417 protein-coding genes, 2 pseudogenes, 1 CRISPR repeat array and 1 riboswitch (1 of these 421 cut by a window edge) are annotated in these 455,500 nt (G+C 72.9%); of the genes and pseudogenes, 216 read left to right on the forward strand and 203 right to left on the reverse strand.

Annotated elements, in window-relative coordinates; genetic code table 11:
* Positions 1-524 precede the first annotated feature (524 nt).
* Positions 525-1,202: a DNA alkylation repair protein gene (locus CLV63_RS02730; protein ID WP_211301122.1), complete on the forward strand. Its 678-nt coding sequence runs from the start codon at positions 525-527 to the stop codon at positions 1,200-1,202.
* Between the two features lie 285 nt (positions 1,203-1,487).
* Here CLV63_RS02730 and CLV63_RS02735 read toward each other — a convergent pair whose 3' ends face one another.
* Positions 1,488-3,275, reverse strand: coding sequence for a CocE/NonD family hydrolase (locus CLV63_RS02735; RefSeq protein ID WP_106581277.1), 1,788 nt, complete (start codon positions 3,273-3,275; stop codon positions 1,488-1,490).
* Between the two features lie 779 nt (positions 3,276-4,054).
* Here CLV63_RS02735 and CLV63_RS02740 point away from each other — a divergent pair.
* Positions 4,055-5,476 (forward strand): endonuclease/exonuclease/phosphatase family protein, encoded by a 1,422-nt coding sequence (locus tag CLV63_RS02740; protein WP_170134131.1) that lies wholly within the window; start codon positions 4,055-4,057, stop codon positions 5,474-5,476.
* Positions 5,477-5,667: 191 nt separating this feature from the next.
* Here the strand turns inward: CLV63_RS02740 and CLV63_RS02745 are convergent, their stop codons facing one another.
* A complete protein-coding gene (locus tag CLV63_RS02745; protein WP_106581279.1) occupies positions 5,668-6,663 on the reverse strand; it encodes a DMT family transporter in 996 nt (331 codons plus the stop codon).
* 50 nt (positions 6,664-6,713) lie between these two features.
* On the opposite strand from CLV63_RS02745, the gene CLV63_RS02750 reads away from it, so the two are divergent.
* A complete protein-coding gene (locus tag CLV63_RS02750) occupies positions 6,714-7,346 on the forward strand; it encodes a TetR/AcrR family transcriptional regulator (protein WP_106581280.1) in 633 nt (210 codons plus the stop codon).
* A 48-nt stretch (positions 7,347-7,394) separates the two neighbouring features.
* Here CLV63_RS02750 and CLV63_RS02755 read toward each other — a convergent pair whose 3' ends face one another.
* Positions 7,395-9,488: a sensor histidine kinase gene (locus CLV63_RS02755; protein WP_106581281.1), complete on the reverse strand. Its 2,094-nt coding sequence runs from the start codon at positions 9,486-9,488 to the stop codon at positions 7,395-7,397.
* Positions 9,469-10,176 (reverse strand): response regulator transcription factor, encoded by a 708-nt coding sequence (locus tag CLV63_RS02760; RefSeq protein WP_106581282.1) that lies wholly within the window; start codon positions 10,174-10,176, stop codon positions 9,469-9,471. Before CLV63_RS02760 ends, CLV63_RS02755 begins: the two co-directional genes overlap by 20 nt.
* Before the next feature lie 262 nt (positions 10,177-10,438).
* On the opposite strand from CLV63_RS02760, the gene CLV63_RS02765 reads away from it, so the two are divergent.
* The 3 genes from CLV63_RS02765 to CLV63_RS02780 all read left to right on the forward strand — a co-directional run bounded on the left by CLV63_RS02765 (position 10,439) and on the right by CLV63_RS02780 (position 15,594).
* Complete coding sequence (locus CLV63_RS02765; protein WP_394339734.1) at positions 10,439-11,167, forward strand: L,D-transpeptidase; 729 nt, start codon at positions 10,439-10,441, stop codon at positions 11,165-11,167.
* Positions 11,168-11,302: 135 nt separating this feature from the next.
* The gene (locus CLV63_RS02770; RefSeq protein ID WP_106581284.1) at positions 11,303-11,623 is read left to right on the forward strand and encodes a hypothetical protein; all 321 of its coding nucleotides are present in this window, start codon (positions 11,303-11,305) and stop codon (positions 11,621-11,623) included.
* Between the two features lie 551 nt (positions 11,624-12,174).
* Positions 12,175-15,594 carry a phosphodiester glycosidase family protein gene (locus CLV63_RS02780; RefSeq protein WP_106581286.1) on the forward strand — a complete coding sequence of 1,140 codons (3,420 nt, stop codon included), beginning with the start codon at positions 12,175-12,177 and terminating at the stop codon, positions 15,592-15,594.
* 54 nt (positions 15,595-15,648) lie between these two features.
* Here CLV63_RS02780 and CLV63_RS02785 read toward each other — a convergent pair whose 3' ends face one another.
* Positions 15,649-16,008 carry a hypothetical protein gene (locus CLV63_RS02785; RefSeq protein WP_106581287.1) on the reverse strand — a complete coding sequence of 120 codons (360 nt, stop codon included), beginning with the start codon at positions 16,006-16,008 and terminating at the stop codon, positions 15,649-15,651.
* 434 nt (positions 16,009-16,442) lie between these two features.
* Here CLV63_RS02785 and CLV63_RS02795 point away from each other — a divergent pair, with 434 nt between their 5' ends.
* Together CLV63_RS02795 and CLV63_RS02800 are read left to right on the forward strand one after the other, a co-directional pair.
* The gene (locus tag CLV63_RS02795; RefSeq protein ID WP_106581288.1) at positions 16,443-17,387 is read left to right on the forward strand and encodes a hypothetical protein; all 945 of its coding nucleotides are present in this window, start codon (positions 16,443-16,445) and stop codon (positions 17,385-17,387) included.
* Positions 17,388-17,654: 267 nt separating this feature from the next.
* The gene (locus CLV63_RS02800; RefSeq protein ID WP_106581666.1) at positions 17,655-18,842 is read left to right on the forward strand and encodes an esterase-like activity of phytase family protein; all 1,188 of its coding nucleotides are present in this window, start codon (positions 17,655-17,657) and stop codon (positions 18,840-18,842) included.
* 125 nt (positions 18,843-18,967) lie between these two features.
* On the opposite strand, the gene CLV63_RS02805 is transcribed toward CLV63_RS02800, so the two are convergent.
* The 6 genes from CLV63_RS02805 to CLV63_RS02830 all read right to left on the reverse strand — a co-directional run bounded on the left by CLV63_RS02805 (position 18,968) and on the right by CLV63_RS02830 (position 25,955).
* On the reverse strand, positions 18,968-19,777 hold the full coding sequence (locus CLV63_RS02805; RefSeq protein WP_106581289.1) for an SAM-dependent methyltransferase: 810 nt from the start codon (positions 19,775-19,777) through the stop codon (positions 18,968-18,970).
* A 253-nt stretch (positions 19,778-20,030) separates the two neighbouring features.
* Positions 20,031-21,194: a zinc-binding dehydrogenase gene (locus CLV63_RS02810; RefSeq protein WP_106581290.1), complete on the reverse strand. Its 1,164-nt coding sequence runs from the start codon at positions 21,192-21,194 to the stop codon at positions 20,031-20,033.
* Entirely contained in the window at positions 21,191-21,697 is a 507-nt protein-coding gene (locus tag CLV63_RS02815) for an acyl-CoA thioesterase (protein ID WP_106581291.1), read from the reverse strand. The genes CLV63_RS02810 and CLV63_RS02815 overlap by 4 nt, the downstream gene beginning before the upstream one ends.
* A 154-nt stretch (positions 21,698-21,851) precedes the next feature.
* Positions 21,852-23,234, reverse strand: a complete 1,383-nt coding sequence (locus CLV63_RS02820; protein WP_106581292.1) for an MFS transporter — start codon at positions 23,232-23,234, stop codon at positions 21,852-21,854.
* Positions 23,235-23,397: 163 nt separating this feature from the next.
* Positions 23,398-25,038 (reverse strand): acyl-CoA synthetase, encoded by a 1,641-nt coding sequence (locus CLV63_RS02825; protein ID WP_106581293.1) that lies wholly within the window; start codon positions 25,036-25,038, stop codon positions 23,398-23,400.
* A gap of 116 nt (positions 25,039-25,154) precedes the next feature.
* Positions 25,155-25,955, reverse strand: coding sequence for an enoyl-CoA hydratase/isomerase family protein (locus CLV63_RS02830; protein ID WP_106581294.1), 801 nt, complete (start codon positions 25,953-25,955; stop codon positions 25,155-25,157).
* Positions 25,956-26,130: 175 nt separating this feature from the next.
* On the opposite strand from CLV63_RS02830, the gene CLV63_RS02835 reads away from it, so the two are divergent.
* Positions 26,131-27,048: a LysR family transcriptional regulator gene (locus tag CLV63_RS02835; protein WP_106581667.1), complete on the forward strand. Its 918-nt coding sequence runs from the start codon at positions 26,131-26,133 to the stop codon at positions 27,046-27,048.
* A gap of 72 nt (positions 27,049-27,120) precedes the next feature.
* Here the strand turns inward: CLV63_RS02835 and CLV63_RS33990 are convergent, their stop codons facing one another.
* Both CLV63_RS33990 and CLV63_RS02840 read right to left on the reverse strand, forming a co-directional pair.
* The gene (locus CLV63_RS33990) at positions 27,121-27,273 is read right to left on the reverse strand and encodes a hypothetical protein (RefSeq protein ID WP_211301123.1); all 153 of its coding nucleotides are present in this window, start codon (positions 27,271-27,273) and stop codon (positions 27,121-27,123) included.
* A gap of 132 nt (positions 27,274-27,405) precedes the next feature.
* A complete protein-coding gene (locus tag CLV63_RS02840; RefSeq protein ID WP_170134132.1) occupies positions 27,406-28,545 on the reverse strand; it encodes a serine hydrolase domain-containing protein in 1,140 nt (379 codons plus the stop codon).
* A 221-nt stretch (positions 28,546-28,766) separates the two neighbouring features.
* On the opposite strand from CLV63_RS02840, the gene CLV63_RS02845 reads away from it, so the two are divergent.
* Positions 28,767-29,474, forward strand: coding sequence for a hypothetical protein (locus CLV63_RS02845; RefSeq protein ID WP_106581296.1), 708 nt, complete (start codon positions 28,767-28,769; stop codon positions 29,472-29,474).
* A 26-nt stretch (positions 29,475-29,500) separates the two neighbouring features.
* Here CLV63_RS02845 and CLV63_RS02850 read toward each other — a convergent pair whose 3' ends face one another.
* Complete coding sequence (locus tag CLV63_RS02850; RefSeq protein ID WP_106581297.1) at positions 29,501-29,911, reverse strand: (R)-mandelonitrile lyase; 411 nt, start codon at positions 29,909-29,911, stop codon at positions 29,501-29,503.
* A gap of 88 nt (positions 29,912-29,999) precedes the next feature.
* Positions 30,000-31,022, reverse strand: coding sequence for a zinc-dependent alcohol dehydrogenase family protein (locus tag CLV63_RS02855; RefSeq protein ID WP_106581298.1), 1,023 nt, complete (start codon positions 31,020-31,022; stop codon positions 30,000-30,002).
* Between the two features lie 510 nt (positions 31,023-31,532).
* Between CLV63_RS02855 and CLV63_RS35345 the strand changes: the two genes are divergently transcribed.
* Complete coding sequence (locus tag CLV63_RS35345) at positions 31,533-31,883, forward strand: MmyB family transcriptional regulator (RefSeq protein ID WP_449288799.1); 351 nt, start codon at positions 31,533-31,535, stop codon at positions 31,881-31,883.
* A gap of 176 nt (positions 31,884-32,059) precedes the next feature.
* On the forward strand, positions 32,060-32,638 hold the full coding sequence (locus CLV63_RS02865; RefSeq protein ID WP_106581299.1) for a DUF3592 domain-containing protein: 579 nt from the start codon (positions 32,060-32,062) through the stop codon (positions 32,636-32,638).
* A 139-nt stretch (positions 32,639-32,777) separates the two neighbouring features.
* Here CLV63_RS02865 and CLV63_RS02870 read toward each other — a convergent pair whose 3' ends face one another.
* Both CLV63_RS02870 and CLV63_RS02875 read right to left on the reverse strand, forming a co-directional pair.
* Entirely contained in the window at positions 32,778-33,446 is a 669-nt protein-coding gene (locus CLV63_RS02870) for a response regulator (protein ID WP_106581300.1), read from the reverse strand.
* On the reverse strand, positions 33,443-34,741 hold the full coding sequence (locus tag CLV63_RS02875) for a sensor histidine kinase (RefSeq protein WP_170134133.1): 1,299 nt from the start codon (positions 34,739-34,741) through the stop codon (positions 33,443-33,445). The genes CLV63_RS02870 and CLV63_RS02875 overlap by 4 nt, the downstream gene beginning before the upstream one ends.
* Positions 34,742-34,922: 181 nt before the next feature.
* Here CLV63_RS02875 and CLV63_RS02880 point away from each other — a divergent pair, with 181 nt between their 5' ends.
* Both CLV63_RS02880 and CLV63_RS02885 read left to right on the forward strand, forming a co-directional pair.
* Entirely contained in the window at positions 34,923-35,885 is a 963-nt protein-coding gene (locus CLV63_RS02880; protein ID WP_106581302.1) for an ABC transporter ATP-binding protein, read from the forward strand.
* The gene (locus CLV63_RS02885) at positions 35,882-36,712 is read left to right on the forward strand and encodes a hypothetical protein (protein ID WP_106581303.1); all 831 of its coding nucleotides are present in this window, start codon (positions 35,882-35,884) and stop codon (positions 36,710-36,712) included. Before CLV63_RS02880 ends, CLV63_RS02885 begins: the two co-directional genes overlap by 4 nt.
* Before the next feature lie 145 nt (positions 36,713-36,857).
* Here CLV63_RS02885 and CLV63_RS02890 read toward each other — a convergent pair whose 3' ends face one another.
* Positions 36,858-39,074 carry an ADP-ribosylglycohydrolase family protein gene (locus CLV63_RS02890; protein WP_106581304.1) on the reverse strand — a complete coding sequence of 739 codons (2,217 nt, stop codon included), beginning with the start codon at positions 39,072-39,074 and terminating at the stop codon, positions 36,858-36,860.
* A 117-nt stretch (positions 39,075-39,191) separates the two neighbouring features.
* Positions 39,192-39,944 (reverse strand): CPBP family intramembrane glutamic endopeptidase, encoded by a 753-nt coding sequence (locus tag CLV63_RS02895; protein ID WP_106581305.1) that lies wholly within the window; start codon positions 39,942-39,944, stop codon positions 39,192-39,194.
* 240 nt (positions 39,945-40,184) lie between these two features.
* On the opposite strand from CLV63_RS02895, the gene CLV63_RS02900 reads away from it, so the two are divergent.
* Positions 40,185-40,910, forward strand: coding sequence for an HAD-IA family hydrolase (locus CLV63_RS02900; RefSeq protein WP_106581306.1), 726 nt, complete (start codon positions 40,185-40,187; stop codon positions 40,908-40,910).
* A 140-nt stretch (positions 40,911-41,050) separates the two neighbouring features.
* On the opposite strand, the gene CLV63_RS33420 is transcribed toward CLV63_RS02900, so the two are convergent.
* The 6 genes from CLV63_RS33420 to CLV63_RS02925 all read right to left on the reverse strand — a co-directional run bounded on the left by CLV63_RS33420 (position 41,051) and on the right by CLV63_RS02925 (position 51,772).
* Entirely contained in the window at positions 41,051-41,197 is a 147-nt protein-coding gene (locus tag CLV63_RS33420; protein ID WP_170134134.1) for a hypothetical protein, read from the reverse strand.
* A 137-nt stretch (positions 41,198-41,334) separates the two neighbouring features.
* Positions 41,335-42,450 (reverse strand): lantibiotic dehydratase C-terminal domain-containing protein, encoded by a 1,116-nt coding sequence (locus CLV63_RS02905; RefSeq protein ID WP_170134135.1) that lies wholly within the window; start codon positions 42,448-42,450, stop codon positions 41,335-41,337.
* Between the two features lie 47 nt (positions 42,451-42,497).
* A complete protein-coding gene (locus CLV63_RS02910) occupies positions 42,498-45,224 on the reverse strand; it encodes a lantibiotic dehydratase (protein WP_106581308.1) in 2,727 nt (908 codons plus the stop codon).
* A gap of 85 nt (positions 45,225-45,309) precedes the next feature.
* Positions 45,310-47,094: a nitroreductase family protein gene (locus CLV63_RS02915; protein WP_146165505.1), complete on the reverse strand. Its 1,785-nt coding sequence runs from the start codon at positions 47,092-47,094 to the stop codon at positions 45,310-45,312.
* Between the two features lie 14 nt (positions 47,095-47,108).
* Positions 47,109-49,307, reverse strand: coding sequence for a TOMM precursor leader peptide-binding protein (locus CLV63_RS02920; RefSeq protein ID WP_106581310.1), 2,199 nt, complete (start codon positions 49,305-49,307; stop codon positions 47,109-47,111).
* The gene (locus CLV63_RS02925; protein WP_106581311.1) at positions 49,304-51,772 is read right to left on the reverse strand and encodes a TOMM precursor leader peptide-binding protein; all 2,469 of its coding nucleotides are present in this window, start codon (positions 51,770-51,772) and stop codon (positions 49,304-49,306) included. The genes CLV63_RS02920 and CLV63_RS02925 overlap by 4 nt, the downstream gene beginning before the upstream one ends.
* A 376-nt stretch (positions 51,773-52,148) precedes the next feature.
* On the opposite strand from CLV63_RS02925, the gene CLV63_RS02930 reads away from it, so the two are divergent.
* Positions 52,149-52,829, forward strand: coding sequence for a class I SAM-dependent methyltransferase (locus CLV63_RS02930; protein ID WP_106581312.1), 681 nt, complete (start codon positions 52,149-52,151; stop codon positions 52,827-52,829).
* 104 nt (positions 52,830-52,933) lie between these two features.
* Here CLV63_RS02930 and CLV63_RS02935 read toward each other — a convergent pair whose 3' ends face one another.
* A complete protein-coding gene (locus CLV63_RS02935) occupies positions 52,934-54,682 on the reverse strand; it encodes a cation:proton antiporter (RefSeq protein WP_106581313.1) in 1,749 nt (582 codons plus the stop codon).
* A gap of 94 nt (positions 54,683-54,776) precedes the next feature.
* Entirely contained in the window at positions 54,777-55,208 is a 432-nt protein-coding gene (locus tag CLV63_RS02940) for a GNAT family N-acetyltransferase (RefSeq protein ID WP_211301124.1), read from the reverse strand.
* A 235-nt stretch (positions 55,209-55,443) separates the two neighbouring features.
* On the opposite strand from CLV63_RS02940, the gene CLV63_RS02945 reads away from it, so the two are divergent.
* Positions 55,444-56,223 carry an enoyl-CoA hydratase/isomerase family protein gene (locus CLV63_RS02945; protein WP_106581314.1) on the forward strand — a complete coding sequence of 260 codons (780 nt, stop codon included), beginning with the start codon at positions 55,444-55,446 and terminating at the stop codon, positions 56,221-56,223.
* Positions 56,224-56,289: 66 nt separating this feature from the next.
* On the opposite strand, the gene CLV63_RS02950 is transcribed toward CLV63_RS02945, so the two are convergent.
* The 3 genes from CLV63_RS02950 to CLV63_RS02960 form a co-directional block, all read right to left on the reverse strand.
* Positions 56,290-56,505 carry a hypothetical protein gene (locus CLV63_RS02950; RefSeq protein WP_394339735.1) on the reverse strand — a complete coding sequence of 72 codons (216 nt, stop codon included), beginning with the start codon at positions 56,503-56,505 and terminating at the stop codon, positions 56,290-56,292.
* Positions 56,506-56,834: 329 nt separating this feature from the next.
* Positions 56,835-57,992 carry an NAD-dependent formate dehydrogenase gene (locus tag CLV63_RS02955; protein ID WP_106581316.1) on the reverse strand — a complete coding sequence of 386 codons (1,158 nt, stop codon included), beginning with the start codon at positions 57,990-57,992 and terminating at the stop codon, positions 56,835-56,837.
* Positions 57,993-58,090: 98 nt separating this feature from the next.
* Positions 58,091-59,038 carry a LysR family transcriptional regulator gene (locus CLV63_RS02960; protein ID WP_106581317.1) on the reverse strand — a complete coding sequence of 316 codons (948 nt, stop codon included), beginning with the start codon at positions 59,036-59,038 and terminating at the stop codon, positions 58,091-58,093.
* Positions 59,039-59,377: 339 nt separating this feature from the next.
* On the opposite strand from CLV63_RS02960, the gene CLV63_RS02965 reads away from it, so the two are divergent.
* The gene (locus tag CLV63_RS02965; protein WP_106581318.1) at positions 59,378-59,755 is read left to right on the forward strand and encodes a hypothetical protein; all 378 of its coding nucleotides are present in this window, start codon (positions 59,378-59,380) and stop codon (positions 59,753-59,755) included.
* Between the two features lie 163 nt (positions 59,756-59,918).
* A complete protein-coding gene (locus tag CLV63_RS02970) occupies positions 59,919-60,410 on the forward strand; it encodes an SRPBCC family protein (protein ID WP_106581319.1) in 492 nt (163 codons plus the stop codon).
* A gap of 33 nt (positions 60,411-60,443) precedes the next feature.
* Here CLV63_RS02970 and CLV63_RS02975 read toward each other — a convergent pair whose 3' ends face one another.
* Together CLV63_RS02975 and CLV63_RS02980 are read right to left on the reverse strand one after the other, a co-directional pair.
* Positions 60,444-61,148 (reverse strand): response regulator, encoded by a 705-nt coding sequence (locus tag CLV63_RS02975; RefSeq protein ID WP_106581320.1) that lies wholly within the window; start codon positions 61,146-61,148, stop codon positions 60,444-60,446.
* The gene (locus CLV63_RS02980; RefSeq protein ID WP_245928537.1) at positions 61,145-62,797 is read right to left on the reverse strand and encodes a sensor histidine kinase; all 1,653 of its coding nucleotides are present in this window, start codon (positions 62,795-62,797) and stop codon (positions 61,145-61,147) included. The genes CLV63_RS02975 and CLV63_RS02980 overlap by 4 nt, the downstream gene beginning before the upstream one ends.
* A gap of 234 nt (positions 62,798-63,031) precedes the next feature.
* Between CLV63_RS02980 and CLV63_RS02985 the strand changes: the two genes are divergently transcribed.
* The 3 genes from CLV63_RS02985 to CLV63_RS02995 are packed head-to-tail and all read left to right on the forward strand — an operon-like array spanning position 63,032 to position 66,097.
* A complete protein-coding gene (locus CLV63_RS02985; RefSeq protein ID WP_106581322.1) occupies positions 63,032-64,024 on the forward strand; it encodes a Bug family tripartite tricarboxylate transporter substrate binding protein in 993 nt (330 codons plus the stop codon).
* Positions 64,021-64,560, forward strand: a complete 540-nt coding sequence (locus tag CLV63_RS02990) for a tripartite tricarboxylate transporter TctB family protein (RefSeq protein WP_106581323.1) — start codon at positions 64,021-64,023, stop codon at positions 64,558-64,560. The genes CLV63_RS02985 and CLV63_RS02990 overlap by 4 nt, the downstream gene beginning before the upstream one ends.
* A 4-nt stretch (positions 64,561-64,564) precedes the next feature.
* On the forward strand, positions 64,565-66,097 hold the full coding sequence (locus tag CLV63_RS02995) for a tripartite tricarboxylate transporter permease (protein WP_106581324.1): 1,533 nt from the start codon (positions 64,565-64,567) through the stop codon (positions 66,095-66,097).
* A 114-nt stretch (positions 66,098-66,211) separates the two neighbouring features.
* Here the strand turns inward: CLV63_RS02995 and CLV63_RS03000 are convergent, their stop codons facing one another.
* From CLV63_RS03000 to CLV63_RS03035, 8 genes are all read right to left on the reverse strand, one after another.
* Positions 66,212-66,847 carry a TenA family protein gene (locus CLV63_RS03000; protein WP_106581325.1) on the reverse strand — a complete coding sequence of 212 codons (636 nt, stop codon included), beginning with the start codon at positions 66,845-66,847 and terminating at the stop codon, positions 66,212-66,214.
* Complete coding sequence (locus CLV63_RS03005) at positions 66,847-67,593, reverse strand: glutamine amidotransferase (RefSeq protein ID WP_106581326.1); 747 nt, start codon at positions 67,591-67,593, stop codon at positions 66,847-66,849. The genes CLV63_RS03000 and CLV63_RS03005 overlap by 1 nt, the downstream gene beginning before the upstream one ends.
* Positions 67,594-67,691: 98 nt before the next feature.
* The gene (locus CLV63_RS03010) at positions 67,692-68,735 is read right to left on the reverse strand and encodes a phosphotriesterase family protein (protein WP_106581327.1); all 1,044 of its coding nucleotides are present in this window, start codon (positions 68,733-68,735) and stop codon (positions 67,692-67,694) included.
* Entirely contained in the window at positions 68,732-69,766 is a 1,035-nt protein-coding gene (locus CLV63_RS03015) for an ABC transporter permease (RefSeq protein WP_106581328.1), read from the reverse strand. The genes CLV63_RS03010 and CLV63_RS03015 overlap by 4 nt, the downstream gene beginning before the upstream one ends.
* On the reverse strand, positions 69,763-70,518 hold the full coding sequence (locus CLV63_RS03020) for an ATP-binding cassette domain-containing protein (RefSeq protein WP_106581329.1): 756 nt from the start codon (positions 70,516-70,518) through the stop codon (positions 69,763-69,765). The genes CLV63_RS03015 and CLV63_RS03020 overlap by 4 nt, the downstream gene beginning before the upstream one ends.
* A 2-nt stretch (positions 70,519-70,520) precedes the next feature.
* Positions 70,521-71,534: a substrate-binding domain-containing protein gene (locus tag CLV63_RS03025; protein WP_106581330.1), complete on the reverse strand. Its 1,014-nt coding sequence runs from the start codon at positions 71,532-71,534 to the stop codon at positions 70,521-70,523.
* Positions 71,531-72,496: a carbohydrate kinase family protein gene (locus CLV63_RS03030; RefSeq protein ID WP_106581331.1), complete on the reverse strand. Its 966-nt coding sequence runs from the start codon at positions 72,494-72,496 to the stop codon at positions 71,531-71,533. Before CLV63_RS03030 ends, CLV63_RS03025 begins: the two co-directional genes overlap by 4 nt.
* Positions 72,493-73,356 carry a BtpA/SgcQ family protein gene (locus CLV63_RS03035; protein WP_106581332.1) on the reverse strand — a complete coding sequence of 288 codons (864 nt, stop codon included), beginning with the start codon at positions 73,354-73,356 and terminating at the stop codon, positions 72,493-72,495. The genes CLV63_RS03030 and CLV63_RS03035 overlap by 4 nt, the downstream gene beginning before the upstream one ends.
* Before the next feature lie 146 nt (positions 73,357-73,502).
* On the opposite strand from CLV63_RS03035, the gene CLV63_RS03040 reads away from it, so the two are divergent.
* A complete protein-coding gene (locus CLV63_RS03040; RefSeq protein WP_211301125.1) occupies positions 73,503-74,489 on the forward strand; it encodes a LacI family DNA-binding transcriptional regulator in 987 nt (328 codons plus the stop codon).
* 102 nt (positions 74,490-74,591) lie between these two features.
* Here the strand turns inward: CLV63_RS03040 and CLV63_RS03045 are convergent, their stop codons facing one another.
* The gene (locus CLV63_RS03045) at positions 74,592-75,410 is read right to left on the reverse strand and encodes an SAM-dependent methyltransferase (protein ID WP_106581334.1); all 819 of its coding nucleotides are present in this window, start codon (positions 75,408-75,410) and stop codon (positions 74,592-74,594) included.
* 247 nt (positions 75,411-75,657) lie between these two features.
* On the opposite strand from CLV63_RS03045, the gene CLV63_RS03050 reads away from it, so the two are divergent.
* Entirely contained in the window at positions 75,658-76,029 is a 372-nt protein-coding gene (locus tag CLV63_RS03050) for a VOC family protein (RefSeq protein ID WP_106581335.1), read from the forward strand.
* Positions 76,030-76,063: 34 nt separating this feature from the next.
* Here CLV63_RS03050 and CLV63_RS03055 read toward each other — a convergent pair whose 3' ends face one another.
* The 6 genes from CLV63_RS03055 to CLV63_RS03080 form a co-directional block, all read right to left on the reverse strand.
* A complete protein-coding gene (locus CLV63_RS03055) occupies positions 76,064-77,494 on the reverse strand; it encodes a haloacid dehalogenase-like hydrolase (protein WP_211301126.1) in 1,431 nt (476 codons plus the stop codon).
* A 411-nt stretch (positions 77,495-77,905) separates the two neighbouring features.
* Positions 77,906-79,204, reverse strand: a complete 1,299-nt coding sequence (locus CLV63_RS03060) for a Dyp-type peroxidase (RefSeq protein WP_106581336.1) — start codon at positions 79,202-79,204, stop codon at positions 77,906-77,908.
* Between the two features lie 124 nt (positions 79,205-79,328).
* The gene (locus CLV63_RS03065; RefSeq protein WP_106581337.1) at positions 79,329-79,736 is read right to left on the reverse strand and encodes a copper chaperone PCu(A)C; all 408 of its coding nucleotides are present in this window, start codon (positions 79,734-79,736) and stop codon (positions 79,329-79,331) included.
* Between the two features lie 266 nt (positions 79,737-80,002).
* Positions 80,003-80,611, reverse strand: coding sequence for an SCO family protein (locus CLV63_RS03070; RefSeq protein WP_245928538.1), 609 nt, complete (start codon positions 80,609-80,611; stop codon positions 80,003-80,005).
* A gap of 197 nt (positions 80,612-80,808) precedes the next feature.
* On the reverse strand, positions 80,809-81,744 hold the full coding sequence (locus CLV63_RS03075) for a sigma-70 family RNA polymerase sigma factor (protein WP_106581338.1): 936 nt from the start codon (positions 81,742-81,744) through the stop codon (positions 80,809-80,811).
* A 243-nt stretch (positions 81,745-81,987) separates the two neighbouring features.
* A complete protein-coding gene (locus CLV63_RS03080) occupies positions 81,988-82,584 on the reverse strand; it encodes a hypothetical protein (RefSeq protein ID WP_106581339.1) in 597 nt (198 codons plus the stop codon).
* A gap of 482 nt (positions 82,585-83,066) precedes the next feature.
* On the opposite strand from CLV63_RS03080, the pseudogene CLV63_RS03085 reads away from it, so the two are divergent.
* Positions 83,067-84,319 (forward strand): annotated as a pseudogene (locus CLV63_RS03085) (PepSY-associated TM helix domain-containing protein).
* 72 nt (positions 84,320-84,391) lie between these two features.
* Here CLV63_RS03085 and CLV63_RS03090 read toward each other — a convergent pair.
* The 3 genes from CLV63_RS03090 to CLV63_RS03100 are packed head-to-tail and all read right to left on the reverse strand — an operon-like array spanning position 84,392 to position 86,501.
* Positions 84,392-84,592 (reverse strand): ferredoxin, encoded by a 201-nt coding sequence (locus CLV63_RS03090; RefSeq protein WP_106581340.1) that lies wholly within the window; start codon positions 84,590-84,592, stop codon positions 84,392-84,394.
* 38 nt (positions 84,593-84,630) lie between these two features.
* On the reverse strand, positions 84,631-85,290 hold the full coding sequence (locus tag CLV63_RS03095) for a TetR/AcrR family transcriptional regulator (protein ID WP_394339736.1): 660 nt from the start codon (positions 85,288-85,290) through the stop codon (positions 84,631-84,633).
* Positions 85,284-86,501, reverse strand: coding sequence for a cytochrome P450 (locus CLV63_RS03100; protein WP_106581342.1), 1,218 nt, complete (start codon positions 86,499-86,501; stop codon positions 85,284-85,286). Before CLV63_RS03100 ends, CLV63_RS03095 begins: the two co-directional genes overlap by 7 nt.
* 132 nt (positions 86,502-86,633) lie before the next feature.
* Between CLV63_RS03100 and CLV63_RS03105 the strand changes: the two genes are divergently transcribed.
* Positions 86,634-88,091 carry an MFS transporter gene (locus CLV63_RS03105; RefSeq protein ID WP_106581343.1) on the forward strand — a complete coding sequence of 486 codons (1,458 nt, stop codon included), beginning with the start codon at positions 86,634-86,636 and terminating at the stop codon, positions 88,089-88,091.
* A 22-nt stretch (positions 88,092-88,113) separates the two neighbouring features.
* Here the strand turns inward: CLV63_RS03105 and aac(3) are convergent, their stop codons facing one another.
* The 7 genes from aac(3) to CLV63_RS03140 form a co-directional block, all read right to left on the reverse strand.
* Entirely contained in the window at positions 88,114-88,962 is an 849-nt protein-coding gene (aac(3), locus tag CLV63_RS03110) for an aminoglycoside 3-N-acetyltransferase (RefSeq protein WP_106581344.1), read from the reverse strand.
* A gap of 137 nt (positions 88,963-89,099) precedes the next feature.
* Positions 89,100-90,053, reverse strand: coding sequence for an SDR family oxidoreductase (locus CLV63_RS03115; protein ID WP_106581345.1), 954 nt, complete (start codon positions 90,051-90,053; stop codon positions 89,100-89,102).
* A 590-nt stretch (positions 90,054-90,643) separates the two neighbouring features.
* Positions 90,644-91,627, reverse strand: coding sequence for a LysR substrate-binding domain-containing protein (locus CLV63_RS03120; protein ID WP_106581346.1), 984 nt, complete (start codon positions 91,625-91,627; stop codon positions 90,644-90,646).
* 15 nt (positions 91,628-91,642) lie between these two features.
* Positions 91,643-92,509, reverse strand: a complete 867-nt coding sequence (locus CLV63_RS03125) for an HpcH/HpaI aldolase/citrate lyase family protein (RefSeq protein WP_106581347.1) — start codon at positions 92,507-92,509, stop codon at positions 91,643-91,645.
* Positions 92,509-93,684 (reverse strand): CaiB/BaiF CoA transferase family protein, encoded by a 1,176-nt coding sequence (locus tag CLV63_RS03130; RefSeq protein ID WP_106581348.1) that lies wholly within the window; start codon positions 93,682-93,684, stop codon positions 92,509-92,511. The genes CLV63_RS03125 and CLV63_RS03130 overlap by 1 nt, the downstream gene beginning before the upstream one ends.
* 56 nt (positions 93,685-93,740) lie before the next feature.
* Complete coding sequence (locus CLV63_RS03135; protein ID WP_106581349.1) at positions 93,741-95,153, reverse strand: GntP family permease; 1,413 nt, start codon at positions 95,151-95,153, stop codon at positions 93,741-93,743.
* 408 nt (positions 95,154-95,561) lie between these two features.
* On the reverse strand, positions 95,562-96,563 hold the full coding sequence (locus tag CLV63_RS03140; RefSeq protein WP_281260685.1) for a LacI family DNA-binding transcriptional regulator: 1,002 nt from the start codon (positions 96,561-96,563) through the stop codon (positions 95,562-95,564).
* Positions 96,564-96,758: 195 nt separating this feature from the next.
* Here CLV63_RS03140 and CLV63_RS03145 point away from each other — a divergent pair, with 195 nt between their 5' ends.
* From CLV63_RS03145 to CLV63_RS03160, 4 genes are all read left to right on the forward strand, one after another.
* Complete coding sequence (locus tag CLV63_RS03145) at positions 96,759-98,039, forward strand: ABC transporter substrate-binding protein (protein WP_106581351.1); 1,281 nt, start codon at positions 96,759-96,761, stop codon at positions 98,037-98,039.
* An 11-nt stretch (positions 98,040-98,050) separates the two neighbouring features.
* On the forward strand, positions 98,051-98,977 hold the full coding sequence (locus CLV63_RS03150) for a carbohydrate ABC transporter permease (RefSeq protein WP_106581671.1): 927 nt from the start codon (positions 98,051-98,053) through the stop codon (positions 98,975-98,977).
* Positions 98,974-99,879, forward strand: a complete 906-nt coding sequence (locus tag CLV63_RS03155; protein WP_106581352.1) for a carbohydrate ABC transporter permease — start codon at positions 98,974-98,976, stop codon at positions 99,877-99,879. Before CLV63_RS03150 ends, CLV63_RS03155 begins: the two co-directional genes overlap by 4 nt.
* 85 nt (positions 99,880-99,964) lie before the next feature.
* Positions 99,965-102,403 (forward strand): beta-xylosidase/alpha-l-arabinosidase, encoded by a 2,439-nt coding sequence (locus CLV63_RS03160; RefSeq protein WP_106581353.1) that lies wholly within the window; start codon positions 99,965-99,967, stop codon positions 102,401-102,403.
* Between the two features lie 89 nt (positions 102,404-102,492).
* Here the strand turns inward: CLV63_RS03160 and CLV63_RS03165 are convergent, their stop codons facing one another.
* From CLV63_RS03165 to CLV63_RS33995, 3 genes are read right to left on the reverse strand one after another with little or no spacing between them, the layout of a single operon-like run.
* Positions 102,493-103,020, reverse strand: a complete 528-nt coding sequence (locus CLV63_RS03165; RefSeq protein WP_106581354.1) for a hypothetical protein — start codon at positions 103,018-103,020, stop codon at positions 102,493-102,495.
* Between the two features lie 19 nt (positions 103,021-103,039).
* Positions 103,040-104,053 (reverse strand): OmpA family protein, encoded by a 1,014-nt coding sequence (locus CLV63_RS34385; protein WP_245928539.1) that lies wholly within the window; start codon positions 104,051-104,053, stop codon positions 103,040-103,042.
* A gap of 46 nt (positions 104,054-104,099) precedes the next feature.
* Positions 104,100-105,665: an OmpA family protein gene (locus tag CLV63_RS33995; protein WP_245928540.1), complete on the reverse strand. Its 1,566-nt coding sequence runs from the start codon at positions 105,663-105,665 to the stop codon at positions 104,100-104,102.
* 229 nt (positions 105,666-105,894) lie between these two features.
* On the opposite strand from CLV63_RS33995, the gene CLV63_RS03180 reads away from it, so the two are divergent.
* Positions 105,895-106,929, forward strand: a complete 1,035-nt coding sequence (locus CLV63_RS03180) for a PucR family transcriptional regulator (RefSeq protein ID WP_106581355.1) — start codon at positions 105,895-105,897, stop codon at positions 106,927-106,929.
* Between the two features lie 30 nt (positions 106,930-106,959).
* Here CLV63_RS03180 and CLV63_RS03185 read toward each other — a convergent pair whose 3' ends face one another.
* On the reverse strand, positions 106,960-108,018 hold the full coding sequence (locus CLV63_RS03185; protein WP_211301128.1) for a LacI family DNA-binding transcriptional regulator: 1,059 nt from the start codon (positions 108,016-108,018) through the stop codon (positions 106,960-106,962).
* 280 nt (positions 108,019-108,298) lie between these two features.
* Here CLV63_RS03185 and CLV63_RS03190 point away from each other — a divergent pair, with 280 nt between their 5' ends.
* The 7 genes from CLV63_RS03190 to CLV63_RS03220 all read left to right on the forward strand — a co-directional run bounded on the left by CLV63_RS03190 (position 108,299) and on the right by CLV63_RS03220 (position 114,919).
* Entirely contained in the window at positions 108,299-109,447 is a 1,149-nt protein-coding gene (locus CLV63_RS03190; protein ID WP_106581357.1) for a Gfo/Idh/MocA family protein, read from the forward strand.
* The gene (locus CLV63_RS03195) at positions 109,444-110,364 is read left to right on the forward strand and encodes a DUF6807 domain-containing protein (protein WP_106581358.1); all 921 of its coding nucleotides are present in this window, start codon (positions 109,444-109,446) and stop codon (positions 110,362-110,364) included. Before CLV63_RS03190 ends, CLV63_RS03195 begins: the two co-directional genes overlap by 4 nt.
* Complete coding sequence (locus CLV63_RS03200) at positions 110,361-111,086, forward strand: cupin domain-containing protein (protein ID WP_245928542.1); 726 nt, start codon at positions 110,361-110,363, stop codon at positions 111,084-111,086. The genes CLV63_RS03195 and CLV63_RS03200 overlap by 4 nt, the downstream gene beginning before the upstream one ends.
* A gap of 88 nt (positions 111,087-111,174) precedes the next feature.
* Positions 111,175-112,509, forward strand: a complete 1,335-nt coding sequence (locus tag CLV63_RS03205; protein WP_106581360.1) for an ABC transporter substrate-binding protein — start codon at positions 111,175-111,177, stop codon at positions 112,507-112,509.
* A complete protein-coding gene (locus tag CLV63_RS03210; protein ID WP_106581361.1) occupies positions 112,506-113,474 on the forward strand; it encodes a carbohydrate ABC transporter permease in 969 nt (322 codons plus the stop codon). The genes CLV63_RS03205 and CLV63_RS03210 overlap by 4 nt, the downstream gene beginning before the upstream one ends.
* Complete coding sequence (locus CLV63_RS03215) at positions 113,471-114,307, forward strand: carbohydrate ABC transporter permease (RefSeq protein WP_211301129.1); 837 nt, start codon at positions 113,471-113,473, stop codon at positions 114,305-114,307. The genes CLV63_RS03210 and CLV63_RS03215 overlap by 4 nt, the downstream gene beginning before the upstream one ends.
* A 6-nt stretch (positions 114,308-114,313) precedes the next feature.
* On the forward strand, positions 114,314-114,919 hold the full coding sequence (locus tag CLV63_RS03220; protein WP_106581363.1) for a hypothetical protein: 606 nt from the start codon (positions 114,314-114,316) through the stop codon (positions 114,917-114,919).
* A 60-nt stretch (positions 114,920-114,979) separates the two neighbouring features.
* Here the strand turns inward: CLV63_RS03220 and CLV63_RS03225 are convergent, their stop codons facing one another.
* Both CLV63_RS03225 and CLV63_RS03230 read right to left on the reverse strand, forming a co-directional pair.
* The gene (locus CLV63_RS03225) at positions 114,980-115,675 is read right to left on the reverse strand and encodes a haloacid dehalogenase type II (RefSeq protein WP_106581364.1); all 696 of its coding nucleotides are present in this window, start codon (positions 115,673-115,675) and stop codon (positions 114,980-114,982) included.
* A gap of 94 nt (positions 115,676-115,769) precedes the next feature.
* Positions 115,770-117,095 carry an MFS transporter gene (locus tag CLV63_RS03230; RefSeq protein ID WP_106581365.1) on the reverse strand — a complete coding sequence of 442 codons (1,326 nt, stop codon included), beginning with the start codon at positions 117,093-117,095 and terminating at the stop codon, positions 115,770-115,772.
* 455 nt (positions 117,096-117,550) lie between these two features.
* On the opposite strand from CLV63_RS03230, the gene CLV63_RS03235 reads away from it, so the two are divergent.
* Together CLV63_RS03235 and CLV63_RS03240 are read left to right on the forward strand one after the other, a co-directional pair.
* Positions 117,551-119,251: a hypothetical protein gene (locus CLV63_RS03235; protein WP_106581366.1), complete on the forward strand. Its 1,701-nt coding sequence runs from the start codon at positions 117,551-117,553 to the stop codon at positions 119,249-119,251.
* A 135-nt stretch (positions 119,252-119,386) separates the two neighbouring features.
* Positions 119,387-120,160 carry a hypothetical protein gene (locus CLV63_RS03240; protein WP_106581367.1) on the forward strand — a complete coding sequence of 258 codons (774 nt, stop codon included), beginning with the start codon at positions 119,387-119,389 and terminating at the stop codon, positions 120,158-120,160.
* Here the strand turns inward: CLV63_RS03240 and CLV63_RS03245 are convergent.
* The gene (locus CLV63_RS03245) at positions 120,149-121,414 is read right to left on the reverse strand and encodes an MFS transporter (RefSeq protein WP_245928543.1); all 1,266 of its coding nucleotides are present in this window, start codon (positions 121,412-121,414) and stop codon (positions 120,149-120,151) included. The genes CLV63_RS03240 and CLV63_RS03245 overlap by 12 nt on opposite strands.
* Positions 121,415-121,486: 72 nt before the next feature.
* Between CLV63_RS03245 and CLV63_RS03250 the strand changes: the two genes are divergently transcribed.
* Positions 121,487-122,419, forward strand: coding sequence for a LysR family transcriptional regulator (locus tag CLV63_RS03250; RefSeq protein WP_106581368.1), 933 nt, complete (start codon positions 121,487-121,489; stop codon positions 122,417-122,419).
* A 236-nt stretch (positions 122,420-122,655) separates the two neighbouring features.
* Entirely contained in the window at positions 122,656-124,119 is a 1,464-nt protein-coding gene (locus tag CLV63_RS03255; protein WP_211301130.1) for an MDR family MFS transporter, read from the forward strand.
* On the opposite strand, the gene CLV63_RS03260 is transcribed toward CLV63_RS03255, so the two are convergent.
* Both CLV63_RS03260 and CLV63_RS34955 read right to left on the reverse strand, forming a co-directional pair.
* Positions 124,116-124,445, reverse strand: coding sequence for a hypothetical protein (locus CLV63_RS03260; RefSeq protein ID WP_106581369.1), 330 nt, complete (start codon positions 124,443-124,445; stop codon positions 124,116-124,118). The two genes, CLV63_RS03255 and CLV63_RS03260, sit on opposite strands and share 4 nt — an antisense overlap.
* On the reverse strand, positions 124,442-127,120 hold the full coding sequence (locus CLV63_RS34955; RefSeq protein WP_106581370.1) for an AAA family ATPase: 2,679 nt from the start codon (positions 127,118-127,120) through the stop codon (positions 124,442-124,444). The genes CLV63_RS03260 and CLV63_RS34955 overlap by 4 nt, the downstream gene beginning before the upstream one ends.
* A gap of 161 nt (positions 127,121-127,281) precedes the next feature.
* Here CLV63_RS34955 and CLV63_RS03270 point away from each other — a divergent pair, with 161 nt between their 5' ends.
* From CLV63_RS03270 to CLV63_RS03285, 4 genes are all read left to right on the forward strand, one after another.
* Positions 127,282-127,776 (forward strand): hypothetical protein, encoded by a 495-nt coding sequence (locus CLV63_RS03270; protein WP_211301131.1) that lies wholly within the window; start codon positions 127,282-127,284, stop codon positions 127,774-127,776.
* 61 nt (positions 127,777-127,837) lie between these two features.
* Entirely contained in the window at positions 127,838-128,692 is an 855-nt protein-coding gene (locus CLV63_RS03275) for an SDR family oxidoreductase (protein ID WP_106581371.1), read from the forward strand.
* Between the two features lie 88 nt (positions 128,693-128,780).
* Complete coding sequence (locus tag CLV63_RS03280) at positions 128,781-130,913, forward strand: GMC oxidoreductase (protein ID WP_245928544.1); 2,133 nt, start codon at positions 128,781-128,783, stop codon at positions 130,911-130,913.
* 59 nt (positions 130,914-130,972) lie between these two features.
* Positions 130,973-131,401 (forward strand): methyltransferase domain-containing protein, encoded by a 429-nt coding sequence (locus tag CLV63_RS03285; protein ID WP_106581373.1) that lies wholly within the window; start codon positions 130,973-130,975, stop codon positions 131,399-131,401.
* A 123-nt stretch (positions 131,402-131,524) separates the two neighbouring features.
* Here CLV63_RS03285 and CLV63_RS03290 read toward each other — a convergent pair whose 3' ends face one another.
* Genes CLV63_RS03290 through CLV63_RS34000 form a run of 3 tightly spaced genes read right to left on the reverse strand, consistent with a single transcriptional unit; the run spans position 131,525 to position 134,141 of the window.
* Entirely contained in the window at positions 131,525-132,649 is a 1,125-nt protein-coding gene (locus CLV63_RS03290) for a beta-ketoacyl synthase N-terminal-like domain-containing protein (RefSeq protein ID WP_106581374.1), read from the reverse strand.
* On the reverse strand, positions 132,646-133,887 hold the full coding sequence (locus CLV63_RS03295) for a beta-ketoacyl-[acyl-carrier-protein] synthase family protein (RefSeq protein WP_211301132.1): 1,242 nt from the start codon (positions 133,885-133,887) through the stop codon (positions 132,646-132,648). Before CLV63_RS03295 ends, CLV63_RS03290 begins: the two co-directional genes overlap by 4 nt.
* Positions 133,884-134,141 (reverse strand): acyl carrier protein, encoded by a 258-nt coding sequence (locus tag CLV63_RS34000; protein WP_211301133.1) that lies wholly within the window; start codon positions 134,139-134,141, stop codon positions 133,884-133,886. The genes CLV63_RS03295 and CLV63_RS34000 overlap by 4 nt, the downstream gene beginning before the upstream one ends.
* 677 nt (positions 134,142-134,818) lie before the next feature.
* Between CLV63_RS34000 and CLV63_RS03300 the strand changes: the two genes are divergently transcribed.
* From CLV63_RS03300 to CLV63_RS03310, 3 genes are all read left to right on the forward strand, one after another.
* Positions 134,819-136,060, forward strand: coding sequence for a lectin (locus tag CLV63_RS03300; RefSeq protein WP_106581376.1), 1,242 nt, complete (start codon positions 134,819-134,821; stop codon positions 136,058-136,060).
* A 20-nt stretch (positions 136,061-136,080) separates the two neighbouring features.
* The gene (locus CLV63_RS03305) at positions 136,081-136,593 is read left to right on the forward strand and encodes a hypothetical protein (protein ID WP_106581377.1); all 513 of its coding nucleotides are present in this window, start codon (positions 136,081-136,083) and stop codon (positions 136,591-136,593) included.
* Between the two features lie 278 nt (positions 136,594-136,871).
* The gene (locus CLV63_RS03310; protein WP_170134136.1) at positions 136,872-137,516 is read left to right on the forward strand and encodes a GOLPH3/VPS74 family protein; all 645 of its coding nucleotides are present in this window, start codon (positions 136,872-136,874) and stop codon (positions 137,514-137,516) included.
* Between the two features lie 86 nt (positions 137,517-137,602).
* Here CLV63_RS03310 and CLV63_RS03315 read toward each other — a convergent pair whose 3' ends face one another.
* The 5 genes from CLV63_RS03315 to CLV63_RS03335 all read right to left on the reverse strand — a co-directional run bounded on the left by CLV63_RS03315 (position 137,603) and on the right by CLV63_RS03335 (position 140,703).
* Positions 137,603-138,415 (reverse strand): class I SAM-dependent methyltransferase, encoded by an 813-nt coding sequence (locus CLV63_RS03315; protein ID WP_106581379.1) that lies wholly within the window; start codon positions 138,413-138,415, stop codon positions 137,603-137,605.
* Positions 138,416-138,569: 154 nt separating this feature from the next.
* On the reverse strand, positions 138,570-138,875 hold the full coding sequence (gene rpsN, locus CLV63_RS03320) for a 30S ribosomal protein S14 (protein WP_106581380.1): 306 nt from the start codon (positions 138,873-138,875) through the stop codon (positions 138,570-138,572).
* Between the two features lie 6 nt (positions 138,876-138,881).
* Positions 138,882-139,118 carry a 50S ribosomal protein L28 gene (gene rpmB, locus CLV63_RS03325; protein WP_106581381.1) on the reverse strand — a complete coding sequence of 79 codons (237 nt, stop codon included), beginning with the start codon at positions 139,116-139,118 and terminating at the stop codon, positions 138,882-138,884.
* An 82-nt stretch (positions 139,119-139,200) separates the two neighbouring features.
* Positions 139,201-139,467 carry a 30S ribosomal protein S18 gene (rpsR, locus tag CLV63_RS03330; RefSeq protein WP_106581382.1) on the reverse strand — a complete coding sequence of 89 codons (267 nt, stop codon included), beginning with the start codon at positions 139,465-139,467 and terminating at the stop codon, positions 139,201-139,203.
* A gap of 57 nt (positions 139,468-139,524) precedes the next feature.
* Entirely contained in the window at positions 139,525-140,703 is a 1,179-nt protein-coding gene (locus CLV63_RS03335; RefSeq protein ID WP_245928545.1) for a CobW family GTP-binding protein, read from the reverse strand.
* Positions 140,704-140,883: 180 nt separating this feature from the next.
* Between CLV63_RS03335 and rpmF the strand changes: the two genes are divergently transcribed.
* Positions 140,884-141,054 carry a 50S ribosomal protein L32 gene (gene rpmF / locus CLV63_RS03340; RefSeq protein WP_106581383.1) on the forward strand — a complete coding sequence of 57 codons (171 nt, stop codon included), beginning with the start codon at positions 140,884-140,886 and terminating at the stop codon, positions 141,052-141,054.
* Between the two features lie 90 nt (positions 141,055-141,144).
* Here rpmF and CLV63_RS03345 read toward each other — a convergent pair whose 3' ends face one another.
* The gene (locus CLV63_RS03345) at positions 141,145-141,753 is read right to left on the reverse strand and encodes a substrate-binding domain-containing protein (RefSeq protein WP_342751354.1); all 609 of its coding nucleotides are present in this window, start codon (positions 141,751-141,753) and stop codon (positions 141,145-141,147) included.
* Between CLV63_RS03345 and CLV63_RS34960 the strand changes: the two genes are divergently transcribed.
* From CLV63_RS34960 to CLV63_RS03375, 7 genes are all read left to right on the forward strand, one after another.
* The gene (locus CLV63_RS34960; protein WP_281260686.1) at positions 141,698-142,165 is read left to right on the forward strand and encodes an IclR family transcriptional regulator domain-containing protein; all 468 of its coding nucleotides are present in this window, start codon (positions 141,698-141,700) and stop codon (positions 142,163-142,165) included. The genes CLV63_RS03345 and CLV63_RS34960 overlap by 56 nt on opposite strands.
* 551 nt (positions 142,166-142,716) lie before the next feature.
* On the forward strand, positions 142,717-142,800 hold the full coding sequence (locus CLV63_RS35215; RefSeq protein WP_394339741.1) for a cittilin family RiPP precursor: 84 nt from the start codon (positions 142,717-142,719) through the stop codon (positions 142,798-142,800).
* 123 nt (positions 142,801-142,923) lie between these two features.
* Positions 142,924-144,282 carry a cytochrome P450 gene (locus CLV63_RS03355; protein ID WP_106581385.1) on the forward strand — a complete coding sequence of 453 codons (1,359 nt, stop codon included), beginning with the start codon at positions 142,924-142,926 and terminating at the stop codon, positions 144,280-144,282.
* A gap of 49 nt (positions 144,283-144,331) precedes the next feature.
* The gene (locus CLV63_RS03360) at positions 144,332-144,985 is read left to right on the forward strand and encodes a sulfotransferase family protein (RefSeq protein WP_106581386.1); all 654 of its coding nucleotides are present in this window, start codon (positions 144,332-144,334) and stop codon (positions 144,983-144,985) included.
* 470 nt (positions 144,986-145,455) lie between these two features.
* The gene (locus CLV63_RS03365; RefSeq protein ID WP_106581387.1) at positions 145,456-146,676 is read left to right on the forward strand and encodes an MFS transporter; all 1,221 of its coding nucleotides are present in this window, start codon (positions 145,456-145,458) and stop codon (positions 146,674-146,676) included.
* Positions 146,663-147,415, forward strand: a complete 753-nt coding sequence (locus CLV63_RS03370; protein ID WP_106581388.1) for a MerR family transcriptional regulator — start codon at positions 146,663-146,665, stop codon at positions 147,413-147,415. The genes CLV63_RS03365 and CLV63_RS03370 overlap by 14 nt, the downstream gene beginning before the upstream one ends.
* Positions 147,416-147,478: 63 nt before the next feature.
* Positions 147,479-149,407, forward strand: coding sequence for a S9 family peptidase (locus CLV63_RS03375; RefSeq protein WP_106581389.1), 1,929 nt, complete (start codon positions 147,479-147,481; stop codon positions 149,405-149,407).
* A 98-nt stretch (positions 149,408-149,505) separates the two neighbouring features.
* Here the strand turns inward: CLV63_RS03375 and CLV63_RS03380 are convergent, their stop codons facing one another.
* From CLV63_RS03380 to CLV63_RS03395, 4 genes and pseudogenes are all read right to left on the reverse strand, one after another.
* The gene (locus tag CLV63_RS03380; protein ID WP_106581390.1) at positions 149,506-151,788 is read right to left on the reverse strand and encodes a S9 family peptidase; all 2,283 of its coding nucleotides are present in this window, start codon (positions 151,786-151,788) and stop codon (positions 149,506-149,508) included.
* A 378-nt stretch (positions 151,789-152,166) separates the two neighbouring features.
* Positions 152,167-152,496: pseudogene (locus tag CLV63_RS03385) on the reverse strand (IS256 family transposase); the annotation flags it as partial.
* A gap of 229 nt (positions 152,497-152,725) precedes the next feature.
* Positions 152,726-153,376, reverse strand: coding sequence for a DoxX family protein (locus CLV63_RS03390; protein WP_211301135.1), 651 nt, complete (start codon positions 153,374-153,376; stop codon positions 152,726-152,728).
* A 53-nt stretch (positions 153,377-153,429) separates the two neighbouring features.
* On the reverse strand, positions 153,430-154,620 hold the full coding sequence (locus CLV63_RS03395; RefSeq protein ID WP_245928546.1) for an NAD(P)/FAD-dependent oxidoreductase: 1,191 nt from the start codon (positions 154,618-154,620) through the stop codon (positions 153,430-153,432).
* Positions 154,621-154,683: 63 nt separating this feature from the next.
* Between CLV63_RS03395 and CLV63_RS34405 the strand changes: the two genes are divergently transcribed.
* The 4 genes from CLV63_RS34405 (at position 154,684) to CLV63_RS34005 (ending at position 157,576) form a co-directional block, all read left to right on the forward strand.
* A complete protein-coding gene (locus CLV63_RS34405) occupies positions 154,684-154,848 on the forward strand; it encodes a hypothetical protein (protein WP_245928547.1) in 165 nt (54 codons plus the stop codon).
* Positions 154,849-154,931: 83 nt separating this feature from the next.
* Complete coding sequence (locus CLV63_RS03400) at positions 154,932-155,582, forward strand: TetR family transcriptional regulator (RefSeq protein ID WP_106581393.1); 651 nt, start codon at positions 154,932-154,934, stop codon at positions 155,580-155,582.
* The gene (locus CLV63_RS03405) at positions 155,579-156,748 is read left to right on the forward strand and encodes an acyltransferase family protein (RefSeq protein ID WP_106581394.1); all 1,170 of its coding nucleotides are present in this window, start codon (positions 155,579-155,581) and stop codon (positions 156,746-156,748) included. Before CLV63_RS03400 ends, CLV63_RS03405 begins: the two co-directional genes overlap by 4 nt.
* 627 nt (positions 156,749-157,375) lie before the next feature.
* Positions 157,376-157,576 (forward strand): hypothetical protein, encoded by a 201-nt coding sequence (locus CLV63_RS34005; protein ID WP_211301136.1) that lies wholly within the window; start codon positions 157,376-157,378, stop codon positions 157,574-157,576.
* 62 nt (positions 157,577-157,638) lie between these two features.
* On the opposite strand, the gene CLV63_RS03415 is transcribed toward CLV63_RS34005, so the two are convergent.
* Positions 157,639-158,733, reverse strand: a complete 1,095-nt coding sequence (locus CLV63_RS03415) for a M48 family metalloprotease (RefSeq protein WP_146165507.1) — start codon at positions 158,731-158,733, stop codon at positions 157,639-157,641.
* Between the two features lie 217 nt (positions 158,734-158,950).
* Here CLV63_RS03415 and CLV63_RS03420 point away from each other — a divergent pair, with 217 nt between their 5' ends.
* The 3 genes from CLV63_RS03420 to CLV63_RS03430 all read left to right on the forward strand — a co-directional run bounded on the left by CLV63_RS03420 (position 158,951) and on the right by CLV63_RS03430 (position 162,107).
* A complete protein-coding gene (locus tag CLV63_RS03420) occupies positions 158,951-160,768 on the forward strand; it encodes a hypothetical protein (protein ID WP_106581396.1) in 1,818 nt (605 codons plus the stop codon).
* Positions 160,769-161,383: 615 nt separating this feature from the next.
* A complete protein-coding gene (locus tag CLV63_RS03425; RefSeq protein WP_211301170.1) occupies positions 161,384-161,599 on the forward strand; it encodes a hypothetical protein in 216 nt (71 codons plus the stop codon).
* Between the two features lie 130 nt (positions 161,600-161,729).
* Complete coding sequence (locus CLV63_RS03430) at positions 161,730-162,107, forward strand: VOC family protein (protein WP_106581397.1); 378 nt, start codon at positions 161,730-161,732, stop codon at positions 162,105-162,107.
* A gap of 205 nt (positions 162,108-162,312) precedes the next feature.
* On the opposite strand, the gene CLV63_RS03435 is transcribed toward CLV63_RS03430, so the two are convergent.
* Positions 162,313-162,714, reverse strand: a complete 402-nt coding sequence (locus CLV63_RS03435; RefSeq protein ID WP_106581398.1) for a hypothetical protein — start codon at positions 162,712-162,714, stop codon at positions 162,313-162,315.
* Between the two features lie 140 nt (positions 162,715-162,854).
* Between CLV63_RS03435 and CLV63_RS03440 the strand changes: the two genes are divergently transcribed.
* The 8 genes from CLV63_RS03440 to CLV63_RS03475 all read left to right on the forward strand — a co-directional run bounded on the left by CLV63_RS03440 (position 162,855) and on the right by CLV63_RS03475 (position 171,201).
* Complete coding sequence (locus CLV63_RS03440) at positions 162,855-163,517, forward strand: hypothetical protein (RefSeq protein ID WP_106581399.1); 663 nt, start codon at positions 162,855-162,857, stop codon at positions 163,515-163,517.
* Positions 163,517-163,858 carry a transcriptional regulator gene (locus CLV63_RS03445; protein ID WP_106581400.1) on the forward strand — a complete coding sequence of 114 codons (342 nt, stop codon included), beginning with the start codon at positions 163,517-163,519 and terminating at the stop codon, positions 163,856-163,858. The genes CLV63_RS03440 and CLV63_RS03445 overlap by 1 nt, the downstream gene beginning before the upstream one ends.
* 19 nt (positions 163,859-163,877) lie before the next feature.
* Positions 163,878-164,318: a TetR-like C-terminal domain-containing protein gene (locus tag CLV63_RS03450; RefSeq protein ID WP_106581401.1), complete on the forward strand. Its 441-nt coding sequence runs from the start codon at positions 163,878-163,880 to the stop codon at positions 164,316-164,318.
* A gap of 371 nt (positions 164,319-164,689) precedes the next feature.
* A complete protein-coding gene (locus CLV63_RS03455; RefSeq protein ID WP_106581402.1) occupies positions 164,690-165,895 on the forward strand; it encodes an NAD(P)/FAD-dependent oxidoreductase in 1,206 nt (401 codons plus the stop codon).
* Between the two features lie 296 nt (positions 165,896-166,191).
* Complete coding sequence (locus CLV63_RS03460; protein ID WP_106581403.1) at positions 166,192-167,091, forward strand: RNA polymerase sigma-70 factor; 900 nt, start codon at positions 166,192-166,194, stop codon at positions 167,089-167,091.
* A gap of 141 nt (positions 167,092-167,232) precedes the next feature.
* Positions 167,233-167,637 carry a VOC family protein gene (locus CLV63_RS03465; protein WP_211301137.1) on the forward strand — a complete coding sequence of 135 codons (405 nt, stop codon included), beginning with the start codon at positions 167,233-167,235 and terminating at the stop codon, positions 167,635-167,637.
* 332 nt (positions 167,638-167,969) lie between these two features.
* Positions 167,970-170,723 (forward strand): penicillin acylase family protein, encoded by a 2,754-nt coding sequence (locus CLV63_RS03470; RefSeq protein ID WP_106581404.1) that lies wholly within the window; start codon positions 167,970-167,972, stop codon positions 170,721-170,723.
* 142 nt (positions 170,724-170,865) lie between these two features.
* Complete coding sequence (locus CLV63_RS03475) at positions 170,866-171,201, forward strand: DUF6221 family protein (RefSeq protein ID WP_106581405.1); 336 nt, start codon at positions 170,866-170,868, stop codon at positions 171,199-171,201.
* A 174-nt stretch (positions 171,202-171,375) separates the two neighbouring features.
* Here CLV63_RS03475 and CLV63_RS03480 read toward each other — a convergent pair whose 3' ends face one another.
* A complete protein-coding gene (locus tag CLV63_RS03480) occupies positions 171,376-172,131 on the reverse strand; it encodes an SDR family NAD(P)-dependent oxidoreductase (RefSeq protein ID WP_106581406.1) in 756 nt (251 codons plus the stop codon).
* 189 nt (positions 172,132-172,320) lie between these two features.
* Complete coding sequence (locus tag CLV63_RS03485) at positions 172,321-173,343, reverse strand: LacI family DNA-binding transcriptional regulator (protein ID WP_106581407.1); 1,023 nt, start codon at positions 173,341-173,343, stop codon at positions 172,321-172,323.
* 228 nt (positions 173,344-173,571) lie between these two features.
* Here CLV63_RS03485 and CLV63_RS03490 point away from each other — a divergent pair, with 228 nt between their 5' ends.
* The 5 genes from CLV63_RS03490 (at position 173,572) to CLV63_RS03510 (ending at position 180,661) form a co-directional block, all read left to right on the forward strand.
* The gene (locus tag CLV63_RS03490; protein WP_245928548.1) at positions 173,572-175,386 is read left to right on the forward strand and encodes a glycoside hydrolase family 2 protein; all 1,815 of its coding nucleotides are present in this window, start codon (positions 173,572-173,574) and stop codon (positions 175,384-175,386) included.
* A 284-nt stretch (positions 175,387-175,670) separates the two neighbouring features.
* Positions 175,671-176,981: an extracellular solute-binding protein gene (locus tag CLV63_RS03495; protein WP_211301138.1), complete on the forward strand. Its 1,311-nt coding sequence runs from the start codon at positions 175,671-175,673 to the stop codon at positions 176,979-176,981.
* On the forward strand, positions 176,978-177,916 hold the full coding sequence (locus CLV63_RS03500; RefSeq protein WP_106581409.1) for a carbohydrate ABC transporter permease: 939 nt from the start codon (positions 176,978-176,980) through the stop codon (positions 177,914-177,916). Before CLV63_RS03495 ends, CLV63_RS03500 begins: the two co-directional genes overlap by 4 nt.
* A complete protein-coding gene (locus CLV63_RS03505; protein WP_106581410.1) occupies positions 177,913-178,818 on the forward strand; it encodes a carbohydrate ABC transporter permease in 906 nt (301 codons plus the stop codon). The genes CLV63_RS03500 and CLV63_RS03505 overlap by 4 nt, the downstream gene beginning before the upstream one ends.
* A 106-nt stretch (positions 178,819-178,924) precedes the next feature.
* Positions 178,925-180,661, forward strand: coding sequence for a class I adenylate-forming enzyme family protein (locus tag CLV63_RS03510; RefSeq protein ID WP_245928549.1), 1,737 nt, complete (start codon positions 178,925-178,927; stop codon positions 180,659-180,661).
* A gap of 43 nt (positions 180,662-180,704) precedes the next feature.
* Here the strand turns inward: CLV63_RS03510 and CLV63_RS03515 are convergent, their stop codons facing one another.
* Positions 180,705-180,920, reverse strand: a complete 216-nt coding sequence (locus tag CLV63_RS03515; protein ID WP_106581411.1) for a hypothetical protein — start codon at positions 180,918-180,920, stop codon at positions 180,705-180,707.
* Positions 180,921-180,930: 10 nt separating this feature from the next.
* Positions 180,931-181,848 (reverse strand): SPFH domain-containing protein, encoded by a 918-nt coding sequence (locus CLV63_RS03520; RefSeq protein WP_106581412.1) that lies wholly within the window; start codon positions 181,846-181,848, stop codon positions 180,931-180,933.
* A 123-nt stretch (positions 181,849-181,971) separates the two neighbouring features.
* Here CLV63_RS03520 and CLV63_RS03525 point away from each other — a divergent pair, with 123 nt between their 5' ends.
* Together CLV63_RS03525 and CLV63_RS03530 are read left to right on the forward strand one after the other, a co-directional pair.
* A complete protein-coding gene (locus CLV63_RS03525) occupies positions 181,972-182,550 on the forward strand; it encodes a PH domain-containing protein (RefSeq protein WP_106581413.1) in 579 nt (192 codons plus the stop codon).
* Complete coding sequence (locus CLV63_RS03530) at positions 182,547-184,190, forward strand: PH domain-containing protein (RefSeq protein WP_106581414.1); 1,644 nt, start codon at positions 182,547-182,549, stop codon at positions 184,188-184,190. The genes CLV63_RS03525 and CLV63_RS03530 overlap by 4 nt, the downstream gene beginning before the upstream one ends.
* A 165-nt stretch (positions 184,191-184,355) precedes the next feature.
* Here the strand turns inward: CLV63_RS03530 and CLV63_RS03535 are convergent, their stop codons facing one another.
* A complete protein-coding gene (locus tag CLV63_RS03535; RefSeq protein ID WP_245928551.1) occupies positions 184,356-184,766 on the reverse strand; it encodes an STAS domain-containing protein in 411 nt (136 codons plus the stop codon).
* Positions 184,767-185,025: 259 nt separating this feature from the next.
* Between CLV63_RS03535 and CLV63_RS03540 the strand changes: the two genes are divergently transcribed.
* Together CLV63_RS03540 and CLV63_RS03545 are read left to right on the forward strand one after the other, a co-directional pair.
* A complete protein-coding gene (locus CLV63_RS03540) occupies positions 185,026-186,633 on the forward strand; it encodes an SLC13 family permease (protein ID WP_106581415.1) in 1,608 nt (535 codons plus the stop codon).
* Between the two features lie 96 nt (positions 186,634-186,729).
* Complete coding sequence (locus CLV63_RS03545) at positions 186,730-187,104, forward strand: hypothetical protein (RefSeq protein ID WP_146165508.1); 375 nt, start codon at positions 186,730-186,732, stop codon at positions 187,102-187,104.
* A gap of 63 nt (positions 187,105-187,167) precedes the next feature.
* Here the strand turns inward: CLV63_RS03545 and CLV63_RS03550 are convergent, their stop codons facing one another.
* From CLV63_RS03550 to CLV63_RS03560, 3 genes are read right to left on the reverse strand one after another with little or no spacing between them, the layout of a single operon-like run.
* A complete protein-coding gene (locus CLV63_RS03550) occupies positions 187,168-188,055 on the reverse strand; it encodes a citryl-CoA lyase (RefSeq protein WP_245928552.1) in 888 nt (295 codons plus the stop codon).
* Positions 188,052-189,287, reverse strand: a complete 1,236-nt coding sequence (locus CLV63_RS03555) for a CaiB/BaiF CoA transferase family protein (protein WP_106581417.1) — start codon at positions 189,285-189,287, stop codon at positions 188,052-188,054. The genes CLV63_RS03550 and CLV63_RS03555 overlap by 4 nt, the downstream gene beginning before the upstream one ends.
* 3 nt (positions 189,288-189,290) lie before the next feature.
* The gene (locus CLV63_RS03560; RefSeq protein WP_245928553.1) at positions 189,291-190,091 is read right to left on the reverse strand and encodes an IclR family transcriptional regulator; all 801 of its coding nucleotides are present in this window, start codon (positions 190,089-190,091) and stop codon (positions 189,291-189,293) included.
* Between the two features lie 225 nt (positions 190,092-190,316).
* Here CLV63_RS03560 and CLV63_RS03565 point away from each other — a divergent pair, with 225 nt between their 5' ends.
* Genes CLV63_RS03565 through CLV63_RS03575 form a run of 3 tightly spaced genes read left to right on the forward strand, consistent with a single transcriptional unit; the run spans position 190,317 to position 193,496 of the window.
* Positions 190,317-191,312, forward strand: coding sequence for a Bug family tripartite tricarboxylate transporter substrate binding protein (locus tag CLV63_RS03565; protein ID WP_106581419.1), 996 nt, complete (start codon positions 190,317-190,319; stop codon positions 191,310-191,312).
* Positions 191,313-191,933, forward strand: coding sequence for a tripartite tricarboxylate transporter TctB family protein (locus CLV63_RS03570; protein ID WP_106581420.1), 621 nt, complete (start codon positions 191,313-191,315; stop codon positions 191,931-191,933).
* A 3-nt stretch (positions 191,934-191,936) separates the two neighbouring features.
* On the forward strand, positions 191,937-193,496 hold the full coding sequence (locus CLV63_RS03575) for a tripartite tricarboxylate transporter permease (RefSeq protein ID WP_106581421.1): 1,560 nt from the start codon (positions 191,937-191,939) through the stop codon (positions 193,494-193,496).
* Positions 193,497-193,568: 72 nt separating this feature from the next.
* Here CLV63_RS03575 and CLV63_RS03580 read toward each other — a convergent pair whose 3' ends face one another.
* Both CLV63_RS03580 and CLV63_RS03585 read right to left on the reverse strand, forming a co-directional pair.
* A complete protein-coding gene (locus CLV63_RS03580) occupies positions 193,569-194,417 on the reverse strand; it encodes a siderophore-interacting protein (protein ID WP_106581422.1) in 849 nt (282 codons plus the stop codon).
* 124 nt (positions 194,418-194,541) lie between these two features.
* Positions 194,542-195,027, reverse strand: coding sequence for a hypothetical protein (locus CLV63_RS03585; protein WP_170134138.1), 486 nt, complete (start codon positions 195,025-195,027; stop codon positions 194,542-194,544).
* Between the two features lie 142 nt (positions 195,028-195,169).
* On the opposite strand from CLV63_RS03585, the gene CLV63_RS03590 reads away from it, so the two are divergent.
* Positions 195,170-195,769 (forward strand): TetR/AcrR family transcriptional regulator, encoded by a 600-nt coding sequence (locus CLV63_RS03590; RefSeq protein WP_170134139.1) that lies wholly within the window; start codon positions 195,170-195,172, stop codon positions 195,767-195,769.
* 128 nt (positions 195,770-195,897) lie between these two features.
* Here CLV63_RS03590 and CLV63_RS03595 read toward each other — a convergent pair whose 3' ends face one another.
* The 3 genes from CLV63_RS03595 to CLV63_RS03605 all read right to left on the reverse strand — a co-directional run bounded on the left by CLV63_RS03595 (position 195,898) and on the right by CLV63_RS03605 (position 199,828).
* On the reverse strand, positions 195,898-197,418 hold the full coding sequence (locus CLV63_RS03595) for a DUF7507 domain-containing protein (RefSeq protein WP_106581425.1): 1,521 nt from the start codon (positions 197,416-197,418) through the stop codon (positions 195,898-195,900).
* Between the two features lie 209 nt (positions 197,419-197,627).
* On the reverse strand, positions 197,628-198,281 hold the full coding sequence (locus tag CLV63_RS03600) for an HAD-IA family hydrolase (RefSeq protein ID WP_211301139.1): 654 nt from the start codon (positions 198,279-198,281) through the stop codon (positions 197,628-197,630).
* 143 nt (positions 198,282-198,424) lie between these two features.
* Positions 198,425-199,828 carry an amidohydrolase family protein gene (locus CLV63_RS03605; protein ID WP_106581427.1) on the reverse strand — a complete coding sequence of 468 codons (1,404 nt, stop codon included), beginning with the start codon at positions 199,826-199,828 and terminating at the stop codon, positions 198,425-198,427.
* A 124-nt stretch (positions 199,829-199,952) separates the two neighbouring features.
* On the opposite strand from CLV63_RS03605, the gene CLV63_RS03610 reads away from it, so the two are divergent.
* From CLV63_RS03610 to fes, 3 genes are all read left to right on the forward strand, one after another.
* A complete protein-coding gene (locus CLV63_RS03610; RefSeq protein ID WP_106581428.1) occupies positions 199,953-200,900 on the forward strand; it encodes a GntR family transcriptional regulator in 948 nt (315 codons plus the stop codon).
* Between the two features lie 110 nt (positions 200,901-201,010).
* A complete protein-coding gene (locus CLV63_RS03615) occupies positions 201,011-201,874 on the forward strand; it encodes an MOSC domain-containing protein (protein WP_245928554.1) in 864 nt (287 codons plus the stop codon).
* A 10-nt stretch (positions 201,875-201,884) separates the two neighbouring features.
* Positions 201,885-203,105, forward strand: a complete 1,221-nt coding sequence (gene fes, locus CLV63_RS03620; RefSeq protein ID WP_106581430.1) for an enterochelin esterase — start codon at positions 201,885-201,887, stop codon at positions 203,103-203,105.
* 32 nt (positions 203,106-203,137) lie between these two features.
* Here fes and CLV63_RS03625 read toward each other — a convergent pair whose 3' ends face one another.
* Positions 203,138-203,974: an alpha/beta fold hydrolase gene (locus CLV63_RS03625; RefSeq protein WP_106581431.1), complete on the reverse strand. Its 837-nt coding sequence runs from the start codon at positions 203,972-203,974 to the stop codon at positions 203,138-203,140.
* Positions 203,975-204,037: 63 nt separating this feature from the next.
* Between CLV63_RS03625 and CLV63_RS03630 the strand changes: the two genes are divergently transcribed.
* Positions 204,038-204,610 (forward strand): CGNR zinc finger domain-containing protein, encoded by a 573-nt coding sequence (locus CLV63_RS03630; RefSeq protein ID WP_106581432.1) that lies wholly within the window; start codon positions 204,038-204,040, stop codon positions 204,608-204,610.
* On the opposite strand, the gene CLV63_RS03635 is transcribed toward CLV63_RS03630, so the two are convergent.
* Positions 204,607-205,509: an SDR family NAD(P)-dependent oxidoreductase gene (locus CLV63_RS03635; protein WP_106581433.1), complete on the reverse strand. Its 903-nt coding sequence runs from the start codon at positions 205,507-205,509 to the stop codon at positions 204,607-204,609. The genes CLV63_RS03630 and CLV63_RS03635 overlap by 4 nt on opposite strands.
* Before the next feature lie 98 nt (positions 205,510-205,607).
* Here CLV63_RS03635 and CLV63_RS03640 point away from each other — a divergent pair, with 98 nt between their 5' ends.
* Entirely contained in the window at positions 205,608-206,105 is a 498-nt protein-coding gene (locus CLV63_RS03640) for a MarR family winged helix-turn-helix transcriptional regulator (RefSeq protein WP_106581434.1), read from the forward strand.
* 73 nt (positions 206,106-206,178) lie between these two features.
* On the opposite strand, the gene CLV63_RS03645 is transcribed toward CLV63_RS03640, so the two are convergent.
* On the reverse strand, positions 206,179-207,873 hold the full coding sequence (locus CLV63_RS03645; RefSeq protein WP_245928555.1) for an MFS transporter: 1,695 nt from the start codon (positions 207,871-207,873) through the stop codon (positions 206,179-206,181).
* Between the two features lie 285 nt (positions 207,874-208,158).
* On the opposite strand from CLV63_RS03645, the gene CLV63_RS03650 reads away from it, so the two are divergent.
* Positions 208,159-208,953, forward strand: coding sequence for a MerR family transcriptional regulator (locus CLV63_RS03650; RefSeq protein WP_211301140.1), 795 nt, complete (start codon positions 208,159-208,161; stop codon positions 208,951-208,953).
* Entirely contained in the window at positions 208,947-209,282 is a 336-nt protein-coding gene (locus CLV63_RS03655) for a YnfA family protein (protein ID WP_106581435.1), read from the forward strand. The genes CLV63_RS03650 and CLV63_RS03655 overlap by 7 nt, the downstream gene beginning before the upstream one ends.
* 18 nt (positions 209,283-209,300) lie before the next feature.
* On the opposite strand, the gene CLV63_RS03660 is transcribed toward CLV63_RS03655, so the two are convergent.
* Positions 209,301-210,059 carry a TetR/AcrR family transcriptional regulator gene (locus CLV63_RS03660; RefSeq protein ID WP_106581436.1) on the reverse strand — a complete coding sequence of 253 codons (759 nt, stop codon included), beginning with the start codon at positions 210,057-210,059 and terminating at the stop codon, positions 209,301-209,303.
* A 45-nt stretch (positions 210,060-210,104) separates the two neighbouring features.
* On the opposite strand from CLV63_RS03660, the gene CLV63_RS03665 reads away from it, so the two are divergent.
* Together CLV63_RS03665 and CLV63_RS03670 are read left to right on the forward strand one after the other, a co-directional pair.
* Positions 210,105-210,905, forward strand: coding sequence for an ABC transporter ATP-binding protein (locus CLV63_RS03665; protein ID WP_245928556.1), 801 nt, complete (start codon positions 210,105-210,107; stop codon positions 210,903-210,905).
* Positions 210,902-211,702: an ABC transporter permease gene (locus CLV63_RS03670; RefSeq protein WP_106581438.1), complete on the forward strand. Its 801-nt coding sequence runs from the start codon at positions 210,902-210,904 to the stop codon at positions 211,700-211,702. Before CLV63_RS03665 ends, CLV63_RS03670 begins: the two co-directional genes overlap by 4 nt.
* A 293-nt stretch (positions 211,703-211,995) precedes the next feature.
* Here the strand turns inward: CLV63_RS03670 and CLV63_RS03675 are convergent, their stop codons facing one another.
* Complete coding sequence (locus CLV63_RS03675) at positions 211,996-212,832, reverse strand: aldo/keto reductase (RefSeq protein ID WP_106581439.1); 837 nt, start codon at positions 212,830-212,832, stop codon at positions 211,996-211,998.
* Between the two features lie 96 nt (positions 212,833-212,928).
* Between CLV63_RS03675 and CLV63_RS03680 the strand changes: the two genes are divergently transcribed.
* Positions 212,929-213,585 carry a response regulator transcription factor gene (locus tag CLV63_RS03680; protein ID WP_106581440.1) on the forward strand — a complete coding sequence of 219 codons (657 nt, stop codon included), beginning with the start codon at positions 212,929-212,931 and terminating at the stop codon, positions 213,583-213,585.
* A 207-nt stretch (positions 213,586-213,792) separates the two neighbouring features.
* Here the strand turns inward: CLV63_RS03680 and CLV63_RS03685 are convergent, their stop codons facing one another.
* Complete coding sequence (locus CLV63_RS03685; protein WP_106581441.1) at positions 213,793-214,452, reverse strand: hypothetical protein; 660 nt, start codon at positions 214,450-214,452, stop codon at positions 213,793-213,795.
* A 115-nt stretch (positions 214,453-214,567) separates the two neighbouring features.
* Between CLV63_RS03685 and CLV63_RS03690 the strand changes: the two genes are divergently transcribed.
* The gene (locus CLV63_RS03690; RefSeq protein WP_106581442.1) at positions 214,568-215,086 is read left to right on the forward strand and encodes a hypothetical protein; all 519 of its coding nucleotides are present in this window, start codon (positions 214,568-214,570) and stop codon (positions 215,084-215,086) included.
* 28 nt (positions 215,087-215,114) lie between these two features.
* On the opposite strand, the gene CLV63_RS03695 is transcribed toward CLV63_RS03690, so the two are convergent.
* A complete protein-coding gene (locus CLV63_RS03695; RefSeq protein ID WP_106581443.1) occupies positions 215,115-215,798 on the reverse strand; it encodes a LysE family translocator in 684 nt (227 codons plus the stop codon).
* Positions 215,799-215,907: 109 nt separating this feature from the next.
* Between CLV63_RS03695 and CLV63_RS03700 the strand changes: the two genes are divergently transcribed.
* Complete coding sequence (locus tag CLV63_RS03700; RefSeq protein ID WP_106581444.1) at positions 215,908-216,369, forward strand: Lrp/AsnC family transcriptional regulator; 462 nt, start codon at positions 215,908-215,910, stop codon at positions 216,367-216,369.
* 673 nt (positions 216,370-217,042) lie between these two features.
* Positions 217,043-218,197 (forward strand): magnesium and cobalt transport protein CorA, encoded by a 1,155-nt coding sequence (locus CLV63_RS03705; protein ID WP_106581445.1) that lies wholly within the window; start codon positions 217,043-217,045, stop codon positions 218,195-218,197.
* Positions 218,198-218,374: 177 nt separating this feature from the next.
* On the opposite strand, the gene CLV63_RS03710 is transcribed toward CLV63_RS03705, so the two are convergent.
* Together CLV63_RS03710 and CLV63_RS03715 are read right to left on the reverse strand one after the other, a co-directional pair.
* On the reverse strand, positions 218,375-218,977 hold the full coding sequence (locus CLV63_RS03710; protein WP_106581446.1) for a response regulator transcription factor: 603 nt from the start codon (positions 218,975-218,977) through the stop codon (positions 218,375-218,377).
* 104 nt (positions 218,978-219,081) lie between these two features.
* Positions 219,082-220,302 carry a sensor histidine kinase gene (locus CLV63_RS03715; RefSeq protein WP_211301141.1) on the reverse strand — a complete coding sequence of 407 codons (1,221 nt, stop codon included), beginning with the start codon at positions 220,300-220,302 and terminating at the stop codon, positions 219,082-219,084.
* 186 nt (positions 220,303-220,488) lie between these two features.
* Between CLV63_RS03715 and CLV63_RS03720 the strand changes: the two genes are divergently transcribed.
* The 4 genes from CLV63_RS03720 to CLV63_RS34410 all read left to right on the forward strand — a co-directional run bounded on the left by CLV63_RS03720 (position 220,489) and on the right by CLV63_RS34410 (position 222,515).
* A complete protein-coding gene (locus tag CLV63_RS03720) occupies positions 220,489-220,980 on the forward strand; it encodes a hypothetical protein (RefSeq protein ID WP_245928557.1) in 492 nt (163 codons plus the stop codon).
* A 94-nt stretch (positions 220,981-221,074) separates the two neighbouring features.
* Positions 221,075-221,665, forward strand: coding sequence for a hypothetical protein (locus tag CLV63_RS03725; RefSeq protein ID WP_106581447.1), 591 nt, complete (start codon positions 221,075-221,077; stop codon positions 221,663-221,665).
* Between the two features lie 119 nt (positions 221,666-221,784).
* Positions 221,785-222,297, forward strand: coding sequence for a hypothetical protein (locus CLV63_RS03730; protein WP_245928558.1), 513 nt, complete (start codon positions 221,785-221,787; stop codon positions 222,295-222,297).
* Positions 222,294-222,515 carry a hypothetical protein gene (locus tag CLV63_RS34410; RefSeq protein ID WP_245928559.1) on the forward strand — a complete coding sequence of 74 codons (222 nt, stop codon included), beginning with the start codon at positions 222,294-222,296 and terminating at the stop codon, positions 222,513-222,515. The genes CLV63_RS03730 and CLV63_RS34410 overlap by 4 nt, the downstream gene beginning before the upstream one ends.
* A 69-nt stretch (positions 222,516-222,584) precedes the next feature.
* On the opposite strand, the gene CLV63_RS03735 is transcribed toward CLV63_RS34410, so the two are convergent.
* From CLV63_RS03735 to CLV63_RS35220, 5 genes are all read right to left on the reverse strand, one after another.
* On the reverse strand, positions 222,585-223,121 hold the full coding sequence (locus tag CLV63_RS03735) for a peptidoglycan-binding domain-containing protein (RefSeq protein WP_106581448.1): 537 nt from the start codon (positions 223,119-223,121) through the stop codon (positions 222,585-222,587).
* Positions 223,122-223,339: 218 nt separating this feature from the next.
* Positions 223,340-223,876, reverse strand: coding sequence for a peptidoglycan-binding domain-containing protein (locus CLV63_RS03740; protein ID WP_106581449.1), 537 nt, complete (start codon positions 223,874-223,876; stop codon positions 223,340-223,342).
* Positions 223,877-224,131: 255 nt separating this feature from the next.
* A complete protein-coding gene (locus CLV63_RS03745) occupies positions 224,132-224,593 on the reverse strand; it encodes a PPOX class F420-dependent oxidoreductase (protein ID WP_106581450.1) in 462 nt (153 codons plus the stop codon).
* Between the two features lie 75 nt (positions 224,594-224,668).
* Positions 224,669-225,217: a hypothetical protein gene (locus CLV63_RS03750; RefSeq protein ID WP_211301142.1), complete on the reverse strand. Its 549-nt coding sequence runs from the start codon at positions 225,215-225,217 to the stop codon at positions 224,669-224,671.
* A gap of 56 nt (positions 225,218-225,273) precedes the next feature.
* Positions 225,274-226,716, reverse strand: coding sequence for an ATP-binding cassette domain-containing protein (locus CLV63_RS35220; RefSeq protein ID WP_106581451.1), 1,443 nt, complete (start codon positions 226,714-226,716; stop codon positions 225,274-225,276).
* Positions 226,717-226,907: 191 nt separating this feature from the next.
* Here CLV63_RS35220 and CLV63_RS03760 point away from each other — a divergent pair, with 191 nt between their 5' ends.
* The 4 genes from CLV63_RS03760 (at position 226,908) to CLV63_RS03775 (ending at position 229,383) form a co-directional block, all read left to right on the forward strand.
* Positions 226,908-227,228: a hypothetical protein gene (locus CLV63_RS03760; RefSeq protein ID WP_106581687.1), complete on the forward strand. Its 321-nt coding sequence runs from the start codon at positions 226,908-226,910 to the stop codon at positions 227,226-227,228.
* 135 nt (positions 227,229-227,363) lie between these two features.
* The gene (locus tag CLV63_RS03765) at positions 227,364-228,050 is read left to right on the forward strand and encodes a TetR/AcrR family transcriptional regulator (protein WP_106581452.1); all 687 of its coding nucleotides are present in this window, start codon (positions 227,364-227,366) and stop codon (positions 228,048-228,050) included.
* A gap of 71 nt (positions 228,051-228,121) precedes the next feature.
* Entirely contained in the window at positions 228,122-228,727 is a 606-nt protein-coding gene (locus CLV63_RS03770) for a GNAT family N-acetyltransferase (RefSeq protein ID WP_106581453.1), read from the forward strand.
* Complete coding sequence (locus CLV63_RS03775) at positions 228,724-229,383, forward strand: alpha-ketoglutarate-dependent dioxygenase AlkB family protein (RefSeq protein ID WP_106581454.1); 660 nt, start codon at positions 228,724-228,726, stop codon at positions 229,381-229,383. The genes CLV63_RS03770 and CLV63_RS03775 overlap by 4 nt, the downstream gene beginning before the upstream one ends.
* Before the next feature lie 18 nt (positions 229,384-229,401).
* On the opposite strand, the gene CLV63_RS03780 is transcribed toward CLV63_RS03775, so the two are convergent.
* A complete protein-coding gene (locus tag CLV63_RS03780) occupies positions 229,402-231,204 on the reverse strand; it encodes a hypothetical protein (protein WP_106581455.1) in 1,803 nt (600 codons plus the stop codon).
* Between the two features lie 102 nt (positions 231,205-231,306).
* Here CLV63_RS03780 and CLV63_RS03785 point away from each other — a divergent pair, with 102 nt between their 5' ends.
* On the forward strand, positions 231,307-231,546 hold the full coding sequence (locus CLV63_RS03785) for an ECF-type sigma factor (RefSeq protein ID WP_106581456.1): 240 nt from the start codon (positions 231,307-231,309) through the stop codon (positions 231,544-231,546).
* Between the two features lie 31 nt (positions 231,547-231,577).
* On the opposite strand, the gene CLV63_RS03790 is transcribed toward CLV63_RS03785, so the two are convergent.
* Positions 231,578-232,696: an EamA family transporter gene (locus tag CLV63_RS03790; protein ID WP_106581457.1), complete on the reverse strand. Its 1,119-nt coding sequence runs from the start codon at positions 232,694-232,696 to the stop codon at positions 231,578-231,580.
* A 123-nt stretch (positions 232,697-232,819) separates the two neighbouring features.
* Between CLV63_RS03790 and CLV63_RS03795 the strand changes: the two genes are divergently transcribed.
* Positions 232,820-233,833: a LysR substrate-binding domain-containing protein gene (locus CLV63_RS03795; protein WP_281260687.1), complete on the forward strand. Its 1,014-nt coding sequence runs from the start codon at positions 232,820-232,822 to the stop codon at positions 233,831-233,833.
* Here the strand turns inward: CLV63_RS03795 and CLV63_RS03800 are convergent.
* Complete coding sequence (locus CLV63_RS03800) at positions 233,766-234,701, reverse strand: LysR family transcriptional regulator (RefSeq protein WP_106581458.1); 936 nt, start codon at positions 234,699-234,701, stop codon at positions 233,766-233,768. The genes CLV63_RS03795 and CLV63_RS03800 overlap by 68 nt on opposite strands.
* A gap of 132 nt (positions 234,702-234,833) precedes the next feature.
* On the opposite strand from CLV63_RS03800, the gene CLV63_RS03805 reads away from it, so the two are divergent.
* Positions 234,834-235,793 (forward strand): magnesium transporter CorA family protein, encoded by a 960-nt coding sequence (locus CLV63_RS03805; RefSeq protein WP_106581459.1) that lies wholly within the window; start codon positions 234,834-234,836, stop codon positions 235,791-235,793.
* A gap of 40 nt (positions 235,794-235,833) precedes the next feature.
* Here CLV63_RS03805 and CLV63_RS03810 read toward each other — a convergent pair whose 3' ends face one another.
* Positions 235,834-236,787: a ketopantoate reductase family protein gene (locus CLV63_RS03810; protein WP_245928560.1), complete on the reverse strand. Its 954-nt coding sequence runs from the start codon at positions 236,785-236,787 to the stop codon at positions 235,834-235,836.
* Between the two features lie 161 nt (positions 236,788-236,948).
* Here CLV63_RS03810 and CLV63_RS03815 point away from each other — a divergent pair, with 161 nt between their 5' ends.
* Both CLV63_RS03815 and CLV63_RS03820 read left to right on the forward strand, forming a co-directional pair.
* Positions 236,949-237,506, forward strand: a complete 558-nt coding sequence (locus CLV63_RS03815) for a GNAT family N-acetyltransferase (RefSeq protein WP_106581461.1) — start codon at positions 236,949-236,951, stop codon at positions 237,504-237,506.
* Positions 237,507-237,639: 133 nt separating this feature from the next.
* Complete coding sequence (locus tag CLV63_RS03820; RefSeq protein WP_106581462.1) at positions 237,640-238,623, forward strand: iron-siderophore ABC transporter substrate-binding protein; 984 nt, start codon at positions 237,640-237,642, stop codon at positions 238,621-238,623.
* Here the strand turns inward: CLV63_RS03820 and CLV63_RS03825 are convergent.
* The gene (locus tag CLV63_RS03825; RefSeq protein WP_106581463.1) at positions 238,554-239,198 is read right to left on the reverse strand and encodes a MerR family transcriptional regulator; all 645 of its coding nucleotides are present in this window, start codon (positions 239,196-239,198) and stop codon (positions 238,554-238,556) included. The two genes, CLV63_RS03820 and CLV63_RS03825, sit on opposite strands and share 70 nt — an antisense overlap.
* A 735-nt stretch (positions 239,199-239,933) precedes the next feature.
* Between CLV63_RS03825 and CLV63_RS03830 the strand changes: the two genes are divergently transcribed.
* The 3 genes from CLV63_RS03830 to CLV63_RS03840 all read left to right on the forward strand — a co-directional run bounded on the left by CLV63_RS03830 (position 239,934) and on the right by CLV63_RS03840 (position 243,877).
* Positions 239,934-240,887, forward strand: coding sequence for an aldo/keto reductase (locus tag CLV63_RS03830; protein WP_106581689.1), 954 nt, complete (start codon positions 239,934-239,936; stop codon positions 240,885-240,887).
* A gap of 417 nt (positions 240,888-241,304) precedes the next feature.
* A complete protein-coding gene (locus CLV63_RS03835; protein ID WP_106581464.1) occupies positions 241,305-241,979 on the forward strand; it encodes a pyridoxamine 5'-phosphate oxidase family protein in 675 nt (224 codons plus the stop codon).
* A 713-nt stretch (positions 241,980-242,692) separates the two neighbouring features.
* The gene (locus CLV63_RS03840) at positions 242,693-243,877 is read left to right on the forward strand and encodes a hypothetical protein (protein ID WP_106581465.1); all 1,185 of its coding nucleotides are present in this window, start codon (positions 242,693-242,695) and stop codon (positions 243,875-243,877) included.
* A 34-nt stretch (positions 243,878-243,911) separates the two neighbouring features.
* Here the strand turns inward: CLV63_RS03840 and CLV63_RS03845 are convergent, their stop codons facing one another.
* Positions 243,912-244,790: a hypothetical protein gene (locus tag CLV63_RS03845; protein ID WP_245928561.1), complete on the reverse strand. Its 879-nt coding sequence runs from the start codon at positions 244,788-244,790 to the stop codon at positions 243,912-243,914.
* 207 nt (positions 244,791-244,997) lie between these two features.
* Here CLV63_RS03845 and CLV63_RS03850 point away from each other — a divergent pair, with 207 nt between their 5' ends.
* The 3 genes from CLV63_RS03850 (at position 244,998) to CLV63_RS03860 (ending at position 248,187) form a co-directional block, all read left to right on the forward strand.
* A complete protein-coding gene (locus CLV63_RS03850) occupies positions 244,998-245,801 on the forward strand; it encodes a helix-turn-helix domain-containing protein (protein WP_106581466.1) in 804 nt (267 codons plus the stop codon).
* Between the two features lie 8 nt (positions 245,802-245,809).
* Entirely contained in the window at positions 245,810-245,983 is a 174-nt protein-coding gene (locus tag CLV63_RS03855; protein WP_106581691.1) for a DUF397 domain-containing protein, read from the forward strand.
* An 86-nt stretch (positions 245,984-246,069) separates the two neighbouring features.
* Positions 246,070-248,187, forward strand: coding sequence for an FUSC family protein (locus CLV63_RS03860; RefSeq protein ID WP_106581467.1), 2,118 nt, complete (start codon positions 246,070-246,072; stop codon positions 248,185-248,187).
* Positions 248,188-248,269: 82 nt separating this feature from the next.
* On the opposite strand, the gene CLV63_RS03865 is transcribed toward CLV63_RS03860, so the two are convergent.
* Both CLV63_RS03865 and CLV63_RS03870 read right to left on the reverse strand, forming a co-directional pair.
* Entirely contained in the window at positions 248,270-249,040 is a 771-nt protein-coding gene (locus CLV63_RS03865) for a hypothetical protein (protein WP_106581468.1), read from the reverse strand.
* A 690-nt stretch (positions 249,041-249,730) separates the two neighbouring features.
* The gene (locus CLV63_RS03870) at positions 249,731-250,387 is read right to left on the reverse strand and encodes a cyclase family protein (protein WP_106581469.1); all 657 of its coding nucleotides are present in this window, start codon (positions 250,385-250,387) and stop codon (positions 249,731-249,733) included.
* Positions 250,388-250,630: 243 nt separating this feature from the next.
* On the opposite strand from CLV63_RS03870, the gene CLV63_RS03875 reads away from it, so the two are divergent.
* The 3 genes from CLV63_RS03875 to CLV63_RS34425 all read left to right on the forward strand — a co-directional run bounded on the left by CLV63_RS03875 (position 250,631) and on the right by CLV63_RS34425 (position 257,278).
* Complete coding sequence (locus tag CLV63_RS03875) at positions 250,631-251,374, forward strand: lysophospholipid acyltransferase family protein (RefSeq protein ID WP_106581470.1); 744 nt, start codon at positions 250,631-250,633, stop codon at positions 251,372-251,374.
* Between the two features lie 582 nt (positions 251,375-251,956).
* Complete coding sequence (locus tag CLV63_RS03880; protein ID WP_106581471.1) at positions 251,957-253,309, forward strand: FAD-dependent oxidoreductase; 1,353 nt, start codon at positions 251,957-251,959, stop codon at positions 253,307-253,309.
* A gap of 819 nt (positions 253,310-254,128) precedes the next feature.
* Positions 254,129-257,278, forward strand: a complete 3,150-nt coding sequence (locus CLV63_RS34425; protein WP_245928562.1) for a penicillin-binding transpeptidase domain-containing protein — start codon at positions 254,129-254,131, stop codon at positions 257,276-257,278.
* A gap of 57 nt (positions 257,279-257,335) precedes the next feature.
* Here CLV63_RS34425 and CLV63_RS03890 read toward each other — a convergent pair whose 3' ends face one another.
* Both CLV63_RS03890 and CLV63_RS03895 read right to left on the reverse strand, forming a co-directional pair.
* Positions 257,336-257,632: a DUF3040 domain-containing protein gene (locus tag CLV63_RS03890; protein WP_106581472.1), complete on the reverse strand. Its 297-nt coding sequence runs from the start codon at positions 257,630-257,632 to the stop codon at positions 257,336-257,338.
* A gap of 146 nt (positions 257,633-257,778) precedes the next feature.
* Positions 257,779-259,440, reverse strand: a complete 1,662-nt coding sequence (locus CLV63_RS03895; protein WP_245928563.1) for a glycoside hydrolase family 10 protein — start codon at positions 259,438-259,440, stop codon at positions 257,779-257,781.
* 237 nt (positions 259,441-259,677) lie between these two features.
* Here CLV63_RS03895 and CLV63_RS03900 point away from each other — a divergent pair, with 237 nt between their 5' ends.
* A complete protein-coding gene (locus CLV63_RS03900) occupies positions 259,678-260,931 on the forward strand; it encodes an isochorismate synthase (protein WP_106581473.1) in 1,254 nt (417 codons plus the stop codon).
* 138 nt (positions 260,932-261,069) lie between these two features.
* Here CLV63_RS03900 and CLV63_RS03905 read toward each other — a convergent pair whose 3' ends face one another.
* Complete coding sequence (locus tag CLV63_RS03905; RefSeq protein ID WP_106581474.1) at positions 261,070-261,861, reverse strand: cupin domain-containing protein; 792 nt, start codon at positions 261,859-261,861, stop codon at positions 261,070-261,072.
* Between the two features lie 355 nt (positions 261,862-262,216).
* Here CLV63_RS03905 and CLV63_RS03910 point away from each other — a divergent pair, with 355 nt between their 5' ends.
* The gene (locus tag CLV63_RS03910) at positions 262,217-262,798 is read left to right on the forward strand and encodes an NADPH-dependent FMN reductase (protein WP_106581475.1); all 582 of its coding nucleotides are present in this window, start codon (positions 262,217-262,219) and stop codon (positions 262,796-262,798) included.
* A gap of 112 nt (positions 262,799-262,910) precedes the next feature.
* Here the strand turns inward: CLV63_RS03910 and menD are convergent, their stop codons facing one another.
* The 3 genes from menD to menB all read right to left on the reverse strand — a co-directional run bounded on the left by menD (position 262,911) and on the right by menB (position 266,728).
* Positions 262,911-264,578, reverse strand: a complete 1,668-nt coding sequence (menD, locus tag CLV63_RS03915; RefSeq protein WP_106581476.1) for a 2-succinyl-5-enolpyruvyl-6-hydroxy-3-cyclohexene-1-carboxylic-acid synthase — start codon at positions 264,576-264,578, stop codon at positions 262,911-262,913.
* Between the two features lie 301 nt (positions 264,579-264,879).
* On the reverse strand, positions 264,880-265,827 hold the full coding sequence (locus CLV63_RS03920) for an o-succinylbenzoate synthase (protein WP_281260688.1): 948 nt from the start codon (positions 265,825-265,827) through the stop codon (positions 264,880-264,882).
* A gap of 61 nt (positions 265,828-265,888) precedes the next feature.
* Positions 265,889-266,728, reverse strand: coding sequence for a 1,4-dihydroxy-2-naphthoyl-CoA synthase (gene menB, locus CLV63_RS03925; RefSeq protein ID WP_106581477.1), 840 nt, complete (start codon positions 266,726-266,728; stop codon positions 265,889-265,891).
* A 130-nt stretch (positions 266,729-266,858) separates the two neighbouring features.
* Here menB and CLV63_RS03930 point away from each other — a divergent pair, with 130 nt between their 5' ends.
* The 4 genes from CLV63_RS03930 to CLV63_RS03945 all read left to right on the forward strand — a co-directional run bounded on the left by CLV63_RS03930 (position 266,859) and on the right by CLV63_RS03945 (position 271,100).
* A complete protein-coding gene (locus CLV63_RS03930; RefSeq protein ID WP_245928564.1) occupies positions 266,859-268,034 on the forward strand; it encodes an AMP-binding protein in 1,176 nt (391 codons plus the stop codon).
* A 589-nt stretch (positions 268,035-268,623) separates the two neighbouring features.
* Positions 268,624-269,943, forward strand: a complete 1,320-nt coding sequence (locus CLV63_RS03935) for an RNA polymerase sigma factor (protein ID WP_106581478.1) — start codon at positions 268,624-268,626, stop codon at positions 269,941-269,943.
* Between the two features lie 231 nt (positions 269,944-270,174).
* The gene (locus tag CLV63_RS03940) at positions 270,175-270,552 is read left to right on the forward strand and encodes a hypothetical protein (RefSeq protein ID WP_106581479.1); all 378 of its coding nucleotides are present in this window, start codon (positions 270,175-270,177) and stop codon (positions 270,550-270,552) included.
* A 110-nt stretch (positions 270,553-270,662) separates the two neighbouring features.
* Positions 270,663-271,100: a hypothetical protein gene (locus CLV63_RS03945; protein ID WP_106581480.1), complete on the forward strand. Its 438-nt coding sequence runs from the start codon at positions 270,663-270,665 to the stop codon at positions 271,098-271,100.
* A gap of 96 nt (positions 271,101-271,196) precedes the next feature.
* Here CLV63_RS03945 and CLV63_RS03950 read toward each other — a convergent pair whose 3' ends face one another.
* Positions 271,197-271,559: a GntR family transcriptional regulator gene (locus CLV63_RS03950; protein ID WP_394339737.1), complete on the reverse strand. Its 363-nt coding sequence runs from the start codon at positions 271,557-271,559 to the stop codon at positions 271,197-271,199.
* A gap of 33 nt (positions 271,560-271,592) precedes the next feature.
* Positions 271,593-271,988: a hypothetical protein gene (locus CLV63_RS03955; RefSeq protein WP_106581481.1), complete on the reverse strand. Its 396-nt coding sequence runs from the start codon at positions 271,986-271,988 to the stop codon at positions 271,593-271,595.
* Between the two features lie 140 nt (positions 271,989-272,128).
* On the opposite strand from CLV63_RS03955, the gene CLV63_RS03960 reads away from it, so the two are divergent.
* Entirely contained in the window at positions 272,129-272,818 is a 690-nt protein-coding gene (locus tag CLV63_RS03960) for a TetR/AcrR family transcriptional regulator C-terminal domain-containing protein (RefSeq protein ID WP_106581482.1), read from the forward strand.
* A gap of 160 nt (positions 272,819-272,978) precedes the next feature.
* Here the strand turns inward: CLV63_RS03960 and CLV63_RS03965 are convergent, their stop codons facing one another.
* Together CLV63_RS03965 and CLV63_RS03970 are read right to left on the reverse strand one after the other, a co-directional pair.
* The gene (locus CLV63_RS03965; RefSeq protein ID WP_106581483.1) at positions 272,979-273,635 is read right to left on the reverse strand and encodes a response regulator; all 657 of its coding nucleotides are present in this window, start codon (positions 273,633-273,635) and stop codon (positions 272,979-272,981) included.
* Positions 273,632-274,957 (reverse strand): sensor histidine kinase, encoded by a 1,326-nt coding sequence (locus tag CLV63_RS03970; RefSeq protein ID WP_245928565.1) that lies wholly within the window; start codon positions 274,955-274,957, stop codon positions 273,632-273,634. Before CLV63_RS03970 ends, CLV63_RS03965 begins: the two co-directional genes overlap by 4 nt.
* A 162-nt stretch (positions 274,958-275,119) precedes the next feature.
* Here CLV63_RS03970 and CLV63_RS03975 point away from each other — a divergent pair, with 162 nt between their 5' ends.
* The 3 genes from CLV63_RS03975 to CLV63_RS03985 all read left to right on the forward strand — a co-directional run bounded on the left by CLV63_RS03975 (position 275,120) and on the right by CLV63_RS03985 (position 276,967).
* Entirely contained in the window at positions 275,120-275,710 is a 591-nt protein-coding gene (locus tag CLV63_RS03975) for a hypothetical protein (RefSeq protein WP_211301143.1), read from the forward strand.
* A 51-nt stretch (positions 275,711-275,761) separates the two neighbouring features.
* Positions 275,762-276,529, forward strand: a complete 768-nt coding sequence (locus CLV63_RS03980) for an endonuclease V (protein ID WP_394339738.1) — start codon at positions 275,762-275,764, stop codon at positions 276,527-276,529.
* A 240-nt stretch (positions 276,530-276,769) separates the two neighbouring features.
* Entirely contained in the window at positions 276,770-276,967 is a 198-nt protein-coding gene (locus tag CLV63_RS03985; RefSeq protein ID WP_106581484.1) for a DUF5999 family protein, read from the forward strand.
* Positions 276,968-277,021: 54 nt separating this feature from the next.
* On the opposite strand, the gene CLV63_RS03990 is transcribed toward CLV63_RS03985, so the two are convergent.
* Together CLV63_RS03990 and CLV63_RS03995 are read right to left on the reverse strand one after the other, a co-directional pair.
* The gene (locus tag CLV63_RS03990) at positions 277,022-277,630 is read right to left on the reverse strand and encodes an alpha/beta hydrolase family protein (RefSeq protein ID WP_106581485.1); all 609 of its coding nucleotides are present in this window, start codon (positions 277,628-277,630) and stop codon (positions 277,022-277,024) included.
* A 132-nt stretch (positions 277,631-277,762) separates the two neighbouring features.
* Positions 277,763-278,971: a tetratricopeptide repeat protein gene (locus tag CLV63_RS03995; RefSeq protein WP_106581486.1), complete on the reverse strand. Its 1,209-nt coding sequence runs from the start codon at positions 278,969-278,971 to the stop codon at positions 277,763-277,765.
* A 165-nt stretch (positions 278,972-279,136) separates the two neighbouring features.
* On the opposite strand from CLV63_RS03995, the gene CLV63_RS04000 reads away from it, so the two are divergent.
* Entirely contained in the window at positions 279,137-280,090 is a 954-nt protein-coding gene (locus CLV63_RS04000) for a DUF1152 domain-containing protein (protein WP_106581487.1), read from the forward strand.
* Between the two features lie 12 nt (positions 280,091-280,102).
* Here CLV63_RS04000 and CLV63_RS04005 read toward each other — a convergent pair whose 3' ends face one another.
* The 3 genes from CLV63_RS04005 to CLV63_RS04015 form a co-directional block, all read right to left on the reverse strand.
* Positions 280,103-280,726, reverse strand: coding sequence for a Uma2 family endonuclease (locus CLV63_RS04005; protein WP_106581699.1), 624 nt, complete (start codon positions 280,724-280,726; stop codon positions 280,103-280,105).
* Between the two features lie 126 nt (positions 280,727-280,852).
* Complete coding sequence (gcvP, locus tag CLV63_RS04010) at positions 280,853-283,750, reverse strand: aminomethyl-transferring glycine dehydrogenase (RefSeq protein ID WP_106581488.1); 2,898 nt, start codon at positions 283,748-283,750, stop codon at positions 280,853-280,855.
* A gap of 112 nt (positions 283,751-283,862) precedes the next feature.
* Positions 283,863-283,954, reverse strand: a riboswitch (glycine riboswitch).
* A gap of 194 nt (positions 283,955-284,148) precedes the next feature.
* Positions 284,149-284,739 (reverse strand): MerR family transcriptional regulator, encoded by a 591-nt coding sequence (locus CLV63_RS04015; protein WP_245928566.1) that lies wholly within the window; start codon positions 284,737-284,739, stop codon positions 284,149-284,151.
* Positions 284,740-285,099: 360 nt separating this feature from the next.
* Between CLV63_RS04015 and CLV63_RS04020 the strand changes: the two genes are divergently transcribed.
* Complete coding sequence (locus tag CLV63_RS04020; protein WP_106581490.1) at positions 285,100-285,921, forward strand: SigB/SigF/SigG family RNA polymerase sigma factor; 822 nt, start codon at positions 285,100-285,102, stop codon at positions 285,919-285,921.
* Positions 285,922-286,067: 146 nt separating this feature from the next.
* Here CLV63_RS04020 and CLV63_RS04025 read toward each other — a convergent pair whose 3' ends face one another.
* The 5 genes from CLV63_RS04025 to CLV63_RS04045 all read right to left on the reverse strand — a co-directional run bounded on the left by CLV63_RS04025 (position 286,068) and on the right by CLV63_RS04045 (position 292,125).
* On the reverse strand, positions 286,068-286,538 hold the full coding sequence (locus tag CLV63_RS04025) for a bifunctional nuclease family protein (RefSeq protein WP_106581491.1): 471 nt from the start codon (positions 286,536-286,538) through the stop codon (positions 286,068-286,070).
* 207 nt (positions 286,539-286,745) lie between these two features.
* The gene (locus tag CLV63_RS04030) at positions 286,746-287,294 is read right to left on the reverse strand and encodes an FHA domain-containing protein (RefSeq protein WP_106581492.1); all 549 of its coding nucleotides are present in this window, start codon (positions 287,292-287,294) and stop codon (positions 286,746-286,748) included.
* Positions 287,295-287,731: 437 nt separating this feature from the next.
* The gene (locus CLV63_RS04035; protein WP_106581493.1) at positions 287,732-290,230 is read right to left on the reverse strand and encodes a mannose-1-phosphate guanyltransferase; all 2,499 of its coding nucleotides are present in this window, start codon (positions 290,228-290,230) and stop codon (positions 287,732-287,734) included.
* Between the two features lie 52 nt (positions 290,231-290,282).
* On the reverse strand, positions 290,283-291,077 hold the full coding sequence (locus tag CLV63_RS04040) for a CDP-alcohol phosphatidyltransferase family protein (protein WP_211301162.1): 795 nt from the start codon (positions 291,075-291,077) through the stop codon (positions 290,283-290,285).
* Positions 291,078-291,417: 340 nt separating this feature from the next.
* Positions 291,418-292,125: a gamma-glutamyl-gamma-aminobutyrate hydrolase family protein gene (locus CLV63_RS04045; RefSeq protein ID WP_106581494.1), complete on the reverse strand. Its 708-nt coding sequence runs from the start codon at positions 292,123-292,125 to the stop codon at positions 291,418-291,420.
* A 262-nt stretch (positions 292,126-292,387) separates the two neighbouring features.
* Between CLV63_RS04045 and CLV63_RS04050 the strand changes: the two genes are divergently transcribed.
* From CLV63_RS04050 to CLV63_RS04065, 4 genes are all read left to right on the forward strand, one after another.
* A complete protein-coding gene (locus tag CLV63_RS04050) occupies positions 292,388-293,746 on the forward strand; it encodes a globin domain-containing protein (protein ID WP_245928567.1) in 1,359 nt (452 codons plus the stop codon).
* Between the two features lie 396 nt (positions 293,747-294,142).
* Entirely contained in the window at positions 294,143-294,586 is a 444-nt protein-coding gene (locus CLV63_RS04055) for a hypothetical protein (RefSeq protein WP_106581495.1), read from the forward strand.
* Between the two features lie 236 nt (positions 294,587-294,822).
* Positions 294,823-297,042, forward strand: coding sequence for a carbon starvation CstA family protein (locus tag CLV63_RS04060; RefSeq protein ID WP_211301144.1), 2,220 nt, complete (start codon positions 294,823-294,825; stop codon positions 297,040-297,042).
* Positions 297,043-297,045: 3 nt separating this feature from the next.
* Complete coding sequence (locus tag CLV63_RS04065; protein ID WP_106581496.1) at positions 297,046-297,258, forward strand: YbdD/YjiX family protein; 213 nt, start codon at positions 297,046-297,048, stop codon at positions 297,256-297,258.
* A gap of 198 nt (positions 297,259-297,456) precedes the next feature.
* Here the strand turns inward: CLV63_RS04065 and CLV63_RS04070 are convergent, their stop codons facing one another.
* From CLV63_RS04070 to CLV63_RS04085, 4 genes are all read right to left on the reverse strand, one after another.
* On the reverse strand, positions 297,457-298,383 hold the full coding sequence (locus CLV63_RS04070) for a nitroreductase/quinone reductase family protein (protein WP_106581497.1): 927 nt from the start codon (positions 298,381-298,383) through the stop codon (positions 297,457-297,459).
* A 470-nt stretch (positions 298,384-298,853) separates the two neighbouring features.
* The gene (locus CLV63_RS04075) at positions 298,854-299,702 is read right to left on the reverse strand and encodes a helix-turn-helix domain-containing protein (protein ID WP_106581498.1); all 849 of its coding nucleotides are present in this window, start codon (positions 299,700-299,702) and stop codon (positions 298,854-298,856) included.
* Positions 299,699-300,226 carry a DUF6879 family protein gene (locus tag CLV63_RS04080; protein WP_106581499.1) on the reverse strand — a complete coding sequence of 176 codons (528 nt, stop codon included), beginning with the start codon at positions 300,224-300,226 and terminating at the stop codon, positions 299,699-299,701. The genes CLV63_RS04075 and CLV63_RS04080 overlap by 4 nt, the downstream gene beginning before the upstream one ends.
* Before the next feature lies 1 nt (position 300,227).
* Positions 300,228-300,428: a hypothetical protein gene (locus tag CLV63_RS04085; RefSeq protein ID WP_106581500.1), complete on the reverse strand. Its 201-nt coding sequence runs from the start codon at positions 300,426-300,428 to the stop codon at positions 300,228-300,230.
* 188 nt (positions 300,429-300,616) lie between these two features.
* Here CLV63_RS04085 and CLV63_RS04090 point away from each other — a divergent pair, with 188 nt between their 5' ends.
* On the forward strand, positions 300,617-301,735 hold the full coding sequence (locus CLV63_RS04090; RefSeq protein WP_106581501.1) for a TOMM precursor leader peptide-binding protein: 1,119 nt from the start codon (positions 300,617-300,619) through the stop codon (positions 301,733-301,735).
* Positions 301,732-302,220, forward strand: coding sequence for an HIT family protein (locus tag CLV63_RS04095; protein ID WP_106581502.1), 489 nt, complete (start codon positions 301,732-301,734; stop codon positions 302,218-302,220). Before CLV63_RS04090 ends, CLV63_RS04095 begins: the two co-directional genes overlap by 4 nt.
* A 337-nt stretch (positions 302,221-302,557) precedes the next feature.
* On the opposite strand, the gene thyX is transcribed toward CLV63_RS04095, so the two are convergent.
* The 3 genes from thyX to CLV63_RS04105 form a co-directional block, all read right to left on the reverse strand.
* Positions 302,558-303,355 carry an FAD-dependent thymidylate synthase gene (gene thyX, locus CLV63_RS04100; RefSeq protein ID WP_106581503.1) on the reverse strand — a complete coding sequence of 266 codons (798 nt, stop codon included), beginning with the start codon at positions 303,353-303,355 and terminating at the stop codon, positions 302,558-302,560.
* A 227-nt stretch (positions 303,356-303,582) separates the two neighbouring features.
* Positions 303,583-303,732 carry a GPGG-motif small membrane protein gene (locus tag CLV63_RS33425; protein WP_170134140.1) on the reverse strand — a complete coding sequence of 50 codons (150 nt, stop codon included), beginning with the start codon at positions 303,730-303,732 and terminating at the stop codon, positions 303,583-303,585.
* Positions 303,733-303,968: 236 nt separating this feature from the next.
* The gene (locus CLV63_RS04105; protein ID WP_106581504.1) at positions 303,969-306,179 is read right to left on the reverse strand and encodes an anthranilate synthase component I; all 2,211 of its coding nucleotides are present in this window, start codon (positions 306,177-306,179) and stop codon (positions 303,969-303,971) included.
* Positions 306,180-306,492: 313 nt separating this feature from the next.
* Here CLV63_RS04105 and CLV63_RS04110 point away from each other — a divergent pair, with 313 nt between their 5' ends.
* Positions 306,493-308,778, forward strand: a complete 2,286-nt coding sequence (locus CLV63_RS04110; protein ID WP_106581505.1) for a HelD family protein — start codon at positions 306,493-306,495, stop codon at positions 308,776-308,778.
* Between the two features lie 76 nt (positions 308,779-308,854).
* Here CLV63_RS04110 and CLV63_RS04115 read toward each other — a convergent pair whose 3' ends face one another.
* The 5 genes from CLV63_RS04115 to CLV63_RS04135 form a co-directional block, all read right to left on the reverse strand.
* Positions 308,855-310,246: a WD40 repeat domain-containing serine/threonine protein kinase gene (locus CLV63_RS04115; RefSeq protein ID WP_106581506.1), complete on the reverse strand. Its 1,392-nt coding sequence runs from the start codon at positions 310,244-310,246 to the stop codon at positions 308,855-308,857.
* 12 nt (positions 310,247-310,258) lie between these two features.
* Complete coding sequence (locus CLV63_RS04120) at positions 310,259-310,771, reverse strand: flavoprotein (protein WP_106581507.1); 513 nt, start codon at positions 310,769-310,771, stop codon at positions 310,259-310,261.
* Between the two features lie 68 nt (positions 310,772-310,839).
* Complete coding sequence (locus tag CLV63_RS04125) at positions 310,840-311,247, reverse strand: MerR family transcriptional regulator (RefSeq protein ID WP_106581508.1); 408 nt, start codon at positions 311,245-311,247, stop codon at positions 310,840-310,842.
* A gap of 67 nt (positions 311,248-311,314) precedes the next feature.
* Positions 311,315-311,929 carry a TetR/AcrR family transcriptional regulator gene (locus CLV63_RS04130; RefSeq protein WP_106581509.1) on the reverse strand — a complete coding sequence of 205 codons (615 nt, stop codon included), beginning with the start codon at positions 311,927-311,929 and terminating at the stop codon, positions 311,315-311,317.
* Positions 311,930-311,959: 30 nt separating this feature from the next.
* Positions 311,960-313,087 carry an acyltransferase gene (locus CLV63_RS04135; RefSeq protein WP_106581510.1) on the reverse strand — a complete coding sequence of 376 codons (1,128 nt, stop codon included), beginning with the start codon at positions 313,085-313,087 and terminating at the stop codon, positions 311,960-311,962.
* 454 nt (positions 313,088-313,541) lie between these two features.
* On the opposite strand from CLV63_RS04135, the gene CLV63_RS04140 reads away from it, so the two are divergent.
* Both CLV63_RS04140 and CLV63_RS04145 read left to right on the forward strand, forming a co-directional pair.
* Positions 313,542-313,988, forward strand: a complete 447-nt coding sequence (locus tag CLV63_RS04140; protein ID WP_106581511.1) for a hypothetical protein — start codon at positions 313,542-313,544, stop codon at positions 313,986-313,988.
* Positions 313,989-314,182: 194 nt separating this feature from the next.
* A complete protein-coding gene (locus CLV63_RS04145) occupies positions 314,183-314,776 on the forward strand; it encodes a GNAT family N-acetyltransferase (RefSeq protein ID WP_106581512.1) in 594 nt (197 codons plus the stop codon).
* On the opposite strand, the gene CLV63_RS04150 is transcribed toward CLV63_RS04145, so the two are convergent.
* From CLV63_RS04150 to CLV63_RS04165, 4 genes are all read right to left on the reverse strand, one after another.
* Complete coding sequence (locus tag CLV63_RS04150) at positions 314,754-316,001, reverse strand: acyl-CoA dehydrogenase family protein (protein WP_106581513.1); 1,248 nt, start codon at positions 315,999-316,001, stop codon at positions 314,754-314,756. The two genes, CLV63_RS04145 and CLV63_RS04150, sit on opposite strands and share 23 nt — an antisense overlap.
* A 115-nt stretch (positions 316,002-316,116) precedes the next feature.
* Entirely contained in the window at positions 316,117-316,524 is a 408-nt protein-coding gene (locus tag CLV63_RS04155) for a VOC family protein (protein WP_106581514.1), read from the reverse strand.
* Between the two features lie 116 nt (positions 316,525-316,640).
* Complete coding sequence (locus tag CLV63_RS04160) at positions 316,641-317,489, reverse strand: AraC family transcriptional regulator (RefSeq protein WP_106581515.1); 849 nt, start codon at positions 317,487-317,489, stop codon at positions 316,641-316,643.
* Positions 317,490-317,543: 54 nt separating this feature from the next.
* A complete protein-coding gene (locus CLV63_RS04165) occupies positions 317,544-318,980 on the reverse strand; it encodes a helix-turn-helix domain-containing protein (protein WP_106581702.1) in 1,437 nt (478 codons plus the stop codon).
* A gap of 307 nt (positions 318,981-319,287) precedes the next feature.
* Between CLV63_RS04165 and aceA the strand changes: the two genes are divergently transcribed.
* The 3 genes from aceA (at position 319,288) to CLV63_RS04180 (ending at position 322,988) form a co-directional block, all read left to right on the forward strand.
* Positions 319,288-320,598 carry an isocitrate lyase gene (gene aceA, locus CLV63_RS04170; RefSeq protein ID WP_106581703.1) on the forward strand — a complete coding sequence of 437 codons (1,311 nt, stop codon included), beginning with the start codon at positions 319,288-319,290 and terminating at the stop codon, positions 320,596-320,598.
* 265 nt (positions 320,599-320,863) lie between these two features.
* Positions 320,864-321,850: a phosphotransferase gene (locus CLV63_RS04175; RefSeq protein WP_106581704.1), complete on the forward strand. Its 987-nt coding sequence runs from the start codon at positions 320,864-320,866 to the stop codon at positions 321,848-321,850.
* A gap of 259 nt (positions 321,851-322,109) precedes the next feature.
* Positions 322,110-322,988 (forward strand): CPBP family intramembrane glutamic endopeptidase, encoded by an 879-nt coding sequence (locus CLV63_RS04180; RefSeq protein WP_106581516.1) that lies wholly within the window; start codon positions 322,110-322,112, stop codon positions 322,986-322,988.
* Positions 322,989-323,012: 24 nt separating this feature from the next.
* Here the strand turns inward: CLV63_RS04180 and CLV63_RS04185 are convergent, their stop codons facing one another.
* Entirely contained in the window at positions 323,013-324,269 is a 1,257-nt protein-coding gene (locus CLV63_RS04185; protein ID WP_106581517.1) for a CynX/NimT family MFS transporter, read from the reverse strand.
* A 208-nt stretch (positions 324,270-324,477) separates the two neighbouring features.
* Between CLV63_RS04185 and CLV63_RS04190 the strand changes: the two genes are divergently transcribed.
* The 6 genes from CLV63_RS04190 to CLV63_RS04215 all read left to right on the forward strand — a co-directional run bounded on the left by CLV63_RS04190 (position 324,478) and on the right by CLV63_RS04215 (position 330,392).
* On the forward strand, positions 324,478-325,155 hold the full coding sequence (locus CLV63_RS04190; RefSeq protein ID WP_106581518.1) for a FadR/GntR family transcriptional regulator: 678 nt from the start codon (positions 324,478-324,480) through the stop codon (positions 325,153-325,155).
* A 127-nt stretch (positions 325,156-325,282) separates the two neighbouring features.
* Positions 325,283-326,083 carry an ABC transporter permease gene (locus tag CLV63_RS04195; protein WP_106581519.1) on the forward strand — a complete coding sequence of 267 codons (801 nt, stop codon included), beginning with the start codon at positions 325,283-325,285 and terminating at the stop codon, positions 326,081-326,083.
* Between the two features lie 94 nt (positions 326,084-326,177).
* A complete protein-coding gene (locus CLV63_RS04200; protein ID WP_106581705.1) occupies positions 326,178-326,936 on the forward strand; it encodes an ABC transporter permease in 759 nt (252 codons plus the stop codon).
* Between the two features lie 5 nt (positions 326,937-326,941).
* Positions 326,942-327,952: an ABC transporter ATP-binding protein gene (locus CLV63_RS04205; RefSeq protein ID WP_106581520.1), complete on the forward strand. Its 1,011-nt coding sequence runs from the start codon at positions 326,942-326,944 to the stop codon at positions 327,950-327,952.
* 49 nt (positions 327,953-328,001) lie between these two features.
* Positions 328,002-328,928, forward strand: coding sequence for a DUF3592 domain-containing protein (locus CLV63_RS04210; protein ID WP_106581521.1), 927 nt, complete (start codon positions 328,002-328,004; stop codon positions 328,926-328,928).
* Positions 328,929-329,225: 297 nt separating this feature from the next.
* Entirely contained in the window at positions 329,226-330,392 is a 1,167-nt protein-coding gene (locus CLV63_RS04215) for a S8 family peptidase (RefSeq protein WP_394339739.1), read from the forward strand.
* A 177-nt stretch (positions 330,393-330,569) separates the two neighbouring features.
* Here CLV63_RS04215 and CLV63_RS04220 read toward each other — a convergent pair whose 3' ends face one another.
* The 3 genes from CLV63_RS04220 to CLV63_RS04230 all read right to left on the reverse strand — a co-directional run bounded on the left by CLV63_RS04220 (position 330,570) and on the right by CLV63_RS04230 (position 333,423).
* The gene (locus tag CLV63_RS04220; RefSeq protein WP_106581523.1) at positions 330,570-331,217 is read right to left on the reverse strand and encodes an RraA family protein; all 648 of its coding nucleotides are present in this window, start codon (positions 331,215-331,217) and stop codon (positions 330,570-330,572) included.
* Positions 331,218-331,484: 267 nt separating this feature from the next.
* Positions 331,485-332,375 carry a dihydropteroate synthase gene (gene folP, locus CLV63_RS04225; protein ID WP_106581524.1) on the reverse strand — a complete coding sequence of 297 codons (891 nt, stop codon included), beginning with the start codon at positions 332,373-332,375 and terminating at the stop codon, positions 331,485-331,487.
* A gap of 58 nt (positions 332,376-332,433) precedes the next feature.
* A complete protein-coding gene (locus CLV63_RS04230; protein ID WP_106581525.1) occupies positions 332,434-333,423 on the reverse strand; it encodes an Lrp/AsnC family transcriptional regulator in 990 nt (329 codons plus the stop codon).
* Positions 333,424-333,927: 504 nt separating this feature from the next.
* Here CLV63_RS04230 and CLV63_RS04235 point away from each other — a divergent pair.
* The 4 genes from CLV63_RS04235 to gdhA all read left to right on the forward strand — a co-directional run bounded on the left by CLV63_RS04235 (position 333,928) and on the right by gdhA (position 338,215).
* Positions 333,928-335,415 carry an LCP family protein gene (locus CLV63_RS04235; protein ID WP_245928569.1) on the forward strand — a complete coding sequence of 496 codons (1,488 nt, stop codon included), beginning with the start codon at positions 333,928-333,930 and terminating at the stop codon, positions 335,413-335,415.
* Positions 335,416-335,564: 149 nt separating this feature from the next.
* Positions 335,565-336,122: a hypothetical protein gene (locus tag CLV63_RS04240; RefSeq protein ID WP_106581526.1), complete on the forward strand. Its 558-nt coding sequence runs from the start codon at positions 335,565-335,567 to the stop codon at positions 336,120-336,122.
* Entirely contained in the window at positions 336,119-336,718 is a 600-nt protein-coding gene (locus CLV63_RS04245) for an OmpA family protein (protein WP_245928570.1), read from the forward strand. The genes CLV63_RS04240 and CLV63_RS04245 overlap by 4 nt, the downstream gene beginning before the upstream one ends.
* A 132-nt stretch (positions 336,719-336,850) precedes the next feature.
* Positions 336,851-338,215 carry an NADP-specific glutamate dehydrogenase gene (gdhA, locus tag CLV63_RS04250; protein ID WP_106581527.1) on the forward strand — a complete coding sequence of 455 codons (1,365 nt, stop codon included), beginning with the start codon at positions 336,851-336,853 and terminating at the stop codon, positions 338,213-338,215.
* Positions 338,216-338,333: 118 nt separating this feature from the next.
* On the opposite strand, the gene CLV63_RS04255 is transcribed toward gdhA, so the two are convergent.
* Positions 338,334-338,942, reverse strand: a complete 609-nt coding sequence (locus tag CLV63_RS04255; protein ID WP_106581528.1) for a flavin reductase family protein — start codon at positions 338,940-338,942, stop codon at positions 338,334-338,336.
* A 244-nt stretch (positions 338,943-339,186) separates the two neighbouring features.
* On the opposite strand from CLV63_RS04255, the gene CLV63_RS04260 reads away from it, so the two are divergent.
* A complete protein-coding gene (locus tag CLV63_RS04260) occupies positions 339,187-339,897 on the forward strand; it encodes a cell wall anchor protein (RefSeq protein ID WP_106581529.1) in 711 nt (236 codons plus the stop codon).
* A 69-nt stretch (positions 339,898-339,966) separates the two neighbouring features.
* On the opposite strand, the gene CLV63_RS04265 is transcribed toward CLV63_RS04260, so the two are convergent.
* Positions 339,967-340,995, reverse strand: coding sequence for a chitinase (locus CLV63_RS04265; RefSeq protein ID WP_106581530.1), 1,029 nt, complete (start codon positions 340,993-340,995; stop codon positions 339,967-339,969).
* 279 nt (positions 340,996-341,274) lie between these two features.
* On the opposite strand from CLV63_RS04265, the gene CLV63_RS04270 reads away from it, so the two are divergent.
* Positions 341,275-342,033, forward strand: coding sequence for a hypothetical protein (locus CLV63_RS04270; RefSeq protein ID WP_106581531.1), 759 nt, complete (start codon positions 341,275-341,277; stop codon positions 342,031-342,033).
* A 37-nt stretch (positions 342,034-342,070) separates the two neighbouring features.
* Here the strand turns inward: CLV63_RS04270 and CLV63_RS04275 are convergent, their stop codons facing one another.
* Positions 342,071-343,264 carry an MFS transporter gene (locus CLV63_RS04275; protein ID WP_170134141.1) on the reverse strand — a complete coding sequence of 398 codons (1,194 nt, stop codon included), beginning with the start codon at positions 343,262-343,264 and terminating at the stop codon, positions 342,071-342,073.
* Positions 343,265-343,915: 651 nt separating this feature from the next.
* Between CLV63_RS04275 and CLV63_RS04285 the strand changes: the two genes are divergently transcribed.
* The 4 genes from CLV63_RS04285 (at position 343,916) to CLV63_RS04300 (ending at position 348,225) form a co-directional block, all read left to right on the forward strand.
* Positions 343,916-345,403, forward strand: coding sequence for a TldD/PmbA family protein (locus CLV63_RS04285; RefSeq protein WP_211301145.1), 1,488 nt, complete (start codon positions 343,916-343,918; stop codon positions 345,401-345,403).
* Positions 345,400-346,869, forward strand: a complete 1,470-nt coding sequence (locus tag CLV63_RS04290) for a metallopeptidase TldD-related protein (protein WP_106581534.1) — start codon at positions 345,400-345,402, stop codon at positions 346,867-346,869. The genes CLV63_RS04285 and CLV63_RS04290 overlap by 4 nt, the downstream gene beginning before the upstream one ends.
* Positions 346,870-347,326: 457 nt before the next feature.
* Positions 347,327-347,551 (forward strand): hypothetical protein, encoded by a 225-nt coding sequence (locus tag CLV63_RS04295; protein WP_106581535.1) that lies wholly within the window; start codon positions 347,327-347,329, stop codon positions 347,549-347,551.
* A 185-nt stretch (positions 347,552-347,736) separates the two neighbouring features.
* Positions 347,737-348,225, forward strand: a complete 489-nt coding sequence (locus CLV63_RS04300) for a GNAT family N-acetyltransferase (protein ID WP_106581536.1) — start codon at positions 347,737-347,739, stop codon at positions 348,223-348,225.
* Positions 348,226-348,320: 95 nt separating this feature from the next.
* Here CLV63_RS04300 and egtD read toward each other — a convergent pair whose 3' ends face one another.
* The 4 genes from egtD to egtA all read right to left on the reverse strand — a co-directional run bounded on the left by egtD (position 348,321) and on the right by egtA (position 352,776).
* Positions 348,321-349,286 (reverse strand): L-histidine N(alpha)-methyltransferase, encoded by a 966-nt coding sequence (gene egtD, locus CLV63_RS04305; RefSeq protein ID WP_106581537.1) that lies wholly within the window; start codon positions 349,284-349,286, stop codon positions 348,321-348,323.
* A 102-nt stretch (positions 349,287-349,388) separates the two neighbouring features.
* Positions 349,389-350,123 carry an ergothioneine biosynthesis protein EgtC gene (egtC, locus tag CLV63_RS04310; RefSeq protein WP_106581538.1) on the reverse strand — a complete coding sequence of 245 codons (735 nt, stop codon included), beginning with the start codon at positions 350,121-350,123 and terminating at the stop codon, positions 349,389-349,391.
* Positions 350,123-351,547 (reverse strand): ergothioneine biosynthesis protein EgtB, encoded by a 1,425-nt coding sequence (gene egtB, locus CLV63_RS04315; RefSeq protein ID WP_106581539.1) that lies wholly within the window; start codon positions 351,545-351,547, stop codon positions 350,123-350,125. Before egtB ends, egtC begins: the two co-directional genes overlap by 1 nt.
* A complete protein-coding gene (gene egtA / locus CLV63_RS04320; RefSeq protein ID WP_394339740.1) occupies positions 351,544-352,776 on the reverse strand; it encodes an ergothioneine biosynthesis glutamate--cysteine ligase EgtA in 1,233 nt (410 codons plus the stop codon). The genes egtB and egtA overlap by 4 nt, the downstream gene beginning before the upstream one ends.
* Positions 352,777-353,106: 330 nt before the next feature.
* Between egtA and CLV63_RS04325 the strand changes: the two genes are divergently transcribed.
* Complete coding sequence (locus tag CLV63_RS04325) at positions 353,107-354,087, forward strand: SDR family NAD(P)-dependent oxidoreductase (RefSeq protein WP_106581541.1); 981 nt, start codon at positions 353,107-353,109, stop codon at positions 354,085-354,087.
* Between the two features lie 218 nt (positions 354,088-354,305).
* Here the strand turns inward: CLV63_RS04325 and CLV63_RS04330 are convergent, their stop codons facing one another.
* The 4 genes from CLV63_RS04330 to moaA all read right to left on the reverse strand — a co-directional run bounded on the left by CLV63_RS04330 (position 354,306) and on the right by moaA (position 358,494).
* Positions 354,306-355,040 (reverse strand): hypothetical protein, encoded by a 735-nt coding sequence (locus CLV63_RS04330; protein WP_106581542.1) that lies wholly within the window; start codon positions 355,038-355,040, stop codon positions 354,306-354,308.
* Positions 355,037-355,858: a hypothetical protein gene (locus CLV63_RS04335; RefSeq protein WP_211301146.1), complete on the reverse strand. Its 822-nt coding sequence runs from the start codon at positions 355,856-355,858 to the stop codon at positions 355,037-355,039. Before CLV63_RS04335 ends, CLV63_RS04330 begins: the two co-directional genes overlap by 4 nt.
* A gap of 222 nt (positions 355,859-356,080) precedes the next feature.
* Positions 356,081-357,268 carry an RtcB family protein gene (locus tag CLV63_RS04340; RefSeq protein ID WP_106581543.1) on the reverse strand — a complete coding sequence of 396 codons (1,188 nt, stop codon included), beginning with the start codon at positions 357,266-357,268 and terminating at the stop codon, positions 356,081-356,083.
* Positions 357,269-357,459: 191 nt separating this feature from the next.
* Positions 357,460-358,494: a GTP 3',8-cyclase MoaA gene (gene moaA, locus CLV63_RS04345; protein ID WP_106581544.1), complete on the reverse strand. Its 1,035-nt coding sequence runs from the start codon at positions 358,492-358,494 to the stop codon at positions 357,460-357,462.
* Positions 358,495-358,755: 261 nt separating this feature from the next.
* Between moaA and CLV63_RS04350 the strand changes: the two genes are divergently transcribed.
* A complete protein-coding gene (locus tag CLV63_RS04350) occupies positions 358,756-359,589 on the forward strand; it encodes an alpha/beta hydrolase (protein WP_106581545.1) in 834 nt (277 codons plus the stop codon).
* 40 nt (positions 359,590-359,629) lie between these two features.
* Here CLV63_RS04350 and CLV63_RS04355 read toward each other — a convergent pair whose 3' ends face one another.
* Together CLV63_RS04355 and yczR are read right to left on the reverse strand one after the other, a co-directional pair.
* Positions 359,630-361,501, reverse strand: a complete 1,872-nt coding sequence (locus CLV63_RS04355; RefSeq protein WP_106581546.1) for an AMP-dependent synthetase/ligase — start codon at positions 361,499-361,501, stop codon at positions 359,630-359,632.
* A gap of 110 nt (positions 361,502-361,611) precedes the next feature.
* Positions 361,612-363,042: a MocR-like transcription factor YczR gene (yczR, locus tag CLV63_RS04360; protein ID WP_106581547.1), complete on the reverse strand. Its 1,431-nt coding sequence runs from the start codon at positions 363,040-363,042 to the stop codon at positions 361,612-361,614.
* A 174-nt stretch (positions 363,043-363,216) separates the two neighbouring features.
* Between yczR and yczE the strand changes: the two genes are divergently transcribed.
* The 3 genes from yczE (at position 363,217) to CLV63_RS04375 (ending at position 366,481) form a co-directional block, all read left to right on the forward strand.
* On the forward strand, positions 363,217-363,885 hold the full coding sequence (gene yczE / locus CLV63_RS04365) for a membrane protein YczE (RefSeq protein WP_106581548.1): 669 nt from the start codon (positions 363,217-363,219) through the stop codon (positions 363,883-363,885).
* 266 nt (positions 363,886-364,151) lie between these two features.
* A complete protein-coding gene (locus tag CLV63_RS04370; protein ID WP_245928587.1) occupies positions 364,152-366,020 on the forward strand; it encodes a glycoside hydrolase family 15 protein in 1,869 nt (622 codons plus the stop codon).
* Positions 366,021-366,271: 251 nt separating this feature from the next.
* Entirely contained in the window at positions 366,272-366,481 is a 210-nt protein-coding gene (locus CLV63_RS04375; protein ID WP_106581549.1) for a hypothetical protein, read from the forward strand.
* Between the two features lie 37 nt (positions 366,482-366,518).
* On the opposite strand, the gene CLV63_RS04380 is transcribed toward CLV63_RS04375, so the two are convergent.
* A complete protein-coding gene (locus tag CLV63_RS04380) occupies positions 366,519-368,576 on the reverse strand; it encodes a protein kinase domain-containing protein (protein ID WP_146165510.1) in 2,058 nt (685 codons plus the stop codon).
* A gap of 283 nt (positions 368,577-368,859) precedes the next feature.
* On the opposite strand from CLV63_RS04380, the gene CLV63_RS04385 reads away from it, so the two are divergent.
* The 3 genes from CLV63_RS04385 to CLV63_RS04400 all read left to right on the forward strand — a co-directional run bounded on the left by CLV63_RS04385 (position 368,860) and on the right by CLV63_RS04400 (position 372,633).
* Entirely contained in the window at positions 368,860-370,668 is a 1,809-nt protein-coding gene (locus CLV63_RS04385) for a protein kinase domain-containing protein (RefSeq protein ID WP_245928571.1), read from the forward strand.
* 308 nt (positions 370,669-370,976) lie between these two features.
* Positions 370,977-371,816 carry a DedA family protein gene (locus CLV63_RS04395; protein ID WP_211301147.1) on the forward strand — a complete coding sequence of 280 codons (840 nt, stop codon included), beginning with the start codon at positions 370,977-370,979 and terminating at the stop codon, positions 371,814-371,816.
* A gap of 142 nt (positions 371,817-371,958) precedes the next feature.
* The gene (locus CLV63_RS04400) at positions 371,959-372,633 is read left to right on the forward strand and encodes a uracil-DNA glycosylase (RefSeq protein WP_106581552.1); all 675 of its coding nucleotides are present in this window, start codon (positions 371,959-371,961) and stop codon (positions 372,631-372,633) included.
* Between the two features lie 3 nt (positions 372,634-372,636).
* Here CLV63_RS04400 and CLV63_RS04405 read toward each other — a convergent pair whose 3' ends face one another.
* The gene (locus CLV63_RS04405) at positions 372,637-373,041 is read right to left on the reverse strand and encodes a VOC family protein (RefSeq protein WP_106581553.1); all 405 of its coding nucleotides are present in this window, start codon (positions 373,039-373,041) and stop codon (positions 372,637-372,639) included.
* A gap of 179 nt (positions 373,042-373,220) precedes the next feature.
* Here CLV63_RS04405 and CLV63_RS04410 point away from each other — a divergent pair, with 179 nt between their 5' ends.
* The 5 genes from CLV63_RS04410 to CLV63_RS04430 all read left to right on the forward strand — a co-directional run bounded on the left by CLV63_RS04410 (position 373,221) and on the right by CLV63_RS04430 (position 381,820).
* On the forward strand, positions 373,221-376,451 hold the full coding sequence (locus CLV63_RS04410) for an NACHT domain-containing protein (protein ID WP_106581554.1): 3,231 nt from the start codon (positions 373,221-373,223) through the stop codon (positions 376,449-376,451).
* 79 nt (positions 376,452-376,530) lie between these two features.
* On the forward strand, positions 376,531-379,938 hold the full coding sequence (locus CLV63_RS04415) for an NACHT domain-containing protein (protein ID WP_106581555.1): 3,408 nt from the start codon (positions 376,531-376,533) through the stop codon (positions 379,936-379,938).
* A gap of 95 nt (positions 379,939-380,033) precedes the next feature.
* Positions 380,034-380,819 carry an SDR family NAD(P)-dependent oxidoreductase gene (locus CLV63_RS04420; RefSeq protein ID WP_106581556.1) on the forward strand — a complete coding sequence of 262 codons (786 nt, stop codon included), beginning with the start codon at positions 380,034-380,036 and terminating at the stop codon, positions 380,817-380,819.
* A 132-nt stretch (positions 380,820-380,951) separates the two neighbouring features.
* On the forward strand, positions 380,952-381,308 hold the full coding sequence (locus CLV63_RS04425) for an ArsR/SmtB family transcription factor (protein ID WP_106581557.1): 357 nt from the start codon (positions 380,952-380,954) through the stop codon (positions 381,306-381,308).
* 104 nt (positions 381,309-381,412) lie between these two features.
* A complete protein-coding gene (locus CLV63_RS04430; RefSeq protein ID WP_106581558.1) occupies positions 381,413-381,820 on the forward strand; it encodes a VOC family protein in 408 nt (135 codons plus the stop codon).
* 246 nt (positions 381,821-382,066) lie between these two features.
* Here the strand turns inward: CLV63_RS04430 and CLV63_RS04435 are convergent, their stop codons facing one another.
* Entirely contained in the window at positions 382,067-382,921 is an 855-nt protein-coding gene (locus tag CLV63_RS04435; protein ID WP_106581559.1) for an ATP-binding cassette domain-containing protein, read from the reverse strand.
* 92 nt (positions 382,922-383,013) lie between these two features.
* Positions 383,014-383,805, reverse strand: a complete 792-nt coding sequence (locus CLV63_RS04440; RefSeq protein WP_106581560.1) for a hypothetical protein — start codon at positions 383,803-383,805, stop codon at positions 383,014-383,016.
* 179 nt (positions 383,806-383,984) lie between these two features.
* Here CLV63_RS04440 and CLV63_RS04445 point away from each other — a divergent pair, with 179 nt between their 5' ends.
* The 7 genes from CLV63_RS04445 to CLV63_RS04475 all read left to right on the forward strand — a co-directional run bounded on the left by CLV63_RS04445 (position 383,985) and on the right by CLV63_RS04475 (position 390,501).
* Positions 383,985-384,551 carry an RNA polymerase sigma factor gene (locus tag CLV63_RS04445; RefSeq protein WP_245928572.1) on the forward strand — a complete coding sequence of 189 codons (567 nt, stop codon included), beginning with the start codon at positions 383,985-383,987 and terminating at the stop codon, positions 384,549-384,551.
* Between the two features lies 1 nt (position 384,552).
* Positions 384,553-385,497 (forward strand): hypothetical protein, encoded by a 945-nt coding sequence (locus tag CLV63_RS04450; protein ID WP_245928573.1) that lies wholly within the window; start codon positions 384,553-384,555, stop codon positions 385,495-385,497.
* Between the two features lie 33 nt (positions 385,498-385,530).
* Positions 385,531-386,388 (forward strand): ATP-binding cassette domain-containing protein, encoded by an 858-nt coding sequence (locus CLV63_RS04455; protein ID WP_106581561.1) that lies wholly within the window; start codon positions 385,531-385,533, stop codon positions 386,386-386,388.
* 675 nt (positions 386,389-387,063) lie between these two features.
* On the forward strand, positions 387,064-387,864 hold the full coding sequence (locus CLV63_RS04460; protein ID WP_106581562.1) for a hypothetical protein: 801 nt from the start codon (positions 387,064-387,066) through the stop codon (positions 387,862-387,864).
* Positions 387,865-387,986: 122 nt separating this feature from the next.
* On the forward strand, positions 387,987-388,790 hold the full coding sequence (locus CLV63_RS04465) for a hypothetical protein (protein ID WP_106581563.1): 804 nt from the start codon (positions 387,987-387,989) through the stop codon (positions 388,788-388,790).
* Positions 388,791-389,507 carry an ABC transporter ATP-binding protein gene (locus tag CLV63_RS04470; RefSeq protein ID WP_106581564.1) on the forward strand — a complete coding sequence of 239 codons (717 nt, stop codon included), beginning with the start codon at positions 388,791-388,793 and terminating at the stop codon, positions 389,505-389,507. It begins immediately after the preceding gene.
* Positions 389,508-389,838: 331 nt separating this feature from the next.
* Complete coding sequence (locus CLV63_RS04475; protein WP_106581565.1) at positions 389,839-390,501, forward strand: SRPBCC domain-containing protein; 663 nt, start codon at positions 389,839-389,841, stop codon at positions 390,499-390,501.
* A gap of 71 nt (positions 390,502-390,572) precedes the next feature.
* Here CLV63_RS04475 and erm read toward each other — a convergent pair whose 3' ends face one another.
* The 3 genes from erm to CLV63_RS04490 all read right to left on the reverse strand — a co-directional run bounded on the left by erm (position 390,573) and on the right by CLV63_RS04490 (position 393,481).
* Positions 390,573-391,385: a 23S ribosomal RNA methyltransferase Erm gene (erm, locus tag CLV63_RS04480; RefSeq protein WP_106581566.1), complete on the reverse strand. Its 813-nt coding sequence runs from the start codon at positions 391,383-391,385 to the stop codon at positions 390,573-390,575.
* Positions 391,386-391,742: 357 nt separating this feature from the next.
* Positions 391,743-392,387 (reverse strand): response regulator, encoded by a 645-nt coding sequence (locus CLV63_RS04485; protein WP_106581567.1) that lies wholly within the window; start codon positions 392,385-392,387, stop codon positions 391,743-391,745.
* Entirely contained in the window at positions 392,384-393,481 is a 1,098-nt protein-coding gene (locus CLV63_RS04490) for a sensor histidine kinase (protein ID WP_211301148.1), read from the reverse strand. The genes CLV63_RS04485 and CLV63_RS04490 overlap by 4 nt, the downstream gene beginning before the upstream one ends.
* A gap of 111 nt (positions 393,482-393,592) precedes the next feature.
* On the opposite strand from CLV63_RS04490, the gene CLV63_RS04495 reads away from it, so the two are divergent.
* Entirely contained in the window at positions 393,593-394,330 is a 738-nt protein-coding gene (locus tag CLV63_RS04495; RefSeq protein WP_106581569.1) for an ABC transporter ATP-binding protein, read from the forward strand.
* Positions 394,327-395,094, forward strand: coding sequence for an ABC transporter permease (locus CLV63_RS04500; protein ID WP_106581570.1), 768 nt, complete (start codon positions 394,327-394,329; stop codon positions 395,092-395,094). Before CLV63_RS04495 ends, CLV63_RS04500 begins: the two co-directional genes overlap by 4 nt.
* 55 nt (positions 395,095-395,149) lie before the next feature.
* Here the strand turns inward: CLV63_RS04500 and CLV63_RS04505 are convergent, their stop codons facing one another.
* The 4 genes from CLV63_RS04505 to CLV63_RS04520 form a co-directional block, all read right to left on the reverse strand.
* Positions 395,150-395,701: a hypothetical protein gene (locus CLV63_RS04505; RefSeq protein ID WP_106581571.1), complete on the reverse strand. Its 552-nt coding sequence runs from the start codon at positions 395,699-395,701 to the stop codon at positions 395,150-395,152.
* A gap of 54 nt (positions 395,702-395,755) precedes the next feature.
* On the reverse strand, positions 395,756-396,358 hold the full coding sequence (locus CLV63_RS34010; protein ID WP_211301149.1) for a hypothetical protein: 603 nt from the start codon (positions 396,356-396,358) through the stop codon (positions 395,756-395,758).
* Between the two features lie 161 nt (positions 396,359-396,519).
* Complete coding sequence (locus CLV63_RS04515) at positions 396,520-397,284, reverse strand: arginase family protein (protein WP_106581572.1); 765 nt, start codon at positions 397,282-397,284, stop codon at positions 396,520-396,522.
* A gap of 68 nt (positions 397,285-397,352) precedes the next feature.
* A complete protein-coding gene (locus tag CLV63_RS04520) occupies positions 397,353-398,501 on the reverse strand; it encodes a GlxA family transcriptional regulator (protein ID WP_106581573.1) in 1,149 nt (382 codons plus the stop codon).
* Between the two features lie 150 nt (positions 398,502-398,651).
* On the opposite strand from CLV63_RS04520, the gene CLV63_RS04525 reads away from it, so the two are divergent.
* The 4 genes from CLV63_RS04525 to CLV63_RS04540 all read left to right on the forward strand — a co-directional run bounded on the left by CLV63_RS04525 (position 398,652) and on the right by CLV63_RS04540 (position 403,207).
* Positions 398,652-399,434: an NAD(P)H-dependent oxidoreductase gene (locus tag CLV63_RS04525; protein WP_106581574.1), complete on the forward strand. Its 783-nt coding sequence runs from the start codon at positions 398,652-398,654 to the stop codon at positions 399,432-399,434.
* Positions 399,435-399,959: 525 nt separating this feature from the next.
* Positions 399,960-401,354: a peroxidase family protein gene (locus CLV63_RS04530; RefSeq protein ID WP_245928574.1), complete on the forward strand. Its 1,395-nt coding sequence runs from the start codon at positions 399,960-399,962 to the stop codon at positions 401,352-401,354.
* A 406-nt stretch (positions 401,355-401,760) separates the two neighbouring features.
* A complete protein-coding gene (locus CLV63_RS04535; RefSeq protein ID WP_245928575.1) occupies positions 401,761-402,633 on the forward strand; it encodes a helix-turn-helix domain-containing protein in 873 nt (290 codons plus the stop codon).
* Between the two features lie 181 nt (positions 402,634-402,814).
* Positions 402,815-403,207 carry a VOC family protein gene (locus CLV63_RS04540; RefSeq protein WP_106581576.1) on the forward strand — a complete coding sequence of 131 codons (393 nt, stop codon included), beginning with the start codon at positions 402,815-402,817 and terminating at the stop codon, positions 403,205-403,207.
* Between the two features lie 254 nt (positions 403,208-403,461).
* Here CLV63_RS04540 and CLV63_RS04545 read toward each other — a convergent pair whose 3' ends face one another.
* The 4 genes from CLV63_RS04545 to CLV63_RS04560 form a co-directional block, all read right to left on the reverse strand.
* Positions 403,462-403,677: a hypothetical protein gene (locus CLV63_RS04545; protein WP_106581577.1), complete on the reverse strand. Its 216-nt coding sequence runs from the start codon at positions 403,675-403,677 to the stop codon at positions 403,462-403,464.
* A 728-nt stretch (positions 403,678-404,405) separates the two neighbouring features.
* Positions 404,406-404,612, reverse strand: coding sequence for a UTRA domain-containing protein (locus CLV63_RS33430; protein ID WP_281260692.1), 207 nt, complete (start codon positions 404,610-404,612; stop codon positions 404,406-404,408).
* 49 nt (positions 404,613-404,661) lie between these two features.
* Positions 404,662-404,844 (reverse strand): DUF397 domain-containing protein, encoded by a 183-nt coding sequence (locus CLV63_RS04555; protein WP_106581579.1) that lies wholly within the window; start codon positions 404,842-404,844, stop codon positions 404,662-404,664.
* A 4-nt stretch (positions 404,845-404,848) separates the two neighbouring features.
* Positions 404,849-405,640 carry a helix-turn-helix domain-containing protein gene (locus tag CLV63_RS04560; RefSeq protein WP_106581580.1) on the reverse strand — a complete coding sequence of 264 codons (792 nt, stop codon included), beginning with the start codon at positions 405,638-405,640 and terminating at the stop codon, positions 404,849-404,851.
* Positions 405,641-406,043: 403 nt separating this feature from the next.
* Between CLV63_RS04560 and CLV63_RS04565 the strand changes: the two genes are divergently transcribed.
* From CLV63_RS04565 to CLV63_RS04580, 4 genes are all read left to right on the forward strand, one after another.
* Positions 406,044-406,334 (forward strand): hypothetical protein, encoded by a 291-nt coding sequence (locus tag CLV63_RS04565; protein ID WP_106581581.1) that lies wholly within the window; start codon positions 406,044-406,046, stop codon positions 406,332-406,334.
* Positions 406,335-406,458: 124 nt separating this feature from the next.
* Entirely contained in the window at positions 406,459-407,343 is an 885-nt protein-coding gene (locus tag CLV63_RS04570; RefSeq protein WP_106581582.1) for an RNA polymerase sigma factor, read from the forward strand.
* Between the two features lie 3 nt (positions 407,344-407,346).
* Positions 407,347-407,801: direct repeats of the CRISPR family, unit length 28 nt; unit sequence GGTTCACCCCCGCGTGTGCGGGGCTTGG.
* A 1,019-nt stretch (positions 407,802-408,820) separates the two neighbouring features.
* Positions 408,821-409,255 (forward strand): helix-turn-helix domain-containing protein, encoded by a 435-nt coding sequence (locus CLV63_RS04575; RefSeq protein ID WP_106581583.1) that lies wholly within the window; start codon positions 408,821-408,823, stop codon positions 409,253-409,255.
* A 39-nt stretch (positions 409,256-409,294) separates the two neighbouring features.
* Positions 409,295-409,708 carry a VOC family protein gene (locus CLV63_RS04580; protein WP_106581584.1) on the forward strand — a complete coding sequence of 138 codons (414 nt, stop codon included), beginning with the start codon at positions 409,295-409,297 and terminating at the stop codon, positions 409,706-409,708.
* A gap of 88 nt (positions 409,709-409,796) precedes the next feature.
* Here CLV63_RS04580 and CLV63_RS04585 read toward each other — a convergent pair whose 3' ends face one another.
* Positions 409,797-410,195 (reverse strand): hypothetical protein, encoded by a 399-nt coding sequence (locus CLV63_RS04585; RefSeq protein WP_106581585.1) that lies wholly within the window; start codon positions 410,193-410,195, stop codon positions 409,797-409,799.
* Positions 410,196-410,301: 106 nt separating this feature from the next.
* Here CLV63_RS04585 and CLV63_RS04590 point away from each other — a divergent pair, with 106 nt between their 5' ends.
* The gene (locus tag CLV63_RS04590; RefSeq protein WP_106581586.1) at positions 410,302-411,486 is read left to right on the forward strand and encodes a hypothetical protein; all 1,185 of its coding nucleotides are present in this window, start codon (positions 410,302-410,304) and stop codon (positions 411,484-411,486) included.
* Between the two features lie 117 nt (positions 411,487-411,603).
* Here CLV63_RS04590 and CLV63_RS04595 read toward each other — a convergent pair whose 3' ends face one another.
* Complete coding sequence (locus CLV63_RS04595) at positions 411,604-412,326, reverse strand: TetR/AcrR family transcriptional regulator (protein WP_106581587.1); 723 nt, start codon at positions 412,324-412,326, stop codon at positions 411,604-411,606.
* A gap of 102 nt (positions 412,327-412,428) precedes the next feature.
* Here CLV63_RS04595 and CLV63_RS04600 point away from each other — a divergent pair, with 102 nt between their 5' ends.
* Complete coding sequence (locus CLV63_RS04600) at positions 412,429-413,169, forward strand: hypothetical protein (protein WP_106581588.1); 741 nt, start codon at positions 412,429-412,431, stop codon at positions 413,167-413,169.
* A gap of 298 nt (positions 413,170-413,467) precedes the next feature.
* Complete coding sequence (locus tag CLV63_RS04605; RefSeq protein ID WP_106581589.1) at positions 413,468-413,773, forward strand: hypothetical protein; 306 nt, start codon at positions 413,468-413,470, stop codon at positions 413,771-413,773.
* A gap of 23 nt (positions 413,774-413,796) precedes the next feature.
* Here CLV63_RS04605 and CLV63_RS04610 read toward each other — a convergent pair whose 3' ends face one another.
* Positions 413,797-414,270: a DoxX family protein gene (locus CLV63_RS04610; protein ID WP_106581590.1), complete on the reverse strand. Its 474-nt coding sequence runs from the start codon at positions 414,268-414,270 to the stop codon at positions 413,797-413,799.
* Between the two features lie 133 nt (positions 414,271-414,403).
* Entirely contained in the window at positions 414,404-414,928 is a 525-nt protein-coding gene (locus CLV63_RS04615; protein ID WP_106581591.1) for a lytic polysaccharide monooxygenase auxiliary activity family 9 protein, read from the reverse strand.
* A 769-nt stretch (positions 414,929-415,697) separates the two neighbouring features.
* Between CLV63_RS04615 and CLV63_RS04620 the strand changes: the two genes are divergently transcribed.
* From CLV63_RS04620 to CLV63_RS04630, 3 genes are all read left to right on the forward strand, one after another.
* A complete protein-coding gene (locus tag CLV63_RS04620; protein ID WP_106581592.1) occupies positions 415,698-418,184 on the forward strand; it encodes an ABC transporter permease in 2,487 nt (828 codons plus the stop codon).
* Between the two features lie 139 nt (positions 418,185-418,323).
* The gene (locus tag CLV63_RS04625; RefSeq protein ID WP_106581593.1) at positions 418,324-418,746 is read left to right on the forward strand and encodes a DoxX family protein; all 423 of its coding nucleotides are present in this window, start codon (positions 418,324-418,326) and stop codon (positions 418,744-418,746) included.
* A gap of 67 nt (positions 418,747-418,813) precedes the next feature.
* Positions 418,814-419,656 carry a maleylpyruvate isomerase family mycothiol-dependent enzyme gene (locus CLV63_RS04630; protein WP_106581594.1) on the forward strand — a complete coding sequence of 281 codons (843 nt, stop codon included), beginning with the start codon at positions 418,814-418,816 and terminating at the stop codon, positions 419,654-419,656.
* 167 nt (positions 419,657-419,823) lie between these two features.
* Here CLV63_RS04630 and CLV63_RS04635 read toward each other — a convergent pair whose 3' ends face one another.
* Positions 419,824-420,606 carry an SIR2 family NAD-dependent protein deacylase gene (locus CLV63_RS04635; RefSeq protein WP_394339742.1) on the reverse strand — a complete coding sequence of 261 codons (783 nt, stop codon included), beginning with the start codon at positions 420,604-420,606 and terminating at the stop codon, positions 419,824-419,826.
* A gap of 236 nt (positions 420,607-420,842) precedes the next feature.
* Between CLV63_RS04635 and CLV63_RS04640 the strand changes: the two genes are divergently transcribed.
* Positions 420,843-421,730: a sulfotransferase gene (locus CLV63_RS04640; protein ID WP_106581596.1), complete on the forward strand. Its 888-nt coding sequence runs from the start codon at positions 420,843-420,845 to the stop codon at positions 421,728-421,730.
* An 84-nt stretch (positions 421,731-421,814) separates the two neighbouring features.
* Here the strand turns inward: CLV63_RS04640 and cynS are convergent, their stop codons facing one another.
* The gene (cynS, locus tag CLV63_RS04645; protein WP_106581597.1) at positions 421,815-422,333 is read right to left on the reverse strand and encodes a cyanase; all 519 of its coding nucleotides are present in this window, start codon (positions 422,331-422,333) and stop codon (positions 421,815-421,817) included.
* A 285-nt stretch (positions 422,334-422,618) separates the two neighbouring features.
* Here cynS and CLV63_RS04650 point away from each other — a divergent pair, with 285 nt between their 5' ends.
* Together CLV63_RS04650 and CLV63_RS04655 are read left to right on the forward strand one after the other, a co-directional pair.
* Positions 422,619-423,437 carry an APH(3'') family aminoglycoside O-phosphotransferase gene (locus CLV63_RS04650; RefSeq protein ID WP_106581598.1) on the forward strand — a complete coding sequence of 273 codons (819 nt, stop codon included), beginning with the start codon at positions 422,619-422,621 and terminating at the stop codon, positions 423,435-423,437.
* 418 nt (positions 423,438-423,855) lie between these two features.
* Positions 423,856-424,161: a DsbA family protein gene (locus tag CLV63_RS04655; protein ID WP_106581599.1), complete on the forward strand. Its 306-nt coding sequence runs from the start codon at positions 423,856-423,858 to the stop codon at positions 424,159-424,161.
* A 117-nt stretch (positions 424,162-424,278) separates the two neighbouring features.
* On the opposite strand, the gene CLV63_RS04660 is transcribed toward CLV63_RS04655, so the two are convergent.
* The 4 genes from CLV63_RS04660 to CLV63_RS04675 are packed head-to-tail and all read right to left on the reverse strand — an operon-like array spanning position 424,279 to position 430,303.
* Positions 424,279-425,118, reverse strand: coding sequence for an alpha/beta hydrolase family protein (locus CLV63_RS04660; protein WP_245928577.1), 840 nt, complete (start codon positions 425,116-425,118; stop codon positions 424,279-424,281).
* The gene (locus CLV63_RS04665; RefSeq protein ID WP_106581600.1) at positions 425,115-427,436 is read right to left on the reverse strand and encodes a bifunctional salicylyl-CoA 5-hydroxylase/oxidoreductase; all 2,322 of its coding nucleotides are present in this window, start codon (positions 427,434-427,436) and stop codon (positions 425,115-425,117) included. The genes CLV63_RS04660 and CLV63_RS04665 overlap by 4 nt, the downstream gene beginning before the upstream one ends.
* A 47-nt stretch (positions 427,437-427,483) precedes the next feature.
* Entirely contained in the window at positions 427,484-429,121 is a 1,638-nt protein-coding gene (locus CLV63_RS04670) for an AMP-binding protein (protein WP_106581601.1), read from the reverse strand.
* 42 nt (positions 429,122-429,163) lie between these two features.
* A complete protein-coding gene (locus CLV63_RS04675; RefSeq protein WP_106581602.1) occupies positions 429,164-430,303 on the reverse strand; it encodes an acyl-CoA dehydrogenase family protein in 1,140 nt (379 codons plus the stop codon).
* A gap of 346 nt (positions 430,304-430,649) precedes the next feature.
* Between CLV63_RS04675 and CLV63_RS04680 the strand changes: the two genes are divergently transcribed.
* From CLV63_RS04680 to CLV63_RS04705, 6 genes are all read left to right on the forward strand, one after another.
* Complete coding sequence (locus CLV63_RS04680; protein ID WP_106581603.1) at positions 430,650-431,201, forward strand: dihydrofolate reductase family protein; 552 nt, start codon at positions 430,650-430,652, stop codon at positions 431,199-431,201.
* 213 nt (positions 431,202-431,414) lie between these two features.
* Positions 431,415-431,729 (forward strand): hypothetical protein, encoded by a 315-nt coding sequence (locus tag CLV63_RS04685; protein ID WP_106581604.1) that lies wholly within the window; start codon positions 431,415-431,417, stop codon positions 431,727-431,729.
* 374 nt (positions 431,730-432,103) lie between these two features.
* Complete coding sequence (locus CLV63_RS04690) at positions 432,104-433,084, forward strand: LLM class flavin-dependent oxidoreductase (RefSeq protein WP_106581605.1); 981 nt, start codon at positions 432,104-432,106, stop codon at positions 433,082-433,084.
* Positions 433,085-433,232: 148 nt separating this feature from the next.
* Positions 433,233-433,691 (forward strand): DIP1984 family protein, encoded by a 459-nt coding sequence (locus CLV63_RS04695; protein ID WP_106581606.1) that lies wholly within the window; start codon positions 433,233-433,235, stop codon positions 433,689-433,691.
* 1,687 nt (positions 433,692-435,378) lie between these two features.
* Complete coding sequence (locus CLV63_RS04700) at positions 435,379-436,119, forward strand: sensor domain-containing protein (RefSeq protein WP_106581607.1); 741 nt, start codon at positions 435,379-435,381, stop codon at positions 436,117-436,119.
* A gap of 112 nt (positions 436,120-436,231) precedes the next feature.
* Positions 436,232-437,092 (forward strand): PaaX family transcriptional regulator, encoded by an 861-nt coding sequence (locus tag CLV63_RS04705; RefSeq protein WP_245928578.1) that lies wholly within the window; start codon positions 436,232-436,234, stop codon positions 437,090-437,092.
* Between the two features lie 148 nt (positions 437,093-437,240).
* On the opposite strand, the gene CLV63_RS04710 is transcribed toward CLV63_RS04705, so the two are convergent.
* The 3 genes from CLV63_RS04710 to CLV63_RS04720 are packed head-to-tail and all read right to left on the reverse strand — an operon-like array spanning position 437,241 to position 439,345.
* Positions 437,241-437,768: a RidA family protein gene (locus tag CLV63_RS04710; protein ID WP_106581609.1), complete on the reverse strand. Its 528-nt coding sequence runs from the start codon at positions 437,766-437,768 to the stop codon at positions 437,241-437,243.
* Complete coding sequence (locus CLV63_RS04715; RefSeq protein ID WP_106581610.1) at positions 437,769-438,596, reverse strand: enoyl-CoA hydratase family protein; 828 nt, start codon at positions 438,594-438,596, stop codon at positions 437,769-437,771.
* Positions 438,593-439,345 carry an SDR family NAD(P)-dependent oxidoreductase gene (locus CLV63_RS04720; RefSeq protein WP_106581611.1) on the reverse strand — a complete coding sequence of 251 codons (753 nt, stop codon included), beginning with the start codon at positions 439,343-439,345 and terminating at the stop codon, positions 438,593-438,595. Before CLV63_RS04720 ends, CLV63_RS04715 begins: the two co-directional genes overlap by 4 nt.
* A 100-nt stretch (positions 439,346-439,445) precedes the next feature.
* Between CLV63_RS04720 and CLV63_RS33435 the strand changes: the two genes are divergently transcribed.
* Both CLV63_RS33435 and CLV63_RS33440 read left to right on the forward strand, forming a co-directional pair.
* The gene (locus CLV63_RS33435; protein WP_170134142.1) at positions 439,446-439,595 is read left to right on the forward strand and encodes a hypothetical protein; all 150 of its coding nucleotides are present in this window, start codon (positions 439,446-439,448) and stop codon (positions 439,593-439,595) included.
* 107 nt (positions 439,596-439,702) lie between these two features.
* Entirely contained in the window at positions 439,703-439,861 is a 159-nt protein-coding gene (locus CLV63_RS33440) for a hypothetical protein (protein WP_170134143.1), read from the forward strand.
* 100 nt (positions 439,862-439,961) lie between these two features.
* Here the strand turns inward: CLV63_RS33440 and CLV63_RS04730 are convergent, their stop codons facing one another.
* The 3 genes from CLV63_RS04730 to CLV63_RS04740 form a co-directional block, all read right to left on the reverse strand.
* Positions 439,962-440,786, reverse strand: a complete 825-nt coding sequence (locus CLV63_RS04730) for an aldo/keto reductase (protein WP_106581613.1) — start codon at positions 440,784-440,786, stop codon at positions 439,962-439,964.
* Between the two features lie 214 nt (positions 440,787-441,000).
* Complete coding sequence (locus CLV63_RS04735; protein ID WP_106581614.1) at positions 441,001-441,783, reverse strand: hypothetical protein; 783 nt, start codon at positions 441,781-441,783, stop codon at positions 441,001-441,003.
* Positions 441,784-442,016: 233 nt separating this feature from the next.
* Positions 442,017-443,048, reverse strand: coding sequence for a LacI family DNA-binding transcriptional regulator (locus tag CLV63_RS04740; protein WP_106581615.1), 1,032 nt, complete (start codon positions 443,046-443,048; stop codon positions 442,017-442,019).
* A gap of 103 nt (positions 443,049-443,151) precedes the next feature.
* Here CLV63_RS04740 and CLV63_RS04745 point away from each other — a divergent pair, with 103 nt between their 5' ends.
* From CLV63_RS04745 to CLV63_RS04785, 9 genes are all read left to right on the forward strand, one after another.
* Positions 443,152-444,423 carry an amino acid ABC transporter substrate-binding protein gene (locus CLV63_RS04745; RefSeq protein WP_106581616.1) on the forward strand — a complete coding sequence of 424 codons (1,272 nt, stop codon included), beginning with the start codon at positions 443,152-443,154 and terminating at the stop codon, positions 444,421-444,423.
* A 5-nt stretch (positions 444,424-444,428) separates the two neighbouring features.
* Positions 444,429-445,316, forward strand: a complete 888-nt coding sequence (locus tag CLV63_RS04750) for a branched-chain amino acid ABC transporter permease (RefSeq protein WP_211301150.1) — start codon at positions 444,429-444,431, stop codon at positions 445,314-445,316.
* Positions 445,300-446,367, forward strand: coding sequence for a branched-chain amino acid ABC transporter permease (locus CLV63_RS04755; RefSeq protein ID WP_211301151.1), 1,068 nt, complete (start codon positions 445,300-445,302; stop codon positions 446,365-446,367). Before CLV63_RS04750 ends, CLV63_RS04755 begins: the two co-directional genes overlap by 17 nt.
* Complete coding sequence (locus tag CLV63_RS04760; protein ID WP_106581618.1) at positions 446,364-447,095, forward strand: ABC transporter ATP-binding protein; 732 nt, start codon at positions 446,364-446,366, stop codon at positions 447,093-447,095. The genes CLV63_RS04755 and CLV63_RS04760 overlap by 4 nt, the downstream gene beginning before the upstream one ends.
* The gene (locus tag CLV63_RS04765) at positions 447,088-447,981 is read left to right on the forward strand and encodes an ABC transporter ATP-binding protein (protein ID WP_106581619.1); all 894 of its coding nucleotides are present in this window, start codon (positions 447,088-447,090) and stop codon (positions 447,979-447,981) included. The genes CLV63_RS04760 and CLV63_RS04765 overlap by 8 nt, the downstream gene beginning before the upstream one ends.
* The gene (locus tag CLV63_RS04770; protein WP_106581620.1) at positions 447,978-449,144 is read left to right on the forward strand and encodes a Gfo/Idh/MocA family protein; all 1,167 of its coding nucleotides are present in this window, start codon (positions 447,978-447,980) and stop codon (positions 449,142-449,144) included. Before CLV63_RS04765 ends, CLV63_RS04770 begins: the two co-directional genes overlap by 4 nt.
* The gene (locus CLV63_RS04775; RefSeq protein WP_106581621.1) at positions 449,141-450,310 is read left to right on the forward strand and encodes a DUF993 family protein; all 1,170 of its coding nucleotides are present in this window, start codon (positions 449,141-449,143) and stop codon (positions 450,308-450,310) included. The genes CLV63_RS04770 and CLV63_RS04775 overlap by 4 nt, the downstream gene beginning before the upstream one ends.
* Positions 450,311-450,400: 90 nt before the next feature.
* Positions 450,401-451,234 (forward strand): sugar phosphate isomerase/epimerase family protein, encoded by an 834-nt coding sequence (locus CLV63_RS04780; protein WP_106581622.1) that lies wholly within the window; start codon positions 450,401-450,403, stop codon positions 451,232-451,234.
* Between the two features lie 412 nt (positions 451,235-451,646).
* Positions 451,647-452,294 (forward strand): GntR family transcriptional regulator, encoded by a 648-nt coding sequence (locus CLV63_RS04785; protein WP_106581623.1) that lies wholly within the window; start codon positions 451,647-451,649, stop codon positions 452,292-452,294.
* A gap of 80 nt (positions 452,295-452,374) precedes the next feature.
* On the opposite strand, the gene CLV63_RS04790 is transcribed toward CLV63_RS04785, so the two are convergent.
* The 3 genes in view from CLV63_RS04790 to CLV63_RS04800 are tightly spaced (at most 57 nt apart) and all read right to left on the reverse strand, a layout consistent with a single transcriptional unit that may run on beyond the window.
* Positions 452,375-454,093: an ABC transporter ATP-binding protein gene (locus tag CLV63_RS04790; RefSeq protein ID WP_106581624.1), complete on the reverse strand. Its 1,719-nt coding sequence runs from the start codon at positions 454,091-454,093 to the stop codon at positions 452,375-452,377.
* A 57-nt stretch (positions 454,094-454,150) separates the two neighbouring features.
* Complete coding sequence (locus CLV63_RS04795; protein WP_106581625.1) at positions 454,151-454,936, reverse strand: carbon-nitrogen hydrolase family protein; 786 nt, start codon at positions 454,934-454,936, stop codon at positions 454,151-454,153.
* Positions 454,937-454,938: 2 nt separating this feature from the next.
* On the reverse strand, positions 454,939-455,500 hold the 3' portion of the coding sequence (locus CLV63_RS04800; RefSeq protein WP_106581626.1) for a creatininase family protein. Its footprint extends 263 nt past the window's final position; only the last 562 of its 825 coding nucleotides appear in the window; its start codon lies beyond the right edge, outside the window; it ends in the stop codon at positions 454,939-454,941.

The raw sequence follows: 455,500 nt of genomic DNA on the forward strand, positions 1-455,500 counted from the left end.
GCATCCGCGCACGCGGCCGCGTGCGCGGCGGCCGAGGCGAGGGTGCGGCGCACCCCGGCCAGTCCCCTGTCGGGGGGTGGCTCGTGGGGTGTTCCGTGTTCGAACATGTTTCCAGTATATGCGGTATTGCCTGCGTCGACCAGGTATGGTTCGGCTGATCTGGTGGTGTTTCGTTGGTCGTTGTGCCATGGGTGGGGGCGATGGATTCGGTCGTGATGCGGTGCTCGGCGAACGTTTCCGTGTTGACGCAGGTCAGGGGTTGGGCGTCGCCGGGCGGTGTGCCCGCAACGGCGCGGCCCGCTCGTCCGACCAAGCGGCCCGCACCAGCGGTGCCCGACCCGGCGGGGTCCCAGCTCTCCGTACTCCCGCAGGGCGACCGGCGGCACGGCCCACCACCCGCCTTAGGTGCTGCCTTTTCCACCAGATCGACAGCGTGCCGCCTCGCGGACAAGGCCGCACAGCAGACCCGGCGAAACCGTAGGCTGAAATCCGCACGTCATGGATGTGAGGGCGAGGTGGGCGAGATGACAGTGAGCGAGGTGACGGTGGGCGAAGTGATGGCCGAGCTGGCCGCGCTGGAGGACCCCAAGGTCCGCGAGGTGAACGAGAAGCACGGTGATGACCACGGTGTGAACCTCGGCAAGTTGCGCGCGCTCGCGAAGCGGCTGAAGACCCAGCAAGAGCTCGCCTACCGACTCTGGGAGACGGGCGACACCGCGGCAAGGCTGCTGGCGATGCTGATCTGCCGCCCGAAGGCGTTCGAGCGAGCGGAGCTGGACGCCATGCTGCGCGAGGCGCGAACCCCCAAGGTGCACGGCTGGCTCGTGAACTACGTGGTGAAGAAGAGCCCGCACGCCGAAGAGCTGCGCCTGGCCTGGACTGCCGATCCGGATCCGGTGGTCGCGAGTGCCGGTTGGGCGCTGACGGCCGAACGCGTGACCAAGCGGCCCGAAAGCCTCGACCTCGTAGGGCTGCTCGACGTCATCGAGGCGGAAATGGCGGGCGCCCCGGAGCGTCTGCAATGGGAGATGAACCACTGCCTGGCTCAGATCGGGATCGAGCACGCCGAGCACCGTGCCCGCGCCACCGGCATCGGTGAGCGCCTGGAGGTACTCAAGGACTACCCGACGTCTCCGGGCTGCACCTCACCGTTCGCGCCCATCTGGATCAACGAGATGGTGCGCCGGAAGCAGGAGGCGTAGAAGGACCGCCGGAACGGCCCGATCGCGGGCGGAGGCAGGGCGACCCTGGCCGGTCACCGTGCCGGTCGTCGGGCTGGATGTCGTGCCGGTCGTCGGGCCGGTCGTCGGGCCGGGGGTCGTGCTCGCTCCCACCGCCCCTTCGGTGCTGAGCCAGCGCGGGATCATTCCCGGCACCGAGACCTCGCGCGGACGTCCGCCCTCGCAGGGGCCCTCGCAAAGGCCCGCACAATGGCCCACACAGAGGACGGTCGCGGAACGCGACCCGTCCCGCTCCCCTTTCGCCCCTCACTCGGAACCGGGTTCCGGACCGAGTACCGGAAGGTCGAGGTGGGGGACCGCGCCGAGGGAGAGGGTGAAGGTCTCGTCCGGCGGGCCGTAGCGCGCGAAGCACGAGGCGTCGTGGCCCGCCAACGCAAGCCGGATCCGGTGCCCGGCGCGGACGAGGGCGGCGACGGGTTGGAGTTCGACGGCCAAGTCGAGGTCCTGGCCGGGGACGACCGGCAGGCTGTCGGCCCGCGCGAAGCTCCGCGGCACTCCCGTCCCCGCCGGCTCGGCCGGGCCGGTCGTCGCGCGGTGCTGGAACCGGAGGCAGCCCTCCGTCAGGTACGCCACCTCGCCGTCCGGTCCGATATCCGCCAAGTAGACGTAGACGGCGCCGTCGCCGCCCGACGTGGCGAGGCGCAGCGTCGCAACGGGAAAGCCGACCACGTGCAGGTCGGCGGGGACCGGCGCCGAGGTGAAGGTCATGAGTGATTCTTCGGCGGCCCTGCGGTCGGGGTACGCGGCGCCGCGGCCGATCTCGCCTGCCAGCCACCGGTTGATCGGTCCCGACGACGCGGTGGGGTCGACGCGGTACGGCACGGTCGCCACCGGACCCGCGCCGTCCACCGGCTCCGCTGCCAGTTCGCCCGCCACGTTCGGGTACCAGCGCCGCGCGGCGAGACCCTTCGGCGGCCACGATGTGACCGTCTGCCGGCGGCCGGTGCCGAGGGTGCTGAAAGTCAGTGTCCCCGTCCCCGCAGGCCGCTCGCCGCGCTGGAGGTAACGCGCGAAGAAGTCGACCAGGCGGCGGTCCTGGCCCTCGGTCCCGAACGCGTCGGCGCCGAGCGAGCCATCGGGATTCAGAGTGTCGGCGTAGGTCCGTCCGCCGTGGCCCCAGGGCCCGATCTCGACCTCCTGGTGGTTGGCGAACGTCGCGAACCGCGCCAGTGCCCCGGCCGCGAAACCGCCGTCGATCCAGCCCGCACGGACCAGCATCGGGACACCCGAGGACTCGATCGCCTCGCGCGCCGCGACCGGTGCGGTGTCCTCCCAGTCGAGCCCCGGCAGTCGGTCGTCGCGGAAGGGCACCTGTTCCATGAGCCCGTCGACGTCGACGTTGGCCTGATGTTCCTTGACGGCCGCTTCGAGCAGGGCCGGCCCCTCGGGCCCGTCCACCGGCTTCACCGGTGGCTGGTGCGGAAGGGACTCGGGCGGCAGGCCCGTGATCTCGGCGAGCCGCTCCCGCGCCCCGGCGACGCCGTCCTTGATCCGGCTCTCGCACATCCAACGGGCGAACCTGCCCGATGTGGCGCTCCCGCCCGGGTAGAAGAGTTGGCGGTAGGCATCGAGCGGACTGAACAACGCGGCCGCGGCGACGACGTGGGGGTTGCCGAGTCCCACCACGAGTTCGGCCGCCTGCCCCTCGTACGAGGTGCCGTAGACGCCGACCCGGCCGGTGGACCAGGGCTGCGCGGCCACCCAGTCGATGACGTCGCCGTAGTCCGCGACCTCGCGCGGTCCGAGCTCGATCGTCCGGGTGCCGAACGACGCCCCGGTACCGCGGGCGTCCACCAGGACCAGCGCGAATCCGGCACTGGTCCAGAGGTCGCCCTCTGCGCTGTTGGAGTCCGCCTCCGGCTCCGGCCCCGATGGGGCTTCGGCGCGGTGGTAGCGAGTGGCCCGGACGACGGTGGCCACCGCACCGTCCGCCGCGAGCCGCTCGACCGGGAGCCACACGTCGACGGCGAGCCGCACGCCGTCACCGACCGGCACGTACAGGGACTGGACGCGACGCGCAGTATCGATGGCCATGCCGCGGATCCTGGCATACGCGGTGATCAGACCCAACCGGTTTTCCGCGCCCGTGGGAAGCACTCGGACTCGGGCGCGGTCTGGGGCTCGGGCCCTGCGCTGTGGGTCCGGGACTGGCGGGGACGCGGCGGCGTGGTGCTTCGCGCCGCCGGGTGCTTCGCACTCCCCTACTGCGCCCGCTTCGCGGATTATCGCGCAGCGGGGGCCCGCGACGGCAGCCGCCGCGCCGCTGTGGGTCGACGCAGGCCATATGGCCTGCGGTTCCGGCCGCGGCTCGCTCAGCGGCCCGGCGCTGCGGCTCCGGGTGTCGATGAGCGGACGGACGGACGGACGGGCGGTCGGGCGGACAGACAGGCAGGCAGACGGGCGGACAGGCAGGCGGTCGCACGGCCAGTCGGGCGGACAGGAAGTTGGTCGGACGGGTGGTCGCACGGCCAGTCGGACGGACGGGCGGATGGGCGGGCGGGCGGATGGGCGGAGGCTCGGGCGGTGTTGGGTGGGTCGACCGGCTGTGCCGATGGCCTCGTGTGCGGGGGCGCCCACTGCGCGGCCCTCGGGAGGGCCGGCTCCTTCACGCTGCGGGGCTGGTTTCGGTGGCGGATTGGGCGCAGAATGGCGCGGCCGACCGGATTCCGCCGGCGGCTTCACGTCCGGCTTCGAGCGCCGCGACGGGTGTAGGGCGAACAGCCCTATCCCCATCCCCCGTCTCCACCCATCGCCGCCTCCGCCGACATCCCCCACTCCCCTGCTCCCCCACCCACCGAGTGAGACGAGGCCGTATGCCCTCCGCACTACGCCTGTTCACAGCCGCAGCGGTGAGTCCGCTGCTCGCCGCCGTATTCGTGCCCTCCGCCGCCGCTGATGAGGCGGTCGTCAAGGTCGCCGAGCTGACCGCGGGTTCCGAGGCCATCGGAGGCCCCGCCGAGACGTCGTGGCGCGCCCGCGCCGATGTCCTGGTGACCGACGGCGCGGGGAACCCGGTGCGCGGCGCCGTCGTGCGGGCCGTTTGGGCGCCCACACCCGGCGCCTCGGACAACGGCGGCGAGCGCCGCGTCTCCTGCGTGACGGGCACTGACGGCACGTGCGAACTGCGGCGCACCATCATCGATGCCGCGAAGGACCACCTGGCGATCACCGGTGTCCGCTATCGCACCGCCCGTTATGACGAGGAGGCGAGTGCGACCTCCGCTGTGGCGGTCCAACCCGCAGAACTCGCCGAACCCGTCCGGGTCATGCAGTGGAACATCTTCCACGGTGGCCGGAACGAGGGGCTCGGCGGGGAGGTCAACCTCGCTCAGCTGCTGGAGTTCGTGCAGACCCGGCGCCCTGACGTCCTGGCGACCGTGGAGACCTACGGCTCCGGTGACCGCATTCTCGACGCGCTCAACGAGGTGGCGCCCGCCGGGGTCGAGTACACCGGTACCAAGATCACCCAGCGCGAGCCGGGCCAGGGCGGCGACAACCTGTGGATCTTCAGCCGCTACGGGATCGAGAAGGTGTACCCGCCCGTCGAGGCGCCCGGCATCGACAGTTTCAACTTCGGCGGACTGCGCCTCACCCTGGACTCCGGGCGCTCGGTCGACGTATTCGACACCTGGCTGAACTGGATTTCCGACCCCGAGTACGTCATGGAGCGCGAGGCGCAGGCCATCGATGAAGGGCGGGAGCGCCCGTACGGCGACGAGTCGCTGGCCTCGTCGGACCTCAGCACCATCCGGTACTACCCGGACGGCAAAGTCACGACGGTCCCCGAACCCGAGAGCCGGATGCAGCAGATGCAGGCGGTACTGGACGACGCCATCCCCGGCTACGTGGGCGAGGCGGGGTCGGACGTCCCCGCGGTGCTCGCCGGGGACCTCAACGCGTCGTCGCACCTGGACTGGACGGCGGAGTTCGCCGACGCGCCCGGCCACCGCGGCATGGTCATCGACTGGCCGGTGACCCGCGCCGTCGAGGACGACGGCTGGACCGACACCTACCGCAGCCTGCACCCCGATGTCGCCGAGCACCCCGGTGCGACGTGGACCCCCATCGAGCGGTTGCGGGTGCCGCGGCGGATCGACTTCACCTTTGTGAAGGGGCGCGGTGTGGATGTGCGCGGCGCCGACATTGTCGACGCCAAGCTCCCGCGGCACGCCGACCAGCACGCGTTCTACTCCGACCACGCGGCCCAGATCACCGACTTGTCCTTCCACCACTGACCCGGCGCTGACGGCCACTGACCGGGAACCACCGGCCCGCACCCACCGGCCCGTACCCACTGACCGGAAACCACTGATCAGGAAACGTTGACCGGCACCGCTCCGGCACCGCTCCGGCACCGCTCCGGTACTTACACGCCACTGGCGTACCGGCGCCGGGCTCCAGCCGGAAAGGAACCCGGCGCCGGTGCTCAGATCCTGCCGACGGGGCGGGCCGATGCGCGCAGGAAGACGACGCCGACGCCGAAGGCGCAGATCGCGAAGCCCAGGACGCCGGTCGCGGGGATCGGGTCGCCGAACATGGCCCATGCCCACACGGCGGTGGCGGGCGGCGTGAGGTAGATCAGGCTGCTGACCTCCATGGCGCCGAGGCGGCGCAGCGCCAGCCAGTAGAGCCCGTAGCCGCCGAGTGTCGACAGGAGGACGAACCAGACGACGGACGTCCAGAACGCCGAATCGGTCAGGTGGGGTCCGTAGAGGTCGCCGGCCGCGTACGCCATGACGCTGAAGGCGACCGCGCTGGTGGCGCATTGGATGCCGAGGCTCTCGACGATCGATGCCCGCATGGGCCGACGCGCTTCGACCAGGGTCGCGCTCACCAAGGCGAGCATTCCGGCGAAGGGCAGTGCGTAGGCCCATGCCGGTGCGTCGCCCGCGGTGAGGTCGCCGCCGACGACGACGGCGACACCCACGAAGCCGAAGGCGAGTCCGGCCCATTGTCTGCCGCTGACACGTTTGCCGAGGATCGGGCCTGCCGCGGACCCGGCGAGGAGGGGCTGGAGCGCGGCGATGATCGCGGCCGTGCCCGTGCCGACGCCGTACTCGATCGCGCCGACGGTGCCGCCGAGGTAGCAGACCTGGCTCAGCAGCCCGAGCAGTACGTGCCGCCGCAGCAGGGCGCCCGAAAGGCGTACCGGGCGCCAGCCGACGAGGTGGACCAGCCCGAGGACCACGGCGAGCAGCGGCACCAGCAGCAGGAAGCGCCACGCCATCAGGCTCAGGGTGCCGGCCGTCTCGGTGCCGAGTCGTCCGCCGATGAAGCCCGAGCTCCACATGAGGACGAATCCCACCGCCAGTGCGCCCGCGCCCACCGTGCCCGTTGCCGGGCGAGATCCCTTTGCCGGACGAGCTTCCGTTGCCGGGGTCGCATCGACCTCCGCCGTGTTCGCGTATGTGCTGCTCGGCATCGGCCCTCCTAGGTATACTCACTGGACTAGTTACTACTATACTCATCGGTATGGCAACTAAGGAACGAGAGTCCTCATCATGGGAAGTTCCGCGGCTGACACCCGGCGCTCGTGCCGCGCTCGACGCCGCCGGGCGGTTGTTCTACGAACGGGGCATCACCGCGGTCGCGGTCGAGTCCGTCGCCGAGGCGGCCGGAGTGACGAAGAAGACGGTCTACGACCGCTTCAAGTCCAAGTCCGCCCTGGTGTGCGCCTATTTGAGCGAACGCGACAGCAGGTACCGCGGCTGGGTGGAGTCTTGGATCGCCGAGCATCCGGAGACACCGCCGGTGCTCGCGGTCTTCGATGCCCTCGACGCGTGGATGACCGCCCGCGGCCCGAAGGGCTGCGCCTTCGTCCACGCCCACGCCCAACTGCTGGACACGCCCGAGCACCCCGCGCACCGGGTCATCAATGGGCAGAAGCAATGGCTCCACGACACGTTCCGGGATCTGGCGCATGACGCCGGTGTGCGCAGCGCCGACGCGCTTGCCGCGGAGCTCCTCTGCCTCCATGAGGGGGCCTGCGTCATGCACTCCACCACCGACATCACCGACGCCGTGACCCGCGCCCGGCGCGCGGCCCACGTCCTCCTCCAGGACGCCCTCGCCACGGGAGGGCGGAGCGCACCCGGCCGGAAGTGACGGTGATCGCCCCACTCCCGCCGCTCCGGCGCGTGCCCGGCGGGTTTCTCAGGCGTCGTCGTGGGCGTCGCCCGGTCTGCCGTCGAGCGGTCCGCCGTCGAGCGGGATGCGGAGGGTGAACGTCGACCCCTCCCCCGGTGTGCTGGCGACCGAGGCGCTTCCGCCGTGCAGTTCCACCAGGTTGCGCACGATCGCGAGGCCCAGCCCGCTGCCCCCGGTCCGGCGGCTGCGCGACCGCTCCTCCCGCCAGAACCGGCTGAAGACGTGCGGCAGGTGCTCCGGCGCGATCCCGGTCCCGGTATCGGCGACCTCGATCACGGCGTCGCCGTCCGCCGCGTAGGCGCGCACCGTGATGGCGCCGGGGGCCGGGGTGTGCCGCAGGGCGTTGCTCAGCAGGTTGCCGACCGCCTGCAACAGGCGGGTGCGGTCCGCGACCACCGCGGTGCCGTCGGACGCCTCGGTGGTGAGCCGCAGACCCGCGTCGCGGGCACGCAGCCGGTAGCTCGCGGCGGCCTGCTCGACGACCTCGGCGATGCCGACGGGCTCCGGGGTGAGCCGGAGTTTCCCGGCGTCCGCGAGTGCGAGGTCCTGGAGGTCGTCGATGATGCGCTGGAGGACCAGGGTCTCCTCGACCAGCATCGCCATGCGCTTCGGGTCCATCGCGGCGACACCGTCCTGCGCCGCCTCAAGCCAGCCGCGGAGGTTGCTCAGCGGTGTGCGCAGCTCGTGCGAGACGTCGCTGACCATGGCCTTGCGCTGCGCCTCCATCCGTTCCAGGTGCGCCGACATCTCGTTGAAAGCGGTGGCGAGCCGGCCGATCTCGCCGGAGTCGCGCACCGCCACCCGCGCCGCGCCCTCGCCCGCGCGCATGCGCTGGACCGCGTCGGTGAGCGCGTGGACGGGGCGGACGAGCCGGGTCGACACCACGACGCTCACGACCACGGTTAGGACGAGCACCGCCAGGACCACTCCGGACACCCGGAGCAGGCCGTCGCGGGACAGACTGAGACCGGTCGCCGACTGGGTGTCGGGGTCGTCGATGAACAGCAGCGCCGCGGGGGCGACGTAGGGGTCGAGCTGTTCCCGGCGACTGGAGTCGACGCACGCCGCCGTCCGGGGGTCGAGCTTCTGTTCCGGTCCCGGGAGGTCGTACGGCGCGGAGGTCGGCTCGGGCGGGGCAGAGTGCTCCGGCGCCTCGGGCGGAGCGGTCTGCTCGGGCGGTTCCGGGGCCGGTGGGGAGGCTTCGGGCTCCGGTTCGGGTCGCGGTGCGGAGGACGGTTCGGGGGCCGGTGGCGGCTCAGCGGGGTCCTGCCCGCTGGAGGGCTGGGGCTGGGGGGCTTGGGCGTTGTCGGGATCCGTGGACGCGGAGGGGGCGCCGGGGTCGGTGTCGGGAGCGGGGACGGGCACCTCCTCTCCCGTTGCGCCGTCGATCTGGAACTCGGCGCCGGGCTCGCCGCGTTTCCGGCAGGCGTCCATGAGGCGGTTCAGCTCGGCGAGCGCCTTCCGTTCGCTCTTGGTGGGCCGGTCCAACGCGTCGAGCCCGCACATGGACGACAGCTCGGGGTCGCCGGCCGAGTCGGGTGCCGCCACGAAGGGGCGCCCGCTGGGCGTCACGGTCACCTCGACGGTCTCGCCGTAGGTCTCGTCCATGCAGGCCACGCCGTCGTCCGCGATCGTGCGGAGTCGGGACCGGTCGGCCTTGCCGAGCTTGAAGGGCCCCACCGCGCGGGCGTCGATGCGGTCGGCGTCCTCGGGGGCGAATGTGACGTCCACGGCGAGCGGGTCGACGACCGAGGTGGTGCTCATGGGCAGCGCCGGGGCGCCGTCGCCGGAGTCGGCGATGGGGCGGCGGTTCTCGGTGGTCAGGACGATCCGCCGGCCGGTGTCGGCGGCGAGGTCGTCCACAGTCCCCTGCACGCCGTCCCATTGGGGGTGCTCCGCGGCGTACCCGACGAGGGTGTCGTGGATGCGGGTGTCGACGGCGAGGGTCTCGCCCTGCTCCACGCTGATCGAGTCGGATGTGCCCTGCACGGCCAGCCACGCGGTCGCGATGATGGAGCAGACGGCCACGAGTACCGAACTCGCCAGCAGGCGGGCGAGCAGGCTGTGGCGGAGCGCGCCCCTACGCCGGAGGCGCGCCATCGGCGTCCCCGCTCAGTTTGTACCCGACCCCGAAGACGGTGATCAGCCGCACGGGAGAACGGGGGTCGGGTTCGAGCTTCTTGCGCAGGTTCTTCACGTGGACGTCGATGGTCCGCTCGGTGATGAAGCGGTCGATGCCGTGGATGCGCTCCAGCAGCTGGGCGCGGCTGAACACGACGCCGGGGCGGCCCACCAGCGCGACGAGCAGCTGGAACTCGGCAGGTGTGCATTCGACGGGGTCGCCGTCGAGGTGCACGGCGTGCCGCGACGGGTCGACGGTGATGGGCCCGGCGCGCAGCGGACGTTCGGGTTCGCGGCCTGCCGCGCGCGTCCGGCGCAGCAGGGTCCGCACGCGCGCCATGAGTTCGCGGGGGCTGTAGGGCTTGGTGATGTAGTCGTCGGCGCCGAGGTCGAGCCCTGTCAGCAGGTCGTCTTCGGTGGAGCGGGCGGTCAGCATGAGCACCGCGACGTCGGACTCCACGCGCAGCGCTCGGCAGGCGTCCAGCCCGCTCATGATCGGCATCATCACGTCGAGGACGACGAGGTCGGGGCTGCTGCGGCGGTGCTCCTCGACCGCCGCGGCGCCGTCGTGCACGACGTGCACCGCGTGCCCTTCGTGTTGGAGGTACCGGCGGATCAGGTCGGCCTGGTTCACGTCGTCTTCGGCGACCAGAACATGGGCGCACATCCGTCGGTTCCCCTCCTTCGCCACGTCCGAACCGGCGGCTCCCGTGCGCCGCCAAGGACCGATCGTATGCGTCGCCGCCCTGGTGCGGGCGCCGCGGGCCGGACCCACACAGGACGCACACGCCGGCCACACAGGTCCTTCACATCCGTCGGCCAGTCTGCGGGGTGTCCGGCCGGGAGCACCGCGCCGGAGGCCCGAAACCGCCGAAGCCGCCGGGCGCAGCCCGCCGCGAAACCGGATGGACCCCATGCACCGACCCCCCTTGACCGCGCGCCTGAGCCATGCGGCGCGCACAACGCTGGCGGCGGCCGCCGTCCTGACCGCTCTGGCCGCCTGCCAGTCCGCCCCGACCGGCGCCGGCACCGGGGACACGGAGACGCCGCAAAGCGTTCCCGCCGCCGAGATCGCGACCGCGACAGGCGACGAGGTCGACGTCTTCGCCGAGAAGGCGGGAGCGAAGGCGGACTCGACGCTCGGCAGCCCCAATGAGCTGGGCGCCGACCGCACGTTCCTGGTCGAACGCAACGACGGCGACTGGCTGAAGGTCCTGCTCCCCGTCCGGCCGAACGGCAGCACCGGATGGGTCAAGGCCGACCAGGTGAAGCTGTCGACCACCACCTTGCGCGTGGAGATCGACCCGGACGCCTTCACCTTCGCCGTGCACGACGGCGCGAAGGAGATCCGCAGCGGCAAGATCGGCACCGGGACGGGCAAGACGCCGACACCACCGGGCCGGTACTTCCTCACCGAACTGCTCGAACCGCCGGACCCCGGCGGCGACTACGGCGCCTACGCCTTCGGGTTGAGCGGCTTCTCCGAAACGCTGGAGACGTTCGCGGGCGGCCCCGGCCAGCTCGCCGTGCACGGCACCAACGACAACGGCGACCTCGGCCGCGAGGTCAGCCACGGGTGCATCCGCGTCTCCGACAAGGACATCACCTGGATGGCCGAGAAGCTGCCGCTCGGCACACCCGTCGAAATCGCCGGGTGACGGCCGCGCCGTGCCGCCTTTGAGCCGCGCACGGCGCACCGGCCGCCGCACCGGTCCGGGGCGCACCGCCCCGAGAATCCCGCGGACGAACAACGCGGACGCACAACGACGACGAACAACGACGAAAGGCCATTCATGCGACTGAAGCCCGTCCTCCTCATCACCGGGGCAGCGGCGGCCGCCCTCCTCGGTGCCGGACCCGTGCTCGCCGATCAAGGCCCCGCGGACCGGCCGGCGCAGGAGGCCCCGCAGCCCAGCCCGAAGGCCCCCGAAACACCGGAGCCCAGCCGGGATCCTGGCGCGCCGCAGCCCAGCCAGGCTCCCCCCGAAGAGCCGGAACCGAGCCAGGCACCCAGCGCGCCGGAGCCCAGCAGAACCCCGCCCGAGAAGCAGGAGCCGACGCCGGAGCCCTCCCCCGCCACCCCGATCGAGGGGGAGCCGAACTACACCGGCTGACCGTCGTGTCCGGCAGCGGGGCCCGCCCTTTGCGGGCGGGCCCCGCTCAGTCATGTCCGCCGTCCGCGCCCTGCCGCCGGTGGCGGCAGGGCGCGTCGGCCGTGAGAGGCGCCGATGGCCCGGCCCGCGCACGAGCTGCGCGCCGCCGTCCGCACCCGGCCCGGCCCTTCCACCGGACGGGCGCGCCGCCACGTTGATTACCTCCGGTTCGCCGGAGTATCGCGGAGAATATGTGCAAGGGGTCTGTCGCCGCGGGGGTTCGGTGTGTTGACTCGACTCCGACGACACACCGCCAGCACTGGCAGCGCCGGCAGCACCGGCAACACCGCCAGAACTGGCAACACCGTCAGCACTGGCATCACTGGCATCACTGGCATCACTGGCAGCACTGCAACTCACCCACGTCCGTCAACACCGGCACGTCCGTCAACTCCGTGTGCTCCCCGCACATCCGCTCGCAGGAGGCCGCACTGTCCCCCCAGTCACGCGCCCGCGCCGTTCCGGCCGGCACGCGATCCCTGCTGTTACTCCTCGTCCCCCTTCTCGTCCTGATGTCACCCGGCCCCGCGGTCGCCGAACCCCGCGCGCCCGGTGTCAACGGCGACCCCGCCGCCGATGTCGCACGGGCGGCGCTGGACGCGTCCTCGCATCCGCCGCTCAGCGCCCCGCTCCCCGACCCCGCCGAGCCCGCAGCGGACGACACCGTCACGGTCTCCGAGCACAGCGAGCCCGTCGCCCCCGGTGTGGAGGTGGAGACGGTGCGCACCGTCGACGCCGCCGGGTGGCAGCGCTCCAACGTCCTCACCGTCGACCTCGCCGAGGGGTCGCGGTTCGGCTATCTGGACGCCGGGCGGGTGACCTCGACCTCGACCATCTCCGCCATGGCGGACGAGGCCGGCGCCGCGGCGGCCGTCAACGGCGACTACTTCGACATCAACAACTCCAACGCCCCGCTCGGCGGCGCCGTTGACGACGGGGCGCTCGTCAAGTCGCCCCGGGCGGACCGCAAGCGCTCGGTCACCTTCGACTCCGAGGGGCTCGGCGGGATCCAGGACCTGCTGTTCACCGGGTCCGCGACCCTGCCGTCGGGGACGGCAGAGCTGGCCCAGCTGAACTCACCGTCCCTCGGCACGGACGAGATCGGCGGCTACACACGCTTGTGGGGCGGGTACGCGCGCTCCCACGCCGTAGGCGGCGCGGCCGACGTCACCGAGGTGATCGTTGTCGACGACGTGGTCGAGTCCGTCTCGGACTCGGCGGGCGAAGGCGAGGTCCCCGCCGGCGCCACCGTCCTCCTCGGCAGGGAGAAGGGCGCGCGGACCCTCGCGGCGCTCGACAAGGGCGACCCGGTGGAGGTGTCCCTTGAAGCGGCGACCGAAAAGGACAACGGGGCGGACGCCAGGGCAGAAGCCGGGGCAGAGACCGGCTCCGACCTCGACACCGCCATCGGCGGGCGCCATCTGCTGGTCTCCGGTGGCGCGGCGCTCGACCCGCCCGACACCTCCCGCGCCGCGCGCTCCGCCATCGGCTTCTCCGCCGACGGGCGCACGGTGAGCATCGTGACCGCCGACGGCACGAACGTCGGCAGCAGGGCCGCGACGCTGCGCGAGATGGGCGACCGGCTCGTCGCCGAAGGCGCCGAGATCGGCATGGAACTCGACGGCGGCGGGTCGTCGACCCTGGTGAGCCGTTCGGCGGGGGACTCGTCGGTCGAGGTGCGCAACACCCCCAACGACGGCCACGAGCGGCAGGTCCCCAACGGGCTCGCGGTCTACAAGCCCGAGTCCAGCGGCGAGATCGACGCCTACCGCGTGGACACCGCCATCGACCCCGCCCAGGCACCCACGACCGCCCCCATTCCGGGCGGCCGCCCCGACCGCGTGTTCAGCGGGCTGACGCGCACGCTCACCGCCGTCGCCCACGACGAGGCGTACGGACCGGTGGCCGACGCGCCCGCCCCGTCGTGGTCGGCGTCGAAGGGCACGGTCGACGACGGGGTGTTCCGCGCGAAGAAACCCGGCACGGCCAAGGTCACGGCGCGCTCGGGCCGCGCCGACGGCTCGGTGGAACTCCAGGTGCTCGGCCCGGCCGCGCGCATCGGGGCCGACGACCCGTCGGTGAACATCCCCGGCGCCGACGGCACCGGGGCGTTCGGCATCGTCGGCTATGACGAGCACGGCAATTCGGCGCCGGTCGAACCGGCCGACGTCGAACTCGACTACGACACCGGCCTGCTCGACATCTCCGTCGGCGAGAACGGGCGGTTCACCGCGAAGCCGCGGGCCGACTCCGGCGGCGCGGTCGTCACGGCCACCGTTGGCGGCTTGACCACGTCCATCGGGGTGACGATCGGCGTCGAACGCCACGAGGTGGCGTCGTTCGACGACGCGGCCGATTGGACGGCCGGGTCGGCGCGCGGCACCGCGGAGGTCGCGCCCGCCGATGGGCGCAACGGCGCCGGCCTGCGGCTGTCCTACGACTTCAGCCAGTCCACGGGCACTCGCACCGCCTACGCGATCCCGCCGGCCCCGCTGGGCGTCGAAGGGCACACGCGCGCGGTCGGGGCGTCCGTCTTCGGGGCGGGCAAGGGCGAGTGGACCGCGTTCACCGTGGTCGACGCCACCGGTAAGGCGCACTCCGTCTACGGCCCCTATGTCACGTGGGAGGGGTGGAAGGAGATCGAGGTGCCCGTTCCCGAGGCGCTGCCGCAGCCGGTGACGGTGAGCCGGTTCTACACGGTCGAGACCTCGGCGGCCCGCTCCTATACGGGCGAGGTGGTCCTGGACGACATGTACGTCAACGCGGCACCGGCGCTCGACGTGCCCCCGGACGACCCGGTCCGCGACGACGTCGTGGTCACCGACGGCGACGTCGCCGACTCGGACTGGCGGTTCGCCGTGATGTCCGACGCGCAGTTCGTCGCCCGCGACCCCGACTCGCCGCTGGTCGAAGGGGCCCGCCGGACGCTGCGCGAGATCAAGGGCCAGCGGCCCGACTTCCTGGTGATCGCGGGGGACCTCGTGGACGAGGCGTCGGACGCGGACTTCGAGCTCGCGAAGAGGATCCTGGACGAGGAGCTCGACGGCGACCTGCCGTACTACTACGTGCCGGGCAACCACGAGGTCATGGGCTCGTCGATCGACAACTTCGTGGCGCACTTCGGGAAGACGCACCGGGCGTTCGACCACAAGGGCACCCGGTTCATCACGCTCGACTCCTCGTCGGGGACCCTGCGGGGCAGCACACCCGGGCAGATCGGCTACCTGGACCGGCAGTTGGCCGCGGCGCGCAAGGACCCCGCCGTGGACTCCGTCGCGCTCATCCAGCACCACCCGCCGCGCGACCCGCTGCCGGCGAAGAACAGCCAGCTCGCCGACCGCAAGGAGGCGGCGCTCATCGAGGAGCTGCTGGGCGACTTCCAGCACGACACCGGCAAGGGCGCCGTGTTCGTCGGCGGGCACGTGGGGGCGTTCAGCGCGGCGGGGGTCGACGGCGTGCCCTACGTCGTCAACGGCAACTCCGCGAAGACCCCCGCGGGCGGCGCCGAGGAGGGCGGTTTCAGCGGGTGGACGCTGTTCGGCGCCGACCGCATCCCGGATGAGGCGCAGGACGACGCCGCGAAGCGTCCCCACCTGGGCGGGCCCGACTGGATCAGCGCCGAGATCCGGCCGCACGTCGACGCGCTGCGGATGTCGGCGCCGGAAACGCTGCGCATCGGCAAGAAGGCCGACGTCGCCGCGCGGCTCGACCAGGGCGACCGTACGGTGCCGGTCGCCTACCCCGTGTCGGCCGACTGGACGGCGAGCGGCAACGTGCACATCGGGCGGGTGGACGGAACCCACCCGCGTGAGGCGATCGCGGTGTTCGATCCGCGGTCGGGGACCCTCAGGGCGCTGCGCACCGGCCGGATCACCCTCGGGGTCGCGGTCAACGGCGAGAGCACGGAGGTCGCGGTTGAACTGACCCGCTGACCCGCTGAGCCGCCGCCCCGTCCCGGGTGCGCGCCGACCGGCGCGCACCCGGGTTCAGTCCTCGTTTCCGTTGCCGTCGAGCCGCAGGTCGGCGATCAGCCGGACCTCCACCGGGTGGTCGGTGCCGAGCGTGGCGGTGGCCCGCACGCTGCGGGTGAGTCCGGCGATCGGCTCGTACTCCGGGTGCCTGGCCGCACCGAGGTGCGCGGCCCAGTCGGCGATCGCCGCCCGTTGCACGACGGCGGGCGCGGAGCTGCTCGTCGTGCCGACCAGGATGCGGTTGGTGGCCACGCACCAGGTCAGTGGCGGCAGTTCGGCCGTGTCGGCGGACTTGAGCAGTTCGCCCAGGGTCTGGTGGGCCTGGATCTGCCAGATCCGCTGGTCGTCGGATGTGACGGTGGCCGTATCGGTCATCGAGTCCCCCTTGAGGGCTGTGGGTCCAGGGGCGGCACCCGCCTCCGGATCAGAACAAGGCGTCACCCACTATGCGCACAGAGTGTGCGCCGGGGTGGTGAAAAGCAGGGATCCGGGCGCGCCAGGGGCACACCCGGCCGAATGCGCATGAGGGTGTGCGTTGCAGGCACGGGGGCGGGGCGGGGGCGGGCCGGGGGTAGGAGGCGGGGCGAGGGTGGACCGGGGCGGGCCCGGGGGCGCGAGGGGCCGGGAACGGGGCGGGCGCGGGAGGCGGAAACCTTCGGCCGACGATGGTCACTTGGCGTGAAATAACGCCAATTGCCTGCGCGTACGTGCGCACCAAACCCATCCGCAACGGGTCTGACAGGTACGTGGTTCTCCCGCGCCCGTGCCCCCGGCGGCGGTCACCAACCCCCTGGCGCCAGGAGGCGACCATGTCACTGCGACTGCTGATCACCGCCGCGATCACCGGCCTGGTCCTCGCACTCCCCGGCGCCGCGACGGCCCAGGAGAGTGGGCCGGGCGGGGTGCCGGCCGCCGGGGACCCGTGCGATCCCGCCGTCGACATGGAGTACGCGGTCGACGCCGATGGGCGCGACCTGGCATGCGGCGCCGACGGCGCGTGGGCGCTCGTCGGCTCCGAGGAGGCGCCCGGCGACACCGGCGCCTCCGAGGAGCCCCCTGCGCCCGAGCCGGAGCCCGCGGAGCCGCCTCCCGACGACGAACCGGGGGCCGACCTCGACGGCACGCCGTGCGAGGAGGGGGCCGACGCTCCCGGGGAGCCCGGCGCGTGGGTCTGCGCCCCGGTCCTCACCGAGGAGTGCGAGACCACCGGGCACGTGTACCGCGCGGTCGGCGACGACGGGGCGCCCGTCCTCCCGGCGGAGCAGGCCGCCTGGGATGAGGCGTGCAACGGCGCGCAGCCCGGGGCGGGCGAATCGGCGGAGCCCCCTGCGTCGGTGCCCGAGGAGGTGCCCGACGACGAGGCTCCGGGCACGGAGTGCGGAGAGTCGACCGAGGGCGACACCTCCGGCGGCGTCGTCTGCGTCTGCCTCGACGGCGACTACGGCTGGTACCACGCGGGTTCGTGGTACTTCTACCAGGACATCTGGTACTGGTCGCACGGCGGCCACTACTGGTACTTCGCCGACGGGTCCTGGCTCAGGGCGGGTGCCGACGCGGTCGCCGGCATCGAGGACGCGGCGTCGGCACCGGCTCCGGCGGCGCCCAAGGCGCGGCCGGTCGCCGACAAGTCCGTCTACCTGCCGTTGACCGGCGCGCCTTTGGCGGGCTTCGTGCTCGCGGCGCTGGCACTTGCGGGCGCGGGCGGCGCGGCCTGGTGGCTCGCGCGCAGGCGCCGCACACGCGCCGGGGAGTGACCCCGCCCGGCGGCGCACCGGGTCGGTTCGGCGGCGCCGGGCCGCTCCGGTCGGCCCGACGCCGCCTCGTCCCGGCGCTCCGGCACAGCTCCCCGGCACGTCCCCGGCACGGCGTTCCGGCGCAGTGGACCGGCGGGGGCGGCGGCCGGTAACGGCCGCGCCGTGCCGGTGCCGATGTCGTGTCCGAAATCCGGCGAAACGCCGTGGCGAACGTGTCGAATGCCGTTTCGCGCCTCGATGGCGGGTCCGCTGTGCAACTATGCCGCCATGATCAACACCACGTTGCGTCACCGTACGATCACATTTGGCGCCGCCGGGCTGCTCGCCTCGGCGCTGCTCGCAGCGGGACCGCTCGCCGCCGCGCCCGCGGCGGCGGACACGACAGAGGCCCGGCTGCTCGGATACCGCGACCTCGACCGCGGCCTCAAGGTCGACAGCACGACGGTCGGCGGGCTCTCCGGCATCGACCGCGACCCGCGCACCGGCGAATACCTGATGATCAGCGACGACCGCTCGACCGTCGGCCCGGCCCGCTACTACACCGCGGACATCGACGTGCGGGCCTCCGGGGTCGAGGACGTCAAGATCACCTCGGCGACCGAGCTGACGAAGCCCGACGGGGGCGCCTACCCGTCCTACAAGCAGTCCATCGACTCGCCGTGCACCGGCCCGCAGCGCGCCTGCGACCGCGACGGCGCCGTCGACCCCGAAGAGCTGCGGGTGGACCCGGTCACCAAGAAGGTCTGGTGGAGCACCGAGGGGACCAACAAGTCCCCGACGGTGCTCAACCCGGCCCTGCGCGCGTCCAGCAAGGGCCGCACGGTCCAGGAGCTGCCGCTGCCCCGCGACTTCCGGTTCGACCGCGCCGAGCGGCGCGGCCCGCGCGGCAACCTCTCCCTGGAGGCGTTCGCGTTCACCGACAAGGGCAAGCGCATCGTCACGGCCCTCGAAGGGCCCATGATCCAGGACGGCCCGGCGCCCACACCGGAGAAGGGCGCGCTGACCAGGATCAGCGAGCACACGCGGTCGGGCGAGATCGCCGCGCAGTACGCCTACCCGCTCGACCCGGTCTTCGCGGCGCCCAAGGACCAGCCCTACATGGACAACGGGGTCCCCGCGATCCTGCCGGTCGACGACAAGGGGCGCTACCTGGTGCTGGAGCGCGCCTACTCCGACGGCAACGGGTACCGGATCCGCATCTACGAGGTCGACACCGCCAAGGCGCAGGACGTCCGCAGGATCGACTCGCTCGCGACCGAGCCGCCGACCCGCCCGCTGCGCAAGGAGCTGGTCGCCGACCTCGGCCAGATGGGGGTAGACCCGGTGTACAACGCCGAGGGCATGACGTGGGGGCCGCGGCTGCCCAACGGCGACCGCACCCTCGTGATGGTCGTGGACGACAACTTCTCCGCCGAGGAGAAGAGCCAGGTCATCGCGCTCACCGTGAGTTCCTGACCGCGGCGCGTGCGGTGGACCGCACGCGCCGCCACCACAACCGCGACCGCGCCCGACCGGGCGCGGTCGCGGCGCTGTTGCAGCGCAGTGGTGGCGCTGTCGCGGTTCGCCGGATCAGGCCCGGGTCAGGGTTTGCGCGCGACGCCGCCGTATTCCCAGACGGTCTTCGCTTGGTTGCGGGGCAGGCGCGCCGGCTCGCCGTTGCGCCAGGTGGAGACCTCGACCAGGCCGGGTTCGACGATCTCCAGGCCGTCGAACATCCGGGCGGCCTCCTCGGGTGTGCGCGCACGCCCCCACTCGGCGCCCGACGCCTTCATCTCGCGGGTGAACCGCGCCCCCTCCTCCGGGATGTGGCTCACCACGTGCGAGGCCGCCATCCATGAGCCGGACGGGAGCGCGCCGAGCAGGGTCCGCACGAGGCCGAACGGGTCGTCCTCGTCGGGGATGCAGTGCAGCAGCGAGATGAGCATCAGGGCGACGGGCCGGTCGAAGTCGATCAGCCGGCGCACCTCGGCGGCGTCGAGGATGTCCGACGGCGTGCGGACGTCGGCCGTGATGACGGCGGTGTCGTCGTTGTCGGCGAGGATGGCCCTGCCGTGGGCGAGGACGATGGGGTCGTTGTCGACGTAGACGACGGCGGCGCCCGGCTGGTGGCGCTGCGCGACCTGGTGGACGTTGTCGACGGTCGGCAGCCCCGAGCCGAGGTCGATGAACTGGCGGACGCCGTGCTCGCGCGCGAGGTATTCGACGCTGCGGCCGAGCCAGGCGCGGTTCTCCTTGCACACCTCGATGGTTTCGGGGGTGTGCTCCATCAACGACGCCAATGCCTGCCGATCGGCCTCGAAATTGTCCTTGCCGCCGAGGGCCGCATCGTAGATGCGGGCGACGGTGGGCACACCCATGTCGAGTTCTGCTGGCGGGAACTGTCCGCTCATGGCACCTCATTCAGCACGGGGAAGCGTCCGGGGGAAGCGTCGTCCGCATCCTATATCCGCCTTATCGGGCCCGGAGTCCGATAACCCTAAATCCCGGCTGCTCAGGACGTATTCGTGAATTCCCGCGATGGATATCGGCGCCCCTGGCGCGAAAAGGGGTCGAATGCCGGGATTGGCGTTTGATCGGCCTTTTTGCCGTTTTCTCGGCGCGGAGTCCCCCACCCGCTGCGCGTCCGCGCTCCTCACATGCTCCTCACATCAGGACGACCTGGCGGACCGCCTCGCCCGACGCGAGGCGGTCGAAGCCCTCGTTCACCTCGTCCAGGCTCAGGCGGCCGGACAGCAGTTCGGTGACGGGCAGCAGCCCGCGTTTGTAGAGGGAGATGTAGGCGGGGATGTCGCGGGCGGGCACACCGGAGCCGAGGTAGCTGCCGCGCAGCGTGCGCTCCTGGGCGGCGAGGGTGACCGCGGGGATCGACAGCAGCCGGTCGGGGTGCGGCAGACCGACCGTGACGGTGGTGCCGCCGGGGCGGGTGGCGAGGTACGCCTGGGCGAGGACGTCGGCGCTGCCGGTGGTGTCGATGACCTTGTCGGCGCCGCCCCCGGTCAGGTCGCGCACCGCCGCGACCGCGTCCGCGCCGCCGGGCAGCCGGTCGGTGGCGCCGAGGCGCCCGGCGAGGTCGCGCTTTGCCGCCACCGGGTCGACCCCGACGAGCCGCTCCGCGCCCGCCACCCGCACGCCGAGGACGGCGGACAGGCCCACGCCCCCGAGCCCGAACACCGCGACCCGCTCCCCCGGGCGCACGTCGGCGGCCCTCAGCGCGGCGCCGACACCGGTGAGGACGGCGCAGCCGAACAGCGCGGCGACCTCGAAGTGCAGGTCGGCGTCGACGCGCACGGCGGAGTCGGCGGAGACCACGATGGACTCGGCGAACGCGGACACGCCGAGGTGGTGCGCCGGGGCCGAGCCGTCCTCGGCGTACCAGCGCCGGCCGCCGCCGACCAGGTCGCCCGCGCCGTTGGCGGCGGCGCCGCGCTCGCACAGCGCAGGGCTGCCGTCCAGGCAGCGGGCGCAGGTCCCGCAGGACGCGACGAAGCAGAGCACGACGTGGTCGCCCACCGCGAACCGCCCCTCGGTGCCCGCGCCGAGCGCCGCCACCTCGCCGGCCGCCTCGTGGCCCAGGACCATCGGCACCGGCCGGGGCCTGTCGCCGTTGACGACCGAGAGGTCGGAGTGGCACAGCCCGGCGGCGCGCACGCGCACGCGCAGCTCCCCCGGCCCGGGCGGGCGGAGTCCGAGTTCGCGGATGCGGATGGGCCGGGTCTCGGCGTATGGGCCGGGGTCGCCGATCCGCTCCAGAACGGCGGCGCGCACGGCCGGTGTGTCGGGGGCCGAGGTGTCGGGTGCCGGTGTCATGGCTTCCTCCGCAGTTCTTCCAGCGCCGCGCGCAGTTTCCCGTCGATGCGGACCGGCCGCCGGGTGCGCCGGTCGCAGAAGACGTGGGCGAACCGGCCCTCGGCGACGAGGGTGCTGCGGTCGCTCCGGTACAGGCCGATCTCGTAGCGGACCGAGGAGTTGCCGAGGTGGCCGACCCGGATCCCGGCGGCGAGGACGTCGGGGAAGGCGAACTCCGCGGTGTAGACGCAGGAGGACTCGACGCACAGGCCGACGACGGGGCCGTCCCGGAAGTCGAGGCCGCCGCGCTCCACGAGCCACGTGTTGATGGCGGTGTCCATGAAGGCGTAGTGGACGGTGTTGTTGACGTGGCCGTAGACGTCGTTGTCGGCCCAGCGCGTGGGGATCTCCGTCCAGTGGGGATAGACCGGATCCGTGGCCGGGGCCGTGGCCGGATCCCGGTCCGAATCCCGGTCGGGGCCTGCGCCGGGGCCGGAACCGGGGTCCGCGTCGGCTGCGGTCATCGTCACCTCTTCGGGGCGTCCTCGTCCGCGGGCGCCGCTGCGCGCCGCCGGTAGGCACCGTACCCCGCCGCCCGAAGGCGGCGGGGTACGGTGCCCTGCCATGCGCGGCCGCGGACGGTCCTGGGCGGCGGGTCAGTGTCGAGTCGGCGGCGGGTCAGCGGACGGTCGTGCGCGTCAGGGGCAGGTCCTTCGTCTCCCGGAACGCCGCGATGATCACGACCGCGCCCACCGCGGCGGCGCCCATGAGGTAGTAGGCGGGGCTGACCGGGCTGCCGGAGGTGGTGACCAGCCAGGTCGCGACGAACGGCGCGGTCCCGCCGAACAGGACGTAGGCGGCGGTGTAGCCGACGGCCGAGCCGCTCGCGCGGAGCTGGGCGGGGAACATCTCCACCATCGCGGGGACGTTGGAGGTGCCGATCACCGCGACGAGCATCGCGAGGACCGACGTGCCGAGCATCGCGCCCGCCAGTCCCGTCCCCATCAGGGCGAAGGCGGGCACGGTGAGCAGCACGAAGCCCAGGCACGCCGTGAGGAGCATCGGGCGGCGGCCGAACCGGTCGCTCGCCATCGCCGCGAACGGGCACAGCAGCGAGTAGGCGAGCATCGACACGACGCTGGTGAGCAGCGCCTCGGTCTTGCTGAAGTGCAGCGACTCCGACATGTAGGAGATCATGTAGCTGCTCATGAAGTAGTAGCCGATGGCGTTGGTGATGCTGTACCCGAAGAGGGTGAGGATCTGCCGCCCCGACAGCCGGAACGCGTCGCGCAGCGGACTGCTGCGGACCTCCTCGGAGCGCTGCATCTCCCGGAACACCGGGGTGTCGTCCAGGCGCGAGCGCAGGTAGAGACCGATGACGCCGAGGGGCCCGGCGATCAGGAACGGCACCCGCCACCCCCAGGAGTACAGCGCCTCCTCGCTCAGCGACCCGGTGAGCACCACGCCGACCAGTGAGCCGGCGACCGCCGCGACGCCGACGGTGAGCGGGACCGCGCTCGCGTAGCGCGCCCGGCGGTCGGCGGGGGCGTACTCCATGATGAAGGAGGAGGCCCCCGTGTACTCGCCGCCGGTGGAGAACCCCTGCACGGTGCGCATCAGCAGCAGCAGGACGGGCGCCGCCAGGCCGATGGTGGCGTACCCGGGCAGCAGCCCGATCGCGAAGGTCGAACCGCTCATGCAGAGGACGCTCAGGGCGAGGGCCCGGTTGCGGCCGATCCGGTCGCCGTAGTGGCCGAAGAACAGCGCTCCGAGCGGGCGCGCGATGAACCCCGCCGCGAAGATCGCCCAGGTCGCCAGCAGTGCGGCGGCGGGGTCGAACTGGGGGAAGAACAGCACGGCGATGGTCGCCGACATGACGGCGTAGGCGCCGGAGTCGAACCATTCCACGAAGTTGCCGATGGCCGTGGCGACGGTGACCTTGCGGCGGACCCGCGCCAGCGCGGCGGGGTCGGTGGCGGGGTCGGTGGCAGGTTCTTTGGCGGGCTCGGCGGCCGGGTTGCCGCCCGGCTCGGCCGGGGGCGGCTGGTCGTCTCTCAGCATGCTGGACTCCTCGGAGGTCGGTGCGCGAACGCGGTGCGGGGCGGGCCCGCGGCCGCCCGAGCCCGAGGGCGGGTGCGGGCGTATCGGTCGTTACGAGTGATTGCGGGTGGTCGCGGGTGGTTGCTCGTGACTGCCGGTGGTCGCGGCGGGTGGCGGAGCCGGGTCAGTCCCCCGGCGCGGCGTCGCGGGCGCGCAGCTGCGCCCGCTGGACCTTGCCGGTGGCGGACCGCGGCAGGCGGTCGACGAAGGCGACCTCCCTCGGGTAGGCGAAGCGGGAGTAGGAGTCCTTGGCGAACCGGGAGATCTCCGCGGCCAGTTCGGCGCCGGCGGTGTACCCCTCCGCCAGTTCGATCCACGCCTTGACCAGGTGTCCGCGCAGCGGGTCGGGCAGGCCCACGACGCCCGCGTCGGCGACGGCGGGGTGCTCGCGCAGGGCCGCCTCCACCTCGTAGGGGCCCACCCGGTAGCCGGACGTCTTGATCACGTCGTCGGTGCGGCCGAGGAACCAGTAGTACCCGTCGGCGTCCATGACGGCCTGGTCCTTGGTGCGGTACCAGGTGCCGCCGAAGCTCTCCTCTGTCGCCTCGGGGCGGTTCCAGTAGCCCAGCGGGAACTGGGGGTTGCTGCGGGCGCGCAGGCACACCTCGCCGGGGGTCCCCTGGTCGACCGGGCGGTCGTGCGCGTCGAGGAGCGCCACGTCCCAGCCGGGCAGCGGGCGTCCCATGGAGCCCGGTTTGACGGGGACGCCGGGGAAGTTGCCGAGCAGCGGGTAGGACTCGGTCGACCCGTAGTAGTCGAGCAGGGTCACGCCGAACTGCTCCCGGAACCAGGAGATCAGGTCACCGGTGAGGGGCTCGTTGGCGGAGCACACCGTGTGCAGGGCCTGGGGGTGGCGCGTCCCCGCGTCGGGGACGTCGGCGCGCAGTTTGCGCAGGAAGGTGGGGTTCACCAGGGCCGTGGTCACCTTGGCGCGGGCCATGGCGGCGAGCAGACCTTCGGGGTCGAACCCGGCGGCCGGGCGGTAGACCAGGTGGGTGGCTCCGGCCCGCAGCGGGCCCATGAGCTTCGCCATCGACCACGCCCAGTCGCCGGCGCCGTAGAACACGTCGCCGGGGCCCAGGCCGTGGCAGTACGTGAACTCGTTGTGGCCGAGGAGGGTGCGGTGCGCGTGCACGATCCCCTTGGCCGGGCCGGTCGTCCCGGAGGTGTAGAAGATGAGCGCCGGGTCGTCCGCCCTGGTGTCGGCGGTGGTGAACTCCGGCGGGTGGGCGCCAACGGCGGGGTCGTCGACGTCGAGGACCGCGATCCCCTCCCCCGCGGTCCCCTCTCCGGCAATAGCCGTGGCGCGCTCCAGCGCCGCCGATTCGGTGACCAGGACGCGGGCGCCGGAGTCGGCGAGCCGATAGGCGATCGGCTCGTCGGCCCACAGCAGCGACATGGTGACCAGGACGGCGCCGGTGCGGAGCACCCCCAGGTAGGTGGCCGGGGTGTCGGGGCGCTGCGGCAGCAGGACGGCCACCCGGTCGCCCTTGCGCACGCCGAGGGCGTGCAGGTGGGCGGCGACCCGGTTGGAGCGGTCCCGGACCTGCGCCCAGGACACCTCCTCGCTGTGCCCGGTGTGGTCCTGGAAGACGAGGGCCGTCCACTCGCCCGGGTGGTGGTCGGCCACGTCGGCGGCCATGTTGTAGTGCTCGGGGACCTCCCACCGGTGCTCCGCGCAGAGCCGCCGGTAGTGGGCGTCGCCCGCTGCCAGCTCGGCCGCGCTCGGCCCTGCCGGTCCGGGGGTGGTGTCCGTCGTGCTCACTGCGTGCTGCTCCTGTGTTGAAGGCGGGTGTTGGAGGAGGGCGCCCGTGGTGGGTCCGGGCGCCCGGAGTCGGATACAGAGTCGGGTTCGAGGCCGCGTGCGGGGCCGGGTGCGGGTCAGCGGCGCTTTTCGAGGAAGCGGCGCATCTCGCGCTGCGGCTCCCCGGTGGCGTAGGCGGCCCGGTGGACCTCCTTCGCCGCGTCGATCGACTCCTCGAGCGCCGCGTCGTCGATGGCGCGCAGCCGGGACTTGGTGAGGGCGACGGCCCCGGGCGGGAGTTCGGCGAGGCGCCCGGCGAGGGCGACCGCCTCTTCGAGGACCGCGTCGGCGGGGACGAGCGCGGTGAGCAGCCCGAGGCGGTGGGCTTCGGCGCCGTCGACCAGTTCACCGGTCAGGGTGAACTCGATCGTCTTCGCCTTGCCGAGGATGTCCCACATCGCCCAGATCCCGGTGATGCTGGGGATCCCCGACCGGACCTCCGGCTGGCCCATGCGCACGCCGTCGTGGCCGATGCGCAGGTCGGCGAGCAGGCTGAACTGGAATCCGGATCCGGCTGCGACGCCGTTGACGGCGGCGACCGTCGGCTTGTCGAGCCCGCGGATGGCGCGGTAGAGGGTGGCGAAGTCGTCGATCCAGCCCTCGGCGGCCGCGTGGTCGTCGGGGTCGAAGGAGGCGGTCTCGGCGAGGTCCTGGCCGGCGCAGAACGCGCGCCCGGCGCCGGTGATGACGACGGCGCGGCAGCGCTCGTCCCGCCCTGCCTCGGCGAACGCCTCGACCAGGCGGGTGCGCATGGCGTGCGTCCAGGCGTTCAGCTTCTCGGGGCGGTTCAGGGTGACGACCGCGACCGTTCCGGGCCCGGCCTCCTCGTAGCGCAGCAGGACCGCGTCCTCGGTCCCGCCGGTTGCCGATGTCGCCATGAACTTCCCTTCACAAATGCACAACCGGTGACGGTGTCGATGCCGGTCGCTTTTCGGTTCGGTGGGCGCCTCACCTCGGTGGCGAGCCGCTGAACGTCATGCAAACAGGTGATCCACACCACCGTCCAACACCGTTAGCGACTCATGGTGATATCGAGTCGATATGATCGCGGCCATGGAACTGCGGCATCTGCGCTATTTCACGGTTCTGGCCGAGGAACTGCATTTCGGTCATGCCGCGGCGCGCCTGCACATGGCGCAGCCCCCGCTGTCCCAGCGGATCCGCGACCTCGAACGCGAGCTCGGGGTCCGGCTGTTCGACCGCACCCGCCACAAGGTCCGGCTGACCGAGGCCGGTGCGCTCCTGCTGGAGCACGCGCGCCCCGTCCTCCAGAGCGCGGAGGCCGCGCACGAGGCGATGCGCCGAATCCGCCCCGGCGAGAGCGGTGTGCTGCGCGCGGGCGTGCCGCCCGACACCGTCCCCGCCACGCTGCGGACCCTGGTCGCGGAGTTCACCCGGGAGGCGCCCGACGCGCTGATCGACCTCCAGGAGATGACCACCGACGAGCAGCTCGCCGCGCTGCGCGAGGGCCTGCTCGACGCGGGCATGGTGCGCCACCCCTGCGACACCGCGGGGCTGGAGTGCGGGCCGATCGCCCGCCGCGCGCTCGGCGTCGTACTGCCCGTTGACCACGAACAGGCCGGGGCCGGGACGGTCGACCTGCGCGACCTCAACGGCCAGCCGCTGGTGATCTTCCCCCGCGCCATGGCGCCGCGGCTCTACGACCACGTCCTGTCGGTGTGCGGGTCCGCCGGGTTCCGCCCCGGTGCCATCCGGCACGCGCGCAACCCCCACTTCAGCAACGGACTGGTGCTGGCCGGGCGCGGCGTCCACCTCAACGAGCGCCCGCACAGCGGGCCGCCCGAAGGGCTGTGCTGGCGCCCGCTGGCCGACACCCCCTTGTCCTGGCAGACGTCGACCGTGTGGGCGCCGCGCCGGCGCCACCCCATGATCGACGTGTTCAGCGAGGCGGCGACCGCCGGACTGGCCGCAGCGGGCCACCTGACCGGCGCGGAGGGTTCACCGCTCTGACGCCTTCTCCGGGCCTCTGTACCTCTCCCGCACCACCGACGCCGACGCGACCTCGGAGAAGGCCCGCACGGTCTACGACCCGGGCTGGGGCGCGGCCACCCAGCGCGCGAAGGCCATGGTGCGGCCGGACGGCTCCCTCGCCGCGGGGTCGACGTTCGTGTCCGTCTTCCCGCGCACCACCAGCGGCGGCGCCGACAACCCCACCGACGTCTGCGCCTCGTTCACCCCCGGCCTGCCGACGTCACGACGGCGGGCGCGCCCGGCACCGGCGGACCGGTGGATCCGCGCGTGCTCTCCGGGCCCGCCTGATCCGGGCGGCCACGCGACCCAGCGGCGTTGCGCGCAGTTCGCACCAGGTCAGCCGCGTGCGGGCCGGCCATGCACCGGGACAGTGTCCGCTGCGGTGAGCACCTCGGACCAGAGGGCGTCGGTCGCAACGGGCGCCGCCCGGGTGACGAGGCGGTTGGTGCCCAAAGCCAGGGCGACCCCGCGGTCGGGGACGAAGCCGACCGCGCAACCGGTGAAGCCGGGGTGGCCCACAACGACCTCCGGCGTCCCGTCGATGACCCGCGCGTAGCGCCGGAAGCCCAGCGCCTGGCCCGCGTCCGGTCCGGGCGCGGTGAACTCCGCGACGATGCGGGGATCCCACAGGTCATCGTGGGCCGAGGCGTCGGCGAGCACCGAGGCCCAGGTCAGCATGTCCCCGACCGTCGAGAACAGGCCGGCGTGCCCGCTGACCCCCGCGAAGGCGTGGAACGCTTTGCCGTCGTTGGCGTCCCCGACGACGAGCGCGTCGCGCCACCCGTCGAAGCCGCCGGTGCCGACCACGACCGGGTAGGGGTCGCCCGTCGCGACCATCCGCCGCTCCGCGGCGTCGCCGAACGCGCTCGCCGCCACCGGCGCGCCGGGAGGCGGCCGGAAGCCGGTGGCGTGCAGGCTGAGAGGGCCCGTGACCAGGCCGGACACGGCGTCGTTCAGGTCGGCCCCTGTCACGGCCTCGATGACCCGTCCCAGGAGCATGAAGCCCAGGTCCGAGTAGTGGCGGCCGGTGTCGGGCGGGTGGCGCAGCGGGAGCGACTCGGCGAGGGCCGCCGCCGCGGCGGGGTCGCCCGGCGCGGCGGCGTACAGCGGCTGCCATTCCCACAATCCGGCCCGGTGCAGCAGCAGGTGGCGCAGCGTGATGCGGTCCTTGCCGCCGCCGGCGAACCCCGGCAGGTAGTGCGCCGCCCGGTCGTCGAGGCCCACCGACCGGTCGGAGACGAGCCGGATCAGGGCGGTCGTCGTGGCGACGGCCTTCGTCACCGACGCGACGTCGAAGCGCGTGTCGGTCGTCGCCGGTTCGGCCGCCACCGCGCCGACGGCGGGCACGCGGTTACCGGCCGCGGCGATCTCGCGTGCGCCGCCCGCCCGCAGTCCGACGACCGCGCCGAGCGGCCCGTGCTCCGCGCCGGCGCCGCACCCGGCCACCAGTCGGTCCGCGGCCGCCGCGGGGGTCACCGTGCGTCCTCGGCGGGCGACGGCACCCGCACCCCTGTGGCACGTGGGGCCGCCTCGGGGGCAGGAGTCATCTCGCCACCTCCATTGCTGCGCGTTCGTTGCGACAAGGGTCCCCGGCGGCCGTTCCCACCGGGCCCCGCGCACGCAAGAATGACATCGGCGGCGCCGGGACCGGGAACCGGCGCACGGCCCCACCACCCCCGGCAGCTGAGGAGGACCGCGTGCCCCCTGTCGGCCTCATCATCGCGCTGATCCTGCTGGTGGTCGCCGCCGCCGTCGTGGCGATCGTGCTGGCCGCCCGCGCCGCGCACGCGCGCCGCGTCGCCGAGTTGCAGGCGTGGGCGCAGCGGAACGGGTTCCGCTACGAGGGGGACCGCCCCGACCTCGTTTCCGAGCACGCGGCGTCGTCCGGCCGCCGGTCCGTGCGCCACGTCCTCTCGGGGAACCGGCACGGCTACTCCACGCTGATCTACGAGCTGAGCGTGCGCACCGGTCATGGCGACTCCGCCCGAACGCGCAACTACCAGGTGGTCGCGCTCGACCTCCCGTCGCCGACCCCCACCCTGTCCCTCAGCCGCGAGGGTTTCGGCTCGCGCGTCCTCGAATTCCTCGGCGTCCACGACCTCCGGGTCGGCGACCCCGTATTCGATGAGACCTACCGGGTCGAGACCTCCGACGCCGGGTTCGCCATGGCGGTGCTCACGCCCGACATGCGCTCCTGGCTCATGACGGCCATGGAGTACCTGGACTCCGGCATCTCCTTCACCGGCCGCCGCCTGGTCAGTTCGCGGCACACGTCCGGTTCCCGCTCCGATCCCGATGCCGGGCTGGTCACCGCCGACTACCTCGCCGGCACCCTGGCGCGCGTCCCCGCCCAGGTGTGGCGGGCCGCGCCGCCGCCGGGGATGTACCCGGGCCCGCAGTGGTGAGTGGCGCCGAGCCCGCGGGAGCGGGATCAGGTGGTGGCCGGGGCGGCGGCGTACTCCTGGTCGGTGACGGGGGTCAGCCAGTGCACGGCGTCGTGGTCGGCGTCGCCCTCGTTGATGGCCAGATGGACCATGAGCCGGTTCGGTGCGGCGCCGTGCCAGTGCTCCTCGTCGGCCTCGAACAGCACGCGGTCACCGGGCCGGATGACCTCGACCGGCCCGCCCCGGCGCTGGCACAGGCCGATCCCTTCGGTGACGAAGACGGTCTGGCCCAGCGGGTGGCGGTGCCAGTGGGTCCGCGCCCCTGGCATGAAATGCACCAGGTTGGCGCTGACCCGGGAGGGGGCGGGCGCCGCGGCGACGGCGTCGATGTAGACGTCACCGGTGAACCAGTCGGCGGGGCCCTTTGTAGTGGCGATCGAGCTTCGCGTGATCTGCATGATCGTTCCCTTCCCCTGAATATCGCGGGGTAGACCGGTGGGGCCCGTGGCGCGTGGGCGGCGCAGTGGCTATTGGGGTGCCGGTCACTCAGACGGTGAGCAGTGTCTTGACGGCGCGGCGCTCGTCCATCGCCTGGTAGGCCTCAGCCGCCTGGTCGAGCGGGAGGGTGCGGTCGAAGACCTTCCCCGGGTCGATTTCGCGCCGCCAGATCAGGTCGATCAACCCGGGCAGGAAGCGGCGCACCGGCGCCGGGCCGCCGTGCAGGTGGACCTGGGAGAAGAACAGCTCCTCGCCGCTGAGCGCGACGTCATGGTTGACGCCCACGAAGCCGACGTGGCCGCCGGGGCGCGCGGAGCCGATGGCCTGGCGCATCGATTCCTGGGTGCCGACCGCCTCGATGACCGAGTGGGCGCCCAGGCCGCCGGTGAGCTCCTTGACCTTGGCGACGCCGTCGTCGCCGCGTTCGGTGACGATGTCGGTGGCGCCGAACTCGCGGGCCAGCCGCTGCCGCGGCTCGTGGCGGCTCATCGCGATGATGCGCTCCGCTCCCAGTTGGCGGGCCGCCAGCACCGCCATGAGGCCCACGGCGCCGTCGCCGACGACGGCGGCGGTCCTGCCCGGGCCGGCATCGGCGGCGACCGCGCCGAACCAGCCGGTGCCCAGCACGTCGGATGCGGCGAGCAGGCTGGGGATCAGGTCGGGGTCGGGCGTGCCGGGGGTGGCGACGAGGGTGCCGTCGGCGTGCGGGATCCTGGCGCGCTCGGACTGGGTGCCGACCTGTGCCATGAACACGCGGTCGACGCAGGACGAGGGGTAGCCGGAGCGGCAGATCTCGCAGGTGCCGTCGGAGGCGACGAATGAGCCCACGACGAACTGGCCGGGTTCGACGCTCGCGACCGCGCTGCCGACCTCATCCACGACGCCGACGTACTCGTGGCCCATCTGCGTCGGTCCGGCGACCGGCTCGACCCCGCGGTAGGGCCACAGGTCGGAGCCGCAGACGCAGGTCGCCGCGAGTCGGATGACCGCGTCCGTGGGCGCGGTGATCGCGGGTTCGGCGACGTCCTCCACCCGGACGTCCCCCGGGGCGTGCAGCACCGCAGCGCGCATGATGATCCTTCTTCCTTGCTTGCGTTCGTACCGGCTCTCGTACCGGCTATCCGGCCGGTTCCCGGCCCGGCTCTCGGACCGGATCTCCGTCCGGCTCCCCGCCGGGCGGCCGCCGCCCCGCCCGCTCCGGTGCGAGGCCGGTCCGCGCCGGCACGCTGCCGCTCCGCTGGGTGCGGGCGCCCGCGGTTCCAGGCTTGCAGGGGCGGCGTCACGGACCAGCAAAGCGCGGCCCGGGGCGATGGAGAAGTTTCCGTAAAAGGGTGTACCGGCAGTACACCGCTCGGGCCGGGCACGCCGCGTACGGTCGAAGGGTGGGCAACCGTGACGAAGTCCGCGAGTTCCTCCGCTCGCGGCGCGCCAAGATCGCCCCGGAGCAGGCCGGGCCGCCGTCCGGGTCCCGGCGCCGGGTCCCGGGGCTGCGCAGGAGCGAGGTCGCGGCGCTGGCCGACGTCAGCGTCGAGTACTACGCCAAGCTCGAACGCGGCAGCCTCGCCGGGGTTTTCCCCCGCCGTGCTCCAGGCGCTCGCCCGCGCGCTGCGGCTCGACGACGCCGAGCGCGCCAATCTGCTGCACCTGGCCCAGGCCGCCGACGGCTCCGACACCCTGGCCCGGCCGCGGCGCCGCTGGGGCGCGCACGACGTCCGCCACCACGGCACCGGCACCAAGCGCTTCCACCACCCGGTCGTGGGCGATCCCACCCTCGCCTACGAGGGCTTGGAGATGGCCGCTGAGCCGGGGCTGACGCTCACCGTCCACGCCGCCGAGCCGGGCTCCGCTTCGGAGGAGGGGCCGCGCCTGCTGGCGTCCTGGGCCGCCACGCAGGAGTCGGACGGCCCGGCGCGGCCGCTCGCGGCGGACTGATACCCCGGGCCCGCCCGTCGCAGGGCGGCCGCTCCCGGCCGCGCGGTCGGCGGCGCCGCTGGTGGCGGGACCGCCGGGGACTCCCGGCCGCCTCGCTGCCGCAAAGGGAACGCGGCGGGCGGTTCCCGCGTCCCATGCACGGCGGTATCCGCGACGACACATGAGGATGGGCGGCCATGAGGTCCAGGCGCACGAGAAGGACGCACATCAGGGGCGGAGGGCGCATCCTCGGTGTGCTGGTCCTCGCGGGGTTCGCGTTCGTGCTGACCCTGATCGGGGGGATCTTCAGCTTCGTGGGGACCCTCGACTACCGCGAGTACACGGGCCGCGCCGACGCGACCGTGGTCGAGCGGCGCGTCGAGTCCGACACGGACACGGGCACGAGCAGGCAGCGGCGCGACGACGACGTCGACATCACGGTCTACGTCGACTACCAGGCGGAGGGCCGCACGTTCGAGCATGTGACGCTCAACGGGCTGAACCCGGACGACCACCAGGAGGGCGACCGGGTCCAGGTGGCGTACCCGCCAGGGGAGCCCGGGGAGATCGTGACCGTCGCGAGCACCGAGGAGGGCGCGTTCCGGATCTTCGGCTACATCGGGGTGCCGCTGCTGGTCCTCGGGCTCGCCCTCGCCGGGGCCGCGGTGTTCGTGCTCGTGCGGCGGCGCCGGTCCGGGCCGGGCGACGCCCCGTACCCGCCGCCCGGCCCGCACTCCCCTCCCTACGGCCCGCCGCCGAACGGCCCGTACCGCTGAGCCGGATCCCCGTCGGCCGGGACCCTTGGGGCGGGGACCCTGTTCATCGTGGGCCTAGTTCAGCATGGGCCTTGGTCAGCAGCGCCCTTGTACAGCAGCGCCCTTGTTCAGCGGGGACCTGGTTCGGCGGGGACCCTGTTCAGCCGGGCCGCCGGTCGGGCGGCGCCGCGATGTCCGACCGGTGCGCGATCAGCCCGGCCTGGGTGCGGTTGGCGCAGTCGAGCTTGGTGAGCATCCGCGAGACGTAGCTCTTCACGGTGGTCTCGGCGAGGAAGAGGCGGGCGGCGATCGCCGCGTTGGACATGCCCTCGCCGAGGCAGCCGAGGATGTCGCGTTCGCGCTCGCTCAACGACGCGATGCGGGCGCGGGCGGCGACGGCGTCGCGGCGGTCGCCCTGGGACGCGCCGAGGAGGCGGCGGGTGGTGTCGGGCGACAGGACGGTGTGGCCGTCGGCGGCGACGCGCACCAGGTTGACGAGGTCCTCGGCGGGGGTCGTCTTGACCAGGAAGCCGATGGCGCCCGCGCGCAGCGCGCGCAGGACGTGGGTGTCGTCGTCGAAGGTGGTCAGCGCCACCACGACGGGCGGCTCGCCCATGGCGGTGATGCGCTCGGTCGCGGCGATGCCGTCGACGCCCGGCATCCGCAGGTCCATGATGACCACGCGGGGGCGCAGGCGCAGGACGGCCTCGACGGCTTCGGCGCCGTCGTTCGCCTCGCCCACGACGTCGATGTCCTCGGCGGCGTCGAGGATGGTGCGCAGGTGGGCGCAGACCATCGGTTCGTCGTCGACGACGAGGACCCGGATCACGAGCGTGCCCCTTCCGTGCCGGTGCCGAGGGGGATTATCGCACCGATCCGGAACCCGCCGTCGCCGGTCGGGGCGGCGTGCAGCGTGCCGCCGAGCAGTTCGACGCGCTGGCGCAGGCCCTCCAGTCCCGTGCCGGAGCCGCCCCCCGCGAGGGCGGGGTCGGGTGCGGTCTCGGATGCGCCGTTCACCACGTCGACCATGACGGCGTCGGCCCGGTAGCGCAGCGCCGCCTCGGTCGGCGCGCCGGGCGCGTGCTTGCGCGCGTTGGTCAGCCCTTCCTGGACGATCCGGAACACCGCGCGGGCGACGTGCGGGGCGACGCCGGAGGGCGCGCCGGCGACCGTGAGCTCCGCCCGCTGGCCCGCCGCCCGCGCTTCGGCGACCAGTGTCGCCGGATCGGGAGCAGGGTCGGGAGCAGGGTCGGGAGCCGGGTCGGGAGCCGGGTCACGGGTGAGACCGGGCCGGCCCGCAGGGGGTTCGGCGGCGTGCTCCGCCGGTGCGGCCGAGCCGGGGTCGTGCAGGACGCCGATGATCCCGCGCAGCTCCTCGATCGCCCTGCTGCCCGCCGAGCGGATCTCGTCGGCGGCCGCCCGCACGTCCGGGTCGGCGGTCGCCGCGCCGAGCGCACCGGCGTGCAGCACCATGAGGCTGACCTGGTGGGACACGACATCGTGCATTTCGGCGGCGAGGTGCCGCCGCTCCTCGGTGCGGGCCTGCTCCGCGAGGAGTTCGCGCTCGCGCTCGGCCTGCCGCTGCCGGTCGTTCCTGGCGCGGACGAGGCGCACCGCCAGGCTCATGGTCGCGCCGCCGAGGACGGGGGCCGCGGCGCTGAGGAGGCCGAACAGCAGCGACGCGCCGGGCGGTGTGGTCGCGGTGCCCGCCACCGCGACGTAGCAGAGGAAGACCGCGCTGCCCGCCGTGTACTGGACAGGGGTGCGCGCCCAGCGGGCCAGGTTGGCGCCCGCCCAGGCCAGGGCGATCGGGCTCCAGATGAGGCCCCCGGCGCGGGCCAGCTCGTGCCACGGCGAGGCGGCGGTGAACAGCAGGACGACCACGGCCACGACCACGGCGGCCGCGGTGAGCGGCAGCCGCGCCCCCACCAGGACCACCAGGGAGGCCGCCGCCATGAGCGCGGCGCCCACGGCGGCCGTCGCCGCGTCCGCGCCGGGGATGATCGCCGCGCAGAACAGCCCGTTGGCGGCGGCGAGCAGCACGAGCGCGCCCGCCGCCACCCGCGCCGCCCGCGGGGTGAACGGGGCGACCTCCCGCAGGCCGGTGGGACCGTTGTCGTCCATGCCCCCAAAGCTAGGGCCTCGGCCGCCGTCTCCGGCGGCATCGACATCAAGTGCCGCGAACCGACAACTTTCGTCGATCGCCGCGACCGCTTCGTGCGCTCGCGGCATCGGCGCCCCCGGCGGTTACCTGGATGCGGCGCCCGGCCGGGGCGCCGCATCCACGAGAGCGACGGGGGCTGACGTGATCGAAGTAGCAGGGCTGACCAAGGACTACGGCGGGACGCGGGCGGTGGACGGGCTGTCGTTCACGGTCCCCGCCGGTGCCGTGACCGGGTTCCTCGGTCCGAATGGCGCGGGCAAATCCAGCACGATGCGGATGATCCTGGGCCTGGACCGCCCCACGCGCGGCACGGCGCGAATCGGCGGGCGCCGCTACCGGGACTTCGCGGCGCCCATGCGGGAGGTGGGCGCGCTCCTCGACACCGAGGCGGTCCCGCCGGGGATGACGGCGCGCGCCCACCTGGAGTGGCTGGCGCTGGCGGGCGGGCTCCCCAAGGGGCGGGTCCGCGCGTCGCTCGACGCGGTCGGGCTGGGCGCCGTGGCGCGCCGCAAGGTCCGGCAGCTCTCCCTGGGGATGCGGCAGCGGCTGGGGATCGCCGCCGCACTGCTGGGCGACCCGGGGACCCTCATCCTGGACGAGCCGGTGAACGGACTGGACCCCGAGGGCGTGCGGTGGATCCGGACCCTCATGCGCGGCCTCGCCGCCGAGGGCCGCACCGTGCTGGTCTCCAGCCATCTGATGAGCGAGATGGCGGAGACGGCCGACCGGGTGGTCGTGATCGGCCGCGGCCGGCTCATCGCCGAGACCGGCATCGACGAGCTGACTCGGCACGGCGCGGGCGGCCGGGTGCGCGTGGCCGGCCCGACCCCCGCACCGCTGGCCGCGGTGCTCGGCGACGCGGGGTTCGCCGTCGAATGGGCGCCCGGCGGCGCGGCGTTGCTGGTCAGCGGGGCCGAACCCGCCGAGGTCGGCGGGCTCGCCGCGCATTACGGCATCACCCTGCACGAACTCGTCCAGGAGCGGCCCAGCCTGGAGGACGTCTTCATGGACCTGACCCGCGACAGCACCGAGCACGCGTTCGCCGCGACCGGCGGCGCACCGTCGGAGCAGCGGCAGAGCACCGCTGGAAGGGGACCGCGATGACCACGGCACCCGCGGCCGACACCGCCGCCCGCACACCGGCCGGACACCCGCCGCCCGGGTTCGGCGCCGCCCTGCGATCGGAGTGGCGCAAGTTCCGCGCCTTGCCGTCGAACCGGGCGATCATCGGGGCCGCGCTCGCACTGACCGTCGGGATCACCGTCGTGATGACCGTGTTCGGCGACACCGCCGCGATGGCGCGGGAGCAGAACGACGGCCGCTACGCCGTGATCTTCTTCGGCGCCACGCTCGGCGTGTGGGCGTTCTCCGCCCTGGCGGCGAACGTGGTGGCGGCCGAGTACCGGCAGGGGACGATCGCCATGACGTTCACCGCCACACCGCGCCGGTGGCGGCCGGTCACCGCGAAGCTGGTCGTCATCGCCGCGGCCGCCTTCGTCGCCGGGCACGTCGTATCGCTGGTGAACTTCGCCATCACCCAGGCGGCGCTCGGCGCGGCGGGCGAGTCCACCGTCAGCCTCTCCGACCCGGGGATGCTGCGCGCCGCGCTGGTGTACATCCCGCTGTCGATGGTGGTGCAGTCGCTGCTGACGGCGTGCGCCGCGGTGGTGCTGCGCACGGCGCCGGGGGCGTTCGCGTTCGTGGTCCTGCTGGGCGCGCTGCCGGTGGTGGGCGCGCAGTTCCTGGGGCGGTGGTGGGGCGAGACGATCCCCCGCCACATGGCAGGCGCCGCCGCGGAGAGCGTCGCGGGGATCGCCGTCCCCGGCACGCCGGGCTACCTGCCGACGATGGCCGCGGGGCTGGTCATCGTCGTGTGGCTGGCGGTGTTCGTCGCCATCGCCCTGACCGTGTCGGCGCGCCGCGACGCGTGACACCGCCGGGCCCTCGGGCGGGGATGGTCCGCCCGAGGGCTGTCGGTGTCGTCGGCGCTGTCGGTGTGGTCGGGGTAGTCGGGGTAGTCGGGGTAGTCGGGGTGATCGACGTGGTCGGGGCTGTCGGCGTGGCCGGCGGGCGGGCTCAGGCGGGGCGTCGGCGGAGCCAGTGCGGGAGGGGTTCGCGGGCGGAGTGCCAGGCGGCGGGGACCGCGGCCGTGCCGAGGCGGGCGGTGATCACGCCGCCCGCGATGGCCGCCGTGGTGTTCATGTCGCCGCGCGCCCGGACGCACGTCCACAGCGCGGCGGCGAAGTCGTCCCGGTGGACGGCCGCAGCCCACAGCGCGAAGGGCACGGTGTCGGGGGCCGTTGCGCGGGCGCCGTGGCCGAGTTCCCTGGCGGCGTGCTCGACGGTGGCGTCGAGCAGCCCCGCCGCGCGGTCCAGCCCGGTGCGCACCGGGCCCGTCCCGCTGTGGGCGCGCGCGGCCTCGATCAGCCCGGCGCCGTCGAGGGCGGGGTCGCCCGCTGCCGCCGCCGCGACCGCGGCCACGGCGGACGCGCCCGCGATGCCGTCCGGGTGGGCGTGGGTGACCTCGGCCGCCAGCGCGGCCTCTGCGGCGGCCCGCGCCGGGTCGTCCGCGTGGTAGGCGCCGATCGGCGCGGAGCGCATGGCGGCGCCGTTGCCGAAGGACCCGGTTCCGCCGGTCTGCCGCGCGGCGGCCTCGCGCCACGGGACCCCCGAGCGGATCCGGCCCAGGACCGCCGACGTGCCGTGGCCGTAGCCCCGGTCGGGGTCCCAGCGCTCGGCCAGCAGGCGCGCGAGGGCGTCCTGGTCGATCCCGCCGTCGAGGGCGGCGACGACCGAGCACGCCGTCTCGGTGCCGCCGGTCCACCGCCACGGCGGCGGCGGGACGGCGCCGTGACCCGGCCGCGACTCCTTGGGGCCGAAGAACAGCATGCCGAACGCGTCGCCGACCGAGAGGCCGTCGAGCGAGGCCAGCGCCCTCTCGCGCGGCCCGCCGGCGACGGCCGACGTGCCGCCCTGCGCGCCGCCCTGGGCACCGTCGTGCGGGCCCTGGGCGAGGAACTCCGCCGTGTTCTCGGCCATGCGGGAGCGTTTACGGCTGTACCCGGACTGGCTGGCGTACGCGGCCTTCGCGGTCCGGCCGGCGTCGTCGGAGCGCGCCCGCCGGGCGAGCTGGTCGAGTTCGGCGATCTGGGCGCTGACCTCGTCGGCCTGCGCGGCGGTCGCCGAGGGGAGGTGGTCGGTCAGCTCCTGCCGCGCCTGGGACAGCCGCTGGGCCGCCTGCTCCCTGTCGCCGTCGCGCAGCGCCTCGCTGGCCTCGCGCTTGGCGGTCTGCGCGCGCTGGAAGGCCTGCTCGGTCCGCACCTCGGGGGCGGGGACCCGGTCGGCGGCGGCGTCGCCGGGGACGACGTTGACGGTGATGGGCAGGGTCGCGGTGTGGGAGTCCAGTGACACGGGGTCGACGTAGGCGCACTCCAGTTCCGCGACGGCGAGGGGACCGAGTTGCGCGGCGCCGGGGACGTCGAACCGGAACAGCAGGCGGCGCTGCTCGCCGGAGTAGAAGTCGCCGAGGTCGACGGAGACGGCGCCCTCCGGCAGCAGTACCGCGGGCATCTCGCCGATGATCCCCACGCCGCCGACCAAGGGGCCGGTGCGCACGGTCAGCGACACCGCCTGGGCGGTCTTGCTGAGCAGGTAGTCGGCTTCGCGGGCGATGAGGTCCCCGGCGGTGTCGGGGTCCTCGGCGAACAGGGCGCTGCCCGCGCCGCCGTCGGCGACGGCACCCAGCAGCGCTTCGTCGTAGCCGAGCCCGTAGCCGAGCGTGGTGGTGGTGACGCCGTGCCCGTAGGCACCGCGGGCGTAGCGGTTGAGCGAGTCGTGGTCGGTGATGCCCTGGTTGGCGTGCCCGTCGGAGATGAGCAGCAGGGTCGCGCCCTGCTGCCCCGCGACGCGGCGGGCCTCCTGGATGCCGCGCATCAGGCCGCTGGACAGGTCGGTCGACCCGCCGGGGCGGAGTGCGGCGATGCGAGCGCGGACCGCGTCCTTGTCGGTGAGGGGCCCGGCCGGGACCTCGACGCGCGCCGAGTTGTCGAAGCTGACCAGGCCGAAGTTGTCGCCGGGCGCGAGCCGGTCGACCAGTGACAGCAGCGCCCGGACGGCCCCCTCCAACCGGGCGCCGCCCATCGACCCGCTGCGGTCGAGGACCACCTGGAGGGTCGCGGGCGGGCGCTGCGCGTCGACCTCCTGCTCCGGCGCCGTGACGTCGAGCAGGACGGTCACGGCGTCGTCGGCCTCCAGCGGGATGACGTCGAAGTCCAACAGGGACGAAAGGTGCATCGAGACTCCTCGGGGGGTCGAGTCCTGCGGACACCTAGGGATGATAGCCATCCGCACCCGCGGCGGCCGGACTTTTCGATCGCGCCCGCACCGCTCCCCCGTGCGCCCTGATGCGGCTTACGCGATCGGCACGCGGGGCCGGGGTCGGACGAGGAACAGCATGCCGACCGCCGTCAGGACGGCGGCCTGCGCGGTGAGCTGGACACCGTAGGCGGCGGGCTCGGTCGGAACGAACCCGTTGGCGAAGTAGAACCCGCTGTGGATGCCGATGGCGGCCCACAGGGTTCCTGTCCGCTCGCGGCTCGCGGCGCAGGCGAAGCCCAGCGCCGCGGCCCCGACCGCGTAGAGGGCGACTTCGGCGGCGCCGTCCGCCTCGCTCTGGGAGAGGACGTGCAGCGAGCCGAAGGCCACCGAGGTGAGCACCATGACGGCCAGGGGCGGCAGCCGGTCCGCGAGGATGTCGTGGAGGTTGCCCCGCCATAGCAGTTCCTCGGGGAACGCCTGCACGACGACGATCATCGCGATCGCCACGGGGAGGTACGCGAGGCCGTCCGGTTCCCACGGCACCCACCGGGCCGCGCCCAGCGCGACCGCGGCGGCGTTGGCGGCGAGGGTCGCGGCGACCGCGGCGGCGACACCGAGCAGCCCGTGGGCGACGGCGGCCCACGTGACCCGCAGCCCGAGACCGGACCAGGGGCGCCGCGCGACGCGGCGCCAGAGGTAGACGAGCAGCAGCACGGCGGCGACGCCGAGCGGCTGCCCGGCCAGGATCATGGCGCCCGTGCAGAGGAAGGTGAGGAGGACGGCCGTCGCCGTCCTGGTGGCCGTGTGGTCCAGCACGACGGCCCAGGCGGGGGGTTGCGAGGTCATTGCCCGATCCTTTCGGCGCGCGCCGCGCGAGTCGTCGCCATAGCGGCGTACGCGGCGTAGCGCTCAGGGGTGGGGGCGCCGTCCTCCGCCGGGCGGATGCGCCGCGGCGGGACCGGGGAGGGCGCGGACACCGCACTTCGGAGCCGCCCCACCCCAAATGTAACCATACTGGTTGGTATACTTGAACTCGCGAGCCCGTGCCGGACCGCACGGCCCTCCCGCAGCGAGCGAAAGGCACCCATGGACGTCACCGGCATCCGGTTGCTGACCTTCGACGTCGTCGGCACCCTGATCGACTTCGAGCGCGGCATCGGCGACGCCGTCCGCACGATCGCCCCCACGGCAATGGCCGACGTCGGCGACGCGGCCCTCCTCGACGCGTTCGGCCGGGCGGAGGGCGTCCAGCAGCGCCGCACCCCGCACCTGCCGTTCACCCAGATGCTGGAGCCCGTCTACCTGCGCATGGCCACGGAACTCGGCCTGCCGTCCGGCAACGGGGAGGCCGCCGCCCTACGCGCGTCGATCCCGCGCTGGCCGGCGTTCCCCGACTCCGCCGAGGCGCTGGCGGCGCTCGGGCGGCGCTTCCGCCTGGTCGCCCTGACCAACGCCGACCGCTGGGCCGCCGCGCACATGGCCGCCACGCTCGGCGGCCCCTCCGACAACCCGTTCGACGACATGGTCACGGCCGAGGACGTCGGGGTCAACAAGCCCGATCCGCAGATGTTCGCGTACTGCCGCGGCCGCCAGAGCGTCCACGGCCACGGCCTGGCCGACACCCTGCACGTGGCGCAGAGCCAGTACCACGACATCGGGGTCGCCGCCCGCCTCGGCTACCGCACCTGCTGGATCGAGCGCCGCAGCGGGCTGGCCGGGACCGGCGCCACCCCCGCACCCGCGGCGGTCCGCTCCCCCGACCTGCACTTCACGACGCTGGGCGGCCTCGCCCGCGCCGTCGCGGGGAACTGAGCGGCGCACTGAACCGACGCCCCGGTGCCGGCGAGCAGAGAGGCGGCCGCCCCGGTATCCCGGGAACGCGGACGGCCCGGAAATGCGGACGGCCCGCCGCCCACGGGAAGGGGGCGGCGGGCCGCAGTTCACAGGCCTGCTCAGAAAGCGCCGGGGTCATCCTGCGGGCAGTTTCCGAGGCAGCTCGGGCCGCTCGCCGTGCAGCTCGCGATCACCTTTTCCGGCTCCTCGATGTCGACGATCTCAAAGGTGCTGGTCGCGAGCATGTCCAGTTCCTGTAGGCGCATTGCGGCCTCCTAGCGGGGGGATGGCTCTGATCGGACCGGGTCACATTAACAAAAAGCACTCGGCCGACGACATAATGTTCCCGTTAAATTTGTCCGCAGTATTACGGCCCCGCGGGGGTTTCCGACAAACGACCGGTTCACGGCGCGGTGACCAGCTCTTCGCGCAGCGCCTTGCCCAGCACATAACTCAGGTACACCTCGCTGTCGACCGACGCCCCCAGCCGGTTCGCCGTCAGGTGCAGGTAGGACCGCAGCAGCGTGGCGAACACACCCTCCGCGTCGGCCGGGCCGAGCGGGCCCACCGCGAAGTCCAGTTCGCCGCGCTCTAGCGCGCCCGTCAACCGGGCGCGCAGCGCCACGCAGTGGTCCAGCCAGGCGCCCACATACCCCGGCAGCCGGTGCGCCCCGCCGTCGCGGACCGCGCCGTGCAGCAGCCGCACCCGGTCGCGCAGCGAGTCCGACATCCGCGCGTAGGCGTCCTCGTAGTCGTTGTGGCGGCCGACGAACCACGAGTCCCAATGGCGCACGTAGTCGTCGAAGAACGCCGCGCACCGGTCCGGCCGGTCGAAGAAGGCCAGCGCCGTTACGGCCATGAGCTGGGTGAGCGCCCCGAGCATGACCGTGCGGACGTGCAGGTTCTGGGTGTCGGCGAGTTCCTGCACCGTGTCGCTGCTGAACACGAAGTGCTCCTCGGCGATGCGCACGCCCTCCGGGCCGCCGTAGCGCCGCGCCTCGGGCACGTACTCCATGAACTCCACGGTGTTGTTCTCGCGGCGCGGCATCCGCTCGGCCGCGCCGTAGCGCGCACGCCACTGCTCCTCGGAGAACTCCAGCAGGAACCGCTCCCGGTAGCGCTCCTCGGCGATGTCGAACCGCTCCTCGTACACGGAGGGCCGCTCGGTGAGGAACGCCGCCACGGCGGTCTCCAGCGCGTCCTGGACCTGCGGCAGCGCCGCGAGGGACGTCGGCCTGACCCGCAGCCGCAGGTGCTTGCCCTCCAGCCAGTGCCGCAGGAAGTACCAGTCGCTGATCAGCCCTCGTTCCCGCAGGTCGCGCACCACCGGGCCGGTGCAGTGTTGCAGGATCGGGGTGCGCTCCCCCGTGTAGTAGATGTGCGCGGCCAGCCAGTCGCCCTCCCGGAGGGTGGCCGTGTCGACCGGGTCGGCGTTGAGCGGCACGATCGCGTCCGCCACCGGGTCCGGGTTCGTTGGGGCGGGCGTCACCGGGTCCTGGTGCGCTGGGTCAGGGGTCACTGCGGGCTCCGGTTTCACTGGGTCCGGATTCACTGCGGGGTCCGGGTTCACTGCGGGCTCCCCTCTGTCGTGCGGGTTCCGTTGATCTCCACGACGGTCTCGCTGACGTGCCGCCCCGCGTGCGAGGTCCACCCCATGTCGCCGGTGTCGGGCAGCATCTCCGTCAGCACCTGGGTGCGCCCCGGTGTGAGCGCGTCGTCGGCCGCCGCGAGGGACAGCGGGTTGTCGAGGTCGATGTAGCGGGGCTTGCGGGCGGCGTGCGTGGCACCGGCGTTCTCCTGGCGGACGAACATCCGCCGCGGCAGCCCCGCGTTGGCCGCCATGCGCCGCCACCGCAGGTGGAAGTCGACGTCATCGGCGGAGTCCGCCCGGTGCGGCAGGCCGTCGGCGCCGGTGCGCCAGCGCGCGCGGTGCAGGACGACGCCCCCGTGCCGGAGCCGGGGGCGGTGCGCCATGTCCCCCGCGGGGCGCTCGCCGCGCACCCCCGACCACAGGTCCGGGGTCCCCATGCAGGTGTCGGAGAACGCGAGCAGCACCCGCTTGACCCGCGACAGCGACTTGGGGATCAGCGCGCCGGAGTACACCGGGACCACGGTCGCGCCGAGCCGCCGCGAGACCAGCCGGAGCCGGCCGCTCGCCTCGTCGTCGACGATCCGCAGGTCGCCGACCGGGATCTGGGCATCCGGTTCGCGGAACCCCACGTCGCCGGGGCAGACCAGTTCGTAGGGTGTCAGCGCCGGGTACAGGCTCAGGTTCGAGGCGTCGTAGCCGTTGGACAGCGACGCGAACACGGTGCCTTCGGGCGCCATGGACGCCAGGTGCGCCGCCATCCCGGCGCGCAGCTCCTCGGCCTCCTCGGGCGCGAAGTCGTGGGCGAACCGGGCGATCTGCCCGCCCCACCCGGTGTGCGCGGTGTTCAGCACGTGCCCGCCGGCCGAGGGCGCGTGCTGGAGGAACAGCGACACCGAGGTCCGCTCAACCAGGTGCGGGGGCAGCAGGGACGCGACGTCCGCCAGTGTGTCGCCGTCGAGGGCGAGCTCCGGCGCTCCGGGCGGCAGCCGGTCGTACGCGGCCTGCACGCGGGCGCTCAGTTCGGCGCGGGCCGCGCGGAGCGCGTCGAACTCCGGCGGGCGGAACCGGTCGCCGCCGCCGGAGTCCTCGGCGAGGGCCGCGGCGCCGCCGCCGGTGGCCAGGAACAGGTGCAGGTAGTCCTCGTTGAACTCGTGCGCGAACCGCACCACGTCGTCGTGGGTGCCGCCGGGTCCGCGCCGGTGCCGCAGGTAGGTGCGGGTGGCCAGGCGTTCGGGCAGCAGGTCGTCGAACAGCGGCATGATGCCCGCGAGCGCGCACAGGTCGGGCATCAGCGCGTCCTCCCACGCGCCGGGAGCGGCGCGGGGCCCACCGGTGTGCGCCACGTCCTCGTAGACCAGGGCGTTCGGCGGGTCGGGGTCAGCGAGCCCGATGTGGCGCGCCGCGTCGTCCACCCCGGAGCGCACCCCGGCCAGGATCGCGCGACGGTCGCCGGTCGCCGCGGCGGGCAGCGCGGCGGCGCGTTCGGCGATCCGGTCGAGGTGCCCCGCGAACTCCGCGGTCCACGGGGCGTCCAGTGCGGCGATCCGGGCGGCGAGGTCGGCGAAGGGGTCGCCGTGGTGCGGGTCGACGCGCAGCACGGGCGCCGTGAGCAGGCCGAGGACCAGGAGCCGCCCCAGGTACTCCTCGACCTGGTCCGCGGGGCGCGCGGCCGGGTCGGCGGCGTGGATCCGGGCGGCGAGGTCCGACAGCGGCAGCGGGCCGTGCGCGACGGCCTCGGCGACCACCTCGTCCAGCAGTGGGGTGCGCGGCAGCGTGAACACGTTCTCGTCCAGGTAGCCGGCTACTGTCTGCCACCTGTTCTCCGGCGGCTGGTAGGTGCGCCGGACGTAGCGGACGCGGCGCTCCTCGGTCCGGCACCCGGCGCTCAGCTCCACCGGCAGGTCGCGGCGCAGCGCCGGCGCCCCTTCGATGGCGGCGGCGAGCGGCGGGAACGCGGCCAGGTTGAACCGCGCCGTGCCGCGCGTGCCGTCCCCGTTGTCGTGGTGGACGGCGCCGGGCGCGCCGCCGTCGGCGGCCGCGTCGAACCGGCCCAGCGCCACCGTGGTGAGGCTGCTGAACGGGCTGGTCTTGTAGGCGGTGCGCAGGATGTAGGCGAGCAGGGAGCGTTCGACCTTGCGCGCCTTCTTCCCGCCGTTGCCTGCGGCGGAGAGGTAGCGGTCGAGCTCCCGCTCCAGCACCGGCGAGCCGACCTGGAGGCCGCGCCGCAGCGTCTCGCCCCCCGCGACCTGCCGCAGCCGTGCGCGGCAGTGCTCCAGTGCCGCGTCGAGCAGCCCGCCGCCCTCGTCCAGCGCGTCCTGGTAGTCGCGCCGCAGCGCGACCCAGCGGGCGACGCCGTCCGGGGTGGACGGCGGCATCGCCGCCCCCGGCAGGCGCCGGTTGTGCACGTCGCGGCGGATCTTCAGCAGTGCCCGCCTGCGGGCGGGGTCGTCGGTGCCGCCGACCGCGTCGGCGAGCGCGTCGCACACCGGTCCGGCCAGCGCGTCCAGGTCGCCCTCCAGGTCCAGGACCCGTCCGGCCCAGTCCGCCAGCAGGGGGCTGCGCAGCGGTGCCACGTCCTCTTCGGCCAACCCGCCGACCCGGACCAGGAAGAACGGTGACAACGTCCACCGCATGCCGTCGGCCGACGCGGTCGGCACCGCTGCCGCCTCGCTCATGGATTCCACACCCACCTCGATCTCCACCTCGTTCCACTCGTCGGGCCCGGCTCGCCGCGCCGCCCGTCTCGGCGCGGTCGGCCTTCCGTTGCCCCGTTTCGGTGCGCGCGGCTCATCGGAGTCCGCTTGCGACGTCGGCGCGGTCGCGGCGCTCGTTGCCGACCATGAGCAGCAGCAGTGGCGACTCGTCGGGCCCCAGGCCGAACCGGTCGGCCAGCCCGAGAGGGTCGAAGGCGAGCGCCGCGCCGCAGCCGAGGCCGAGTGCCGCGGCCGCCAGGTAGCAGTTCTGCGCCGCCATCCCCGCTTCTGCGTTGACCAGCCGGTAGCCGCGCGGGCCGAGCGCCGCCGCTGCGGCGCGGGGCCGCGCCACGACCGCGATCACCGCGGCGGCCCGGTCCAGGTCGTAATTGTCGAGCGTGTAGAGGTCCTGGACGCCGCGCGCGGGCGCTGCGGGGTGCAGCGCGTGGTCGGTGCGGCCGGCGCGGTCGGCACTGCTGGCAAGGTCGGCACGGTCCGCGTAGTCGTAGACGCCGGGCGCGACGTCGGACACGTGCTGGGCGAGGACGGCGAGGCGGACCAGGCCGGGCCCCGCGGCGCCGTCCGGCGCCGCCTCGGCCGCGCCCCTGGCGCGGGCGGCGCAGGCCAGCACGGTGCCCAGCGCCGCGGCGGGGACCGGCGGCGCCGCGGCGAACGTCCCGAACGCGGACCGCCGCGTCCGCAGGAGCCCGGGCAGCGCCGCTCCGAGCCGGTCGCGCTGCACCGGGGGCAGGGCGACGCTGCCGCCGCCGTCCCCCGCGGGCCCGGCGGTGCGCGCCGCCGCCGCGGCGTACGCCTCGGGCCCCGGGGGGACCCGCGCACCCGCGAGGGTCGCCTCGTGGACGCGCTCGACCGTGTCGAACCGGGTCACCGTCCGGGACCGCTCGTGCTCGGCCGCCGCCACGGCGGGCGCGGGGGGCCGCGGGCCCGCCGGACGAGCCGCCCCGTTCGGCGGGCGCCCGCCGAGCGGGGTGCCCGCGGCGTCGCCGGAGCCGAGCGGGAGGACCGCCATGACGGACTCCTCCCGCGTGGCCAGGCCGAGCAGCCGGTTCAGCGCCTCCTCGTCGAACCACAGCGAGGGGGCCGATTCCGCGCCGTGCGCGCGCAGCCACAACCGCCACGTCTCCAGCAGGCAGCCGACGTCCATGGTCACCACGTGGTAGCCGAAGTCGGCGTACTTGTAGGTGTTCTTCCAGAACTTGACGGTGACCAGCAGGAACCCGGCGGCGTCCGCGCCGGCGTCGGCGTCGGGGAGCGCGGCCCGCACCCGGTCGGTGACGTCGCCCGCGAGCAGCCGGTGGAACGCGGCGCGCGGCGCGGAGTAGTGGTAGACACCGGGGAGCATGGGGCCGCCCGGGCCCGGCGTCCAGTACACCTCGCACGGGTAGAGCCCGCCGCCCGATGCCGTGCCGCGCGACCACACCGCGGCGTCGTAGCGCGCCATCCCCTCGGCGGCGGCGTTGGGCGTCACCCGCAGCCGCCGGTCCAGTAGGCCGTGCGAGTGGTACAGCATCGCGGCGAGCCCGTGCGGCGGGAGCGCGGCCCCGGGCGGGGGCGGCGGGCCGAACACGGCCGCGCCGAAGTCGGCCGCCGGTGCGCGGGCGGCCCCGGGCGCGGCGGCATTCGGGTCGGCATCCGGGTCGGCGTGAGGGCCGGTGCGGGATTCAGTGCGGGGGCCGGTGTCCCGGTCGGTGTGGGATTCGGGATGAGGGTCGGCGTGGGGGAACGGGAGCGCGCCGATCCCCGGGTACACCTTGTGCCGCAGGGGCTGGTCCCGCCAGTCGGGCGTGAACCCGGGCGGGCCGAGCGGTTCGCGCGCGCGGTGCTCCAGCGCGCGCAGGTAGTCGTCCACGGTGCTCATCGGCTCGTCGCCCTTCACATGAACGGGTGCGGAACGTGGTGCAGGTCGGACCGGGCGAGGGGGGCGTGGCGCCGCCCGGCGTCGGACAGTGCGGTGCGGGTGCGCGGCATGTCGAGGACCCGCTGCCGGTCCCAGCCGAAGTCGATCGGCACCATCCCCGGGACCAGGACTCTCGCGGTGCGCAGGCCGACGCGGCGCTGCTCGGGGCTCGTCTGGTCGACGGCGACCGTGTCGAACCCGCGGTCTGCGAGGAGATCGCGGCAGAAGCCCAGGTCGTCGGCGAGGTCGAGGCCGCGCGGGCGGTCGCGTTCCCACTGCCCGTACAGCTCCGCCATCGGCACGGCGCGGTGCGCGCCGAGGAGCGGTTCGAGGTGCGGCGCCATCTCCGGCAGGCCGAACAGCGCCGAGTGGTCGCGCATCTCCCGCACCCGGGTGAAGTCGGCCGCCATGGCGCGCAGCTCGGCCAGCCGCTCTGCGGTGCGCCGGGCGAAGCCGGGCAGGTTGGAGGCCACTTCCAACAGTGCGGTGTGCAGCGCCTGCCGGGGGTCGAGGCTCGCCCCGGCGGAGACCAGCGCGGCCCCGAGTCCGTCGCCGCTGCCGTCGCGGCGGACGGCCACCGCTGTCACCACGGGGATGGGCAGGTCGATGCGGGTGTCGAAGAACCGCACGTCGTAGCCGATGAGGCCGAGGCGCGCGATCATGTGCCGGGTCGCCGGGTCGGCGCACCCAGCGGCGTCGATCTCGGGCAGCCGGGCGCGGGCGTGCCAGGCGATCAGGAACGCGTCGCGCTCGACCCGTTCGAGGAGGGCGTGCAGCACGGCCTCGGTCAGGGTCCGGCCGGCGGCGCTGCCGCTCGACGACTCGGCCGCGAAGCGGGGCCAGCCGTCGTTCACGGTGTAGGACACGAACTGCTCGGGGACCAGCACCGGGGAGCGGTCGCGCAGGGAGCGGCCGGTGACCCACGGCATGCGCGCCGCCGGGGAGTAGGCGGCGAAGCCCGCTGCAAGGGCCGGTGCGGCGGCGTCGAGGACGCCGCACACAGCGGGATCGACGGCGGGCGTCCCGCGTGCGGAGAGTTCGGCGTGGGAGGCGACAACACGGTCCGGTGCGTGCCGCAGGCCCGCGCAGCGCTCCAGCCCTTCGCACACGGCCAGCAGGGTGCTGTGCGCGTGGACGGCGGAGTGCCCGCTCCAGTGCACGTCGAGCAGCGCCGGGCCGTCGCGCACGGCGATGCGCCCGGTGACGGGTGCCGTGGTGGTGCTGTCGAGGACGGGGTCGGCGTCGGTGCCGAGGACGCCGCACAGTGGGCCGGTGAGCGCGTCCAGCGGCAACGCCATCTCCGCCACCGGGAGGGCGCGGTACACGTCGGGGTGCGGTTTCGGCGCGGGCCGGGGAACGGACGCGACCCCGTCGGCGGGATCCTGCGGGGCGGCGGCCGAGACGGCGCCGCAGCGGGGGCAGTCGGGGTCGGCCATGAGCGTGTGGGCGCGGACCCGCAGCGTGTCCGTGCGCAGCTCGTGGACGGCGAGTGTCCCGGGACGGAGCGCGCCGCCCCGCGGGTACGCCGCGGCACGCCGCGCCAGGACGGCGGCGAGGTCGGCGAGGGTGTCGAGCGCGAACGGGGTGAGCAGCGGGTCGGCGGCGATCGCGTGCAGGCCGCCGCCTTGCTCCATGGCGGTCCGCTGGTGGTTCGGCCGCAGCTTCTGCCACCGCACGGCGAGGCAGTGGGGGCACGGCGCACCGGAGTCTGCGGGGGACGCAGGGGACGCGGACCCGGAGGATGCGGAGGCGGAGAACTCCGCCTCGGGGCACACGGCGTCGGGGAACACCGCCGCGACGGCGGAGCGCTCGCCGAGGTGCACCGACAGGACCGCGCGGCGCCCGGGCCCCGTCCCGTCGTCCGAGGGCGCCGGGGTCGGGGGCGGAGTCGACGCCGCAGTCGCCGTCAGGGTCGGAGTCGGACACCGCGTCGGGACCGACGCGTCCGGGGCCGCCGCCAACGCGTCCGCTGCACCGAGCACGGCCACCTCCAGCCGGAAACCCGCGAACGCCGGGTCGCGCTCGGCGCGTTCCCGCAGGTGCTCGGCGACGCGCGCGCGGTCGCCCGCGCGGCCCGGCACCGGGCCGCCGCGCGGCGTCCGGCCCGGCGCGCCACCGTCGAGCGGCGCGTCCGCACCGCCGGGTGCGGTCCCCGGTTCGGGGGTGCCCGTCATCGGGTGCGGACCACGCGAACGGTGCGCAGGCCGCAGGCGCCGAGGTCAACGGGGGTGACGTCGGCGGCGAACGCGTCGCCGCCCCGTGCACGCAGGTCGGCGATCAGCGCGGCGTGATCGGTGGCGGGCCGTTCCGGGGCCGGGCCATCGGCGTCGGCGAGCAGGGCCCGCGGGTCGAGGCCGGGCAGCAGCGGGCCGCCGAGGTCGACCCCCTCCGCTGCGTCCGCTGCGTCCTCGTGCGCCGTTGCGGCGGAGACACCGCCGAGCTGGCGGATCCCGAGCAGGTCGCGCAGGGCACCCGTCGCGGCGGCGCGGCGGTCCAGGCCGGCACCGGAGGTCCACAGCGGCGGCCCGTCGCCCGCGAGGTCGACCGCGAGGACCACGTGGGCCGGAGCGCCTCCGGCCAGGTCGAGCAGCAGCGGCGCGCACCCCAGGTTCTCGGCGGTACGCAGCAGGAAGACGGTCTCGTCCGCGGCGCCGAGCGCGGCGGCGGGGATCTCGGCGACCCGCGCGGTGCGGTGCAGCGCCGCGCGGAGCGCCTCGTAGCCGAATGCCGAAAGCAGGCCCTCGGCCGCCGCCTGCGCGGGATCGGGGCCGGAGCCCGCACCGGCGGCGCTCCGCTCGAACAGCGCCGCGTCGTTGCAGTCCGAGAACGGGAGGACGGCGGCGGCGGGCAGCCAGCGGACACCCCCGTCCACCATCGATGTCGACGGCAACCAGTGCTGTTCGGCGGCGTCGGCGGCGTCGACGGGCAGCCCGCTCCACGTCGCGAGCCGGTCGGGGGCGACGCGGACGACGTCGACCGGGGGTGCGGGTGAACGGGCGGCCACGGCGTCGCGGGTGCGCACGACCTCGTCCGCGTAGCAGAGGGCGGCGGCGCCGACGGCGCGGCCGCGGGCGGCCGCAACGGTGGAGACGTCGAACGCCGTGATGACGCGCTGCCGCCCAGTGCGGACGGGCAGCGGCATCCGCACCGCGCCCGCCTTCAGCGGGGACTGCGCCATCGCGGCGTCGGCGTAGCCGGTGAACACCCCGAGGCGCGGGCCGAACAGGGCACCGTGATCCGCCGCCGCGACCTGCGGTTCCGCCGCGGGGTCCGGTGACGCGACCGCGGTGTCCGGCGGCATGAGCGCAGGGTCCTGCGGCGGTTCCGCCGCCGGGCGGGCGCCGTCGGCGACCCGGTCCGCGGCGGCGCCGACCGGCGGGGCGGTGGCAACAGGTGCACCGGTGACCGGCGGCGCCGGGACTCCCCCGGCCGGGGTTCCGCAGCTCGGGCACAGCGGGTGCGGGAGCAGGGGTTCCCGGGTGCTCTCCAGCGTGCCGAGGTCTTGGCACACGACGGCGCCGTCGGTCTCGGCCGCGAGGGCGCCCGTGCGCTCGCGGAAGACGTCGAAGGCCACCATCGTGCCGAGCATGGCGGCGACGTTCGGATCCAGTGGGGCCGCCGCCGCGGGGACGCTCGGGAGGGCCAGTTCGCGCCAGAGCGCCGCCCCTGCCCCGAGATCCGCCCCGGCGCCGATCCGGAGCACTGCGCAGCACCAGCACGGCCGCCGACCAGGACCGGTCATCGGCCCGACGACCGCTTGGCCGCCGATCACCGCCATCGGGATCGCCACCGGGCCGTCGTCGGCGCGGCGACCGGCCAGGTGGCGCCAGAGGGCGGCCGTACGTCCTTCGCCAGGTGAGAGCACGACGAAGTCCCAGTCCGCAGTGGGCGGGGCGGGCGCGCCCTCCGCCTCATGGCCCGTGGGCGGAACAGGCGGCACACCGTCCACCCCGTGGTCCGAGGGCGGGGCGGTCGGCGCGGCGGGCCGGGGCGGGCCGCCGGAGAGGACTCCGGCCAGCGCATCGGGGGCGGTGAGGTCGACCCGGCGGACCTCGGCGGGGCACCCGGCGGAGCGCAGTTCGGCGGCCTCGGCGTCCGCTGCGGCCCACGCGGTGCCGGACGGGCCGGTGTCGGCCACGTGCACGGCCGCGATGCCGTTGCGGAGCAGGCCCAGCGCGACCGCGCGGTCGACCTCGCCGGACCCCGCCACGAGGACCCGCGCGGAACGGAAGCGCGCGAACCGGGCCGCGCCGCCGTCGGCGTAATGCTCGATGTAGCCGATCTGGTCGGCGAAGCGCCGCCTGACGGCGTCGGGCAGCGCGGTGTCGGGTCCGGGACGGGAGTCGCGCACGAAGCCGCGGTCGGCCAGTGACGCGAGGACGCGCATGACGGACGCCCGCTGCGCCTCGGGCAGCTCGGCGCAGAGCTCCCCGACGGTGGCGCTGCCGTCGAGGTACGGGGCGATCGCGCGCACCAGCCCGTACGCCCCGGCGCCCTTGATGAGGAAGCGCCCTTCGGGGTGGTGCAGCAGTGCGCCGTCGCCGTTGTCGGCGAACAGCGCATCGTGCCGCAACCGCGGCCGGAAGCCGGTGAAACCGCTGTCGGACGGGGACTCGGCCCCGCCTGTCTGGCTCCGCATTCGGCAGAGTATAGGGAACTCCGCAACCATCGGATACAGCGCGCCCACGGTACGTGAACGGCCTGCGACCACGGCCGCTCCGCGCGGACCCCGAACGGCGCGCCACGCCGGCGACTCGGCCGGTGGTGCCCTTTCCGGTCCGTTCGGCGACCGGGTCCGCTCGCGGTGCCCGCGTCCCGCGGCGTCCCGCGGCGATCGTGCGGGACCGGACCCTCCCGGTCGCCGGCGGGCTGTCGGCTCCTTGCGGCGCCGGATCCGCGGAGCGGGTTGCGCCCAGGGTGAAAACGGGGTCGGCCGGCGCGGAACCGGGGAGATCCTGGGCACGGCGGTCCCCGGCCGGGGCGGGTCGAGCGGTAATGAGGGGTGGGTCGGGCCCATGGCGACGAATGCGGCGTACGACGCGATCGCCGACTGGTACGAGGAGGAGCTGCTCGCCGGCTTGAAATCCGGTACCCCGGACGGCGACCCCTTGGACCTCCGCGGGCTCCTGCGCACCATGCTCGGCGAGGGAAGCGGCGTGTGCCTGGAGGTCGGCTGCGGCACCGGCTTCCACGCCGCCCAGGTCCGCACGCAGGGCTGGTACCCCCTCGGTGTGGAACTCTCCGGTGAGATGCTGCGGCACGCCCGGGGGCGGCTGACCGCCGCGCAGGCCGACGCGGTGCGGCTGCCGATCCGCACCGGCTCCGTCCCCGCCGTTCTCGCGATGATGGTCCACACCGACATGCCCGACTACCCCGCGGTGGTGGCCGAGGCGGCGCGCGTCCTCCGGCCCGGCGGGGTGCTGGTGCACATCGGCGTGCACCCGTGCTTCTGCGGCGGCTTCGCCGACCGTTCCGACCGCGAGGCGGTGGTCATCCGCCCCGGGTACCTCGACGGCCACTGGACGAAGTCGTCCTGGACCGACAAGGGCGTGCGCGCGAAGATCGGCTCCACGCACCGGCCGCTGCCCGAACTGCTGAACGCCTTCACGGCCGCCGGTCTGGCGCTCGAACGGTTCGGCGAAGGCGACAGCCCCACCCCGGCCGTGCTCGCTGTCAGGGCGCGCAAGCCCGGCTGACCGCCACCCTGACCGCCGCCCCCACCTGAGCTCCGCCCCCGATGGCCGAGGCTCGTCCACGCCGGTGGACCACCGTTTCAGCGGCCAGTCGCTGTCAGTCGCTGTCAGTCGCGGTCGAGGTCGCCGCCGAGCGGTTGCAGGGAGAGTTCCTCACGGTCGAGTGCGTGCTGGACCCGTTCCAGGATGGCGGAGTCGTAGGTGCCGTCCGATCGGGCGGCCCACAGTGTGCCGCGCTGGGCGTCGATGACCCGCAGGCGCAGTGACCGGTACTGCTCGCGCGCGTCGGCCGAGGCGGTCTCCTCCTCGGGAAGGTCGTCCGCCGACTCCGCGGATATCGTGCGGTCGCGGATCGAACTGTCGGCGCGGACCCGCTCCAGGACGCCGTCGTCCACCGGGCGCCCCTCGTCCGCCGCGTTGCGCGTCTCCGATGTCAGCGCGTCCTGCCCGCTGCGCGACATCTCGGTCAGCAGCCGCTCGTAGTCGCGGCGCAGCCGGGCGGCGTCGTCCCCGGGGACCTTTGCCGCGGCGATGACGGTGGGCAGTGTCAGGCCCTGCACCAGCAGGGTCGTCGCGGCGACGACGAACGCGATCAGGATGAGTTGGGGCCGGTAGGGGGTGTCGTCCGGCAGGGTCTGCGCCGCCGCGACGGTGATCGCGCCGCGCATCCCCGCCCACGCCAGCACCGCGCCGCTGCGCCAGCCCAGGCCCTGGGAGACCTGGAACTGCACGTCGGCCGCCGCCCGCGTCAGGCGCTGCTGGACGCGCTGCTTCCGGTGATCGGACAACCGCTCGTCGAAGGCCCCGTTGTCCAGCCCTTCCTGGAGCCGGTGCAGCCGGGGCCGCGCCCCGGCGGCGCGCCGCTCGCCGAGGTGCAGCATCGCGACCAGGGGTGCGGTGAACGCGATACGGACCACGACGACGAGGACCGCGGCCGCCAAGCCGATCAGCAGGCTGTCTCCGAGGCTCAGGTGTTCGGCCTCGACCTGGTCGATGAGCGGTTTGAGCGCTAACCCCATGGTCAGGAAGACCGTGCCCTCCAGCAGGAACGCGAGCGTCCGCCAGTTGGTCGACTCGGCGAGGCGGTCGGCGGCGCCGAGGAACCGCGGCCCGTGGTGCCCGGTCAGCACCCCGGTGACCACCACGGCCAGGACCCCGGATGCGCCCAGCTCCTCGGCGGGCAGGTAGGCCATGAAGGGGACCACCAGCGCGATCGCGGTATTCAGGACGGGGTCGTCGAGCAGGGCCCGCAGGCGCACGTTCACCTGGCCGAGGACCGCGCCGATCACTGACGCCAGGACCACCGAGTACACGAACTCCAGCGTGATGTCCCAGATCGACACGCTCGCGGCCATGGCGGCGATCGCCGCGCGCAGCAGCACCAGCGCCGAGGCGTCGTTGACGAGCCCTTCGCCCTCCAGCAGCGTCAGCAGCCGCGACGGCAGGCCCAGGCGGCGGCCGACCGAGGTCGCCGCGACCGCGTCGGTGGGGCTGATGACCGCGCCCACGGCGAACGCCACCGGCCAGTCCAGCCCTGGCACGAGGGTGTGCAGGAGTAGCCCGCTGATGAGGGTGGTAGCCACGACCAGCAGTACGGCGAGCCCGCTGATCGCCCTGATGTTCCGGCGGAAGTCGTTCGCGGGCATGGTGATCGCCGTGGCGTACAGCAGCGGCGGAAGGATCCCGGCGAGGATCCATTCCGGGTCGACCTGGACGGCGGGCATGCCGGGGACGAAGCCCATCCCTGCGCCCACCACCACCAGGAGCAGTGGCGCGGCCAACCCCAGCCGCTCGGCGAAGGCCGCGACCACCACCAGGCTGACCACGCCCGAAACCAGAATCAGCGTCAGATGCACACACCGATTGTCCGCACGCCCCCGCCCCGACGACCGGACCGCCACGCGCCGGACGGCCGATCGGACAGGGGCGCCAGGGATCAGGGGCCGGGGATCAGGGGCCGGGGATCGGGCGCCCGAAGGCCGACAATCCCTGCTCGTGGTGCTCGATCAGGCCGAGCCTCCGGTAGAACGCGTGGTTCGCCGCCCCGTCCGGTGTGGACGGGTGGTCCGTGCTCAGGATGAAGTACCGGCAGTGGGCGTAGCGGTCCTTGAGCCGGTCGAGCAGGCGGCGGCCGATCCCCTGGCCCTGGGCGTCGGCGGTGACCAGCAGTTCCTGGACGTAGCAGACGAACTCGTCATCGGACACGGTCCGCCCCAGGCCGAGGAGCCGTCCGTTGTCGTCCCTCGCGGTGAGGACGGTGTGCGAGTTGGCCAGGGCGCGGCGGACCCTGGTGGTGTCGCGCGTCCAGACCTCCCAGCCCACCGAGCCGTACAGCGCGGACAGCTCGGCCTCGTCGAATGACGTCTCCTGCGCGATGATCAATTATGCGGCTTCCCGACGTGCTGCCGATGTGACCCGCCGACCTTATACCGGTACCCCGCGTTGGCCAGGCCGCCCGCCGTCGACCCGCGGCGGCGGGTCCGCTCGGCCGTCCCCGCGCCGCGGCCGCCGTCGCCGCCGTGCCCCGGCACGGGCGGGGTGGGGCCGCGGGCGCCTCGGCGGCGAGGCGCCCGGATACCCTGATCCGCGCACGGGTCGGCGACGAAGGGGGAACCTGATGGCGGACGACGGCGGCGCCGGGCGGATCGGTGTGGCGATCGTCGGTCACACGGCCTGGATCACGATCGACAACCCCCGGAAGCGCAACGCGATGGGCGCCGCCATGTGGCGGCGGATCCCCGAGGTGCTGGACGGGATCGACGCGGCAGGCGCCGTCCGCTCCGTGGTGCTCACCGGGGCCGGCACGACCTTCTGCGCCGGGGCCGACATCACCGAACTGGGCGCCATCAGCGGCAACGGATCCGGCGAGGACGCGTCGGTCGCAGCGGAGCACGCGCTGCTGAGCTGCCCGCTGCCGACGATCGCGCTGATCGACGGCCACTGCGTCGGCGGGGGCTGCCAGCTCGCCGCGGCCTGCGACATCCGCATCGCCACGCCCGCGGCCCTGTTCGGCATCACGCCCGCGAAACTCGGCATCGTCTACCCGCAGTCGAGCGTGCGCCGGCTCACCGAGGTCGTCGGCGCCTCGGCGGCGAAGCTCCTGCTGTTCTCCGGGGAGATCGTCGGCGCCGACCGGGCCCGGGAATTGCGCCTGGTGGACGAGGTCGTCCCGAACGCCCGCGACCGCGTCGAATCCCTCACCGCGACGATCGCCGCGCGCTCCCGGCTGACCGTCGAGGCGTCGAAGGAGCTCGTCGACCTGGCGGCGCGGGACGCCCCCCTTGACGAGCGGGCGCGCCACTGGCAGTCCCTGTCGGCCTCCTCCGGCGAGAGCGCCGAGGGCATCGCCGCCTTCGTCGAGCGCAGGACCCCGGTCTTCCCCTACGGCCGCTCCTGATCGGAACGCGCCGGCGCCCCGGCCGGGCTGAGCCGGTCCGGGGCGTCGGCGCGGGATCAGGCGATGTCAGCCGTTGTTGTTCGCAAGGCACTGGCTGAGCAGGTCCAGGTCCAGGTTGATCAGACCGCCCTGTTCGTTGACACAGGCCTGGAAGGCCTCGTCGTCGGTCGCGGAGGCGGAGCCCTGCCCGAGTCCGAACAGGGTGGCGGCGATGGCGGCGGTCGCGGCGATCTTCGCGGCAGTGCGCATGAATTCCTCATCACTTGTCGTCGTGATCAGCACCGATGGCGCTCGGACGCTCTCGGCGGACGTCCGGGGGACGTCGACCCCACTCATAACCCTGTGTAGTTAAAAATAAACAATCGGTAACGCAAACAAGTTCCATGGCCCGTCCGAAGACCGCGGCACCGCAGCGGGGCACGGCGGCCGGATCCGCCGCCACCGCCTCCGAGTCCCCCGAGCGGCCGCCGACCGGACGGGGGCGCCGCGCGTCCCACCGACGGCTCGGCGCGGCACGGTGGTACTACACGGCACGGCATGGCGAAGGCCGCCCGCGGGAGTCGCGGGCGGCCTTCGCGGGCCCGGTGGGGGGCGGCTCCCCCACCCGGCGGCTACTTCGCGCTGTAGGAGTGGGCCCCTGCTCCGGCGAGCTTGCCGCCGTCCACGATCAGGTACTCCTCGCGGATCGGCGTCCCGTCGAAGAACGCCTCCAGGATCTCCCTGGTCCCCGCCGCGTAGCGCGCCTGCGCCGACAGCGTCGTCCCGGACGTGTGCGGGGTCATGCCGTGGTTCGGCATGGTGCGCCACGGGTGGTCGGCCGGTGCCGGCTGCGGGTACCAGACGTCGCCCGCGTACCCCGCCAGATGGCCGCTCTCCAGCGCCCGCACGATCGCGTCGCGGTCCACGATCTTGCCGCGCGCGGTGTTGACGATGTAGGCGCCGCGCTTCATCGACGCGATCAGCCGCTCGTCGAACAGGTTCTCCGTCTCGGGGTGCAGCGGGCAGTTGATGGTCACGACGTCGCACACCCCGACCATCGACGCCACGCTCCCGTGGAAGGTGAGGTTGAGCTCCCGCTCGACCTCGGCGGGCAGCCGGTGCCGGTCGAAGTAGTGCAGCCCGACGTCGAAGGGGTGCATGCGGCGCAGGACGGCGAGCCCGATCCGGCCGGCCGCGACCGTGCCGACCTGCATCCCCTCGACGTCGTAGGCGCGCTGGGAGCAGTCGGCGATGGCCCAGCCGCCCTCGCGCGCCACCTGGTTGGACGGAAGGTAGTTGCGCACCAGCGACAGGATCATCATGACGACGTGCTCGGCGACGCTGATGCTGTTGGAGTAGGTCACCTCGGCGACCGAGACGCCCTTGCCGATGGCGGCCGACAGGTCGGTGTGGTCCGATCCGATCCCGGCGGTGACCACGAGCTTGAGGTTCGCGGCGCGCTCCATGCGCTCCGCTGTGAGGTAGGCGGGCCAGAACGGCTGCGAGATCACGATGTCCGCGTCGGGCAGCTCCCGGTCGAACACGGAGTCGGGGCCCTCCTTGTCGGAGGTCACCACGAGGGTATGGCCGCGCTCCTCCAGGAACCGGCGGAGCCCCAGCTCGCCGGAGACGCTGCCGAGCATCTCGCCGGGGGTGAAGTCGATGCCCTGCGGCGTGGGGGCGGTCTGGCCGCCCGGGTAGCCGCTGATCGTCGGGATGGTGTCGCGGGGGTAGGACGCGGGGTGGCCGCCGATCGGGTCGTCATAGAGCACACACAGGACCTTCGCCATGACAGGACTCCCAGTTCGGGTGGGTGATGTGACTTGAGACTCCTCCGCGGCGGAGCCGGGCGTCAAAGCGAAAGCTCCTATGGCGCGATAGCCGGCACCTATCGGGGCCCGTTCTCGCCGGGGCGCGCCAGGTAGCCGTACAGCAGGCGCTCCAGCTCGCCGCGCACGTCGACCTCTCCGGCCACCGAGAGCAGCGCGCCCGCGAGGATCGGCTCCGGCCTGCGGTCGGAGATCACCAGCCCGATCTGCGGGAACCAGGGCGGGTCCGCCAGGCGCACCACGCGCATCCCCGCGGGCACGCCGAACATGTGCAGCCAGGCGTGGGAGATGACGCTCGACCACTGCCGCGTGGCCACGTGGGCGTAGAGCGCGGACACGGTGTCGGTCTCGATGGCGGGGACCACCGTCGCCCCGGCCGCGCCGAAGAAGCCGTCGAGGATGCGGCGGTTGCGCATGTGCGGGGCGAGGAGGCACAGCGGCACCGCGGCGACCTCGGCCCAGCCCACGGAGGCGCGGTGGGCCAGCGCCCCGTCGTTGGGCGTGAGCAGCAGGTAGCGCTCGTCGTAGAGCGGGGTGGCCCGGACGCCGCTCAGCTCCTCGTCGTCGACGTAGGTCATGGCCGCGTCGAGCTCGAACTCGGCGAGGCGGCGGGAGATCTCGCGTGAGGACAGCGACTCCAGCATCACCCTGGCGTGCGGGTGGCGCTCGCAGAACGGCGCCGTGAGCAGCGAGGCGGCCGTGAGCGCCGTGGGGATGGCGCCGACCCGCAGGACACCGGCCAGGCTGCCGCGCATGGCCGCGAGGTCGGCGCGCAGGGCGTCGGCCTCGGCGAGGATGCGGTGCGCCCACAGCAGGACGCGCTCGCCTTCGGGGGTGAGGCCCTCGAAGCGGCGGCCCCGCCGCACGATGGGCACGCCCAGTTCCCGTTCGAGCTTGCGGATGCCCGCCGACAGGGACGGCTGGGACACGTGGCACGCGTCGGCGGCCCGTGCGAAATGGCGCTCCCTGACGAGCGCTACCAGGTACTCCAACTGGCGCAGCAGCACGGTCCAGGATGGCGCACCACTCCCCCGCCCGTCCAGGCGCCCGGGACGGGACCCGGGGGCGGCTCTCCGGCACGGCGGACCGGGACCACGCCCGCCCACCTGCCGCGCGGCACGCCGTCGCATGGACGCCGCGCGCCCGGGTAGCGCGGGGGAACCGGGCACGCATCGCGTGTGCAGACGCGCCCTTGCCGTCCGCCCCCTCCGTCGCCGCGCCCCTGTCGGCTGCGGAACCGCGACCGGCCGCACGGCGCCCCCTCCGGGCGCCGCGGCGGGCCGCCGACACGCGCCACGACCCTCGTGGCCGCGATCAGCCGGAAAGCACAGTCAGGAAGCACAGAGATGACCGACGAACCGAAGACCAGCGGGACCACCCCAAAGCCCGCCGAGCTGCGCAAACGCGCGGCGGGAGCACGCAAGGACGTGGGACGGGCCGCCGAGGCGGCCACGGAAAAGGCGGACGTGCGGTCCCGCGTCCAGGACCGGGCCACCGCCCTGAAAGGGCAGGCGAAGGAGACGGCCACCCAGGTCAAGGCCCAGACCCAGGACAAGACCGGCCAGGCGCTGCGGGCGGCCGAAGAGCGCATCCCCCAACCGGTCTGGGTGAAGGTCGTCCGGGCGGCGCAGGCCGTCCGCCGCAACCGCGGCCGGATCCTCGCCGGAGCGCTCGGCGGAGCCGCCGCGCTCGCGGTGCTCCGCCGGGTCCGCTCACGCCGCTGACCCTTCGCACCGCGGGGCGGGCCCCGCGCACGGCGCCCGTCGCCGCCCGCCGGGTCCCGGCGGGCCGCACCCGCACCCGCGCCCCGGCCAAGCGCCAGGGCCGGGACCCGGGGGCGCTCCGCGGCCGGAGTAGGGTGTGCCGCAGCCGGCGAATGGAGTGGGAATGCCCGTGCCCGAGACCGTGCCCGACGACGTCACCCGAGCCGTCCTCGACGGCCCGCCCGACAAGGTCTTCGACCTGCTGACCCAGGGGCGCTGGTGGAAGGAGTGGCACGTCAGCAGCACCGGTGTCGGCGGCGTCACCGAGCGCCCCTACCTGCTGGGCGACCTCGTCCAGGAGACCGGCGAGGTCAACGGGCAGCACTTCACCCTCAGCTGGCGGGTGGTGGAGCACGTGCGGCCGTCGCGCGTCGTGCTCCACGAGGAGAACCTCGACGCCTACCTCGTCTACGCCTTCGAGGAGGACGCCGACGGCCGCACCCGCTACTCCCGCGCCTCCCACCTCGACAACGCCGATCGCCTGCGCGGCCTCGGGCACGACCCCGAGGCGCTGCGGCGCGACACCGCCGCGGCCAGCGCCGCGAGCATCACGCGGCTCGAGGACCACATCAACGGGATCCTCGCCGCCGAGCACCGGGACATGCACGCCGGGTGACCCGCCGCCGCGGGCGGGGCCGCCCGCGGCGCGTCAGCCGCCCGCGGCGGCGGGACCGGGTCCGGGGCGGGTCCAGCGGTAGAGGCGCTCCGGGCGGCCGGTGGCGCCGTAGCGGGGGCGCACCTCGGCCTTGCCCCGGTCCACCAGGTACTCCAGGTAGCGGCGGGCGCTCACCCGGGAGAGGCCCACCTCCGCGGCGCACTGCGACGCCGACAGCTCGCCGTCCGCCGCGCGCAGGATCTCCTCGATGACCTGGCAGGTGCGGGCGGTGAGCCCCTTGGGCAGCGCCTCCGTGCCGCGGCCCACCCCGAACACCCGGTCGACGTCGGACTGGCCGAACTGCACGGTGCTCGACAGGCGCCGGTGCGCCTGCCGGTAGAGGGTCAGCCGCTCCCACAGCGCCTCGGGGGTGAACGGCTTGATCAGGTAGTGCACGACACCGCCGCGCATCGCCGCGCGGATCGTCTCGGCGTCGCGCGACGCGGTCACGGCGATCACGTCGACCGCCGCGCCGGGGAGCCCGCGGAAGCGGCGCAGGACCTCCAGGCCGGAGATGTCGGGCAGGTAGATGTCCAGCAGGACCAGGTCAGGGCGCAGCCGCTCGGCGACGCGCAGCGCGCTCTCGCCGTTGTACGCCTGGCCGACCACCGTGTACCCGCCGGCCTGGTCGACCAGGCCCTGGTTCACGCGGGCCACCATGAAGTCGTCGTCGACGACCAGCACCCGGATGTCGTTCATCGGTCGGCCGCCTCCCTGGCCTCGAGGTCCGCGCCGGCTTCGCGCGCGGCGGGGCCGGCCGCGGGCAGCCGCGCGGTGAACAGCGCCCCGCCGCTGCTGCGCACCGCCACCGAGCCGTTCCGGCGGCGGCAGATCAGCCGGACGATGGCGAGGCCGAGCCCGCGCGGGTCGGCGCCCGGCGCCGCCTTCGTGCTGAAGCCCAGTTGGAAGATCGCCCCGGCCAGGTCCTCGCTGACGCCCGGGCCGTCGTCGCCGACGGACAGGACGACGTCGTCGGCGTCGTGCTCCGCGCGCACGGTGACGGTGCCGCCGCCGCCCGGCCGCAGCGCGTCGAAGGCGTTGTCGATCAGGTTGCCCGCGATGGTGACGAGGTCGACGGAGAGTTCCGGGTCGATCTCGCCGATGCGGGTCTCGGGGTGGACGACGAACGCGACCCCCCGTTCCGCCGCCGTCGCGGCCTTCGCGATGAACAGGGCGGCGAGCGCGTGGTCGGCCACCGCCCCGGTGATCTCGCCGCTGAGGCGCTCGCGCGCGACGACGGTCCTGGCGATGTAGGTCGCCGCCTCGTCGAACTCGCGGAGCGCGATCAGCCCGCTGATGGTGTGCATGCGGTTGTCGAACTCGTGGGTCTGGGCGCGGAGCGCGTCTGTGGTGTGCCGGGTGACGTCCAGTTCCCGGCGGAGCTGCACCAGCTCGGTGCGGTCGCGCAGGGTCGCCACCGAGCCGATGCGGGCGCCGCCGGTGGTCATGGGCATCCGGTTGAGGGTCAGGACCCGGTCGGGCAGCAGCACCACCTGCTCCTCGCCCTCCCCGCCGCCGGCGAGGACGTCGTGCAGCGGGGCGTCGAGCCCCAGGTCGGCGAGGCGGCGGCCGAGGCAGTCGGGCGGCAGCCCGAGCAGGGCGACGGCCTGCCGGTTCGCCAGGGTGACCCGGTTGTCGAGGTCCAGTCCGAGGACGCCCTCCTTGACCCCGTGCAGCATGGCCTCGCGCTGCTGCACTGTCGCGGCGATCTGCCGCGGCTCCATGCCCATCGTCTGGCGTTTGACCCGGCGGGCCAGCAGCAGCGAGCCGATCGCGCCCAGCCCGCCCGCGATCCCCAGGTAGCCGAGCAGGTAGGGCGCGACGGCGTCGAGGTTGACCCACCAGTACGGGTAGTCCTCGCGGACGGCGATGATCCCGACCTGCTCCCCCAGGTCGTTGAAGACGGGCACGTGGGCGCTGAGCGCCGGGCGGTACTCGCCCGGCTCCCACGGCTCCGACACCGAGTGCCCGATCCAGGAGCGCCCGGTGAGCGCGGTGCTGGTGCCCATGGGCATCCGCCGCCCGAGGTCGTCGGGGTCGTGCGAGGTCAGGATCAGGCCGCCCTCGTCGGCGACGGAGATCTGGGTCAGTCCGCTGACGTCGCGGGTGTTGGCGGCCGTGCTGCTCAGCGGCGACACCAGGCGGCGATCGAGTGCGTAGCGGACCGCGGGCAGGGCGGCCATGCTCTCGGCGATCGACTGGAGCCGGCGCCCCTCGGCGTCCTCGAACCGGCGCTGCGCCTGCTGGATCGACAGGGCGGCCACGGCGGCGAGGACCACCACCATGATGGCGAGCTGGAACCCGAGGAACTGGGTCGCCAGCGGCCAGTGGTGCCACGGCGGCACCACTGCCCCCGCCCTCCTGCGCCGCCAGGCATATCCCATAGGGCGATCGTCACATGGGCGGCCCCGCGGCGGCAGGCCTGGGAGCGATCGTCAACGCTCTTGTTATGACCACAATGTCCGAAAGGTTCACTGCGTCCGAAAACGTGATGCACAGCACATGAACATCGAGGATGGCGGCACCCCCCGGGACCCTGGTGACGCGGGGCTCCCGGCCCGCCCCACGGACGAAGGACGACCATGCGCACGCCACCCCGTCTGCTCACCGCCTGCGCCGCAGTGCTCGTCGCCACGACCGCCCTCACCGGGTGCGGCCCGCAGGGCGGCCCCTCCGCAGGCGGCGCCCCCGTATCCGGACTGCGCATCATGGTGCCCAACACGCCCGGCGGCGGGTACGACATCACCGCGCGCAGCGCGTCGCGCGCCCTGGAGGACTCGAAGCTCGCCCGCAACGTCGAGGTGTTCAACCTGCCCGGCGCCGGCGGCACCGTGGGCCTCGGGCGCACCGTCAGCGAAAAGGGCAACGGCAAACTGCTCATGAGCATGGGCCTCGGCGTCGTGGGCGCCTCCTTCACCAACAAGTCCAAGGCCACGCTCGACCAGACGACCCCGATCGCGCGGCTGACCGAGGAGCCGGACGTGATCGTCGTCCCCAAGGGCTCCAAGTACGACACCATCGGCGAGCTCGTCAAGGACTGGAAGGCCGACCCCGGCAAGGTGCCGGTGGGCGGCGGCTCGTCGCCCGGCGGGCCCGACCACCTCGCTCCGATGCTGACCGCCGAGGCGGCCGGCATCGAACCCAAGGACGTCAACTACGTCCCCTACGACGGCGGAGGGGAGCTGCTCGCCGCCGTCCTCGGCGAGCAGGTCTCCTTCGGCGTATCGGGCGCGTCGGAGTTCGTCGACCAGATCGAATCCGGTGAGCTGCGCGTCCTCGCCGTCACGAGCGCGGAGCCGGTCAAGGGGCTCGACGCGCCCACCCTCAAGGAGGAGGGGCTCGACGTGGACTTCGTCAACTGGCGCGGCCTCGTCGCACCCCCCGGGCTCGACAAGGCCGAGCAGCAGGAGCTGACCGACCTGGTCCAGGAACTGCACGACAGCAAGGAGTGGAAGGACACGCTGAAGACCAACCGCTGGACCGACGCCTACCTCCCCGGCAAGGAGTTCGGCACCTTCCTCGGCGAGGAGACCGACCGCGTCGACTCCGTCCTGACCGACCTGGGGCTCGCATGAGCGACGCCGGGGCTCCCCCCGCCGCCCCCGCGCCGGGCCGGTCGTCGCACCGGACCCTGCGCGGGCGCGCCGAACTCGGCGTGTGCGCGTTCCTCTACCTGCTCGCCGCTGTCGTCCTCTACGACGCGGCCTCCCTCGGCTCGGACTTCACCCAGCGCGGCCCCGTCGGCCCCGCCGCGGTGCCCACCGCGGTGGGGATCCTGCTGATCGCCGTCGCCACGCTGCTCACGGTCGACGTGCTGCGCGGCGGCCGCGGCGCGCCAGAGGACAGCGAGGACGTCGACCCCGACGCGCCCAGCGACTGGCGCACGCTCGCCCTACTGGCGGGGGCGTTCCTGACCAACGTGGTGCTGCTCGACGTCGCCGGCTGGATCATCTCCGGCGCCCTGCTGTTCTGGGGCGCCGCCTTCGCCCTGGGCAGCAGGCACTGGATCCGCGACCCGCTGATCGCCTTCGCCATGTCCACCGGCAGCTACCTGCTGTTCAGCGCGCTCGGCATCTGGCTGCCGGCCGGACCGTTCGCATCGGGGGTGTGACGCGATGGACGCCCTCGTCGACCTGCTCGGCGGGTTCGCCACCGCGCTGACCCCGGTGAACCTGCTCTACGCGCTGATCGGCGTCGCCCTGGGCACCGCCATCGGCGTCCTGCCCGGCATCGGGCCGGCCATGGCGGTCGCCCTGCTGCTGCCCATCACCTACGGCCTGGACCCGGTCGGCGCGTTCATCATGTTCGCCGGCATCTACTACGGCGGCATGTACGGCGGGTCCACCACATCGATCCTGATCAACACGCCCGGCGAGTCGTCCTCGGTCATGACCGCCGTCGAAGGCAACAAGATGGCCAAGCGGGGCCGGGCCGCCCAGGCGCTGGCGACGGCGGCGATCGGGTCGTTCATCGCGGGCAGCATCGGCACCGCCCTGCTGGTGCTGTTCGCCCCGGTGATGGTCGCGCTCGCGCTGACCTTCGGCGCCGACGACTACTTCGCCGTGATGCTGCTGGCGTTCGTCGCGGCGTGCTCGGTCCTCGGCTCCTCCGCCATCCGGGGGTTCGCGTCGCTGGGGATCGGGCTGTCCATCGGCCTCGTCGGACTGGACCCGACCACCGGGCAGAACCGCCTCAGTTACGGGATCCCGCAGCTCGCCGACGGGATCGACGTCGTCATCGTCGCCGTGGGCGTCTTCGCGGTCGGCGAAGCCCTGTGGGTGGCCTCCCGGCTGCGCCGAACCCCCGCGGCAGTGGTCGGCGTGGGCCGGGTGTGGATGGGGCGCGCGGACTGGCGCCGGTCCTGGAAGCCGTGGCTGCGCGGCAGCTTCCTCGGCTTCCCGTTCGGCGCGCTGCCCGCCGGCGGGTCGGAGCTGCCCACGTTCCTGTCGTACATCCTGGAACGCCGCCTCTCCAAGCACCCCGAGGAGTTCGGCCACGGCGCCATCGAGGGCGTCGCCGGGCCGGAGGCCACGAACAACTCCTCCGCCGCCGGGGTGATGGTGCCGCTGCTGGCGCTGGGGCTGCCCACGACAGCGGTCTCCGCGGTGATGCTCAGCGCGTTCCAGCAGTACGGCCTGCAACCTGGGCCGCTGCTGTTCGAGCGCGAACCCGAGCTGGTGTGGGGGCTGATCGCCAGCCTGTTCATCGGCAACGCGATGCTGCTCGTCCTCAACCTGCCGCTGGCGCCGCTGTGGGCGAAGCTCCTGCACATCCCGCGGCCCTACCTGTACGCCGGGATCCTGTTCTTCGCCAGCGTGGGCATGTACGCGGTGAACGCCTCGGCGCTGGACCTGCTGCTCCTGCTGCTGCTCGGCGCGCTCGGCTTCATGATGCGGCGCTTCGGGCTGCCCGTCATCCCGCTCATCGTCGGGTCGATCCTGGGCCCCATGGCGGAACTGCAACTGCGCCGGGCCCTCCAGCTCAGCGACGGCGCCCTCACCGGCCTGGTGACCTCCCCGCTCAGCATCGGGGTCTATGCGGTCATCGCCCTCATCCTGCTGTGGCCGGCGGGCCGGGCCCTGCTCCGGGCGCGCCGCCCGCGGTCGGGCGGCGGCCCGGAGCGGCGGACGGAGCCCGCCGACTCCTGAGCGCGCCGAACCGACCCGGCCCGCTGACCGCACCGAACCGCACCCGCTCCGCACCGCGCGCCGCTGCCCGCGGCGGCCGCGCGGAGCGGGGCCGCCGCGGGCAGCGGGCCGGGATCAGGCGTAGACCGCGTCGTGGAAGCGGTCCTCCGCGTGCAGCATCGCCGTGAACCAGTGGTGCACGTCGCCGTCGGAGACGTCGCCGCCCAGCGCGTCGACCTCGGCCCGCAGGAACGCGACCTGGTCGGTGAACGGGGGGCGCGCGTGCAGCTCGATCCACTCCTGCACCGCGTCCGGGCGCGCGGCCGGCACGTCGACGGCCCGCGCGCACCACGTGGCGTACAGGTGCTCGGCGGCGAACAGCGAGGTGACGATGGCGGGGTAGCCCTGCTCGGCCGCCCGCAGCGCGGTCTCCGACAGGGGCGCCGCCCGGCGCAGGCAGGCCGCGGCGTCCTCGGCCGGAACGGGCCGGTCCCGGCGCACCTCCGCGAAGTAGTCGCTCTGCTCGGTGACCAGGCCGTGCAGCGAGGCGGCGTGGCCGGTCACGGCGCGCCACCCCGGCGCGTGCCGGACGGCGGCGCCGAGGATCCGCGCCGCCGTGTGCACGAACCCCTCCTCGATCAGCAGGTACCGGGCGAAGGACGGCGGGTCGAGGGTGCCCGCCGTGGCCTCCTCGACCAGCCGGACCCGCGCGGACGCCGTGAGCGCGTCGCCCGCCCCCGCCAGCAGCCGCTCGCTGCGCGAGCCCGCCATCAGTTCGCGACCCAGCGCACGAGGCCGTCGAAGAGGCGGCCGTAGCCCGCCCACTCCTCGCAGAACGCCGGCGGCGCCCAGTGCGGCGAGCAGTCGGAGGTGAACACCGCGGCGCGGCCGCCGCCGTGCCCGCCGACCACGACCAGCGGGTCGCCGTTGACGGTCGCGAGGGTCGCCGCGCCGTCCTTGGCGCGCACCCTGTTGTAGCCGAGCAGGTGCGGCCAGTCCTCCCCCGCGCCGCCGAGCGCGGCGTGCGCGGCGTCGGCCACCGCGGGGACGGCGCCGGCGGGCAGCTCCACCCGGTCGTCGTCGGGCAGCAGCTCCACGGGCAGGACGTCGGCGAGCGGGGTCTGGCGGAACGCCGCCTTCGCCTCGAACCCGGTGAAGGACAGGTAGCCGCCGATCATGATCAGGGCGCCGCCCGCGGCCACCCAGTCGGCGAGCGCCGCCAGCCGGTCGTCGCCGCGCTCGGAGCGGTCGAACACGGCGGGGGCGAGCTGGATGGAGTTGGCCCCGATGTCGGACAGGATGACGACGTCGTAGCCCGACAGCGCCGCGGCGTCGCCGGGGAACGCGGATGGGACGAGGTGCGCCGGCAGGTGCTCGACCGTGTGCCCCGCGGCGGTCAGCGCGTCGCGCAGCGGCCCGACGCCTTCGACGTAGGAGTGCACAGTGAAGGAGTCGACCCCTTTGACGTGGGTCGACGCGGTCATCCAACTCTCGCCGGCGATGAGGACTCTGCTCATGTCGGCTCCTTTCGCAACGGTTGTGGTGCTGGTCCTGCGGGCGCACGGCCGCGGGTGCGCGTGCGGGGGCGGCGGCGCCCTGCACGCGGCGCCCGGGCTCACCCGGTGCCGCCGTCCGCGAGGGTGAAGAGGGTGCCGGGGTTCTCCGCGAGGAGCCGGCGGACCTGGGACTCCGGTACCCCGAGCCCGGTGAGGCGGTCGGCGAACAGGACGGGGACGTAGCCGAACCCGTTGCCGCCGTAGCGGGTGAGCATGCTCTTCAGGAAGACGTCGTGGCTGAGCAGCAGCCGGCCGGCGTGCCCGTCGCGGATCAGCGCGGCGACCGCCGCCGCGGTGTCGCCCGGCGCGGGCGACTGGCCCTCGCCGGGGTAGCGGAAGGGCATCCCGATCATGTCGAACTCCAGCCACACCCCCCGGTCGGCCACCGCACGCTGGTAGTCGGCGTCGGCCCCGGAGGGGTCCATGTGGCACAGGACGACCGCGCCGGGGTCGACCCCCTGCTCGTCGAGGACGATCTCCAGCACCTCGAAGGCGCGCCGCTGCCACCCGGGGAGGTGCACGAACAGCGGCACCCCCACCTCGCGCTGGGCCGCGCACGCCGCGCGCAGCGCGGTGCGCTCGGCGGCGGTGAAGTCGGGCGACACCCCGATCTCGCCGATGACGCCGGGGACGACCGCGCCGGGGTCCGCGGGGCGGAACTCGGCGACGAGCTCGCCGGTGAGCGCGTCGGCCCCCGCCCCGGCCAGGTGCGGCGGGTGGAACCGCTCCAGGTACCACCCGGACCCCATGACCACGTTGAGCCCGGTGCGCTCGGCGATCGCGCGCAGCGCCCGCGGGTCGCGCCCGATGCCGGGCGGGGTGAGGTCGATGACGCTGCGGCCCCCTGCCGCGGCGAAGCCCCGCAGGTCCGCCGCCATGGCGTCGGCGTCGTCCAGGACGCAGTGGTCGCGGCAGGCGTACGGCTGCTCGCGCAGCAGCCAGGCGACCTCGGCCGACACCGGCGCGTCGGCGAGGAACGCCAGGTCCGGCCGGGTGGGCGGCACCACGGCGGCGCGCAGGTCGTTGGCCAGGTGCTCGTGCGGGAGGGTGAGCCCGAGCGCGTCGGCGGGCACGGTCCCGGTGACCGTCCGCACCAGGGTCATGACCCCCTCCGCAGCAGCCGCGCCCCCAGCTCGGCCATGTCGCGGCCGCGCAGGTTGATCCAGATCGCGAGGATGAGGACGCAGCCCGTGACGATCGGGGTGAGGAACGGGCTCATCCCGAGCAGGGTCAGCCCGTTGGCGATGGCACCGGTGATGACGGCGCCGATCAGCGTGCCGACGATGGTGCCGCGGCCGCCGAAGAGGTCCGTCCCGCCCAGGACCACCGCCGCGATGACGACCAGCTCGAAGCCCTGCGCCGAGTTGGCCGACCCGGAACCCAGCCGCGCCGCGATGAGCAGCCCCGCGACCCCCGCGGCGCTGCCGGACAGCACCAGGGCGAGCATCTTCACCCGCCGGGTGTTGACCCCGGCCCGGCGCACCGACTCCTCCTGGGAGCCGATCCCGGTGATGTACTGGCCGAAGCGGGTCGTGTACAGCAGCACCGCCCCGGCGACCGCGACGACGAGCGCGATCCACGCCGACGCCGAGAACCCGAGGAAGCTCGCGTCGCCGATCCGGGCCAGGAACAGCCGGTTGTCGATGGGCACCGAGAACCCCTCGGTGCGCAGCAGCGCGATCCCGCGGATCACCGACATCGTCGCCAGCGTCACGACGAACGGCGGGATGCGGTGGTAGGCGGCGAACCAGCCGTTCACCAGCCCCCAGAACGCGCCGGCCGCGATGCCGATGGGGATGACCAGCGCGGAGTCCAGCCCGGCGGCGAGCAGTTCGGCGCTGGTCGCGGCGACGAACGCCACCGTGGAACCCACGGACAGGTCGATCTGGCCGGAGGTGATGACGAACGTCATCGCGACCCCGACCACGACCGCCGGGGCGATCTGGGTGGCGAGGTTGGACAGGTTGCCGAAGGTGAGGAAGGTCGGCGACGCGATCCCGAACGCCCCGAAGAGCACGACGATGACGCCGATCATGAGCAGGGTGGACTTGTTCGCGCGCTGCCACAGCACAGCGGGCGAGAGTCGCGGCGGCGCGGACCCGGCCGGGGCCGCGGTGTCGGTGCGGGCGGTCATGGCCGCTCCTCCTTCTGCGGGTCGGACCGGGTGATCATCGCGACCAGCTTCTCGATGTCCAGGTCGCCGATCGGCGCGTCGTCGACGCTGCGGCCCTCGTACATGACCGTGATGCGGTCGCAGACCCGGAACAGGTCCTGGAGGCGGTGGGTGATGAGGATGACGCCGACCCCGCGCGACGCGACGTCGCCGATGAGCCGGAGCACGGACTCGACCTCGGCGACCGCGAGCGCCGCCGTGGGCTCGTCGAGGATCAGCAGGTCCGGTTCGAGGGACACGGCGCGGGCGATGGCGACCGTCTGGCGCTGCCCGCCGGACAGCTGGCCGATCTCCTGGCGGGTCGAGCTGACCCGGACGTGCAGGTCGGCGAGGATCCGCGCGGACTCGGCGTGCATGGCGGCCCGGTCGATGAACGGGCCTTTGCGCGGCTCCCGCCCCAGGAACAGGTTCCCGGCGACGTCGATGGTGTCGCAGAGGGCGAGGTCCTGGTAGACGATCCCGATCCCCTCGCGCCGCGCGTCGGCGGGGCTGGACAGGCGGACCGTGCGCCCGTTGACGGCGATGTCGCCGGAGTCGTGCTGGAGCGCACCGGCGAGGATCTTCATCAGGGTGGACTTGCCCGCCCCGTTGTCGCCGACCAGGCCCAGGACCTCGCCCGCCCCGACGGTGAGGTCGACTCCGCTCAGCGACGTGACCGCCCCGAAGGACTTGCGGATCCCGCGCAGCTCGACCAGTGGTGGTTTCTCGGCCATGGTCACTTCTCCAGGTAGTAGAGGTAGTCCTGGACGTTCTCTGGTGTCACGATCTCGGTGGGGACCGGGATCTTCTTGTCGACGTCGGCGCCGCATGCCAGCCGGATCGCCGCGGCCATGGACCGGTGTCCGAACTCGAAGGTGTTCTGCTGGACGACCCCGCTGACCCAGCCCGCGCGCAGCCCGTCGACCGCCGGTTGGGACAGGTCCCAGCCGACCACCCGCACCGTTTCGGTGGCGCCCTGGCCGCGTACCGCGGCGGCGAGGCCGATCAGGGCGGGTTCGCCGGTGGCGTAGACGAAGCGGGCGTCGGGGTTGCCGGTGAGCAGGTTCTCCGCCGCGGTCTGGGCGTCCTCCTGGATGTTGCGGCCGTCCACGACCGTGCCGACCGACATCCCGCCGTCTTCGGCGGCCTCTGCGAAGCCCTTCTGCCGTTCGAGCTGGATGGTGCTGTTGAGCGCGCCGACGACGTCCACGCGGCCCTTGCCGCCGGACTCCTTCGCGAGGAAGTCGCCCATGTCGGCGCCCCCCGCGGCGTTGTCGGTGCCCACCTGGACGGACACGGCGGGGTCGTCGACGGTCGCGTCCACCGCCACGACGGGGACGCCGGCGGCGTCGGCGTCGCGGATCGCGGGCTTGATCCCCTCGGTGTCCACGGCGTCCACGATGATCGCGTCCACGTCCTTGGCGGCGAGGTTCGCGACGGCGTCGGCCTGGGTCACGGAGTCGTCGTCCCCGTTGACGACCTGGAGGCCGACGCCCGCCTCGTCGGCGACGCGCTTGGCTCCGCTGACGATCTGGTTGAAGAACAGCGCCTGGAGGTTGATGGGGACGAGCCCGATCCGCAGCGGCCGACCCTTGTCGTCGCACGCCTTGGGGATGTCGGTCGGCGCGGGCGGGCCCTGCGCCGCCGCCTCGGCCTCCTCGGCCTGCTGCTCGCGGACCGCGGTGTCGCAGCCGGTGGCGGCGACGGCCAGCAGCACTGCCAGTAACGCCGCTCCTGCTCGTGCTCTCATGGTGTGCTCCGTGTCGGCGGGACGCGGTCATCGGGTGCTTCGGGTGCCGGGGCGGGTGCTGCGTCGGGTGCTGCGGCGCCGCCCGCGAGGAGCGCGTCGACCTCGGCGCGCAGCGGTGCGCCCCGGGCGCCGGGGACGGTGCAGCTCAGGGCCGCCGCGACGGCGGCCGTGCGGGCCGCGTCGACCGGGTCGGCGCCCGCGTCGATCGCGGCGAGGTAGCAGCCGGCGAAGCAGTCGCCCGCGCCGGTCGCGTCGCTGGCGTCGACCGGCATCGCGGCGCCCCGCACCGATCCGCCGTCGGGCCGGGCGAGCCGCCAGCCGTCGGCGCCGTCGGTGGCGACCAGCACGGTCGCGTGCCGCCGGGCGAGCACGGCGGGGTCGCCGCCGGGCGCGCCGAACAGAGCGGCGAGTTGGGCGCGCCCCGCCGTCGCGTGGTCGGCGCGGTCGAGGGCGACCCGGGCGGCGGCGGGGTCCTCGCACCCGTCGAGGTCGACGAACACCCCGATGCGGTCGGCACCAGGGGTGGCGTCGAGGATGTCCGCCGCCTCCGGCCAACGGTATCCGTCGAGGTAGAGCCAGCCGCCGCCGGAGTCGGCGAGCCTGCGGACCCCCGCCGCCAGCCGCTCACCGTTGAGCGCGTCGTCCCTGCTGATGACGGCGCGCTCGCCGTCGGGGGTGACGAGGACGATGGCCGTGGGCACGGCGGTGTCGGTGTGGCACCAGCCGACGTCCACGCCCTCGGCGGACAGCGCCGCGAGGAACGCCCGGTCGACGGGCTCCGCCCCGACCGCGCCGCCGAACGCGGCCGTCGCGCCCATGCGGGCGGCGGCGACCGCGGCGTTGGCGCCCATGCCGCCGTGCCACTGGTCGATGGCGCCGGCGTGGACCCGGCCGCCGGCGTCGGGCAGCCGCGGGATCCGGGCCACGACGTCGACGTTGGCGTATCCGCAGAACAGGATCACGGGATGCCGGCCCCGGCGCGCTCGGCGGCGGTGGTGAGGGCGCGGACCCGCTGCGGGTCCACGCGCCCCCACCACCGGCCGTTGTCCTTGAGGGAGGACGCCACGATGACGCCGTCGCAGGCGGGCAGCAGCGTGCCGATGTTGTCCGCGGAGATGCCGGAGCCGATGATGACGGGGAGGCGGGTGTGCGCCTTGATCCCCTCGACCTCGTCGACGGACGCGGCGTCGCCGGTGCGCGACCCGGTCGCGATGAGCACGTCGGCGTCGAAGAACTCGGCGTCCTCGGTCTGCTCGGCCAGGCTCCGGTCGGCGACGATGGCGTGCGAGCCGTGCTTGACGTGCACGTCGGCGAACACGTGGACGCCCTCGGCGCCGATGCGGTGCCGGTAGCGGGTCGCGTGCGCCGCCTGCCCCTCGATGATCCCCTCGTTGGCGACGTAGGCGTTGGCCCACTGGTTGACCCGGACGAACCCGGCCCCCGCGGCCCATGCGGAGGCGATGGAGCACTCGGCGGCGTTGGAGAGCACGCTCACCCCCACCCCTCCGGCGGCGGACTCGCGGACACGCGCGGTGACGACGGCCATCGCCGCCGCGGTCTCGTACCCGTGCTCGCCCGGCTTGAGGAACGGGATGTCCCAGTGGTTCTCCACGATGACGCCGTGGCAACCGTTTGCCAGGTAGGCGGTCGCCTCTTCGGCGGCGAAGCGGGCGATCTCGTTCATCGGCTGCCCCCGGTAGTGCGGGCTGCCCGGCAGCGGCGGCAGGTGCACCGCCCCGATGATCACGCCGGACGCCCCGAAGAGGGCGCGGATCGCATCGGGTTTCGGCGGGAAGACGCCGCCGTCGTCGGGCACACTCATGGAGATTCCCCCGGATGTAATCGATTGCCATAAATTTTCCCCAGAACCTACGGGTCCACGCTCGGTGCCGTCAATGCCTATGCTGGGAACCCGTGAGGGACCCGCCGCCGCGGCATGGAAAGGTGAAGGGCAATCGATTGCACCAAGTGACCATCGCGCTCGTCGCGGAACGGGCCGGCGTGTCCACGGCGACCGTGTCCCGCGCGCTCTCCGGTTCGCGCCCGGTCTCGGCCGAGTCCCGCCGCCGCGTCGACCGCGCCGCCCAGGAGCTCGGCTACTCCGGCAACTCCATCGCCAGCGCCCTGCGGCGCAGCCGCACCGACACGGTGGGCATGGTGGTGCCGAGCATCGCCAACCCGTTCTTCACCTCACTGGTGGAGAGCGTCGAGCACGCGCTGCACCAGGAGGGCATGCAGCTCCTGCTGTGCGACTCCCGCCAGGACCCCGCAATCGAGGGGGCGCACCTGAAGGCGCTCGCGGCGCGCCAGGTCGACGGCATCATCATCAGCCCCTGCCACGGCACCCGCAGCAGGGCCGCCATCGAGGCGACGATGGCGGCGACCCCCCTCGTCCAGCTCGACCGGCACGTGGCGGGGACCGACACCGACTGGGTCGGTGTCGACGACCATCAGGCGATGCGCCTGGTCATGGAGCACCTGGCCGAGCGCGGGGTCCGCTCGGCGGCCTTCATCAGCTCGACCCTCACCAACTCATCGACGGAGCTGCGGCTCTCCGGGTTCCGCACGCAGGCCGACCGGCTCGGCGTGGCGACCCGGGACGCGTGGATCCTGCTGGGCGAGTACTCCATGCAGTGGGGGCGCAGCGCGGCGAACGACCTGCTGGCGTCGGGCCCGCGCCCCGACGCGATCGTCTGCGCCGACGACCTCATCGCCCTCGGCGCGCTGCGCTCCTGCCGCGAGAACGGGGTCCGGGTACCGGACGACATCAAGGTCACCGGGTTCGACGACATCGACTTCTCGTCGCTGTTCGAGCCGGCCCTGACGACGATCGACCAGCCCCGCGAACGCATCGCGGCCGAGGCGGTGCGGCTCCTCGCCAACGCTGCGGAGACGGGCGGCACGGCCGCGCACATCGCGCTGGCCCCGGCGCTGCGGATCCGCGACAGCACCTGACCCGCGCAGGGCGCGCCGGGCCCCGCCGCGCCCTGCGGCGCGCGGCGCGGCCCGGGACCGCTGGCGCCGGTGCCGGTGCCGGTGCCGATGCCGATGCCGATGCTAGAGCTTGCGGGCGAGACCGCCGATCTCCCAGATGGGGTCGTCCGTCGCGGCCTCGGCGTCGGGGGCGGGGTGCCAGGTGCGGATGTCGACGAAGCCGGGCGCCACCGCTTCGAGGTCGGGCCGGTCGATGTAGGCGAGCGCCTCCGCCGGGGTCCGCACGCGGCCCCAGTGCCCGTGGGTGGCCTCCAGCACGATCCGGGTGAGGTCGTCGGCCGCGCGGGGCTCGGTGGAGACGATGTGGGAGTAGGCGATCGCGGAGCCGGAGGGCACCGCGTCGAGGATGCGCCCGATGAGGCCGCCGGGGTCGGGCTCGTCGGGGATGCAGTGGACCAGCGCGATGAGGAGCACGCCGACGGGCCGGGAGAAGTCGAGCATCCGCTGGGTGTCGGGGCCGTTGATGATGGCATCGGGGTCGCTGATGTCGGCCGTCGCCACGGTCGTGCGGTCGTTGTCGGCGAGGAGCGCGCGGCCGTGGGTCAGCACCACCGGGTCGTTGTCGACGTAGACGACGCGCGCCTTGGGGTTGATGCCCTGGGCGACCTGGTGGGTGTTCTGCACCGTGGGCAGCCCCGAGCCGATGTCGAGGAACTGGTCGAGGCCCAATTCGGCCGTCATGTACGCGACCACGCGGGCCAGCCACGCGCGGTTGTAATGGGCGATGGGACGCAATTGCGGGGCGACGTCGAGAAAGGCGCGCCCGGCCCGCTGATCGGCCTCGAAATTGTCCTTGCCGTGCAGCATCCAGTCGTAGATGCGCGCGGTGGTGGGGGTTGTGACGTCGATGCTCGGAAAGCCGGGGTCGGGGGCGGGCGACACCGGAGATGATTCATGCTGGTTTTCGTCGCGATGCACCGTATGACCGCCTTTTCACGGGCCGAGGGAAGCGGAAGTGCAGCGTATAACACGATCACGCACCGAATAATTGGTACCCGTTTTTCCCGGTCCCGCCACGGAGCGCGGCCGTGTACCGCTACCCGTTGCGGGTCCGCTCGCGGAGGACGCCGGCCGGGCCCGGGCCGGGACCGGGGGCACCCGGGGGCGGTCGTGCGGCATATTGGGCGCCATGCCCGTATCGCTGCACCACATCGTCATCGACGCACACGACCTCCCCTCGCTCGCCCGGTTCTGGGCGCAGGCCCTGGGGTGGCGGATCCTCTCCGAACGCGAGCGCGAGGTGGTGATCGGCACCGACGTGAACGCGCCGGTCGGCATCTGCTTCATGCCCGTCTCCGACGCGAAGGCGGGCAAGAACCGCCTCCATTTCGACCTCACCTCGGGTGCGGCCGAGCGGGACGCGGAGATCGAGCGGCTGCTCGCCCTCGGCGCCCGGCGCGTCGACGTCGGGCAGACCGGTGCCGAATCGTGGACCGTGCTCGCCGACCCCGAGGGCAACGAGTTCTGCGTGGTCCGCCCCAAAGGGACGCTCATCGGTTAATGCCGCCGACCGCCCAGTGCGCGCCATCGGCCGCTCAGTGCGCGGTGTCGGCCTGGTCGGGGATGACCGATCCGTCGTCCCTGCGGACCGGGCCCGTCGCCCCGTCGGGCCGGGTGTAGCCGGCGGTGGAGCACGCGTAGCGGTCCGGCTTCGGTGCGAGCGGCTCGATGAACATGGGGTTGACGAGCCATCGGCCGTCGGCGTCGTCGTAGGCGCGGCACATGATCTCGCTCTTGTTCCGGTTCAGCACGAGGCGGGCGTCCGTGGCGTCGCCGACGAAGGTGACGTCGGTGTCGGCGTCCCCGCTGCCCAGCGCGATGCGCCGCGCGGGCTCCTGGCGCTCCCACGCCGCCGCCCCGGTCACACCGAAGACCTCCTCGTTGATCCGACAGCGCTTGCCGTCGATGTAGGGGATGTCGGCGCCTTTGCTGGCGGGGGTCCCGCCGCAGCCCTCGTTGCGGCTGGTGATCCTGCCGCGGTCGAGCACGCTGCGGATGGCGATGGTGTGCTCGCTGTCGATCCCGACACCGGCCGACCAGACCTCGGTGACCGGTTCGGACCCCGCGGAGACGATGTAGACGTCGAAGCCCGCCGAGCGCAGTGTGCGGATCAGGTCGGCCTGCTGCGGGTAGTAGCGGACGTAGCCCGGCAGGGTGCGGGTGCCGACGGTCTGCGTGCTGCCGACCGGCGCGGCGAGGCTCTTCTCCCTGGCCTGGCGCGCGTAGCCGCGCAGCTCGGCCGGTGTCCGTCCGCTGAAGAGCTGCGGGACCCACGCGTACTCCGGCACCGTGCGCCGGTGGTCCCACTCCCCCGTGAACGCCGGTGCGCCGCTCATCGTCGCGGCGTTCTCGCGGATCTCGAAGATCTCGTCGGCGCACGCCGTGTCGGTCGACGTGGGGAGGGTTTCACGCGGCCCCGTCGCCGTCCCGCACGCGCGGGTCAGCGCGCGCTCGGCCGCCGGGGACAGCCATTGGCTGCGGTCGCCCCAGCGCTGCGGCCGCAGGAGCTTGTCGTTGCGCAGCGCCCACGCGAGGGTCGCGTCGGTGACGTCGTTCTTGGTGACGGTGTTGTCCCAGTCGAACACGGCGACCGGCGGCCGATCGCCGGAGCGGCGCTCGCCCGCGCACGTCCCGCGCCGGTCGATCACCCGCTGGAGTTCGGCGCGGTTGTCCCCGTACCAATCGAGCTTCGCCGAGAGGCGCGGACAGTGCCGCCCCGCATCGGAGACCACAGGCGCAGCACCCGCACCCACCGTCCCGGAGGCCGCACCCGCTAGGTCGCGAGCCGCGCCCGCACCCGTGCCGGGAACCGTGAGGACCGTGCCGCGGGCTGTGCCCGCCGTACCGGGGACCGCGAACGTGCCGGGATCCGTGCCCGTGCCAGGGGCCGCGCCCGCCGTGCCGGGGACGGCGAGGGTCGCGGCCGCGACCAGGATCGCGGCGGTGCACCGCAGCCGACCGTGCATCGTGGCCTCCGGCCCTCGCGCAGTAACAGTACGCCCACGGTTCCGGACGCACTGTGACGCAATGTACCCAGAGAGTGCCCAAGGTCGGCGCTACCACGCCGGAGCGATCCCGCATCTCCAATGCCCCTGGGCAAAGGCCGCGGGCCCCCCTGGGGTCGAGGACGCCCTCGCCCCCGGACGCCCTCCTCCTGGGACGCCCTCACCCCCGAGCGCGTGGTCAAAGTACGCACCTCCGCGCGAGCACCACCGGCCCAGGCTGCGTCTACGCGCGAAGCGCATCGAGGATCACGCCGGAGTTTTCCCGCCGAACCTGCATCCCCGAGAGCAGCAGCGCTGTACCCGAGGGCCGGGACCCCGGCCTCGGAGTGGTGCATCGCGCCGGTCGCGTGGCTTCGCGCCGCTCGCTCTGACTCATGGGGCGAAGAGGGCTTGGGCGATGGGGGTGTCGCCGGTGGGGGCGGGTGGGACCGCGAACAGGGCGCTGCCCTCGTGGCGGATGTAGGCGTTGAGGGCGTCGTCGGCGGCGAGGCTCTGCTGCACCGGGACGAACCCGCGCCGCGGGTCGGCCTGCCACGCCATGAACAGCAGCCCGGCGTCGCGGGTCCCGTCGGGGCGCCAGCCCTCGTCGTAGGTGTAGCCGCGGCGGAACATCCGTGCGCCGAGGTTGTTCTCCGGGCTGGACCGCCGGACGTGGGCGTCGGCGGGGATGACCGGCCGTCCGTCCGCGCCGCGCGCAGACGGTGGCGGAACGGGGTCGTCCTCGTTCCGCCGTCCCAGTGGCGCGCCGTTGGAGAGGCGGCGGCCGAGGACGCGCTCCCGGTGGTCCGCGTCCTCGCCGTACCAGTCGTCCAGCAGCATGCGGATCCGCCGGATGACGAGGTAGCTGCCGCCGCGCATCCACCCGTGCGCGGCACTGCCCGCGCGCACGCTGACGGTGGTGTCGAACAGTGCCCGGTCCTGCGGCGGGTTCGCCGTGCCGTCGATCTGCCCCATGAGGTTGCGCGGGGTCGCGGCGGGCTCGGCGGCAGCGGCGGCGGTGCGCTGGAAGCCGCGCAGCGACCAGCGCACGCGGACCAGCCCCGCGACGGCGGACAGCAGGTGCTGCACCGCGGCGCCGAGGACCATCGGATCCTCCGCCCCGACCTGGAGCAGCAGTTCGCCGCCGCACCATTCGGCGCGGAGGTCGTCGGTGCCGAACTCGGGCAGCTCCGCGAGCGCTTCGGGCCGCCGCGCCGCCATGTCCATCGCGCCGAGGAGGCGTCCGCCGAGGCCCACCGTGACCATGAGGGACGCCGGGAGCAGCCCGGCCGCCGCCGCGCCGGACGGCACCGCGGCCGGGCCCTCCTCGTGCAGCCGCCGGGCCTGCGTGGTCCAGGTACGCAGGATCCGCTGCGCCGCGGACCGTGCGGAGCGGGGGTCCGTGCGGTGGTCCGCGGCGATGTCGACCGAGACGACGTGGACGAACGCGGGCGCCGCGCCCGCGATCCCGTGCTGGAGGGTCGGGTGCGCCCGCGACCGCTGCCCCGCCATGGCCAGGCGGCGCGCACGGACCTCGGTGTCCGCGGCCTCCCGATGCGCGGCGAGCGCCCCCGCGCCGCCGCCGGTGGCGACGCCGGCGAATCCCGCGGCGCCCAAGCCCGCGATGAGTCCGCGCCGGGAGACGGGTTGCCGCGGCGTGGCGCCAGTGGGCTCGTGCCTGGGGTCCGTCATGGCCGTCCATGGCAGAGACCGCGCCGCCCAACGGGTGGCAACGGCGTCGTCTCGGTGGGGTCGTGCGTGCGTTGCGTCATGGCCGTCCGTGTCGGGGCGCCCCGGGGGCGCCGGTCGTGGTCCGTCAGTGGTGTCCGGTGTGGTCGCCCCCGGTGTCGTCCGCGCCGCCGCCGGCCGTGCGTTCCAGTACGGGCGCCTCGACCGCGACCTCGGTCCCGCTGTCGAAGGTCAGGGTCACCGTCACCCGGTCGCCGACGGTGAGGGGGTCGGCGATGTCGTTGACCATCAGGTGGAAGCCACCGGACTTGAGTTCGGTGGAGCCGCCGCCGGGGACGGGGATCTCCGGGACGACGCGCATCCGCGCGGCGCCGGAGTCGGTCTTGGGGGTGGAGCAGAGGTCGGTGTCGTCCGACGCCGAGGTCTCGGCGGCGATGAGCGCGTCGTCGCGCTCGTCGCCGTTGTTGATCTTCAGGTAGGCGGTGCTCATGTCGGGGGTGGCCGGTTCGGGGATCCACGCGCCCTCGATGCGCAACCCGCCCGATGCTGCGGCGCCTTTCGGCGGGCCGGTCTCGGGGCGGGCGCGCCCTTGGTCGCCGGGAGGCGCCTGCGCGGCGCAGCCGACCAGGCCGAGGACCGCGAGGGCGACGGCAGCGGCGCACCGGGCCCGACTCGGAACTGCGCGGGATCCGGCGCGAGGCGAGGTTCGGGGCGAGGTACGGGCACCGGAGCGGGAGACAACGCGGGATCCGGTGCTGAATCCGGTGCGGGGCGCAGGCACGGGTGAGGGCTGTGCGGCGGTCACAGGTTCTCCCTGACCAGGTCGGGCAGGACGGCGCTCATCTGCTCGGCCGAGGTGCCCTCGTCGAAGAACCCGATCGCGTCGCCACCGGGAACGAGCACGGCCAGGCGTCCTCCATGGGTGACGAGGTAGTCGCCGCCGGTCCGCTTCGGCGCCTCGACGGGGATGCCGTAGTCTTCGGCCGCCGCGACGACCTCGTCTATGGGGCCGCGCACCCCCTCGAAGTCGGGGTCGAAGTTGTCCAGCCAGGTGCGGAGCTGCTCGTCGGTGTCGCGTTCGGGGTCGGTGCTGACCATGACGACGTCCACCTTCTCGGCGTCGGCGCCGATGCCGTCCAGGGCCAGCCCCACGTCGGCCATTGTGGTGGGGCATACGTCGGGGCAGCTCGTGTAGCCGAAGTACAGCAGTGTGAGGCGGTCTTCGGCGACGTCGCGGAACGCCCACTTTTCGCCGCCGACCGTCGTGAACTCCTGGGCGGGCGCCGCCATGCCCTTGACGTCGAGGAAGTAGTCGGGGCGGTCGGTACCGCCGCCCGCCGGTCCGGCGGCGCATCCCGACGCCAACACCAGCCCTGCCAGCCCGGCCAGTACCGCCGTCGTTGTCCGCACCGCGCCCCTGCGTCGCGGGGGGCGAGGGCTTGGCGTGTGCGCGCGCACGTTGTGGTCTCCTTAGCTGCCGGTGGCGGCCTGCCCGCCGGTTCGGTGCCGGTGCCGTCCGGGCACCGACCCTTGAGAAGTCGGCGCCCGGACGCCGGAAGTTCCCAGGACCCGTGCGTCGGTTGCGTGACGGGCCGCACAGGTCCCGGTCAGGCGGCCCCGCGCCGGTGCCGGTCCGGCCGGGTGCGCCGCGCGCGGTGCTCCGTCCGGAGCCCCGCCGGGGTCGCCGCCCGCTCAGCCACGGGTTCCGGCGAGAGAGGGAGACGGCGCGGCTCCGCACGCTCGCCGGGCTCGGCCGCGGATTCCAACGGAAGGCGGCGCGACTCCGCACGCTCAGCAGACTCCACCGCAGGTTCCGACAGGGCCGGGAGGCGACGCGACTCCGCACGCTCGGGGGGCTCGGCTGCCCGGTCCGACCGGAGACGGCGCGGCTCCGCTCGTTCGGGGGACTCCGCTGCTCGCAGGGCCCGCACCAGGTCGCCGCGGGCCCGCGCCACCCGGGAGCGAACCGTCCCCAGCGGGGCCGCGACCATGGCCGCGACCTCGGCGTAGGAGTAGTCCTCCACCTGGGTCAGTACGAACGCGCGGCGCCGCGGCTCGTCCAGCCGTGCGAGCAGGTCCATGAGCGCCACCTGCTCGTCGATGCGCGCGGCGGCGCCCGGGATTCGGCCTCTCGGCGCGTCCTCCGCCGCGAGGGCTGTTGTCTTGGGGCGTGCCGCGATCGCCCGGTAGCGGTCGACGACGGTGTGGCGGGCGATGGCGAGCAGCCAGGTGCGCGCCGATGACCGCGCGGCGTACCGCGACAGCCCGCGCATGGCCCGGATGTAGGTCTCCTGGGTGAGCTCCTCGACGGACTGCGGGTCGGTCATGCGGCCGATGAACCGGGCGACGTCGCCCCGTGTCGCCGCGATCAGCCGTTCAAGGGCGTCGGCGGCGCCGTCGCGCGCCGCGAGTGCCAGGGACGTCAGTTCCGACTCGTCCGCGGCGCATCCGCGCGGCGGACGGGGCCGCTCCGCTGCGGTGTGCGGGTCGCCGGGAGGGCCTGGCGGGCATGGGTTCGGAGGGGTGCTGCGAGTCGACTCCATGGGTCTCTTCCTCTGCTGGCAGCGCCGCGCCGACTCCAAGGCGGGCAGCGGCGCACCGCACGCGGCGCTCGACGCGGCCGACGTGCTGTCAGTGGGCGGTGCGCGTGGCAGGACCGGCGTCCCGCGCCGCCGGGGCACACCGCCATCAGGACCGGGACGGCCGCCGACCGCGTGAAGGGACGCGCGGGACCGCCGCCCGGCCCGCGCCGGGGTGGCGGGGACGGGCGCGGAGCGCGAAGGCGGTCAGGCGGCGAGGAGCAGAGGGGGTCCGCGCAGTACCACGGTGTGCCGCAGGTACCGGGACGCGCGCCTGCCGCCATTGCGGTCCGGGCGGCGTCGGAGCGGCCGCGGTGAGCGGTGGACCGGGCGACATTGCGGGACCAGCAGGAAGGTGAGCAGCAGCGCGGCGATCAACCGCAGCAACGTGAACAGCGCGGCCTCGCCGCGGCGCAGCCACCATGCGCTGACCAGTGCTGCGAGGACGTGCGCTGCGAACATTCCGGGCCCGGACGCCTGGTCGGCCGCTGCCGCCGCGTCCGGCGCGGCCGTCCCGTGCTGGGCCGGGCCGGTGTGCGTGGACTGGAGGTAGCTGAACAGCAGGTGCAGCGCCAACTGCCCCCACAGCATCCACGCGCTGATGGCGCCGAGCCCTCGTTCGCGGCCCGCGGCGGCCCGTGCGCACGCGAACACGAGGGCGAACCCGATGAGGGGGCCGGCCCAGGGAAGCGCGTGGTCGGACATCGCGGCGTGCCCGCCTGCGGACACGCCGACGCACGCCGTGGCGAACACCCCGGCGCGTACCGTGCGGAACTGCGCGTTCGCGGACACTATGGCGCCCATCGTCGCACCGGCGCCCGGGACGGTGGAACCGGGTCCGCCCGGGCCGCGACCGCAGCGCCGCCCGGGACACCACCGGGCCGCCGGACCGCCAAGGCTGCCGGGGTGCAGAGGCCGCCAAGCCGCCGAGGCTGATGGGGTGCCGGTCTGGCTTGTCCCGGTCAGGATGTGCTTCGGCGGCCGCAGGGCCGCAGCGGGCCGGGACCCCGACGGCCCCTCAGGGCCGCGGCAGAGCGGCACTCCGCGCGGGAACCATTCGGGCGCCGGGGCCGACGACTACCGGTGAACGGACGACCCAGAACGCCCGGCATCGCACCGCGATCGGCCGCGGCACCGTGCGCGAAAGAACGGGGGCCCACGTGGCCATCGACGACGACTCCGGCACCGTCCCCGCGGCGGCATCGCGGCCGCCCGCCGCGGGCCACGCACCATCGGCGTGGACACTGCTGCGCCCGCTGGTGCTGCGGATGCACTTCTACGCCGGTATGCTGGTCGCCCCCTTCATCCTTGTCGCGGCGGTGTCCGGGATGCTGTACGTGTGGACCCCGCAGCTCGAACAGGCGGTCTACGGCGAGCAGCTGCGCGTCCCGGTGGGACAGGACCGGTTGCCGCTGCGCGACCAGGTCGCCGCGGCGCAGGACGCCCACCCGAGGGTGTCCTCAACGCGGTCCGGCCGGGTCCGGGCCCCGGCGACACGACCCGGGTCCTGTTCGACGTCGAAGGGTTGGCGGAGAGCCACCGGCTGGGCGTGTTCGTCGACCCCTACACCGGCGAGGTCCGCGGCGCGCTGGACTCCTACGGCAGCAGCGGGGCCTTGCCGGTGCGCACCTGGATCGACCTGCTGCACCGCAACCTGCATCTAGGCGATACCGGCCGGGTGTACAGCGAGCTCGCGGCGAGCTGGATGTGGCTGGTGGCCGCGGGCGGCGTCGCGCTGTGGGTGTCGCGGCGGCGCCGCTCCCGCCGCGTGCGGGGCGTCCTGCTGCCCGAACCGCGGGCGCGCGGCCTGCGGCGGACGCTGTCGTTCCACGGAGCCGTCGGCTGCTGGCTGTTCGCCGGGCTGCTGTTCCTGTCCGCGACCGGGTTGACCTGGTCGCAGTACGCCGGGGAGAACGTCACCGCGATCCGCGCCGCGCTGGCGTGGGAGACGCCCGAGGTCGCCGCGGAGCCGCCGGCGGGTGCGGCGGGGCCGGTCGGTGTCGACGTGGGGGTCGACCGGGTCCTGGCGGCCGCCCGGCAGGCCGGGGTCGGCGGCGGTGTCGAGGTCGCCTACCCGTCGGGCGACGGCGGGGTCTACACGGTGGCCGAACTCGACAAGCACTGGCCGACCAGCGTCGACACGGTGGCGGTCGCACCCGCGACGGGCGAGGTCGTCGACGAGGTGCGGTTCGCCGACTACCCGCTGATGGCAAAGCTCAGCCGCTGGGGTGTCGACGCGCACATGGGACTGCTGTTCGGCGTCGCCAACCAGGTCGTGCTCACCGCGCTCGCGCTGGGCCTGGTCACCGTCATGGCGCTCGGCTACCGCATGTGGTGGCGGCGCGGGCCCCTCGCCGGGTCGGCCCTGGGCGGGCCGGTGCCGCGCGGAACCTGGCGGGCGCTGCCCTGGCGGCTCAAGGCCGTTGTCGGCGCCGCGGCGGCCGGTGTCGGCGTCCTCTTGCCGGTGCTGGGGGTGTCGCTGCTGGTGTTCCTGGTCATCGACCTCGTGCTCGGCCGGCTGCCGCGCCGCGGGGCCTGATCCGACTACTCGCCGCCGTGTCCCGGCCCCGGGCGGCGCGGGCGCCGTCCGATCCCGGTCGGACCGGCGGGGTCACCCCTCCCCTGCCGCGCCGATCGCGCCGGTCGGGCACATGTCCGCGGCTTCGCGGACGGCGGCGTGCAGGTCCGCCGGCGGCCGTGCGTCGAGCAGGACCACGGTGCCGTCGTCGTCCCGCTGGTCGAACACCTCCGGCGCGGTCATGACGCATGCGCCCGCGCCGCAGCACTTCTGCCCGTCGACCGTGACCTTCATGGGTCCTCCCGTGTCCGCGGTTCCGTCGGCGCGCCCCGTCACGGCCATTGCGTGACGGGGGCCAGCCAGAGCCCGGTGAGCGCGTCGGTCAGGCCGTTGGCCGCCTCCTCCCAGGAGGCGCGCGGCGTGGGGCCGTTCTCGGCGAGGGCGAGTTCGCGCTCGGCCACCATGTGCACCATGAGCTGGCGTGCCATGTCGCCCCGCTCCAGCCGGACGTCCAGCGGCAGTTCGGGCAGGCAGGCGTTGAGACGGTCGGTGGTCCGGAGCAGCGACGGGGAGTCGAGGGACTCCCGCACCATGATCTCCCGGTAGGCGGGGTCGGTCATGACCTGCGCCCCGAACCGGCCGAACCAGGTGGGTGCGCCGAGGTCGGCCAGGTGCCGGGTGGGCGGGCGCACCATGCACGCGACCCAGTCGCGCACCTCGGTGGAGTCGCCGGTCTGGGCCACCATGGCGCCGCGGAGCAGTTCGACCTGCTCGGTGTGCTTGCGCACGATCGCCCGGACGAGGTCGGCCTTTGTGCCGAAGTGGTAGCCGACCGCGGTGTTGTTGCCCTGGCCCGCCGCCTCGCCGATCTGGCGGTTGGACACCGCGGCGACGCCGTGCTCGGCGAAGAGCCGCTCGGCGGCTGCGAGGATCCGTTCGCGCGTGGCCGCGACCCGGTCGGACCGCGCCGTCCTGCTGGTCACGGTCACCACCGTACCGGGACTTCGCGCAGCCCGCCGACCACGAGCCCGTCCAGCGGGCGCAGCTCCGCGGCGGGGACCGCGAGCTCCAGTGACGGGAGCCGGCGCAGCAGCACCTCCAGTGTCACCTGGAGTTCGGTGCGGGCCAGCGCCTGCCCCAGGCAGGAGTGCGCGCCTGTTCCGAAGGCCAGGTGCGGGTTGGGGCTGCGGGCGAGGTCCATCTCGTCGGCGTCGTGGAACGCGGCGGTGTCGCGGTTGGCGGCGGCCATGCTGCACATCACGGTCGTTCCGCGCGGCAGGGCCGCACCGGCGACCTCGACGTCCTCGTTGAGGTAGCGGACCATGCCGAGCCCGGCGTTGGCGTCGGAGCGCAGCGACTCCTCGACGGCGGTGCGGACCAGGGCCGGGTCGGCGAGCAGCCGCTCCCAGCGCCGCCGGTCGGCCAGCAGCATGGCGACCATCTTGCCGATCATGTTCGCGGTGGTCTCGTGCCCGGCGATGAGGAGCCCCAGGCCGGTGGCCGCGAGGACCCGGTCGGACATCCGCTCGCCCTCGGAGTCGGTGGCGGTGATCAGCTCGCTGAGCACGTCGTCGCCTGGCCGCTCCCGCTTGTCGGCGATGTGGCCGGACATGTAGCAGAAGAACTCGGACTCGGCGGTCGCGACCTCCGCGCCGGTGTAGCGGGTGAGGTTGAGGAACATGTCGGACCAGCGGGAGAAGCGGTCCCGGTCGGCGGTCGGTACGCCGAGCATGTCGCAGATGACCCAGACCGGCAGCGGGAAGCCCAGGCCGGCCTTCAGGTCGGCGGGCTGCCCGTTCTCGACCATCGCGTCGACGAGCTGCTCGGCCATCGCCTCGATCTGCGGGCGCAGGGCGGCCATCCGCTTGGCGGTGAACCACCGGTTCACCAGGCGCCGCCACCGCTGGTGGCCCGGCCCGCTCTGGGGCAGGGCGTCGGACATCTCGCTGTTGAACAGGCCGCCGGACTCGGTGTCGCTGATCCTGGCCGCGCCGGGCTCGTTCAGCTGCCGCCCGAACCGGATGTCGGACAGGACCTGTTTGACGTCGTCGTAGCGGGTGATGAGGGAGACCTCGTCGCCGCTGGGCAGCTTCGCCCGTGCGACCGGGCACCCCTGCCGCAGCCCCTCCCACTCGGCCGGGGGCTCCAACGCGCCCGGGGCGGGGATCGGGTAGGGCAGCACCTGCTCGTCGGCCTGAGTCACCGCTGCGACCTCCTGTGTCGTCGACCTCGGGCGTGCCGACCAGTAAAACGCCACTGCTAATCTAAGTCAAGCGACTGACTTAATCAGCGTCCGTGCCTTGACCCCGGCGACCGAAGCGGGAGCGCCCATCCGATGACCCAGACCCTCAGCACACCGCCCGGCGCGGACGCTCCGGCGGCGGTGCGCCCCAACGCCGTCGTCTCGGTGCTGGCCTTCAGCGGGATCGTCGTCTCGCTCATGCAGACCCTCGTCATCCCGCTGGTGCCCACACTGCCCGGCCTCCTCGGCGCCTCCGCGTCCGACACCGCCTGGGCGATCACCGCCACCCTGCTGGCCGCGGCGGTCGCCACCCCGACCGTCGGCCGGCTCGGCGACATGTACGGCAAGCGGCGCATGCTGCTGTTCAGCCTCGTGACGCTGATCGCGGGCTCGGTGCTCTGCGCCCTGTCCACCAGCCTCGTGCCGATGGTCGTCGGCCGGGCCCTGCAAGGGCTCGCCGCCGGGGTCATCCCGCTGGGGATCAGCATCATGCGCGACGAACTGCCCCCGGAGCGGCTCGGCGGGGCGACCGCGCTGATGAGCGCCTCACTCGGCGTCGGAGGGGCGCTCGGCCTGCCCGCCGCCGCGCTCATCGCCGAGAAGGCCGACTGGCACATGCTGTTCTGGGCCTCCGCCGTCCTGGCGACCGCGGCGGCCGTCCTGGTCCGCACCCTCGTCCCGGAGTCGCGGGTCCGCACCGGCGGCCGGTTCGACCTGCCGGGCGCCGTGGGCCTGTCGATCGCGCTGCTGTGCCTGCTGCTCGCGATCTCCAAGGGGTCCGACTGGGGGTGGGGCAGCGGCCTGCCGCTGGGGCTGCTCGCCGCCGCAGCGGCCGTCCTGCTGGTGTGGGGCTGGTGGGAACTGCGCACATCGCAGCCGCTGGTCGACCTGCGCACCTCCGTCCGCCGCCAAGTGCTGCTCACCAACACCGCCTCCATGGTGTTCGGGTTCGCCATGTTCGCGATGTCCCTGGTCATCCCGCAGCTCCTCCAATTGCCGGAGGCGACCGGGTACGGGTTCGGGCAGACGATCCTCGTCGCGGGCCTGGTGATGGCGCCGAACGGGCTGGTGATGATGGCGATGGCGCCGGTCTCCGCGCGGATCTCCCGGACCTTGGGCCCCAAGGTGACCCTGATGGTGGGCGCCCTCGTCGTCGCGGCAGGGTACGGCCTGAGCCTCGTGCTGATGTCCGCCATCTGGCAGCTCATGCTCGCCTCCACGGTCATCGGCGCCGGGATCGGACTCGCCTACGGCGCCATGCCCGCACTCGTCATGGCCGCCGTGCCGACCTCGGAGACCGCCGCGGCCAACAGCCTCAACACTCTCATGCGGTCCATCGGCACCTCCGTCGCCAGCGCGGTCGCGGGAGTGGTCCTCGCGCACATGACCGTCCCGCTGGGTCCCGCCGACGTCCCCGCGCAGGGCGCGTTCAGCGTCGTGCTGGGCATCGGCGCGGTCGCGGCGCTCGCCGCCTTCGCCGTCGCGGCCTTCCTCCCCGGGCGGCGCGCAGCGAGCGGTGCGGGCGGCGCGGGCCGCGCGCAAGGGGGCTGACGGCCCGTCCCGCCCGGCCGGGTCACCGGCCCAGCCGCTCCTCGATCCAGGCGACGCCGAAGTCCACGAGCTCGCCCGCCTCGAACAGGTGGCTCTCCGCTGCGCCGACCATGCCGCTGCGGCCGGCTCCGGCGGCGACCAGGTCCCGCGCGATCGCGTCGAACGGGTCCTGCCCTTCGGGCACCGCCGACGAGTAGTCGAACGCCCCGTTCTCCGAGTCGATGTCGTGGAAGCCCCGCCAGACCCGCTCACCGTCGAGGGTGATCGGCTGCTCGTAGGCGACGAACCGCTTGCCGGGGGCGTCGGCGAGCGCCTCGGCGTGGTGCAGGATCGTGAGGCTCTCCAGCGGCGCGCCGAGGAGGAGGACGCGGCCGCCCATGGCGACCAGCCGGGCCAGCGGGCTGCCGGGGCCGTGCGGGCCGTCCCAGGGGTGGTCCGCCATGAGCGCCGCCGACGCGGCGCCGAGTGCGGCGAAGCTCGCATCGGGGTGGCGGCTGCGTACGGCGCCCGGGTAGCGGCGCAGCGCCTCGGGGAGGCGGCCGTTGGCGTGGTCGGCCTCGCTCCGGACGGGGTCGTACGCGGGGTGCTCCGCGCGCAGGAGCTCCTGCCATGCGGGCGGCCAGTCCGTGAATCCGTAGGGCGGGGCGTCGTTCCAGCCGCAGGTCACCATCAGGCAGCCCCGCTCCCCCACGACGTCGCCGAGCGCGCCGATGACCGTCGGGGGCCCGCCCGCCACGTACCCGATCGCGGACATCTGCGTGTGGAACATGACGATGTCGCCGTCGGCGAGCCCGAGGGCGGTCAGGTCGCGGGCCATCCGGCGGCGGGTGACCGGCCCGCCGGCGCGCTCGAGGAGCTCCGTTTCGTCCATGGGCGCGAACCTAGCCGACGCCGGGGCGCCGTCCCCACCGGTTTTCGGCGCACCGGCGCCCGGTCCCGCGCGGGCGGCCGCGGGGCCGTGCCGCGGCCGGTCGGCACCGGACGAGGACGGGCGGTGCGGGGGCGGTGTCAGCGGAACCGGTCGGCGTTCTCGACCGCCCATTCGTCGTAGGTGCGGAGCGGGCGGCCGATGATCTCCCGCACGGAGGGCCGCTGGTCGAGCGTCCATTGGGTGAGTTCGGCGAGCCGTTCACCGTACTCCGCCAGGGCGTACAGGGTGACGTCGATGGCGCCGTCGGGCCAGCCGCGGCGCCGCCAGTCCGCGCGGCCGTCGGCGGGCGACAGTTCGGCGGTGGCGATGCCGCCGCCGATGGCGTCGGCGATGCTCCGCACGCGCGAGCGCGTGCTGAGCGGCGGGCCGACCGCCTCGATGACGGTGCCGCCGTAGGCGTCCTCGCGCAGTGCCGCCGCCGCGACGGCAGCGAGGTCGTCTTCGTGGATGAACGGGTAGTGGCCGCTGTCGAGGAGCGCCTCCCTGACGACCGGCCCGCTCCGGATGGTGTCGGGCCAGCCCGATCCCGTGGCGGGGTAGCAGCCCTCGAACATCGCGCCCATGACCGCCGAGGGGCGGATGTGGGCCCACTCCATCCCCGAGTGCTCGACGGTCTGCTCCACGGCCAGCCAGAACCAGGTCTCCGGCGGGTTCGCCGCCTCGTATTCGGGTCCGTGCGAGGACAGCACCACGATCCGCCGGACGCCGGCCGCCCGCGCGAGGACCATCGCGGCGCGCGCGGACACGGGGTCGGCACCGGCGAGGAAGACGGAGTCGACTCCGTCGAACACCGCGGCGTGCGCCGGCGGCCGGGTGATGGAGCCGGCGACCAGTTCGACCGCCGCGGGCCAGCCGTGCGTCTGGTCGGGCTCGGCGAGCACGCGGACGCGGTCGCCCGCGGCGAGCAGCTGCCGCGCCAGGCTGCGTCCGACGATGCCGGTGGGGCTGGCGCCTTCGCTCTTGCGCGGGCTGACGGCGGTCAGCAGCCGCAGGCGGGCGCTTTCGGGTGCACGCGGATTCGGGTGGTCCATGGCAAGGCTCTCCCACTGCTCGGCGGAGATCTTGCGCCTTCGCCCGCGGCCTCGCGGCCACCGGAGGCGAAGGGTGCGGATCCGATTCGGCCCAGGATACCGCCGCGGTCGGCCCGGCACCACCGGAACGCGGGAGCCGCGCCGCCCGCCGGAAACCCGGCGGCTAAGGTGTTCTCGCCGCCGGAGGCCGGGGTTCCGCCGCGCGTCCGCGGCGGTGGCGCCGCCCGGTCCGCCGGCGCGGATTCCGGACGCGAACGATGGAGACGGCAATGGACGACCGCGTACTCGTCGCGGCGGTGCTGCTCGTGATGGCGGCCGTCGCCGCAGGATTCGGCGCCTTCTACACGGTCAGGGAGCGGCGGCTCGCCGGCGGCGTGCGGACCGCCGGCCGGATCGTCGACTTCGAGCTCCAGCAGAAGTGGAGCAGGTACCGGGACGCCTATGTGCTGCTCTGCGTCGCGCTCGCCGCGGGAGTGTCCGCCGCCTTTAGCCGGCAGACGGCCGCCCGCCCGCCTGCTCCGCCGGATCCTGGGCGGAGGAGCCCGTACAAGGGGGTGCGCGGCGGCGCGTGCGCCGGCCGGGCCGGGGCTTCAGGCCGGGGCGGCGCCGGGGGCGAGCCGGATGCCGGGCCAGGCGTCCTGCTCGGCGAGCCGCGCCGTCACCTCGACCATGCCGTGCCGGACCGCGGCGACGGCGTCGCGCGGTTCGTAGTACTCCCCTGCGGCGCTGACCGCGATGCAGCGCCCGATGACGGGGTCGGTGATCCGCCGGACGTCGAGCCCGGGCGCGCTGCCCAGCGCGGCGACGCTCGACAGGGGCAGGACCGTGTGCGCCTCGCCGCTCTCGGCGATGCGCATCATCGCGCCGAGGGAGTCCACGTCGGCGATGATGGTGGGCACCGCGCCGGACTCCGCGAAGACCCGGTCGACCAGGGAGCGGAGGTTGCTCCGGGGGCCGGGGAGCACCAGCGGCAGCCCGTGCAGGTCGGCCAGCGGCACCTCGCCCGGCGAGGCGTGCGCGACCGCCGCCTCCCCGGCTCCGGCCGGTTCCGCGCCGGGCGCCGCCCGCCCGACCAGGTAGAGGTCCTCCGCGTACAGCGCCGTCTCGGCCGGCCGGGGCGCGGCGTCATCGCGGTAGAGGACGGCCAGGTCCAGGCGGCCGACCAGTAGCAGTTCCTGGATGTAGCCGCTCATCGACTCGAACAGTTGCAGGTGCACACCCGGGTAGTGCCGCTTGGTCCAGGAGAACAGGGCCGGCGCGAGGTGGACGGCGACCGTTGTCGGCAGGCCGACCGCCACCGGACCCTGGACGCTGTGCCGGTCGGCGCCGATGTCCTCGGCGAGCCGGTCGAACCGGCGGACGAGCTGCTGCGCCTCCCGGTAGAGGGCGCGGCCGGCCGGTGTGGGCACCACTCCCCTGGGGCCGCGCTCCACCAGCCGCGCCCCCAGCTCGTATTCCAGCTGGCTCATCCGCTGGCTGACGGCGGGTTGCGAGACGAACAGCCGCGCGGCCGCGCGGGTGAGGCTGCCGCTCTCGACGACGGCGATGAAGTCGCGCAGATGGGCGATGTCCACCGCCGCCCCCTTTCCTCAGCCCTGGCCCGGGCCGCTCTGCCCGGCGCGCAGCAGGATGCGGCGGGCGCGTTCCACGACGGGACGATCGATCATCTCACCATCGCGGGCCGCGGCACCTTCGTGTTCCAGCGCCAGCACCTCGCGGGCCCATTCCAGCTCGGCCGCTCCGGGCGCGAAAGCCGCGGCCACGGGCTGGACTTGTGCGGGGTGGACGCACAGCTTCCCGCCGAAACCCCATTCCCTGGCGCGGGCGGCGTCGCGCGTGGCGGTGTCGGCGTCGCGCAGGGCCGTGGTGACGCCGTCGACGGGAGGGGGCAGGGCGCACGCCGCGGACCAGCGCACCAGGTCGCCGCGTGCCGTGTCGAGCGCGGCGTCGGCCGTGACGCCCAGGTCGAGGGCGAGGTCGACGGTGCCGAACAGCAGGCGGGCGGACTCGGGGCAGCCCGCGATGTCGCGCAGGTCCACCAGCCCCCGCGCGGATTCGATCAGGGGCAGCACCGGTGCCGCCACCGCCTCGGCGGCGGACCGCACGTCGTGCGCCGACTCGGCCTTGGGCAGGACGACCGCCGCGGGGCGCAGCGCGCGGCAGGCCGCGGCGTCGGCGGCGAACTCCGCGGAGTTGAGGCCGTTGACGCGCACCGCGACCGCGGGGGTGCCGGGGGTCCCGGCATCGGCCGGCCATGCCGTCGCCAGTGCCTCACGCGCGGCGTCCTTGTCCGCCGCGGACACGCTGTCCTCCAGGTCGAGGATGACGGCGTCGGCGCCGCTGCGCAGTGCCTTCGCGAACCGGTCGGGCCGGGCCGCCGGGACGAAAAGCCAGGTGACCGCCGCCGCCAGCGGTCCGCTGCGGGCGCCGGGGACGTCCGGTGCGGCCGCGGCCATCAGACGACCCCCTCGTCCTGGAGCCCGTCGACCTCGGCCGCCGACAGGCCCAGTTCGGTGAGGACGGCGCGGGTGTGCTCGCCGAGCCCCGGAACGGGGTCCATCCGCGGTTCGGCGCCGGGGAGGCCCGGCAGCGCGAGGGAGGGGACCCGCCCGGTCGGGGTGTCGACGTCGTGCCAGCGTCCGCGGGCGGCGAGCTGCGGGTGCCGCCACACCTCGGCGAGGGTGTTGACCCGGGCGTGGGCGACGGGGATCGCGGCGAGCAGGGCGGCGGCGTCCTCGCTGGGCAGTTCGGCGAAGCGCGCGGCGATGACGGCGCCGAGCGCGTCGCGGTTGGCGTTGCGGTCCGCGTTGGTGGCGTAGGCGGGGTCGTCGGCGAGCTCCGGCCGGTCGAGGAAGCGCTCGCAGAACGCGCGCCATTCGCGCTCGTTCTGGATGCTCATCATGACCACCTTGCCGTCGCAGGCGGTGAACGGGCCGTACGGGTAGATCGTCGCGTGCGCGGCCCCGGCGCGCGGGGGCGGCGGCCCGCCGTCGTAGGCGTAGTAGAGGGGGAACCCCATCCACTCGACCGTGGCCTCCAGCATCGACACGTCCACGTGGCCGCCGATGCCGGTCCGCCCCCGCTCCAGCAGGGCGGCGAGGATCGAGCTGTAGGCGTACATGCCGGCGGCGATGTCGGACACCGAGATGCCGACCTTCGCCATGTCCTCCGCGCTGCCGGTGATGGAGAGCAGGCCCGCCTCGCTCTGCACCATCAGGTCGTACGCCTTCATCGACTCGTAGGGGCCCGGCGCCCCGTAGCCGGAGATGTCGCAGACGACGAGGCCGGGGTTCGCGGCCTGGAGCTCCGCGGCCCCGAGCCCCGCCCGGGCGGCGGCCCCGGGCGCCAGGTTCTGGATGAACACGTCGGCGCGGGCGAGCAGCTTCCGCAGCAGGGCGATGCCGCGGGGGTCCTTGATGTCGAGCGACAGCGACTCCTTGCTGCGGTTGACCCACACGAAATGGGAGCTCATCCCGTTCACGCGCGCGTCGTAGCCGCGGGCGAAGTCGCCGACGCCGGGGCGCTCCACCTTGATGACGCGCGCCCCGAGGTCGGCCAGGTGGCGGCTCGCGTAGGGAGCGGCGATGGCCTGCTCCAGGGAGACGACGGTTGTTCCGCGCAGCGGCTGCATGTGCCTTGTTCTCCGTGTTCTCAACGGTGGTGAGCTGTCCTGGGTCCGCCGGCCGGTCACATCACGAGGGTGAGCGCCGCGACCATGACGAGGGAGATCACCGACGCCAGCGCGGTCACGAAGGTCAGCGCCTTGAGCGCGCCCCGGGTGGTGATCCCCAGCAGCGCCTGGAACATCCAGAAGAAGTTGCTGTTCACCTGGAGCGCGAACAGTGCGCCGGAGCCGATGGCGAGGCCGAGGACCGGCGTGGGCACGTCCAGGCCGCCCATGATCGGGGCGAGGATGCCCGCGGCGGCGATGGCGGCGACCGAGATCGACCCGATGGCGAGGTGCAGGACGGCGGCGACCAGCCAGGCCAGCAGGATGGCGATCAGGGTCGGCGTCCCCGACTCGGCCGAGAAGAAGCCGGACAGGACCCCTTCGAGCGCGGTCTCGCCGATGACGGCCCCCAGCGACCCGCCGACGCCCGTGACCAGCAGGATCTGCCCGGTGGTGTTGAGGCCCTCGTTCATGGCCTCGCCGGTCCGCTGCCCGCCGAGTGTGCGCCTGGCCAGCAGGTACGCGCCGAGCAGGCCGACGAACAGCGCGAGGGCGGGGTCGCCGAAGAAGCCGACCACGGGGGACTTCACCCCGGCGGCCTCGGCGATCGCGCCCGAGGCGATCAGCAGCAGCGGGACCAGGATGGGCAGCAGCGAGACGGACAGCGGCGGCGTCCGCGGCGCGACCTGTCCCTCGCCCGCTGCGCGGTCCGCGGCGCCGGCCGGTTCGCCCGCGTCGGGCGCGCCGCCCGCGGCGGCCGCGGATTCGCCGTCCGCCGCGGCGACCGCCACCTCGTCCTTCGCCTCGTTCCAGAAGCCGCGCTTCAGCAGCAGCCCGTAGACCAGCGTCGTGAGCACGGCGGTGGAGAGCCCCACAACGGACCCGTACAGCAGCATCGTCCCCAGCGGGACGCCGAGCAGCCCGGCGATCGACACGGTGCCCAGGCCGGGGACGACGAACACGTAGCCCACGAGGATGCCGGAGCTCAGCGCGCCGCCCATCATCGCGATGCCGTGGCGGCCGATGCGGGGGGCCGCGGCCCGGGCCAGCGGTGCCGCGAGGACGAGCTGCACGTCCACGTAGATGGACGGGAAGATGGTGCTCAGGACCGCGCTGAGCGCGTAGGGGAGCCGTCTCGGGCCGAGGATTCTCAGCAGCAGCTCGACCAGCTTCTGGAGCGCCCCCATGGACATCAGCAGCGACCCCATGAGGACGCCGAAGCCGATGAGCAGGCCGACCTCGGCCATGATGTCGCCGAAGCCCTTCGCGATCGTGCCGATCGTCCCCTCGAAGCCCAGGCCCGCGGTGAGGCCCAGGTAGACCGAGCCGATCACCAGGGCGATCACCGGCTCGAAGCGGGCGGCCAGGATCAGCACGACCACCCCGATGATGGCGATCGCTGTATGCAGCACGACCAAGGTGTCAGTCATCTTGCTCTCTCGTATAAGACCCGTGTCGGGTGGTGATGCCGTGGTCCGGTCGCGGCGGCGGGGGTCCGGTGCCCGATAGCCGGCGCCCGATAGCACGCGGTGGTGCGGGCGCGGCCGTTGCGGCCCCGGCACGTTCCCGGACTCCGGCCCGCTGCGACCGGCCGGGCGGCGGTGGCGGGCGCCCGGGCGACGGCGGTGTGAATGCCGGGACCCTGTGGTCCACGACACAGACCTGACCATGGAACCCAATCGCGGCCGGCTCCGGTAGGGGCCGGTTCCCAATCCCCGCATAAGCGCCGCTTATACCGGGGGGCGGCTGGGTTCCCGCAGGTGGCAACCTTACGGGTCACCCCGCCGGCCCGGACGCCCGGGGTCGTCCGCCGGACACGGCGGCGCGCCGACGGCCCTTCAGGCGGTGCGGGGTGCCGCCGTGCTCTGGCGGACGACGAGGTCGGTGGCGAGGTCCAGCCGGAGGTTGGCGGGCCGCTCCCCCCGGCTGAGGCTCAGCGCGAGGCGCGTCGCCTCCTCGGCCATCTCGGTCAGCGGCTGGCGCACCGTGGTGAGCGGCGGCCCCACCCACCGGGCCACGGGCAGATCGTCGAAGCCGACCACGCTGAGCTCCTCGGGGATGCGGACGCCCAATTCGCGGGCCGCCTCGTAGACGCCCATCGCCTGGAGGTCGCTGCCCGCGAAGACCGCCGTCGGCGGATGGTCCATGCGCAGCAGCTCCCGCCCATTGTCGCGGCCGCCCTCGACGTGGAAGTCGCCCTCTCGGATCAGCTCGGGGACGACGTCGAGACCGGCCGTTTCGAGCGCGGCGCGGTAGCCGTCGATCCGGGCCCGGCTGCACAGGACGTCGCGCGGGCCGCCGATCACGCCGATCCGCTCATGGCCCAGTTCGATGAGGTGCCGAGTGGCGGCAAGGCCGCCGCTCCAGTTGGCGGAGCCGATCGAGGGGATGCCGTCGTCGCCGGGGTCGCCGGTGGGGTCGACGACGACGCACGGGATGCCGCGGGCCGTCAACCGGTCGCGCTGCGCGGGTGCGAGGTCGGAGAACACCAGGATCGCCGCCGCCGACTGGCGGGCCAGCACGGAGTCGACCCAGGCGTCCCGCGGGGTCTGCGCACCGCCCGATTCGGAGAGGACGACGCTCAGGCCCTCGGCCCGTGTCACCCGCTCGACGCCGCGGATGACCTCGATGGCCCAGGCGCTGTCCAGTTCGTGGAAGACCAGGTCGACGGTTGCCGAGCGGCCGCCGCCCGGCCCTCGGCGGCGCCGGTACCCGTGCCGGTGGATGAGCTCCTCGATGCGCGACCGGGTTTCGGGCGCGACGTCGTTCCGGCCGTTCAGGACCTTGGACACCGTCGGCACGGACACACCGGCGGCTTTCGCAATTTTCGAGATCGTCACGGGTTCGATCGGAGCGGCACCGGGCGCTGATGCGGGATCTACAGACACGGCGCCCAATCTACCCGGTCACCCCGGCGTCCATCGTTTTCGTGTGTCCCGGATCTCATTGGTGTATTGACGGCCGTCATCGACGCCACGTAAATTCTGCCGCATAACTTGCGATAATAAAATCGATAGTTTCGATGGGACGTGGCCATGGCTACTCCAAAGAGCGGTGCCGCTGCGGCGCTCGCGCTCGGGCTCCTCGCGGCCACCGCATGCGGTGGCGGGCCCGGCGGCTCGGGCGACGATTCGATGCATGTCTGGATGTACCAGGACAGCCTGGTCGTCGTGCAGGAGGCCGCCGTCGAGCGGTTCAACCAGGACTCCGAGGTCGACGCGGTCATCGACCAGGTCCCCGGAGACAGCTACCAGGACAAGGTGCGCACGGTCATGAAGTCGCGCAACCGGCCCGACGTCTTCTTCAACTGGGGCGGCGGCAGCATCCGCCCCTACGTCGACGCGGACCTGCTGATGCCGCTCGACGACCTCATGGACGGCGACCCGGAGTTCGCCGAATCGTTCATCCCTTCGGTCCTCGACGCGGGCAAGATCGACGGGGTCCAGTACGGCATCCCCCTGCGCGGCACCCAGCCGGTGCTGGTCTTCTACAACAAGGACGTCTTCGCCGACGCCGCCGCCGAACCGCCGGAGACGTGGGAGGACGTCCTCGAACTGGTCGACACGTTCTCCGACGAGGGCATCACCCCCTTCGCCCTCGGCGGCGCCGACACCTGGACCGAGCAGATGTGGCTCCAGTACCTCGTCGACCGCATCGGCGGCCCCGAGGTGTTCCAGCGCATCCAGGAGGGCGACGCCGAAGGGTGGCGCGACCCCGCGGTCCTCAAGGCCGCCGAAACCGTCGAGGACCTGGTCGACCGCGGCGCCTTCGGGAAGAACTTCGCGTCGGTGAGCTTCACCGAGGGCGCGGCCTCGGCGCTGCTGTCCGAGGGCAAGGCCGCGATGCACCTCATGGGCTCCTGGGAGTACTCGACCCACCTCGACCAGGCTCCGGAGTTCGCCAAGGACTCTCTCGGCTATGCCGCCTTCCCCCCGATGCCGGAGGGTGAAGGCGACCCCGCCAACGTCGTCGGCAACCCCACCAACTACTTCTCGGTGACCTCCGACAGCGCCCACACCGACGCGGCCGCCGAGTTCCTCAAGGAGACGTCCACCGACGCCTACGTCAAGGACATGGTCGAGAACGGCGAGGTGCCGACGACCACCGACGCCGAGGACGCCCTCGACGACGCCCCCACCCCCGACTTCGCCGCGTTCCAGTACGAGATGGTGCGCGACGCGCCGAACTTCCAGCTCTCCTGGGACCAGGCGCTCCCCCCGGAGACGGCGACGCCCATGGCCGACGAGATCGGGAAGCTGTTCAACGGCCAGAGCACGCCCGAGCAGTTCGTCGACGCCCTGGCGGAACTGCGGTGAGCAGCGCAGCCCTGCGCACGGGCGGCGCCCCCGCGAGGGGCGCCGCCCGCCGGGCCGGGCCCGGCGTCGGCCGGCCCGGCGCGCTCTGGGTGCTGCCCGGCCTGGTGTTCTTCTGCCTGTTCGCCGTGCTGCCCTTGGGACTCGTGGCCTACCTGTCCTTCACCTCGTGGGACGGCCTCGGAACGCCGCGGTTCGTCGGCGGGCAGAACTGGTCACGGCTCGCCGGGGACGGCCTCATGCACCAGGCGGTCGGGCTCAGCGCCGGCCTCACCGCGGCGAACTGGGCCGTGCAGACGCCGATCAGCCTGCTCCTCGGCGTCTGGGCCGCGGGGAGGCAGCGCAACCGCGCCGTCCTCGCAGCGGTCTTCTTCGTGCCGCTGCTGCTCTCCTCGGCGGCGATCGCGATCATCTGGAAGTCCCTGCTGGACCCGAACTTCGGCCCGCTCGCCCAGATCGGTCCCTGGCTGGGCCTGTCCGATGCCGGCGTCCTCGGCGGCGCCGGGAGCGCCTTCCTCGTCATCGTGCTCGTCACCGCGTGGCAGTTCATCCCGTTCCACATGCTGCTCTACCAGAGCGGTGCGCGCCAGATCCCGGAGTCGCTGTACCAGGCGGCCCGGATCGACGGCGCCGGGACGCTGCGGTCCTTCCGGCACATCACCCTGCCGCAACTGCGCCACACGGTCACGATGTCGTCGGTGCTCATGGTCGTGGGGTCGCTGACCTACTTCGAGACCGTCCTCATCCTCACCGGCGGCGGGCCCGGGACCGCCACCACGATCGTCCCCTACCTGATGTACCGCTCCGGTTTCGTGGGCTGGGAGATGGGCTACTCCGCCGCGATCGCCGCCACGCTCGTCATCGCGGCGACGGCGGTGTCACTGGTCATGGTCCGCCTCACCGGGTTCGGGGCGATGCGCAGCACCCGGGAGGGGATGTGAACGCGCCGCCCGCGGCACGGCTCGCTGCCCCCACCGCACACCCCGGTCCGGGGACCCGCGCTCCTGCGCGCCCCCGCCGCTCCCGCCGCCCCCGGCCCAACCTGCTCGCCGGTGCGGGGGCACTCGGCTGGCTGGTCGTCGTCGGCGTGCCGGTCTACGCGCTCCTCATCGCGACGTTCCAGCGCAGCGAGGACTACACGGCGCGGGGCCCGCTCACGCCGCCGAGCGACCCGACGCTGCGCAACTACGTCGCGGCCGTGGAGAACGGCCTCCTCACCTTCGTGCTGAACACGCTCCTGGTCACAGCAGGGGTGGTGGCCCTGGTCGTGGTTCTGGCGGTGACCACGGGCTACGCCGTGGTGCGGTCGAGGGCACGGTGGGCCTCCGGCACCTTCCTCGTCTTCCTGCTGGGCCTGGCGATCCCCTCGCAGGCGGTGATCGTGCCCGTCTACCTCGTCATCGTCGAACTCGGCCTCTACGACTCGCTGACGGCGATCGTGCTCCCCACGGCGGCGTTCGCGCTGCCCGTATGCGTACTCATCCTCACCGGCACGCTGCGCGACATCTCCACCGACCTCTACGAGGCCATGGCACTCGACGGCGCCGGACCGGTCCGCACCTTCGTCCGGCTCGTCCTGCCGCTCTCCCGGTCGGGCCTCGCCACGGTGGCCGTGTACGCGGCACTCCAGGCGTGGAACGGCTTCCTCTTCCCGCTGATCCTGACCCAGTCGCGCGAGCGGCGGCTGATCACATTGGGGCTCTTCGAGTTCCAGGGGCAGTACCGGGTGGACATCCCCGGCCTCCTGGCGGCCGTGGTGCTCTCGGCGGTGCCGATCCTCGTCGTCTACCTCATCGCCCGGCGCTCCCTGGTCAGCGGCCTCATGGGGGTAGGCGGCAGGTAGCGCGGGCCACACCACCCGGTCCGCTCTTCGGCGGACCGCACGAAGCCCCGCGGGCGCGCGGGCACCCACCGACGAAGGACGGCATATGACGCGTCTGCCCGATCCCGCCACCGACTCCCCCGCATCCCCTCCGGAGCGCTCCCGCGTTCCCGGGGCCGGGGAGCCGTGGCGTGATCCGTCCCTGCCCGCGGCCGAACGGGTGGACCGGCTGCTGCGGCTCATGACCGTGGAGGAGAAGACCGCCCAGCTCTACGGCATCTGGGTGGGTGTGCCGGAGTCCGGCGAGAGGGTCGCGCCGCATCAGCACGACCTCACCGAGGAGCCCATCGACTGGGACCGTGCCATCGCCGCCGGCCTGGGCCAGCTCACCCGCCCCTTCGGAACGGCGCCGGTAGACCCTGCCAGGGGGATGCGCGCGCTGGCGCGGTCCCAGGAGCAGATCGCCGCGGCCGGCCGCTTCGGGATACCGGCGCTGGCCCACGAGGAGTGCCTGGCGGGCTTCACCGCGTGGCAGGCCGCGATCTACCCGGTCCCGCTGGCATGGGGCGCGGCGTTCTCCCCGGGACTCGTCGAGGCCATGGCGGCCCAGATCGGGTGGAGCATGCGCGGGGTCGGCGTCCACCAGGGGCTGGCACCCGTCCTCGACGTCGCGCGCGACCTGCGGTGGGGGCGCACCGAGGAGACCATCGGCGAGGACCCGTACCTGGTCGGCACCATCGGCACCGCCTATGTCCGGGGATTGCAGTCGGCGGGGGTCGTCGCCACCCTCAAGCACTTCGTCGGATACTCGGCCTCGCGCGCGGGACGCAATCTGGCACCGGTCTCCGCGGGCGCCCGAGAGATCGCCGACGTCCTCCTCCCGCCGTTCGAGATGGCGGTGCGCGACGGCGGGGCGCGGTCGGTCATGCCCTCCTACACCGACAATGACGGGGTCCCGGTCGCCGCCGACCTCTCCCTCCTCACCGGGGTGCTGCGCGAGGAGTGGGGCTTCGAGGGCACGGTGGTGTCCGACTACTTCGGGATCTCGTTCCTGGAGACCCTGCACGGGGTCGCGGGGTCACCCGCCCATGCCGCCGCGCTGGCGCTGCGGGCGGGCGTGGACGTCGAACTGCCCACCGTGCGCTGCTTCGGAGAGGGGCTGGTGGCGGCCGTCCGCGCCGGCGAGGTCCCCGCCGACCTGGTCGACCGCGCAGCGCGGCGCGTCCTGCTGCAAAAGTGCGAACTGGGCCTGCTCGACCCCGACTGGACGCCGCTGCCCGACGGTGGGCAGGACGACCCGGACCCCGCCGAGCCCTCGGCCCGGGGCGGGGTCGACCTCGATCCCCCCGAGCAGCGACGGCTGGCCCGCCGCCTCGCCGAGGAGTCCGTGGTGCTGCTCGCCAACGCCGACGGCGTGCTGCCGCTCGCGGCGCCGCGACGCCTCGCCGTGGTGGGCCCGTGCGCCGACACCGCCGACGCCCTGCTCGGCGGCTACTCCTTCCCCAGCCACGTCGGCGTGCACCACCCGGGGATCGGTCTGGGCGTCGAGGCACCCACCCTGCTGGCGGCCCTGCGCGCCCACCTGCCCGGTACACGGGTCGACCACCGGGCCGGCTGCGCGGTCGACGGGACCGGCACCGAGGGGATCGCCGCAGCGGTCGAATCGGCGCGGTCCGCGGAGATCTGCGTCGCCGTGCTCGGCGACCGGGCCGGACTGTTCGGCCGCGGCACCTCCGGCGAGGGCTGCGATGCCGAGGACCTGCGGCTGCCGGGCATGCAGCAGCAGCTCATCGAGGCGCTCGCCGACACCGGGACGCCTGTGGTCCTGGTGCTCCTCACCGGCCGGCCCTACGCGCTGGGCGGGATCGCCGACCGGGTCGCGGCCGTCGTCCAGGCGTACTTTCCGGGCGAAGAGGGCGCGGCGGCGGTGGCGGGGGTCCTCACGGGCCGGGTCGGGCCCAGCGGCCGACTGCCCATCGGCGTGCCGAGGACACCGGGCGGCCAACCCGCGGGCTACCTCGCCCCGCCGCTCGCCCACCGCAGTGAGGTGAGTTCGGTGGACCCCACGCCGCTCTACCCGTTCGGCCACGGGCTGTCCTACACGCGGTTCCGCTGGGAGGACGCCCGGATCGGCGGCCGGGCCGCGGCCCCCGGGGAGTCCGCGGTCGCGGACACCGACGGGTCGGTCACGTACGGCTGCACGGTGCGCAACGTCGGAGCAGCCCCGGGCGCCGACGTCGTCCAGCTCTACCTGAGCGACCCGGTGGCACGGGTGACACGCCCCGTGCGGCGGCTGATCGGCTACGCAAAGGTGCGCCTCGACCCGGGCGCCGCCCGCCGGGTCGAGTTCACCGTGCATTCCGACCTCGCCGCCTACACCGACATCGACGGGCACCGCATCGTCGAACCGGGGGAGCTGGAACTGTGCCTCGCGGCGTCGAGCGCGGAGCCGCGCCATACCGCGCGTGTCCGCCTCGACGGCCCGCTCCGCGTCGTCGACCACACCCGGCACCTGGTGAGCGAGGCCCGGGTCGGACCGGAATGAGGCGGGGCTCGCAGGACACGCCACGCGGGCGCGCCGTAGAGGAGGATGCCGCGGCCGACCACGCGGCCGGCCACGGCGGCGCCGCCCGGTCACCCGATGGGGACGTCCTCGACCGGCCCGAACGCGGGGATGCGGACCGTGACCCGCTCGACGTCCTCGGGCACGAGGAACGACGCCCACAGGACACCGGAGGTGCCGGGGTCCAGGACGTCGGTGGTGGCGAAGCCGTTGGCGTTGGAGCAGAAGCAGTAGAACTGCTCGTCGGTGAGGGTGTGGTAGCGGGTCGTACCGCCGGCGTCCAGGACCGCCCCGCTCTTCGACTTGATCGGCCCGTAGTCGTACACCGAGCTGGAGCTGAGCGCGGACACCGGGTAGAACTCCTCCTTGTCCTCGTTGTGGATCGTGTACATCAGGTTGACCAGGCGCCCGTCCTTGGGCCGCTTGAGGGTGTTGACCTCGACACTGGCCTCGATCTCCCCCCGCTCGGCGTTGTGGCTGAACTCCCCGGTGAAGTCGGCCGACCCGAGGACCGGCGGCTTCTCCGCGGCGGCGGAGGGAGCGGTCCCGGCGGCGAGCAGTACGGCAACGGCGAGCGCTGCGCGGATCATGCGGTTCATGGCGGTACCCGTTCCCTTGCTATTTCGCGAACGCGACGGTGACACGGCGGTTCTTCTCCCGGCCCGCGTCGGTCTCGTTCGAGGCGACCGGGTCGGCCGACCCGTGACCGGTGGCGGTGAACTCGACGCCGTCGCGTTCGACCAGCGCCTTGAGCTTCTTGGTGACCTCAGCCGCGCGCTTCTCCGACAGCGGCTGGTTGATCGCGTCGTCCCCGCTGTTGTCGGTGTAGCCGTCGACGGCGACCTCCGACGCGGCGGACTCGTCGATCTCCGTCGCGACGTTGGCGAGGGCCGCGTCGGCCTTGGTGGTCAGGGTCGACTTGTTCAGGTCGAACAGCACATCGGAGGAGAGCATCACGTTGGTCTTGTCCGGCGAGTCCTCGCGGGTCGAGCCGCCGCCGAGGTCCTCCTCGATCTGGCGGAGGTCGAACACGCGCGGTTCGACGAGGTCGCCCTTTGGATCCTCGGGCGCCTTGCGCTGCCCGCCGAGGGGGACGTCGGGGATCACCGGGCTGGTGGGGAGGGCGACGCTGAGCGCGGTGACGTCCTTGGGCGGCGCGGGGAACGCCGCCCAGCCCGACAGCGAGTCGTCCGGGGCGATGTGGTCGCCCGGCCAGATCGAGCAGAAGCAGTTGTCGTCCTTATAGGTCCGAGGGGCGTAGTGCTTCATCCCGTCAAGGTCGAGGAGTACTGCGCCGCTGGGCGAGGTGAGCTCGGCGCCCGAGTCCTGGAGGGAGAGTTCGGAGTAGATCTGGACCGGTTCGTCGTCGGTGTTGGTGATCCGGAAGCCCAGGACGACCATGTCGCCGGGGATGCGGTGCAGCCGGGTGATCTCGGTGCGGGCGCCGCCCGTCAGTCCGGTGTCGTCCGTGGCGGCGAGCGGCCGGGACCCGCCCGCACCGCCTCCCTTGCCGGTTTCGGGGTCCTTGCCGGTTCCGTCGCCGGTTCCGCCGCCGGTTCCGCCCGGCGAGCACGCGGTGAGCAGGACGGCCAGCGCGGAGGCGGCGGCGATCCACGTGCGCGGGTGGTTCATTCGGTCAGCCCTTTCGGTGTGGGGGATGGGGCCGAAACGGTGCGCGCTAATCCTCGATGCGGGCGTTCTTGAAGGTCAGGTCCTTGCCGAGGGCGATGTCGAGGACGCCGACGTCCTCGGGTACCGGCAGCAGCACGTACAGCGTCCCGGTCTCGCCCTTCGCGACGAACATGCCGCCGGCCGAGGTGATGGTGCAGGCGCAGTAGGTGGAGAAGGCGCCCTCGGGGACCGCGGCGCCCTGGTCGATGACCATCGACCCGTAGGTGGTGCCGGTCGCGGGGTCGGTGGCGCTGGTGCCCTCCAGGCTGCTCAGCGCGGTCGTGCTCGGCTCGGGCCAGAACGGGTTGAGCCCCTCGGTGCTGTCGTAGCGGCTGGTCATCGCGTAGCTCAGCAGCACGGTGTCGGTCGCGATCCGCTCCAGCCCCAGGCCCTTCAGCTCGGCCTTGTACGCCGGCTCCTCCTCATCCGTCACGGTCTCGGCGAACTCGGTCATGGGGCGGCCCTTGCCGGATGCGGCCGGGGCCGCCGAGCTGTCGGGCCGCGGGCTGCTCGCGGCGCCCTCGGCTGCGCGCGGCAGGGTGACGGTGACCCGCCGGTTGCGCTGCGCGCCCTCCTCGGTGGCGTTGTCGGCGACGGGCTCCTTCGAGCCGTGGCCCGATGTCGTGAAGTCCACCTCGGAGTCGATGCGCCGGTCCAGGCCCTTGGCGACGGCGTCCGCGCGGCGCTCGGACAGCGGTTCGTTGACGGCGTCGGTGCCGGAGTCGTCGGTGTGGCCCGCGACGCCCACCGACGCGGCGCCGGAGTCCTCGATGCGCCGCGCGGCGCGGTCCAGGACCTTGTCGGCCTTGGGGGTGAGGGTGTGCTCGTCCAGGTCGAACAGCACGTCGGCCGAGAGGTCGACGTCGGTGTCGTCCTCCTGCTCCCGCACGCTTTCGGCGCCGTCCTTGCTGGTGGCCGCGCCGACCAGGGGCCAGACCTCGGCTTCGGCGCCGGAGCCGCGGGGGGACTCGATGCCGTACTCCGCGAGTTCGGGCGCATCGGTGCCGATGGGCACGTCGGCGAACGGCAGGGAGAACACGGTGCCCACGGTGACCTTCTCGACGTCCTTGGGCGGCGCGGGCAGCACCGCGGCGGCCTTGACGGGCCGCTCCTTGGTGATGCCCCACTTGTGGGTGTCGTCGAACCGCGTGCACAGGCACGCGCGGTCCTCGGTGAAGTAGGGCATGTGCGCCGAGCGGCCCTCGGGCCCGATCCAGTAGAGCCCGCTCATGTCGTCCTGCGGGTAGTCGCCGGTGGCGGGGGTCGGGAAGCTGACGTTGCCGTAGAGGTTGCTGTCCCAGGGCCCGGTGGCGGTCTCGCTGGTGAAGGTGAACTCGGCGACCATGTGCTCGGCGCCGAGCCGGTTCAGAGTGAGCGCGGCCTCGGCCAGTGCCGCGCCGGACTCGGCGATGACATCGCGGGTGACGGGCTTCTCGCCGGTGCCGGGCGAGGGCCGGGCGGTCGCGCCGGGGTCGGCGCCCAAGGCGCCGCCGATGGTGTCGCAGCCGGTGGTGAGGACCAGCAGCAGGGTCGCGGCGCACGCGGTGACGGCAGACGTGCAGCGGTGGTTCACGGCAAGGGTCCTTACTGTGGGGGAACCGAAGGACTTTCGCACTGGCTATGGACTTGTCGCCGCGGCCTCGGCCGCGGCGCGTTCTCATTGGGTTGGACGCCGCCCGGTCCGGAAAAGATCCCGCCGTTTTTGCGCGGCGGCGGGCGGCCGGTGCCCGCCCCCGCGCAGGCCGCCCACCGGCCGCCCGCCCCGCCCCGGGCCCGCACCGGCCGCCGCCTATGCTCCTGCCATGGAGGCACTGGCCGTACGGTTGTCGCAACTCGATTCGGAAGCCGGGGGCGCGATCCGCGTCGTCATGTACTACGACACCCTGATGCGCCGACGGGTGGACCTGTCGGCGCTGGTCCGCGCCTCGGCGGGGCTGGGCGAGTGCGTGGCGGGGATCCGGCTGCACGGAACGGGGCGGGTCATCCGCTGCGGGCCCGACGGCAGGCCGGCCGCCGCGCCGCCGCTGCCCGCGTCCAGTGCCGCGCCGATCGTCCTCGACGCGGAGGAGATCGGCACGGTGTGGCTGGAGCGCCCCGGCCCGGCCAATCCGCTCGACGAAATGGTGCTGGACCGGCTCTCCATCGCCGCCGCGGCGGTCCTCGAACGGTACGGCCCGGCCCGCACGACCATGGCCGACCCCGCACTGATCGAACTGGTCATCAGCGCCGACAGCGACGAGGCCGCCAGGGAGCGGGCGCTGCGGCTGCTGGGGTTCGCCGCCGGCCCGCCGGTCCGCGTCGCCGCCGTACGGTCGCTGCTCCCGCTCGACCGGATCGGCGGCCTGGTCAGCCCGGGCCGCCTGGTGAAGGCCGCCCCGCTGGCCGGGGTGGGCGTCATCCTGGCGACCGCCATCGACCCGGCCCGGTTCCCGGCGGGCGTGCGCGCGGGCGTCGGCGCCGCCGAGAGCCCGTGCCGGTCGTGGCGGGAGGCCCGCACCGCCCTCCGCTTCAGCACCGAGCGCCGCCCGGTCGTCCACCACGACGACCTGGGCGCGCTGGCGCTGCTGGCCGAGATCCCCAGGGACACCGCCCGGGACAACGCCGACGTCGCCGCGATCGCCCGCCTGGCCGACACCCCGGAGGACCTGGAGACGCTGGACGCCTACTGCGCCACCGGGTCCCTGCGCCGGGCCGCCGACCTCCTCCACCTGCACCACAGCAGCGTCGCCCGCCGGCTCGAACACATCGCGAAGACCCTCGGCATCGAGCTCACCGAGCCCGCCGGGCTGGCGCGGGCCGGGCTCGCCCTCACCGCGTGGCGGCTCCTCGACGGGTGAGCGGGGTCCGCGCCGCCCGCCCGCCGCCGGTCACACCCGCAGTCCCGCGCCGTCGGTGGACTCCCGCGCGGCCAGCCGGTGCGGGGCGATGTGCACCTCGAACGGCAGCGGCGCCGCCGCGCCGATGCGGGCCGCCAGGCACTTCACCGCCAGTGCGGCGATCACGCCCTTGTCGGGGACCACGGAGGTGAGGGACGGCGTGCCGTAGAGCCCCTCCTCGGAGCCGTCGATGCTGGCCACGGCGACATCGCCGGGGACGCTGAGGCCCGCTTCGTACAGGGCCCGCTGCGCGCCGGCGGCCAGCAGGTCGCTGAAGCAGAAGACCGCGTCGGGGCGGACCCCGTCGGGCAGTTCGGTGAGGGCCCGCATGGCGAGCAGGCCGTCGCGGCGGGCGAACTCCTGCACCAGGGGCACGAGCCGGGGGTCGAAGGTCAGCCCCGCCTCGTGCAGGGCGCGTTGGAAGCCCTCCAGGCGCTGTCCGCTGGTGGCCGACGACCGCGGTTTCACGCCGATGGCGGCGATGCGGGTGCGGCCCAGGCCGGCCAGGTGCGCGGTCGCCTCGCGCGCGGCGGCGACGTTGTCGATCAGGACGTGGTCGGCGGCGATCCGGTCGCGCTCGTAGCTGCGCTCGCCGAGCAGCACGAGCGGGAACTCGTTGGCGGCCGAGGCGAGCTCGTCGAGCGAGACGCGCAGTGGCGACAGGATGGCGCCGTCGAGCAGTGCCGCGCCGACGCCGGTGGCCAGGCGCAGTTCCTCCGTCGCGTCGCCCAGCGTCTCCTCGATGAGGACGGTGAGACCCAGCGCCGCGGCCTCCGCCCGCACGTGCTGGGCGAGCTCCGCGAAGTAGGGCGTCGCGAGGTCGGGGACCGCGAGGGCGATCAGGCCGCTGCGCCCCGTCCGCAGGCGGCGCGCCGACGGGTTCGGCCGGTAGCCGAGTTCGCGGACTGCGCTCATCACCCGTTCCCGCGTTGCCTCGGACACCCGCGGTGCACCGCGTACAACGTTGGACACGGTCTTGATCGAAACCCCCGATCGAGCCGCCACGTCCTTGAGCGTCACTGCTGCCACCGACCGGCCCCCATTATCCATATCCCCCTCGATTATGCACAGAACGGCGGCGAATGTCTGCGCCGCCGCCGCGTTCCGCCCGTTCCCGGCAGAGGGTTGACCCCGGCGACACCCGGCGGGTACAACGTTGGAACCGTTCGTAATCGGCCGCATCGACATCAGACCGGGCGGCCGCAGCATGCCCGCGTGCCGAGGATGCCCGCCCCACCCGGGAGGGCCTCCCCAGGGTCCCATCCCGAAGCCGCCACCACGGGTTCGCGCCGCCCGCACCGCCCCCCGCCTGCCTCACGAGAGGGCCCGCATGTCTTCGCACCGCTCGAACTCCCCACTGCGCGCGGCCGTGGTCGGCGCGGGCGGGATCGCGCGCGCCGCCCACCTGCCCGCCCTCCGGACACTGGCGGACGAGGGCGAGGTCGACGTCGTCGCCGTGGCGGACGTCGCCGCCGGCGCCGCGCGCGGCCTCGCCGCCGCCGCCGGGATCCCGCACGCGTTCACCGACCTCGACACGATGCTCGCCGAGGCGCGCCCGGACCTGGTCGTGCTCTGCACGCCGCCCGCCGTGCACCGGGAGCAGTCCATCGCCGCGCTCCGGGCCGGCGCCTGGGTGTGGTGCGAGAAGCCGCCGTGCCCGTCCCTCGCCGACTTCGACGCCATCGAGTCCGCGGAGAAGGGCGGCGACACCGACCCCTACGCCGCCATCGTCTTCCAGCACCGCTTCGGCTCCGGCGCCCGCCACGTCCGACGGCTGCTGCACGGCGGCGCGTTCGGCCGTCCGCTGGTGGCCCACTGCCAGACCACCTGGTACAGGGACGCCGCCTACTACGCCGTGCCGTGGCGCGGGCGCTGGGCGACCGAGGGCGGCGGCCCCGCCATGGGGCACGGCATCCACCAGACCGACCTGCTGCTGGACCTGATGGGCCCATGGGCGGAGGTGCGCGGCATGGCGGCCCGGCTCGTGCACGACGTGGAGACCGAGGACGTGTCCACCGCCCAGGTCCGCTTCGCCGGCGGGGCCGTCGGCACCGTCGTCAACAGCGTGCTGAGCCCGGACGAGGTCAGCAGGATCCGGATCGACTGCGAGCGCGCCACGATCGAGCTGACCCACCTGTACGGCCACCGCAACGCCGACTGGCGCATCACGCCGGCGCCCGGCGTCCCCGAGGAGACCGCGGCGGACTGGCGCGGTTTCGGCGCCGACGAGCCCAGTTCGCACCTCGCCCAGCTGCGCGTCCTCGTCGCGGACGTCAAGGCCGGCCGACGCCACGCCACCAGCGGCGCCGGCGGTCGCCGGACGCTGGAGTTCATCACCGCCCTGTACAAGTCGGCGTTCACCGGCGCCCCCGTCAGCGCGGGCGAGATCGGCCCCGGCGACCCCTACTACACCGAGCTGCACGGCGGCGCCCCCGGCTGGGCGCCGGCCGACACCCGCGAGGAAGAGGACCGCGCATGACGCTCGCCCTGACCCACGCCCATGGCGACCGGATCACGGTGGCCCACGAGGCGACCGGAACCGAGCTGTTCGCCTACGTGTACCGCCCCGAAGCCGCGTGGGAGGCGCCCAAGCCCTACCTGCATCCGATCCGGACGCTGTCCGGCGGTCCGGTCACCGGCTACCGCCCCAACGACCACCGGTGGCACAAGGGGCTCCAGCTGACGGCGTCGCACCTGTCGGGGCAGAACCTGTGGGGCGGCAACACCTACGTGCACGGCGAGGGCTACCTCCCGCTGCCGGAGCAGGTCGGCTCGATGGCCCACACGGCCTTCGAGGAGGTCGCCGCGGCGGGCGACCGCGCCGTCATCGCCGAACGCCTGACCTGGCACCCGCACGACGGCGCGCTGTGGGCCGAGGAGGAGCGCCGCATCGAGGTGTGCGACGTCGACCCCGCGTCCGGCAGCTGGTCGTTCACCTGGACCTCGGCGGTGACCAACCGGCGCGCCGAGCCGCTGCGCTTCGGCAGCCCCACCACGCACGGCCGCCCCGCCGCCGGGTACACCGGGCTGTTCTGGCGCGGGCCGCGCGCCTTCCGCGACGGCGCCGTGTTCACCGCCGATGGCGGCGGCGAGCTGATGGGCGCCCAATCCCCGTGGCTGGCCTACGTCGGCGAGCACGACGGGCGCGACGGCCACGCCACCGTCGTCTTCGAGCACGCCCCGGCGAACGACCACGGGGGCGAGAAGGGGACGCACCCGGCGCACTGGTTCGTGCGCAGCGACCCGTTCGCCGCCGTCGCGCCGTCGTGGGCGTTCCACGAGGAGCTCGTCCTCGCCCCCGGCGACACGCTCGCCCGGAGCTACCGGGTCCACGTCGCCGACGGCGCGTGGGACCGCGACCGGGTCGCCGCCCACCTGGCGGGGCGCGCGTGGTGAGCGCGGCCTACGACGGGTTCCCCGCGGCGGTCGGCGTGTCCCGGCTGCGCGTGTACGACTGGCCCACCGTCGAGGGCCACCCCGGCGGCGGGACGCCGCACCTGCACCTCACCTGTAGCGAGGGGTACGTGGTGACGGCCGGCCGGGGGCACGTGCAGACCCTCGCCCCGTCCGGCTACCGGGAGACGCCGCTGGAACCGGGCACCGTGGCCTGGTTCACGCCCGGCACCATCCACCGCCTGGTCGACGACGGCGGCCTGGAGATCACCGTCGTGATGCAGAACAGCGGCCTGCCCGAGGCGGGCGACGCGGTGCTCACCCTGCCGCCGGACCTCCTCACCGACCCCGGCACCTACGCCGACGCGGTCCGCATCCCCGCCGACGTCCCGGAGCCCGAGCAGGTGGATGCCGCGCGCACCAGGCGCGACCTTGCCACCCGCCGCTTCCTGGAGCTGCGCGGCGCCACCGAGGGCGGCGACCCGGGGCCGCTGGCGGCCTTCCAGCGGGCGGCGGCCGCGCTGGTCCGGGCCCGGCTGGACGGGTGGGAGCGGCGCTGGCGCGACGGCGCGCACGCCGCCGCGGCGGCGACCGGGGCCCAGATCGCCGCCCTGCGCGGCGGCGACGTGCGGCACCTGGCCGACGCCCGGGTCGCGGCGACCGGCCCCACCGAACGCGGGCGCTTCGGCATGTGCGGCCGATTGGACGTCTACCCGGGCATCTGAGGGCCCCTCCGCCGCCCGCACCGCGGGCGCCCGGCCGCCCGGTCCGGCGCCCCCCTGCCCCGTCCGCTCCCGTTCCCGGAAGGCCCGCATGCCCCGACCCCGAAACGGCCGCCGCCCGCACCCGACCCGCCGGACCGTCCTGGCCGCTGCCGCCGCCGGGCTCGGCACCGCCCTGGCCGCCCCGCTCTCCGCATGCTCCCCTGGCAACGGCGGCGGACGCGGAGCCGTCCTCACGTTCTCCTGGTGGGGCAACGACGACCGCGCCGCGCGCACCGAGAAGGCCGTGCGGCTCTTCGAGAGGGAGCACCCCGGGGTCACCGTCCGCGTGTCGAACGCGGAGTTCGGCTCCTACCTCCAGAAGCTGACCACGCAGGCCGCCGGCGGCGGCATCCCCGACGTCGCCCAGCTCGACTACCGCCAGATCTCCCAGTACGCGGGCAGCGGCGCGCTCCTGCCGCTGGGCGGGGCCGTGCGCGACAAGACGATCCGCACGGCCGAGATGGACGGCGAGTTCCTGCGGACGGGGACCTTCGACGACGAGCAGTACGCCCTGCCCATGGGGCGCGGCATCACCGGCTACGCCTACGACTCCGCGGTCTACGGGAAGGCCGGGATCCCCACCCCCCGGCCGAGCTGGACCTGGTCGGACTGGGCGGACGCCAACAGGCGCATCGCCGCGCTGGGCCTGAAGTCCCCCGACGGGCGGACCGTCACCGGCAGCAACGACGGCGGCGGCAACGAGGACGTGTTCGAGAACTGGCTGCGCAGCCGCGGCGGCAGCCTCTACGACGGCCAGACCCGGCTCGGGTACACCGAGGACGACCTCACCGAGTTCTGGACGTTCTGCGACCGCCTCCGCAAGGAGGGCGCCATCGCGGCCGCCCGCGACACCACCCAGGCCAACAGCACCGAGACCAGCCCCATGGGCCGCGGGCTGGCGGCCGCCGACTACACCTGGGACGCGCCCTACCCCGGGTACTCCGACCTGCTCGGCGCGTCCACCCGCTTCGGGCCGGTCCCCACGGCCGGCGGCCGGGCCGGCACCTACTTCAAGCCCTCCATGCTCCTGGGCGTCGGGGCCCACACCCGGCACCCCGAGGAGGCGGCGCGGCTGGTCGACTTCCTCCTCAACGACCAGCGGGCGGGCGACATCCTCGGCTTCACCCGGTCCACGCCGGGCAACCGCGCGATCGCCGCCCGCGTCGCCACGACCCTCACCGACGCCGAGCGGGAGATCTACCGGTACGCGGAGGCGATGGAGGAGTACGGCCTGGACGCCCCGCCGGCCGCACCGCCGCGGGGCGACCTCGCCATCCAGACCGCCTTCAAACGCAACTACGAGCGCGTGATGTTCGGCCTGGCCACGCCGCGGCACGCGGCGCGCGAACTCATCGACGCCGCCAACCGGGAGCTGAGGCCATGAGCGCCCTGTCGACCAAGGACCCCGCTGGCGCCGCCCGCCCGGCGGACCGGCGCCCGCCCGCAAGGGCGCGCCGCCGGACGCGCGAGCAGCAGTGGCCGGCCTACGTGTTCCTCACGCCGTGGATGATCGGCGCGGGCGTGCTGACCCTCGGCCCGATGGCCGTGTCCCTGTACCTCTCGTTCACGGACTACAACCTGTTCGACCCGCCGCGATGGATCGGGCTGCGCAACTACACCGAGATGCTCACCGAGGACCCCCGCTACTGGCGGTCGGTCGGCACCACACTGCTGTTCGTCGTGGTGGCGGTCCCGCTGAAGCTGGCCCTCGCGCTCGGCGCGGCGATGCTGCTGAAGAACCTCAGCAGGGGCCGGGCCTTCTACCGGTCGGCGTTCTACGCGCCGTCCCTGCTCGGGGCGAGCATGTCCATCGCCCTGGTGTGGAAGGCGCTGTTCAACGACGGCGGCACGGTCGCCGACGTCCTCGGCGCGGTCGGCATCCCCACCGGCGGCTGGGTCGGCAACCCCGACCTCGCGGTGTACGCCGTCGTCCTGCTGACGGTGTGGCAGTTCGGCGCGCCCATGGTGATCTTCCTGGCCGGTTTGCAGCAGATCCCGCCCGACCTCTACGAGGCGTCGGCCCTCGACGGCGCCGGCCCGTGGCGGCGGTTCCGCTCCATCACCGTGCCGATGCTGTCGCCGGTCGTCTTCTTCAACCTGGTGCTGGAGACCATCCAGTCCTTCCAGGTCTTCACCCCGGCGTTCGCCATCAGCGGGGGCGACGGCGGGCCGGCCGACGGCACCATGTTCTACACGCTGTACCTGTACGAGCGCGGCTTCACCGCCTCCCACATGGGCTACGCGGCGGCCATGGCGTGGCTGCTGCTGCTCGCCATCGGCGTGATCACCGTGATCCTGTTCCGCACGTCCCGGTCCTGGGTCTTCTACGCAGACGAGGGGGGACGATGACCATCGCCGCGAAGCGGTGGCTGCCGCACACGGTCGCGGCCGCCGGCCTGCTCGTCCTGCTGTACCCGCTGGCCTGGCTGGTGGCGACGTCGCTGAAACCGGCCGACGAGGTGGTGACGAGCCTCGACCTGTGGCCCGGCCGCTTCGAGTGGTCGAACTACACGACCGCGCTTGAGGGCGTGTCGGGCGTCTCGGTCACCCGGCTGCTCGGCAACAGCATGCTGATCGCGGTGGGCGCCGTCATCGGCAACGTCGTGTCGTGCTCGCTCGCCGCCTACGCCTTCGCCCGGCTGCGGTTCCGCATGCGCAAGGCGATGTTCGCGTTCATGATCGCGACGCTGATGCTGCCGCACCACGTGGTGCTGATCCCGCAGTACATCGTCTTCAACCAGCTCGGCATGGTCGACACGTACTGGCCGCTGGTGCTGCCCAAGTTCCTGGCCACCGAGGCGTTCTTCGTCTTCCTCGTGGTCCAGTTCATGCGCGGGCTGCCGCGCGAACTGGAGGAGTCCGCCCGGATCGACGGCTGCGGCCCGTTCCGCACCTACTGGGAGATCATCCTGCCGCTGAGCCGGCCGGCGCTGATCACCACGGCGATCTTCACTTTCATCTGGACCTGGAACGACTTCTTCACGCAGATGATCTACCTGTTCGCGCCGGAGAACGCCACGATCACCCTCGCCCTGCGCAGCTTCGTCGACCAGTCCAGCACCTCGGCGTTCGGGCCCATGTTCGCCATGTCGGTGATCTCGGTGCTGCCGATCGTGCTGTTCTTCTTCGTGTTCCAGCGCTACCTGGTCCAGGGCATGGCGACATCCGGACTGAAGGGCTGAGCCGCCATGGCCCGCGCACCCGCGGCGCCCCGCGCCGACCGCAGGGAACCCGGCGAGGTCTTCGGTCCCGGGTTCACCCTCTTCGCCGACATGCTGCTCGTCGGCCTGCTCACCAGCGCGGCCGGCATTCCGCTCGCCACGGTCCCCGCCGCGTTCGCCGCCGCCGCGGCGACCCTCCGCGGCTCCGCTGCCGACGGCGCGCCGGTCGGCATCGGCGCCTACGCCGGGCACCTGCGCGCCCACCTGTCCGCACGCACCCTCGCCGCCGGGCTGGCCGTGCCGCTGCTGGTTGCGGTGGTGCTGGTCGACCTCGCCATCGTGCGCGCCGCGCTGCCGGGGGCCGCATTCGTGGGGCCCGCCCTGGCCCTGCTCACGCTGGGGGCCGCGGTCGCGGGGCTGCGCGCCACCGCGCTCGCGGCCCCGCACCGGCTCTGCGTGCGCGAGGCGGTGGTCCGCTCGGCGGCCGACCCGGGCGGCAGCCTCCTCCTCGCCGCCGCCGTGGTCGTGGCGGCGCTCCTCGCCTGGTCGATGCCGCTGCTGATCCCGCTGCTGCCCGGGCCGCTGGCGCTCGCCGCCACCGCTGTGGACCTCCGCTCCCCCGCGACCCGGTGACCGCCGGGCGGCGGACAGCGGGCGACCGGACGGCGGACGGCAGCGTGGCGGGGGTTCGGCTCACCGGGCGAGCGCGCCGAGCTGGTCGGCCAGGTCGGCGAGGCCCTCGGCGTACAGGTCGAACCGGTCGGCGGGCGCGGGCGGGTCCCCGACGGGGCGGGCGACGTAGGCGGTGCGCAGGCCGAGGCGCTGCGCCGCGCGCAGGTCCCAAGCGTGGGCGGCGACCATCAGCAGCCGCTCCGGCGGCACCCCGGACACGGTGACGGCGAGCGCGTAGACGGCCGGGTCCGGCTTGTAGGCCCGCGCGTCCTCGGCCGACAGCGCCTGGTGCCAGCGCAGGCCCGCGCGGGCGTTGAGGCCCAGCAGCTCCGTCCGGGCGGCGTTGGACAGTCCGATCAGCGGGAAGCGCTCGGCGAGGCGGGCCAGGCCGGGCACGGTGTCGGGCCAGGCCGGGGCGCGCCTGCCCGCCAGTGCCAGCGCGGCGACGGCGGCGGGGTCGCCGGTCCCGGCGGTGTCGGCGACGAGCCGGGCGGCCTCGCGGTCGAGGCCGTCGCTCGCGGTGTAGGGGCGGCCGCCGTCGCGGATGCGCCGCTGCTCGCCGTCGATGTGCCGCTGCCACACCTGCGTCAACTCCTCGACGGCGGGACCGGCGAGCGACGGTGCGAGGTCGCGGATCCCGGCGCGGATGCCCGCAGGCTCGTCAACGAGCGTGCCGAGCACGTCGAACACCAGGGCGTCGGTGGCGAAGTCGGGCATGGGTTGGGACTCCCCCGGTTGCGTAATGACTGAAGATCGGTATTGGGCATTACGTTAGCGAGAGCTTGTAATGGATGCAAGCCGTGTTCTTCGATTATGCGTGGAGGTCGGGCACCGCGATCCGCGCAGGCTCCTCGGGAGCGGAGTCGTCGGGAGCGGAGCCCGCCGGAGCGGGGTCCTCCACCCGCGGGGCGTCGAGCGACCGGAACGCCGGGGCGACGAGGGCGGCGATCGCCGTGGCACCGGCGATCACGGCGACCACGGCCCCGGCGGCCGGCAGTCCCGCCGCGGCCGCCACCGCCGCGAGAGGGGCGCTGGACACTGCGGGCGCGGCCAGCATGACGGTGTTCTGCGCGCCGAGCACGCGGCCGCGCATCGCGTCCGGTGTGGCCTCGATGGTCAGCACGCCCAGGACGGCCGAGGCCGGGGCGTAGGTCAGCCCGAGCAGCGCCGCGCCCCCGAGCACCACCCACGGCGACGCCATGCTGCCGACCGCGCCGAACCCGAGCAGCGTCCCCGCCATCCCGATGACGAACCACGTGCGGCGCCGGACCCGGCCGGCCGAGGCCGCGTAGACCGCGGACCCGGCGATGCTGCCCGCGGCGATCGCGCTCAAGGTCAGGCCGGTCAGCTCCGGCAACTCCTCCGCCGTGAAGTAGGCGGGCATCAGGGTGCTCTGGAGGGCGCTGAGCACGGCGACGAGCATCGAGGTGACCAGGGTCGCGCCGAGGACGAGGCGGGTGCGGCCGAGGAACCGCCACCCGGCGGCCAGGTCGGCCAGCGCCAGGCGCACCGCGCCGGTCGGCGCGCCGGCGGGGCCGGGGTCCCGGCGCGGCACGAGTCCGGCCCGCGGGTCGAGCATGAGCGTCGTCAGGGCGGCGAGCAGGCTCGTCGCCGCTGTCACCAGCATCAGCAGCGGGGACAGCCCGAGGAGCCCGACGAGCAGACCGCCCAGGCCGGGTCCTGCCAGCAGCAGCACGCTCCCCACGGTCTCGCGGGTGGCGACCAGCCGGTCCAGCCGCCCCGCCCGGGCGGGGCCCAGGCGCGCCAGTGCGGGCAGCAGCGTCTCCTGGGCGGTCATACCCGGCACCCGGACCACCGCCCCGGCGATGGCCAGCAGCAGGAACCAGGCCAGGTCCAGGCCCCAGAAGGCGTCGACGACCGGCAGTGCGGCCACCGACAGCGCGGCGAGCAGGTCGGAGGCGACCGCCACCGTCCGGCGGTCGACCCGGTCGACGAGCAGCCCGGACACGAGCCCCATCGCCGCCGAGGCCGCCGTCGCCGCGGTCGCGAGCACGCCGGCGGCGAGGACGTCGCCGGTGCGGTCGAGGACGAGCAGCGGCATCACGACGCTCGCGATGCCCTTGCCGAGCAGTGACAGCCCGTATGAGGCGAAGTAGACCGCGGCACTGCGGCGCATTGCTGCGCACCTCCTGTCGGTGGACCCACTGTCCGTGATTGCTCCGTGGTCGGCCGGTCGGCGGCCGGTCGGCGGCCGGTCCCGTCGGCGGGACCGACCGCGCACCACAGGGCTCCGGCGGCGGCGCATCGGGCGATGCCGCCGCGTCCCGCACGTCCGGCGTCCGGTGGCACGGCTCAGGAGACGCCGTGCCCTCGGGGCACACTCAATACCCGCAGGCTGTGATGCCGCCCACACGGCCGCGGCGCCGGTCGGCACGGGGAGGCGGCGGAGCCGCACACCAGGACCGGGACTGAGCCGGGACTCAGGCCCCTGTCGATGCCTACGAATGCGGATTAAAGTCACTCAATACAAAAGCGAAAAACACGATAAGCCACATTTGTGGTTGCGGCCCGTCGACACTTCCCCGCGTCGAAGCGGGCCGACCGCCCTGCTCCGCCCGAAAGGACCGTGAGATGGCAGCCGCCCGCATGGACCCCCGCAGGCCGGCAGCCGTGGGCCCGGCACGCGACCGCGGCGTGAGCATCATCGAGTACGCCGCCGTCATCGTGCTGGCCGGAACGGTCCTGGGCCTGTGCCTGGTCGCGATCCCCGGAACCCTGCGCCCGCCGGTCGCCGACGCGGTGTGCTACCTCATGGGGCTCGGCGACGAGTGCGGCGACGACGGGGGCGGCGCGTCGCCCGACACGCCCGACCCGAGCGGTCCGCCGTCCGTCCCGCCCGAGTGCCGCCCGCCCGGCTCGCCGCGCCCGGAGACCGAGGACGACAAGAAGTACAAACCGAAGCTGTGCGAGAAGTACTACAAGAAGGAATGGTCGAAGGTCACGACCAAGATCCTGTTCATCCGGATGAGCGACGAGTTCGCGTTCATCCGGCAGGAGTACTCCGACGGTTCGGTCCGGCTCACCGGCGTCTCCACCAAGGGCATCGGGGTCGAGCTCGAAGGCGACCTCAACGTCGTCAAGAGCGGCGGGATCTCCCTCGGCGGCAAGATCGGCGGGAAGCTCACCTGGGGCGTCGGCGACACCTTCGTGTTCGACGGGCCCAACGCGAAGGCCGAGGCCGACCGCAGGGAGCAGTACATCAAGACCTACCTGGAGATGAGCCACAGCCCGCCGGTGGGGTGCCCGGGCGGCCCCCAGCCGCCGCCCGGCCTCGGCGGCGGCAGCGGCGGCGCGCCCCCGCGCGACTGCCCCGGGTTCATCGACCCGGGCGACTTCGCCGAGGAGGTCGGCGAGCCGGAGATCACCACGGAGTCCCTCGGCGGCGAGGGATCCCTCGGCCTCAACTTCGGCAAGGGGACGGCCGGCGGCAAGGGCAAGGACGGCAAGGAGGACAAGGACGCGAAGAAGGGCTCGCTCAGCCTCAACCTGCTCGGCGGCGAGGGCAAGCTCAGCGGCGAGACCATCGAGGAGACCGACAAGCGCGATCCGGACAACCCGAAGTACTCCAGGACGTACTCGTTCACGACCGAGGGCGACGGCACGGTCGGATTCCTCAACTTCCGCGGCGCGAAGAACGTCGCCATGAAGGTCACCCGCGACAAGGACGGCAAGCTGCTCGCGGTGACCCTGGCCGAGTCGGCGGCCACCCCCGACGGCGCCGGGTTCAAGGCGGGGTTCGCCGGGGACGTGGGCACCGGCAAGCACGGGATCGAAGGCGGCTACGAGACCACCGAGCGCGACGGCTTCCACGACTCCCGGGTCGCCACCCTCGAGGTCGGCGACGACAACCGCGACCTCATCGAGGGCTGGCTCGAAGGCAAGAAGTCGGGCGAGGGCAACCGGGCCGGCGACATCGGCGCGCCGGTCGAGCTCGACGACAAGAGCAGCGAGTGGGACAAGGTCGCCAAGGAGTTCTACGACCACGGCAGGGTCAGCAAGACGCTCTTCGACACCGAGCAGGAGTCCTCGTCGGCCAGCTTCGGGGTGAACCTGTACGGGGTGGGGCTCGGCTACACCATCGAGTGGGGCAAGGAGGAGCGCGAGGCCATCGACTCCCATTACCTCGGTGCCCCCAACGGCAAGGACCCGCGCGACTGGATCGAATTCCCCGAATGCGAGTACACGAGCGGCGGCGACGGCGACTCCGACGACCCCAAGCCGTCCGACCCGCCGCCGGGCCGCCCCGAGGGGTGCCGCAAGGAGGACGACTGACCTCCGCCGCCCGCGGGGACGGGCCGGGCCCGGCCCGCCGCCGCCCCGGCCGCCCCCGCTCCCATGGGGATCTGCCGGGCCGCGGGGCGCGCAGCGGCCCGGGTCCGCGGCGGGACGGGGCGGTAGTGTCCTGGCATGCGGATCGTGACGCTTGCCGAACGCCCTGACCTCGTCGAACGCCTGGAGGGGCCCGACCAGCCCACGTGGCCGGACTTCGTCGTCAACGCCCCCGTGGGGCGGCGGTGCTGGGGCCGTCTGGCCGAGGACTTCCCCGAGTACCAGATCGTGCTGGTCGAGGGCTCCGGCGCACAGGAGCGGATCGTCGCGGAGGGGTACTCGATCCCGTTGCACCGCGGCATCGCCGCGGGCCCGCTGCCGCCGGAGGGCTGGGACTACGCCCTGTCGCAGGGGTGTGCCGACTTCGACGCGGGCGCCCGGCCCGATACCGCGTCGGCGCTGTCGATCGGCATCGCGGCGGACCGCCTGGGCGCCGGGTTGAGCCCGGTGATGGTGCGCGGCCTGCGCGACGTGGCGGCCGCCAAGGGGTTCCGCGAACTCCTCGTCCCGTTGCGCCCCACCCACAAGGCCCGGTACCCGCTGATCCCCATGGCCGACTACGCCCGCTGGACCCGGCCCGGCGACGACGCTCCGTTCGACCCCTGGCTGCGCGTGCACTGGCGGCTGGGCGGGCGCATCGTCGGCCCGTGCGAGCGCTCCATGGTGGTCACGGGAAGCGTGGCCGACTGGGAGAAGTGGGGCGGCCTCCCGATGCCGGCCACGGGCCGCTATGTGATCGACGGTGCGCTCGCCCCCGTCGAGATCGACCGCGAACGCGACCTCGGCCGCTACGTGGAGCCCAACGTCTGGGTGCGCCACCCCATCGAGGACGCCGCCGCCTCAGCGCCCTGACCCGCGGGGCGCCTCCCCCGCGCGGCCGGGTGCCGGCCCCCGCCGTCGGGGACGCGTGCACAGGACCGCGGCGACGGTGGGCGGGACGCAGGCCGCCAGCGCGCAGCTCATCCAGAACACCGCCGCGGGCAACGGGTGCCAGAGGCTCAGCGCGCCGACGGCGACGGCCGGCAGCCCGGCGCCGAGGTAGAACACGAGGTAGAGCAGCGAGGCGATCGCCCCTTGGGCGTCCGGCGGCGCCTGCGCGCTGACCGCGGCCGTCGCGCCGCCGTAGGCCAGTCCGAGCCCCGTGCCGGTCAGGACGGCGGCGGCGACGGTGAAGGGCACCGAGGTGCCCCCGGTCGACGCCAGGGTGACGAGCCCGGCGAGGACGGCGCCCAGCCCCGCCGCCTGTGCGGCCCGCGGGCCGCACCAGGCCACGAGGGGCTGGGCCAGTCCGGAGCAGACCAGGACCGCGCCGATGACGCCGCCGGACAGCGCCAGGTCCGCGCTGCCGGCGGCGCGGTCGAGCACGGCCCCCATGACGGCGAGGAACAGTCCTGCGGCGGCCCAGGCGAGGAACCCGGCGGCACCCGCTGTGGCGAACAGCATCCGCATGCCCCGGGGCACGTGCGCGCGGGCCGGACCCCGGCGCGCCCCCTGCGGGCGGCCGAGGACCGCCACCCGCTGCCAGGCGATCGCGAGCAGCACCAGGTGCACCAGGTACGGCAGCACCAGCGGCTCGGGCGCGTACTGCGCCAGCAGCCCCGCCCCGATCGGGCCCGCGGCGGCACCGGTGACGAACGCGGTGCTCGCCCGCAACGAGGCCCGGGCCCGGTCGCCCCCTGGGGCGCGCCGCACGATCAGCGCGCTCGCGGCACCGGTGACGGCGCCCAGTGCGAGGCCCTGCGCGGCGCGCCCGGCCAGCAGCCACCCCGGCCCCTGCGCCGCCGCGAAGCACAGTGATCCGAGCGCCGCGATCACGATGCCGGCGCGCAGCAGGGAGCGATGGCCCACCGCGTCGGAGAGGGTGCCGAACAGCAGCAGCACGGGCGCGCTGACCACGGCGAACGTCGCGTAGACGAGGGTCATGCCCAGATCGCCGATCCCGAAGGCCTGCTGGTAGCCGGGATACAGCGGGCTGGGCAGATAGGCCCCGGCGGTGAGCACCACCAGCAGGTAGGACGCCGCCCGCCCGGCGCGCGCGGCAGCGCGGTCGGGGACGGCGGGGCGGCGGGCACGGGAGGGCGCGCTGGGGCGCAGGACAGTAGGCACACCGCCAGGGTCGCCGCCATGAGCCGGAGAGAAAAGCAAACGTTTTCGAGAAGGATCATGCAGAATGATTCAATGATCGATCCACGGCTCCGGATGCTCCAGCTCGTCGCCCGCCACGGAACGGTCACCGCGGCGGCCGAGGCGCTGCACTACACCCCGTCCGCCGTCTCCCACCAGCTCCGTCAGCTCTCCGCCGACCTCGGTGCGGACCTGGTCGTCCAGCAGGGGCGCGGGGTGCGGCTGACCGCCGCGGCGCACACGGTGCTGCGCCACACCGAGATCCTGCACGCGCAGGCCGAGCGGGCGCGGGCCGAACTGGCCACCGCGGACGAGCCCGCCGGCCCGTTCACGCTGTGCGGCTTCTCCACCGCGGCGACCCGCCTGCTGCCCCCCGCTGCGGCGGCCCTGCGCGACCGCTTCCCCCGGGTGGCGGTGCGCGTGATCGAGGCCGAACCCGTGCGCTGCTTCGACCTGCTGGGCGCCGGGGACGCCGACCTCGCCCTCGTCATCCCCACCGCCGACACCCCGTCGGCGGCCGACCGGCGCTTCGACCAGCAGCCCCTCCTCGACGACCCGCTCGACCTGGTCGTCCCCGCCGACCACCCGCTGGCCGCCCGTTCGACGGTGACCCTCGCCGACACGGCCGACGAGCCCTGGATCGTGGGACGGCCGGGCAGCACCTACTACCACCTCGTGCTCACCATGTGCATGGCCGCCGGCTTCATCCCCGACATCGCCCACCACGCCGACGAGTGGGACACCGGCAGCGCCCTGGTCGCCCACGGTTTCGGGATCATCCTGGTGCCGCGCCTGGCCCGGCTGCACGCCGACTGGCCGGTGACCCGGATCCCCCTGCACGGCGAACCGGCCCCCGTCCGCCGCGTCCTCGCCGTCACCCGGTTGGGCGGGCGCGACCACCCCACCGCCGCTGCGGCGCTCGACGCCATCACCGCCACGGTGCAGCGCCTGCTGCCCCGCCGCGACGGCCCACCTCCGGCGGGCTGAGGGCCGTTCCGGGCGGCGCCCCTCGACCGGCGGCGGCCGCCGGTACGCCGCGGACCGGATCCCGTGCGAGGGCGCACCGGCCGCCGCGGGTCCGGTCGGTTATTGCGGAACAAATCCGCATTTGGCGGAGTTGTACAGGCGTCGTCGGAAGACGGTGTGCCCCGCACCCGTTTCCGCCGATCTCATTCCCGCGCCTCCGTCGCGGCCTGCCGTCCACGACCACACTCAGGAGACCTGTGTCCGGGCAAACAGCAAGCGTCGACGGCGGTGGCACGCAGCGGGGCACCGACCGGTTCGTGATCCCTTTGCTGCTGGTCTCGGCGTTCGTCGTCATCCTCAACGAGACGATCATGAGTGTCGCGCTGCCGGTGCTCAACCGCGACCTGCACATCCCCGTCTCGACCGGGCAGTGGCTCACCTCGGCGTTCATGCTGGTTATGGCCGTCGTCATCCCCATCACGGGGTTCCTGCTCCAGCGGTTCACCCTCCGCCAGGTCTTCGTCGCGGCGATGACGCTGTTCTCCGCCGGGACCCTCCTCTGCTTCCTCGCGCCCGGCTTCGCCGTGCTGCTGACGGGCCGGATCGTGCAGGCCGGCGGCACCGCCATCATGATGCCGCTGCTCATGACGACCGTGCTCACGATGGTCCCGGCCGACCGCCGCGGCCGCACGATGGGCAACATCTCCATCGTCATGTCGGTCGCCCCGGCCCTGGGCCCGACGATCTCGGGGTTCATCCTCAACGCGCTCGACTGGCGCTGGATGTTCGGCCTGGTCCTGCCCATCGCACTGCTCGGCCTCACGCTGGGGGTGGCGTTCATCCGCAATGTCACCGAGCCCCGTCCGGCCGCCATCGACCTCCCCTCGGTCGTGGTGTCCGCGTTCGCCTTCGGCGGCCTCGTCTACGGCTTCTCCGCGCTCGGCGGCGAGGGCGCCGGATCGGCGCTGGTGCCCGCGTGGCTCGCCATCAGCGTCGGCGCCGTCGCCCTGGTCGTGTTCGTCGCACGCCAACTGCGGCTCCAGCGCGCCGAGAGCGCACTGCTCGACCTGCGGGTGTTCGGCTCCGCCCAGTTCTCGCTGTCGATCGCGCTGGTCGGGGTCAGCTTCATGGCGCTCTTCGGCGCGATCATCCTGCTGCCGATCTACATCCAGGACGTACTCGGCCTGAACACCTTGGTCACCGGCTTGGCGGTGCTTCCGGGCGGCCTCGTCATGGGGTTGATCGCGCCGCTGGTCGGCCGGCTGTTCGACCGGTACGGGCCGCGGCCGCTGGTCGCCCCGGGTGCCGCCGCGGTCGCACTGGTGCTGTGGGGCATGACGCTGTTCGGCCCTGAGACCCCCATCTACTTCGTCGTCGCCACGCACATGGTGCTCAGCGCCGGTCTCGGCTTCATGTTCACGCCACTTCTGACCGGGGCGCTCGGTTCGCTGCGCCCGGAGCTGTACTCGCACGGCAGCGCCGTCGTCGGCACCGTGCAGCAGATCGCCGGGGCAGCGGGCACGGCGGCGTTCATCGCGATCATGTCGAGTGTCGCGGCCGGGCGCGCCGCCGAAGGCGCGTCGGAGGTCGCCGCCCAGGCCGGCGGGATCCACGTGGCCTTCATCGTCGGCGCGGCGATCGGCACAGTGGCCTTCGCGGCGACCTTCTTCGTCCGCCGCTCCCCCGACCAGAGCGCGGCACCCGGCGTCCCGGCGGCCTAACCCGGCCGGGCGGCCCGCCGGCGCGCCGCGTCGAAGAACGCCGCGAAGCAGGTGCAGGTGTCGATGGCGCCGCCCCACGCGTGGGTGAACCGCGCGTCGGCCAGGGCGGGGAACGCGGCACCGAACTGGGCGGCGAGCCGCTCGAACGTCGCGGCGCGGGTGTCGTGCCCGGCGCGCACCCGGCCGGAGTAGTGGTACACCGCGTCGTAGCCGCCCCACAGGATGCGGTGACACCGGGGTGACGCACGGGCGCGCTCAGCCGTGCCCGTGCGGCGGCCGGGGCCGCGCCGGGCGCGCGCCGCGTCCCGGCGGCGGGGGCGCGTCACCCGAGGTCGGGCAGGTCCTTGAGCTGCTTGCGCGAGGTGACGCCGAGCTTGCGGAAGATGCTGCGCAGGTGGGCGTCGACGGTGCGCGGGCTGAGGAACAGGCGCGCGGCGACCTCCTTCGTCATCGCACCGGCCGCGACCTGGCGCGCGATGTGCATCTCCTGCATGGTCAGCCGGTCGTAGGTGTGCGCGGAGCGGCTGCGCGCCACCTCCCCTGTCGCGCGCAGCTCGTCGGCGGCCCGCTGGGCGAACGCCTCCATGCCGATCCGCGACAGCTGCTCGTGCGCGGTGCGCAGCTGGTCGCGTGCGTCGCGGCGGCGGCCGGCCCGGCGCAGCCACTCCCCGTACCGCAGGTGCGCCCGCGCGAGGTCCGGGGCCAGCGGGGTGTCGGCCAGGCGCTCGACGGACTCCCGGTAGTCGTCCTCCGCGCCGCGGACCAGGGCCCGCGCCCCCGCCGCGATGCCGAGGGCGTAGCCGGTCCCCGAGGGCGCGGTGCGCTCGACCAGGGACTCCAGCGCCGATTCCGCGACGCCGTGCTCGCCGCACCGGACCGCGGCCTCCACCAGTTCGGGCAGTGTGAACCCGGCCTGGAAGAGGGCGCCCCCGTCGACGGTGCGCCGGGCCGCGTCCAGCGCGGCCGGGTACTCGCCGAGGCCGTTGTACAGGACGGCGGCGGGCCCGCTGGTGTCCGCGGCCAGCTGGCCGATGCCCCGGCTCGCCGCCTCGGCGAACAGGTCGAGCGCCTCTTGGCGGCGGCCGCGGACCGCCGCCAGCTGCACCCGCGAGTACAGCTGGGGCACGTCGCCGAGGGCGTCGGCGATGGCCTCCTCCTCGGCGATCGCCGCCATCGCCCGCCCGAAGTCGCCCGTGAGCACCGCGGACACCGCCGCCTGCGACAGGCCGAGCCGGATGGTCAGCGGTGACCCGGTGTCGCGCCCGGCCCGCACCAGCCACTCGACGATCGCCGTGTGCAGGTCGAAGTCCCACAGTTCGCCCGCGACCATCGTGGCGAGCGCGGGAACCCGGGTCCAGCCGGCGTCGTCGCCGGTGAGGACCTGCCGGAGCGCGGGCACACCGTCGCGGTGGCCCGCGGTGCTCAGCAGCACCAGCGCGTCGAGGAGGTCCGGCGGCCGCGCCGCGGGCGGCGCCGCGCGGGCCGCGTCGAGCACCCGTTCCATGACCCCGGCCGCCCTGCCGACGACGAGGCCCATCTCCAGTGCCGCCACGAAGGATTCGCGCGACCGTTCCGGGTCTCCGGCGGCGAGCCGCTGCGCCGCCCGCAGGATGAGGTCGGGTCCGCTGGCGGCGCCGTCGGCGCCGCCGACGAACGCGATCTGCCCGCGCAGCAGGTCGACCGACGCATGCCGGGCGTCATCGAGGGTCTCGGTGTCGATGCTGGCCAGCATGTCCGCCGCGGCGTCGGCCCCGCCCGCAGCCAGCGTGGCGCGCACGGCGGCGAGCGTGCGCTCGGTCTGCCTGCCGGGGGCGAGCGACAGCGCCGCCGCGCGTTCGAGGAAGGCGGCGGCCGCTGCGACGCCCCCGCGCGCCTGCGCGCGCGACGCCGAGGACTCCAGCTCCGTTGCGACCTGTTCGTCCGGCCCGGTGGTGGCCTGGGCGCGGTGCCAGGCCCGCCGGTCGGGCGCGGCGGCAGGGTCGGTGGCGTCGGCCAGCGCCCGGTGCGCCGCGTGGCGCCGTTCCGGCTCGGCCGCGCGGTAGGCGGCCGATCGCGCCAGCGGGTGGCAGAACCGTGCGCGGGTGTCGAACCGCACCAGCCCGGACGCCTCGGCGGCGGCGCTCGCCGCCGGGACGTCGATGTCCAGCCGCCCGGCCGCCGTCCACAGGAGTGTCGGGTCGCCGGTCGGGTCGGCGCTCGCGAGGATCAGCAGCAGCCGCGCGTCCAGGGGCAGCCCGGCCATCCTGGTCTGGAAGCTGCGCTCGACCCGGCCCGCGACCGGCGACGGGGTCGGCAGCGCGAAGCCGCCGGCTTTCGGCAGCTCGATCAGTGCCAGCGGGTTTCCGCGCGCCTCGGCGAGGACACGGTCGCGCACCCGCTCATCGAGCATCGTGGTCTTCTCCTCGGCCAGCAGTGCGCGCGCCTGCGCGTCACCCAGGCCGCCGACCGCCAGCCCGGGCAGCTCGTCCAACCCGCGGACGGGGTCCTGGCCGCGGGCAGCGAAAACCATCGCGATGGGCTCCGCGGCGATGCGCCGCGCCAGGAACGTCAGCGCCCGCGCCGAGGCGTCGTCCATCCAGTGCGCGTCGTCGACGATGCACAGCAGTGGTCGGCGCGCAGCGGCGGCGGCCAGCAGGTCGAGTGCCGCGAGGCCGATGCGGAACGGGTCCGGCGCGCCGTCGGCCAGTCCGAACGCGACCTGGAGGGAGTCGCGGTAGGGGGCCGACAGCGCGTCGAGGTGCGCCAGCACCGGCACGCACAGCTGGTGCAGCGCCGCGAACGGCAGCTCGCCCTCGAACTCCGCGCCCGACGCGCGGATGGTTTGGAACCGGTCCGGCGCCGCGTGTTCGAGGTGGTCCAGCAGTGCGCTCTTGCCGATGCCGGGGTCGCCGCGGAGGACGAGCACGCCGCCGTCGCCCTGTTCCGCGGCGCCGACGAGGGCGCGGAGGCGGTCGAGTTCGGCGCTCCGGCCGACGAGCGAACGGGGGGACTTCGTGCGCATGGGGCCAACCCTATTCGGGACAGCCCGCCCGCGGCGCACCGGCGAGGGGGCGCGCGCGGCGGGCGGCCCGTGCCGCGGCGGGGCGGGATAGGCGACGCGGTCGCCGATATAGGTGATCGCCACCGACGCGAGTCGGGCCGCCGCCGCGCGATCCTCGTGGCATGACGGCACCGGCCGACGGCACGGCGGCGCACGGACTCTCCCCTGACGAAGGACGCGATGATGAGCGACGAAGCCCGGCCCACTGCGGCGCCTGCCGAGGCGCCCGCCCGCTGCTCACCGGCCTCCTGTGGCTGGTGGTGGACCCCACGGCCGGCGGGTTCTCCGCGAGTCTGCTGGGCGCGTTCCTGCTGATCGGCACCGGCCTGGGACTCTCGGCCGTCAACGCCACCGCGATGGCGGTGCGCGACAGCGCCGAAGGGGAAGCGGGCCTGCTCAGCGGGCTGATCAACACCGCGCAGCAACTGGGCGGCGCGGTCGGGCTCGCGGCCCTCGCCGGGGTCGCCATCGGCGCCGCGAGGACGGAGACGGGCGCGGGCATCTCGTTCCCGACCGCGTTCACCGGCGCGGCCGCGCTCATCACCACCGCCATCGCCCTGTCGCTCATCCCCGCTGCCGCGACCCGGTCGGCCCCGGACACCGCCGGCGCGCGCTGACCACCGATACGGACCCCGCCGGGCACCCGGCCCGGCGGCACCACCGAAAGGACACCCGACGATGAACACCCCCACTGTGCTCGTGACCGGCGCGACCGGAACCATCGGATCCGCACTGGTCCCCGCCCTGCAAGCCCGCGGCGCCACCGTCCGCGCCATGACCCGCGACCCCGACCGCCGCATTCCCGGCGTCGAGAACGCCGTCGCCGACCTCCAGGACCCCGCGTCGGTCGCCGCGGCGCTCGACGGCGTCGACGCGGCCTTCCTCAACAGCCCGTCGGCGGCCGACGCAGCGGCGCTGCAAATCCGGTTCGCCGATCTCGCCCGCGCCGCCGGTGTGGGCCGGCTCGTGCTGCTCTCGCAGTACGCGGCGCGCACCGACTCGCCGGTGCGGTTCCTGCGCTGGCACGCCGAGGTCGAAGCGCACGTGCGGCGCACCGGCGTCGACCACACCGTGCTGCGCCCGAACCTCTACATGCAGGCGCTGCTCGCCTTCGCCGGCACCATCGCCCAGGGCTGGTTCGCCGCACCCATCGGCGCCGCCGCGGTCAGCGCCGTCGACACCAGGGACATCGCGGACGCCGCCGCGGCCGTGCTGACCGGCGCGGGGCACACCGGGCGCACCTACACCCTGACGGGGCCCCGCGCCGTGTCCCACGACGAGATCGCCCAGGCGCTGTCCGCCGCCATCGGGCACGGCGTCACGTTCAAGGGCGCGCCCGCCGACCAGTTCGCCGCGGCGCTGACCGGCATGGTCCCGGCGTGGCAGATCGACGGCCTCATCGAGGACTACGCGCACTACGACCGAGGGGAGGCGGCCGAGGTGCACGCGTCGGTCGCCGACCTCACCGGGCGCCCCGCGCGCGACATCGCCGACTTCGCCCGCGACTACGCCGCGGCGTTCCGCCCCGCGTGACGGCCCGGCCCCCGGGGGGCGGGCGCGACGGCCGCCCGGACCCGCCGGCGCCGTGCCGCCGCCCCGAACACGACCCGAAGGAGCGTCCGTGAGTACTCGATTCGACACCGATGCGATCGTCGTCGGCAGCGGGTTCGGCGGTGCGGTGGCGGCGGCCCGCCTCGCGCAGGCGGGATTCTCGGTCACCGTCCTCGAACGCGGCCGCCGCTGGCGCCCCGGCGGGTTCCCCCGCCGCCCTCACATGGAGGACGGCTGGTTGTGGGAGGTCGACCAGGGGCTCTACGACATCCGCTGGCTCGACCGCATGGCCAGCGTCCAAGCGGCGGGCTGGGGCGGCGGGTCGCTCGCCTACGCGAACGTGTTCGCCCGCCCCTTCGAGGGCGCGCTGGACGAGCGCTGGCCGGACCGGCTGCGGCGCGCGGAACTGGACCCGTACTACGCGCTGGCTGCGCACATGATGGAGGTCGCGCCGGTGGGCGACGACCCCCGCACCGGACGCCCCGCGCCGCGCACGGAGCTCGTCGAACGGCTCACCCGCGACATGGACATGCCCGACGCGACGGTGCGGCCCAACCTGGCGGTGACGTTCGGCGACCCGGACACCTGGCGGCCGAACGCCCACGGCGTGCGGCGCCGGGGCTGCGCGTTCGTCGGTGAATGCGTCATCGGCTGCAACCACGGGGCGAAGAACACGCTCGACCACACCTACCTCGCCGTGGCGGAGGCGGCGGGTGCGCGCGCCGTCACCGACGCGGAGGTCCGGCGCATCGAGCCGCGGGACGGCGGCTACGCGGTGACCGCCGCGACCCCCTCCGATCCCGACGCGCCCCTGCGCGAGTGGACCGCTCCCCGGGTGGTGCTGGCCGCCGGGGCGGTGGCCAGCAACGAGCTCCTGCTCCGGTCCAGGGACGTGCACGGGACGCTGCCCGGTCTCTCGCGGCTTCTCGGCCAGGGGTTCTCCGGCAACGGCGACTTCCTCACCCTGGCCGAGCTCCGCGGGGCGCGGCAGGACATGACGACCGGTCCCACCATCACGACCAGCACCGTGCTGGACGTGCCCGAAGGGCGGCGGCCGGTCTGGTACCAGGTGCAGGACGGCGCCTTCCCGCCGCCGCTGCACACCCTTGTCGACACCCTCCTGCCGGTTCCGCGCGTGCGCGGCTGGTGGCGCCGGAAGGTCCGGCGCACGACCCCGCGCAGCGTCTTCACCGTGCTCGCGATGGGGACGGACTCCGGCAACGGGACACTGCGGCTGGACCGCTCGGGGAAGGCAACGTTGTCCTGGCGGAACCGCTGGCAGGCGCACCTGTACCGGTCCCAGCTCCGCGTGGGCCCCCTGATCGCGCGCTTCCTCGACGCCCGCCTGTACAGCCCTTTCACCTGGTCGCTCCTGCGCCGTACCGTCACCGTCCACGCGCTGGGCGGGGTGCGCGCCGGTGCCGACGCCGCCACCGGTGTCGTCGACGAGGTCGGGGAGGTGCACGGCTACCCGGGGCTGTTCGTCATGGACGGCTCGGTGCTGCCCGCCGCGACCGGGGTGAACCCATCCGCCACCATCCTCGCTGTCGCGGAACGCTCGATCGAAACGGTGATCCGCCGCTCGGGGCGGCACGGGTGGCGCGCCCCCGAGTGGGACGCCGTGGTGCCCGGCGACGTCCCCGAGGACGCCGCGTTCGCGTACATGTCCGAGCGGCACGCCGCGACGAAGGGCGACGGCGTCGTGTTCCGGGAGCGGATGGCGACGCGCCGCCGGGACCGTCCCGGGGTGGTCCTGACCCTGGCCGCGGAAATCCGCAGCATGGACCGGTTCCTCGCCGGTGCGGCGCACACGGTGTCGATGCGGGGCGTGATCGACGCCGAGGGCGTCGCGTCGCGGGCCGCCATCGCGGGAACGCTCTCGCTGTTCCCCGGGGGCGGCCCGGAGGCGATGTCCTACGCGCTGCGCTTCACCGGCGACGACGGCCGCGCGTGGCGGCTGACGGGGGTGAAGACCGTGCGCTCCCGCACGCCGATGGCGCTCCTCACCGGGCTGACCACCCTCCGCGGCGAGCTCTCCCCCGACGACGGCGGCGCCGGCACGCGTTTCGTCCTGTCCATCGGAGCGCGCGACCTGGCGCGGCTGGGTACATCCATCAGAGGCACGGGCTTCACCCGCGCCCGCCGCCTCCGCGCGGCCGCACGCTTCACCGCCTTCTTCGCACGCTCCGCGCTACGGCGCTGACCCCCCGCCCGACACGCGGCCCGCGCCGCCGACCACTCCGCGAAACGGATCGGACCGCTATGAACGCTCTCTCCCCGCGACTGGCCGCGATCGTCGACGCCCTCCCGCTGCGCGGCGGGATGCGGGTGCTGGAGATCGGCGGCGGGCCCGGCGCCGCCGCGAGGGCCGTCGCCGGCCGGATCGGCGCCGGCCACATCCTCATGATCGACCGTTCGGCGAAGAGCATCGCCGCGGCCCGGAGCAACGCCGCGGCGGAGATCGGCGCCGGACGCATGAGCGTCCGGCAATCCGCTGCCGAGGACTTCGCGCTCGACCCGGCCGAGGAACCGTTCGACCTGGCCTTCGCCATCCGCGTCGGCTCCCTCGACGGACGCCGCCCCGAGAACAGCACGCGCGCCCTGCACCGCATCGCCGCGGCGCTCACCCCGCGGGGCCGCCTGTTCATCGACGGCGGCACCCCACTCCGCGAACTCCCCCTCCCCCGATAACAGCCCTCGCGGCCGCGTCCCGGTCGGCGGCGGGGGCGATCAGGGGCACCGTGCCGCGGGCCCACGCGCAGCGGCACGATGCGCTGGGGCGAGGGGCCCGTCCGCCCGCGGCGGCGGGGCCGGCTACGCCCGTCCTTGGGGCCTGCGCCGCAGCACCGCGCAGGCCGCGGTGCCACCGGGGTCGACGGCCGTGACCGCGATGGCCACCGGTGCGTCCGGGGGCGCCGGGACCGCCAGTGCGGCGGCGATCTGGAATGCGGCGACCGCCGACCCGGTGTCGCCGTTCCCCGGCGGCCGGACCCGGTCGCACACCTCAGGGGCGAACAGCTCGGCCAGCACCCGCCGCTCCTGCCGTCCCGGCTCCCCGGCGCACTCGGAGCCGCGTGCCGCCCACACCTGCCCGGGGTGCAGGCCGCTGCGGTCGAGCGCCTCCTCGACGCACCCGCGCACGGCTGCGGCGAAATCGTCCGGCGCGCCTGTGCGGTGTGCGACGTGCAGTACGTCGAGCAGCGGCTCCCGGGGTCCTTCGCCGCACGCCGCAGCGTTCTCGAGGAGGAAGACCGCGCCCCCTTCGCCGATGCCGGTGCCGGGCGCGCCCGGCTCGCCCGGCTGCGCCCGGTGCGGGTCCAACCGGGCCCGCGTCGCGCTGTGCGCCTCGAAGGCGCCGACGATCACGCGGTCGGCGCGCCCCGCGACCAGGAGCCTCCGGGCGTGGCCTACCGCGTTCAGCGCGGCGGCGCGGCCGGTGTTGATGGTGGTGTTCGGCCCTGTCAGGCCGTTCCAGATCGCGACCAGACCGGCGGCGCAGTTCGGCACACCGCTCGGAATGACCGCGGGGTCGACGTGGAACGGCTTGGCCGCCGTGAGGGAGGCGCGGGTGAAGTCCCGCATGGCCTGGGGATTGCCCGCGGTGGCCAGGACCACGGCGGTACGGTCGCCGCCCCCGGCGTCGAGGGAGGCGTCGGGGGTGCCGCCGAGGAGCTCCCGAGCCGCGGCGACCGCGAAGCCGCTGACGCGGTCCATGGTGCGCGTCCCCTTCCGGCCCAGGACGGCCCTCGGGTCGAAGGACGGCACCGGGTACACGGCATCGTCCGGGCGCGGCGCGCAGGGCGCGGCCGCCACCGCGGGCGGCCGGGCACCGCCGGCCATGGCGGCGGTGAAGGCGGACCGGCCGATCCCGAAGCACGACACGGCCGACCACGCGCTCACCACGGGCGGGGCGCCGCCTCCGGGGCCGGCGCGGCTCATGCGGCGTCCCGTCCGGACCGGCGGTCGCGCCCGAAGACGACAACGGCGTTGTTGCCCGCGAACGCGAACCCGTTGTTCTGCACCACGCGCGGATCGGCGGCCACGGCGGTGTTGGGCACGCAGTCCACCGCGCATTCCGGGTCGGTGCGCCCGTGGTTGACCGTGGGCGGAATGAAACCGTGGCCGATCGCCAGCACCGACGCGATCCCCGCGAGCGCGCTCGCGGCGCCCATGGTGTGGCCGAGCATGCCCTTGAGGCCGACCGTCGGGGGCGGCGACCCGCCGAAGACCTCCGCGATCGCGCCGCATTCGACCGCGTCGTTGGTGCGGGTCCCGGTGCCGTGGGCGGAGATGAGGTCGACGTCGGCGGGGTCGACCCGCGCGTTGTCCAGTGCCAGCCGCATGCACCTGCGGATACCCGCCTGGTTCGGCGTCAGCTGGTGGTAGGCGTCGCAGTTGGTGGCGTAGCCGAGGACTTCGGCGTGGATCCGGGCTCCCCTGGCACGGGCGGCCTCCCGTTCTTCCAGGAGGAGGACCCCCGCGCCCTCGCCGGTCAGTAGCCCGGCCCGTTCGGCGTCGAAAGGGCGGCAGCGGTCGGGCGCGACCAGCCCGAGGCGGTAGAACCCGGTGAAGTTGCGTCGGCAGAGCGCGTCGGCTCCCCCGCACAGGGCGTACTCCACTTCTCCGGAGCGCAGCGCGTCGAGGCCGTCGCCGATGGCGTGGTTGCCCGCCGAGCAGGCGGTGGCCACGGTCATCGCCTCCACGCGGGTGAGCCCGAGTTCCCTGGCGACCGCCACGGACAGCCCTCCGGCCGGTACCTGGCGGACGAGGCGGCCGTCCATGGCGTCGTGGCCGCCCGCGATCTCCTGCGCCACCAGCAGGTCCAGTTCGTGCGAACCGCCGTCCGTGGTCCCGATGGACACCAGTCCCTGGCGCTGTTGCAGGGCGCGGTCGGACAGGTGCGCGTCGTCGACGGCCATGCGCGCGGCGGTCGCGGCGAAGAGGGCCGCGCGGCCCCACTCGGCGGGGTCGGTTCGGCGCAGCCGGGCAGCGTAGTCGTAGTCGGCCACCTGGTGGCCGTTGGCGTGGGCGAACCCGGAGGTGTCGAACAGCGATACGGGGGCGGCGCCGCAGCGGCCCGCCCGGAGAGCGGACAGGTACTCGGTCACCCCCAGCGCGATGCTGGAGACCACCCCCATGCCGGTGACGACGACGCGGGCGGGTGCCGCCCCGGTCACCGCGCCGACTCGGCCGCGGCGGCGCGCCCGCGCGCCACCGCGCCGCGGACACGCGCCAAATTCACCATTTCGGCCACCTCCGGATTCTCGATGACGATGTCGAGCTCGGCCTCGAGTCCCGCCTGGATCTCGATCCGCATCATCGAATCGGCGCCGTAATCCTCCTCGAACAGCCCGTTCTCCGTGAGTTCGGAATCGTCCAATTCGAGCAGCTCGAGGACGATCCTGCGGATCGGATCCGGATCACCATTCATTGCGAACCCCGCATCACTGTCGCGTCTTTTTGAGACCGGCCGATTATCCGCGAGAAATCCCGCGCCGACCGTTTCAGCCCGGCCGGAGCAATGCTAATCGCTGGTCGAACCCCAGGCAACAGGCCGGCGGAATACCTCACCGGCACCACGGGACAAACAGGAGCAAACCGCCATTTCGCGAGCGGGCGCACCACGCGCTATTGGCGTGTCCCGCTTCACTGATTCCGTTCCCATTTTCAGACCACCGGAACGGCCGCGATCGGACCGTCCGTATCAAAGAACACGTCGAGTCGGATTCGGCAATATTCTGGTCCGACGATCCGCCCGGACGCGTGATTGCAGCTCCGGGACGGCTTCGTCTTCTTCCGTTAAAGCATGAATTAGTGGGACGCGGTGCCGCACCGCCGGCCTTGGCGAGTCACATGGGAAACCGAATTGGGTTTGCGCAGGTCTATTTACTGCATGACCGTATAACGGAGCCGGCCAAGCATGGCTCGAATTACTTCGGCGAACCCCTTCAATACGTTTCGCAGGTGGAGTTAGCATCGAGTGGACGGCCTCGCGGATCTCTGGTTCGGTCGCGTTATACGAGCTGTTTTTCAATTCCTATTGCCAGCGTTCCGGACCAACATTCCGGACGTCTTCGCACGCCACAAAGTCCATGGAGGAGTGTTGCCATGCCACCCGTCGGCGAAATCATCCCGATCGAACTGAAGAAGGTCGAGCATCCGGACGAGGTGACGCCGGAAAGCCTCAAGAAGGACCTGGCCGATATGGGGCTCATCTGCGATGAGACCCAGACCAAGAAGCTGTCCGAAAGGATCGCCGCCGTCCGGAAGGACCTCAAGAGCACTGACCTGCACACCTTCCTGATCGCCAGGCCCACGCCGTCGTTCGCCTGGCTTTCGGACGAGAACGGGACGAGCGTCGAAACGGAGCTCGCGGCGACCACCAGTGCGGGCGCGCAGGGCCTGGTCCCCTACGTCGCCGCGACCGACCCCGCCGTGCAGCGCCTGTACGCACTCCTCGGCAGCGACGACCCGGACACCCGCCGATACGTGGAACACCTGGTCCAGGACGATCCGGTGGCGGGCGAGCTGCACGAAAAGGTCAACGACCCGGACCAGAGCGCCCGCTCATTCGTGGAACGGCTGGCGGCCGCGGACGGCACCCGGCCGCTCACGGCGGCGGTCGCGCAGTTCGACTCCTTCGCGCTGACCCACTTCGCCACCCTGGCCCAGCTCAGCCTGACACCGGCCGCACTGGGGTCGTGGACCGTCGGCACCGAGCAGATCTGCAACTCGGTCAGCGCGATGCTCAAGGTCATCCAGGAAAAGGACTACTACGCGAGTCTCAAGGCGGAGTACGGGCGCAAGCACAAGACGTGGCCCGGCCGCGAGGGCAGCCAGCACAAGGACGAGCCCGACATAAAGACAGGCGACGCGATCCACGACTTCTACAAGCAGGCGCTTTCCGAGACCGCGAAGATGACGTTCAAGGACCTCAACCGGCGCGATGCGGAAGGCTTCATCAGCAAGGCCATCGGACCCCCGGACGACCTTGCCAAGAATGATTACCAAAAGAAGGACAGCATGCTGCTGTTCCTCGCCGAGAACTACAACGACTCCACCAGGGAGGCGGACGGCGTCGGGGTGATCACCCTCGAATGGGAGATCGAGATCAAGGACTACAAGAGGAAGTCGAAGCACGGAGGCGATTCCCACCGGGTGATCCTCGACATCAAGTCGCGCTCCATCTCCTACTCCGGAGCCGCGGGGTTCAGCGACATGTGCGAGGACAACAAGTATCTGACCAAAGAATGCAATTCGATCTGCGCCAAGCTGAAAAAGTGGTACGGCGAAAACCCCGGCAAGGGGACCTGGCCGACCTCGAACAAGACGTGCCCCGAAGCATCCTAGCGGCAGAAAGAGAGTGGACAATGCCTCCGGTTTCCGAGGACATCGAAGTATTCACCACAAAGCCGAGTGCAAGCGAGGCGACGTTCAAGAAAGGCGGACCGATCCAGGCCAAGACCGGCGAGTCGAAGGCGATCATCTTCTACGCGCCGAAGCTGGAGAACATCGGCTACATCGACAACACCGGATCCGATTCCGTCACCAGCTATTCAAAGGCGATCGCCACCGGTTTCGTCTTCAGTATGCAGCAGACCATCAGCACCGAACAAGCAATCGAGTTCAACGCGGAGTTCGTCAAGGGATCCTTCAAACTCACGATGTCACTGACCTTCAGCCAACAGTGGTCGAAGGTGACCACCGAGACCTACACCTTCCAAGTGCCGTCCGGGAAGAAGGCGTTCACCTACCAGGGCTACATCCAGCTTGCGACCCTGGTACACACGCACAGTTCGAACACCTACGCTTTCGAGGCGTACGGGGGGAACCTGTACACACCCGCACTCGTCACCAGGAATTCGCCGATTCTCCCGGCCTAGGAATCATGACCGGGGTCTCCCTGCCGGAGACGGCAGGCCGGGCGCCCCGGACGTCCGCCGGGCACGCGGCCGGCCGCCGCGTCACGACCGGTGGCCGAGCGGATAGCGAAGAGCCGGGCCGTGGGCCGCCGCGCTGAGTGCGGCGGTCCACAGTCCGGCGCGGGCCGGGCGGCGCGCGGGTGCCGCGAGCGGCTTGTTGACCATGCCGTTGCGGCATGGTCTTCAATGGCGTCTCGGCCACACCGGCGCACGGGCGCCGGGGAACCCGAGGAGACGCCATGGACCTGACGTTGCCGCAACGTCTGTACCTGCTCAACTTCGACCTGGCGAAGAACAAGGTCGACTCCAATACCGCGCTGGTCCGCGGGCAACTTATGCGCGCCGCGGCGATCGCCGAGCTGACCATCGCGGGCGTGCTCACCGACCAGGGCGGCAAGGCCGCGCGCGACCCTGGCGCGTCGCCGCCGGGCGATCCGTTCCTGGCCGAGGTGTTCGAGGACGCGTCCCCGGACAAGGCGCGCAGCTGGTTCAAGCTCGTCGACCGCAACTGGCACAAGGCCGAGGCCACGGTGCGCGACCAGCTCGAAGCGGCGGGAGCGGTCGGCGTCGTGCGGCGCCGCGCCCTGGGGATCTTCCCGACCGCCACGCCCAGCCTCCGCGACCCCGGCGAGGTGCGGGGCCTGCGGGAGGCCGTGCGGAGCGCGGCGCTGCTCGGGCGCGACCCGGCGACCCTCCCGATCGACGAGGTGGTCCTGGCCGTGCTCGCCGTCGACGGCGATGTCTGCTGCACGGTCGGCCGCAAGGAGCGCCGCGAGCACAAGCCGCAGCTCACCGTGCTGCGCGAGTACTTCGACACGGTCCTCCCCCGCCAGCGCAAGGCGGCGGGCCTGTCCATGACCGCCCGCCGCACCGCCGCCGCCTGACCGGCATCCTGTCCCGCCGGGGCGCCGCGCTCCCCACGGCGCGGCCGTCGCTTCCGCGCGATCTCCACGCAGGGCCCGGGCCCGGATCAGCCCGCCCGAACGGCCGTACCCGTGCCGATCAGCGTCGTCGCGTCGATCGCCGCGACATCGGCCGACTTCAGGGAGGCGAGGTACGCCGCGCGGATCGCCGCCACCTGGTCGTCCGGCCGTTGGGCGATCCAGCCGCGGAAGCCGGAGCCGAGGACGATCAGCCACGCCAGTTCGTCGGTTACCGGCAGGCTCCGCTCGGCCTCGGCGACGCGGACGTCGCCGAGGCCGAGGGACGCGAGCCAGTCCGCGTAGGTGTCCTGCCGGCTCACCCGGTGCAGCAGGTGGGGTCGGCGATCGGGAACCTCGCCCCCGGTGACCGCGGCGACCGCCTGGGCGAGATGCCGACCGGCGGTCTCCATGCTGCCGCTGCGCCAGATCGTGTAACCGACCCGGCCGCCGGGCCGGGCGCGGGTGATGAGGTGCCGGGCGCCTGCCTCCATGTCGGGGAAGAAGAAGATGCCGAGCGCGCACTGGACAACGTCGTAATCACCGTCCGGCCAGGTCAGTACGTCGGCGGTGTGACTGCGCAGCTGCGGCATCGACCGCGACGCCCGCGCGACGGCGTCGGTCATCGGGCGGGAGACGTCGACCGCGTCGACGACGCCGTCCGGGCCGACGGCACGGGCCGCGGGCAGTGCCGAGGCGCCGGTGCCGCAGCAGGCGTCGAGCACCCGCTCACCCGGCCCCGGTGCGGTCGCCGCGACCGTCGCCGCGCCGATCGGCGCCCAGAGGTACCGCCCCAGGGCGTCGAAGTCGGCGGCCGCGGCATCGAATCCGTACTGTTCGTTCGCACCATCCGCACCGGGCATGGGTGTGGCCTCCTTGGATAGGACTGTTCGGGTCAGGACTATTCGGTTTCTGCCGGAAAGGGCGGGCCGGATCGTCGCGGCGAACGTCACCGGGGAATGCGCGACGCTGATCGCCGTGGTGCCGTCCCGCCGCACGGGCGACCGCGCCGGCACTTCACCAACTCGACTTGGTGATTCCCGGCAGCTCCCCGCGCAGCGCCATTTCGCGGAACCGGATCCGGGAGAGCCCGAACGTGCGCAGGTGCCCGCGGGGGCGGCCGTCGACGGCGTCGCGGTTGCGCACCCGGGTGGGGCTGGCATCGCGCGGCTGACCGTTCAGCTCGGCAACGGCCGACGAGCGCTCGTCGCCGGTGGCCGACGGGCTCTTGATGATGCGCTTCAGCTCGGCGCGCCGGTCGGCGTAGGCCGCGACGGTACGGATGCGCTGCTCATTGCGGGCGATCTTGCTCTTCTTCGCCATAGCCCCTCACACCTTCTCGCCGCGGGCGCGCATGGTCGCGACCACGCGCTCGATGCCCTGGCGGTCGATGGTCCTGATCCCCTTCGCGCTGACGCGCAGCCGGACATGGCGCCGCTCACTGGGCAGCCAGTAGCGCTTGGTCTGGATGTTGGGGTCGAACCGCCGCTTCGTGCGGCGGTGGGAATGGGAGACCGTGGCGCCGAAGGACGGTGCCTTCCCGGTCACCTGGCAGATTCGGGACATCATCGCTCCTGGGTGATTGCGGTTGGTGATCGCAGTTCGGTTCGGACACATCGGGGGCCGGGGACGCCCCCGGCCGTCGGCCTCATCCCTCGCCCTTGGGACGAGAGGGATGGGAGACCGCGTAGGGCAGCAGCGCCATTTCACGGGCGGTCTTGATGGCAGCGGCGAGCCGCCGCTGCTGTCGGCGCGTCACCCGGGTGATTCGCCGACTGCGGATCTTGCCCTTGTCGGAGATGAAGCGCCGCAACAGGGCGACGTCCTTGTAGTCGATGCGGTCCACGCCGTGGAGTGGATTCGCGTATCGGCGGGGAGTGGACGAGCGGGGTGACATGGTCCGTTCTCCTCTCATGGTGTGTCGTCGCGGTCAGGTGTCTGGCGCACCCCGAACGGATGCCGGGAAGCGGCGTCAGGAGACGGCGCCGAGGAACTCGGCGAAGGGGTCGGGGCCGGTGGCGCGCTGCTGCCGGGGTTCCCGCATCTCCTCGTCGGTGAGCAGGCACGAGTCGAGCAGCCCGATGATCCGTTCGGCGTCGATGTCGAACCCGGTGAACGAGAGGCACTGGCACCGGTCCCCTGTGTCGGGGTGCCAGTCGACGCGGGCCGATGCGCGGCGCGCGTCGGAGACCATCTCCCAGGCCGCGTCGGGGAGCGACGCCAGCCACGGCCCGCCCGCGCCGATGGCGAGGGCGCCGCCGCCGGCGTCCCAGACCAGCAGGGTGTCGGGGCGCCCGGCGATCCAGAAGCGGCCGCGGCTGCGCAGGCCCGTCGCGACCGCCTCGTCCAGGATCGCGTGGAGCCGGCCCGGTTCCATGGGACGCCTGCGGCGCCAGGTCAGGGTGCTGACCCGGCCGTCCTGGCGGTGATCCGGGTACTGGGCGCAGGCCGGGTCGAGCCGCACCGCCGCGTTGGCCGGAGAGAAGCGCCCTTCGACCACGAGCGGCAGCCGCGCGTCGCCGAGTGCGATCACCACCGCCGCGGGGTTGAGGTGCTCCAGCAGTGTGCCGGCCTCGCCCGCGTCCGCGGAGCCGTCGCCCGGGCCTGCCAGTGCGAGGACCGTCGGGTACTCGATCTGGCGTGTCAGCGCCTCGGCCGCGGTCCGGTCGTCCTCCGCCGCGACGGCCTTCCCGCGGTCCCGCATGTCGTCGCCCGAGGCGAGGTCGGCGACGAGCAGGTCGGCGTCCACGGCGGTGACGACCGCGGCGAGGGACAGCAGGCCGTGGGCCGGATGGTCGGCGGCCCGGGTGTCGAGGGCCTCGGCGATCGTCGCCGGGTCGACCCCGTCCCATGCCTCGACCACGCAGGTGGCGTACTCGCCCTCGCGGGCGAGGCTCACGAGGGCCGGGATGAGGTCCTCGCGCAGCGTGCACGTGATGCAGGCGTGGACGAGTTCGACCCGCCGCCGGTCCACCACGCCCCAGCGGTCGCGGAGCCGCCGATGGACCTCGCCCTTCGCTATGGCGTGCAGGTCGTGGTGGAGGGCGATCGACTTCGCCGTCGAGTGCAGGAGTTCGTTCACCGCGCGGTCGCGTGCCGCGGAGTGGAGCCCCGCGACCACCACCACGCGCATGGGCATGGTCTGCGCCATGACAGGAGACCTCGATCCTCAGTTTGAAAACGATTTTCATTATCGTACACTGTGCAGGAACGGTGCACGCCGCACCGGGCACGGAGAATTCGAGGACGGGACGCGTCGAACGCGTCGACCCGCACGACACACGGCCGATCCGGGTGGACCCGGCCGCACAGAGAACCAGGAGCCCGCACAGTGGCAGTCCCGAAGCGACGGACATCGCGGTCCAACACGCGCAAACGCCGGTCGGCGTGGCGGGCCGAGCGCCCCGCACTCGTCGAGGTCACCGTCGACGGGCGCACGGCCCGCGTGCCGTACCCGCTGGCACCCGCCTACCGCCGCGGCTTGCTCCCCCTCCCCGACTGACGGATGGCGGCCCCGCTCGCCGCGCCGCTCCAAGGGTCCTGGTCACGGCCCCGCAAGGGCATCCCGCGGGGTGGGGATGGCCCTCGCCGGTCAGCCGACGCGGAGGGTCGACTCGCGCACCGTGAGGTCAAGGGTCATCGTCGCGGGGGCGGCGGCCGCACCGCCGTTGTGGAGACGCCGCGCCAGCAGGTCGAGGAGCCGGCGCGCGGCCGCGCTGGTGTCGAGGCGCAGTGCGGTGATCGACGGGCGCGCCTGCTCGGCGATCGGGCCGTCGCTCACCGTGGCGATCATGAACCCGCCCGGGACGTCGACGCCGAGCCATCGGGCGGCGTCGAGCGCCCCCTCGGCGAACACGCTCGACGAGGTGATCAGGGCGTCCGGGGGGTCCTTGCCCTGGAGCAGCCGGGTCGAGACCTCCGTGGCCGACAGCTGCCCTTCGTTGTTGTCGGCGATCCGGATGGTCGGCGCCATGCCGCGCGCCGTCATGGCGTTTGAGTACAGCCACAGGATCGAACGGCGGTAGGCGTTGTCGGTCTGGCCGACCAGCACCGCGATCCGGCGCGCACGCTCGACTCGTGGGGTGCCGCGACGGTCCCGCGGTCCGCACCCGCACGGCTGGAGACGGAAAGGTGCGCGGGACGGTGTGACCTTCTTGGACTTCACCAGCGGTTGCAGGTCGCTGACGTTGGTGATCAGCACGTCGACGTTGCAGCCGAGGAAGGCCGTGGTGGCGGCGGTGCTGCCGTCGGCGAAGTGGACCGGGGTGATATCGGCGTCGGAGACCTCCTTGAGGCGGGCCAGCGCGAAGTGCTCGTTGCTCGCGACGCCGGTGGTGGCGGCCTTGAGTCCGCCGCCGTCGTCCTTTGATCAGTTCCGGGCCGAACTGGACGACATCCGCCGGCAGGGGTGGGCCTACTCCGTCGACGAGCGCGTCGTCGGGGCCGCATCCGTCGCCGCGTCCGTCGCCGCTCCCGTCGCCGGCCCGGGCGGATCCTGTGACACCGCTGTCCAGGTCGCCGGGCCCTCGACCGCTCCGGCCTTCGAGGACCGCGAGGCCCTCAGCGTCGAAGTCCGGCAGGCGGCAATGGCCCTCTCCGCCCGCCTCGGCTAGTGCTCCGGGTCAGGACCCCCGACCGGACCCGGTACTCTCCGACGCCGTTCGCAGCCGGCGATGCCGCATTTCGATCTTGCACCCCGAATTAGGCCGCATGGCCGAATGCGGCCACATTCGCATTCTCTCGTTCCGACGGTGCCCATAATCCTTGTGTCGCGGGTCAGAACCCGGCCCGGCCTACGTCGCCGAATCGGGGAATTGCGGCTCGTTCGCATTTCCCGGCGCCGCCGAGCCGGGGTTTCCGCGTGTCCGGGTGTGTTCCAGGTGCGCCTGCCGGTCGGGCATCGTCGTCCCAGCTCAGAACGTCCACACACCCGCATCCGCCACCGTCCGCCGGCCCCGGAACCGAGGCGGCCGCGGCGCGGGCGGCGCCGACGAGACGGGCCCACGTGCCGCACCCGCGAGTCGGCGCAAAGTATCGAGTTCCTTTCTGCGACGGACAGCTCAGAATCACCTTCGAGATAGCGACCGGCGCCGATTCCCTGACATAGATTGCCGGATGTGTCCGGACCGGAACTGCCCGTGAGGAATTACCGAAGGGACCGACCGTGAAGAGAGCCGTCTACCGCGTCGCCGCCGCTCTGGGAATCGTCGACCGCAAGGTCCTCACCCGCCCCTACATCTACTACTAACAGCCCGGCGAGGCTCCACTCGGGCTCCGGCCCGGTCCCCGCGGCCCTTCTTCTCGGGCCGCGGGGACGACCACCGCACAGGCCCCGAGCAGACCGAGAAGACCGAGTAGACACGGTGCACCGATGGCGGCCCACCCACCCTCCGGCCTTTCCTCTCCCCCTCCGGCACCCGAGCCCAGCCCTCCGGGCCCGCACCATGCGCGCGGCACCGCCAACGCCGCGGACTTCGGTGTCGACCCCCTCGGCTTCCTCACCCGCTGCGCGCGCGAGTACGGCGACGTGGTGGCGCTCACCCCCGCCAACGTCCTGATCGTCCACCCCGACGACATCGGCCGGGCGCTGGTCCACCGGCGCGGCGACGTCGTGAAGATCAGCGCAGAGCAGCGCCCTCGCGGCCCGACCGGGTTCCCCTTGGCGATGATGAACAGCGAAGGGGCGAGCTGGGAGCGTAAGCGGTCGCGGCTGCGCCCGGCCTTCCGCAGCGATCGCCTCGAGGGCCTGGACACGATCGCCCGTGAGGCCGTCGCCCGCACAGTCGACCGGTGGAGCGACGGTGCGACCATCGACGTGCACGCCGAGATGTCGCGGCTGGCCATGCACATCGGAGCGGTGCACCTGGCCGGCCGGCCGCTGGGCGCCGAGGCCGACGCGCTGGCCGACGCCGTCGCCGCGATCATGCGGCTGACCGGCTCCCCCATCCGCCTGCCCGGGTGGCTCCCCAGCCCCACCGGCATCCGGCTGCGCCGCGCCCTGCGCGCCCTCGACACGGCGTTGGCGGCGCTCATCGAGGGCCACCCCGCCGACGACACCGTCACCGCGCTCGGCCGGCTGGTCGCCGAACGCGCCGACACCCCCTTCGCCGAGATCCGCGACGAGCTCGCCACCCTGCTCATGTCGGGCTATGAGACCACTGCCGACGCGCTGACCTGGCTCGTCCACGGCCTCGGCGGCAGGCCCGAGGCCGACGCCCTGCTGGCGGCGGACGCGCGGGACCACGGCGCCGCCGCCAGCGGGGCCGGCGGGACCGGCGGAGCCAACGGGCCCGGCGGCTACGCAGCGGCGGCGGCCAAGGAGGCGCTGCGGCTGTACCCGCCGGCGTGGGTGATCAGCCGGGTCGCGGTCCGCCCCATCGAGCTGGGCGGGTACCGGCTGGCGGCGGGCACCACGATCGGCATCAGCCAGTGGGTCACCCACCGCGACGAGCGGTGGTTCGACGCCCCCGCGGAGTTCCGCCCCGAGCGCTGGCTGCGCCAGGGCGCCCCCGGCCACCGGTACGCCTACCTGCCGTTCGGAGCCGGCCCGCGCGGGTGCCTGGGCGCCTCGATGGCGGTGCGCGAGATCGAAGCGGTCGCCCGCGCCCTGCGCTCCAGGGTGCGCCTGGAGCCGGTCGCCCCGGGGCAGGTCAGGCCGCGTCCGGCCCTGGCGCTCCAGCCGTGCGGGGTCCGCGCGACCGTGCGCAGGGAACGGGCCGCGCCGCGGTAGCTGCCCGCCCGCCGGAAACGCTCCCCGCCGCTGCGAAGAGAGGATGTCGATGGTCACGGTGATCGGCGCGGGTTTCGGACGAACCGGAACTACGTCGCTGCGGCGCGCGCTCGAACGGCTCGGCCTCGGGCCGGTCTACGACATGAAGGAGCTCTACGACCATCCCGACCACCTGGACGCCTGGCAGGCCGCCCGCACCGGCCGCGCCCCGGCCGGCGCCGCGCTCACGGGCTACGGTGCGGCACTGGGCTGGCCGGCGTGCGCCTTCCTCGGCACACTGGTGGCCGGGTTCCCGGCGGCCAAGGTCATCCTGACCACCCGCGACCCCGCGACCTGGTACGACAGTGCGCTGCACACCCTGTACCGCAGCCGGTTCGACGACACCGGCGAACGGCGGCGCCTCACCGGCGGCACCGGCCGGGTGGCGGCCTTCGCCGAGCAGCTCATCTGGCAGGACACGTTCAGCGGCCGCTTCGATGACCGTGCGCACGCGCTGTCCGTGCTCGCGGACCACGAGCGCCGCGTCCGGACCCTGGTGCCCGCCGAGCGCCTGCTGGAGTTCCGGGCGGACCACGGGTGGGGCCCGCTGTGCGATTTCCTCGGTGTCCCCGAACCGCCCGAGCCCTACCCGCGCGACAACACCGGGAGCGACTTCCACGAGCGGGTCGGACAACGGCTGGCCCGCGAGTCCGGCCACCCCTGAAGCACGCGCCCGGGAGCCCACTGCGCTGATCGTCTCCGCGATCAGCGCAGTGGGCCGGATCGCCGTGCAGTTCGCCGCGTGCTCTGGGGACCGGGTGGTCGCCGTCGCCCGGGCCTAGGCCCGGCTCGGGGAGCGCTTTCCCTGCGGGGCACTCGTCGCCGATCCCGCCACGGCGGGCCGGTCGATCACCAGCGCCTTCCTCTCGGACGAACCTGGCCTCGACGTCGAGACGGCCTACCTGGCCGCCGAGCGGGGCCTGGACCTCGGCGCGGTCGAGGTGCGGAGCTGGCGGACTGGATCGCGGCGGGAGCTCCGCGTACCGCGGGGCGCGTCGCCTTCCGCGTCGGGCACGAGGAGTGCGGTTGAGGGCCGGCCCTGCGCGGGCGGGGCCCCGGGGAGGGGAGTGCCGGGTCACAAGCCGTTCTCCGCGTGCTTGACCCCGACGTGACGTCAGGGTCTTCGCTGACCACATGCCACTCGTCGCACTCGCCTACTACGCCTCTCACCTGCTGAGCCTGCTCGGCAACGGCATCGCCGCGGTGGCGCTGCCGCTGATCGTCCTACAGACCACGGGCAGCCCGCTGGGCATGTCCGCCCTGGCGACCGCGGCCGCGGTCCCCTCCGTCGTGGTCGGCCTCCTCAGCGGGGTGATCATCGACCGGATCAACAGGCTTACGGCATCGGTGGTCTCGGATGTCATCTCCGCCGTGGCGATCGCGTCGCTACCGCTCGTGGACATGCTGTGGGGTCTCGACCTCGTGTGGTTCATCCTGTTGGGCATCCTGGGCGCGTTCGGGGACGTGCCCGGCATGACGGCCCGTGAGGTCCTCGCTCCAATGGTGGCCCGGCACGTCGGTCTCGATCTGCGGCGCGTGGTGGGCGTGCGCCAGACCTTGACCTCCGTCGCCTTGGTGGTCGGACCCGCTGCCGCCGGTGTGCTGCTGGCCGCCGTCGACGCCATGGCCGTGCTGTGGATCACGGCGGCGACATCCGCGCTCGCAGCGGTGCTGACCCGGATGCTGCCGCGCCGCCTCGGGGCGGTCGACTCTTCCCGCGTCGCGCGCCGGCCCCTGATGCGGGAGCTCGTGGATGGCCTGCTGGTCTTGGGAAGGAGCCGATTCCTGCTGGGCACGACCTTCTTGGTCCTCGGTCTGGCCGTCGCGCTCGGCGGATTGCAGGGGCTGGTGATGCCGGTGTACTTCGACCTCATCTCCCGCCCCGAACTGCTGGGCCTGGTCCTCACCGTCTTGGCAGCCGGAATGCTGGTCGGAGCGACGATCTACAGCGCCATCGGAGCCCGGTTGTCGTCGCGGACATGGCTGTCGGCGGGGTTCATCGTCACCTCCGTGGGATTCGCCTTGATGGCCTCCCTCCTCTCCCCGGCGGTAGTGTTCGTCGGGGCGGCAGCCCTGGGACTCGGCAATTCCGTGGTCGGAGCGGTCACCGGTGTCCTACAGGTCCAGCACATCCCCGGCGGTCTCCTCGGACGGGTGCTCAGCGTGAAGACGGCCCTGCTGACGGTTGCCGCGCCGGCGGGGATCGGGCTGGCAGGTGTGCTCGCAGAGCTCGGCTCGCCACTGCTGGCCGCGGCCGGCGTCACTGGGGTGTGGATCCTGGTGCTACTGGCCGTGATCGGTTCGCGTGCACTGCGCGACCTGGACCTGAAGGACATGCCCGATGCTCAGCAGTGAACTCGCCGACCTGGCCGGCGTCACCGTGCGCACGCTGCGCCACTACCACCAGATCGGACTGCTGCCCGAGCCGCCGCGCACATCAGGGGACTACCGGCAGTACGACGTCGGCCACCTCGTGCGCGTCCTGCGGATCACGCGACTGACGGCGCTGGGTGTCCCACTGTCCGCCCTCCCCGAGGTGCTGGACGATCCCACGGCAGCCGCGGAGCTGCTCGACCAGCTCGATCGCCAGGCCGCCGCCGAGATCGAACGGCTCACCGCCCGCCGCGCCGGCATCGACGTACTGCGCAGCACCGGGACACCGCCCGACCTGCCGCCGGAGCTCTCCGCCTGGCAGGCGGCGCCCGGTCCGGGCGTGCCCGAGGCCATGGTCAGGTACGAGCGCGAGCAGCTCATCCTGATCGCTCATCTGCTCGGGGAGAAAGGCGCGGCACGTCTGGCCGCCCTGCTCGATGTCCCGGAGGACGCCAGGGCGGCCTCCGCCACGCTGACCGCGCGCTTCTACGTCCTTGATGCCGATACCCCGGACCACGAGGTCGAGGCATTGATCGATGAATGGGTCGAGCAGATCCGACCGCTCGTGGCGACCACGGAGGGCATGTCGTCCCTCGACCCCCTCGCCCCCGCGCTGCTGGACCAGCTGGGCGCCCGCGGCCTCCGCCCGGTGCAGCACCGCGTCGTGCGCGCCCTCCAGCAGCGCCTCGCACGGGAGCGGCCCGACTCACCCGGCGCTTGAGCCCGACGCGACGTCAGGGGGTCGACTGGTTGCATCCGCACCCACCGACCGGAAGGATCCGTTATGACCGCCGTTCCCGCCCTGATCCGCGTCGAGGATCTCTACGCCCCGCCCACCCGCAGCCGCGCCGTGCTCTCCCCGGACGGGACGAGGATCGCCTACCTCGCCCCCTGGCACGGCCGGCTCAACGTGTTCCTCCGTGACGTCGACTCGGACTGGTCCGCACCCGACCTTGAGGACGGCTCGGGAACCCTCGCCGCCCGACGGATCACCGCCGAGGTCCGGCGGAACATCGATCGGTTCTTCTGGAGCGTCGACGGTCGCCACCTCCTGTTCCAGCAGGACATCGACGGTGATGAGAACTGGCATCTCCTTCGCGTCGACCCGGCGCGGCCCGAGCGGCCCGCGGTCGACCTGACCCCGTATGAGGGCGTGCGCCTCCTGGGCGCGCAGCTGGCGCCGGACCGGCCCGGGACGGCGTTCGTGCAGCTCAACAAGCGCCGTGCCGACCTGATCGACTTCTTCGAGCTCGACCTCATGAGCGGGGATCTCACGCCTGTCGCCGAGAACTCCGGCGACGTGATCTCCTGGTTGCGCGTCCCGGGGCGGGTGCTGGCCTTCACGATCGAGGAAGGCGGCGAGCACGTGCTGTCCGAGCGGACCGGCGGCGAGACGCGAACGATCGCCCGCTTCCCCCAGTCCGACATCCTCCTCGGCGTCGTCCCCGCGGTCCCCACCGCGGACGGCATGGGGCTGTGGATCGGGTCCGCGCGCGGCTCGGACCTCACCCGGGTGGCGCGCCTCGACGTGGAGACCGGGGAGGAGACGGAGGTCGACAGCCATCCGGTGTTCGATCTGGACACTCCGCGGCCAGAGGCGGACCCGCGATTCGCCTCGTCGCTCATCCTGCATCCGGCAACCGGCGACCTGCTCGGCGTTCGGTACCTCGGCGACCGTCAGGACATCCACGCACTCGAGCCGCACTTCGCCGAGATCCTGCCCCTCCTGGCCGAGCTCTCGGACGGCGACCTCTCCCACGTCTCCACCGATACGACGGGACAGCGCTGGGTCGTGGAGTTCACGCACGACCGTGACCCGGGCGTCACCTGGTTCTACGACCACGCCTCCGGAAAGGCGCGTCGCCTGTTCCGCCCATTCCCGCATCTCGACCCCGAGCAACTGGCCCCGGTCACCCCCGTGACTCTCACCGCCCGTGACGGTCTGCCCCTTCCCGGCCACCTCACCCTCCCGGTCAGCCTCGAGCCGCGGAATCTGCCGACGGTGCTGCTCGTCCACGGCGGCCCCTGGTACCGCGACAGCTGGGGCTATGACCCGGAGGTGCAGCTGCTCGCCAACCGGGGGTACGCGGTCCTCCAGGTCGACTTCCGCGGCTCCACCGGCTACGGGAAGGCCCACGTCGAGGCGGGGATCGGCGAGTTCGCCGGGCGCATGCACGACGATCTGATCGACGCCCTCGACTGGGCGATCGACCGAGGCCTGACCGACCCGGACCGGGTCGCGATCTACGGCAGCTCCTACGGCGGCTATGCCGCGCTCGTCGGGGCCGCGTTCACCCCGGACCGGTTCGCCGCGGCGATCAGCTACACGGGCATGTCCGACCTCGTCGACCTCGTCGAAGGGGTGGTCCCCTTCGCCCGCCGCGCCGTCGAGAACAGCTACCTGCGCCACATCGGCGACCCCGAGATCCCCGAGCAGAGGGCGGACATGCTCGCCCGCTCCCCGATCAGCCGGGTCGAGGACATCACCGCCCCGGTGCTGCTGATCCACGGCGCCAACGACGTCCGCGTGCACCGGCGCAACTCCGATCGCGTCGCCGAGGCCCTGCGCGACCGCGGCCGCGAGGTCGAGTACCTGCTCAACGAGGCCGAAGGGCATTGGTTCAGCAACCCCGAGAGCAACATCGAGCTGTACAGGAGGCTCGAGGGCTTCCTGGCGAAGCACCTGGGAGGGCGCTCCTCGGAGGCGTCGTGACATGACGCCGCCGGACCCTGACCGCGGGCGCGCCGAGCGCCCGCGGTCAGGCGCCGACCCGGGCGGGCTCGTCGAGAGCGGCGTCCGCTGCTCAGGGCTTAGCCGGATGGTTGGACGGCCCAGTCGGGCATCGGGGGGAACGGTGCGAGCCGGTAGGTCGGGGGTTCGGTGCCGTGCAGGTGCCGCACGAGGTAGTCCCAGGTGCGCCGCGTGACGTAGTGGTACCTGCCCTGGAAGGTGTGCTCGACGCCCGGGACGACGAGCATGTCGACGTCGGCATCAGCCTCGATGAGCGCGTCGACCAGGCGCATGCTCTGGTGGGGCAGCACGTTGTCGTCGAGCTCGCCGTCGATCAGCAGGAGCCTGCCGCGCAGGTTGCCGGCGTGCGGCGTGTTGAGCAGCGCTCGACGGCCCTCCTCGGCGATCTCTCCGTGGTTGTGCTCGACCCAGAACGGCAGGTAGATCGAGAAATCGTGGGGGCCGGCCTGCGCGACCCCCACCGAGTAGAACTCGGGGCGAGTCAGCAGGGCCCGGGCCGTGAAGAACCCGCCACCGGAGTGGCCGGTGATCCCCACCCGGTCGGTGTCGAGCCACGGGTGGCGGCGTCCGAGCTCGCGGATGGCGGCGACGTGGTCGTCCAGCGCTGCGGCCATGCCCAGATCGCCGTAGGAATGGTCGAGGAACGCCTTGCTGCGCACCGGGGTGCCCCGGCCGTCGAGCGCGACGACCGCGAACCCGAGCGCGGCCAGCGCCTCGGGCTCCCCGGTGAACAGGTCGCCGAACCCCGGTGAGGCCCGGTGGATGTTGGGCCCGGGGTAGCTGTGGTCGACAACGGGGTAGCGCCGCGCCGGGTCGAAACCGTGCGGGCGCCACAGCAGCCCGTAGACCGGAGTGCGCCCGTCGGCCGCCGTCGTCCGGAACCGCTCGGGCGGGCTCCAGCCGACCGCCTCCAGCGCGGTCGCGTCCGGGGCCTCGAGTTCGACCAGCACCTGGCCGTCGTCGCCGAGCACCCTCGTACGGGGCGGGCGGTCGACGGTCGAAGCGCGGTCGACGATGTAGTCGCCGCGGGGTGGGCCGACCGCGTCGTGGTCGAGGTCGTCGTCGGTGATCCGCACGAACCCCCCGCCGTCGAGGTCCACCCGGCAGATCTGACGGACGTAGGGGTCCTCGTTCAGCCCGTTGGCCAGGAACCACACCTGGCCGCGCTCCTCGTCGACCCGCAGGACCCGGCGGACCAGCCACTGCCCCCCGGTGACCCGTCCGAGCAGCTCGCCGTCGGAGGAGTAGCGGTACAGGTGACCCCAGCCGTCGCGCTGGGACCACCACAGGATCTCCCCCGAGTCCAGGATGCGTACCACGGGCGGGGCGTGCAGGTACGGCGAGGGATCCGCCCGAGTCCGGCCGGTCTCGGTGACCAGCGTCGTCATCGCGCCGGTGCCCGGGTCGAGGCGGCGCAGCTCGAGGGTGCGCCCGTCCCGGGACTGGTGCAGGACGTGGACGGCGTCCTCCTTCTCCCCCGACCACCACCGCCGGTCCAGAGCGTAGGGGGAGGTCAATACCTCCGGCTCGCCGGACGCGGCCACGTTCTGCCCGGTACGGATGTCGAGGACGTGCCACGTCATCGTCGCCTGGGCTTCGTCGCCGGGCATCGGGTAGCGGATACGGTGTGCCACCGGCCGCCCGCCGCCGGACGGGGCGGCCTCCACCAGGACCTGCTCGGGCAGCTCGCGCTGGTCGATCCGGTGGGTGACCAGCCGGGTGGAGTCCGGCGACCAGGCCGCCACCAGCACAGAGTCCAGTCCCAGCAGGGGCAGCTTGACCTTCGTGGCCGCTTCGAGGAGCCCGCCGTAGTCCCGGTGCGGCTCGGCGTCGTCGGTGAGCGCGAACTCCTGCTGCCCGTCCCGGCTGCGCACCCACACGTTGCCGTCCCGCCGGAACGCCACCCACGCCCGGTCCGGCGAGACGACCTCCCCCGGCCCCACCGGGGGTCCGTCCTCTACCTGCGTGCAGGTCCCGGTACGATCCGACCACTCCCACCGCGCGTCGAAAGCCGAGAAGCGGATCACTTCGGGATCCCGGTCGGGGACCTCGAACTCCACGGAGGTGAGCGGCAGGTCGTCGGCCTCCACCGCGCACCCGGACGACTGCGACAGCGCTGCGGCGAGCCGCTCGTGGTCGAACGCGTCGCTCCTGGTGCCCGCCGCCGGGTCGACCAGGACGTACCGCGTCCCGGACCGGTACCGGAACAGAGCACCGTCGTCGGACCACTGCGGTACCACCGCGGCCCGCGGGACCAGTCGGGCCCGGTACGGCGCGAGCATCTGTTCCGCGCGCGCGTAGTCGGTGTCGGTGAGGTGGATGCGCCCGGCCGGGTCGATCATGACGGAGCCTTTCTCCTGATGGGACTAGACCGACCACCTCACACCATGACGCCGCGTCGGGCTCCACCCGAAAATGGGCCAAATCATCAGGCTTGCTACGTGCAGCGGTCGAACGCTGGACCCCGCCGCCGGGTGTCTCGGTCGACGGACCCGGCCGCGGGGTGGCGCTCGCCAACGGCGACCAGGGACTGGAGCAGCTTTCAGTCTGTGTCGTCGGGGACGAGGCCGCGATCGGTCCGACCGCGGCCACGAGGTCCTTACCTCTCGGTCGCCTTGCGTAGGGCGTCGAGTCAGGTCATCCCGGTCTCGGCCTCCCGACGTTCCGCAGAAGTCGGGGATTCTGGAGGGAGGAATTGTCAAGACCTAAGGATCGGTGACTCACGCGGCCTGTTCGCGGTCTCCTGTTCCGTGGTCGGTCTGGTCGTCGGGTCGCTCGACGAGTTGCCCCTCCTCGAAGGTCGCCCCGGCGCGCACGAGCGCGACCAAGTGGAGTGCGTTCACGGCGCGCCACCGGGTTTGGGCGGACTCGATCAGCTTGAACGCCATCGCCACGCCGGCGGCCCGGGAGCCGGGTCACTTGGTCACGCGCCGGCGCAGCCGAACCGTGGCGAAGGTCGACTCGATCGGGTTGGTCGTGCGCAGGTGGACCCAGTGCTCGGCGGGGTAGTCGTAGAACTCCAGCAGCACGTCGAGATCGTCGGTGATCTGATGTTGCTTCAGTTCGGTGGACAGGTGTCCGCTTTCGGATACTTTGACACTGAACAAGGAGATTGAAGTGCCCAAGACCCGCCCCGCGTACCCGCCGAAGTACCGCGACCAGATCATCGCCCTGGCCCGCTCCGACGGCGCCCGCCGCCGCACCGCGCGATCGGAGCCCGGCACGCCCGATGCGCCCGACCGCGGGATTGTCCGCGTCCGGAGCCCCTCCTACGGCCGCTTACGGATCGATCCAGCCGAGCTCGACGGCCCGCCCATACGTCGCCGGTTCGACCACAGGCAGGGTAAGGATGGACAACGCATACGCGAGGATCAGCAGCCCGATCGATACCGCCCAGGCACGGCGACGGGTCAGGACCGGGCGAGGACGGGAGCCCTGCGAACCCGCACCGGTGCCGGCGGTGCCGGAAGGCCGGTGCCGGCTGAGCTGTGTCGCCGGGAGCCGCCGATGGGACGGCCGCAGAACCCAGGAGGCGATGGCGCACGCGCCGAACATCAGCGGCACCCCCCAAAGGTCGGGGCTGCCGCCGACGACCAGGTGCGACACCACGGCACCCGACCACAGGAAGAAGGAGCCCACGTAGGCCCACTCCTTGACCAGCGCGAACCCCGGCACGATGACCGCGGCGGCCGCGGCGGCCTGCCACACCCCGAGGATGTAGGCGACGTAGGGTGGGTATCCCAGATGGCGCAACTGGGCGGCGATCCAGTCGATCGGCACCAGGTTCCAGACCGCTCCCGACGCCAGTTCGACGACGATGACGAGCGTGGTGGCCCAGTAGAGGACGGCGCGGAGCCGGTTCCGGTCCCAGCCGTCTCGCGCGGCCGCGTCGGACTCCTGGCCGCTCGCACCGTGGGCTGTGGTCGTCATGGGCTGAACTCCAATGGCTCCAGGATGTGCAGGCGCGGCTCTCTTGCCGGTGGTCATGAGGACGCCCCGGCCAGTGTGTCGGGGACCGGCCGTTCGGGGCGTGTTCCGCCCTTGGGCCATGGCACGGAGCCCGGCCTGCGTGCCTCGGTTCGGATCTTGAACAGCCCGAGCTTGCAGGTCAGCTCCTTATAGGCCGCGACGATCGGGCCGCTGAGATGGATGTTCAGGGCGGTGTCGTCCTTGCGGGCGAACTGTCGCACGCCGCTGCGCCGACCGAGGCTGACGCAGGAGCCGGTGAAGGCGAAGTCGAGCACTGTCGGCCCGGTTCCCGCGATGCTGCTCAGCACGGTGTCGGCGGCCTGCGCTCCCAATGGTGCTGCGGCCTGGCAGCTCATCCGCAATGGCCGTCCGGACGGCGCGGCCGCGTCCCCGGTCGCGACGATGCGATCGTCGTCGACGCTGGTCAGTGTTTCGTCGGTGAGCAGCCGGCCGATCCCGTCGGTGCGCAGCCCGCTCGCGGCGGCCAGGTCCGGCACACCGAACCCGGCGGCCCAGATGGTCAACGCGCTCGGGCGCGCGGCACCTTCAGAGAGGACGACCGCGTCCGGCCGGACCGCGGCCACCCCGGTCTTCTCGAGTACGGCGACACCGTGGCGGGACAGCCATCGCGAGACCGATCGGCGGGCCGACGCGCTGAGCGACGGCGCCAGGATCCCGCCGCAGACCAGTGTGACCCTGCGCCCTTGCTCAGCGAGCTCGGCGGCCGCCTCGATGCCGGTGAGTCCCCCGCCGACCACCGTGATCGGGGCATCGGGCGGCAGTTCCCCCAGGGTGGCGCGGAGCCGCTGCGCGGGCTCCCACTCCGCCATCGAGACCGCGTTCTCGGCCGCGCCGGGCACCGACGCAGGTACCGCCGCGGTGCTGCCCACGGCGTAGACGGCGTAGTCGTAGTCGAGGTCGCGGCCCGAGGCGAGCCGGACCGTGCGGGCGGTGGTGTCGATGCGTACGGCCGTGTCGACGACGAGATCGATGCCGTCTCCCAGCAGCGAGCGGTAGTCGGCGGTGGCCGCACCGGTGCCGGCCACGAACTGGTGGAGTCGGATGCGGTCGATGAAAGTCGGGCGGGGATTGACCAGGGTGATGGTGACGTCGTCGCGCTTGCGCAGCCGGTTGGCCGCGAGCGTGCCCGCGTAACCGCCACCAACGACGACGACCTTGCGGGCGGGCTGTACAGGCGTTGCCAATGATGCCGCCTTCCCTTGTGATGAACGGCGTCTCACTGGTCCGACGGCACAGCACCTCCGAATGTGACTTCCACCGGCCGCCGCTGCGGTTCTGCGGCAGAGGCGTGGGTCCTCGGCCGGAACGCAGCCGACGACGCGGTCAGTCCACACGGCAGCACGAGCCGCTACAACAGCAAGGTCCGCCACCCCGGCCGCCCAACCGTGGCGCTGATCCAGTCCACCGCCTGACCGCCGCCACCGCCTCCGGGGTGCGGCAGTCGGGTGCGAGAGGGCGGAGCGTAGTGTCCGGCCGCTTGTGCTACTTTCAGGCCATGCGATCAGAAAACAGTCCATCCGGTCGTAAACGAGCGTCCTTCATCGAAGAGGCCCGCCGCGCGCAGATCATCGAGAGCGCCATCGACACCTTCGCGGAGCTCGGCTATGCCAACACCTCCCTGGCGCGCGTCGCCGAGCGCGCCGGCATCAGTAAGAGCGTGATCTCGTACCACTTCGCCGGCAAGACCGAGTTGACCGAGCAGATCGTCGAGCAGGTCTACAGCGACATCGCCCAGTTCGTCCTGCCGCGGACGGAGAAGGAGGCCACGTCGACCCGCGCGCTTCGGGCGAACATCCGCGCGGTCGCCGAGTACATGCGAGGCCATCGCACCCAATTGCTCGCTCTCGGAGAGATCTTCAACAACTCCCGCACCGCCGAGGGCAAGCGGCGTTTCGGCGTCGCCTACAGCGAGCCGGTCTACGAAGCGCGGGAGGCGTTGTTCCGCAGCGGCCAGCAGGCCGGCGAGTTCCGCCGCGAGTTCGACCCCCGCGTCATGAGCGTCGCCGTGCAGTCCGCGATCGACGGCATGTTCGCCTACTGGGTCACCTACCCGGACCACGACTTGGAAGCGCACGCCGACGACCTGGCCGACCTGTTCGAACACGCCACCCGTACCGGGCACCCGCGCGGAGAGGCGGACCGATGACGCGGGTCCCCGACCGGCCGGCAGCGCCGCCCGCCACACGTACACGGCTTCTCTACGTCGACAACCTGCGCACCGCCCTGACGGTGCTCGTGGTGCTCCACCACGCCGCCATCACCTACAGCAACATCCCGCACTGGTACTACCCGGAGCCGCCGACCGACTCCTCAGGCACGCTCCTGGACATCCTGCTCGTACTCAACCAGGCGTTCTTCATGGGCGCCTTCTTCCTGATCGCCGGGCTCTTCGTGCCGGGCTCCCACGACCGCAAGGGCACCGCGCGCTTCCTCGGCGAACGGCTGCTGCGCCTGGGGGCCCCGCTGCTGGTGTGGCTGCTGGCGCTCCGTCCCCTGGTGACCCTCGGCCGCTATGCCGACGCGAGGGAGGCCGCCGCCCAGCAGGGTGCCGAACTGCCCTACTGGCAGTACTACCTGACCTCGTTCACACCGGGGCCGATGTGGTTCGTCGAGGTGCTGCTCGTGTTCAGCGCGCTCTACGTCCTGTGGCGGCACCTGACCGCCAAGGGCCGACGCGCATCCGGACCGGCCCCGGTCACGGGCCGGGCACCCGGCGCCGCCGCGATCGTCGCCTTCGTCGTCGGGCTGGCCCTCGTGAGCTACCTGTGGCGCATCGTGCTGCCGATGGGCGACCCCCTTCCGGTCCTCGGCCTGCCCACACCCGCCTACCTGCCGCAGTACGCCGCGCTGTTCACCATCGGGCTGGTCGCGACCCGGCGCGGCTGGCTGGAGGGCCTCTCCAGAACGGTCGGCCGGATCGGGTTCGCCGCTGCGGCCGCCGCCGCGGTCGCGATCGTCCTCCTCCTCGTCGGCTCCTCCGAGGAGGCGGCGTTCCTGGGCCACGGCACCTGGCAGTCCCTGGTGATGACGACCTGCGAGTCGGCGCTCGCCGTCGGCATGGTCCTGGGCCTTCTGGTGCTGTTCCGGGAGCGCCTCGACCGCCAGGGGCGCCGCCGCCGGTTCCTGTCGGCGCACGCCTACACCGTCTACCTGATCCACCCGGTCGTGCTGGTCGCGCTGGGCTACGCGCTCAGCGGCGTGGACGCGCCCGCTGTGGCGAAATTCGTACTCCTGGCCGTCCTCGCGGTGCCGCTCTGCTGGTCGGCGGCGTTGCCGGTACGCGCCCTACCCGGCGCACGGAAGGTGCTCTAGGTGGAGGCCCTGCTCTCGGCCGGCCGACCGACCGCCGGTGTCAGCCGGGCACCTCCGCGATGGAGGCGGTGAGCCGGGCGAGGCCGCCGACGACGTCGCCCGTCGCTCCTGAACCGTCGCCGCCCCGCTCCGCCACAGGGTAGGGCGAGGGCGCGCACGGCGGACCGGGGCGCCAGGACGCCGGGGGCACCGGACCGCCGCGCGGATGGCTCGGGCCGTCCGGACCCGGACCGAAACCCCCTCCGCCGCGACAGGCCAGCGGCGATCCGGGCCCTTCAGACTGGGCCCATCCCCTCCGCCAGGCGTCCTGCGTGCTTCGTGGCGGCGCCAGCGGGGCAGTGGCCGGGCACACCATCCAGCGAGTCCCGATCGCCGTCGTGTCGGGATTGGAATCGAGCACGCTCCGAGGCGCCCTGGGGTCGCCCTGGGGTTGTCGCCGAGCTCCAGCGCGCAGGCTGCGGCTTGACCATGCAGCTCGCCGTCACTGATCCAGTAGCGCCCGGGGCGGCTCCGCATCGGTCGGACCGCGTCCGTACGCCTCGTAGGCGGCCTCCATCGCCCGGGATGCTGAACGGGCGTCCCCGTTGACGGCGTGACCGCGCGGTCCGCACGGTCATCAACCTCCCGATGATGTTCAGCCAGGCGTGCTTCTCCCACACCCGCTCCCACAGGTACGCCGTCGCCGACCGGCCGTCCGCGCCGGGCGGGTTCCCGGCACCGCTGTCGAAGCCCATGTCGAACGGTAGGAAGTGGGCCTTCTCCCCCTCCAGCCTCGTGGTCATCGCTGCGAGACCGTTCGAGACGGCGAAGTGGACCAGCGCCCGGTGACCGAACGACAGCAGCGGCAGCGGAGCGCCGCGGGCGGGCCGGACCCTCCGGCCCGCCCGGCGTCAGTCCGGAGGGCGCGTCGCCATGTCCCGTGAGAGTCCTTCGAGTCGCGCCACGCGGGCGGTGGTTCGGGGATGCGTCCGGTAGGTCCAGTCGAAGAGCCGCTGCAACGGCCCGTCGGCGGTGCCGGGCCGCTGAAACGGAAGGATCGCCAGCGGCGATCCGTTCGACAGCTCGCGCAGGTCCTCTTCGGGCACCGCCAGCATCCCGCCCTCGATTTCGGCCAGGGCCGCGGCCAGCCCTGCCGGCGCCCCGGTCAGCTCGGCGGCGCCCCGGTCCGCGGCCAGTTCGCGGCGCCGGTTGAGCCGGTACAGCATGGCAAAGCCGGGCAGGCAGGCGACGCCCGCGGGTATGGCCACACCTAGGAACGCCACGCACGCCAGTGTGATCAGCAGCGCCCGCACGACTCCCAGCAGCACCAGGAGCGGAGCCGCGAGCGGCAGCGGTATGCGACGCATGGGCGGGGCCAGGCCCGGTCCGTCCGCGGAAGTGCGCTGGAACGCCGGCTTCCAGGCCCGCCCGCATTTGCGCGCCGCCGCGCACAGCACAGGGTCGATCCGCTCGACAGCGCCTACGAAGGCGGCGGGCAACCGCACCGGCCATCCGACCACCGCATCGGCGAAGGCCATCACCTGCGCGTCTCGATGAGCAAGGTGCGCGAACTCGTGGGCGAGAACGGACTCCAGCCGCGAATTGTCCAGCAGCTCCAGCAGACCGCGGCTCACACACAGGGTCGGGCGCTCGCCGGGAGCCGTGAACACCAAGGAGTTGGGCGCCTGCGTCTCCATGATCCGCAGGATCGGCTTGTCCTGCCCCGACAGTGCGCTCAACCGGTCCACCACGGCGTGCAGGCGCGGCTCCTCGGCCTCGCCGGCGTCGCTGAGATCGGCCCGCACCGGATGGTCGCTGCCCATCCAGCCGAGAACCTCCGCCAACGCGAGCATCAGCACCACCGGGACCAGCCCGACCCACCAGGGCGCACCCAGATACCACGCCAGGATGCACGCGGCGGCCGCGTACCCGGCCGCCGTCGCCGCGATCAGCAGCCACGCTCCCAGGACCGGCCAAGCCGCCTTCAACTTCCGGGATGAGCTCACGAAGCGAGCCTAGGGCTCGGGCCGGAAACGTTCACCGGAGCGAACCCGGCAGGCGCGGTATTATTATACCGATCCATCGGTGTGTGCAGGTCGATCGCCCGAGGGCCGGGCCCGTTCCGCCGTGCACCTTCGGCGCCCGAATGCCATGGGAGCCTTGACATTCCGGAGATCTGGACGCGACCGTGTGGCGGTCCGATCGGAGTGGGTGGGTGCTGCGGTGCGGGAATCCGATCGATGGCTCGACCTGGGCCCGGAGCAGCGGCGGGCGCTGCCGAGAGCTCTGGCTTACGGGTCCGGCCTGTTCCTGGCGAGCCTGGTGCCGCTGGGAGCGTTCGCGTGGGCGCTGCGATCCGTCGAGGCCAACGGATTCTCGGCGATACCCGCCGTGGGCATGGTCGTGGCCGCGGCCGGTTGCGTCGCGGGACTGGGCGTTACGGCCCTGATCCTCTTCTGGACCCCCCGGTTCCTGGCCCGGCAAGGGGTGGAATTCGGCGACGACGGGCTGCGGCTGGTCCAGGAGCCCCGCTGGTGGTTCCGAGGACGTGCGATGCACGTGCGTTGGGAGGACGTGGACTCGTTCACCCCCAGCGGAGCTGCCGGCCCCCGGCGATGGACGTGGCGGGTACTCGGCCTGCGCGGTGTCGCTCCCCACGCGCGGCCCCCGCACTGGACGGCCCTCGTCCTCGCCGGGGGCGAGCCGCCGCGCGGGGTGGCCCGGTCCGCGACGATCCGGCTGTTCCTCCAGCTCCGCGAGGACAGCGCGGCAGAGTTCACCCGGCTGCTGGAGTCGCACCGGTCGCAGGCCGAGCCCGCGCCGCGGGCCGAACCCGGCCGCGCAACGGCCGCACGGGGGTGGCTGGCACTGCGGCGGTCCCACCGCGTGGCGTGGCTGCTCCTGTGCCTGACCGCGCTCCTGCTCCCCGCAGTGCCCCTCGGCCCGCTGGTGCTCCAGGACGGACTCGCCCGACTGGATCCCGGCGATCCGGCCGTGGCGCTGTTCGCCGTGATGAGCGCGGTCGGCCTGTCGGCCGCGCTGGTCGCGGCCCCCTGGCAGTGGGCGGAGCAGGGAATGGTCGTCACCGACCGGGGCCTGGGGTTCGAGCGGCGGCCCCTGTGGTGGGTGCCGGAGCGGCGCGGGTTCGTCCGCTGGGAAGACGTCCTCGGTACCGCCGTGCGCGAGGTGGTCCGGACCTCCCCCGGCGAACAGCACCAGGCGGTCGTCGAGGTCTACCTCGACCGCCTGGACGCGTCGGAACGCTTCCCTGGCTGGGTGCGGCGGGTGCGTGCGGGCGAGGCGCTGTGGGGGGAGGCGACCGATTGCGCCCGGCTTGTCGTCCCCCTCGGCGATCCGCAGGAGCGGAGCAGGGTGTCGCTGCTGCTCGCCCAGGCCTCGCCCCCGTCCCTCGCGGGGCCGTCGGCCCTCGGCGCCGGGCCCCGCAGCACGTACTGGATTCCGGTCCGCCGCTGGGTCCTCCCCGCGCTCATGGTGCCGGTGCTGCCGATCTGCGCGGTGAGCGGCGTTGCGCTCGCCGCGGCGACGGCCGGCTCCGCCCCCGCCCCGGGCATCTGGGCGGGGGTGCTGGGCTTCGCGGCGGTCGGGCTCGCGGCGGCGGCCCGGCTGCTGCCGCCCTTGTGCGCGCGCCAGGGGATCGTGGTCGACGACGACGGCCTGCGCCTGGTGCGGGAGCCCCTGCTGTGGTCCCGTGAACTCACGGCGCGGGTGCGTTGGGAGCATGTGCGCGCGATCCGCCCGGGGACCGCGCTGACGCTGAGTCGTCTCGGAGACTGGAACGGCGGTTTCACCTTCCCGGTCACCGACGTGGTGGTGGAGCGGCGCCACGCGCCCGCGCGCACCCCTTGGTGGGCGCGGACAGGAGGCGCGGACCCCGACGTGGTCCGGCTCCGGCTCTGTCCTGGCGCCGAGCAGCACCCCCTGCTGTCCCGGGCCGTCCAAGGCCGCGTCGGCCGCGGCTCCGGTGAGCCGTACGAGGGTGGGGACCGCGGCGGCGCCCTGGGCGGGCCACGGCGGCACTGACCGGGAGGTGGGGAGTCCTGCGCCACACCACCAGGAGCCTTTCCAAGATCGGCGGCACCGTGCACGCCGCGTCGACTCCCACGATCCTCGAAAAGAAGAACTCGCCGAGAGAACCTCAATGGACACTTTGCTCGAAACCACAGAATTCAGAACAGTGAGTTCGCGATAAAATCGCCAATTACCGCAATGCGTCTCTTGTTCGTCATCGGCGGTGAGACCGACCGATGGACCCCTCGGGCAGGCGGCCGAGACGTCGGCCCGGACCGTTCATGGACCCCGCAATTGCGCGGGTGCCACTCGTTATCAATAGGTGGGGCGAAAAAACCCTGGTGATCGCGAGTTGTGGCGTCTGGCAAGTTAGGCACGTAACCGAAGGAGTGCTGCTGGCTCAGCCTCGGCCCTGGCACGTTCGGGCTCGGCGGTGCGCAGAGGGGGGAGGGCACGTGCTGCGAGCCCCGCCTGTGCGGTACTCACACGGCAAGGTGATCGCGCGACTGCTGGAGGAGAGCACGAGGCAGTTCGCGACCGTGTATTTTGACCGTTGTTCTGGGCCGCACCACGAAGTACCCGGCGGGGCGCGGGATCCTCCTGGCGTTACCCGAAGAGCTACCGGCCGTGAGGAGCTCAGCCGAGCGGGACGATCTGTTGTTGATGATGGCGGAACTCGTACCGGTGGGGACCAAGACCTTCACCGACCCCCGGCTCTGCGCGGCCATCGTCGACCGGCTCACCTCCAACGGCGCCACCATCCAGACCGGCACCGACTCCTACCGCCTCGCCCACACCAAAGCCCAGGCCGAACGCGCCGACGCCGGCGGCGTGGGTGCCTGAAGGACTGGTTGAAAAGGGACTCACAGACGATCGGGCTCGCAGAGGATGCCCGGGCCTGAAGAGTGACAGCATCCTCAGGGCTGCCGAAAAATGGATCGTCAGGGCAGGCTAAGCCTCCTACCGTTCCGCCATGCAGATCATTGTGACGCTGGACTGTGTCGACACCGAAGCGCAAGCCGACTTCTGGCTTGCCGCGCTCGCTCCGCTGGACTACCAGCGCGGCTTCCACGGACCTCCCTACCTGAGCCTGGTCGGGCCCACTCCTGCACCGACCCTCCTCCTGCACCACGTCCCAGAACCAAAACAGGGCAAGAACCGCATGCACCTTGATCTCGACTTTGGCACCGCGGACCTGATGCCCGAGGTCAATCGCCTCGAACAGCTGGGCGCTACGAGACTCTCTGAAGAACTCAGCGAACACGGCTTTCGCTGGATCGTCGTTGCCGACCCGGAGGGCAACGAGTTCTGCGTATTCGATCCCCCGAACAGCACCGACACTGCACAGTAGTTACGGCCAGGCCGAGGCCCCACCTCTGGCCTGGCCCGCCGAACTGCGAGCGGACGGCGAAGGGATGGACGGGCCAACGGGTCGATGTCACCGCGGACAGCACCGCCAAGACGATCACCTGGGAGCGGCTTGCGACCATCCCGCTCGGCGGCCAGTAAGCGAGCGGGCCGGACCACCTTGGGTTGTCCGGCCCGCTTCGTGTGGGTCACTGAAGCGGCAGATTGCCCTCCCGGATCATCCGGCGCAGGCTCGTCCGGGACGCCGCGAAATCGTCCTCCAGTGTCGCAACCTGACGCTGGAGCGCGGCAGGCTCCGCTCGTGCGTCGTCCCGCTCACCGGTCAGTCGCTGCGCGGCCTCGGTCAGCTCGTCAACCCGCACCACCAGGTCCGAGTTGCCGAGCCGGTCGAGTTGATGGCCGAGGCGACGCTGCAATGCCGCCTTGAGCTGGTCGCGATCCTGACGCAGTGCGCGGACCTCAGCCCGCGCCAGTTCAAGGTCGGTCTTCAGGCTGGTGGCGCTCGCGGAGAGACCGGCCGCCCGATCGCGCGCGGGCTTCAGGACCTGCTGCGTGCGAGCCTTGCGCTGCGACGCGCGGCCGGGTCGCACCGCGCGCGGCGATCGCTCTCCAGGCGATGCGGGCGCCCGTCAGCCGCGCCACCGCCAAAAGGTCTGTGTTGCAAACCCGAGCCTTGGAACGTACTCTGGCCGCAGCATAAGGTTTGCACCGCAGACTTAAGGAGCGTGCAATGCATGTATCGCCGACCGCCGACCAGATCCGGCGCATGTCCGCCGTCGCGGCCAACTACAACGGGCTCCAAGGGCTGACCATGGTCCCGGTGAGCCTCTGGATGTTCGCCTACGGGGCCGCCGTCCTCTTCTCCCCCGCTGCAATGCTCTGGGTGGCGGCGGCTTTGGTGGTCGTGATCGGCGCCTCGGTACTGATCGCGAGGGCCTACCGCCACCGGTTCGGCCGGGTGCGCCAGGGCGGCTTCGCCGTCCACGCCGCAACCGTCATCACGGCGCTGGTCGCGTTCATCCTCGCCGCACTCGTGCTCAACCTCATCGGATGGAAGGCGGGCGGCGGGCAGGGGAACCCGATATGGCCCTTCGGAATCCAGTTCGCGCTCGTCATCGCGATCGCGTTCTTCCTGCCGCCGGTGCTTCGCGGCCGCACCCTCGACATGTCAATCAGCCGACACTGGCAGGTGATGTGCGCACTGCTGGTCCTCGTCTCGCTGGTGCCGCTGGGACTGCTCACCGGCGGGATGGTCCACCCCCTGAACGTCACTTACGAGATCGGCATGGCCTCGAACTTCTGGACCATGGGCGTCTGCTTCCTCATCGGCGGGCTCTGCGACCACCGCCTCCTGATGAACAGCCTCGGCGCCGCGCCGACCGGGGAACGGTAATGGCGACACCGTCCGAGGAACTGGCCGAGATGGACCGCGTCATCCACGAACCGGCGCGGCTCGCCCTGACCACCGCACTGCTGTCCTGCGACGGCGCCGACTTCCTATTCCTGCAGAAGCTCATCGGACTGACCAAGGGCAACCTCTCCAGCCACCTGAACAAGCTACAGACCGCCGGGATCGTTGCCATCACCAAGTCCGGTGCCGGCCGCACCGCGCGGACCTGGGTCGCCCTGACCGACGAGGGGCGCGCGGCGACCGCCCGCCACTGGAAGCGCCTGGACCAGCTCAAACATCTCGCGGAGAACGGACTGCCCGACCAGGCCCCATACGAGGAGTGAGGGGTGCCACCGGGGCCCGATGCCAGGCTCGGACCATGACGCTGCTGCTGACCCGCTCCCAGATCGTCACCCTCCTCGACACGGACGCGTCGACTACCGCGACACCGGCGACGTCCGCGCCGACCTGCGCGAGCAGTTCGTCCGCTCCAGTGCCGCACTGCTGAGCCCCGAGATCTGGCCCGTCTACCGCGCCGTGATCATTGCGGCTCAGGACGACGACGCGCTGCGCGAGCGGCTCAATCAGCAGTTCCTCGCCGTGATTGAGAAGCGCACCCTGGACCGCCTCACCAGCGCCCAGCGTGCCGGCGAACTCATCGCGGACACCGATCTCACCTACTCCGCCGAGATACTGTGCGGAGCTCTCTACTACCGGGGGCTGCTATCCACCCGCCCCATCGACGAAGCGGCGATCGACGGCCTGCTCGACATGTTCATGGCCGCCTACTCCGCATCCCCGTGACTCCTCGCGATCTGGGGTCGATCCCGGTCTGGTCTTGAACGCCGTCGTGCTCTGGACGCCCCTTTACATCATCGACGCCGCGGTCGCCCTGATCAGAGCCGAGACCCACGAGATCCGGGACGAGGACACCGCCCGCCTGTCCCCCCTCAAGCACCGCAACCGCGACGTACTCCGCTCGGCCGGCCATCGGTACTCACCAGCTTCGCGACGGCGGCACCGGTCAGGCAGACGAGAGCGCCGGTGGCGTCGCGGCGGTCGGGCGGGAAGCGGTCCAGACGGCCACGCCTGCGAAGCGATCTGGATCACATGCTGTCACAGGGATCGATCACGCGGTGTCTTGTGCCCGAACCGCTCGAAACGAGGGAGACATCATGGCCGAGAACACCAATCTGCTTGTGATCGGCGGCGGATACGCCGGCGTCATGGCGGCCAATCGACTGACGCAGCGCGACGACGTGACCGTGACCCTGATCAACCCGCGTGCGACCTTTGTCCATCGCGTCCGCCTGCACCAACTGGTGGGCGGATCCGACGGCGCGGTCGTGGACTACCGGGAGGTCCTGGCCGAGGGCGTCCGGCTGGTGGTCGACACCGTGGCGCGAATCGACGCGGCCGACCGCAGCGTTGCGCTGGCGTCGGGCGGCACGGTGGGTTACGACTACCTGGTCTACGCGGTGGGCAGCGGCAGCGCCGACCCGCGTGTGCCCGGAGCGGGCGAGTTCGCTTACCCGATCGCCACCCTGGAGGATGCGGAGCGGCTGCCGCCGGTCCTCGACTCCGCGCCCATGACGGCCGCGGTGACGGTGGTCGGAGCCGGGCCCACCGGCATCGAGACCGCCGCCGAACTGGCCGAGCAGGGCCGTACCGTCACCCTGGTCTGCGGCGGCGTGCTCGGCCCGTACCTCCACACCCGGGGCCGGCGTTCGGTGGCCGGGCGGCTTGCGGCACTCGGAGTGACCGTGCTCGACGGCTCCGACGCCAAGGTGGCGGCGGTGACCCGCGATGCCGTGCGGCTCGCCGACGGCCGCGAGTTGCCGAGCCAGGTGACCATCTGGACCGCCGGCTTCGCAGTGCCGGACCTGGCCGCGCGCAGCGGGCTGAGCACCGACGCCCTGGGCCGGCTGCTCACTGACGAGACGCTGACGAGCGTGGACGACGACCGCATCATCGCGGCCGGGGACTCGGCGGCGCCGTCGGGCCTGGCGCTGCGGATGAGCTGCCAGGCCGCGATTCCTCTGGGCGCGCGCGCCGCCGACACGGTGCTCAGCCTGATCGCGGGCGAGCAGCCCGAGACCCTCAACCAGTCGTTCGGAGCGCAGTGCATCAGCCTGGGCCGACGCACCGGCATCTTCCAGTTCGGCAACCGGTCCGATGTCGCGGTGTGGTTCCACATCGACGGCCGCCTCGGCGCGAAGATGAAGGAGGTCGTGTGCAACGGCATCGTGAAACACCTGGCCGATGAGACGCACAAGCCCGGCGGATACAGCCTGCACCGCGTGAAAGGAGGCACCGGGCGCCAGGAGGCGCTGGAGGCCAAGCGCGGGAGGGCCCCGGCCACTGCGCAACGGGCCGCCTAGCCGGGTGCTCGTGGTCGATCCGGTCCGCTCCGACCGCAACGGATCCGGAGTGCATACCGTGCGGCGACGCCCACACCGCGGGCGCCGCTGCACGCATGCGCTCTTCAGAGGCTCTTTCCGCCCAGATCATGAACAACTTGGCGTTCCAGAGCCGTTTGCCGGGTGGGGTCCCACTTACGACCGCACCGAACAGGTGGGCCGGACCGAACAGCCGCCAACGATAGGGACCTTTTCGTGGATGCGCACTTGAAGGCATTCGGCAACCAGGTCCGGCAGCGAACGAGAAAGTTTGAGATATGAGCGACCACGCCGCCGACCCGGCGACCGAGGCCTTCGTCGCCCACCGCAACCTCCTCTTCACCGTCGCCTACGAGATGCTCGGATCGGCGTCCGACGCCGAGGACGTCCTCCAGGAGACCTGGCTCCGGTGGTTCAAGGTCGAACTGGAGCAGGTGCTCGACCAGCGCGCCTACCTGGTCCGGATCACGACCCGGCAGGCACTCAACCGGCTGCGCACCCTAAAGCGCCGCAAGGAGGCCTACGTCGGCTCCTGGCTGCCCGAGCCGCTGCTCACCGCACCTGCCGTGTCCGACGACGTGGAGCTCGCCGAGAGCGTGTCGATGGCGATGATGCTCGTCCTGGAGACGCTGTCGCCGACCGAGCGCGCCGTCTTCGTCCTGCGCGAGGTCTTCGATATCGGCTACGACGAGATCGCCGCCGCCGTCGACAAGAGCCCTGCCGCCGTCCGCCAGATCGCGCACCGCGCCCGTCGGCACGTCGAAGCCCGCCGTCCTCGCCAGGCGGTCTCCCCGAGCCAGACCCGGATGGCCCTGGAGTCGTTCCAGCGCGCATTCGAAACCGGTGATCTTCAGGGCCTACTCGACGTCCTCGCCCCTGAGGTCGTCTACATGGGCGACGGCGGCGGCGTCAAGCACGCTGCGGTGCGGCCGGTCATCGGTGCCGACAAGGTGGCCCACCTCTTCGCCGGCATGACCGGTAGGGCCGGAAACGCGGTCGTAACCCTCGGCCCCACCGTCGTCAACGGCAGCCCGGCACTCCTCGTACACCTGGACGGCGAGATCGACGGCGTCATCGCGATCCATGCTGAGGACGCCCGCATCACCGGCCTCTACTACGTCCGCAACCCGGAGAAACTGTCCCGTGTCGAATCCGAGACCCCGCTCACCCTGCGATGAAGACCGGCGGTGGAATCGCCACTTGGAGTCAGGTGCGGCGCTGAACCCCGTACGGTCCACCTCGCGTGTCACGCTCCTCCCCTTGTCCGTGGCCGAGTAGGCGCCGAACAGAAGTCCCCGTCCGAACTATCCGGGAGAGTCATGACAAATAGGTTCACCGAGTTGGCAGTTGACTGTCACGATCCGGAGAGGCTCGCGGCCTTCTGGTGCGAGGTGCTGGGCTTCAAGGTGATCGACCGGAGCGAGGGCAAGGTCGAGATCGGCTCCTGGGTGCCGACCGTCGAGGATGTTCGGGCCCTTCAGATGCCGCCCACCCTGCTGTTCATCCAGGTGCCCGAGGACAAGACGGTGAAGAACCGCCTTCACCTCGACGTCAGCCCGATCGGCGGCAGCACCGAGGCCGAGGTGACCAGACTGCTCGGCCTCGGCGCCACCAAGACGGATGTGGGCCAGGGCTCAGACCGAAACTGGGTCAAGGTGACTCCACCGCGGCGTTCGGGAGCGGACGGGCGGCGAACACGACGAGATCGCGAGGGCATGTACTGACAGGTGTCTGCCTCGGGCAGGCGCTTGCCGCGATGCACGGAAAGCGTAGAAATCACCCGAAACCCGGACTTCTCATCCGATGGTTCCCTCCGCCGGCGTCGCGCCCGCGATCCGGGGTCTGAGATGACCGCCGGTCCGGCGGACGGCGGATCCGGGCCGCGGTTCCATGCCATATCGCCCGCGCCTGGAGTGCGGCACCAGGCGGCGGGACCGCTCCCCCACTCGTCTGCATCAGTCAGCATCTGGCTGAGCATCCACCGGTACCAACGCGTACGAACGCGCACAGCGGCCCGGGAGCAGACCGTGGGACCGTCGCGGACTAGGCTCCGCTCATGGCCGCCTCCCCCGTCCGGTGGAAGCGGTGGGGACTCCGGGTCCTCGCCGCGCTCGCCGTCGTGCTCCTCATCGCCGCAGCCCTCGCCACCTTCACCGTCCGCCAATCATTCCCGCAGGTCAATGGGGAGATCAAGCTCCCGGGACTGGACAACGAGGCCACCGTCTACCGCGACGCCAACGGCATCCCCCAGATCTACGCCGACACCCCCGGCGACCTCTTCCAGGCCCAGGGATACGTCCACGCCCAGGACCGGTTCTGGCAGATGGACGTCAACCGGCACACCACAGCGGGGCGGCTCGCGGAGATGTTCGGGCCGGGGCAGGTCGACACCGACGCGTGGCTGCGCACGATGGGCTGGCGGCGGGTCGCCGAGCAGGAGTACGACCTGCTCGCCGCGGACACCCAGGCGAACCTGGACTCCTACGCCGACGGGGTGAACGCCTACCTCAAGGGGAAGGAGGGCGGCGAGGTGAGCCTGGAGTACGCGGTGCTCGGGTTGACGGGGTCGGGGCCCGGGCCCATCGAGGAGTGGACGGCGGTCGACAGCCTCGCCTGGCTGAAGGCCATGGCCTGGGACCTGCGCGGGAACATGTCCGACGAGATCGACCGCGCCGGCCTGCTGTCGCGCGGCCTGAGCCGGGAGCAGGTCGAGGAGCTGTACCCGGACTACCCGGAGGACGAGCACGCGCCGATCGTCCCCGGGGGCTCGGTCGAGGACGGGGAGTTCGTCCCCGGCAGCGCCGCCGACGGTGCCGCCGACGCCCCCGCACCGGACGCGGGCGGTGCGGCCACGGACAGCGGCACGGGCGGCGGCACGAAGGGCCCCGGCGACCAGGGCGGCACCGCCGATAAGTCCGACGAGGACGGCGAGCCAGACAAGGACGACAAGGCCGACAGGGGCGAACAGGCCGACAAGCACGACAAGGGCGACGACGCCCGTGCTCCCCTGCCGCCCCGCGCCGCCGGGGCCGCCGTTGGCGCGGTCGGCGAGGGCCTCGCCGACCTGCCCGCCTCCTTGGGCGAGGCATCACCCGACCTGGGGTCCAACTCCTGGGTGGTCTCCGGCGAGCACACCGAGAGCGGCGGCCCACTGCTCGCCAACGACCCGCACCTGGGCCCCGCGATTCCATCGGTCTGGTACCAGACCGGGCTGCACTGCACGACGGTGGACGAGTCCTGCCCCTACGACGTCAGCGGGTACACCTTCCCCGGCCTGCCCGGCGTGGTGATCGGCCGCAACGCCGACGTCGCGTGGGGGTTCACCAACCTCGGCCCCGATGTCACCGACCTCTACCTGGAGCGCATCGAGGGCGACTCCGCCGTGGTCGACGGCGAGAAGGAGCCGCTGGAGACGCGCACCGAGACCATCGAGGTCGCGGGCGAGGACCCGGTGGAGATCACGGTGCGCAGCACCCGGCACGGCCCCCTGATGTCCGACGCCGCGCTCGGCGGCGACCTGCGCAGGTTCGGCGCCAAGGCCAACGTCGACGGAAAGGGTGCGCAGGTAGACACCGCACGGGACGCGCACTACGGCGTCTCGCTCGCGTGGACGGCGTTGGAGCCCGGCCGCACCGCCGACGCCGTCTTCCGGCTGAACCGCGCCACCGGCTACGCGGACTTCCGCGCGGCCGCCCGCACCTTCGAGGTCCCCGCGCAGAACCTGGTCTACGCCGACACCGACGGGTCCATCGCCTACCAGGCGCCGGGCCGGATCCCCGTCCGCGCCAAGGGCGACGGGCGCTGGCCGGCGCCCGGCTGGGACTCCGACTACGACTGGGACGGCTTCATCCCCTTCAAGGAGCTGCCCGCGGTGCGCGACCCGGAGCGGGGCTACATCGTCACCGCCAACCAGGCCGCCGTCGGCGCCGACTACCCCCACATGCTCACCTCCGACTGGGACTACGGCTACCGCTCCCAGCGCATCGACGACCTCCTCGCGGACGCCATCGCCGACGGCCCCGTGACGGTGGCCGACATGGGCCGCATCCAGATGGACAACGCCAACGCGGGCGCCCGCGCGCTGGTGCCGCACCTGCTCGACACGCCCGTCGGCGACCGTCTGGGCGGCCGGGTCGCCGAGGCGCGGGACCTCCTCGCCGACTGGGACTTTCGGCAGGACGCCGGGTCGGCCCCCGCCGCGTTCTACAACGCGACGTGGCGGCACCTGCTGCCGCTGCTCTTCGACGAACTGGGCGAGAACACGAGCATGGACGGGTCGTCGCGGGGCTTCCTCGTGGTCGCGGGGCTGCTGGAGGACCCCGACTCGCCCTGGTGGGACGGTGCCGAGGCGAGCGGGCCCGACCACGTCCTCGCGCTGGCGATGGAGCGCGCCGCGGAGGAGCTGGCCGAGGAGCACGGCGGCGACCCCGCCGACTGGCGCTGGGGCGAGTTGCACACGTTCACCCCCACGCACCAGACGCTGGGCACGTCGGGGATCGGGCCGGTGGAATGGCTGTTCAACGGCGACACCGTCCCCTCGGCCGGCGGTTCCAGCACCGTCAACGCCACGGGCTGGAAGGTCGACAAGGGCTACGAGGTGGACTGGGTGCCGTCGATGCGGATGGTGCTGGACCTGGGCGAGCCGGCGGACTCGCGCTGGGTCGACCTCACCGGCGCCTCAGGGCACGCGTTCCACCCGGCCTACGGCGACCAGACCGAGCTGTGGCAGCGCGGCGCAACCCTGCCCATGCCCTTCGGCAGGGCGTCGGTGCGCGCCGCCGCCGAGGACGAGCTGACCCTGCACCCCTGATCAGCGCCCCTGCCGACACGCGGGGCCGGACGCAGTGGGAGACTCCTGCGTGGCCGCGCACCAGCACGCGTTCGGGGCCATGCGGAACGCCGCGCCGCCTCCGCACGTCGGTAGAAGCGACACCGTGAAGGGAGCGGCTCGCGTGACCATTGTCGAGTTCCTCAATGCGCGCCTGGTCGAGGACGAGCAGAGCGCGCAGTGGGCGTTGTCGGCGACGGCGACGCCGGCCCGGTTGGCCAGCGAGATCCTGGCCAAGCGCCGGGTCATCGAGGGCTACAACGCGGCGTACCGCGAATGCACCCGTGCGCTGGAGGAGGCGGCGCGCGTGGCGGGCCGCCGCAGGGGCGCCGAGCACGCCGCGCAGCCGCCCGTGACCGACGGCCCGCTCTCGGCGCTGTGGGCGTGGCGCGAGGCCCTCAAGCACATCGCGGCGGTGTACAGGGACCACCCCGACTACGACAGCGCCTGGCGCGCCTGACCGGCCGCCGGGGTACCGGCCCGGACTCCGGCCGAGAGGACGTGCCACGGCGGTCGCGGGCCCCGCTGCGCGATCACCGCGAAGCGGCGCAATGGGTGCGTGCGCAGCGGCCTCGCAGCCCCGCCCTGTCCCTTATGGGCCACAGTGAGCCGCTCCCGGCCCCGCCGCGCGGGGTCACGACGAGGACTTCGCGATGCTCCAGCCGCCGTCGACCGGGATGCTCGCCCCCGTGACATAGGAGGCCCCCTCCGAGGCGAGGAACGCGATCACCTCGGCGACCTCCTCCGGCCGGCCGAATCGCGCCGCTGCCGTCTGCGCGGCGCTCAGCTCCCGGTCGCGCTCGCTCACCTCGGCCCATGCCGCGGTCTCGATGGGGCCGGGCAGGACGCAGTTGACGCGGATCCGCGGCCCGTACTCCACGGCGAGCTGGCGGGTGAGCGCGGTCAGCCCGCCCTTGGTGGCGGCGTAGGCGGGGCGGCCGGGCAGCCCGAAGTTCGCGTGCACCGAGGACGTGAAGACGATGCTGCCCCGCTGCCCTTGGAGGTCGGCCAGGCACGCCTTGACGCCGAGGAAGGCCCCGGTGAGGTTGACGCCGAGCTGCCGGTTCCAGGAGTCCAGGCTCATCTGCCCCGCCGGGGCGATGTCGACCGTGTAGGCGTTGCCGACCAGCACGGCGATCGGCCCGAACTCGTCGTTGGCGCGCGCGGCGGCCCGCTCCCAGGTCGCCTCCTGGGCGACGTCGCCGCGCACGGCCAGCGCGCGGCCGCCGTGTGCGCGGATGTCCTCGGCGACGGCATCGAGCCCCTGCGCGACGTCGATCAGCACCACCGGGGTGCCGTCGGCGGCGAGCCTGCGGGCGGTCGCCGCGCCGATCCCCGCAGCGGCACCCGTGACGATCGCGGCCCCTGCGGCCCGGCCCTCGTCGTCCATCGGCCCTCCCTGCTCCTCGTTCGGCGGCGCGACACAGTTGGCGTGGCGGCCCCCGGAGTGCCCGCCGGGCCACCCCGGCCCGGCGGCGCCGACGGCCGTTGCGGCGGCAGCATACCCGCGCCCCTGCGGCCGCCCCGCAGCCGGTGCGGGGCACCGCCGCCGCACGCGGCGGACGCCGGGCGGCCCGAATCAGCCGCCCGTGCTCTCGCGGGCGACCAGGGTGTGGCCCACCAGGACCTCGCGCGGTTCGGCCGGCGGGACCTCGCCGCTCTCGATGCGTTCGAGCAGCAGGGCGACGGCCCGCCCCGCGAGCGCGTCCTTGTCGGGGGCGATGGTGCTCAGCGTGGGGATGCTGTAGTGGCCGGCGTCGACGTCGTCGAAGCCGAGCACCGCGATGTCGCCGGGCGCCCGCAGGCCGGCCTCGTGGACGGCGCGCAGCGCGCCGAGCGCCAGGTGGTCGTTGAAGCAGAGCAGGCCGTCGGGCGGTTCGGCGCGGCCGTCGAGCAGCTCGCGGGTGAGGGCCAGGCCGTCGCTGCCGTAGAACGCGCGCGCCGGGCGGATCAGCTCGTGCCGCACCGGGAGCCCGGCGGCCTCGATCTCCGCGCAGTAGCCGCGTGTCCGCAGGTGGGATGTTCCGAGGGGTTCGTCGGTGTTGCCGCCGATCGCGGCGATGCGGCGGCAGCCGAGGTCGAGCAGGTGGCGGGTCGCCTCGCGGGCCGCGGCGATGTTGTCGATGGCGACGTGGTCGTGCAGGCCGGGGACGGTGCGCTCGCCGAGCAGCACGACGGGTTGCCGGGCGGAGTGCCTGCGCAGGTCGTCGGGGGTGGTCGCCAGCGGGCTGAAGATGAGGCCGTCGGCGAAGTCGGCGTCGAATCCGGCGAGGGCGGCGAGCTCGCGCTCGCGCCGCGCCTCGGTCTGGTGGATGAGCACGGTGTGTCCGCGGTCCTCGGCCTTCTTGATGATGAGCTGGGCGATGAGCGCGAAGTACTCCTGGTCGAGCTCCGGGACGGCCAGCGCGATGATGCCGGAGCGGCCGCGCCGCAGGTGGCGGCCCGCGAGGTTGACGCGGTAGCCGAGTTCGCCGATGGCGGCCTCGACCGCCGCCCTGGTGTGCGCCGTGACGTGCGGATAGTCGTTGAGGACGTTGGAGACGGTCTTCTCCGATACCCCTGCCAGCCGTGCGACGTCCTTGATCCGCGGCCTACTCGCCAAACTGCGCCTCCTCAGCCAGCGTCAGTCTAGGTCGTGTTCCGGCAGCCCTTCCCCATCGCGCCCCGGGCCCGGGAGCGTGGGTGCGCGCGGTCGGCCGGGCCGCGCCGGTGTCCCCGAAACCGTCTTTACATCGATGTAAATCCGTGTTGCGATAAGGACGGCGCGGCTCCGGTGCACCGGGGCCGCGCGACTGCCGTCATCCCTTCCCACGCACGCAGGAGTCGCCCTGTGCCATCGCCGATCGACGCGCCCCGCGCCGAGTATCCGCGCCCGCAGTTCGCCCGCCCCGACTGGCTCTGCCTGAACGGCCGCTGGGACTTCGAGATCGACCGGGCCGACAGCGGGCTTGAGCGCGGCCTGCTCGACACGCCGCTCTCCGGCGAGATCACCGTCCCCTTCTGTCCCGAGTCCGAGCTCTCCGGCATCGGCGACGTCGACTTCATGGAGACCGTCTGGTACCGCCGCGAGGTGGAGATCCCGGCCGCGTGGTCGGACCGCCGGGTGCTGCTGCACTTCCAAGCGGTCGACTACGACGCCACCGTGTGGGTCAACGGCGTCGAGGTCGCCCGCCACCGCGGCGGCTTCACCCCGTTCAGCGCCGACCTCGGCGGCGCCGCGGCGGCCGGCGAACGCGCCGTGATCACGGTCCGCGCGCGCGACCCCAAGCGCGGCCCCCAGGCGCGCGGCAAGCAGGCCACCTTCTACGCCAACACGAGCTGCTTCTACACGCGCACGACCGGGATCTGGCAGAGCGTGTGGCTCGAACCGGTCGCGGACGTGCACCTGCGGCGCCCGCGCATCACCCCCGACCTCGCGGCGGGGGCGTTCGAGCTGACCCTGCCGCTGTCGGCGGGCGCGCCCGGGCACCGGGTGCGCGCGGTGCTGTCGGACGGCGAGGGCGCGGTGGCGAGCGCGGAGGCCCCGGCAGACCGCGACCTGGCGCCGCGCGTGACCCTGCCTATTCCCGCCGAGCGCGTGCGCGCGTGGTCGCCCGACGACCCGCACCTCTACGGGCTGCGGCTGGAGCTGCTGGGCCCCGACGGCGCCGTTGTCGACGCCGCCGACTCCTACGCCGGGCTGCGCTCGGTGACCATCGAGGGCAACGCGGTCCTGATCAACGGAGAGCGCATCTTCCAGCGCCTCGTCCTCGACCAGGGCTTCTACCCGGACGGGATCATGACGGCCCCCAGCGAGGAGGCGCTGGTCGCCGACATCACCCTGGCGCAGCGGGCCGGGTTCAACGGCGCGCGGCTGCACCAGAAGGTGTTCGAGGAGCGCTACCTCTACCACGCCGACCGGCTCGGCTACCTGGTGTGGGGCGAGTTCGCGGACTGGGGGTGCCAGGTGGGCGGGCGCTCCAACGCCGACAACCAGCAGCCCGACCCGTCCTACATCGGGCAGTGGCTGGAGGCGGTGGAGCGCGACTACTCGCACCCCTCGATCGTGGGCTGGTGCCCGCTGAACGAGACCTACCAGGACCTGCACGACCGCACCACGGTGCTCGACGACGTCACCCGCGCCATGTTCCTGGCGACCAAGGCGTTCGACACCACCCGGCCGGTGATCGACGCGTCGGGCTACTCGCACCGGGTCGCCGAGACCGACGTGTACGACTCGCACAACTACGAGCAGGACCCGGCGGCCTTCGCCGCCGCCATGGCGGGGCTCGCCGATGGGACGCCCTACACGAACACGAGTGAGCAGGGCCGCCCGTGGTCGGTGGCGTATCGGGGCCAGCCCTACTTCTGTAGCGAGTTCGGCGGCATCTGGTGGAAGCCCGGCGCGGCCGACCCGGAGTCCTGGGGCTACGGCGAGCGGCCGGCGTCCGAGGAGGAGTTCTACAAGCGCTTCGAGGGGCTGGTCACGGCACTGCTGGAGAACCCGGACATGTTCGGCTACTGCTACACGCAGCTGACCGACGTGTTCCAGGAGACGAACGGCATCTACTGGTTCGACCGGACGGACAAGGTCGACGTCGACCGGATCGCCGCGATCCAGCGGCGCACGGCGGCGTTCGAGCGCGTCGGAAAGCGGCACGGCTGATCACAGACAGCAACTTCGGTCACCCATGACAGCGATCTGATCAACTTCGTTCAGCAAAGTCTTTACAAGTGATCTACATCGATGTAAAAAATGGGGAGTCGGAGTAACGGGGGTCACATCTTCCGCGCTCACGCGCTGGAACCGTCCGATGTGGCCCCCACTGTCATTTCGCGCCGCCCCACCTCCTCTGGGACCCGACAGCGGCGCAGAAAGGCCGCCGCATGAGCCGCTCCACCCGCCATTCCGGTCCCTTGCCGCCGTCGGATCGCGCCCCGGTCCCCCGGATGAGCCGGCGCGCGGCCCTGCGCACCGGCCTGTTCGGCGCCGGGGCGCTCGCCGCCGGAGGACTGCTCAGCGGCTGCGGCCCGGCCGACGCGGCCGAGGTCCCGCTCCAGTTCTGGAGCCCCCTCACCGGCGGGGACGGCGCCCTCATGCATCGCATGATCGCCGACGTGCACAAGGCGGCGCCCGAGTTGGCGGTGGACTCCACCGCGCTGGCGTGGGGGCGGCCGTACTACACCAAGCTCGCCATGTCTTCGGTCGGCGGGCGCTCCCCCGACGTCGCCGTCATGCACCTCTCCCGGCTCGGCGGCTATGCGCCCGCCGGCCTGCTGCACCCCTTCGACCTCGACCTGCTCGCCGAGTACGGCGCGGGCGAGGACGACTTCATCCCCCGCCTCTGGAAGAGCGCGCAGCACGAGGGCACGCAGTTCGCGATCCCCTTCGACACCCACCCCTTCGTGATGTTCTACAACATCCCACTCGCCGAGGAGGCGGGCCTGCTCGACGGCGACGGCCGCCTCAAGCCGCTGGACTCGGCCGAGGCGTTCGTCGCGGCGTCGCACCGGATGTCCGAGGTCACCGGCGACACGGGCACCGCCTACGGCCACGTCAACGACCCCGCCCAGGCGTGGCGGTTCTTCGGCGGGCTGTACGGCCAGACCGGCCGCCGGCTCGACCTCTCCGGCGACCGGCACGACCTCGACCACGACGCCGCGCTGCGGGTGTTCGAGTTCGTCGCCGAGGTGTTCGACGGCGAGCACTCCCCTGGCACCCTCAACTACGCGGCGGCCCTCGGCACGTTCACCGACGGGCGCGCCGGGTTCTTCATCAGCGGGGAATGGGAGCTGCCCGGCCTGGTCGAGGCGCTCGGCGAGGACCTGGGCGCGCTGGCCATGCCCACGTTCTTCGACGAGCCGGCCTCCTACGCCGACTCGCACTCGTTCGTGCTGCCCGCCCGCGACACGACGGACCCGGAGCGCTTCCGCGCGGCCCACCAGTTCGCGGCCCTGATCCTGAAGAACAGCCTGACCTGGGCCGAGGCCGGGCATATCCCGGCCTACCAGCCGGTCGTTGAGTCCGCGGCGTACGCGGACATGCAGCCGCAGGCCGGATACCGCTCCGCCGGGGAGAAGCCGGTGCTGGACCCCCGGGCCTGGTTCACCGGGGCGGGCTCGCAGTTCCACGACCAGATGTCGGTGACGATGACCGTCAACCTCATCGGCGACGGCCCCGAGGCCGCCGTCGAGTCGATGGACAGCAGGCTCACCGGTCTCCTCGCCAAGGAGAACCCGATCAAGGGGGGAGCACGATGACGGCCACCGCACCGCCGCGCGACCGCGCACCGGCGGGCCCGCCGCCCGCCGCGCGCTCGGCCCCGCCGCTCTGGCGTCGGGTTTCCGACTCCGGCTGGGCCTTCCTGCTGCCGTTCCTCGCCGTCTTCGCGGCGTTCATGGGCTGGCCGGTGGTGTACGGCTTCTGGCTGAGCCTGACCGACTCCACGCTCGTCCGCACCGGCGGCGACTTCGTCGGCCTGGCGAACTACGCCGAGGCGCTCGGCGACCCGTTGATGTGGCAGACGCTGGGCAACACAGCCTTCTTCACGCTGGCGTCGACGGTGCCACTGGTGGTCCTGGCGCTGGTGATGGCGGTGCTGGTGCACAGCGGTCTGCCCGGGCAGTGGCTGTGGCGGCTGTCGTTCTTCGTGCCCTACCTGCTGCCCGTGGCGACCGTCGGCCTGGTCGGGCAGTTCATGTTCAACCAGGAAATCGGGGTGCTCAACCAGGCGACAGGCGCCGACGTGGGGTGGCTGTCGGAGGACTCCGTGGCGCTGTGGAGCATCGTCATCGCCACGGTGTGGTGGACGGTCGGCTTCAACTTCCTGCTCTACCTCGCGGCGCTCCAGTCGATCCCGGACCACCTCTACGAGGCGGCGTCGATCGACGGGGCCGGAGCGTGGGCCCGGCTGTGGAGCATCACCCTGCCGCAGCTCAGCCGGATCACCGGCGTGGTGCTGGTCCTGCAACTCCTCAGCTCGCTGAAGGTGTTCGACCAGATCTACCTGCTGATGGGCAACAACCCCACCGATGCCACGCGGTCGATCCTGATCTACGTCTACGACACCGGGTTCACCGGCTACCGGCTGGGCTACGGCTCGGCGCTCTCCTACATCTTCCTCGCGATCGTCGTCGCGGTCGCACTGGTGCAGACCTGGGTCGGCAGCCGACGCAACAAGGGGGCCGCGGCATGAGCATCCTGACGCCCGCAGCGGGCGAGCGAAACTCCCGGCGCGAGGCGAACCGGCGCCAGCGCTCCCTGATCCTGGGGCGGAGCCGGCTGGCGCGCGGCGGGGCCATGACCGTCCTGGTCGTCATGGCGCTGGGGTGGCTGTTCCCGCTCATCTGGGCGACGAACTCGTCCTTCCGCACCGAGGCCGACACCGTCGCGCTGCCGTTGCAGTGGATACCCGAGAACGGGTTCACCCTGGAGCAGTACATCGGCCTGTTCGAGGTCGGCAAGGTGCAGCTCTGGATGACCAACAGCCTGATCATCGCCGTGGCGGTCACCGCGATCACGGTCGCGGTGTCGGCGCTGGCGGCGTACGCGTTCTCCCGGATGGTGTTCCGGGGGCGCAAGGCGCTGTTCGCGCTGACCATCGCGGCGATCATGGTGCCGCCCCAGTTGCTGATCATCCCGCTGTTCGACCAGATGGTCGCGCTGAACCTGGTGGACACCTACGCGGCGATCATCCTGCCGCAGGTGGTGGCGCCGATCATGGTGTTCATCCTGAAGAAGTTCTTCGATGGGATCCCGCGCGAACTGGAGGAGGCGGCGCGGATGGACGGCGCCGGGCCGTGGCGGGTGTTCTTCTCGGTGGTGCTCCCGCTGTCGCGGCCCATCCTGGCCGCGGTGTCGATCTTCGTGTTCATCAACGCCTGGAACAACTTCCTGTGGCCGTTCATCGTCACCACGGACCCCTCGCTGATGACGCTGCCGGTCGGCATCCCCAACGTGCTCGACGCCTACGGCACGGTCTACGCCCGCAACATGGCGTCGTCGATGGTCGCGGCCGCGCCGATGATCGTGGTGTTCTTGCTGTTCCAGCGGCGGATCGTGCGCAGCGTGGCGACCACGGGCCTCGGCGGGCAGTGAGCGCGGGCGCGCCCCGGGGCTCCCGGGGCGCGCCGGCGCCGGGCCTGGCGCGGGTCCGGGTGCTGACCTAGGATCGGCGGCACCGCGGTAAGCCCCACGTCCCGGGATGTGCGCCATAACCGAACCGGAAGCCCCCCAGCCGCTGCGGTCCATGGCGGCGGCCACCGCGCAGCTGCTCGCCGCCGACGGCCGGTTCGCCATGCGCACCGTCGACGTCGGCGGCGTGCGCACCCGCACCTGGGTCGAGGGCCCGCCCACGCTGCGCGCCATCGCCGAGGCGAGTGCCGGGCGGGGCGACTCCCCCGCGCTGGTGTACCACGACGAACGCATCTCGCACGCCGGGTTCCACCGGGCGGTGGCGGCGCTGGCCCGGCGCCTGGTCGGCGACTTCGGGGTGGCGCCGGGCGACCGGGTGGCGCTGGCCATGCGCAACTACCCCGAGTGGGTCATCGGGTTCTTCGCGGCCACCGCCGTCGGCGCCGTCGCGGTCCCGCTGAACTCCTGGTGGACGGCGCGCGAGCTGGAGTTCGGCCTGCGCGACAGCGAGGCGTGCGTCGTGCTGGCCGACGGCGAGCGCCTGACCCGCCTCGCCGATGTGCTGCCCGGCCTGGCGGTCCCGGTCATCGCGACCCGCACGGGCACGGCCGCGCTGCCCGAGGGCGTGTGGGCGTGGACCTTCCCCGAACCGGGCTCCGACCCCGGCCCGCTGCCCGCCGCCGCGCCCGAGCCCGACGACCCCGCCGCGATCTTCTACACCGCGGGCACCACCGGGCTGCCCAAGGGGGCGGTCGCGTCGCACCGCAACATGCTCTCCAACATCACCTCGGCGGCCTACGCCCAGATGCGCGCGTTCGTCCGGCTCGGCCTGGACCCCGCCGACGTCGCGGCGTTCATCGACGCGCTCCCGCCGCCGGCCGTGCTGACCGTCCTCCCGCTGTTCCACGCCACGGGCGCCCAGACCGTCATGCTGCCGACACTGGACGCCGGGGGCACGCTGGTGCTGATGCGCAGGTGGGATCCTACGCAGGCGCTCGGGCTGATCGAACGCGAGCGGATCCACCGCGTCACCGGGGTCCCCGCGATGTTCGCCGATCTGCTGGCCGCGCCGGGCTTCGCCGACCACGACCTGTCGAGCCTGCTGAGTGTGAGCAGCGGGGGCGCCCCTGCTGCCCCGGCGCTGGTGTCGCGGGTGCGCGGCACCCTGCACGACCTCACCGTGGCGCAGGGCTACGGGCTCACCGAGTGCTCGGCCATCGCGACCGTCAACGCCGGTGCCGACCTCGCGCACCGGCCCGGCAGCGTGGGCGCCCCGGTCGCCGTGGTCGACGTCAAGGTCGTCGACCCCCTGGGGGCCGAGCTGCCCGCCGGGGAGGTCGGCGAGGTGTGGATCCGCGGCCCGGGCGTGGTGCACGGCTACTGGCGGCGGCCCGAGGAGACCGCGGCGGCGTTCACCGACGGCTGGCTGCATACGGGCGACCTGGGGCGGCTGGACGATGAAGGGTTCCTGTCGATCGTCGACCGAGCCAAGGACATGATCATCCGCGGCGGCGAGAACGTGTACTGCGTCGAGGTGGAGGCCGCCGTGCACGAGCATCCCGCCGTGGTGGAGGTCGCCGTGCTCGGGGTGCCGCACGAGGTCCTGGGCGAGGAGGTCGGCGCGGTCGTGCGCATCGCGCCCGGCGGGCGGCTCGACGGCGCCGGGCTGCGCGCGTTCCTCGAACCGCGGATCGCGGCGTTCAAGATCCCCGCCCATGTGCGCATTGGCACCGCGGAGCTGCCGCGCAATCCCGCGGGCAAGCTCCTCAAGAAGCGGCTGCGGGAGCAGCACGGCTGGGGTGCCTGAGCGGCCCCCCGGCCCCGGCGCGGCGTCGCGGGGGGAACGGGGGTCACTCCTCGTCGGCGGGCTCGGCGTCCTTTCTCGGGCGGCCGCGCTTGGGCTGCGCGCGGGTGGCCGAGGGCAGCCGCCCGTTGTCCGACAGCGCCCTGCGGAGCAGGAACTCGATCTGCGCGTTGGTGCTGCGCAGGTCGTCGCCGGCCCACCGCGCCAGCGCGTCGTGCACGGCAGGGTCCAGCCGGAGCAGGACCTTCTTCCGCTCAGTCACCCGACCACCATCACTGGTACAGGGTGCCGGTGTTGACGACGGGCTGGGTGGCGTGGTCGGCGCATAGGACGACCATCAGGTTGCTGACCATCGCCGCCTTCCGCTCCTCGTCCAGTTCGACGACCTCCTGCTCGGACAGTCGCTGGAGGGCGAGATCGACCATACCGACCGCGCCCTCGACGATGCGAGCGCGGGCCGCGACGACCGCCCCGGCCTGCTGGCGGCGCAGCATCGCCTGGGCGATCTCCGACGCGTAGGCGAGGTGGGTGAAGCGCGACTCGATGATCTTCACCCCCGCCGATTCGACTCGGGCCGCGATCTCCGCCGAGAGCCGCTCGGTGATCTCGTCGGCGTTCTCGCGCAGTGACAGGTGCCCGTCGGTGTGGGCGTCGTAGGGGTAGTTGGTGGCGATGTGGCGCACGGCGGTCTCGGTCTGGATCGAGACGAACTTGACGAAGTTGTCGACCTCGAACAGCGCCCGCGCGGTGTCGCTCACCTGCCACACCACCACTGAGGCGATCTCGATGGGGTTGCCGTCGATGTCGTTGACCTTCATGACCGAGGTCTCGTGGTTGCGGATGCGCGTGGAGATGCGGTGCCGGGTGGTCAGCGGGTTGACCCAGCGCAGGCCGTCGGTGCGCACGGTGCCGGTGTAGCGGCCGAGGAGCTGGATGACCCGGGCCTCGTTGGGGGCGATGACGGTGAGCCCGGCGGCGATGGCGAGCGCGACCAGCAGGACCACGATGCCGCCGATCCACATCAGCGGCTGTGCGGGCATGCCGGCCACGAACATGGCGACGGCGGCGGCGATCAGCAGCAGGCACAGCACGGCGACCGGCAGGCCGGGCACCCCGGCTGCCGGGTGCTCGCGCACCTGCGGCTTCGGCATTTCGACTCCTGCTGCGGGCGGTGGGGTGGTTGCGGTCATCGAGGGTCCTCTCCTCCGAAAGTGTGATGACGAAAGTCTAGCATTGTGATATCACTTTTTATAGCCGGGTCCGCAGCCGCCACCCGGAGCGGCAGCGGACCGGCTCACGAGAAGGGATACCTGATGCCCGCCCCGACTACCGACCGATCGCCCCGCACGGAGACGACCGCCGTGCCCGAGAGCCCGGCCGCGGCCGCGGCACCCGCCGAACCGGGCCGCCTCCGGCTGCGCCCGCCCCGCGAGCGCGTCGACCGCCGCGCCGTCGCCTGGTGGACCGCGCAGTCGGTCCTCACCGTCGTCCCGCTGCTCGCCGTCCTCGCCGCCTGCGCCGCGTTCATCGAGCCGGCGCGGTTCTGGCTGCTGCTCGCCGCCGCGGCGGTCGGCGTCCTCGGACTCGCCTACGTCCTGGTCATGCCCAGGTGGCGCTACCGGGTGCACCGCTGGGAGGTCACCGACGACGCCGTGTACACCGCGTCGGGCTGGCTGTGGCAGGAGTGGCGGGTCGCCCCCATGTCGCGGATCCAGACCGTCGACTCCGGCCGCGGCCCGGTGCAGCGCATGTTCGGCCTGACCAGCGTCACCGTGACGACCGCGTCCGCCGCCGGTCCCATCAGCATCGACGGGCTCGCCCACTGGGACGCGACCGAGGTCGTGGACCGGCTCACCGAGATCACCCAGCAGACCCAGGGAGACGCCACATGACCCCGCAGACCCGGCCCGAGCAGCGGCCAGAAGAGCGGTCCCAACAGCTGTCCCAACAGCGGCCCGAACAGCAGCCCGCAGCCGAGGAGAACGTCGCGGCGCCGTGGCTGCGCCCGCACCCACTGACCGTCGTGTCCACGGCGCTGTCCATGGCCGTGCTGCTGGGCGGCGCGATGCTCATCGCGGGCGCCGCCGTGATGTTCAACGGCTCGTTCGCGATCGGCATCCCGCTCGCGCTGAGCGGGTTCGCCGCGGCCGCCGCCATCACCGCCATCGAGTGGCATTTGGTCCGGCACACCCGCTACCGGGTCACCGAGGAGCGGGTGGAGTCGCGGACCCGGCTGCTCGCCGAGAAGCACCGCACCATCGCACGGGACCGCGTTCGCAGCGTCGACGTCAGCGCCGACATCTGGGCGCGCCTCGTCGGGCTGCGGAAGGTCACCATCGGCACCGGCCAGAACGCCGCCACCGCGCAGGGCGACGAGCTGAAGCTGGAGCTGGTCACCGCGGCAGAGGCCGACCGGCTGCGCCGCGAGCTACTCCGGCGCTCCCCCGCTCCCGCCGCCTCCGTGGCGGAGGCCGCGCAGGAGGTCGCGGCGGCCCAGGCCGACCTGAGCGAGGCGATCTCCCGGATGCGGCTCGGCTGGTTCGGGGTCGCCCCGCTCAGCATCGCCACCCCTGCGCTGGGCGTCGGCGCCATCGGCGGCCTGTACAAGCTCGTCGACTGGTTCAGCAACGAGTACGCGGCGCGGACCGCCGTCGACGTCTACCAGTTGCTCATGGCATCGGCGCTGGTGCTGATCCCGGTCGCCGCCGTCGCCGTGCTGGTGGCCGGCGCGGTCGCCGCGACAGCCCTGGAGGTCGAGGCGTGGTGGAACTACCGGCTCGACCGCGAGGCCGACGGGACGCTGCGCATCAGGCGCGGCCTGCTCAACACCAAGTCCGTGTCGTTGCAACCGAGCCGGCTGCGCGGCGTCGAGCTCCAGCAGCGCCTGCTCCTGCGGCGGCTCGGATTCGCCAGGGTCAAGGCGGTCGCGACCGGGCTGGGCACCAAGGAACAGAACGAGACCGCCGCGAAGAGCGACCTCGGACCGGACATGCCCGTCGCGGAGGCGCAGCGCATCGCGGCGAACGTCCTGCGCGAGGACGACTCCCCGGTGCGATCGCCCCTGCTGCGCCGGCACCCCCGCGCGGCGCTGCGCCGCCGGCTGACCCGCGCGGTCGCGGCGTGCGCCGCCGCGTGCGCTGTGGGCGGCGCCGCCGTGGCGGGTGCGGGGATGCTCGGCTGGGACTGGGTTCCGGCGTGGGTGTGGGCGGCTCCGCTGGCGCTGCTGCCGTTCGCGCTGCTCTACGCGGTCGACCTGTACCGCGGGTTGGGCTCGGCGCCGCAGGGGCGCTACCTGCTGCTGCGCCGGGGCAGCCTGGCCAGGCGCACGGTGGCGCTGCGCACCGACGGCATCATCGGCTGGTCCGTCAAGCGCTCGCCGTTCCAGCGCAGGGCCGGGCTGGCGACCATCGGCGCGACGACGGCCGCCGGCGCCGGGGTCTACCGGGCGCCCGACCTCGACCTGTCCGACGGGCTCGGGATGGCGGACGAGAGCGTCCCCGGCCTGCTCGCCCCGTTCCTGCGGCGCGCGTGACGGCAGCGGTGGGCGGTCCGCACGAGCGCGCGGGCGTCCCGGACGCCACCCCCGCGCGGGGCGGATCGCGCGGTGCCACCGGTCCCGGTGGTGCCGACCGGGCCGCCTCCGCGTGGGCGGCCGGGTGCCCGGCCGCCCACGCGGAGGCGGCCCTGGTCAGCGCGGTCAGTGCGGCCCGCCCGGTTCGCCGCCGGGCGGCTTCGCCGTGACGTGCGCCGCCGCCATCTCCACGATCGGGTAGATGTCGAAGATCCGCTCGATGTGCAGGGCGTCGAGCAGCCGCGACGCCTGCGCGGAGGGTTCGGCCAGCACGAGGTGCCGCCCGGCCCGCAGGAACGCGCGGTTCGCGGCGACCAGCGCCCGCAGGCCGCTGGCGTCGATGAAGCCGACCTGGGAGAGGTCGGCGATGACACAGGGGTCCCCCGGGTACGCCAGCAGCGCCACGAGGTCGTCGTGCAGCGCTCCGGCGGTGGCCATGTCGATCTCCCCGTGCACCGGGAAGAGGACGACCTCGTGGCACCGGAACCGGTCGCGGCCGCCGACCTCGGCCGCGCTGCGCGGACCGCTCTCGCTCAAGGGCGAATCCCCACTGAACACCATGGACGCATTCGCCTCCCACTTGATCACCGAACGTCGGGCGGCCGATGGTAACCGTACGGGGCCGCGCGTGTCCGGCGAATGGGTGAATTCATAGATTTGGCCGTGCGGCCGCGATCGCCCGGAAACGTCCCATTCTCCCATGCGCAACTCTGGACCCAGGGGCACCGCGCCATTCAAGATGTTCGCAGGGAGACCGACGCCTTACCCGCAGACGCTGCACCCGCAAAGGACGCCAATGGCAACTGAACCGCCGAACACTCCACAGCAGACCGATGTGGAGGCCGCACTGCTCGGCCACGCCACCTATCGAAGTCTCGGGGAGCAGCGCCTGTCTCCGGCCGAGGAGCGCTTCGAGAAGGCGCGCAACACCCTCGGGTTCGTACTCACGCCCCTCGTCATCATCGGGGTCTGGCTGCTGCCGCTCGACCTGCCCGGAAACCAGCACGCCCTCGCCGCCATCCTCCTCGGCGTGGTCGTCATGTGGGTGACCGAACCGGTGCCGATCCCCGTCGGCGGGCTGATCGGGATCACCTGCGTGGTGGTGGCCGGGGTGATGGGCCCCGACGAGGTCCTCGCGCCATTCGGCAACTCCACCGTGTTCACCTTCATCGGGGCGTTCATCCTCGCCCAGGCCATGCTGCGGCACGGCCTGACCCGGCGCTTCGCGATGCGCATCCTCTCGCTGCCCGGTGTCGGCCGCAGCAGTATCTCCGTCATCGTCGCCTTCGGCGTCATCACCAGCCTGCTCTCGGCGTTCATCTCCAACACCGCGACGGTGGCCATGCTGCTGCCCACGGCGCTGGGCATTCTCACCGTCATCGCCAAGCTGCTGCAACGGCGCGGGCTGGTCGAGGCCGACTTCGACCCCACCCGGCTGCGGGTCGGCACCGCGCTGATGCTGATGCTGGCCTACGGCGCCAGTGTGGGCGGGCTGCTCACGCCCGTCGGCTCGCCGCCCAACCTCATCGGCCGCGGGCTGATCGAGGAGGCCACCGGGGAGCGGATCTCGTTCGCCCAGTGGATGGCGATGGCGGCCCCGATCTGCCTGTCGATGTTCGCGGTCCTCGCCGTGGTGATCCTGCTGCTCAACCGGCCGGAGATCCGCAAGCTCGAAGGCGTCGAGGAGTACGTCCGCACCGAGCGGGCGAAGATGGGCCCGATGTCCCGGGCGGAGGTGAACACCCTCATCGCGTTCAGCGTGACCGTCTCCCTGTGGATCCTGCCCGGCATCGTCGCCGTCGTCGCCGGCACCGAGTCCGCCGTCTACGAGACGGTGAGCGCGCGGCTGGACGAAGGGGTCGTGGCGGTGGCCGGAGCGTCGCTGCTGTTCCTGCTGCCCGTGCGGTGGAAGAAGCGGGAGTTCACGCTCACCTGGACCGAGGCGGCCCGCATCGACTGGGGCACGATCCTGCTGTTCGGCACCGGCATCATCTTCGGCTCACTGCTCACCGAGACCGGGCTCGCCGAGACCATCGGCACCGGGTCGGCGTCGATGCTCGGGCTGGGCGGGACCGTCGCGATCACCGCGTTCGCGGTGGTCCTCGCGATCGTCATCTCCGAGGCCATGAGCAACACCACCGCCGCGTCGGTGGTGGTGCCGATCATCATCCCGATCGCCGTCGCGGCCGACATCAACCCGCTCATCCCGGCGCTCGCGGCGACCTTCGCGGCCTCGTTCGGGTTCATGCTGCCGGTGTCGACACCGCAGAACGCGGTGGTGTACGGCTCCGGCGTGGTGCCCATCACGAGCATGATCCGCACCGGGTTCTCCTTCGACATCATCGGCGGGATCCTGATTCTGCTCCTGCTCCCGGTGATGGTGGCGGTGGTCGGAATCGGCTGAGGTCCGGCGGGGCGGGCCGCGACCGCGGTACCCGCCCCGCCGCGGCGTCGCCCGACCGCGTGTGCGCGGCGCCGCCCGGTGGCTAGGCTGCCCATTGTGGATCTGCCCCGAGAAGACGCCCTTCTGATGGCGCTGAAGCACGCCGGCGCGACCGGGCGCGGCACCCGCCCGTTCCGGCGCGACCTGCTGCGGATGATCGCGCTGGCCGGGATCATCGAGCTGGCCGAGTCCGCCCCCGAGGCCATCGAGTCCTACACGGTGACCACCTCCGACGGCCGCCGGTTCCAGCTGGGCCCCGACGAGGTCGAGCCGTTCCTGCTGGGCGTGAACGTGGCGCATCATGCGGCGACCGGCGAGCAGCTGAACATCGCGGGCGTGCTGGACGAGCTCGCCGAGCAGGACCAGACCGACCGCACCCGCGCGTCGTTGAAGCGCCTGGGCGAGCTCCAGCGCCGCCCCGGCAAGCGCTGACCGCGCCGCCGCCGCCCGGCGCGCCGCGGCCGGGGCCTTTCCCACGATCCCCCGCGGCGCCCGTCAGCGGTCGCCGGTGCCGCCCTGGTGCCGCCGGGTGGGCGGGCCCGTGTAGCCGGGGAGCACGCTGCGGGGCAGCGGGCCCTTGATGCGGGCGCCCTCGCCGGTCTGCTCCCAGGCGTGGGCGAGGATCCCCACGGAGCGCGACAGCACGAACAGCCCGCGGCCGAGTTCGGGGGCGAATCCCAGCTCGGCGTAGACGACGGCGGTGGCGCCGTCGATGTTCATGGGGACCGGGCGGGCCCTGCCCCGGGCGAGGGCCCGTTCGAGCGCCTCGGCCGCTGCGAGCGCCGCGCCGCCGACCAGCCCGTCCGCCGCCGCGTCGGCGATCCGGCGCAGCAGCGGGTCGCGGCGGGGGTCGTTCGGGTGGAACCGGTGCCCGAAGCCGGGGACGTGCCGCCGCTCGGCGCGGTGCTCGGCGACCACCGCCTCGGCGGCCTCGTCGGGGTCGGCCCCCGCGGCGGTCCGCCCGGCGATGTCGGCGAGCACGCCCATGCACTGCTGGCCCGCTCCGCCGTGCACGTCGCCGAGCAGGTTGACGCCGGTGGCGACCGCGTTGTTGAGGCCCACCCCGCAGGTGGCGGCCATGCGCGCCGCGGCGATGGAGGGCGCCTGCGGCCCGTGGTCGACCGACGCGACCAGCGCGGCCTCCAGCAGGGCGGCGCGCGCGGGGTCGGGTAGTTCGCCGCGCAGCAGCAGCCACACGGTCTCGGCGAAGGTCGCGCCCGCGATGAGGTCCTGGACGGGGTAGCCGCGGAGTTCGATCTCGCCGGGCGCGATGCGGCTGATGCCGGTGCTCCACCAGCCGGCCACGTCGGCGACCGGCATGGTCGGCTCCGCGCCGGTCCGCTCTGCCGTGCGGTCGGGCTGCTGCTGTGCTCCGGTGCTCACGTCACTCCCTCGCGGGCCAGGCGGTCGATGTCGTCGTCGGTGTAGCCGAGCTCGCGCAGCAGCGGTCCGGTGTGCTCGCCGAGCAGCGGGGGGCGCGCCGATGGGCGGGCGGGGCCGCCGTCGACCCGGACGCCGCTGCCGAGCACCCGCATCGATTCGCCGGGGGCGCCGGGGAAGTCGACCTCGTGGACGAACTCGCGTTCGGCGAGGTGGTCCAGGCGCAGCGCCTCGGCCACTCCGAGGACCCGAGCCGCGGGCACCCCCGCGTCGGAGAGCAGCTCCTCCCACTCCAGCGCGGGGCGCGCCGCGAGGGCGTCCTCGATCTCGGCGCGCAGCGCATCGCGGTTGGCCTTGCGGTCCTCGCGCCCGGCGAAGCGGGGGTCGGCCGGCAGGTCGGGGCGGCCGATGAGCGCGCACAGGGCGGTGAACTGCTGCTGCTTGTTGGCGGCGATGTTGAGGTCGCCGGACGCGGTGGCGAAGGTGCCCGAGGGTGCGGCGGTGGCGTTCTCGTTGCCCATGGGGGTGGGTTCCAGCCCCGCCAGGAGGTGGTTGGACGCCGCCCAGCCGAGGGCGGTGAGCGCGGTCTCCAGCATGGACACGTCCAGGAACGCGCCCTGCCCGGTGGACTGGCGGCGCACCAGCGCGGCGCACACGCCGAACGCGGCGGCGAACCCGCCGAGGGTGTCGGCGACGGGGTACCCGGCGCGCAGCGGGGTTGCGCCCGCGGTGCCGGTCGTGCTCATCATGCCGGACAGGCCCTGGATGATCTGGTCGTAGGCGGGGCGGTCGCGCAGCGGTCCGGTCTGGCCGAAACCGGAGACGGCGCAGTACACGAGCCCGGGGTTGGCGGCCCGCAGCGCGTCCCAGCCGAAGCCGAGCCGCTCCAGCACGCCCGGCCGGAAGTTCTCCAGCAGGACGTCGGCGCCGCGCACCATGCGGGTGAATACCTCGCGCCCGCCCTCGCTCTTGAGGTCGAGGGTGATGGAGCGCTTGCCGCCGTTCTGCGCGAGGAAGGACGCGCCGAGGAGGTCGGCGTTGAGGCCGGGGTCGCCGCCGAGGCGGCGGGCGAGGTCGCCGCTGCCGGGAACCTCGACCTTGACGACGTCGGCGCCCATCAGCGCGAGCTGGTACCCGGCGAAGGGTCCGGCGAGCACGTTGGTGAGGTCCAGGACGCGGATGCCGTCGAGCAGCGGGGGGCCGCCCGGGGTTGCTCCGCGGTCTTCGGGTGGCACGGCTCAGTCCTCCGTTTCCTGCGGTGCGGCGTCCTGCGGTGCGGCCCCGCCGGGGGGCGGGAACAGGCCGATGTCCGACATGCGGGCGCCGGCCGCGGCGACGGCGCTGACGAAGCCGGGGATGCACTCGGCGGTGAAGCGCACGGTCGGCCCGCCGAGTGCGATGGCGGCGGTGACGCGGCCCTCGCTGTCGCGCACCGGCGCGGCGATGCCGGACACGCCGAGTTCCCGCTCGCCGTGGCTGATGGCGTAGCCGTCGCGGGCGGCGGCGGCGACCTGATCGGCGAGCGCCTCCGGGGTGGTGTCGGCTGGGGCGAGCGCGGCGACGCGGGCGAGCAGCGCCGGGTCGCCGTCCTGGAGCAGGATCTTGCTGGCGGCACCGGCCCACAGCGGGACGGGTTGGCCGACCGGGACGTGGTGCCGCAGGTTCTGCGGCCCCTCCTCCTTGGCGACGCACACCCGCGCGGTGGCGCTGCGGACGTAGAGGTTGGCGGTCTCGGCGGTCTCTGCGACGAGGCCGCGCATGACGTCGCGCGCCGCGGCGGGCAGCTCCCAGGCGGCGCGGCCCAGCGACGCCCAGCGCAGCAGGCCGGGGCCGGCGCACACATGGCCGTCGGGGTGGTTCCACAGCAGTCCGCGCAGTTCGAGGGTCGCGACCAGGCGCAGGACGGTGGTCTTGGCCAGTCCGGTCGCGTCGGTGAGCTCGCGGACGGTGAAGACGCGGTCGGGGCCGTCGAACAGCGCCAGGAGGTCCAGCGCGCGGGTCACACTGCGGACCCCTGTGTCGCCACTGTCGTCGCTCACCACAGCTCCCCCTTCATTGGTCCACTGTGCAGACTATTCGTACCACTCTATGGATAGAACATCTACAGCAACGCCCCTGATGGGCGCCGTGTGATCGACCTTGACAGAATCTGTTGTGACCCGCAGCATAGGCGAGGTCGAAAATACGGACCTCGCAGTCCATCAGGCGGACCGCACCTTCGTCCCGGACACCGATCACCCATCCGCCGCACGGAAGGACCAGCGATGGCGCAACGACAATTCGCCAGGGCCGCCCGCATCATCGGGGCCGCGGGCGCGGCCGTCGTCATCGGCGCGGCCGTCGTCAATGCCGCGACCTCCGACGTCTCCGGCGACGAGGCCCGCAACAACCTCACCCTCATCGTCCCCGCCGCGCCCGGCGGCGGCTGGGACTCCGTTGCGCGCGAAGGGCAGAACGCGCTGCGCGAGGGCGACGTCGTCGGCAACACCCAGGTGGTCAACGTGCCCGGGGCCGGCGGCACGATCGGCCTGGCGCAGACCATCCGGCGCGCCGACGACCCCGCGACCCTCATGGTCATGGGCACCGTCATGGTCGGCGGCATCCAGGTCAACGACTCCACCAACACCTTGGAGGACGTCACGCCGATCGCCCGCCTCGCCGACGACTACGAGGTCATCGTGGTCCCCAAGGACTCCCCCTACAAGGACATGGGCGACCTCGTGGCCGCCTGGGAGAAGGACCCCGGGTCGATCTCCATCGGCGGCGGCTCGCTCGGCGGCACCGAGCAGCTCCTCGCCGGGATGATCGCCAAGGACCAGGGCATCGACCCCGCCAAGGTCAACTACATCCCGTTCCCCGGCGGCGGCGAGGCCCTCACCGCGCTGCTCTCCGGCAGCGTCGACGTCGGCATGTCCACCTACAACGAGTTCGCCGACCAGATCGAGTCCGGCAACCTGCGCGCACTCGGGGTGTCCGCGGAGAAGCCCATCGACGGCATCGACGCGCCGACGCTCGCCGAGCAGGACATCGACGCGGTGCTGACCAACTGGCGCGGCGTCATGGCACCACCAGGCATCAGCCGGCGCGAGCGCGCCGAGCTCACCGCGATCGTCGAGGAGATGGTCCGGACACCGGAATGGGAGGACACTTTGAAGCGCAACCGGTGGGACGACACCTACCAGTCCGGTGCGGAGTACGAGGCGTTCGTCGACGACGAGATCACCCGGCTCAACGGCCTCATCGACGACCTGGGGCTGTAGATGGACGCCACCGCACCCGCCACTCCCCCGTCCCCTGACACGCGCCCCCGGCCCGGCGGCTCCTGGCTGACCGGGCGCAGCGAACTCGCCGTCGCGGCGTTGCTGCTCGCCATGGCCGCGTTCCTCGCCTGGCAGACCGCCACCATGCACGTGCCGCCGGAGACCGAGTTCCCCGGCCCGCGCTTCTTCCCCGTCCTGGTGACCATCCTCATGACCGCAGCGGGGATCGCGCTGGCGGTGCTGGTCGCGGTCAAGCCGCCCGTTCCGGCGGCCGACGACTCCGCGCCGCACGAGGCCGAGGCCGAACCGGAGACGAACCTGGGCCACATGGTGCAGGACCAGGCGACCGGCACGCACCCGCAGCATGCGGCCGAGACCATCGACTGGCGCACCGTCGGCATCGTCGTCGGCGCCCTGGTGGTGTTCATCGTGCTGCTCGAACCGGTCGGCTGGCTGCTGTCCGGAGCGGTGCTGTTCTTCGGCGTCTCCTACGCGCTGGGCGGGCGCCGCATCGCCCTCGACATCGGCATCGCGCTGGTGTTCTCCTCTGTCGTCCAACTGCTCTTCGTCGGGGCGCTGGGCCTGAACCTGCCCGCGGGCATCCTCGGAGGGATCCTGTAAGCCATGGAAGCTCTCGACTCCCTGCTGGTCGGGTTCTCGCACGCGCTGACCCCGACCAACCTCCTGTGGGCCCTCATCGGCGTGGTGCTGGGCACCGCTGTGGGCGTGCTCCCCGGCCTCGGCTCGGCCATGGCCGTGGCGCTGCTGCTGCCCGTCACCTTCCAGCTCGACCCCACCGGCGCGTTCATCATGTTCGCCGGCGTGTATTACGGCGGCCTGTTCGGCGACTCCACGACGTCCATCCTGATCAACACGCCCGGCAACTCCTCGGCGATCGCCACGGCGATCGAGGGGTACAAGATGTCGCTGCGCGGCCGCGCCCCGCAGGCGCTGGCGACGTCGGCGATCGGCGCGTTCCTCGGCGCCATCATCTCCACCGCGCTGATCGCGTTCTTCACGCCGACCATCATCGAGGTCGCGTTGCAGTTCGGCCCGGCCGAGTACTTCGCGCTGGCCATGTTCGCGTTCCTCGCGACCTCGGCGGTGGTGTCGACCTCGCTGATCCGCGGGCTGGTCTCGCTCGCCATCGGGCTGACCATCGCCATGGTCGGCATCGACCAGCAGAGCGGGGCCGAGCGGTTCACGCTGGGGATCCCCGAGCTGTTCGAGGGGATCAGCGTCGTCACCGTCACGGTCGGGCTGCTGGCGTTCGGCGAGGTCCTGCACGTCGCCGCCCGCATCCACCGCGACCCGGCCCGCAAGGACACCGTGCGCGGCACCGGGCGCCCGTGGCTGAGCCGCGCCGATGTGCGCCGCACGTTCCCCGCGTGGCTGCGCGGCGCCGGGTTCGGCATCCCGTTCGGGGTCATCCCGGTGGGCGGGTCGGAGATCCCCACCTTCCTGGCCTACGGCAACGAGAAGCGCATGGCGAAGCGCCGCGCGGCCCGCAAGGGCACGCCCGACGAGTTCGGCAGCGGCGCGATCGAGGGGGTCGCGGCGCCCGAGGCCGCCGCGAGCGCGACGGCGGGCACCGCCATGGGCGCCCTGCTGGGCCTGGGGCTGCCGACCTCGGCGACCGCCGCCATCATGCTCGCCGCGTTCCAGCAGTACGGGATGCAGCCCGGCCCGCTGCTGTTCGAGCGCAACGGCGAGCTGGTGTGGGCGCTGCTGGCGAGCCTGTTCATCGGCAGCGTCATGCTGCTGATCCTGAACCTGCCGTTCGCGCCGCTGTGGGCCAAGCTGCTGCTGATCCCCAAGAACTACCTGTACGCCGGCATCACGGTCTTCGCGGCCCTGGGCGTCTACGCGGCGAGCTCCTCGGTGGCCGACCTGGTCCTGCTGCTCCTGCTGGGGCTGCTCGGCCTGATGATGCGCCGCTACGAGATCCCGCTGGCGCCCGTGCTGATCGCGGTGATCCTCGGCCCGCTCGCCGAGACCAATCTGCGCCGCGCCCTCACGGAGAACCAGGGCGACCCGTCGGTGCTCGTCGCCAGCGGCATCTCGATCGGCCTGTACGTCGTGATCGTGCTTGCCGTGGGATTCATGGCGGTGAGCAGGATCCGGGAGCGGCGCATGGAGCGGCGCGCCGCCGAGGCGCCCGCCGACGCGGAACCGCGGGGCTGACCGCACCGAGGCGCGCACGCGGCGGGCGGTGCCGGGGGTCCTCCCCGGCACCGCCCGCCGCCGTGTCGGGGGCTACCCCTCCGCCATCATCTCCGCGTTCTCGGCCACCTCGTCGGGGGTGGGGTCGGCGTCCTGCGGCAGGTCGCAGCGCCAGTACCCGGTGAACGCGATCGCGCGCTTCGGCACCGACCGCTCGTTCACCAGGTGCCGGCGCACCGCGCGGACGCCCGACGCCTCGCCGGCGACCCACGCGTACACCGCGCCGTCGGGGAAGTCCATGGCGCGCACCGCGTCGAGCAGCAGCCCGGACCGGCCGGGCGGGATGTTGCCGCGGTGCACCCAGCGCACGTCGGCCGCCGCCTCGCTGCTCAGGTCCTGCTCCTCGTCGGGGCCGCTCACCTCGGCGACCACCCGGACCGGCAGGCCGGCCGGCAGCGCCTCCAGGATCGCGCCGATGGCGGGCAGCGCCGTCTCGTCGCCCACGATGAGCCGCCAGTCGTGCGGGCCGGGCGTGCGGATGTGGGAGACGGTGGGCCCGAGCATGCCGATGACGTCACCGGGCTCGGCGCGCAGCGCCCACGCCGACGCGGGCCCGCCGTCGCCGTGCAGCACGAAGTCGATGTCCACCTCGTTGTCGGCCGGGCGGTGGCGGCGGATGGAGTAGGCCCGCATCCACGGCCGCTCCGCCTCGGGCACCGCGAGGTAGGCCTGGTACCAGCGCATCGTGTCGCCGTCGGCGCCGACCTGCGGGACCACCGGGACGTCCATGCCCGGCTTGCCGAAGAACAGCTTGACCTGCTGGTCGGGTGCGACGCTGGTGAACCCCGCGAGGTCGCCGCCGAAGCTGATCCGCATCATGTGGGGGGTGACGGCGCGCACCGACGTCACGTGGATCAGCGCGTAGCGCAACGGATCGGGCATGGAGGGCACGCTTCCTACCGGGACGGGACCGCGGGGCCCGGTCGACGCACCCGGCAGCGCGGCACTTAACCAGGACAGCCTAACCTAAGTACCCGAGGTGCCCGCCAGGGGGCATCCCGGAAGGTCACCGGGGCGGCGCGGCGAAGAAGGCCCGGACGGACGCGGGGATCCAGATCAGGGCGATCATGGCCACCATGACGACATCGCCCGCGATGACGGCCGGGTAGTACTCGGGGCCCGCTGCCGCGGAAACGAAGCCGTGCAGGATCGCCACGGCGAGAGCGAGGGTCAAGACCACGCGGGCCCATCGGCGGCCCCTGAGGGTCTTCACGACCAGCCACCAGAGGACGGCGGCGAACGGTACGTGCACGCCATAGGTCATCGCCAGTGCCAGCGTGTACGCGAACCGCAGTTCCCCGTCGTCAAGTGACGGATTCTCGCGGGCGATCGCGTCGATGTAGGGGTCCGGGTCGAGGGTCATCACGACCGGCAGGGCGAGCAGGATCACGATGAGCAGGGCCAGGCACACCCGGGTCCAGCGCAGCGGTGCCGGCACCGGGCGGCTCCGCGACCCGTCGGGGCGGGCCGTGCCGTTCGTGGTCGGTGTCATGGCGGTCCTTTTCTGTCGGAGCGATCCGCACCGCGTTCGGCGCATGCCGCAGAGCGGAGGGCCGGTCGCGGTTCGCCGCCTCCGAGCGGCGGCTTTTTTAACACACCTGTGTATTTTAACACAGTCGTGTAGGATACGGGACATGCCGAAGATCGTTGACCACGACGCACGTCGCAGGGAACTGGGCGAGGCCTTCTGGCGGGTCGTCCTCAGCGACGGCGTGGAGGCGGCGTCGGTGCGCACCGTGGCCGCCGAGGCGGGATACTCCGCCGCCTCACTGCGGTACTACTTCCCCACCCAGGACGAGTTGCTCGACTACACCTGGCAGATGGTCCTCGACCGGGCCCTCGCCCGCGTCGGGGCGCTCGCACTGCCCGCCGTCCCCGTCGAGGCCGCTCTGCTCGTGTCCGAGCAGTCGGTGCCGATGGACGCCGAGCGGGCGGCGGAAGCCCAACTGTGGTTCAGCGTCGCAGCGGTGGCCCGGACCAACGAGCGGCTCCGCGCGCGCCTCGAAGAGGTCCACGCCACGCTGCGGGACGGCTGCATCCGGATCGTGGCCGGGCTCCAGCAGGTCGGCGCCTGCCACCCGGATCGCGATCCCACCGCCGAGGGCATCCGCCTGCACGCGCTGATCGACGGGCTCGCGTTCCACGGCGCCACGCTGCCCGGCGTCTACACCCCCGCGCAGATGCGGGCGATGCTGCGCAGCCAACTCGACGACCTCCGCTCCGCACCCGTTTGACCGCCCCTGCGGAGTCCGTCCCCGCCGAGCCCATCGGGCCGGTCCGACCCGCGTACACGCCGCCGCCCGCCTGAACGTCCGGCACCCGGCACCACCGTGCTCGGCAGCGGCACCGGGCGAGGGCGCTGCTACCCCACGGGGCCCGGACCGTCCGGGCCCCGGTGCCCAGGCGCCCGGCGCCGCGAGGCGGCGAGCCGGTGCAGCAGCGGCCCCGCGGCGACGAGCACGGCGCCGACCAGGGTGATCCCCGCAAGGGAGCCGCCGGTCACCGGCAGGACGGGGCCGTTGCCCGAGGACCCCCCGTTCGGTCCGTCCCCGCCGTCAGGCGGCCCGATCGTAGGGCCGTCGCTCGGGTCGGGAGAGCCGCCGTCCGTCGGCGAAGGACTGGGGCTCGGGGACGGGCTGCTGGTCGGGGTCGGGTCGGTGGTCGGGGACGGGCTGGGGCTCGGGTCCGGGTCGCCGGTCGGCGACGGGCTCGGCGAGGGGCTCGGCCCTCCGTCGATGTCGGTGGACTGGCAGGAGACGTTGTTGTCGGTCACGTTCTCCCTGCTGCCCGTGTAGACCGTCGCGCAGTTCTCGATCGTGGTGCCCGGCGCGACATCGGAGTTGACCGACATCGTGACCGTGAACGTGTCCGACTCGCCCGGTTCGAGGGTGCCCAGGGCGCAGGTGATCGTCAATCCGCTGGGCGGGCACTCGGCGGGAAGGTCCTCGATGGTCGTGAGCTGCCCGTTGGTCGGATCCTCGACGGTGACCTCGACGGCCTCGGACGGCCCGTTGTTGGTGACGGTCATCGTGTAGGTGATCGTGCCGTCCGGATTAGCGGTGGCGGGGCCGGTCTTGGTGATCTCGATGTCGGTCAGCGTCTGGGTCTCGCTGATCAGCTGCGTCCCGTCGACCGTCGCACCGGAGGACGAGGTCGACACCTCGGCGCTGTTGGTCATGTCGGTGCCGTCCGCCACGTCGGGATCGACGGTCACCGGGATCGTGTACTGCACCGATTCACCGGCGGGCACCGTGGTTCCGGGCCCGCCGCAGGTGACCGTCTGCCCGGCGGCCGAGCAGTCCCCCGAAAGGGCTCCGACGCTCATCTCCGCGCTCACGGTGTCGGTGACGGTCACGTCCTCGGCGTCCTCGTCGCCGGTGTTCGTCACCGTCACCGTGTAGACGGACTCCGCTCCGATGACCATCGGGTCGGGCGAGACGGACTTGGTGACATGCAGGTCGGCGCTGCGCTGCCCTGCGTCCGGTGTCGCCTTCGCCGACGCTGCGGCGCGTGTCGGGGTGGGCTCGGGCGCCGAGGGGGACGGCGACGCGGCGGGAGCCGGGTCGTCCGCGCCCGCGGTGTCGGCCGTGCCCGGCGGCTCCTGCGTGCCGGGCGGCCCGCTGCCCTCGGGTCCAGCGGGCTCCTCGGCGGGCGCCTCGGCGGGCGCCCCCTTGCCGGATCCTTCGCCGGGCCCTTCTCCGGGCCCCTCGCCGGATCCCTCGGCGGGCGATTCCGAGGCGGCAGGGGCGCGCGACACGTCGGCCGGGGCGCCGTCCGGGGCGTCGGCCGCGGCGAGTCCCGCCATCCCCGTGGCGGCCGCGAACACGAGCGCGGTCGCCGCCCTGCCGAGCGCCGCCGTGCCGAACGTCAGTCGCCCACTCATTCCGCCCCCGCCGGCTCGCCGTGAAGTAGCCACCGTGGTCGATGCTCTCCGTCGCCCCGGCCGACCGCCGCGCGCCTTCGCCGGTGCTGGCGAGAACGTGGCGAAGACTTGGGCCGCACGTAACCCCGTGCCGCGGGAACCCGTGCCCGGATCCCGTCCGCGCGGAGCGACGCCGGGCGGCGGGCGGCGGCGCCCCGCCGCCCGTTCCGCTAGCCTCCGTCGCCGTGCAGGGTGCGGACGTCCATGGTGCCGTCGTCCGCCGCGGACACAGCGACCTGGGACAGGTCGGCGACGATCGCGTCGGCATGCAGCGCGAGGGCATCGGTGCTGGTCGTCAGCGCGACGACGGCGCACCCGGCGGATCGGGCGGACTCGATCCCGGCCGGGGCGTCCTCGAAGACCACGCACTCCGCGGGCGGCACACCCAGCAGCCGGGCTCCCGCGACGAATGGTTCAGGGTCGGGTTTGCCGCGCGTGATGTCGTCGGCGGAGACGATCCGCGGCGCGTCGATCCCCGCGGCGCCCAACCGTGCGACGGCCAGCGCACGGGTCGCGGAGGTGACGACGGCCCACCGGTCGGCGGGCAGGGACGCCAGCAGGTCCAGGCTGCCCGGCAGGGCGGTGATCCCGTCGGTCTCGGCGACCTCCAGCTCGTTGATACGCGCCGTTGCCTCCGGGACCCGGTCGGGCGGCAGCACGCGCGCGACGATCTCCTCTGCCGGAAGTCCGTGCGCGTACACGTCGAGCAGCTGATCGGGGGTGACGCCGTACTCCCCGCCCCAGCGCAGCCAGCACTCGACCGCGACCTGCGTCGAGTCGATCAACGTGCCGTCCATGTCGAAGAGCAGTCCCTGGGCCTTCATCGGCATCGTCCTCACTCCCGGCGTACACCACTGTCCACCCCGCCCGCTGCCCGCAAGCGGGGTGCGTCGCACACCGCAGCGGGAGAGCCGCCCGCGCGGGACGCGCAGCGACCGTCCCCGCGCGGGCCCCTCCCCCGCCGGTGTCAGCGGACGGCGGCGGCCGTGCTCGCCGCCGACAGGACTCCGTGCAGCTCGGCGTCGCCGATGAAGCGGCCGTCGAACACGACGGCGTGGATCCGCCGGGTGTTGCGGATGTCGCTGAGCGGGTCCGCGTCGAGGACGACGAGGTCGGCGGCCCGGCCGGGCAGCACGGCGCCGAAGCGGTCGTCGCGTCCGAGGAAGCGGGCGGGTTCGATGGTGGCGGCCTGGAGGGCGCGCAGCGGGCTCAGCCCGGCGCCGGCGAGCAGTTCGAGTTCGTCGTGGAGGCTGAACCCCGGGGCGAGGCCGGGGGTGACGGAGTCGGTCCCCGCGAGCAGCCGGACGCCCGCCTCGTCCATGGCCGCGACAGCGGCCCGGCGGCGGTCGAACAGCACCCTGCGCCGGGCGGCCTCCTCGGCGCTGCGGCCGCCGCCCTCGAAGACCTTGTCCCGGACGTAGGCCCACATCGCGGGGGTTTCGGGCTCCAGGTAGGCCAGGCGGGGATCGTCCAAGCGGATGCGGTCGGGGAGGTCGATCGCGCTGTGCATCACGAGCGTGGGGCAGTAGGCGGCGTCGGCGGCGACGAGCCGCCCGAAGAGGGCGGCGGCGGCTTCCGGGCTGTAGCTGCCCACCGCCTCCCATTCCACCGCGGTGACCTGCTTGAACCAGTCGGCGTAGGGCGGGTCGGAGGTGAGCCGCAGCCGTGCCATCGCCGCTTCGAGCCGCTCGGAGTCGGCGGAGGTGGCCGGCCACAGTCCGTGCACGTGCTCGAACGAGCGCTGCCCCGCGTCGATCTGCTCGGCCAGCGGCACGTTGTCCGAGCGGTGTCCGACAACGGTGATCCCGCGCCGGTGCGCCTCGTCGAGCACCGCGAAGTAGGGCTCGCGTTCGAGGCGCGAGTAGACCTTGACGAAGTCCGCGCCGGTCTCGACGGCCTCGTGCACGGCGCGCCTCCCCTGCGCGGCGGTGACGGCCGTGATGACGGGGCTGTCGACGGGGAGGTCGGTCCACAGCGCCGGGGCGCCGTCCACAAGAGGGCTCGCGATGACCGACCGGGGGCCGAGCAGGCTGCCGTCGGCCACGCGGCGGCGCCAGTCGTGCAGGAACGGTTTGCCCCACATCTCCCTGACAGTCGTCACCCCGTTGGCGATGTAGAGCGCGGGGAAGTGCTGCCCGCCGGGACCGTCGCCGTCGCTGTGCACGTGCATGTCGGTCAGGCCGGGGAGCGTGTGCGTTCCGGTCAGGTCGGTCACCGCTGCCGTGTGGGGGATGGGCACCTGCGCCGAGGGGCCCACTTCGGTGATGACCCCGTCGGCGACGAGGATGGTCTGGTCGGGCTGCGGTGGACCCCCGAGGGTGTCGACCACTGTTGTATGCGTGTACGCCTGGACGCGGTTGTCTCTGGTCATGCGTACACCGTAAGACGACGGATCGGGGATCCGCGCAGGCGCCGAGTGCACTTCATTCACACGACACCAAATCGAGTGCACTACGCCGTGGATAACCGGCCTCCGCACTAGTACGGTTGCGGTCATGAACGCAGCAGCGCCCGACGACCGGCCGTCCGTCCGGATCGCTGCCGCGGTCCGCGAGCGGATCGCGAACGGCGACCTCCGCCCCGGGGAGCGCGCCCCCTCCACCCGGCAGATCGTGCGCGAGTGGGGTGTCGCCATGGCCACCGCGTCCCGCGCCATCGCCATCCTGCGCGATGAAGGGCTCGTCGTCACCCGGCCGGGCTCGGGCACCGTTGTGCGCGGGCGGGCCGGGCCCGCGGCGGGCGGCCGCCGGGGAGCGCTGCGCGGGCTGACGCGGGCCCGCGTCGTCGCCGCGGGGATCGGCATCGCCGACCGCGAAGGCATGGAGGCGGTGTCGATGCGGCGGCTCTCCGGCACGCTCCAGGTGGCGCCGATGTCGCTGTACCACCACGTCGCGGGCCGCGACGAGCTGGAGTTCCTCATGGTGCGCGCCGTCTTCCAGGCGAATCCCCTGCCGGCCCGGCCGCCCAGCGGGTGGCGGGCGCGGATCGAGGCGGTGTACCGGCTCCAATGGCGCCTCTATCGGGCCCACCCGTGGCTCGCCGAACTCCTTTCGGTGAACAGGCCGCCGCTGGCCCCCGAGGCCATGGAGCACAGCGAATGGACCCTGGCCGCGCTGCATGAGATCCCGCTCGGCGCGGAGGAGCGCATGCGGGCGGCGCTCGCCCTGCCGAGCCTGGTCCGCGGTCTCGCCCTCGGCGCGCTCGGCGAGATCCGGGCCGAGCGCGAGACCCGCATGCGCACCGGCCAGTGGTGGCGCACCGTCGACGCGGAGGCCGAGGCGATCGTGCGGAGCGGCCGGTACCCGCGGCTGACCGAGGTGGACGCGTCCGCCGCCGACCGCCTCTTCGGTGTCGACGGAGTGGACGACCTCCTCGACCACGCACTCGCGCACTACCTGGACGGGCTCGCCGCGCGCGTCGCTGACGGTCGGCGATCCGGATAGCGGCGCCGGGGGCGTGCGCGGACCGGCGCGTATCCGGTCGTCCCCGCCCCGGGCGGCGCCGCTAAGCTCGACTCGGACGCGGACCAGCGAGGAAGCCGGTAAGGAAGCCGGTGAGGAAGGCGGGGCGGGTGGCGGCGGTCGTCGAACTCTCCTACTACCCCGTCAAGGGCTGCGCCGGGAGCCGTGCGAGTGAGGCCGTGTTGACCCCCGCGGGCCTGCTCCACGACCGGAGCTTCATGGTCACCGACGAAGCGGGGGTGTTCCGCTCCCAGCGGCGCGATCCGCGGCTCGCCGTGGTCCGCCCGGAGATCGGCGCGAGCGGCGACCGGCTCCGGCTGCACGCGCCCGGGAGCGAGTCCGTGGAGGTCGCGGTGGACCGCACCGGCCGGCGCCGCGACGTCGACCTGTTCGGCGCCCCGTACAAGGGCATCGACCAGGGCGACGACGCCGCCCTGTGGTTGTCGGACGTCCTCGGTGCGCCGAGCCGGCTGGTGCGGGTGCCGCCCGAGCACGACAGGGTGACCGACGGTTCGACGCCCGGCACCTCCGGCTACGCCGACAGCTGCGCGGTCCACATCCTCTCCCTGTCCACCCTCGACCGGCTCAACGAGCGGATCGCGGCGGCGGGCGGCGCACCGCTGGCCGCCGACCGGTTCCGCCCCAACATCGTGATCGGCGGATGGGCGGAACCCCACGTCGAGGACCGGGTGCGGCACCTGCGCATCGGCGGCGGCGAGCTGGGCTACGCGAAGCCGGCCATCCGCTGTGCGGTCACGATGGTCGACCAGGAGACCGGGGCGAAAGCGGGGCCCGAACCGCTCCGCACCCTCGCGGGGTACCGGCGGGCGGCCGGCGGAGGTGTCGCCTTCGGTGCCAAGTTCGCCGTCCTGCGTGCGGGCACGCTGTCCGTCGGCGACGAGGTGGACGTCGTCCGGCACCGGACGGCACCCGGTTCGAGCGTTGCGTCAGCCTGACCCCGGCTCCATGCCGTCAACGGATCCGCCGGCCGTGGTCGTCGCCGAGTCCCCGGGCGTCGCCGGGCTCGCCGCGCACCCGGCCGCGCTCCCCCGCTTCTGGGCCGGCGTCGCCGAACGCGGCACTCCGCTGCTGGAGCCCGCGGGGCCCGGCCGGCACACGGCGACCTTCCTCTGGCGCGGCGACGCCGCCACGACGAACGTCCTGCTGCTCGCCAACCGCCTCGCCGACCGCGACGACCTCGCGCCCTCCCTCATGCGGCACGTGCCCGGCACCGACGTCTGGCACCTGACCTACCTGCTGCCCGACGACTACCGGGGCAGCTACCAGATCGCCGTCGACGAGGCCGCGCACACCGAACCGCCGGACAACGCCTACTGGCAGCGGCTCATGGCCGCCGCGCGGACCGACCCGTTCAACCCCCGCACCCTGCCCACAGGCCGCAGCGGGCGGGCGAGCTCGATCATGGAGCTGCCGGACGCGCCCGTGCAGCCGTGGAACGCGCCGTCCGGCGCCCCCGAAGGAGAGGTCGTCGAGCACAGGTTCACCAGCGAGATCCTCGGGAACGAGCGCTCGCTGTGGGTCTACCGCCCCCGGCCCGGCGGGGCGATCGCCGCCACCGCCGGCACCGACGGCACCGACGACGGAACCGGCGGCCTCCCCCTGCTGGTGCTCCTCGACGGCAACCTCTGGTTCCCGCTGCTAGACTTCCGGCACACCACCGACAATCTGATCGCCGCGGGCCGGATCCCGCCCATGCTCGTGGTCGGCGTCGACGCGATCGACGTCCCCACGCGCCGCCGCGAACTGGGCGGCGACCCCCGTTTCCGCGGCTTCCTGCGCACCGAACTCATGCCGTGGGCACGGCGCCGCCTCGGCGCGACGCGGGACCCCGCACAGACCGTCGTCGCGGGCCAGAGCTTCGGCGCGCTCGCCGGGTTGGACGCCCCCGACCTGTTCGGCGGCGTGCTGTGCCAGTCGCCGTCGCTGTGGCGTGCGCCGGAGACCGTCGACGCCTACGCCGCCGCCGACACCCGCCTGCGCCTGCACCTGTCGGTGGGCCGCTACGAGGGCGCCATGGTCGCCGACACCCGCGCGCTGACCGGGGTCCTGCGTGATCGCGGCATCGAGGTCACCCACACCGAGTACACCGGCGGCCACGACTTCGTCTGCTGGCGCGGCTGTATGGCCGAGGGCCTCGCCGCACTCGCGTCCCGGCCGACCCGGTGACCCCGCCGTCCGGGTCAGCCGGATCACCCGGGTCAGCCGAAGAAGCGCAGGAGTGCGTCCGCGGTCCCGTCCGGGTCGTCCTCGGCGATGAAGTGCCCCGCTGCGGCGATCGTCTCCCGGCGCGCACAGGGGATCGCCGCTGCGAGGCGGTCGGCCGCGGCGAGGTCGAGCCAGCCGTCCTCGGCACCCCAGAGGACCAGGACGAGGGCGGTGACCCGGCCCAGGCGCGCCACGACGTCGCGGGTGTCCTCGAAGCCGACGGCGGCCACCTGGTCGACCCACCGCTGCTGCCCGTCGGCGCCCGCCCACGGGGCGAGGTAGGCGGCGGCGGTGGCGTCGTCCATCGGCCGGTGGGTGGCGGTGCGCAGGCGCGGGGCGATGATGTCGGCGAAGACGTGGTGGGGCATGGTGCGGTACGCGTCCTCGTTGCGCTGCATGTGCTCGGTGAACGGCGTGTTCCACGGGCCGAGGACGGCGGCGTCGAGCAGGGCGATGCGGCGGGCGGGCACCCGGTGGACGAGGTGGGCGCGCAGCACGATCCCGCCCCCGATGTCGTGCCCGACCAGGTCGGGCGCTTCGAGCCCCCAGTGCTCGGTGAGTTCCGCGAGCGTGCGGGCCTGCCGGTCGATCGAGGGGGTCGCGTCGGGGGCGATGCGGGAGTCGCCGAACCCGAGCAGGTCCCAGACGTGCACCGTGTGCGTGCGCGCCAGTTGCGGGACGACATCGCGCCAGAGGTAGGACCAGGCGGGCGTGCCGTGCACCAGCACCACCGGCGGGCCCGCTCCGAAGACGCCGGTGGCGGCCACTCCGCCGGACACGCGGACGCGCTGGGTGAGCCGCCATGGGGCCGGCGCCGTCTCGATACTCATCCCTGCACCCCTCACTAAGACCTATAATTGATTTTCTCCAGTTACCCTACCAGGAGGCAATGCATGAAGATACCTTTGAACGATTACTCGATGGGGGCGGCGGTGGCGACCGACCTGGTCAACACCGCACCCATCGTGCAGAAAGCGGGCGACACCCTCCCCGATCCGGCCGCCTTGGCGGACTTCCTCGCGGCACACGGGCTCGACCTCGGCCTCGGCGGCGGACCGACAGAGGACGATGTCGAGCGCGTCCACGCCCTGCGCGGCGAGGTGCGCACCCTCGTGGAATCAGCCGGTGAGGCCGACAGCGTCCAGGGCGCGAACGCGCTCGCGGCGCGGGCCGGCGGCAGTCCCGCGCTGGACCGCGACGCCGACGGCCGGTGGCAGTGGTTCGTCGCGCCCGCGCCGCAGGCGTCCATCGCCGACGGGCTGGCGTTCCTCATCGGCACCGGGTTGCTCGGCGTGGTGCGGACCCTGAGCCACGACCGGTTCCGCTCCTGCGCGTCGCCGGTGTGCGAGGGCGTGTTCGTCGACACCAGCCGGGCGGGCCGCCGCCGCTACTGCATGCCGGAGTTGTGCGGCAACCGGGTCAACGTCGCCAGATACCGCGCCCGCCGACGCGAGGACGCCTCCTAGGCGGCCAGTCCGGCGAGCCGCGCATCGGTGCACCACAGTGCGTCCGCAAGGTCGTCCCGGCGCGCCGGTGCCGAAGGGTCGGGCAAGGTGAGCCGGCCCGCGCGCAGTGCGGCGTAGGTCCGCCCGCCCGGCGGCGCCGAGGTGCCGAGCGCCAGGTCCGCCAGGACCCGCGCGGCGGCCGCGCGCGTGTTCAGCGTGCGGTTGAGGCCGCGGAGCGGGGCACCCAGCGGCGTGCCAAGCACCGACCAGGCGATCCGCAGTGGCAGCGCCAGGTCGCGCGCCAGACCGGTGCCGAACACCTGGCCCGGGTCGTACGCGATCGCCGCGACGCGCCGGGACCGCATCGCGGGGTGCGCGGACAACGAGCGCGCGGTGAGGACGTTGCACAGCTTGGCGGCGGTGTACGCGTGCTCGCCCGCCCGGCGCGGTGCGGCGTGGCGGTCCGGGTCGCGATCGGGGTGCGCGAGCAGTTCGGCGTCCGCGTGGCGCGGGGTGGCGAGTCCGGCCCCGGTGGCGGGGTCGTGCGTGCCGCTCGTCGTCAGCACCACCCGGGCCCGCTCCGCCAGGCAGGGCATCAGCAGGCGCAGCACGAGGTAGTGCCCGAGGTGGTTCACCGCGAAGGCCGTCTCGACGCCGTCGGCGGTGCGTCCGCTGTCGTCGGGCCGGATCACCCCGGCGTTCAGCACCAGCGCGTCGATGCGGGCGCCGTCCCCGATCCGCTCGCGGACGGAGTCGGCGAAGGCGCGCACGGAGCCGAGCCGGGTCAGATCCAGGGGGAGGGAACCGGCCGCGGGCACCCGCGCCCCCGTGAGCAGGGCGACACCCGGAGTGCGCCTGAGCCGCTGCGCGGCGATCGCCCCAAAGCCCGAACTGCCGCCGGTCATCACGATCGTGGTCATGACACGCCCCCGCTCCGCGTCGGATCGCCTTTCCGTTAACTATGCACCTCTAGTGACAATCACACAAGATGGCAATCATGGGGGTGTACCATCTCGGAATGACCCCGCCGAAGCACCCGCCACCGCGGCACCTGCGCGAACGCCCCAGCTTCCTGCTCTCCCAACTGGGATTCCACTCCGACCAGCGGTTCGGGGCGCTCCTCGCCCCGCTCGGCGTCACCGCACGCCAGTTCGGGATCCTGCGCCTCCTCGCCCACACTGCGGGGCGCTCGCAGCAGCAACTGGCCGAGGAACTGGGGATCCACCGCAACGTGATGGTCGGCGTCATCGACGACCTGGAGCAGCGCGGGCTGGTGGAGCGCCGCCGCTACCCCACCGACCGCCGCGCGCACGCCATCCACCTGACGGACGCCGCGCGGGACCTGCTGCCGCGCGTCGAGGGCGCCCTGGACGCCTGCGACGACGAACTCCTCGCCGCACTCGACCCGGCGGACCGCACGACACTGCTCACGCTGCTGCAACGCCTGGCCGACGGCGCCGGACTCGTCCCGGGGATCCACCCCGGGTACGACGCGATCGGTTCCGAGGAGCCCTGAGGCGACGCCGAACGCACCGGAGACGGGCGGGGTGCGCCGGGCCCGTTGCCGTTCGGCGCACCCCGCCCGCCGGTCAGCGCTCCGCGGGAACCATCTCCTCGGGCGTGTCCGACGGGCCTGCCGGGTCCGTCTGGCCCTCCAGGTCCTTCGGGTCCGACGAACCTTCCGGGTCCTCTGGGCCTGCCGGGTCCGCAGAGTCCGCCGGTCCTGCCGGGTCCGCCAGGTCGTCACCGGTGTGCATCGTGTCGGTCCTGGCGTCGTGCAGCCCCCACAGGACCAGGGCGGCCACCAGTACGAGGGCGCCGCCGCCGAACGCGTAGCCGATCTGGACACCCGAGGCGAACGCCGACTGGGCGGCCTCCAGCAGGCCCCTGCCCACAGCGTCCGGCAGCCCTTCGGCGACGGCCGTCGCCCCGCCGATGCTCTCGCCGGCCGCCGCCACCGCCTGCTCGGGCGCCTCGTCCGGCGCGTCCCGGTCGAGCCCCATCCGGTAGACCACCGTGGACAGGCTGCCGAGGAACGCGAGGCTGAGCGCGGACCCGAGTCCGCCCCCGACGTCGTTCACCGCCGCCGCAGAGCCCGCCTGGCGCTCGGGGACGGCACCGAACATCAGGTTGGCGCTGAGCGTGAAGAGGGGGCCCATCCCCAGGGCGACCACCGTCGCCGCGGCGATGAGGACGTAGGGTCCGGCGTGCCCCACCAGCAGCGCCATCGCCACCGCGCCGGCGGCCGCGACGAACAGTCCGCCGGCCATCGCATAGGACGGACGCATCCAGCGGTCCAGCACCGGCGGCAGCATCCCGCCGACGACGGAGGCCGCGGCCGGGGCGATCAGCAGCAGCCCGGCGTGCCACGGCGACAGGCCGAGCACCGCCTGGAGGTACTGGGCGAACAGCATGTCGGCCCCGCTGAGGACCAGCATCATCAGCATCACGGTGAGGAGCGAGAACGTGAACGCGGGGACGGCGAACAGCCGCAGGTCCACGAGCGGTTCGGCGATCCGCGACTGGCGCCGCACGAACACCACGACGAGCACCAGTCCGGCCAGCACGGAGCCGGCGTAGGGCCACAGCGAGGCGTCGGACGAACCGGCCTTGTCGGCGATCTCCTGCAAGCCGAACACCACGGCGAGGATCCCCGCCATGGACAGCAGCACGCTGACGAGGTCCACCCGTCCCACGCCTTCGTTCTCGCCCCTGGGCAGCAGGGGCGCGGTCAGCAGGAGCAGCACGGCGGCCGGGATGTTCATCAGGAAAACCGACCCCCACCAGAAGTACTCCAGCAGCACCCCGCCCAGCGGCGGCCCGAGGGCCATGCCCGCGGAGAACGCGCTCATGGTGACGGCGATCGCGACGGAGAACTCCTTGGGGTCGCGGAACATGGTGCGCAGCAGGCCCATGATGGTCGGCCCCAGCGTCGCCGCCGCCAGTCCGAGTACGGTCCGCGCAATGAGCAGCATCTCCGGGCTGGTGGAGTACGCCGCAGTGAGCGAGGCGAGGCCGTACACCGCGCTGCCCGTCACCAGCAGGCGCCGCCGGCCGATGCGATCGCCCAACCGGCCCATCGTCAGCACGACCCCCGCCGCGAGGAACTCCCCCGCGTGCAGGATCCACAGCAGTTGCGTGCTGCCCGGAGCGAGGTCGGCGGCCATGCTCGGCAGTGCCAGGAACAGCACGGACACGTCCGTCGCGGTCATCAGCAGCGGCAGTGTCAGGACTGCGAGGCCCAACCATTCCCGCCACGTCGCGCGCGGGGGTGTCGTCGTCACGTCGATTCCTCTCGGAGGAGATTGGAAAGTGCACGGAGCAGCACCGAAGGCGTTTCATCCGGCGACACGACGACCGTAAAACCTCAAGTTAACTTGAAGACAAGTCCCGCGAACGCGCCCCGCATGTGACGGGCGACACCCGGACACCGGCACCCGAGGTCGCTCACGGCGCCCAGGACCCAGTACGGTCCGACCGATGACTGCGATACCGGTGACCCCCAGGAGAGGAATGGGGATTCCCGGTCAGCGAGCTTGACCTTCGAGCCGACTCGAAGGATTACGGTCATGACCGTGACCACCATGCGTATATCGCAGTTGGCGGAACGCTCCGGCGTCCCCGCCACCACGCTGCGCTACTACGAACAGCGCGGGCTGCTGCCCGCCCACCGCTCCGACGGCGGCTACCGGATCTACGACCGGGACGCGGTCGACCGCCTGGCGTTCATCGCCACCGGCAAGCGCCTCGGCCTCGGCCTCGATGAGATCGCCGAACTGTTGGGGGTGTGGCAGGACGGCGCCTGCGTCCAGGTCAAGGAGTCACTGCGGCCGCGCATCGCCGACCGCCTGGCCGCCGCGCACGATCGCATCGGGGAACTGTCGGCATTCGCGGCGATGCTGCACGGTGCCGTAGAACACCTGGACACGCTGCCCGACCGGCAGGACCGCTGCGACCCGGCGTGCGGCTTCCTCGACTTGGCGAAGAACCCGGTCACCCGTACCGGCCGCGCGATGGTCGAACCGGCCCCTGACGTCCCCGCCGTGGCGTGCTCACTGGACGGGGACGGGATCGAGAAGCGCATCGGCCGGTGGCAGGCCCTGCTGCGCGGCGCCCGACGCGAAGAGGCGCCCGGTGGCCTGCGCGTCGGCCTGCCTGCCGAGCGGGCCGCCGAAGCCGCTGGGCTGGCAGCCGCCGAACAGCGCTGCTGCGCCTTCTTCTCGTTCTCCCTGCGTTTCGACCATGGCACCGTGTACCTCGACGTGCAGGCTCCCGCGGAAGCCCGATCGATGCTCATCGACATCTTCGGGGCACCGGAGATCGCTGACGAGCCAGACGAGCCACAGGAGACCCCGACGTGCTGACCGTGAAATCGATCCTGCTGTTCGTCGTCGCCGCCTTGTTCGAGATCGGCGGTGCGTGGCTGGTGTGGCAGGGCGTCCGCGAGCACCGCGGGCTGCTGTGGGTGGGCGCGGGGGTGATCGCTCTCGGCTTGTACGGCTTCGCCGCCACCTTGCAGCCCGATGCGCACTTCGGGCGGATCCTCGCGGCCTACGGCGGGGTCTTCGTCGCCGGGTCGCTGGCCTGGGGAATGGTCGTGGACGGCTACCGCCCCGACCGGTTCGACGTGATCGGAGCGGCGGTCTGCCTGATCGGCGTCGCCGTGATCATGTACGCGCCGCGCAACACATAGTGCGGCTGGGAACGGACCTCACTCCTTCACCGGGTCGAGCTGTCGTGCGATGCCGTCGAGAAACAATCCGATACCACGCCGGTAGGCGCCCTCGGGATCGTTCGCCTTGCCGGTCTCCGCACCGAGAACGCGCGAGACCCGTGCGGCGGTCGGGAACTTGGCCGCATCACCGATGGCGGCGGTGAGGACCGGTTCGATGTTCGACCACCAGTCGGCATCGTGTTCTTCGCCCGATTGTCGAGAGCCTTGGGCCGCGAGTGCGGCCCGGGCGGTTCCCTGCACGAGGCAGAGCAGGGCGGTGAGCGTGTGCTCCATCTCGATATCGGTGAGCCCGATTCCGTCGAGTGCTCCTAGCTCTGCGTCGTACTTGGCCGATGCACCGGGGCCCGGCACCGGACGTCCCGCGGCGAGGTCGGTGATCCACGGATGCGCTCGGCAGTTCGCCCAATTCGCTTCGGCGATCGCAGTGATGCGCGCACGCCAGTCCGCGCTCCCGGGGATCGTGACCGCCTCGTATGTGGCGCCTGCGACCTGGTCGAGCATGAGTTCCACAAGTTCGGCGCGTCCACCGATGTGAGGGTACAGCGCCATCGCGCTGACGCCTGCTTCCTCTGCCAGGCGGCGGATCGTGACCGCGTCGATGCCCTCTTCGTCGGCCAGTCCGACGGCGAGGCCGGTGATGCTCTGCGTGCTGATTCCGCTGCGCGGGCTGACCGGGGACTCGCGCCAGAGCAGTCCGATCAGCTTGAACTCGTCAACACCTGCGCGCTTGACCATCTCCACCTCTCCATGAAATATACTATGTATATTACATTGTAGAACATGGAGAGGGGAACCGCTATGGATCTACAGGCGAACCCGCGCGGTTCGATCTGCGCAAGGGCGGTGCGCAAGACCTACCCCGGACGAGAAAAGCCGTCGCTGGCGGGGGTCGATCTGCTGGTCGACGCCGGTCGCGTGTGCGCCCTGCTTGGGGCGAACGGGGCGGGCAAGACCACGCTGGTGCGGATACTGACGACGTTGACGGGCCAGGACTCCGGCACCGTGAGCGTCAACGGCTGGGATGTCGTCCGGGACCCAGCGCGTGTGCGGGCGTCCATCGGGGTCGTCGGGCAGTACGCCGCGCTGGACGAGGTGCTCACGGCGAGGGAGAACCTGGAGCTGTTCGCCCGGCTCATCGGGCTCTCGCGCGCTGCCGCCCGATCACGGGCCGCCGAACTCCTGGAGCAGTCGGGCTTGGGCGAGTACGCGGGGCAGAGGGTGTCGGGGTTCTCGGGCGGGATGCGGCGGCGGCTGGACCTGGTGACCTCGATGATCACCCGACCGGCCGTGCTTCTCATCGACGAGCCGACGACCGGCCTCGATCCGGTCGCGCGCCGTACGATCTGGGCCGCGGTGCGTTCCCTGGCCGACCATGGATCGACAGTCCTACTGACCACGCAGTACCTGGAGGAAGCCGACGAGCTGGCCGACGACGTGGTGATCCTGCGGGAAGGCACCGTGGTCGCCACCGGTACACCGTCAGACTTGAAGGCTCTGGTGGGTGAACCGCGGATGGAGCTGCGCGAGCCGACCCTCGAAGACGTCTACCTGCACCTGCACACAGGGAGCACCGCGGCATGACCACCACGGCGATTCAGCACACGGGCAGCGTCCTCCGCGAGGCCGTGATCCTCACCGGTCGGTCGACCCGGCATTGGCGAGCCCGTCCGGTCACCTTCAGCGTCCAACTGTTGTTCCCGGTCCTGATCATGCTGCTCATGGGCGGCCTGCTCGGCGGGGCGATCGCCGGCACCACCGGTGACTACATCGTCTTCGTGGTGCCGGGCGTCCTCGCCTTCACCGTCCTGTCCGGCATCGAGACGACGATCACCGCGGTCACCGGCGACGCCGCCAAGACCGTCACCGACCGGTTTCGCACACTGCCGATCTCCCGCGGGTCGGTGCTACTGGGTCGGGTGTTCGCCGACATGCTCACCGCCGCTGTCGAACTGGCGGTGGTCAGCGCGGCAGGCCTACTGCTCGGCTGGCGCCCCGAAGGAGGCATTGCCGCGATCGCGCTGACCTACGCGCTGCTGCTTTGGCTGAGGTTCGGACTGCTGTGGGCCGGTGTGTGGATCGGGTTGAAGGCGGGCACACCCGAGGCGGCCACGACGACGCAGCTCGCGATCTGGCCGGTGGCGTTCCTCTCCACGGTGTTCGTCGATCCGCGCACGATGCCCTCCTGGCTCGGAGCGGCCGCGGAATGGAACCCCCTCTCGGCGACCGCCTCGGCAGCGCGCGAGCTGCTCTCCGGTGGTGAACTCCCAGGGGTCACCGCCGTCTCCGACCACGCGGTGCTCTTCGCGCTCGGCTGGCCGCTCGCCCTGACCCTGGTGTTCGTGCCGCTTGCCATTCGTGCCTACCGGAGGCTGTCATGACGACCAGGACCTACGATGTGATCCGCGTGATCCACGCACGGGGAAGCACGTCAGAAATACCGCACCACCTCCACGCTCTCCGGTAGCGGGGTCCAGCGCAGCAAAATGATCCGGCACCTCGGCCGCCGCGTGGAACGTGGATCCCGTGGAATAGGAATTCGATCCGACGACGGCACACGTACCCGCCCCTCCCGGAAGGCGACTCCGGCTCGCGGGGCGGCCTTGTCCGCCCAGCGAACCCACGAACGCGCGAAGGGGCGGGGACGCGGGTATCCGCGTCCCCGCCTGGTCCTTCAGCCGGCGGCGCGGGCCATCTCCTCGCCGGTCAGGCGCAGCGCAGCGGCCGCCACGTTCTGCTCCAGGTGCGCCGGGTCTCCGGTGCCGGGGATCGCGAGGACGTTGGGCGAGCGGGCAAGCGACCAGGCGAGCGCCATCTGTTGGAGGCTTACTCCGCGCTCATCGGCCACGGCCGCCGCCCCGGGGCGGTCGCGAACGCCGTCGATCGAGAAGAACGGGACAAAGGCAATGCCATCTCCAGCGCAGATGTCGAGCAGTCCGTCGTCGTCGCGCTTGGCGAGGCTGTACTGGTTCTGGACGCTGACCACGGGCGCGATCTTGCCTGCCTCCGTCAGGTGGTCGGCGTCGACGTTGGAGATGCCGAGGTTGCGGATCAGGCCTTCATCCCGGAGTTCGGAGAGCACCCCGAACCGCTCGGCGATCGACCCCGCGCCCTTCTCCAGTCCTGCCCCGACGCGGAGGTAGACGAGGTCGAGGTGGTCGCGTCCGAGCTGGCGCAGGTTCTCCTCGACCTGCCCCCGCAACTGCCCCGGTTCGGCCTCGGGGAGGAACGCTCCGGACGGGTCGCGCCCGGGCCCGACCTTGGTGGCGATCACCAGGTCGTCGGGGTAGGGCGACAGCGCGTGGTTGATGAGTTCGTTGGCGGAGAGTGTCGGCAGGAAGTAGAAGGCGGCGGTGTCGATGTGGTTCACGCCGAGTTCAACGGCGCGGCGGAGGACGGCGACCGCGCTGGCGCGGTCCTTCACGCGCATCGCGCCGAAGCCGAGTCGGTTCACTGTTAGGTCGCCGAGCTGCCACGTTCCGGCGGCAGCGGCGGGGAGTGCGTTGGTCATGGGGACGATGTTCGTCCCCGACACCCTCCGAGCGCTTCCAGCGGCAGCTTGCTGCCAGTTGTTGCCCACGCAGCGGACGGGGTCAAGACTGGAGGTATGAACAGGACCGGTGAGGTGACCGTTGTCCGCGGCACCGATGAGCTCTTCGCCCGCTCGGCGCACCTCTTCGAGTCGGCGGAGGACATCGCGTGCGCGGCGAACGACCTGCACACGTGGGCGATCACCCGGCCTGCACGCGACGCGGACCACGGACCGCCCCCGCAGGGCACGGGCGGCAAGCGGATCCGGAAGCTGTACCGGCCCGGTGTGCTCCTCGACCCGGCGACGGCCCACCATGTGCGCAACGCTGCCCGGATCGGCGCCGACGTCCGGATCACCCCGGACGAACTCAACGAGACCATCATCCTGGACCGACGGATGGCGATCCTCGCCGGCGACGTCACCGCCGGTGTACGCAGCTACAGCGTCGTCACCCTGCCGGAAGTGCTCCAGGGCATCATGTCGCTGTTCGAGGCGGCCTGGCGCGGAGCCGCCGAACTGGCGGTGTACGACGCGCGGCTCGACGAGATCCGGCAGCTCGCCCCCAGCATCCTCGACCTCCTGAACTCGGGCTGCAAGGACGAGGTGGCGGCGCGGTCGCTGGGGCTCGGGCTGCGCACCTACCGCCGCCGCGTCGCGGAGCTGATGACGGCGCTCGGCGCGTCGTCCCGCTTCCAGGCGGGCGCGCGGGCCCGCGAGCTGGGACTCGTGTAGTTCCGCGGAGCGCCAATGCCGTTGAGGAGCGCGGTACGTTTCATGACCCCCCTCAGTTCCGCGAGCGTCGAAGGCTGCCGCTCCGCGCGAAGCGCGACTTCGCCACCCGTGCTACCCGTTACGTCAACGGAATCGCACGCGGCGCCCATCCCCAAGCGTGCCCCGCCGATGTTCGGACGGCAGGGCGGCAGGGTTCGGTATTCGACGCTAGTCCGCGGGTCCCCGCCTGCGGCCCTCCAGCCACATCGCGATCGCGGCGCCCGCAGCGGTGCCGGCCGCCATCGCGCCGAACAACAGCAGCCACCACACATCGACGATGTACGCGGCAACGGCGATCAGCGCTCCGGTGGCGAACACACCTCCGGCACCGGCGGACTTGCGCGCCGCGGTCGAGCCGCCATCGCGCTCACCCGCCCTCCCTTTCGGCTGCCGCTTCGCCTTCTTCTTCCCCTTCGCCGGTGCGCGCGGGGAGAGCGCCGGAGCCACCCAGAACGAGGCGCTGGAGATCGCGAGCAGGGCGACGCCGCCATCGCGCCATCCGTAGTCGGCCATGGCGACCCCGTAGACCAGTGCCCCGACACCGGCGACGAAGACGACGCCGAACGGGGCGGCCCGCCAGCCGCCCAGCACGTACAGCCCGGCGCACGCGGCGATCAGGAGTCCGAGCCCGATCAGGCCCAGCATCACGCCCAGCGCCACGGGCACCATGTAGTCGGACGGGTAGAGCTCGGCCGCGCCCAGCGCCCCGGCACCGAGGCCGAGCACGGGGCCCGCGATGACGAGCCCCACGCAGATCCGGGTGAAGGTCCTCTCGAACTTCTTGGCATCCGAGGGCCGCTGCCTGCGGTCTGACGTGCCGGTTGCCATGGCGCTCCTCTGACGTGGCCGGGCCCGCGCCCGGTGCTTCGACCAGCGAAGCGCGGAACGCACGATCACCGGCGGAACGAGCAGAATACCGGTGAGCAGGGAGCAAAGGGGAGTCATGGACGACGAGCGGGCACGCAGCGACCACCGGTTCCGCGACAAGGGCTGGCGGCTCTGGGACTTCGCCCAGGAGATCTTCGTGCGCTGCCCGCGTTGCGGGGGCCGGGCGGCGGTGTTCGTCCACCCCGACCACCGCGAGGAGGGCCGGTCCGCTGTTCTGCGGCTGATCGCACCGCACCGGCTGAGTTGCCTCGGCTGCGGGCACACCGCCTCGTGGGCGCCGCGCACGGGCCCCGGCGGGAGCCCCACGTACCTTCCCCGGCTCAGCGGGCCGGACGACCCGTTCTTCGGACTACCGCTGTGGCTCCAGCGGCCATGCTGCGGGGGTCGGATCCTGTGGGCCTACAACACCGCGCACGTCGACGTCCTGGAACAGTACGTCGCCGCACGGCTGCGCGAGCGCCATTCGTGGACGGGATCGGGAAGCCTGCTGGAGCACCTCCCCGCCTGGATGAAGTCCGCCGGGAACCGCGACGATGTCCTCAGGGCCCTCCGCGCGCTGCGCGCGGATGCGTGACCGGGACGGCACCCGGTCGGGCCGGTCATCAGGCGAGCCGCTCGAAGATCAAATAGGCGCCGAGGGCGATCATCGCGGCGCCGGACAGGCGGCTGACGGTGCGGGCGGCGGCGGGCCGGGAGTGCAGGATGGTCCGTGCCACCGTGCCGAGGGCGAGGTAGAACACGGCGCAGGTGAGCGTGAAGACCAGGCCGAGGGCCGCCATCTGGACGGCCATCGGCCAGGGCCGGTCGGGGTCGGCGAACTGCGGGAGCAGGGCGATGAAGATCAGCAGGCCCTTGGGGTTGAGGCCGCTCACGCCGACGCCTTGCAAGAGCGTCGCCCGGCCCGTTGCTACCGGACTCCCGGCTGCGGGCCCGGCATCGGTCCCGGCATTGGTCGCGTCGGCGGTCTCGGCCGTGGCCTGGGCGGACACGGGCGGCGCCGAATGGGCGGGCGGGGCAGCGAGTGTCCGCGCGCCGTGCCACATCAGGTAGCCGCCGCCGAGAACGGACAGCGCGGTGAGCGCATTGGGGTTCTCCGCGACCACGACGCCGACACCGGCCGCGACGACGACGGTCATTCCCGCGTAGCCGAGCACGAGCCCGCCCACAGCGGGGAGCACGGACCGGCCCCGCAGCCCCGCGCCGATGGTGAACGCCCAGTCCGCGCCCGGCACGGCGATGAGGAGGATGGAGACACTCCAGAATGCGGCAATGGCACCGGCGGGCATGGCGTCTCCCTCACTAAGCGCGGCCTTTAGCGGGAAACTACCGGTGATTCACCAGGAAATGGTTCCAACTTATTGTCGGAATCGGCCTTGGAATAGAAGAATATTCCGCATGGACGCCATTGATCGGAATATCCTTGCGGTGCTTCAGGAGGACGGGCGTCTCACCGTCACCGAACTCGCCGCGCGCGTGGGGCTGAGTGTGTCGCCCTGCCACCGCCGGCTCCGCGAACTGGAGCGCACGAAGACGATCCGCGGGTACCGCGCCGTCATCGACCCCGAAGCCGTCGGGCTGACGTTCCAGGCGCTCGTGTTCGTCACCATGCGGCAGGAGGACCGCGAGACCCTGCTCGGATTCGAGGCGGCCGTCGCCGAGATCCCGCAGGTCGTCCAGGCGCAGCGGCTGTTCGGCGACCCCGACTACCTGCTCCGCGTCCTTACCGCGGACCTCGGCGCCTACCAGCGCCTCGAAGACGACCGGCTCGCCGCGCTGCCCGGTATCCAGCGGCTGACGTCCACGCTCGTCATGAAGCAGGTCGTCGATGACCGCCCCTTGCCCGGCGCGTCGCGGTGACCCGCGGTGACCCGCGGTGACCCGCGGTGGCTCGTGGTGACCGCTGTCCCCCGCACGCGCGGGACGTCCAGGCGTCGCGGGTCGTGGCCCCCCGGCCGCAGCGCGATCCCGTCCCCGGCCGACCGCCGCGGCGGACACCGCGAGGAGCGTTCCGGGCCGGTCGGAAAAGGTGGGGAAATGACAAAGGGAGGGGCCTCCCCCAAGATCCCCTCCCCTGTCGGCCGCGGCGGCGCGCTGCCCCCCTCGGGCGTGCGCGGCTCGGCCGCGACTCGGGCGTCCGCACTCCGCCTTTCGGCGGTGCGGCGCCGTCTCGCGCGACGGAAAGCGGGATCTTCCGCGTCCCGAAGGCGTGCATTCAGCATAACTTCCTTGGAAGATGCCTCCAAGTTCAACTAACGCGCCGTATGTCACATCACCCAACGAGGCGGACCACCTGCACAGCGGAAACAGCCGAGAGCACCCTCCGCCCGCACCGCCGCCACTGCCACCGCCGCCCCCGGGACAGCTCCAGGGATGCGCACCGGGGCGGCCCCGCCCCACCCCGCGCCGCCCGAGCACCGCACGCGCCCCTCTGCGGCGCGCCGCGCCGCAGTGGGCGGTGCGGCGCGAAACCCGCGTTAGGCTCTGATCCCGCTGAGTCCGAACCGGACGGGACGAACCGCGGGGGTGTGTGATGGCGCAGAACCGGATGCGGAACTGGCTGCCGGGGATCCGCTCCTCATCGTCACCCCGCGGCGACGACGGCCCCGCACCAGAGCTGTCCATGGACCCGCGCGCCGACAGCGGCGGCGCGGCCCCGCCCGCGGAGGACAGCGTCATCGACGCCGCGATCTACGTCGGCGGGCGGCGGGTCGGCGAACCCGTGAAGCTCTCCGAACTGTACGACCGCGTGTCCGGCGTGCCCGACGCCATGGCATGGATCGGGCTGCTGCGCCCCGCCGAGACGCAGCTCCTGACGGTCGCGCGCGAGTTCGGCCTGCACGAGCTCGCGGTCGAGGACGCCATCGTCGCCCACCAGCGCCCCAAGCTGGAGCGCTACGGCGACACACTGTTCCTCGTCCTGCGCGGCGCCCGCTACGTGGACGACGCCGAGGAGGTGCAGTTCGGCGAGATCCACCTGTTCGTCGGGAAGGACTTCGTCCTCACGGTGCGCCACAGCGAGGCCCCGGACCTCAAGGACGTGCGGCGCCGGCTCGAAAGCGAGCCCGAACTCCTCGCGCTCGGCCCCGAAGCGGTGTGCTACGCGGTCCTGGACGCGGTGGTCGACGGCTACGCGCCCGTCGTGCGCGGCCTCCAGAACGACATCGACGAGATCGAGACGCAGGTCTTCAACGGCGATCCGAAGGTGTCGCGGCGCATCTACGAACTGTCGCGCGAGGTCATCGAGTTCCAGCGGGCCACGCGGCCGCTGCTGTCCATCATCAACGGGCTCATCGCCGGGTTCGACAAGTACGAGATCCACGAGGAGCTGCGCCGCTACCTGCGCGACGTCGCCGACCACGCCACCACCGTCGCTGAACGGGTCGACGGCTTCCGGATGATGCTCCAGGACATCCTCACCGTCAACGCCACATTGGTCAGCCAGGCGCAGAACGAGGACATGCGGCGCCTGGCCGAGGTCAGCTACACCCAGAGCGAGGAGGTTAAGAAAATCTCTTCGTGGGCGGCAATACTTTTCGCGCCAACGGTGGTGGGCGGGATCTACGGCATGAACTTCGACGTGATGCCCGAGACCCACTGGACGTACGGTTTCCCGATGGCCGTCGGCCTGATGTTCCTGGTGAGCGTGGTCCTCTTCGTGATCTTCAAACGCAAGAACTGGCTCTGACACCAGGGGCGGTACCGCACCGCCGACCGCTCCCCCGGCTCGCGCACGGAGAACCACGACTCCGGCGGCTCCGACGTGGCCGATCCCGCCCCCGCTGCGATCGCATCCGATGCGGACACGAGCGGCGCGGCCTTCGCCGACGCCGCAGTCCAGCGCGGCGGGCGTGCTGGACGGTGGTCAGATCCAGCCCTGTTGCCAGGCGTGGTGGGCGGCCGCGTGGCGGGAGGACGCGCCGAGCTTGGACATAGCGGCTGACAGGTAGTTGCGGACCGTTCCGGGGGCCAGGTGGACTTCGACGGCGATCTCGTTGACCGAGGCGCCCGTTCGGGCGGCGCGCAGCACCTCTAGTTCGCGTTCGGTGAGCGGGCAGTCGTCCTCCGCCAGTGCAGACCCCGCGATGTCGGGGTCCACGTAGCGGCGCCCCGCGGCGATGTCGCGGATGATCTCCGCCAGCCGCGCCGCAGGGGTCGTCTTGGGCACGAAGCCGCGCACACCCGCGGACAGGGCGCGGCGCAGCACAGCGGGACGCGCGTGCCGGGTGACCAGGACGACCTCGGTGGGCAGCTCCGCCCGGATCTCCTGGGCGGCGCGCAGGCCGTCGCCCGGCGGCATCTCCAGGTCGAGGACCGCGATATCGGGGCGGTGCTCGCGGGCCAGCCGCACCGCGTCGGTCGACGTCGCGGCCTCGGCGACCACCGTGAGGTCGTCCTCCAGCGCGAGCAGCGCCGCGAGGGCGCTCCTGAGCAGGTCCTCGTCGTCGGCGATCAGCAGTCGGATCATTGAGGCACTCGCTCGGATCATCGCGGAATCCCGCCCAACAGTCGGATCATCGCGGCACCCCGTCCACCGGTCGAATCATCGCGGGTCCCTGCCCATCGGTCGGGTCATCGCGGCTCCTCCCCCGCCGGCAGCGCCGCCGCGACCGTGAACCGGTCGCCGTCGCGGTCCCACGCCAGCTCTCCCCCTGCCGCCCGCAGCCGTTCGGCGAGGGTCGCCAGCCCGCTGCCTGACCCGCCGCCCGACCCGCTGCCCGACGCGGTGAGGGGGTGCCCGTCGGCGCCGTCGTTGCCGACCCGCAGCCTCGCGGTACCGCCCGCTATCCGGTAGTCCACGTCGGCGTTCCGCGCCGCGCTGTGCCGGAGCACGTTCGTGGTGGCCTCCCGCATGACCAGGCCCAGCAGGTGGCGGTCGGTGTCGTCGAGGTCGGCGGTCGCAGCGGGGTCGAGACTCATGCGCGCGTCGATCCCCGCCGCGGCGAGGACCCGGGTCGCGTTCGCGATCTCCTCGTCCAGTGTGGTCCGGCGGTAGCCCTGCACCACGGCGCGGGTGTCGCTGAGGGCGTCGGCCGCCAGTTGCCGCACCTCCGCCATCTCCGCGGCGGCGCGCGCCGGGTCCACCTCGGCCAGCCGGGCCGCCAGCTCGCTCTTCAGCGCGATGACCTGCAAGTGGTGGCCTTGGATGTCGTGCAGGTCGGCGGCGAAGCGCAGGCGCTCGTCCTTGACGGCGAGCTCCGCCGACAGCATCCGCGCCTCGTTCAGCCGCCCGGCCGTGTCCCACGCCCAGAGCGGACCCAGCACCGTCCACCCGGTGAAGGCGACCAGCCCGGCGGGGAACAGCGCGGCGTAGAGCAGGTGACCGTCGGCTGCGGCGTTGCTGACGATGCCGCCGGGCAACGGTGCGAGTGCCGCCGCGGCGGCGACCAGCAGCCACCCGCGCCGCGGCGGCAGGTACGTCGCGGCGATCACCACCATGATCGCGGGCGCCACCGCCCACACCCCGTAGTCGTACCGGGACAGCGGGATCGCGGCCATCACGGCCGCCGCCGCGCCGCCGGCGGCCAGCCAGCCCGCGGGCAGCGGGATCGGGGGCGCGCCGGTTGCCGGGCGTACCGTCAACCGCCTCCCGAGCAGCACCACGCACGACGCGACCTCGACCGCGAGGGCGGCGGCGCCCAAGGCGCGGACCGGCGCGGGCAGGTCCCCGGCCACGATCCAGTCGCCGGTGAACAGGACGAGCATGAACGCGCACGTGCCCGGGACGGCCCACCACGTGAAGCGGCGGAAGCCCGTCAGCTCCGCCCCGTGTCCGTTCGGCCCGGTGCGCACGCGGTCATTGTCGCAGCAGCGGTCGCGGCGGGCGGGCGCTCGGCGGTGCCCGGATGACAGATGTCATGCGGGGTCGTGACAACGGCACGGGTACACGTGCGGCTTCGGTACTACTGGCGGGCCGCCCCCTTCGGCAGGCTGAAGCATGCAAGGGATACCCCACCCCCGTACGAAGGGATCGCCGCCATGGAGGCGCGAAACGAGGACCGGAAGCCCCCTACCGATGCCGCCACCCACAGCCGCGGAGGCGGCGTCCCCAGCGCCCCCAGCGACCCCGGCGCCCGTGCGGGCGGCAGCGGCACGTGGCACTTCATCCGCCACTTCCTGGAGATGCTGGTGGCGATGGTCGTCGGGATGCTGGTGCTCGGCGCGGCGGTCGATGGGGTCCTGACGCTCGCGGGGGTCGAGTTCACCGCCGCGCGGTACCCCGAGCTGTCGTCACTGGCCATGGCCGCCGAGATGTCGGTCGGCATGGCGGTCTGGATGCGCTACCGCGGGCACGGCTGGGCGAGCACCGCGGAGATGTGCGGCGCGATGTTCGCACCCGCTGTCGTGCTGTTCCCGCTGCTCTGGACGGACGTCATCGCCGCCGGGTCGATGACGCTCGTCGAGCACCTCGCGATGCCCCCGCTGATGCTGCTCGTCATGCTCCGCCGCCGCGGCGAGTTCACCCATTGACCCCGCGCGCCCCCGCGCCACCCCCACGCCACTCCTGCTGCGACACACCTACGACACCACCGCCCCGCACGATCCGCGATCAGGGAGGTCCGTCATGACCGACACGACACCAGGGCGCCCGCGCCGCTTCGCGGCGCTGGCCCCGCTGGCCCCGCTCGCCCGGCGCTGGCCGACGGCGCTCGCCGTCGGGGCAACGGCGCTCAACATGCTCGGCGGCGACCCGGGGGACGCCGCCGTCGGCGGGTTCGGGGAGGCGCTGCTCCTCCTGCCGCTGCTGTATCTCATCGTCACGCAGATCGGCCGGCCCGGCGCGACCTGGCCGGTGCTCGGCGCGCTGGTCGCCGGGATGGTCGCCCTCAGGGCGCTGGACGTCGCCGCGCCGAGCACCGTCCTCGTCGCGATCGCGCTGGCCGCCCTGGTCTGGGGCGCCATCAGCGGGACGCCGCACGGGCGGGGGGTCTTCGGCGTGCAGGCGGCGGGGATGCTCGTGTTCGGCGCGCTCGCCCTCACCGGGCTGGCGGTAGATCCCGAGCTTGGCCGGTACCTGGTGGCCGCCGGCTGGTTCGGCCACGGGATCTGGGACTTCGTCCACCTGAAGCGCGGCGCGGTGGTCTCGCGGACCTTCGCCGAGTGGTGCGGTGTCATCGACATCCTCGTCGCCGCCCAACTCCTCCTCCTGCCGTAGCCCGGCGACCTCGCGGCACAGCGGGCGCCGGGCCTCGGCGGCGCCCCGCGACCGGCGCGAGTAGAGTCCGGACCGTCCGAGAACGACGACGCACCGGTTCGGTGCCCCTGGAGCGGCCGATGCCCCACCCGGATCCGCGGCGCGGCGCGCGCCTGGCCGACTACGCGACCGCCGCCGCGTCCTTGGCGCCGCTCAGCGACCGGCGGCTCAGGGCGCTGGTGGACGGGGCCGCCCCGGTGGGCTCCGGGATCGGCGGCTCCACAGCGGAGCTGACGGTCGACGGGGTCAGGGTCTTCGTGAAGAAGGTCCCGCTGACCGACCTGGAGCGGCGCCCCGAGAACGTGCGGTCGACGGCGAACCTGTTCGGCCTGCCGACCTACTACCAGTACGGGGTGGGGTCGGCGGGGTTCGGCGCTTGGCGCGAGCTCGCCGCCCACGCCATGACCACCGCGTGGGTACTCGCCGACGCGTACCCCGGCTTCCCGCTGATGTACCACTGGCGGGTGCTGCCGGACTCCCCCGCCGCCGCCCGCGGCGACTTCGCCGACACGGCGGAGACCGTGTCGTACTCTCGCCGGAGGAGGCGGACTTCGTCGCACTGCACCGCGACTACGACCACTGCCTCACAGTGAGCCAGCTGGTCCGCAGCCTTGCGGGCGGCCGCGCGGGAGCGGAGGGGCGGCGGACGGGGGCCGCGGCGGGGCCGGCCGCGGCGATCGTCGAGCGCCACGCGCCGGTCGCGGCGGTCATCGACCGGTTCCACCGGCGCCTGCTGACCGAGAGCAAGCACGCGTCGTACCCCGCCGCCGAGATCGCGCGGGCGTGCGCGCCGACCATCGCGGCGCGCTGAGGCACGGGCTCGACACCCGCGCGCCGCGGTGCGCCCCGGAGGGATGGGGCGCGCCGCAGCGCAGGGGGGTCAGACGCCGCCGGTGATCAGCGCGCGGTAGGTGATGGGCCCGACCCAGCCGTCGGCGCCGATGCCGTTCTTCTTCTGCCAGTCGATGACGGAGCTCTTGGTCTTGGCGCCGTACTGGCCGTCGATGGTGACGTCGTAATCGCGGGCGTTCAGCGCCCACTGGACGGCGGTCACCTTGTAGCCCTTGGCGCCGGGGCCGACCTCGCCGAAGTCGCTGCGGATCTCGTTCCAGGTCTCGCCGTCGACGTCGCCGGTGGCCTCCAGGCCGTTGGCCTCCTGGTAGGCGGTGACCTCGCCGACGAGTTCGGCGTCGAACTCGGAGTTGATGTTGGTGTGGCCGTAGAGCTGGTACTTCACCATCGCGACCTGCCAGTCGGTCGATCCCTCGGTGAGGACCGGCCACGCCAGCGCCTCGATCTCGACCTTCGTGGAGTTGGGGGTGACGCCGTCGGCGAGGGCGGCCGGGGCCGCGACCAGGCCGGCGGAGGTCGCGAGGGCCGCGGCGGCGATGGCGGTCGTGATGCGGGTGCGGAACATGGTGCCTCCGTGCGGAGTAGAGCCGGTGGGTGTTCGGTACCTACAGGTGATGCGCGAGAGGTGCCGGGGGTTCACGGTTCGGAGCCGGTAGGCCACTCCCGGTCAGTGCCGGGGCGCTGTGAACCATTCCGCACCGTCAGGCGTCGCTCACCCTTCGTTGCCGCTGGGCGCGGCCGTCCCGCCGGTGCCGTGGCGCGCGCGGCACCGGCGGGGGACGCTCAGTTGCCGCCGGTGACCAGCGCGCGGTAGGTGATGGGCCCCACCCGGCCGTCGACGCCGATGCCGTTCTTCTCCTGCCAGTCCCTGACGGCGGCCTCGACCTCGGTGCCGTAGTAGCCGTCGTCGCCCACCTGATAGCCGCGGTTGGTCAGCAGGGTCTGGACGATGGACACCTTGACGCCGCTCTGGCCGGGCCCGACCTCGCCGAAGTCGCGGCGGATCTCGCCCCAGGTCTCGCCGTCGATGGTGCCGTTGGCGACGAGGTCCTTCTCGACCTGATACGCCTTGACGGTGCCGACGTCCTTCTCACTGAACGCGGAGTAGACGTCGACCTTGTTGTAGAGCGACATCTTCGCCACGGCGACCTGCCAGTTGTCGTCGCCCTTTTGCAGCACCGGCCATTTCAGCGCCTCGATCTCGACCTTCGTGGACCGCGGGGTCTCGCCGTCGGCGAGGGCGGCGGGAGCCGCCATCAGACCCGCTGTCGACGCGAGGGCCGCGGCGGCGATCGCGGTGGCGACGCGCTTGCGGAACATGCTTCCTCCGTGAGGGTTTGCACCCGGTCGGTGATTCGTACACACGGAAGATGCGCACGGGACCCGCGGGGTTCACCGGATCGGTACGTTCCGGCCACTCATGGTCAGTTCCGGTCGGCAGGTGAACCATGATCGTCATCGTGCGTCGTCGCCGCGGCACACTGCGCCGCCATGGCTCGGTGCCGGTGCCGCTACACCGCTGTGCCGCCGTGGCGCGATGCTGCTACGCCACCGTGCCGCCACGACGAGCGGGGCTCAGGCCAGCCGCGCGGGGAAGCCCCCGGTCGCCACGGGCCCCCACCGCTGCGGAGTCACCCGCAGGAGCGCCTTGCCCTGGCGGCGCATCGCCTCGCGGTACTCCGCCCAGTCGGGGTGTTCGCCGGAGATGCACCGGAAGTAGTCGACCAGCGGTTCGACGGCCGCCTCGCCCGTGAGGACCTCCGCTGCGCCGTCGACCTGCACCCACGGCCCGTCGAAGTCCTCGGACAGGACGAGGACGCTCACCCGGCCGTCGCGGGCGGCGTTGTGCGCCTTGGCGCGCTCGGGGTAGGTCGAGACGACGATGCGGCCCTGCTCGTCCATTCCGCAGGTCACCGGGGAGCCCTGCGGGGTTCCGTCGGTCCTGCGGGTGATGACGATGGCGCGGTGCCGGGGCCGGACGAACGCCGCGAGGCCCTCACGGTCCACCGTGGTGTTGGTCGCGATCGACGGGCTCATTGTGCTCCTCGTGCTCGGGTGGTCCGCACCGGGTGGCGCGGGGGTCTCGGACGGGGGTCGGCGCGTCCCGCGGCGTCACTGCTCGTCGTCGGGGTCGGGCGCAGCGCGCCGCCACGCCGCCTCGAACACCGCCGCGTCGACGGCCTTGGCGGCGAGGTCGGGATCGTACAGGTCGAAGGGCGGGTTGATCGGCCAGGTGGTCATGTCGCGGCGCACCCCCGGCCCGCCCGCTTCGACGACGACATTGCGGAGCTGGCGCCCGTCGGGTCCGAGCTCGACAAGGAACAGCGTGCCGGTGTCGTCCTCCTCGTCCACGTCGCTGAGGTACACCCTCTCCCGTCCGACGAGCGCGCCGAAGCCGGGGCGGCCGCGCTGGGAGTCGCGCTTGTCCCGCAGGCCGGCGAGCACGGACCCGGCGGGCAGGGCGTCGAGGTCGAACGCCGCCACGTCGTCGTCGCCCTCGAAGCGCGCCACGGTCTCGTTGTCGTCGACCACCTCCACCTCGGAGCAGGACGCGACGATCTCGGCCGCCGAGCGCGCCCGCACCCAGAACCACACGCCGCCCATGCCGTAGTCGTGCACGACCAGGTGCATCGGCCGGTCGGGACCCTCCGCCTCGTTCACGGCAGCGACCCTACTCCGCCTCCGGGCGTGCGCGGCGCAGCACGCCCGGAGGCCGGCTACCGGCGCCCATACCGCCGCGCGGAGAGCGGGACGAACACCGCCAGCAGCAGTGCCGACCACAGCACGGTGGCGGTAATGGGGTACTGCAACGGCAGCGCGTCGCCGACCCCCGCGCCGGGGTTGCCGAACAGGGCGCGGCAGGCCGCGGTGGCGGCGCTCACCGGGTTGTAGTCGGCGATCACCCGCAGGGCCGCGGGCATCCCCTCGGTCGGCACGAAGGTGTTGGCGAGCATGGTCGCGGGGAAGACCAGCGGCGTGAGGCGGAACGCGGCCTGCGGGTCGGTGAAGAGCAACCCGAGCCAGGTCCCGGCCCAGCTCAGCGCGTAGCGCAGCAGTAGAATCAGCCCGAACGCCGCGATCGCGGCGGCCCACCCGTTCTGCGCCCGCCAGCCGATGAGGTATCCGGCTCCCACCATCACCGCGAGGCTGGGCAGGAAGCCGATCAGGTCGGCGACGGTGTGCCCGATCGGCACGGCGAGGCGCGACATCGGCAGCGAACGGAACCGGTCCATGATGCCCTCGGCCTTGTCCTGGCACACGGCGCCGGTGATCGCGGTGACGCTGGTGACCGCCGTCATGACGAACATGCCGGGCATCAGGAACGCGCGGTAGTCGCCCCCGCCGGGGGCCGCGACGTTCAGCGCGCGGCGCTCCTCGTCCACCGCGACGGGCCCCTGGCCGATCCGCGCGAGCATGCTCTGCGCCGGGGCGATGTCCTCCCGGCGGTACACGGACAGGTGCAGGTGGGGGACGCCGATGGCGTCCTTGAGCGCGGCGGGCGTGCCCTCGGCGACCGCGCGTCCCGCGTCGACCACGGCGATGCGGTCGGCGAGGTGGTCGACCTCGTCGAGGTACTGGCTGGTGAGCAGGACGGTGACCCCGTCGGCGGCGAGGGCGCGGATCTCCGTCCAGATCCCGTTGCGGCTGCGCGGGTCCAGGCCGGTGGTGGGCTCGTCCAGGAACAGCACGAGTGGCCGGACGAGCAGGCTGGCCGCGAGGTCGAGGCGGCGCCGCATTCCGCCGGAGTAGCCGCGGACGACCCGGTCGGCGGCGTCGTCCAGGCCGAAGCGCGCCAGGAGCTCATCGGCCCGATCGGCGGCCCTGGTGCGTGGCAAGCGGGCGAGCCGGGCGAACATGCGCAGGTTGTCGCGCCCGGTGAGCTTCTCGTCCACGGCGGCGTACTGGCCGGCCAGCCCGATCAGTTCGCGTACGCGGTGCGGGCGGCGGAGCACGTCGACGCCCGCGACCTCGGCCCGCCCCGCGTCGGGCGCCGTCAGTGTGGCGAGGACCCGTACGGCCGTGGTCTTCCCCGCGCCGTTGGGACCGAGCAGGCCGAGGACGGAGCCGGTGGGGACGGCGAGGTCCAGGCCCGCGAGCGCACGCACATCGCCGTAGCGCTTGGTCAGCCCTTCGGCGCGGACGGCAAGGCCGGGGGGCATGGCGCCTCCTTCGTGAGTACACTGTACGCAATAGGTGGGTACACTGTACGCATGAATCGAGGTGCGGAACAACCCGATTCCGGATCGCGGCAGGCATGGCACCAGGCGGTCGCGCGCGGATCCTGGCGGGCCCGCGCCGTAGGGTGGCCCCTGCCGCCAACGGGCGGTCGACGGACGACAAGGGGGACGGCGTGGACGCCGCGCAGACCTGGCGCCTTCTCCACGGGACCGAACCGGTCGGCGAGATCACCGTCACCGAGCAGGACTGGCCCTGGCTGAGCGGCCCGTTCTCGCCGCGGCCGCGCTTCGCCGACTTCGCACCGCTGTTCGCGCGGGAGCTGGCCCTGGTCGAGGCCATGGCGACCGACGACAGCGCCGCTGCCGCCGAGGCGTGGGAGACGGCCTACGCGCCCATCACGAGCGCGCTGCGCCTGGAAGGGCCCGACGGCGCCGTGGCAGGCTTCCTCCTGCACATCGAGGACGGGTCCGCCTGGTTCCGCTGGCACGACTGACCACCGGGGCCGCCCGTGCCCCGCACCCGTCCGCCCGCACGCCCCGCGCCCCGCGCCCCGCGCCCCGCGCCCCGATACGGTGTACGCACCGCCGACGGACCGAACCGGCCCCCTGCGCCCCCGAGGAGGACGCCCGTGCCCGATGCCGAGTCCCACGACGGACGTCCCGGCCGCACCCCGCTGAGCTTCGCCGCCATCGCCGACGCCGCCATCCGGCTCGCCGATCACGGCGGCATGCACGCGGTGTCCATGCGCAAGGTCGCCGCCGAACTCGGCTCCGGCACGATGTCGCTGTACCGCTACGTGGCCAACAAGGAGCAGCTGTACGCGCTGATGTGCGACACCGTCCTCGCCGCGGAGCCGGCCCCCGCGCGCAGCGGCGACTGGCGCGCCGACCTCCGGGCCCTCGCGGAGAGCGAGCGCGCCGTCTACCGGCGGCACCCGTGGATGCTCGACTCCATCAGCCCGCTGGGTCCGGGCGGCATCGCCCGGGTGGAGAACTCGCTGGCGCTGCTGGCACCCACGGGGCTGGCCATGGACGACATCGTCGGTGTCCTCGGCATGGTCTCCAGCACGGTGCACGCCGCGATCCGCCACGAGATGTCAGTGGCCGACCTGCACCGGAGCACCGGCATGGACGTCCACGAGTGGCACGCGGCGCACTCCGGGGACATCAAGGGGCTCCAAGGCGGCGAGTTCCCCATGGTCGCCCGGATGATCGCCGAGACCGGCAGGGTCGACCACGACGCGGCGTTCCACCGCAGCCTCGCGATCGTCCTCGACGGGGTCGCGGCCCTCATCGCCCGCACCGGGGCCGGGTAGCGGCGCGGGCGCCGAACGCCACGTCGCGAATCCGCTGCGCCGCACGGCCGACCGCGGCATAGCCTGGGCCGATGAGCCCTGCACCGCACCCCGAAGCACCAGGCGGGACGGTCGCCGACGGCATGGGCGCCGACGGCACCGTCCGCGTGCGCCGCGTCCGGCCCGGCGACGGTACCGGCATCGCCCGCGTGCGGCTCGCCGGGTGGCAGCACGCCTACCGGGGCATCGTCCCCGCCGCCTACCTCGACGCCATGCGGCCCGACCCGGAGCACAGGGAACGGCAGGTGCGGGCGCCCGCGCCGGGCAGCGCCGCCTACGTCGCCGAGACCGCCGAGACCGCGGGCGGCGAGCCGACGATCGTGGGCTGGCTCGCCGCCGGCCCGGCCCGCGACGCCGACGCGCCCGAGGGCGCCGCCGAGATCTACGGCTGCTACGTCGACCCCGGGCGCGCGCGGCTGGGCGTCGGGCGGCGGCTCATGGCGGCGGCGCTCGCCGAGACCGGCCCCGGCGTGCCCGTCCTGCTGTGGGTCCTCAAGGACAACCGGGCCGCGCGGCGCTTCTACGAGAACGCGGGGTTCCGCGCCGACGGGGCGGAGCAGGCGCTCGACCGCGGCGACCCCGTGCTCGACGCCGTCCGCGAGGTCCGCTACCTGCTGCCCGCGGGGGCGCGGCAGTGACCGACCCGCTCTTCGGCGCGGCGCCCGTCGAGATCGCGCCCGGCGCCGTCCACGTCCCCGGATGGCTCGACGCCGAGCAGCGGCGCGACCTCGTCGACCGCTGCCGCAGGTGGGCGTCGGGCCCTGCCGGGATGCGCCACCACACCATGCCGCGCGGCGGGACGATGAGCGTGGCCATGGCGTCGCTCGGCTGGTACTGGCGGCCCTACCGGTACTCCAGGACCCTGCCCGGCGGTGGACCGGTGCCGGAATTCCCGCCGATGCTGGGGGCGCTCGCGCTGGCCGGGGTCGAGGCCGCCTACGGGGCGCCACCGGGGCCCGGCGCGGCGCCCTACGACGTGGCCCTGGTGAACTTCTACGACGCCGACGCCCGCATGGGCATGCACCAGGACCGCGACGAGCAGGCCGCCGAGCCGGTCGTCTCGCTCAGCCTGGGCGACGCCTGCGTCTTCCGCTTCGGCAACACCGAGACGCGCGGCCGCCCCTACACCGACGTCGAGCTGCGCAGCGGCGACCTGTTCGTCTTCGGCGGGCCGTCCCGCATGGCCTACCACGGGGTGCCGCGCACCCTGCCCGACAGCGGCGACCCCGCGTCCGGGCTCACCGCCGGGCGCCTCAACATCACCATCCGCGCCTCGGGCATGGCCGCGGACTGACCCCGCGGGTGCGGGGGGTCAGCGGCGCAGCAGGTCGCGGACGTTGACCACCAAGAGGGTGACGACCACCAGCACGATGGGCACCAGCAGGGAGATCCGCCAGTTGGCCATGAACGCCGCGATGATCGCCGCGATCACCCCGACCGCGATGAGCAGCACGGCCAGGCCGGTCAGGAACGGCATCAGCTTGCGGCGCACGAACGCGTCGAAGGCCGCGAACAGCACCACCACGCCGATCATGGCCGGCAGCACCACGTGGCCGCCCAGCAGCAGCATCCCGCCCAGGGAGATGATCAGCAGCGGGGTGCTCAGCGCCACCCACACGTTCACCAGCCGGCCGGTGCGCTGCTTGCCCGAGGCGTAGGGCAGGTGCGGGTTCTTCAGGTGCGAGGTGGGCCCGGCGCGCAGCGGTTCGGCGCCGTCGAGCGCCTGGTGGTGGGCGTCGCGCTCGTCCACCAGGAGGGAGCGTTCGCGGTAGAGCCCGGCGAGTTCCGCTTCGAGCTCGGCGATGGTGGCGTCGTGCTCCTTGGCGCGGGGCAGCGAGTGCGCCTCCCTGCCGAGGACGATGCGGGCGGCGGCGAGGCGGCGGACCCGGTCGCGCAGCCGCACGATCGAGGCGTCGGCCTCGGCGATGCGGCCGTCGAGGTCGTGCAGGTGCGCCCGCAGGGCCGACCGCGCGGCGCTGTCGGACGGCGGGACCTTCTGCAAGCCCACCCACGCCAGCGGGTCGGCCCAGGAGTTGCGGATGGTGCCGTCGCGCTCGTAGCGCGGCCCGCTGGGGGCGCGCTCGCCGTCGAACCAGTCCTTGGTGTCGCGGCCCCACAGCCCCCGGTACCCGCGCACCCACGGGGTGGCGTCGTCGATGACGACCTGGTTCCAGACGCGGTTGCCGCCCGGCCCCACCCGGACGCCGTCGCCGCGCGCGTAGTCGACGAAGGGGATGCCGATGCCGTGGCGCACGATGGCGCTGGTGGCGGGGAAGATCCGCTGGGTGAGGTTGCGCCAGAACCGGACCACGCCGCGCAGGATGGCCGGGTCGACCTGGATCAGGTAGTCGCCGGGCAGCAGCTGGTGGGAGTGCGATCCGGCGCCGACGTAGATCACCGGGTGGTCGCCGTCGCGGTGCAGGTCGGGGTCGTCCCAGCTGCGCCGGAGGTCGTCGCCCCGGTACTCGTGCGAGGAGGCGCCCACCCACTGGGGCCGGTACCCGCCGTCGCCGGACTCGACCAGGTAGACAGTGATCTTCTCCCAGTCGGCCTCGTGGTCGTTCACGCCGCCGTAGATGGAGCGCCAGTCGTTCATCGGGTAGAAGAACCAGTACTGGAGCGCGATGTAGCCGCCCTCGCGGATGACCCGGCCGTAGTAGGTCGCCCCGCCGGAGTCGAGGCGGTCACGGTAGCGGGTGGCCGCGGCGCCCGCGACCCCTCCGGGGACCGCGCCGCGGATCAGCAGGGAGAACTTCATCAGGACGTCGAGGACGCGGCCGAACACGCCCACGGCGGCCAGGCGCCCGCTCTTGGGGATGACGGGCCGTGCGGTGCGGCGGAACCGGCGCGCCTCGGCGCGCATCGACGCCTCCTGCACGAAGCGCAGGTGCTGGAAGCGGTCGGGCCAGGTCTCCTCGGCCTCGGCGAGCCTCTCGGCGGTGAGCTGCCCCGCCGGGACGACCTCGCGTTCGCCTTCGCCGGGCTCCTCGACCCACAGGCTGCACGCGCTCAAATACCCCTCGATGTCCGTGGGGAAGAAGAGCTCGCCTTCGGTGTAGACGAGAATCGGTTCGTATGCCCGGAGCAGTTCCAGATCAGTTTTCGTCGGTCCCATAGTTGCGCACGACATTAACGGATCCGCGGGCTGCACCCGGACCTGGCACCGGTCCGCCTGCGGCCAGTGTCGGCCCCGGCCGCGACGGCGTAGCCTCGAACCATGGAGGACGACCCGATCAGCAGCCTGCTCGCCGCCGCGCGCGAGAACGGACGCGAGCAGCCGCCGCTGGAGGCGCTGGGGGCCGCGGTCCGGCTGCGCGAGGAACTGGAGCGGCTGGAGGCCGTGCACGTGCGGCGCGCCAGGGTCGACGGGTACACGTGGTCGGAGATCGCGACCATCCTCGGTGTCAGCAAGCAGGCGGTGCACAAGAAGTACGGCGGGCGCCGCCGGGACGCCTGAGCGCCCCCTACGCCCCCGGCGTCCTTGCCGCTCAAGCCGGTTCGCGTTCGCGGCCGGGCGGGCGCCCGGGCAGGGGGCGGCGGCGCGGGGCGCGGCCCAGGCGCAGCGCCCGCAGCCCGGCCCGCCCGATGCCGGCGCGGCGCGTCCCCGGGCGGGCCGGAGGCCGCCACTCCAGCCCAGCGGAGCCCAGCAGGGCACCGGCCCGCTCCCCCTCGGAGCCGGGATCCGGGCGGGCGTCGCCGCGCTGCTCGGCGGGGCGCGGCCTGGCCTCGCCGCGCTGTTCAACGGCCCGCGGCCGGGCCTCACCGCGGGCCGACCCGATCCCCGCCACGACCACCAGCGCCATCCCGGCGAGCTGCACCGGCTGCGGCGTCTGGGCGATGATGACCAGGCCCATCACCAGGCTGACGGCGGGCTCCAGGCTCACGAAGGTGCTGTAGGCGCTGCGCCGCATCCGTTGCAGCGCGACCATCTCCAGCAGGAACGGCACCAGCGGGAACAGCAGGGCGATGCCGAGGGTGGCGCCGAGGACGCGCGGGTCGGGGTTGGCGACCACACCGGGCACCCCCAGCGGCGCGGTGACCACGGAGGCGACCGTCAGCGACAGCGCCAGCCCGTGGACCGCGCCGAAGCTGTTGGAGACCCGCTGGGCCAGCACGATGTACAGCGCGACGCACACCGCCCCGGCCACGCCGAAGGCGATCCCGGCGAGGTCGGCGTCGCCGGCCCACGGGCGGGTCATGCAGGCCACCCCCGCGACGGCGGCGAGGATCCAGGCCACCTCCGCGCGGCGGCGCATCGCCACGACGGCCACGGCGAGCGGGCCGAGGAACTCCAGCGAGGTCGCGGTACCCAGGTCGATGCGCGCCGTGGCCTCGGAGTAGAAGGCCATCATCCCCGCGCTCACTGTGCCCAGTATCACCACGGACCACAGGTCTCGGCGCGGCGCGGCGCGCACCCGGCGCCACAACGCGGGCCCGCTCAGGGCGAGCAGGAGGAGCGCGGCCCATGTCAGTCGCAGCCAGGTGACCGCGCCGGTGCCGACGGCGTCGAACTGGAGCACGGCGAGCGCACTGCCTGCGTGCAGCGCGAACATGCCCGCCAGCACGAGCAGTGGCGCGGGTACCCGGATGAGGGCAGCGCGAAACATGGGAAAGCGGAGTCGGATCACCCGACCATTGGATCCACCGGCTTTGTTGCTGTCCACAGACCGATGGTGGACGAACCGTTTCCTTTTGGCGGATGATCCGCTGTTGGCGGATACTCTGGGTGCGTGGATCAGGTACTCGACCTCACCCGGTTGCGGCTGCTGGTGGAGCTGGAGCGCCTCGGCACCATGGCGGCGGTCTCCGAGGTCACCGGCATCGGCACCTCGGCGGTGTCCAAGCACCTCGCCGTCCTGGAGAACGAGGCGGGCGTGCGCCTGCTGGTGCCCGACGGCCGCAGGGTCCGGCTCACGCCCGCGGGGCGGCGCCTCGCCGAACACGCCGTGGGCATCCTCGCCCGGGTCGAGGCGGCGCGGGCCGAGCTCGCCGGCGAGGGCGAGGCGGCCGGCCCCGTGAAGCTGGTGACCTTCATCAGCGTGGCCTCGCCCATCGTGCTGCCGGCGCTGCGCCGCCTGCACGAGGACCACCCGCTGATCGAGGTCCACCTCATCGAGCACGAACCCGACCAGGCGCTCGACCTGCTCCAGTCCGGCGACGCCGACCTCGGCCTCGTCTACGAGTACAGCCTGGTGCCGCGCCGCGTTCCCGACACGCTCACCCTGCACCGCATCGGCGCCGAACCGCTCCTGCTCGCCCAGCCCGCCGCCGAGGCCGTGGGCGGGTCGCGGCCCATGACCCGCGCCAACCTGGCGCGGCTCGCCCAGGCGTCGTGGATCTCCAACTCGCGGGGCAGCGACGAGGACGAGCTGGTGCAGCGCATGTGCGCGACCGTCGGGTTCGCGCCCCGGTTCCGGCACCGCATCGACACCCTGGAGGCCGCCACCGAGGTCATCGCCTCAGGGCTCGGCATCGGCGTGCAGCCCAAGCTCGCCGTCGCGGCGCGCAGGCGCGGCATCGCCCACGCGCCGCTGGGCGACCTGGGCGGGGTCCGGCGCATCTACCTGGCCGGGCGCACCGGCGGGTGGTCGTGGCGGCCCATCCAGCTCGTCGCGCACTACCTGCGGTCGGCGGCCCGCAGCGTCCTCGACGACGTCGACGAGGTGGACCTCGACCTCAGTGCTCGGCCGGGACCATCAGGGGGCCGGCCGAGGGGACGGGGACCTTCGCCGCCGCCTCCCTGATCGCGCCGAGCAGCGGTTCGGGCCCCGCGCCCGCCCTGGTGACCGCCACAATGTGGCGCCGGGGCGCGTTGCGCACCGACCGCACCACCACATGCGGCGCCGACAGCCCGGTCCAGGCCAGCCGCGGCATGAGCGCGACCCCCAGTCCGGCGGTGACCATGGCGAAGACCGCGCTGAACTCGTCGACGGTGTGGGCGACGCGGGGCTGGAAGCCGACCTGGTTGCAGGCCGCCGACACGCAGTCGTGCCAGGCGGTGCCGCGCGCCGACATGATCCACTCGGCGCCCGCGAGGTCCTCGGCGAGGTCGAGTTCGGTGCGTGACGCCATGGGGTGGTCGTAGGGCAGCACCGCGTCGAAGGGTTCGACCATCACCGGGTCGAGCCGGAACTCCTCGGTACCGCTCGGCGGCATGTGCACCGACGACATCGTGACGGCGAGGTCGAGGTCGCCGGTGCGCAGCAGCTCCGAGCTGGCCTCCGGCTCGGCCTGCACCACCTCGAACCGCCAGCCGGGGTGGCTGCGGCGCAGCCCCGCCACCGCCGGGGCGACGAGGTCGGAGATGCCGGTGGCGAAGGAGCCCACGCGGACCGCCCCGATGGTGCCGTCGGCGTAGGCGGCGAGGTCGGCCTGCGCGCGCTCCAGCTCCGCGAAGATGACCGCGGCGTGGTCGAGCAGCACCCGGGCCGCGCCGGTCAGCACGAATCTCCGGCCGTGCCGCTCGACCAGTGCGGCGCCCGCCTCCTTGGACAGGGCCGCCAACTGCTGGGAGATTGCCGATGGGGTGACCTTGAGCGCCTCAGCCGTGGCCGCCACGGTGTGGTGCTGGTCGAGTGCCCGCAACAACTGCAACCGCCGGACGTCGATCATGGAACACAATGTAGTCAGCGGCGGCGCCGGATCCGCCCAGCTCGGGACGCCGATCCGGATCGGTTCGAGTGATCCGGGACACCGCCCGCCGCCACCAGGACACCGGGGCCCGCGTTGCCTAAGCTGGCTGGCATGCTGCACAGCCTGCTCTTCCGAGACGGCAGGCCCGCCGAGGCCGATCTCGCCCCGGCCGACCTGCCGGACCTGCACGGGCCCGCCACCATCGTGTGGGCCGAGTGCGAGCCGGGCGACACCGACGGGATCGCCGAGGCGGCGGCGCTCACCGGGATCCCCCGCGACCGGTTGGACGCCGTCATGGCGCGGCGCCACCGCGGCGGGGTGTGGCACTTCGACGCCGGTTTCGCGCTCCACATGCATGTGGTGCGCCCGCAGGACGCCGACTACACGCGGCTGGTCGTGCTGCTCTCCACCGACGCGGTCGTGACCTGCACCGACGATCCCGACCTCGACTTCGCGCCCGTGCTCTCGGCGGTGGAGAGCAACGACGCGATCGCGCGCCACGGCACCTTCGCGCTGCTGCACCAGCTGCTGGAGTGGCTGGTCAACGGCTACCACCAGACCGCGCTGGACGTGGACGACGGCATCGACGGGGTCGAGGAGATCCTGTTCGACGAGGCCCCGGCCGCGATCGCCCGCGTCCAGCGCGAGAGCCACCGGCTGCGCCGCCGCCTGGTGCTGCTGCGCAGGGCGGTGCTCCCGCTGCGCGAGGCGGTGGACGAGCTGCGCGGAACCGACCCCGCCGCCGGCGACCCATGGGTCGACCGGCACCTCGCCGACATCACCCGCAGGCTCGACCACCTGGTGGGGCTGATCGAGTCGCTGCGGGAGATGCTGGGGTCGATGCTGAGCACCAGCATCAACGTGCAGCAGAACCGCCTGAACATCACGATGAAGAAGCTGACCGGATGGGCGGCGGTGATCGCCATCCCCACGTTCCTGTCGAGCTGGTACGGGATGAACGTCATGCTGCCCGGGCAGCACCAACCGTGGGGTGCCGCCCTCGCCTACGGCCTGGTGGCGGGGTCGGCGGTGGCCGTCTACCTCTCATTCCGGCGGCGGGACTGGCTTTAGGGGCTTTTGGGGCGCCGTTCCTGTCAGGGCGCCGTTTCTGTCAGGGCCGCTGTTGCGCGGATCCGCCGTCGACGCGTTCGAGGTCGGCGACGATGCGCGCGGTGACCGGCACGTCGACGCCCACGCGCCGGGCGGCGCGGAGGAAGGCGCCGCCCAGCGCGTCGACCTCCATGGCGCGCCCGGCCTCCCGGTCGCGCAGCATCGACGGCTTGGTCTGCGGCGGGATGCCGTCGGCCATGGCGGTCACCCGGTCGGAGTCGAGCGTGAGGCCCAGCCGCGCGGCGACCTGGCCGACCTCGGACATGACGCCGAGCAGGTCGGCGCGCCGGTCGGTGCGGACGACGCCGATGGGCGCGCCCGCGTGGGAGCACACCAGCGCGGTCGGCATGAGGAAGTGGACCTTCTGCCAGAGGGTGAGCTGCTCGTCGTCGCGGACCTCGGTCGTGAAGCCGATCCCGCGCAGGTGCGCGGCGAGCTCGTCGACGCGTTCGTCCGGCCCCGCTCCCCCGGCGTCGGCGGCGGCGTTGGCATCGGGGTCGGCGTTGGCGGCGGCGAGTTCGACCGTGGTGAACGGGCTGGTCTGGCTGATGTGGCCGGGCGCGACCCGGGTCGACTCCACCCAGATGGTCGCGGCGAGGACCTGCGCGCCGGGGTAGGCGGAGCGCAGCACGTCCATGTGCTCGAACCCGTTGAGCAGCGGAACCACGAGCGCGCCGCGCACCATCTCGGGCGCGACACGCCGCACGGCGTCCTGGAGGGCGGTGGCCTTGGGCGCGACGATGAGGACATCGGTGGGTCGCGTCAGTTCGGGCTCGGCCGCGACCTCGATGGTGAAGTCGCCGAACGCCGCCGAGTCGACGCGCAGGCCGTCGGCCGCGATGCGCTCGGCGGTCGGCTCGGTGGCGACAACGGTGACGTCGTGGCCGGCGCGGGCGAGGAGGCCGGCGAGCAGGCCGCCCACTCCTCCCGGCCCCAGAACCGTGAAATGTGTCAAAAGTTTCTCATTCGGCATGAGAATCTCTCCTTTTTCCTGGCGCTTCACGCGCGGGCCGCGATTCGGGACCTACTGTCGGAAGTACAGGTCACGTGGGGATTGGTCTGAACCACTCCCGTGGTCCAGGTCACGTCGATCCGGGTGGAACGGGTGAGAAGAACATGGAAAGTTCGTTGGCAGCCAAACCGCACCAGGGACTCTCGGACGTGCTGCGCTTTCGCTACCTCGGCGCTCACGAACTCGATGAGCTGTCCGAACTCTGGCAGGTCGTGCATGAGGAGAACGCGGCCCTGAGCCCGCACCTCGACGATGTGATCACCTCCGTCGGCCGCGACGAGTCCTGGCGCCGCCGCAGGGCCCGCTACACCGACTGGCTGTCCGATCCCGACACCCTAGCCGTGCTGGCCGAGCGGCATGGGCGGCCCATCGGGTACGCGATGGTGACCGTCCGCATCGACCACCAGGGGTCCTGGGACCGCGGCGAGCGGGTCGCCACCGTGCAGACCCTTGCCGTGCGCCCCGAGGAGGAGTACGCCGAGGTCGGCACGGGCCTGCTCGACGAGGTCCGCCGCCAGGTCGGCGCGCTCGGCGTCCGCGACCTTGAGCTGGCGACGGTGGCCGGGCACGGCGATGCCATCCGCTTCTACGAGCAGCAGGGCTTCCGCCCGTTCACGACCACCATGGTGTCGCGTATCGGGGCGGTCGGCCCGCACGACTGAACCGCCCCCACCGCCCGCCCGCGAAGTCGGGGCCCGACCCGCGGGGTCGGGCCCCGGCTTCGTTAGGTTAGGCTCAGCTCATTAGCCTGGCCGTCCGGTCGGGCGGCCGGTCGCACCCCCAGGAGAAACCGCGATGCGCGCAACCCCCCTCGCCTCCTCCGCGGTACTGATCGCCCTCGCCCTCCTCGCCGCCGGGTGCGGCGGCGGCTCCGGCGGCACGGACGACGGAGCGGCCACCCGCACGGCCGAGATCCGCGGCGGCAGCGTGGAGGTCCCCGCCGACCCCAAGCGCATCGCGGTGCTGTGGCGGCCCGGTGTGGCAGCGGTCACCGGGCTCGGCGAGAAGCCCGTCGCCGCCATCGGCGACCCCGGCCGCGACGACCTCAGCCTCACCCCGTACCTGCCGAAGGACTACCCGGTCGAGGACATCAAGCTGGTCACGAACTCCCCGCAGGAGCACGACGTCAACATCGAGGAGCTGGCCGCAGCTGCGCCCGACCTCATCATCGGCGCCGACACCACGGCGGGGACGCAGGCCGAACTGCTCCCGAAGCTGGAGGAGATCGCCCCCACCGCGCTCATCCGCTGGACCGGGCCCACCGAGTGGCGCGACTACATCACCGACGTCGGCGCCGTCCTCGGCGAGGAGAAGGGCGCCGCGAAGATGCTCGCCGACTACGACGACGCGCTCGCCGAAACCAAGGACGCCATCGGCGACCCCGGGGACGTCAGCGTGTCGCTGCTGCGCTTGCAGAGCGAGAACGAGGTCCGCTTCGAGACCCAGGCGTCGTTCCCCGGCGAGATCCTGCGGGAACTGGGCTTCACGCGGCCCAAGAGCCAGCGGGGCGACGACGTGGACCAGCCGTTCGTCCCCGAGAGCTACGAGAACCTCGCCGAAGGCGACGCCGACATGGTGTTCGTCTTCCACAACCAGGAGTACAAGGACGCGCCGACCCAGTTCAGCGACGGCCTGTGGCGCGACCTCGACGCCGTGCGGAACAAGAAGATCTACTCCGTCGACTACGAGTACTGGGGGTCGGCCGGCTACTACGGCGCGGTGCGGGTGCTCGACGACATCAGGGCCGCCGTCGACGGCGAACTTGAGCCGGCGGTCTGACCGTTCGGCGCGCAACTGCCGGTGACCTGGCCGTTCGGGGCGCCGTCAGGGGTCTGACCGTTCAGCGCATTGCCGGTGGTCTGACCGTTCGGCGCAGCGTCAGAGGCATGACCGTTCGGCGCATCGCCGCGGGCCTGGCCGTTCAGCGCGTCGCCGGGAATCTGGCCATTCGGTGCACCGTCGGGTGCCTGCGGGCACTCGGCGATGACGCCGCCGTAGAACTCGATCTTGCCTTCGACGAACGCGATGGTGTCCTGGAGCCGCGCCGCCTGCGCGAGCATCCGCGTGCGATGCACGGTGAGCAGGTCGCGGCGCTCGGCGGCGGTGTGCGGCCCCTCCCTCACCAGCCGGACGAAGGTCAGCATGTCGCGCATCGGCATCCCGGTGCCGCGCAGCTTGAGCACCGTCTCCAGGCGGCTGAGGTCCTCCTCGCCGAAGACCCGGTACCCGGCGGAGGAGCGGCCCACCGGGCTGATGAGTCCGATGCGCTCGTAGTAGCGCAGCGTGTCGGCGGAGAGCCCGGTGCGCTCCGCCGTCTCCCCGATGGTGAGCCCTTGGACGGCACGAGTGGTCATGGTGCGAATCTACTGCGCCTCGTTCGGGCCGTCCCACGACGCTTCGCGTCGCTATGCCCTCTGTCCTCCCGTATCCTCCCGCACCTCTGAAGCACGGACGGCGGAGTTTCGGCCATATCCGGGGCGGACCGTCTGCTGTGCGGCCATGTCCGCGGGCGGCCCACCGTCGCCCGGTTGGGAAAAAGCGGCACCAAAGGCGGGCGGGCGGCCGGAACACCAGTCTCCCTGCGGGTGTCCTGCAATTACCTCGTAGACCTCGCCGAATCGGCCCTCTCACCCGCGGGTGGATTCTCGGCTTTTCCGTCGTCGTTGGGATGGGTCGGGGTCGTGCTGTCATCGGACCGGTGTGCGTCCCGCCACTCGACCACCGGGCCCCGACCCCGCCCTGAGCGGACCCCGACCCACAATGCCGAAACTCCACAACGGGTCGAGGGAACCGCTTCATCAAGATCGGCGAAGAAGGCGTCCCTGAGACCACCGAAAGTCCACTCACCTTTGTGAATAGCCGGAATCCAGTGATCCGTTCTCGATCAGGGCCGCCTGCGCCACGACGGCCGTCCCCACCGCAGGGACCACGGCCGTCGAGCCCGGCGCCGCAGAACCGGGTACGCGGAACCTGCGCCGCGGAACCGGGGGCGTGTGCGCGGAGCGTTTGCCTTGGAGCGCGCTCCAAGGTGCATCCTCGTGGCTGTGCGGCCGGAGGGGCCGCGCAGGAATACGGGGATGGAGACCACAATGCGCACCACCGTTCTGGGCGCCGGCGGCCCGCGCGTCGGCGCCATCGGGCTCGGCTGCATGGGCATGACGCACGGCTACGACCCCGCCGGGCGCGACGACGCCACCTCGGTGTCGGTGATCCACCGGGCGCTGGACCTCGGCGTCACGCTCATCGACACCGCCGACGTGTACGGGCCGTTCACCAATGAGGAGCTGGTCGGCCGCGCGCTGCGCGACCGCCGCGACGACGCGGTGCTCGCGACAAAGGTCGGCCTGGTCACCAGCGACAACAAGGCGGGGCGGAGCATGAACGGGCGCCCCGAGCACGTTCGTGCGGGGATCGACGCCAGCCTGCGCCGCCTCGGCGTCGACCACGTCGACCTCTACCAGCTCCACCGCGTCGACCCCGAGGTGCCGATCGAGGAGACGTGGGGGGCCATGGCCGAGGCGGTCGCGGCGGGCAAGGCGCGCGCCATCGGCCTGTCGGAGGTCGACGTGACGCTGATCAAGCGCGCCGAGGCGGTCCACCCGGTGCTCAGCGTGCAGAGCGAACTCTCGCTGTGGACCAAGGACGCGCTCGCCGAGGTGCTGCCCTACTGCGCGACGAACGGCATCGGGTTCCTCGCCTACTCGCCGCTGGGGCGCGGCTTCCTCACCGGCAGGTTCGCAAGCGCCGAGGAGCTGCCCGAGGGCGACTGGCGGCGGCAGAACCCGCGCTTCCAGGCCGACGCGTTCGCGCAGAACCAGGCGATCGCCGCCCGGGTCGCGCAGGTGGCCGAGCGCCACGGCGTCGCATCGGCGCAGGTGGCGCTGGCATGGGTCCTGGCGCAGGGGTCGAACGTGGTGCCGATCCCCGGCACCAAGACGCCGCGCTACCTGGAGTCCAACGCGGCGGCGGCAGGGATCTCGCTGACCGAGCAGGACCGCGCCGAACTCGACGCGGTGCCGCAGGCTGTCGGCGCCCGGTACTGAGGCCGCCGCTGACCAAGAGCGAGGCTGACTGAGGACGATCACGCCGAACTCGACGCGGTGTCCCAGGCCATCGCGGTCTTGAGGGCCGCCGCTGACCAAGCGCGAGTAGAGAATCTGCTGACCGAGGACGACCGCGCCGCGCTCCACGTGGTACCGCGAGTTGTTGGCGATCGGCGCCGAGAGCCGCCGCTGACCGCATGCGCGAAGGGCCGCCCCGGGGGTATACCCCCGGGGCGGCCCTTTGGCCGTCCTACCTCGCCCTGATATTGTGTCGGCACATAATCAATATTGTACTAGTTCAATATTATTGCCTTCTGGTGATCGTGCGAGAACGGGTTCCTCCATCGAGCTGAGGGGCCCACTTCCGCGCGATTACCGGGACCGCGCACACCGCCACGACATGACGGCGAGGCCCCGATGCACACCAGCTCCAGCGACCAGCGGACCGCCACCTACTCCGCCACCCCGCGCACCAGGCCCACCCGGAAGCCCGACCGCGCCCACTACGACGAGGCGACCGTCCACGCGATCCTGGACGAGGAGTTCGTCTGCCACCTCGGCTTCATCGCCGACGGCGCCCCTGTCGTGCTGCCGACCCTCTACGCCCGCGTCGGACACCGGCTCTACCTGCACGGCTCCACCGGCAGCCGCCCTCAGCGGTCGGCGAGCGACGGGCTCGACGTCTGCGTCACCGTGACCATCACCGACGGACTCGTCCTCGCCCGCTCTGCGATGAACCACTCGGTCAACTACCGCTCCGTCATCGCGCACGGGACCGCCTACCGCGTCACCTCCCCCGACGAACTGAGCACCGCGTACGACGCCGTCATCGAACAGGTCGTCGCGGGCCGCTCCGCCGACTGCCGCATGCCCAACGCGAAGGAGCGCGCCCAGACCGCCATCCTCCGGCTCGACCTGGACGAGGTCTCGGCCAAGGTGCGCGCCGGCGGAGTCGCCGACGACCCGGAGGACATGGAGCTGCCGTACTGGGCCGGCGTGGTCCCCCTCGCACGCACCACCGCTGCGCCCGCGCAGGACCCCGCCCAGGACCCCGCCATCACCCTCCCGCCCTACCTGCGCACCGAGATTTGACCACGCCACACCGTCCCCACCCCAGGACACACGCCCCGGCCGATCCATCCTGAAGACGTCCGAGGCAAGAGCGACCTCACTCCAGCAGACGTATCAAGGCACTATCGCCCTTGTTTCCACGTGGGGTTTCGGCTTTTCCGTTGTCGTTGTGGTGGGTCGGGGCCGTGCTGTCATCCGGCCGGTGCGCGTCGGCCGACGCATATCCCGCCGTTCAGCCACCGGACCCCAGCCCGAGCGGATCCCGACCCAAAGCGCCGAAAGTCCTTCCAACCGACGACACCCGCGGGCGAGAGCGCCCTCAGCTCCAAGAGACCGGAGCCAGGCTGCCGGAAAGCCTGCGCAGCAGCGACGGCCGAAGTACATCGTGGACCATGACCGCCGACCCAGGGCCCAACGGAACCCACCGCTGACACACCCACGCGCGAAAACCGCACCACCACCACCGCATCCCTACCTCAGCACCGCTGCCCGACCAGCCCATGGCAGAGCCCGGGCGCCGAACCCCGGGGCCACCTCGGCCGACGCTGCTGCGCAGGCTCAACGGCAGCCCAGCGCAGGCCCGCTGCGGTAAAGGACGCTCTCGGCCCTCACCCCCGGCGCACACCACGACACCGCGCCCCCACCCCCGGAACAACGCGGTTCAGTGGCCGTGAACGATCCGCACCGGCCCGGCTCCGCCGCTGTTGGGCAGCCGAACCGCTACCCTCGTCCGCGTGGCCGACAGCGACTCCAATACCTGCAATTTCCCCGGGTGCACCCGCCCCGTTCCGCGCGGTTCGGCCCCCGGGCGGCCACCGGAGTACTGCGACCTGCCCGAGCACACCCGCTGGCGCGCCTGGCGCGAACGCCAGCGCCTCCAGCAGCAGACCCAGGAGCAGCAGGACGCCGAGACGCCGTCCACCGGCCCCACCGCGGAGTCCGCCGCCTCCGGGGACGCCGTCCCGGTCACCGCGGCCCGGCTGCGCGCCGATGAGCTACTGACCCGGTTCGCCGTCCAGGCCGAGCAGATGCGCACCACACTGGACGACGCCGTCGGCGCGTTCACCGCCATGAACGACCCCGCCAACGCCGAAGCCCAGGTGGAGGCCGCGCGGGTGAGCGCGGCCCGGCAGGTCGCCGAGGCCGACGCCGCACGCCTGGAGGCGGAGAACCTGCGCCGCGCCGCCGAGGCCGCCCGCAGGCGGGCCGACGACGCGGCGAGTTCCGCCGTCGCCGCAGCGGGATCGGCCGAGCGCATGGCCGACGAAGCGATCTCCCGGCGGGAGGAGGCGTTCACCGCGCGCGACACGGCTCTCGCCGAGGCCCGCGCCGCCGAGGAGGACCGCGACGCCGCCCGCACCCGACTGGACGAGGGGCTCGCCGCCGCCGAGGAGCGGATCGGCGACGCGGAAGAACGGGTCGCCGCCGCCGAACAGCAGGCCGCCGAAACGGTGCGCGAGGTCCGAGAGGAGGCCGCAGCGGCGGCCGAGCAGGCCGCTGACGAAGCCGAAGCGCTGCGCGCGCAGGTCACCGAGCTACGGCAGGAGCTGCGCACAGGGCTGGACAAGGCCGCGCGTGAGCGCGACACCGCCGTCCAGCGGGCCGAACGCGCCGAGTTCACCGCCGAGCAGGCGGCGGCCCGCGCCACCGAGATCACCACCGAGCGCGACCGGATGAGCGCCGAACTCGACCGGGTCCGCGAGGCGGCGGCGACCGAGCAGGACCGCCTGCGCGCGGAGCTGGACGACCTGCGTCGTTCCAGCGCCCTGGCCCTGACCGAGGCGAAGGACGCCGCCGAGCAGCGCATCGCCGCCGTGGACGACGCCCGCGCCCAGGCCATCCACCGTGCCGAGCGCGCCGAGTTGCAACTGGACGCCGCCATGGCAGACCTCAAACGGCTCCGCCCCGAGCAGAGCTGACCCGCGGTCTCCTGCTCGTGATCCAGAGCGGCGGTCAGGCGGGGGTGGTGTCGCGCTCGTTGCGGGCGGAGTCGATACGGATCTTGATCACGTCCCGACAGGCGCCGAAGACGCGGCCCAGGCTCGTTAGTGATTCGCCGGATTCGTGGCGGTCCAGCAGTTCGGCGTCGGAGACGCCCAGGTCGCGGCGGGGGCGCCCGATCGTCGCCTTGGGTCCCGTTGCAGGCTGGGCTGCGCGCTTTTCCGCCTTGCGCCGCCGCTGGCGCAGCAGGAACATCGGGTTCTGGTGCCGGGAACCGGGCCGGTCGGCGCCCCACATCTTCGATGGCGTCTCGTGCTGGTGCCACAGCTCGAAGAAGGCGTAGCGGGCGCGGTTCAGCGCGCTGCCGAACGCGGCCGTCGACATGCCCAGTGCGCGCGCGGCGACGTGGCGGTCTTCGTAGTCGGCCAGGGCGTGCAGCACCTCGCGTTGGGTGGGCAGCAGCGCCCGCCAGATCTGGGCGAGGGCCAAGCGGTCGACGATCATGTCCTCGGGGCTGTACGTCGGAGCGGAGACGCTGTTCCAGTAGCGCACGAATGCGCGGCTGAGCAGCGCCTTGTCCTTTCCGGCCAGCCCGCGGGTCTTGAGGTCATGATGGTGCTGGGTCTTGATCGCCTTCCAGCCGATGGCGATTAGCTCGGTCTCCTCCGGGCGCAGCGGGGCGAGCTGGAGGTGTTCGGCGATGGCACTCCAGGCGGTGAGGGCCCGATGGGTCATCTCCATGCCGTTGACCCAGTTGCACTCACGCGCAGCGAAGACCGAGAGGGCGTTGACCTGCGACGCGGTGTACCCGTGCGCGACCAGAACATCGAATCGCGGACGGGGCAGCACCGGCCCGAACTCGCTGCTGACCCGGACAGAAGCTTCGGACATATTGCCGCTCCTCTGTAGCTTGAAATGGTTTGCAAGTAGCGATGCTCCTAACGGGGCGTCGCTTGCAAGGCGCCTGCATTGAAGCCTCTTATGCGCCTGTTTCAAGCTTTCGAGAAGGCTGTCCACGCGGCAACAGTTACGTCACTTCTGGGTTTTGGTGTAGTGATACCAATCAGTTAAGTAGCTGCCGTGTGTTCTGATGCTTCCATGACGAATGCAAAACTCACGATGTGGCGCGAGTTCGGGAGCGAGGTCCGACGTCTTCGCCTTCAAGCAGGGATGAACCTCGAAAAGCTGGCCCCACACGCCGGTGTCTCTCCGCAAATGCTCGGCGCCATGGAAAGGGGGACACGGCGGACACAAGAGGACGTAGCAAGGAAGCTGGATGTCTTCTTCGCTACCAACGGCGCGCTCATGCGTCGATGGTCACAAGCCTTGCGAGGAGAGAGCGACCCGGAGTGGTACCAACAAGTCACCGAATCCGAGGAAGCCGCGACCGAGATTCACATGTATCACCCGACCCTCATCCCAGGGCTATTGCAGATCGAGGCATACGCGCTGGTGGTCTTTCGCGATTCAGGCCCTTTGGACTCCGCGGAAGAGCATCAGCGCCTCGCTCAGCTGCGAGTGAAGCGACTGGACGCACTCATCCAGGCGAACAACCCCAAGCTTCTAGCGGTGATCCCAGAAGAGGTGCTCCGAGGCCATGTAGGCAAGGAGAGCGTTATGCAGCAGCAACGCGAACGTCTGGTTCGTCTGGCAGGATCCGAACGGCTTAGGTTACTGGTGGTACCTAGGGGAACGCCGTATCTCGGTGGGGCCTCCGGAGCGTTCCGAGTGATCGGGTCACAGGGTGGGCCGCCGATCGTCTATGCGGAGCACATGAGCGGTGGAATGATCATCGACGACCCTCAAGACGTCGCCCGTCATCAGGCCATCTACCGTGAACTCTTGTCATGGGCGCTGCCCCCGATTGCGTCAATCGATCTGATTCGCACGATGGATGAATGAGAGTGGACATGCCTGAGAACTGGCGCACGTCGAGCTACAGCGGTGGCAGAGGCGACTGCGTCGAGGTCGCGGACACTCCGACCTCAGTCAAAATCCGTGACACTCGCAACAGGGACCTCGGGTACCTGACCTTCCCTGCTGAGCAGTGGGCGGCCCTCCTCACCTCGCTCAAGTCGGGCTGAGCGCCGGCAGCCGGGCGGGCGGGCCGGGAACCTCGTTGGCCCGTTCCGCCATGGCGCGTCCACCCGCGTGATGGTCGCCTCCTACCATGGGATGCGTGCGTGACCAGGGGGCGGGTACCAGCGGCGCCACAGGCGACCCCGATTCGGGTCCGATCGAATGGCGGCCGCCCGCACGGGTCCGCCCCGAAGAATCAGGACTCCCCAAGCCGCGCGTCGACTTCAAGGCGCTCTTCGGCCTCGCCTCCGGCCCATGGGCGTGGTCCACCGCCGTCAAAGCCGCCGTGGCCATGGCCACCGCCTTCGCCTTCGCGTCGTGGCTGTTCGGATCGCAGTCCGGCGCGCTCGCCGCGCTCGGCTCCATGACCGTCCTGTACGAGCGCACCACCCCCTACGCCCACCGCGCCGTCGCCCTCGCCGTCGTCGGGCTGGGCTTCATCCTGAGCGTCGCCATCGGCTCCCTCGCCTCGGTGACCCTGTGGTCGGGCGCCATCGCGATCGGACTCGTGGCCGGCGCCGCGACCTGGCTGTGCCAGGCCCTGCGGGTCGACCGCCCCGGCGCCTTGTTCTTCGTGCTGGTCTGCGCGATCTCCACGATCACCCCGGGCACCGTCGCCGACGTCCCCGCGCACGCCGCGGTCGCCGCCGTCGGCGCCGCCGTGGGGTGGCTGGTGTCGATGTCGGGCGCGCTGTTCCAGAGCCGCCGCCCGGAGCACCGGGCGGTCGCCACGGCCTTCCGACAGCTCTCCGAACTCCTCGACGCCATCGGCACGTCGCGCCTGGACCACGTGCAGCACGAGGCGTCCCTCGCCGTCGCCGACGCGTGGCGCCTGGTGCTGCTCGCCCAGACCCGCGGATACCGCGACACGGCCGCCGCCGCCCGACTGCGGGCCCTGCTGCGCTGGGTCTCCGACATCCACCTCGCCGCGACCGACGTGTCCCTCGCACGGACCGAACCGCTGCCCAAGGAGGCCGCCGGCTTCGCCGCGTCGCTGGCCGACGCCGTGTACCGGCCCCAGGCGTGCCCCGACCCCGCGCTCCTCGACCCGCTCATGAAGGGCCTGCGACCGCGCTCACTGGAGTCGCGCCTCTACACCCGCCTCGTGCGGGCGGCGCAGGCCGCGCGCCGCAGCGAGCACGACATGGAGGGGCGCGGCCTCGAACTGTACGACACCCGGTACCCCTCGCTCGGCGACTCGCTGCGCTCCGCGCTGAGCAGCGACTCCCTGATCCTGCCGACCGCGCTGCGCATGGCCATCACCGTGAGCATCGCCGGGCTGATCGGCATCGCGCTGGGCTTCGAGCGCTACTACTGGATCTCGATGACCACGGCCTCGGTGCTGCAAGCCGGGAACGTCGTCCTCACGGTGAACAGGGGGACGCAGCGGGCGCTGGGCACCCTCCTCGGGGTGTTCATCGGGGTGGGCCTGCTGCTGCTCGACCTCTCACTGCCGGTGACGATCGCCCTGGTCGCGGGCTTCCAGGGGCTCACCCAGCTGGTGGTCAGCCGCAACTTCTTCTTCGCGAGCATCCTGCTCACGCCCATGGCGCTGATGCTGGCGCACACCGCGGCGCCCTACCCGGTGGACATGCTCGCGGAGTCGCGGGTCCTGGACACCGTGCTCGGCTCGGTGGTCGGGATGGTCGGCGCCGTGCTGCTGTGGCGCAAGGCGTCGGCGTCGCGGCTGCCGCAGACCATCGAGGACGTCCTGACCGAGGCGCGCAACGCCGTCAGCAAGGCGCTCGACCCCGACGTCCGCATCGACCCGCAGCAGCGCTACCGGCTGCGGCGCGACCTGCGCGCCGCGCTGCTGAGCCTGCGCGGCGTCTACGACAGCGCCATCGGCGACGTCCCGCGCGCCGACACCACCCAGCCGCTGTGGCCCGTCGTGGTCGCCACGCAGCGCATCGGCTACCTGGCGCTGTCGGTGCTCGCGCTGGAGCAGCCGCCCCCGGCGTCGCACATCACTCTGCAACGCCTGGACCTCGCGTTCCGCGAGCTGGCCACGGCGATGTGGGAGCGCCGCGCGCCTCACCTGGGCGCGCTGCCGCGCCTGGTGGACTACCCGCGGCTCAACAGGGAGCTGCGCGCGCTCGCCTCGGCGATCCGGGTCGCCGCGGCGGAGGACGAGCGCGCGGCTCGGCGCGCGCAGGAACGGCTAGAGGACGAGGAGTCGGCGACGTCCGAGGTCTCCGGCGACCGGTGATTCGCCGGATCCGTAACGGCGGCCATCCTCACCGGGGCGCCGCTCAACTGCCATGAGGCTCACGGATGTCGGAAAGCAAGCGCTACTCGGCTTCGCCGGAGAAGCCGTAGTACAGCCCGAGGCCCGGAATGGGCAGTCCCATAGGCAGCCGAGGACCGAAAAGGTCGGGCACGGCGGCGTCCCAGTCCACGGCCTCGTTATCGAGGTGCTGGCCGAGGTCGATCGAGTTCGTCTCGGAACCGTGCTCGTACACGGTCAGAGTGAGGTCGCCGAACCCGTCCTCGGACAGCGCGAGCCACTGACCACAGGCCCAGCGGATCTCCTCGGCGTCGCACGCGACGATGCTCGCGCAGTGCCGCACGGATCCGCTCCATGTCTCGTCTTCCAGCACATAGAAGCTGTACCCGGCCGCCGGGGCGGGCTCGGCGGGCCTGGCGCGTAAACCGAGCAGCACGGCCAACTCGTCCAATCCAGCCTCGACGTGGTCATGAGGGCCGGCCGCGCGTATCCGGTCGTACAGCTCTTTTGTCTCGCTGTGTCGTCGGCTGACGGTGTCCTCGTCCTGCCCGTACTCCGCCAGGACGTCGGGATCCATCTCCAGCATGGCCTCCCAGTAGGAGTTCTGCTGGGCCAGACGCCCGGTTAGCAGCATCAAAGCCGCGATGTCATCGGGATGTGCCTCCACGGCGGCACGCAGCCAGCGCTCCTCGGGCCAAGTCGGGTTGAAGGCATCGGACTCCGACGGGTCCGCTGCCGTCAGGCACAGCAACTGCCCCAGCTTCAGCGCGGCTTGAGCATCGCCCGCAGTCGCCATGCTCCGCAGTTGTGCGACCGTCTCGTCGGTGATCTTCATGGGCAGACGCTACAACCCGCCACTGGCACAAACGAGACCTTCCAGTACTGGCCCCAGCAACGCCAAGAGCGAGGGAACCAACGCGTGATCAAGCTCGTCTTGCCGTGCTGCCAACGGATTCATGAATCCGGCCGATCGGCACCTACGGGAACGCTTCGTCACTACCCGCCGAGCACGCGAACAGCTCCACACCGCACAATTTCGATTACCCGCGTCGGCGGCGGTTGTCCACGCCGAGGCTGCACGCTCCGTCAGTCTCGACTCCGGGAGACCGCCGCCGAGTCCGTTTCATCCCGAGGACATCGAGAAGGAAGTGGCTGCCTTTCCCCACCTGCCGCCCTTGGCGCCCCCTTTCCCGCAGAACAACCGCATGCCGCCCGGCGACAAGACCGCCCCGCAAGCCGGAGCCGCCTGGTAGGGGAGTCGGGGCGCGCGTGCCGTCCTCGGATTCTTCCGCCGTGCGCCTTCTCGAATTTGTACTTCTTCGGGCGATTGGCGTCGTTTGGGTGCGGGTTTCCCATTTTCGAGAAGTGGTCAGAATCGGGGGTGTGTCGCGGTAACGTTCGAGGTCAACAAGAGTGCTCCCCGCACACGCGGGGATGGACCCTGGTAGGCGATCGGCATCCGGTACTTCCGGTCGTGCTCCCCGCGCATGCGGGGGTTGGTCGGGGGCAGCGGTGCGGCGTGCTGCTAGTCCTCGATGATCGCGAAGGCGCGGACGGGGAAGGTGCCCAGGCCGCGGACCTTCACTGGGACGGCGAAGAACCGGAAACCCGAGGTGGGCAGTTCGCCGAGCAGACACAGGTGCTCGACCACGGGGATGCCCGCTGCGAGCAGGACGGTGTGGGCCGGGCGCGCCCCTTCGCCCTCTGGTGCGGTGTTGTCGATGTTCACCGAGTCGATGCCCACCAGGGTCGCCCCGCCGTCGGCGAGCGTCTTCGCGGCGTCCTCCGTGACGTAGGGGTGGCCCTGCGCCGCGTACTCCTCGGTGCGCCAGGTGCGGTCCCACCCGGTGCGCACCAGCACGGCCTTTCCTGCGACGTCCACGCCGTCGAACGCCTCGGGGCCCACGGCCGGACCCGGGGCGTCGACCACGACCCCGTCGAGGTCGGCGACGCGCTCCAGGTCGAGGTCTGCGACGTCGGAGCCGTCGCGGAACCGGTGCGCGGGGGTGTCGAGGTAGGTGCCCGTGTTGGCGACCATGGAGATCCGGCCGATGTGGAACTCGGTGTCGGCCGCGTAGGTCGCGCGGGACTCGTCGAAGGTCAGGTGGTCGCCGATCTGTGGCCCCGGCAGGCCCGGGTAGGTCGTCATCCCGTCGACAATCTGGTGGCTGACGTCGACCATCCGCGTCCGTGTCACTGCGCTGCCCTCATCTCTCACGCCGTATCGCCTGTCGTCAAGTGCCGACCCGCTGGGTGGAGCCGGGCGCGGACCCGCGGGCCCGGCACCTCTCGCCGGACTCTAGCGTGTGAGGCGCACGTCACGGTGGGGATCCAGAGCCGAATCCACTGGTCGGCCCCGCTAGGCTCGACATTCGGCGCCCGGCCGGCGGGCCGCCGCGGACGCGACGAGAGGGTGGCGACGACAGTGACGCTGTACGGGCTCGCCAAGGCGGTCATCGCCCCGGTCACCAGAGCCCTGTGGCCGATCGAGGTGGAGGGCGTCGAACACGTCCCCGCGTCCGGCCCCGTGATCCTCGCGTGCAACCACCTGTCCAACATCGACCCGCTGTTCATCGGCGTGGTCACGCCGCGCGAGGTCGCGTTCATCGCCAAGCGCGAGCTGTTCGCCGAGGGCAACCTCGCCCAGCGGCTCTTCACCCGCGCGCTGCGCGCCATCGGCCAGTTGTCGGTGGACCGCCGCCCCGGGCAGAGCTCCCAGGAGGCGATGGACGACAGCCTCGCGGCGCTGAAGGGCGGGCAGGTGTTCGGGATCTTCCCCGAGGGCACCCGCTCCCCCGACGGCAGGCTGCACCGGGGCCAGACCGGACTCGCCTGGCTGGCGCTGACGGCCGGCGCCCCCGTGGTGCCGATGGCGCTGACCGGTACCAGCCGGATCCTGCCGAGCGGCCGCCGCATCCCGGCGCTGCGCAGGGTCGGCGTCCGGTTCGGTGCGCCGGTGGACCTCTCGCCGTGGCAGGGCGAGGCGGCGAAGGCGCGGTCGCGCCGCGCGGCGACCGACGAGGTGATGGCCGCCATCCAGAAACTGTCGGGCCAGGAGCAGGTGCCCCGGTTCGCGTCGTCGGTCAAGGCCGAGCTGAACGCCGCCGCGGCGGACCGGGCGCGCCCCGGACGCGGCCGCCGGGGCGGGTCGGGTGAGCAACGCCGTTGACTGACATGGCGAGACTGACCTGGCGAGTTCGCACTGGTCCCGGGCCCTGTGCAGCTCAGCACCCTTGAAGGCAGCGGCCCGGGGCTTGGGGTCTGGAGCCTCACCCGCGCCGTGGTGCTTCGTGCCGCCGGGTGCTTCGCAGCCGCGACGGCAGCCCACCCCCTGCCGGCGGGCCATGAAGGACACCAGGGACACCGGGGCACCCGGGGCACCAGGGTCGTGAAACCGCCCGCGCACACGGCGTCGTCGGCCGGGTGAGTAACGCCACAGCCGATTCCGGCCAGGAACACCGCCCGTAGGGCGTTGGCTGTAGGGAGAAGGTCGCACTGCGGCCTCCTGTCCCGATCCGCGGCGCGGGGGCTCCGCCCCTGCCTCCCCCGCCGACGGCCCGCAACGGTGTGTGAGCCGTGTGGTTGTGCACACATCGAGTGGACCGAGTTGAGTATCCACTCCAGGATCGAATAAATTAGGTTAGCCTTCCCTGATTTCGCGTGTCCGTCTGTGGAGCGCGAGAACAGGCCCCTCGACCACGGCGCCCGCCGGCCGCCCGAGATGGAGTTGTCAATGACGCGTCCACTGCGCGTGGGAATCGTCGGATCAGGTCCCGCCGGGATCTACACAGCAGACCTGCTGACCAAAGACGACACCCTTGCTGCCGAGGACACGCAGGTCAGCATCGACATCCTCGACAAGCTGCCCTCGCCCTACGGCCTGGTGCGCTACGGCGTGGCGCCAGACCACCCCCGCATCAAGCAGATCCAAGGCGCCCTGCACAAGGTCCTCGACAAGCCGCAGATCCGCTTCCTCGGCAACGTCGAGTACGGCGTCGACCTGAAGCTCGACGACCTGCGCCGCCATTACGACGCTGTGGTCTTCGCCACCGGCTCCGACCGCGACCGCGCCCTCGACCTGCCCGGCGCCGAACTGCCCGGCTGCCACGGCGCCGCCGACTTCGTGGCCTGGTACGACAGTCACCCCGACGTCACACCCGAATGGCGCGTCAACGGCACCGGCGTCGCCGTCATCGGCGCGGGCAACGTCGCGGTCGACGTCGCCCGCATCCTCGCCAAGGACGCCGGGGACCTCCTCTCCACCGACATCACCGACAACGTGCACCGCGACCTCGCGGCCAAGGACGTCACCGACGTCCACGTTTTCGCCCGGCGCGGCATCGCGCACGCCAAGTTCACCCCCATGGAGCTGCGCGAACTCGACAAGCAGCCCGGTGTCGAGGTCGTCGTCTACCCCGAGGACTTCGACATCGACGACGCCTGCGTGGCCGAGATCGAGTCCAACAACCACGCCAAGACCAACGTCAAGGTGCTCCAGAACTGGGCGATGCGCGACCCCAAGGGGCTGCCGCGCCGCCTGCACCTGCACTTCCTGCACCGCCCGGTCGAGGTACTCGGCGCCGACGGCGTCACCGGGCTGCGCACCGAGCGCATGGAGCTCGACGGCAACGGCGGCGTGCGCGGCACCGGCGAGTTCGTGGACCACGACGTCCAGGCCGTCTACCGCGCCATCGGCTACCTCGGATCGCCGCTCGCCGACCTGCCCTTCGACGCCGAGCGCGGCGTGCTGCCCAACGACGGCGGCCGCGTGCTCGACCTGGATGAGAACGCCATCTCCGGCGTCTACACCACGGGCTGGATCAAGCGCGGCCCGGTCGGCCTGATCGGCCACACCAAGGGCGACGCCCTGGAGACCGTCGGGAACCTGGTGGCCGACCGCCCCGGCCTGGCGCCCGCCGAGGAGCCGGAGCCCGAGGCGTTCCTGCGGCTGCTGGACGAACGCCGCGTCCCCTACACCACGTGGGAGGGCTGGCAGCGCCTCGAAGCCCACGAGGCGACCCTGGGAGAGCCGCACGGGCGCGCGCGGGTGAAGGTCCTCACCCGCACCGAGATGACCCGCGTCGCCCGCGGAGAGGACGCCTGAGGCGGCGGGGGTACCGGCCTGGCCTGTCCCAGTAAGGATGTGCTTCGGCGGTCGCTGCTGCGCAGCCGCCTCGCAGCCCGGCCACTGCCCGCAGTGGCCGATGACGCCCTGTGCCCACCACCCCACAGCGACCGGCCGACCCGCCTCACCAGTCCGCCCGCCGCCGCAAAGTCGCGCTCGCGGCGGAGAGAGGCGTGCTCGCGACGATGAACACTGCGACGCAGCGGGTCAGCCGGGAGATGGGGCCACGGCGAGGCACGCAGCGAGGCCGCGAGACAGAACACCCTGCTCCATGGAGACAGAGCAAAGCCAGAACACCCTGATTCGTGAAGACAGCGCGAGGCCAAAACACCCTGGCCCATGGGGACAGAACGAGGCCAGAACACCCTGATTCGTGGCGACAGGGCTAGGCTGCGAGGCGGCTGCGCAGCAGCGACCGCCGAAGCACGTCCTCTTGGCCGGAATCCGGACCGGTACCCCAACGGCCATTGCGCTCGCCGCGCCTGGCAGCGGGGCGGGGCCGCGGCTGCGGCCCGATCCGGCCACGGCGCCTGAGCAGGCCGGTTCCCCGGCAGTGCGCCCTAAGCCCGCCGACCGGGCGGCGGGCTGCCCGGTGGCGGCACAGTGGCGGCGGGCGATCGGTTAGAGTCGCTGGTGGCCGGGCGCCCGGTACCCGCAGCGTTCCGCGGTCCCCCCGACTGCCTCGACCGTGCGGTATCCCGTACCGCCCCGGCCATTCCGATCCCCCGCCCCCGGATTCGCGCCACGGCGCCCGCGCGGGGGCGGCATCGACACTGGCGAGGGGAAGGACGCTCAGGCGTGGACGACCGCAGTAACCCGGAACGGGACGACCGGCCGAACCGGCCCGACTCCCCTGCCCCCCGGCCCCCGGGCCCGGCTCAGACGGGTTCGTTCGCCTCCTTCGGCGACCCCGACGGCCCCTACGTCTCCGACAGCCCGTACGGGCCCGGCAGCCCGTTCCCGCCGCCGCGCGAGACCGCCGCCGACGACCCGAGCCCCGACGACCTCGACTACCTGGACGACCCGGAGGACTTCGGGCCCTACCGGATCCCCAGCGGGCCGCCGGCCGGCGCGCAGGGCGGACCGCTGTCCGGCGGGCCGAGCTACCGCTCATCCACCCAGCCCTCGACCGACCAGGCCGGGCCGGGCGGCGACGAGCCCGCCGCCCCCTCCCGTCCCGACTCCCCGCCCCACACCGAGGACCGCACCGCGGTGGACGGGCCCGGCGGGGCGTGGAACGACGCACCCGCCGGGGCCTCCCCGGAGGCCACGTCCGCCGCCCATGGCGGCGACCCCTTCGGTGGCGAGCCCTTCGGCGGCACGGGCTACCGGCAGCGCGAGCGGCCCGGTCACGACGACCAGTGGGCGGAGTCCGCACCGCAGGAGCGGCCATGGAGCGCGTCCGGGGACCACGGCGAGAGCCGGGACCTCGGTGCCGACCGCACCGCCGCATGGGACGACTCCCCCGCTCCCGCACGCCCCTGGGACCGGCCCGCCGACGCACAGCGGGCAGAACCGCCGCGCACCGACTCGTGGGACGACTCCGCCCCGCCTGCACGTCCGTGGGAAACGTCCGCCTCCTACAGCGAGGGTCGGGACCTCGGTGCCGACCGCACCGCCGCATGGGACGAGGCCGCCCCGCCCGCACGCCCCTGGGAGACGTCCGCCTCCTACGGCGAGAGCCGGGACCTCGGCGCCGACCGCACCGCCGCATGGGACGACTCCCCCGCTCCCGCACGCCCCTGGGACCGGCCCGCCGACGCACAGCGGGCAGAACCGCCGCGCGCAGACGACCACTGGGCCGCTTCCGCCCGGCCCGGCGACGGCGCACCGCCCACCGACTACCCCGACCACCGCGCCGAGGCGGCTTCCGCCCCGTACGCGTGGGACCGCGGCGAGCAGCGCGACCCGTCCGGTGGCTACGGCGAGCAACGCGACCAGCCCACCGGCTACGGCGAGCAACGTGACCGATCCGCCGGCTACGGCGAGCAGCAGCAGGAGCACGCGTGGGGGCACGCCGCGGACTCCGGCGAGCGGCGCGACCGCACCGGCGGCTACGGCGAGGCGTGGAGCGGCGCCCCGTCCGAGTCCCCCGACTGGGACCGGTCCGACCACTACACCGGGCAGCCGTCGGCCGCTGCGGCGGGACCCGGCGACCCATGGTCCGCCGAGCGCGCGCCCTACGGGGCCGCGCCCGGCGGCGGACACCCGCCGAGACGCACCGAGGCCGCGGCGCACGGCGCCGGAGCACCGCCCACCACCCCGCCCGAGGGCTTCGCGGCCCCCGCGGGACCGCACGAGCCTCGGCGCCGCTCCCGCAAACCGCTGGTCTTCGGCATCATCGGGACCTTCCTCGTGCTCGCCCTCATCGGCGGCGGGATCTCCTGGTACCTGCTCACTATGCCCGTTCCCGAGAAGGCGGCGCAGTCCTACGCCGACGCCTGGGCGTCCGGCGAGTACGCCGCGGTCGCCGACCTCGCCACCGGATCCGGCGTCGAGAAGGCGTACAAGCAGGTCGACGACAACCTCGGCGTGGAGAAGACCACGGTGACCCTCGGCGACACCGCCGAGACCGACAGCGGGGCGAGCACCCCGTACACCGTGAAGCAGAAGCTGAGCAACGCCGGCACCTGGAGCTACAAGGGCGAGCTGCCGCTGAAACGCGTCGAAGGGGGCGAGTGGAAGGTCGACTTCACCCCCGCCGCCATCCACCCCGAGCTCGGCGACGGCAAGACCCTCGACCGCGCCAACAAGTGGGGCAAGCGCGGCGCCATCCTCGCCGCCGACGGCTCCCGCCTCGACACCGACGACGCCACCGGGTCCGTGAAGATGCTGACCGGGCAGATGGGCAAGGCCGGCAAGAAGGACCTGAAGAAGCTCGGACCCGCTTACCGCGAAGGCGACCCCACCGGCAAGACCGGCATCCAGAAGTCCCAGGAAGAGCAGCTGGCCGGGACCGCCACCACCGTCATCCAGGCCGTCGCGGCCGACGGCGGGAAGGGCAAGCCCAGCGAGGTCGGCGCCATCAAGGGCAGCAACGGCAAGGACGTGCAGACCGCCATCGACCCCGCCGTGCAGAAGGCGGCCGCCGGGGCGATCGTGAACGAGTCCAAGCCCACCGCGCTGGTGGCGGTCCGCCCGTCCAGCGGGGAGGTGCTGGCGGCGGCGAACGTCCCCGGCGGGTACAACAGGGCACTGGAGGGGCGCTACCCCGCAGGGTCCACCTTCAAGATCATCTCCTATGAGGCGCTGTTCGCGTCGGGCATGGGCATGGGCGACGCGATGTCCTGCCCCAAGGGCACCAAGGTCGACGGCTGGCCGTTCAAGAACGCGGGCGACGCCGCCTACGGCAAGCAGAGCGTCACCGAGGCGTTCGCGACGTCCTGCAACACCGCCTTGGTGCAGAAGGTCGACGAGCTCCTCGACGCCGACGGGTTCATGAAGGCCGCGACCACGTTCGGGGTCAACTCCGACCTGAAGCCCGGCCTGCCCGTCTTCGACCCGACCCTGCCCAAGCCCGACAGCACCACCCTGCTGGCCGCGACCAGCCTCGGGCAGGGGAAGTTGCAGACCACGCCGCTGCACATGGCCAGCGTCGCCGCCGCCGTCGCCGACGGCACGTGGCGCTCCCCCGTGGTCGTCACCTCGCCGGAGGTGTCCGGCCAGCCCGAGGCCACCAAGGTCAAGGGCGCGGAGAACCTGCGCGGGATGATGCGGTCCGTGGTCACCGACGGCACGGCCAAGGACGTCGGCTTCGGCGCCGGGGTCCACGGCAAGAGCGGCACCGCGGAATACGGCGCCGCCGAGGACGGCAAGGACCCGCCCGCGCACGGGTGGTTCGTCGGCTACCGCGACGACGTCGCGTTCGCCGTGCTCGTGGAGGACGGCGAGAGCGGCTCGAAGGCGGCGGCCCCGCTGGCGAAGAAGTTCCTCGACGGGATGGGCTGAGCGCCGGGCCGGGCGGCCCCGCGGGTCACCCGGCCGGTGCGGATCACCCGGTTCAGGTCACCCGGCCGGTTCGGACTTCGGCGCGACCACACCCGGCGTGTCGGAGGCCGGACCCGGCGCGGACTCGGGTCGCGGCCCCGGTGTGAGCATGAACAGCACCGTGAGCATGGTGATCACCACCGTGGCGATGATCCCGCACACCACCCACGGCTTCCAGCCGAGCCGCAGCACCGACTCCGAATCGGCGGCGTCGGAAGCGAAGGAGGCCAGGCTTTCGGCAAGCTCGGGGTCGTCCTCGATGAGGCGGTGCTCGATCTCGGCCAGGATCCGGCGTTCGTTCTCTCGCAGAGCCATGGGTGCCCCCTCCTCGGCAGAACTGGGGGATCTCGCGTTGGGCACGTGCCTCAGATCTCCCCCATTCCCTCTCCTTCTATCCGCTCGCGGGGGCGAAATTCCGCCGATTCCGAATAATCGCCTCTGTCCGCGAGGATGCTCTTCGGTTACCTCGCCTGAACCCGGGCCGCCGGGCTGGGATCGCTCTCGGTGCGGTAGTTGTCGAGCACGGTCACGTGGTAGTTCGCGTCGCCCTTGGGCGCCGCGCCGTCGGTGTACTCCAGGCCCTTGGCGCCCGGGCCCACGACGTCGATGAGGTTGGCGGGGTCGTTGAGCCCGCACAGGTCCTCCTTCGCGCCGGAGGTGCGGTACACCGCGTAGAAGCGGGCGTCGTCGACGGCGTCCCACGCGAGGCGCACCCCGCCGTCCTTGCGCTCGGCCCGCACCTCGGCGACCGGCGCCGGCGTGCCCTGGGCGTCGTCGGCCTGCGGCGGCAGCGCCGGGCGGGCGTAGTGGTCCTTGGTCACCTTGTCGATGGCGGCCTTCGCCTTGCCGTCGAGGTCCTTCGCCGAGAAGTACACGTCACCGCCGACCTCGGGGTACTTGCTGCTGAAGTCGAGCTGGCGGGAGAGCGACCCGGCGCCCTTCCACCCTTCGTCGCCGGCCTTGTAGGCGGCCTGGCCGATGTACAGGTCGACGTCGGTGCCCTTGACCTCCTCGGCCCACCACGGCACGAGCTTCTCGTAGTCGGCGATCTTGAGGCCCCGGTACCAGTAGAGCTGGGGGTTGACGTAGTCGACCCACCCGTTCTTGATCCAGGCGCGGGTGTCGGCGTGCTGGGCGTCGTAGGACTCCAGGCCGCTGGAGTCGGAGCCGGCGGAATCGGAGCTCTTGTTGCGCCAGATCCCGAACGGGGAGATGCCGAACTGCACCCACGGCTTGGTGTCGTTGATGCGGGTGTGGACGTCGGCGACGAGCTTGTTCACGTTGTCGCGGCGCCAGTCGCCGCGCTTCTTGAAATCGCCCCGGTTCTTCTTCCAGCTCGCGTCGTCGTCGAAGGTCTCACCCTCGGCGGGGTAGGGGTAGAAGTAGTCGTCGAAGTGGACGCCGTCGATGTCGTAGCGGTCGACGACGTCGAGCACCACGCCGCTGACCCACTTGCGGACGTCGGGGTTGCCGGGGTCGAGGTAGCCCTGGTCGGCGTACTTCACCAGCCACTCGGGGTTCTTGCGGGCCGGGTGGTCCTTCACCAGGCCGTCGACATCGGGGTCCTGCCAGCCCACCCGGTAGGGGTTGAACCAGGCGTGCAGCTCGATGCCGCGCTTGTGGGCCTCGGCGACCGCGAACTCCAGCGGGTCGTACCCGGGGTCGCCGCCCTGCTTCCCGGTGAGCGCCCGCGACCACGGCTCCTTGTCGGAGCGGTACAGGGCATCTGCGGTGGGGCGGACGTGGAACATCACGGCGTTCAGGCCGATGTCCTCGGCGCGGTCGAGCTGCGCGCGCAACTCCTTGTGCTGCTGCTTCTTACTCAGCCCCGACTTGGACGGCCAGTCGATGTTGCGGACGGTGGCGATCCACTCGCCGCGCATCTCGCGCTTGTCGGCGGGGTCGGCGGGGCAGTCCTTGGGGATTGGCTGGGTCTGCACCTGGGCGCCCTCGGACCCGCTCTGCCCGGTGTTGGGCGCGGCGTCGGGCGGCAGGCTCGCGCACGAGGCCGCCAACGGCAGTCCGACGGCGGCGACCGCCAGCCGTGTGCGCCACCCGGCGCGGCTCCCCCGCAGCTCACGTTCCGTCGCCAAGCCGATCCCCCCGGACATCTCGAACGCCATTGCCGGACTCGACGATAGACGGCCGCGACCGCCGGATCGGCCGTTTACCCCAACCTCGGCGCGTGCCGCCGCCCACAGACCCCACGGCGGGCTGTCCGGCCGGTTCCCTTGCCTCGGCGAGTACCGCCGCCCACAGCCCTCGCGACCGCCCGGCCGGCCGTCCACTCCACCCTCAACGCGTGCCGCCCTCCTCCTTCCCGCCCGGCTACCGCCCGGAGCGCAATACACTGGGCGGTCGTGAACGCCCCGCCTCAGCTGTTCGTCCGCAGCGTCCCGCTGCCCGATGACCGCGACCTCCTCGCCCACCTGCCCGACGACGCCCCGCTCGCGTGGCTGCACGGCGGGTCCGGGCTGGTCGCCTGGGGCGAGGCCGCCCGGGTGGTGCTCCCGGCCCGCACCGAACCCGGCGACGTCCAGCGGTTCACCGCCGCCGCCCGCTGGTTCGCCGGGCTGGAGCCGCAGGTGGACGACCAGGTTCGGCGTCCCGGGTCGGGGCTGATGGCGTTCGGGTCGTTCGCCTTCGACCCGCGCTCGGACGGTTCGACCCTGGTGGTGCCGCGCGTCGCCGTGGGCCGCGACCGCTCCGGCACCTGGCTGACCACCATCGGCGACCAGCCCGGACGACACCCCGCTGAACTCCTCGCCCCGCACGCGCCACCGCGCCCAGTGGGCCCGCTGCGCTGGACCGACGGCGCGCGCACCGCCGAGGACTGGGGCACGCAGGTCGCCACTGCGGTGCGCCGGATCCGCGGCGGCGCCTACGACAAGGTCGTCCTGGCCCGCGACCGCTACGCCGAGGCCGAATCCCCCATCGACCCGCGCACCCTCCTCGCCCGGCTCGCCGCCGACTACCCCACCTGCTACGCGTTCACTGTCGACGGGCTCACGGGGGCAACCCCCGAGCTGCTGATCCGGCGCGAGGGCGAGGACCTCACGTCACTCGTCCTGGCCGGGACCGCCCCCCGCGGCGGCACCGAGGTGGAAGACCGGCGGCTGGGGCAGGATCTCGCGGAGTCGGCGAAGAACGCCGAGGAGCACCGCTACGCCGTCGACTCGCTGCGCGACCGGCTGGCCCCGCTGTGCACCGCGTTCGACGCCCCGGACCGGCCGGAACTGCTGCGGCTGGCGAACGTCCAGCACCTTGCGTCGCCGGTGCGCGCGACTCTGCGCCCCGGTGCGTCGACCCTCGACGTCGTCGCCGCCATGCACCCCACCGCCGCTGTCGGCGGCACCCCCACGGAAGCCGCCGTCGAGGCGATCCGCGGCCTTGAGGGCATGGACCGCGGCCGCTACGCCGGCCCGGTGGGCTGGATCGACGCCGACGGCAACGGCGAATGGGGCATCGCACTGCGCTGCGCCCAGCTCGACGGCCCCCGCGCCCGCCTCATCGCGGGCTGCGGCATCGTCGCCGGGTCGCGCCCGGAAGAGGAGATCACCGAGGCCGACGCGAAGTTCGAGGTAATGCGCGCCGCCCTCACCGACGGCGAATAGCCGGTCCTGAGGTGATCGTGCGGGAGCGGGGACTCCCCCGGCCCGCGCCACTTTCACCTCTCCCGGAAGTACTGAAAGTCCACCGGCCAACTCGCAGGAAGAGACCCGTTCTCGCAGGATCGGCGAACAGTCCGAGGCTCAGTCGGGGGCGACGTCGGCCATCTCGAAGTCGGCGAAATCGAAGCCCGGGGCGACGAAGCAGCTCACCAGGCTCGCGGCCGACCCGCGCGGCGCGGCCGACTGCCAGGTACCAGCGGGGACGAGGAACTGCGGGCTGTCACCGCCGACGAGGTCAGGCCCAAGGACGACGCTTCGCTCCCGCACGGGGCGCGGCCCCGTGCCACCGGTGGCGAGTTCGAGCGGCCCTCCGCCGGTGAACACCCACATCTCCTCCGAGCGCACCCGGTGCCAGTCCGATGTCTCGCCCGGCCGCAGCAGGAACAGGATGCCGGTGGCACACGGCCGCTCGCCGGTGTACCCCTCGGGCCGCACCCCGACAGGGGACGCCCAGGTCTGGCGGAACCAGCCACCCTCGGGGTGCGGGAGCAGGTCTAGGGCCTCTGCGGTGGCGCAGCGCTCCTCGAACGCCAGGTAGCGGCCAGCGGCGTCGCGGCGGGGGTAGCGCACCGCGGTGACGGCCCGCTCCGGGATCGGGCCGTACACGTGCGGGAACCGCACCCCCTCGGGGACACCGGGCGGCGGGGCGGGCTCCGCCGCCTCCCAGCGCACTTCGGCGTCCAGCAGGTCGGGGTCGAGTACGAGCACGACCTGCGGTTCGGCCTCGGTGTAGAAGGCGTTGGCGACGGCCAGCATGGTGGCCCAGTCGGGGGACGCGTGCGCGAAACCTTCGGTGAGCAGGGACGCCGGGGCGAGCGCACCATCGCGTCCGCGCCACTCGGCGAGCGAGGTCATGTGCAGCAGTTCGGCCATGCGGACCAGTATGGCGGTCCGGTCGGCAAGGGCTCGGCGGCCGGGCCGAGTGGGAACGCCCGCCCGCAGGTCGCAGCCGAGTCAGGCGAGGACACGAGCCTACAAGTCACGACCGGGCCAGGCGCATATCACCGCCGCCTGAGCCTGCTGTGCTCCACACACCGGGACACCGCCCCTGACCCTGCTCCCTGCCGCCGCTGGCCGTATCAGACGACCCGGGCGACAGGGGGTGGGCTGCCGCCGGGTGCTTCGCATCCGCGACGGCAGTCCACCCCCTCGACCACTGCCCCTCAGGACGAGGAGGCCCTTTCGGGCCCGCTCCCGGCGGCGTGGGGGTGCTCGCTATGCTCGTCCGGTGACGACAGGTCGACCCAAGGTCCTCGCGGTGTGCGGAAGCCTCCGCAGCGGTTCCTACAATGCCGCGCTGATCGACGCCGCCGCGCGCGGCGCTCCCGACCTGGACTTCAGCCCGACCGGTTTGGCCGGCCGCCTACCGCTGTTCGACCCCGACATCGAACAGGACGAGGCGGCGATCCCCGCGCCCGCCGCCGAGTTCCGGCGCCACGCCGTCGCGGCCGAGGCGGTCGTGATCTCCGGACCGGAGTACGCCCGCGGTCCGTCGGGCGCCGCAAAGAACGCCCTGGACTGGCTCGTGGGCTGCGGCGGCCTCACAGACCGCCCCACGCTACTCATGAGCGCCTCACCCGGCCCCGCCGGTGGACTGAACGCGCAGCAGCCGATCATGACGACCCTCGCGTTCCTCGGCGCGGTCCTGGTGTCGACGGTGAGCGTCCCGCGTGTCGCGGCCCGCTACGACACAGCCACCGGGCTGTTCGAATCCGATGTCCGGCTCCGGGTCGACGCCGCGGTCGCCGAACTGCGCAGCGCGATCGCCTACGCCCGCGGCCGGCCGCGGACACAGCTCATCGACCGCTGAGGTCCCCGCTGCGGCCCGAGGGCGCCGTCGACCGGTAAGCCGCCCGCCTCTCCAGGTCCCGACTACGTCGTCACCCGGTGACCGCGCGCTCCGCCACGTCCCGACTACGCCATCAACCGGTGATCGCTTGGCACACCACGTCTTGCATGCGGCGGCGCAGGGCGGTGGCGTCGGTGCGGTCGGTGCGGACCTCGATGAGGCGCAGGCCCTCGCCCAGCAGCGCCTTGGGCAGGTCGGTGGCCCACTCCAGGCGGGTGTAGGGCAGGTCGGCCATAGCCGCGACCCGCTCGGCGGTGACGCCGTGCGGGGTGCCGAAGACCCGCTCGAACTCGGGGTGCCCGGCCTGTTCCAGGCCGGAGAAGATCCCGCCGCCGTCGTTGTTGACGACCAGCAGCCCGAGGTCGGGCCGGGGCTCCCCCGGCCCGATGACGAGACCGTTCTGATCGTGCAGCATGGCGAGGTCGCCCAGCAGCGCGAACCCGCCCGCGCCGCCGTCGCGCTGGTGGGCCAGTGCCGCGCCGATCGCGGTCGACACGGTGCCGTCGATGCCGCTCGCCCCGCGGTTGCCGATGATGCGCGCCCCGCAGCGCGGGCTCATGACCGCGTCGAGGTCGCGGATGGGCATGCTGGACCCCGCGAACAGCAGCGACCCGACGGGGAGTTGCGCGGCGAGGTCCCGTGCCAGCCGTGGCTCGCTGAGCGCCTCCTCGGCGTCCAGCAGCGCGTCGACGGCGGTGCGCGCCGCGGCGTCGGCGCGCGCCCAGGAGCGCGACCAGGGGGTGACGGGTTCGGCCCCGTGCGGGGCCGCCACCGCGTGCACGACGTCGGTGGCGGTGCGGACCGGGTCGGCGAAGTGGCGGGGGTCGCCCACCGCGATGTGGCGCCGCGCGCGGCGCAGGTAGCCCAGCAGCTGCCGGGACAGCCCCGGGCGGCCCACGCTGACGAGCAGGTCGGGTTCGTGCTCGGCCGCGAACTCGGGGACGGCGAGCAGCTGCCGGTAGCCCGACACCGCCTCGGCGCGGCGCGCGTTGGACGTGGGCTCCGCCAGCAGCGGCCAGCCCGTCGCGGCCGACAGGGCGAGGTACTCGACGGGGTCGTAGTCGCCGTCGCCGCACACGATGACGCCCCGTTCGACGTCGGGCAGCACGAACGGCGCGGCCTCGGCGCGGCGCGGGGGGACGGTGAACCAGGCCGCGCCGTCGTCGCGTCCGGTGAGGGGTTCGGGCCAGTCGTCGGCGCCGTCGGGGTCGGGCACCAGCGGGTCGCGGAACGCCAGGTTGAGTTGGACGGGGCCGGGGTGGTCGCCGCCGCTGCACGCCCACGCCCGACACGCCAGCGACCGCCAGTAGGCGACCATGCCCGCGACCGGATCGGCGACCCCCACCTCGCTGAACATCCGCACGGCGGAGCCGAACAGCTGGATCTGGTCGACGGTCTGGTTCGCGCCGGTGCCGCGCAGCTCCGGGGGGCGGTCGGCGGTCAGGACCAGCAGCGGGACGCCGCTCTGGTCGGCCTCCATGACGGCGGGGTGCAGGTTGGCGGCCGCGGTGCCCGAGGTGCACACCAGTGCCACGGCGCGGCGCGACCCCCGTGCCAGGCCGAGCGCGAGGAACCCCGCCGACCGTTCGTCGATGCGCACGTGGACCCGGATCGCGGGGTGCTCGACCAGCGCCAGCGCCAGCGGTGTGGAGCGCGAACCCGGCGCGACGACCGCTTCGGCGAGCCCGCAACGAGCCAGTTCGTCGACCAGGACGCGTGCCAACGCGGTTGACGGGTTCATGCACTCAACTTTCGCAACATTTTTCGCAGTCGATCCCGCCGGGCGGCAGCGCGCGGCCGCCCCGCACGCCTCGCGCCTTCGCGAGCTGCCCCGGTCTCATGTGCCGCATCCGGGACCGAGATTACGGCACCTGCCCTGACAACGCCCGGACCACTCCTGTTTCCTCCGCTTTCCCCACCGTGACAGACATGGGATGTATCTCAGTTCCGGGGGCGGCGACCACGCAACCCAGGACGAGCAGGACGGTCGGGCCGTGCTCCGAAAAGCCGTTCCGGACCCGAAAACCCGTCCACAACACTCCCTAACCGTCGAGCGCGCCCCGGGCCGCGGCCAGCCGTGCGCGCCAGCCCTCCGGCGGGATCTCCACCGCCGCCAGCAGCGCCTCGGAGACCTCGGGCCGGCGCACCGGCAGGGCGCCGTTCACGGGCACCAGCGGATCGTCGCAGACATCGGCGCTCAGCAGCGCCATTGTCGCCAAACCGCACGCGTAGGGCAGCTCCGGCAGCGCCGCGGCCAGCGCCACGCCCGCGGCCAGCCCCACCGAGGTCTCCACGGCGCTGGAGACCACGACGGGCAGCCCGCACGCCTCGGCGACGCGCAGGGCGGGACGCACCCCGCCGAGCGGCTGCACCTTGAGGACCACGATGTCGGCCGCGCCCGCCGCGCGCACCTTCAACGGGTCCTCCGCGCGGCGGATCGACTCGTCGGCGGCGACGGGGACGTCCACCCTGCGGCGCACCTCCGCCAGTTCGGCGAGGGTCGCGCAGGGCTGCTCCACGTACTCCAGGGAGTACCGGTCCAGGCGGCGCACCATCCGCACAGCGGTCTCGACGTCCCAGCCGCCGTTGGCGTCGACGCGCACCCGCCCGCCGGGGCCGATCGCCTCGCGGACGGCCGCCACCCGGTCCTCGTCCTCGGCCGGGTCCTGCCCCTTCTCCGCGACCTTGACCTTCGCCGTGCCGCAGCCCCCCGCGGCGACGATGCGCGCCGCCTGCTCGGGGCCGACGGCGGGCACGGTCGTGTTCACCGGGACCGCCGCGCGCACCGGGTCCGGCCAGCCCACGGCCGCGGCCTCGCGGCACGCGGCCCACCACCGGGCGCACTCGCGCGGCCCGTACTCGGCGAACGGGGAGAACTCGCCCCACCCCGCGGGGCCGCGCACCAGCGCGCCCTCGCGGGCGGTCACCCCGCGGAACCGGGTCGTCATCGGCACCGAGAACGCCCGCGCGGCGCTCAGCCCCTCCTCCACGAGCCCCCTCCGGGCAGACCCCCGTACACGGCGCACCAAGCCCTCACGGCGCGACAGGCCCTCACGGGCGCTTGGGGAACCGGTCGAACTCGGGGCGGCGCTTCTCCTTGAACGCGTCCCGGCCCTCCTGGGCCTCCTCGCTCATGTAGTAGAGCATCGTGGCGTCGCCGGCGAACTGCTGCATGCCGGCGGCGCCGTCGCTCACCGCGTTGATCGACCCCTTGAGCATGCGCAGCGCCAGCGGGGACTTCTCCAGCATCTCCCGCGCCCAGATGACGGTCTCCTCCTCCAGGCGCTCCAGCGGGACCACCGTGTTGACCATGCCCATGTCCCGCGCCTCCTCGGCGCTGTACTGGCGGCACAGGTACCAGATCTCGCGGGCCTTCTTCAGGCCCACCGTCTCGGCGAGCAGCCACGAGCCGTAGCCGCCGTCGAACGACCCGACCTTCGGCCCGGTCTGGCCGAACTTCGCGTTGTCGGCGGCGATAGTGAGGTCGCAGCACACCTGGAGGACGTTGCCGCCGCCGATGGACCACCCGGCGACCATGCAGATGACCGGCTTGGGCAGCCGGCGGATCTGCACCTGGAGGTCGAGCACGTTCAACCGGCCGATGCCCTGGCGCGCCACCGAGTCATCGCCCATGTAGCCGTCGTCGCCGCGGATCTTCTGGTCGCCGCCGGAGCAGAACGCCTGGTCGCCGGCTCCCGTGAAGATGATCACGCCGATGCCGGAGTCGTCGCGGGCGACGTTGAACGCGTCCTGGAGCTCGAACAGGGTCTGCGGGCGGAACGCGTTGTGCCGCTCCGGCCGGTTGATCGTGATCTTGGCGATGCCTTCGGCGGTCTCATAGATGATGTCGCCGTACTCGCCGGCCTGCTGCCACTCGATCACGCTGCTCACGCTTTCCTCCAATGGCCCGCCGACGCGGGCCGGACGCTCGTTGCGGGGCCAACCTTAACCGTCCGTACGGGGTGCCGGGCCGCCGCCCGCACCGGACACGCGCACCGCGCCGGTCCTAGAATCGGTCGACGTGTCCACCAGACCGTTGCAGGCGGTGTCGGGCCTCACCGGCCCGCACCTCACCGAACTCCTCGCCCGCGCGCTCGACGGCAGCGGACCGGCGCTGCTGCCCATCGCGGAGCACACCCCGCAACCCCTGGTCCGCGCCCTGATCGACACCCTGCGGCCGAGTTCGCTGCGCACCCCCGACGGGGTCACCCCGCTCCCGCACGCCGAGGGCGTCGCCGACGACACGGCGCTGGTCATCGCCACCTCCGGGTCCACTGGCACCCCCAAGGGCGCCGAACTCGCCGCCGCGGCGCTGCTCGCCTCCTCCCGCGCCTCCACCGCCCGCATCGGGGCCGCCGCCGGGCAGACCTGGTGGTGCGTGCTGCCCACCGCCCACATCTCCGGGCTCCAGGTGATCCTGCGCGCGCTCGCGACAGGCGGCGACGTGGTGTTCGACCCGTTCGACACCCCGCCCGGCGGGTACCCGCACGTGTCCCTGGTGCCCACCCAGCTCCGCCGCCTGCTCGCCGCGGGGGCCGACCTGTCGGCCTACGCCTCCATCCTGCTCGGCGGCGCCCCGGCCGACGACGCGCTGCTGGAACAGGCCCGCGGCGCCGGCGGCCGCGTCGTCACCACCTACGGCATGAGCGAGACCTGCGGCGGCTGCGTCTACGACGGCCGCCCCCTCGACGGCGTCACCGCCGACACCGACCCCGAGGGCCGCATCCTACTCAGCGGCCCGGTCCTGTTCTCCGGCTACCGGCTGCGCCCCGACTTGACCCGGCACCACCTCGTCGCCGACGGCGACGGCCGCACCTGGTTCCGCACCGGCGACCTCGGCGGCTTCGGCACCGACGGCCGGCTGCGGATCCGCGGCCGCCTGGACGACGTCATCAACACCGGCGGGCACAAGGTGGTGCCCGGCGAGGTCGCCTCCGTGCTGGCCGCCCTGGACTCGGTCGCCGAGGCCGTGGTGGTCGGCCGCGCCGACCCCGAGTGGGGGACGCGGGTCACCGCCGTTGTCGTGCCCGCCGACCCCGCCGACCCGCCCACACTCGACCGGATCCGCGCGCACGTCCGCGCCCACCTGCCCGCCCACGCGGCACCGCGCGAACTCGACCTGCGCGCGGCGCTGCCGCTGCTCGACTCCGGCAAACCCGACCTCGCCGCGCTGCGCCGCCCGCCCGACCTCCCCTGATCCGCGGCGGCCCGAGGTCCACCGGGATTGGCGTGCGCCACAGTGGGCAGTGGACCGCAACAGCATCCGATCCGGTGGCCGGATCCTGACATCCGGAACCATTCGCCGATCGCAGGCGTCTACCCCCATGATTGCGTCATTAGCCGGATCACCGCGACGAGGAGGCCAATGGTGCGGACCGACCGCACGACCCGCACGCCGGACCACCGCGGGCAGCGCCGCGCACCGGGCGGGGCCGAGCGCGGTCACGACATCTGTGGACACCGCACCGGTGCGCACGCACCGAAACCGGATCCGCCGTTTCGCACGCACCCGGTCGGCGCTCGGACCGAGTCGCGGCCTGAGGGGCCCACGGGCGGCCCCGCGAGAACCCGTCCCGTCTGCCGTCCGCTCCGGCACGGCGCGGCCTCATACCCGCACCACGCCCTTATCGGCCACGTTTCCGGGCGTGATTCAGGCCACTACATCCGAGATCCAATCGAGATCGGGAACATTTGACTCTCTGACACGTTGGACATAATGGCGCGCCAACCTGGCGGAAACCTCGCCGCCGCGTGCCTGACGTCTTTGGAAGGGAGGGGGTGCCCTCATGTCGCGCACTGCCCTGGCCACTTCTCCCACGGTGGCGGAACCCGCAGAAGGCAAGGCCGCTTCTGCTGCTCTTGATGAGCTGATTACCCGCGGACGTTCGCAGGGACACGTGTCCCTCGCGGAGCTGCGGGCCGCATTCTCCGCGGCTGGGATCAACCCTGCCGACGGCCGCTCGATCCTGCGTGAACTCACCGACTCCGGAGTGCGGCTCGCCAACGGGGGCGACGAAGCCGTGGAGTCCATCGATCCCGATGCGGAGGACGAAGAGCTCGAGGAGGCCCTCGACCCCGCGACCAGCGAGACCGCCCTCCCCACCAGGCGCGGCAAGGCCGCCAAGGCGGCAGGGTCCGACCTCGAAGCTCCAGAGGCCGACCTCGACGACCAGTCGCCGGCCATGGGCGACTCCGTCCACACCTACCTGAAGGCCATCGGACGCCGCCAGCTGCTCACCGCCGAGCAGGAGGTCGACCTCGCCAAGCGCATCGAGGCCGGGCTGTACGCCGAATACCGCCTCGGCCAGCGCGTCGAGGACCCCGGCCCCGGCGAGCCCGACCCCCGAATCCGCGAGGACCTCGAATGGGTGGCCGAGGACGGCCGCCAGGCAAAGGCCCACATGCTGGAGGCCAACCTGCGCCTCGTGGTGTCGGTGGCGAAGAAGTACAGCGACCGCGGAATGTCCCTCCTCGACGTCGTCCAGGAAGGCAACCTCGGCCTCATCCGCGCCGTGGAGAAGTTCGACTACAACAAGGGCTTCAAGTTCTCCACCTACGCCATGTGGTGGATCCGCCAGGCCATACAGCGCGGCTTCGCCGACTCGGCGCGCACCATCCGGCTGCCGGTCCACGTTCTGGAGCTGCTGAGCAAGGTCAGCCGCCTGGAGCGGGAGATGCACCAGACCCTGGGCCGCGAGCCGACCCCTGAGGAACTGGGGCACGAACTCGACAAGACCCCGGCGCAGATCGAGGAACTCCTGCGGATCACCCGCCAGCCCATCAGCCTCGACTCCACCATCGGCGAGGACGGCGAGACCCGCATCGGCGACCTCATCGAGGACGTCGACGCCTCCGAGGCATCCGAGGTGGTCGACCGCCAGCTCATGGCCGACCAGCTCCGCCGGGCGCTGGAGGACCTCGAACCTCGCGAGGCGACCATCATGTCGCTGCGCTTCGGCCTCATGGACGGCCGGCCGCGCACGCTCGACGAGATCGGCAAGCACCTCGGTCTCACCCGCGAGCGCATCCGCCAGCTGGAAAAGCAGTCCCTGTCGAAGTTGCGGCACCCCAGCCGCGCCCAGCAGCTCCTGGACTTCGCCAGCTAGCAGCGGCACCCACGTCAGGCACCAACGGCTCCGGCCCCGCCCCAGCGGCGGGGCCGGAGCCGTTCGACGTCGGGGCCGTCGGGGCCGTCTCAGGCCGGAATCGCTCTATGTTGCGGCCGTTCCACGCCGGAGCCGCCTCGGACCGGAATCCCGCCACGACGGAGCCCGATCCGCGCCGGAATCGTCCGCAGGCAGGAGGCGGGCCGCTCCGCAGCACGGGACAATCGCCCAATGAGCACCGAACCTGTCCACAAGGACGAGGTCGCCGTCGCCCTCCAGACCGGGCGCGAACTCGGTCCCGAGTACGAGGACGCCGTCGCCGCCTCCCTGGCCGAACGCCTTGAGCGCACCATCGACCAGCGGGTCCGCGCCGAGGTCGCCGAGCAGGTGGCCCACGCCGCCGCCCGCCCCGACCCCGCCCAGACCCCCGCCGCGCAGCAGGGCCCCTCGTCCGCTGTGGGCGTCACCGCGTTCTTCTCCCTGCTCTTCGCCGCGCCCATGAGCTTCGCGCTGCTCGAACGCGCCGGGCTGCCCGGCCTCATCGTGCTGTGGACCGGCATCATTCTGCTCAACCTCGTCGTCGCCGTCGCCGGCCGCCGTCGCGGGTAGGGCCAGCACCACTCCGTGCGGCGCCATGGGCCAGGGATCACCCTGAGGTATCCCTGACTTGGCTCTCCAAGGTGACGACTCAGGCGGGGTGCCGCCGCATACTGGACCACATGTCGCAGCCTTCCGCTCCCAAGGAACCCGTTCCCCGGAACGACGTCGCCGCCTCGTTGAAGATCAGCCGCGAACTCGGTCCCGAATACGACGACGCCATCGCCGACTCGCTCGCGGAACGGCTCGACCACGCCATCGACGCGCGCATCCGCGAGCAGCTCGACGCCCGCCAACTGCCGCACGCGCAGGCCCAGCACCACATGTACCCGTCCTACGCGCCGCCTCCGCCGCCCCCCGCCAAAAGCGGCACCAGCGACACCGGTATCCGGCTGGCCATGGGGATCGTGTCGCTGGCGCTGTCCATCCCGCTGCTCGCAATCGGGGTGAACTACGGCGGCGAGGGAATCGGCGCCCTGCTGGCCATGGCCATCGTCTTCACCGGGGTCATCACGCTGTACCTGCTGGTCGTGGGCGGCGGCCGCGGCAACAAGGGCTGACCCGCGCAACCGGGCCGGGTTGCGTCGCCGCGCGCAGCCTGCGACGTCGCGCGAGGCTTAAACGGGCGATCGGACGCGCCGGGCGGGAAGCCGGGGTCAGCTGCGCAGTGTCGACTCGACGATCGCCAGTGCTTCGTCGGCGGACAGGCCCAGGCCCGCGACCGCCTCGGCATAGGCGCGCGCGGCCGCGACGGCGGCGGCCCGCTGGGCGTCGCCGCCCGCGGCCACGAAGGTCCCCGAACGTCCTCGGGTCTCGACCACCCCCGCGTGCTCCAGCTCGCGGTAGGCGCGCGCGGCGGTGTTGACCGCCACCGACAGATCCGCGGCGAGCGCCCGCACCGTCGGCAGCTTCGTCCCGACGGGGAGGTCGCCCCGGGCCGCGGCGCCCGCCACGGCGGCCCGGATCTGCTCGTACGGCGGCACCTTTGAATCGGGGTCGATACCCGGCAGCTCGATCACGGTTCGGGCACCTCCGATCGCCTCGGCATCGGCTCAGATGCCCGCGGGGCTTGTCGGCACGCGCTCGATACCGTGCAGGCGGTGCGCCTCGCGCAGGGTCAGCAGGTGCTCGGCCGCCTGGGTTGCGGCCTTGACCTTCGGCGCGGCGAGCCGCTTGCGCCGGTAGATGCGGTCGTCATACCCGCGCGCCCCGATCAGCGTGCGCTCCTGCGCGTAGGCCGCGCGCATGGCGTCGGTCAGCGCGGTGTCGAGGGCGACGCCCCGCGCGTGCAGGTCCTCGACCTCGGCGCCCTCGGCGTTGGCGGCGCGCAGCGCGGCCTCGGCGCTCTCGACGGTGTCCAGGAGTTCCGGCAGCCGCCCGGCGAGTGTCTCGTCCTCGGCGTGCCGACGGCGCGCGTCTTCACCGGTCTTGCGCCTGCCCAGAACCATGCTCACTCCCGTGTCCGTGCCGGTGCGAGACCGGCGCCCTCAAGTCGGAGACCACCCTATTGCGTGGGGCGGAATCGCGGCGCTCCGCGGTGGCGTGTTCGCAGCCGCCTCCTTTACGCAGTAAGACTAGGGTGAGGCGCGTGAGTCGGAACAACGCGGGACTGAGCACCGAGCGCATCGTGACCGAGGCGCTGCACATCATCGACGGGCTCGGCCTGGGCAAGCTGACCATGCGGCGCCTCGGCGACGCCCTCCAGGTCGAGGCCATGGCCATCTACCACCACTTCCCGCTCGGCAAGGAGCAGCTCTTCGACGCGATCGTCGAGTTCATCACCGACGCCGACCGCATCCGCGCCGAGGCCGCTGCCGCCGACGCCGATGCCGAACCGGACGGCACCGAGCCGGACGAACCCGCGCCCGACAACCGCCCCTGGGACCAGCGGCTGCGCTCCTGGGCGGCCGACTACCGCACCGCATTGCTGCGCCACTCCGGCGCGCTGACGCTGATCATCAACCGCCGCCCCGACACCGAACCCGCGCTGCGCGCGCTGGAACTGCACTGCGCCGCGTTCGAAGAGGCCGGGCTGCGCGGCGCGGCCGTCCTCGACGCCGCCGCCGCGCTCGACTCCTACGTCACGGGCGCGGTCATCCACCAGGTCCGCGCCACCTCGATCGCCACACCGGACGCGCCCCGCCCCGACGGCAGGTTCCCGCACGTCGTGGCGCTGCGCGCGGCGCAATCACCCGACGCGGTGGACCACGACGCGCGGTTCGGCGCCGGGTTGGACGCGCTGCTGGCCGGGGTCACGGCCGCCCCGGGCCACCGCTGAGCACCCCGGCCCACCTTCGAGCGCCTGGTTGGGGGACCGGTCCGGATTCCGGCCGAGAGGATGTGCTTCGGCGGTCGCTGCTGCGCAGCAGCGACCGCCGAAGCACATCGTGATCGGGATAGGCCGGGACGGCACACCGACGGTCGCCGAGCGCACCGGGTCACGGCCCCAGCTCCTGGGCGACGATCGCGGCCTGTACCCGGCTGCGCAGGTCGAGCTTCGCGAGGATCCGGCTCACGTGCGTCTTCGTCGTGGTCTCGGTGATGCCGAGGCGGCGGGCGATCTGCTGATTGGACAGCCCCTCCCCCACGCAGACCAGGACCTGGCGCTCGCGCGGGGTGAGCGCGCCGATCGCGGCCGGGCTCACCTCCGGGGCACGGGACCCGCCGCCGCCCGCCGCGCCGAGCCCCGCGAACTCCTTGATCAGCCGCCGTGTCAGCGCGGGCGCGATCATGCCCTCGCCGCGCGCCACCAGCTTGACCGCGTGGACGAGCTCCGCCGCCTCGATATTCTTCAGCAGGAACCCCGAGGCGCCGGCGCGCAGCGCGCCGAACACGTACTCGTCCAGGTCGAAGGTCGTCAGGATGAGCACGTCGATCCCGACGGCGGTGAGCTCCTTGGTGGCGTCGATGCCGTCCTTGCGCGGCATCCGCACGTCCATGAGGACGACGTCGGGCTCCATGCGGCGGGCCGTCCGCACGGCGTCCTCGCCGTCGCCGACCTCGGCGACCACCCGGATGTCCGGGTCGGCGTCCAGGATCATCACCAGCCCGGAGCGCACCGCCCACTGGTCCTCGGCCACCACTACCCGGATCACGCGTCCAACCCCGTTTCCCTGTCCCGCGCGGCCCCGTGCCGGGCGCCGCCGTCCTCGTCGTCCACCGGCAGCTCGGCGCGCACCCGCCACCCGTCCGGCACGGGCCCCGCGAAGAACCGGCCGCCCAGCAGGGTCACGCGCTCGCGCATGCCCGTCAGGCCCGCGCCGGCGCCGAGGTCGTCGCCGGTGCCACCGGTGCCGCCCGTTCCACCGGACCCCGGCGCCGTCCCATTGTCCGCGGTGATGACGACCCGGCGGCCGCCCGGCTCCTCCCCCGGCGCCGCGTCGTCCCGCCGGTGCTCGACCACGATCGCGACGCGCTTGGGCACCGCGTAGCGCAGCGCGTTGGTCAGCGACTCCTGGACGACGCGGTACGCGGCGGCGTCCAACCGGTCCGGCAGCGGGCCCGATTCGCCCCGGTGCTCGACGGACACCGCGAGGCCGGCCTCCCTCGCCTGGTCGACCAGCCGCCCGGCCTCACTGAGCTGCGGGAGGTTCCGCTCCAGGGCGGAGTCGTCGGGGGCGCGCAGGACGCCGATCATGCGCCGCATCTCCGCCAGGCCCTGCACACTGCTGTCGCGCACCACCTCCAGGACGCGGCGCACCCGCTCCGGGTCGAACTCGCGCATCGACAGCGCGCCGGTGGACTGCACCGCCACGGCGCTGAGGTGGTTGGCGATCACGTCGTGCAGTTCGCGGGCCATCCGGCGCCGCTCCTCGGCGACGGCCGCGGCCTGGTCGAGCTCTGCCATGCGCGCGACCTGGTGCGCGCGCTGCCGCTCCAGTTCGGCCCGGAGATGGTGCTCGCGGATGCTGAGCCCGGTGATCATCGGGGTGACGAACAGCGCGCCGTACACCGCGACGAGTTGGATGAAGGCCAGCGGCCCGCCGCGCATCATCCCCGTGAGCATCAGGTACGCGCCCACGGCCGCGACGGCGACGCCGATGGCGATGAGCACGCCGAGGACCGACCAGGCGAGCCGCCTGCGCCCCCACGCGCCCACCGCGTAGACGATGTCGGTGGCCACCAGGAACATCGCCGCCGACGGGCCCAGCAGCACGACGTCGCCGACCGCGGCCACCGCGCCCACCCCCAGGGAGAGCGACGGCGCGCTGCGGCGGAACAGCAGCGCCACGCACCCCAGCACCAGGGGGAGCAGCAGCAGGCGCGGGTCGACGCCCTCGCGGGGCCAGTACGCGCCCAGGTTCCACAGCACGCAGCCGACCCCGAAGTGGGCAGCGGCCCACACGCCGCTGCCCAGGTAGGACCGGCCGCCCAGGATGGGCTCGTCGCGGATCTCCCGCCATCGAACTCGCCTCACGGGTCCATCACAGCACGTCGCCCGCTCGCGGGCGTACATCGAAGGATGCACGCCGATCTCCGCACCGCCGACGATGCCCGCGCGCACTCCCTTCACCACACTGGTGGCCTCCGGCGCGGGACACGCCCGCCGCCGCATGCACGATCGGGGGCCGGACGACCAATGATGATCACCCTCATCCTCGTCTGCGAGGTGATGTTCTGGGTGCTCGTTGCGGGCGGGCTGGGGGCGCGCTACCTGCTGCGCCGACGCCTGCTCAGCACGGTGCTGCTCCTGTCGGTGCCGGTCCTGGACGTCATCCTGATCACCGCCGTCGCCATCCACCTCGGCAGCGGCGGCACCGCCGAACCCGGGCACGCGCTGGGGGTGCTCTACTTCGGGTTCACCGTCGCCTACGGGCACTCGATGATCCACTGGGCCGACGGGAAGTTCGCGCACCGCTTCGCCGGTGCGCCGAAACCGCCGCCGGCACCCAAGTACGGTGCGGCCCGGCGGCGGCGCGAGGTCGTGGGGTGGGCCCAGGGACTGGCGGCGTGCGCTCTCAGCGGGGCCGCGCTGGGCGTGCTCATCCTGTGGGTCGGCGACGCCGGGCGCACGGAGATGCTCGGCGGGTCGTTCACCCCCCTGGCCATCTTCATGTTCTGGAACACGGTGCTCACGGTCTGGGGGCTCGTCGAGTCGTTCCAGGGCGCAGACGCCGACACGGGTGCCGCAGCGGGCGATGACCGGGCGGCGGCGGGCGCCGACCGGTAGGCTCCGTTGGCGCGGCGGCACAGCCGCGACCGGCAGCCGAGGGGGTGCGCGATGAGCGGAGGGGCCACCGCCGCGCCCGCCCCGCTGCGCGCCGCATGCGACGCCGCGCTCGCCGACCCCCTGCTGTGGCCGCAGGACGCCGGGTCGGCCATGGGCGTGCAGGACCGGCTGCGCCCCGCTGTACGCACCGAACCCCTCGCGGCGGTCCGCACCGTGGCGGGACTCGACGTCGGCTACGCGCCAGGGGACGACCGGCTGGTCGCCGCGGTGGTGGTGCTCGACACCGCGACACTGTCGACCGTGGAGTCGGTGACCGAAACGGGCCGCCCCGAGTTCCCCTACGTCCCCGGGCTGTTCGCGTTCCGCGAGCTGCCGCCCCTGCTGCGGGCGCTGCGCCGGCTCGACAGCGAACCCGACCTCCTGGTCTGCGACGGGTTCGGCCGCGCCCACCCGCGCCGGTTCGGCCTCGCCTGCCACCTGGGCGTGCTGCTGGACCGCCCGGTCCTGGGCGTGGCGAAGTCGCCGTTCGTCGGGAGCCACGGTCCGCTCGACCGGTCACGGGGCGCCTGGAGCCCGTTGCGCGCCGACGACGGCGCGGAGGTGGGGCGGGCGCTGCGCACGCGCGACGGTGTGAAACCGGTCTATGTGTCGGTGGGCCACCGGGTCGACCTCGACACCGGGTGCGACCTCGTCCTGCGCCTCTCTCCGAGGTACCGCCAACCCGAGCCGATCCGCGCCGCCGACCGGTTGTCGCGTTCGTCGCCGATCGGCGACGATCGGAATGGCCCGAAAGGACCACAACGACACCAACCGGCTTAGATCCATCGGACTACGGATCGGTTCCATCCGAGGCCGAACCAGGCCAATTCGCGAATTGCCAGCACCAATGTCCGCCGACCGACGTCATATACACCACAATAGAAAACGGAGTGTGGCGCGCACCACTATCATGGGCGTACCGCATCACATCGGATCGACTCCGCGCGCGGGCCGCGAGCGCCGCACCCAGGGCCCTTCCGATCAGCACTGATCAACCCCGACCGAACCGGAGGCACGGCAATGTGCCAACACGAGTCCCCTTGCCCGCAGTCCACCGCACCCGACCGCGAGGCCGCGCGCGTCGTCGCCGGCCACCCCGAGCAGGGCTGGAGCCTGCTCTGCAACGGCGTCGTCATCTTCGACGACACCGGTGAGCTCCTGCCCAACGGCGGAATCATCGACCCCCACCGTCCTACCGACGTCCGCGCCGCGGCCTGACAGCCCCCGACGTCCAGTAGCGCCGCGCCGCCCTCCCCGGTGCGGCTCGGGCCCTCAGCGGCCCAGCATCGCCGTCAGCCACGCGGCGACCGCCTCGGCGACCCCCCGCGGATCCTTCGCCAGGTCGTGGCGTTCACCCGGACGCACCACCACCGCGATCCCCGCCTCGGGCTCAGGCACCCCGAACGGGTCCCTGTCGCCGTTGACGACCAGCACGGGCACACCGGCGCCGCGCAGCTCGCCGACCCGCGACACCGCGCTCTTACCCTGCCCTTGCAACGGGAACGCCAGCGCCACGACGGCGGCCGCGCCCAGCGCCACCGCGGTCCGGCACGCCACCCGCGCGCCGTTGCTGCGCCCGCCCAGCACCAGCGGCACCGCTGCGAACCGCTCCTCGGCCCGCAGCCGCCGCACAACGGCGCACCACGCCTCGTCCTGCGCCTTCGCGCCCGCGCCCGGCGAACGCCGCCCCGCCACCCGGAACGCCTGGGTCACCCGCGCCACCGCCCCGCCCTGCGCCACTGCGGCGTCGCGCACCGCCAGCAGATCGGGCGCGTCGACCCCGCCGCCCGCTCCGTGCGTGATGACCAGCAGGAAGCGCGGCTCCCCCGCAGGTTCGTCGATGTCGGCGACCGCCGGGCCGCGCGGTGTGTCGATGTCCATTCCACGACCGTAGTGCGCCCGCCGGGACCGATCGCGCAGCGTCCCGGCGGGCAGGCCGTGCCGCGGAGCTTGCGGAGCGGCGCACAGTAGAGCGCGGGCACGGCGGGCAGGGAATGATCCCCGAGAAGCGCCCTACCGCTCCTCGGGCCACCCTTCGGGCAGCACGTGGGCCTGGCCGCCCGATGCCCGGCGCAGCCGCTCGCGGAAGTCGTCGTGCAGCGCCCGGCCCCACACGTACTCGCTCGGAGTCAGGACCGCCTCGGCGAGCACCGTGCGCAGCGCCGACGCACGGGACTCGTTGCCGGCGTGCGGAACGGCGAGCTGGGTGTAGATCCGGTCGAGCGCGGCGAACAGTTCGCCGGTCAGCATGGGGGTGCTCTCCTGGGCGACCGCGGCCTCGATGTAGGGGTCCCACCACGGGGCCGCGCTCTCGCCGCCCTCCTCCGCGTCCTCGGTGTCCTCCGGGGCGAGGAAGCCGCGGCGCACGCGGGCGCGCACCTCCCCCGCGATCCCCGGGTCGGCGTTGCCGAGCCCGTCCTCCCACGCCTTCGCGGCGGACTCCGGGTCGCCGCGCACCGACAGCAGCCGCGCCAGCAGCTCGAACGCCGCCCCCGCGACAGCGGGGTCGACGGGCGGCGCCGCGGACGGCCCTTCGGGCTCCGGCTCGCTCGCAGCCGCCGCCGCGCCGAACTCCGCGATGGCGCGCTCCACGTAGACCGCGCCCAGGACCACCCGCAGAGCGGGATCCTCGGCCGCGCGGAGACCGCGGGCGGCGACCTCCTCGGCGGCGTCGACCTCGCCGCGGGCGAGCAGCCGCTCGGCGCGGTCGCGGGCGGCCTCCGCGACAACGGCGGCCTCGGGGCCGCCCGGCTCGGCCGCGTCGGCGCCCACGACCCGGTCCCAGTGCTCGCGCGCGGCCTCGTCGTCGCCCCGCTCCTCGGCGGCGCGCGCCAGCCCGTAGTGCGCAGCGGGGTGGTAGCGGGGATTGTCGAAGCCGAGGACCTCACGCCACGCCGCTGCCGCCTCGGCGGCCTCGCCCGCGGCCTCGTGGCCGACGGCCAGGTGGTAGGCCGCGCGCGGCGCGAACTCCGCGTGCCCGGTGTCGATGGCCCGGCGGTCGGCTTCCCTGGACGCCTTCACCTCGCCCAGGTCGAACCGGACCACGGCCAGCCCGAGCGCGGCCCGCGCCCGGTGCCGCTGCGACCCGCCCTCGATGACGCGCTCGTAGACCTGGGCGGCCTTCTGGAGATGCCCGTTCTCGGCGAGGTCGCGCCCCTGCTCGCAGAGGTCGGCGAACTCCTGCTCGGCCTCGGGGACGGGGGCACCGGCGGTGGCGGTCATCGGCAACTGCTTTCCGGCGAGGGGGCGGTTCCAGGCCGAGGTTAGCCGCTGCACCCCCGCGCTCGCCGCAGCTACGCGCGCGAACCGATAGACGGCCCACCGAAGACAACCACCTTTACACCGTAGATCACTCTCAACCCACCGCACCGGTTACAGTCGGCCCCCATGCGATCCCTCAACGACAACCCCCTGTTCCACCGGCTCGACGGCGCCCGCTCGGTGCTCGTCGCCGGGGCCGGCGGCGGATTCGACATCTACGCCGGCCTGCCCCTGGCCCTCGCCCTGCGGCGCCCCGGCCGCAGCGTCCACCTCGCCAACCTCAGCTTCGCCCGGCTCGACCCCGGCCTCGACTGGATCGGCCCCGACGTCGCCGCCGTCGGCCCCGACTCCCCCGGCGACGACCGCTACTTCCCCGAGCGCACCCTCGCCCGCTGGCTGGCCGACCAGGGCCTGCCGCCCACCGTCCACGCGCTGCGCCGCGAAGGGGCGCGCCGCGTGGGCGCCGGATACCGCGCCCTGGCCGCGCACCTGGACATCGACGCCGTCGTGCTCGCCGACGGCGGCACCGACATCCTCATGCGGGGCGACGAAGCAGGGCTGGGCACACCCGAGGAGGACATCACCAGCCTGGCGGCGGTGGCGGCGCTCGACGTCCCCGTCAAGACCCTGGCCTGCATCGGATTCGGAGTGGACGCCTACCACGGGGTCTCGCACTCATTGTTCCTGGAGAACGTGGCGGCCCTGGAGCGCGAAGGCGGCCACCTCGGCGTGTTCTCCGTCCCCCGCGACAGTGCCGAGGGGGCGGCCTACCTCGCCGCGGTGGAGCACGCGAGCGGCCACACGCCGCAGCGGCCGAGTATCGTCAACGGGTCGATCGCGGCTGCGGTGCGCGGGGAGTTCGGGGACGTGCGGTTCACCCGGCGCACCGGCAACGGGGAACTTTTCATCAACCCGCTGATGAGCCTGTACTTCGCATTCGACCTCGCCGCGGTGGCGCGGCGCTGCCTGTACCTGGACCTGCTCGCGTCGACCGACACCTTCGCGGAGGTCCAGGCCGTGATCGAGTCGTTCCGCTACGGCCTGGACGGCTACCGCCCCCGGCGGGCCTTCCCCCACTGAGGCGGCGGCATGCTAGGGGTACCGCAGGAAGCCTCCGGTCTCCAGGGTGAAGCCGAACGGCTCCGGCAGCCGGAGGGCGTCGCCGAAGTCGCGGGTGACGCGTTCGCGGTACAGCTCGCCCTCGGGGTTGGAGTACAGGGTGACGCGGCCTTCACCCGGGTCGACCAGCAGGTACGCGGGGATCGCCGACCGTGCGTAGATGGCCGGCTTCTCCTCATGGTCGCGGCGTCGGCTGCCCTTGGACACCACTTCGGCGACCAGCAGCACCTCGTCGGGAGCGATGTAGTGCTGATCCGTGACCAGCACTTCCCGGGGAGCAATAAACAGGTCGGGGATCACGCACCTGTCGATATAGGGAACGCGGATCTCCAAGTAGCCTTCGCTGCGGTGCCCTTTGGGCATCGCATTGCGCAACTGCTCGTCCAGGAGGTAGACGTTCTCCTGATGCAGGCCGATGGGGGTGGGGGACACGGTGATGGTCTCTCCATCCAGGATCTCCGCTCGGGCGCCACGGGGGACCTCCATGGCGTCGAGCACAGCGAAGAGTTCCTGGGAAGCCGACAGCTCCTGCTCCTCCGCCACTGGGACGGGGTCAGGGGCGAGTGCCGTCATCTTCGACTCCTCTGGGTCGGACATATGAACGGTCACACCCTGTCATGAGCCGGAGACAATACCGCGCGGTCCTTCCATTGGACCCCGAAGACGGGTGGTGGCGCCAGTCCCCCGGTCCGCGGGTCCCGGCGCCACCGGCTGTGTTCCCGGCTACTCCTCGAACGCCTCGGGCGGCGGGCAGGAGCAGACCAGATTGCGGTCGCCGAACGCCTGGTCGATGCGGCTCACCGGCACCCAGTACTTCGTCTGGCGCAGCTCGGGCACCGGGTACCCGGCCTCGGAGCGGGTGTAGGCGTGGTCCCACGTGTCGGCGGTGAGGGCCTCGGCGGTGTGCGGGGCGCCCTTCAGCGGGTTGTCGGCGGGGTCGTAGCCGCCGTCGGCGACCCTGTCGATCTCGCCCTTGATGGCGATCATCGCGTCGATGAACCGGTCGAGCTCGGCGAGGTCCTCGCTCTCCGTGGGTTCCACCATCAGGGTGCCCGCCACGGGGAAGGACATGGTCGGCGCGTGGAAGCCGTAGTCGATCAGCCGCTTGGCGACGTCCTCGTTGGTGATGCCGGTCTGCTTGGCGATCTGCCGGATGTCGATGATGCACTCGTGCGCCACCAGGCCGCCGGCCCCGGTGTAGAGCACCGGGTAGTGGCCCGACAGCCGCTTGGCGATGTAGTTGGCGCCGAGGACCGCCATCTCGGTCGCCGAGCGCAGCCCCTCCTCGCCCATCATCCTGATGTAGGCCCAGGAGATGGGCAGGATCCCCGCGGAACCGAACGGGGCGGCCGACACCGGGCCGACCCCGGTGTAGGGGCCCGCCTCGGGCTGGCCGGGGTGGTTGGGCAGGAAGCCGGACAGGTGCTCGCGGACCGCGACCGGGCCGACCCCGGGCCCCCCGCCGCCGTGCGGGATGCAGAACGTCTTGTGCAGGTTGAGGTGGCTGACGTCGGCCCCGAACGCGCCGGGCTTCGCCCAGCCCAGCAGCGCGTTCAGGTTCGCGCCGTCGACGTACACCTGGCCGCCGGACTCGTGCACCAGGCGGCACACCTCGGTGATGGTGTCCTCGTAGACCCCGTGCGTCGACGGGTAGGTGACCATGATCGCGGCGAGGGAGTCGCGGTGCTTCTCGCACTTGGCCGCGAGGTCGGCGAGGTCGACGTTGCCGCCGTCGTCGCACGCCACCACGACGACCCGCATGCCGGCCATGACGGCGCTCGCCGCGTTGGTGCCATGGGCCGACGACGGGATGAGGCAGACGTCGCGCCCGGTCTCTCCGTTGTGGCGGTGGTAGCCGCGGATGGCGAGCAGCCCCGCGAGCTCCCCCTGCGACCCGGCGTTGGGCTGCAAGGACACGGCGTCGTAGCCGGTGACCTCGGCGAGCCACCCTTCGAGGTCGCGGACGATCTGGACGCTGCCCGCCGCCTGGTCCAGCGGCGCCAGCGGGTGCAGCCCGGCGAACTCCGGCCAGGTGATCGCCTCCATCTCGGCGGTGGCGTTGAGCTTCATCGTGCACGACCCCAGCGGGATCATGGTGCGGTCGAGCGCCAGGTCCTTGTCCGCCAGGCGGCGCAGGTACCGCAGCAGCGAGGTCTCGCTGCGGTGCGTGTTGAAGACGGGGTGGTCGAGGTAGTCGATGTCGCGGCGCAGGTCGGCGGGGAGCGCCGAGGTGTCGGCGCCGGAGGCCGCCGCACCGGGGCGCACGCTGCCGCCGAACGCCTCGAGGACCTGGTCGACGTGGGCGTCGGTGGTGGCCTCGTCGCAGGAGATCCCCACGGTGTCGTTGCCGACGCGCAGCAGGTTCACGCCGAGGCGGCGCGCGTTGTCGACCGTCGCGGCGGCAGCGGCGGGGACGCGGACCCGCAGCGTGTCGAAGAACGCGTCGTGCAGGACGGTGAACCCGCGGGCGCGCAGGCCGTCGGCCAGCCGGACGGTGTGGGCGTGGACGCGTTCGGCGATCGCGCGCAGCCCCGCCGGCCCGTGGTAGACCGCGTAGGTGCCGGCCATGACCGCGAGGAGCACCTGCGCGGTGCAGATATTGCTGGTGGCCTTCTCCCTGCGGATGTGCTGCTCGCGGGTCTGGAGCGCGAGCCGGTAGGCGGGGCGCCCCGCGCTGTCCTTGGACACGCCGACCAGGCGGCCGGGGAGCTGGCGCTGGAGGGCCGTGCCCACCGACATGTAGCCGGCGTGCGGCCCGCCGAAGCCCATGGGGACCCCGAACCGCTGGGTGGAGCCCACCGCGATGTCGGCGCCCATGTCGCCGGGGCTGCGCAGCACGGTCAGCGCCAGGATGTCGGCGGCGACCACGGCGATCGCGCCGCGCTCGCGCGCGGCGGCCATGAGCGGCGCGAGGTCGCGCACCGCCCCCCCGGCGGCGGGGTACTGCGCCAGCACGCCGAACGCGTCGCCCTCGGGCAGCCCCTTGGAGAGGTCGGCGACCACGATGTCGATGCCGAGCGGCTCGGCGCGGGTGCGCAGCACGTCGAGCGTCTGCGGGAACACGTCGGCGTCCACGACGAAGGCACTGGAGCGCGCCTTGGACGCGCGGCGGGCCAGCGTCATGGCCTCGGCCGCTGCGGTCGCCTCGTCGAGCAGCGACGCCCCGGCGACCGGCAGACCGGTGAGGTCGGCGACCATGGTCTGGAAGTTGAGGAGCGCTTCGAGCCGCCCTTGGGAGATCTCGGGCTGGTACGGGGTGTAGGCGGTGTACCAGGCGGGGTTCTCCAGGATGTTGCGCAGGATCACCGGCGGGGTCACGGTGTCGTAGTAGCCGAGCCCGATCATGGACGTCAGCACCTGGTTGCGCGATGCGAGGCCGCGCAGCTCCCCGAGGGCCTGCTGCTCGCCGGCCGCCTCGGGCAGGCGCAGCGCGGCCGGGTTGCCGCCGGGGTCGAGGATCCCGGCCGGCAGTGCGGCGCGCATCAGCTCCGCCGCCGAGGAGTACCCCACGGCCTTGAGCATCTCGCCGCGCTCGGCGTCGCCGGGCCCGATGTGGCGGTCGGCGAAGCCGAACGCCTGGCCCGCGTCGGGGGCGGGGTGCTGGACGGTGCGGTCGGACATTGGAGACCTCCTGGTCGCTGTGCCGGTTCTCGCGGCTGCTCCGGTCGGGTCTCCCCCTCTGTCACGCTCGGGCGGGCGCGCCGGCGCGCCCGCCCGCCGCGTTCCAGAGCGGCCTCTCCACACGGTCCTTTTTGCCTGAGAGGTTGGCTGGGGAGTCTTGCCCCGTCGGCGCCCCATGGCAGGGGTCTCTCCCGTGTGGTATCGACGGCCATTTCGTGCTGGTTCGGCGTCTACTCGATTATCGCCGCATCCGCCGTCCGATGGCATCGGCCGCGCGCCACATGGGGTGTGGCGCCCGGCACACAACGGCGGGACGCGGGTCTCCACGGTAGTGGACGGCGGGCTCGGCGCGTCGGCAAGGGTCGCGGTGCCGGGCGAGGGGCCCGGCGGCGGGTCGGTCAGCCGGTGCGGCGCCGCCTGCGCTGGGCCAGTTCGTCCATGGGCTGCTCGGGCTCGCCCGCTGCGCCGAGGTCCTCCGTGGGGACGCCGTGCAGCGAACTCTCGACCTCGCGCCACACCTTGCCGAGCGCGATACCGAACACGCCCTGGCCGCGCTGGATGAGGTCGACGACCTCGTCGGGCGACGTGCACTCGTAGACGCTCACGCCGTCGCTCATCAGGGTGATCTGCGCGAGGTCGGACGTGCCCCTGCGGCGCAGGTGGTGCACCGCGGTGCGGATCTGCTGGAGGGAGATCCCGGTGTCGAGCAGCCGCTTGACGACCTTGAGGATGAGGACGTCGCGCACGCTGTACAGCGGCGGGACGCCGTCGGTGGGCGCGACACTGGGCTCGACCAGCTGGGTCCTCGCCCAGTAGTCGAGTTGGCGGTAGGTAATCCCGGCGGCCGCACACGCTGCGGGCCCCCGGTAGCCGACGTCCATTGGAGGCGCCACCACGTCCTCTTCACACAGCAGGCCCTGCTCATCGGCCCGCTGTAACGCTGCGCGACTATGATCCGCGAACTGCCGCTTACTGCTCGTCACCGCCACGCCGAACCTCCGGCTCCTAAGCCCCCGCGGCGTCGAACAAGGGGAGATGCGAGATAGTGCGCCGCAGGTTCCTTCGACAACGAAGGTAGGCCGGTGCGATGGGCGCGTCAACGACACCCGTCGGCGCGTCGCGGAACCCGTTTCATCGCGGTACCCCCCTTCGGGCCAGCATACGCAACACCACGAGGTGACCAGCGTTCCCATACCGAGGGTAATTGCCGTTTCACCGTGCCGTGAAACGCGACACGCCGCCGTGTCACGCCGAGCGATGTTTGGCCATGTCTCTGCCGGGGACCGCGACAGTGGGGTCCAACAGCGCGGCCCCGACGTCCGAACCCGATACAACGGGAGAAGAGTCACATGTCGGTCATAGACCACAGAACGCCGCGCGCCAGGGTCGATCGCACCCGGGCGGGCGAGCCCCGCGACCGCCACTCCACCGAGGAACTGCTGCACAACTACGCCGCCCTGCCCGAAGGCCACCCGCGGCGGTCCGTGCTGCAAGACAGCATCGTCGCGGAGTTCGCCCCCTGGGTCGCGCGCCAGGCCCGCCGCTACGGCAACCGGGGCGAACCGCTCGACGACCTCCGCCAGGCCGGCATGGTCGGGCTCGTGAAGGCCGTGCAGGGGTTCCGGCCCTCCATGGAGCGCCCGTTCGTCTCCTACGCCACGCCCATGGTCGTCGGCGAGATCAAGCGGCACTTCCGCGACCGCACCTGGGCGGTGCACGTCCCCCGCCGCCTCCAGGAGAAGCGCTCGGAGCTCAACCGGTTCACGGTCGAGTTCACCCAGCGCACCGGCCGTGCCCCCACGACGACCGAGATCGCCGAGTCGCTGCACGTGGACGAGGCCGAAGCCGGCGAGGTGGTGACCGCCGCGGCGGCGTACTCCACGGCGTCGCTGGACATGCCGGTCGGCGACGCCGACGGCGGCGACATCAGCCTCGGCGACACCATGGGCCAGGACGACGCCGAAGTCGAAGGGGTCGTCGACCGCGAGGCGCTGAAGGCGGCCATGCACAGCCTTGAACCGCGCGACCTGCGGATCGTGCTGCTGCGCTTCTTCGGCAACAAGACCCAGTCGGAGATCGCCGAGAGCGTCGGGATCTCGCAGATGCACGTCTCGCGCCTCATCTCCCGGGCGCTGCGGCGGCTGCGCCGCGAAATGGACCCGGAGGCCTGACGCAAAGCGGCGGGCGGGTGTCGGAACGGCCCTTGGGCCGTTCCGACACCCGCCCGCTCCGGATCCGCTCCAGGGCGCCCGGCCCGGCTGCGTCAGATCGACGGCGGAGACGCCCGGATCCGGCTGCCGACCTGCGTCGTCGCTGATCAGGTCGTGCGGCCGAAGTCCTCGGGCGTGATCTCGTCGAGGAACGCCCGGAACTTCTCGACCTCGTCCTCCTGGTCGTCGGGGATGGGCACCCCCGCCTCGGTGATGACGTCCTCGCGGGCGTAGATGGGCGCACCGGTGCGCAGCGCCAGCGCGATGGAATCGGAGGGCCGGGCGCTGACCTCGACCCCGTTGGAGAACACGAGCTCGGCGTAGAAGATGCCTTCGCTCAGCGCGGTGATGTTGACCGTGCTGAGGGTGGCGTCCATGGCGTCGAGGACGTCGCGGAACAGGTCGTGCGTGAGCGGCCGTGCCGGCACGACCCCCTGCTGCGCCAGCGCTATGGCGGTGGCCTCGACCGCGCCGATCCAAATGGGCAGGTAGCGCTCGCCGTCGGTTTCCTTCAACAAGACGATGGGCTGGTTCGAGGGCATCTCGACCCGGACGCCGACAACCTCCATGTGTTTCACTGCGGCTCCGTCCCACGACCGGTCGCGTCATGAGGGGCAATCATCGGCTCCAGTGCCCCGTTTGCTCCGTCATTCACGGTACACCGCCGCCTTCTGGAGGTCTCGTCCAGGAGTCCTCCCGGTGGAAAACGACGGTCCTCGTTACAAGGCTGTCCGAAGCGGCCGAACCGCAAACCTGCCGGGCCGTGAACGGTTGGGCACCGCCGGTCAACGCCGCGGCTTGGTGAGCAGCACCAGGCGGAACTTGCCGATCTGGACTTCGTCGCCGCCGCCGATCTCGGCTTCGTCGATGCGCTCGCGGTTGACGTAGGTGCCGTTCAGGCTGCCGACGTCGCGCACGCCGAAGGACTCGCCGCGCCGGAAGAACTCGACGTGCCGCCGCGACACGGTGACGTCGTCGAGGAAGATGTCGCTGTTGGGGTGGCGGCCGACCGTGGTGACGTCGCTGTCGAGCAGGAAACGGCTGCCGGCGTTGGGACCACGCTTGACGACGAGCAGCGCCGTGCCGGGAGGCAGCGCCTCGACGGCCGAATGGTCGGCGCCCGGCTCCTCGGCCCCATCGTTCTCGGCCTCCAGCGCCTGGATGCCGGAGATGGAAATGGTGGACGTGGTCTCGCCGCCGGACTCGCCACTCCCACGCGGCTGCGGCGGGGCGCCCTGCCCCGCTCCGCGGCTGATCGGGGAACCGCAGTTGGAGCAGAAACGGGCATCATCCGCAACGGCGTGACCGCACTGCGTGCAGTAAACGCTCGACATGGGTCGGCTCGGCCTCCTACCGCGCGGGGGCGGTGCTTGATCGGACTGGTGACTGGTGCGCTGTCTTCAGATGTGGGGCCGCCCGGCGGGCGCCGGACGTGTGGAGGCCCGGTTGGCCCCCGGCACGGGGGCCGCGGTGCCGTCCCGTGCGGACCTCCCCAGACCGAGCCGCTCCCACCTGCGTGGAAACTGCTGATCCGGGTCGGCCTCGACGGGCTGACGTACGGGAACACTCGACTCTAAACCATATACACGACCCTGGAACGCCCCCGTGGCCCCTAGTTCCCCAAGCGCCACGGCCGACTCCGGCCGCCACACGCGCGCGGCGGCGCCCGCGCGGCCGGAACGGATCCCCGCCGCACAGGCGCGGTGACACCGCGTGCACGCCGGCGGAGTCGGCGCCCCGCCGGTCGTCGCCCCGTCGCATCACCCCCGGTTCAGCCTTCAGCGTTCTCCACCACACCGGCCCATTCCTCCAGGAGCCGCTGCGCGGTGTCGGAGTCGGCCGCCTCGGCCCACAGGTGGGTGACGGCCTCGGCGGTGTCGGGCAGGACCAGCGCCCACGCGCCGCTGGGCTCGATGACGCGGACGCCGTCGGTGGTGTCGATCTCGCGGTCGCCCGCCGCCTCGACCACGGACCGCATGACGCTGCCCTTGACGGCCCACGGGGTGGGCACCGAGCGGCGCAGCAGGTGCGCCTCGGGGATGCGCTGGTCGATCTGGCTGAGCGACAGCTTGGTGCGCGCCACCAGCCCGACGAGGCGGACGAACGCCGCGATGCCGTCGCTGGTGCGGGAGAACTCCGGGAGGACGAAGCCGCCCCTGCCGTCGGCGGCGAAGACGATGTCGTCGGCCATGGCGGCCTTGGTCAGCTCGTCGGTCGCCGTGGGGGTCCACTCGACCTGCGCGCCGTGGGCGTTGGCGACCTGCTCGGCGACCCGGGTCGTGGTGACGGGCAGCGCGACCCTGCCGCCCTTGCGTTCGGCCGTGACCAGGTCGAGCACCACCAACAGCGCGCGTTCGTTGTCGACCAGCGCCCCGGTCTCGTCGACCAGCGACAGCCGCTCGGCGACGGGGTCGAAGCGCACCCCGAAGTCGGCCCGGGAGGACGACACCAGCTCGCCCAGGCGCTGGAGGTCGCGCATCTGCTTGGCGAGGGTGTCGGTCGGCGACGCCTCGTCGAGCCGGTTGTTGACGGTGAGGACGTCGGCCTTGACCCGCCCCAGCAGCGTGGGCAGGATCAGCGAGCCGGTGCCGCCGGCGCAGTCGACCACGACCTTCAGCCCGGCCTCCTCCACACCGGTGATGTCGATGTGCCGGATGAGGTCGTGCGCGTAGTTCTCGGTGCCCCGCGAGGGGAAGGACAGCTCGGCGATCTCGCCGGGGAACGCCCGCCGGAACTCGCCGCGCGAGAACACCCGCTCCAGCTTGCGCTGGGCCGCCGGCGAGAGGTCGGCGCCGCGCTCGTCCAGGAAGACGATGTCGATGGACTGCGGGTCGCCCGGGGTGGTGCGCAGCGCGATACCGCCGCCGATGCCGTTCTGCGAGGTGTGGAAGCGCGCGACGGGCAGCGCCACCGCTTCGAGGTCGCGCACGTCGATGGCGCTGGCGGTCAGCGCGGAGATGACCGCCCGTTTGAGGGTGCGCGCGGCTCGCGAGACGTCGCGGGAGGTGGCGACCACCGTGCCCTTCTTCAGGGTGGTGGCGTAGGCGCTGGCGAGGCGCACGACGAGTTCCGGGGTGATCTCGACGTTGATCAGCCCGGAGACGCCGCGGGGCCCGAAGAGGGTGCTCTGCCCACGCGACTCCCAGATGACGTCGGTGTTGACGACCGCGCCCGCCTCGATGGTCTTGAACGGGTAGACCTTGACGTCGCTGGAGAGGTACGCCTCGGACTCGATGACGCATTCCTCGCCGATGACGGCGCCCTCTTCGATGCGGGCGCCCGACATGACGTCGGTGTTCTTGCCGATGACGCAGCCGCGCAGGTTGGCGCTGGCGCCGATGTAGACGTTGTCGTGGACCACCGCGCGGTGCAGGAACGCCTCGGGGCGCACCACCGCGTTGCTGCCGAGGACGGTGAACTCGCGGAGCTCGGCGCCGCCCTCGACCTTGGCGTAGTCGCCGATGTAGAGGGGGCCCTTGAGCTCGGCCTCGGGGTCGACCTCGGCTCCCTCGGCGACCCACACCCCCGGCGACATCTCGAAACCGTCGATCTCGACGTCGACCTTGCCCGACAGGACGTCGGCCTGGGCCCGCAGGTAGCTCTCGTGGGTGCCGACGTCCTCCCAGTAGCCGTCGGCGATGTAGCCGTACAGGGATTCGCCGGCGCGGAGCAGCTCGGGGAACACGTCGCCCGACCAGTCGACGACCTCGCCGGCCGCGACGTGGTCGAGGACCTCGGGCTCCATGATGTAGATGCCGGTGTTGACGGTGTCGGAGAACACCTGGCCCCAGGTGGGCTTCTCCAGGAAGCGCTGCACCCGGCCGTCGTCGTCGACGATGATGATGCCGAACTCCAGCGGGTTGGGCACCCGCTTGAGCCCGATGGTGACCATGGCGCCGTTCTCGCGGTGGAAGCGCACCATGTCGGTGAGGTCGATGTCGGTGAGCGCGTCGCCCGAGATGACGATGAACGGCGCACCGCGCAGGTGCTCCTCGCCGTTCTTGACGCTGCCGGCGGTGCCCAGCGGCACCTCTTCGGCGACGTAGTGCAAGTGCATGCCGAGCTCTTCGCCGTCGCCGAAGTAGTTGCGGATCAGCGTGGCGAGGAACTGCACGGTGACGACGGTCTCGTCGAAGCCGTGCCGCTTCAGCAGCCGCAGGACGTGCTCCATGATGGGGCGGTTCACCACGGGCAGCAGCGGCTTGGGCTGGTTGGCGGTCATGGGGCGCAGGCGGGTCCCCTCTCCCCCCGCCATCACGACCGCCTTCACCGGGCCCACCTCCCGCCGTCGGCTGCGGATCGGCACAACACCAGTGGGGCTCTCATGGCTGAGTCGTCGCTCCCTTCCTGTCGCTGGTCGGGGGTCCGCAATCGGCGGCGTGCCCGGTCGGATCGCGTTCAGCGTGCCCGGCGCCGTTCGACGTGGGACCGGCGGCGGTGCCGTCGGCCGCGCCCCCTGCCGGCGCGGCGGGGTCGGCCGCGGAGCCGTGCGCCGGGTCCGGCGGTGTGCGCCGGGTGTCGAGGTCGTGCGGTTCGGCCTGCCGGGTCTGCGCGATCAGCCGCAGCCCCTGGACCGCGTACAGCAGCCCGGCCCACCAATAGATAGCGGTTCCCCAGATGGCGAACGCCCAACCAACAATCTGCGCGACATCGCCGACGACACCCCAGTGCCCGGCGATGAGCAGCAGCGGGAAGGAGTAGAGCAGGCACAACGTGGCGGCCTTGCCGGCGAAGTTGACCGGTAGCGGCCCGTACCCGTAGTGCCGCAGGATGGGCAGCGCGACGACGACGAGGACATCGCGCAGGACCAGGATGGCCATGAGCCACCACGGGACGACGCCGCGCACCATGAGGCCGAGCAGCGCGGCGAAGATGTAGAGGCGGTCGGCGAGCGGGTCGAGGATCACGCCGAGGCGGCTCGCCTGGTTGAACGCCCGGGCGATCTTGCCGTCGAGCCAGTCGGACACACCGGCGAACGCGAGCAGGCCGAGCGCCCACCAGTCGGCCCAGTCGGCCTGGGGCACCAGCACCAGGTAGAGGAAGACGGGGACACCGATGAGCCGAAGAATGCTCAGCAAGTTCGGGATCGTCCAAATGCGGTCGCCCACGGGGTCCACCGCGTTCTCGGTCGCCAACCCCACCTCCCCAGGTCCCGTTGTCGAGCCTACCCAGTACGGCCGGGCGGAGTCTCCGGGCTCCGCACCGTTTTCCACCCGCCCAATCGGCACATAACCGGCAGAGCATCACGATACGCGAATCCGGGCACGAGACACCGCAGTACACGCGTTTTCGGGCAGGGAGGCGGACGCGGCGGCACGCGGTGCCGACCGTCCCCTCCGGTCACGATACGTGCCCGCCGCGGCGGCGCCGCGAACGCGCGCCGCGCAGGGGCACGGCGGACCGCGCCCCGGCGGCGGGGGTGTCGGCCGCGCTGCTCCCCTGCGGCGGCGCGGGGAATCAGCCGCGCTGCTCCTCGGCGGCCGCGACCAGGGCCGCGAGCAGCCGTCGGTCCTCGCCCTCCTCGGGGTACCACTGCACGCCGATACCGAAGGGGTGGCCGTCGACCTCGATGGCCTCGACGGAGCCGTCCTGCGCCCACGCCACCGGGCTCAACCCCGGGGCGACCTGGTTGAAGCCCTGGTCGTGGGACTCCAGCACCTCGGCGCGGTCGCCCAGCGCCTTGCCGAGCCGGCTGGTGACGCTGACCGAGATGTCGGCACGGGACAGCCGGACGGGGTCGGGAGCGTGGTGGTGGCCGCCGACCACATCGGGCAGGTACTGGATCAGCGACCCGCCGGCCGCGACGTTGATGACGTGCGCGCCGCGCTCGATGCCGAGCACGGGCACCCGGTGCTCGATCGCGGCGCGGACCAGGGCGACCTCGAAGGCGTCGCGCCGGGGGTCGGCGGCGGCGGCCTGCTCGTGCGGCTCCTCGCCGAACCGGTCGGGGCCGACCGGGGCACCCGCGGTGAGGACCACCGCGTCGAGCCGTTCGAGCAGCTCGGCGACGCCGCTCGGGCGCGCGGGCGGCAGTACGACGGGCATGCCGCCCGACCGGTCGATCTCGCGCAGGCAGGGCTTGGCGACCAGGGCCGCCTCGCGGATCCAGTCGCCCCACCGCGCGGGTTCGAGGTAGCTCGTGATCCCGATGAGGGGGCGGGACATCCGTCTCTCCTTAGCACTGCCGGGGCGCCCTCCCCGCGTACGCGGGGAGCATTGTCGATGACTCTGTGCTGCTGTCCGCCGGACATCGCCGCCTGGGTCAGGGGTCCGCTCGGGGCCTGGGTCACGCGTCGTTCCAGTCAGTCGCCCAATGAATACTCGCACAATCACCGAAAGTCACAAAAGTGGCCCATGGGTCAATACCACGGCCAATTATCCGGAATCGGTGGTGGGGCGGGTCTGCGGCTGAAAAACTTCCCACGAGTTGAGGAAGGCGCCCGTCCTGGGGCTCGACCACCGCCCTCGAAGAGCGCGCGACCTCGGCGGCGCCGATGCCGCCGACTTGCCGGAGGGGGCGGAACTGCCCATGCCGTTGAATCCGCGACTGGTCCGAGCGACCTTCGAGTGCGTCGAACGCGACCACGCGGCCTCGTCCGGCTACTTCTACGGCCGGCTGTTCGCCGAGCACCCGCGCCTGCGCGCGCTGTTCCCGCCGGCGATGGACGTCCAGCGCGACCGCCTGTTCGACGCCTTGACCACGATCGTGTGCAGCCTGGACGACCCCGAGTCGCTCGTCCGCTACCTCGGCCGGCTCGGCCGCGACCACCGCAGGTTCGGGGTGGCGCCCGCCCACTACGAGGCGGTCGGCTCGGCGCTGCTGGCGACCGTGGCCAGGGCCGCGGGCGACCAGTGGACCGCGGAGGCCGCCGCCGCGTGGCGCGACGCGTTCGCCCTCGCCTCGCGGATGATGATCGAGGCGGCGGCCGAGCACGCGGCGTGGGCGCCGCCGTGGTGGCAGGCCGAGGTGGTCGCGCTGGAGCGGCCGCGCCACGACCTCGCCCGCATCACCCTGCGCCCCGACCAGCCCTACCCCTACCTGCCCGGCCAGTACCTGATGGTGCAGGTCGCCCGCTGGCCCCGGGTATGGCGCCCCTACTCCATCGCCAACGCGCCCCGCGGCGACAACCTGCTGCGGCTCGTGGTGCGCGCCGTGCCCGGCGGCTGGGTGAGCACCGCCCTGGTCGCCCACACCCGGCCGGGCGACCGCCTGCTGCTGGGCGCGCCCCTGGGCACCACGGTCCTCGACGCCGAATCGGACCGCGACCTCGTGATGGTGGCGGGCGGGTCCGGGATCGCCCCGATCAAGGCCATCGCCGAGCAGGTGGCCGCCCTGCCGCGGCGGCGCCCCATGCTGCTGCTCTACGGCGCCGGCGAGGCCGCGGAGCTGACCGAGTCGGCGGACCTCGCCGCGCTCCAGTCAACCTACCCGTGGCTGCGCGTCGTCGAGGTGCTCGGGCGCGGCGCCGACGAGCGGCGGGCGGCCGAGCCCGCGGGCGATCACGCGTCCGCCGAGGTCGCGAGCGGCACCGCTGTCGGCGTCCTCGGCGACTACGGCCCCCTGCACGGCAGCGACGCCTTCGTCTGCGGACCCGACGCCATGGTCCGCGCCGCCGTCCCGCGGCTGGTCGAGGCCGGGGTCGACCCGGAGCGGATCCGGCACGACCTGCTGCCGCACGACGCCGAAGGCGCCGCCGACGCGGCGCCCGCCAAGCGCCCCGGCGCGCACGCCGACGGCGGCACGGAGTCGCCGGGCGCCCCCGGCCAGGTCCCGCTGCGCGGTTAGCCCATATCACCTGCAACGTTGCGGGGCGCGGTCGCGTGCGGCACGCCGCCTGCTCGACCAGGCGCGATGGATCCGGGCGCGGGACCGTTAGCGGTCACGTCCGTCTGCGGCCACCCCGCGTCGCCGCCGCCGGTACGGCGCAGCCCGTCCCCGTACCGGCCCTCGATCCGCGTCGGCCTGCGGCGGTGTTCTCCCAGGTGACGGCCGTAGAACCGCCGCCTGGGGCCGGGGATGGCGCCCTCGCGCCCGCCCCGCCGACGGAGCGTGCTCGTGCGCTCCGCACCAGGACATGACCTGGTCGTTTGGACGTGTGTCGAAAAGCGTTGAGCGCGGGTCGCGGGTGCCCCACGGTGAAGGCGCGATCCACAACGGGGGATCCGGAACCGAGGAGGGAACATGAAGCGCATCATTACGCGCGCGGCGGCCGTGGCCGCGCTAACGGCGGCGGCCGCCGGGATGCTCGCCGCACCCGCGCACGCGGAGGGGGACGGAAAGGTCGGGACGCTGGGATGGGACTCACAGGGCGACAGTGAGGCCGCCGACAACGACAAGGGCGGCCGCAACGTATGGGCGCTGGTCCGGGACGACTCGCACCCGGACGGCTCGCCCCCCGTTCGAGCGGACTTCTACGCCCGGGGCGAGCAACTGCACCTCCAAGACAACCACGCGGACGGCCACAAGGTGGTGGCGCACCTGACCGTCGCGGGCGAGGGCACGGCCACCTTCGTCGGCGGCGGTTGGCGCAACCTCTCCTTCGCCGAAGGCAAGGCGGTATCGCTGCGCGTGTGCCTCGGCAACACCGGCGTCTGCTCCAACAAATACGGCGGCGGCCGCACCTGAGGCCGGGGGCGCCGGGACGCATCGACCGGCGCCCCGCCCCGGCGGCTGGGGACGACGGTGTCCACCGGCCGCCGCACCGCATCCGATGGTTAGCCCCTATCACCTGCACCGTTAAGACGTGATTAAATCGCGGCTGTGCGTCCATCGACGCCTCTGCCATGGGGTGCCACGATTGCCGCACTGACGTCACACCAGCCACGCCGTGACGCTTCGATCGCATGTGAAAGGGACGACCAGTGTCCGATACCTCCGTCGGGAAGGGCGCACCGCCAGTCCCGAAACCGAAGTGGACCCCCGCCACTATCGCGGTCTGGACGGCCGTGGCGCTCGTCGGCGCGATCGCGTGGGGATTCATCGCGCTGTCGCGCGGCGAAGAGATCTCCGCGGCCTGGCTGATCTTCGCGGCGCTGGCGTCCTACGCCATCGGCTACCGCTTCTACGCCCGGTTCATCCAGTACCGGGTGCTCATGACCGACGACACCCGCGCGACCCCGGCGGAGCGGGTCAACAACGGCGCCGACTTCCACCCGACCGACCGCCGGGTGCTCTACGGCCACCACTTCGCCGCCATCGCCGGCGCCGGGCCCCTGGTCGGCCCCGTGCTCGCCGCGCAGATGGGCTTCCTGCCCGGCACCGTGTGGATCATCCTCGGGGTGATCTTCGCCGGGGCCGTGCAGGACATGGTCGTGCTGTTCTTCTCCATGCGGCGCAACGGCCGCAGCCTCGGCCAGATGGCGCGCGAGGAGATCGGCCCCGTGGGCGGCATCGCCGCACTGGTCGCGGTGCTCTCCATCATGGTCATCCTGCTGGCGGTGCTGGCGATGGTCGTCGTCAACGCGCTGGCCGAGTCGCCCTGGGGCGCGTTCTCCCTGATCATGACCATCCCCATCGCGCTGTTCATGGGGTTCTACCTCCGCTATCTGCGGCCGGGCCGGGTCATGGAGGTCTCCGGCATCGGGGTCGTGCTGCTCCTGCTGTCCATCGTGGGCGGCGGCTGGGTGGCCGAGCACGCGGTGCTGAGCGAGGTCTTCCTGTTCACGCACAACGAGCTCACCTTCGGGCTGATCGTCTACGGCTTCGTCGCCTCGGTGCTGCCGGTGTGGATGCTGCTGGCGCCGCGCGACTACCTGTCGACGTTCATGAAGGTCGGCGTGGTGGCGCTGCTCGCGGTGTCCATCATCGTCGCGATGCCCACCCTGCAACTCCCCCAGTTCACCGACTTCGCGTTCAACGGCCAAGGGCCGGTGTTCGCCGGGTCGCTGTTCCCGTTCGTGTTCATCACGATCGCCTGCGGCGCGCTGTCGGGCTTCCACGCGCTGATCTCCTCGGGCACCACCCCCAAGCTCATCGAGAAGGAGAGCCAGGTCCGGATGATCGGCTACGGCTCGATGCTCACCGAGTCGTTCGTCGCGATCATGGCCCTCGTCGCGGCCTGCATCATCGACCCCGGCGTGTACTTCGCGATGAACATGCCCATCGGCGCGCTGGGCGACTCCGTCGAGAGCGCGGCGCAGGCCGTCAGCCAGCTCGGCTTCGCCGTCGACGCCCAGACCCTGCAATCCACCGCCGACCTCATCGAAGAGGAGAGCATCCTGGGCCGCACGGGCGGGGCGCCGACCTTCGCCCTCGGTGCGGCGCAGATCTTCTCCGCCGTCATCGGCGGCGCGAACTGGATGGGCTTCTGGTACCACTTCGCGGTGATGTTCGAGGCGCTGTTCATCCTCACCACGGTCGACGCCGGCACCCGCGTGGGCCGCTTCATGCTCCAGGACACCATCGGCAACTTCTACAAGCCGATGCGCGACGTGAGCTGGAAGCCGGGCCTGTGGTTCACCAGCGCGCTGATCGTCGCGGGCTGGGGCTACTTCCTGTGGGCCGGCGTGAACGACCCGCTCGGCGGCATCAACCAGCTGTTCCCGCTGTTCGGCATCGCCAACCAGCTGCTGGCCGCCGTCGCCCTGGCGGTGTGCACGACCCTGCTGATCAAGTCGGGGCGCGCCAAGTACGCGTGGGTGACCCTGGTGCCCCTCGCGTGGGACGCCGTCGTCACGCTCACGGCGAGCTACCAGAAGGTGTTCTCGTCCGACCCCGCCATCGGCTTCTTCGCGCAGCGCTCGCAGTACGCCGAGGCGCTCGCCAACGGCGAGACCAGCCTCGGGACGGCCACGACCGCCGACCAGATGCGCACCGTCGTCACCAACACCACGGTGCAGGGCACCCTGTCGATCCTGTTCGCGGTGCTGATCATCATCATCCTGGTCGACGCGATGCGGGTGTGGGTCAAGGCGCTGCGGGCGACCGGCCAGCTGCTGCCGACCTCGGAGGATCCGCACGTGGAGTCCGCGCTGTGGGCCCCGTCGGGGCTCATCCCCACCAAGGACGAGCGCCGCATCGCCAAGGAGCGCGAACTCGCCGGAGCCGGCTCGGGTGAGGGCGGAACCGCGGGGAAGCACTAGGGCATGGCGGCATCGGGGACGCTCTCCTCGGCGGTGCTGCGGGGGCTGCGCGAAGCGTGGCAGGTCGCCCGCGGCATCGCCGGTGAGCGCGCGTACGAGATCTACCTGGACCACCACCGCCGCGAGCACCCCGGGGTCCCGCCGATGCCCGAGCGGGAGTTCTGGCGGCACCACACCGACAAGGGCGACACCGACCCCGGCTCCCGCTGCTGCTGAGCGGCGGGAAGCAGGGGCGCGTCCGCGACGCGAAGGGGGGTGGTTCCCGACCCGGCCGGGTCGGGAACCACCCCCCTTCGTCGGTGCCCGCTCCACTCGGGCGGCGGGACGGGCACCGCCGCGGGGCGGGACGGGCACCGGCGGTGCTCCGTCCCGCCCCTCTTCGCGCGAAGGCCCGGTGCGGCCCTCGGGCCCCGGTCAGGCGGGGGTGTCGGCCCCGGCGGGGTCGGGGGCCGGCGGGGGGAACGGGATCTCCGCGAGGACGGGCAGCAGGGACTCCTCCTCGTAGTCGAGGTGCGCCTCCAGCTCCGCCGTCATCCGCTCCAACTCGGCGCGGAACGGGGCGGGGTCGGCGGTGCTGATGCCGCCCAGCAGGGCGAGCAGTTCCCGCTGGATGCGCTCGACCGTCGTGTGCTCCTCGCGCAGCCGGGCGATGGCGTCGCCCAGGTGCGGGTGGGCCTGCGCCAGCCCGGGGAACATGTGCGCGTCCTCGCCGGTGTGGTGGAACTCCAGCGCCTCGCAGAACGCAAGGCAGTGCTGCCGGAGTTGCAGCCCCAGCCCGGGCGCCGGCGCCTCCCCCGGTCCTTCGTGGTTCGCGCGCTCGCCGAAGTAGGCGTCGGCCTCAGCGCGCACCTGGCCCAGCAGCGAGCGCAGCCAGGTGTGGATCTCCACGAGCTTGGCCGCGAGGGTGGTGACCTCGGCGGGGTCCTCCACCTGTCCGAAGCGCTCCAGCTCCACGACCGGGATCGTCCGCTCGGTCCCGGCCTGGTAGTCGGCATAACCGGGGGCGACCCGCACCACCTGCTCGAACAGCTGGTCGCGCCGTGAGCCCTCGGCGGGGACGGCGATCGCCTCGAACGTCTCGGTGCCGAGCTCCACCCGCACCATGGGGTGCGCGAGCAGGTTGTGGTACCAGGCGGGGTGGTGGTCGGCGCCGCCGGCGGACGCGACGACGAGCAGCCGGTCGCCATCAGTGACGTAGCCGAGCGGGGCGGTGTTCTCCTTGCCGGACTTGGCGCCGGTGGTGGTGAGCAGCAGGAGGTCGGACCCGTCGAAGGGGCCGCCGACCTGCCCGGCGTTGGCGCGGAACTCCTCGATGATCGGCTCGTTGAAGGAGGTGGTCATACGGTGGTGGTCTCCAAAAGGCGTGGGGCGGCCCGCGGACAGCGGTGCCGGTGGACTACGGGGGTGCGCGCAGTGCGCGGCGCCCGCGCGGGGACCCTCGCCTGGAGTCGGACATCGATCGAGCACGCGGAGCCGCGGACACCCGCCGATAAAAGGCGGGGCAGGGGCGGCTCGACGCAGGTGACGCCGTACAGCGGTGCTCACGCACCAAGCAGGACAGGGGACGACGCGCGGACGCGGTTCACGTCAATCGCAGAATGTGCTCATGGCATCGTCCCTCGGTGAAGGTGCCGCCCGATCGCCGACCCGCCTCGAACTCTCCAGTCGGCGCCACACGGCACGCGCCCCATTACAGCCGCCCCACACCCCCCTGTCAACGCAACCGACCACCTACGGACACCCCACCCCGCCCGAGGAATAAACACCCACGCCACAGCGTGAACCGCGCAATAACGGCAGCAGGGTACGCCTCATGTGCTTGGCTCGCCGAAAAGTTCGTGCCGAACGCGCGCCACGATCCGCAGAGCCTCAGGCCCGCGCACGGCTGCCTTGGACAGATCCGTGAAGACCGTCCGATAGGGCGCGATCGCGTCGGAGTCGGTGAGCCGGAGTTCAGCGCCGATGGTCTCCACGTGCACCCTGTCGTCGTCGAAGATCCAGAAGCCGTGCACGGGAAGGGCGGCGAGGCGGGTCCCCCTGGGCACGACACCGATATTGCCTCTGCCGCGACGTATGAGGACGGCCAGATGGTCCAGCTGGCCCGCCATCACCGCACTCGGGCACGGGCGCATCCACAACGCGGGCTCCCATAGGACGAGGTCGAACGAGCGGCCCGGCTCGTCAAGGATCCGCTGACGTTCCATTCGGGCCCGCACACCGCTGCCGAGATCATCGGGAGCGCTGTGCAGAACCGACCCCGGACGCATCACGTGCCATGCGTACTCCGCGGTCTGCAACAGCCCGGGAACGCACATTGACTCGAAGACCCGCAGTGACCGGGTACGGCCTTCAAGCGCGGCGGACGCGGTCTGCCGTGCACGGGTTCCCGCGGCCAGCCGACGCCGCCATGACGCGTAATGGGTCTCCATGGCGCGCCGCTGTGCGATCAGCTCGGCGGTGAGCTGCGGCGACCCGCACGCCCGCGCCCACGAGGTCAAGTCGGCGACAGTGGAACTCTGCCGGCCGAGCTCCAGTTTGGAGACCTTGGAGGGATGCCATCCCAGCTCCTGCGCCAGAGCGCGACCCGACAGCCCTGCCTCGACGCGTACCTCGCGCAGGCGCGCACCCAGCGAGACGCGGGCCGTCTGGTAGTCGGTCATTCCACCATTGTCGCCATGTACTCGATGTAGCCGAGCGCATAGTGCCACGCGGCATCGCGCGCCGCCAATGCGGTGACGACGGTCGCCGGGTCGTCGTCCATCCTGACTCCGAGGGGACGGTCACCGTCGTACTCGAAGCGTGCCACCGTCCGGCTGTCGAATACCCAGAAGTCGTGGTCCGGCAGCTCAGCGACGATCGGATGCGCCCGGGGGAGATAACGGATGTCCTCGCCCGCACCGAGGTTGTAGGGCGTGGCCCATAGTTCCCACCTCAGGTAGTCAGAGGGAGGGTCGTCGATGAGCCGCACCCGCTCCATGCGCTTGCCTGTCGGCAGTTCGGCACGGAGCATGCGGAGCCACGGCTTGAACCATTCAAGATCCGGTTCCTTGCCTGAAAGCCAATCGCGAAACGGTCCGTCCTCCTCCGCTTTCGCGTATGCGGTTCGCGTCTCCAACCGCCAGGCGGTATGCCGATAGGAGCGGAACAGCTCGTTGAAGGCGTCACCGCTGATCAGCTCGGACACACTACTCCTTCGGCGCGAAGCGGGTCAGCAATTCACGGGGAACGACGACGAACGCCTCCCCCGGAAGCACATGGGCCACCTGCCCCAGCGCCCCGGGATCGGTCAAGCGATCACCCTGTACGACGATGTCGCCGCCTTCGGTCTCGTAGAGGGTGGGGCATTCTCCATTGAGGGATGTCGATCCCAGCATCCGTAACTTCATGTCTCACCTCACCGGTCGGGGAATTCAGTCTCCACCGCCCGTGCTTCCGGCGCCAGAGGCATCCCTGCGCTACGCGAGCAATCTCAAGCAATCCTCTTCGCCGGACGACCGCTCGCCTCTACCGTTCGGGGCAGGGTTTCCCGTTCCTCGGTGCACGACTCCGAAAGGCGTTCGTCTTGAAGCGAGCAATGAGTGAGCAGAGCGAACTGCGCCGGGTACTCGCCCCCTACGTTCGAATCGGCGTGCAGCACGAATCCCTCTACCTCGGTTTTGGGTCCATCCAGCGGATCATCGATACCAAGGAGATGTGGGAACCGCTGATCCGACTCGCCGATCACTACTCATCGCCGCGCACGGATTCTGAAGCGGTCTATTTCCTGGAAACGGAATGCGGCCTGGACCACGATGGCGCACACGAAACCGTCGAGGTGCTCCAGAAGGGACGCTTCCTGATCGAGCACGGGGGCTACCAACCAGGGGACCGCTACAGTCGGCCGTCCTTGTTCTACGCGCTCGCCGGCGCCGATCCGTCCGGCGTACAGGAAAGACTCGCCTCCAGTCACGTCATGTTCCTGGGCTGCGGCGGCATCGGAAATCTCCTTTCGGTCACGCTGGCCACCGCCGGGGTCGGCCAGGTGACACTCGTCGACGCAGACCGCGTCGAGACCAGCAACCTGACACGTCAGTACCTGTTCACCGAAGCGGACGTCGGTGCCCTGAAATGCGAAGTCCTCGGCGAAGCGATCCGGTGCCGCAACTCCACAACGACGGTGCGGACGATCGAGCGCGAGATAGCGGCCGATTCGGACCTCGGCTCGCTGCCCCCGGCCGACCTCCTGGTGCTGTCAGCCGACGCTCCGGGCCTCGTCGAACTCGTCAACGGCTACTGCGTCGAGACCGGGCTCACCTGGTTGAACGTCTGCTACGTCAACGACATCGCCGTGTGGGGGCCCCTTGTGGTCCCCGGTATAACCGGGTGCTGGACCTGCCGACCGCTGGTCGCCCGTTGCTTTCCCGACAATGGCGACCTCAACGCGATGGTCACCCGGATCAACCGCCGCTTCCAGGCTCCCTCGTACGGTTCGACGAACATGCTCGCCGCCGGGCTGGCAAGTCTCGACGTACTCAAGCACCTGGGAGGGTTCGGCGTCCCTCAATCACTGAACAGGCGGGTCGGCGTATGGACCCATGAACTCCGTTTGGATCAGCAGGAGGCCGACCCGAACCCCGAATGCTCGACCTGCGGGAATCTCCAGCGGCAACGTCCTCGCGCAGAGAACCGCCGACGTACACAGGAAGACGAGTGAACACGGAACACACCACGAGCGAATGCATCTTCTGCCGGATCATCGCGGGCGACGCCCGGTGTCATCCGATTTGGGAGGACGAGCGCCACCTGGCATTCCTGTCGATCTTCCCCAACACCGAGGGCGTCTCGGTGGTGGTGACCAAAGACCATCAGCCCAGCTATGTCCTTGATATGGAGGCGGACGCGTACGTGGGCCTGCACCTGGCCGCCAGGGAGGCCGCCGGCAAGCTGGACGCGACATTCTCCGACGTGGCCAGGACGGGGATCATGTACGAGGGGTACGGCGTCGACCACGCCCATGCGAAGCTGTTCCCCATGCACGGCACAGCGGGTAACGAGGGCGCGGATTGGTCGGCGGTGCACTCGACCGTCGACACCTACTTCGACCGCTACCGGGGCTATCTTTCGTCCCACGACCATGCCCGGGCCGCCGATGCCGACCTCGCGATCCTGGCCGAGCGCATCAGAACCGCGGATCGGTAAACCCGTTTCCGGAACTGAAGAACTGTTCGTGGGCGAACGCTGATATCCGCCCACGAACAGCCATCGAATACCGGCCCTAGTTGTCACCGTCGCCGTTCATGGGTTCCTCCTCGGCGTTGATCAGACTTCAATTCCGAATGAGAGTCCACCTGATCAATCGAAGAGCGGTCTTTCATTCGCCATGAAAATAACACGCCTTGCCCGATTGATCCGGTCGGATTCCTCGAAATTTCTCACACCGAGGATACATCCTCCGACTCGGGAATCGTTCGGGGGTCGCCGTGCACTCGGACCAAGGAGCCTCCGGGAGCACGATGCGGCGACCTTCGGAGCGGGGTCAGACCTTGCGCCATTGGGGGGTCCAGGCGCCGTCTACGACCTCGTAGTCGCCGAACAGGGCCGGGGCCTCTTTTTGGAGGGCTTCGCCGATCTTGCCGAACAGGAGGCGGATCTCCTCCTCCGCTCCGGGAGCCGTGCGGGCCTCCAGGGTGTGTCGGAGGGTGCGGACGTTGGCGGTCCACACCAGGCCGGTGGCGATGCCCTCGGGGGCGAAGCGGCGCATGAAGGAGGTGCGGTGCTTCTTCTCGGCGAACTTCACGCCCTCTTCGTCGAGCCCGAAGTGCTCGGCCATCCACAGCTGGAACTGCTCCATCTGGTCCAGCATCGCGGTGGCGCGCTTCATCAGCTCGGGGTCGTCCTGCGCCCACTCGGGGAACCAGAACGGGAGGTCGTCAAGGCGGACGAAGCGCAGCGACTCCTGCGAGATCGCGGTGCCGGGGCGGTGCCGGACCAGTTCATGGGTGAGGACACGGCTGACGTTGTGCAGCACGAAGCTGAAGCTGACGTGCTCCAGGACGGAGCCGTGCAGGCTCGCGAGGATGTTGGACAGGTACTGGTCCTGGTCGGTGCGCACCCGGACGACGTTGGGGTTGAGGCCCGGCTCCCACGACCGGTAGCAGAGCCGCCCGGCGAACTCGGCGAGGTTCTGCGGGTCGTTCAGCTCGGTGTCGAGCTCGCCGCTGTCCAAGCGCCGCAGCCAGCTCGTCCCGCCGACATCGGCGAGGTAGGCGGCGATCTCGTCGTAGTCCAACTGCGGACGGGCGATCACGTGCACTTCGGGCTCGACGCTTTTCACCGTGGCTACTCCCCCATTGCCAGGGGCGGCGCGCCGACCCCGGACCGTTCGCTGAATCCGTGCGGGCGGCAGCCGGCGACCAGGTCGCACGCCACCGCCCGAACGAACCTAGCACCGCGTCGGGGAGGCGGGCCCATGGGTCCGTCGGGACACGGCGACGAGCGCCCCAAGTGGCTCGGGACGCTCGCGCTCGGTTGTGCGGTCAGGTGAAACGGGGGGTCGAGGGGCTAACCGAAGATCATGCCGCCGGGCGTGATGATCACGCCGACGACGATGAGCACGATGCCCCACAGCATCTGCTTGCGCAGCAGTGCCATGACACCCGCGACGATAAGAATGATTCCGACTATCAGCAGGATGATTGCTAGTGCGCTCATGTCCTCCGGCTGCCCCGGCGGCCGCATTGAAAACAAAGATCTTCGCCGCCGCGCGAATCTCCCGGTGCCCGTGGTCCGCCGGAGCGGACCGGCCGAGCCGGGCCGGCGGGCCGTGCCGAGGGACCGCGTCGGCGGACCGTGCGCACGGACCATGCCAGCGGTCCGCTCCGGCGGGCAGTACGCACGGACCATGCCAGCGGTCCGCTCCGGCGGGCCGTGCCGACGGGCCGGGCGGGTCAGCGGGCCAGGCGCAGGACCCGTTCGATGATCCGCTCGCCCACGGACGCGGTGAGGATCGACTCCGGGTGGAACTGCACGCCCCACCGCTTGCGCGCCGCGTCCTCGATGGCCATGACGACAGGCTCGCCGCCGGGCCCCGTCCCGTCGACGACGGCCGTGACGTCGAAGCCCTTCACCTGCCCCGGTGTGGTGTAGGTGGAGTGGTAGCGCGCTGCGGTGAACGCCGCATCCGCGCCGCCGCCCTCGCCCAGCCCGCCGAGGAGGGTCCCCCCGGTCACCCGCACCAGGCCCGGTTTGCCGTGGACCGGGTCGGCGAGCGTCCGCAACTCGCCGCCCGCGTGCTCGACCATGGCCTGGAGGCCGAGACACACCCCGAACACCGGGAGCGCGCGCCGGTCGAGCGCGTCGAGCAGCGCGTCCGTGGCGAAGTCGGCGGGCAGCCCGGGGCCGGGTGAGAGGACCACCAGGTCGGGGGCGAGCTCGTCCAGGTAGGCGGGGTCGAAGCCGTGCCGCACGGTGACGACGCGCGCGCCGTGCCTGCGGACGTAGTCGGCGAGCGTGTTGACGAAGGAGTCCTCGTGGTCGACCAGGAGGACGGTCATCCCCTCGCCCGCGGTGGGGTCGGGCTCCAGGGGGCGGGCCGCCGCGGCGGGCTGCGCCGCGCCGTCCTCGGCGAGTGTCTCCAGGAGCGCGCGCGCCTTCAGGAAGGTCTCGCGCTCCTCGGCCTCGGGGTCGGAGTCGTAGAGCAGGGTCGCGCCCACGCGGACGGTCGCCACGGTGTCGCGGATGTGCGCGGTGCGCAGGGTCAGCCCGGTGTTCATCGACCCGTCGAAGGCGAGCACCCCCACGGCGCCCCCGTACCAGCGGCGCGGGGTGGACTCGTGCGACTCGATGAACCGCATGGCCCAGGTCTTGGGCGCCCCCGTGACCGTGACGGCCCACATGTGGGTGAGGAAGGCGTCGAGCGCGTCGAACTCGGGGCGCAGCCGCCCCTCGATGTGGTCGACCGTGTGGATGAGCCGCGAGTACATCTCGATCTGGCGGCGGCCGATGACCTTGACGCTGCCCGGTTCGCACACCCGCGACTTGTCGTTGCGGTCGACGTCGGTGCACATGGTCAGCTCCGACTCCTCCTTCGCCGAGCCGAGCAGCGCGCGGATGTTGTCGGCGTCGCCGATGGCGTCCTCTCCGCGGCGGATGGTGCCGGAGATCGGGCAGGTCTCCACCCGCTGCCCCTGGCCCGGGGTGCCGGTGACCCGGACGAACATCTCCGGCGACGCGCCCACCAGGTACTCGCCCTCGCCGAGGTTGAAGAAGAACTCGTAGGGCGCGGGGTTGCGGTCGCGGAGCCGCTCGTAGAACCGGGCCGGGGACTCGCAGCGGGCGTAGGTGCGGTGCCCGGGCACGACCTCGAACAGGTCGCCGCGCACGAAGCGCTTCTTCGCCTCGGCGACGACCTCGGCGTAGGAGCCGGGCACCGGCTGGTCGGGGAGGTCGGCGCGGCGCATGGGCGGGGTCGGATCGGTGCGCCGCGCCATCCCGTCGGTGCGCGCGGCCGCGCCGTTGCGTCCAGCCGGGACGGTGAACTCGTAGGTGTAGCGGACGCAGGTCTCGCGCTTGCGGTCGCGGACGATGACCTCGTCGGGGAGTTGCAGGACGAGGTCGCGATCGGCGGGGTCGCGGTCGAGCACCGCCTCGACGGGCTCGAACTGGAACGCGAGGTCGTAGCCGAACGCGCCGTAGAGCCCGAGGTGGGAGTCTGCGTCGGGGGCGCGGAACAGGGCGATCACGGAGCGCAGGGCCGAGAAGACGGTCGGCCGGCGGCTGCGCTCCTCCTCGGTGTAGAACTCCCCGGGGGCGGGTTCGGGGACGTGCACCGCGACCGCGCCGGACGGGGCCTCGCCCTGAACGGATCCGTGCTCGGCGAACGCCGCCGCGATCACCGGCAGCAGCACGCCGCCCCGCTCGTTGAGCGCGGTGGCGGTCAGGGTGCGCCCGCGCGCGGCGATCTCCAGGCAGGGGTCGATGTAGCCCATGTGCCAGCGGCTGTAGCGGCCCGGAAACTCCATGCCCGAGGACAGCACGCCGCCCCTGCGGTGCTCGACCGCCTGCACGAGTTCGGTGAGGACGCCGGGGTCGCAGGAGGTCGCGGTTCGGCGGACGTCGACGCCGCCGGTGGTGCGGTAAGAGGTGGAACGCTCGTCCAAGACCGGTCCTTTGTCGCGGGGTGCGAGCGCGCCCGGCCGGCGGCAGGAACAGCAGCGACCGCCGGAACGGGCGGTCGCTGTGGGAAAGACTGAGGTATGCGTACCTTCGAGCGCCGCCTAGGAGCGGCGCCACCACTGATGCCGGGTGATCGGGGTGCGCATGGGAGCGAGTGTAGCGTGCGCGCGGGGTGATCGGGGCGACCCGGGGAACCGGGCGCGGGCCCTTGAACGGGCGCACGGTGTGTGCGACTATTGGAAACCCTTTAATTTCAACAGTCGCACACAAACTTCTCACGGCAAGGATAACATCCTGATGACCCTTCGTCAAGAGCACGGCACGTCCGACCGGGCGGCGGCGCTCGCCGCGGAGCAGGAGCACGTCTCCCGGGTCTACGCCCGGCTCGACACCGCCGCCGAGAACGCCCGCGACGCCCTGCGCGCGGCGCACGCCGCCGGTGAGGCGGGCGGGCTGCGCCAGGCGCGCATCGAACGCGAGGTCCGGGCCGACGAGCAGGGCCGGCTGCTCGCCCGCCTCACCGGCGTCGAACGCGGACTCTGCTTCGGCCGCGTCGACCACCGCGGCACCGGCGGCGCACCGGGCGACGTCCACTACATCGGGCGCATCGGCCTGCGCGACGCCGACTACGAACCCCTCCTGGTCGACTGGCGGGCGCCCGCCGCGCGCCCCTTCTACTCCGCCACCCCCGGCGACCCCTGCGGCCTGGTGCGGCGCCGACACCTGCACACCCGCGACCGCACGGTCGTCGGGCTCGACGACGAGGTGTTCGACCTCGACGCCCTCAGCGACTCCGACCGCCGGACGCTCGTCGGCGAGGCCGCCCTCCTCGCCGAGCTGCGCAAGGGCCGCACCGGCAGGATGAACGACATCGTCGCCACCATCCAGAGCGAGCAGGACCGGGTGATCCGCTCCGGCCTCCCCGGTGTGCTCGTCGTCCAGGGCGGCCCCGGGACCGGCAAGACCGTCGCCGCCCTGCACCGCGCCGCCTACCTGCTCTACGCCCACCGCGCGACCCTCGAACGGCGCGGCGTGCTCATCGTCGGCCCCAGCCCCACCTTCCTCCGCTACATCGGGCAGGTCCTGCCATCGCTGGGCGAGACCGACGTCGTGCTGTCCAGCGTCGGGGAGCTGTACCCCGGGGTCGCCGCCACCGCGCCGGAACCGCCGCACACCGCGGTCCTCAAAGGCGACCTCCGCATGGCGGGGCTGGTCGGTGCCGCGGTCCGCGACCGGCAGCGGGTCCCCGACGGCGACCTCGACGTCGCCGTCGACAACGACCTCACCCTGCGCATCGGGCACGGGCAGGCCCGCGCCCACCGCGACCGCGCACGCGCCCTCGGGCTCCCCCACAACGTCGCCCGCAAGCTCTACGTCACCGAGTCGCTCACGGCGCTCGCCCGCGACCAGGACCGGCGCCTCGGCCGCACCTCCGACCCCGAGGACCTCGCCTATGCCCGGGCTGCCCTCTGGGAGGAGCCGGCGGTGCGCGCGGCACTCGACGCCTACTGGCCGCCGCTCTCCCCGCAGCAGCTCATCGGCGAGCTGCTCGGCGACCCCGCGCTGCTGCGCTCGGCGGCCGACGCGCGGCCCGACCTCGGCGGCGACGAGTGCGCCGCGCTGCTGCGCCCCCAGGGCGCGCCGTGGACCACCGCCGACGTCCCGCTGCTGGACGAGGCGGCGGAGCTCCTGGGCGAGGACGACTCCGCCCAGCGCGCCGCCCGCCGGCGGGCCGGCCGCGAACGCGCCGAGGAGGAGCGCTACGCCCAGGGCGTCCTGGAGTTCACCGGCCTGTACGAGGACGGGATGCTGGACGCCGCCGCGCTGGCCGAGCGCCATCGGGCGGCGGACGGCGCCGCCACGACCGCCGAACGCGCCGGGGCCGACCGCACCTGGGCCTACGGCCACGTCATCATCGACGAGGCGCAGGAGCTGTCCGCCATGGCCTGGCGGATGGTCATGCGGCGGGTGCCCACCCGCTCGATGACGGTCGTCGGCGACGTCGCCCAGACCGGCGACCCCGCTGGCGCGCGCTCGTGGGCGGAGATGCTCGACCCCTACGTCGCCGGCCGCTGGCGCGAGGAGCGTCTGGAGGTCAACTACCGCACCCCCGCCGAGATCATGGCGGTCGCCGCCGACGTGCTGGCCGCCGCCGCACCGGGGCAGCGGCCCCCGGAGTCCGTGCGCGGCGGCGAAACGCCGCCGCGGGCCGTGCGCGTGGCGCCGGGCGGCCTCGCGAGGGCCCTGCCCGCGCTGGTCGAGGCCGAACTCCGCGCCATCGGGGACGGCCGGGTCGCCGTTCTCACCCCCGCCGCCCGGCACGGCGAGGTCGCGGCGATCCTGCCCGCCGCGGCGCCGGCCGAGGACCCCGCGGCGCTCGACTCCCCCGTGGTCGTGCGCACCGTCGCCCAGGCGAAAGGGCTGGAGTTCGACGCCGTCGTCGTCCTCGACCCCGCCGCCGTCCTCGCCCAGTCGGCCAACGGCGGCCGCGACCTCTACGTCGCCGTCACCCGCGCGACCCGGCGCCTCACCGTCGTCCACGACTCCCCGCTGCCGCCCCCACTCGCCCGCCTGACCGGCTAGGCGGCGGCCCGGCCGTGCGGCGCGGCGGCACCCGGAGCGGTGCGCCGCGGTGCCCCACCGGGGGGGTGAGCGGGTGTCAGCCGGGGAGTTCCCAGAGGATGATCCGGCCGTTCCCGGCGCCGGCCGTGAACAGGGTGCCGTCCTTGTTGAAGGCCACGTCGTTGGCGTAGAACGCGTCGCCGTTGTGTTCGAGCCGGGTGAGCTCGGTGCCCTTCGCGAGGTTCCACACCGCGGTGCTGGACTCGCCCATCTCCAGGTGCGAGCTGACCAGCACCGACCCGTCCGGGCTGAATTCGAGCGCCATGACGCTGCCCTTGGGCCCGGTGAGCTCGCCCGCGTTCGCGCCGGTGGCGGTGTCCCACAGCTGGACGGTGGCGTCCGTCCCGCCGGTGGCGATGACCGAACCGTCGTGGTTGAACACCACCTCCTCCACCGTGCGCTGGCCGTGCTCGATCTCCACCGCGTCGTCCTGCGGGTCGTCCGGGTCGTAGACGAGCGCCTTGCCGCCGACCACGGTGGCGAGGCGGTCGCCCTTCGGGCTCCAGTCCACGGCCCGCGCCCCCGTCCCCGAGCCGGGGAAGTCGAGCGTGCCGTCAGGATCGCCGGTCCTGCTCTCCCAGTACCTGATGACGCCGTCGCCGCCGTCCTGCGCCGCGATCATCTCGCGGACGGCCGGCGGCAGCCACGAGCCGCCGGGGGCTGCCGCCGCGCCGCCGATGCCGTGCAGCAGCCGTTCGGGTGTCGGCCGCCGCTCGGGGTCCTTCGCCATGCAGGCCAGCACCGGTGCGCGCAGCCACTCGGGGATGCCCTCGGTGTCGGGCTCCTCCGTGGCGATCCGGGACAGCCGGTGGGCGACGGTGCCGGTGCCGAACGGTTCGCGCCCCGTTGCGGCGTAACACAGCACCGAGCCGAGGGAGAAGACGTCGGAGGCGCCCGTGAGCTCGTGCCCGTACGCCTGCTCCGGCGACATGAAGCCGGGCGTGCCGAGGATTCCGCCCTCCTGGGTGACGACGCTCGCCTCGGCCGAGCGGGCGATCCCGAAGTCGATGACGCGCGGCCCCTCGTCGACGAGCAGGATGTTGCCGGGCTTGAGGTCGCGGTGGACCAGCCCGGCCGCGTGGATGGCGCGCAGCGCCTCGGCCATGCCCAGTGCGAGGACGCGCAGCGCCCCCTCGTCCAGCGGCCCGCTCTTGGCGACGGCCTGGCGCAGGGTGGGGCCCGGCACGTAGGACGTCACCAGCCACGGCTGGACGGCACCCGGGGCGGCCTGGATGACGTCGGCGCTGAACGCCCCGCTGACCCGCTGGGCGATGGCGACCTCGCGCGCGAACCGCCGCCGGTAGTCGGACTCCTCGGCGAACTCCGGCCGGATCACCTTGATCGCGACGAGCCGGCCTAATCGGCCGTGGGAATGGGCGCGGCAGATATTACCGTTGCGCGGATCCGGCGGTGCGCGGGGATCCCGCATGCGGCGGGGCTGTCAGCCGGCGGCGGCGTTCACCGCGGCGACGACCCCGCTCCACTTCGGCGGCAGGGACGGGCCGGGCTCGTGGAGGACGTGCACGCCCATACCGCGGAGCGTGCGCAGGGACGCGGCGAACGCCGGGTGCGCGGCGAGTTCGGGCTTGCAGTGCGGGACGACGACGGTGGGCACGCCGTACCCCGCCATCTCGCACAGGACCCCGATGGCGAAGTTGTCGGCGTGCCCGTGCGCGAACTTGTTCACCGAGTTGAAGGTCAGCGGGCAGCCGAGGACGGCGTCCGGCGGGGGCAGGCTCGTGCCGGTGCCGGGCCTGCGGTACTCCAGGCGGACGGGTGTTCCGGCGATGCGCTCCAGCTCGGCGAAGTCGTAGAACGCGGCGCCGGCGGGGGTGCAGACGACCGTGGTCCGCCATCCGTCGTCGACCAGGGCGCGCAGGAGGCCGGGGACGTCCTCGAAGACGTGCGCGCCGGAGACGACGAGGTACAGCTCGCGGCGGGGTTCGGAGGCCATGGGCGCCGAGTCTAGCCGCGGCGCCGGGCGCCCGTCTCGGCTGCGGGAGCCGGTGAGGGCGGGGCGCGTCAGCCGTTCTCCAGCACCGCCGGGGAGTCGACGCCGGCGTCGAGCGCGAGGACGCCCTTGTAGTAGTCGATCTTGTGGTGGATGGCGTCCTGTCGGGCGCGCAGCTCCGCGATCCGGTCCGCCAGCCGCTCCGCGTGCGCCTGGAGGACCTCCAGCCGCTCGGGGACGGTGTGGTCGCCCGCGCGCACCAGTTCGGCGAAGGCGCGCAACCGGGCTATGGGCATGTCGGTGTCGCGCAGGCAGCGGACCAGGTCGAGGAGTTCGACGTCGGAGGCGCGGTAGCGGCGGTGCCCGCTGGGCGCCCGTTCGACCTGGCTGAGCAGGCCCTCGCGCTCGTAGTAGCGCAGGGTGTCGTGGCTGAACCCGAACCGGTGCACGATCTCCGCGGGGGTGTAGTGGTCGCTCATACCCCCGAGCCTGCCCCCTGGAGTGCACTCCAGGTCAACCCCTGGCGGCGGGGGACCGCGGCGCGGCTCAGGCGCGGCGGCCGGAGATGGCGCCCACGACCGCGCCGGTGAGGTCGGCGACGACGGCGGCCTCGGGGACCTCGGGGTGCTCCAGCCACCACTCCCCCGCCGCCTGGACCATGCCGATGACCGCGTGCGCCACGATCTGGGCGCGCACCGGGTCGGCGACCTCCTCCTCGGCGGTGAGCATCTCGGCGAGCTCCTCGCCGAGGCGGCGCACCATCATGCCGACCTCGCCGCGCGTGCGGGGGTCCTCGGCGGTGGCGCGGTGCATCAGGAAGCGGTAGAGGGTGAGGTTGCGGCGGATCATGCCGAGGTAGGCGGCGACCGTGGCGTAGGCGCGGACGCGGAGGTCGGCGCCGCCGTGGAACTCGGTGCGGACCCGCTCCATGAGCGGGTCGACGTGGCGTGCGGCGAGCGCGCGGTACAGGCCGCTCTTGTCGCCGAAGTGGCGGTACAGGATGGGTTTGCTGATCCCGGCCTCGGCGGCGATCGCCGACATCGACACTTCGGGGCCGTCGCGCTGGATCATGCGGTCGGCGGCGTCGAGGATGGCGCGGCGGCGCTCAGGGTCGCGGCCGCGGGCCGTGCGGGTGCCCGCGGGGGCGGGGTCGGTTGCCACAGCATCCAACGCTAGCGCGCCAGGACCGGCTCAGACGATGGCGCGCAGCACCGGGATCCGGCGCAGGACGACGACGATGGCCGCGCTGACCACCAGCACGACGGCGACGTGGGCCGAGCACATGGCGAGCATGCCCAACGGGGAGTCGGGGATGCCGGTGAGGCCCCGCAGCGTGCTGAGCACGATCACGTGCACGAGGAACACGCCGAAGCTGAGATCGGACACCGCCTTGAGCCGCCGCCGCGCGGGCCCGGTGTCGCGGTCGGGGTCGGTGAAGACCCCCCAGCGGCGGCCCAGCGCCCCCAGGAGCAGGAAGGCCGCCACCGACATGACGAACACCGTGGGCGAGAGGTAGTCGAGGATGTAGTCGGCCTCGCTGCCCCACCCGCCCGTCGCGTCGGCGAGGGCGTGGGCGCCGAACGCGGTGGCAGCGGCCGACCCGGCGACGGCCGCTCCGGCGAACCACATCTGGCGGCGGTCCAGGACGGTGTCGCGCAGCAGGTAGCCGATCAGGTAGTAGCCGATGTAGGGCAGGAAGCGGGTGACGGCGTTGGGCCCGCCGGCGTCGTCGAAGGCGACCACGAACTGGTCGGCGACCCCCAGCGCGGACATCAGCAGCGCGAACCACCACAGCATGCGGGTGGGGGCGTGGCGGGTGATGAGCCGCAGGAAGGGGGTGAGGACGTACAACCCGGCGAGGACGAACAGGAAGTACAGGTGCAGCGCCGGTTCGCCGGAGAGGATGTCGCTGAGGGCGTCGCGCCAGGTGCTGCCGTCGCGGACGTGCTCCCACGAGAGGTAGACGGCGCTCCACGCCGCGAGGGGGATGCCGATGCGGGAGAACCTGCGGGTGTAGAAGCGGCGCAGCCCTTCGTCGCGCGGGCGGAGCAGCAGCGCGCCGCTGATCATGATGAAGACGGGGACGCACCAGCGCACCAGGGAGTCGAGGGCGTTGGCGGTCCACCAGGTGGCGCTGCCCAGATCGGCGTAGGTGGTGACCACGACCGGCGCGAACGCGTGCACGACGAGCACGGCGAGCATCGCGGCGTTGCGGGTGATGTCGAGCCACGCCGAGGCGGCGGGTGTGGCGGTGCGCGGGGCGGCGCCGACGGGCCGACCGCGTTCGCCGACGGCCAGGGCCGGGGAGGTCGCAGCCATGTCCTGGTCCTTACTCGTGATCGACGTCAAAGGCGGATCGAGCGCAGGAGTGCGGTGAGCGGTCGGGCTGGGGGCGGGCGGCTCGGGGCGCGGACTGAGGAATGGATTTCGCCATGATATCGCAAACGTTTCGCAATCGTTACAGCTTTCACACGGCGTCCCCAGGAAACTCGAACGGGACCCCCGGCCGGCCCGGCGCCGAAATTACCCCGCCCAATGGCGGCGCCTTCGCCGCGGCGAGCCGACGCGCGGGATTCGCGGGTGGACCTGCGGCGCAAGCGGGTCCACCCGCCTTTGTAACGTCCACGACCCACCGTGACAAATCCATCACCCAGCGCGCCGCGCACCCGGTCGCCGGGCCCAACGGTCCCGGTGCCGGGCCCATCCGGGTTGGGCCGCCGGGCTCATGCGCGCCGCGGCACCCCGATGCCACGGTGATCCGATGGATTCGACAGTGAACACGAACAAGCGCAGGGCCGCCGCCGGCGCGGTCGCCGGCGCACTCGGCGGCGCCGCCGCCTACTTCACCACCCAGCAACTCCAGACCCTGCTGGCGGCCACGGGCGGCGCCTCGGCGGCCGACCCCGGCACCGGACTCCTCATGACCGCGCTGCGGCTGCTCCTCGCCGCCTCGGCGGCGTTCCTGCTGCTGTGGTGGATGGGGGTGCCCGGCGCCGCGCTGGGCGCCCCGTTCGCGCTGCTGCTCCAGCTCGCCGTCGAGGCCGTGGTGGTCCCCTCGGTGGTGTCCTGGGTCTCAGCGTCCTGGTTCGCCCTGGTGCTCGACTACATACGGCCCGAGGGACCCGTGGTGTTCGTCGTGCTGCTCGCCGCGGTGATGGCGATCGCGGTGCCGGCCGGTGCCATGGCGGTCGACCGCGAGCGCAGCCCCGCGGCGCGCTGACCGCGACGCGACGCGACCGCCCCGGGCGCAACCCCGCTCAGCTCCCGTGGCACCGCGCCGCACCCGCGGTCCGCACCGCTCCCGGCCCGGGCGCGCCGAACCCGCCGCCCGCACGGTTCGGTGCGGCCGCGCCCGCCGCGAACCCCCCGCCCCGCGGCAGGGCGCCCGGCCGGGCGCGGGCTAGGCTTGCGGCCATGCCCAGTGACACCGTCGGCACCGCGGCGCCCGTCGTCCTCGACGCCGCGGGCGTCGATGCCGACCCCGAACTCGCCGCCGGGTTCGCCGAGTCCGCGTGGCGGATCCTGGCCGGCCTGGTCCGGTCGGGTGCCGCCCTCGGCTGGGTCGAGCCGCCCTCGCGTGCCGAGGTGGCCGAACTGCTCGCCGCCGTCGGCGGCGCGGCGCGGGCGGGCGACGGCGCGCTGCGCGCCGCCTACGTCGACCGGCGCCTCGTCGGACTGGGCTACTGGCTCCGCTACGCCCGCCCGACCCACCGGCCCCACGCCGACCTGGAGAAGCTCGCGGTCGACCCCGCCGCCGGCGGCCGCGGCATCGGCCGGGGGCTGACCGCCGCGCTGATCGCCGACGCCCGCGCGGCGGGCGTCGAGGTCCTCACGCTCGACGCCCGCGGCGACAACGCCGGCGCGCTGCACCTCTACCGGTCGCTGGGCTTCACCGAGTACGGCCGCCTCCCCCGGTTCGTCGCCGTGGGCGAGCGCCGCTACGACAAGGTCCTCGTCATGCTGGACCTCCGCGCCGACGGGGCGCCTACCGCACCGGCAGGCCCGTGACCGAGCGGCCGATGATGAGGCGCTGGATCTCGCTGGCCCCCTCGAACACGGTGAAGATGGCGGCGTCGCGGTGCCAGCGCTCCACGGGGTATTCCCTGGTGTAGCCGTTCCCGCCGAGCAGCCTGATGGCCTCCTGGGTGACCCAGGTGGCGGTCTCGCTGGCGTACAGCTTGCTCATCGAGCCCTCGGCGTTGCCGAAGTCCTTGTTGGTGCGGCCCATCCACGCGGCCCGCCAGACGAGCAGGCGGGCGGCGTCGATGCGGGTCGCCATGTCGGCGAGGGTGAACGCCACCGACTGGTTCTCCGCCAGCGGGCGCCCGAACTGCTTGCGCACCCCGGTGTAGTCGCGGGCGTACTCGAACGCGGCCCTGGCGCAGCCCACCGCCATGGCGCCCACGGTGGGGCGCGACGCCTCGAAGGTCTTCATCGCCGCCTGCCCGCCGGAGCTGCGCCCCTCGCGCGCCCTGGCGAGTCGCGCGTCGAGCTTCTCCTTCCCGCCGAGCAGGCAGCGGCCCGGCACCCGCACCTCGTCGAGCACCACCTCGGCGGTGTGCGAGGCCCGGATGCCGTGCTTGGCGAACTTCTGCCCCTGCGCGAGCCCGGCGGTGCGCGGGGGGACCACGAAGCTGGCCTGGCCGCGGGTGCCCAGCTCCGGCTCCACCGAGGCGACCACCACGTGGACGTCGGCGATCCCGCCGTTGGTGGCCCAGGTCTTGGTGCCGCTGAGGACCCACTCGTCGGTCGCCTCGTCGTAGCGCGCGCGGGTGCGGATGGCGCCGACGTCGCTGCCCGCGTCGGGCTCGGAGGAGCAGAACGCGCCGAGGCGGATGTCGTCGGGCGTGCCGAACATCTCCGGGACCCACTCCATGAGCTGGTCCTGGGTGCCGTTCGCGGCGACGGAGACGGCGGCGAGGGTGGTGCCCGTCAGCGCGAGGCCGATGCCGGGGTCGCCCCAGTACAGCTCCTCGTAGACGACGGGGATGCCGATCCCGCTCGGCTCGAACCACTGGTTCGCGAAGAAGTCCAGGGAGTACAGCCCGATCTTGGCGGCCTCCTGGAGGATCGGCCAGGGCGTCTCCTCGCGCTCGTCCCATTCGGCGGCGGCGGGGCGGATGACGTCGCGGGCGAACTCGTGGACCCAGTCGCGGATCTGGCGGGTGTCCTCGGAGGGCTCCATGCTGAACACCGGTTCGGCCGGGGTCTCGGATGCGGCGCTGTCGGTCATCGGCGGGCGTCCTTCGCTGGAGGGCTGCTGATATGTTACCAACGGTAACACTGAGCCGCCGGGACCGCCATCCGCTCCGGCGCCGACGCCCCGCGCCGCCGGTACCCCGCGCCCGCTACGCCCCGGGCGCGTTGTCGCGCCAGTACGTGCCGAAGCCCCACAGGTTGCCCTCGGGGTCGCGCGCCACGTACTCCCGGGACCCGTACTCCTGGTCGGTGGGTGCCACGACGATCTCGGCACCGGCGGCCCGCGTCCGGTCGCAGTGCGCGTCGGGGTCGTCCACGACGACGAACAGCACCTGCGGATGCGGGTCGACGGCCATCGGGCCGCCCTCGCTCCCGTGCGCCGAGGCGACCATGACGGCGCCGTTGCCCAGACTCAGCTCGGCGTGGTCGACCGAGGGCCCCTCCTCCGGGTAGCAGACGTCCAGGCGGAACCCGAACGCCCGCACCAGGAACTCCACGCCGGCCCTGCCGTCGCGGTAGCGCAGCACCGGGAAGATCGTCGGTGTACTCGAACCCATGACCTGCTCCTTCGCCCGTTCGCGTGAATACGGTGCCCACGCTAGGACGGCACCGGTCCGCGGGATTGGACGAATGCGACGTGCAGCGTGTCGCCGCAGGGGGCAGGCCGCCGGGGTCAGCCGACCGCGCCGGCGATGTCGCGGACGCGCTCGGCGCGCAGAACCGTGGGCGTGCACCCGGCGAGCGCGGCGACGTCGCGATTGAGGTGCGCCTGGTCGTAGTAGCCGCACCGCAGCGCGATGTCGGCCAGCGGCGGCGGTTCGGGCGCGTCGATGAGGTCGAGCGCCGCGCGGAAGCGCAGGATGCGCGCCATCGCCTTGGGCGGCAGGCCGGCCAGTTCGTGGAAGCGCGCGGTGAGGTGGCGGCGGCTGTGCCCCGTGGCGGCGCACAGCTGGGCGACGGTCGCCCGGCCCGCCGTGCCGTGCAGGATGTCCCACGCCTCGGCCACCATCGGGTGCGGGGCGCGCGGGTCGCGGCCGGTGCCGAGCCGCGCCAGCAGTGCGGAGTCGAGGATCGCGAAGCGGCGCTCCCACGAGGGGGCCGCGGCGAGGCGCTCGACGAGGCCGCCCGCGCCGGGCCCGAACGCGTCCTCCAGCGCCACCACCTGCCCGGTGAACGCGCGCGTGGGCAGCCCGAAAAGGGCGGGCACGCCCAGCGGGGTGAGGTTGAGCTCCACGCCGCGCTGGGTGCCGGAGTCGGCGGTGAACGCCGCTTCGTCGTGCACCCCCGCGATGAAGGCCGACATCGGGGCGGCGGTGTGGACCGGGTGCGTCCCCCGCTTGACCCAGCCGACCTCGAAGGCCGGTCCGAGGTTGATGATGACGGTCAGGACGCCGCCGGGCGGCTCGCGCCGCCACAGCGGCCGCCCGAGGTCGTAGCGGTACCCCCAGTACCCGCGGACGCAGCGCCGCAGGGCCGGATGCGCCGCGCGCCCGGTGATGCGGGCCGACTCCCCCTCAGCCATACCGCCATTGTCGCGCACCGCACCGCAGGGCGCGAGGGAACACCCGTACGGAAATCACTCCGCGGCGTGCCGTTCCAGGAATGAGTAGACGTCGGTCTCGTCCACACCGGGGAAGGTGCCGGTCGGGAGTGCCGCCAGGACGTGGGAGTGGGCGCGCGCCGACGGCCAGACGTTGCCCTCCCACCGGGCGGCGAGGTCCGCCGGGGGGCGCACGCAGCACTCGCCGTTGGGGCAGTTGGACTTGGTGCGGTGTGTGGTCTCGCGGCCGCGGAACCAGCGCGACTCCTTGTAGGGCACGCCGAGCGTGATGGCGAAGTTGCGCTCGCGGCTGGGGTCGACGTGGGCGACGCACCAGTGGGTGCCGTTGGGCTTGTCGGTGTACTGGTAGTAGATGGAGTAGCGGTCGGGCGAGGCGAAGACCTGGCGGCCCGACCAGTGGCGGCACATGCGCTGCCCCTCGATCGCACCGGAGTCGTCGGTGGGGAACACCAGCCCGTCGTTCTCGTACGCCTTGTAGATGATCCCGGTCTCGTCGTTGCGGATGAAGTGGCAGACCAGGTCGAGGTGGCGGGTCGCGAGGTTCGTGAAGCGGTGCGCCGCCATCTCGTAGGACACCGAGTAGACGTCGCGCAGGTCCTCGACCGAGAGGTCGCGGGCCTTCTTGGCGTCCTGGAGGTAGGGCACCGCCGTCGCGGCGGGGATGAGGACGGCGGCGGCGAAGTAGTTGGCCTCGACCCGCTGGCGGAGGAAGTCGGCGAAGTCGCGCGGCTGGTCGTGGCCGAGCACGAAGTGCCCCAGTGTCTGCAACAGGATGGTGCGGGGGCTGTGCATGCCGAGCGACTCGCGCTTGAGGTAGAGCCTGCGGTTGTGCGTGTCGGTGACGGAGCGGACCGAGCGGGGCAGGTCCTGCACGTAGCGCAGCGTGAAGCCGTGGTGGGTGGCGATCGAGAGGATCTGGCCCTGGGAGATCGCGCCCGTGTTGTAGCCCACGGCGTCGAGGGTCTCCTGGGCGGCCTTCTCGATCCCCTCGAAGAAGTTGCCGCGCTCGCGCATGCGCCGCCGGAGGTCGGCGTTGGCGCGGCGGGCCTGCTCGGGGGTCGCGGTGGGCTTCACGCTGCGCCGCTTCAACTCCTCGTAGAGCCCCACGATGTGTTCGAGGACGTCGTTGGGGACCCGCTTGCCCACGCGCAGGTGCGGCAGGTCGAGGGTCTGGTAGACGGGATCGCGCTGGGCCTCCTCGACGGAGATCTCCAGCTGCGCGCGGCGGCTGGGCGGCTGCCGGGACAGCAGCTCCTGCACCGAGACGCCGAGCGCCTTCGACAGCGCGGTGAGCAGCGAGAGCTTCGGCTCGCGCTTGCCGTTCTCCAGCAGCGAGAGCTGCGACGGCGCCCGGCCGACGCGTTCGCCCAGGTCGGAGAGTGTCATCGAACGCGCGCGGCGTAGGTGTCGGAGCCGCTGGCCGAACGTGACGAGATCCAGATCGCCGGGCAGCTCGGCCGGAAAAGCCGGTATTTCTTCTGCACCAAAGTACGCCATAGCTTGATCCTAGGGAAAGAAGCTCAGAAATTCACTAGGTTCTGCCCCGAAAAACCCTGGATCTTTGCGCAGAATCGTTGTTACCGGCGGGGAACGAAACCCCGGTCCGCTTCCGCACCGGCGGCCGTGCCGCGGCACGGCTCCGGGGCCGCCGCGAAACGGGGCCCCGCGGCAGCGGGCCAGGGCAGGGTCTCCAGCCGGCACACACACCAGGACCGACGCGAGGGCGATCGGACAACCGCGACGCGAAGGCGGGTTGATCATGAGCACCACCAGCCGTATCACGAGCTTGCAGCAGGAAGCCGGCGCCGCACTCCAGCGCGAGTGGGACACCGACCCGCGCTGGGCCGGGATCGAGCGCACCTTCTCCGGCGAGGACGTGATCCGGCTGCGCGGCTCGATCACCGAGGAGCACACCCTCGCCCGCCTGGGCGCCGAGCGGCTGTGGTCGCTGCTGCACAGCGAGGATTACGTCAACACACTGGGCGCCCTCACCGGCAACCAGGCCGTCCAGCAGGTCCGCGCGGGGCTCAAGGCCATCTACCTGTCCGGCTGGCAGGTCGCCGCCGACGCCAACCAGGCCGGCCAGACCTACCCCGACCAGAGCCTCTACCCCGCCAACTCGGTTCCGCAGGTCGTGCGGCGCATCAACAACGCGCTGCTGCGCGCCGACCAGATCACCTGGTCGGAGGGCGACGACAGCGCGCCGCACTGGCTCGCGCCGATCGTCGCCGACGCCGAAGCCGGGTTCGGCGGCGTCCTCAACGCCTACGAGCTGATGAAGAGCATGATCGCCGCGGGCGCAGCGGGGGTCCACTGGGAGGACCAGCTCGCCTCCGAGAAGAAGTGCGGCCACCTCGGCGGGAAGGTCCTCATCCCCACCGGCCAGCACGTCAAGACGTTGAACGCGGCCCGCCTCGCCGCCGATGTGGCCGGCGTCCCCAGCCTGGTCGTGGCGCGCACCGACGCGCAGGCCGCGACGCTCATCACCTCCGACGTCGACGAGCGCGACCGCGCCTTCGTCACCGGGGAGCGCACCGGCGAGGGCTTCTACCGGGTGCGCAACGGCATCGAGGCGTGCGTCTCGCGCGGCCTCGCCTACGCGCCCTACTCGGACCTGCTGTGGATGGAGACCTCGACGCCGGACCTCGAGGTCGCCCGCACCTTCGCCGAGCGGATCAAGGCGGAGCACCCCGACCAGATGCTGGCCTACAACTGCTCGCCGTCGTTCAACTGGAAGCGGCACCTGGACGACGCGACCATCGCCAAGTTCCAGCGCGAACTCGGGCACATGGGCTACACCTTCCAGTTCATCACCCTGGCCGGGTTCCACTCGCTGAACCACTCGATGTTCCACCTCGCCAAGGGCTACGCCGAGAGCGGCATGCGCGCCTACGTGGAGTTGCAGGAGGCGGAGTTCGCCGACGAGGCCGAGGGCTACACCGCGACCCGGCACCAGCGCGAGGTCGGCACGGGCTACTTCGACCAGATCTCGACGGCGATCACGCCCGACGCCTCGACCACGGCGCTGGCCGGCTCCACCGAGGAGGACCAGTTCGCCGCGGCCCACTGACGGCCGCGGCCACCGACCACCCCCCTAGCGCTCCCCTCCGCTTTCCGTGGCTGGGGCGGAGGGGAGCGCACACCGCGCGCACGCCACCCGCGCGCGGCGGTGGCGAGGCAGTGGGGGACCCCCGGCGCGGCGCCGGGGGTCCCCCGTTGCCGTGTCCCGCGGCGGGGAAAGGGGGCATGCGCACGGCCGGCGGCGGCCGGCGATCCCCGACACCGGGCGGAAAACGGGGCGCGTGACGGCGGCGTCGTGCGGCATCCTGTGCGGCATGGGATCCGATGACCGACCCGCACTGCTCGACGGGACCGGCGGCGGCCGCGTCACCTGGGACGCGCTGCCCCCGCGAGTGCGCGCCGCTGTCGAAGAGGGCCTCGGCGCCCCGGTCCTCGAGGCCCGTTCGCAGGCCGGCGGCTTCTCCCCCGGTCTCGCCTCGCGGCTGCTGCTGGCCGACGGCGGCAGGGCCTTCGTCAAGGCCGCCGGGCCGGAGCTCAACCCCGACACCCCCGGCATCCACCGCCGGGAGATCGCCAACGCCGCCGCGATCCCCGCCGCGGCACCGGTGCCGAACCTCCTGTGGTCGCTGGACGAACCCGAGGAGGACGGCGGCTGGGTGGCGCTCGCCTTCGCCGACGTCGACGGGCGCCAGCCGCGGCTCCCCTGGCGCGACGAGGAGCTCGACCGGGTCATCGCCGCGGCCGACGCGCTGCACGACAGCCTGACCCCCGTGCCGCCGGGCACCTTCGACACCGGTCCGTTCCCGGGGTTCGGCTACTGGCGGCGCCTCGCGGCAAAGGGCACCGCGCCCGCCGGGCTCGACCCCTGGTGCCTGCGCAACCTGGACCTGCTCGCGCGCCTCGAGGCCGAGACCCCCGAGGCGGTCGCGGGCGACACGCTACTGCACGGCGACCTGCGCGCCGACAACATCCTGCTCGTCGACGCGCCCGGCACGCCGCACGACGTCGTCTTCGTCGACTGGCCGTGGGCCTGCGTCGGCGCGGCCTGGCTCGACACGCTCATCATGCTGCCCAGCATCGCCATGCAGGGCGGCCCCACCCCCGCCGATGCGGCCGCCCGGATCCCGCGCCTGCGCGCGGCCGACCCCGACGCGGTCACCGCCGTACTGGCCGTCGTGACGGGCTTCCTGCTCGGCCAGTCCCTGCGTCCGCCGCCGCCCGGGCTGCCCACGGTGCGCGGGTTCCAGGCGGCCCAGGGCCGTATCGCCCTCGACTGGCTCCGCACACGCGTACCGGCGTGACGCCGGGCCGCCGGGCCGCCGGGCCGCCGGGTGTAGGAGCGCCCCCAACGACACCAGTGACCCGGACGATAGCGGGTTGGCTACCGTCGCGGCTGCGAAGCACCCGGCGGCAACCCACCCCCTTTCCCCAGGTCGCGTGAACCGCACGCCCCTACTGCGCCCGCTTCGCGGCGTATCGCGCAGCGGGGGCCCGCGACGGCACCGCCTGCCCGGGCGCGCGTGGCCACCGCAATAGGGCACAAGTGGAATGATCAACGCCATGACCGATTCGCGCACCGGCCAGGAGGCCCCGGACCCCGCAGACGACGAGCCGCCCGCGCCGGCGCTCTCGGGCCCCGCAGGCGACGAACCGCCGCGCACGTCGGCGCTCCCGGAGCCCGCGCCGCTCAGTCGGCGGATGCTCGTCGGCGAGGTGCTGGTGGTCCTCGCGCTGTCGCTGGGGGCGTCGGCGATCTCGGCGACGATCTCGTTCATCGGGGCGATCACGGCGCGCGTGTCGCTCTCGCGCCAGACCGCCAGCCTGATCACCTCGCGCGCCGACGGCCGCCCGTGGCTGGACCTCGCCTGGCAGCTCTACTCGCTCGCCTTCGCGCTGGTGCCGGTCGTGCTGGTGGTCTACCTGCTCTACCGGTCGCGGGAGTCGCACCGGACGATGGGATTCGACGCGCGGCGGCCGGCGTTCGACGCCCTTTCGGGCGCCGGGCTCGCCGCTGCGATCGGGGCCGGCGGGCTGCTCGTCTACCTGGTGTCGTACCAGCTCGGGCTGACCGTCCAGGTCAAGCCGAGCGCCCTGCCCGAGAACTGGTGGACGCTGCCGGTGCTCGTCCTCCAGGCGGCGAAGAACGGCGTGCTGGAGGAGGTGATCGTGGTCGGCTACCTGCTGGTGCGGCTGCGCCAGCTCGGCTGGTCGCCCGCCGCCGCGATCGCCCTCAGCTCGGTGCTGCGCGCGTTCTACCACCTCTACCAGGGGGTCGGCATGTTCTTCGGCAACCTGGTCATGGGCGTGGTGTTCGGCTGGTTCTACCACCGCTACGGCCGGGTGATGCCGCTGGTGGTCGCCCACACGGTGATCGACGTCGTGGCGTTCGTCGGCTCGATCTACCTCATCGGCCGGGTCGACTGGCTGCCCGGCGGTTGAACCGCCCGGCCGCCGGGCCCCTGCTCAGGCCGCGACACCGCCGCGGTCGGCCCCGGCGGGCGCTGCGGCGTCCTCCAGGTAGCGGTCGCGGCCGAGGAGCATGCCCGCGGCGAGGTTCAGCGTGGCGATGCCGAGCATCATCGCGATGGGCACCTGCCATCCCCCGGTCAGCTCGTGCAGCAGGCCGAACAGGAACGGGCCGAGCCCCGCCATGAGGTAGCCGATGCTCTGGCTGGAGGCCGACATCGCGGCGGTCCCCGCCGCGGTGCGGGTGCGCACGGCGAAGAAGGTCAGCGCCAGGGGGAACGTGCTCATGCCCAGGCCGATGAGGGTGGCCCAGATCCACACGCCGCCGATCGGCGCGAGCCACAGCCCGGTGAAGCCGGCGACGTAGCAGGCGTAGAACAGGACGATGAAGAGCCGGTGGTCGCGGACGCGCGCCATGAGCGCGGGGAGCGCCAGCGAGGTGGGGATGGACAACGCGGTCAGGTAGGACAGCACGAGCCCCGCGCTGCCCGCGCTCAGCCCGTTGTCGCGCAGCAGTTCGGCGAACCAGCCGAACAGCACGTAGGCGATCGTCGCCTGCGAGCCGAAGAACACCACGCTCTGCCAGCCCATGGCGGTGCGCAGCACCGTGCCGGTGCCGAGTGCCTTGCGGTCGGCCCGCGCCGGGGGTTCGTCGCGCAGGACGAACACCCACGGGAGCACGCCGAGCACGGCCACCAGGGCGTAAGCGCCGATCGCGATGTGCCAGCCGCCCGCGGCCTGCGCCAGGGGCACGGTCCCCGCCGCAGCGCCGGTGGTGCCCAGCGCCAGCCCGGTGGTGTACAGGGTGGTCATTGCGCCCACCCGCTCGGGGAAGTGCTGCTTGATCAGGGTCGGCAGCAGGACGTTGCCGACCGCGCCCCCCGAGAGCGCGACGGCGCTGAACAGCAGGAACAGCCACTGGTCGGTCATGAGCGCCCGTGCGGCCAGGCCGAGCGCGAGCGCGCCGATGGCGCCGACCAGGAGGTGGTGCTCGCCGAACCTGCGGATCATCGCCGGGGTGAGCGCCCCGAACACCGCGAAGCACAGCACGGGCAGGGTGGTGAGGACCCCGGCGACGGCGCTGGACATGCCGAGTCCGGCGGTGACCTCGCCGAGGACCGGCCCGATGCTGGTGATGGCGGTGCGCAGGTTGATGGCCGCGAGACCGACGCCCGCGACCAGCAGCCACGCGACGTTCCGCCGCCGGGGCGGCCCGTGGTGCTGGGAACGGGAGGAACCCGGTGGATTGGGCATCAAGGGGAGGTTCTCACGGACGGTCCGGGACACGGCTGACACACATTCATAGGATGATCGGATGTAGGCTCTAAAGGGTAACGCATCAGCATCCATGGGTCTTCCGGCCCTCGCAACTGGTCTAGGCTCCGCTCTTAACCACTCCGCTCGCACAGCACATCCGGCCGATGCCGCATTCCATCGGCTGCCATCCGCAGGAGGTAAGCGCGTGCCCCTCGCATCAACGCGCCGTACCGGGCTCGTCGACCAGGTCATCAGCCAGCTCCGCGCCCAGATCGACTCGGGAGAGTGGTCCGTCGGCGATCGCATCCCCACGGAGTCCGAGCTGTCCGACCAGCTCGAAGTTGGCCGCAACACCGTACGGGAGGCCGTGCGCGCGCTCGCGCACGCCGGGCTGCTGGAGATCCGCCAGGGCGCCGGCACGTTCGTGCGCGCGTCCAGCGAGCTGGGCGGCGCGCTGCGCCGCCGCCTGGAGCGGTCGCGGCTGCGCGAGAAACTGGAGGTGCGCCGCGCGCTTGAGGTCGAGGCGGCCCGGCTCGCCGCGCTGCACCTCACCGAGGAGGACCGCCTCGCGATCACCGCCGCCATCGCGGCGCGCGACGCGGCGTGGGCCGAGCACGACATGGCGGTGTTCGTCGAGTCCGACTTCGCGTTCCACCGCGCGGTGGTGGCCGCGACCCACAACTCCCTGCTGGTGGAGCTCTACGACGACATCGCCCAGGTGGTCTACGAGAGCATCGCGCACACGGCCTACACGGAGCCGGCCAGCACCGCCACCGTCGACCACAGCGCCCTCGCCGACGCGATCCTCGACGGCGACTCCGCCCGCGCCCTTCGCGAGGCGACCTGCTACCTCGACGAGCTGCTGAGCAAGACCGCCGACTGATCCCGGCGCACCGCAGCCCTTTCCGGCCCGGCGCTCCTGTGCTAACGTTCTCGACTTCGCGGGCGCCCCGGACCTGAGCCCTCTCAGGGCCGTGCCACCTTTTCCTGACGACGAGGAGCACGGCACGGTGCGGGTCCTGTTCGCGGTGTTCAGCTATGAGCTGCGCCGCTTCTCCACTTATCGGGTCGCCACGGCGGCCGGCGTCTTCACCAACAGCGTCTTCGGCGTCATCAACGCCATGGTGCTCCTCGCGGTGTTCGACGCCAAGCCCGAGATCAACGGCTACGTCGCCGAGGACGCCGTCCTCCAGGTCTTCGTCGCCCAGGCGATGATCGGCCCCGTGGCGATCTTCGGCCCGCCGCTCGACCTCGCCGACCGCATCCGCACCGGCGAGATCGCCGTCGACCTGCTCCGCCCGGTCCACCCCCTGCTGTGGTGGCTGGCGCACGACCTCGGCCGCGCGGCGTTCAGCCTCGCCTTCCGCAGCGCGCCGACGTTCACGGTGGGGCTGCTGGTCTTCGCGCTGCCGCCCCCGGCGGCCCCCGAGCAGTGGGCGGGCTTCGCCGCCGCGATCCTGCTGGCCACCCTCGTCGGTTTCGGCCTGCGCTACCTCTACGCCATCTCGGGGTTCTGGCTCATGGACACCCGCGGCGTGCACGCCACCGCCTGGCTGCTCGGCACGTTCGCGTCGGGGATGGTGCTGCCGCTGGTGCTGTTCCCCGACGCCATGGCCCAGGTGCTGCGGCTGCTGCCCTTCGCGGCGCTCGTGCAGGTACCGGCAGAGATCCTGATGGACAAGGCCACCCTGCCCGGCGGGACGATCGCGGGCGGGCTGGCCTACCAGGCGGCGTGGGCGGCGGCGCTGATCGCCATCGGCACGCTGCTGACCGCCCGCGCCACCCGCAAGGTGGTGGTCCAGGGTGGCTGAGCCGAGCACGGCGCGCACGCTCACCACCGAGCCGCGCCGCACCCCGCCCGCGCCCCGCTCCGTGGGCGCCTACCCCCTGCTCGCGTGGACCTGGATGCGGGCCATGGCGCAGTACCCGGTGTCGCTGCTCCTGCTCACCTTCGGCCAGGCCGCCAGTACCGGCCTGGAGCTCACCGCGCTGTTCTTCGTGTTCGGCCACGCCCATCAGCTCGCCGGGTTCGGCATCAACGAGGCGCTGCTCATCTACGGCCTGGCCGGGGTGGCGTTCTGCCTCGCCGACTTCTTCATGGGGTCGGTGGAGCGGCTGGGCGAGCACGTCCGCAAGGGCAGCTTCGACACCATGCTCGTGCGCCCCGTCTCCCCGCTGGTGCAGTTGGCGACCGACGAGTTCTCGCCGCGGCGGCTGGGCAAGGTCGTCCCCGCCGTCGCGGCGCTCTGCTACGCGCTGGCGGTCCTCGACATCGACTGGACCCCGGCGCGGATCCTGATGCTGCCGGTGCTGATCGTGTCCTCGATCGTCATCTGCTGCTGCGTCTGGACGCTGGGCGCCTCCATCCAGTTCTTCATCGCCGACGCCCGCGAGGTCGCGAACTCCGTCACCTACGGCGGCCAGGCCATGACCGAGTACCCGCTCGCGATCTACGGCCGGAGCGTGGTCCGCACGGCGACCTTCGTCGTGCCCCTCGCGTTCGCCAGCTGGCAGCCCGCGCTGTTCCTGCTCGACCGCCCCGACCCCACCGGCCTGCCCGAGTGGCTGCGCTACGCGGCACCGGGGGTCGCACTGCTGATGTCCCTCGCCGCCACGCTCGCCTGGCGCACCGGCCTGCGCCACTACCGTTCCACCGGGAGCTGATCACCATGCCCGACCTGCCCGCCGCGGCGGCACACCCCGCCCCCGCCGACCCCATTGTCGACGTCCGCGGCCTGGGGCGGTCCTTCACCGTGTCCGAAGGGCCGTTCCTCCGGCGCACCCGGCGCACGGTCCACGCGGTCGCCGATGTGGGCTTCACCGTGCCCCGCGGCGCGATCGTGGGCTACCTCGGCCCCAACGGCGCGGGCAAGTCCACCACCATGAAGATGCTGACCGGCATCCTCTCGCCCAGCTCCGGCACGGTGCGGGTGGCAGGGCTGGAGCCGGCCCGCCAGCGCACCCGGCTCGCCGCGCGCATCGGCGTGGTGTTCGGCCAGCGCACCACCCTGTGGTGGGACCTCCCGCTGCGCGACAGTCTCGCGCTCACCCGGCACCTGTACCACGTCCCGGCCACCGACCACGCGCGGCGCCTCGCCGAGCTCACGGAGCTGCTCGAACTCGGCCCGTTCCTGCGCACACCCGTGCGCCAGCTCAGCCTCGGCCAGCGCATGCGCGGCGACCTCACGGCCGCGCTGCTGCACGACCCGGAGCTGCTGGTCCTGGACGAGCCCACGATCGGCCTGGACGTGGTCAGCAAGTCCACGATCCGGGAGTTCCTGCTGAAGCTGAACGCCGAGCGCGGCACCACGATCCTGCTCACGACGCACGACCTCGGCGACGTCGAGCGGCTGTGCCGGCGGGTGATGGTGATCGACCACGGGCGGCTGGCGTTCGACGGCGACATCGCGGCGCTGCGCGACTCCGCACCGGCACCGCGCACCCTGGTGGTCGACCTCGCCGCGCCGACCGCGCCGATCACGGTCGCCGGGGCCCGCTGCGTCGCCGTCGAGGGGCCCCGCCAGTGGCTGGAGCTCGACGCGAACCCGGCGGCGGTCATCGCCGCTGTCGCGGCCGAGCACGAGGTCGCCGACCTCACCCTGCGCGAACCCGACATCGAGGAGGTGGTGGCGGACCTGTACCGGCGGCCGGCCGGCGAGCGCGGCCGCATCACCGCGTGACCGGCGGCCGGAATTGGCGGTGCCCCCGACTCACTGGTAGAGCTGCACCATGGGCACCGCACTCCTCGCCATCTCCGGCATCGTCGTTTCACTCGCCTTCATCGGCGGGCTGTGGTATGTCCTCGGCCGCGGCGACCGCATCCGGCGCGCCCGGCGCGCCGAGCACGGGGTCCGCGCGAACGCCGTGGTCGCGCGCGTCGACCCGATGGCGACGGGTCGGGGCCGAGGGTACGAACAGCCCTTCCACCTGCGGTTCACCGACACCCGTGGGAACGCGCAGACCCAGCGGCTCACGGCCGGGTTCGGCGGGATCGTCCCGGTCGTGGGGTGGCGGGTCGGGGTGGTGTTCGACCCCGACGACCCTGCGAACGTGGCGATCGAGGAGAACCCCTACCTGCACGGCCTGACCGGCGCGCCGGCCGCCGACCGGGGCCGGGCCGCGCGCGTTGCCGTGATCCTGGCGATCGTCGTCGCCCTGCTCTTCGCGGGACTCGGCACCGCCTGCGTCCTCGTCGAAGGGCCGGACCGCAGCAGGTACGTCCTCGCGGCCATCGGCCTGTTCTTCTGCGCCGCGACCGTGCTGCCGCTGAGCCTTGCCGCCTGGATGCTCCGCTCTGTGCTGCGCATGCGCCGACGCGGCGTCACCACCACCGGAACGGTCACCCACAGCTGGACGGAGCGGCGCCGGAGCTCCAACGGCGGCACCTCGAGGGTGCACCTCTACGTCGTCCTGTTCGACCTGCCCGACGGCAGGCAGGTACACCGGCGCGCACCCGAATCCGGCAGTCGGTCCAAGCACACGCCGGGCCGCCGGCTGGAGGTGGCGTTCGACCCGGCCGACCCCACGGTGTTCCAGACGGGGTCGCTGGGGCGAAGGCTGCTCGTACCGATCGTCATCCTGGCGCTCGGCGGGGTGTTCGCGGTGCTCGGAATCGCGTTCACCGCGACCGGTCTGACCGCGCCCGGCGTCTTCTGAGTGCGGGAACACCGCCGGCGACAAACCCTACTGAGCAGTAACCGAGAGTCATCCGGGCGGTGCCGATTTGGCCGAATCCGGTCGCACACCCCCCTTGCCCGACATCAGGACCCAAGGGTTGCAATGCGTGTATGAACCAAACGTTTCTGTGCACGATGATTACCAACTGTCACTGATGTATTCATTTCGGTCATCCATGCCTAAGGTTCTCGACGTGCGGTGCGACAGCGCCGCGGCAGAAGGTGCCCGCCCCCACACCGTTGCGGGCACCGTCCGTCTGCGAGCAGGAGGAACCACGTGGATCGAATTTCAGGAAAGCGCACCGCTCTCGGGGTCGCGACGGCCTCGTTGCTCGTTCTCCCCATGGGCGCTCTCGGCGCCGGCGCGGCCAATGCCGACGAAATCGCCCCGCTGAAGTCGGCCGGTGCGGACGCGGTCGCGGGCGAGTACATCGTGGTCCTGGAGGACGGTGTCTCGACCACCAAGGCGGCACCGGCCGACCTCGGGATCGCGAAGAAGGACGTCAACCACACCTACAACGCCGCCGTGCAGGGCTACGCCGCCGACTTGAGCGAGAAGAAGCTCGACGAGGTGCGCGGCAGCTCCGAGGTCGCGTTCGTCGAAGAGGTCGGCACGGTCGAGGCGAACGAGGTCACCTGGGGCCTCGACCGCATCGACCAGGAGGCCCTCCCCCTCGACGGTGCCTATGAGACCACCGCCAAGGGCAAGGGGACCAACGCCTACATCATCGACACCGGCATCGACGTCGAGCACGAGGACTTCGGCGGCCGCGCCGAGGTCGGGCACGACGCCACCGGCGGCGACGGCGCCGACGGCCAGGGGCACGGCACGCACGTCGCCGGCACCGTGGGCAGCAAGACCTACGGCGTCGCCCCCGAGGCGAACCTGTTCGGCGTGAAGGTCCTCGGCGACGACGGTTCGGGCACGACCGACGACGTCGTCGCGGGCATCGACTGGGTGACCGAGAACGCCGGCGAGAACGCGGTGGCGAACCTGTCGCTGGGCGGCGGGGCCTCGCAGGCCATCGACGACGCGGTCAACTCGCTCGCCGAGTCGGGCACGTTCGTCGCGGTCGCGGCCGGCAACGAGAGTGCCGACGCGGGCAACTCCTCCCCGGCGCGCGCCGAGGGTGTTGCCACCGTCGCGGCCGGCGACGAGACCGACACCTCCGCCGAGTTCACCAACTTCGGCGAGGCCGTCGACATCTACGCGCCCGGTGTGGGCATCGAGTCGACCGTTCCCGGCGGCGGCACGGAGGCGCTCGACGGCACCTCGATGGCGAGCCCGCACGTGGCCGGTGCGGCCGCGCTGTACAAGTCCGCCGAAGGCGACGCCGACCAGGCGACCATCCAGTCCTACCTGGTCGACAACGCGACGTCCGACGCGCTCCAGGGCGTCCCGGACGCCACGGTGAACAAGCTGCTCAACGTGTCCGGTCTGTGAGTTCCCCGCACATTCTCAGGCTGGACACCGCCGGACCGCGCCGCTGAGCGGCGCGCGGACGGCAGCAGGAGAGGGCCCCGGCGCACCAGCGCCGGGGCCCTCGGCCTTCGGTCACCGCGTTCGGCGCGCGGTCGGCCGGCGCACGCGGCACACGTTCGGCCGACTCGTTCGCCGCGGTCAGCCGGCGCGTTCGGCCGACGTCGGGGCCGGCCGCCGGCCGCCGTCCCAGCCGGCGACCCGTGTCGGGTCGAGGTGCAGCAGGTCCAGCGTCGACCCGCCGGAGCACACGGCCGCCAGGATCTCCTCGTCGCGGGAGACGGCGCGGAGGGTCTCGTCCACGATCGCGGCGACCCTCCCGCGCGGCAGGCACACGACGCCGTCGTCGTCGGCGACGATCCAGTCGCCGCGCCGGACGCCGGTGGGCGCAGGCTCGCCCGCCATGAACACCTCCTGACCGACGGCGCCCCCGGCGTCGTGGCCCGCGGTGCGCACCGAGACGCCCGCGGCGACGACCGGCAGCCCGGTGCGCGCGATTGCGGCGACGTCGCGCACGCAGCCGTCGATGACGATCGCCGCGAGCCCGCGCATCGCCGCGGCGACGGCGAGGATCTCGTCGACGTAGCCGTACTCGGGGTCGGCCGCCGCGTCGACCACCAGGGCGGCGCCCTGGGGGGCCTGCGCGACAGCGACGTGGATCGCCAGGTTGTCGCCTGGCGCGCACCGCACCGGCAGGACCGTCGCCGCGAACGGCGCACCCGCGGCGAGGGTGAAGAGGTGGCCGCCCAGGGGGCGGCCCCCGCTCCGGGTGAGGGCCGTCGTGCCCACTGCCGTCAAGGATTCCGCTAGAGCCACGTCAGCCTCCCGATGAACCGCGCTGTGCCGGGTGCGCCCGCTGCGGACGCTGCTCCGCGCCGCTCGTCCGCGCGGCGGCCCGCGGGGGCGGGGCGGGTGGATCCGGAACGGGTCCGCGAAGGCCCGGCCCTCTACATACTCACGGGTAACTTAGAGTCGGCGCAAGACGTTCCGCCCGGAAAAAAGCCAAAAATGCTACCGGCGGTTACAGTGGTGCGCGCGCGGCCGGGCGGGACCCGATCAGGACCCCGCCAGAGCGGCCACGGCGTCCAGCGCGGAGCGGGCCGCGGCGACGTCGTGGACCCGGAACACCCTGGCGCCCTCCCACGCGGAGACCGCGAGCACCGCGAGGGTGCCGGCCAGCCGGTCGGTCACCGCGGCGTCGAGGGTCTCGCCGATGAAGTCCTTGTTCGACACCGCGACGAGGACCGGCCAGCCGGACCCCGCCAGTTCGCCCAGGCGCCGCGTGAGCTCCAGCGAGTGGTAGGTGTTCTTGCCGAAGTCGTGCGTCGGGTCGATCATGACCCGGTCGGGGTCGACCCCGAGCCCGACCGCGCGTTCGGCCAGCCCGGTGACGGTGCCCACGACGTCGGCCATGACGTCCTCGTAGGCCACCCGGTGCGGGTCGGTGCGCGGCGCGAGTCCGCCGCTGTGACTGCACACCAGCGCGAGGCCGTGCTCGGCCGCCACCGCGGCGAGACCGGGGTCGGCGCCGGCCCAGGTGTCGTTGATCATGTCGGCGCCGGCCTCGGCGCACTCGCCGCCCACCCGGGCGCGCCAGGTGTCGACCGAGATGACGACGCCCGGATGGCGCTCCCGCAGCGCCGCGACGAACGGCACCGTGCGGCGGATCTCCTCCGCGGCGGAGACGTGCGCGCCGTAGCCGGCCTTCACCCCGCCCACGTCGATGATGTCGGCGCCGCGCTCCACCGCGGTGTCGACGGCGCGCATGGCCGAGGCGAAGCCGAACGTGGCGCCCTTGTCGTAGAAGGAGTCGGGCGTGCGGTTCACGACCGCCATGACCGCGTGGTCGCCGGGGCCGAACACGCGGCCGCCCAGCCGCAGCCGCCCCGACGGGACCCGCGCGGCCGACCCCTCCCCCCGGTCCTGCTCCTGCCCTGCCCGGCTCATCGTGCTCGCTCCCCCTCTGCGGTACCGGCCGTGGGCGCCGCCGGACGCGCCCCCTCCCCTAGCCGGGCACGCCGTGCCGTGCGACCGGCAGCACCGGGCCGCGTTCGGGAGCACCCGGGATGGGCGCGGGCGCCCCGGCCGCGACCTGCTCGACCGCCGCGGGCACGCCGACGCGGTGCTGCTCCTTGACCACCGCCAAATGCTCCCAGGTCTCGACCTCGCTCACCTCAGGGTGCGAACGGATCGTCTCCAGCGCCTCCACCAGGGTAGGGCGGTCGGCGGCGCTGGCGTTGCCGACCAGGTCGAACCGGCCGAACCCGGTCGCGGCGAAGGACACCCCCGGCATCGCGCCGAGCGCGGTACCGATCGCGGCGGCGTCGCCCCGGCAGCACAGGCCGAAGCCCAGCTCCTCGTTGGCCCCGACGGCGGACGGCTCGATCAGGGCGGTCACGTGGACCACCCCGGCGTCGATGAGCCGCACCACCCGCGACCGCGCGGCGGCCTGGGACAGCCCGACGTGGCGGGCGAGCGCCGCGTAGGACGCCCTGCCGTCGCGCTGGAGGTGCCTGATGAGCCGCCAGTCGAGCGGGTCGATCGGGATCTCGCGGAGCCTGCGCACGCTGGCGTAGGCGTCCCTGACGATCGCGTCGGCCCGGAAGGTCTCGGCCGCCATGACACCCGGCAGCCCGCGCAGTTCGGCGAGCTCGGCGGCGAGCGCGGCGTCGTCGCGGACCCTGACGTGCGCGACAGCGGAGTAGCGTCCCGCTGTCTGCGCGGCGAAGACCACGGAATCGCGTTCCGCGAGCTCCTTCATGAGCGGGGTCACCGGTCCGATGACCCTGAACGAGACGTGCCCGAACACCTCCATTCCCAGAACACCTGCGTGCAGGACCCCGACGATCCGGATGGCGCCGGCACCGACGAGCTGCCGTACACGGGCTCGTACCGCGGTGCGCGACAGACCTACGCCATCGGCAAGGGCCTGATATGTCGCTCTTCCGTCCCCCTGCAGCGCTCCTACGAGCGCGGCATCGACCGCATCAAGCACGACGAATGCCTTTCATCATTTCAATGACGGCGTCCTTCTCCCCCCGGACACCGCCCCCTCTTGCGGCCAGATCATTGCAGTTGTAGCGCGACTTAACTACCGATCGCCAAAGAAACAAGGACGACTTTGGTCGAATACGCTTCTGGAGCCGGACATCGTCACACGGGGCTTGACATAACAGACACGTGACGGACGGGAACCGGTTCGCTCACCGCGGTGCCAACAACCCTCGCAAACCACGACACTTGAGACGGATCGACAACTCACGACACAGGTGAACCTTTAGGGCGGCTAAGGGATCATACGGAGTCAGGACCCGTCTTCCCCCTCATCAAGGGGCAAGTCCGGGCAACGATCACGTCATATCAGGTTGATCCCTCCGCTGTGCGGTAGTGAACGGGGACCGGCGCTTGGCGCGCGCGGCCGCGCCGAGCGGTCCCGTCGCGCTCAGAGGGGTCAAGGGCGCCGGGGCGCCTCCACTACATGGGGACGGAAAGGAAGCAGATGGCCGAGCAGGAGGACGAGGGGCGCAACTCCTCGGCGGCGAAGCGCCCCATGGGCACCATGCGGGCGCTGCTGTGGACCACGGGCTCGGTGTTCATCCCGGGGATCGCCCACCTGCGCACCGGGCGCAAGGCCGCGGGGGCGGTCATCCTCGGCGCGTACCTGCTGCTCGTCGCGGCCGCCGTGGTCGCGGCCGTGCTGGTCAGCGGCGACCTCGCCAGCGGGGCCCGGCTCGGCCTCCAGAGCCGGTGGCTCCTGACCGCGGCCGGGGTCGCGTTCGTCGTCGCCGTGCTGTGGATGACCGTGATCGTCCACTCGTGGTCCATCACCCGCCCGCCGGGCCGGCGCTGGGGGGTGCGCGTCCTCAGCTCCTCGCTGGTCCTCGTGCTGTGCCTCGCCATCGCCGCCCCCGCCGGCGCGGTCATGTACGCCTCCTACACCTTCTACGACGCCATGACCACCGTCTTCGGCAACGAGCCCGGCGACGTCCCGCACAACGCCGCCGACCCGTGGAACGGCCAGGACCGGGTCAACGTCCTGCTGCTCGGCGGCGACTCCGGCGACAACCGGTACGGCACGCGCACCGACTCCATGATGGTGGCCAGCATCGACGTCAAGTACGGCGACGTCGTGCTCATCGGCCTGCCCCGCAACCTGGAGAGCGTCCAGTTCCCCAAGGGCTCCGCCCTCGCCGAGCGCTACCCGCCGCCCGCCGGGTTCACCGACCTGCTGAACGAGGTGTACCAGGCCGTCGCCGACGACCCCAAGAAGCTGGCCATCGACCCCGACGCCTCCGACCCCGCCGCCGACACCCTGAAGCAGGTCATCAGCGACTCCATCGGCCAGGAGATCGACTACTACACCCTCGTCGACATGTACGGCTTCGCCAAGATGATCGACGCCGTCGGCGGCATCGACGTCCACGTCGACGAGCCCATCCCCTACGGCCTCGAAGGCAAGGTCATCGAATCCGGCGACCAGCACCTCACCGGCGACGAAGCCATGTGGTACGGCCGCAGCCGCACCAACAGCGACGACTACTCGCGCATGGGCCGCCAGGGCTGCCTGATCAAGTACGTCGCCGAGCAGGCCGACCCCGCGACCCTCCTCACCAGCTTCCAGGACCTCGCCGGGGCGACCAAGCGCACCTTCCGCACCGACATCCCCCAGTCGAAGGTGCCGCACTTCGTCGACCTCGCCCAGCAGGTCTCCGAAGGCAACATGAAGACCTTCCAGCTGTCGCCGCCCCAGGTCAACACCGCGAACCCCGACTGGAAGAAGATCCGCACCCTGGTCGACGACGCGGTCCAGGAGCAGGAGGACGCCCAGGGCTCCGACGCCGGCCCCGACGACCAGGAGCCCAGCCCGTCCGCGTCCCCGAAGGACGAGACCGCCGAGCCGGGCGGCGGCGAGCCCTCCGCGTCGCCCACCACCCCCGGCCGCCAGGTCGGCGACGAGGCCACCTCCCTCGAAAAGCTCTGCCCCTGACCAGCCCCTGACCTGCCCTGCGGCGAAACCCCGGCCGGCCCGGCGTTCCCGGCCCGCGCGGAAATCCGCGCGGGCCGGGAACCGCCGCGGTCCCCGGCCGCGTCCGATCCCCAGTGAGTTCCCCCACCACCACTGAGGAGACGACCACAGTGCACACCTCACACCGGCCGCGCCCCGCGGGCAGGCGCCGCCCCATCGCGTCCTTCGCCGCGGCCGCGGCGCTCGGCCTGGCCCTCACCGGCTGCTCGGGCGGCATGCTGGGCGGCGGATCCGAACCCGAAGCCGATCCCGGAACCGCGGTCAAGGCCGACGAGGTCGTCGGCAAGGGCACCTGGCCCTACTGGTCCGACACCGGCAAGGTCACCTGGGAGATCAACGAGATGCGCCGGCGCGGCAAGCTCCTCCAGGTCACCATGCAGGTCACGCCGGGCACCCCCAAGTCCGACGCCGTCGACAGCCCCTCGCTGTACGACCTGTTCGGCACCTTCGACATCTACCTGGTCGACACCAAGAACATGCGGCGGCACACCATCGTCACGGACGAGAGCGGCGTCGAGCTCGCCCCCAACCGCGTCGACACCGGCGCCCCCTACGACAAGCCCACGACGCTCACCTACACCTTCGCCGCTCCGGAGAAGAACGTGCGGGCAATGGACGTCTACATCGCGGACTTCCCGCCGATCCTCGACGTCCCGGTGACCTCGTGAACGCCCCCCGGAGCGCGTGGCCGACGCGCATCGCCGCGTTCGGGGCGGCGGCCGCGCTGCTCCTCGCCGCGGCGCCGGCCGCCGCGGAACCCGACCAGGAGGGCGACCCCGACAAGGTCGGCCCCGGGCAGATCAGCGGGAGCGTGCACGGCTTCTCCCCACCCTCCACGATCCACGGGATCGAACCGGCCGAGTTCATCGAGGAGCTCACGGAGGAGGACGTCCGGGGCGACACCACCACCGTGACGATCTCGGCCGACGTCCTGTTCGAATTCGACAAGGCCACCCTCGGCAAAGGCGCCGAGAAGACCCTCGCCGGCATCGCCGACCGGCTGGAAGGCACCTCCGGCACCGTCGAGGTCGTCGGGCACTCGGACGGCATCGGCGAGGAGTCCTACAACCAGTCGCTCTCCGAGAAGCGGGCCGGTTCCGTGCAGAAGGCGCTGGAGGACGCGCTGGGCAGCGGCGCGCCCGAGATCACCGCGAGCGGCAAGGGCTCCGGCGACCCGATCGCCGACGAGAAGACCGACAAGGGCGACGACGACCCCGCCGGGCGGGCGAAGAACCGCCGGGTCGAGATCAGTTTCCAGGGCTGAAGCGCGCGCCGCCGCTCCCCCGGTGGTCGGGGCGCGGCGGGCCGGGGATTATCCTCCGTAGCGGACCAGGACGCGCTGCCGCCGGCCGCGCGTCCCGCCGCGCACACGCCCGCACGCCTGAAAGTAGCGCCCATGCCATCACCGCGCCCCACGGAACTCTCGCCTGCCCTGGACGCCGTCTACCGCGACGCACTGCTGCGCAACCCCGGTGAGACCGAGTTCCACCAGGCGGTGCTGGAGGTCCTGGAGACGCTCGGCCCGGTGTTCGCCGAGCGCGCCGAGCTCGCCGACGCGCGGATCCTGGAGCGCGTCCTCGAACCCGAGCGGCAGGTGATGTTCCGGGTCCCGTGGACCGACGACACCGGCGCCGTGCAGGTCAACCGCGGCTTCCGGGTGGAGTTCAACAGCGCGCTCGGCCCGTTCAAGGGCGGCCTGCGCTTCCACCCCTCGGTGAACCTCGGCATCATCAAGTTCCTCGGGTTCGAGCAGGTCTTCAAGAACGCGCTCACCGGGCTCAGCATCGGCGGCGGCAAGGGCGGCAGCGACTTCGACCCCAAGGGCCGCTCCGACGCCGAGGTCATGCGCTTCTGCCAGTCGTTCATGACCGAACTCCACCGGCATCTGGGCGAGCACACCGACGTCCCCGCCGGCGACATCGGCGTGGGCGGGCGCGAGATCGGGTTCCTGTTCGGGCAGTACCGCCGCATCACCAACCGCTGGGAGGCCGGGGTCCTCACCGGCAAGGGGCTGGGGTGGGGCGGCTCGCAGGCGCGCACCGAGGCCACGGGCTACGGCAACGTCCTGTTCACCGCCGAGATGCTGAAGACGCGCGGCGAGGACCTCGACGGCCGCCAGGTCGTGGTGTCGGGGTCGGGCAACGTCGCGATCTACTCGGTCGAGAAGGCGCAGCAGCTCGGCGCGAACGTCGTCGCCGTGTCCGACTCCGCCGGGTACGTGGTCGACGACAAGGGCATCGACCTCGCGCTGCTCCAGCAGGTCAAGGAGGTCGACCGCGGCCGGATCAGCGACTACGCCGACCGGCGCGGCTCCGCGGCGCGCTACATCGAGGGCGGCAGCGTGTGGGACGTGCCCTGCGACGTCGCACTGCCGTCGGCCACCCAGAACGAGCTCGACGGCGACGCCGCCCGCACACTCGTCCGCAACGGCGTGATCGCTGTCTCCGAGGGCGCGAACATGCCCACCACCCACGAGGGCATCGAGGTCCTGCGCGAGGCCGGTGTCGCCTTCGGTCCGGGCAAGGCCGCCAACGCCGGCGGGGTGGCGACCAGCGGACTGGAGATGGCGCAGAACGCCGCACGCGAGTCGTGGACCTTCGCCCGCGCCGAGGACCGGTTGACGGAGATCATGCAGGACATCCACACGGCGTGCTTCGAGACCGCCGAACGCTACGGCGCGCCGGGCGACTACGTGCTCGGCGCCAACATCAGCGGCTTCGAGCGGGTCGCCGACGCGATGCTCGCCCAGGGCGTCATCTAGTCAACGGGGACCTCAGCCGCGTGATCACCGGGGCCGCGCCCAACCGCGGCGCGCGGCTCCCGGTGCACCCGATGGCGGCGCGCCCATTGCCTGACGCGCCCAATGGCCGAGCCGGGGCTCACGGAGGCTCGTGCGGGGTGAAGCCGCCGTAGCGGCTGCGGTGGTACACCAGCGGGCGGGTGGCGGTCGCGACCTCCGCGTGGGCGACCCGGCCCACCACCAGCCAGTGGTCGCCCACGGCGAGGATGTCGTGGCGGCAGCAGAGGACGTGCGCGACCGCGCCGTCGAGCAGCGGCAGCCCGTCGGCACCCCGGTGCCAGCGGGTCGGCGGCGCGAACCGGTCGGTGTTCCTGGCGGCGAACCGCGCGGCGGCCCCGCTCTGGTCATCGGCGAGGACGTTGACGGCGAACGACCGGGCGTCGCGGATGCCCGGCCAGCTCCCCGACGCCGCGTTGATATAGAACGACACCAGCGGCGGGTCCAGGCTGACGCTGGTGAAGCTCGTCGCGGTGATGCCGACCGGGGCGCCGCCGCCGCGGCCCGCTGCGGGGTCGGCGGTGACGACGACCACACCGGCGGCGTGCGCGCCGAGCGCGCGGCGGAACGCGTCGGCGGAGACGTTGTTGCCGCGCGGGAGCGGCCCGTCGGCGGGCGCCGCCGGTCCGGGCGCGGGCGGTGCCGCCGGCCGCGTGTGCTCTCCGGCGTTCTCCGCACGCGGTGCGCGCATCCCTGCATCACCCTTCGCCCTTGCCCCCGGGCCGCCGGTCGGGCCCGCCCCAAGGGTAGAGGCCGCACCCTGTTCCCCGGACTGCCGGGGTGACACGTTCCCGAGCGGCGTCAACACGCTAGGTGCCCGGCCACACAATTCAGCCTTCCGCTCGCCGTCGCCATGTGTGACGATCCGGGTGGCGTGCGGAACCGCAGCGGCGCGGAACCCGCCGCGCGCGCCGAGCTCCACCGAATGGAGGCCCATGTCCGCCGGGCAGTTGTGGATGCTGATCGGCTTGGGCGTGTTCCACGGTGCGAACCCGGGCATGGGGTGGCTCATCGCGGTGTCGCGCGGCCTCCAGGAGGGCGGGCGGCGGGCGGTCGTGGGGGCCCTTCCCGCCATCGCCGCCGGCCACGCGGCGTCCATCGCCGTGGTCGCCGTGGTGATCACCGTCACCGGTTCGGTCGCCCTGTCGACCTGGTTCGCGATCGGCGGCGGCGTCGTGGTCACCGCGGCGGGCCTGGCGCTGCTGCTGAGCCGCAGCCACTTCCACTGGACCGGGGTCCGCATGGGGCTGGGGCACCTGGCGGCCTGGTCGTTCCTCATGTCGTCGGTCCACGGCGCCGGGCTGATGCTGCTCCCCGTCCTGGCGGGGCGGCTCGCCGACGGCCCGGACGTGCCCGCCGGCGCCCACCACGGCGGTGCCGCCGCGCACCCCGCCGCGCCGGCGGCGGAGGCGGCGCCGGCCCATCAGCACACGGGCGCGTTCGACCTGTGGGACGCCACCCTGCTCGGTCTGGGCGCCACCGCCGTGCACACCGCGGCGATGTTCGCCGCGGCCGGGGTGGTGGCGCTCGTCGTCCACGACTTCTTCGGTGTCAACGCCCTGCGGCTGTCGTGGGTGACGATGGACCGGCTGTGGGCGTTCACCCTGGTCGGCGGCGGCGTGTTCGTGCTGTGGGGCACGGTGTGACCGGGTGCCGCGGCGCGGCGCACCCCGGCCGCCAGGGGAAGCGGCCGGGGTGCGCTCGCCGCACGGACCTCAGCCGCCGAAGCCGCCGACGATCGTGCTGAACTCCCACTCCTGCTGGTCGACTCCGCTGCACGAGTCGGTGGGGGCGCCACCGCCGGGGCAGGGGCGGTCGCGGTTGACCGACCAGAACGTGAAGCGGGTCATCTGGTTGGTCTGCGCGAAGTCGCGCATCGCCGTGAAGTCCGCCGGGGTGATGGTCTCGCCCTGGTCGGTCTTGCCGTTCATCGAGCTGATGCCCTGCCTGGTGTAGGCCTCCTCGCTGGAGATCCCGAAGGACGACGCGATGTGGGCGTTCAGGCCCTCTGACGCCTTGCGGGTGTCGGCGGCCATGTCGCCGCCGCCGAAGTTGAAGGGCATGATCGTCCAGTTGTCCACCCCGGCGTCGGTCTCGGCGGCCTTGCTGATGAGCCGCTTGCCGTCGGCGGTCGGCCCGTCGGCCGTGGTGCCGAGGGTCATGAAGACCTTCAGGTCGGGGTTGTTCTGCTTGACGATCTTGACCGCGCTCAGGACCTTGTCCTGAGTGGCGGGGTTCTCGACCTCGGTGGACTCGATGTCGATGTCGATGCCCTTGAGCTCGTAGGCGTCGATCACCTTCTGGTAGGCCCCCGCGAGGGACTCGGCGTCGGCGCACGCCTCGCCCAGCTTGTTGCCGCTCCAGCCGCCGATGGAGGGGATGACGTCGCCACCCGCGGCGCGGATCTCCTCAATGCGCTGGGCGTCGGCTCCGTCGAGCGGGCGGGTGCCGTCCCACGCCGGGGAGCAGCCGCCGTCGGACAGGATGAACGACAGGGTGAACCACTGCACGCCGGTGTCCTGCATGAGCTGCGCGGCGTCGGGCGGGTTCCCCCACCCGTAGTAGAGGTAGGGGGCCATGCCCATGGAGGCGGGGTCGGCGGCGGACTCGTTGGCGACGACGACGTCGGTTGCGGTGTCGACCCGCGCGGTGTCGGCGGGGGCCGGGGTGATCGTGCCCGCGGCCCAGATCGCGGCGGGGGCCACCGCGAGGGCTGCGAGCGCACTGATGATGCGTTTTCTCATAGGTGTCTCCATGTCTCTGGCGGGATGGAGAAGAAAGCGGGCGCCCACCTACTTACCGTCGGCGAAACTGGAAAGGTTGTTTCGCGAAAGCGACTCGACGTTATAGGGGTGTGACGGAGCGGTCAACAGCCCCTCGCGCGCCCCAGTACCGCACCGGCGTCCCGGGAGCCCCTTGGACCTGCGGATCCGGGGGTGTCGGGCGGTGCGGATTCCGGGCGATAAAGTCCGGGTATGCGCGAGCGGGCCGGACGGACGACAGGACGCGCGGCGCCGCCGCGTATGGGTACCGACCGCGGGCGTGTCCGCACCAGGACCACCGTCGTCCTGGTCGTCCTCGCGCTGCTGGCCGGCGGCTGCTACCTGGGCGGCCCCTGGCTCGCGCGCCAGGCCGGGCTCGACTCCACCGCGCTGCCGTGGGGTGCCGAGTGCTCGGTGGCGCCCCGGGACGGCGCCGAGGCGGTCGCGCTGTCGCGCGACGACGCCAAGCGCGCCACGACCGCGGTCGCGCTCGACGCGCGCGGCGCCGACGGCGCGCCCGACACCTCCGAGTTGCCGAAGGCCGCGCTGACACTGCTGGCCGAGGGGCCGCCCGACGCTCCCGGCCCGGTGCTGAGCTGCCGGACCGCCACCGCCGACGGCCTCGACGTGCAGCAGGAGCGGGAGTCAGGGCTCACGCCGCGCGCCGAGAATGTCCGCACCGCCATGGCGGAGGTCTTCGGCCGGCAGAGCCTGGGCGGGTTCGAGCCCGGCGGGGTGGCCGACGGGCACGGCGAGCGCTCCGCCCACTACGAGGGCCGCGCGGTCGACGTGTTCTACCGGCCCGTCAGCGAGGAGAACCGGCGCGACGGCTGGCTGCTGGCGCACTGGCTGGTGGCGCACGCCGACGAACTGGACGTCGAGTACGTCATCTTCGACGACCGCATCTGGGGGGCGCAGTTCTCCCAGGCCGGCTGGCGCGACTACACCTCGGCCGACACCGGGAACGACATCCTCCAGCACCGCGACCACGTCCACGTCGACGTCCTGCGCGGCGGCTGAGCGGCCGGGCGGCCCGGTGCGGGCCGCCCGGCGCGGGTCACACCGTTGCGAGCTCGGGCTCTGCTGTCGCCGCGGCGGGCCGGGCGGCAGCGGTGCGCCGGCGTCCCCGGCACGCGACCGCGAGGACGGCGATCGCGGCGATCGCGAGCAGGCCGCCCGCCGGGCCGAGCGCACCCAGGCCGACCGTGTCGATCACGGCGCCGCCCAGCACACCGCCCAGGCCCATTCCGAGCCAGATCACCGACACGTTGAGGGCGATCACCGAGCTCGCCGCGAGGGGCGCCAGTTCGATCAGCCGCGCCTGCACGGCCGGCAGGATGCCCCAGCCGCCCAGGCCCCACAGCAGGACGGCGGCCATGGTCAGCGGCACCGATCCCGCGGCGAGCGGGAGCAGCAGCAGGCCCAGTGCGAGCGCCGACAGGGCGCCGATCGAGGCGCTGGTGGAGCCGAACCGGTCGGTCGCCCAGCCCGCGACCGCGTTGCCGACCGCCCCGGCCACGCCGTAGGCGATGAGGACGGCGCTGACGGTGCCCGCGGTGAACCCGCCGAAGTCGTCCAGGAGCGGCACCACGAAGGTGTAGGGAGTGAAGTCGCTGAGCGCCGCCAATGCGGAGACCCCGAGGACCAGCACCACCACGGTGTCGCCCAGCACGGTGAAGCTGCGCCGCAGCGCCATGCGCGGCATGCGCGCGGTGCGCGGCAGCGCGGTCAGCGCGACGGCGGCGATGGCCGACAGCACCGTCACCACCAGGTAGGCGCCCTGGTACCCGAGCGGTTCCGCGAGGAGGACGCCCGCGGGGACGCCGAGGACGGTCGCCAGGGTGGACCCGGTGACCACCAGTGCGACGGCGCGGCCCCTGCGGTGGGCCGGCACCAGGTCGGCGGCCATCACCACCGCGATGGGTGTGAACAGGCTCGCCCCGATCGCCGTGACCGCGCGGGCCGCGGCGAGGAGTCCGAACCCCGGGGCGAGGGCGGTGAGCACGTTGCCGACCGTGCACAGCGCGAGGCCGGTCCACAGCAGTTTGCGCCGGTCGAGGTGGCCGAAGACGCCCGACATCAGCGGCGCGCTGAGTGCGTAGGAGAGCGCGTACACGGTGACGAGCTGCCCGGCGGCGGACACCGTCACGCCGGTACTGGAGGCGATATCGGAGAGCATCCCAGCGGCGAGATAGGCACCGGTATTGACGGCGAAATTCCCCAGGGCGAGGGAAAGGATGCGAACGGACACCACGGCTCCAACAACCGTTGAGCGAATACCTTGAATTCGCTGAGTGGGCATGACGAATAGACCCTTTGGCGTCACTGCGCGACGCACCGGGGACGGTGGGTGAAACGGGATCGGGAAGAGCTGGGAAACTGCTGGCGCGATATTTCCGGCGTACGCCCGCCGCCCGCCGCGCCGCGCGCCCGGGACCGCTCCGGTGGCCCCTCGGGGCGGCCTGAAGCATCCCGGCAGACCCTCGCGGGCCTGCGGGTACGTGGTGGTGTGGAGTGGCGTGAGCCGGTTATGCCCGCGGACAGGGGGCGCCGGGTCCCACCCGTGCGACAGGCACGGCGGTGGTACGGCTTCTCGGTCCGCGGTGGAATGTGTGGAGCGGTACTGCGAATAAATAAGAGTTCACGCTGCCCGCCCCTCCGATGGAGAGGCGTGAAAACCTCGTGATGCCCTCCACGCTAACAGTCCGATAAACGTGCGCGGAACACGGGCGACACCCCGTTTCCTGTGGCTCATGCCACAGGTCGCCGGGGCAACTGGAAGGGGGGACTCGGCGACGCCCCCGCGGGGCGCGCGGCGCCCTGCCGCCGCCCCGCGCCGCGCGCCCCGCGTACCGCGAATCGTGCTGGCTCGCACCGGCCCCGCCGCGCTACGTTGCTAGACGTGCCAGCCATTGACCCGGATTTCCTCGCCCTGCCATTGCGCGCGCTCGCCGACGCGGCACTGCACCGCGCCACCGACCTCGGCGTCGAACACGCCGACTTCCGCCTGGAGCGCGTGCGGACCCAGCGCGTCCGCCTCTCCGACGGCGCCGTCGAGGCCGCCACCGACTCCGACACCCTCGGCTTCGCCGTGCGGGTGGTGCACCGGGGCGTGTGGGGGTTCGCCGCCGGTACCGAACTCACCCCCGATGCGGCGGCAGCGGTCGCGGCGCGCGCCGTCGACGTCGCGACGGTCGCCGCGGCCATCACCACCGAACGCATCGAACTGGCGCCCGAGCCCGCGCACCACGACGCCACCTGGGTGTCGTCCTACGAGACCGACCCGTTCTCCGTCCCACTGCACGACAAGACGGCGCTGCTCGGCGACTGGGGCACCCGCCTCCTCGGCGACCCCCGGGTCGACCACGTCGACATCGACCTGTGGCAGGCCAAGGAGCAGAAGTTCTACGCCGACACCGCGGGCACCAGCACCACCCAGCAGCGGGTGCGGCTGACCCCCGAGGTCGAGGCGATCGCCACCCGCGGGGGCCGCTTCGACTCCATGCGCACCATCGCGCCGCCGGCGGGGCGCGGGTGGGAGTACCTGCCCACCGTCGAGGCCGAGCTCGACGCGCTGCCCGAGCTGCTGGCGGAGAAGCTCGCCGCGCCCAGTGTCGACCCCGGCGACTACGACCTCGTGATCGACCCGTCGAACCTGTGGCTGACCATCCACGAGTCCATCGGCCACGCCACCGAACTCGACCGGGCGCTGGGCTACGAGGCCGCCTACGCCGGCACCTCGTTCGCCACCGTCGACCGACTCGGCACGCTCCAGTACGGTTCGCCGATCATGAACGTCACCGGCGACCGCACGGTGGAGCACGGCCTGGCCAGCGTCGGCTACGACGACGAAGGGGTGGCGGCGTCCTCCTTCGACCTGATCAAGGACGGCGTGCTGGTGGGCTACCAGCGCGACCGCCGCATCTCCGCGCTCCAGGGCCATGACCGCTCGAACGGCTGCGCGTTCGCCGACTCCCCCGCGACCATGCCGATCCAGCGCATGGCGAACGTGTCGCTGGCGCCCCAGCCCGACGGCCCCTCGACCGAGGAGCTCATCTCGGGGGTGCGGCGCGGCATCTACATCGTGGGCGACCGGAGCTGGTCGATCGACATGCAGCGCTACAACTTCCAGTTCACCGGGCAGCGGTTCTACCGGATCGAGAACGGGCACATCGCGGGGATGCTGCGCGACGTCGCCTACCAGGCGACGACCACCGATTTCTGGAACTCCATGGCCGCCCTCGGCGGCCCGCAGACCTACGTCCTGGGCGGGTCCTTCATGTGCGGGAAGGGGCAGCCGGGCCAGACCGCTGCCGTCAGCCACGGCTGCCCTAGCGCGCTCTTCGAAGGGGTCCGGGTCCTCAACACGGTGCAGGAGGCGGGAGCATGACGGGTGGCAACCCCGGCCGGAACACGGTCCCGGCCGCAGCGGGGCGCTCGACTCCGCAGGCCGTCGTCGAGCGGGCGCTCGCGCTGTCCCGCGGCGACGGCTGCATGGTGCTGGTGAGCGAGCACAGCACCGCCAATCTGCGCTGGGCCGGGAACTCGCTGACCACCAACGGGGTCGCCGACGGCCGGTCGGTGACCGTCGTCGCGCTCGCGGGCGGCCGTGCCGCCGACGGCGCTGACGGCGTCTCCGTCGGCGTGGTCAGCCGCAGCGGGCTGCGCGACGACGAACTGGAGGACCTGGTGCGCGCCGCCGAGGCGGCGGCCCGCAGCGCGGCCCCGTCGGAGGAGGCGGCCCCGCTGCTCGAACCCGGCGACCCCGCTGCGGCGGGCTCAGCCGCCCCGTGGGACGCGCCCGCCGCCACGACGGCCATCTCGGTGTTCGGGACGTTCGCCCCGGCGCTGGGGCAGATGTTCGAGCGCTACGCGAAGTCCGGGGCGGCCCTGTACGGCTACGCGGAGCACAGTGTCGTCAGCACGTTCTTCGGCAGCTCCACCGGGCTGCGGCTGCGGCACGACCAGCCCACCGGCACCGTCGACCTCAACGCGAAGTCGGCCGCGAACGGCGGCGCAGCGCACTCCACGTGGGTCGGCCAGTCCACCCGCGACTTCACCGATGTCGACGCCGCCGCGCTCGACGCGCGGCTCGCCCGCCGCCTGGAGTGGGGCCGCCGCAGCGTGGAGCTGCCCGCAGGGCGCTACGAGACGCTGCTGCCGCCCTCGGCGGTGGCCGACCTGATGGCCGACCTCTACTGGTCGGCGGGGGCGCGCGACGCGGTCGAGGGCCGCACCGCGTTCGCGGCCGAGGGCGGCACCCGCGTCGGGGAGCGCGTCAGCGCCCTGCCGCTGACCCTGCGCAGCGATCCACGCGAGCCCGGCCTGGAATGCGACCCGTTCGTGCTCGCCGGTGCGCCCGGCCGCCGGGCGTCGGCATTCGACAACGGGTTGGCGCTCCAGCGCACGGAGTGGATCAGCGACGGCGTGCTGGGGGCCCTGCCGCAGAGCCGCCGCTCCGCGCGGCTCACCGGGCTGCCGGTGGCGCCCGACATCGACAACCTCGTGCTGGAGCAGCGGGGCGCGGACGCCACGGTGGCCGACATGATCGCCGGGACGGAGCGCGGGCTGCTGCTCAACTGCCTCTGGTACATGCGCACCGTCGACCCCAAGACGATGCTGCTCACCGGGATCACCCGCGACGGCGTGTACCTGGTCGAGGACGGCGAGGTCACCGCGGCGGTGAACAACTTCCGGTTCAACGAGTCGCCGCTCGGCCTGCTCCAGCGGGCGACCGAAGCGGGCGCGGCGGTGCCGACCCTGGGGCGGGAGTTCGGCGACTACTTCACGCGCACCTCGATGGCGCCGCTGCGCGTCCCCGATTTCAACATGTCGACGGTGAGCAAGGCGTCCTGACCGCGGGGGCGGCGCGGGCCTGCCGCGCGTCGGGCGGCGGCACCCCCGGGGGTGCCGCCGCCCGCTCTCATCGGCTCCGGCGGCCGGCGCCGGTCTTTGCCGTGCCTTTGCCCGGCCGAGGGCCGCGCATGACCTGGGCACCCCCGGCCGACCGCCGCGCTTGCCGGATTCTGCCCGGTTCGGGACCTATGGCCCATGATTGTGCTGGACGCTCCCGAGATTACGTCGTAACAGACTCTTGACGTATAGGGGGGATCGGGAGTGTAGATTGGGCTCCAGCGCTTCGGTCCCCCGTCGAAGCGCGCAACCGGTGTTTCGAGCCCCCGTCGGAACACCGAGTGCGACGTCGGGTGGTTTGCCCCCGTAGCCACCCGACGTCGCTTTTTTCTTTGCCCATGGCTCGGGCTTGACCATTTCTTTGCCGAATCCGGCGGTTGCCGTGGGTAGGGGTACGCACATGGCCGACGACACTCCCCCGAGCGGGGAGCCCCCGCGCTGCTCCCGCAAGGGCTGCACGGCGCCCGCAGAGTGGGTGCTGGTGTGGAACAACCCGAAGGTGCACACGCCCGAGCGGCGCAAGACCTGGGTGGCCTGCGGCGAGCACCGCGAGTTCCTCACCCGGTTCCTCGACGCGCGCGGGTTCATGCGCGAGACGGTCGCGTTTCGCGACTTCGCGGGGTAACCCTCCGCGCTGGTCCGAACGTCTATTGAATTCGCCGTTTCAACGGCTGTTTTTGCTATTGCGCCAACGAACCGTCTGTGGGGGCGGCGCGGGCCGGGGCGGCACCGCGCGCCGCCCGTCCGCCTGCCCGTTCCGGCCGCCGCCCCGGCCGCCCCCACCGTGCGGCCGTGCGCTGCAATGGACGCATGGACGTACGTGAAATGCGCGCCGGGGAGCTCCCGGAGGTCGGCGAGCTGCGGGTGGCGACCTACGTCGGCCAGGGGCATGTGGCGCCCGACTCCGACTACCTCGCCAAGCTGCGCACGCTCGGCGGCGACCCCGGCTCCCTGGTCCTGGTCGCCGAGGACGGCGGCCGGCTCGTGGGGACGATCACCGTGCAGTCCTACCCCCACGGCGGCGAGGTCCTACGCGGCCCCGAGGAGTCCGAGATCCGCGCGCTCGCCGTCGCCCCCGACGCCCAGCGCGGCGGTGTCGGGCGCGGGCTGCTGCGCGCCGGTGTCGCCGCGGCGGCCCTTTCCGGCGCCGGCCGGCTGGTGCTCTGCACGATGCCGAGCATGGTCGGCGCGCAGCGCATGTACGCGATGGCGGGCTTCGGCCGACTCTACGAGCGCGACTGGGAGGTCCGGCCGGGCCTGCGGCTCCTGGTCTACGGCCTGGACCTGCCCGCCGGGTGACGCCGCGCGGCCGTGCGGGCGCGGCGCACCCGCACGGCCGCGCCGGTCGGCGGGGTGGCGGTGTCGGCAGGGGGCCGGTCAGCAGGGCGGCGGTGTCAGCAGGGCTCGGCCAGCAGCAGCGCGAAGTCCGCCGCGCCGTCGCCCCACCAGTGGGTGAGCGCGAATCCGGCGGCGGCCAGTTCGGGGCCGATCCGCTCCCTGCGGAACTTCGCCGAGGTCTCGGTGCGCAGCTCCTCCCCCGCCGCGAATGGGACGGCCATCCCCAGCGCCGCGAGGCCGACCCGCTGGGCGGCGCGGGCGCGCAGCCGCATCTCGATCCACTCGGCATCGGGGTCCCACACTGCGACGTGGTCGAAGGCCGCCGGGACGAAGTCGGCGCCCAGTTCCCGGTTCAGCACCAGCAGGACGTTGCGGTTGAACGCCGCGGTGACTCCCTGGGGGTCGTCATAGGCGGCGACCAGCCGGGCGGGGTCCTTGACCAGGTCCACGCCGAGCAGCAGCGTGTCGCCCGGCCCCATGGCGGCGCGCAGCTCGCCGAGGAACTTCGCCCGCTGCTCCGGGACCAGGTTGCCGATCGTGGAGCCCAGCATCGCCACCAGCCGGCGCCCGCCCGAGGGGAGCAGGTGCAGGTGCCGTTCGAAGTCCGCGGCGACGGGGGCGACCACGATCGCGGGGTGGTCGGCTGCGAGCTCCCGCGCGGCCTGCTCCAGGAAGTCGCCGCTGACGTCCACCGGGACGAACCGGCGCAGCGAGCCCTCGCGCGACAGCGCGTCCAGCAGCAGCCGGGTCTTGCGGCCCGACCCCGCGCCGAGTTCGAGCAGGGTGTCGGCGCGCGCCGCGGCGGCGACCTCGGGGGCGTGCCGTACCAGCAGCGCCGTCTCGGCGCGGGTCGGATAGTAGGCGTCCAGCGCGGTGATCTCCTCGAAGAGGGCGCTGCCCCGCTCGTCGTAGAACCACTTCGGCGGCAGTGCCTTGGGCGCGGAGCGCAGGCCGCCGCGCACGTCCGCGCGCAGGGCCGCGGCGAGGTCGTCGTCGGTGAGGTGTCGTTCGATGGGCTGCATGCTGCCTCTCGTTTCCACGGCTGGGTGCGGGGTCGAACGGGGTCCGGGCGCGCACGGTCTCCGGGCGCGCGGGGGCGCCGCGGAAGTCCCGCGGCGCCCGTCTCAGGCGATCGGCGTGATGGACACCTGGTCGGGCGTCGCGCGGACCAGGGAGCCCTCGGGCACCCACTGCCACCCGTCGCGGTCGTCGCAGGGTTCGGATGCGAGGAGAACGGCGCCGTTGTCGCGGAGTACGGCGAGGCCGTCCCCCGCTGCGGTCGCCGCCAGCGCCGCGCCGTCGGACGCCAGCAGGTTGTAGCGGCCCGGCGACGCCTCCCGCGCCGCGCGCACGACGGATTCCAGGCCCGCGCCGAGGTCGGCGCCCGCGCGCCACTCCCGCACGGCGTGCGCGAAGAGCAGGGCGGAGTCCACCGGTGCGCGCGCGTCCAGGACGCCGGGCGGCGGGGACCCGCCGAACCGTTCGAGGAGCGCGCCGTCATCGGCCGCCGCGCCGTGGTGGCTGAACAGCCTGCCGTCCGCGCGGAACGGCTGGGCGCAGGACTCGTCGGTCGGGTAGCCGACCGTCGCGTCGCGCACGGCGGCGACGACGCAGGTGCCGCGCAGCTCCCCCGCTGTCTCGGCGAAGGAGGCGTCCGCCCAGACGGGCATCGCCCTGCGGTACCGGAGCGGACCGGCCCGCTCCGGCGGGTACCAGCCGACGCCGAAGCCGTCGGCGTTGACCGTCCCGTGCCGCTGCGCGCGCGGCGCGTGGGCCTGGACGACCAGCGAGTGCTCGGGCTCGTACAGCAGCGTGTGAAGGGTGACGGGCGGGCCGGCGTAGGCCAGATGGCGGCACATCAGCGGGCCTCCGCGTCGCGGGCGCAGCGGAACCCGGCGAAGATCTGCCGGCGGACGGGCAGGTCCCAGTTGCGGAAGGTGCCGCGCGCCGCGGTGGCGTGCGTGGCCCAGGATCCGCCGCGCAGGACCTTGTGGCCGGGGCCGAAGAACACCTCGCTGTACTCGCGGTAGGGGAAGGCCGCGAACCCCGGGTAGCCGTGGAAGTCGGTCGAGGTCCACTCCCACACGTCGCCGATGAGCTGGTGGACGCCCAGCGGCGACGCCCCGGCCGGGTGCGCGCCCGCCGCGGCGGGGCCCAGCCGGCGCTGGCCGAGATTGGCGTGGTCCGGCCCGGGCTCGGCGTCGCCCCAGGGGAACCGGCGCGAGCGCCCCGTTGCGGGGTCGTAGCGGGCCGCCTTCTCCCATTCGGCCTCGGTGGGCAGCCGCTTGCCCGCCCACCGCGCGTACGCCTCGGCCTCGTGGCAGCAGACGTGCTGGACGGGCTCGTCCGGCGGCACCGGTTCGACGCGGCCGAACCTGCGACGCTGCCACCCCGCGCCGTCGGCCGTCCAGAACGCGGGCGCGCGCACCCCCGTCCGGTCGAGCCACGCCCGGCCGTCCTCGCTCCACCAGCGGGGGTCGTCGTAGCCGCCAGCCGCCATGAACTCCTGGTACTCGGCGTTGCTGACGGCGCGGACGTCGATGTGGAACGCCGGCAGCGACACGGTGTGCGCGGGCCGCTCGTTGTCGTAGGTCCAGGGGTCGGCGCTCGTCCCCATGGTGAACGGCCCGGCGTCGACCAGGACCTCGCCGCCCGGATGCCGGGCGCCGGGGGGTGCCCCGGCGGCGTCGCCCTCGGGCAGCAGCGGGCCGTCGGCGCGCAGCTGGTGCGTCGCGAGCATCGTCTCGTCGTGCTGGTGCTCGTGCTGGATGACCATGCCGTACACGAAGCCGTCCGCGAGCAGCGCGGGGCCGGGGCCGAACCGGGCGTCGGCGAGCGTGTCGAGGACCCGGGAGCGGACGCGCTCGTTGTAGGCCACCGCTTCCTCGGGGCTGAGCAGCGGCAGTTCGACCCGGGACGCGCGCGGGTTCTCGAACGCGTCGTAGAGGACGTCGATGTCGGGGCGCAGCGCCTGCCCGCCCACTGCGGCGCGCAGCAGCCACTGCTCTTCGTAGTTGCCGATGTGCGCGAGGTCCCACACCAGGGGCGACATCAGCGGCGAGTGCTGGGCGACCAGCGCCGCGTCCGCCAGCGCGTCCACGGTGAGCCCGCGGCTGCGGGTGCGCGCCGAGTCCAGCTCGGCGGCGATCCGCTCGCGCAGCCGGTCGGCGCCGCCGGGGTCCGGGGGGCGCTCGGCGGGGCGGCCGCCATCGGGACGGTGGTCGGCGGGGTCCGCGGGCCGCCCGGCGGGACGGTGGTCGGCGGGGTCGGGGCCGGTGCTCATGCCGCTCCTTTCAGCAGGGCCTCGTCGGCGGGGCACTGCCCGCGTTCCACGAAGCGGTCGCGGTAGGCGTCCACGACGGGGACGAGCGACGCCGACCCCATGCGCGGCAGCGCCTCGGCCGCCGCGGCGAAGCAGACTCGGGCGGCCGCGGCCACGCCCGGGTCTGCCGGCCCGCTGCGGGCCGCCGCCAGCCAGTCGGCGGGCGCGGGCCCCAACGGACCGAACAGCCCGCCGGCCACCCGCTCGGCCACGTCGGCGGCCTCAGGGTCGTCGACCAGGGCGGCAGCGACCGCCACGGGCACCGGCCACCACTCCGCGGGCAGGGCGTCGATCATCCGCAGTTCCAGCCAGCCGCGCGGGCGGACCGGCGGGAACAGTGTGCTCAGGTGGAATTCGAGGTCGTCGGCCGTCGGTTTGCGCGGCGTCCCGACCGCGATCCACTCGGCGAAGCAGTGCCCGGGGTCGATGCCCCAGGACTCGGAAGCGGCCGCACCGGGGGTCGCCATCACCCCGGCGTCGAGCGCGTAGCGGGCCCAGTCGGCGGCGGGATCGGTGCCGCGGACCGGCCGGGTCCTGGACGGGTCGATGGCGGACCACACCGCCCACCGGGTGGACCGCCACCCCGTGGGGCGGCCGCGCCACATCGGCGAGTTGGCGAAGACCGCCACGAACAGCGGGCCGAGGCGGTGCACCGCCCGCCACCGGCGGGCGGCGTCGTCCGGTTCGGCGCCGATGTCGAGGCAGACCTGGAGCGACGCCGTGCTGCACATCATGGTGCGCCCGGCGGTGCCGCGGCGGCCGAAGTAGGCGGCCATGGCGTCGTAGCGCGGTGAGCGGAGCTGGCGCACCGGGGCGCGCTCCGGGTCGAGGCCGCTGCCGTGCAGGCGCACGCCCGCGCCGTCCAGGGCCTTGGCGAGGTGATCGATGTCGGTGCCGAGTGCTTCGGCGGCGGCGGCCGGGCCGCGACAGGGCGGGGAGCTGAGCTCGACCTGCCCACCTGGTTCGAATGTGAGCGAGCTGCCGGCCGGCGGCGGGCCCGCCTCGGCGGCGGCGGTGCTGAGAATGTCGATGGGAACGGGGACGTGCGGGCGGTCGATGTCGGCGGCGAACCACTCGGCTTCGACGCCGACGAGCCCTGGCGGCCCGGTCTTGAAGCAGATGCCCCGGGCGTAGTCGTAGACGTCGGTCTCGGTGAGGTGCTTCATCGGATCCCCCAGCGGGTTCGGCACTGGGACCTCCCATGCCCCCATTCACCCCGATTCGAACACCCCGTTTGGCGGCGCGCCGTGAACGGACAGTGAACGGCGGTATCGGACGCTTTCGGAGCGCATGACCGTTTCCGGCCACTGAGAATTCGCCTCTCACACCCCAGTACCCCATCCGCACCACCGGCATCAGCGCCCCCTCGCGCCCCGCGGCGGCCCGACCGGACGCGATCGGCGGCGCGGGTGCGCTCGCCGACCTCGCCGACCGAGAAGGCCTCTTCCGCGGCTGGTGCGGTCAACGGGGCGCACATCCCGACTTGATCTGGAGTGCGCTCCAGATCCTAGGTTCGCGGCATGACCGACATCCAGCAGACGCCGATCCAGTCAGGGTTCACTGCCGCTTCCACGGCCGCCGGGGTGATGGCCGGTGTCGATCTCGCGGGCAGGACCGCCCTGGTCACCGGCGGTTACTCCGGCCTTGGGTTCGAGACGACCCGCTCACTGGCGCAGGCAGGGGCACGGGTCCTCGTTCCGGCCCGACGTCCACAGGTGGCTCGTGACCGGCTTGCCGACCTCGCCGGGGTCACCGTCATTCCGATGGACCTGGCCGACCTCCCCAGTGTGCACCGAGCCTGCGAGCAGCTACGAGAATCCGAAACGACGCTGGACATCGCGATCGCGGCCGCAGGCGTGATGGCCTCTCCCGAACGTCGCGTCGGGCCCGGTTGGGAAGGCCAGTTCGCGATCAATCACCTCGGCCATTTCGTCCTCATGACCCTGCTCTTCCCGTTGCTGGCGAATGCCGGCGGTGCACGGGTGGTGTCGTACTCCTCGGCCGGGCACCAGCTGTCCGACATCCGCTGGGACGACATGCACTTCGACGACTGCTACGACAAGTGGTCGGCATACGGGCAGTCGAAGACGGCCAACGTACTGTTCGCCGTGCACCTCGATGCCATAGGGCGGGAGGACGGCGTGCGCGCCTTCTCGCTGCACCCCGGGGCGGTCATCACCGAGCTTCAGCGCGATATGACGGCTGCCGAGCAGATCGAGCGCGGCTGGATCGACGAGCAGGGGAACATCGTCGCCCGCGGATTCAAGACGCCGAGCCAAGGGGCGGCGACCGGGCTTTGGGCGGCCACCTCGCCGAGCCTGACCGACCTTGGCGGCCGGTACTGCGAAGACTGCGACATCGCGCCGCTCGCCACCGCCAACGGTTCCATGGAGGACGGCGGCGTTCGTCCCTACGCACTCGACCCCGACAGCGCCGACCGTCTGTGGCGGGCATCGGCCCGACTCACCGGTGTCGGCCTCTCCGGCAAGGCGACGAAGTGACACACGCCAACGCGCGACGCGGCGGCGTGCCGAACCGAGGCGTGCACCCCGCGTGCCGGGACCGGGGGCGGTTCGCCGCCGCCCCGTCCTCCGGGCGGGTTACGCGGGGACCGGTCGCCAAGACAGCGGCCGGTCCGTGCGCCCGCGTCCGCCGTGACGCGGCCGATCTCTTCCGCCGCTCCTGCCGGGGCGGCGGCCGATCCCTCCGCTCTCGGGCGTCAGGACGCGGGCCGGTCGCGGGTTTCGACCGATGTCACGAGTTCCAGCAGGTCACGGTACTCGCGCAGGGTCGTGCGGAGCAGTTCGGTGTCGGCGGGGTGCTCGCCCTCCCACACACCGCGGAGAGCCCGCCGACGCTCGACGAGGCGCGCGGTCAGCGCCTCCAGTTCGCCTGCGATGAGCGCGTCCGCGTCGCGGACCGCGCGCGGCGGGTCGTCGACGAATGCGCTCTGGACATCCCGCCAGCGGGTCTTCGCCGACAGGCCGGTCGAGCCCGCGGACCCGGTGACCGCGCCTGCGGGGGCGGACTCGGCCCTCGGCGCGGGCGGGTCCGCCGCACCCGGTGCGAGCGGGTCCTTCGCGCCCGGTTCCTGGGCGCGTGCCTCATGCGCGGCCGAGAGGGATCCGGGGCGGCCCGCTCCTGCGGTGGCAGCGTCGTCCGAGCGGTGGGAGCGGGAGCCGTGCTCGGCCGCGTCCCGGTCGGCGCCGGTACGCACCCTCCCCGGCTGGGTCACGCGCGTCGATTCGGGATCGGTGTCGGCCCCGGGCTCGCGCCATTCGGCGGGCCGCCCCGACTCGGCCGCCGTCGCCGCGGCCTCCGGCTCGGGGCGGTCGCGGTGCTTGTCGGGGCGGCGGAAGCTCCAGCGGACCTCCCGCCGGGTGGGCGAGTCGCCGGTCCTGGCGGGTTCGGCGGCCTCGGAGCCGCCCGCGCCCGGGGTCTCGTCGCGGTTCACCGTGGTCCGCCTTCCTCTCGGGGGGCGGTGCCGCCCCGGCGCGGGGGCGGCGCCGGGCCGTCGTGCCCACCGGGCCGCGCGGACGGGACTTCCCCGGCGCCCGTCGCCGGGCCGGGTCGGTCGGCCGGGACGCCGTGCCCCGGATCGCCGGTGCCGCGCTCGCCGCCGCGTCCTGGACGGTCGGCCGTGAGGCCGTGGCCCGTGTCGCCGGTGCCGCGCTCGCGGCCGGTGCCGGGGGCGGTTTCGGATGTCGCCGCCGCCGGGCCATGGCCGGAGGCGTCGTGCCCCAGGAGTTCGGAGAAGAGGGTCCGGTAGTAGACCATGGCGTTGCGCAGGTCCTCAGTGCTGCCGCGCCCCGCTGCGTCGTTCACGGCGATGTCGTGCGCGGCGCGGTAGTTGTCGAGGGTGCGGGCGTGGTCCACCGATAGCAGCGCGGCCTGCTCCTCGAACCCTTCCGTCGGGTAACCGCGGTCGGACATGAGCCGGGTGAGCAGGCGGTCCGCGTCGCCCACGGCCTCCGACGGCGCGTCGACGAACCGCTCCTGGATGGCGGTCCACTGGCGCGTGTAGTCGCGCCGGGTCTCCTCGGGGAGATCGCGCAGTTCCAGCTTGCGGTGCAGGTCCTTGCGGTCCGCGAGCTCCTTCTCCGCCGCCTGGCGGTCGCCGCCGTGCGCGCTGACGGCTCGGTCGTATTCGGGCCCGAACTGGGCTTTCAGTCTCTTGCTGCGCTGCTCGGGCTTGCGCATCAGTACGAATCCGGCGATCGCCGCAACGATGACGATGACGACGACCACTCCGATGATCAGGCCGATGTCCATGTCTGGCCTCCCAAGTGCGCGCCGGCCGGACCTTTCGGGGGGCTCCGGCCACGGCGCTTCACGGTGCAGACTGCCCTGGAAAGCCGGGTGGAAACGGGGAACACCGACCGGCGGGCGCATCGACCGCCCCATGAGCGCTACTGGCCGCCGGGCGGGCGGCGGCCGGTGCGCCGCATGGCGGCCCGGCCCGCCGCCCCGCCCGCGCGACCGGGCCGCGGGGGTTCAGCCCTTGACGCACACGACCTGGCGCAGGTGCGCGACGACCTCGACCAGGTCGGTCTGGGCCTCGATCACGCTGTTCAGGTCCTTGTAGGCGCCGGGGATCTCGTCGAGCACCCCGGTGTCCTTGCGGCACTCCACGCCCTCGGTCTGCTCGATGAGGTCGGCCTCGGTGAACGTCTTCTTCGCCTTGTTCCGGCTCATCTTGCGGCCCGCCCCGTGCGACGCGGAGTTGAACGACGCGGTGCTGCCGAGGCCCCGCACGATATAGGTCCCGGTCGCCATGCTGCCGGGGATGATGCCGATGTCGCCGCTGCCGGCGCGGATGGCCCCCTTGCGGGTGACCAGGACGTCGACGTCGTCGTAGCGCTCCTCCGCGACGTAGTTGTGGTGGCAGGAGATCCACTGCTCGAAGCGCACACCGGGGACGGCCTTGCGCATGACATCGCAGGCCAGGCCCATCATCACGTCGCGGTTGCGCCGGGCGTAGTCCTGCGCCCAGAACAGGTCGCGGCGGTAGGCGTGCATCTCGGGGGTGCCGCTGACGAACACGGCGAGGTTGCGGTCGGGCAGGTCCTGGTTGTGGGGCAGCTTCTGGGCCTGCTCGATGTGGTGCTCGGCGAGTTCCTTGCCGATGTTGCGGGACCCCGAATGCAGCACCAGCCACACGCGGTTCTCGCCGTCGAGGCAGACCTCAAGGAAGTGGTTGCCGCCGCCGAGGGTGCCCATCTGGTTCTCGGCCCGCTGGCGCCGGTTGTGCACGGGCCGCGCCAGCCCGCTGAAGCCGTCCCAGAACGCGTCCCACCCTGCGGTCTTCAGGCCGTGCACGTTGCGCGGGTTCACCGGCGTCGTGTGCGCGTGGAACCCCACCGGGACGGCCGCCTCAAGAGCGGAGCGGAGCCGGCCCAGGTCGTCGGGCAGGTCCTCGGCCATGAGGGTGGACTTGACCGCGGTCATGCCGCAGCCGATGTCGACCCCGACCGCCGCGGGCGACACCGCGTCGCGCATGGCGATGACGGACCCGACCGTCGCGCCCTTGCCGTAGTGGACGTCGGGCATCACGGCCAGGCCGTGCACCCACGGCATCATGGTGACGTTGCGGAGCTGGTCCATCGCCGCGGGCTCGACCGACTGGGGGTCGGCCCACATGCGGATCGGGACGCGCACGCCCGGGGCTTCGGTGTACGGCATGGTGGGCCACCTCCCTTTCCAGGGAAAACAGGGGGAAACGCCGGTCGCGGCCCGGCCGGGCCGCACCCACCTATGACGCCAGAGCCCGCGGTGCCGTTGCAATCGGTTTTCCGGACAGCACACCGCGCCACCGGCCCGCCGACCGGGCCCGGCCCGGACCCGTCCGGGGTCCGGGCCGTGCGCGGTGCGGTTCAGCCGCCGATCGCCGACATGGGGCGCGCGGGTTGCAGGAAGCTGGGGTCGTTGATTCCGTGGCCGGGGAGCTTGCTCGCGACCGCGGCGCGCCAGCGGTCGGCCAGCTCGGCGTCGGTGGCGCCGTCGCGCATGGGGCCGCGGAGGTCGGACTCCTCGCGGGCGAACAGGCAGTTGCGGATCTGGCCGTCGGCGGTGAGCCGGACCCGGTCGCAGGCGCCGCAGAACGGGCGGGTGACCGAACCGATGACGCCGACCGTGGCCGGGCCGCCGTCGACGTGGAACAGTTCGGCGGGCGCGCTGCCGCGGGTGTCGGCGTCGGCGGCCTCAAGGGTGAACTCGGCGCCGAGCCGGTCGAGGATCTCGTCGGCGGTGATCATGTTCTCGCGCCGCCAGCCGTGCTGGGCGTCGAGCGGCATCTGCTCGATGAACCGCAGCTCATAGCCGTGGTCGAGGCAGTAGCGGAGCAGGTCGGGCGCTTCGGCGTCGTTGACGCCGCGCATGAGGACGGCGTTGACCTTCACGGGGGTGAGCCCCGCTGCGGCGGCCCCGGCCATGCCGTCGAGGACGTCGGTCAGCCTGCGGCGCCGCGCCATGGCCTCGAAGGTCTCGGGGCGCAGGGTGTCGAGGGAGACGTTGACCCGGTCGAGCCCTGACTCGGCGAGGGCCGGCGCCATGCGGGCGAGCCCGATGCCGTTGGTGGTGACGGCCGTGTGCGGGCGCGGCGCGAGCGCCGTCGCGGCCGCGATGATGCCGGGAAAGCCGCGGCGCAGCAGCGGTTCGCCGCCGGTGAACCGGATCTGCTCGATGCCGAGCCGCGTGACCCCGATGGTGATGAGGCGGTTGATCTCGTCGTCGGTGAGGAGTTCGGGCTTGGGCAGCCAGTCGAGCCCTTCGGCGGGCATGCAGTACGTGCACCGCAGGTTGCAGCGATCGGTGAGCGAGACCCTCAGGTCGGTGGCCGTCCTCCCGTAGGAGTCGGCGAGTCCCGCCGCCCCGCTCGCGGGGTTCGGCGGCGTGAGTTCGGCCGGCACTGGGGCCACCTCCGGTAACGACAGCGGTGGGCGCGAACCGGCGCGGGCGGTCCGGCGGACCGCCCTGGCGTGGTCCCCGCCATGCCCCCAGCCTACGAGACCGGGGCCCGGACGGCTGCGCCGCCACCGGTCGAAAGGCGCGCCGCCGCCCCGAAGCGCCGCGGGGCAGCGCCCGCGGACCCGGCCGCTGCGGCGCGCGGGCCCGCGCCCCCATAGTCTTCCGGTGTCGTGGTTCGCGTCACAGTAGTCGAAGGGGTGCGCATGGTCAGCGAGGTCGCCGTACGCGAGTGGAATCTGCCGGGAGGGCCCGACGGCGCCGAGCGCCTGTCCGCGCGAGCGTGGGCGCCGACCGACGCCGAGCCGCGCTGGCTGGCGGTGCTGGTCCACGGCTACGGCGAGCATATCGGCCGCTACGAGTACGTGGCGCGGTACCTGTGCGCGGCGGGCGCCGCCGTCTACGGGCTGGACCACCGGGGGCACGGGCGCTCCTCCGGGGAGCGGGTGCTCATCGAGGACTTCACCGATGTGGTGGACGACGTGCACCGGGTGCTGCTCCAGGCGCGCAGCGCCTACCGCACCCTGCCGCTGGTGCTCATCGGCCACTCCATGGGCGGGCTCATCGCGGCCCGCTACTCCCAGGTCCACCCCGAGGAACTGGCGGCCGTGGTGCTGTCGGGGCCGGTGCTGGGGCGGTGGACGGCCGCGGCAAAGGCGCTCGCCGCGGCGGAGATCCCCGACGCGCCGATCGAGACCGACACGCTCTCGCGCGATCCCGCCGTCGGCGCCGACTACACCGCCGACGAGCTGATCTGGCACGGCCCGTTCAAGGTGGCCACGCTCAAGGCGCTGCACACCGAGATGGCGCGCGTCACCGCCGACGGCCCGCCCGGCCTGCCGCAGCTGTGGGTGCACGGCGCCGCCGACATGCTGGTGCCGATGTCCGACACGGGGATGGGCATCGCCGCCTTCGCCGGGGACGACTTCACCGCGCGGATCTTCCCCGGTGCCCGGCACGAGGTGTTCAACGAGACCAACCGCGACGAGGTGCTGGACGAGGTCGTGCGCTTCGCGCGGCGGTTCGTGCCGGCCGAGTGAGCCGCGGGCGCGGGCCCGGCACGGCCGGGCCCGCGCGGCGTCACTCGTCATAGAGGGCGTCGATCGCCCCCGCGTACTTGCGCTGGATGACACGGCGCTTCAGTTTGAGGCTGGGGGTGAGCTCCTCGCTCTCGGCGGTCCACTCCACCGGGAGCAGCAGCCACCGCTTGACCTGCTGGATGCGCGACAGCCGGGTGTTGGCCGCCTCGACGGCGCGGCCCACTTCGGCGAGGACGGCGGGGTGCTCGGCGAGCGCCGCCGGGTCGCGGGCGTCGAGCCCCGCGGTGTCGGCCCAGGCGCGGGCGGCCTCGGCGTCCAGGACGAGCAGCGCCACGAGGTAGGGGCGGCGGTCGGCGTAGGCGAGGGCCTGGCCGACGAGGGGGTGCTCCTTGAGCAGGTTCTCCACCTCGGCCGGTGCGATGTTCTCGCCGCCCGCGGTGATGATGAGCTCCTTCTTGCGGTCGACGACGTAGACGAAGCCGTCGTCGTCGACGCTGCCGATGTCGCCGGTGTGCAGCCACCCGTCGGGGTCGATGAGCGCGGCGGTCGCGTCGGGGAGGTTGTGGTACCCGGCGGTGTTGATGGGGCCGCGGATCAGCAGCTCGCCGTCGTCGGCCGCGCGGACCTCGATGCCGTCGACCGGCCGCCCGACGCTGCCGAACGCGTAGGACCCCATGCGGTTGGCGGTGGCGGCGCCGCAGTTCTCGGTCATGCCGTAGACGTCGCGGATGACGCAGCCCAGCCCGGCGAAGAAGTGCAGCACGTCCACCGGCATCGGGGCGGCGGCGCTGATCAGGTGCTCGGCGCGGTCGAGGCCGACCAGGGCGCGGATGGGCGCAAGGACCTGCTCGTCCGCCGCAGCGAAGCGCCGGGCGAGGTCGTCCGGCGGGGTCGCGCCGCGCTGCCCGGCGAGCACATAGGCGCGGGCGGTGTCGGCCGCCGCCTCCACCGCCGCCCGCTGCTCCTCCGACGCCGCGGCGAGCGCGCCGGACAGTCCCGCGCGCAGCTTCTCCCACACGCGCGGGACGCCGAACAGCCCGTGCGGGCGCACCATCCCGAGGTACATGCCGAGCTGGCGGGGGTCGGGGCAGAAGTGGATGTGGCCGGCGACCTTGATCGGCAGGTAGACGCTGAGGACGCGCTCGGCGATGTGGGCCAGCGGCAGGTACGACAGGGAGACGGAGTGGCGCGCCATCGGCGAGGTGCGGTGCGACACCGTGACCTGGTAGAGGACCTGGTGGTGGGTTTCGAACACCCCTTTGGGGGCGCCGGTGGTGCCCGAGGTGTAGAGCAGGGTGGCGTTGTGGTCCGGGGTGAGCGCGGCCATGCGGCGCTCGACGGGGCCGGGGTCGGCGGCGCGGCTGCGCCGCCCGCCGTCGAGGAACTCGTCCCACGACACGAACCGGGGCCCGCTGCCGGTGCCGGGGGCCGGGACGGAGGCGGCGTCGCAGAGGACGACGGTGTGCAGCGCGGGGAGGCGGTCGAGGACGGGTTCCCAGCGGGCGAGTTCGTCGGCGCCGGCGAGGACGGCCACGGTGGCGGCGCAGTCGGCGGCGACGTGGCCGATCTGGTCGGGGGCGAAGGTGCTGTAGACCGACAGCGGCACGGCGCCCGCGTGCACCGCGCCGAGGTCGGCCATCAGGTGCGCGGCGCAGTTGGGCAGCATCAGCGCCACGATGTCGCCCGGTGCGGCGCCGGCGTCGATGAACGCCGCGGCGAGGTCGAGCGCGGTCTGCCGGTAGGCCCCCCAAGTGGTGGTCTGCCATTGGCCGTCGGCGGTGGTGGCGCCGGTCCATTCGGACAGCGCGGGTGCGTCGGGGTCGCGCTGCGCTGTGTCGCGCAGCCAGTCGACCAGGGTCATGCCGTCGATTTCGGCGTCGACTTCCTGCCGGCTCTTCTCTGTAGCGTCCATGGTCCCGTCCCACGTGTCGATGTGTCCCAGATCACCATTGGTGGTCAGATCGGACCACGGCGGGGCGCACCGATCAAGGGCGGCGGGCGAGAATGCGGCGGGTCACCCGGTCAGAGGTAGGGGCCGCGGGGCTGCGCCGCCGGCCGGGCTGCGGTCTCGGCGTGGGCCCGCGCGAGCCGCCGCACGCCGTCGTGCAGCACTTCGGGGGGCTGGGTGTAGGCGAGCCGGACGAAGTGCTCCAGCGTGCCCTCGGTGCCGAAGATCGGCCCGGGGGCGGCGTGGACGCCGTTGCGGTCGGCGGCCTCGGTGAGCGCCGTCGCCGTGGGCGCGGGCAGCCGCGCCCACAGCACGAGGCCCCCGCTGGGGGTGACGAACCGCCACTCGGGCAGCTCCGCGCGCAGCGCAGCGACGAGCGCGTCGCGGTTGCGGCGGACCTGGCGGATGCGCTCGGCCCGGATGCGCAGCACGTCGGCGAGCAGGTGTGTGGCCGTCAGCTGCTCCAGGACGGGGCTGGACAGGTCGAAGCGCTGGCGCAGCGCCATGAGCCGGGCCGCCATGGGCGGGGTGGTGCGGATCCAGCCGATGCGCAGGCCGCCCCAGAACAGCTTCGCCGTGGACCCGATGCTGAACACCCTGCCGTCGCGGTCGTGGACGGCGGTGGGCGCCGGCTGGTCGCCGGGGTCGATGGCGAGTTCGGCGACCGACTCGTCCACGATCAGGGAGCTGCCCGCCCGGCGCGCCTCGGCGACGAGCGCGGCGCGCTCGTCGTCGTCCATGAGCGCGCCGGTGGGGTTGTGGAAGTCGGGGATGACGAACGCGGCCTTGGGCCGCCCCTGCCGGAACGCGTCGGCGACGACGTCCATCTCCCAGCCGTTGGGTCCGACGCCCATCGTGCGCAGCCGGGCGCCCCGCTGGCGTACGGTGTCGAGGGTGTGCGGAAACGTGGGCGACTCCAGCAGGACGCTGTCGCCCGGCTGCACCAGCAGTTCCATGAGCAGGGCCGCGGCGTGCTGGGCGCCGTTGGTGATGAGGATCTGGTCGGGTTCGGTGGGCAGGCCCCGCTCGACGTAGCGGCGGGCCACCGCGTGGCGCAGCTCGGGCAGCCCGAAGGTGGTGTACCCGCGCCCGCCGACGTGCGCGGCGAGCTGCTCCACCGCCATCCGCGCCGCCGCCTGCATGCCCTCGATGGCGGGCGGCGCGGCGATGCCGAGGTCGATGGGCTCGGAGCGCGGGAGGAGCACGGAGTCGTTGTTACCCGCGGTGGAGGGCAGCAGCGTCCAACTGCCGGCGCCCCTGCGGCTGTCGAGGAAGCCGTTCTCGCGCAGCCAGGTGTAGGACGCGGTGACGGTGTTGCGGCTGAGGCCCAGCGAATCGGCGAGGTCGCGCTCCGCGGGCAGCCGGGTGTGGGTGGGGATGCGGCCGTCGAGGATCAGCCCGCTGATGGAGCGCCCGACGGAGAGGTAGTAGGGGCGCGCCCGCCCGTCGCGGCCGATGAGCCGGGCGAGCAGGTGGCCGTTGATCCGGCGGGTACCGGCGGCCATGGGCGCCGCCTCCGATCGAGGGCAGGGTCGGCGCGCCGAATCGGAGCACGCCACTTCTCATAATTGGATCTACCGTACTGGCCGGGAAAAGGCCAATATTGCCTGAGCGGCCCAGTCTGTCACGAGTTCGGCGCCGTCTCCATCGCCCGCGAACCACCCAAGGAGCACGCCCCGTTGTCCGCGCCGTCCGCCCTCGTCCGCCGCGTCTTCCTCACCCCGGCCCTGCCCGGGCCGCGGTGGCGCCGCCTCGTCCAGCTCGCCGTCGGCCTCTACCTGTTCGGGCTCGGCTGCGCCCTCCCGATGGTCTCCGGCCTGGGCGCCAACCCGTGGGACGTGCTGCACCAGGGGCTCGCCCAGCAGACCGGCCTGACGGTCGGGACGTGGACCATCATCATGGGCGGCACGGTGATGCTGCTGTGGATCCCCCTGCGCCAGCGCGCCGGCATCGGCACGTTCAGCAACGTCGTCGTGGTCGGCCTGTCGGTCGACGTGTCCCTGTGGTGGCTCCCCGAGGTCGAGGGGCTGCCGGCCCGCATCGCCGCACTGCTGCTGGGCATCCTGGTCCTCGCCATCGGCACCGGCTGCTACATCGGGGCGCGGCTCGGCCCGGGCCCGCGCGACGGCCTCATGACCGGTCTCGCGGCCAAGGGCTGGTCGGTGCGCGCGGCCCGCACCACCGTCGAGGTGTCGGTGGTGGTCCTCGGCTTCCTCCTCGGCGGGACGGTCGGCGTGGGGACCCTGCTGTTCGCGGTCGCCATCGGCCCGCTCGCCCAGGTGTTCCTGCCGCTCCTCGACGTCCCCGTCCCGGACGCCGGGCCGCCGCCCGCCGGCGGCGCGACCTGAGCGCAATGCCCGAAGCGCCCCGTCCGCCCGCATTGCGGCCCTAACGTGACCTGACGAACGGCCCTTCGGTGGCTCGGGCACCGCGCGGCGCAACTAACGTGGCCGGGACCGGCGATGCCGCCTCCGGCGGGGACCGTCGGGGTATGAGCATCAGAAAGCCACGATGACGCCGCACCGCTGCCCGTCGAGGGGCTCGCGGACGTTCCAGAGTTGGATACGGTTTCAGCGGCAACGTGATCTTGGCGTACGTGAACTCTGTTTTTTCTCTGGGGGTGAGCCGCGTGTCCAAGCGGATTGAGGACTACGCGCTGATCGGCGACATGCAGACCGCCGCTCTCGTTGGACGCGACGGCTCCATCGACTGGCTGTGCCTGCCGCACTTCGACTCTCCGGCGTGCCTGTCGGCGCTGCTCGGCGACGAGCAGAACGGCAACTGGTCGCTGCGCCCCACGCATCCCGAGGCGAAGGTCGTCCGGCGGCGCTACCGGCACGAGACCCTGATCCTCGAAACGGACTGGGAGACCCCCGAGGGCGCCATCCGGGTCATCGACTTCATGCCGCCGCGCGGCAGCGCCCCGCACGTGGTCCGCATCGTCGAGGGGCTGCGCGGCTCCGTCCCCGTCGAGACCGCCGTGCGGCTGCGCTTCGACTACGGCAACGTGGTGCCGTGGATCCACCGCACCGGCAACGAGATCGTCGGCGTCGCCGGCCCCGACTCCGTCTGGCTCAGCTCGCCGGTGGAGTTCGAGGGCCACAACTTCGTGCACGACGCCGAGTTCACGGTCGCCCCCCGGCAGAAGACCCCGTTCGTCATGACGTGGCACCCCTCGCACGTCGAGGAGTCCGCCCACCTCGACGCCGAGAAGGCCCTCAACCAGACCGAGAAGTTCTGGCGGGGCTGGGTCGAGCAGTGCAACTACGAGGGCGACTACCGCGACGCCGTCGTCCGCTCCCTCATCACCCTGAAGGCGCTGACCTACGGTCCCACCGGCGGCATCGTCGCGGCCCCCACCACCTCCCTGCCCGAGGACATCGGCGGGGTCCGCAACTGGGACTACCGGTACTGCTGGCTGCGCGACGCCACCATCACCCTCGAGGCGCTGATCCGCAGCGGCTTCAGCACCGAGGCCTACGCCTGGCGCGAGTGGCTGGTCCGGGCGGTCGCGGGCGAACCGCAGCACATGCAGATCATGTACGGGGTGCGCGGCGAGCGGCGGCTCGCCGAATGGGAGGCCGACTGGCTGCCCGGCTACGAGAACTCCCGCCCGGTGCGCATCGGCAACGCCGCGGTCGGCCAGTACCAGCTGGACGTCTACGGCGAGGTCATGGACGTGCTGCACCTGGCGCTGCGCTCCGGCCTGCACAGCGGCGAGCACGTGTGGGGCTTGCAGCGGTCCCTCGTCAACTACCTGGAATGGTGCTGGGACTCCCCCGACGAAGGGCTGTGGGAGGTGCGCGGGCCCCGCCAGCACTTCGTCCACTCGAAGGTCATGGCGTGGGTCGCGGCCGACCGGGCGGTCCGCATGGTCGAGGAGTTCGGCAAGGAGGGGCCGGTCGAGCGCTGGCGCGCGCTGCGCGACACCATCCACGCCGAGGTGTGCGAGTACGGCTACGACTCCGCGCGCAACACCTTCACCCAGTACTACGGCAGCAAGGAGCTCGACGCCGCCCTGCTGCTGATCCCCGAGGTCGGCTTCCTGCCCTACGACGACCCCCGCGTCATCGGCACCGTCGAGGCCGTCCGCGACGACCTGATGATCGACGGATTCGTCATGCGGTACCGCACCGACCGCGACGACGTCGCCGACAAGCTCCCCGGCCACGAAGGCGCGTTCCTGGCGTGCAGCTTCTGGCTCGCCAACGCGCTGCTGTCCATCGGCCGCGAGAAGGAGGCGCGCGAGCTGTTCGACCGCCTGCTCGCGCTGCGCAACGACGTCGGGCTGCTCGCAGAGGAGTGGGACGCCAAGGAGGGCCGCCAGATCGGCAACTTCCCGCAGGCGTTCAGCCACGTGCCCCTGGTGACCACCGCGCTCAACCTGTCGCGCCACGACGGGCAGCGGCGCGCCGAGTACGCGCCGTACTCCGCGCCGATCGCGGGATCCGGCGAGGAGGCCGCGCCGACCACGCGGCCCTGAGCGGGGCGGGCAGCGGGAGCCGCGCGGGCGGGTACCGGCGGGTGAACGCAGTAGGCGGAGAGGGCGGCGGGCGGTAGGCGCCGCCGACGTCCCTGCCCGGCGCCTGCCGCGCGCCGCATCCGGTCCGGCACCGGCCGACCGCCGGTCGTCCCGTGCCGCGCGGCCCGACAATCCCGGCGGAAAGTGGGTAGTGCCCCCCGCACGACCGTGCGCGGCCGGCGCCCGGTCCCCTCTCCTGCTAGGAGTCGCTCATGGTCGGCAAGGCGGCAATCCCCACCATCATCGTGATCTGGCTGCTGATCGGCGTGTTCGCGGCGATCCAGCGCGGCTACTTCGACAGCGGCGAGCAGAACTGCGCCTCGCTCGGCACCACAGCGGTGACCATCCTCGCCGGTCCGCTGAACTACGTCGGCGTGAACCCCACCCTCGAATGCCCCGAGGTCCCCCAGCCCTCCAAGTAGCGCCCGCCCGCACGCCGCGGTGGCACCCGCGCCCTGGTCACTGGCCGGACTGGTCCGACTTCGCGCCGAGTGTCACCGTGACGTCGGCCTCCGCGCCGTCGGGGCCGCGGTAGGTCAGCTCGACCCGGTCACCGGGCTTCTTCTCGTTGACCAGCAGGATGAGGTGGTCGGAGTTGCGCACCTCCTCGGAGTCGAACTCCACGATGAGGTCGCCCGGGCGCAGCCCCGCTTCGTCGGCGGGCCCTCCGGGGGTGATCGGCGGTGAGTCGCCCGCGTCGCCGCTGTTCTGGCTCTGGATCTTCGCACCGCCGGAGGAGTTGTCGGTCTCCAGGACGACGCCTATGGCCGCCTCGCCGCCACCCGAAGCGCCCGCCGATGGTGACGGCGACGGCGGGGCGGACTCAGGCTCGGACCCGGCCGGGGGCGAGGCCTGCTCCGGGGAGTCGGGCGACTGCGCACTCTCGGGCTCGTTGGCCGGCGCCTGCTGCGTGCCGCCGAGGAGCCAGTACATGCCGCCCGCGCCGCCCGCGAGGCACAGCACGATGAGCAGCGTCATACCGATGAGCGCGGGCGCACGCGACTTCTTCCGCTTCGCCGGCCGTTCTCCTCCCGGCACCGCGCCCATGGGGGCGGTGGGGGCCGCGCCGGCGGGCCCGCCGGGCGCCCCGGCCCCGAGGTGGGGCGCGCCGCCCCCGAACGCCGGTTGAGGGGGCTGCGGCGGCGGCTGCTGCGGGCGTGCCCCGCGCATGCCGCCCACGGGGCGCTGCGGGCCCACGCCGAACGACTGCTGGGGCGCAGTGGGCGGCGGAGCGGCGAACGAGCCGTGGTTCGGGCCGGTGGGCGGCCCCGCGGGCGGTGCGGCGTTGGGGCCGGTGGGCGGCCCGGCGTTGGGGCCGGTGGGCGGCCCGGCGTTCGGGCCGGTGATCCGCGGCCCCTGCGGGGGGCCGCCCTGCGGCGGGGTGGCGGCACTCGGGGGCTGCTCCGCCGGCGGAGGGCCGCTCGGCGGGCCCTGCGGCAGCGCCGACTCGACCGCGCCGCCGGCGTCCTCCGCGGGCGCCTGCTCGGCCGCTGCGGGGCCGGACGGCTCCGGCTCGCCGGGTTCGGCGGCCGGGCCCGACACCATCGCGGCGTCGGCTCCGGCGGCGCCTGCCGCGGCCGCTCCCGCCGCGGCCCCGGCCGCTCCGGGGTTGGACACCGGCGCGCTCCACGGCACCGACGTGCTCACCGAGCGCAGCGTGGTGATCCAGTCGAAGGCCGACGGCCGGTCGGTCGCCTCGGCGGAGAACATCGACGTGATCCGGTCGCGCTGCTGCGGACCCGCGGCCTCCACCGCGGGCAGTGCGGCGAACCGCTCGCGCAGCTGCTCCGGAGCGGGCGGCGGCTCCTCCCCGGCGAGCACGAAGTAGACGATGGCGCCGAACGCGTAGCGGTCGGTGGCGGCCGAGTACTCGCCGTTGAACACCTCGGGTGCCGCGTAGCCGGGGGTGAACCACGGCTTCGCGGTCATGTGCCGGGTGGCGATGCGGCTCAGCCCGAAGTCGACCAGCGTCGCCTGGCCCTCGTCGCTGATCATGATGTTGCCGGGAGAGAGGTCGCCGTGCACCACCGCGCGCTTGGACGGGGTGGCCCGCCCGGAATGCAGCCAGTCGAGGACCTCGGCGATCTGCTCCAGGTGGCGCAGGACCTCGCGCTGCCCCTTGGGTCCGTCGACGGCGTGCTCGGCCCGCCAGTCGCGCAGGTCGATGCCCTCGACGTAGTTCATCACCAGGAACAGCGACCGGTCGGTGTACTCCGCCGACTCGCCGCTGCGGTGCTCGGGCACGCCCTCGAAGTGCTCGCGGACCCCCACGACGCCGAGCCGGTTGATGAACCGCAGCAGTTCGGCCTGGTCGTTCCAGCGCGAGCTGAGATCGCGGAACTGCTCCTCGTTGACCGCGACATCGGAGTTGAGGACCTTCACCACGACCGGCTCGGTCTGCCCGGCGAGGGTCACCTCGGCGAGGTAGAGCGTGGCCTCTCCCCCGCGTCCGACCGACCTGACCAGGCGGTATTTGTCCGGGTGCGAATCGGGGCCGACGAACAGCGCAGAACTCAACGCGAACACTCATTCCGGTCAGGCGGGTGGCGGGGGAAGGTGGGGCGCTGGACAAGGGTAGCGGCACCGACAGCGCACCAGGATCGTCGGTGGCGCACGGGATCCGGGCGGCGTCCGGGCCGTGTCCGGGCCGAGTCCGGTCGGCGCCCGGGCCGAGGAGAGGACGGTCGGCACCCGGTCGGTGTCCGGGTCGAACAGAGGGCGGTCGGCCGCGACGGGATACGCTGCCGCCCGACAACGGATCCGTGCGCGTCCGCGCCGCGAAGGTGATGGAGACGATCAGGTGGAACGGGTGCTCGGTGGGCGGTACCGGCTGGGCGAGCGGCTCGGCGCCGGCGGCATGGGCGAAGTGTGGAGCGGCGTCGACGAACTGCTGGACCGCCCGGTGGCGGTCAAGCTGGTGCGGCCGGAGCTGGTGGGCTCCGACGACGCTCTCGACCGGTTCCACCGCGAGGCCCGGATGACCGCGCGCCTCGCCGGCCACCCCAACATTGTGATCCTGTACGACTTCGGCGAGCACGAGGACTCCGTGTACGCCGTGATGGAACTTGTACGCGGGCGCACCGTCGCGGCGTCCGCGCGCGGCGGCGGGCCCATGCCCATCGCGCAGGCCGCCGACTGGGTCGCCCAGACGTGCGCCGGCCTCGGCGCCGCGCACGCGGCCGGGATCGTGCACCGCGACGTCAAACCGGGCAACCTCATGTCGACCTCGGCCGGGACGGTCAAGATCCTCGACTTCGGGATCGCGGGCTTCCACGAGGCCGCCGTCCAGAGCAGGCGGCTCACGCGCACCGGCGAACTCATGGGCACACCGTTGTACATGTCGCCCGAGCAGATCCAGCGGGCGGCGGTCGGCCCGCCCAGCGACCTGTACTCGCTCGGCGCGATCCTGTACCGGCTGCTCACCGGCGAGCCCCCGTTCCACGCCGAGGACCCGTTCCCGGTGCTGCGCATGCATCTCCAGGACCGGCCCGAGTCGCCGCGCGCGCTGCGCCCCGAAATCCCGGCGGAGCTGGCGGGGCTCATCCTCCAGATGCTGGCGAAGTCGCCGGCCGACCGGCCGGAGGACGCGGAGGAGGTCCGCACGCGGCTCGCCCCGTTCCTGCCGTCCGCCTCCGGCCGGGACCGGCCGGGCGGCGGCGCAACGGCGGAACCGGACGGACCGTCCGACACACCCGACGACGAACCGACCCACGACGCCACCCGCATCGAACCCACCGCAGGGGCCACCCTGCACCAGCCAGGGGACACGGCCCGAAGACCGGCGAGCGGCGCAACAGAGACACCGGACGGACCGGCCCACACACTCGACGACGAACCGACCCACGACGCCACCCGCATCGAACCCACCGCAGGGGGCACCCTGCACCAGCCGCGCGGCTCGGCGCCTCCTCCCCTCACCCCGCGCCGCGCCGTCGAGTTGCGGCTCGACGCGATCGAGGCCGACGCGGAGAACGGCTACCTCGCGACCGCCGCGCAGGCGCTCCAAGACCTCCGCGCGGACCTGGAGGAGATCTACGGCGCCGACCACCCCGAGACGCTGAAGGCCCGTCGCAAGGGCGCCTACCTGGCGGGCAAGGCGGGCTACCCGGCGCACGCCGCCGAGCTGTTCGCCGCGCTCGCCGCCGACAACGAGCGGGTCCACGGCCGGGCGCACCCCGAGACCCTGGCTGCGCTGCACTACCTCGCCGTCAACGCGGGGCGGATCGGCGACCACGCCCGCGCCGCCCGCGTCCACGAGCACCTGCTGCCCGATCTCGCCACCGTCCACGGCGCGGACTCCGAGCGGGTCCTCACCGCCCGGCTGCACCTCGCCCACGAGGTGGGCGAGGCGGGCGAACCCGCGCGGGCGGCACAACTCCTCGAATCGCTGCTGCCCGACCTCGCCCGCGTCCTCGGCGCCGCGCACGCCACGGTGCTGCGCGCCCGGCACTACGCCGCCGCGTACACGGGCCACGGCGGCGACCCCGCGGAGGCGGCGCGCCGCTACCACGAACTGCTCGCCGACACGGTGCGCGTCCACGGCGCCGGCCACCCCGAGACCAGCCGCGCCCGCGACCGCCTGCGCCAGTGGCAGGACCGCGCCCGCTGAGACCCGCGCGGACCCCGGGCCGCGCAGTGCGCCCGGGGCGGACCGCGGCCCCCCAACGCGGCGCACTCACCACGGCCGCCCGCGCCCGAAGCACCGCGGCACCAACGGACTGCGGCCACACAGCGCGGCGCGCTCACGACGACCGCCCCCGCCGGAAGCGCCCCCGGCACCTTCGGACCCCTGGCCGCGACCGAGGGCGGTGCGCTGGGCGGATGACATCTGTCATGGGGATCACGGGCGCGATCGCATCGCGACGGGGTGACCGTTGCGACTACTGTCGGATTCCCCGTCGCGACACGCTGGATTCCATGACGGCCGGACGAACGGATCTCGACATCACCTCCACCTCACCGCGGCGGCCCGCGCCCGACGGCTCCGCTGGCGGGCCCACCGCCGATGGGCCCGCCGCCGACGCCGCCCCCGGTGCGACCACCGCCGCGTCCCCGCCCCAGGGCGACCCCGCTTCGATCGGGCAGCCCGATCGGCCCTACCTGCCCTGGCGTGGCAAGGCGACCCGCACGGACAAGGCGCTTCTCGGCGCCATCCTCGGCGTGCTCGCCCTCATGCTGGTGCTGTGGCCGCTGCGCCCCTATCTGATCGCCTCCCACCCGGTGCTGCTGGCCTTCGTGACCGGGAGCAAGGCCGCGGTCGGCGCGGCCGCTGCGTACGCACGCATCGGCGAGGTCCCGTTGTGGCTCGCGGTGCTCGCGGGGACGGTCGGCATGTCGAAGTTCGACTGGCTGTTCTGGTGGACGGGGCGGCAGTGGGGCCGCGGCATCGTGAACATGTTCGCCCAGGGTGAGCGCGCCAGGAAGCTCGCCGAGAAGACGCGGCACATGAACCCCTGGTTCATCCGGACGGGCGTCGTCCTGGCGGTCCTGCCGGGGGTTCCCAGCGCGCTCGTGTACGCCCTGGCGGGGTGGACGGGGATGCGGCCGGCGACGTTCATCGTCCTGAACGTCCTCGGTTCGCTGCTCATGGCAGGGCTGGTCGCCGGAATCGGGTACGGGCTCGGACAGGCGGCGGTGGACCTCGTCATCGCCATCGACGACAAGGCGATCTGGATCAGCATCGGCATCGTGACGGCGATCTCGGTGGCGTCGAGCTACAAGGCCCAACGCGCCGCAGCGCGCAAGAAGGCGGCCTGAGCGGCGCGCGGAATCACGGCGGCCGAACAACGCGCGGAGTCGCGAGGGCTGAGCGGCGCGCGGAACCGGGCTGGGGCAAGGGTTTCAGTGATCGGCGCATTCCGGTCATCAGCGTCGGCGCCGACCGATAGTGTTCGGTGCCATGTCTGGACGACCCCTCCACGAGATCATGGACGCCGGGTGGGCCAAGGCCCTCGAACCCGTGGCCGACACCATCACCGCGATGGGCGAGTTCCTGCGCAACGAAGTCGCGCAGGGCCGCACCTACCTCCCCGCCGGCGAGAACGTCCTGCGCGCGTTCCAGCAGCCCTTTGACGACGTTCGGCTGCTCCTCGTCGGCCAGGACCCGTACCCCACCCCGGGCAACGCGGTGGGGCTCAGCTTCTCGGTGGCACCCGATGTGCGGCTGCCCGGCAGCCTGCGCAACATCTTCAAGGAGATGGGCGACGACATCGGGGCGCCCATGCCCTCCAACGGCGACCTCACCCCCTGGACCGACCGCGGTGTGCTGCTGCTGAACCGGGCGCTCACGACCATGCCGGGCAAGCCGGGGTCGCACCGCGGCAAGGGCTGGGAGAAGGTCACCGACTGCGCCATCCAGGCGCTGGCCGCCCGCTCCAAGCCCATGGTCGCCATCCTGTGGGGCCGCGACGCCCGCAACCTCCGCCCGCTGATGCCCCAGGTCCCGTGCGTGGAGTCGACCCACCCGAGCCCCATGTCGGCGAACAACGGCTTCTTCGGGTCGCGGCCCTTCAGCAAGGCCAACGCCCTGCTCGAAGAGCAGGGCGCCGAGCCCATCGACTGGCGGCTCCCCTAGCCGTCAGTCCACCTCCCTGTCGCGCGGGGTGGCGGCGAGTTCCGCGTCGCTGCGTTCGATGCAGAACTCGTTGCCCTCCGGGTCGGCGAGCACGACGAACCCCATTCCGTCGTCGGTGCGGAAGTCGGCGTACAGGGTGGCGCCCAGGGCGATCACCCGCTCGACCTCTTCGTCGCGGCTCGCGCTGTTCGGGCCGAGGTCGAAGTGCAGCCGGTTCTTCACCGTCTTCTTCTCGGGCACCTGGAGGAACAGGATGTTCGGCTGACCGTGGGGGGTTTCGACGAGGGCTTCGTTCGCCCCCGGCTGGTCCTCGTTGCTGATCGGCGATCCGACCACAGCGCCCCAGAAGAGGGCGAGGGTGTAGGGATCCTCGCAGTCGACGGTGACAGTGCGGATGGGTGACGGCACAGAACGGGCCTTTCTGTCGCGGGTGCGCGCGGTCGTCCGGCGCACGGGGGCCTTCGAGTCTGTCCACAGAACAGCTCGGCGACAAGGATTATTCGGGACGGCACGTTGAGCCTGTGTTACGTGAGGCGGTTGGATGGGCGTGCGCCCCAATTCCGACCTGTGTGGAAGGAACCCCGCCGATGGCCGGTTCACTGTCCTGTTCGCATGCGCTGCGCCTGCTGGGCCACCGCGACAGCCGGGTGCTGGACGCCGCCGGCGCGTTGACCGGTGCGGGCGCCGAGGCGTCCGGCGTGCCGGGGCTGGGCGCGCTGACCACGCTGCTCATCTCGCACGGTGCCGACGCGGTCCGGCACGTGCGCGAGCGCATGGCGGGGCTGAACCGGCTCGACCGCACGGAGCGCATCGCCGCCGCGCACGCCGTCATCGTGGTGGCGGCCTACTTCGAGGCGCTCGACGCCGTCCTCGCCGAGGACCCGGACGGCCCGCGGCTGCGCGACCTCGACCTCGGCGGCGCCGAGCAGGTCGCCCTCGCGACCTCGGGTCGGCTGCCCGAAGGGTACGGCGGCATCGTCATGACGCTGCTGGAGTCGCCCATCCCGCTGCCGTCGGCGCACCGGCCCTACGAGGACAACATCCTGCGCGTCTCCGCGCTGTACGACGACATGACGAGGAGCCTCGTCGGCTACCTCGGCGGCATCGACCGCGACGGCGGGGCGAGCGCCAAGGCCGTGCGCTCCGTGCTGTTCAAGGGGATGGCGCCGAACGGCACGACGCTGCTCGACACCGCGTTGGAGCGTTACGCCTCGACGTTCCGGGAGTTGGCAGCGGCGGTCCCCGAGTTCGCCGTGTGGGCGGGCCTGCTGGACCACCAGGCCACCCGGCGGGCAGCGGGCGCGGCGGCGGCGGAGATCGGCGCCCGGATCGACGGCATCGGCACGGGGCTGGCGGGGCTCGGCGCGCTGCTGGAGACCATTGCGTCCGACGCCGCACCTGACCAGCGCCGCGCCGATCTGGCGGCCCGCCACCGCGCCGTGCTGGACCACCGGGTGCTGCGCGCCGACGACACGCCGTCCGGCCTGGTCATGCCGCGCCTCGCCGACGCCTACCTCGACCCGCGGGGCCGGATCACCGCGGTCGGGCCCGAGAGCGATCCCGCCTCCGACAGCTGGTGGTCGGCCGTGCCGGTGCGCGACGACCTGCCCAGTGTCATCGCGGGGCTCCTCACCTCCCCCGAGGCCCTCGACGCTCCCATCGTGATCCTCGGCCACCCCGGTGCGGGCAAGTCCAAGCTGACCGAGATCCTCGCCGCCCGGCTGCCCGGCGTCGACTTCCTCACCGTGCGGGTGGAGCTGCGCCGCGTCCCGCCCGACGCACCGGTGCAGGACCAGATCGAGACCGCCGTCCGCGCCGCCATCGGCGAGGACGTCGCCTGGCCGGAGCTGGCGCGCTCCGCCAGGGGCGCCGTGCCGGTGGTCATGCTCGACGGCTTCGACGAGTTGGTCCAGGCCACGGGCGTGAACCGCTCCGACTACCTGGAGCAGGTCCGCGACTTCCAGCGCCGCGAAGCCGAACTCGGCCGCCCCGTCGCCGTCCTCGTCACCAGCCGCACCGTCGTCGCCGACCGCATGCGCTTCCCCAAGGGGACGGTGGCCGTCCGGCTGGAGGCGCTGAATGAGCCCCAGATCGGCCGGATGCTGGAGGTGTGGACCGCGCACAACGCGCGCGGCCTCGCCGCGCGCGGCCTCACACCGCCGCCGCTCGACACCCTCCTCGCGCACCGCGACCTCGCCGAACAGCCCCTCCTGCTGATCATGCTGCTGCTGTTCGACGCCGACACCAACGCGCTCCAGCACCACGAGTCGGAACTGGGCCGCTCCGGGCTGTACGAGCAGCTGCTGACCCGCTTCGCGCGGCGCGAGGTCGAGAAGCACGGCGCCCACCTGGACGAGCGCGACACGGTGCAGGCAGCGGAGGACGAGCTGCGCCGCCTCGAAGTCGTCGCCATGGCGATGTTCGCCCGGCACGCCCAGACCGTCACCCGCGACGACCTCGAACAGGACCTGTCCGCCCTGTTCCCCTCAGGGTTCCCCTCAGGGGGTTCGGCGCCGGGCCCCGAATCCGGCCTGCACGGCACCGTGGGCGACGCGGAACAGCTCCTCGGCCGGTTCTTCTTCATCCACGAGTCGCAGGCCCGCGAGGACGACCACACCCGCAGCGTGTACGAGTTCCTGCACGCCACATTCAGCGAGTACCTGGTGGCGCGGCTGGTGGCGGCGGCGCTGAAGGAGGTGGTCGAGGAGCGGCGGCACGCGGCCGCCCGGCGCCGGTTCAGCCAGCCCCTGGACGACGGGCTGCTGTACGCGGTGCTGTCGTTCGCCGTTCTCGCGGGCCGCGCCCCCGTCGTGGAGTTCCTGGACGACCAGCTCGCCCGGCACCTGGAGGAGCATCCCGGCGACCGGGCGGAGTACCGCGCGATGCTCACCGACCTGCTCGCCGAGGCCGGGTACCCGCAGCCGCACCGCTCCCTCGCCGACTACGAACCGGTGCGGTTGAACTCCAGCTCCCGGGAGGCCCACTACACGGCGAACCTGGTGCAGCTGCTGGTCCTCGTCGCCGAGGAGCCCGTCAGCCTCCAGGAGCTGCTGCCGCGCGCCGCCGACACGACGTGGGAGTGGCGGCGCCTCACCAGCATGTGGCGGGCGCTGTCGGCCGACGAGTGGTACGGGATGGTCGACGGGATCCGCACCCGCCACCTGGACTACGACACCGACGCGGGGTACACGGTCATCCAGCGCGAGGACGGCTCACCCATCAACTACGGCGAGTGCGTCGCGTTCGAGCTGCCGCGCGCGCCGGTCTCCGTCATCGACCCCTACACGGTGTCGATCCCCAACAGCGGCCTGACGTCCAAGCTCATCCGCTCCACTGCCATGCGGGTCCACGGGACGTCGGCCCGGCAGTTCCTCGTCACGGCCCCCTACGTCGTGAACGTGTCGGCCGACCTGTTCACCTGGTACCTCGACAGCACCGACGACGGAGTGTGGTGCGAGCTGCACGACATCCTGCACCTGCGCACCAGCCTCCCCGACCACGACTGGGACGGCCGTGTGCGCAGCTACCTGCGCATCTTCGGCGAGACCCCGCTGCTCGGCCGGTTGGAACTGACGATGCTGCGCCAGGCCGCCGAGGACTTCACCCTGCTCGGCGACGCGCAGCGGCGCATCGAACTCGCCGCGGTCATCGACGGCTACCTGGCGCGGGTGCGGGAGGTGGTGCCGGGCCCACGGCTCGGCGTCGACTTCGTGGAACCGGTCCTCGCGGCGCTGGAACCGCACATCGGGCGCCCCGAACGGCTCGACGCGATCCGCACGATGATCCCCGACGAGGAACCCGCCGATACCGTGCTGTGAGCACCGTGCGGGCATAGCCTGAACATCCGGGCATACGCCCGCAGACCGGACCACCCCCATTCCGGAAAGGCCGCCTCCGATGGCCCGCACCTATACCTACAACGACGCCCTCAAGATCCTCGGCCACGGGCAGAGCCCCCTGGGCGCGCTGTCAGAGAAACTCGTGGCCGCGGGCACCGAGGCTACCGCGGTTCCCGGCCTCTCGACGCTGGTCAACCTGTTCGTCTCCTACGGCAAGGACGCCGCGACGACCGTGCGGGAACGGCTGTCCGGCGTCGACCGGCTGACCCGCAGCGAGCGCATCGCCGCGGCGCACCACATGATCGCGATCGGTGCGTTCTTCGAGGTGGTCGAGGAGACCCTGGTGGAGACGGAGCCCCGCTACCGGCCAGACCCCCGAGATCTCCGCGCAACGGAGCTGGGGCGGCTCCTGGACGTCCCGGACGCCAGCGCCATCGACAACCTCGGCATCATCCGACTCCTCACCACGCGTGTGCCTCTGCCCTCTCCACAGCACTCTTTCGAGGAGAACTGCGCGCGGGTCGGGGGGACGTTCGCACTGGCGTGCGAACACGTCAACATGCTCAGCGGGAAAGCGGCCGGCATCTCCGAAGAGGCGTACACCGACCTCTTCACCGACCACTTCGATGCCCGTTCCACCACCGAACGAGCGGTGCGCCGCTACACCGACCACTACCGGAGCCTGATGGCGGCGGTCCCCGAGTTCGACGCGTGGGCGGGGATGCTCGACCACCAGGCGACCCGGCACACGGTCCGTGCGACCGCAGAGGCGACCTATGCGCGCATCGAGGCTCTGGGCACCGGCATGGCGGCCCTGCAAACGCAGCTCGAAGCGATGTCGACCGGCGCCGCCATGGACGACCGCCGCAGAGAACTCGCGCTGCGCTACCGGGCGGCGCTCACGAAACCGGTGCTGCCCACCACCGAGGCGCCCGAGGGGATCACCCTGCCGACATTGGCGGACGCCTACCTCGACCCGCGCGGAAGGGTGACCGAGGTGGGCGCCGACTCCCGCCCATCGGTGGAGAGCTGGTGGGAGCTCGTCGATGTCCACGATGATCTCCCCGGTGTCCTCGCCGGGCTGCTCACCTCCCCCGACGCGCTCGACCTGCCCTTGGTCGTCCTCGGCCATCCGGGCGCTGGCAAGTCCAAGCTGACCGAGATCCTCGCCGCACGGCTGCCCGGCGCGGAGTTCCTGGCCGTCCGGGTGGAACTGCGGACGGTCGCGCCCGACGCACCCGTGCAGGACCAGATCGAGCAGGCGGTCCGCGAGACCACCGGTGAGCGGGTGCCCTGGCCGGAGCTGGCGCGCTCCGCCAAGGGCGCCCTGCCGGTGGTGATGCTCGACGGCTTCGACGAACTCGTCCAGGCCACGGGCGTGAACCGCTCCGACTACCTGGAGCAGGTCCGCGACTTCCAGCGCCGCGAAGCCGAACTCGGCCGCCCCGTCGCCGTCCTCGTCACCAGCCGCACCGTCGTCGCCGACCGCATGCGCTTCCCCGACGGCACGACCGCGATCCGACTGGAGGCGCTGAACGACGCGCAGATCGGCCGGATGCTGGACATCTGGAACGCGCACAACCGGCACTCCTTGGAACCGCGCGGCCTCGCCCCGCTCCCCCTCGCCACCCTGCTCGCGCATCGCGACCTCGCCGAGCAGCCCCTCCTGCTGATCATGCTGCTGCTGTTCGACGCCGGCGGCAACGCCTTGCAGCGCCACCGCGACGGCCTCGGCCGGGCCGGCCTGTACGAGCAGATCCTCACGTCCTTCGCCGAGCGGGAGGTGCACAAGCAGCACGCGAATCTGAGCGGCCGCCAGTTCGCCGACGCCGTCGACGAGGAGCTGAGCGGCCTGGAGTTCGTCGCCGTGGCGATGTTCGTCCGGCACCGCCAGACCGTCACCGCCGACGAGCTCGGCGCCGACCTCGCCGCCCTCGCCGACGACGGCACACCGGATCCGGGGGCGGCCGACCCGGGGATGCACGGGCGCGTCAGCGCCGCGGACCGGCTCCTCGGCCGGTTCTTCTTCATCCACGAGTCGCGGGCGCGGCAGGAGTCCGCCGCGAGCGTGTACGAGTTCCTGCACGCCACATTCAGCGAGTACCTGGTCGCCCGCCTCATCACGGGGTCGCTGAAGGAACTGGCGGAGGACCACAAGACACGCGCGAGGAGGCGCCGCACGGCCGGCAGGCTGGACGACGGGATGTTCTACGCGGTCACCTCGTTCGCGGCGGTGAGCGGGCGGGCGGCCGTGGTCGAGTTCGCGCGCGACCTGCTCGACGCGCACTTCGCCGACCACCCCGAGGACCGCGACACCTACCTCGCGCTGCTGACCGACCTCCTCCGCGACGCGCCGTACGGCCGCCCCAACCGCTCCTTCGCCGGTTACGAGCCCGTGCGGCTGCCCCTCAGCACACGCGAGGCGATCCACTCGGCGAACCTGCTGGTGCTGATCGTCCAGGTGCATCCCGAGCCGATCGACATCGCGGACCTGCTCGACCCCGCGGCGAACGTGAGTCCCATGCACGAGTGGCGCCGCATGGCGGGGCTGTGGCGCGGAATGGCCGACGAGGAATGGCACGGGCTGATCGACTGCGTCCGGGTGCGGCACCTGGACTTCTGGGCCGGCGAGGGCCGAGGACGGAGCGTGGTGCAGCGGGAGGGCGGCGAGCCGCTGAACCTGGGCGAGTGCATCGGATTCGGGTTCGAGGAGGGCCCGATCTCCGCAGCGGACCCCTATGGCGTGGTGCTGCCGTTGGCAAAGGACGGCCATGTCCTGCTGCGCTCGACCGCGCTGCGGTTCCTCGGTACGGCCGCGAACCAGTACCTGCTGCTGATGCCGTTCATCAGCCATGTGGACCGCAAGGAGTCGCTCGCGACCTACTGGGCCGACGTACGCGCGGACCTGCGGGCCGACAGGCTCGTCCCCAGCGAGGAGCGGTCCGCCTACTCGCACCCCTACGACCTCATGGAGCTGCGCCTCGGGCGCCCCGATGCGCACCCGCGGCTGCGCCTCGCCATCTACAAGCGGCTGCTCACCCACCCGCACGGGCGCTATGTGTGGATCACGCCACTGAGGCTGGTCGTACTGCGTCAGGCCGCCGAAGACCTCGCGCTGCTCCCGCAGGAGGATCCGACCGCGGCAGGACTCCGGGAGATCCTCGCCGACTACCTGAAGCTCGAAGAGGCATTCGACGACCGTACCGACGTCGACTTCGCCCGCCGGACACTCGACCTGCTGGAGCCGCATCTCCCGTACCCGGAAGTCTTCGCGGGGGCCCGCAGGAGGCTGGCCAGATATGCGGACCTGCCCGGGACCGTGAGCCGGCGCCCGGCTGAGCCGGCGGAGGACCTTCCCCGGCTTCCGACGTCGGACCGGGGATCGGACGCACCCGCGCCGCCCCGCAGCGATCCCGGCGACGCCTATGGCCGTCTGCGGGTGCGCCGCCGAGACCAGTCGGAGTAGGGGCGGGACTCCCCGGACGGCTCCGGCGGCTGACGCGTCGTCGCGCGGTCGGCGACGGTGGGCACGCACGCAGTGAACGCGATGGGAGAACGGGCATGGCACGGTCCTACGTGGTCACCGGGGGCGGCCGGGGTGTCGGGCGCGCGGTGGTCGAGCGGCTGCTGGACGACGGGGGGTGCGTCGTCGCGTTCGAGCGCGACCCCGCCGCGCTCGACTGGGCCGGGGACCACCCCGCCGGGGCGCGGTTGCGCGCCGTGGCCGGGGACGCCTCGCGCGAGGCCGACGCCGAGCGGGCCGCCGACGCGGCGCAGGAGGCGGGGCCGCTGGCCGGGTGGGTGAACAACGCGGCGGTGTTCCGCGACGCCGCCGTCCACACCGCCACGGCCCGCGAGGTGCTGGACCTCGTCGCGCTGAACCTCGACCCCGCGATGGTCGGCTGCGCCGTGGCGGTCCGCCGGTTCCTTGCCGCGGGGACGGGCGGCGCGATCGTCAACGTCTCCTCGCACCAGGCCCGCCGGGCGGTCCCCGGCTGCCTGCCCTACGTCACGGCCAAGGCCGCCGTCGAGGGGATGACCCGCGCCATGGCGGTGGACTACGGGCCGCGGGGGATCCGGGTGAACGCGGTGGCGCTGGGGTCGATCGCGACCGAGCGCTACGCCGACTTCCTCGACGGGCAGGGCCCGGACGCCGCAGCCCGAATCGAGCGGGAGATGGCGCGGCTGCATCCGGTCGGCAGGGTGGGGAGCGCCGCGGAGGTGGCGGGGGCGATCGCCCACCTGCTGTCCGCGGACGCGGGGTTCATCAACGGGGCGACGGTGCCGGTCGACGGCGGCCGGTCGGTCCTCGCCCACGACCCCGAGGAGCACGGCCCGCAGGCGTAGGCGCCGCCCGGCCGATGGGCGGGGCGGCGGACGATCTAGGGTCGGGTGGGTGCCCCCGGATTGCCGCAGCCACCGCAACCCGCATTGATTCAGCCTTGACTTATATAAGCTCAAATTGGGATACTTCTGGCCATGCACGCGTTCGATGTGCTCGGTGACCCCGTCCGCCGCCGGATCCTTGATCTGCTCGCCGATGGCGAACTCTCGTCCGGCGAGGTCACGTCCGTCGTGCAGGAGGAGTTCGGCATCTCCCAACCGGGGGTCTCGCAGCATCTGCGGGTCCTGCGCGAGAACGGGTTCACGACCGTGCGCGCCGAGGGCACCCGCCGCCTCTACTCCGTCGACCCCGCACCGTTGCAGGAGATCGACGGCTGGTTGGAGCGCTACCGCCGGTTCTGGAGCCAGCCGCTCGACGCCCTCGCCACCGAACTGGCCCGCGGCAGGCGCGAACGGCGCTCGAAGAGCGAAGAACCCGGCGAAGAACGATGACGGCACCGATGAGTTCCGGCCGCGGCACGGGTCCATAGCGGCAGCGCCGCGCGCCGCGGATGCGCGCGGCATCCCACGCTCAACCGTATGAAAGGGCCGTACCCATGAACTGGACCCTCGAAGTCGTGAGCCTCCCTGTCGCCGATGTCGACCGCGCCAAGGAGTTCTACGCCAAACGGCTGGGCTTCGCCGTCGACCACGACACCGCGCCCGCTCCCGGCGTCCGCGTCGTGCAGCTGACCCCGCCCGGATCGGGCTGCTCCGTCGTCCTCGGTGTCTCGTCCATGGAGCCGGGCAGCCTCAAGGGCCTGCAACTGGTCGTGCCCGACATCCGCAGGGCCCGCGCCGAACTCGCCGAGCGGGGTGTCGACGCGGGCGAGGTGGTGGTGCTGGCCCCCGAGGGGCAGCGCGCGCCCAAGGACGACGAAGACCTGAACAACGTCGGGTTCTGCTTCTTCGACGACCCCGACGGCAACAGCTGGGCCGTTCAGCAGATCAACCGCGGCGGCTGACCGCCCGCCCCGGGGCGCGGCAGGGAGCGTGGGCGCGGAATCGCGCGAGGCCCCACTGCCTTTGACTTGGAGCGTGAGTATTGGCCTTGGCCCGATGCGAGGGTGGGCGCCGAGAGCACCCTCCCTCGCAGCGGACCCGGGCAAGGCTGCCGGGAAGCCTGGGCACCGTCCCTTGGGGGCAAGGACGCCCTCGCCCCCGCACGCTCTCGCACCCATGACGCGCCGAGGGCGGCGGGCCCTCCGTTGTCACCCGGGGTCCGAGCGCAGCAGGGCGATGTAGCCGTCCTCCAGCGTCGGGGCGACGGGGCGTCCGCGCGGCGGCGCTGCCCCGGCGACGACCCGTTGCCCCGCGGGCGAGGCGCGCACCACTGTCGACCGCGCCCCCGCGGGCGCGTCCGCGGGCACCTCGTAGGTGCGGCCGCGCGCCACGGCGGCCAGGTCGCCGACCGCGCCGTGGAACACCAGGCGGCCGCCTGCCAGGACGGCCGCTGTCGAGCAGGCCTGCGCCACGTCGTCCAGGAGGTGGGTGCTCAGCACGACGGTGCGGTCCCTGCCGAGGTCGGCCAGCAGCGACCGGAAGCGCATCCGCTCCTCCGGATCCAGGCCGGCGGTCGGCTCGTCGAGGACGAGCAGCCCGGGATCGCCCAGCAGGCTCTGCGCGATGCCGAGGCGCCGCCGCATCCCCCCGGAGTACGCCGCGATCCGGCGCGCCCCGTCGTCCGTCAGCCCGACGCGGGCGAGCAGCTCCGCGACGTGGGCGCGGCGGAACCGGCGGTCGCCGATCCCCTTGAGGAGCGCCATGTAGTCGAGGAACTCCCGTCCGGTCAGGTCGGGGTAGGGGCTGAGTTCCTGGGGCAGGTAGCCGATGTCCCGCTGGGCCGCGCGGCGGCCGCTGCCGGTGGCGAGGTCGCGGCCGCCGACGGCGACCCGCCCCGCGGTGGGACGCAGCGCCCCGGTGAGGACCCGTAGGAGGGTGGTCTTCCCGGCACCGTTGGCGCCGAGCAGGCCGACCGTGCCGCACCGGACCCGCAGGTCGACACCTGCCAGTGCACGCACACCGCCCCGGAACGCCTTGGTCACCCCACTCATTTCGATGGCCATGCGCCCTGTTTCCGCCGGCTCCTCACTCGGAGCGCCGCCGCCCGCGCAGTCAGCGCCGCCCACACCGCCCGCGCCGCCCGGCCTGCGTTCGGTCATCTGCGCCGCGCCGCGATCAGGCCCGCCAGGGTGAGGAACAGTGCGGTGAACGCCGCCAGGACCGCCAGGTTGGCCAGTGCCGTGCCCGTCCCCGGGGCCGGACTGAGGAGACCCGGCAGGCCCCTGTCCGCCCACACCGACCGCTCGCCGAACCAGGCCGCCGCCGGGTATCCCCCGACAGGGGACAGCAGTGTGCCGGTCGGCGTGGGCATCGGCAGGAGCTGCGGGGAGGCGATGGTGGACCACAGCCAGATCCCGGCGGTGGCGATCCGCGCCAGGGCCATGGGCAGCACCAGGCCGAGCAGGCACGCCAGTGCGGCCAGCGCGGCGGCGCCCGGTACCAGCACGGTGGCGAAGGCCGCCGCGGCGGCGGCCAGCGGGCGCGCACCGCCGTCGGCCACCGCCGCGGGAACCGCGCACACCAGCACCACCAGGAGCGGCACCGCAAGGGCCACCCCCAGGGACGCGGCGAGTACCGCGGGCAGCCGGGTCCAGGCGGGACAGGGGGCGGCGGCGATGAGGTCGCCCATGCCGGGGCCCAAGCCCCGCGCCACCCGGTCGGCCAGCACCACACCGATTCCGAAGGTGCACAGCAGGCCCGTTACCAGGGTGGCCCCGCCGACGTGGCGCACGGGGTCGGCGATCTCCGCGGGCGGGTGCCACGAGGCCGCCAGTGCCAGCAGCGCCAGGGGCACCACCGCGTACCAGAGGGCGCGCTGCCGGATCGCCATGCGCGCCTCGTAGCGCAGGGTGCCGACGACGCCCGGGACCAAGGAAGAGAGCGTCATGCCCGCCGTTCCTCCGTTTCCCCTGAGCCTTCCCCTGAGTCGCCCGGCACCGCCCCAGGATCATAGGTGACGGGAGGGACGGCCGTGCCGGGGACCGCGGCCGGGCGCCGCCGCGCGGAACTACCCTGGACGGCAATGGGGGGGTGAACCCCGCGGCGCGCGGACGCTACGTACCCGGGGTGGAGACCGACACCGACGTGGACACCGATCACGGCCTGCTCGCCGCCGTCGCCGCCGGAGGCGAACCCGCCCTGCGGGTCCTCTACGATCGGCACTCCCCGGCGATGCTGCGCCTACTGCACAGGTTGACCGGCGATTCCGGTGTCGCCGAGGAGATCTTGCAGGAGAGCTGGCTCGCGGTCTGGCGCTCGGCCGCGACCTTTCGCGGCGACTCGTCGGTGCGCGGGTGGCTGCTCGGTGTCGCCCGCCGCCAGGCGCACAACCGGCTGCGGCGGTTCGAGCCGGTGCGGCTGGCCCTGGACGCCGAGGAGGTGCCCGAGCCGGTCGACCCCGGCACGGACGTCGAGGCCGATGTGCTCGCCTCCGCCGGGCAGCGGCAGATCCTGGCGGCGATCACGGCCCTGCCGCGGCGCCACCGGGACGTGGCGGTCCTGGCGCTGGTGGAGGAGTTGCCGTACACCGACATCGCCGAAGCCCTCGGTATCCCCGTGGGCACGGTGAAGAGTCGCATGGCGAAGGCGCGGGGGCGGCTGGGTGCCGCGCTCGCCGAGGGACAGGTGAGCTGACATGCCCCATCTGACCGAGCCCCACCTGACCGAGGACGAGGTCCTCCAGGCCGCACGCGGAGGACGAGGTCCGGGACGGCACGCGGACGGCCTGCCGGGGACGCGCCGCGCCCACCTAAACGGGTGCGCCTCCTGCGCCGACCGCGTTTCGGGCACGCGGAACCTCGCCGACGCGCTGCGGGCGGCAGAGCCGGAGGTGCGGCCGCCGTCCTTCGACGCCCTAATTGCGCCCGCCCTTGCCGCGGAGCGCGCGGCGCCCGCCGCGGAGTCAGCGCCACCGACCCTCACCGCCTCGGGCGCGGCCCGCCTTGCCGCGACCCTGGTGCTGCGCCAGGCGCGGCTGGTGCCGGCCTCCCTGTGGCCGCTGACCGCGGCGGGGATCGCTGTGCTGTTCGTGTTTGCCTGGCAGGCCCCCGATCCGTCCGTCGGCGCGGCCTTCTTCGGCCCCGCGGCGACCCTGCTGACCACGGGCGCCGCGCTCGCCGTCTGCTCCCCCAGGCGGGACCCCCGGTCCGAGATGCTGCACGCCATGCGTGTTCCCCCCGCGGTGGTGTGGCTGGCCCGCCTGGTGCTCGTGCTGGGCGCGGTGCTGGCGGCGCTGGCGGTCGCGTCGGCGGCCTCCGCGGCCGTCCTGGGCGCCCCGCAGGACACCGCGGCGCTGATCGCCTCCTGGCTGGGGCCCGCCGCCCTGGGAGTGGGGATGACCGTGTTCGGCACCGTGTGGCGCTCCCCCGCGGTGGGCGCCGCCTTCGGTGCCGGATCGTGGTTCATGAGCGTGCTCGGCTCCCGCGGCGCGGCGCAGCCGGGATCCCTGCCGTCCGGCACGCGCGATACGATCGGCGCCCTGTGGTCGACCACTCCGCTGAGCCTGGCGGTCTCGGCGGTGCTGCTGGCCGCGGCGGTGTGGCTGGTGTCGCGGCCGGACCGGTCCCTGGGCGAGGGGTAGCGGCCGCATGGCTCCCCGGGAAGGGACGACACCATGCGCGTAGTGGTCGCGGGGCTGGTCCACGCCTACCGGCGCCGCCGGGTCCTCGACGGTGTCGACGCCGAGTTCGGCCCCGGTGTGGTGGGCCTGCTGGGGCCCAACGGCGCGGGGAAGACGACACTGCTGCGGCTGCTGGCGGGCGTCCTCCGGCCGCGCACGGGGCGGGTCGAGGCGGGCGGCCACGACCTGCGCACCGGCGGGGGCCGCCGGGCGCTGCGGCGCGAACTCGGCTACCTGCCGCAGGAGGCCGCGCTCCCGCCGGACATGTCCCCGCGCGGCTTCCTCGACTACGCCGGGCTGCTGAAGGGCATGGCCGATCCGGGCGAGCGCCACGACCAGGCCGCCGGCCTGATCGAGCGCTTGGGGCTGGCCGCCGAGGCCGATCGCCGGCTGGGATCGCTCTCCGCGGGCGCCCGCCGCCGCGTGGGGGTCGCCCAGGCGCTCATGGGCCGGCCGAGGCTGGTCCTGCTCGACGAGCCCACGGCAGACCTCGACCTCGAAGAGCGAATCCGCCTGCGCACGGTGCTCGGCACCCTCGGCGAGGGGCGCACCGTGGTCCTGTGCACGCACCTCCTGGAGGACGTGACCGCGGTCTGCCCCGAAGTGGCCGTCCTGCACATGGGCAGGGTCGCCTTCTCCGGGACCGCCGCCGACCTCACCGGGATCGCCGCCGACCGCGCCTTCGAGACGACGCGGCCGCCCGACGGGGACTCCGGCGCCCCGCCCGCTCCCCTTCGCGGGCGGGTGCTCGCCGACGTCCCGCCTCCCGGCGCGCGCCCCGTTGCGCCGACCCTGGAAGAGGGCTACGCCGCGCTAATGCGCGACCTCCGCGGGGAGTCGGCCGCGGAGTAGCGCCGGGAACGAAGCCGGGTTTCGGCTACTCGGGGTCGGACCGTCCGCGGGGCGGCCTTGTCGCCGGGCCGCGTGCGGGTGACCTGCGGGAACAAGCAGCACCAAAGGTGGGCAGTGGGTCCGGTCGGCGGCAAGGTCCCAGCGCTCCGCGTTCACCCCGGCGACCGGCCTCCGTGAAGTATTTTCCACTCCGGGCGCCGTGAAGTGGAAAATGCTTCACGGAGGCTTCCGAGAAAGCCGAAAGTCCGCCGACCCTGGTGCTGGGTGCCGGCACGGCAGGCCGTGCAGATCACCGCACACCCGGCCCACTCGCCGCCCTTGGTGCTGCTTGTTCCCGCAGGTCACCCGCCAGCGGACCGGCGACAAGGCCGCCCCGCGGACGATCCGCCCCGAGTCGCCGAAACCCGACACCAATGCCGAGCGGGACGTGCGAAGCTCCACCCCGCACGCGGAACACCCGGCCCCGCGCGGCAGCCCAGCCTCCCGCGACCACCGGAAGCCTCCGGCCGGTCCGGCGCGCTCCGACCCTCGTGGCCTCACTGCGTCATGTCCGGCGACCCCACGTCCATTGACGCGGGATCGCGGTCGCGATTGCGACAGCGCCGACAGTGAACCTCCGACCCGGTGTGCGCTACGTACCTTCCTGCCACCGGAACTCGTCGGAAGCGAGCAGCGATGCCCATGCCGGAACCCGCCGGGCCGACAACCCCGTCCGCGCGGGACGACCCGTCCCTCGCCCTCCTGTGCTCCCTGGCGCTGGCCCGGCTGCGCACCGGCCTGCCCGTGTGGACGACCCTCGCCCCGCCCCTGGCGGTGACGGCGCTGCTCGCCGTCGCGGTGTCCGGCGCGGGGCGCGGACACGGGGCCGTGTGGGACCACTGGCTGGGCCTCGCCCTGTACCTCTGGGCGGTGCTGGCACCCATGCTCGCGGGTCTCTACGCGGTCGGGTGCGACCAGGCCGATGAGGGCGCCAAGCGCGTCGTGTCCACCTACGCCTTTCCCCGCCACCGGCTGCTGATCGCCGACGTTCTGGCTCTCACGGCCCTGTGGGCGGCGGGAGCGCTGCTGCTCGCGGCCCTCGTATCCCTCGCCGCCCTGGCCAACGGCACCCCCGCCGACGCGGGGACGGCGGTCGCCGGTGCCTTCGTCCCGGTCCTGGCCGCCCTGCCGACACTGGTGCTGTGCGTGATCGCGGCCGAGGCGTGGGGGGCCGCGGGCGCGACGTGCGTCGGCGTGGCCGGGATGCTCTTCGGCGCGCTCACCGGTGACAAGCCCTACTGGTGGGTGTTCCCGCCGGCGTGGCCGACGCGTGCGGTCATCCCCGTCGCCGAGACCCGTGGGCTCGGCGGCTACTACGCGCCGGGCGACCCGGTGCTCTCGCCCTCCGTCCTGCCCGTGATCGCGGTCGCGGCCCTTGCGCTCAGCGCCGTGCTGCTCGCCGCGGGCTCCCGGTACGTCGACCGGCGGGAGATGTGAGCGGCGGCACCCGGCCACGCGCCCGGCCCGGCACCGCCCGCACCCCGTTCCCAGAACCGTCCGCCCCGCACGACCGCACGACCGCACGACCGCACGACCGCACGACGAAACGAGGATGACCGATGACCGCTACCGGATCCGAGCGCACAGCGCCCACTGCGATCCGCGACGACCCCTCGATCGCGACCGTCGTCGCGGTGGAGGTGGCCAAGCTCCGACGGGGCTTCTGCCTCTGGTTCTCCCTGGTCCTGCCGCTGGCGCTGATCCTGCCCCTGGGGGTGATCGCCGCCGTCTCTCCCGAGGGGCGGGGCGGCGACGTGTGGGGGATCTGGTTCAGCGTCACCCTGATGTTCTGGGGGATCCTGCTGCCGATGGGCGCGGCGCTCTACGCGGCCATGGCGGTGCGCACCGACCTGGGGCCTCAGCGGGTGGTGTACTCCTACGCCTTTCCCCGCCATCGGATGCTGATCGGCAGATTCCTGGCGCTGCTGGTGCTGTGGCTGGGCAGCGCGCTGCTGCTGACCGTGCTGCTGGCGGCGGTCGGCGCCGTGCTCGCCGGTCCGCGGGCGGGCCTGTCGGTCCCGATGGGGGTGCTGGTGCCCTGGGTCGGCGCCGCCGCGACGCTGGCGCTGTGCCTTGTGGTGGCCGAGCGCTGGGGTACCGGGCCCACCGCCGTGATCGGCGTGCTCGGGATGTTGCTGGGCGGGATCGTCGCCGACACCGCCGCGTGGTGGTTCATCCCCATGGTCTGGCCCATGCGCGCCGTGGTGCCGCTCGCCGGGATCGAGGCCAGCGGCGTGCCGCTGGCGCCCGGCGACCCCCTGTTCTCCCTGGCGCCGCTGCCCGCCGTCGCCGCCCTGTCCGTGGCCCTGGCCGCCGTGCTGCTCGCCGCCGGGGCCCGTTACGTCAACCGCAAGGAGCTGTGAATGCCGTCGGCACTGCGCGTCAGCGCCCTCACCAAACACTTCGGATCCGCCGCCGCCCTCCAGGGGGTGGACCTCGACGTCGCCGAGGGCGAGGTCTACGGACTGCTGGGGCCCAACGGGGCGGGTAAAACCACGCTGATGAAGGCGGTGGCCGGACTGCTGCGCCCGGACTCCGGAACGCTGGAGGTGGCGGGCCGCCCCTTCACCCGCGACTCCCTGCGCGGGATCGGCGCGCTCGTCGACGGCCCGGGACTGTGGTCGGGGATGAGCGCCCGGGAGCATGTGCGGGCGCACGCCAGGCTGCGGGGCGTCGACCCCGACGACGCCGTGGCGCGGCTGCTCCCGCTGGTGGGCATGGACCAGGTGGCCGACCGCCGCGTGTCGGCCTATTCGCTGGGCATGCGCTGGCGGCTCGGGATCGCCATCGCGATGATCGGGAACCCGCGGCTGCTGGTGCTCGATGAGCCGACGAACGGCCTGGACCCCATCGGCATGCGGGAGATGCGCGCGTTGATGCGCCGGATCGCCGAGTCGGGTGCCACGGTGTTCGTCTCCAGCCACCAACTCGACCAGATCGCCCGCACCTGCGACCGGGTGGGCGTGCTCGTCCACGGGCACACCCGCTACGAGGGCCCGTTGTCCGGACTGGCCCGCGACGGCGACCTGGAGGAGGGCTTCTTCGCCCTGGTCGAGCGCACCTCCAGCGGCGTGCGCTGACCGGGTCCGCGCGCCCAGCGTCTACGACGCGGTCCGCGACCCGCTGCTCGGCCTGGTGGGCGGGGCCGCCGCCGGGGCCGCCTGCTGCACGGCGGCGTGGTGGATCGGGCGGGCGCCGATCGCCGGGATGCTCGGCGGCGGGGCGGCGCGCCGCGCCCGGCCCCGCGTCCCGCCGTCTCCGCGTCCGGAGGGTGAAAATGGGCTCCGGCGATGACCGGGCGGCCGCTTGTCGGGGGTCGCGGGCACTCTTGAGGCGCCGGGACGGGCCCGTGCGCCGTGCGCGGGCCCGTCCCGGCCGCCCACCGGCGCCCGGCGGAAAGGTTGGGGACAGATGACCGACATCCTCGGCAGGCTCAATGCCGTCAGCAGGGAGATCGGCGACATGCCCGTCTCCGCGGGGGCGGGGCGGTCGATGCTGCTCCGCCGCATTTTCGACGCCCCCGTCGACGAGGTCTGGCGGGCGTGTACCGACCCCGATCGGATCGGGCGCTGGCTCGCGCCGGTGGCCGGCGACCTGCGGCCCGGCGGCACCTTCCAGATCGAGGGCGACGCCGGGGGCGAGATCCTCCGCTGCGAGGAGCCCCGCGTGCTCAAGGTGACGTGGGTGCTGGGCGAGGGCATGCCGAGTGAGGTCGAGGTGCGCCTGTCCGAGGGCGCGGACGGCGCGACGGCCTTCGAGCTGGAGAACGCCTCGCCCGCCGAGACCGTCGACCAGATCGTCCGCAAGTACGGGCCCGTCGGCCCGGTCGGCATCGGCGGCGGCTGGGACCTCACGCTCCTCGCCCTGGACCGGTACCTCCGCGGCGAGGAGTTCGACGCGGCGACGTGGACGGGCGCACCGCAGGTCCGGGAGTTCATCATCGGCAGCATCCGCGCGTGGGCCGCCGTGAGCCAGGACGTGTGGGGCAGCACCGACGAGGAGATCGACGCCGTCGTCGCGTTCACCATCCAGCAGTTCGTCCCCGGTGCAGCCGATGGCGGCGACGGCGGGTGAGCGCGCCCCGGCGACCCGTTCGAGGGGTCGCCGGGACGGACGGGCGCGGCCCGGGAACGGTGCGCGGCCGGTTACCGGCGCCCCCTCGTCCGGTGGGGCGACGGCCGGTTCCCCTGCTCCAGGGCCAGGGCGAACGCGGCCGCCCACTGCTCGGCGGTGAGGCCCTTGGGCAGGCCGCCCGGCGCGACCCCGTACTGCCGCATCCACCGCTGGACCTGGCGCCGCGAGAGCTCGGGCACCGACGCGGCGAAGATCTCGGCCAGGCCGCGCCCCCGGCCGGTGAACACCCGCTGCACGAGGTCCTGGTAGCGGCGCTGGTCCCTGCGGGCGACCAGAGGGCTGCTCCGGCGGGCCACCGTCATGAGTCCGCCGTCGACGTTCGGCCGGGGGCGGAACGCGGCGGCCGGGACCCGCTGGACGAGCCGGAAGTCGAACCACGGCCACCATTGCGCGGTCATCATGGTCGCTCCCCCGACGCCCGCTCTGCGGCGCGCGACCTCCCACTGCACGAGCAGGACGGCGTCGGTCCAGCCCGGGGCGTGCAGGACGCGCCGCAGCATCGCCGTGGTCTGGTGGAACGGCAGGTTGCCGACCAGGACGTGGGGCGTGGCGGGCGTCGCGTAGGCCAGGAAGTCCGCCTGGACGATCGTCGTCGCCGGGCGGGTGCGGCGGGCGAGGCGCGCGGCGCGGCGGCCGTCGATCTCGATGCCGGTCAGGTCCCTGCCCAGGTCTTGCAGCGGCAGGGTGAGCGCACCGTCACCGGTGCCGATCTCGATCACGGGCCCTTCGGTCCGGGCGACGAGGTCCACGAACGCCTGGACGACGCGCTTGTCCGAAAGGAAGTTCTGGCCGAGTTCATGGCGGCCATTGTGTTGTGAGGGCACGACTGGGGCTCCGCGGCTTCAAAGGGAAGCCGGGCAGCGCGAAACTGGCCGCCCGGCGAGGTCGCTTCGGAGCGGCGGATCTGTTCGTTACGAGAAGAAGAAGGCCGCCGCTATACGCGGCGGGGCCTCATCACGGCGATTGAGCCCGCGTTCATCGTGCACCCGTACATGGCCATGGCGCCGAGGCTACGGATCCGGGACTCCGCGCCGCAACGGGTTTTCCCGAGCCGCCCGGCACAGCGTCACCGACCGGACACGGGGCACACCCGCGGCGGCCGGACACGGGGCACACCCGCGGCACGCCCGGGCGGCCGGACCGCCGAACGCGGCCTCCGCGGGGCCCGGCCGTGCCGCGGTCTAGCCCAGCAGGCCCTCGTGGAGGGCGCGCAGGACGGCGTTGGTGCGGTCGCGGGCGCCGAGGCGGAGCAGGATCATCGAGACGTGGTTCTTGACGGTGCCCTCGGCGAGGAACAGGGCCTCGGAGATCTCGCGGTTGCCGTACCCCGCCGCCACCAGCCGCAGCACCTCCAGTTCGCGCTCTGTGAGGCTCTGCACGGGCGGGGCGTCGGGGCCGACCGGCGACGGTCCCGAGCGGATCGCCCGCAGCAGCCGGTCCGTGATCGACGGGGCGATCAGCGTCCCGCCCTCCGCCAGGGTGTGCACCGCGCGCGTCAACTGCTCCAGCGTCACGTCCTTGAGCAGGTAACCGCGCGCTCCGGCGCGCAGCGCGTCGAGCACGAGCGTGTCGTCGTCGAAGGTGGTCAGGACGAGCACCGGGACGTCGATGCCGCGCTCGCGCAACCGGGCCAGCGTCCAGATGCCGTCGAACCGGGGCATGCGCAGGTCGAGCAGGACCACGTCGGGTTCGGTGGCCGCGATGACGTTCAGCGCCGCCCGCCCGTCGTCGGCCTCGCCGACCACCGCCACCTCGGTGATCTCCAGCAGGCTGCGGATTCCGTGCCGCACGAGCGTCTGGTCGTCGACCACCACGACGCGGGTCACGGCGCCGGCACCCGGGCGGTGACCCGGAACCCGTCGGCCCCGTCGAACGCCACCTCGCCGCCGAGCGCCTCGAACCGCTCCCGGAGACCGCGCAGGCCGTTGCCCGGGACGGGGTGGGGCGCGCCGCGCCCGTCGTCGCCGGCGCGCAGGACGGTGCCCGATTCGTCGGACACGACCTCGATCCACAGCTCGCGGGCGCCGGCGTGCCGGATCGTGTTGGTGACGATCTCCTGCACGGCGCGCACGAGCGCGGCGGTCTCCTCCTCACCGACCTGCACGTCGGCGGCGTCGATGGTCACGTCCAGGCCGGGCAGGTCGCGCACGACCTGGCCCAGCGCGTCGGCGAGGTCCGGCGCGCCGCTGCGCAGTTCGCCCACTGTCGACCGCACGTCGGCCAGGAGGTCCCGGGCGACCCGGTTCGCCCGGTCGACGTGCTCGCGGGCCTTCTCCCCCTCGCGGTGCCGGGCCGCCTCCAACTCCAGCGTGAGGACGGTGAGCTGGTGGCCGATCAGATCGTGCAGGTCGCGCGAGATCCGCAGCCGTTCCGAGGTGCGCGCCGACTCCGACAGCAGCACGCTCGCCGCCCGCAGGTCGATGTGCGCCTCGGTCGCCTCCCGGCGCAGCCGCCTCTCGCGCAGGAGGGTGACCGAGCTGAGCAGCGTCGAGAACTGGATCAGCAGGTAGAAGCCCGTGATGATCGCGACCTCGGACGGCGCGCCGTCCGGCCACGCCGAGACCAGGACGACGACCGTGTTCAGGCCGACGACCGCGAACCCCGCCCGCAGCGGCACGACGTAGACGCTCACCGCGGCGACGAGGACGAGCACGACCGGCAGCAGCCCCATGGACTGCGCGGTCAGCACCATGCCCCAGGACGCCGCCACCGCCAGTGCGAACGCCGCGCGCCTGCGCGCGGCCGGCTGGCCGTCGGCAACGGCGAGCAGCAGGGTGGCGATGAACGCCGCGAACAACGCGATCCACCAGCCGCGGTGGATCGCGACGTCGACCGCGCCGACCAGGATCGGCCCGGCCACCGCGAGCGGCACGACGAGCATCGCCAAACCCGACCACACTTCCGGCCCGACTCGACGCATGGCACCAGCCTACGGCGCGCCCACCTCCCGGGTCGGGTGCCGAAAGTCATGGGCGCAATCGCTGACCTTCGGCACACGCCCGCGCCCACCCCGCGCTTCTAGCGTCAGAGCATGAGCACGACAGCACCGGCGATCCACGCCGAGAACCTCCACAAGCGCTACCGACAGACGGTCGCGGTCGACGACGTGAGCCTGCGGGTCGAGGAGGGCGAGGTCCTCGGCATCCTCGGCACGAACGGCGCGGGCAAGACCACCACCGTCGAGATGATCGCGGGACTGCGCAAACCCGACAGCGGGCGCGTCACGGTCCTCGGCCTCGACGCGCGGCGCGACCGCGCCCGGCTCCGCCAAGTCCTCGGCGTCCAGTTGCAGGCGTCCTACCTGCACCACGCCCTGAAGGCCGAAGAGCTCGTCCACATGTACCGGAGCTTCTACCCGGACCCCCGGCCGGCCGCCGAACTCCTCGACCTGGTCGGGCTGGCCGACCAGCGCCGCACCATCTTCGAGAAGCTCTCGGGCGGCCAGCAGCAGCGGCTGTCCATCGCGCTGGCCCTCGCCGGACGGCCCCGTGTGGTGATCCTCGACGAGCTCACGACCGGCCTCGACCCGCGCGCCCGGCGCCAGATGTGGCGGACGGTGGAACAGCTCCGCGACGGCAACGTCACGATCGTGCTGGTGAGCCACGCCATGGAGGAGGTCGAGCGGCTCTGCGACCGCGTGGCGCTCATCGACCGCGGCCGCATCATCGCCCTCGACACGCCCGCCGGCCTGGTCCGGCAGGCGAGGGCCGCGGACCTCGACGACGCGTTCGTCGCCCTCACCGGCAAGGAACTGGAGAACACCGAATGAGCACCGACATCCACGCCCGCCACCCGGGGCCGCGCTCCTGGCTGGCCATGGTCCGGTACGAGGGCACGATGGTCGCCCGCGACACCGCGGGCCTCATCGTCCCCATCGGCCTGCCCCTGCTGATCCTGGTCACGAGCTCGTCGGCGGTCGGCGACGAGGTCATCGCGAACGGGCGCACCGCGCTGGACCTGTACGTCATCCCGCTGGTGCTCACCATGGTCATCGCGTCCATCGGGGTGATCAACATGCCGAGCTTCCTGGCGTACTACCGCCGCGCCGGAATCCTGCGGCGGCTCTCGGTCACCCCGGCGTCGCCCGTCATGGTCCTCGTGGCGCAGGTGGCCGTGAGCGCCATCCAGGCGGCCTTCGGGATCGCCGTGGCGCTCACCGTGGCGTTCACGGTCTTCGACGCCAACCCGCCGGCCGACCTCGGCGCCACCGTCCTGGTCTTCCTCCTCGCCATGGCGGCCATGTACGCCGTCGGGATGATCGTGGCCGCTGTCTCGCCGACGCCCAACTCGGCGGTCGCGATCGGGCTCGTCGCATTCCTCGGCCTCGGCGCGCTCGGCGGGATGTTCGGCGGCCGCGCGGCCCTGCCCGACGCGGTCGCCGCCATCGGCGAACGGCTCCCCTTCGGCGCGGCCGTCGAGGCCCTGGCCATGGCCTGGGCCGGGGGCGCCGTCGACCCCCTCCACCTGCTGAGCCTGGGTGCGACGGTCGTCGTCGGCACCGTCATCGCGGCGGCGTTCTTCCGCTGGGACTGAGGCAAGGGCGCCGGGCGGCCCGGGCGGCGCCCCTGCGGGGCCGATCGGCGCGCCCTCAGGTGTCGGCCGGTTGGGCGGTCCACGCGTCCAGGGTCACCGGCGGGGCGCCGCCGAAGCGCTCGATGGCGCCGGTCACCTGGAAGAGGTCGTGGCCGGCGCCGAGGAGGCGGAAGATCTCCCACAGTTTCGACAGGTGCTCGACCGCGACCGGGTCGCCGTAGATCTCCAGGGCGCCGGTCAGCAGGTGGACGGGCTCGGTTTCGGATCCGGGACCGGGACCGGGACCGGGACCCGGGTCGGTGAGGATTCCCGCCGCGACCCGGGCGACGTCGTCCGCTGCGATGAGCGGGAGCACGGTGTCCCGCGTCCCCAGGGGGAGGGCGAGTTCGCGGCCGCCGCCGACCCGGACCAGCACGGCGAGGTTCTCGAAGAACACGGCCGCGCGCAGGTGCACGGCGCCGATACCGGCCCAGTCGAGGACCTGCTCGGCGAGCCAGTGGCGCCGCATGTGCGGGGTGGGCGCGTCGGGGCCCGCCGCCAGCTGCGACACGGCGACCACGCGCCGCACCCCGCTGTCGCGGGCGGCGCGGTCGTCGTCGCGGCGCACGAAGGCCCGGACGGGGAGGCCGCCGGCGGGATCGCGCGGCCGGGGCGCACGGGCTCAGCTCCAGTGCCTCTCGCCCCAGGTGAGGAAGGCCGACACCAGGTCGGGCGGGTTGACCGCCGCCGTCGCCGCGGCCTCGAAGCCGCGGCGGTCCATGTCGAAGACGACGACGGGTACGGGGCGGCCCAGGGCCGCCGCGAGCCTGCCGCTGGTGTGCAGGTGCCGCGCCAGGTGGAAGACCGCGTCGTCGAAGTGCGCGCCCAGACGCTCGAACACCGCGCCGTCCCCGTCCTCAAGGTGCTCCTCCTCCACGTCCTCGAACCACAGGCCGAGCCCTTTCACCTCCGCCTCGTGCACGGCGGCCCCGTCCGGGTCCCTCGGCGGGTCGTGGGGATCGTGGCCGATCACGCCGCCGCGGTCCGCCAGCGCGAAGTGGGCGTAGTGCCAGCGGGCCGTCTCGGCGTCCACTCCCCCGGGCTCGCGCGACTCCCACCGGACCGTGGTCTCGGTGTTGTAGTCGATCGCGAGGTAGGGGTAGCGGATGTCCTGCTCGGCGTGGTCGATCCGGAACGAGACCGCATAGATCTCGGGCCTGAGCTCTTCGGGGAACGCCTCCACGGCGCGCACCCCCGCCTGCTCCATGTACTGCCGGAACGACACGGCCCCTCCTCGCTGTTCGGCGCGGGGTACCCCGCGCGGCAGCTCATTATCGCGGCCGTCACGGGCGCACCCCGCCCGGCTTTGTCCTGAACCGCCCGGCGGCCGCCCACACCGCCCGGGCCGGGCGGGCACGCGGCGGAGCGGGAGGCGCCGGGCGGCCCCTACGTCAGTGCGGTGAGGCGGCCGAGGACGGCCGCCCTGCGGTCCGCCTCGCTGGCGTCGCGCGCGGGGTACCACGGGCAGGCGACGTCGAGCGCGACGACGCGGCCCGTTGCGAGCACGCGCTGCGCGGCGCCGAGAACGGCGTCCGACGACGGGCCGCCGGGCACGGGGAAGATCATCCCCGACAGCTCCCCGGCGTCGACCACGTCGAGGTCGACGTGCAGGATGAGCGGCCCGTCGGGCAGCACGGCGGGACCGACGTCCTCGACGCCGTAGCGGGCGGGACCGTCGGCGGCGAGGTAGTCGGCCTCGGCGGGGTCGAGGTCGCGGGCGTCGACGAGCACGGCCCGCTGCGCTGGGATCGGGCGCATGCCCAGTGGCTGCGCGGCCCACTCGGGGTGCGCGCCCATGACGAGGCGCAGCGACATCCCGCCGAGATAGCCGGACGTCGAGGACTCCGCGGTGTGCACGTCGCCGTGCGCGTCGAACCAGACGATGGCGGGGTCGAGTCCCGCGCGCTGCGCACCCGCGACGGCCCCGAGCGATACCAGGCAGTCCCCCGACAGCACCGTGGGGACGCCGCCCGCCTCCATGTCGGCGGCCGCCGCAGCGGCCACCGCGTCGTAGAGGGCGGTGAGGCGCTGCCAGAGACCGCCTTCGGGCAGCGGGGGGTCGATCGTCCGCACGGGCCCCTCCGCGGGGTGGGGCACGCACCCGTCGGGGAGGCGGTCGTCCTGGTGATAGGGCACAAATACGGTCGTCACGAACGCAGCATACGGGGCAAAGCGGGCGCCGCGGCAGCCGATTTCCCCACTCCGGGCGCGCCGCCAGGTCAGTCCGATGCGGAAGAGGCGTACGGAGCAGGCGCGACGGGCTGCACGGGCGACGCCGGCCCGGCGGGCGGCCCGGCCGGGCCGCGGAAGGTGGCGCGGTAGGCGCTCGGCGACACGCCGAGCGCGGCGTGCAGGTGCTGACGGAGCGAGACCGCCGTCCCGAATCCGACCTCCGCCGCGACCCGTTCAACGGGCATGTCGGTCTCCTCCAGGAGCAGGCGGGCGCGTTCGACGCGCTCGCGCGTCAGCCACTGCACCGGGGAGACCCCCGACTCCTCGCGGAACCGGCGGGTGAACGTCCGCACGCTCATGGCCTCCTTGGCGGCGAGTTCGCGCAGGGTGAGGGGCCGGCCGAGATGGCGCAGCGCCCACTCGCGCGCGGCGCCCGTCGAGGACATGCGCGGTTCGGGAACGGGGCGGCGGATGAACTGCGCCTGACCGCCCTCGCGGTGCGGCGACACCACCGTGCCGCGGGCGACCTCGTTGGCGACAGCGGCGCCGTGGTCGCAGCGGATCATGTGCAGGCACAGGTCGATCCCCGAGGCGACCCCGGCGGCGGTGAGGACGCCGCCCTCGTCCGTGTAAAGGACATCGGGGTCGAGATCGACGGCCGGGTACAGGGCGCGGAACTGCTCGGCGGAGCGCCAGTGGGTCGTCGCCCGGCGCCCGTCGAGCAGGCCGACCGCGGCGAGCACGAACGAGCCCGTGCAGATGGACGCCACCCGTGTGCCGGGGCGGATCCGCGCGAACGCCTCGGCGAGCGGGGCGCTGGGGCGGCCGTCCACGGTGGGCTCGTAGTCCTCGTCGGAGGCGGGGACGACCACGGTGTCGGCCTCGGCCAGGAGTTCGGGGCCGTGCGCGACGTTGATGGTGATGTCGGCGTCGGTGCGGATCTCACCGGGGGCGAGCGCGCAGGTCAGCACCTCGTACAGCGGGTCGCCGACGGGCGGGTCGGTGGTGGGTGGTGCGGTGGTGCGCGGCGTGCCGGCGGACCGGGTGCCGGTGGGTGGAGCGCCGGTGGGCGGGGATCCGGTGAGCGGGCGCGCCTGGCTGAAGAGCCGGTGGACGATGCCCATCTCGATGGGCAGCAGCCCGTGCCGGACCAGGACCGCCACCCGGTGCCGACCGTCATGCGCGAAAGCAGCCATGCCCACCACCCTATGGCCTGATTCTTTTCCATGTTGTCTTTCCGGCCACTCGTCTGGCGCGACCGCTCCCGGCATGCTCGACGGCAGAGTCACCGAACGGCCGCACGACCGGCACGAACGCACCCCCGGACGAAGGATGAGGAGCCCACCATGAAGGTGCTGTGGATATTCGCCCACCCCGAGCAGCGGTCACTGAGCGGCGCGCTGCGCGACGACGGCATCCGCACCCTGCGCGACAACGGGCACGAGGTCCGGGAGTCCGACCTGTACGCCATGCGGTGGAACCCCGTCGTGGACGGCGGCGACTTCGCGCACGACCCCGCGGAGCGGCTGGTGGTCGGCGACGTGTCCGAACGCGCCTACGCGGCAGGGCGGCTGAGCGGCGACATCCGCGCGGAGCAGGAGAAGATCGCCTGGGCCGACACCCTCGTCCTCCAGTTCCCGCTGTGGTGGTACAGCATGCCGGCCATCCTGAAGGGGTGGTTCGACCGGACCTTCGTGAAGGGCTTCGCGTTCGGGGTCACCGACCCGCACACCGGGCAGACCCTCCGCTACGGCGAAGGCATGCTCGCGGGCAAGCGCGCGATGGTCGTCGTCACCGCCGGTGCCCGCGAGTCGAGCCTCGGGCCGCGCGGTGTCAACGGCGAACTCAACGACCTGCTGTTCCCCCTCCAGCACGGGACGCTCTGGTACGCGGGGATCGCCGTCGTCCCCCCGCTGCTGGTGCACGGCGCCGACCGCGCCACGGCCGACGACTACACGTCCTCGCGTGCGCGCCTGCGCGAACGCCTCACCGCCCTGCCGACCGCCGCGCCCATCCCGTTCCGCACGCAGAACGGCGGCGACTACGACGCGGACCTCGTCCTGCGCCCCCACCTCGCGCCGCACGGCTCCGGCCCGGCCGTGCACAGCGCCGTGCCCGCGCCGGGGTGACGGATAGGGGGTGCGGCGGGACGACGGGGGTGCGGCGGAGCGACGGACGGGGGCGCGGCGAGACGGCCGATTCCCGGGCGCGAATCGCGATGCGGCCAATCATGATCGACAATTCAGATGATCTCCACCATTCCCCCGACGGCCACCCAGCAGCCGTTGTTTCCCACCTCGCGAAATGGACGCGACAAGCATCCATTTCCTCACACACCACGCGCGGCGAGCGCGGAACCCGGCCCTCCCCGATCCCTCCCGCACCCCCGATCACCCCAGCATTATCGCTGGCCAGGGTTGGCCATGTGTATTGCCCGCCGATCGAAGCGGATGGATCGTCCTCTGTACCGAACGTTCCGCGAATTCTTACCCTCAACCGGATCCGCATTCTCGTGCCGCCTTGCACCCGCAATGCCAGGCGGTCCATTGATCATTGCGCGAACCGGGGAATGGATCATGATGGATCGCAAAGGCGCAGATCGCCGCAGAGGGCCCCTCCGCGGCCACGGGTCCGTGCCCCGAGGGCTCGACCACGTGCCCGGGTCGAAACTCGACGAAGGGCGTTTCGGCCGGATGTTCCGGCGGCTTCGGCCGTTCGTCCCGGACAAGGAGCTCATCGAGTCGATCGCCACCGCGATGGCCGACACACCGCCCGCCGAACCCGCCCGCGACAACCCGCGGATCCCGGCCGGCTACACCTACCTCGGCCAGTTCATCGACCACGACATCACGTTCGACCCCACGTCCATCACCGACCGCCGCAACGACCCCGACGCCCTGACCAACTTCCGCACACCGCGGTTCGACCTCGACAACGTCTACGGCAGCGGGCCCGCCGACCAGCCCTACCTGTACAACAGCGCCAACCCCGGCCACCTCCTCGTCGGCAGGCACGACGACGAGTTCGACCTGCCGCGCAACGGGCAAGGGACCGCCATCATCGGCGACCCCCGCAACGACGAGAACATCATCGTCAGCCAGCTCCACCTGACCATGATGTTCTTCCACAACAAGGTCATGGAGCGCCTGGCGGAGCTGCCCGTCACCAAGGCACCCGGCGAGGACGACTTCACTGTCGCCCAGCGCGTGGTGCGCTGGCACTACCAGTGGATGGTCGTCCACGACTTCCTCAAGCTCATCGTCGGCGAAGCCACCCTGGCCGACGTCCTGCCGCGCAGGCCGCTCGTCGCCGGCGGGGAGCCGGTGGAGCGGCCCAACCTGTGCTTCTACAACTGGCGGAACCAGCCGTTCATGCCGGTGGAGTTCGCGGCGGCCGCGTACCGGTTCGGGCACTCGATGATCCGCAGCGGCTACAAGTTCAACACCACGGTGCCGCCGCTGCCCATCTTCACCAGCGAATCGATCAGCGACCCCAACACCGACCCGCTGTCCCACCTCGGCGGCTTCCGGACGCTGCCGCCGCTGTGGCAGATCGAATGGGCCCGGCTCTTCGCGCTGCACGGCAAGAAGGACAACGGGGTGCAGGTCGCCGCGAGCCGGCGGATCGACACCAAGATCGCCCCGCCGCTGCTGGCGCTGCCCCCCGAGGTCGCACCGGACGTCGCGTCCCTCGCCGCCCGCAACCTCACCCGCGGGGCGATGCTGCGGCTGCCGTCGGGCCAGGACGTCTCCCGTGCCATGGGGGTCAGGCCCCTCAGCGCCGCGGAACTCGGCATGCCCGAGCCGGGACCCGCACCGCTCTGGTACTACGTCCTGCGCGAGGCCGAGGTCAGGAACAAGGGCGAGCACCTGGGGCCGGTCGGCGGGCGCATCGTCGCCGAGGTGTTCGTCGGCCTGCTGGCCGCCGACCCCTCCTCCTACCTGCGCAACGATCCGTCGTGGATCCCGTTCCTCCCATCGAGCGTCCCCGGCGACTTCACCATGTCCGACCTCATCACCTTCTCCGGCTTCGGCCTGGACCCCGTCTAGCCGACCGGTGACGGCCCGCCACCGGAGAGAGGGCGGGCCGTCAGTCGCGGGGAGGGAGCACGAACGGCCTGGTGCAGCCGGGCGGCACTGCGGCCCGACGCGACCCGGCATCCCGGTACGCTCCGGCGCATCCCGGCGTCCTAAGGCGGCCCGGCGACCTCCACGAACACGTCCCCGCGCGTGCGGGCAATGCCGTTGATTCAGTGGGCAACGGAGTGCTCGTGAACTCTCGTGCAGACAGAGGTTGCCGTCGCGATTGCGAAGCATCCGCGACGGCAACCCACCCCCTTCACCCAAGGACACCGGGGCCGTCGAAAACACCCTCGCCCCCCGTTGATTCAACGGCATTGCGCGTGCGGGGAGCACCGCTTCGGCGGCACGGTCGCGGCCGCCGTACTGTGGCAGGGTGACCGTGGCCGCCGACCAGATGTCCGCCGCTCTGGCGCCGTACCTGGCGACGATGGACGCGTACGACCTCGGGCCGGGCCCGGTCGGCGTCCATCGCGGGCTGCCCTCGTCCACGGTGTCGATCACCATCCCCGCGGGCGACGCGTTCGAGGTCGAATGGGTCGACCGGTCCGGTTCGCCCACTCGGCTCCACGGTGTCGTGGCCGGGCTCCACCTGGACGCGGCCGAACTGAGGCAAGTGGGATGCACTCGCGGCGTGTACTTGACGCTCAGCCCGTTGGGCGCCAGTGCGCTGCTGGGGCTTCCGGCGTCGGCGCTGGCCGGGCACGCCGTCGACCTCGCCGACGTCGCCCCGGCGCTGGCGGACCTGCCGGAACGCCTGGCGGCCTGCCGCACCTGGCCGCAGCGTCGCGCACTCGTCGAACGCTCCCTGCTCACCGGCCTGTCCCGGCACGGCGAACACGCCGACCACCGCGAACTGCGGGCCGCGCTCGCCGCCCTGTCCGGAACCACCCGGGTGCAGGAGGCGGCCCGGCTGCTCGGATACTCGCGGCGACGCCTGAGCACCGCGGTCCGCAACGAGTTCGGGGTGACACCGAAGGAGTACCAGCGGCTCGTCCGCTTCGAGACGGCCCGGGGCCGGCTCGCGGCCACCGATGCCGGAGGGGGCGGAAGGGTCGGAGAGATCGGAGCGGACGGTCTCGCGGCGGTCGCCGCCGCGTCCGGATTCGCCGACCAGGCGCACTTCACCCGGGAGTGGCGGGCCATGGCCGGGTGCACCCCCACCGAATGGCTGCGCACCGAGGGCCCGGCAGCGCAGGGCCCGTCACCCGACGAGCAGCCGCCAGGCGAGGACCGCGCATCCGGCTGACGTCCGGCCGCCGGGCAAGGATCGCGCTTCCGGCTGGCGACCGACCACCAGGCGAGGACCGTACGTCCTTCTGACGTCCGGCCGCCGGGCGAAGAACGCGCACCCGGTTGACGACCGGTGCAGGCCGGGTGCGTTCCCAAATCTTCAATACCCCGCCGCGGCCCGATCCCATGATGGGTTCATGACTCCGACCCACATGTCCCCTCGCCTCATCGTGTCCGACCCTGACGAGGCGGCGAAGTTCTACCAGGACGCCCTCGGCGCCGAGGAAGAGTTCCGTTCCCCGCCGAAGGACGAGGGCCCGCCCACCATCGTTGCCCACCGCATCGGCGATTCGTCCTTCCGCGTCTCGCCGGCCGTCTCCTCGTGGGGGTGGCTCTCGACAGGGGACCTCGGCGGCTCCGCGGTCCTCCTCGAAATCGAGGTGGCCGACCCGGACGCGGTCGGCGAACGCATGATCGCCCACGGCGCCGAGGTGGTCGTTCCGATCGAGAACCGGCCCTACGGCAAGCGCTCGGGCCGCATCCGCGACCCATTCGGCCACCTGTGGATCATCACCGGCGAACTCCGCTGAACCAGCACACCCGCGCCATGACCGGCGAACCCGGTGACCCAGCCACATCGACGTCCACCAGATCGATGGCCGCAGACGCCTCGATCCTCCACGGACCTCCACGGCAGCAGTAGTACAGGGCGCGGTGTCGGAAGTCGGGGTACAGGCGCGGTGCCGGGTGGCAGCAGTACCGGAGTAGCGCAGGGAGAGCGTGCGCCCCGGATCTCTTCCCGGGCGCACAGCCGTCGCCCCGGCAAGGCCCAAGAGACGCGCCCCTAATCCCCTCGGGGCTCCTGCTCCGGCTCCTTCGGTTCGGGGTCTGCCTTGGCCGTACTGGAGAAAATGATGGGCAGCATGATGCCGCCGATGGCGCTTCCAATGATGATCCCCATGGGGATGTCGTCGATCATCACCCCGATGAACATCCCGGCGACGACTCCTGCGAACAGCGCGACGGGAAAACTCGCGAGCGGGTTCGACTTCTCCGACATTCGGCAGATCCTTTCGTCCGCCACCAGCATGACGCAGCCACGACCCGCAGAGCAGTCGTCATGGTCACCCACACCACATGACAAGTGTCATGTGATGTGGGTGACCAGCCCCTCAACAATCAACCCACCCCGCACCAGCGGGGAGCACCCGCGGGGCGTTTGGACGCCGCCGTGCAGGAGGGGTCCATCCCCGCGCGTGCGGGGAGCACGGGTTCACCAGCAGCAGTACGTTCGCCACCCAGGGTCCATCCCCGCGCGCGCGGGGAGCACCGCCTGGTGCCCGCCTACTTCTCCCCCAGCGCCGGTCCATCCCCGCGCGCGGGGAGCACTCTTGTTGACTTCGAACGCTACCGCGACGCACCCCCGATTCTGACCACTTCTCGAAAAACGGAAACTGGCATCCACACCACACAAATCACCCGAACGAGCACTGAGAACTACGAGACTCATTCATCCGGAAACCGCAGAGTAGAGGACGCCGACGACAGCTCGTGCGGGTTGAAGGGTTCGTCGCCCAATCGGCACGCTGCGCGATCAGCGTGAGGTTTTCATGGACGCGCTGACAGCGTGTGCATGGGCGTCATAGCCTGTCGCCATGGACGACATCGCCCCTACGCACGTCGATGAACGGCGCCCCGACCCCAATTGCGTTCACTGCCACGGCTCCGGGGAACTGCTCGTACCCGAATTCGGAGAGGTAGGCGACTGCACGTGCAAATGGGCCCCGATCACTCCACACGCATCCGATAACTGAGCGTGTACCGATCCGCCGGGATCATGATGTCGGCCGCCTCGACCGCAAGATCGCCAGCGTAGAACGTCTGTTTGATCATCATGAGCGGGACACCGGGCGCCACGTCCAACCGCTGCGCCTCCTCCACCGTGGGCATGCGCCCTTCGACGTCCTCGTGGATGTCCGTTACACGGTGGCCGATGGCACGAAGAAGCCCTCGAACGCATGTCCGAGGGCTACGGTCGCGGGGGTTACAACGCTCCGGATTTGGCCGCGGCGACCACTGCTGCCCACTGGGCCGACGGCACCGTGATGTGGCCGGCCTCGCGGTTCTGGGTGTCGCGCACCGCGATCTCGCTGGGGAACTCAGCGACCTCAACGCAGTTGCCGCCGTCGCTTCCGCTGTAGCTCGACTTGTGCCACTGCGTATTCACGTGATTACCCGTCTATGAGAGCTTTGATCTTCGCTGCTGAGGTTACCGTGTCGTCGGCTGCGCTCTGTGCCCCGCCAAACATGAGTGCAAGCGTCTCTATGTGTGTGCTTTCGGTTGTGGTCTCACCGCCCCATGCGTGCTCGCTGTAGGCGACGGTCGGTTGTTCGCGAAACGTGAGCAGTCGGAACGGCGAGATGCCGGGATGCATGCGCGTGTCGGCAGGCAGTAGCTGAAGCTGGATGCCGCCCTCCGCGAGTGAAAGGAGGTGCGCGAACTGTTCGAGCATGACGTCTGTACCGCCCACTCCGGTTCGCAGCACAACCTCATCCAGCACGAACCACGCCACGGGTCGTTGCTCCTTCGCGAGTACGGAACGACGTGCGGCTCTCGCGGCTACAAGCCTTCGGACTGTGTCGATACTCAGCCACGGGCGTCCCGATCGGATCAGTGCGTACGCGTAGGCGTCCGTCTGAAGCAAACCGGGCAGCAAGAACGGGTGGTACTCGCGAATGCTGGTTGCACTCTGCTCCATGAGGGCGACGTTGCGGAAGAAGTCAGGCGCATCAGGAGTGCTCACCTGCTCCAGGAATACTTGCAGGAGCCGCCCATCCGTTCCCAAAACGGCATCGATCGCTTCCACGACCGCTCTTGAGGGGGCGCGTGTTCCGCGTTGCAGCGCGCTGATCTGAGACCGCGAGTACCCGCAGGCCTTCGCTAGCTCGTGCTGTGTTTTGCCCCCAGCCTGACGTGCACGCCGAAGTTCTTCGCCGAACCTGCTCCATTGTGTTCCTTCCATGACACAAATTGGAGCACAGAATGCGCCCCTTAGCTAGATCATGCGCCGAAACAGAGGAAGTCCTTGGCGTGGCAGATTTGGCGCACGAATGTAGCACTATGGAATACGAACAAGAGGAAACGCGTCCGAACCTCCGACTTCGCCAGCCGCCGTCCACAGCCGCCAACGAGTCGATGACCCTTTACGAACTGCGCCGCCGGTATCCCACATGGCTCATCGGGTGCCTGCGCGGCGGGACGATGCGCGCCGTTCACCGCTACGACACGGCGACAACCGTCACCGCCTCGGGCTCCTACGCCACCACGATCGTAGAAGCACCCGACTCCGAGGCAATGAACGCCCTTCTGTCCTCCCAACAGGCCGTGCGTGGCGGTCGACACTCTGGAGTGGGAATCGGCACCCCATGTCCGCACTGACGTTGGCGCGGCTCTCGCGCGAATGGGGTCATGCCTGGCTGATCACCGGTCCCCATCCGGGGCGGACCTACACCGCGACCCGGCTGCGTCCCCGCGCGGGCGGCCCGAACCACCTCACAGTGCACACATTGCGCGGGCTGCGCACCCGCCTGGAGCAGATCGACACCGACGAGCGCGACCCGGTCCTGCCCCGCCTGCGTCCCGCATTGCCGCGCCGCGACCGCACCCAGCGCTACTTCCGCGTGCCGCCACCTCCAGCCGAGCGCACGACCGGCTGACCCCAGCCGGACACCACCGGCCGCCCCTGACGCGCCCGGCCCCGCCTCCACCCCTCCCACGCGGGGCCGGGCGCCCCACCTCGATCCCCCGAGGACAACACCCATGGCAACACCGCCGACTCCCATGCCTGAAACCGAGCCGCTCACCGGCGCCGAGGACCAGCCCTTGCGGCACGGCTACACCGCCCGCGCCCTCGCCCGCCTCGCCAACTACGCCGCCACCCAGTACCGCTACCCCACCCCGGTGCCCTGGGAAGAGCGCCGCGACCTCGCCTGGTCGGCCATCGCCGAACACCTCTACACCGCCACCGAGCCCCCGGAGTACTGGGATCTGATCCGCGCCGGGTGGAACGCCATCACCGTGCACACCCGCAAGCACCGCTCCACCCACGGCCAGACCGCCCACGGGTCGGCCCCGCAGTTCCACCGGTACTGGATGCTCGCCGCCACCCCCACCGGAAGCCCCGAGGAACGCGTCGTGGAACGCCTCGCCCTGGACCAGATCTGGGCCGCCCTGACCCCCCGCAACCAGGAACTCATCCGCGCCCTGTATGACCACGGGGACTACGCTGCGGCGGCGGAATCCCTGGGCCTGCCGGTGTCCAGCTTCTACTCGCTGATCTCGCGGGCACGGCGCGCCTTCACCGCGCTGTGGCTGGAAGGCGAAACCCCCACGAGAGCGTGGGGCAACGACGTCCGCACCGGGCGCGACCGGCCCAAACACGTCACCACCACCGCCCGCCAACGCACCCGCAAACGCACCCACCGCACCCAGACTTCCGGCGACGGGACACCCGCCACCCCGAGTCCGGGACGGGCGCCCCGCAACCGCCGCGACATCGGCACCACCGACACCGAACTCCTCACCCGCCACACCAACGGCGAGAGCTACCGAGAAATCGCCGCCACCCTGCCCATCGGCCCCACCGCCGTCCGCACCCGCATCCTCAACGCCTTCAAAACCACCACCGAGCCGCCCCAGGCAGCACCCGCCCCCCGCACCGGCTAACCGCCCTCACCCCCGCGTGTGCGGGGCTTGGCCCGGAGCCACCCCATAGGCGCTGGCCAGCTCCGGTTCACCCCCGCGTGTGCGGGGCTTGGCGCAGCAGCGCCACCAGTTCGGCCCGGTCCTTCGGTTCACCCCCGCGTGTGCGGGGCTTGGTGCGCGGCGAGGTAGACCGCCATGGCGCGCGCAGGTTCACCCCCGCGTGTGCGGGGCTTGGCCCCTCTCGTGTTCTGTGGTCCCACAAAGAATCGGTTCACCCCCGCGTGTGCGGGGCTTGGACCTGATCAAGATCCAGCGCCCCAACCTGCGCAGGTTCACCCCCGCGTGTGCGGGGCTTGGGCGAAGCTCTCCCTTGACCCATCGGGGGGAGGCGGTTCACCCCCGCGTGTGCGGGGCTTGGAAGTACAGCCCGCGCAACCCGACGTCGCCGTACGGTTCACCCCCGCGTGTGCGGGGCTTGGAGCTAATGACCTGGCACTTTGCGGCGCGTTATTGAAATGTTATTTCGGTTCATGGCCATCCATCCCGCCTCGCTAACTCAACCGAACGGCATGCTCCATCGTGACCCAACCACGATCGAGCAACGCGAGAAGGAAAGACCTCTCCCTATTCACGGACACGGCCTCCCGAGTGAACCACGCACACTCCCACCACCGGAAGGCGATCTCGGTTCGCTGGGCGGCCTTGTTCGCTGTCGGCGCCCGGTTTCTGGTGGAAAAAGCAGCAGCAAAGGCGGCAAGGAGCGATGCCCCCGGCTGGATCGGCCGGGGCGGGCGGTCGAAGTCGGGGTTCTCCTTGGCCCCTGCGGGGGTTCCGCGGGCCGCCCGCGCGTAGCCGCGTCCCTGGCAGCGAAAAGCACGGCTACCTGCGCAGAGCCGCACCCACGGAGGGTGTTTGGCGGGGTATGTTCCTTTTGGTGGCGGGGTGCCGCGCGCGAGTTGCTGACCTGCCATTTTGTGCGGGGCTCCGCATCGCGGTGGCACAACGCCCCCGGCCCCGTGTGCAGCGGTGGCCTATCCGCGCGTGCCCCGGCCCACCGCTGGCCGTTGCTGCCCCGTCGCGCGGCCCGCCCCTCGCGCACCCCGGCCGATCCAGCCGGGCATCGCCCCCTGCCGCCGTTGCTTCTTCTTATCCCCATCCGCATACCCGACCCGATCCAGCGGGGCCCAGGCCCCCACCGCCGTCGGTGCTGCCTTTAACCGCAGGCCACCCGCGCGCGGCCCGGCGACAAGGCCGCCCAGCAGACGGATCGACCCTAAAAAAACCCGCACGATCCGGCCAGGGCCCCGCCCCCTGCCGCCGTTGCTGCTTCTTAATCCCCACCGCGCATCCCGGCCAGTGGAGCCCAGGCCCCGAGTCCCCCTCGCTCCCGCCCTTGCGCGCCTCCGTCGCGCCCGCGCCTGCCCAGCGCTCCGAGCACGCGCCCCGCTCTCAACTGCAATAACGTCGGATTGTCGGTGGTCGCGTTCATACTCCGTGGGTGGTTTCTGTTCCTCCGGCGCGGCATTTGCTGCGGGCCAAAGACCTTGCCGACGCGCGGTATTCCGAGCCGCTGACTGTGGCCGACATGGCGTGCGCGGCGGGGCTTTCGCGTGCGCATTTCAGCCAGGAGTTCCGGCGGGCGTTCGGGGAGTCCCCGCACGCGTACCTGCTCACGCGTCGGCTGGAGCGGGCCGCGGCGCTGCTGCGCACCACCGATCGGCCCATCGCCGAAATCTGCATGTCCGTAGGTCTCCAGAGCGTCGGCTCGTTCACCACGTCGTTCACGCGAACGTTCGGACGGTCGCCGTCCGCCTACCGCACCGCGTACCCACCCGCGGCGAGCCACGCGCTGATCCCGCCGTGCGTGCTGCGTGCATACACACGTCCGCGACACCGGACTTTTCGAGAAGACACCGCGAATCCGCAGGCGTAGCGTTTTCACGAACGCTCCGACCACGCCGGGAGGCACCGCATGATCACGGTAGGCAGTACGCAGCTCTGGGTCCACGACCAGGACGAGGCGCTCGCGTTCTACACCCAAAAGCTCGGCATGGAGGTGCGCACCGACGTCACCGTCGCCGAGATGGGCGACTTCCGGTGGCTCTCGGTCGGGCCCGTCGGCCAGGCCGACTTCTCCATCGTGCTGATGCTGATCCCCGGCCCGCCCGTGATGGACGCCGCAACCGCCGACCAGGTCCGCGACCTCATGGCGAAGGGCTTCGCCGGAACCCTCTTCCTGAGCACCGACGACTGCAACGCGTCGTACAAGGAACTGTCGGCCCGCGGCGTCGAGTTCGTGGAGCAGCCCAGCGAGCAGCCGTACGGCATCGACTCCTCGTTCCGCGACCCCTCGGGCAACCACATCCGGCTGACCGAGGTCCGGTAGGACGGCGGGCCGCGCATCCCCATCCCGCCGGGCGGCACACCCATCCCTTGCGGCGACGCCGTCCGGCCGGAGGGCGTCCCCGCAAGGGTCATGGGAAGACGGGGACCCCGTCGGGAGTGAGGACGGGAGGGTCGGCGGGCTCGTGGCCCAGCGCGCGCCAGACCGCGTGCGCCGCGGCGAACTTCACGTCACCGGGCCCGGTGTCCACGAGCCGGTCGACGATGCGGGTCACCTCGACCCGCACGGGGTCGGCACCAGCGGAGAGGACTGCGAGCGCGTAGCGGACGCCGTCGCGCGCCTCGGCGATCGCGTCGTTGTCGTACGGTTCGCCGTAGGACGCGCCCGGCCCGTACACGTCCAGCCGCCACGCGAACGCCGCACCCGACACAACGGCCTCGTTCCGCACTGCCGGCTCCGCGCGGACCGTGACGTCGGCGTACCTCGCCCATCGGGACGTTTGGCGGGCGAGCAGGTAGCGGGCTTCCACCCGCGAAGTGTCCAGCGGGCCGGGGAGCGACGTCAACCGCGCATCCCGCCGCGTGCACCCCGCCCGCCCAGGTGGTCTCTTCGCCGCACCGATAGGCTCCGCCGCCATGGCGATGCTCTTCCACGGCACCACAGCGGACCATCTCGGCGCCATCCGGCGCGAGGGCCTGGTGGAACCCGCCGACTCCCCCGGGCGCGGCGTGTTCCTGAGCACCTCGCCGGTCTCCGGCAAGGGCGGCGACCCCGTCGCGTTCTCCTACGGGTGGCCGGAGAAGGAGTTCCGGAATCCGCAGCACCTGCCCGGCCACATCGTCGTCGTGGACCTGCCACCGGGTGAGCTGCACCGGGTGCGGGAGGTGGTGAGCAACACCGGTTTCGACCTCGCCTACAAGGTGCGGCTGCTCCGCAGGCTGCTCGCGGGCACCGCCCGCTCACTGTCGGAGTGGTGCACGCTGTACTGGCTGGCCCGCAGCCTCGCCGACGCCGGTGTGGCGCTGGAGCCGCGCGAGGTCGAAGCAGCCATGGACCTGCACGTCCACCAGCGGGCCGAGTCCCTGCGGCCCGACCTCACCCCCGCGCAGTGGCAGGCGTTCATGGACGCGTTCCGGCTGCTCGTTGAGGTCCGGAACCGCGACCTCTCCCCCGCCGCATTCGAGCGGGAGCGGACGAAGCTGCTGGCGGCGCACGGCATCCGGCTGCCCGACTGGATCGAGACGGACTCCGACTCGCGCACCTGCGCGCACTGCGTCGGTTCGGCCTTCAGCTACGGCCGCAGCCTCGTCTCCCTCGACGGGTACCGCCCGTTCGCGGAGTTCGCGGCGCGTCTCGCGGAGCGCCGCGCGGTGGCGGCCGACGAGTTCGCCGCTCCGCTGCTGCTGCCCGCGTCCGGGCCGTACCGCGACCTGGACGACGACCTCGCCTTCCTGCTGCGGGTCGTGCGCGCCCACACCGACGGGTACGGCGCGGATCTGGTCGAACGCTTCTTCGTGGAGCGCGAGGCCGCTGCCCCGGCGTGGACGTGGGACGACTGGTACGCGGCGTTCCCCGCGCAGGCGCCCGGCCTGCCGCGGGTCTGGACCGCGGAGTACGCGCGCCCCGCCCCCGTCACCATGGACGCGCTGCGCGCACCCGACAGCCAGGTGCACGCCGACAGGATCCCGCCCGAGTTGATCCTCGGCACCATCCAGGTCACGGACGGCCGGCGGATCGTCCCGTCCCTGCGCCCCGACCGCCGCCGGGGGCAGACCCTGCAATCGATGCTGCTGCGCAGGGCCCACACCATGCGGCGGTAGCGCGGCCCTGACCTGCGTCAGCGTCCCGGCCCAGCGTCTACAACCCACCCGGCGTCAGCGGACCGACGCGACGCCAACGGCCCGGCCCAACGCCAGCCGTCAGCCGCGCACCGCGCCTCACCCTCCGCCGGTCTGGCGCGCCACCAACCCCTCCACCAGCATCTCCAATCCCGTGCGCAGGCCGGCGGCCGGATCGTCGTCCTCGACCCCGAACAGGGGAAACGCCTCGCGCAGGTGGGGTAGGCGGTCGGCCGGAACCAGGTCGAGGTACTGCACGATCTGCGCGGCCCGCACCTCGGTCTCTTCGGCGGCCTGCTTCGGCGCCGAGCGGAGGGTCATCTCCCACGCTCCCGCGGTCAGGTGCAGCGCGAACAGGTCGGCGAACACCACGGCCTCGCGGGCGGGTATGCCGCCCGCCTTCAGCAGGCCGAGCACGCCGTCCATGAGTTCCAGCGCCTTGGGGGTCGAGGGGACGACCGTCTCCAGTGCGACGCGGGCGGTGCCCGGCCGGGCGGCCAGCGCCTTGGCGACGTCCACCCCGAGGTCGAGGAGTTGCGACCGCCACCGTTCGGGGTCGGGCTCGGGCACCACGACCGGTGCGAGCGCCGCGTCGTAGAGCAGTTCGTCGAGTTCGGCCTTGCTGCCGATGTACGCGTACAGCGAGGCGGGCCCGGTGCCCAGTTCCTGCGCGACCCGGCGCATCGACACCGACTCCAGGTCTCCGCTGTCGAGCAGGCGCAAGGCGGCCTCCAGGACCGCATCGAGGCTCAGTTGCCGCTTCACCGGCTTGTTCGCGCTGCGCAACCACACGGGGGGCGGCAGCGGTTCGACTCCAGTCATACGAACAGTGTACTTGACGCGAACACTGATCGTTGTTAGAACATTGTTTGCAAGACGAACACCATTCGCGTCGCGAACGGTACAACCGAAGGACTGATCCCCATGAGCTCGACCCCGCGCATCTTCGCCTCCCTCCGCCGGACCCCCATGCTCGTGGTGGGCGCACTCGCCATCGCCTGGGGCGTCACCAGCTCGTTCGGAATCCCCGGACTCTCCACCGGCGCCGGTGTCGTCACCGGCGTCGTCCAGGGCCTGTTGTGGACCCTGATCGCCGCGCTCGTCGCAACACGGCTCCTCCGCACACGCACTCAGTCCGGCCGGGGCCCCGACGCCGCCGCGCTCGTCGCGACACTGGGCGGCGCCATGATCTTCGGCCCGGGCCTCTACACCGCGCTCACCTACCTGACGCCCGAGGCGTACCTCGGCCTGATGCTCTCCGAGGACCCTGGGGCCGCCTACATCTACTTCATGGTCATGAACCCGATGATGGAGTGGCTGATCGTGCCGATAGCGGTGCTGCTGAACTGGAACTGGCCGCGCCGCCGCGCCGCGGCGATCAGCGGAGCCGTCGTCTACTTCGCGGTGCGCACCTGGACCGCGTTCTACTTCGCGCCGGTGGCCATGGGCTGGAGCGCGTCCGCCGGCAGCGCCCCCACGCAGGCCCAGCTCGACCAGGCCCAGCAGTGGCTGACCCTCGACTGGCCGCGGATCGTCCTCGACCTGGTCGTGTGCCTGGCGTTCGCGTCCGTGCTGCTGATGCGGCGCATCGGGCCCGTCCGGCGGGAGAACGCAGCCGCCGCGACCCAGCGGGGCCACCTGGCGGGCTCGGTCACCGCCCGGTAGGCCACCGGGACCCGCGCGCGGGCCCGCCTCCCCCACCGCGGGGCGGCGGGCCCGCGCGCGTCGGCCGTGGGACTCTCCCGGCTCTTACGCCCATTTCCGCCTCAGGGGTATTGCCCGGGCCCGGCGCCCGCCGATATCCTGCAAGGCTGTCCACACCCGTGGACTGCACTCGGGACCGTCTTGAGGCCGGACATTCCGGCGCCGTAGGAAGAAAGGGGCGTGCCGCTATGAGCCGGTGGATCTAGCCGCCCGCCCGGAAAGTCCGGGAGTACGGGCGGCGGGTTCCGGAAGGAACGAGATGTCCCGTACGGACAAGACCAAGCCTCTGTGGGTGCGCTACGCGGAGCATGATCCCCGGCCGGTCCACGATCACCGCTACGGCGCCTGCGACCTGCCGCCGAATCCGACGCGCGAAGACACGGCCACGCGCTGCGCGTGGGATCACCCCGACACCCTGCTGTTCGCCCACACCTGCTGCTCGGGCTGCCACCGGCGCGCCTGCAACCTGGATTGGACACGGATGGTGAAGGCCGCCAACCGCAAGGAGCGCTACGCGGGCCGGCGCGAGGCCCGCCGCTATGCCGCCGGAGAGCTAAGCGACTGACCCCGCTCCGGACACCGACGGCCCTAGCGGTCGGCGACCGCGCCCGCCGTCCTGGCGGCGGGTGCCGCGGCCCTGGGCCGGGACCAGGGCAGCAGCCGGTCGAGCGCGAAACGACCGCCGTTGAAGCCGACCGCCAGGGCGGCGGCGCCGAGAACGAGCACCAGCTCGAAACTCGGCCCGCCGCCCGGGGCGATCAGCGGGTCTCCGGCGTGCACCAGGCCGTAGGCCGCGGCCATCATGGCCGCGAGGCCGACCGCGGCGAGTGGCAGCAGCAGCCCGATCGCCAGGAGGGTCCCGCCGCCCACTTCGATGACGACCCCGAGAAGCGCGGCCATTCGCGGCATCGGCAAGCCGAGACCGGCGAACGACTGGGCCGTACCGTCCAGCCCGCTGAGCTTGTGCCAGCCGTGCGCGACGAAGACGGCGCCAATGGCGATACGGGCGATGAGCGCAGTCGCATCACCTGCGCGGTGCATTGATGTGGTCAGTGCGACCATGAGGATCTCCCTAGAATTCTACTGACACGCGGAATCGACCAGGATGCGGCTGATCAGAGATTGACCACGGGGTGCTGCCCTCACCCGGCGATAACCGGGGGATCGCGCAGCGGTATTCTCCCGGACGGCACCGTTAGGCGGCGCCGACATTCACGTCGATGCACGCGTAGAACGCGTTTCCGGTGTCGGCGATATTCCAGACGGCGAGCAGCTTCTGCTTACCGCTCACGTTGCCGAGGTCCACGTTGTGGGTGACCGAGGAAGGCGGCTGCGCACCGCCGTCGTCGACGACCTTGACGCGGTTGCCCCCGACGAAGTACTCCCATGTGCTGGTGCGGTGCTGGACGGTGAGCGTCCACGTGAAGTTGACCGACCGGCCGACGGGGGTGACCTGCCATCCCTTGGAGTCGTCGTCCAGTTCGGCGAACCTGGCGTTGCCGCCGCTGCAACTCCTGAGGCCCTTGGGTCCCTCGACGCTCTGCGGTTCATACTTGATCTCGCCGCAGGAGACGGTCCCCGCCGCGCACTGGGCCTGCCTGCTCGCAGGCGACGACACGTAGCCGTGCGCCATGGCCGTTCCGGCGGGCAGCAGCGCGAACATGAGCGGGGTGGCGGCCGCGACGGCGGCGACGGAGGTGATCCGCTTCTTCAAACTCATTCCACAGGTCCTCTCGGAAAAGGACCACGGTTTTCCGGAATGCCGGAACCCGTCGTCGGGAACCGTGCCGAAACGGATAACCGCGGCAGGGGCACTGAGGACCGTGCGGAGCCCTTGAAGGTCGGAGAACGGTTTTTCGTACCGTGCAATCGGGAGTAGGGGAATTAATGCCACGGTGCTGGTGTTGCATGCCCTCCGACTGGTCTAGACCGTAATGTGGCCACCACGGGCCGTCAAGAGGCCATCACTCGCCTATCCGGCGGAATCGCGCACAGAATGGCCGAAGGGAGAATTCGCAAACCCTGCGGGCGGTGCGCGGTATCGCCACCGGAGAACGGTGGGACGGATGCGGACCTGCGGCGGCGGCGCGGGCGGCGCCCCGTGGTCTGGTCGCCTTTCCGGCGCCCGCCGACGCCCGCCGCCGCGTGGCCCGCCGGGGTGAGTGTTTGCTGGCCTGCGCGCCACCTTCCGGCCGCTGCCACCCCTGCCGCCCCTGTGGCCCCACTCCCGCCGCCACTCCTGCCGCCGTTGCGCAGACTCCTGACGGCTCCCCGCTACCCCCTTCCCCGCGACCGGCTCATCGGCCGTTCGGCCGACCGCCGCGCGCGCGGAGTCGTCCCGATGGTCCATGTGCTCGTCGGCGCGCCGAACCTAGGCTCGCCGCCATGATTCCGACGCCGACACCGCCCAGCGCCGCCGCGCCCGCCCACCGGGCCGCCCACCACGCCGCGGCCCCGGCCCCCACCCCCACCCCGGCGGGTTGAGCACCATGGTGCGGACCACTCTCGCCGGCCTGCGCGCGCACACGGCGCGGCTCGTGCTGGCCGCGCTGGCGACCGTGATCGGCGTGGCCTTCGTGGCCGGGACCCTCGTCCTCGGCGACACGCTCAAGGCGCACACCGAACGCACCGTCACTGCGAACGCCGCAAAGGTCGACGTCGCCGTCCTCGCAACGAGCGGCCTGCGCAAGCTCCCGGCCACGCTGCCGGCGGAGCTCTCCCGCCTCAACGGGGTCGACCGCGCCCAAGGCGTCCTCCAGGGGACGACGACGCTGCTCGGGCGGGACGGCCGGCCGACCCGCGCCGAGCCGGTCGCCGCCTCGGTGTCCGTCCGCACCGAGATCTCCCGGGGCCGGGCGCCCGCCGCCGACGGGGAGGCCGCGCTCGCCGAGGCGACCGCCCGCGACGCCGGGTTCGCGGTCGGCGACACGGTCACCGTCCTCGACCCGAGGGGCGAACGGCACCGGCTGCGCGTCACGGGGCTCGTGGACACCGCCGGACACGGGGAACTCAACCTGCGCGGCGCCGTGCTCCTCACCCCCGCGGCGACCACCGCCGTCACCGGCGAGACGGAGTTCACCGAGGTCTACGTCGGCTCCGACGCGGTACCGGCGGAGCGCCTGCGCACCCGCGTCGCCGCCGCCGTCGGAACGGGCGGCCAGGACGTCCTGACCGGACGCCAGTGGGCCGACGAGAAGGCCGCCGGGAGCGGCATCGACCCCGGCGTCCTCACCACCGGCCTGCTGCTGTTCGCCGCCGTGGCCCTGCTGGTGGCGGCCTTGGTCATCCACACGACCTTCAGCATCCTGGTCGCCCAGCGCACGCGCGAACTCGCGCTGCTCCGCTGCGTCGGCGCGTCGCGGTGGCAGGTGTTCGGGAGTGTGCTGGGCGAGGCCGCGGCCGTCGGGACGCTGGCCTCGGCGCTCGGCCTTGCCGCGGGGATCGCCGCGGGCTATGGCGCGGTCCCGATCGTCGCCGCGTTCGGCGCCCCGATCAGTGTGGACACGGTCGCGGTGCGCCCGGCGACGCTGATCGCCGCCCCGCTCGCCGGGGTGGTCGCGACCGTCGCCGCGGCCGCGCTGCCGGCCCGCGCCGCCACCCGCATCGCACCCGTCGCCGCGCTGAACACCGTCAGCGGGGAGATCTCCGCACGCGCCGGTGCGGTGCGGGTCATCGGCGGCGTGCTGCTCTGCGCGGCCGGGCTCGCAGTCGCGCTGTACGGGGGCCTGGTGCAGACCGGCCCCCGGACCCCGCTGATCCTGGTGGTCTGCGGGGGGATGGTGGTCTTCCTCGGCGTCGTCGCGCTCGGCCCGCTGCTCATCGGCCCGCTGGCGCGCTTCGTCGGCGCCGTGCCCGCGCTGCTCTTCGGCGCCCCGGGGCGGCTCGCCGTCGCCAACGCCCGGCGCCATCCCAAGCGGGCGGCCGCCACCACGGTCGCCCTGACCGTCGGGGTGACCCTGATGACCGGATTCTCGGTGGTCACCGCGTCCTTCACCGCCTCCGTGGGCACCGGTGTGGAACGGGCCATCCCCGTCGACTACATGATCAGCGCGGCGGGCAGCGCCGAGACCGCCGCCATCCCGCCGTCGGTCGTCGCCGAGTTGCGCGGGCACCCCGACGTCACCGGGGTCGCCGCGCAGCGCGAGACCCTGGTGCGCATCGACGGGAAGCGCGCGTCCATCGGCACCATCAGCCTGGACGGCGCCGTCGGCCGGCCGACGGTCGAGAAGGGAGCACCGATCGAGGCGCTCGGCCCCGACCAGATCGCCATCCGACCGGACCGCGCGCGGCAGTTCGGGGTCGACGTCGGCGACACGCTGACGGCGCGGGTCGGCGGGCGCACGGTCGCCCTGGAGGTCGGGGCGCTCGTCACCGGGGACCCGTTCCCGCCGTTCTACGTCACCGCGGCCGGGTACGACGCCCACTTCGGCGGCCGCGGCTACAGCGCGGTCCTCGTCGACGTCGCACCGGGCCTCGCGCCGGAGCGGGCCCGCGCCGTCGTGGAGGACGCCACCGCGTCGCACCCCACCGCCGACATCCTCGGCGCGCACGACGCGAAGGAGCAGTTGGTCTCGACCCTGTCGGACTTCGTGGCGATCGTCGCGGGACTGCTGGGGTTGGCCGTTGTCGTCTCCCTCATCGGGATCGCCAACACCATGAGCCTGTCGGTGGTCGAGCGCACCCGCGAGTCCGCGATGCTGCGCGCCCTGGGGCTCGGCACCCGGCAACTGCGGGGCATGCTCGTCATCGAGGCGCTGATCCTGGGGGTCATCGGGGCGCTGGTGGGGGTCGTCCTCGGTGTCGGCTTCGGGCTCGGCGCCGCCGCGACCGTCCGGGACGACCTCGTTCTCGCGCTGCCGGTCGGGCAGATCGCCCTCATCGTCGCCGGTTCGGGCCTGGCCGGGATGGCGGCGGCGGTCGCGCCGGCCAGGCGCGCCGCGCGCGCCCCCATCGCGGCGTCGCTGGCGGGCGAATGAGGCGCGGCGCCGCCCGGTCCGGGCTCTCGCCAGGGGCGGCGCCGCGATGTACCGTGGCGCTATCCGGTCCTGGATCTTCCCAGGTCGGCAGCGCCGCACCGGAGATCCGGGCCGCCACTCCGGCGGAAGGGGCTTGACCATGGCCGCGCGCGAACCCGTGAGCGAACCACCGGTCGGCCGCGGACGCGGCGCCTCCATCGGCCTGTGGCTGGTCCAGGTGATCCTGGCGGTGTTCTTCATCGCCGCGGCCGCCGTCCCCAAGCTCATCGGCGAGGAGACCGCCGTGACCATGTTCCGCGACATCGGCATCGGCCAGTGGTTCCGGTACCTGGTCGGCGCGCTCGAATTCGCGGGCGCGGTCGGGCTGCTCGTCCCCCGGCTCGCGGGGCTCGCGGCGCTCGGGCTCGTCGGGCTCATGGTCGGCGCGTTCTTCACCCAGTTGCTCATCCTCGACGGCGGCGCCCTGGCGCTGACCCCGCTGATCCTCGGCCTCGTCGCCGCCGCCATCGCGTGGGGCCGCCGCCACGAGATCGCCGCCCTGGCCGGCGTCCTCCGACGCTGACGCCCCGCGGCGCGCCCGCGCGAAACCGCGTCGACGCCCCCTCCCCCGCCTGGTCTAATACGGCGGCATGGACGCACCGCTGGGACCCGCGATCGACACCCGCCCCCTGTACCCGCGCGAACGCGCGGCTCTGCTCGACCTACTGCGGTCACTCACCCCACCGGAGTGGGCCGCGGCGACCGTGTGCCCCGGCTGGGACGTCCACGACCTCGCCGCCCACATCGCGTGCGACTACCTGCGGCGGCTCTCCGGCAGCCGTGACGGCCACGCCGGTGCGGTGTTCGAGCCCGACGACACGCTGCCCACGTTCCTGGCCCGCACCAACGAGGAGTCCGTCCGGGCGCTGCGCCAGTGCAGTCCCGCGGTGCTGATCGACCTGATCGCGCACTTCGGCCCACAACTCGACGCCCTCTGGTCGGGCCGCGACCCGCACGGCCCCGCCGACCTCGACGTCTCCTGGGCCGGTTCGCCCGAACGGCCCAGCCCCGCCTGGCTCGACATCGCACGCGACTACACCGAGTTCTGGGTGCACCAGCAGCAGATCCGCGACGCGGTGTCCCGGCCGGGCGCCGACGGACCCGAGCTCATGCGCCCCGTGGTCGACACCTTCCTGCGCGCCCTGCCCCACACACTGCGCGGCGAGGAGCGCCCGCCGGGCACGGCGGTCCGCTTCGAGGTCGAGGGCCCCGCCGGGGGCACCTGGGAGGCGGTTCACGGCCCCGGCGGGTGGCGGCTGCGGCCCCCCGCCGGGGCCGCTGACGCCGCCGCGCGGGTGGTACTGGACCAGGACTCCCTCTGGCGGCTGGCGTCGCGCGGGATCACCGTCGAGGAGGCCGGGCGGCGCGCGGCCGTCTCCGGTGACCCCGCGCTGGCCCGCGCCGCCGCCTCCCTGCTCGCGATCGTGTGGTGACCCGCGGACCTGCAATGCCGTTGACGTAGGGGGGCGGTGCGCGCTGCGTCCACATCCCGAACTTCCTGGTCGTCGCCGCCGAGGTCGGGGGCGACGCGCCGGAGGGCCCCGCCGCATAGCAAAGGGGCAGGGCGGCCGCGCGTGGCGGCGCGGCCGCGCCGACCGGGTCAAGGGCGCTGGGTCGCCGCCGCTGCGAGGGCGGGGAGCACCGTGCCGATCCGGTCACGCAGCACCACGTCGGACACCGCGTCGTAGGGCGTCGGCTCTGCGTTGACGATGACCAGGCACGCACCGCTGTCAACAGCGATCTCGACCAGGCCCGCGACCGGGTGCACCGCAAGGGAGGTGCCGACCGCCATGAACACGTCGCACTCCCGCGCCGCCGCGACGGCGGCCTCCAGGACGTCGGCGCGCAGCCGCTGCCCGAAGGAGATCGTGTCGGTCTTCTGGATGCCGCGGCAGCGCACGCAGCGCGGGTCGGATTCATCGTCGAGCCGCTCCAGCACCTCGGCGGTCGGTGTGCGCAGCCCGCAGGCCATGCACACGACCCAGTGGAGGGTGCCGTGCACCTCCAGGACGTGCTCCGGGTCGGTGCCGGCCCGCTGGTGCAGGCCGTCGATGTTCTGGGTGGCGATCGCGCGCAGCCGCCCCGCGGCGTCCAGGTCGGCCAGTGCCCGGTGCGCGGCGTTGGGTTCGGCGGTCCAGGCCGGATGCCGCAGGCGCAGCTGCCACACCCGGCGCCGCACGTCGACGTCCGACATGTAGGTGTCGAGCTCGAACAGCGCGGCCGCAGCGGGGTCCTCCGTCCACACGCCCTGCGGGCCGCGGAAGTCCGGGATCCCGGACTCGGTGGAGATGCCCGCGCCGGTGAGGACGGTGATCGCGTCGGCGCCGGCCAGCAGCGCCTCGGCGTCGGCGAACGGGGGTGTGGCGGGCATCCTCGACCTCATCATCTCCGCGGCTGCGCTGGACGGCCGCACCGGCGGCCCGGCCGCCCATTGTCGCAGTCCCGCACGGCCACCACCCCGCTGGCGCACGACCGCCATCCCGGTGCGGCGGCGCCGGTGTCGCACCGGGGTGGCGCCGCGTCCGCTCCGGCACGCGGCGCGGCCCTGAAACACGCGGCGCCGATCCGCGGCGGGGGTATGCGCAGAGCCAGGTGAAAAGTGCCAAAATCGGCTTACTCATGAAACAGTCGCCGTACATCCTCGTCGTGAACGGGGCCAAGGTCCGCCGCCCCGTTTTCGTGCTCGGAGCACCCCACTCCGGCGTGGGGCTGCTGGCCCACGCGCTGAGCCGGTCGCCCGGGTTCCACCTGACCACCGGGCACGAGGGCGTGCTGCGCGCCGTCTACGCCGTGGCGCGCCGGCCGTCGGTCGCCGAGGGCAAGGCCACGGGCGCCGCCAGCCTGCTCCGCGACGCGTTCGCCGAGGCGTGGCACCTGACCCCGCACACCTGCCCCCGCTGCGGCGCCGGTCCGCGCTCCGCGCGCGAGAGCGCCGGACCCTGCCCGCACGCCGGGGAGGTCGAGCACTACGGCGACGCGAGCCCCGACCTGCTCTACAGCGCCGCAGCACTCGACACCGCCTTCGACAACGCGGCGTTCGTGCAGATCATCCGGGACGGCCGCGACGTCGTCGCCGACATGCTCGACGACGAGCAGACCCTCGCCTGGTTCCGCCCCGGCATGGCCAACCTGGACCAGGAGCTGCCCAACCCGTTCTTCGGGATCGAGGACGAGGACGAGCGGCGCGCGTACCGCACGATGAGCATGGCCGCGAAGTGCGCGCTGCGGTGGCGCAGCGCCGTGCGGCTCTCGGCGCGGCTGCGCGGCACGCTCGGCGCCGATCGGCTCAAGACGCTCCGCTATGAGGACGTGTGCGGCGACGAGGTGCGAGCGGCCGAGGAGCTGCGGGAGTTCACCGGGGCGCGGGTGTCCGCCGTGGAACTGATGCGGACGGAGTCGCCGGGCATCGGCTCCTGGCGGTCGCGGCTCAGCGCCGAGCAGGGCGACGACGTCCTCGCGTCCGCCCGCCCGGAACTGGAGCGGCTGGGCTACCTCCGACCCGCGTGACCGCGCCCGCGGCCCCGGCCGCGCGTGGGGGCGCGGCCGGGGCCGCGGTGGGGGCGCCGACCCGGTGGGGCGGGCCGGCGCTGCTCAGAACTCCCGGTAGGGCAGGAACTTGCCGTTGAGGGTGAGGACGACGCGGTCGCCCTTGGGGTCCTCGACGCGTTGGAAGTCCATCTCGAAGTCGATGGCGCTCATGATCCCGTCGCCGAACTCCTCGCGGATGAGCTCGCTGACCGCACCGCCGTAGACCTGCACGATCTCTTCCAGCCGGTAGACGATGGGCTCGGAGGTGTCGACGGCGTCCGCTCCGCGCTCCGGGGGGAGTTGCAGCGCCTCGACGATCACGTCGTCCAGGTCGAGGAGGCGGCCTGCCGCCTCGGCCTGGGCGCTGTCGACCGGGTGCCGGCCGAGCAGCGCCGCTGTGGTCCAGACCTTGGAGCGCCCCAGTTCGGCGGCGATGGCGGCCCAGGTGATGCCCTTGCGGCGTTTGGCGTCGAGGACCGCTTCGGCGGCGTGGCGCCTGCCGACGGGGTCGATGCGGGTGAACGTCACGTTCGCCTCCGTGGACTCGCGTTCGGCGCCGTCACAGACGACGACGAGTACCATGCATACAGTATTCGCATGCCTCCCCCAATGGGAACCCCGCACCCAATGCCATTGACGCCGCGGATGCGTTTTCACGCCCCTGGCGCCCCGGGGTGAAGGGGGTGTCCGGCACGCCCCTGGCGCGCCCGCTTCGCGAGGTACCGCGCGGCGGCAGCCTCTGACTCCACCTTCGCGCGGAGCGGCGGCCTGCGACGCCGCGGGGGTGAAGGGCGGCCATGGAACCGAGTGCGATCGCCGATGTTCCGGGAGAGTGCCGGGGCGGTCCGGTTGGATAGGCTCTTGGCCATGGTCGATCCGCTGCCCGCTGCCGGTGCGCTTCCGGACGCCGGGCCGCACGGCGGCCGGTGGGAGCCCGTCACCGGCGGCGAATCCGGGGCGCACGTCTTCCGCTCCGCCGACGGCACCCGCTACGCCAAGTGCGTTCCCGCCGCCGACGCGGCCGACCTCGCCGGTGAACGGGACCGGGTGGCCTGGCTCGCCGCGCAGGGCGTGCCGGGTGCGCGCGTCCTCGACTGGCACGCCACCGGAGCCGACGCCTGCCTTGTGACCAGTGCTGTTGTGGGTGTCCCCGCCGATCGGCTGCCCGCCCCGGCGTTGGACACCGCGTGGCCGCGGATCGCGGACGCCGTGCGCCGCCTGCACGACCTGCCCGTCCACGAGTGCCCGTTCTCGTACGGCCTCGCCGACATGGTCGCCACCGCGCGCGACGTCGTCGCGCGCGGAGCGGTCCACCCGGAGTTCCTGCCGGTCGAGCAGCAGCGGACGCCGCCGGAGGAGCTGCTCGCCCGCATCGAGCCGCAGGTGCCGCACCGCCTCGCGCAGGAGACCGCCGAATCCGTCGTCGGCCACGGCGACCTCTGCCTGCCCAACATCATCCTCGACCCGGCGACCCTGGAGGTCGCGGGATTCATCGACCTCGGCCGCCTCGGGCGCGCCGACCCCTACGCCGACCTCGCGCTCCTCTTCGCCACCGCCAGGGAGGCGTGGGCCGACGACCACCGTGCCGCGGCGGCGGAAGGCGCCTTCGCCGACCTGTACGGCATCGACCTCGACCGGGACCGCGAGCGGTTCTACCTCCACCTCGACCCGCTCACCTGGGGGTGAGGGTGCCGCGCGGCGCCGGTGCCGCACCGCGGAGCGCAGGGCGCCGGTGCCGCACCGCGGAGCGCACGGCGCCCCGGCCGTGGTACCGCACCGCCGACCGCACGGCGCCCCGGTGCCGATCGTCCTGCTACCCCGAAGCGGTGCAGCACCGCGACGTGTTCATGTGGAGTTCGGTGTTCTCACGGGCACGTGGTGGGGTCCCTCGGGGCCCACGCCGCGGGAGCAGTCCATGCGCGAGCCCTCGCCGGACAGTCCACGCCCACGCCGGGGACTGCGGCGCCCCACCCGACCGCCCTCGGAGGCGAGAGCCCCCCGCCCGACGACGCCCGGGAGCCAGAGCGCCCCTGGCCCCCCAGGGCAGCTGCGGGGCAGGGCGCTCCCGGCACCCCGCCAACCGAGTGCACCGAATTGAAAAGGAATGCGGCGAACGAAGGAGACCGCGGCGGTGCCCGGATGGCGGGCAGGCGTCAAAGCGCGCCCGCACCTTGGCCAAGCGCTAGAGGCCGGGCTCGGCGCCGGGGAGGTGCGCGCCGTGCTCGACGGCGACGCCTACGGTGCCACCGTCCGTTCCGGCGAGCGGGACGCCGCCGGGCTCGGCGTCACCGGCGTGCCGTCCCTTGTCATCGGCGGAGGGCCGCCGTTGTCCGCCGTCCAGCCCCCGGAGGCGCTGACGCGCCTGCTGAAGCGGGCCGTCCGTGCAGAGGGCGCGGTCGGCGGGGCGTGAACACGTGCGGGCTGCGCGGGCCGCGCGGTCGGGCACGCGGCGCGGTCCCGGACGTGCGCGGCCGGGCCGTCACTCCGGTGCGCCACCGGGCCGTCACTCCCGTGCGCGGCCGGGCCGTCACTCCCGTAAGTCGGCGCCCGTGTCAACGCCTGTATCGGCGCCGATCCAGGCGCGGACGGTGCGCCAGGACGGGTGGGCGGGGTCGATGATGGCGAAGTGGTCCAGGCCGGGGACCTCGGCGAAGTCCACGGGGTCGCCTGCTGCGCGGGCCGCCCGCACGTAGGCCCTGCTCTGCTCGACGGGGACCCGCTGGTCGGCGTCGCCGTGCACGACGAGCTGCGCGACGCCGAATGGGAGCCGGTGCAGCGGGGAGGTGTGCCGGTACAGCTCCGCCGCGGGGTCGGCGCCGAGGAAGTCGGCCACCGCACCCTCCCCCAGCCCCTGCTCCGCGCTCGCGCGCAGGTCGGTGACCGGGGCGAGGAGGACCGCCCCCGCCGCGTCGATCCCGCTGTCGCGCATCGCGAGGAGGGCGAGCTGCGCGCCGACGGAATGCCCGATGAGCACGACGCGCCGCCGCCCGGCGGCGCCGCCGGGGTCTGCGGCACGGTTCCCGGCGGGGCCGTCCGCTGCGTCGCCCGTGGGTCCGGCGACGCTCAGGGCCAGGGCGCGCGCGGCGTCGTCCAGGGTCTGCCGCCAGATGCCGCGCTCGGCGCCGGTGCGCCGGTACTCGATGCCGCACACCGCCCACCCCGCCGCGCCCAGGTCGGCGGCGATGGGGTCCATCAGCCCGGCGCCGTGGATGTCGCGCCACCACCCGCCGTGCACCAGCACCGCCAGCGGCGCGCCGGAGTGGGCGCCCGGCGTGGCGTGCACGACCTGGCTCGGGTGCGCGCCGTAGCGGAGCACGGTGGACCGGTGTCCGCCGCTGTCGTCGCTGTCGTCGTCGTGTGCGGTCACGGCCGCCACCTCCGGTGTGCTGTCCGCCGGTCGTCGCCGCGCACGATGTCGAGCCGGGGGCGCGGATCGTCGGCGCGGCCGGTCTGCGGCCGGCGACTGCCCGCCCGGTACGGGACCGGCCAGGACGCCCCGGGGCCGCTGTAGCCCTGCTCGGCCGCAGCGTGCAGGGTCCACTGCGGATCGTAGAGGTGCGGGCGGCCCAGCGCGCAGAGGTCGGCGCGCCCGGCGAGGATCAGCGAGTTGACGTCGTCGTGCGAGGAGATCGCGCCGACCGCGATGACGGGCACCCCCGCCTCGGCGCGGATCCGGTCGGCGAAGGGGGTCTGGTAGCTGCGCCCGTAGGCGGGGCGCTCGTCCGGGGTGACCTGGCCGGTGGACACGTCGATCGCGTCGGCGCCCGCCGCTGCGAAGGCGCGCGCGATGCGCACCGCGTCCTCGCCCGTGGTGCCGTCCGCGACCCAGTCGGTGGCCGAGATCCGCACGGTCATCGGCCGCTCGGCCGGCCATTCGGCGCGCACCGCGGCGAACACCTCCAGCGGGTAGCGCAGCCGGGCGCCGAGGTCGCCGCCGTAGCGGTCGGTGCGCAGGTTCGTCACCGGGGAGAGGAAGGACGACAGCAGGTATCCGTGCGCGCAGTGGAGTTCCAGCAAGTCGAATCCTGCGTCGCGGGCGCGGCGGGCGGCAGCGGCGAACTCCTCGGTGATGGCCGCGAGTTCGGCGGTGTCCAGGGCGTGCGGGACCTGGTTCACGCCCTCCTTGTAGGGCAGCGCCGACGGCGCGACGACCGGCCAGTTGCCGTCGGCCAGCGGCTCGTCCATGCCCTCCCACATCAGCCTGGTGGACCCCTTGCGTCCGGAGTGGCCGAGCTGGACGCCGATCGCTGCCTCGCCGTGCTCGTGTGCGAAGGCGACGATCCGCTGCCACGCGTCGCGCTGCCCGTCGGTGTACAGCCCTGTGCAGCCGGGGGTGATGCGGCCGGTCGGGCTGACGCACACCATCTCGGTCATGACCAGGGCCGCGCCGCCGAGCGCCTTGGAGCCGAGGTGGACGAGGTGGAAGTCGCCCGGCACGCCGTCCTGGGCGGAGTACATGTCCATGGCCGAGACGACGACCCGGTTGCGCAGCTCCAGGCCGCGCAGCCGGAACGGGTGGAACATGGGCGGCCGGGGCTCCGCGGGGGCGCCGCCGGCGTGCCGGGCGAACCAGGCGTCGGCGCGCTCGACGAACTCGGGGTCGCGCAGCCGCAGGTTGTCGTAGGTGACGCGGCGGCTGCGGGTGAGGATGTTGAACGCGAACTGCTCGGGCGGCTGGGCGCGGTAGCGGCCGATGTCCTCGAACCATTCCAGGCTGGCCTGCGCGGCCCGCTGCGTGCTGGCGACGACGGGGCGGCGCTCCTCCTCATAGGCAGCCAGCGCCGCCGCGACTCCCCCGCCGCTGTCCTCGTGCAGGCAGGCCGCCAGCGCGAGCGCGTCCTCCATGGCCAGCTTGGTGCCCGACCCGATGGAGAAGTGGGCGGTGTGCGCCGCGTCGCCGAGCAGGACGACGTTGCCGCGGCGCCAGGTGCGGTTGCGCACCGTGGTGAACGCGATCCAGCGGGGGTTGTCGGCGATGAGCCGGTGGCCGCCGAGGACGTCGGCGAACAGCTTCTCGCACGCCGCCACGGGGTCGGCGGTGTCGAGCCCGGCGGCGGACCACACCCGTTCGTGCATCTCGGCGATGAAGGTGCTGCGGGTCGCCGAGTACGGGTAGCCGTGGACCTGCATGACCCCGTGCGGGGTGTCGACGATGTGGAACTTGAACGCGTCGAAGACCAGGTCGGTGCCGAACCAGATGTAGGTGCAGTGGCGCCGCTCCAGGTCGGTGCCGAAGTCCGCGGCGTGCGCGGTCCGGGTGGCGCTGTTGACGCCGTCGGCGGCGACGACCAGGTCGTGGTGGGGCGCCAGCGCGTCCGCCGGGGGTGCCTCGGTGCCGAACCGCAGGTCGACGCCGAGGTCGCGGCAGCGGTCGTGCAGGATCCGCAGCAGTGTGCGCCGGTCGACGGCGGAGAACCCGTGCCCGCCGGAGGTGACGACCTGCCCGGCGTAGTGGATGTCGATGTCGTCCCAGCGGGCGAACGCCCGCGACAGCTCCGCGTAGACCTCCGGGTCGGCGTGCTCGATGCCGCCGAGGGTCTCGTCGGAGAGCACCACCCCGAAGCCGAAAGTGTCGCCGACGGCGTTGCGCTCGTAGACCGTGACCTCGTGCCGCGGGTCGAGCTGCTTCATCAGCGCGGCGAAGTACAGCCCGCCGGGGCCGCCGCCGATGCAGGCGATGCGCATGGCCTGCCGCCCTTCTGCCGATAGCGGTGTCGTGCCGTGCCCGCTGCTCACCCGGTCTCGCGCAGTTTGTACCGCTGCAACTTGCCGGTCTCGGTGCGCGGCAGCGCCGCGAGGAACTCCACGGCGCGGGGGGTCTTGTACGGCGCCACCTCCGCCTTCACGAAGTCCTTGAGGTGCTGCGCCGTCGCGTCGCTCTGCTCGGTGCCGTCGGTGAGGACGACGAACGCCTTGACGATCTGGCCGCGGTCCTCGTCGGCGACCCCCACGACGGCGACCTCCTCGACCTCGGGCGCGCGGGCCAGCACCTCCTCGACCTCCATCGCGGCGATGTTGTACCCGGCGGAAATGATCATGTCGTCGGAGCGCGAGCGGTACCAGAGGTAGCCGTCGGCGTCGCGGACGTAGGTGTCGCCGGTGATGTTCCAGCCGTGCCGGACGTAGTCGCGCTGGCGGTCGTCGGCGAGGTAGCGGCAGCCCACCGGCCCGCGCACGGCGAGCAGCCCCGGTTCCCCGTCGGGCATGGGGCTGCCGTCGGCGGCGAGGACGTCGGCGGTGAACCCGGGGACGGCGACCCCGGTGGCGCCGGGTCGGATGGCGTCGTCGGCGGCCGAGACGAAGATGTGCAGCATCTCGGTGGCGCCGATGCCGTCGATGATCCGCACACCGGTCGCGTCGAACCACGCCCGCCACACCCGCGCGGGCAGATGCTCGCCCGCCGACACGCAGCGGCGCGCCCGCGCCAGGTCGTGGGTCCCCGCGTGGGCGAGCATCGCCCGGTAGGCGGTGGGAGCGGTGAACACCACGGTCGCGCCGTCGGCGTCGATGGCGCGCGCCAGCCGCTCCGGCCCGGCCTTCTCCAGCAGCAGGGTCGCCGCCCCGGCCCGCATCGGGAAGATGAGCAGCCCGCCCAGGCCGAAGGTGAACGCGAACGGGGGGCTGCCGGCGAACACGTCGTCCGGCTCGGGGCGCAGCACGTGCGCCGAGAACGTGTCGGCGATGGCGAGGACGTCGCGGTGGAAGTGCATGCAGCCCTTGGGGCGGCCGGTGGTGCCGGAGGTGAAGGCGATCAGGGCGACGTCGTCGGCCGCCGTCGCGACGGCGGCGAACGCCCCCGGGCTCGCGGCGGCGCGGTGGACGAGGTCGCCCGGCTCCCCGCCGCCGTAGCGGGCGATGACGGTGCGGGCGCCGAGGTCGGCCGCTGTCGCGTCGGCGGCGGTCTCCAGGTCGGCCGCCGACCGGACCTCGCATACGGCGTGCGAGACCCGCGCCGCGCGCAGGATGGTGGCCAGCTCGCCGCTGCGCAGCATGGGCAGCACCGTGACGACCACGCCGCCGGCCTTCAGGATCGCCAGCCAGTACACCGCCAGCCACGGGGCGTTGGGGCCGCGCAGCAGCACCCGGTTGCCGGGCCGCACCCCGTACTCCTCGACCAGCACGCGCGCCGCGGCGTCGACGCGGCCGCGCAGCTCGCCGTAGGTCCAGGACTCGTCCTCGCCGCGCACGCACAGGCGGTCGGCGCCGAACCGGGCGATGGTGGCGTCGAGCAGCTCGGCCGCGCAGTTCAACCGGTCGGGGTAAGCGAGTTCGGGCAGGTCGAAGCGGATCTTCGGCCACTGCTCGGCGGGTGGGAGGTGGTCGCGGGCGAAGGTGTCCTCGTGTGCTGACGGTGACAGGGACTGCTGCATCGCGGTGCTCCTCGTCCGGGGCGTTGGTCGGTGGTCGCGCGGTCAGCGGAGCAGCTCTCTCGCGATGATGCCGAGCTGCACTTCGGACGCGCCCTCGTAGATGCGGGTGGCGCGGACGTCGCGGTAGAGGTGTTCGAGCAGGTGGCCGCGTTGCAGTGCCCGCGCGCCGTGGATCTGGACCGCGGAGTCGACGACCGACTGCGCGGTCTCGGTGGCGAAGAGCTTCGCCATGGCGGCCTTGGCGGTGACGGAGCGCGGTTCGGCGCCGTCGTCGTATGCGCTCGCCGCCGACCGGACGAGCAGTCGGGCGGCCTCGATGCGGGTGGCCATGTCGGCGAGGGTGTGGGCGACGGTCTGCTGCTCGGTCAGCGGGCCGCCGAACGCGTGCCGGGTGCGGGCGTGCTCACGGGCCGCGTCGAGTGCCGCCTGCGCCATGCCCACCGCGAACGCCCCGACACTGGGCCGGAACAGGTCGAGTGTGCGCATGGCGACGGCGAAGCCGCGGCCGACGTCGCCGAGCAGGTCGGACGCGTCGACCGGGACGCCGTCGAAGTCCAGGGTGCCCAGCGCGTGCGGCGCCAGCATGTCGAGCGGGGTGCCGGACAGCCCGGGGCGGTCGGCCGGCACCAGGAACGCCGACACGCCGCGCGCGCCCGGTTCGGCACCGGTGCGCGCGAAGACCACGGCGAAGTCGGAGTCGGGGGCGTTGGAGATCCAGGTCTTCTGCCCGTTGAGCCGCCACCCGCCGCCGGGGGCGGGGTCGGCGCTGAGCCGCAGCGCCGCGGCGTCGGACCCCGCATCGGGCTCGCTCAGCGCGAACGCCGCGATGGCGCCGCCCTCGGCGACCGCGGGGACCCAGCGGGCGATCTGCTCCTCGGTGCCGGATTGCAGGATCGGGTAGGTGCCGAGCCCTTGCAGCGCGAGGGCGGTCTCGGCCTCGGTGCTGACGCGGGCGATCTCCTCGCGCAGCAGGCACAGGCTCATCGCCGCGGCCTGCCCGGTGGGGCGCCCTTCGACGGCGCCGGGGAACAAGGGGGCGAGCAGCCCGAGGCCGCCGAGCCGGCGCACGAGCGCGCGGTCGACCCGTCCCGTGGGCGGGGGCGCGGAGCCCAGTTCGCGCTCGGCGGTGGCGCGCACCCACGCCGCGAAGTCACGCTGCCCGGCACTGAGCGAGAAGGCCACCGCCGACCACCCCCTCTCGGATGCCTCCGAATATACAGAGTTGGTGACGACCGTCAAGACTCCGATACTCGCGGCGCGTATCTGCCATGCATCTGCCAGTGGCGCGCATCTGCCATCAGGGCACGGAGCCGTGGGCCCCGGAGCTGTGGACCCCGGAGCCGCCGCGCCGTGGGCCGGAGCCGCCGCGGCCGAAGCGCACAGGGGCGACGGTCACCGGTCCCCGCCTGGGCACCCTCGGCACCCCGGGGCCGATGAGTTTCGCGATCGCGATCAGTCAGCAGGCGCGGAGACACGACAGCAAGTGGAGACACCACAGCAAGAAGACCGGAGCCCGGAGGTATCACCCATGCGCGACCTGGTGATCACGCAGAACGTCACCCTCGATGGAGCCGTGGAGATGCTCGACGACTGGTTCGACCCACTCGCGGAGGACAAGGAGCTGACCGAGGAGATGAACCGGCAGGACGAGCACTGCGATGCCGTGCTCTTCGGCCGACGGACCTTCACCGACATGCGCGGGTTCTGGCCGCAGCAGACCGCCGACACCACCGGTGTCACCGAGTACCTCAACCGGACCCGGAAGTACGTCTTCAGCTCGACGCTCGTCGACCCGGAGTGGCAGCACACGACGATCCTGTCCGGCGACCCGGTCGCAGAGGTACGCCGGCTCAAGGAGCAGCCGGGCAGGACCATCGCGCTGACCGGCAGTATCACGCTGGCGTACCCGCTGATCGAGGCGGGACTGGTCGACGAGTACCGGATGTTCACGTACCCGGTCGTCCAGGGCCGCGGCCGCCGCTTCTATCCCGACGGCTACACCGTTCCACGGCTGCGGCTGCTAAGGGCCGCGTCATTCGCGTCCGGCGTGACGTACACGGCGTACGCCCCCGTGGTCTGAGCCGGCGGGGCCGGCGGCGCGCGGCGGCATCGCGGCGACACCGCGGCCGCGATCCCGGAGCCCGCTCCGCACTGCCGGGCGACCGCACGGCGGGCAGTGCCCGCTCCGCGGCCCGGAGATCCGCGCAACGAACGGCATCCCGTGCGCGATACCGCTCCCGGTTGAGTACCCGTACTCATGCCGTCGGCCGGGGCCGGGCGGTGCAATGGGGGTATGAGCGCGACACATCCCCCTGCGTCCCACCGGATCGACTGGGCCACGCTCCCCGCCATCGGCACCCTGCTCGCCGTGCCGACCTTCGGCACCCTGCTCCTCATGTACGGCGCCGCCCGCGGCCCGTGCGGGGCCGCCGACTGCCCCGACACCCCCGCGCCGCTCCTCGTGGTCCTCATGGTCCTGAACCTGCTGGTGCCGGTCGCGCTGTGGGCCTGGCCCCGGCACCGCGCCTACGACGCCGCGCGCCGCGCGGCCTTCGCCGCGGCGATGCTGCTCGTTGTCGCGAGCGTCTACGGACCGGCCCTGCTCTGACGGGGCTGCCCGTTCGGGCCGGGACGCGCGGGGCTCCCGCATGCTTCGCACCGCACGCACCCCGACCGGGGCGCCTACGACCGGGCGGGGGCGCCCGCGGCTTGAGGGGTCCCGCGGCTTGAGGGGTCCCGCGGCTTGAGGGGTCCCGCGGCTTGAGGGGTCCCGCGGCTTGAGGGGTCCCGCGGCGCGGCCGCACGTCACACCGCCGCCGCCCGGGCCGCTCGCCCCTCGCTGGGGTGCCGAGGGTCCGCGGCGGCCGACCTGCGGGCGCGGGATCCGCGCCGGGGCCGGGGATCTCGCGATCCGACGGCGCGCGGGCACGGCATAGGGTCGGCAGGGCGTCAGCCCGCCTCCCCCGAAAGGACCGTCCGCCCATGCCGCATCCCGAGGTCGCCTTCCAGCTGCCCTGCCGACTCCCCCTGTCAGAACTCGTGTCGCTGGCCCGGCAGGCCGAGCAAGCCGGATTCGACGAGGTGTGGGCGGTCGAGGACTGCTTCTACGCCGGCGGGATCGCCACCACCGCGTCGGTGCTCGCCTCGACCGAGCGCGTGCGGGTCGGGATCGGCATCCTGCCCGCGGTGGCGCGCAACCCGGCGTTCACGGCCATGGAGCTGGCCGCGGTCGCCGAACTGCACCCCGGCCGCCTCGTCGCGGGGATCGGGCACGGTGTGCCCGGCTGGATGCGCCAGGTCGGCGCGGCGCCCGACTCCTTCCTCACCGCGCTGGGCGAGACCCTCGACGCGGTCCGGCGGCTGCTGCATGGCGAGACGGTGACCGTCGAGGGCGCGCACGTCCGCCTCGACGGGGTCCGGCTGGAGTTCCCGCCGCCGGTGGTGCCGCAGATCCTCGCGGGGGTCCGCCGCCCCAAGTCGCTCGCTGTGTCCGGCCGCCACGCCGACGGCACCCTGCTGGCCGAGCCCGCCACCCCCGAGTACATCGCGGCCGCCCGCCGCAGCATCGACGAGGGGCGCGGCGACGTCGGCCGCGCGGGCCACAGGGTCACCGCCTACACCTGGTTCCACGTCGCCGAGGACGCCGCGAAGGCGCGCGACGCCCTCCGCCCGGAGATCGCCAGGATCGTCGCCCAACCCGCCTGGGGGGTGCACCTGACCCCGCTCGACTTCGCGGCGGAGCTCGGCGCCTTGGCGGAGCTACCGGTGGACGAGCGCGCCGCGGCGCTGCGCGACGAGTGGATCGACGCCCTCGCCGTCGTCGGCACCCCCGCCGACTGCGCCCGCCGCCTCGGCGAACTCCACGCGGCAGGGGCCGACGGCATCGTCCTGTGCCCGCCGGTCGAGATCGAGGATCAGCTGCGCCTGGCCGCCGAACACGTCCTGCCGCTGGTCCGCTCCTGAGGAGGAGTACGTCCGTTCGGCCGTTCGGCCGTTCGACGGTCCCCGCAGGCGGACGGCCGGCCCGCGGTCCAGCGGTGAAAACTCGTGGCACGCCCCGATCCGAACGGTCTAGAGTCGGCCGCGTCCCCGGCGACGTGGAGGCACCCCCATGCGGCTGGCCGAAGCGCTCGCGCGCCGGTCCTACCTGACGGCGCGAATGGCCGATCTGCGCAAGCGCGCCGTCGACAACGCGCAGCATCAGGAGGACACCGAACCCGCCGAGGACCCCGCCGAGCTCCGGGCCGAGCACGACACGCTCGCCGCGGAGTTCGCGGACCTGGCGAACCGGATCAACGCCACCAATCTCGCCACCGGGTTCGGCCCCGGGACCACCGTCACCGCCGCCCTCGCAAGGCGCGACTCCCTGCGGCTGCGGCACCGGCTCCTCACCGAGCTGGCCACGGCTGCGGCCGAGCAGCCCAACCTCTACAGCCGCAGCGAGATCCGCCAGCTCCCCTCGGTGGACGTCCGCCAGGTGCGCCGCGACGCCGACTCCCTCGCCATGGAGCTGCGCGAACTGGACTCCCGCCTCCAGGAGCTCAACTGGACCACGGACCTCGTCCCATGACCCCCATACGAGCGAAGGGCTGAGCGGCGGGCTGAACGGAGGGCTGAACGGAAAGCGACGACGCCGAGCAGGTAGGCACGGTTCCCCGAGGGCGAGCACCGAACCCTCCAGCGCCGCCGGGTGAAGCGCGGCGCACGCGACAGGGCCGATGGGCCGGCCCGGTACCGGTACCGGTACCGGTTACATGGCAGCCCATCACCGCGCACATGCGCACCCTGCATTGCGCACACCGCATCACCAGGTGCTGACTCGGGTCCGTGCCGAGGGCGGGAAAGGGGACCCGGCGTCGCTGTGCCGAGCAGAGTGCGCGGTGGGCAACAACAGCACCACAGGCAGCGGAGGGCTGGGCCCGGCGGCATCGAACCCGCTATCTGAGATCGGTCCGTCCGCTGGGCGGCCTTCTCGCCGAGCCGCGTACGGGTGATCTACGGGAAGAGCAGCAACGACGGCGGGCGGAGGGCCAGGCCCGGCGAGATCGAGCCGGGTGCACGGTGGGCGGCAGCAGCAACGGCGGCGGCGAGGGGTCGGGCTCCGGTTGCCTCGGTCGGGGTGCGCGGGGGCCGGGGCAGCGATGGCCGGTGGGTGTCGGGGGGCGCGGTCGGCGGCGGGGCCTCTCGGGGCCACCCGCACGCATGCGCGTCCCTCCGCAGCGAAAAGCACGGCTACCTGCGCAGAGCCCCACCCGCACAGGGCGATTGGCGGTGAATGCCCCTTCTGACAGCGTGGTTCCCGGCGAAGAGGCGCCGATTCGGGCCCCGCACCAAGATCATGTCCATCATGCGAACGAGTGATCGGCCGAGACCGCCGTCACGCGCCCGGATTGCGGTGTGGTGTCCGGTTTTTGCGGGTGGTGTGGGCCTGCGGGTGGCGGGATGCCCACCCAGACGTCATACGGGTGACGTCTGGGTTGACCCTCTCATCGAGTTCTCACGATGCGAGACACCCGGGATGGCGGGGTGCCGGACCCGGGCAGCTGACCTGCGCTTCTGCGCAGGACGATGCGCCCGCCCACCCAACGCCGTCGACCCAACGGCAACGACGGCATGCTCACGCACCCACCGACCCGGGCACCAGAAGGACTGCCGCTACGCGGCACCGCACGGAAACGGCCACGGGCACCCGGAGGCGAGACCGCCCCCGAAGCAAGGCGCCCGCGGGCAAGGGCGTCCGTGACCCCAAGGGAACAGGAGCCAGGCTGCCGGAAAGCCTGCGCAGCAGCGACGGCCGACACACATCCCGCACTGCGACCGCCGGGCCCGGCACCGCACGGAACCCACCGCAACCACACCCGGGCGCCCCACCACACCACCCCGGTCGCGCGCTCAGTACGTGGCGAGCCCTGGCGTCCAACCCCGGCGTCTGCTTCGGCCGTCGCTGCTGCGCAGGCTCCCCGGCAGCCCAGCCCAGGTCCGCTGGGGGCAAGGACGCTCTCGGCACCCACCCCCCGCACACCTCAGCCGATCCAACCGCGCCCCGACCACCCGCCGCAGTCGGCGCTACTTGTGACCACCGACCACCCGCGCGCGGACCAGCGAGAAGGCCGCCCCTCCGACGGACCGACCCCCGCGCGCACCGCCCGATCCGCCAGGGCCGCCAGGGCCGCGCCCAGAAGGTAGGGCTCGCACCACCTGGCAGACGCTCCCCTGGGGGCGTGATCGGCGCAGGCCGGATCTCTAGCGTTATCGGCATGACGAACCTTCTGCACCGCATCGGCACCGACACCCGCTACCTGATCCTCGGCCTCCCCCTGGCGCTGGCGTCCTTCCCCCTCCTCGTCGCCGGGGTCGCGGCCGGTACCGGCCTCATGGTGGTCTTCGTCGGATTCCTCGTCCTCTCCGCGACCCTGGTCATGGCGCGTGGCTTCGCCTCCGTCGAGCGGAGCATGCTGCCCGAGATCACGGGCCGCCCCGTCACCCGACCGCGAAGCGGGCCGGTGCCGGCGGGCGCCGGGTGGGTCCGGACCTTCCTGCACCCCCTGACCCACGGGCAGAACTGGCTGGACCTCATGCACGGCGTCGTGAAGCTCCCGCTCGCCATCGCCGGGTTCGTCGTGGCCGTCACCTGGTGGTCCGGCGCCATAGCCGGGTTGGCCTACCCCGCCTACGGGTGGATCCTGCGCGGCATCGGCGACAACGGGGGCCTCGTCGAGCTGATCGGACTCGGCGAAGGACCGCTGGTCGACATCGGGTTCCACGTGGCGATCGGCGCGCTCTTCGCGGCCACCCTCCCCTTCGTCCTGCGCGCCGCGGCGCTCCTCAACGCCGGGCTGGGCCAGGCCATGCTCGCCGGATCCGAGGACGACGCACCGCACCCCGGCCACCTCGCCTACCCCGGCGGCCACCCCGGGCACCCGACCGACCCCGGATACGGCTACGGCTACCGTCCCGCCCAAACGCCCCCCGCGCAGATGGCGGGCCATGCCTGGTGACCCGGCGTCCACCCCGACCTTCCCCGCCTGCCCCGGAGCCGCCATCGGCGCCGGGGCTCCGCCGGTCCCCGGCGAGCGAGAGGCCGGTACGGCCCCTCGGTATCGTGTTCGTGTGACGACAATCCCGATCCCGGCAGACGCCGCCTCCGGTGGAGAGCGGCAGAACCGGCGGCCCCGCTCCCTGATCGTGTCCTTCTTCGGCTCCTACGGACGCGAGATCGGCGCCTGGGTGTCGGTCGCGGACATCATCGCCCTAATGGCCGAACTGGACGTCGACCCGCCCGCCGTCCGCTCGGCGATCTCCCGCCTGAAACGCCGCGGCCTGCTGACCGCCGAGAAGGCCGACGGGGTCGCCGGGTACCGGTTGTCCGAGCACGGCAGGGCCGTCCTCGCAGACGGCGACCACCGGATCTTCGAGCGGCGCACCGCCGCCCTCGGCGACGGGTGGGTCCTGGTGGTCTTCTCCGTCCCCGAGTCCGAGCGCCACCGCCGCCACCTGCTGCGGTCCCGGCTCGCGTGGCTCGGCTTCGGGACCACGGCGGCCGGCGTGTGGATCGCGCCGGCGCACCTCGCCGACGAGGCCCGCCGCGCGCTGGACGACCTCGACATGACCCGCTACGTCCAGCTGTTCCGCGGCGACCACCTCGGCTTCGACGACCTCCGCGACGCCGTCGCCGGCTGGTGGGACCTCGCGGCGCTCCAGGACATGTACCGCACCTTCCTCGCCGACCACGAACCCGTCCTGACCCGGTGGACCCGGCGGCGCGACACCGACCCCTCGGCGGCGTTCGCCGACCACCTCCGCGCGGTCGACGCATGGCGGCGAATGCCGTTCCTCGACCCCGGGCTGCCGCCGGAGGTGCTCCCCGACCAGTGGGCGGGCAGCAGGGCCGCGACCGTCTTCTTCGACCTACACGCCCGCCTGTGCGATCAGGGCCTCGCGCACGTCCTGGCGGTCACCGGACGCGGTTGAGGCCGCCGCCCGCCCCCGCGCACAGCATGATCCGCCGCGACCCGGCACGGCGGCCGACCTCGCGGCCGAACCGGCGGCCTATCCGCCCCGATCCGGCGGCAGACCCGACGGCCGATCCGCCCCGATCCGGCGGCAGCCCTGGCGGCCGTCACTCCGGCAGGACCGCGACTCCGACCAGTTCGACCAGGGCCTCCTCGTCGAACAGCGCGCTCACGCCCAATAACGCCATGGCCGGGTAGTGCCGACCCATGCAGCCGCGGTAGGCGACGCCGATCTCGCGTAGTGCCGCCCGGTAGGCAGGCACGTCGGTGGTGTAGACCGTGAGCGCAGCGAGGTCGCCCGGAGCGCCCCCGGCCGCCTCCAGCGCGGTGCGCACGTTGGCGACGGCGATCGCGAACTGCTCGGCGACCGTCGCGCCGCCGATGGAGCCGTCGGGCCGCTGCGCGGTCTGGCCGCCCAGCAGGACCGTGCGTCCCGGCGCGCACACCACCGCGTGCGCGAACCCGACCGGCGGGGCGAGCCCCGGCGCGGTGACGATCGTGTGCGGCGTAGCCGTGCGCGGCGTCGCCGCCTGCGGGGTCGTCGCGTCCGGGGTCGTGGCCTGCGGGGTCGTGGCCGTCTGCGAGGCCGTGGTGTGCGGGGTCCCCGATTCGGGGCCCGCGGTCTGCCCGCCCACTCAGCGCCCCTTCCACTGCGGGTCACGCTTGCCGGTGAACGCCGCGTGGAACTCGGCGTAGTCGGCGCTCTTCATCAGCAGCGCCTGGGTCATGGCCTCCAGCTCGATCGCGCCGGACAGGTTCATGTCGAGTTCGCGCGAGAGCAGAGCCTTGGTCTGGGCGTAGCCGAACGACGGCCCCGAAGCGAGCCGGGCGGCGAGTGCCGAGGCCGCGGTGTCGAGTTCGGCGTCCTCGACCAGCTCGCTCACCAGGCCGTAGCGGTCGGCCTCGGCGGCGTCGACCGTGTCGCCGAGCATCAGCAGCTTCGTCGCGTGGCCCAGCCCGACGACCCGCGGCAGCAGGTACGCCGCGCCCATGTCGGCGCCCGACAGGCCGACCTTGGTGAACAGGAACGCGAACCGCGCCGAGCGGGCCAGGATCCGGAAGTCGGCCGCCAGCGCGAGCACCGACCCGGCCCCCGCTGCGATGCCGTGCACGGCGGCGATGATCGGCACCGGGCATTCGCGCATCGCCTTGACCACCTCGCCGGTCATGCGGGTGAACGCGAGCAGGTCGTCGGGCTCCATCGCCAGCGTCGCGCCGATGATCTCGTCCACGTCGCCGCCGGAGCAGAACCCGCGCCCCTGGCCGCGCAGCACCAGCACCCGGGTGTCGCCCCGGTGCGGCAGCTCCGCAAGGAGGTCGCGCAGATCGGCGTATGCGCCGAAGGTGAGCGCGTTGAGCTTGTCGGGGCGGGCGAAGGTGACCGTGGCGACCCCGTCGGCGCGGCGCACGTCGAAGTGCTCCCACGCGTCGGTGAACGGCACGGACCCCCGGAACGGGCTCATTGCTGGATGCCTCCTCCGTCGAGAACCAGGGACTGGCCGTTGACGCACGCCGCTGCGCCGGAGGCCAGGTACGACACTGCCGCGGCGACCTCGTCGGGTGCGACCAGGCGGCCCAGCGGGGCCGCTTCCGCAAGCGCCCGCTCGGCGTCCTCGGGACCGCGCCCCGTGCGCTCGGCGATGCGCCGCACCGACCGCTCGGTCATCGGGGAACGGACGAAGGCCGGGCACACGGCGTTGCTGGTGACCCCGGTCCCCGCGACTTCGGCGGCGACGGTCCGGGCCAGCCCCAGCATGGCGTGCTTGGACGCCGTGTACGCGGCGGTGTAGGGGGTGCCGGCGTGCGCGGCGGTGGAGGCGATGAACACGACCCTGCCGTGGTCGCGCTCGCGCATTGCGGGCAGCACCGCGCGCGTGAGCAGGAACGCCGATGTGGCGTTCACGGCGAAATGGGTGTTCCACGCCTCCAGCGTGGTGCGGTGCAGCGGCGCAGACTCGGCGGTGCCCGCGCTGTTGACCAGGACGGAGATCGGCTCGTGCGCGGCGATTTCGGCGACGGCCGCCGCCACCGCCGCCTCGTCGGTGACGTCGCAGACCCGTCCTTCGACCGGCCGGGCGAGCCGGGCCAGGCGGCTCGGATCGCGGCCGAGCGCGACGACCCGGTGGCCGTCCCTGCTGAGGGCCGCACACACCGCGCCGCCGATACCGCCCGCCCCGCCGGAGACGACGGCGAGCGGAGTGGAGGTCCCCATGCGCGGCACGGTATCACGCTGATATGACCTTCGTCATGAATTCGCTACACGCATCCGTCCGCCCTCGTGCCGCGGCCGAGCCCGCCGATAAGGTCGTCCCGTGATCAGCGTCTCGCCACCGGAGATCGTCCTCGGCCTCCTGCTCGGCCTCCTCGTCCTGCTGCTCGTCGTGCGGTCCCGGCGGCGCAACGGCCCGCCCCCTCCCGGCGGCCCTCAAGGCCCTCGCCCCGGCCCTCCGCATCACGGTTAGCGCCGACACCGCCGCAGCCCGGTCGCCGCGCGGCTCCCCGCCGAGGGTGCTCCGCGGAACGCCGACCCGCTCGCGTCCGCCGGTTAGGGTCGCCTATGATGGGCGGCATGGGAGCACTCGGAGTAGCAGAACTCATCGCACTGGTCGCGTTCATGGCCGTCCCCGTCTCGATCTTCATCGGCGGCGCGGTCTACGTCGCGAAGGTCGCCCGCAAGGGTCCCGAGGCCACGCTCGCCGCGGCGACCGTGCGGCGCGAACTCGCCTGAGCGGCACCGCCGAACGTCACAGGGCCCGCCGACCGTCCTACGGTCGGCGGGCCCTTTCGCGCTCGCGGAGCACCCCTGGTTCAGGGTCCGGTCCACGGTCCTAGTTCACGGCGTCCGGGTGAAGGCCGAACCGCTGGTCGGCGTTGAGCTCCGAGAGCCGCTCGACGTCGGCGGCGTCGAGCTCGAAGTCGAACACCTCGATGTTGGCGCGGATCCGCGACGCGGTGACCGACTTGGGGATGACCACGTTGCCGATGTCGAGGTGCCAGCGCAGGATCACCTGCGCCGGGGTCTTGCCGTAGGACTCAGCGATCGCGCCGATCTCCGGGTCCTTGAGCAGGTTGCCCTGCCCCAGCGGGCTCCACGCCTCGGTGGCGATGCCGTGCTTCTTGTGGAACCTGCGCAGCTCGGCCTGCGTGAGGCGGGGGTGCAGCTCGATCTGGTTGACCGCGGGGATGACGCTGGTCTCCGCGATGAGCCGGGTGAGGTGGTCGACCTGGAAGTTGGAGACGCCGATGGCGCGGATGCGGCCGTCGGCGTACAGCTTCTCCATGGCCTTCCACGTCTCGATGTAGGTGTCGCGCTCCGGCAGCGGCCAGTGGATGAGGAACAGGTCGAGCGTGTCGATGCCGAGGCGCCGCATCGACTCGTCGAACGCGCGCAGGGTGGCGTCGCGGCCCTGGGAGTCGTTCGCGAGCTTCGACGTGATGAACAGGTCCTCGCGGGGCACCTCGGACCGCCGGACGGCCTCGCCCACGCCCGCCTCGTTGCCGTACAACTGCGCGGTGTCGATGTTGCGGTACCCGGCTTCGATGGCGGTCTGCACCGACTCAACGACCTCGTCGTTTCCGACCTGCCAAACACCGAACCCCAACTGCGGCATGCGCACGCGGTTGTTCAGCGTGACATCGGGAACCAAAGGCATGAAAACTCCCTGATCAGTAGGTCGTCGGATCTCGTCTTCACCGGACAACCCTCTCAGGTGGCACCACATTCCGCCCGAACACGCCGTGTGACACTCCGATACCCCGCGCCCTGATGGGCGGGTCCGGGCGGGACCGGGCGGGACCGGGCAGGTCCGGGCGGGACCGGGCGGGACCGGGCAGGTCCGGGCGGGACCGGGCGGGTCCCGCGCTCCGTCAGGCGGGCCTGCCGGTGACCTTGAGGGCGCGGAGGCGGCCGTAGTTGTCGAAGGAGCCGAATCCGACCCGGCCGGAGTCGAACGTCCGGTCCTTCGCGGTCATCAGCGGGCGCTTGGCGCCGTCCACGAACACCGCGATCCGGCCCGAGCGCGGGTCGTGGCGGACGCTCACCGGGTGGTACTCGGCGTCGGTGATCGCGGGCGGCGCGCCCACCTCCCCGTCCCACTGGTCGTCGATCCGCTCCCGGTCGGCGCCGTCGACCTTGAAGATGCCGTTGTGCGGGTAGATCGTGTTGTCCTGCGACAGGTGGGCGTAGTAGAACTCCGTCGGCGAGCGGTAGCCGAACAGCACAACGACGTCGCGGTTGTCGACCTCCACGGGTTCGTCGATGCGCACCTCGGCGTCGATCCGCACCTCGCCGAAACGCGGCCCGGCGGTGAGCACGGCGTACTCGTAGGGCCGGCGCGGCGGCCCCGGGTCGGTGCCCGCCTCGGTGAGGACCACCTCCGAGCCGGGGAAGTCCCACTTCTCTGGGGTCACCGGCGCCCAGTGCTCCGGCCCGGTCGCGCCCTCTACCGTCGCCCTCCCGCCGCGCTCGGACACCTCGGCGTCGGCCATGGGGACAGTCCCGTTCGTCTCGGACCGCGGGGCGGGAGCTCCGGCGGGGCCCGCCCGTTCCGGTGCCGCGCGGGCGTCGGGGGCGGCGGCGAGCGTGAGCCCGAGGAGGGCGGCCGCGGCGGCCGGGGCCAGGATGTGCGGGCGGCGGGGATACGCGGTCATGGCTTCGCGCTTCTTTCGGTAGCGGCGAAAATCCGGAACAGACCTGCCCGGAAGCGCTTACGCAAGCGCTTCCGGGTCAGTAGCGTAACCGCCGCGCACTCCCTGTCAAGCCCCCGCGTGCCGCCGCCCAGGCCCGGCGCACCATGCCGTTGACGCAACGGGTGCGAGGGTGTTTTCGCGTCCCTGATGACCTGGGCACCAGGGACGCGCCGCCGGCCGCCGCGCCGCCCGCCCTACCGGCGCGGGGGTGCGGTGGAGTCCCGGACGACGAGGGTGTGCGACGTGCGGCGTCGCCGCGGTTTCTCGGCCCGCGGCCCGAAGGTCATCTCCAGCGCGAGCGCGCCCATCTCGGCCATGGGCAGCCGGATGGTGGTCAGCGCCGGGGCGAGGTCGGCCGCGACGGTCACGTCGTCGAAGCCCACGAGGGAGACGTCGCCGGGAACCGACACCCCGGCCGACCGCAGCTCCGACAGGGCGCCCATCGCCATGACGTCCGACAGCGCGACGACCCCCGTGACGTCCGGGTACTCCGTGCGCAGGCGGTGCGCCGCCTGCGCACCCCCTTCGCGGGAGAACGCGGATTCGAGCACGACGACGGCGCCGGGGTCGAGGCCGGCCTTCTTGGCGCCGGCGCGCACCCCCGCCAGCCGGTCGGCGACCGTGCACAGCCGCGGGTCCCCGGCGATGACGGCGATGCGGCGGTGCCCCAGTTCGGCCAGGTGGGCCGCCGCGGTCGCGCCGCCCGGCCGGTTCGCCGGCAGCACCGCGTCGACGGGGATGTGGTGCCGGCCCACCAGCGCGGCCCGCCCGCCGGACTCGATGTGGCCGCGCAGCTCGGCGGTCGCGTCGGCCTCCAGTTCGGGCTCGACGTAGCCGGACCCGGCGAGCACGATGGCGCCGACCTGCTGGGCGCGCAGGGTCCGGATGCGCGCGAGCTCGGTGTCGGAGCTGCGCTCGGACTGGTTGATCAGCACCATCATGCCGCGCTCCTCCGCCACCCGGAGCAGCCCGCGGGCGATCTCGGCGAAGTAGGGGTCGGAGACGTCGTGCACGATCAGCCCGACCATGGGCTGCGCCGACCCGGCGAGCGCCCTGGCGTGGGCGTTGGGGATGTAGCCGAGGGAGGCGGCGACCGCGCGCACGTGCGCCGCCACCGAGGTGCTCACCCCGTCGCGCCCCGCCATCGAGCGGGATGCCGTCGCCAATGACACCCCCGCGGCCTCGGCCACGTCGACCAGCCGCAACGAGCGCTCCGAATCGGTCACCGATCGTCCCCCTTGTCCGAAACATTTCCGTCATCTAGGGTAGCGCGAAAGCGCTTACGAAAGCGCTTTCTCCACCATCAAGTGCGTGAACGGAGGAGGGAACATGCGCGACCGCGGTCCGCTCGTCACCTCACTCGCCGCCTTCACCCTCCTGACGACCCTCTCAGCGTGCAGCACTCCCGAAGACCCCACGGCCGGTGCCGAAGGCGGGGCCGCGGGGACCTTCGACGCGGGCGCGGCAGGACTCGAAGGCGAACCGGTGCGCATCGGGATCTCCATGCCCCTGAGCGGCGACTTCTCCGAACCGGGGATCGGCGTCCGACAGGGCTACGAGACCTGGGCGGCGATGGTCAACGAGTCGGGCGGCCTGCTCGACCGCCCCGTCGAGCTCGTCTTCCGGGACGACGCCTCCGACCCCAACAAGGTGGTGTCGGACTACGAGTCCCTCATCACGCAGGCAAAGGTCGATCTGGTCTTCGGCCCATTCTCCACCCGGCTCGTCATCCCCGCGGCCGAGGTCGCCGAGTCCTACGACATGCTCTTCGTCGAACCGGCCGGCGCCTCCGACGAGGTGTTCGAGCAGGGCTTCGAATACCTCTTCTACGCGGCCCCCGCCGTCGCCAGCGACCACTACGACAACCTCGCCGACTACATCGAGAAGCTGCCGGCCGACGAGCGCCCCCGCACCGCCGCGTACGCCAGCCTGGACGACCCCTTCGCCCAGGACACCGCCTACGGCCTGAAGGACCGCATGGAGGCGGCCGGCGTCGAGACCGTGGCCGACGAGGTCTACCCGCCGGGGACCACCGGCTTCACCGCCATCGCCGCGCGCATCGCCGATACCGACGCCGACCTCGTCGTGGGGGGCACCCAGTTCGAGGACTCCGTGGGGCTCGTCCGCGGCTTCCAGGAACTCGGCTACCAGCCGCGCATGGCCGCGTTCTCCACCGGCCCGACCATCCCCGAGTTCGAGGAGGCGGTCGGCGGCGCCACCGAGGGCATCATCTCCCCGGTGGGCTGGTCGCCCAGCGCCGACTACGGCCAGAACGCCGACTTCGTCGCCCGGCACACCGAACTGCACGGCGCCCCGCCCTCCGAGGACGCCGCCAACGGGTTCACCACCGGCGAGGTCGTCGCGGCTGCCGTCGAGGAGGTCGGCTGCGCCGAGCAGGGGCGGAAGTGCCAGAAGGCGCTCGCCGACCACATCCGCGGCGCCGAGACCGAGACCATCGTCGGGCCGCTCCGGTTCGACGAGCAGGGCCGCCCGCAGTCGGCCCACCTCATCCAGCAATGGCAGGCCGACGGTCCCGAGATCGTGCTGCCCGACGACGACGCCCGCACCGGCGACCTCGTCCACCCGAAAGCGGAGTGGTGATCGCCGTGCCCTCACTCTCGCTGCTCGCCCAGGGCCTCGCGCTGGGCGTGCTCACCGGCGGCGTGTACGCGCTGCTCGCCTCCGGGCTGACCCTGTACTTCGGGGTGATGCGCGTCGTCATGGTCGCGCACCCCGCCTTCCTGTTCCTCGCCGCCTACATCACCTACTTCCTGCACGCCGTCACCGGCATGGACCCGCTGCTCACCGCCGTGATCACGGTCCCGCTGTTCTTCCTCCTCGGTGTGGGGATCCAGCGGGTGCTGGTGGCGCGGATCCCGCAGGAGTCGCTGGCGATGATGTCGGTGCTGCTGACGTTCTCCCTCGCGCTGCTCATCGAGGGCGGGCTGGGCTACGTCGCGACCGGGTCCTACCGGTCCATCACCGTCGACTACGCCACGACGTCGCTGCACCTGTTCGGCGTCGCGTTCCCCTACGACCGGCTGATCGGGTTCGGCCTCGCCGCGGCGACGTTCATCGCGATCTTCGCCGTGCTGCGGCTGACCCGGCTGGGCAAGGCGCTGCGCGCCACGATCCAGCACCCCGACGCCGCCCGGCTGGTCGGCATCGACACCGCCAAGGTCACCGGGATCGGCTTCGGGATCGGGCTGGCGACCGCAGCGCTCGGCGGCGCGGTGCTGTCCATCATCGACCCGTTCTTCCCCGCCGCCCACTGGGACTACATCGGCAAGCTGATGGCGATCATCGTGGTCGGCGGGCTCGGCAGCGTCCGGGGCGCGGCGATCGCCGCGCTGATCCTCGGCACCATCGAGGCCGTCGTGCAGGTCTCCGGCGGCGCCACCGAGGCGGGACTGATGTTCTACGCCTTCCTCTTCGCGACGCTGCTGCTGCGGCCGCAGGGATTCTTCGGAGGTCGCCTTGCCGAACGCTTCTAGTGTCCGCTCCCCCGCGCCGACCGCGCTGCCGCACCTCCCCAGGTCGGTCCCGCTGCGGATCGGGCTGGGCCTGCTGCTGGTGCTGCTGCTCGCCTACCCGTGGATCGCGCCGGGTGGCTACCTCCGCTACGCCGGGGTGCTGGTGGTGATGTACGCGGTCCTCTCCACCTCCTGGAGCATGGTCGGCGGCTTCACCGGCTACGTGTCGCTGGGCCACGCCGCGTTCTTCGGGCTCGGCGCCTACGCCACCGGCATCGGCGTGGTGACGCTGGGCCTGCCGCACGCCGCCGCGTTCGTCCTCGGCGTGCTGGTGGTCGCGGTGTTCGCCGCGGTCGCCGGGCTGGCGGCGGTGCGGGCCCGCGGCGCGTCCTTCGTGATCGTCACGATCGCGATGGTGACGATGCTCAGCCTGCTCGCCCAGGACATGACGTGGCTGACCGGCGGCTCCGCCGGGCTCCAGGTCCCCGGGGCCGTCGCGGGGATCAGCCGCACCGGCAACCACGCGCTGTTCTTCTACCTGTTCACCGTGCTGCTCCTGTTCGCGCTGCTCACCTGGTGGTTCATCGACCGGTCGCGCTACGGGGCCGGGTTGAAGGCGATCCGCGAGGACGAGGAGAAGGCGGAGGCGCTGGGCGTGCCCACCACCGCCTACAAGGTCGCGGCCCTCACCGTCTCGGCGGCGTTCACCGGCGCCGCGGGCGGGCTGTACGCGATGTGGTTCGGCAACCTCGACCCGATCTTCGTCTTCTCCCTGGTCCTCGGCTCGTCCATGGTGCTCATGGCGCTGCTGGGCGGCAGCAGGTACCTGCTCGGGCCGACGCTGGGCGCGTTCGTCGTCGCCCCTGCCAACGAGTACTTCCTCACCCAGCACGGCGAGAGCCAGCTCCACATCATCCTGTCCGGTGCGCTGCTGTTCGTCGTCGTGCTGTTCATGCCCGAGGGGGTCATCCCGGCCGTGCAGCGGGCCCTGCGCCGGTTCCGGCCGCAATCCGCCTCGATCCGCGAACAGACCCAGCAGGAACTGCACGAGAGCAGAGGGGCCGCCACGTGAGCACGCTGAGCGCGAAGGGCCTGCGCAAGTCCTTCGGCGGGGTGGTCGCCGTCGACGGCGCAGACCTCGACCTGCACGAGGGCCGCATCAACGGCCTGATCGGGCCGAACGGCTCGGGCAAGACCACCCTGTTCAACATCGTCACCGGCATGATCAAGGCCGACTCCGGCACGGTGCGGCTGGGCGGAACCGAGGTCACCGGCTGGTCGCCGCACCGCATCGCGCACGCCGGCCTGGGCCGCACCTTCCAGCTGTGCCGGGTCTTCCCGCGGCTCACCGTCATGGAGAACATGCTCGTGTCGCTGCGCCGCCCGCGGCTGCGCGACATCCTCGGCGGCCTCACCAGCAAGGCCGACGTCGAGGTGGCGATGGGCTGGCTGGAGCGCGTGGGCCTGGACCACCTCGCGGGCACCGACGCCAGGGACCTGTCCTACGGCCAGCAGAAACTGCTGGAGCTGGCCGCGGTCCTGATGGCCGACCCGCAGCTCATCCTGCTGGACGAACCGGCGGGCGGGGTCAACCCCGCCCTCATCGACCGCATCGGCGACCTGGTGCGCGACCTCAACGCCGAGGGCCGCACCTTCCTCATCGTGGAGCACAACATGGCGATGGTCATGAGCCTGTGCCAGCACATCATCGTCTTCGACCGGGGGCGGCCCATCGCGGCCGGCCCGCCGGCGGAGATCCAGTCCGACCCCCGTGTCCTGGAGGCGTATCTCGGTGTCTGAGCCGCGAACCGGCACCGGCGCCACCTCGGCGCGGGCCGACAACGAACAGGTCCCGGATCCCGTCTTCGAGATCCGCGACATCGAGGCGGGGTACGGGCGGGCGGCGCTCGTCCTGCGCGGGCTGAGCGTGACCGTCACCGCGGGGTCGGTGGTGTGCCTGGTCGGCCCCAACGGCGCCGGGAAGTCCACGGTGCTCAAGGTCGCCAGCGGGCTGCTCGCCCCCCGGTCGGGGAGCGTGCTGCTCAAGGGCGCCGACGTGACGGGGCTCGGCACCCGCGCCCTGCTCGCCAAGGGGATCGCGCACGTCCTCCAGGGGCACAGCGTGTTCCGCGAGATGACGGTGGAGGAGAACGTCCGGCTGGGCGCGTACACGGTCGGCGACGCCGAACTCGTGGAGCAGCGCTGCGCCCGCGTCCGCGAGGTCTTCCCCGTCGTCGGGGAGCGCTGGGACGCCACGGCCGGGCTGCTGTCCGGCGGGCAGCAGAAGCAGGTCGAACTCGCCCGCGCGATGATGCTGGACCCCGCGGTCGTGCTCCTCGACGAACCCTCCATGGGCCTCGACCCCAAGACCACCACGGCCCTGTTCGACCAGATCGCGCGGATGCGCGAACTCGGCACAGCGGTGCTGCTGGTCGAGCAGAACGCGCGCCGCGCACTGGAGATGGCGGACGTGGGCTGCGTCCTCGACCTGGGCCGGGTGCACATCTCCGGCCCGGCCGCCGACCTCCTCGCCGACCCCGCGCTGGGCCGCCTCTACCTCGGGGCCGCGCCCAATGCGTCCGCTGCGTCCGGCGCGCCCGATGCGGCCACCGCGCCCGGCCCGCGGCCCCCCGCCGACGACGAACCGCCGACGAACACCGCACCCGACGACGGAAGCAGGCCATGACCGAGAAGACCGTCACCATCGCCATGAACGGCGTCACCGGCCGGATGGGGCGCAACCAGCACCTGCACCGCTCCATCCTGGCGATCCGCGACAGCGGCGGCATCGTGCTGCCGGGCGGCGACGTCATCATGCCCGATCCCGTGCTGGTGGGCCGCGACGAGCGGCGGCTCAAGGAGGTCGCCGACGCCGCCGGCGGGGCCCGCTGGAGCACCGACCTCGACACGGTGCTCGGCGACCCGGCCGTCGACATCTACTTCGACGCCACCGCGACCGCGGCGCGCGCCGGGTCCGTGCGCCGCGCCATCGCCGCGGGCAAGGCCGTGTACTGCGAGAAACCGCTGGCGACCAGCGCCGACGAGGCGTTCGAGCTGGCGGGGCTCGCCGCGGCGGCCGGGATGAAGAACGGCATCGTCGCCGACAAGCTGTTCCTGCCCGGCATCCGGGCGCTCGAACGGGCCCTGAAGTCCGGGTTCTTCGGCCGGGTGCTGAGCGTGCGCTGCGACTTCGGCTACTGGGTGTTCGAGGGCGGCCTCGAAGAGCCGCAGCGCCCGAGTTGGAACTACCGGGCCGAGGACGGCGGCGGGATGGTCCTCGACATGTTCCCGCACTGGCAGTACCTCTTCGAAGGACTGTTCGGGCAGATCACGGCGGTGCTGTGCCGCGCGGTCACGCACATCGGGGAACGGCGCGACGAGAACGGGGCGGTGTACACGCCGACCGCCGACGACGCCGCCTACGGCCTGCTGGAGATCGACAACGGTGCGCCCGGCGGGATCCTCGCCACCGTCACCTCCTCCTGGGCGACCCGGGTCAACCGCGACGAACTGGTGGAGTTCCACGTCGACGGCACCGACGGCTCGGCGGTCGCCGGCCCGCGCGAATGCCGCCTCCAGCCCCGCTCCGCGACGCCGCGGCCCACCTGGAACCCCGACGTGCCCAACCCGCTGGACTTCCGCGCCGGGTGGCTGCCCGTCCCCCCGCAGGAGGCCGAGGAGAACGCGTTCAAGCGGCAGTGGGCGTCGTTCCTGCGCCACGTGGTCACCGACGCGCCGTTCGCGCAGACCCTCGCCGAGGGCGCGCGCGGCAACCGGCTCGCCGAGCTCGCGTTGGCGTCCTCGGAGCAGCGGCGGTGGATCGACGTCCCCGGGCGGGCGGACCAGTGAGCGGCCTGCGCCTGCCCGGCGACGACGGCACCCTCAGCACCTGGCGGCCCTCCGGCGCCGCCGCCCCCGCACCCGCCGGGGGCGCCCTCCCGCCCGCCGGGGGCGCGGTGCGCCGCCGCACCGCCTACGCCGCGGCGCACGTCGTCGCCGACCCCCTCGCCCCCGATGCGCCCGGCGCCGTCGACTGGGACGCCACCATGGCGTTCCGGCGGCACCTGTGGTCCTGCGGCCTGGGGGTCGCCGACGCCATGGACACCGCGCAGCGGGGCATGGGCCTGGACTGGCCCACCACCAGGGAACTGCTCCGGCGCACCGGGGCCGAGGCCCGCGAGAGCGGCGGCGCGTGGTGCGCCGGCGTGGGCACCGACCAGCTCCCGCCCGGGCCGGCGGAGATCGACGCCGTCGTCGGGGCGTGGCGCGAACAGCTCGCCGAGGTCGCGGCGGTCGGCGCGGTCCCGGTGGTCATGGCCAGCAGGGCGCTCGCCGCCGCGGCGCGCGGACCGCACGACTACCACGACGCGTACGGGCGGCTGCTCACCGACGCCGAGGGGCCGGTGCTGCTGCACTGGCTGGGCGAGGCGTTCGACCCCGCGCTCGCCGGATACTGGGGGCACGCCGACCCGGCCGATGCCGCGCGCGAACTCGCCGAGCTGTGCGCCCGGCACGAGGGCGCGATCGCCGGGGTGAAGGTGTCGATCCTGGACGCCGACGTGGAGGTGGCGTTCCGCAGGGCGCTGCCGCCCGGCGTCGCGTGCTACACCGGCGACGACTTCGCATACCCGGAGCTCATCGCGGGCGACGCGAAGGGGCACAGCGAGGCACTGCTCGGCATCTTCGACCCGATCGCCCCGGTCGCCGGGGCCGCGCTCGCCCGGCTCGACGCAGACGACACCGCCGGGTTCCGGGCGCTGCTCGACCCGACCGTCCCGCTGTCCCGCGAGATCTTCCGGGCGCCCACCCCCCACTACAAGGTCGGCGTGGTGCTGCTCGCGTACCTCAACGGCCACCAGTCGCACTTCACGATGCTGGGCGGACTGGAGTCGGCGCGCAGCATCACGCACCTCGCGCGCGTACTGCGGTTGGCGGACACCGCCGGGGTGCTGGCCGACCCGGACCTCGCCGTCGCCCGCATGCGCCCGCTGCTGGAACGAGCGGGGGTGAGCTGACGTGCACCGCTTCAGCCTGAACCAGATCACCACGAAGAACCGGACCCTGCCGGAGGCGGTCGCCGCTGGACCAGACGGAGGTGAACCGACGTGCACCGCTTCAGCCTGAACCAGATCACCACGAAGAACTGGACCCTGCCGGAGGCGGTCGCCGGGTGCGCCGAGGCCGGTGTCGAATGGATCGGCCTGTGGCGGGACCGGGTCGCCGAGGTCGGCGTCGACACGGCGGCGGCGCTGCTGCGCGACCACGGCGTGCGCGCGTCCTCGCTGTGCCGAGGCGGCTCCTTCACCGGCGCGGGGCCCGACGGCCCGGTCGCCGACCCGATCGGCGACACCGCCGCCGCGATCGACGAGGCGGCGGCGCTCGGGGCGCCGGTGCTGGTCCTGGTGGTCGGCGGCATCGCGGGCGGCGACCTGCCGGGGTCCCGCGCCGCGGTCGCCGGGGCGCTGGAGCAGCTGGCGCCTTATGCCGCCGAGCGGGGGGTGCGGCTGGGGCTCGAACCGCTGCACCCCGTGCAGTGCGCCGAGCGTTCGGTGCTGTGCACACTCGACCAGGCGGTGGACCTGGCGGAGCCGTACCCGGAGGAGGTCGTCGGCGTGATCGTCGACGAGTTCCACGTGTGGTGGGATCCGCGCATCGAGGCCGCGATCGCGCGGGCCGGCCGCCGGATCGCCGGGTTCCACGCCTGCGATCAGCTGGTGCCGCTGCCCGATCCGCTGCTCGGCCGCGGCCTCCCCGGCGAAGGGCCCATCGACCACCGCCGCCTCCTCGGTCTGGCGACCGAGGCCGGGTACACCGGCCCGGTGGAGGTCGAGGTGTTCAACGCCGCCCTGTGGGCCCGCCCCCCGAAGGAGGCCCTGGCATCGGCGATCACCGCCTACCGCACCCACGTCGCCGAACCGGCGGGAACGCCGTTGCCTTGACGGGCAGGAGGAGGTTCCCACGATTCAGCTGACCTGGGCAATGGGGGTGACTGCCCCGTGGCCGCGGCGTCAGTCACCCCCATTGCCGGACGCAAGGCTGGGTGACTGGTGGGGGTGCCGGTCCGGATCCGGCAAAGAGGATGTGCTTCGGCGGTCGCTGCTGCGCAGCAGCGACCGCCGAAGCACATCCTGACCGGGACAGGCCAGACGGCACCCCGACGGCCTCTGAGCTGAGAGGGTGCGGGAGCCATCGCGCCCCTCGCGATCGGCGGCGCCGGGCGCAGGGACGGTGACCGGATGTGGACGCTGCCGCGCGCGCGACCAGGCGGCGGCATCACGTGTCGCATGGGCGCGGCCCCAGGTCGGATATTCTCGGTGTATACGTCACACTGAGTCGCCTCTGGAGCCGTCGATGGCCGTGCAGCAGTCCGCCCAGCCCGCCCGTGTGCGGGCGTACGAATGGGTCCGCAACGGCATCCTCACCGGCCGTCTCGAATCGGGCAGCTTCATCGACGAGGCCACCGTGTGCCAGGCCGTCGGGGTGTCGCGCACCCCCGTCCGCGAGGCGTTCCACCAGTTGTCCGCCGAGAAGTTCATGGTGCACTCCCCGCGCCGCGGCGCGCAGGTGCGCACCGTGACCGCCACCGAGCTGATCGAGGTCTACGACAGCCGCCGGCTCATCGAGGGCCACGCCGGGCGGCTGGTGTGCGAGCGCGAGCTCCCGCTGCCGGACGAGCTGACCGAGCTTTTGGACCGCATGGAGGCCGTCGACGCCGGGACCCTCGAAGGCACCGACCTGAACTACCGTTTCCACCGCGGGATCGTGTCGGCCGCGGGGAACACCGTCCTCACCGAGCTTTACGAGGCGCTCAGCCCGCGGCTGCTGCGCGTCTCGCTGATGGCGATGACCGCGCGGCCCGAGCGGCGCACCCACATCGACTCCGAGCACCGGCTGCTGCTGAAGGCCCTCCGCGAGCGCGACACCGACGGTTTCCTCGGCACCCTCGACGCCCACCTCCGCCCGATCGAGGCGGTGCTCGCCGCCCTCCCGGGAAGGTAGGGCACCGCAATCTCGCGCCGCGCTCCCCGGCGGGCGAGGGCGCGCCCCATACCGCCTTCCCCGGCAGGCAGGGGCCCGTCTCACACCTCGTCTGTGCCCGCTCGGGCGGTGCGGCGGCGGCGCTGCTCGACCGGGTCGGGCACCGGGGCCGCGGCGATGAGGTCGCGGGTGTAGTCCTCCTTAGGCGCGTGCAGCACCTGCTCACGTTTGCCCAGTTCCACGAGTCGGCCGTCGCGCAGCACGGCGATCCGGTCGGCGAGAGTCTCCACCACGGCGAGGTCGTGGCTGATGAACAGGGCGGAGAAGCCCAGCCGCTGCTGGAGGTCGAGGAACAGGTCGAGGACCCTGGCCTGCACCGAGACGTCGAGGGCCGACGTCGGCTCGTCGGCGATGAGCAGTTCCGGTTCCAGGGCGATCGCGCGCGCGATGCCGACCCGCTGGCGCTGCCCGCCCGACAGTTCGTGCGGGTAGCGGTCCCGCCACGACGCCGGGAGCTCCACGCTCTCCAGCAGTTCGCCGACCCGCGTGGTCAGCGGCGCCCCGCTCAGCACACGGTGCAGCCGGAACGGCTCGGCGATGCTGTCGCCGATGCTCGCGCGGGGGTTCAGCGACGACGCGGGGTCCTGGAACACCATCGCCACCGTGCGGCTCAGCCGGAGCCGCTGCGCGCGGTTCAGCCGACCACCGAGTCCGCACACCCCGATGCTGCCCGAGACCGGCCGGAGCAGGCCCACCACCGCCCGGCCGATGGTGGACTTGCCGGAGCCCGACTCCCCCACCAGGCCGAGGATCTCGCCGCGTTCGATGTCGAGGCTCACCCCGTGCACGGCGCGGTACCCACGCCGGCCCAACCGCCCGGGGTACTCCAGCACGACGTCGTCGAGCACCAGGGTCGTGTCGCGGTCGGCGGCCCCGCCGCCGGGGTCGGCGGGGCTGTCGCGGGCCGCGGCCCGCTCCGGTCGGCGCCCCGCTCCGGTGCGGGTGCGCCCCAGGTGCGGGACCGCGTCGAGGAGGCGGCGGGTGTAGTCGTGCCGCGGCGACGCGAACAGGGTGTGGACGTCGGCCTCCTCGACCACCTCCCCTTCGCGCATCACCACCACGCGGTCGGCCAGGTCGGCGACCACCCCCATGTCGTGGGTGATCACCACGATGGCGGAGCCGAGCCGGTGCCGGAGGTCCCGCAGCAGGTCCAGGATCTCGGCCTGGACGGTGACGTCGAGCGCCGTCGTCGGCTCGTCGGCGATGAGCACCTTGGGGTCGCCGGAGATCGCCATCGCGATCATCGCCCGCTGGCGCTGCCCGCCGGAGAGCTGGTGCGGGTAGGAGTCGGCCCGCACCTCCGGTTCGGGCATGTTGACCAGGGTGAGCAGCTCCACGGCCCGCTTCCGCGCCGCGGCCTTGGTGACCCGCTGGTGGCAGCGGATCGCCTCGACGATCTGCTCGCCCACTGTGTACACGGGGTTGAGCGCCGTCATGGGCTCCTGGAAGATCATCGCGACTTCGCGGCCCCGGACCGCGAGCATCTCGGCGACCGTTGCGCGCAGCAGGTCGCGCTCTGCCAACCGGATCCCGCCGCTGCGGCGGGTGTTGGGCGGCAGCAGGCCGAGCACCGCCATGGTGCTCACCGACTTGCCCGACCCGGACTCCCCGACGACCGCGAGGATCTCCCCGGGGCGCACCCCGAAGGAGACCCCCTTGACGGCGGGCACCCATTCCCCGCCCAACCGGAAGTCCACGCTGAGCCCGTCCAGGCCGAGTACCGGCGCGACATCAGGCGCGTCGTCGTGCAGTGCGGTCATGGCTTCCTCACCGGTTCGCGGGGCGGCAGGTCCGGGCTGGGCTGGGCTGGCGGGGTGTTACCGGGGCACGACGTCGAACCGCCGGTTGCGGATCGACGGCAGGGCCGCGCGGACCTCGTCGATCCGGTCCCGGTCGACGTCGGCGAACCCGATGCCGTTGCCGGCACCGAGGTCCAGCAGTTGCAGCCCGAGCGGGTCGAACGCCGCGGAGCGGCCGATGCACGCGGCGCCGGCCTCACCGCTGGCGAGGACGTAGGCGGTGTTCTCGATCGCGCGGGCGCGCAGCAGCGTCAGCCAGTGCTCCTCCTTCACCGGCCCGCGGATCCAGGCGGCGGGCAGCGCGAACGCGTGCGCGTCCAGGTCCACCAGCGCCCGGAAGATCTCGGGGAACCGCAGGTCGTAGCAGGTGACCAGGCCGAACCGGGTGCCGTCGAGGTCGAGGAAGCCGACCCCGCCGCGGCCGGGTTCGACCTTGTCGGACTCCACGTAGCTGAACGCGTCGTAGAGGTGCAGCTTGTCGTAGTGGGCAGCCAGCGACCCGTTGTCGACCGCCACGAGGGTGTTGCGCACGCGGGCGCCGTCCCCCGGGGTGTAGCTGCCCGCGACGATGGCGGTCCCGTGCGCCGCGGACGACGCGGCGAGGTCGGTGACGAACTGGCCGTCGAGGGCCTGGGCGTACCCGGTGAGCGGCGCGTCCTTGTCGGGCAGCCGCACGAGCGCCGCCTCGGGGGCGATGAGCAGCCGCGCCCCTCCCGCTGCGGCCTCGGCGGCGAACCCGTCGATGATCCGCGCGTTGGCGACGGGGTCGTCGAGGACCTCGAACTGGCAGATGGCGACGCGCATGGTCAGACCTCCGTGGTTCCGGCCGCGCTGTCGGCGCGGGTGTTGCGGTCGTACTCGGCGACGTAGTCGGCGCAGAATCCGACGACGCGCTCGATCCAGAGCTTGCCGGTCTCGGCGTCGGCGAGCCGCGGGTCGCCCGACACACCCGTCGGGCTGACCTCGGAGAAGTCCCAGAAGATGGTGCCGCGCACGGCGTGCTCGCCGATCCGGGTCTCGTTGTAGCTGGTGGGCCGCCAGCCGTCGAAGCCGCTCATGCCGCCGCTCTCGACCCGGTCGGACTGCACCAGCTCCGGGAACATCGCCAGCATCGCGGAGTGTTCGGGTTCGGCCCCGTGGCCGTAGGCCGTCGCCGGGTCGTCGTAGAGGTCGCGCATCAGCGCGTAGCCGAGCTGCCACGGGTACAGGTGCCCGATCAGCACGCCGAGGTCGCGGCGGGCGTCGAAGGCCGCGCTGGACACGGGGCCGACGTTGCCGCCGTTGTTGTTGACCAGCACGATGCGCCGGAAGCCGGACTCCACCAGCGCCGCGATCAGCTCGCCGGTGACCAGTTCCAGCGTGCGCGCG

The sequence above is a fragment of the Murinocardiopsis flavida genome (assembly GCF_003014485.1).
GTDB lineage: Bacteria > Actinomycetota > Actinomycetes > Streptosporangiales > Streptosporangiaceae > Murinocardiopsis > Murinocardiopsis flavida.

Coding starts and splice junctions, on each gene's coding strand:
- CLV63_RS02730 (WP_211301122.1), top strand. CDS start 525: ATGACAGTGAGCGAGGTGACGGTGGGCGAAGTGATGGCCGAGCTGGCC.
- CLV63_RS02735 (WP_106581277.1), bottom strand. CDS start 3,275: ATGGCCATCGATACTGCGCGTCGCGTCCAGTCCCTGTACGTGCCGGTC.
- CLV63_RS02740 (WP_170134131.1), top strand. CDS start 4,055: ATGCCCTCCGCACTACGCCTGTTCACAGCCGCAGCGGTGAGTCCGCTG.
- CLV63_RS02745 (WP_106581279.1), bottom strand. CDS start 6,663: ATGCCGAGCAGCACATACGCGAACACGGCGGAGGTCGATGCGACCCCG.
- CLV63_RS02750 (WP_106581280.1), top strand. CDS start 6,714: ATGGCAACTAAGGAACGAGAGTCCTCATCATGGGAAGTTCCGCGGCTG.
- CLV63_RS02755 (WP_106581281.1), bottom strand. CDS start 9,488: ATGGCGCGCCTCCGGCGTAGGGGCGCGCTCCGCCACAGCCTGCTCGCC.
- CLV63_RS02760 (WP_106581282.1), bottom strand. CDS start 10,176: ATGTGCGCCCATGTTCTGGTCGCCGAAGACGACGTGAACCAGGCCGAC.
- CLV63_RS02770 (WP_106581284.1), top strand. CDS start 11,303: ATGCGACTGAAGCCCGTCCTCCTCATCACCGGGGCAGCGGCGGCCGCC.
- CLV63_RS02780 (WP_106581286.1), top strand. CDS start 12,175: ATGTCACCCGGCCCCGCGGTCGCCGAACCCCGCGCGCCCGGTGTCAAC.
- CLV63_RS02785 (WP_106581287.1), bottom strand. CDS start 16,008: ATGACCGATACGGCCACCGTCACATCCGACGACCAGCGGATCTGGCAG.
- CLV63_RS02795 (WP_106581288.1), top strand. CDS start 16,443: ATGTCACTGCGACTGCTGATCACCGCCGCGATCACCGGCCTGGTCCTC.
- CLV63_RS02800 (WP_106581666.1), top strand. CDS start 17,655: ATGATCAACACCACGTTGCGTCACCGTACGATCACATTTGGCGCCGCC.
- CLV63_RS02805 (WP_106581289.1), bottom strand. CDS start 19,777: ATGAGCGGACAGTTCCCGCCAGCAGAACTCGACATGGGTGTGCCCACC.
- CLV63_RS02810 (WP_106581290.1), bottom strand. CDS start 21,194: ATGACACCGGCACCCGACACCTCGGCCCCCGACACACCGGCCGTGCGC.
- CLV63_RS02815 (WP_106581291.1), bottom strand. CDS start 21,697: ATGACCGCAGCCGACGCGGACCCCGGTTCCGGCCCCGGCGCAGGCCCC.
- CLV63_RS02820 (WP_106581292.1), bottom strand. CDS start 23,234: ATGCTGAGAGACGACCAGCCGCCCCCGGCCGAGCCGGGCGGCAACCCG.
- CLV63_RS02830 (WP_106581294.1), bottom strand. CDS start 25,955: ATGGCGACATCGGCAACCGGCGGGACCGAGGACGCGGTCCTGCTGCGC.
- CLV63_RS02835 (WP_106581667.1), top strand. CDS start 26,131: ATGGAACTGCGGCATCTGCGCTATTTCACGGTTCTGGCCGAGGAACTG.
- CLV63_RS02850 (WP_106581297.1), bottom strand. CDS start 29,911: ATGCAGATCACGCGAAGCTCGATCGCCACTACAAAGGGCCCCGCCGAC.
- CLV63_RS02855 (WP_106581298.1), bottom strand. CDS start 31,022: ATGCGCGCTGCGGTGCTGCACGCCCCGGGGGACGTCCGGGTGGAGGAC.
- CLV63_RS02865 (WP_106581299.1), top strand. CDS start 32,060: ATGAGGTCCAGGCGCACGAGAAGGACGCACATCAGGGGCGGAGGGCGC.
- CLV63_RS02875 (WP_170134133.1), bottom strand. CDS start 34,741: ATGGACGACAACGGTCCCACCGGCCTGCGGGAGGTCGCCCCGTTCACC.
- CLV63_RS02885 (WP_106581303.1), top strand. CDS start 35,882: ATGACCACGGCACCCGCGGCCGACACCGCCGCCCGCACACCGGCCGGA.
- CLV63_RS02890 (WP_106581304.1), bottom strand. CDS start 39,074: ATGCACCTTTCGTCCCTGTTGGACTTCGACGTCATCCCGCTGGAGGCC.
- CLV63_RS02895 (WP_106581305.1), bottom strand. CDS start 39,944: ATGACCTCGCAACCCCCCGCCTGGGCCGTCGTGCTGGACCACACGGCC.
- CLV63_RS02900 (WP_106581306.1), top strand. CDS start 40,185: ATGGACGTCACCGGCATCCGGTTGCTGACCTTCGACGTCGTCGGCACC.
- CLV63_RS33420 (WP_170134134.1), bottom strand. CDS start 41,197: ATGCGCCTACAGGAACTGGACATGCTCGCGACCAGCACCTTTGAGATC.
- CLV63_RS02915 (WP_146165505.1), bottom strand. CDS start 47,094: ATGAGCACCGTGGACGACTACCTGCGCGCGCTGGAGCACCGCGCGCGC.
- CLV63_RS02920 (WP_106581310.1), bottom strand. CDS start 49,307: ATGACGGGCACCCCCGAACCGGGGACCGCACCCGGCGGTGCGGACGCG.
- CLV63_RS02925 (WP_106581311.1), bottom strand. CDS start 51,772: ATGCGGAGCCAGACAGGCGGGGCCGAGTCCCCGTCCGACAGCGGTTTC.
- CLV63_RS02930 (WP_106581312.1), top strand. CDS start 52,149: ATGGCGACGAATGCGGCGTACGACGCGATCGCCGACTGGTACGAGGAG.
- CLV63_RS02945 (WP_106581314.1), top strand. CDS start 55,444: ATGGCGGACGACGGCGGCGCCGGGCGGATCGGTGTGGCGATCGTCGGT.
- CLV63_RS02955 (WP_106581316.1), bottom strand. CDS start 57,992: ATGGCGAAGGTCCTGTGTGTGCTCTATGACGACCCGATCGGCGGCCAC.
- CLV63_RS02965 (WP_106581318.1), top strand. CDS start 59,378: ATGACCGACGAACCGAAGACCAGCGGGACCACCCCAAAGCCCGCCGAG.
- CLV63_RS02970 (WP_106581319.1), top strand. CDS start 59,919: ATGCCCGTGCCCGAGACCGTGCCCGACGACGTCACCCGAGCCGTCCTC.
- CLV63_RS02975 (WP_106581320.1), bottom strand. CDS start 61,148: ATGAACGACATCCGGGTGCTGGTCGTCGACGACGACTTCATGGTGGCC.
- CLV63_RS02985 (WP_106581322.1), top strand. CDS start 63,032: ATGCGCACGCCACCCCGTCTGCTCACCGCCTGCGCCGCAGTGCTCGTC.
- CLV63_RS02990 (WP_106581323.1), top strand. CDS start 64,021: ATGAGCGACGCCGGGGCTCCCCCCGCCGCCCCCGCGCCGGGCCGGTCG.
- CLV63_RS02995 (WP_106581324.1), top strand. CDS start 64,565: ATGGACGCCCTCGTCGACCTGCTCGGCGGGTTCGCCACCGCGCTGACC.
- CLV63_RS03000 (WP_106581325.1), bottom strand. CDS start 66,847: ATGGCGGGCTCGCGCAGCGAGCGGCTGCTGGCGGGGGCGGGCGACGCG.
- CLV63_RS03005 (WP_106581326.1), bottom strand. CDS start 67,593: ATGAGCAGAGTCCTCATCGCCGGCGAGAGTTGGATGACCGCGTCGACC.
- CLV63_RS03010 (WP_106581327.1), bottom strand. CDS start 68,735: ATGACCCTGGTGCGGACGGTCACCGGGACCGTGCCCGCCGACGCGCTC.
- CLV63_RS03015 (WP_106581328.1), bottom strand. CDS start 69,766: ATGACCGCCCGCACCGACACCGCGGCCCCGGCCGGGTCCGCGCCGCCG.
- CLV63_RS03020 (WP_106581329.1), bottom strand. CDS start 70,518: ATGGCCGAGAAACCACCACTGGTCGAGCTGCGCGGGATCCGCAAGTCC.
- CLV63_RS03025 (WP_106581330.1), bottom strand. CDS start 71,534: ATGAGAGCACGAGCAGGAGCGGCGTTACTGGCAGTGCTGCTGGCCGTC.
- CLV63_RS03035 (WP_106581332.1), bottom strand. CDS start 73,356: ATGAGTGTGCCCGACGACGGCGGCGTCTTCCCGCCGAAACCCGATGCG.
- CLV63_RS03050 (WP_106581335.1), top strand. CDS start 75,658: ATGCCCGTATCGCTGCACCACATCGTCATCGACGCACACGACCTCCCC.
- CLV63_RS03055 (WP_211301126.1), bottom strand. CDS start 77,494: ATGCACGGTCGGCTGCGGTGCACCGCCGCGATCCTGGTCGCGGCCGCG.
- CLV63_RS03060 (WP_106581336.1), bottom strand. CDS start 79,204: ATGACGGACCCCAGGCACGAGCCCACTGGCGCCACGCCGCGGCAACCC.
- CLV63_RS03075 (WP_106581338.1), bottom strand. CDS start 81,744: ATGGAGTCGACTCGCAGCACCCCTCCGAACCCATGCCCGCCAGGCCCT.
- CLV63_RS03080 (WP_106581339.1), bottom strand. CDS start 82,584: ATGGGCGCCATAGTGTCCGCGAACGCGCAGTTCCGCACGGTACGCGCC.
- CLV63_RS03090 (WP_106581340.1), bottom strand. CDS start 84,592: ATGAAGGTCACGGTCGACGGGCAGAAGTGCTGCGGCGCGGGCGCATGC.
- CLV63_RS03105 (WP_106581343.1), top strand. CDS start 86,634: ATGACCCAGACCCTCAGCACACCGCCCGGCGCGGACGCTCCGGCGGCG.
- CLV63_RS03115 (WP_106581345.1), bottom strand. CDS start 90,053: ATGGACCACCCGAATCCGCGTGCACCCGAAAGCGCCCGCCTGCGGCTG.
- CLV63_RS03125 (WP_106581347.1), bottom strand. CDS start 92,509: ATGGCCGCGGCCGCACCGGACGTCCCCGGCGCCCGCAGCGGACCGCTG.
- CLV63_RS03130 (WP_106581348.1), bottom strand. CDS start 93,684: ATGCAGCCGCTGCGCGGAACAACCGTCGTCTCCCTGGAGCAGGCCATC.
- CLV63_RS03135 (WP_106581349.1), bottom strand. CDS start 95,153: ATGACTGACACCTTGGTCGTGCTGCATACAGCGATCGCCATCATCGGG.
- CLV63_RS03145 (WP_106581351.1), top strand. CDS start 96,759: ATGGCTACTCCAAAGAGCGGTGCCGCTGCGGCGCTCGCGCTCGGGCTC.
- CLV63_RS03160 (WP_106581353.1), top strand. CDS start 99,965: ATGACGCGTCTGCCCGATCCCGCCACCGACTCCCCCGCATCCCCTCCG.
- CLV63_RS03165 (WP_106581354.1), bottom strand. CDS start 103,020: ATGAACCGCATGATCCGCGCAGCGCTCGCCGTTGCCGTACTGCTCGCC.
- CLV63_RS34385 (WP_245928539.1), bottom strand. CDS start 104,053: ATGAACCACCCGCGCACGTGGATCGCCGCCGCCTCCGCGCTGGCCGTC.
- CLV63_RS03180 (WP_106581355.1), top strand. CDS start 105,895: ATGGAGGCACTGGCCGTACGGTTGTCGCAACTCGATTCGGAAGCCGGG.
- CLV63_RS03185 (WP_211301128.1), bottom strand. CDS start 108,018: ATGGATAATGGGGGCCGGTCGGTGGCAGCAGTGACGCTCAAGGACGTG.
- CLV63_RS03190 (WP_106581357.1), top strand. CDS start 108,299: ATGTCTTCGCACCGCTCGAACTCCCCACTGCGCGCGGCCGTGGTCGGC.
- CLV63_RS03195 (WP_106581358.1), top strand. CDS start 109,444: ATGACGCTCGCCCTGACCCACGCCCATGGCGACCGGATCACGGTGGCC.
- CLV63_RS03205 (WP_106581360.1), top strand. CDS start 111,175: ATGCCCCGACCCCGAAACGGCCGCCGCCCGCACCCGACCCGCCGGACC.
- CLV63_RS03210 (WP_106581361.1), top strand. CDS start 112,506: ATGAGCGCCCTGTCGACCAAGGACCCCGCTGGCGCCGCCCGCCCGGCG.
- CLV63_RS03215 (WP_211301129.1), top strand. CDS start 113,471: ATGACCATCGCCGCGAAGCGGTGGCTGCCGCACACGGTCGCGGCCGCC.
- CLV63_RS03220 (WP_106581363.1), top strand. CDS start 114,314: ATGGCCCGCGCACCCGCGGCGCCCCGCGCCGACCGCAGGGAACCCGGC.
- CLV63_RS03225 (WP_106581364.1), bottom strand. CDS start 115,675: ATGCCCGACTTCGCCACCGACGCCCTGGTGTTCGACGTGCTCGGCACG.
- CLV63_RS03230 (WP_106581365.1), bottom strand. CDS start 117,095: ATGCGCCGCAGTGCCGCGGTCTACTTCGCCTCATACGGGCTGTCACTG.
- CLV63_RS03235 (WP_106581366.1), top strand. CDS start 117,551: ATGGCAGCCGCCCGCATGGACCCCCGCAGGCCGGCAGCCGTGGGCCCG.
- CLV63_RS03240 (WP_106581367.1), top strand. CDS start 119,387: ATGCGGATCGTGACGCTTGCCGAACGCCCTGACCTCGTCGAACGCCTG.
- CLV63_RS03250 (WP_106581368.1), top strand. CDS start 121,487: ATGATCGATCCACGGCTCCGGATGCTCCAGCTCGTCGCCCGCCACGGA.
- CLV63_RS34955 (WP_106581370.1), bottom strand. CDS start 127,120: ATGCGCACGAAGTCCCCCCGTTCGCTCGTCGGCCGGAGCGCCGAACTC.
- CLV63_RS03270 (WP_211301131.1), top strand. CDS start 127,282: ATGACGGCACCGGCCGACGGCACGGCGGCGCACGGACTCTCCCCTGAC.
- CLV63_RS03275 (WP_106581371.1), top strand. CDS start 127,838: ATGAACACCCCCACTGTGCTCGTGACCGGCGCGACCGGAACCATCGGA.
- CLV63_RS03285 (WP_106581373.1), top strand. CDS start 130,973: ATGAACGCTCTCTCCCCGCGACTGGCCGCGATCGTCGACGCCCTCCCG.
- CLV63_RS03290 (WP_106581374.1), bottom strand. CDS start 132,649: ATGAGCCGCGCCGGCCCCGGAGGCGGCGCCCCGCCCGTGGTGAGCGCG.
- CLV63_RS34000 (WP_211301133.1), bottom strand. CDS start 134,141: ATGAATGGTGATCCGGATCCGATCCGCAGGATCGTCCTCGAGCTGCTC.
- CLV63_RS03300 (WP_106581376.1), top strand. CDS start 134,819: ATGCCACCCGTCGGCGAAATCATCCCGATCGAACTGAAGAAGGTCGAG.
- CLV63_RS03305 (WP_106581377.1), top strand. CDS start 136,081: ATGCCTCCGGTTTCCGAGGACATCGAAGTATTCACCACAAAGCCGAGT.
- CLV63_RS03310 (WP_170134136.1), top strand. CDS start 136,872: ATGGACCTGACGTTGCCGCAACGTCTGTACCTGCTCAACTTCGACCTG.
- CLV63_RS03315 (WP_106581379.1), bottom strand. CDS start 138,415: ATGCCCGGTGCGGATGGTGCGAACGAACAGTACGGATTCGATGCCGCG.
- rpsN (WP_106581380.1), bottom strand. CDS start 138,875: ATGGCGAAGAAGAGCAAGATCGCCCGCAATGAGCAGCGCATCCGTACC.
- rpmB (WP_106581381.1), bottom strand. CDS start 139,118: ATGTCCCGAATCTGCCAGGTGACCGGGAAGGCACCGTCCTTCGGCGCC.
- rpsR (WP_106581382.1), bottom strand. CDS start 139,467: ATGAGAGGAGAACGGACCATGTCACCCCGCTCGTCCACTCCCCGCCGA.
- CLV63_RS03335 (WP_245928545.1), bottom strand. CDS start 140,703: ATGGCGCAGACCATGCCCATGCGCGTGGTGGTGGTCGCGGGGCTCCAC.
- CLV63_RS03355 (WP_106581385.1), top strand. CDS start 142,924: ATGGCGGCCCACCCACCCTCCGGCCTTTCCTCTCCCCCTCCGGCACCC.
- CLV63_RS03360 (WP_106581386.1), top strand. CDS start 144,332: ATGGTCACGGTGATCGGCGCGGGTTTCGGACGAACCGGAACTACGTCG.
- CLV63_RS03365 (WP_106581387.1), top strand. CDS start 145,456: ATGCCACTCGTCGCACTCGCCTACTACGCCTCTCACCTGCTGAGCCTG.
- CLV63_RS03370 (WP_106581388.1), top strand. CDS start 146,663: ATGCTCAGCAGTGAACTCGCCGACCTGGCCGGCGTCACCGTGCGCACG.
- CLV63_RS03375 (WP_106581389.1), top strand. CDS start 147,479: ATGACCGCCGTTCCCGCCCTGATCCGCGTCGAGGATCTCTACGCCCCG.
- CLV63_RS03380 (WP_106581390.1), bottom strand. CDS start 151,788: ATGATCGACCCGGCCGGGCGCATCCACCTCACCGACACCGACTACGCG.
- CLV63_RS03390 (WP_211301135.1), bottom strand. CDS start 153,376: ATGACGACCACAGCCCACGGTGCGAGCGGCCAGGAGTCCGACGCGGCC.
- CLV63_RS03400 (WP_106581393.1), top strand. CDS start 154,932: ATGCGATCAGAAAACAGTCCATCCGGTCGTAAACGAGCGTCCTTCATC.
- CLV63_RS03405 (WP_106581394.1), top strand. CDS start 155,579: ATGACGCGGGTCCCCGACCGGCCGGCAGCGCCGCCCGCCACACGTACA.
- CLV63_RS34005 (WP_211301136.1), top strand. CDS start 157,376: ATGATGTTCAGCCAGGCGTGCTTCTCCCACACCCGCTCCCACAGGTAC.
- CLV63_RS03430 (WP_106581397.1), top strand. CDS start 161,730: ATGCAGATCATTGTGACGCTGGACTGTGTCGACACCGAAGCGCAAGCC.
- CLV63_RS03440 (WP_106581399.1), top strand. CDS start 162,855: ATGCATGTATCGCCGACCGCCGACCAGATCCGGCGCATGTCCGCCGTC.
- CLV63_RS03445 (WP_106581400.1), top strand. CDS start 163,517: ATGGCGACACCGTCCGAGGAACTGGCCGAGATGGACCGCGTCATCCAC.
- CLV63_RS03450 (WP_106581401.1), top strand. CDS start 163,878: ATGCCAGGCTCGGACCATGACGCTGCTGCTGACCCGCTCCCAGATCGT.
- CLV63_RS03455 (WP_106581402.1), top strand. CDS start 164,690: ATGGCCGAGAACACCAATCTGCTTGTGATCGGCGGCGGATACGCCGGC.
- CLV63_RS03460 (WP_106581403.1), top strand. CDS start 166,192: ATGAGCGACCACGCCGCCGACCCGGCGACCGAGGCCTTCGTCGCCCAC.
- CLV63_RS03465 (WP_211301137.1), top strand. CDS start 167,233: ATGACAAATAGGTTCACCGAGTTGGCAGTTGACTGTCACGATCCGGAG.
- CLV63_RS03470 (WP_106581404.1), top strand. CDS start 167,970: ATGGCCGCCTCCCCCGTCCGGTGGAAGCGGTGGGGACTCCGGGTCCTC.
- CLV63_RS03480 (WP_106581406.1), bottom strand. CDS start 172,131: ATGGACGACGAGGGCCGGGCCGCAGGGGCCGCGATCGTCACGGGTGCC.
- CLV63_RS03495 (WP_211301138.1), top strand. CDS start 175,671: ATGAGCCGGCGCGCGGCCCTGCGCACCGGCCTGTTCGGCGCCGGGGCG.
- CLV63_RS03500 (WP_106581409.1), top strand. CDS start 176,978: ATGACGGCCACCGCACCGCCGCGCGACCGCGCACCGGCGGGCCCGCCG.
- CLV63_RS03505 (WP_106581410.1), top strand. CDS start 177,913: ATGAGCATCCTGACGCCCGCAGCGGGCGAGCGAAACTCCCGGCGCGAG.
- CLV63_RS03510 (WP_245928549.1), top strand. CDS start 178,925: ATGTGCGCCATAACCGAACCGGAAGCCCCCCAGCCGCTGCGGTCCATG.
- CLV63_RS03520 (WP_106581412.1), bottom strand. CDS start 181,848: ATGACCGCAACCACCCCACCGCCCGCAGCAGGAGTCGAAATGCCGAAG.
- CLV63_RS03525 (WP_106581413.1), top strand. CDS start 181,972: ATGCCCGCCCCGACTACCGACCGATCGCCCCGCACGGAGACGACCGCC.
- CLV63_RS03530 (WP_106581414.1), top strand. CDS start 182,547: ATGACCCCGCAGACCCGGCCCGAGCAGCGGCCAGAAGAGCGGTCCCAA.
- CLV63_RS03540 (WP_106581415.1), top strand. CDS start 185,026: ATGGCAACTGAACCGCCGAACACTCCACAGCAGACCGATGTGGAGGCC.
- CLV63_RS03565 (WP_106581419.1), top strand. CDS start 190,317: ATGGCGCAACGACAATTCGCCAGGGCCGCCCGCATCATCGGGGCCGCG.
- CLV63_RS03570 (WP_106581420.1), top strand. CDS start 191,313: ATGGACGCCACCGCACCCGCCACTCCCCCGTCCCCTGACACGCGCCCC.
- CLV63_RS03575 (WP_106581421.1), top strand. CDS start 191,937: ATGGAAGCTCTCGACTCCCTGCTGGTCGGGTTCTCGCACGCGCTGACC.
- CLV63_RS03580 (WP_106581422.1), bottom strand. CDS start 194,417: ATGCCCGATCCGTTGCGCTACGCGCTGATCCACGTGACGTCGGTGCGC.
- CLV63_RS03585 (WP_170134138.1), bottom strand. CDS start 195,027: ATGACACCGACCACGAACGGCACGGCCCGCCCCGACGGGTCGCGGAGC.
- CLV63_RS03590 (WP_170134139.1), top strand. CDS start 195,170: ATGCCGAAGATCGTTGACCACGACGCACGTCGCAGGGAACTGGGCGAG.
- CLV63_RS03595 (WP_106581425.1), bottom strand. CDS start 197,418: ATGAGTGGGCGACTGACGTTCGGCACGGCGGCGCTCGGCAGGGCGGCG.
- CLV63_RS03600 (WP_211301139.1), bottom strand. CDS start 198,281: ATGAAGGCCCAGGGACTGCTCTTCGACATGGACGGCACGTTGATCGAC.
- CLV63_RS03605 (WP_106581427.1), bottom strand. CDS start 199,828: ATGACCAGAGACAACCGCGTCCAGGCGTACACGCATACAACAGTGGTC.
- CLV63_RS03610 (WP_106581428.1), top strand. CDS start 199,953: ATGAACGCAGCAGCGCCCGACGACCGGCCGTCCGTCCGGATCGCTGCC.
- fes (WP_106581430.1), top strand. CDS start 201,885: ATGCCGTCAACGGATCCGCCGGCCGTGGTCGTCGCCGAGTCCCCGGGC.
- CLV63_RS03625 (WP_106581431.1), bottom strand. CDS start 203,974: ATGAGTATCGAGACGGCGCCGGCCCCATGGCGGCTCACCCAGCGCGTC.
- CLV63_RS03630 (WP_106581432.1), top strand. CDS start 204,038: ATGAAGATACCTTTGAACGATTACTCGATGGGGGCGGCGGTGGCGACC.
- CLV63_RS03635 (WP_106581433.1), bottom strand. CDS start 205,509: ATGACCACGATCGTGATGACCGGCGGCAGTTCGGGCTTTGGGGCGATC.
- CLV63_RS03640 (WP_106581434.1), top strand. CDS start 205,608: ATGACCCCGCCGAAGCACCCGCCACCGCGGCACCTGCGCGAACGCCCC.
- CLV63_RS03650 (WP_211301140.1), top strand. CDS start 208,159: ATGACCGTGACCACCATGCGTATATCGCAGTTGGCGGAACGCTCCGGC.
- CLV63_RS03660 (WP_106581436.1), bottom strand. CDS start 210,059: ATGGTCAAGCGCGCAGGTGTTGACGAGTTCAAGCTGATCGGACTGCTC.
- CLV63_RS03665 (WP_245928556.1), top strand. CDS start 210,105: ATGGAGAGGGGAACCGCTATGGATCTACAGGCGAACCCGCGCGGTTCG.
- CLV63_RS03670 (WP_106581438.1), top strand. CDS start 210,902: ATGACCACCACGGCGATTCAGCACACGGGCAGCGTCCTCCGCGAGGCC.
- CLV63_RS03675 (WP_106581439.1), bottom strand. CDS start 212,832: ATGACCAACGCACTCCCCGCCGCTGCCGCCGGAACGTGGCAGCTCGGC.
- CLV63_RS03680 (WP_106581440.1), top strand. CDS start 212,929: ATGAACAGGACCGGTGAGGTGACCGTTGTCCGCGGCACCGATGAGCTC.
- CLV63_RS03685 (WP_106581441.1), bottom strand. CDS start 214,452: ATGGCAACCGGCACGTCAGACCGCAGGCAGCGGCCCTCGGATGCCAAG.
- CLV63_RS03690 (WP_106581442.1), top strand. CDS start 214,568: ATGGACGACGAGCGGGCACGCAGCGACCACCGGTTCCGCGACAAGGGC.
- CLV63_RS03695 (WP_106581443.1), bottom strand. CDS start 215,798: ATGCCCGCCGGTGCCATTGCCGCATTCTGGAGTGTCTCCATCCTCCTC.
- CLV63_RS03700 (WP_106581444.1), top strand. CDS start 215,908: ATGGACGCCATTGATCGGAATATCCTTGCGGTGCTTCAGGAGGACGGG.
- CLV63_RS03705 (WP_106581445.1), top strand. CDS start 217,043: ATGGCGCAGAACCGGATGCGGAACTGGCTGCCGGGGATCCGCTCCTCA.
- CLV63_RS03710 (WP_106581446.1), bottom strand. CDS start 218,977: ATGATCCGACTGCTGATCGCCGACGACGAGGACCTGCTCAGGAGCGCC.
- CLV63_RS03720 (WP_245928557.1), top strand. CDS start 220,489: ATGGAGGCGCGAAACGAGGACCGGAAGCCCCCTACCGATGCCGCCACC.
- CLV63_RS03725 (WP_106581447.1), top strand. CDS start 221,075: ATGACCGACACGACACCAGGGCGCCCGCGCCGCTTCGCGGCGCTGGCC.
- CLV63_RS03730 (WP_245928558.1), top strand. CDS start 221,785: ATGCCCCACCCGGATCCGCGGCGCGGCGCGCGCCTGGCCGACTACGCG.
- CLV63_RS03735 (WP_106581448.1), bottom strand. CDS start 223,121: ATGTTCCGCACCCGCATCACGACCGCCATCGCCGCCGCGGCCCTCGCG.
- CLV63_RS03740 (WP_106581449.1), bottom strand. CDS start 223,876: ATGTTCCGCAAGCGCGTCGCCACCGCGATCGCCGCCGCGGCCCTCGCG.
- CLV63_RS03745 (WP_106581450.1), bottom strand. CDS start 224,593: ATGAGCCCGTCGATCGCGACCAACACCACGGTGGACCGTGAGGGCCTC.
- CLV63_RS35220 (WP_106581451.1), bottom strand. CDS start 226,716: ATGCCCCCCGGCCTTGCCGTCCGCGCCGAAGGGCTGACCAAGCGCTAC.
- CLV63_RS03770 (WP_106581453.1), top strand. CDS start 228,122: ATGAGCCCTGCACCGCACCCCGAAGCACCAGGCGGGACGGTCGCCGAC.
- CLV63_RS03780 (WP_106581455.1), bottom strand. CDS start 231,204: ATGGGACCGACGAAAACTGATCTGGAACTGCTCCGGGCATACGAACCG.
- CLV63_RS03785 (WP_106581456.1), top strand. CDS start 231,307: ATGGAGGACGACCCGATCAGCAGCCTGCTCGCCGCCGCGCGCGAGAAC.
- CLV63_RS03790 (WP_106581457.1), bottom strand. CDS start 232,696: ATGTTTCGCGCTGCCCTCATCCGGGTACCCGCGCCACTGCTCGTGCTG.
- CLV63_RS03800 (WP_106581458.1), bottom strand. CDS start 234,701: ATGATCGACGTCCGGCGGTTGCAGTTGTTGCGGGCACTCGACCAGCAC.
- CLV63_RS03805 (WP_106581459.1), top strand. CDS start 234,834: ATGCTGCACAGCCTGCTCTTCCGAGACGGCAGGCCCGCCGAGGCCGAT.
- CLV63_RS03815 (WP_106581461.1), top strand. CDS start 236,949: ATGGAAAGTTCGTTGGCAGCCAAACCGCACCAGGGACTCTCGGACGTG.
- CLV63_RS03820 (WP_106581462.1), top strand. CDS start 237,640: ATGCGCGCAACCCCCCTCGCCTCCTCCGCGGTACTGATCGCCCTCGCC.
- CLV63_RS03825 (WP_106581463.1), bottom strand. CDS start 239,198: ATGACCACTCGTGCCGTCCAAGGGCTCACCATCGGGGAGACGGCGGAG.
- CLV63_RS03830 (WP_106581689.1), top strand. CDS start 239,934: ATGCGCACCACCGTTCTGGGCGCCGGCGGCCCGCGCGTCGGCGCCATC.
- CLV63_RS03835 (WP_106581464.1), top strand. CDS start 241,305: ATGCACACCAGCTCCAGCGACCAGCGGACCGCCACCTACTCCGCCACC.
- CLV63_RS03845 (WP_245928561.1), bottom strand. CDS start 244,790: ATGTCCGAAGCTTCTGTCCGGGTCAGCAGCGAGTTCGGGCCGGTGCTG.
- CLV63_RS03850 (WP_106581466.1), top strand. CDS start 244,998: ATGACGAATGCAAAACTCACGATGTGGCGCGAGTTCGGGAGCGAGGTC.
- CLV63_RS03855 (WP_106581691.1), top strand. CDS start 245,810: ATGCCTGAGAACTGGCGCACGTCGAGCTACAGCGGTGGCAGAGGCGAC.
- CLV63_RS03860 (WP_106581467.1), top strand. CDS start 246,070: ATGGGATGCGTGCGTGACCAGGGGGCGGGTACCAGCGGCGCCACAGGC.
- CLV63_RS03865 (WP_106581468.1), bottom strand. CDS start 249,040: ATGAAGATCACCGACGAGACGGTCGCACAACTGCGGAGCATGGCGACT.
- CLV63_RS03870 (WP_106581469.1), bottom strand. CDS start 250,387: ATGGTCGACGTCAGCCACCAGATTGTCGACGGGATGACGACCTACCCG.
- CLV63_RS03890 (WP_106581472.1), bottom strand. CDS start 257,632: ATGGCTCTGCGAGAGAACGAACGCCGGATCCTGGCCGAGATCGAGCAC.
- CLV63_RS03895 (WP_245928563.1), bottom strand. CDS start 259,440: ATGGCGTTCGAGATGTCCGGGGGGATCGGCTTGGCGACGGAACGTGAG.
- CLV63_RS03905 (WP_106581474.1), bottom strand. CDS start 261,861: ATGGCCGAACTGCTGCACATGACCTCGCTCGCCGAGTGGCGCGGACGC.
- menD (WP_106581476.1), bottom strand. CDS start 264,578: ATGAACCCGTCAACCGCGTTGGCACGCGTCCTGGTCGACGAACTGGCT.
- CLV63_RS03935 (WP_106581478.1), top strand. CDS start 268,624: ATGTCGCGCACTGCCCTGGCCACTTCTCCCACGGTGGCGGAACCCGCA.
- CLV63_RS03940 (WP_106581479.1), top strand. CDS start 270,175: ATGAGCACCGAACCTGTCCACAAGGACGAGGTCGCCGTCGCCCTCCAG.
- CLV63_RS03945 (WP_106581480.1), top strand. CDS start 270,663: ATGTCGCAGCCTTCCGCTCCCAAGGAACCCGTTCCCCGGAACGACGTC.
- CLV63_RS03955 (WP_106581481.1), bottom strand. CDS start 271,988: ATGGTTCTGGGCAGGCGCAAGACCGGTGAAGACGCGCGCCGTCGGCAC.
- CLV63_RS03975 (WP_211301143.1), top strand. CDS start 275,120: ATGATGATCACCCTCATCCTCGTCTGCGAGGTGATGTTCTGGGTGCTC.
- CLV63_RS03980 (WP_394339738.1), top strand. CDS start 275,762: ATGAGCGGAGGGGCCACCGCCGCGCCCGCCCCGCTGCGCGCCGCATGC.
- CLV63_RS03985 (WP_106581484.1), top strand. CDS start 276,770: ATGTGCCAACACGAGTCCCCTTGCCCGCAGTCCACCGCACCCGACCGC.
- CLV63_RS03990 (WP_106581485.1), bottom strand. CDS start 277,630: ATGGACATCGACACACCGCGCGGCCCGGCGGTCGCCGACATCGACGAA.
- CLV63_RS03995 (WP_106581486.1), bottom strand. CDS start 278,971: ATGACCGCCACCGCCGGTGCCCCCGTCCCCGAGGCCGAGCAGGAGTTC.
- CLV63_RS04000 (WP_106581487.1), top strand. CDS start 279,137: ATGCGATCCCTCAACGACAACCCCCTGTTCCACCGGCTCGACGGCGCC.
- CLV63_RS04005 (WP_106581699.1), bottom strand. CDS start 280,726: ATGTCCGACCCAGAGGAGTCGAAGATGACGGCACTCGCCCCTGACCCC.
- gcvP (WP_106581488.1), bottom strand. CDS start 283,750: ATGTCCGACCGCACCGTCCAGCACCCCGCCCCCGACGCGGGCCAGGCG.
- CLV63_RS04020 (WP_106581490.1), top strand. CDS start 285,100: ATGTCGGTCATAGACCACAGAACGCCGCGCGCCAGGGTCGATCGCACC.
- CLV63_RS04030 (WP_106581492.1), bottom strand. CDS start 287,294: ATGTCGAGCGTTTACTGCACGCAGTGCGGTCACGCCGTTGCGGATGAT.
- CLV63_RS04045 (WP_106581494.1), bottom strand. CDS start 292,125: ATGTCCCGCCCCCTCATCGGGATCACGAGCTACCTCGAACCCGCGCGG.
- CLV63_RS04055 (WP_106581495.1), top strand. CDS start 294,143: ATGAAGCGCATCATTACGCGCGCGGCGGCCGTGGCCGCGCTAACGGCG.
- CLV63_RS04065 (WP_106581496.1), top strand. CDS start 297,046: ATGGCGGCATCGGGGACGCTCTCCTCGGCGGTGCTGCGGGGGCTGCGC.
- CLV63_RS04070 (WP_106581497.1), bottom strand. CDS start 298,383: ATGACCACCTCCTTCAACGAGCCGATCATCGAGGAGTTCCGCGCCAAC.
- CLV63_RS04075 (WP_106581498.1), bottom strand. CDS start 299,702: ATGACCGACTACCAGACGGCCCGCGTCTCGCTGGGTGCGCGCCTGCGC.
- CLV63_RS04085 (WP_106581500.1), bottom strand. CDS start 300,428: ATGAAGTTACGGATGCTGGGATCGACATCCCTCAATGGAGAATGCCCC.
- CLV63_RS04090 (WP_106581501.1), top strand. CDS start 300,617: ATGAGTGAGCAGAGCGAACTGCGCCGGGTACTCGCCCCCTACGTTCGA.
- CLV63_RS33425 (WP_170134140.1), bottom strand. CDS start 303,732: ATGAGCGCACTAGCAATCATCCTGCTGATAGTCGGAATCATTCTTATC.
- CLV63_RS04110 (WP_106581505.1), top strand. CDS start 306,493: ATGACCCTTCGTCAAGAGCACGGCACGTCCGACCGGGCGGCGGCGCTC.
- CLV63_RS04115 (WP_106581506.1), bottom strand. CDS start 310,246: ATGCGGGATCCCCGCGCACCGCCGGATCCGCGCAACGGTAATATCTGC.
- CLV63_RS04120 (WP_106581507.1), bottom strand. CDS start 310,771: ATGGCCTCCGAACCCCGCCGCGAGCTGTACCTCGTCGTCTCCGGCGCG.
- CLV63_RS04125 (WP_106581508.1), bottom strand. CDS start 311,247: ATGAGCGACCACTACACCCCCGCGGAGATCGTGCACCGGTTCGGGTTC.
- CLV63_RS04135 (WP_106581510.1), bottom strand. CDS start 313,087: ATGGCTGCGACCTCCCCGGCCCTGGCCGTCGGCGAACGCGGTCGGCCC.
- CLV63_RS04145 (WP_106581512.1), top strand. CDS start 314,183: ATGCCCAGTGACACCGTCGGCACCGCGGCGCCCGTCGTCCTCGACGCC.
- CLV63_RS04150 (WP_106581513.1), bottom strand. CDS start 316,001: ATGACCGACAGCGCCGCATCCGAGACCCCGGCCGAACCGGTGTTCAGC.
- CLV63_RS04155 (WP_106581514.1), bottom strand. CDS start 316,524: ATGGGTTCGAGTACACCGACGATCTTCCCGGTGCTGCGCTACCGCGAC.
- CLV63_RS04160 (WP_106581515.1), bottom strand. CDS start 317,489: ATGGCTGAGGGGGAGTCGGCCCGCATCACCGGGCGCGCGGCGCATCCG.
- aceA (WP_106581703.1), top strand. CDS start 319,288: ATGAGCACCACCAGCCGTATCACGAGCTTGCAGCAGGAAGCCGGCGCC.
- CLV63_RS04175 (WP_106581704.1), top strand. CDS start 320,864: ATGGGATCCGATGACCGACCCGCACTGCTCGACGGGACCGGCGGCGGC.
- CLV63_RS04180 (WP_106581516.1), top strand. CDS start 322,110: ATGACCGATTCGCGCACCGGCCAGGAGGCCCCGGACCCCGCAGACGAC.
- CLV63_RS04185 (WP_106581517.1), bottom strand. CDS start 324,269: ATGCCCAATCCACCGGGTTCCTCCCGTTCCCAGCACCACGGGCCGCCC.
- CLV63_RS04200 (WP_106581705.1), top strand. CDS start 326,178: ATGCGGGCCATGGCGCAGTACCCGGTGTCGCTGCTCCTGCTCACCTTC.
- CLV63_RS04205 (WP_106581520.1), top strand. CDS start 326,942: ATGCCCGACCTGCCCGCCGCGGCGGCACACCCCGCCCCCGCCGACCCC.
- CLV63_RS04210 (WP_106581521.1), top strand. CDS start 328,002: ATGGGCACCGCACTCCTCGCCATCTCCGGCATCGTCGTTTCACTCGCC.
- folP (WP_106581524.1), bottom strand. CDS start 332,375: ATGAGCCGGGCAGGGCAGGAGCAGGACCGGGGGGAGGGGTCGGCCGCG.
- CLV63_RS04235 (WP_245928569.1), top strand. CDS start 333,928: ATGGCCGAGCAGGAGGACGAGGGGCGCAACTCCTCGGCGGCGAAGCGC.
- gdhA (WP_106581527.1), top strand. CDS start 336,851: ATGCCATCACCGCGCCCCACGGAACTCTCGCCTGCCCTGGACGCCGTC.
- CLV63_RS04255 (WP_106581528.1), bottom strand. CDS start 338,942: ATGCGCGCACCGCGTGCGGAGAACGCCGGAGAGCACACGCGGCCGGCG.
- CLV63_RS04260 (WP_106581529.1), top strand. CDS start 339,187: ATGTCCGCCGGGCAGTTGTGGATGCTGATCGGCTTGGGCGTGTTCCAC.
- CLV63_RS04265 (WP_106581530.1), bottom strand. CDS start 340,995: ATGAGAAAACGCATCATCAGTGCGCTCGCAGCCCTCGCGGTGGCCCCC.
- CLV63_RS04270 (WP_106581531.1), top strand. CDS start 341,275: ATGGGTACCGACCGCGGGCGTGTCCGCACCAGGACCACCGTCGTCCTG.
- CLV63_RS04290 (WP_106581534.1), top strand. CDS start 345,400: ATGACGGGTGGCAACCCCGGCCGGAACACGGTCCCGGCCGCAGCGGGG.
- CLV63_RS04295 (WP_106581535.1), top strand. CDS start 347,327: ATGGCCGACGACACTCCCCCGAGCGGGGAGCCCCCGCGCTGCTCCCGC.
- CLV63_RS04300 (WP_106581536.1), top strand. CDS start 347,737: ATGGACGTACGTGAAATGCGCGCCGGGGAGCTCCCGGAGGTCGGCGAG.
- egtD (WP_106581537.1), bottom strand. CDS start 349,286: ATGCAGCCCATCGAACGACACCTCACCGACGACGACCTCGCCGCGGCC.
- egtC (WP_106581538.1), bottom strand. CDS start 350,123: ATGTGCCGCCATCTGGCCTACGCCGGCCCGCCCGTCACCCTTCACACG.
- egtB (WP_106581539.1), bottom strand. CDS start 351,547: ATGAGCACCGGCCCCGACCCCGCCGACCACCGTCCCGCCGGGCGGCCC.
- CLV63_RS04325 (WP_106581541.1), top strand. CDS start 353,107: ATGACCGACATCCAGCAGACGCCGATCCAGTCAGGGTTCACTGCCGCT.
- CLV63_RS04335 (WP_211301146.1), bottom strand. CDS start 355,858: ATGGACATCGGCCTGATCATCGGAGTGGTCGTCGTCATCGTCATCGTT.
- CLV63_RS04340 (WP_106581543.1), bottom strand. CDS start 357,268: ATGCCGTACACCGAAGCCCCGGGCGTGCGCGTCCCGATCCGCATGTGG.
- CLV63_RS04350 (WP_106581545.1), top strand. CDS start 358,756: ATGGTCAGCGAGGTCGCCGTACGCGAGTGGAATCTGCCGGGAGGGCCC.
- CLV63_RS04355 (WP_106581546.1), bottom strand. CDS start 361,501: ATGGACGCTACAGAGAAGAGCCGGCAGGAAGTCGACGCCGAAATCGAC.
- yczR (WP_106581547.1), bottom strand. CDS start 363,042: ATGGCCGCCGGTACCCGCCGGATCAACGGCCACCTGCTCGCCCGGCTC.
- CLV63_RS04375 (WP_106581549.1), top strand. CDS start 366,272: ATGGTCGGCAAGGCGGCAATCCCCACCATCATCGTGATCTGGCTGCTG.
- CLV63_RS04395 (WP_211301147.1), top strand. CDS start 370,977: ATGACGGCCGGACGAACGGATCTCGACATCACCTCCACCTCACCGCGG.
- CLV63_RS04400 (WP_106581552.1), top strand. CDS start 371,959: ATGTCTGGACGACCCCTCCACGAGATCATGGACGCCGGGTGGGCCAAG.
- CLV63_RS04410 (WP_106581554.1), top strand. CDS start 373,221: ATGGCCGGTTCACTGTCCTGTTCGCATGCGCTGCGCCTGCTGGGCCAC.
- CLV63_RS04415 (WP_106581555.1), top strand. CDS start 376,531: ATGGCCCGCACCTATACCTACAACGACGCCCTCAAGATCCTCGGCCAC.
- CLV63_RS04420 (WP_106581556.1), top strand. CDS start 380,034: ATGGCACGGTCCTACGTGGTCACCGGGGGCGGCCGGGGTGTCGGGCGC.
- CLV63_RS04425 (WP_106581557.1), top strand. CDS start 380,952: ATGCACGCGTTCGATGTGCTCGGTGACCCCGTCCGCCGCCGGATCCTT.
- CLV63_RS04430 (WP_106581558.1), top strand. CDS start 381,413: ATGAACTGGACCCTCGAAGTCGTGAGCCTCCCTGTCGCCGATGTCGAC.
- CLV63_RS04435 (WP_106581559.1), bottom strand. CDS start 382,921: ATGGCCATCGAAATGAGTGGGGTGACCAAGGCGTTCCGGGGCGGTGTG.
- CLV63_RS04440 (WP_106581560.1), bottom strand. CDS start 383,805: ATGACGCTCTCTTCCTTGGTCCCGGGCGTCGTCGGCACCCTGCGCTAC.
- CLV63_RS04450 (WP_245928573.1), top strand. CDS start 384,553: ATGCCCCATCTGACCGAGCCCCACCTGACCGAGGACGAGGTCCTCCAG.
- CLV63_RS04455 (WP_106581561.1), top strand. CDS start 385,531: ATGCGCGTAGTGGTCGCGGGGCTGGTCCACGCCTACCGGCGCCGCCGG.
- CLV63_RS04460 (WP_106581562.1), top strand. CDS start 387,064: ATGCCCATGCCGGAACCCGCCGGGCCGACAACCCCGTCCGCGCGGGAC.
- CLV63_RS04465 (WP_106581563.1), top strand. CDS start 387,987: ATGACCGCTACCGGATCCGAGCGCACAGCGCCCACTGCGATCCGCGAC.
- CLV63_RS04470 (WP_106581564.1), top strand. CDS start 388,791: ATGCCGTCGGCACTGCGCGTCAGCGCCCTCACCAAACACTTCGGATCC.
- CLV63_RS04475 (WP_106581565.1), top strand. CDS start 389,839: ATGACCGACATCCTCGGCAGGCTCAATGCCGTCAGCAGGGAGATCGGC.
- CLV63_RS04490 (WP_211301148.1), bottom strand. CDS start 393,481: ATGCGTCGAGTCGGGCCGGAAGTGTGGTCGGGTTTGGCGATGCTCGTC.
- CLV63_RS04495 (WP_106581569.1), top strand. CDS start 393,593: ATGAGCACGACAGCACCGGCGATCCACGCCGAGAACCTCCACAAGCGC.
- CLV63_RS04500 (WP_106581570.1), top strand. CDS start 394,327: ATGAGCACCGACATCCACGCCCGCCACCCGGGGCCGCGCTCCTGGCTG.
- CLV63_RS04520 (WP_106581573.1), bottom strand. CDS start 398,501: ATGGCTGCTTTCGCGCATGACGGTCGGCACCGGGTGGCGGTCCTGGTC.
- CLV63_RS04525 (WP_106581574.1), top strand. CDS start 398,652: ATGAAGGTGCTGTGGATATTCGCCCACCCCGAGCAGCGGTCACTGAGC.
- CLV63_RS04540 (WP_106581576.1), top strand. CDS start 402,815: ATGACTCCGACCCACATGTCCCCTCGCCTCATCGTGTCCGACCCTGAC.
- CLV63_RS04545 (WP_106581577.1), bottom strand. CDS start 403,677: ATGTCGGAGAAGTCGAACCCGCTCGCGAGTTTTCCCGTCGCGCTGTTC.
- CLV63_RS04560 (WP_106581580.1), bottom strand. CDS start 405,640: ATGGAAGGAACACAATGGAGCAGGTTCGGCGAAGAACTTCGGCGTGCA.
- CLV63_RS04565 (WP_106581581.1), top strand. CDS start 406,044: ATGTCCGCACTGACGTTGGCGCGGCTCTCGCGCGAATGGGGTCATGCC.
- CLV63_RS04570 (WP_106581582.1), top strand. CDS start 406,459: ATGCCTGAAACCGAGCCGCTCACCGGCGCCGAGGACCAGCCCTTGCGG.
- CLV63_RS04580 (WP_106581584.1), top strand. CDS start 409,295: ATGATCACGGTAGGCAGTACGCAGCTCTGGGTCCACGACCAGGACGAG.
- CLV63_RS04590 (WP_106581586.1), top strand. CDS start 410,302: ATGGCGATGCTCTTCCACGGCACCACAGCGGACCATCTCGGCGCCATC.
- CLV63_RS04595 (WP_106581587.1), bottom strand. CDS start 412,326: ATGACTGGAGTCGAACCGCTGCCGCCCCCCGTGTGGTTGCGCAGCGCG.
- CLV63_RS04600 (WP_106581588.1), top strand. CDS start 412,429: ATGAGCTCGACCCCGCGCATCTTCGCCTCCCTCCGCCGGACCCCCATG.
- CLV63_RS04605 (WP_106581589.1), top strand. CDS start 413,468: ATGTCCCGTACGGACAAGACCAAGCCTCTGTGGGTGCGCTACGCGGAG.
- CLV63_RS04610 (WP_106581590.1), bottom strand. CDS start 414,270: ATGGTCGCACTGACCACATCAATGCACCGCGCAGGTGATGCGACTGCG.
- CLV63_RS04615 (WP_106581591.1), bottom strand. CDS start 414,928: ATGAGTTTGAAGAAGCGGATCACCTCCGTCGCCGCCGTCGCGGCCGCC.
- CLV63_RS04620 (WP_106581592.1), top strand. CDS start 415,698: ATGGTGCGGACCACTCTCGCCGGCCTGCGCGCGCACACGGCGCGGCTC.
- CLV63_RS04625 (WP_106581593.1), top strand. CDS start 418,324: ATGGCCGCGCGCGAACCCGTGAGCGAACCACCGGTCGGCCGCGGACGC.
- CLV63_RS04630 (WP_106581594.1), top strand. CDS start 418,814: ATGGACGCACCGCTGGGACCCGCGATCGACACCCGCCCCCTGTACCCG.
- CLV63_RS04635 (WP_394339742.1), bottom strand. CDS start 420,606: ATGAGGTCGAGGATGCCCGCCACACCCCCGTTCGCCGACGCCGAGGCG.
- CLV63_RS04640 (WP_106581596.1), top strand. CDS start 420,843: ATGAAACAGTCGCCGTACATCCTCGTCGTGAACGGGGCCAAGGTCCGC.
- cynS (WP_106581597.1), bottom strand. CDS start 422,333: ATGGTACTCGTCGTCGTCTGTGACGGCGCCGAACGCGAGTCCACGGAG.
- CLV63_RS04650 (WP_106581598.1), top strand. CDS start 422,619: ATGGTCGATCCGCTGCCCGCTGCCGGTGCGCTTCCGGACGCCGGGCCG.
- CLV63_RS04655 (WP_106581599.1), top strand. CDS start 423,856: ATGCGGCGAACGAAGGAGACCGCGGCGGTGCCCGGATGGCGGGCAGGC.
- CLV63_RS04665 (WP_106581600.1), bottom strand. CDS start 427,436: ATGCGCATCGCCTGCATCGGCGGCGGCCCCGGCGGGCTGTACTTCGCC.
- CLV63_RS04670 (WP_106581601.1), bottom strand. CDS start 429,121: ATGCAGCAGTCCCTGTCACCGTCAGCACACGAGGACACCTTCGCCCGC.
- CLV63_RS04680 (WP_106581603.1), top strand. CDS start 430,650: ATGCGCGACCTGGTGATCACGCAGAACGTCACCCTCGATGGAGCCGTG.
- CLV63_RS04685 (WP_106581604.1), top strand. CDS start 431,415: ATGAGCGCGACACATCCCCCTGCGTCCCACCGGATCGACTGGGCCACG.
- CLV63_RS04690 (WP_106581605.1), top strand. CDS start 432,104: ATGCCGCATCCCGAGGTCGCCTTCCAGCTGCCCTGCCGACTCCCCCTG.
- CLV63_RS04695 (WP_106581606.1), top strand. CDS start 433,233: ATGCGGCTGGCCGAAGCGCTCGCGCGCCGGTCCTACCTGACGGCGCGA.
- CLV63_RS04700 (WP_106581607.1), top strand. CDS start 435,379: ATGACGAACCTTCTGCACCGCATCGGCACCGACACCCGCTACCTGATC.
- CLV63_RS04715 (WP_106581610.1), bottom strand. CDS start 438,596: ATGAGCCCGTTCCGGGGGTCCGTGCCGTTCACCGACGCGTGGGAGCAC.
- CLV63_RS04720 (WP_106581611.1), bottom strand. CDS start 439,345: ATGGGGACCTCCACTCCGCTCGCCGTCGTCTCCGGCGGGGCGGGCGGT.
- CLV63_RS33440 (WP_170134143.1), top strand. CDS start 439,703: ATGGGAGCACTCGGAGTAGCAGAACTCATCGCACTGGTCGCGTTCATG.
- CLV63_RS04730 (WP_106581613.1), bottom strand. CDS start 440,786: ATGCCTTTGGTTCCCGATGTCACGCTGAACAACCGCGTGCGCATGCCG.
- CLV63_RS04735 (WP_106581614.1), bottom strand. CDS start 441,783: ATGACCGCGTATCCCCGCCGCCCGCACATCCTGGCCCCGGCCGCCGCG.
- CLV63_RS04745 (WP_106581616.1), top strand. CDS start 443,152: ATGCGCGACCGCGGTCCGCTCGTCACCTCACTCGCCGCCTTCACCCTC.
- CLV63_RS04770 (WP_106581620.1), top strand. CDS start 447,978: ATGACCGAGAAGACCGTCACCATCGCCATGAACGGCGTCACCGGCCGG.
- CLV63_RS04785 (WP_106581623.1), top strand. CDS start 451,647: ATGGCCGTGCAGCAGTCCGCCCAGCCCGCCCGTGTGCGGGCGTACGAA.
- CLV63_RS04790 (WP_106581624.1), bottom strand. CDS start 454,093: ATGACCGCACTGCACGACGACGCGCCTGATGTCGCGCCGGTACTCGGC.
- CLV63_RS04795 (WP_106581625.1), bottom strand. CDS start 454,936: ATGCGCGTCGCCATCTGCCAGTTCGAGGTCCTCGACGACCCCGTCGCC.